At 68.1% G+C, this 325,669-nt stretch carries 295 protein-coding genes, 7 tRNA genes, 1 other RNA gene and 3 pseudogenes; 158 read left to right on the top strand and 148 right to left on the bottom strand.

Annotated elements, in window-relative coordinates; translation table 11 throughout:
* The 10 genes and pseudogenes from GC106_RS47900 to GC106_RS19150 all read right to left on the bottom strand — a co-directional run.
* The coding region (locus GC106_RS47900) for a flavodoxin-dependent (E)-4-hydroxy-3-methylbut-2-enyl-diphosphate synthase (RefSeq protein WP_173132288.1) at positions 1–178 on the bottom strand (178 nt) is incomplete at its 3' end.
* Positions 175–1,956 carry a 1-deoxy-D-xylulose-5-phosphate synthase gene (locus tag GC106_RS19190; RefSeq protein ID WP_173132388.1) on the bottom strand — a complete coding sequence of 594 codons (1,782 nt, stop codon included), beginning with the start codon at positions 1,954–1,956 and terminating at the stop codon, positions 175–177. The genes GC106_RS47900 and GC106_RS19190, both read right to left, overlap by 4 nt.
* A 123-nt stretch (positions 1,957–2,079) precedes the next feature.
* Positions 2,080–2,943 (bottom strand): annotated as a pseudogene (gene ispH / locus GC106_RS19185) (4-hydroxy-3-methylbut-2-enyl diphosphate reductase); the annotation flags it as partial.
* A gap of 4 nt (positions 2,944–2,947) precedes the next feature.
* Positions 2,948–3,994, bottom strand: a complete 1,047-nt coding sequence (locus tag GC106_RS19180; protein WP_173132285.1) for a polyprenyl synthetase family protein — start codon at positions 3,992–3,994, stop codon at positions 2,948–2,950.
* Positions 3,995–4,035: 41 nt separating this feature from the next.
* On the bottom strand, positions 4,036–5,964 hold the full coding sequence (locus GC106_RS19175; protein WP_173132282.1) for a KedN5 family methylcobalamin-dependent radical SAM C-methyltransferase: 1,929 nt from the start codon (positions 5,962–5,964) through the stop codon (positions 4,036–4,038).
* A 97-nt stretch (positions 5,965–6,061) separates the two neighbouring features.
* Positions 6,062–7,225, bottom strand: coding sequence for a cytochrome P450 (locus GC106_RS19170; protein WP_173132279.1), 1,164 nt, complete (start codon positions 7,223–7,225; stop codon positions 6,062–6,064).
* Between the two features lie 2 nt (positions 7,226–7,227).
* A complete protein-coding gene (locus GC106_RS19165; RefSeq protein WP_173132276.1) occupies positions 7,228–8,028 on the bottom strand; it encodes an alpha/beta fold hydrolase in 801 nt (266 codons plus the stop codon).
* Positions 8,025–9,059, bottom strand: coding sequence for an acyl-CoA dehydrogenase family protein (locus tag GC106_RS19160; protein ID WP_173132273.1), 1,035 nt, complete (start codon positions 9,057–9,059; stop codon positions 8,025–8,027). Before GC106_RS19160 ends, GC106_RS19165 begins: the two co-directional genes overlap by 4 nt.
* A 26-nt stretch (positions 9,060–9,085) precedes the next feature.
* A complete protein-coding gene (locus GC106_RS19155; RefSeq protein WP_173132270.1) occupies positions 9,086–9,838 on the bottom strand; it encodes a methyltransferase in 753 nt (250 codons plus the stop codon).
* 152 nt (positions 9,839–9,990) lie between these two features.
* Positions 9,991–11,160, bottom strand: a complete 1,170-nt coding sequence (locus GC106_RS19150; protein WP_173132266.1) for an FAD-dependent monooxygenase — start codon at positions 11,158–11,160, stop codon at positions 9,991–9,993.
* A gap of 59 nt (positions 11,161–11,219) precedes the next feature.
* Here GC106_RS19150 and GC106_RS19145 point away from each other — a divergent pair, with 59 nt between their 5' ends.
* Positions 11,220–12,188: a UbiA family prenyltransferase gene (locus GC106_RS19145; RefSeq protein ID WP_173132263.1), complete on the top strand. Its 969-nt coding sequence runs from the start codon at positions 11,220–11,222 to the stop codon at positions 12,186–12,188.
* Positions 12,189–12,229: 41 nt separating this feature from the next.
* Here the strand turns inward: GC106_RS19145 and GC106_RS19140 are convergent, their stop codons facing one another.
* The 10 genes from GC106_RS19140 to GC106_RS19095 form a co-directional block, all read right to left on the bottom strand.
* Positions 12,230–13,060: a phytanoyl-CoA dioxygenase family protein gene (locus tag GC106_RS19140; RefSeq protein WP_173132260.1), complete on the bottom strand. Its 831-nt coding sequence runs from the start codon at positions 13,058–13,060 to the stop codon at positions 12,230–12,232.
* 38 nt (positions 13,061–13,098) lie between these two features.
* Positions 13,099–14,283: a cytochrome P450 gene (locus GC106_RS49345; RefSeq protein WP_173132257.1), complete on the bottom strand. Its 1,185-nt coding sequence runs from the start codon at positions 14,281–14,283 to the stop codon at positions 13,099–13,101.
* Positions 14,284–14,307: 24 nt separating this feature from the next.
* Entirely contained in the window at positions 14,308–15,474 is a 1,167-nt protein-coding gene (locus GC106_RS19130) for a macrolide family glycosyltransferase (RefSeq protein ID WP_173132254.1), read from the bottom strand.
* Positions 15,471–16,712, bottom strand: a complete 1,242-nt coding sequence (locus GC106_RS19125) for a cytochrome P450 (protein ID WP_173132252.1) — start codon at positions 16,710–16,712, stop codon at positions 15,471–15,473. Before GC106_RS19125 ends, GC106_RS19130 begins: the two co-directional genes overlap by 4 nt.
* A complete protein-coding gene (locus GC106_RS19120) occupies positions 16,709–17,914 on the bottom strand; it encodes a cytochrome P450 (RefSeq protein WP_173132250.1) in 1,206 nt (401 codons plus the stop codon). The genes GC106_RS19125 and GC106_RS19120 overlap by 4 nt, the downstream gene beginning before the upstream one ends.
* A 2-nt stretch (positions 17,915–17,916) precedes the next feature.
* Positions 17,917–19,287 (bottom strand): cytochrome P450, encoded by a 1,371-nt coding sequence (locus GC106_RS19115; RefSeq protein ID WP_173132248.1) that lies wholly within the window; start codon positions 19,285–19,287, stop codon positions 17,917–17,919.
* Positions 19,284–21,023 (bottom strand): prenyltransferase/squalene oxidase repeat-containing protein, encoded by a 1,740-nt coding sequence (locus GC106_RS19110; protein ID WP_173132245.1) that lies wholly within the window; start codon positions 21,021–21,023, stop codon positions 19,284–19,286. Before GC106_RS19110 ends, GC106_RS19115 begins: the two co-directional genes overlap by 4 nt.
* Positions 21,017–22,114: a class I SAM-dependent methyltransferase gene (locus tag GC106_RS19105; RefSeq protein ID WP_173132243.1), complete on the bottom strand. Its 1,098-nt coding sequence runs from the start codon at positions 22,112–22,114 to the stop codon at positions 21,017–21,019. The genes GC106_RS19110 and GC106_RS19105 overlap by 7 nt, the downstream gene beginning before the upstream one ends.
* Positions 22,115–22,250: 136 nt before the next feature.
* Positions 22,251–23,285 carry an NAD-dependent epimerase/dehydratase family protein gene (locus tag GC106_RS19100; protein WP_173132240.1) on the bottom strand — a complete coding sequence of 345 codons (1,035 nt, stop codon included), beginning with the start codon at positions 23,283–23,285 and terminating at the stop codon, positions 22,251–22,253.
* A gap of 15 nt (positions 23,286–23,300) precedes the next feature.
* A complete protein-coding gene (locus tag GC106_RS19095; RefSeq protein ID WP_246366179.1) occupies positions 23,301–24,365 on the bottom strand; it encodes a ParB/RepB/Spo0J family partition protein in 1,065 nt (354 codons plus the stop codon).
* Positions 24,366–24,566: 201 nt separating this feature from the next.
* Between GC106_RS19095 and GC106_RS19090 the strand changes: the two genes are divergently transcribed.
* Positions 24,567–27,560, top strand: a complete 2,994-nt coding sequence (locus tag GC106_RS19090) for an AfsR/SARP family transcriptional regulator (RefSeq protein WP_173132238.1) — start codon at positions 24,567–24,569, stop codon at positions 27,558–27,560.
* A 24-nt stretch (positions 27,561–27,584) separates the two neighbouring features.
* Here GC106_RS19090 and GC106_RS19085 read toward each other — a convergent pair whose 3' ends face one another.
* Complete coding sequence (locus GC106_RS19085; RefSeq protein ID WP_173132235.1) at positions 27,585–28,376, bottom strand: FkbM family methyltransferase; 792 nt, start codon at positions 28,374–28,376, stop codon at positions 27,585–27,587.
* Positions 28,377–28,825: 449 nt separating this feature from the next.
* Here GC106_RS19085 and GC106_RS19080 point away from each other — a divergent pair, with 449 nt between their 5' ends.
* The 4 genes from GC106_RS19080 (at position 28,826) to GC106_RS19065 (ending at position 33,436) form a co-directional block, all read left to right on the top strand.
* On the top strand, positions 28,826–29,842 hold the full coding sequence (locus GC106_RS19080; protein ID WP_173132232.1) for a Gfo/Idh/MocA family protein: 1,017 nt from the start codon (positions 28,826–28,828) through the stop codon (positions 29,840–29,842).
* Positions 29,839–30,714: a class I SAM-dependent methyltransferase gene (locus tag GC106_RS19075; RefSeq protein ID WP_173132229.1), complete on the top strand. Its 876-nt coding sequence runs from the start codon at positions 29,839–29,841 to the stop codon at positions 30,712–30,714. Before GC106_RS19080 ends, GC106_RS19075 begins: the two co-directional genes overlap by 4 nt.
* A 78-nt stretch (positions 30,715–30,792) precedes the next feature.
* A complete protein-coding gene (locus tag GC106_RS19070) occupies positions 30,793–32,238 on the top strand; it encodes an NDP-hexose 2,3-dehydratase family protein (protein ID WP_246366177.1) in 1,446 nt (481 codons plus the stop codon).
* Positions 32,239–32,320: 82 nt separating this feature from the next.
* On the top strand, positions 32,321–33,436 hold the full coding sequence (locus GC106_RS19065; RefSeq protein ID WP_446684937.1) for a macrolide family glycosyltransferase: 1,116 nt from the start codon (positions 32,321–32,323) through the stop codon (positions 33,434–33,436).
* 141 nt (positions 33,437–33,577) lie between these two features.
* On the opposite strand, the gene GC106_RS48850 is transcribed toward GC106_RS19065, so the two are convergent.
* Both GC106_RS48850 and GC106_RS19055 read right to left on the bottom strand, forming a co-directional pair.
* Positions 33,578–33,934 carry a peptidase inhibitor family I36 protein gene (locus GC106_RS48850; RefSeq protein ID WP_173132223.1) on the bottom strand — a complete coding sequence of 119 codons (357 nt, stop codon included), beginning with the start codon at positions 33,932–33,934 and terminating at the stop codon, positions 33,578–33,580.
* A 282-nt stretch (positions 33,935–34,216) separates the two neighbouring features.
* A complete protein-coding gene (locus GC106_RS19055) occupies positions 34,217–34,969 on the bottom strand; it encodes a DUF8692 domain-containing protein (RefSeq protein ID WP_246366158.1) in 753 nt (250 codons plus the stop codon).
* Positions 34,970–35,069: 100 nt separating this feature from the next.
* Here GC106_RS19055 and GC106_RS19050 point away from each other — a divergent pair, with 100 nt between their 5' ends.
* Together GC106_RS19050 and GC106_RS19045 are read left to right on the top strand one after the other, a co-directional pair.
* Positions 35,070–36,212 carry an aminoglycoside phosphotransferase family protein gene (locus GC106_RS19050; RefSeq protein WP_173132220.1) on the top strand — a complete coding sequence of 381 codons (1,143 nt, stop codon included), beginning with the start codon at positions 35,070–35,072 and terminating at the stop codon, positions 36,210–36,212.
* A 79-nt stretch (positions 36,213–36,291) separates the two neighbouring features.
* Positions 36,292–36,702: a hypothetical protein gene (locus GC106_RS19045; RefSeq protein WP_173132217.1), complete on the top strand. Its 411-nt coding sequence runs from the start codon at positions 36,292–36,294 to the stop codon at positions 36,700–36,702.
* Positions 36,703–36,753: 51 nt separating this feature from the next.
* Here GC106_RS19045 and GC106_RS19040 read toward each other — a convergent pair whose 3' ends face one another.
* From GC106_RS19040 to GC106_RS19025, 4 genes are all read right to left on the bottom strand, one after another.
* A complete protein-coding gene (locus GC106_RS19040) occupies positions 36,754–37,983 on the bottom strand; it encodes a glucuronyl esterase domain-containing protein (protein ID WP_217280658.1) in 1,230 nt (409 codons plus the stop codon).
* A 119-nt stretch (positions 37,984–38,102) separates the two neighbouring features.
* Positions 38,103–40,148 carry a bifunctional polysaccharide deacetylase/glycosyltransferase family 2 protein gene (locus GC106_RS19035; RefSeq protein ID WP_173132214.1) on the bottom strand — a complete coding sequence of 682 codons (2,046 nt, stop codon included), beginning with the start codon at positions 40,146–40,148 and terminating at the stop codon, positions 38,103–38,105.
* Positions 40,124–40,282 (bottom strand): hypothetical protein, encoded by a 159-nt coding sequence (locus tag GC106_RS19030; protein WP_173132211.1) that lies wholly within the window; start codon positions 40,280–40,282, stop codon positions 40,124–40,126. Before GC106_RS19030 ends, GC106_RS19035 begins: the two co-directional genes overlap by 25 nt.
* Positions 40,283–40,331: 49 nt before the next feature.
* Positions 40,332–40,685 (bottom strand): DUF6542 domain-containing protein, encoded by a 354-nt coding sequence (locus GC106_RS19025; RefSeq protein WP_312872729.1) that lies wholly within the window; start codon positions 40,683–40,685, stop codon positions 40,332–40,334.
* 12 nt (positions 40,686–40,697) lie between these two features.
* Between GC106_RS19025 and GC106_RS49725 the strand changes: the two are divergent.
* Positions 40,698–41,932: pseudogene (locus tag GC106_RS49725) on the top strand (LCP family protein).
* Positions 41,933–41,935: 3 nt separating this feature from the next.
* On the opposite strand, the gene GC106_RS19010 reads toward GC106_RS49725, so the two are convergent.
* The 4 genes from GC106_RS19010 to GC106_RS18995 all read right to left on the bottom strand — a co-directional run bounded on the left by GC106_RS19010 (position 41,936) and on the right by GC106_RS18995 (position 48,351).
* Positions 41,936–43,051: a serine/threonine-protein kinase gene (locus GC106_RS19010; RefSeq protein ID WP_173132203.1), complete on the bottom strand. Its 1,116-nt coding sequence runs from the start codon at positions 43,049–43,051 to the stop codon at positions 41,936–41,938.
* Positions 43,052–43,165: 114 nt separating this feature from the next.
* Positions 43,166–45,034: a glycosyltransferase gene (locus tag GC106_RS19005; RefSeq protein ID WP_173132201.1), complete on the bottom strand. Its 1,869-nt coding sequence runs from the start codon at positions 45,032–45,034 to the stop codon at positions 43,166–43,168.
* Positions 45,035–45,049: 15 nt separating this feature from the next.
* Positions 45,050–47,332: a YfhO family protein gene (locus GC106_RS49340; protein ID WP_173132199.1), complete on the bottom strand. Its 2,283-nt coding sequence runs from the start codon at positions 47,330–47,332 to the stop codon at positions 45,050–45,052.
* Between the two features lie 206 nt (positions 47,333–47,538).
* Positions 47,539–48,351 carry a class I SAM-dependent methyltransferase gene (locus GC106_RS18995; protein ID WP_217280708.1) on the bottom strand — a complete coding sequence of 271 codons (813 nt, stop codon included), beginning with the start codon at positions 48,349–48,351 and terminating at the stop codon, positions 47,539–47,541.
* Between the two features lie 492 nt (positions 48,352–48,843).
* Here GC106_RS18995 and GC106_RS18990 point away from each other — a divergent pair.
* From GC106_RS18990 to GC106_RS18980, 3 genes are all read left to right on the top strand, one after another.
* Positions 48,844–48,915 (top strand) — tRNA-Asn (locus tag GC106_RS18990).
* A 176-nt stretch (positions 48,916–49,091) separates the two neighbouring features.
* Positions 49,092–50,021 (top strand): M28 family metallopeptidase, encoded by a 930-nt coding sequence (locus GC106_RS18985; protein WP_173132194.1) that lies wholly within the window; start codon positions 49,092–49,094, stop codon positions 50,019–50,021.
* A gap of 362 nt (positions 50,022–50,383) precedes the next feature.
* A tRNA-Arg gene (locus tag GC106_RS18980) sits at positions 50,384–50,457 on the top strand.
* A gap of 83 nt (positions 50,458–50,540) precedes the next feature.
* Here the strand turns inward: GC106_RS18980 and GC106_RS18975 are convergent.
* On the bottom strand, positions 50,541–51,323 hold the full coding sequence (locus GC106_RS18975; RefSeq protein WP_173132191.1) for a HEAT repeat domain-containing protein: 783 nt from the start codon (positions 51,321–51,323) through the stop codon (positions 50,541–50,543).
* Positions 51,324–51,348: 25 nt separating this feature from the next.
* Positions 51,349–55,398 carry a polymorphic toxin-type HINT domain-containing protein gene (locus GC106_RS18970; RefSeq protein ID WP_173132188.1) on the bottom strand — a complete coding sequence of 1,350 codons (4,050 nt, stop codon included), beginning with the start codon at positions 55,396–55,398 and terminating at the stop codon, positions 51,349–51,351.
* 482 nt (positions 55,399–55,880) lie between these two features.
* Here GC106_RS18970 and GC106_RS18965 point away from each other — a divergent pair, with 482 nt between their 5' ends.
* A complete protein-coding gene (locus tag GC106_RS18965; RefSeq protein ID WP_173132186.1) occupies positions 55,881–56,405 on the top strand; it encodes a hypothetical protein in 525 nt (174 codons plus the stop codon).
* A 17-nt stretch (positions 56,406–56,422) separates the two neighbouring features.
* On the top strand, positions 56,423–58,009 hold the full coding sequence (locus GC106_RS18960) for a tachylectin-related carbohydrate-binding protein (protein ID WP_173132183.1): 1,587 nt from the start codon (positions 56,423–56,425) through the stop codon (positions 58,007–58,009).
* Positions 58,010–58,060: 51 nt separating this feature from the next.
* Here GC106_RS18960 and GC106_RS18955 read toward each other — a convergent pair whose 3' ends face one another.
* Together GC106_RS18955 and GC106_RS18950 are read right to left on the bottom strand one after the other, a co-directional pair.
* Positions 58,061–59,647, bottom strand: coding sequence for an ABC transporter permease (locus tag GC106_RS18955; RefSeq protein WP_173132180.1), 1,587 nt, complete (start codon positions 59,645–59,647; stop codon positions 58,061–58,063).
* Complete coding sequence (locus tag GC106_RS18950) at positions 59,644–60,534, bottom strand: ABC transporter ATP-binding protein (RefSeq protein ID WP_173132178.1); 891 nt, start codon at positions 60,532–60,534, stop codon at positions 59,644–59,646. Before GC106_RS18950 ends, GC106_RS18955 begins: the two co-directional genes overlap by 4 nt.
* 92 nt (positions 60,535–60,626) lie before the next feature.
* Between GC106_RS18950 and GC106_RS18945 the strand changes: the two genes are divergently transcribed.
* From GC106_RS18945 to GC106_RS18920, 6 genes are all read left to right on the top strand, one after another.
* Positions 60,627–61,136, top strand: a complete 510-nt coding sequence (locus GC106_RS18945) for a GbsR/MarR family transcriptional regulator (protein ID WP_312872728.1) — start codon at positions 60,627–60,629, stop codon at positions 61,134–61,136.
* Positions 61,137–61,145: 9 nt separating this feature from the next.
* Positions 61,146–62,822 carry a DUF885 domain-containing protein gene (locus GC106_RS18940; protein WP_173132175.1) on the top strand — a complete coding sequence of 559 codons (1,677 nt, stop codon included), beginning with the start codon at positions 61,146–61,148 and terminating at the stop codon, positions 62,820–62,822.
* Between the two features lie 179 nt (positions 62,823–63,001).
* Positions 63,002–64,186: a thioester domain-containing protein gene (locus tag GC106_RS18935; RefSeq protein ID WP_173132172.1), complete on the top strand. Its 1,185-nt coding sequence runs from the start codon at positions 63,002–63,004 to the stop codon at positions 64,184–64,186.
* 62 nt (positions 64,187–64,248) lie between these two features.
* Positions 64,249–66,192 carry an FUSC family protein gene (locus tag GC106_RS18930; RefSeq protein ID WP_173132169.1) on the top strand — a complete coding sequence of 648 codons (1,944 nt, stop codon included), beginning with the start codon at positions 64,249–64,251 and terminating at the stop codon, positions 66,190–66,192.
* A gap of 31 nt (positions 66,193–66,223) precedes the next feature.
* Entirely contained in the window at positions 66,224–66,418 is a 195-nt protein-coding gene (locus GC106_RS18925; RefSeq protein WP_173132166.1) for an antitoxin, read from the top strand.
* Positions 66,415–67,008 carry a putative glycolipid-binding domain-containing protein gene (locus GC106_RS18920; RefSeq protein WP_173132163.1) on the top strand — a complete coding sequence of 198 codons (594 nt, stop codon included), beginning with the start codon at positions 66,415–66,417 and terminating at the stop codon, positions 67,006–67,008. The genes GC106_RS18925 and GC106_RS18920 overlap by 4 nt, the downstream gene beginning before the upstream one ends.
* Before the next feature lie 56 nt (positions 67,009–67,064).
* On the opposite strand, the gene GC106_RS18915 is transcribed toward GC106_RS18920, so the two are convergent.
* From GC106_RS18915 to GC106_RS18905, 3 genes are all read right to left on the bottom strand, one after another.
* Entirely contained in the window at positions 67,065–68,855 is a 1,791-nt protein-coding gene (locus GC106_RS18915) for a fibronectin type III domain-containing protein (protein ID WP_173132160.1), read from the bottom strand.
* 65 nt (positions 68,856–68,920) lie between these two features.
* Positions 68,921–69,892: a prephenate dehydrogenase gene (locus tag GC106_RS18910; RefSeq protein ID WP_173132157.1), complete on the bottom strand. Its 972-nt coding sequence runs from the start codon at positions 69,890–69,892 to the stop codon at positions 68,921–68,923.
* 70 nt (positions 69,893–69,962) lie between these two features.
* The gene (locus GC106_RS18905; protein ID WP_173132154.1) at positions 69,963–71,210 is read right to left on the bottom strand and encodes a M20 metallopeptidase family protein; all 1,248 of its coding nucleotides are present in this window, start codon (positions 71,208–71,210) and stop codon (positions 69,963–69,965) included.
* A 79-nt stretch (positions 71,211–71,289) separates the two neighbouring features.
* Between GC106_RS18905 and GC106_RS18900 the strand changes: the two genes are divergently transcribed.
* The 5 genes from GC106_RS18900 to GC106_RS18880 all read left to right on the top strand — a co-directional run bounded on the left by GC106_RS18900 (position 71,290) and on the right by GC106_RS18880 (position 73,200).
* Positions 71,290–71,778 (top strand): tRNA adenosine deaminase-associated protein, encoded by a 489-nt coding sequence (locus GC106_RS18900; protein WP_173132151.1) that lies wholly within the window; start codon positions 71,290–71,292, stop codon positions 71,776–71,778.
* Positions 71,775–72,230 carry a nucleoside deaminase gene (locus tag GC106_RS18895; RefSeq protein ID WP_312872727.1) on the top strand — a complete coding sequence of 152 codons (456 nt, stop codon included), beginning with the start codon at positions 71,775–71,777 and terminating at the stop codon, positions 72,228–72,230. The genes GC106_RS18900 and GC106_RS18895 overlap by 4 nt, the downstream gene beginning before the upstream one ends.
* 51 nt (positions 72,231–72,281) lie before the next feature.
* Positions 72,282–72,503 (top strand): CsbD family protein, encoded by a 222-nt coding sequence (locus tag GC106_RS18890; RefSeq protein WP_173132148.1) that lies wholly within the window; start codon positions 72,282–72,284, stop codon positions 72,501–72,503.
* 14 nt (positions 72,504–72,517) lie between these two features.
* Positions 72,518–73,078, top strand: coding sequence for an RNA polymerase sigma factor (locus GC106_RS18885; RefSeq protein ID WP_173132145.1), 561 nt, complete (start codon positions 72,518–72,520; stop codon positions 73,076–73,078).
* Between the two features lie 32 nt (positions 73,079–73,110).
* Positions 73,111–73,200 (top strand) — tRNA-Ser (locus GC106_RS18880).
* A gap of 191 nt (positions 73,201–73,391) precedes the next feature.
* On the opposite strand, the gene GC106_RS18875 is transcribed toward GC106_RS18880, so the two are convergent.
* Positions 73,392–73,613 (bottom strand): hypothetical protein, encoded by a 222-nt coding sequence (locus GC106_RS18875; protein WP_173132142.1) that lies wholly within the window; start codon positions 73,611–73,613, stop codon positions 73,392–73,394.
* 809 nt (positions 73,614–74,422) lie between these two features.
* Between GC106_RS18875 and GC106_RS18870 the strand changes: the two genes are divergently transcribed.
* The gene (locus GC106_RS18870) at positions 74,423–75,223 is read left to right on the top strand and encodes a sulfite exporter TauE/SafE family protein (protein WP_217280657.1); all 801 of its coding nucleotides are present in this window, start codon (positions 74,423–74,425) and stop codon (positions 75,221–75,223) included.
* Positions 75,224–75,275: 52 nt separating this feature from the next.
* Here the strand turns inward: GC106_RS18870 and GC106_RS18865 are convergent, their stop codons facing one another.
* On the bottom strand, positions 75,276–76,154 hold the full coding sequence (locus GC106_RS18865; protein ID WP_173132136.1) for an ArsR/SmtB family transcription factor: 879 nt from the start codon (positions 76,152–76,154) through the stop codon (positions 75,276–75,278).
* 438 nt (positions 76,155–76,592) lie between these two features.
* Between GC106_RS18865 and GC106_RS18860 the strand changes: the two genes are divergently transcribed.
* The 4 genes from GC106_RS18860 to GC106_RS18845 all read left to right on the top strand — a co-directional run bounded on the left by GC106_RS18860 (position 76,593) and on the right by GC106_RS18845 (position 80,230).
* Positions 76,593–77,318, top strand: coding sequence for a hypothetical protein (locus GC106_RS18860; RefSeq protein WP_173132133.1), 726 nt, complete (start codon positions 76,593–76,595; stop codon positions 77,316–77,318).
* A gap of 95 nt (positions 77,319–77,413) precedes the next feature.
* Positions 77,414–78,232, top strand: a complete 819-nt coding sequence (locus GC106_RS18855) for a hypothetical protein (protein WP_173132130.1) — start codon at positions 77,414–77,416, stop codon at positions 78,230–78,232.
* Positions 78,233–78,441: 209 nt separating this feature from the next.
* Complete coding sequence (locus GC106_RS18850; protein WP_173132127.1) at positions 78,442–79,260, top strand: hypothetical protein; 819 nt, start codon at positions 78,442–78,444, stop codon at positions 79,258–79,260.
* 175 nt (positions 79,261–79,435) lie between these two features.
* The gene (locus GC106_RS18845; RefSeq protein WP_173132124.1) at positions 79,436–80,230 is read left to right on the top strand and encodes a hypothetical protein; all 795 of its coding nucleotides are present in this window, start codon (positions 79,436–79,438) and stop codon (positions 80,228–80,230) included.
* A gap of 63 nt (positions 80,231–80,293) precedes the next feature.
* Here GC106_RS18845 and GC106_RS18840 read toward each other — a convergent pair whose 3' ends face one another.
* On the bottom strand, positions 80,294–81,616 hold the full coding sequence (locus GC106_RS18840) for a BNR-4 repeat-containing protein (protein ID WP_173132121.1): 1,323 nt from the start codon (positions 81,614–81,616) through the stop codon (positions 80,294–80,296).
* A 213-nt stretch (positions 81,617–81,829) separates the two neighbouring features.
* On the opposite strand from GC106_RS18840, the gene GC106_RS18835 reads away from it, so the two are divergent.
* Entirely contained in the window at positions 81,830–84,220 is a 2,391-nt protein-coding gene (locus tag GC106_RS18835) for a DUF8508 domain-containing protein (protein WP_173132370.1), read from the top strand.
* Positions 84,221–84,251: 31 nt separating this feature from the next.
* Complete coding sequence (locus GC106_RS18830; protein WP_173131541.1) at positions 84,252–84,401, top strand: hypothetical protein; 150 nt, start codon at positions 84,252–84,254, stop codon at positions 84,399–84,401.
* 343 nt (positions 84,402–84,744) lie between these two features.
* On the opposite strand, the gene GC106_RS18825 is transcribed toward GC106_RS18830, so the two are convergent.
* Positions 84,745–84,834, bottom strand: a tRNA-Ser gene (locus GC106_RS18825).
* 334 nt (positions 84,835–85,168) lie between these two features.
* Positions 85,169–85,306, bottom strand: coding sequence for a hypothetical protein (locus GC106_RS18820; protein ID WP_173132118.1), 138 nt, complete (start codon positions 85,304–85,306; stop codon positions 85,169–85,171).
* A gap of 183 nt (positions 85,307–85,489) precedes the next feature.
* Here GC106_RS18820 and GC106_RS18815 point away from each other — a divergent pair, with 183 nt between their 5' ends.
* The 6 genes from GC106_RS18815 to GC106_RS18795 all read left to right on the top strand — a co-directional run bounded on the left by GC106_RS18815 (position 85,490) and on the right by GC106_RS18795 (position 89,544).
* Complete coding sequence (locus tag GC106_RS18815; protein ID WP_312872726.1) at positions 85,490–86,164, top strand: AAA family ATPase; 675 nt, start codon at positions 85,490–85,492, stop codon at positions 86,162–86,164.
* A 370-nt stretch (positions 86,165–86,534) separates the two neighbouring features.
* Positions 86,535–87,047 (top strand): hypothetical protein, encoded by a 513-nt coding sequence (locus GC106_RS18810; protein WP_173132112.1) that lies wholly within the window; start codon positions 86,535–86,537, stop codon positions 87,045–87,047.
* A 4-nt stretch (positions 87,048–87,051) separates the two neighbouring features.
* The gene (locus GC106_RS48845; RefSeq protein WP_281368547.1) at positions 87,052–87,183 is read left to right on the top strand and encodes a hypothetical protein; all 132 of its coding nucleotides are present in this window, start codon (positions 87,052–87,054) and stop codon (positions 87,181–87,183) included.
* 192 nt (positions 87,184–87,375) lie between these two features.
* Entirely contained in the window at positions 87,376–88,104 is a 729-nt protein-coding gene (locus GC106_RS18805) for a phosphotransferase family protein (RefSeq protein WP_312872725.1), read from the top strand.
* A gap of 137 nt (positions 88,105–88,241) precedes the next feature.
* Positions 88,242–89,105, top strand: coding sequence for an SDR family NAD(P)-dependent oxidoreductase (locus GC106_RS18800; RefSeq protein ID WP_173132109.1), 864 nt, complete (start codon positions 88,242–88,244; stop codon positions 89,103–89,105).
* A gap of 34 nt (positions 89,106–89,139) precedes the next feature.
* Positions 89,140–89,544 (top strand): RpiB/LacA/LacB family sugar-phosphate isomerase, encoded by a 405-nt coding sequence (locus GC106_RS18795; RefSeq protein WP_173132106.1) that lies wholly within the window; start codon positions 89,140–89,142, stop codon positions 89,542–89,544.
* Here GC106_RS18795 and GC106_RS18790 read toward each other — a convergent pair.
* Positions 89,541–90,131, bottom strand: coding sequence for an NADPH-dependent FMN reductase (locus tag GC106_RS18790; RefSeq protein WP_173132103.1), 591 nt, complete (start codon positions 90,129–90,131; stop codon positions 89,541–89,543). The genes GC106_RS18795 and GC106_RS18790 overlap by 4 nt on opposite strands.
* 68 nt (positions 90,132–90,199) lie before the next feature.
* Here GC106_RS18790 and GC106_RS18785 point away from each other — a divergent pair, with 68 nt between their 5' ends.
* Positions 90,200–90,787 carry a TetR/AcrR family transcriptional regulator gene (locus GC106_RS18785; protein WP_173132100.1) on the top strand — a complete coding sequence of 196 codons (588 nt, stop codon included), beginning with the start codon at positions 90,200–90,202 and terminating at the stop codon, positions 90,785–90,787.
* Positions 90,788–90,880: 93 nt separating this feature from the next.
* On the opposite strand, the gene GC106_RS18780 is transcribed toward GC106_RS18785, so the two are convergent.
* Complete coding sequence (locus tag GC106_RS18780; RefSeq protein ID WP_173132098.1) at positions 90,881–91,216, bottom strand: hypothetical protein; 336 nt, start codon at positions 91,214–91,216, stop codon at positions 90,881–90,883.
* 54 nt (positions 91,217–91,270) lie between these two features.
* Positions 91,271–91,570 (bottom strand): hypothetical protein, encoded by a 300-nt coding sequence (locus tag GC106_RS18775; RefSeq protein ID WP_173132095.1) that lies wholly within the window; start codon positions 91,568–91,570, stop codon positions 91,271–91,273.
* 238 nt (positions 91,571–91,808) lie between these two features.
* Between GC106_RS18775 and leuA the strand changes: the two genes are divergently transcribed.
* The gene (gene leuA, locus GC106_RS18770) at positions 91,809–93,593 is read left to right on the top strand and encodes a 2-isopropylmalate synthase (RefSeq protein WP_173132092.1); all 1,785 of its coding nucleotides are present in this window, start codon (positions 91,809–91,811) and stop codon (positions 93,591–93,593) included.
* On the opposite strand, the gene GC106_RS18765 is transcribed toward leuA, so the two are convergent.
* The 3 genes from GC106_RS18765 to GC106_RS18755 form a co-directional block, all read right to left on the bottom strand.
* Positions 93,574–93,900: a hypothetical protein gene (locus GC106_RS18765; RefSeq protein WP_173132089.1), complete on the bottom strand. Its 327-nt coding sequence runs from the start codon at positions 93,898–93,900 to the stop codon at positions 93,574–93,576. The genes leuA and GC106_RS18765 overlap by 20 nt on opposite strands.
* A gap of 184 nt (positions 93,901–94,084) precedes the next feature.
* Positions 94,085–94,333 carry a hypothetical protein gene (locus tag GC106_RS18760; RefSeq protein ID WP_173132086.1) on the bottom strand — a complete coding sequence of 83 codons (249 nt, stop codon included), beginning with the start codon at positions 94,331–94,333 and terminating at the stop codon, positions 94,085–94,087.
* 26 nt (positions 94,334–94,359) lie between these two features.
* Positions 94,360–96,267, bottom strand: a complete 1,908-nt coding sequence (locus GC106_RS18755; protein WP_173132083.1) for a hypothetical protein — start codon at positions 96,265–96,267, stop codon at positions 94,360–94,362.
* Between the two features lie 308 nt (positions 96,268–96,575).
* On the opposite strand from GC106_RS18755, the gene GC106_RS18750 reads away from it, so the two are divergent.
* Positions 96,576–97,604 carry a LacI family DNA-binding transcriptional regulator gene (locus GC106_RS18750; RefSeq protein WP_312872724.1) on the top strand — a complete coding sequence of 343 codons (1,029 nt, stop codon included), beginning with the start codon at positions 96,576–96,578 and terminating at the stop codon, positions 97,602–97,604.
* Positions 97,605–97,655: 51 nt separating this feature from the next.
* On the opposite strand, the gene GC106_RS18745 is transcribed toward GC106_RS18750, so the two are convergent.
* The 13 genes from GC106_RS18745 to GC106_RS18685 form a co-directional block, all read right to left on the bottom strand.
* On the bottom strand, positions 97,656–98,696 hold the full coding sequence (locus GC106_RS18745; RefSeq protein WP_173132077.1) for an ABC transporter ATP-binding protein: 1,041 nt from the start codon (positions 98,694–98,696) through the stop codon (positions 97,656–97,658).
* A gap of 4 nt (positions 98,697–98,700) precedes the next feature.
* Positions 98,701–99,780 carry an ABC transporter ATP-binding protein gene (locus GC106_RS18740; protein ID WP_173132074.1) on the bottom strand — a complete coding sequence of 360 codons (1,080 nt, stop codon included), beginning with the start codon at positions 99,778–99,780 and terminating at the stop codon, positions 98,701–98,703.
* Positions 99,777–100,790 (bottom strand): ABC transporter permease, encoded by a 1,014-nt coding sequence (locus GC106_RS18735; protein ID WP_173132071.1) that lies wholly within the window; start codon positions 100,788–100,790, stop codon positions 99,777–99,779. Before GC106_RS18735 ends, GC106_RS18740 begins: the two co-directional genes overlap by 4 nt.
* A gap of 86 nt (positions 100,791–100,876) precedes the next feature.
* Entirely contained in the window at positions 100,877–102,634 is a 1,758-nt protein-coding gene (locus GC106_RS18730; RefSeq protein ID WP_173132069.1) for an ABC transporter substrate-binding protein, read from the bottom strand.
* Positions 102,635–102,694: 60 nt separating this feature from the next.
* Positions 102,695–103,696 (bottom strand): ABC transporter permease, encoded by a 1,002-nt coding sequence (locus GC106_RS18725; RefSeq protein WP_173132066.1) that lies wholly within the window; start codon positions 103,694–103,696, stop codon positions 102,695–102,697.
* Positions 103,697–104,158: 462 nt separating this feature from the next.
* A complete protein-coding gene (locus tag GC106_RS18720; RefSeq protein ID WP_173132063.1) occupies positions 104,159–105,271 on the bottom strand; it encodes an ABC transporter ATP-binding protein in 1,113 nt (370 codons plus the stop codon).
* Positions 105,268–106,275 carry an ABC transporter ATP-binding protein gene (locus tag GC106_RS18715; RefSeq protein ID WP_173132060.1) on the bottom strand — a complete coding sequence of 336 codons (1,008 nt, stop codon included), beginning with the start codon at positions 106,273–106,275 and terminating at the stop codon, positions 105,268–105,270. The genes GC106_RS18720 and GC106_RS18715 overlap by 4 nt, the downstream gene beginning before the upstream one ends.
* Positions 106,276–106,281: 6 nt before the next feature.
* Positions 106,282–107,211 (bottom strand): ABC transporter permease, encoded by a 930-nt coding sequence (locus GC106_RS18710; RefSeq protein WP_173132057.1) that lies wholly within the window; start codon positions 107,209–107,211, stop codon positions 106,282–106,284.
* Complete coding sequence (locus GC106_RS18705; protein ID WP_173132054.1) at positions 107,208–108,233, bottom strand: ABC transporter permease; 1,026 nt, start codon at positions 108,231–108,233, stop codon at positions 107,208–107,210. The genes GC106_RS18710 and GC106_RS18705 overlap by 4 nt, the downstream gene beginning before the upstream one ends.
* 25 nt (positions 108,234–108,258) lie before the next feature.
* Positions 108,259–109,947, bottom strand: coding sequence for an ABC transporter substrate-binding protein (locus GC106_RS18700; protein WP_173132051.1), 1,689 nt, complete (start codon positions 109,945–109,947; stop codon positions 108,259–108,261).
* A gap of 97 nt (positions 109,948–110,044) precedes the next feature.
* Positions 110,045–110,587 carry a uridine kinase family protein gene (locus GC106_RS18695; protein WP_173132047.1) on the bottom strand — a complete coding sequence of 181 codons (543 nt, stop codon included), beginning with the start codon at positions 110,585–110,587 and terminating at the stop codon, positions 110,045–110,047.
* A complete protein-coding gene (gene recR, locus GC106_RS18690) occupies positions 110,584–111,180 on the bottom strand; it encodes a recombination mediator RecR (protein WP_173132043.1) in 597 nt (198 codons plus the stop codon). Before recR ends, GC106_RS18695 begins: the two co-directional genes overlap by 4 nt.
* Positions 111,180–111,515, bottom strand: a complete 336-nt coding sequence (locus tag GC106_RS18685) for a YbaB/EbfC family nucleoid-associated protein (RefSeq protein WP_312872723.1) — start codon at positions 111,513–111,515, stop codon at positions 111,180–111,182. Before GC106_RS18685 ends, recR begins: the two co-directional genes overlap by 1 nt.
* Positions 111,516–111,570: 55 nt before the next feature.
* Between GC106_RS18685 and GC106_RS18680 the strand changes: the two genes are divergently transcribed.
* Positions 111,571–112,440 carry an N-acetylmuramoyl-L-alanine amidase gene (locus GC106_RS18680; RefSeq protein WP_312872722.1) on the top strand — a complete coding sequence of 290 codons (870 nt, stop codon included), beginning with the start codon at positions 111,571–111,573 and terminating at the stop codon, positions 112,438–112,440.
* Positions 112,441–112,524: 84 nt separating this feature from the next.
* On the opposite strand, the gene GC106_RS18675 is transcribed toward GC106_RS18680, so the two are convergent.
* Complete coding sequence (locus GC106_RS18675; protein ID WP_173132040.1) at positions 112,525–113,106, bottom strand: TetR/AcrR family transcriptional regulator; 582 nt, start codon at positions 113,104–113,106, stop codon at positions 112,525–112,527.
* 106 nt (positions 113,107–113,212) lie between these two features.
* On the opposite strand from GC106_RS18675, the gene GC106_RS18670 reads away from it, so the two are divergent.
* Positions 113,213–113,590, top strand: coding sequence for a DUF4267 domain-containing protein (locus GC106_RS18670; protein WP_173132037.1), 378 nt, complete (start codon positions 113,213–113,215; stop codon positions 113,588–113,590).
* 7 nt (positions 113,591–113,597) lie between these two features.
* Here the strand turns inward: GC106_RS18670 and GC106_RS18665 are convergent, their stop codons facing one another.
* Complete coding sequence (locus GC106_RS18665; protein ID WP_173132034.1) at positions 113,598–115,544, bottom strand: DNA polymerase III subunit gamma and tau; 1,947 nt, start codon at positions 115,542–115,544, stop codon at positions 113,598–113,600.
* A gap of 69 nt (positions 115,545–115,613) precedes the next feature.
* Here GC106_RS18665 and ffs point away from each other — a divergent pair.
* An RNA gene (gene ffs, locus GC106_RS18660) (signal recognition particle sRNA small type) lies at positions 115,614–115,710 on the top strand.
* A 409-nt stretch (positions 115,711–116,119) separates the two neighbouring features.
* On the top strand, positions 116,120–116,902 hold the full coding sequence (locus GC106_RS18655) for a S1 family peptidase (RefSeq protein WP_173132031.1): 783 nt from the start codon (positions 116,120–116,122) through the stop codon (positions 116,900–116,902).
* Here the strand turns inward: GC106_RS18655 and GC106_RS18650 are convergent.
* A complete protein-coding gene (locus GC106_RS18650; RefSeq protein WP_173132028.1) occupies positions 116,886–117,443 on the bottom strand; it encodes a nitroreductase family protein in 558 nt (185 codons plus the stop codon). The genes GC106_RS18655 and GC106_RS18650 overlap by 17 nt on opposite strands.
* 11 nt (positions 117,444–117,454) lie before the next feature.
* Positions 117,455–118,666: a putative hexosyltransferase gene (locus GC106_RS18645; RefSeq protein WP_312872721.1), complete on the bottom strand. Its 1,212-nt coding sequence runs from the start codon at positions 118,664–118,666 to the stop codon at positions 117,455–117,457.
* Between the two features lie 124 nt (positions 118,667–118,790).
* On the opposite strand from GC106_RS18645, the gene GC106_RS18640 reads away from it, so the two are divergent.
* Both GC106_RS18640 and GC106_RS18635 read left to right on the top strand, forming a co-directional pair.
* Complete coding sequence (locus GC106_RS18640) at positions 118,791–120,056, top strand: aspartate kinase (protein WP_173132025.1); 1,266 nt, start codon at positions 118,791–118,793, stop codon at positions 120,054–120,056.
* Entirely contained in the window at positions 120,056–121,117 is a 1,062-nt protein-coding gene (locus tag GC106_RS18635; RefSeq protein WP_173132022.1) for an aspartate-semialdehyde dehydrogenase, read from the top strand. The genes GC106_RS18640 and GC106_RS18635 overlap by 1 nt, the downstream gene beginning before the upstream one ends.
* A gap of 32 nt (positions 121,118–121,149) precedes the next feature.
* Here the strand turns inward: GC106_RS18635 and GC106_RS18630 are convergent, their stop codons facing one another.
* A complete protein-coding gene (locus tag GC106_RS18630) occupies positions 121,150–122,325 on the bottom strand; it encodes an MFS transporter (RefSeq protein WP_246366154.1) in 1,176 nt (391 codons plus the stop codon).
* A gap of 183 nt (positions 122,326–122,508) precedes the next feature.
* On the opposite strand from GC106_RS18630, the gene GC106_RS18625 reads away from it, so the two are divergent.
* Positions 122,509–122,967, top strand: coding sequence for a Fur family transcriptional regulator (locus GC106_RS18625; protein WP_173132019.1), 459 nt, complete (start codon positions 122,509–122,511; stop codon positions 122,965–122,967).
* Between the two features lie 27 nt (positions 122,968–122,994).
* On the opposite strand, the gene GC106_RS18620 is transcribed toward GC106_RS18625, so the two are convergent.
* The gene (locus GC106_RS18620; protein WP_173132016.1) at positions 122,995–124,041 is read right to left on the bottom strand and encodes an alpha/beta hydrolase; all 1,047 of its coding nucleotides are present in this window, start codon (positions 124,039–124,041) and stop codon (positions 122,995–122,997) included.
* A 74-nt stretch (positions 124,042–124,115) separates the two neighbouring features.
* Here GC106_RS18620 and GC106_RS18615 point away from each other — a divergent pair, with 74 nt between their 5' ends.
* From GC106_RS18615 to GC106_RS18605, 3 genes are read left to right on the top strand one after another with little or no spacing between them, the layout of a single operon-like run.
* Positions 124,116–124,670, top strand: coding sequence for an NADPH-dependent FMN reductase (locus GC106_RS18615; protein ID WP_173132013.1), 555 nt, complete (start codon positions 124,116–124,118; stop codon positions 124,668–124,670).
* 51 nt (positions 124,671–124,721) lie between these two features.
* Positions 124,722–125,147: an organic hydroperoxide resistance protein gene (locus GC106_RS18610; RefSeq protein ID WP_173132010.1), complete on the top strand. Its 426-nt coding sequence runs from the start codon at positions 124,722–124,724 to the stop codon at positions 125,145–125,147.
* Between the two features lie 45 nt (positions 125,148–125,192).
* Positions 125,193–125,669 (top strand): Dps family protein, encoded by a 477-nt coding sequence (locus GC106_RS18605; protein ID WP_173132007.1) that lies wholly within the window; start codon positions 125,193–125,195, stop codon positions 125,667–125,669.
* Between the two features lie 77 nt (positions 125,670–125,746).
* Here GC106_RS18605 and GC106_RS18600 read toward each other — a convergent pair whose 3' ends face one another.
* From GC106_RS18600 to GC106_RS18590, 3 genes are all read right to left on the bottom strand, one after another.
* Positions 125,747–127,585, bottom strand: coding sequence for a S9 family peptidase (locus GC106_RS18600; RefSeq protein WP_173132004.1), 1,839 nt, complete (start codon positions 127,583–127,585; stop codon positions 125,747–125,749).
* Between the two features lie 635 nt (positions 127,586–128,220).
* Positions 128,221–128,294: transfer RNA gene (locus tag GC106_RS18595), tRNA-Pro, on the bottom strand.
* Positions 128,295–128,315: 21 nt separating this feature from the next.
* Complete coding sequence (locus GC106_RS18590) at positions 128,316–129,260, bottom strand: metallophosphoesterase (RefSeq protein ID WP_173132354.1); 945 nt, start codon at positions 129,258–129,260, stop codon at positions 128,316–128,318.
* An 82-nt stretch (positions 129,261–129,342) separates the two neighbouring features.
* On the opposite strand from GC106_RS18590, the gene GC106_RS18585 reads away from it, so the two are divergent.
* Positions 129,343–129,813 (top strand): GatB/YqeY domain-containing protein, encoded by a 471-nt coding sequence (locus GC106_RS18585; protein ID WP_173132001.1) that lies wholly within the window; start codon positions 129,343–129,345, stop codon positions 129,811–129,813.
* A 260-nt stretch (positions 129,814–130,073) separates the two neighbouring features.
* Here the strand turns inward: GC106_RS18585 and GC106_RS18580 are convergent, their stop codons facing one another.
* A complete protein-coding gene (locus tag GC106_RS18580; protein ID WP_173131998.1) occupies positions 130,074–132,596 on the bottom strand; it encodes a penicillin-binding protein in 2,523 nt (840 codons plus the stop codon).
* A 195-nt stretch (positions 132,597–132,791) separates the two neighbouring features.
* Between GC106_RS18580 and GC106_RS18575 the strand changes: the two genes are divergently transcribed.
* Positions 132,792–133,097, top strand: a complete 306-nt coding sequence (locus GC106_RS18575; protein WP_173131995.1) for a WhiB family transcriptional regulator — start codon at positions 132,792–132,794, stop codon at positions 133,095–133,097.
* A 15-nt stretch (positions 133,098–133,112) separates the two neighbouring features.
* On the opposite strand, the gene bagB is transcribed toward GC106_RS18575, so the two are convergent.
* The 3 genes from bagB to GC106_RS18560 are packed head-to-tail and all read right to left on the bottom strand — an operon-like array spanning position 133,113 to position 135,538.
* Positions 133,113–134,240, bottom strand: a complete 1,128-nt coding sequence (bagB, locus tag GC106_RS18570) for an ATPase BagB (protein WP_173131992.1) — start codon at positions 134,238–134,240, stop codon at positions 133,113–133,115.
* On the bottom strand, positions 134,237–135,241 hold the full coding sequence (gene bagA, locus GC106_RS18565; RefSeq protein WP_173131989.1) for an ATPase BagA: 1,005 nt from the start codon (positions 135,239–135,241) through the stop codon (positions 134,237–134,239). Before bagA ends, bagB begins: the two co-directional genes overlap by 4 nt.
* 45 nt (positions 135,242–135,286) lie before the next feature.
* A complete protein-coding gene (locus GC106_RS18560; RefSeq protein WP_173131986.1) occupies positions 135,287–135,538 on the bottom strand; it encodes a hypothetical protein in 252 nt (83 codons plus the stop codon).
* A 61-nt stretch (positions 135,539–135,599) separates the two neighbouring features.
* Here GC106_RS18560 and sp36 point away from each other — a divergent pair, with 61 nt between their 5' ends.
* The 4 genes from sp36 to GC106_RS18540 are packed head-to-tail and all read left to right on the top strand — an operon-like array spanning position 135,600 to position 138,154.
* Complete coding sequence (gene sp36 / locus GC106_RS18555; RefSeq protein WP_125728025.1) at positions 135,600–135,755, top strand: Sp36 family protein; 156 nt, start codon at positions 135,600–135,602, stop codon at positions 135,753–135,755.
* The gene (locus tag GC106_RS18550; protein ID WP_173131983.1) at positions 135,752–136,207 is read left to right on the top strand and encodes a RidA family protein; all 456 of its coding nucleotides are present in this window, start codon (positions 135,752–135,754) and stop codon (positions 136,205–136,207) included. The genes sp36 and GC106_RS18550 overlap by 4 nt, the downstream gene beginning before the upstream one ends.
* 25 nt (positions 136,208–136,232) lie before the next feature.
* A complete protein-coding gene (locus GC106_RS18545) occupies positions 136,233–136,856 on the top strand; it encodes a hypothetical protein (RefSeq protein ID WP_173131980.1) in 624 nt (207 codons plus the stop codon).
* A gap of 35 nt (positions 136,857–136,891) precedes the next feature.
* A complete protein-coding gene (locus GC106_RS18540) occupies positions 136,892–138,154 on the top strand; it encodes a hypothetical protein (protein ID WP_173131977.1) in 1,263 nt (420 codons plus the stop codon).
* A gap of 233 nt (positions 138,155–138,387) precedes the next feature.
* On the opposite strand, the gene GC106_RS18535 is transcribed toward GC106_RS18540, so the two are convergent.
* Positions 138,388–139,293: a Gfo/Idh/MocA family protein gene (locus GC106_RS18535; protein WP_173131974.1), complete on the bottom strand. Its 906-nt coding sequence runs from the start codon at positions 139,291–139,293 to the stop codon at positions 138,388–138,390.
* Positions 139,294–139,381: 88 nt separating this feature from the next.
* Here GC106_RS18535 and GC106_RS18530 point away from each other — a divergent pair, with 88 nt between their 5' ends.
* The 3 genes from GC106_RS18530 to GC106_RS18520 all read left to right on the top strand — a co-directional run bounded on the left by GC106_RS18530 (position 139,382) and on the right by GC106_RS18520 (position 141,279).
* Positions 139,382–140,227 carry an NUDIX hydrolase gene (locus tag GC106_RS18530; protein ID WP_173132351.1) on the top strand — a complete coding sequence of 282 codons (846 nt, stop codon included), beginning with the start codon at positions 139,382–139,384 and terminating at the stop codon, positions 140,225–140,227.
* A gap of 79 nt (positions 140,228–140,306) precedes the next feature.
* A complete protein-coding gene (locus tag GC106_RS18525) occupies positions 140,307–141,029 on the top strand; it encodes an MBL fold metallo-hydrolase (RefSeq protein ID WP_217280687.1) in 723 nt (240 codons plus the stop codon).
* A gap of 46 nt (positions 141,030–141,075) precedes the next feature.
* Positions 141,076–141,279 carry a hypothetical protein gene (locus tag GC106_RS18520; protein WP_173131971.1) on the top strand — a complete coding sequence of 68 codons (204 nt, stop codon included), beginning with the start codon at positions 141,076–141,078 and terminating at the stop codon, positions 141,277–141,279.
* Between the two features lie 349 nt (positions 141,280–141,628).
* On the opposite strand, the gene dnaN is transcribed toward GC106_RS18520, so the two are convergent.
* Positions 141,629–142,726 carry a DNA polymerase III subunit beta gene (dnaN, locus tag GC106_RS18515; protein ID WP_173131968.1) on the bottom strand — a complete coding sequence of 366 codons (1,098 nt, stop codon included), beginning with the start codon at positions 142,724–142,726 and terminating at the stop codon, positions 141,629–141,631.
* Positions 142,727–142,785: 59 nt separating this feature from the next.
* Here dnaN and GC106_RS18510 point away from each other — a divergent pair, with 59 nt between their 5' ends.
* On the top strand, positions 142,786–144,147 hold the full coding sequence (locus GC106_RS18510; protein WP_173131966.1) for a CehA/McbA family metallohydrolase: 1,362 nt from the start codon (positions 142,786–142,788) through the stop codon (positions 144,145–144,147).
* Here GC106_RS18510 and GC106_RS18505 read toward each other — a convergent pair whose 3' ends face one another.
* The 4 genes from GC106_RS18505 to GC106_RS18490 all read right to left on the bottom strand — a co-directional run bounded on the left by GC106_RS18505 (position 144,148) and on the right by GC106_RS18490 (position 147,879).
* Entirely contained in the window at positions 144,148–145,086 is a 939-nt protein-coding gene (locus GC106_RS18505) for a nucleoside hydrolase (protein WP_173131963.1), read from the bottom strand.
* An 8-nt stretch (positions 145,087–145,094) separates the two neighbouring features.
* Positions 145,095–146,330: an MFS transporter gene (locus tag GC106_RS18500; protein WP_312872720.1), complete on the bottom strand. Its 1,236-nt coding sequence runs from the start codon at positions 146,328–146,330 to the stop codon at positions 145,095–145,097.
* A 507-nt stretch (positions 146,331–146,837) separates the two neighbouring features.
* Positions 146,838–147,512 carry a Crp/Fnr family transcriptional regulator gene (locus GC106_RS18495; protein WP_033389944.1) on the bottom strand — a complete coding sequence of 225 codons (675 nt, stop codon included), beginning with the start codon at positions 147,510–147,512 and terminating at the stop codon, positions 146,838–146,840.
* Between the two features lie 118 nt (positions 147,513–147,630).
* On the bottom strand, positions 147,631–147,879 hold the full coding sequence (locus GC106_RS18490; RefSeq protein WP_173132342.1) for a hypothetical protein: 249 nt from the start codon (positions 147,877–147,879) through the stop codon (positions 147,631–147,633).
* A gap of 173 nt (positions 147,880–148,052) precedes the next feature.
* Between GC106_RS18490 and nth the strand changes: the two genes are divergently transcribed.
* The 4 genes from nth to GC106_RS18470 are packed head-to-tail and all read left to right on the top strand — an operon-like array spanning position 148,053 to position 151,194.
* Positions 148,053–148,766 carry an endonuclease III gene (gene nth / locus GC106_RS18485; protein ID WP_173132339.1) on the top strand — a complete coding sequence of 238 codons (714 nt, stop codon included), beginning with the start codon at positions 148,053–148,055 and terminating at the stop codon, positions 148,764–148,766.
* The gene (locus GC106_RS18480; RefSeq protein WP_173131960.1) at positions 148,763–149,326 is read left to right on the top strand and encodes a TlpA family protein disulfide reductase; all 564 of its coding nucleotides are present in this window, start codon (positions 148,763–148,765) and stop codon (positions 149,324–149,326) included. The genes nth and GC106_RS18480 overlap by 4 nt, the downstream gene beginning before the upstream one ends.
* Before the next feature lie 44 nt (positions 149,327–149,370).
* Positions 149,371–150,006, top strand: coding sequence for an NUDIX hydrolase (locus GC106_RS18475; RefSeq protein ID WP_173132336.1), 636 nt, complete (start codon positions 149,371–149,373; stop codon positions 150,004–150,006).
* Between the two features lie 3 nt (positions 150,007–150,009).
* Positions 150,010–151,194, top strand: a complete 1,185-nt coding sequence (locus tag GC106_RS18470) for a MarP family serine protease (protein ID WP_173131958.1) — start codon at positions 150,010–150,012, stop codon at positions 151,192–151,194.
* A gap of 185 nt (positions 151,195–151,379) precedes the next feature.
* Here GC106_RS18470 and GC106_RS18465 read toward each other — a convergent pair whose 3' ends face one another.
* From GC106_RS18465 to GC106_RS18450, 4 genes are all read right to left on the bottom strand, one after another.
* A complete protein-coding gene (locus GC106_RS18465) occupies positions 151,380–152,321 on the bottom strand; it encodes an alpha/beta fold hydrolase (RefSeq protein WP_173131954.1) in 942 nt (313 codons plus the stop codon).
* Complete coding sequence (locus GC106_RS18460) at positions 152,305–152,787, bottom strand: phage holin family protein (RefSeq protein WP_173131953.1); 483 nt, start codon at positions 152,785–152,787, stop codon at positions 152,305–152,307. The genes GC106_RS18465 and GC106_RS18460 overlap by 17 nt, the downstream gene beginning before the upstream one ends.
* A gap of 24 nt (positions 152,788–152,811) precedes the next feature.
* Positions 152,812–153,972 (bottom strand): Na+/H+ antiporter NhaA, encoded by a 1,161-nt coding sequence (gene nhaA / locus GC106_RS18455; protein WP_173131950.1) that lies wholly within the window; start codon positions 153,970–153,972, stop codon positions 152,812–152,814.
* Between the two features lie 72 nt (positions 153,973–154,044).
* Positions 154,045–154,728: a DUF2848 domain-containing protein gene (locus tag GC106_RS18450; RefSeq protein ID WP_173131947.1), complete on the bottom strand. Its 684-nt coding sequence runs from the start codon at positions 154,726–154,728 to the stop codon at positions 154,045–154,047.
* 65 nt (positions 154,729–154,793) lie between these two features.
* On the opposite strand from GC106_RS18450, the gene GC106_RS18445 reads away from it, so the two are divergent.
* Positions 154,794–156,071, top strand: a complete 1,278-nt coding sequence (locus tag GC106_RS18445) for an MFS transporter (RefSeq protein WP_173131945.1) — start codon at positions 154,794–154,796, stop codon at positions 156,069–156,071.
* Here the strand turns inward: GC106_RS18445 and GC106_RS18440 are convergent.
* A complete protein-coding gene (locus GC106_RS18440; RefSeq protein WP_173131942.1) occupies positions 156,061–156,678 on the bottom strand; it encodes a GntR family transcriptional regulator in 618 nt (205 codons plus the stop codon). The two genes, GC106_RS18445 and GC106_RS18440, sit on opposite strands and share 11 nt — an antisense overlap.
* A gap of 61 nt (positions 156,679–156,739) precedes the next feature.
* On the opposite strand from GC106_RS18440, the gene GC106_RS18435 reads away from it, so the two are divergent.
* Positions 156,740–157,525, top strand: a complete 786-nt coding sequence (locus GC106_RS18435) for a carbon-nitrogen hydrolase family protein (RefSeq protein ID WP_173131939.1) — start codon at positions 156,740–156,742, stop codon at positions 157,523–157,525.
* Positions 157,525–157,986 carry an OsmC family protein gene (locus GC106_RS18430; protein WP_173131936.1) on the top strand — a complete coding sequence of 154 codons (462 nt, stop codon included), beginning with the start codon at positions 157,525–157,527 and terminating at the stop codon, positions 157,984–157,986. Before GC106_RS18435 ends, GC106_RS18430 begins: the two co-directional genes overlap by 1 nt.
* Here GC106_RS18430 and GC106_RS18425 read toward each other — a convergent pair.
* Positions 157,955–158,200, bottom strand: coding sequence for a hypothetical protein (locus tag GC106_RS18425; protein WP_173131933.1), 246 nt, complete (start codon positions 158,198–158,200; stop codon positions 157,955–157,957). The genes GC106_RS18430 and GC106_RS18425 overlap by 32 nt on opposite strands.
* Before the next feature lie 99 nt (positions 158,201–158,299).
* On the opposite strand from GC106_RS18425, the gene GC106_RS18420 reads away from it, so the two are divergent.
* Positions 158,300–159,142: a helix-turn-helix domain-containing protein gene (locus tag GC106_RS18420; RefSeq protein ID WP_173131928.1), complete on the top strand. Its 843-nt coding sequence runs from the start codon at positions 158,300–158,302 to the stop codon at positions 159,140–159,142.
* Complete coding sequence (locus GC106_RS48835; RefSeq protein ID WP_173131925.1) at positions 159,139–159,408, top strand: DUF397 domain-containing protein; 270 nt, start codon at positions 159,139–159,141, stop codon at positions 159,406–159,408. Before GC106_RS18420 ends, GC106_RS48835 begins: the two co-directional genes overlap by 4 nt.
* A gap of 71 nt (positions 159,409–159,479) precedes the next feature.
* Here the strand turns inward: GC106_RS48835 and acs are convergent, their stop codons facing one another.
* Positions 159,480–161,456 (bottom strand): acetate--CoA ligase, encoded by a 1,977-nt coding sequence (gene acs / locus GC106_RS18410; protein WP_173131922.1) that lies wholly within the window; start codon positions 161,454–161,456, stop codon positions 159,480–159,482.
* Positions 161,457–161,642: 186 nt separating this feature from the next.
* Between acs and GC106_RS18405 the strand changes: the two genes are divergently transcribed.
* Together GC106_RS18405 and GC106_RS18400 are read left to right on the top strand one after the other, a co-directional pair.
* Positions 161,643–162,383 carry a Fic family protein gene (locus GC106_RS18405; protein ID WP_173131919.1) on the top strand — a complete coding sequence of 247 codons (741 nt, stop codon included), beginning with the start codon at positions 161,643–161,645 and terminating at the stop codon, positions 162,381–162,383.
* 311 nt (positions 162,384–162,694) lie between these two features.
* Positions 162,695–163,102 (top strand): excalibur calcium-binding domain-containing protein, encoded by a 408-nt coding sequence (locus GC106_RS18400; RefSeq protein WP_173131917.1) that lies wholly within the window; start codon positions 162,695–162,697, stop codon positions 163,100–163,102.
* A gap of 105 nt (positions 163,103–163,207) precedes the next feature.
* On the opposite strand, the gene GC106_RS18395 is transcribed toward GC106_RS18400, so the two are convergent.
* The 7 genes from GC106_RS18395 to GC106_RS18365 all read right to left on the bottom strand — a co-directional run bounded on the left by GC106_RS18395 (position 163,208) and on the right by GC106_RS18365 (position 174,181).
* A complete protein-coding gene (locus GC106_RS18395; RefSeq protein ID WP_173131914.1) occupies positions 163,208–165,409 on the bottom strand; it encodes a penicillin acylase family protein in 2,202 nt (733 codons plus the stop codon).
* A gap of 71 nt (positions 165,410–165,480) precedes the next feature.
* The gene (locus tag GC106_RS18390) at positions 165,481–166,407 is read right to left on the bottom strand and encodes an N-acetylmuramic acid 6-phosphate etherase (protein WP_173131911.1); all 927 of its coding nucleotides are present in this window, start codon (positions 166,405–166,407) and stop codon (positions 165,481–165,483) included.
* 16 nt (positions 166,408–166,423) lie between these two features.
* A complete protein-coding gene (locus GC106_RS18385; protein ID WP_173132333.1) occupies positions 166,424–167,341 on the bottom strand; it encodes a MurR/RpiR family transcriptional regulator in 918 nt (305 codons plus the stop codon).
* A 168-nt stretch (positions 167,342–167,509) separates the two neighbouring features.
* Positions 167,510–169,225, bottom strand: coding sequence for a serine hydrolase domain-containing protein (locus GC106_RS18380; RefSeq protein ID WP_246366231.1), 1,716 nt, complete (start codon positions 169,223–169,225; stop codon positions 167,510–167,512).
* 38 nt (positions 169,226–169,263) lie between these two features.
* Positions 169,264–170,475: an exo-beta-N-acetylmuramidase NamZ family protein gene (locus GC106_RS18375; RefSeq protein WP_246366229.1), complete on the bottom strand. Its 1,212-nt coding sequence runs from the start codon at positions 170,473–170,475 to the stop codon at positions 169,264–169,266.
* Positions 170,476–170,510: 35 nt separating this feature from the next.
* On the bottom strand, positions 170,511–172,208 hold the full coding sequence (locus GC106_RS18370) for a glycoside hydrolase family 3 protein (protein WP_173132330.1): 1,698 nt from the start codon (positions 172,206–172,208) through the stop codon (positions 170,511–170,513).
* 1,169 nt (positions 172,209–173,377) lie between these two features.
* Entirely contained in the window at positions 173,378–174,181 is an 804-nt protein-coding gene (locus GC106_RS18365) for an HAD-IB family hydrolase (RefSeq protein ID WP_173131902.1), read from the bottom strand.
* Between the two features lie 693 nt (positions 174,182–174,874).
* Here GC106_RS18365 and ssd point away from each other — a divergent pair.
* The 8 genes from ssd to GC106_RS18325 all read left to right on the top strand — a co-directional run bounded on the left by ssd (position 174,875) and on the right by GC106_RS18325 (position 180,306).
* The gene (ssd, locus tag GC106_RS18360) at positions 174,875–175,936 is read left to right on the top strand and encodes a septum site-determining protein Ssd (RefSeq protein ID WP_173131899.1); all 1,062 of its coding nucleotides are present in this window, start codon (positions 174,875–174,877) and stop codon (positions 175,934–175,936) included.
* A 79-nt stretch (positions 175,937–176,015) separates the two neighbouring features.
* Positions 176,016–177,170 (top strand): TadA family conjugal transfer-associated ATPase, encoded by a 1,155-nt coding sequence (locus GC106_RS18355; RefSeq protein WP_173131897.1) that lies wholly within the window; start codon positions 176,016–176,018, stop codon positions 177,168–177,170.
* Positions 177,158–177,937, top strand: coding sequence for a type II secretion system F family protein (locus tag GC106_RS18350; RefSeq protein WP_246366150.1), 780 nt, complete (start codon positions 177,158–177,160; stop codon positions 177,935–177,937). The genes GC106_RS18355 and GC106_RS18350 overlap by 13 nt, the downstream gene beginning before the upstream one ends.
* A complete protein-coding gene (locus tag GC106_RS18345) occupies positions 177,934–178,536 on the top strand; it encodes a type II secretion system F family protein (protein ID WP_173131894.1) in 603 nt (200 codons plus the stop codon). Before GC106_RS18350 ends, GC106_RS18345 begins: the two co-directional genes overlap by 4 nt.
* Positions 178,537–178,572: 36 nt before the next feature.
* Positions 178,573–178,749 carry a DUF4244 domain-containing protein gene (locus GC106_RS18340; RefSeq protein WP_173131891.1) on the top strand — a complete coding sequence of 59 codons (177 nt, stop codon included), beginning with the start codon at positions 178,573–178,575 and terminating at the stop codon, positions 178,747–178,749.
* On the top strand, positions 178,746–179,066 hold the full coding sequence (locus tag GC106_RS18335; RefSeq protein WP_312872719.1) for a TadE family type IV pilus minor pilin: 321 nt from the start codon (positions 178,746–178,748) through the stop codon (positions 179,064–179,066). Before GC106_RS18340 ends, GC106_RS18335 begins: the two co-directional genes overlap by 4 nt.
* The gene (locus GC106_RS18330; protein WP_173131889.1) at positions 179,063–179,623 is read left to right on the top strand and encodes an Rv3654c family TadE-like protein; all 561 of its coding nucleotides are present in this window, start codon (positions 179,063–179,065) and stop codon (positions 179,621–179,623) included. The genes GC106_RS18335 and GC106_RS18330 overlap by 4 nt, the downstream gene beginning before the upstream one ends.
* Before the next feature lie 53 nt (positions 179,624–179,676).
* Positions 179,677–180,306 carry a bifunctional DNA primase/polymerase gene (locus GC106_RS18325; protein WP_173131886.1) on the top strand — a complete coding sequence of 210 codons (630 nt, stop codon included), beginning with the start codon at positions 179,677–179,679 and terminating at the stop codon, positions 180,304–180,306.
* A gap of 582 nt (positions 180,307–180,888) precedes the next feature.
* Here the strand turns inward: GC106_RS18325 and GC106_RS18320 are convergent.
* Complete coding sequence (locus GC106_RS18320) at positions 180,889–183,201, bottom strand: DNA 3'-5' helicase SftH (RefSeq protein ID WP_173131883.1); 2,313 nt, start codon at positions 183,199–183,201, stop codon at positions 180,889–180,891.
* Positions 183,202–183,642: 441 nt separating this feature from the next.
* On the opposite strand from GC106_RS18320, the gene GC106_RS18315 reads away from it, so the two are divergent.
* From GC106_RS18315 to GC106_RS18280, 8 genes are all read left to right on the top strand, one after another.
* Positions 183,643–185,910: a sodium-translocating pyrophosphatase gene (locus tag GC106_RS18315; RefSeq protein ID WP_173131880.1), complete on the top strand. Its 2,268-nt coding sequence runs from the start codon at positions 183,643–183,645 to the stop codon at positions 185,908–185,910.
* A 117-nt stretch (positions 185,911–186,027) separates the two neighbouring features.
* Positions 186,028–186,684 carry a hypothetical protein gene (locus GC106_RS18310; protein WP_173131877.1) on the top strand — a complete coding sequence of 219 codons (657 nt, stop codon included), beginning with the start codon at positions 186,028–186,030 and terminating at the stop codon, positions 186,682–186,684.
* The gene (locus tag GC106_RS18305) at positions 186,657–187,394 is read left to right on the top strand and encodes a hypothetical protein (protein WP_173131874.1); all 738 of its coding nucleotides are present in this window, start codon (positions 186,657–186,659) and stop codon (positions 187,392–187,394) included. Before GC106_RS18310 ends, GC106_RS18305 begins: the two co-directional genes overlap by 28 nt.
* A 49-nt stretch (positions 187,395–187,443) precedes the next feature.
* Complete coding sequence (locus GC106_RS18300; RefSeq protein ID WP_217280681.1) at positions 187,444–188,010, top strand: hypothetical protein; 567 nt, start codon at positions 187,444–187,446, stop codon at positions 188,008–188,010.
* 271 nt (positions 188,011–188,281) lie between these two features.
* Entirely contained in the window at positions 188,282–191,140 is a 2,859-nt protein-coding gene (gene topA, locus GC106_RS18295) for a type I DNA topoisomerase (RefSeq protein WP_173132321.1), read from the top strand.
* 533 nt (positions 191,141–191,673) lie between these two features.
* On the top strand, positions 191,674–192,147 hold the full coding sequence (locus GC106_RS18290) for a hypothetical protein (protein ID WP_173131868.1): 474 nt from the start codon (positions 191,674–191,676) through the stop codon (positions 192,145–192,147).
* Between the two features lie 81 nt (positions 192,148–192,228).
* Positions 192,229–194,283, top strand: a complete 2,055-nt coding sequence (locus GC106_RS18285; RefSeq protein ID WP_173131866.1) for a bifunctional MFS transporter/dTMP kinase — start codon at positions 192,229–192,231, stop codon at positions 194,281–194,283.
* Positions 194,280–195,470, top strand: coding sequence for a DNA polymerase III subunit delta' (locus GC106_RS18280; RefSeq protein WP_173131863.1), 1,191 nt, complete (start codon positions 194,280–194,282; stop codon positions 195,468–195,470). Before GC106_RS18285 ends, GC106_RS18280 begins: the two co-directional genes overlap by 4 nt.
* Here GC106_RS18280 and GC106_RS18275 read toward each other — a convergent pair.
* Entirely contained in the window at positions 195,461–197,095 is a 1,635-nt protein-coding gene (locus GC106_RS18275; protein WP_246366142.1) for a hypothetical protein, read from the bottom strand. The genes GC106_RS18280 and GC106_RS18275 overlap by 10 nt on opposite strands.
* Positions 197,096–197,216: 121 nt before the next feature.
* Between GC106_RS18275 and GC106_RS18270 the strand changes: the two genes are divergently transcribed.
* A tRNA-Thr gene (locus GC106_RS18270) sits at positions 197,217–197,293 on the top strand.
* Between the two features lie 405 nt (positions 197,294–197,698).
* Here GC106_RS18270 and GC106_RS18265 read toward each other — a convergent pair.
* The 4 genes from GC106_RS18265 to GC106_RS18250 all read right to left on the bottom strand — a co-directional run bounded on the left by GC106_RS18265 (position 197,699) and on the right by GC106_RS18250 (position 201,068).
* On the bottom strand, positions 197,699–198,319 hold the full coding sequence (locus GC106_RS18265; protein WP_173131860.1) for a TetR/AcrR family transcriptional regulator: 621 nt from the start codon (positions 198,317–198,319) through the stop codon (positions 197,699–197,701).
* 104 nt (positions 198,320–198,423) lie between these two features.
* Complete coding sequence (locus GC106_RS18260) at positions 198,424–198,897, bottom strand: nuclear transport factor 2 family protein (RefSeq protein ID WP_173131857.1); 474 nt, start codon at positions 198,895–198,897, stop codon at positions 198,424–198,426.
* Positions 198,898–199,410: 513 nt separating this feature from the next.
* Positions 199,411–200,172, bottom strand: coding sequence for an ABC transporter permease (locus GC106_RS18255; RefSeq protein WP_173131854.1), 762 nt, complete (start codon positions 200,170–200,172; stop codon positions 199,411–199,413).
* On the bottom strand, positions 200,172–201,068 hold the full coding sequence (locus GC106_RS18250) for an ABC transporter ATP-binding protein (RefSeq protein WP_173131851.1): 897 nt from the start codon (positions 201,066–201,068) through the stop codon (positions 200,172–200,174). Before GC106_RS18250 ends, GC106_RS18255 begins: the two co-directional genes overlap by 1 nt.
* 88 nt (positions 201,069–201,156) lie before the next feature.
* Here GC106_RS18250 and GC106_RS18245 point away from each other — a divergent pair, with 88 nt between their 5' ends.
* The 3 genes from GC106_RS18245 to GC106_RS18235 all read left to right on the top strand — a co-directional run bounded on the left by GC106_RS18245 (position 201,157) and on the right by GC106_RS18235 (position 203,270).
* The gene (locus tag GC106_RS18245; RefSeq protein WP_173131848.1) at positions 201,157–202,236 is read left to right on the top strand and encodes a histidine kinase; all 1,080 of its coding nucleotides are present in this window, start codon (positions 201,157–201,159) and stop codon (positions 202,234–202,236) included.
* Positions 202,236–202,874, top strand: coding sequence for a response regulator (locus GC106_RS18240; protein ID WP_173131845.1), 639 nt, complete (start codon positions 202,236–202,238; stop codon positions 202,872–202,874). The genes GC106_RS18245 and GC106_RS18240 overlap by 1 nt, the downstream gene beginning before the upstream one ends.
* A gap of 75 nt (positions 202,875–202,949) precedes the next feature.
* A complete protein-coding gene (locus tag GC106_RS18235; protein WP_173131842.1) occupies positions 202,950–203,270 on the top strand; it encodes a hypothetical protein in 321 nt (106 codons plus the stop codon).
* An 11-nt stretch (positions 203,271–203,281) separates the two neighbouring features.
* Here the strand turns inward: GC106_RS18235 and GC106_RS18230 are convergent, their stop codons facing one another.
* From GC106_RS18230 to GC106_RS18205, 6 genes are all read right to left on the bottom strand, one after another.
* Positions 203,282–203,701 (bottom strand): hypothetical protein, encoded by a 420-nt coding sequence (locus GC106_RS18230; RefSeq protein ID WP_173131839.1) that lies wholly within the window; start codon positions 203,699–203,701, stop codon positions 203,282–203,284.
* A 273-nt stretch (positions 203,702–203,974) separates the two neighbouring features.
* Positions 203,975–204,985 carry a pectate lyase family protein gene (locus tag GC106_RS18225; RefSeq protein ID WP_173131836.1) on the bottom strand — a complete coding sequence of 337 codons (1,011 nt, stop codon included), beginning with the start codon at positions 204,983–204,985 and terminating at the stop codon, positions 203,975–203,977.
* Between the two features lie 188 nt (positions 204,986–205,173).
* Positions 205,174–207,363, bottom strand: a complete 2,190-nt coding sequence (locus GC106_RS18220; RefSeq protein WP_173131833.1) for a xanthine dehydrogenase family protein molybdopterin-binding subunit — start codon at positions 207,361–207,363, stop codon at positions 205,174–205,176.
* Positions 207,364–207,365: 2 nt separating this feature from the next.
* Positions 207,366–207,827 (bottom strand): (2Fe-2S)-binding protein, encoded by a 462-nt coding sequence (locus GC106_RS18215; protein WP_173131830.1) that lies wholly within the window; start codon positions 207,825–207,827, stop codon positions 207,366–207,368.
* A gap of 51 nt (positions 207,828–207,878) precedes the next feature.
* Positions 207,879–209,141 carry a sensor histidine kinase gene (locus GC106_RS18210; protein ID WP_173131828.1) on the bottom strand — a complete coding sequence of 421 codons (1,263 nt, stop codon included), beginning with the start codon at positions 209,139–209,141 and terminating at the stop codon, positions 207,879–207,881.
* Positions 209,138–209,830 (bottom strand): response regulator transcription factor, encoded by a 693-nt coding sequence (locus GC106_RS18205; RefSeq protein ID WP_173131825.1) that lies wholly within the window; start codon positions 209,828–209,830, stop codon positions 209,138–209,140. The genes GC106_RS18210 and GC106_RS18205 overlap by 4 nt, the downstream gene beginning before the upstream one ends.
* Positions 209,831–210,023: 193 nt before the next feature.
* On the opposite strand from GC106_RS18205, the gene GC106_RS18200 reads away from it, so the two are divergent.
* From GC106_RS18200 to GC106_RS18190, 3 genes are all read left to right on the top strand, one after another.
* Positions 210,024–210,311, top strand: coding sequence for a hypothetical protein (locus GC106_RS18200; RefSeq protein WP_173131822.1), 288 nt, complete (start codon positions 210,024–210,026; stop codon positions 210,309–210,311).
* A gap of 176 nt (positions 210,312–210,487) precedes the next feature.
* The gene (locus GC106_RS18195) at positions 210,488–214,408 is read left to right on the top strand and encodes a discoidin domain-containing protein (RefSeq protein WP_173131819.1); all 3,921 of its coding nucleotides are present in this window, start codon (positions 210,488–210,490) and stop codon (positions 214,406–214,408) included.
* Positions 214,409–214,572: 164 nt separating this feature from the next.
* On the top strand, positions 214,573–214,941 hold the full coding sequence (locus GC106_RS18190) for a hypothetical protein (protein WP_173131816.1): 369 nt from the start codon (positions 214,573–214,575) through the stop codon (positions 214,939–214,941).
* On the opposite strand, the gene GC106_RS18185 is transcribed toward GC106_RS18190, so the two are convergent.
* The 3 genes from GC106_RS18185 to GC106_RS18175 form a co-directional block, all read right to left on the bottom strand.
* Positions 214,938–215,936 carry a serine hydrolase domain-containing protein gene (locus tag GC106_RS18185; protein WP_173131813.1) on the bottom strand — a complete coding sequence of 333 codons (999 nt, stop codon included), beginning with the start codon at positions 215,934–215,936 and terminating at the stop codon, positions 214,938–214,940. The genes GC106_RS18190 and GC106_RS18185 overlap by 4 nt on opposite strands.
* A gap of 30 nt (positions 215,937–215,966) precedes the next feature.
* Entirely contained in the window at positions 215,967–217,094 is a 1,128-nt protein-coding gene (locus GC106_RS18180; protein WP_312872718.1) for a GGDEF domain-containing protein, read from the bottom strand.
* A gap of 263 nt (positions 217,095–217,357) precedes the next feature.
* Entirely contained in the window at positions 217,358–218,590 is a 1,233-nt protein-coding gene (locus GC106_RS18175; protein ID WP_173131810.1) for an MFS transporter, read from the bottom strand.
* 276 nt (positions 218,591–218,866) lie between these two features.
* Here GC106_RS18175 and GC106_RS18170 point away from each other — a divergent pair, with 276 nt between their 5' ends.
* From GC106_RS18170 to GC106_RS18160, 3 genes are all read left to right on the top strand, one after another.
* Positions 218,867–219,868 carry a LysR family transcriptional regulator gene (locus tag GC106_RS18170; RefSeq protein ID WP_173131807.1) on the top strand — a complete coding sequence of 334 codons (1,002 nt, stop codon included), beginning with the start codon at positions 218,867–218,869 and terminating at the stop codon, positions 219,866–219,868.
* Positions 219,869–220,339: 471 nt separating this feature from the next.
* Positions 220,340–221,194, top strand: coding sequence for a hypothetical protein (locus tag GC106_RS18165; protein ID WP_173131805.1), 855 nt, complete (start codon positions 220,340–220,342; stop codon positions 221,192–221,194).
* A gap of 63 nt (positions 221,195–221,257) precedes the next feature.
* On the top strand, positions 221,258–221,647 hold the full coding sequence (locus GC106_RS18160; RefSeq protein WP_173131802.1) for an uL11 family ribosomal protein: 390 nt from the start codon (positions 221,258–221,260) through the stop codon (positions 221,645–221,647).
* On the opposite strand, the gene GC106_RS18155 is transcribed toward GC106_RS18160, so the two are convergent.
* Both GC106_RS18155 and GC106_RS18150 read right to left on the bottom strand, forming a co-directional pair.
* Entirely contained in the window at positions 221,648–221,788 is a 141-nt protein-coding gene (locus GC106_RS18155; protein ID WP_173131799.1) for a hypothetical protein, read from the bottom strand. It lies immediately after the preceding gene.
* A gap of 37 nt (positions 221,789–221,825) precedes the next feature.
* Entirely contained in the window at positions 221,826–222,272 is a 447-nt protein-coding gene (locus GC106_RS18150; protein ID WP_173131797.1) for a DUF4442 domain-containing protein, read from the bottom strand.
* A gap of 51 nt (positions 222,273–222,323) precedes the next feature.
* On the opposite strand from GC106_RS18150, the gene glyA reads away from it, so the two are divergent.
* The gene (glyA, locus tag GC106_RS18145) at positions 222,324–223,586 is read left to right on the top strand and encodes a serine hydroxymethyltransferase (RefSeq protein ID WP_173131794.1); all 1,263 of its coding nucleotides are present in this window, start codon (positions 222,324–222,326) and stop codon (positions 223,584–223,586) included.
* Positions 223,587–223,693: 107 nt separating this feature from the next.
* Here the strand turns inward: glyA and GC106_RS49335 are convergent, their stop codons facing one another.
* The gene (locus GC106_RS49335) at positions 223,694–225,109 is read right to left on the bottom strand and encodes a M81 family metallopeptidase (protein ID WP_173131792.1); all 1,416 of its coding nucleotides are present in this window, start codon (positions 225,107–225,109) and stop codon (positions 223,694–223,696) included.
* Between the two features lie 4 nt (positions 225,110–225,113).
* Positions 225,114–226,232 (bottom strand): ROK family transcriptional regulator, encoded by a 1,119-nt coding sequence (locus GC106_RS18135; protein WP_173131789.1) that lies wholly within the window; start codon positions 226,230–226,232, stop codon positions 225,114–225,116.
* Positions 226,233–226,379: 147 nt separating this feature from the next.
* Between GC106_RS18135 and GC106_RS18130 the strand changes: the two genes are divergently transcribed.
* The 4 genes from GC106_RS18130 to GC106_RS18115 all read left to right on the top strand — a co-directional run bounded on the left by GC106_RS18130 (position 226,380) and on the right by GC106_RS18115 (position 232,200).
* Positions 226,380–228,155, top strand: a complete 1,776-nt coding sequence (locus GC106_RS18130; RefSeq protein WP_173131786.1) for a peptide ABC transporter substrate-binding protein — start codon at positions 226,380–226,382, stop codon at positions 228,153–228,155.
* A 678-nt stretch (positions 228,156–228,833) separates the two neighbouring features.
* Positions 228,834–229,787 (top strand): ABC transporter permease, encoded by a 954-nt coding sequence (locus GC106_RS18125; RefSeq protein WP_173131784.1) that lies wholly within the window; start codon positions 228,834–228,836, stop codon positions 229,785–229,787.
* A complete protein-coding gene (locus tag GC106_RS18120; protein WP_173131781.1) occupies positions 229,784–230,635 on the top strand; it encodes an ABC transporter permease in 852 nt (283 codons plus the stop codon). The genes GC106_RS18125 and GC106_RS18120 overlap by 4 nt, the downstream gene beginning before the upstream one ends.
* Positions 230,635–232,200: an ABC transporter ATP-binding protein gene (locus GC106_RS18115; protein ID WP_173131778.1), complete on the top strand. Its 1,566-nt coding sequence runs from the start codon at positions 230,635–230,637 to the stop codon at positions 232,198–232,200. The genes GC106_RS18120 and GC106_RS18115 overlap by 1 nt, the downstream gene beginning before the upstream one ends.
* Here GC106_RS18115 and GC106_RS18110 read toward each other — a convergent pair.
* The gene (locus GC106_RS18110) at positions 232,187–232,927 is read right to left on the bottom strand and encodes a copper homeostasis protein CutC (RefSeq protein ID WP_173131775.1); all 741 of its coding nucleotides are present in this window, start codon (positions 232,925–232,927) and stop codon (positions 232,187–232,189) included. The two genes, GC106_RS18115 and GC106_RS18110, sit on opposite strands and share 14 nt — an antisense overlap.
* Positions 232,928–232,942: 15 nt before the next feature.
* On the opposite strand from GC106_RS18110, the gene GC106_RS18105 reads away from it, so the two are divergent.
* From GC106_RS18105 to GC106_RS18095, 3 genes are all read left to right on the top strand, one after another.
* Entirely contained in the window at positions 232,943–233,803 is an 861-nt protein-coding gene (locus GC106_RS18105) for an ROK family protein (RefSeq protein WP_173131772.1), read from the top strand.
* A gap of 143 nt (positions 233,804–233,946) precedes the next feature.
* Entirely contained in the window at positions 233,947–234,468 is a 522-nt protein-coding gene (locus GC106_RS18100; RefSeq protein WP_173131769.1) for a MarR family winged helix-turn-helix transcriptional regulator, read from the top strand.
* Positions 234,468–236,093 carry an MDR family MFS transporter gene (locus GC106_RS18095; protein ID WP_173131766.1) on the top strand — a complete coding sequence of 542 codons (1,626 nt, stop codon included), beginning with the start codon at positions 234,468–234,470 and terminating at the stop codon, positions 236,091–236,093. The genes GC106_RS18100 and GC106_RS18095 overlap by 1 nt, the downstream gene beginning before the upstream one ends.
* Before the next feature lie 70 nt (positions 236,094–236,163).
* On the opposite strand, the gene GC106_RS18090 is transcribed toward GC106_RS18095, so the two are convergent.
* The gene (locus GC106_RS18090) at positions 236,164–236,667 is read right to left on the bottom strand and encodes an inorganic diphosphatase (RefSeq protein ID WP_173131763.1); all 504 of its coding nucleotides are present in this window, start codon (positions 236,665–236,667) and stop codon (positions 236,164–236,166) included.
* Between the two features lie 186 nt (positions 236,668–236,853).
* On the opposite strand from GC106_RS18090, the gene dacB reads away from it, so the two are divergent.
* From dacB to GC106_RS17985, 21 genes are all read left to right on the top strand, one after another.
* A complete protein-coding gene (dacB, locus tag GC106_RS49330; RefSeq protein WP_173131760.1) occupies positions 236,854–240,540 on the top strand; it encodes a D-alanyl-D-alanine carboxypeptidase/D-alanyl-D-alanine endopeptidase in 3,687 nt (1,228 codons plus the stop codon).
* Between the two features lie 46 nt (positions 240,541–240,586).
* Positions 240,587–241,648 carry an Rv3626c family coenzyme F420 biosynthesis-associated protein gene (locus GC106_RS18080; protein ID WP_173131757.1) on the top strand — a complete coding sequence of 354 codons (1,062 nt, stop codon included), beginning with the start codon at positions 240,587–240,589 and terminating at the stop codon, positions 241,646–241,648.
* Positions 241,624–242,550 (top strand): tRNA lysidine(34) synthetase TilS, encoded by a 927-nt coding sequence (tilS, locus tag GC106_RS18075; RefSeq protein ID WP_173131754.1) that lies wholly within the window; start codon positions 241,624–241,626, stop codon positions 242,548–242,550. The genes GC106_RS18080 and tilS overlap by 25 nt, the downstream gene beginning before the upstream one ends.
* Before the next feature lie 18 nt (positions 242,551–242,568).
* On the top strand, positions 242,569–243,123 hold the full coding sequence (hpt, locus tag GC106_RS18070) for a hypoxanthine phosphoribosyltransferase (RefSeq protein WP_173131740.1): 555 nt from the start codon (positions 242,569–242,571) through the stop codon (positions 243,121–243,123).
* A gap of 225 nt (positions 243,124–243,348) precedes the next feature.
* The gene (gene ftsH, locus GC106_RS18065; protein ID WP_173131737.1) at positions 243,349–245,520 is read left to right on the top strand and encodes an ATP-dependent zinc metalloprotease FtsH; all 2,172 of its coding nucleotides are present in this window, start codon (positions 243,349–243,351) and stop codon (positions 245,518–245,520) included.
* An 11-nt stretch (positions 245,521–245,531) separates the two neighbouring features.
* Positions 245,532–246,152 (top strand): GTP cyclohydrolase I FolE, encoded by a 621-nt coding sequence (gene folE, locus GC106_RS18060; protein ID WP_173131734.1) that lies wholly within the window; start codon positions 245,532–245,534, stop codon positions 246,150–246,152.
* Positions 246,149–246,985 (top strand): dihydropteroate synthase, encoded by an 837-nt coding sequence (gene folP / locus GC106_RS18055; protein ID WP_173131731.1) that lies wholly within the window; start codon positions 246,149–246,151, stop codon positions 246,983–246,985. The genes folE and folP overlap by 4 nt, the downstream gene beginning before the upstream one ends.
* Complete coding sequence (gene folB, locus GC106_RS18050) at positions 246,982–247,341, top strand: dihydroneopterin aldolase (protein ID WP_173132312.1); 360 nt, start codon at positions 246,982–246,984, stop codon at positions 247,339–247,341. Before folP ends, folB begins: the two co-directional genes overlap by 4 nt.
* A complete protein-coding gene (folK, locus tag GC106_RS18045; RefSeq protein WP_173131728.1) occupies positions 247,341–247,826 on the top strand; it encodes a 2-amino-4-hydroxy-6-hydroxymethyldihydropteridine diphosphokinase in 486 nt (161 codons plus the stop codon). The genes folB and folK overlap by 1 nt, the downstream gene beginning before the upstream one ends.
* Entirely contained in the window at positions 247,823–248,281 is a 459-nt protein-coding gene (locus GC106_RS18040) for a DUF3180 domain-containing protein (protein ID WP_173131725.1), read from the top strand. The genes folK and GC106_RS18040 overlap by 4 nt, the downstream gene beginning before the upstream one ends.
* Positions 248,282–248,360: 79 nt before the next feature.
* Positions 248,361–249,752 carry a DUF6779 domain-containing protein gene (locus GC106_RS18035; RefSeq protein WP_217280652.1) on the top strand — a complete coding sequence of 464 codons (1,392 nt, stop codon included), beginning with the start codon at positions 248,361–248,363 and terminating at the stop codon, positions 249,750–249,752.
* 615 nt (positions 249,753–250,367) lie between these two features.
* Positions 250,368–251,441, top strand: a complete 1,074-nt coding sequence (locus tag GC106_RS18030; RefSeq protein WP_246366208.1) for a PrsW family intramembrane metalloprotease — start codon at positions 250,368–250,370, stop codon at positions 251,439–251,441.
* A gap of 38 nt (positions 251,442–251,479) precedes the next feature.
* Positions 251,480–252,373, top strand: a complete 894-nt coding sequence (locus tag GC106_RS18025; RefSeq protein ID WP_173131721.1) for a Rossmann-like and DUF2520 domain-containing protein — start codon at positions 251,480–251,482, stop codon at positions 252,371–252,373.
* Positions 252,370–253,266 carry a pantoate--beta-alanine ligase gene (gene panC, locus GC106_RS18020; protein ID WP_173131718.1) on the top strand — a complete coding sequence of 299 codons (897 nt, stop codon included), beginning with the start codon at positions 252,370–252,372 and terminating at the stop codon, positions 253,264–253,266. The genes GC106_RS18025 and panC overlap by 4 nt, the downstream gene beginning before the upstream one ends.
* A 17-nt stretch (positions 253,267–253,283) precedes the next feature.
* A complete protein-coding gene (gene panD, locus GC106_RS18015; RefSeq protein WP_173131715.1) occupies positions 253,284–253,766 on the top strand; it encodes an aspartate 1-decarboxylase in 483 nt (160 codons plus the stop codon).
* 1 nt (position 253,767) lies between these two features.
* Positions 253,768–254,553: a type III pantothenate kinase gene (locus tag GC106_RS18010; protein WP_173131712.1), complete on the top strand. Its 786-nt coding sequence runs from the start codon at positions 253,768–253,770 to the stop codon at positions 254,551–254,553.
* A gap of 625 nt (positions 254,554–255,178) precedes the next feature.
* Positions 255,179–256,633 carry a lysine--tRNA ligase gene (lysS, locus tag GC106_RS18005; protein ID WP_173132306.1) on the top strand — a complete coding sequence of 485 codons (1,455 nt, stop codon included), beginning with the start codon at positions 255,179–255,181 and terminating at the stop codon, positions 256,631–256,633.
* A 100-nt stretch (positions 256,634–256,733) separates the two neighbouring features.
* Positions 256,734–257,087, top strand: a complete 354-nt coding sequence (locus tag GC106_RS18000; RefSeq protein ID WP_173131709.1) for a histone-like nucleoid-structuring protein Lsr2 — start codon at positions 256,734–256,736, stop codon at positions 257,085–257,087.
* A gap of 146 nt (positions 257,088–257,233) precedes the next feature.
* Complete coding sequence (locus GC106_RS17995; RefSeq protein ID WP_173131707.1) at positions 257,234–258,064, top strand: ABC transporter ATP-binding protein; 831 nt, start codon at positions 257,234–257,236, stop codon at positions 258,062–258,064.
* 351 nt (positions 258,065–258,415) lie between these two features.
* Positions 258,416–260,971 (top strand): ATP-dependent Clp protease ATP-binding subunit, encoded by a 2,556-nt coding sequence (locus tag GC106_RS17990; RefSeq protein ID WP_173131704.1) that lies wholly within the window; start codon positions 258,416–258,418, stop codon positions 260,969–260,971.
* Between the two features lie 73 nt (positions 260,972–261,044).
* On the top strand, positions 261,045–264,221 hold the full coding sequence (locus GC106_RS17985) for an AfsR/SARP family transcriptional regulator (RefSeq protein WP_173131701.1): 3,177 nt from the start codon (positions 261,045–261,047) through the stop codon (positions 264,219–264,221).
* Between the two features lie 4 nt (positions 264,222–264,225).
* On the opposite strand, the gene GC106_RS17980 is transcribed toward GC106_RS17985, so the two are convergent.
* Together GC106_RS17980 and GC106_RS17975 are read right to left on the bottom strand one after the other, a co-directional pair.
* Complete coding sequence (locus GC106_RS17980) at positions 264,226–265,005, bottom strand: ABC transporter permease (RefSeq protein WP_173131698.1); 780 nt, start codon at positions 265,003–265,005, stop codon at positions 264,226–264,228.
* Positions 265,002–265,961 carry an ATP-binding cassette domain-containing protein gene (locus tag GC106_RS17975; RefSeq protein WP_173131695.1) on the bottom strand — a complete coding sequence of 320 codons (960 nt, stop codon included), beginning with the start codon at positions 265,959–265,961 and terminating at the stop codon, positions 265,002–265,004. The genes GC106_RS17980 and GC106_RS17975 overlap by 4 nt, the downstream gene beginning before the upstream one ends.
* Positions 265,962–266,059: 98 nt before the next feature.
* Here GC106_RS17975 and GC106_RS17970 point away from each other — a divergent pair, with 98 nt between their 5' ends.
* Complete coding sequence (locus GC106_RS17970) at positions 266,060–267,043, top strand: endonuclease/exonuclease/phosphatase family protein (RefSeq protein WP_173131692.1); 984 nt, start codon at positions 266,060–266,062, stop codon at positions 267,041–267,043.
* Here the strand turns inward: GC106_RS17970 and GC106_RS17965 are convergent.
* Together GC106_RS17965 and GC106_RS17960 are read right to left on the bottom strand one after the other, a co-directional pair.
* Positions 267,030–267,842 carry an SIR2 family NAD-dependent protein deacylase gene (locus GC106_RS17965; RefSeq protein ID WP_312872716.1) on the bottom strand — a complete coding sequence of 271 codons (813 nt, stop codon included), beginning with the start codon at positions 267,840–267,842 and terminating at the stop codon, positions 267,030–267,032. The genes GC106_RS17970 and GC106_RS17965 overlap by 14 nt on opposite strands.
* Positions 267,839–268,147, bottom strand: a complete 309-nt coding sequence (locus tag GC106_RS17960) for an antibiotic biosynthesis monooxygenase family protein (RefSeq protein ID WP_173131689.1) — start codon at positions 268,145–268,147, stop codon at positions 267,839–267,841. Before GC106_RS17960 ends, GC106_RS17965 begins: the two co-directional genes overlap by 4 nt.
* Before the next feature lie 36 nt (positions 268,148–268,183).
* Between GC106_RS17960 and GC106_RS17955 the strand changes: the two genes are divergently transcribed.
* Positions 268,184–268,705: a 2'-5' RNA ligase family protein gene (locus GC106_RS17955; protein ID WP_173131686.1), complete on the top strand. Its 522-nt coding sequence runs from the start codon at positions 268,184–268,186 to the stop codon at positions 268,703–268,705.
* Here GC106_RS17955 and GC106_RS17950 read toward each other — a convergent pair.
* Positions 268,698–269,441, bottom strand: coding sequence for an alpha/beta fold hydrolase (locus tag GC106_RS17950; RefSeq protein WP_173131683.1), 744 nt, complete (start codon positions 269,439–269,441; stop codon positions 268,698–268,700). The two genes, GC106_RS17955 and GC106_RS17950, sit on opposite strands and share 8 nt — an antisense overlap.
* A gap of 40 nt (positions 269,442–269,481) precedes the next feature.
* Here GC106_RS17950 and GC106_RS17945 point away from each other — a divergent pair, with 40 nt between their 5' ends.
* Positions 269,482–270,927 carry a M1 family metallopeptidase gene (locus GC106_RS17945; RefSeq protein WP_246366139.1) on the top strand — a complete coding sequence of 482 codons (1,446 nt, stop codon included), beginning with the start codon at positions 269,482–269,484 and terminating at the stop codon, positions 270,925–270,927.
* Positions 270,928–270,969: 42 nt separating this feature from the next.
* On the opposite strand, the gene GC106_RS17940 is transcribed toward GC106_RS17945, so the two are convergent.
* Positions 270,970–271,839: an HhH-GPD family protein gene (locus tag GC106_RS17940; RefSeq protein WP_173131680.1), complete on the bottom strand. Its 870-nt coding sequence runs from the start codon at positions 271,837–271,839 to the stop codon at positions 270,970–270,972.
* 14 nt (positions 271,840–271,853) lie between these two features.
* On the bottom strand, positions 271,854–272,345 hold the full coding sequence (locus GC106_RS17935; RefSeq protein ID WP_173131678.1) for a beta-class carbonic anhydrase: 492 nt from the start codon (positions 272,343–272,345) through the stop codon (positions 271,854–271,856).
* A gap of 131 nt (positions 272,346–272,476) precedes the next feature.
* On the opposite strand from GC106_RS17935, the gene GC106_RS17930 reads away from it, so the two are divergent.
* Entirely contained in the window at positions 272,477–273,130 is a 654-nt protein-coding gene (locus GC106_RS17930) for a hypothetical protein (RefSeq protein ID WP_173131675.1), read from the top strand.
* 436 nt (positions 273,131–273,566) lie between these two features.
* Here the strand turns inward: GC106_RS17930 and GC106_RS17925 are convergent, their stop codons facing one another.
* Complete coding sequence (locus tag GC106_RS17925; protein ID WP_173131672.1) at positions 273,567–274,667, bottom strand: LacI family DNA-binding transcriptional regulator; 1,101 nt, start codon at positions 274,665–274,667, stop codon at positions 273,567–273,569.
* Positions 274,668–274,935: 268 nt separating this feature from the next.
* Here GC106_RS17925 and GC106_RS17920 point away from each other — a divergent pair, with 268 nt between their 5' ends.
* The 4 genes from GC106_RS17920 to GC106_RS17905 all read left to right on the top strand — a co-directional run bounded on the left by GC106_RS17920 (position 274,936) and on the right by GC106_RS17905 (position 278,717).
* The gene (locus tag GC106_RS17920) at positions 274,936–276,036 is read left to right on the top strand and encodes an ABC transporter ATP-binding protein (protein WP_173131669.1); all 1,101 of its coding nucleotides are present in this window, start codon (positions 274,936–274,938) and stop codon (positions 276,034–276,036) included.
* Positions 276,037–276,183: 147 nt separating this feature from the next.
* Entirely contained in the window at positions 276,184–277,080 is an 897-nt protein-coding gene (locus tag GC106_RS17915) for a metal ABC transporter solute-binding protein, Zn/Mn family (protein ID WP_173131666.1), read from the top strand.
* Positions 277,059–277,880, top strand: a complete 822-nt coding sequence (locus GC106_RS17910; RefSeq protein WP_312872731.1) for a metal ABC transporter ATP-binding protein — start codon at positions 277,059–277,061, stop codon at positions 277,878–277,880. Before GC106_RS17915 ends, GC106_RS17910 begins: the two co-directional genes overlap by 22 nt.
* Before the next feature lie 3 nt (positions 277,881–277,883).
* Entirely contained in the window at positions 277,884–278,717 is an 834-nt protein-coding gene (locus tag GC106_RS17905; protein WP_173131663.1) for a metal ABC transporter permease, read from the top strand.
* Here the strand turns inward: GC106_RS17905 and GC106_RS17900 are convergent.
* Positions 278,714–279,901, bottom strand: a complete 1,188-nt coding sequence (locus GC106_RS17900) for a DUF445 domain-containing protein (protein ID WP_173131660.1) — start codon at positions 279,899–279,901, stop codon at positions 278,714–278,716. The two genes, GC106_RS17905 and GC106_RS17900, sit on opposite strands and share 4 nt — an antisense overlap.
* Positions 279,902–280,125: 224 nt before the next feature.
* On the opposite strand from GC106_RS17900, the gene GC106_RS17895 reads away from it, so the two are divergent.
* Entirely contained in the window at positions 280,126–281,124 is a 999-nt protein-coding gene (locus GC106_RS17895; RefSeq protein WP_173131657.1) for a helix-turn-helix domain-containing protein, read from the top strand.
* Positions 281,125–281,232: 108 nt separating this feature from the next.
* Positions 281,233–281,553, top strand: coding sequence for a hypothetical protein (locus GC106_RS17890; RefSeq protein WP_173131654.1), 321 nt, complete (start codon positions 281,233–281,235; stop codon positions 281,551–281,553).
* Positions 281,554–281,612: 59 nt separating this feature from the next.
* Here GC106_RS17890 and GC106_RS17885 read toward each other — a convergent pair whose 3' ends face one another.
* Together GC106_RS17885 and GC106_RS17880 are read right to left on the bottom strand one after the other, a co-directional pair.
* On the bottom strand, positions 281,613–282,788 hold the full coding sequence (locus GC106_RS17885) for a DUF445 domain-containing protein (RefSeq protein ID WP_173132294.1): 1,176 nt from the start codon (positions 282,786–282,788) through the stop codon (positions 281,613–281,615).
* Between the two features lie 55 nt (positions 282,789–282,843).
* Positions 282,844–283,782, bottom strand: coding sequence for an oxygenase MpaB family protein (locus tag GC106_RS17880; RefSeq protein WP_173131651.1), 939 nt, complete (start codon positions 283,780–283,782; stop codon positions 282,844–282,846).
* Between the two features lie 129 nt (positions 283,783–283,911).
* Here GC106_RS17880 and GC106_RS17875 point away from each other — a divergent pair.
* Positions 283,912–284,651, top strand: a pseudogene (locus GC106_RS17875) (SDR family NAD(P)-dependent oxidoreductase).
* Positions 284,652–284,711: 60 nt separating this feature from the next.
* On the opposite strand, the gene GC106_RS17870 reads toward GC106_RS17875, so the two are convergent.
* The 14 genes from GC106_RS17870 to GC106_RS17805 form a co-directional block, all read right to left on the bottom strand.
* Entirely contained in the window at positions 284,712–286,211 is a 1,500-nt protein-coding gene (locus GC106_RS17870; RefSeq protein ID WP_173131648.1) for a WXG100 family type VII secretion target, read from the bottom strand.
* Positions 286,208–286,522, bottom strand: coding sequence for a type VII secretion target (locus GC106_RS17865; RefSeq protein ID WP_173131646.1), 315 nt, complete (start codon positions 286,520–286,522; stop codon positions 286,208–286,210). The genes GC106_RS17870 and GC106_RS17865 overlap by 4 nt, the downstream gene beginning before the upstream one ends.
* A 15-nt stretch (positions 286,523–286,537) precedes the next feature.
* Complete coding sequence (locus GC106_RS17860; RefSeq protein WP_173131641.1) at positions 286,538–287,071, bottom strand: YbaB/EbfC family nucleoid-associated protein; 534 nt, start codon at positions 287,069–287,071, stop codon at positions 286,538–286,540.
* A gap of 13 nt (positions 287,072–287,084) precedes the next feature.
* Positions 287,085–287,843 (bottom strand): ESX secretion-associated protein EspG, encoded by a 759-nt coding sequence (locus GC106_RS17855; RefSeq protein WP_173131638.1) that lies wholly within the window; start codon positions 287,841–287,843, stop codon positions 287,085–287,087.
* The gene (locus tag GC106_RS17850; protein WP_173131635.1) at positions 287,840–289,807 is read right to left on the bottom strand and encodes a hypothetical protein; all 1,968 of its coding nucleotides are present in this window, start codon (positions 289,805–289,807) and stop codon (positions 287,840–287,842) included. Before GC106_RS17850 ends, GC106_RS17855 begins: the two co-directional genes overlap by 4 nt.
* Positions 289,807–290,253, bottom strand: coding sequence for a hypothetical protein (locus GC106_RS17845; protein WP_173131632.1), 447 nt, complete (start codon positions 290,251–290,253; stop codon positions 289,807–289,809). The genes GC106_RS17850 and GC106_RS17845 overlap by 1 nt, the downstream gene beginning before the upstream one ends.
* Positions 290,254–290,374: 121 nt before the next feature.
* Positions 290,375–291,808: an MBOAT family O-acyltransferase gene (locus GC106_RS17840; RefSeq protein ID WP_173131629.1), complete on the bottom strand. Its 1,434-nt coding sequence runs from the start codon at positions 291,806–291,808 to the stop codon at positions 290,375–290,377.
* A gap of 175 nt (positions 291,809–291,983) precedes the next feature.
* On the bottom strand, positions 291,984–292,943 hold the full coding sequence (gene rlmB, locus GC106_RS17835) for a 23S rRNA (guanosine(2251)-2'-O)-methyltransferase RlmB (protein WP_173131627.1): 960 nt from the start codon (positions 292,941–292,943) through the stop codon (positions 291,984–291,986).
* A gap of 1 nt (position 292,944) precedes the next feature.
* A complete protein-coding gene (gene cysS, locus GC106_RS17830; protein WP_173131624.1) occupies positions 292,945–294,336 on the bottom strand; it encodes a cysteine--tRNA ligase in 1,392 nt (463 codons plus the stop codon).
* A gap of 33 nt (positions 294,337–294,369) precedes the next feature.
* Positions 294,370–295,035: an HAD family hydrolase gene (locus GC106_RS17825; protein WP_173131621.1), complete on the bottom strand. Its 666-nt coding sequence runs from the start codon at positions 295,033–295,035 to the stop codon at positions 294,370–294,372.
* A gap of 41 nt (positions 295,036–295,076) precedes the next feature.
* The gene (locus GC106_RS17820) at positions 295,077–295,472 is read right to left on the bottom strand and encodes a PPOX class F420-dependent oxidoreductase (protein ID WP_173131618.1); all 396 of its coding nucleotides are present in this window, start codon (positions 295,470–295,472) and stop codon (positions 295,077–295,079) included.
* A 10-nt stretch (positions 295,473–295,482) separates the two neighbouring features.
* Positions 295,483–295,977 carry a 2-C-methyl-D-erythritol 2,4-cyclodiphosphate synthase gene (gene ispF, locus GC106_RS17815; RefSeq protein ID WP_173131615.1) on the bottom strand — a complete coding sequence of 165 codons (495 nt, stop codon included), beginning with the start codon at positions 295,975–295,977 and terminating at the stop codon, positions 295,483–295,485.
* Entirely contained in the window at positions 295,974–296,507 is a 534-nt protein-coding gene (locus GC106_RS17810; RefSeq protein WP_312872730.1) for an IspD/TarI family cytidylyltransferase, read from the bottom strand. The genes ispF and GC106_RS17810 overlap by 4 nt, the downstream gene beginning before the upstream one ends.
* 55 nt (positions 296,508–296,562) lie before the next feature.
* Complete coding sequence (locus GC106_RS17805; protein ID WP_033392499.1) at positions 296,563–297,057, bottom strand: CarD family transcriptional regulator; 495 nt, start codon at positions 297,055–297,057, stop codon at positions 296,563–296,565.
* Positions 297,058–297,332: 275 nt separating this feature from the next.
* Here GC106_RS17805 and GC106_RS17800 point away from each other — a divergent pair, with 275 nt between their 5' ends.
* Positions 297,333–298,082 carry a hypothetical protein gene (locus GC106_RS17800; protein WP_173131608.1) on the top strand — a complete coding sequence of 250 codons (750 nt, stop codon included), beginning with the start codon at positions 297,333–297,335 and terminating at the stop codon, positions 298,080–298,082.
* Positions 298,083–298,351: 269 nt separating this feature from the next.
* Positions 298,352–299,731 carry a DNA repair protein RadA gene (gene radA / locus GC106_RS17795; protein ID WP_173131605.1) on the top strand — a complete coding sequence of 460 codons (1,380 nt, stop codon included), beginning with the start codon at positions 298,352–298,354 and terminating at the stop codon, positions 299,729–299,731.
* A 57-nt stretch (positions 299,732–299,788) separates the two neighbouring features.
* On the opposite strand, the gene GC106_RS17790 is transcribed toward radA, so the two are convergent.
* The 4 genes from GC106_RS17790 to GC106_RS17775 all read right to left on the bottom strand — a co-directional run bounded on the left by GC106_RS17790 (position 299,789) and on the right by GC106_RS17775 (position 305,492).
* Complete coding sequence (locus GC106_RS17790; protein WP_173131602.1) at positions 299,789–299,944, bottom strand: hypothetical protein; 156 nt, start codon at positions 299,942–299,944, stop codon at positions 299,789–299,791.
* 53 nt (positions 299,945–299,997) lie between these two features.
* The gene (otsB, locus tag GC106_RS17785) at positions 299,998–302,529 is read right to left on the bottom strand and encodes a trehalose-phosphatase (RefSeq protein ID WP_173131599.1); all 2,532 of its coding nucleotides are present in this window, start codon (positions 302,527–302,529) and stop codon (positions 299,998–300,000) included.
* Positions 302,530–302,595: 66 nt separating this feature from the next.
* Complete coding sequence (locus GC106_RS17780) at positions 302,596–304,020, bottom strand: alpha,alpha-trehalose-phosphate synthase (UDP-forming) (RefSeq protein WP_312872715.1); 1,425 nt, start codon at positions 304,018–304,020, stop codon at positions 302,596–302,598.
* Between the two features lie 95 nt (positions 304,021–304,115).
* A complete protein-coding gene (locus GC106_RS17775; protein WP_173131593.1) occupies positions 304,116–305,492 on the bottom strand; it encodes a threonine/serine exporter family protein in 1,377 nt (458 codons plus the stop codon).
* Between the two features lie 99 nt (positions 305,493–305,591).
* Here GC106_RS17775 and GC106_RS17770 point away from each other — a divergent pair.
* Positions 305,592–305,664, top strand: a tRNA-Thr gene (locus GC106_RS17770).
* Between the two features lie 96 nt (positions 305,665–305,760).
* On the opposite strand, the gene GC106_RS17765 is transcribed toward GC106_RS17770, so the two are convergent.
* The gene (locus GC106_RS17765) at positions 305,761–306,132 is read right to left on the bottom strand and encodes a hypothetical protein (RefSeq protein ID WP_173131589.1); all 372 of its coding nucleotides are present in this window, start codon (positions 306,130–306,132) and stop codon (positions 305,761–305,763) included.
* Between the two features lie 323 nt (positions 306,133–306,455).
* Between GC106_RS17765 and GC106_RS17760 the strand changes: the two genes are divergently transcribed.
* The 11 genes from GC106_RS17760 (at position 306,456) to GC106_RS17710 (ending at position 318,653) form a co-directional block, all read left to right on the top strand.
* Entirely contained in the window at positions 306,456–307,880 is a 1,425-nt protein-coding gene (locus GC106_RS17760; protein ID WP_173131586.1) for a prenyltransferase/squalene oxidase repeat-containing protein, read from the top strand.
* A 108-nt stretch (positions 307,881–307,988) separates the two neighbouring features.
* On the top strand, positions 307,989–308,888 hold the full coding sequence (locus GC106_RS17755; RefSeq protein ID WP_281368549.1) for a viperin family antiviral radical SAM protein: 900 nt from the start codon (positions 307,989–307,991) through the stop codon (positions 308,886–308,888).
* Positions 308,889–308,919: 31 nt separating this feature from the next.
* Complete coding sequence (locus GC106_RS17750) at positions 308,920–309,633, top strand: Abi-alpha family protein (protein ID WP_312872714.1); 714 nt, start codon at positions 308,920–308,922, stop codon at positions 309,631–309,633.
* Positions 309,634–309,801: 168 nt separating this feature from the next.
* Positions 309,802–310,512 (top strand): Crp/Fnr family transcriptional regulator, encoded by a 711-nt coding sequence (locus GC106_RS17745; protein ID WP_173131581.1) that lies wholly within the window; start codon positions 309,802–309,804, stop codon positions 310,510–310,512.
* Between the two features lie 153 nt (positions 310,513–310,665).
* A complete protein-coding gene (locus GC106_RS17740; RefSeq protein ID WP_173131578.1) occupies positions 310,666–311,400 on the top strand; it encodes a hypothetical protein in 735 nt (244 codons plus the stop codon).
* 63 nt (positions 311,401–311,463) lie between these two features.
* Positions 311,464–312,492, top strand: coding sequence for an L-glyceraldehyde 3-phosphate reductase (gene mgrA / locus GC106_RS17735; protein ID WP_173131575.1), 1,029 nt, complete (start codon positions 311,464–311,466; stop codon positions 312,490–312,492).
* A gap of 163 nt (positions 312,493–312,655) precedes the next feature.
* Complete coding sequence (gene ectA / locus GC106_RS17730; RefSeq protein ID WP_173131572.1) at positions 312,656–313,162, top strand: diaminobutyrate acetyltransferase; 507 nt, start codon at positions 312,656–312,658, stop codon at positions 313,160–313,162.
* 30 nt (positions 313,163–313,192) lie between these two features.
* Positions 313,193–314,443 (top strand): diaminobutyrate--2-oxoglutarate transaminase, encoded by a 1,251-nt coding sequence (gene ectB / locus GC106_RS17725; RefSeq protein WP_173131569.1) that lies wholly within the window; start codon positions 313,193–313,195, stop codon positions 314,441–314,443.
* Entirely contained in the window at positions 314,440–314,835 is a 396-nt protein-coding gene (locus GC106_RS17720; protein WP_173131566.1) for an ectoine synthase, read from the top strand. Before ectB ends, GC106_RS17720 begins: the two co-directional genes overlap by 4 nt.
* Positions 314,832–315,743, top strand: coding sequence for an ectoine hydroxylase (thpD, locus tag GC106_RS17715; RefSeq protein ID WP_173131563.1), 912 nt, complete (start codon positions 314,832–314,834; stop codon positions 315,741–315,743). Before GC106_RS17720 ends, thpD begins: the two co-directional genes overlap by 4 nt.
* A gap of 273 nt (positions 315,744–316,016) precedes the next feature.
* The gene (locus GC106_RS17710) at positions 316,017–318,653 is read left to right on the top strand and encodes an AfsR/SARP family transcriptional regulator (RefSeq protein ID WP_173131560.1); all 2,637 of its coding nucleotides are present in this window, start codon (positions 316,017–316,019) and stop codon (positions 318,651–318,653) included.
* Positions 318,654–318,754: 101 nt separating this feature from the next.
* Here GC106_RS17710 and GC106_RS17705 read toward each other — a convergent pair whose 3' ends face one another.
* Positions 318,755–319,534 (bottom strand): SGNH/GDSL hydrolase family protein, encoded by a 780-nt coding sequence (locus GC106_RS17705; RefSeq protein ID WP_173131558.1) that lies wholly within the window; start codon positions 319,532–319,534, stop codon positions 318,755–318,757.
* 347 nt (positions 319,535–319,881) lie between these two features.
* Between GC106_RS17705 and GC106_RS17700 the strand changes: the two genes are divergently transcribed.
* The 5 genes from GC106_RS17700 to GC106_RS17680 are packed head-to-tail and all read left to right on the top strand — an operon-like array spanning position 319,882 to position 323,574.
* Positions 319,882–320,286: a hypothetical protein gene (locus GC106_RS17700; protein ID WP_173131556.1), complete on the top strand. Its 405-nt coding sequence runs from the start codon at positions 319,882–319,884 to the stop codon at positions 320,284–320,286.
* Positions 320,283–320,843, top strand: a complete 561-nt coding sequence (locus GC106_RS17695) for a DUF3558 family protein (protein ID WP_173131554.1) — start codon at positions 320,283–320,285, stop codon at positions 320,841–320,843. The genes GC106_RS17700 and GC106_RS17695 overlap by 4 nt, the downstream gene beginning before the upstream one ends.
* 11 nt (positions 320,844–320,854) lie before the next feature.
* Positions 320,855–322,111 (top strand): PPE domain-containing protein, encoded by a 1,257-nt coding sequence (locus GC106_RS17690; RefSeq protein WP_173131552.1) that lies wholly within the window; start codon positions 320,855–320,857, stop codon positions 322,109–322,111.
* The gene (locus GC106_RS17685) at positions 322,108–322,836 is read left to right on the top strand and encodes an ESX secretion-associated protein EspG (RefSeq protein WP_173131550.1); all 729 of its coding nucleotides are present in this window, start codon (positions 322,108–322,110) and stop codon (positions 322,834–322,836) included. Before GC106_RS17690 ends, GC106_RS17685 begins: the two co-directional genes overlap by 4 nt.
* 24 nt (positions 322,837–322,860) lie before the next feature.
* The gene (locus tag GC106_RS17680) at positions 322,861–323,574 is read left to right on the top strand and encodes a DUF3159 domain-containing protein (RefSeq protein WP_173131548.1); all 714 of its coding nucleotides are present in this window, start codon (positions 322,861–322,863) and stop codon (positions 323,572–323,574) included.
* Here GC106_RS17680 and GC106_RS17675 read toward each other — a convergent pair.
* Positions 323,475–324,428, bottom strand: a complete 954-nt coding sequence (locus GC106_RS17675) for an N-acetylglucosamine kinase (RefSeq protein ID WP_173131546.1) — start codon at positions 324,426–324,428, stop codon at positions 323,475–323,477. The two genes, GC106_RS17680 and GC106_RS17675, sit on opposite strands and share 100 nt — an antisense overlap.
* Before the next feature lie 163 nt (positions 324,429–324,591).
* Here GC106_RS17675 and nagA point away from each other — a divergent pair.
* Positions 324,592–325,669, top strand: a 1,078-nt coding sequence (gene nagA / locus GC106_RS17670) for an N-acetylglucosamine-6-phosphate deacetylase (protein WP_173131544.1), incomplete at its 3' end; no start/stop codon positions are given.

The following is a 325,669-nucleotide window of genomic DNA, read 5'->3' as shown; positions in this document are numbered from 1 at the left end:
ACTCCGCGATCTGCTGCAACGTCGCATTCACATCCGCGGTCACCGTCGTCGTCATCGACTGGACCGACACCGGGAACTCGCTACCCACACCCACCGACCCGACCATCAACTGACGGGTCTTACGGCGCTCCGACAGCACCGGCGGCGGCAGCGACGGCATGCCGAGCTGGACGCTCATCCGACCGGTCCGCTCGCCTCGACGGCCAGCCACCCGGCCGGGTCGGCGATCAGGCCCGCCAGCCGGGCGGCGATCACCTCGGCCGTCAGCCCGCATTCCGCCAGCACCTCGGCCCGCTTGCCGTGTGCGGGGAAACGCTGGGGGATACCGAAACTCGTCACCGGTGTGGTCACGCCCGCCTCCCGCAGGTCCTGGGCGAGCACCGAGCCGAACCCGCCGATCTTCAGGTTGTCCTCGACCGTCGCGACCACGCGGAACCGCGGCGCCATCGCCCGGAGCAACGGGTTCACCGGCCGGATCCAACACGGATCGACCACTGTCACGCCGATTCCCTGCGCGTGCAGCCGGTCGGCGACGTCCATGCACATCCCGGCCATCACACCGACCGGCAGCAGCAGCACGTCATCGCTGGGATCGGGCCGCAACACGTCCAGCCCGGCGTACGAGAAGGCCGCAGGCAGATCCTCGCCGACAGGGCCCTTCGGGAAGCGGATCGCGCAAGGCCCTTCGGCGGTGTGCACAGCGGTGCGCAACGCCGCCCGCAACGTCGCGGCGTCACGAGGTGCCGCGATCCGCATGCCGGGCACGATGTTCAGCAACGACATGTCCCACATCCCGTTGTGGGACGGCCCGTCGTCGCCGGTGACCCCGGCACGGTCGAGGACGAACACCACCGGGCACGAGTGCAGCGCCACGTCCAGCAGGACCTGGTCGAAGGCGCGGTTGAGGAACGTCGAGTAGATCGCGACCACCGGCCGCAAACCCGCCATGGCCATACCTGCCGCCGCGGTCACCGCGTTCTGCTCGGCGATGCCGACGTCGACCGCCCGGTCGGGGAACCGCCGGGCGAACGCGCTGAGCCCGGTGGGGTCCTGCATCGCGGCGGTGATGGCCACGACGTCACCGCGTTTCTCGGCGATCCGGACGAGTTCGTCGCCGAAGACCGACGTCCATGACCGGCCACTGGACGACAGTGGCGCCCCGGTCACGGGATCCATCGGCCGGACCGCGTGGAACCTGTCCACGTCGTCGTTCTCGGCGCGGTCGTAGCCGTATCCCTTACGGGTCAGCGTGTGCACGACCACCGGACCGTCCACAGCAGATGCTTGGACCAGTGCCGACTGCACGGCGACGACGTCATGCCCGTCGACGGGGCCGATATAGCTCAGTCCCAGGGATTCGAAGAACGTGTTCGGCTCCGCACCCGCCAGATGCCTGGCCAGGCCGCCGACGGTCGGTGAGTACGACCGGCCGTTGTCGTTGAGCACGATCACGACCCGTCTGCCCTCGCCGGCGATGCAGTTCAGGGCCTCCCAGGCCATTCCGCCGGTGAGCGACCCGTCGCCGACCACGACGACCACCCGGCGGCCGGTGACGCCCCGCACCTCGTCCGCCTTGGACATGCCATAGGCGTACGACAGCGCGGTGGACGCGTGTGAGTTCTCGATGATGTCGTGCGGCGACTCGGCTTGGGACGGGTATCCGGACAGCCCGCCACGTTGGCGCATCCGGCCGAACTCGGGCCACCGCCCGGTCAGTATCTTGTGGACATACGCCTGATGACCGGTGTCCCAGAGGATCCGGTCGGTGGGGGAGTCGAACACCCTGTGCAGTCCGAGGGTCAGCTCGACCACGCCGAGGCTCGGGCCGAGGTGACCGCCGGTGCGCGAGACCTCCTCGACGAGCAACCGGCGGATCTCGGCGGCCAGGCCGGTCAGCTCCGCCACGGTGAATCGCCGGATGTCGGCGGGCTGCCGGACCGATGGCAGCAGGCGCATCGCAGCGGCGTCCCCGGCCGGTGCCGGTTCCGGGGCGGACCTGTCGCCCGGCATCGAGAACACGACGTCCTCCACGGCCGTGAGGTCCACGTCGACCTGGCCGAACCCGTGTTCGGCCAACCGTGCCAGCACCTGGTCGACCAGGACCTCCGGAGCGCTGGCCCCTGAGCTGACGCCCACGGTGCGCACGTCGTGCAGCCATTCCTCGCGCAGGTGCCCGACGTCCGGCACGAGGTGGCCGCGTACGCCTGCCTGCCTGGCCACGTCGACCATCCGCTGCGAGTTGCTGGAGTTCTCCGAGCCGACCACCAGGATCAGCTCGCACTGCCGCGCCAGCGACTTGATCCCGTTCTGGCGGTTCTGGCTGGCGTAGCAGATGGTGTCGCTCGACGGCTCTTCGACGTCGGTGAACCTCGTGCGGATTCGGTCGACCACGTCGGCGGTGTCGTCGACGGACAACGTCGTCTGGGTCAGGTAGGCGACCGGGGTGTCCGGCGACAGGTCGAGACGGTCGACGTCCTCGACCGTCTCGACGACGATGGTCCGATTCGGAACCTCGCCGCGGGTGCCCTCGGTCTCCTCGTGGTCGTTGTGGCCGATCAGCAGCAGCAGACGGCCGTCACGGGTGGCCCGCTTGGCCTGCTGGTGCACTTTGGACACCAGCGGGCACGTCGCGTCGATCACGTGCAGGCTCGCTTCGTCCGCGGCGCCGCGGACCGCCGGGGACACCCCGTGTGCCGAGAACACGCACACACTTCCCTGCGGGACCTCGGCGATCGAGTCGACGAACCGGGCGCCCTTGCGCTCCAGCATGCCGACGACGAAGTGGTTGTGCACGATCTGCTTGCGGACGTAGACCGGCGGGCCGTGCAGTTCCAGCGCACGTTCGGTCATCGCGATGGCACGGTGCACGCCCGCGCAGAAACCTCGTGGCTGGGCCAGCACGACCCGCCGGTGTGGTGGGGTGGCGGTGGTGTCCGGGGACATCGGATCACCGGTCCCGGTCGATCGCGGCCTGGGCGAAGGACGCCAGCCGCTCCCGGCTGGGCGTCGGCGGCAGCACCTGTAGGGCGGCGATCGCCTGCTCGCAGTACTGCCTGGCCATTTCGGCGGCGACGTTGATCGCGCCGGTCCGGTCGAGGATCTCCATCAGGGTGCTCCGCCGGGCCGCCGGATCTCCCTGGCCGACCAGCACTTCGGTGATCGCCAGCCGGTCGTGCGGCTCGGCCGTCCGGTAGGCGAGGATGACCGGCAGGGTCAGCCTGCCGTTACGGATGTCGCTGGTGTCCGGCTTGCCCATCACGTCGGTGTCCCGGGTGTAGGACATCACGTCGTCGTGGATCTGGAAGGCACAGCCGAGGTTCTCCGCGTAGGTCCCCAGCGCACGGACCATGTGCTCCTCGCCGCCCGCCAGCAGCGCGCCGCATTCACACGCGCCCTTGAACAGCGCGGCGGTCTTCAGCTTGACCATGGTCAGGTAGGCGTCGAGGTCGAAGTCGACCCGTTCGCACAGCTCGGCTTCCAGGCTCTGGCCGCGGCACAGGTCGATGCCGCAGCGGGCGACGACGTCGAGCGCGGCGACGATCCGGTCGGGCCGCGCGCCGGTGTGGCGGCATTCGGCCAGCGCGGCGAACAGGTCGAAGATCAACGCGTCGCCCGCGACGATCGCGTTGTCCGCGCCGAACTTGAACTGCACCGAAGGCCGGCCCCGGCGCAGGTCGTCGTTGTCGATGATGTCGTCGTGCACCAGGCTGGCCACGTGCCCGCACTCGGCGCCGACCGCCGCCGGTAACACGACGTCGGCGTCGCCACCGACCGCGCAGGCCGACTCGAGCAGCAGAATCGGCCGGAACAGCTTGCCCGTGGGCACAAGCGCGTGCTCGCACATCGCGGCGAGCAGGCTCGACTCGGCCTGCCAGCGCCCGGCCAGCCGCTCGCCCACCTTGTCGACAAGGGACGCGTGGCCGGGGGCCGATGGCGACCGGTCACGTGGTCCGGCGTCGCCCCCGATCGCGTCGATCGTCACATGACCAGACATCGTTCCCTCCATCGTGCGCGAAGATCGTCAACCCGGACACGTCAGGACCGCACCAGCTGCCGCTCCAGCTTGCCCATGTAGTAGAGGATTTCCTCGTGGTTGGTCGACGGCAGGAAGTGGTCGGCGCCGACCTTGTAGTAGAGCGAGTGCACCGTCTCGCCGAGCAGGTGCTCGTAGGGTTCGTTGCGCCGCAACGCCAACGTGAGCGCCGGGACGTCGAACCCCTTCCACACGTCGCGCCATACGTAGTAACCGTCGCCGTCGACCTGCACCTCCGGCAGGGTCTCGTTGGCGTAGCGCGGTGACGGGTCACGTCCTGGGATGGTGTACGCGGGCAGTGTCAGCAGGTCGAACTCGAACACGGTGTCCAAAAGCGACCGGAAGTCCGACGGCACCAGCGGGATGACCGACTCGTTCCACCAGCGCCGCAACATGTCCTTGGCTTCGTCACTGCCGTACAGCAGGGTGAGCACCGGTGCCAGCACGTCGGAGTCGGTGAACGAGTTCACCATGCCGGTGCGGAACGGTTCCGCGATGGGATGGGTGTCGCTTTCGAACCAGTCCATCAGCGACCGGATCAGCTCGGACTGGGTGATTCCGCCGAGCGTGCGCAACGGGCCCCAGACGTACCGCAGCACCGGGTTCTCCGCGATCAACCGGGACACGAAGATGAACCGGTGCATGTACTGGTTGTCGCGCGGTGACATCGTGTCGTGCGACAGCAGGTACTCGAAGTCGTCGGTGTTGCCGCGCACGGTCACCAGGCCGAACCGGTCCCGGTCGGTGTGGTACGTGGTGTTCGGCAGGATCAGCATCGGGTAGACCGCGACCCGGGACACGTGGTTGGCGAGCCGGTCGTAGCCCTTCATGAAGGTCTCGATGGTCTCGCCGGGTGCGCCCCAGATCAGCTCGGCGTAGCAGTCCAAGCCTTCCTTGCCGAGCCACTCGGCCAGGCTCTCCCAGTCGTTGACCTTCATGTTGCGGCGGTTCATCAGGTCGAGCGTGTTGTCGTCCAACGTCTGCAACGCCAGGGTGAACGAGCTGTGCAGGCCCGCGTCCTTCATCGCCTTGACGATCTTGTAGAACACCGCGGACTTGTTCTTCGCCCACGACGTCTCGATGCTCTTCGGATAGCCGTACTTCTGTCTGGCCGCGATGACGTCCTCGACGAACTCCAGGTCGATCGGCATCATGCCGAAGTTCGCGTCGCACAGGACCAACGTGTGCACCTTGTGCTGGGCGAAGAGTTCGATCTCCTGGCGCAACCGCTCACGGGAGAACGCACGCACCCGCTGGCCGACCGCGCCGCCCCAGTAACAGAAAGAGCACTTGTACGGGCAGCCGCGGTTGGTCTCCAGCAAGGCCACGTCGTACGGGAACTTGCCGTCCTTGCCGGTCAGCGGGATGGCACCGCTGAGGAACGGGGATTCGATCTCGTCGAGGTTCTCGATGCGCGGCCGGTCCTTGGTGGTGACCACTTCTCCGTCCTCGTCCTGGAAGGAGATGCCGTCGATGTCGTGCAGCGCACGGGGCGACTGCTCGTCGATCCGGGCCCGCACCAGGTCGCAGAAGGTGAACTCGCCTTCACCGTTGACGATGACGTCGACGTACGGGTGCATGGCGAAGACCCGTGTCGCCTGCTGCGACACGTGGTTGCCGCCGAAGATCACCCAGCCGTCCGGGTTGAGCTGCTTGAACGTCTCCGCCAGCGCGGAGAACTCCTGGTAGTTCCAGCCGAGTACGGAGAACGCCAGCACGTCCGGCGTGCCGGCCGCGAACAGGTCGTTGGCCATGCCGAACAACGTGCTGCCGCCGTCGAAGTTGTGGATCCGGATGTCGGCGTTGGCCGCGATGTGCTCGTCGCGCAGTGCGGTGGCCTTCAGATAGCCGGAGGCCAGTGGCATCGACTCCAGCGACATGGCCCAGACACCCTGTTGCACCAGCCAGACCTTCAGCGGTCGATCTACCATGGGTCAGTCCCCTTGCCCCAGTTCTGTTCGTCCGAGCGGGAAGCACAGCCGGGACGGACGGTGCCCGTTGTCCGGCGACGTGGTCAGCCGTGACCGTTCACCAGGTGACGATCACTTCGGCGGGCCCGCTGTCGAGCGGGTGGTCGGTCCACCGGATGCGGTCCAGCGGGGTCGCCAGCTTCAGACCGGGAAGCTGGTCGGCCAAGGCCCTGACCGCGGCGACGAGTTCCATCCGGGCCACGGCCGCGCCGATGCACCGGTGCGGGCCATAGCCGAACTTGACGTGCTGGTTGGGCGTTCGGCGCGGGTCGAACCGGTCCGGGTCGGTGAACACCGCCGGGTCCCGGTTGGCCGCCTCCAGCCGGACGATCACCATGTCGCCCGCGGCGATGGCGTGCCCGCCGAGTTCCACGTCCTCCCGCGCCCACCGGGGGAACGCCTCACCGCTGATGCCGGCCTGGTGGCGGAGCATCTCCTCGACGGCGATCTCGATCGAGCGGTCGTCGTGCAGGACGCCCAGTCCGCCACCGAACTCGAGCATCTTGATCACGCCGATGGTCAGCGAGTTGACCGTGGTCAGCTGACCACCGGACAGCAGCGAAGCGGCCGCCAGCATCAGCTCGCGGTCGTTGAGCCTGCCGTCGTCACTGTCGCGTACCGCGATCATCGCGCTGAGCAGGTCCGGTCCCGGCGTCGCACGCTTGGCCTCGATCAGCGTGCCGAGGAACTCCACGAGCTCGCCCCAGGCCCCGGCCCAGCCCTGCATGTCGTCGGCGATCACCGCGGATACGGTCTCGGCCCACTTGTAGAACCGTTCCCGGTCGTCCACCGGCACACCGAGCATCTCGGTGATCACCGCCAGCGTCAACGGCCGGGACAGCTTCGCCACCAGGTCCGCGGGCGAGCCGGCGGCGCGCATGTCCGTGACGAAGTCACTGGCCATCCGGTCGACCACGGGCCGCAGGTCGCCCAGCGTGCGTGGGCTGAAGCCGCGGGAGATGACCCGGCGCAGCCGGGCGTGGTGCTCGCCGTCGCAGAGCAACGACTCGGTGTCCACTTCGTCGCCTTCCCGCGTGATGGCGAACCGCTTGTCCGACAGCACACGTTGGGCTTCTTTGGCGCCGAGCACGACCCATGCGTAGGTGCCCGCGCCGGTGACCGTGCGGACCACCGGCGAGACCTTGCGCAGATCGGCGTACGCGGCAGGCGGTTCGAACGGCGAGCGCCGGTCGAACGGCAAGGTGAACGACTGGGTGTCCATGCTCAGCTCACCTCGTCCAGGAAGCGCCGGACCGCCTCGTTGAACCGTTCTGGCTGCTCCATGTTGACCATGTGCCCGCTGCCCGCGAACGACTCGAGCTTCGCATTGGGCACAGTGGACACAATGCGGTCGAGCATGTCGTGGATGTCGGTGCAGTCCAGCTCGCCGGCGATGCCGAGCAGCGGGACGCGCACATCGGACAGGCGGTTCCACGTGTCCGCCGCCTTGCCCGGCATCACCGGGTTCGGCCGGGCGTGCTGGGTGGCGGTGTGCATGGCCATCTCGCGGCAACGCTCCCGGATGGACGGTTCGACCTGGTCCGGTCGCCGGTGGGGTCCGTCGACCCACAGCCGCAGGAACATCTCGACGTACCCGTCGGTGTCCCGGGCGAACGCGCACTCCATCTGGCGTTTCAGCAGATCCACCACGAACTCGCTCTGCCAGTACTGCTCGGACGTGCCGCAGCCGCTGAGTACCAGTCCGGCCACCCGGCCGGGGTGGTCCAGTGCGGTGTCGAGCGCGCTCGTCCCGCCCATCGCCTGTCCGACAAGGAAAGCGGACGCCAGGCCGAGGTGGTCGAGCAGGGCCGTCACATCGTCGCCGCGCAGGTACTCGGTGGTGGGCGTGGACGACTCGCCATGTCCCCGAGCGTCCACATTGAGCACTCGATAGCCGTCGAAGGCGTGCAGCTGCTGAACCCACACCCGGCGGTCAAGGGTGCCGTCGTGCAGGAACACGACCGGTGGACCGTCGCCGATGTCGTCATAGGCGAGGTAGCCGTCCACGAACGGAGCCTTGTTCATCCGGCGGCTCCCGACACGTCGAGCATCCCCAGCAGTGCCGTCTTCACCGCGGGACGGCTGGCGACGACGAGGGTGAACAGCGATTCCCTGGCCAGCCGTTGCGCGTCATGGCTTTGCAGCAACGACCTGCCGCCTGCCGCGACCACAAAAGCGGTGCAGGCCCGTACGGCCAAAGCCGAGCACTCGGCGCGCATCGCGGGCATGGCGGAGGGATCGGCCATGACGGCGTCGAACCTCGCCCGCAGGCTGGCGGATTCGGCTCGGAACGCGTCTGCCATCTCCTGCTGGCCAACGGAATCGAGTCCCGCCGCCGCGCGTTGGATCAGGCCGAGCGCCAACGAACTGTCCACTCGCAACCCGATGGCCAGACCGCCGAGGTATTCCTCGCGGTTGGCGCGGGTGGTGACCATGTCGTCGGCGAGGTGCAGGTCGTCGAACACCAGCCGGACCGTGTTGCTCGCCTGCGCGGCGACCAGATCCAGCGGCTGCACTTTGACGATCCCGTTGCCGGCACGGGCTTCGATGAGACCGCTGACGACGTCGCCGCTCGTCTCGTCGTACGCCGACACGTGCAGGACGTCGACAATGCCCCAGCCGCTGACGAACGTGACGTCACCGTGCAACGACCAGCCGTCGTCGACCCGGGTCGCCCGCACGCGGGGCGGGTCCGGGATGACGCCGGAAAAGGCGCCGCCGCCGCGCAGTTGCCCGCTCGCGGCCCGGCCGAGGTATTTCTCCCGCAGCGCCGCGTTGGGCGTCATCGCCAGGCCCATCACCACGCCGTGGTGCTGGAGCCAGGTGAACGCGGTGGTCAGGCACGCGCTCGCCAGCGTCTCGATGATCCGCAGGAAGTCCGGGAAGTCGACACCGGGCCCGCCGAACTCGGGCGGCGCGACCAGGCCGTAGAAACCGTCCTCGGCCAGCCTGCGGAAGTGGCTGTCCGGAATCCGCCCGGTGCGGTCGACTTCGCTCGCGGCGGGCAACAGCACCTCGTCGGCGATCTTGAGCGCCTTCTGCGGCATTTCGTTCATCACGCAACGGCCCCGTTCATGGTCGCTTACCGCGGTTTCAGTTCGAGCAGATGCAGGTGCCACGCCGCATACTCGTTCTCGTCCCCGCCCACCAGATCTCCGGGGAACGCGTCGACCAGCGCCTCCGGTATCTCGGACATTTCGATTTTGGTCAGCACATGCAGTTCGTAGCCGGTCTCGTCGGCCAGATCGCTGATCAGCGTCGGATTTCCGAGTGCTTCGCCGAACCAGAGGTACGCCCGGCCGCCCGGATTGAGCAGCTCCCGTCCGGCGCGAAGAAAATGCCGCATTTTCGCGTAAGCCGGGTCGAACATCGTCTCATGCCATATCGACGAGTCGACGACATCGGCGGGCGCGTTGAGGAAAGGCGGGTTCCAGTAGATCCCGTCGAACCGCTCGCCGGGCTCGACCGCCGAGTACAGGTCGCTCACCCGTGCGGTGACCCGGTCGGCGACCCCGTGCCGCTTGGCGTTGAGCTCGGTGTTGCGCACCGCGGCCGGGTTGATGTCCAGCCCGAGCACCCGCTCGGTGCCCGCCAGTGCGGCCAGCACCGACATGATCCCGGTGCCACAGCCCATCTCCAGGAACGCCGACATCTCGTGGAACGGAATCAGGTGCGCGTACAGTTCGCCACCCGGGGAATAAGCGGGCGGCCAGACATCGTCCAGCAGATCCCACTCACGGCCGAGCAATTCGAAGACATCCGGCCGTGTGCTGTCGGAATGATATCGCTGGATGATGTTCTGACCGATGAGCAGCTCGAAATCTTGCGCTTCCATGCGACCCCATCCGCATATCGGCCGGGTCCCGGCCGGACGCATCGATCGACAATGAACGTCAGGAAAGAGTGACGTTTGTTGAAAGTATTCAAACAGCGGTCAGGGAAAACCGCAACGAGCTGCGGACGAACGCCGTGCGCAGGTCACCGGTCTCACCGGACCGGCGGGACCGACCAGCGCACCATGGCGTCCATCGACCGCTGGGAAACCGCCTCGGGCAGCAGCCCGCCGAGCCAGACACCCCAGTTGCGCGCGGTCACCGCGACGGGCGTGGACATCTCGGCGACCCGGCCCATCCACCGGGACATCGTGCTGAGCTTGGCCGTGCGCGGTCTGCGGCTCGCGTCGTACGCCACCAGGCCGGTTCGCAGTGCGTCCCACGACTGCGCGCCCGCCACCGCGTGACCCAGTTCCACCGCGTCCTCCATGGCGAGGTTCGCGGACCCCACGTTGGGCGTCATCGGGTGTGCCGCGTCGCCGAGCAGCACTGTCCGGCCGAGGAAGAACGTGTCGGCCGGAGTTGCCAGCTCCTCGATGTGGTCGAAGAAAAGCTGTTCCGCCGAGGCACGGGCGAGCATCAGGGGGATCGGGTCGTGCCACCCGCCGAACAACCGGACCAGGTCCTCGTACGTGCCCGAGGCACGCCGCCGGCCCGTCAGCCGGGCCAGCGCGGAGAAGTGCACCTTGTTGCCGGGCAACGGAAGGACGGACAGGCGCAGCCCGGCGCCCCACGTCTCGGCCGCGACCGGCGCGAGCCCGCCCGCCGGGACCACGCACCGCCAGCTGCCTGACCGGGTGTCCCGCAGCCCTGGGTGGTCCGGGTGCATCGCGCCGCGCAGAGCCGACCGGATGCCGTCCGCGCCGACCACGAGATCCGCCTCGATCTCCTCGCCGTTCACCCGGATCGAAGCCGGTACGTGCTGATCGCCGAAGCGACCGGGCTCGACCTTCGCTCCATAGTGGACGGTCCCGGCCGGTAGCGCCTCGGCCAGCGCGCGCACCAGTTCGATCCGCAACAGGGCGCGGATGGACTCGCCATAGCGTTCCTCCACGAACCCCAGCCCGGTCCGGGCGATCCACCGGCCGCTCGGTACCCGTACTCCGCCCTCCCGCTGGATCACGGAGCGGGCGCGTACCGAGTCGCCGGCTCCGATCGCGTCGAGCGCCTGCATCCCGTTGGGGGTGATGCCGATCCCGCCGCCGGTGGCCCGCAGATCGGGACCTCGTTCGAAGACCTGGACCGTCCAGCCGTGGCGGACCAGTGCGGCGGCCGCGGCCAGGCCCGCGATTCCGGCCCCGGCGACGAGTGCGGTGCGTGCCATGGAAAATCCCCTCGCGCGGCACTGAAGAGCACATCGATTTCTTGCTACCGTCCCAGATTATGCACGGCACTCCGGCAATTCGGGTCACAGTCCTTGCCCATCTGGAAGCCTGTCGCCCCGACACGATCTTCTACGCGGGAACCGTCGGATTGAGCGGCGCCATACTCGCCGACCCGGACGCGCCGGGGCATCTGCTGTTCTTCGCGTGGCTCGTACCGACCCTCGCGTGGATCGCCTCGTTGTATGGCGGCGACTATTTCGACCGGGAACTGGACGCGCTGACAAAACCGCATCGGCCCATCCCGTCCGGACGGATTTCCGCGAAAACCGCGAAGAATCTGATGATCGGTCTCATCGGCACGAGCGGCCTGGTCGCGGTGCTGGTCAACCCGCTGACCGTGCTGCTGGCGGTGGCCGCCGCCGTGTTCGGTATCGCCTACGCCAGCAAGCTCAAGGGAAAAGGCCTGTGGGGCAACATCAGCCGGGGCCTGCCGACCGCGTTGACCGTGCTTTACGGTTCGATGACCGTGCAGCCGTTGCCGGCTTGGGAACTCGTTCCGCTGGCATTGATGTTCTGGATTCACGACTCGGGGTCGAATCTGCTCGGTGCCTTGTGCGACCGGGACGGCGATCGGCGCGGCGGCTATTTGACGTATCCCGTGCAGCGCGGTGACGAGGCGACTGTGCGAGGTTTGAAGATGTTCTTCCTCGGGTGGGTGGCCATCGCGGCCCTGTGGCCGGTTCTCGGGTACGGAATCGACGTCCCGATCTACTACGCCGCCCTGCTGGTCGTCGTCGCCCTCGGCGGGATGTCGCTGTCGAGCGTGGTGCGGGCGCCCCGGCCGATTCCCCGGGCGGTCGGGCTGCGGGCGCACGAGATCGTGGTCGCCGAGCGGATCGTGCTCGGCACGTTCCTGATCGCCGCGGCCGGCCGGACCGAGCTGGCGTTGCTGGTCGGTGTGCCGTCGCTCGCCCTCACCCTGATCGCGCGGCACCTGATGCGACGCAGGTACGAACCCGGCAGATGAACACGAGGTGGCTCGCGTCGGCCGCGAGCCACCCACCAGCGTCATGCTGTGGTCAGCGCGTTGCGCGGGTGACCGCCTTTGTAGAGGCCGAGCACCAGTTCGTGCGAGTAGCCGAGCAGTTCCTGCAACTCCGGCGGCAGCTGCGCGGCCTTGGCCGGGGGCACGCTGAGCGAGCTGTTCTCCACCTGACGCAGCCAGGCGACCTGGAAGCCCATGGAGAAGATGTGCCGGACGTCGGACTCTGTCGTGTTCGCGCCGCCCGCGTGGAACAGGTCCGCCCGGAACAACAGGGCGTCACCCTTGCTCATCTCGGCCTGGACGGCCTCGCTCCAGTCCGGGGCCGGAGCCATCGGCGAGCCGCTGTGGCTGTCCAGCACGACCCAGGTGGCGCCGTTGCCGGCGGTGAAGTCGCTCATCGCCGCCATCACGGTCAACGCGATCGGGTTCGGGCTTGGCGGCACATGGCGCCACGAGAACGTGTCCAGGTGCAGCTCCTGGCGGAACGCGCCGGGCTTGCGGGCCATGTACTCGGCGATGGTCAGCAGGATCGTGTCCGACAACGGGCTGAGCACGCGCCGGGCGCAGTCGACGATGTCGCGCTGCAGCACCATCTCCGGCGCGCAGGGGATGGTCCCGACAAGGCCGTGCAGGGTGGCGGTCGTGTCACCCTGGAAGCCACCGAGCACCGAGCTCGCCGCGTAGTCCGCCTCTTCCGGGTGCTCGGCCAGGTGCTTGCCGACTTCGGTGAGGAACGTGTCGCACTGCTCCGTGGTGTACGCCCCGGACAGGACGACAGCGCCGCGTTCGCGGACCGCGGCGTCCAGCTCATCCGGGTCGTACGGCCGGGTGAGACGGGGAACTGTCTTGTCCATTTCGCTACCCTTCGGCTGACTCTTGACTGTCTCGCTGTTCACCAGGCGACTGGCAGCCGCTCGATGCTGACGTCCATGCCGTCGGCCTGCCATTCGACCTCGTGCGGTGGATCGGCGAGCCGGATGCCGGGGATCCGGCGCAGCAGCGTCCCCAGGGCGACGGCCAGTTCCATCCGGGCGAGCGCCGAGCCGAGGCAGTGGTGGATCCCGTGGCCGAACGCCAGGTGCGGACTCCGGCCGGCGGTCAGGCTCATCGTGTCCGGGTCGCCGAACTCGGCCGGGTCGCGGTTGGCGCCCACCCGGGAGGCGATGACCGTCTCGCCCAGCGAGATCCGCACTCCGCAGATGTCCACATCGGACTGTGCGATGCGCTGGATGCCGACTTCCTCGTCCTGCAACCGCAGCAACTCCTCGACCACGAGCTCGATCTCGATCCGGCCGTCGCGCACGCCGTCGAGCACCGGCCGGTTGCCGAACAGCCGCAGCAGGCCGTGCGAGATGGCCGACGCCGTGGTCACGTACCCGGCCATCAACAGGCCCATCGCCATCGACGAGACCTCGAGCTTGGTCAGGCCGTCCGACGTGCCGGACTGCCTGACCAGGTCGCTGAGCAGATCGCCGCCGTCCGGTTTGGACTCCACGAGCCGCACGACGAACCGCTGCAGATCGGTGAAGGCCGCCCCGAAGTCCGCGCCGCCGACCGAACGGACCACGATGTCGGCCCAGCCGCGGAACCGGCCGCGGTCGGCGTCCGGGATGCCGAGCAGTTCGGAGATGATCGAGATCGGCAGGGGATAGGCGAACTGCTCCTGGATGTCCGCGACCGGGCCCGCGGCGAGCATGGCGGTGACCAGGTCGTCGGCGACCTCCTGCGCGCGGTCGCGCAGCTCGGCGATCCGCCGCGCGGTGAACGCGCGGGTCACGCTCCGGCGCAGCCTGGTGTGGTCCGGCGGGTCCTTGAGGAACATGAACCCCGCCGCGAGGTTGTCCTCGTCCGCGACGGGGATCGACCCGGGGTACTGCGTGCCGAAGGCCGGGTGGTTGAGCACCAGCCGGACGTCCTGGTACCGGGTGACCAGCCAGGCGTGCCCGCCGGACGCCAGCCGGACCTTGTGGATCGGCGCGGCGGTGCGCAGGTCCGCCAGTGCCGGTGCCGGCTCGATGATCGAGTCACGGGTGAACGGGTAGTCGGCGAGTGGTGCGGTCAGTTGTTCGTGCTGCACGGGAAAGCACCTCCCTTCGTGGCGCTAGGCGAACGCGACTTCGACGGCGTCCGCGAACTGCGCCCCGCTGCGGCCGTCCCGCAGCCGTTGCTTGAACTGTTCGAGCCGTTCGGCCATGGCGGAGTCGTTCGCGACCGTCTTGATCACGTCGGCCAGTTCGGCCGAGGTGAACGGCTCGTGCAGCCGGACCCCGAGGCCGAGCCGTTCGATGCTGTCCGCCACACCGCGCTGTTCGCCGATCTGCGGGGCGATCAGCACCGGCACACCTTGCGCGAGCGCCTCGATGGTGCTGGTGAGCCCGCCGTGGGAGATCGCGACGGACGCGTGCCGCAGCGTGTCGATCATCGGCAGCTTCGCCCGCAACAGCACCCGCTGGGAGATCGGGCCGACCTGGGCCGGGGAGACCTTGCCGCCCAACGCGGCCGCCGTGTACCAGCCGAGGCGCTCGACGCCCTCGATGCACGTGCGGAAGAAACCGATCTTGTCGTTGAACACCGTGCCGAGCGAGACCACGGCCAGCGGCTGCGACGCGGCCAGCCACTGCCGTTCCGGGGACTGTTCGGACGGCCGGATGCACGGCGTGATGAACGTGAACCGTTCGTCGAACGTCTCGCCCTTCGGCTGGATCTCGCGGGGGAACAGCACGATGTTGCGGTCGGCCTCGTTGTCGAAGAACTGCTCCGGCGACACCGACGACGACAGCCCCACGTCGTCGAGGAACTCCGCCACAGCACCGAAGAACGCGGCCATCGACTCGTCGGTGTCCGACCGTGACTCGTAGTCCTGGTGCAGCGAGAACTCGGAGTTCGACGCGAACACCGGCCACGTCCGGATCACCGGGATGCCGAAGGCCTGCCCGGCCAGCCAGCCCGCCGTCGACAGCACGTCGGACACGATCACGTCCGGCCGGTCGTCGCGGATGGCCTGGCTGAGCGTGGCGTAGGCCGTGCGCGTCTCCTTGAGCATGAGCGGCAGCACGGTGCTCATGTCCGCGAGGGCCGCGTTCGAGTTGTCCATCGGCGAGTCGTAACGCACCACGTCAAGGACTTCGCCGACCTCCGGCGCGAAACTCCCCGACGCCAGCGCGCTCACCCGGTGGCCGCGCCGGACCAGTTCGGTCAGTCCCTCGATCACCGGGTAGACGTGTCCCCATGCCGGGATCGACGCGTACAGAACGTGTTTGCCCGTCATGGCGTCCTCACCCGGACCACCATCCGCTCGGGGAACCGGTCACCGAGCATGTTGACCTTCCACGGCACCGCCTTCCACGCCTCGACCATCTCGAAGTCCAGCCCGCACTCGGTCAGCGCGTCGATGACCACCTGCAACTCCAGGCGGGCCAGGTTGGCGCCGAGACAGCGGTGGATGCCGAAACCGAACGCGATGTGCCGGATCAGGCCGGGCCTGCGCGGGTCGAACGTGTCGGGATCGGCGAACAGTTCCTCGTCGCGGTTGGCCGCGATCAGCGGGGCGACCACCATGTCGCCCTTGCGGATGGTGACCTCCCCCACCTGCACGTCCTCGGAGGCGAAGCGCGGCATCGACTCGCCGTTGTCCCCCGACTGGATTCGCAGCACTTCCTCGACGAACTGCTTGCGCAGCTCGGCGGGGTCCGCGGCGGCCCGCAACTCGGCCAGCCAGCCGAACTCCACCAGGTAACGCATGGCCACGGCGATCGCGTTGGCGGTGCTGACGTACCCCGCGACCGGCAGACCGAGGACCATGGTCGCCAACTCGACGTCGTCGACCGTGCCTTCGTTCTCCTGTGCCCGGATCATGTGCGCGAGCAGGTCCGCACCCTCGTGGCCGGTGGTGCGGCGACGTTCGGCGATCAGGTCGCGGACGTAGTCGTTGAGCTGCTTCCAGCCTTCCAGCGCGATGACGCCCTGCGCCTCGGACAGCGGCACCAGCAACTGGTCGGACAGCTCCTGGAACATCCCGCGGTCCGGCTCGGGCACGCCGACGACCTCGGCGATCACGTTCATCGTCAACGGTTTGGCGAAACCGGCCATCACGTCGACCGGTGCGCCCGCCGCGCCCATGGCCTCGATCAGCTGGTCGGCCTTGGCCCGGATCGTGTCGCGGTAGCGCTCGACGTAGCCGACCGCGAACGGCCCGGCCACCAGGCCGCGCAACCGGGTGTGCTCGGGCGGGTCCTGGAAGATCGACTCGTTCGCCTCGGCCGTTCCGCCGCCGCGCTCCAGGTCGATCGGGGACACGCTGAACACCTGGCCGCCCAGCACCTTGCGGATGTCCTTGTAGCGGCTGACCAGCCAGACGTCGGTGCCGTCCGGGGTGGTGACGTGCGAGACCGGGCAGGTGGCCCGTAGTTTCCGCCAGTCCTGCTCGTCCAGGTCGGCCGGCCGGAACCGTTCGACCGGCGGTGGTTCGCGGGACGTGACGGCGGCGCCAGGTTCGGGTGAGGTCATGACGTCTCTCCGCTCCTCTCGGTCAGCATCAGACGGGACGGGCCGCGCACGAGCATCCCGGCCTTCCACTCGATCGCCTGCTCGTCGGCGGCCAGCCGCACCCGGGGCGCGGCCGAGGTCAGCACCTCCAGCGCCACCTGGAGTTCCAGCCGCGCCAGCGGCGCGCCGAGGCAGAAGTGCGCGCCGACGCCGAACCCGATGTGCGGATTGGGATCGCGGGCGAAGTCCAGCCGGTCGGGGTCGGTGAACACCCGTGGATCGCGGTTGGCGATCACCGACGCGGCCACCACCGGCGAGCCCGCCTCGATCAGGGTGCCGCTGAGCACCACGTCCTGCGTGGCGTAGCGGGGCGTCGTGCCGTTGGCTTCCAGCGGTACGTACCGCATGAGCTCTTCGACCGCGGTCGGCACGAGCAGGGGATCGGCCGCCAGTCGCTGGAACCGAGTGCGGTCTTCGAGCAGGACGTAGACGAAGTTCGGCAGCTGGGTCGACGTGGTCTCGTAGCCGGCCACGAGGATGGTCATGGCGAGGATGACCAGTTCGTCGTCGGACACCGTCCCGCCGTCCGCCTGGACGGCGAGCATGGCCGAGATCAGGTCGTCCTGCGGCTTCGCACGCCGCTCGGCGACCAGCGCGGCGACGTAGTCCCACATGTGCCCGGTGGCCGCCCACCGCTCGTCCTCGGAGATCGAGGTGGTCGCCAGGCCGGCCTCGGCCCAGTGCCGGAAGTGGTCGCGGTCGGCGTACGGCACCCCGAGCAGCTCGCAGATCATCTTCAGGGTGAACGGCAGCGCGAAGTCCGCCACGCCGTCGAAAATCTCCGCCGCCAGCGCGTCCTTGACCAGTTCGGTGGCGATCGCCGTGGCGCGTTCGCGTAGCCGCGCCACCGTCCTGGGGGTGAACGCGTGCCGGCACACGGCGCGAACCCGGGTGTGCTCGGGAGGGTCCATCGCGACGATGCCGCCGCTGAAGTTCTCCTCCGTCACCCGCGGTACGTCACGTTCGAGCGAAAGGGCACGGCCGAACGCCGGGTCAGTCAGCACGGTGCGGACGTCGGAGTACCTGGTGACCAGCCAGGCCTCCTCGCCGTACGGGAACTTCACCCGCGTGACCGGCTCGTTGTCCTGCAACCACCGGTATTCCGGCTCCAGGTCCAACCGCGGCGCACGCGGGAACGGAAAACTACGGACCGGTACGTCCATTCTCACCCTCGTCCCGCGAACAGACGGTTCTCCGTGACGATCACCTGCGCGCCCCGGCGCGGGACCAGCATCGGCCCCTTCGGTTTGACCCCTTCCGGTGTGGACCGGGGCACCCGTAGCCGGACGGAGCGCAGGATCGTACTGATCACCGTGCGCATCTCGATCATCGCCAGCGAAGCGCCGAGGCACCGGTGGCTGCCGCCGCCGAACGGCAGGAAGTGCGCACTCGGCGGCTCGACCGGGTGGAACCGGTCGATGGAGTAGCTCTCCGGTGCCGGATGCAGTCGCCCGGACAGGTGCAGCAAGCCGAGCGAGACCGCGAACATCGTGCCCGCGGGGAAGACGTAGCCGTCTGCCGTCCATTCCTTCGTGGCCATCCTGCCGATGTCCAATGTGGTCGGACGGGACCTGATCGCCTCGTGGATCGCCGCGTCGAGGACCTTCCAGTCCTCGTCGCGCACCGCGGTCTCGACTCGTTCCAGCGCGCCCGGCGCGCGGACGACCCGTTCGAAGAACCAGGCAAGCTGCGTCGCGGTGGTCTCCTGGCCGACCGCGAGCAGGGTGACCATGTGGTCGCGCAGCTCCTGGTCGGTGACCGCCGGATTGTCCTGGCCCTTGGCCAGCAGCAGGGACAGCACGTCACTGCCCCGTCCGGACGGGTCGGCGGCCAGCTCCGCGCGGCGCTCGCGGATCTCCGCGAAGATGATCTGGTCGACCTCCCGCAGCAGCCGCTGGAACGCCGCCCACGGCCCGAATCCGCCGAACGACCGGCGTACCGCGGGCACCAGGATGATCAGCGGATTGACGTCGAGCAGCTTCGGCACCAGCACCCGCAGCCGGGTCAGCCGGGCGGAGTCGGTGATGCCGAAGACCGCCCGGATCATCACCTCCAGCGTGACCCGCTGGAAGCAGTCGAGCAGCCGCACGGCCGACCCCGGCCGCCACCCGACGACCTCCTGCTCCACAATGGACTTCATCACCTCGACGTACGCGGTGACGTTGTCGCCGTGCAACGGCCGCATCAGCACCTTGCGCCGTTCGGTGTGCTGGGCGCCGCCGGACATCAGCAGCGAGTGTTCGCCGACCACGAACCGGATCGACTCGTTCGCCGCGGCCGCGTCGAAATCACCGGCGTCGTCGCGCAGGATGCGGCGGATGCCGTCCGGTGTGCTGATGTAGACGACATCGCCGAACCCGAGAATCCGTGCGGTGAACAGCGGCCCGTAGCGGCGCAGGCACGTCTTGCCGAACCACACCGGCGCGACGGCCCACATCGCCGTCTGCACCACCGCGGGCAGCCGTGGGCCAGGCGGCAGGCGCCGGGTCCTGCCGGGCACCGCGTCGGCGACTCCGCGCGCCGGGGTGGCGGTCATCCCGACTCACCCCGGGAGATGGTCTTGATCCACCGGCCGAGGGCACGCAGGACGAACGTGTGCGCGATCAGGTCGTCGGTGTAACACAGGTCGTCGAAGTACAGCCCGACATTGCTCGGCCGCCAGGTGCCCTGGCTGTCCTGGTGGTTCACCAGCCACTCCACGGCTCGTAGGATGGCCGGGCCGGCGGGGTTCTCGCCAGCCTTGAGCAACGCGAACAGCGCCCACGCGGTTTCCTCGGCCGTGCTGCCCTTCGGCGGGAGCTCGTGCTTCAGTGGCCAGCCGCCGTCCGCGGCCTGGTTGGCCAGCAACCAGTCCCGTGCCGCCACCGCGGCGGGCTCACTGCCCTTTCGACTGTCCACAAAGGCCTCAAGCAGCCTGCTGGTGCCGTGGGTGTTGTCGCGGAACCACACCGACGAGATCGACCCGTCCTTCTCCTGGTGTGTGCGCAGGTATTCCAAAGCCCTTGCCAGCGCCGTGCCCGGCGCGTCCGACAGGCCGTACCGCTGCAACGCCATGACGACGTGGGCGGTCACGCCCGGGCACGGCCGGTCGTTCATGATGTTGGTGTTGCGAACCCATTCGGACCAGGAACCGTCCCGGTTCTGCATCTTCAACAACCACTGCACACCGAGCTGGACGGCCGGGTGCGTGCGGGGCACGCCGAGGTCGGCGAGCACCCCGAGGACGACCGCGGTGTCCTCGGACTCCGGCCAGCCCGACGGATTGGCCCAGCCCCAGCCGCCCGACGGAATCCCGAACTGCCGGAACGGTTTGTTCCACTGGTTGCGCAGCAGCCATTCCCGGGTGCCCTGCATCAACGGTTCGGTGGCCACGTCCTGGAACTCGCTGAGCGCCATGATGGAGTACGCGGTCACCGAGATCTCCAGATCACGGTCGATCGCCCACGACCCGTCCTCCCGCTGTGTCTCCAGCAGGTACCGCAGCGACGCCAGTTGCAGATCGACACCGGTACCGGCCTGCCGCAGCCCGAGGTAGAGAAACCCGGCGATCATCGGGCACTCCTCGATCCCGCCGTTGGTCCCGGAGATCTCCCGCAGCCAGTTCAACGCGAGCGGTTCGGCGATCCGGCCGAGGACGCGGCGCGGCGCGGACCGCTTCATCGTCCGGCTCTGCATCACACCCAGCCCCAGGATCGCCGGCAGTGCGATCGACACCTTGTTGCGCCACCGCCGCGGCACCAGAATCGCCTCGACCGGCAGATCCGGCTGCTGCTCGAAGTCACGCAGCCCGGTCAACGCCCAGATGGTCGGCAACGCCGCCGGCCACGTCTTCGGCGCCTGGCCGTTCAGGCCGGGGATCACGTTCACCGCGTCGTTCTCGTCCAGGAACGTCCGGCCACGCTGGATGTGCCGGTGGGACGCGTCGGAGTCGACCTCGTGCAGCGCGGCGATCGCGAAGGCGGTCATCCCCGGACTGCTCGGCCACTCCGCGTCGGCCATCGCCCAGCCGCCGTCGTCGCGCTGGTGCGCACGCAACCACGCGATGCCGGAAGCGATACGCGACGCGTAGCCTTCGGGATCGGCCCGGTTGAGCGACAACACACCGAGCGAGGTCGCGATCGTCGAGGAGGACAACCGGTCCACCCACGACCCGTCCTCTCGCTGCCGGTCGTACAGGTGGGTGATCGCGCTCTCGGCGGCCCGGTCGGCGCGTGCCTGAAGCTGTCCGACGTTCACGTCAACGCCTTCCCAGTCACGAAGCTCTGCTACCAAGGGGAATCACTCCTCAAGCGCGCCACGGCGACAATCCGGTAGGTGTTGCCGCCCCGGCCGCGCGACGTCGGCACGTGTAACAGCAGGTCGAGGACGAAGGCGAGGCCGAGCGCCGGGCTCGCCAGTGCCATCACCGCTCTGCGTAACCACCGCTCAGCCGGCCGCACGGCCCGGCTCAGCCACGGCCACGACTTCGCGGCGGGCAAGTGGTGGTTCAACGCGGTGAGCAGGGCCGCCAGGTTGTCGAACGGCTTGTTGGCCGGTCCCCGTTGCACCCGCACCACTTCGAAACCGCGTTCCGTCAGCAACCGGCACATGTTCCGGTGCGGGATGAGGTGCAGGTTCTGCGGAGCCATCCAGCAGTACCAGAACCTGCCGTGCAGCCGGGCGAACCGGCTCGCCGGGTTGACCGACTCGATCAGCACCGCGCCACCGTCGCGCAACAGCCGGCGTGCGGCGTCCAGTTCGGACTGTGGCGAGGCGGTGCGCTCCAGGTAGTGGATCATGCTCACCACGTCGAACTCACCCGCGTGCCGCTCGGCGAACTCGGTCAACGGGGTCTGCCCGGCGAAGTCGACCCATCCCCGCTGCTGCCCGTGCACGATCTCCGGACTCTGATCCAACGCCCAGAACTTCGTGCCGGGCAGGAACTTCCGGGCCTCCCGGCAGAAATGCCCATGCCGTGCGCCGACATCGAGCCACTGTCCGGGCCGGGGCATGCCGTCGAACAACCGGACTCGTCTGCGGTGCGCCGACGAGCTGTACTCGGCGACCGAGCCGTAGTGGTCCCGGCCCAGCCCGTCGTACGAATCCCGGTAGTAGTAGGCCAATCCGGTCCCGGTCAGCATCGGGTTCTGGAAGATGTGGCCACACGAAGCGCATTCGTCCATGTCGAACGTACCGGGCTTGCACTGCCGGGTGTCGGTGAGCCGGATTCGGAAACCGATGTCCTTGCCACCGCACCACGGGCACGACTCGGCCTTGGGGTGGAAGAACCGGTCGGTGCCCGTTGTCCATTCCCGGTGGTAGTCGGCGCGCCTGCGCCGCAACTCGGCGTCGTCCATCGCGGTGCCGGAAGCGTGTGGCTGCATGCTGCGCGAACCCTCCGATGTCGGTGTCACGGATGCGGACTGGGCGCGAAGGCTCGGGGCACGGCGGGAATGGGCTCCGCCCGGTTTCCGGTCCGGGAAAACGTTGTAACAGCCCCGTTTCAGAACCTACTGACCGTTAGGCGGTCTGGCAACGGTCGTCGTCCGATTCCGGGACGATGCCGAACTCCCGCATGGACGACGTGATCGTCCGGCGCAGTCCCTCCGACATGGACACGACGTTGCGGAAGCCCAGCGCGCTGATCTTCCCGCCGTCACAGTGTTGTCGTTCCAGGGCACGTGGCATGCCGTGGCCGTGCACGACTTCGTACCCGTTCTTCCTGATGGCGTCGGCGCGGTCCCGGTCGTGTGGTTCGCAGGCCCGTCTGGACTGATCTATCATCTCTTCGACCAGGTCAAGTGTGGTGCGGTGGGCCGCGGGTGCCATGTTGTAGGTCTCGCCGACCGCTCGCCGGTCGAAAGCGATCGTGGTCAGCGCCCGCACGACGTCGGTCACGTACGCGTAGTCCCTGCCGTGGGCGATCGATCCCTCGTAGATCACCGGCGGCTGGGGGCCGGCCGGGTCGAAGAGCCTGCTCAGCGTGCGGGGCACGATCCGCGACCCGGTGTTCGGGTCACCGGGGCCGAAGACGTTGCACAGCCGCAGGATCGCCGTCGGCAGCTCGAACTCCGAGCCGTAGAGCCGGACCAGGGTGTCAGCGGACATCTTGCCGACGTCGTAGACGCCGCGGGCTTCCAACGGCGACGACTCCACGTAGGCGTCGCCGGTCAGTTCCCCGTAGACCTTGTCGGTCGAGGAGAACACGAACCGCTCCAGCCTGCTCGCGCCGAGCCGGGCGGCCTCCAGGAGGTTGATCGTCCCGCCGACGTTGGTCACCAGTGACCCGTGCGGATCGTGGTACGCCGAGTCGATCGTGGACGAGGCCGCGAGGTGGAACACGACGTGCGGGTCCACCGCCCGCATCACCTCGGTGCAGGCCGGGAAGTCCGCGATGTCCAGCCGCACGGACTCGACCAGCCGGTCCGGCCAGGGCGCCAGGTCGGCGACCACCACCCGGAAGCCCTGGCCGGACAGACTGGTCGCCAGGTGGGTGCCGATGAAGCCACAGCCGCCGGTGATCAGCACCGTCCGGCCGGAGTCCATGCGCTGCATATCGCGGATTCCCGTCTAGTGGGCCTGCGCGGTGGGCCAGCCGTCCTGCTCCAGCTCGTCCAGGTGCTTGCTGAGCGTGAGCCAGAACCGCGCGTTGTGCCTGGCCAGCGCGGCGATCGTGCTTACGCAGTGCGCTGGGATGTCCTCGACCGCGGGGGCTGTCGATCCGCTGACGGTGTGCACGTCCAGCCAGCGCAACAGCGTGCGGCCCGCTTCGCTGAACCGCAGCGACGGGTCCTTGCGCAGGGTGCTCAGGATCGTCGGCGGATCTACTTCGGAGTCGGCCTGCGCCGGGACCGTGCGCCGGGTGAGCCGGTGCCCGTTGTCCAGGCGCGTCGCCTTCGCCCCGCTGTCCCGTCGTACCGGAACGGGGTCCTCGCCGCAGCTCAACCGGTTGCGCACGTCCAGCACGGTGGACGGCGCGATCCCGACAGCCCTGGCGATGTCCCGTAAGGACCTGTTCGGGTTGGCCCTGATGAGTTCGCCCGCCAGCCTCCGGCCTTCCGAGCTGTCCAGCGGACGCAGCCTGCCGTCCCGGCCGATCCGGGTGTTCGACCGTCTGTCTGAAACAGTCGAACACTTCCTGATCGCACCGACGGTCGTCGCCGCCAGGCCGCTCACCAGCGCGATCCACCGGTCCGAACGTGTCGGGTGGGTCATGATGATGCGTGCCGCCGCGGCCTTGCGGTCGGCCAGCGTCAACGGCAGCCCGTTGACGGTGTTCGCCTCGACGGCCAGCACGAACGCGTCGTCCTCGTCGCCGTCGAAGAACTGTGCTTCGATGCGCCGGTGCTCGCCGAGCTCCGCGGCACGCAGCCGGTGCACGCCGTCGATCACGCGCATCGTCGGCCGGTGCACGAGGATCGGCGGCAGCCGGGTCTCGGTCTTCGCCAGTGCCTGGACGTGTTCGTCGCTCACCCCACCGGTCCTCGGCGTGTCACCGAGACGCAACGTGCTGACCGGAACCAACTCGATGGGCGCGCCGCCGGACTGGTACGCCCGCCACAGCGACGAAATCTCGGCGTCACTCCCGGATACCTCCGCCGGCTCCCCACAGCCGTCCTGATCCATCCAAGTCATCCCTTCACCAACGTGGTTGGTCGCGGCGGATCCCCTGCCCGGAGCGGACCGCACACGGTTGCCCGTGGGGCCACACCCGCTGGTGATCCGCTCCTTCGGCTGATGACGACGGCCAGTCTTCATGACGAGTGCACATAAACCAGCACATAACGCGCGTACAGTCGACAGACAACTGTGTGCAGCTGGGAAGGAAACCTGTGGATGCCGTGGGCAAGTGCCATGGAGTTCAAGCTGCTCGGCCCGGTGACCGTATACCTGACCGGACAGGAGCGCCCGCTGGGGGGCCCAAGGCAGCGGGCGGTGCTGGCCGCGCTGCTGTTGCACGCCAACGAGGAGGTACGGACTAAGCAACTGCTTGAGCTGGTGTGGTCGGATCTGCCCACATCGGCTGAGTCCAACCTGCGGACGTATCTGACCAGGCTGCGCCGCATTTTGCGGGTGCCGGACGAGCCTGAGTCACGGCTGCGGACGCGCAGGGGCGGGCACCTGGTGACGGTGCGGCCCGGTGAGCTGGACGTCGACCGGTTCACCGACCTGGCGGCGCAGGGGGAGCGGGCCACCGACCCGGCGGTCGCCTGCGACTTCTACGAGCGGGCGCTGCGCGTGTGGCGGGGCAGGGCGTTGGAGAACGTGGCGCTCGAACCGTTGCTCGAGGCCGAGTCGGCCCGGCTGGAGGCTCATCGGGAACGGGTGCATGAGCAATACCTGCAAACCCGGTTGACTCTCGGGCATCATGCCGATGTCCTTCCCGAACTACGGGCGCTGTTGCTGAGAAACCCGTTGTGGGAACGGATGGCCGGCATGTTGATGGTCGCGCTGCACCGGTCGGGCCAGCGCACCGAGGCGCTGAACGTGTTCCGGCAGACCCGGCTGCGCCTGGTCGAGGAGCTCGGCGTCGAACCAGGCGCCGAACTGCGCGACCTGCACCAGCGGCTGCTCGCGGGCGACGAGCCGGGCAGGCCGCCGGTCGCCGCCGTCGTGACACCGGGCGCCGCGGACTCCACAGTGGACTCCCGGCGGCCGGACGCTCGGGCGTCGGAGCGGCTGGCGCGGATCACCGGCACCGCGAGCCTGCACGGTTTCCGGACCCGCCACTCGACCAGAACGGTGTTGCCTGTCCGTCCCGACCCGGTGGCGCCTCCTGGCGCGGACCGGCCGGCGCAACTGCCTGCCGACCTGCCCACGTTCACCGGCCGCGATGCGGAACTAGCCGAACTGATCACGATGCCGGCCACCGGCGAGGGCAGCGCCACCGCCGAACGGGTGATCTTCACGATCGACGGAATGGCAGGTACCGGCAAGACGACGTTGGCTGTGCACGCCGCACATCGGCTGGCAGCCCGGTATCCTGACGGGCAGCTGTTCGTGGACCTGCACGGGCACACCGACGGTGTCGATCCACTTGAGCCGCGGGAGGCTCTTGAGCTGATGCTGCGCGCTCTTGGCGCGTCCACCAGCGCGCTGCCGGACAGCACGGAAGCGCGTGCCAGCATGTACCGTTCCTTGCTGGCCCACCGCAGAATGCTCGTGGTGCTCGACAACGCGCACAGCGAGGCGCAGGTCAGCCCGCTGTTGCCGGGTGCGGGAACCAGCCGTACGCTGATCACCAGCCGCAAGCGGCTGACCGGCCTGCTGCACCACGCGCATTCGCTGTCGGTCGACGTGCTGCCGCTCGCCGACGCGGTCACCCTGTTCACCAGGATCTGCACACCGCAACGGCTTTCCGACGAACCGAGCGAACTGGTCGAGGAGATCGTCGAGCTGTGCGGCCGGCTGCCGTTGGCGATCCGGATCGCCGCGGTCCGGCTGCGCGACCGTCCCTTCTGGACGCTCGAGCACGTCCGGCAGCGGCTCGGCGATCTGCGGCAGCGGCTGACCGAGCTGTACGCGGGCGAGCACAGCGTGGCGGCCGCGTTCAACCTGTCCATCGCCGACCTGGAACCCGACCGGCGCCGAGTGCTCACCCTGCTCGGGCTGCACCCCGGCGCGACCATCGAGCTGAACGCCGCGGCGGCGCTGGCCAGGCTCACTGTCCCGGCCGCCGACCGGATGCTGGAGGAGTTCGTCGACGCGCACCTGATCAGGCAAGCCGCGCCGGGCCGGTACGAACTGCACGACCTGATGCGCGCGGTCGTGCTGGAACGGGCGCAGGCCGAGGACCCGCAGGACATCCGCCGCGCGATGCGGCGGCTGCTGGACTTCTACCTGCACACGGTGGACGCCTGCGACCAGCTGATCCATCCGGTGCGCCGTCGTGCCGAGCTGGCGCCGCGGGATCCGCTGGTGGTGCCGGTGGCCTTCGCCGACGTCGACGAGGCGCTGGCCTGGTGCGACTCGGTTCGTGCCGACATCCCGCACCTGATCCGGGCCGCTGAGCACCATGGCCTGCTCACCCACGCCTGCCAGATCCCGCTGCGACTGGAGGGTTACTACGACGTCGGACGGCACTGGTCCGACGGCACCGCGGCGTACGAGATCGCGCTCAACTCGGCCCGGATGCTGTCGGACCAGCAGGTCGAGTGCGAGTTGTTGCTCGGACTGGCGTTCGGCTGGGCCCAGCAACGGCTCTACGAGCGTGCCATCGCGTACTACGAGGCGACCATCAAGGTGTGCAGGCAGATCGACAACCACTACGCCGAGGGGTTCGCCGCGATGGGCCTCGCCGAGGTGAACCGGCGCCTGAGCCGGTTCGACGTGGCGATCCGGCACCACGAGCACGCGCTTGCGCTCTACCGCCGGATCAACGACATCCACGCGGTCTGCATCAACCTCGACCACCTCGGCAACACGTATCGCGATCTGAACATGCTCGACGAGGCGATCGAGTGCTACCAGCAGGCCTGTGTCCACAGCGAGGAAGCCGGCGACATGTTCGTCGCCGGGCGGTTCCTGATCAACCTCGGCCAGACGCACCTGATGCGGGACGAGTACGAGCAGGCGACTGAGACGACCAAGCGGGCGCTCACCGTGTGTGTCGAGGCCGGTGATCGGCACGGTGAGGCCTACGCGCTGACCGCGCTGGGCACGATGCAGGCGAGCGCCGGTCAGTACGAACAGGCCATGCGATTCCTCGCCGAAGCGCACCGCATGTTGACCGACCTCAACGACGAACGCGCCGCCGACGTGCGGGCGTATCTGGCCGACCTGCGCAACGGGCACGTTCCGTCCGGAGTGGACTTGCTGGGGCCCAGGTGATCCGGACGGTCGAACACGTTGTGGTCACGTCAGCCTGCGCGGCGCCAGCCGGACGGGCGGCCGCTGGTCCTCGTCGAGTTGCAGGAACCAGATGACGGGTGCGTACCGGTCGAACACGTTGGCCGGTACGCTCAACGCTTCGACGAACTCCCGTGGTTCCCCTGGTGCGACGTAGAACCCGTTGCACCCGTCGAACAGTGTGTGCGTGTATCCGTGGGCGCGCAGCAGATCATCACAGTTGGCGGCGCCTGGGCGCGGTGTGGTCGTGGTGGTCTCGACCACCACGACCCGGGGTTTCCAGGTCTCGAAGGACAACCCGGCGAGCACGTCCGGCTCCGTGCCCTCGACGTCGATCTTGAGCAGGTCGATCGGGGCCCGTGCGCCGACCGAGTGCAGCACGGAGTCCAGAGTGGTGACGTCGACCACGCGGGAGTTCACCGTCCGTCCCTCGTCCTCGTACGCGGCCGCCCGCACCGGGTCCATCGTCGAGAGCCACCCGTCGTCCACCTCGAAGAACTCCGCGCGTCCGGCCCGCGCACCGACCACCGCCTGCACGACGTGGTCGCCGGGGTAGGCGTTCTTCAGCCGGTCGGCGAAATTCGGATCGGGTTCGATGTGCACCCCGGTCCAGCCGAGATGCTCGGAAAGATTCTTGACCACATTAGCCAGTACCGGATCTGCGGCCCCGACATCGACGAAGTACCCATTCATGGTGTCCGCGAACGCACGCATCAGAACGACGTCCTCATGGCTTGTTCCAAAGGAAACAAGCTGCCAATAGAAGGATTCCGGCGGCCCCTGATCTCCAGTGGTCATCCATTGAGGCTAGGCAGCCCGCCGAACGTTGGTCAACCATCACAGTTGCAGGTATTGCCCCTGGTCTTGCGAGTTTGACCGGCCCGGCCGGTGATCTTGGCCCGGGCTGTCGATATCGTGTCGAACGACGCGTGGCCATTGATCGGCAGTACCCCGGCGTGCCGATCGCAACTAGGTGCAATCCGCTTGACTCGGGCCCGGTGGATCACTATTAACGCTGAATCTTCTTTCCCGTTGTGTTCGGGTGGCCGAGTGTCATGCTTGTGACCATTTTCGGTCGGCGCGGCGAAAGTTTCCGGTGCGCACTCGGCGTACCGCGGCCGGGGGTGTTCGCGTTCGACTGTCCATGCCGGATTCGCAGGCCCACGCCCGCAGCCGGTAGGAAAGAGGCACGCCACACCGAGCCGGCCTGGTGGTCTGGCGTCCACAATGGACGACCCGGGGGTGACATGTTCGCGGAGCCGCAGACCACGACCATGCCGCTGAAATGCGGTGTGCTCGGCTGCTCGGACATCGCTTCGCGCCGGACACTGCCCGCGATGGCGGCCTCACCGCTGGTCGACATCACCGCGATCGCCAGCCGCGACGAGGGCAAGGCCGCGGACCTCGCCGCCAGGTTCGGCTCGGAGCCGGTCACCGGATACGAACGGCTGCTCGCCCGGCCGGACGTCGAAGCGGTGTACATCTCGCTGCCGCCGGTGTGCCACGCGGAGTGGATCGAACGGGCGCTGCGCGCCGGAAAACACGTGCTGGCCGAGAAACCGATGACCGCGACGGCGGAGCTGACCGAATCCCGGGTCGCCCTCGCCGAGTCGCTGGGCCTGGCACTCCTGGAAAACTTCATGTTCCTGTGCCACTCGCAGCACCGGACCGTGCGCGGGCTCGTCGCCGACGGTGCCATCGGCGAACTGCGCACCGTCATCGCCGAGTACGCGTTCCCCGGCAAGTCACCGGACAACTGGCGCTATCAGCCCGGCCTCGGCGGCGGCTCGTTGCTGGACGTCGGCGGCTACCCGATCCGCACGGCGTTGACGTACCTCGGCGACGCACTGGACGTGGCCGGCGCGACCCTGCGGTACGACCCGAAACACGGCGTGGACGTGAGCGGCAGTGCGCTGTTGTGCACGGCCGACGGCAAGACCGCGCACGTGTTGTTCGGGATGGATCGCTCGTACAAGTGCGGCTACCAGCTCTGGGGCAGCGAGGGACGGATCGTCGTCGAATGGGCGTACACCCCGACCGCGGCCCATCGGCCGGTGGTCCGGGTCGAGCGACAGGACGCCGTCCAGGTTCTCACGTTGCCTGCCGACGACCACTTCGTCGGCGTGCTCACTGCCTTTGTCAACCGTGTCCGGCACGGCGTCAACACCGAACTGGAAGGAAAACCAGTGGTCCGACAGGCTGCACTGGTCGACCGTGTGCGCATGGCCGCGGTCCGCCGCCCGCTCACGGGACGTCCGGGATGAGCTTCTGGCGAACCGCCCGCATGCTGGTCAAGGCGATCCAGGTCGAAGGGGCGTCCCGGGAGAAGAAGATCAGGAGGCTGTACGAGCTGTTCGACTACAACCTGTTGAACAAGACCAACTCGTACGTCAACCTCGGCTACTGGGAGTCGGGCTGCACCGATCTGGACGAGGCCGCCCAGGCACTGGCAGACCTGCTGGCCGACGAAGCCGGTTTCAAGCCGGGGGACCGCGTGCTCGACGTCGGCTTCGGCTACGGCGACGCGGCGCTGCACTGGCTCACCAGCAGGAACCTCGGCGAGATCGCCGGGATCAACATCACCCCGCTGCACGTGCGCGCGGCCACGGAGCGAGCCCGGCGGCTCGGCTTGGCTGACCGCACGGACTTCCGTGAGGGGTCCGCGACCGAGCTGCCGTTCGAGTCGGGCAGTTTCGACCGCGTCGTCGCGCTCGAGTCCGCGCATCACTTTCTCACCAGGGTCGACTTCTTCCGTGAGGCGTACCGGGTGTTGCGGCCGGGCGGGGTGTTGGCCACAGCGGAGATCCTGCCGACGCATCCCGACGCGGTGCGGCGGAGCGCTGTGGCACGCGGCGTGCCACCGGAGAACTGTTATCCGGCCGAGGAGTACGCGCGCAAACTGACCGCGACCGGCTACACCGACGTGTCGGTGCGGTCGATCCGGGAGCACGTCTACGAACCATGGCGCCGGTATCTGGCCAGGCGGCTCGAAGAGCCGGACGCCCGTGCCCAGATGGGCATGTTCCACAAGCAGTTCCGCGACCGTGTCGGCACGCCTGGCCTCGACTCCCCGCTGGCGCGGGAGATAGCCCGTGCCGACTACGTGATCGCGGTGGCGGGCAAACCCCCCTCGTGAGTGTTTATCGGTGTTCTAACCCTGATAAACGCTCACGAGAGAAGACCCGTCCAGCGGAGCTGAACCCCTGGGGCAGGTATGGCCGAGACACCACTGATCCACCACGAACTGCCGGTCGCTGATCAGGCTGACACCGCGCGCCGTTTCATGCTGTCCGCGGCGACCGAGCACAGCTCGGTGACACCGGCCGCCGAGCTGGCGGACTGGCTGGCGCGGCGGACCGTGGCCGGGCGGGCCAGGATCAGCAGGATTCCGTTCGCCGAGGCCACCGGGTGGGCCTTCGACGTTCGGTCCGGCAACCTGGCGCACGCCTCCGGCCGGTTCTTCTCGGTCGAGGGGATCAGTGTGCGCACCGACCGGCAGTGGATCAGCAGCTGGATCCAGCCGATCATCGTGCAGGCGGAGATCGGCATCCTGGGCATCCTGGTCAAGGAGTTCGACGGGGTGCTGCACTGCCTGATGCAGACCAAGATGGAGCCGGGGAACGTCAACACGGTGCAGCTCTCGCCCACCGTGCAGGCGACCAGGAGCAACTACCTCGGTGTGCACCGGGGCAAGCACGTCGACTACCTCGACTACTTCACCGGCGCCCGTGGCGGTCGGGTGCTCGTCGACGTGCTGCAGTCCGAACAGGGCGCATGGTTCCTGCACAAGCGCAACCGCAACATGGTGGTCGAGACCGAGGAGGACGTTCCGGTCGGCGACGACTACCGTTGGCTGACCTTCGGTCAGATCAAACAGCTCCTGCAGCGCGACAACGTGGTCAACATGGACTCGCGGACCGTGATCTCCTGTGTTCCAGCCGTCGGATTCGAGGCACCCGACGGCGACGGCACGTTCGCTGGTTCACTGCTGCAGTCACTGGCGGGCAACACTTCCGCGTTGCACAGCGGCAGTGACATCCTCAGCTGGCTGACCGAGATCCGGGCGACGCGCGACCTGGTCCAGCGGCGGATTCCGTTGAACGACACGGTGCAGGGCGGCTGGTACCGCGACGACGTCCAGATCGCGCACGAGAGCGGTCGGTACTTCAAGGTGGTCGCGGTGTCCGTGGAGGCCAGCAGCCGGGAGGTCTCCGGGTGGCGGCAACCGCTTGTCGAGCCGAACAATCCCGGGCTGACGGCGTTTCTGACAAAACGCGTCAACGGTGTGTTGCACGTGCTGATGCAGGCGAGGGTCGACGCGGGTTCGCTCAACGGTGCGGAACTGGCGCCGACTGTGCACTGCCAGCCGGACAACTACGCGCACTATCCCGAGCGATATCGGCCGTCCTATTTGGACTACGTGCTGACCGTCGACCCGCGCCGCATCCGCTACGACGTGATGCAGTCCGAAGAGGGCGGTCGGTTCCTGCACGCCCAGAACCGCAACGTCGTCATCGACGTCGGCGACGACATCCCGGTCGAGGCGCCGTACGGCTACCGCTGGATGACACTCAACCAGCTCGGAGTCCTGCTGATGCACAGCAACTACCTCAACGTCGAGGCACGCAGCCTGCTCGCGTGCATGCGGACACTGTGGTGAAGTCCTGGAGGTTTCCCCCTTGGTGCACATAGCTTTCTGTTCAGTTCCGTTCCCTGGGCACGTGTCGCCGACGCTGGCGGTCGTGACCGAGCTCGTCGCCAGGGGGCACCGCGTGAGCTACGCGGTCACCACCGATTTCGGCGAGCAGGTCAAGGCGGTGGGCGCGGAGCTCGTGCCGGTCGAGTCGGTGATGCGGACCGCGGAGGCGACCGAGCAGATCGCCGACATGCTCGACTCGGACCAGTACAAGGATGACGACTACGTCAGCGCGCTGCGCATGCTGACCCACGAAGCGCGCCGAGTGCTCCCTGTGCTGGAGGAAACGTTCTCCGGTGACGTGCCGGACGTGGTCGTGCACGACTCGTTGAGCTGGGCGGGCAGGTTGTTCGCCGCGCGACGGCGAATCCCTGCCTTGCAGAGCATGGGGACGCTCGCCGCGAACGAGCACTGGAACCCTGCCGGGAACTACGAGCAGTACTCGTTCAGCGGCCCCGTTTTCCGTGACGTCCTCGGGGAAATGGCTCAGTTGCTCGACGGGACCGGCCTGGACGTCGAGCAGTTCCTGCTGGACGAAGGCGTGCGGACGATCGCGTACCATCCGCGTGCCTTCCAGCCGGCGGGACCGACGTTCGACAACGTCCATTTCGTGGGCCCGTGCGTGCCACCCCCGGACGGTACGTGGCTGCCGCCGTTGGATTCGCGGCCGTTGGCGTTGATCGGGCTCGGCAGCAGTTTCCAGGAAGGCTCAGCGTTCGCCCGCACCTGCGTCGACGCGTTCGCCGAGATGGACTGGCACGCGGTGATCGCGCTGGGCAACCGCGAGCTCACCGGCCACATACCGCCGAACGTCCAGGTCCATCGGTACGTGCCCTACGAGGACGTGCTGCCCCACGCCCAGGTGCTGATCGGCCACCCGGGCGTCATCACGATGATGGCAGGACTGCGGCACGGCGTGCCGCTGCTGCCGGTCCCGCAGACCGCCGAGCAGTACCCCAACGCGGCCCAGGTCACCGAGCTCGGTCTCGGACTGCACCTGCGGCCTGAGGACGTCACTGTGACGGCGCTGCGCGAAACCGTCGCGAAGATCAGCTCGGACGCGGGCATCCAGGCCAATCTCCGGTGGATGCGCAGGGAGATACAGGCGTCGGGCGGAGCACGGGCCGCTGCCGGAATCATCGAGGAGTCCGCGCTGGGCTGACGCCGGATCACAGCCGGCCAGTCCGCACAAAAGCGGCCGTCAGGGTCAACTGACGGCCGCTTTCGCGTGCGATACCGGCAGTGCTTGTGAGCTGAGAACTCAAAGCACGAACCGTCATCGCGATCGACGGTTCATGCGGCGTCAGTCCAGAATTTCGACCTTGTCGATCCGGTTGTTCCAGCCGAAGGCGCCGAAATCGTTCTCGCTCTGATTTGCCGCGTACCTGATCGAGTCGTCCGGCTGCAACGTCCTTTTATCGGTCAGCTTCACGGGGTAGCCGGTCCGATTCCGCATGCTGTTCGCCCGGTCTCGCCAGTTGCCGATGTCGCTGGAGTCAGACCCCAGGACCAGCCAGCCACCCCGGTAATTCATGTTGTCCCAGAGGCAGACGTGGCTCACTGGACAGTCCGCATAACCGCCCGACAGGGCGCTCGCGCCCTGATTCTGCGCTTGGGCAGGCGCGGCGATGGCCGTTGTCGCGACGAGCGCGAGGATCACGCCGACAGTCAATCGCCGGGCTCCCGAGGAAAAGGGCATGGACATCCCAGGATTCCTTGTGGTGAACACAAAACCCCCATCGTGTGTCGTGCTGCACGCCCAGGAATGGGCGGCGCTCTTCCAGTCAAGCACAGCCTCAACGATGATCGCCAGGCGATCGGCGATCGCGACGCGGACCTGTCGATTCCAAGTTCCGTCGTTTTTGTGTCATCGATTGTTGTGATCCAGCTGGACTCGCTGCGGGATTCCCAGGTAATTGTCAGCCGGGGCGTCTGGTATTTCTCAGGTGAGCGGATACCGCAGATCGAACGAGTACTGCGTGCGTGTGATGCGGGCCGAGTGGGCCGCGGCGGCGAGCATGGCCAGCACGCCGAGGTTCTCGCCGAGTTCCTCCGCGTGGTACGTCAGCACGTACAACGGTCCACTTTGGCCGGACGCGATGAGCAGGCCCTGTAGCGTCTCGCCGCCGAGAGCCGCGGCGAGCAGGAGCGCACAGCCGGTGATCATGTACCAGCGAGGGCGGCCGCGGAGGTGGCGGGCGAGCAGCAGCAGGCCGACGGCGACGAAGAGCCCGGCGGCCAGACCGGGAATCAGCCAGTAGAACGGGAAACCGTCGTTGTACGTCACCAGTTCGCGGCCGATGCGGTCGAGACGTTCGTGTAGTTGGGTGTGATCGTCGAGGGACAACATTCCGAGCATGGTGGCGCTGGCGAACCACGCCCAGCTGCCGTTGACCCGGGCGGCATGGCCGATCGCGCCGAGCACGGCGTGCGCGGCCGCGGTGATCACGAGCAGCCCCGTGCTCCACCAGGTCGGCAGGTTCCCCTCCACGAAAACGTCCAGGTATTCCTGGATCTCGCCGCGGTTCGTGGTCAGCGGGTGGTCGATCAGCGCGGGCACCGCCATGCTCGCCACATTGATCGCGAGCGTCACGCCGAGGAGGATCCAGCCCGTTCTTCGAAGGCTGACGCGACGGGCCGGGTAGATCCGCTCGGTGTCCACATCCATCACGATCCCCCTTCTCGAATCGGACAAAGTCGACACGCTAGCGCACCGAATCCCCGCTGGTCCGAAGATGAAAGTTTCTTCATCGCCACCTCATGGCCGGATCATCCGGCCCGGAGATGCTGGTGCCATGGCGGATCTCGTTGTGCTGACCGGAGTGACGGCGGGCGACATGCTCGCCGCGGTGGTGGCCGAAGCCGGCGGGAAACTGCTGGGCTGGACCGCCACGCAGGTCGACCATCAGCCGGGCAGGCGGACCACGGTCAGCTACGCGGCCACGGTCAGCTGGCCTGACGGGATAAGGGACGAAGTCCTGGCCGCCTCGTCCGGCCGGCTGCCCGAAGGCGCCGTGCGGGTGAGCGACGGAACGACCGAGGTCGGTGTCTGGCGGTTTCCGTTCGACCCGGACCTGCCTGGACTGGCGCGGGCACTCGATCCGGTGCGGGCTCGGGTTCTCATCGAAGCCACCGGGCTGGCGGTGGGCGGCGACGTGACCATCCGGACGAGGGCGTACCGGCCACGGCGGCGAGCCGTCGTCGAAGTCCGGCTTCCCGGCCACCGCAGGGTTTTCGTCAAGGTGGTACGGCCGGCGCTCGCCAAGGAACTCCATCACCGCCATCGCATCACGCCCACCGCACCGGAATCCTTGGGATGGACGGACGACGGCCTGGTCCTCCTGGCCGGCCTGCCGGGGCGGACGTTGCGTGAGAAGTTGTTGGACCACAAGGAAGTCGATCCGCGCAGCGTCGTCGAAGCGCTGGACAGTCTGCCTTGGGAACTGGCGGACGGCGAGCGCGGACCGACTTGGGGACAGAAGGCCCCGCACTACGCCGGTGTGGTGGGTGCCGTTGCCCCGCACCTGGCGCCCCGGGCTCGCGCGATCGCCGAGAAGGTCTTCCACGACCGGCCGGAAGGACCGGATGTGCCGGTGCACGGCGACTTCTACGAGAACCAGCTCATCATCCACAATGGACACGCCCGGTTGCTCGACATCGACACCGCCGGTCGCGGCGAACGGCTGGACGACGCGGCATGCCTGCTGGGGCACCTCGCAGTTCTCGCGCAGACCCGGCCGGACCACGCCACGCATATCACGGCCGTGCACGATCAGCTGGAAGCGCATTTCGCCGATTGCCTTGACCCTGCGGCCTTACGGCGGCGGACGGCGGCAGTGGTGCTGTCGTTGGCGACCGGTCCGTACCGCGTGCAGGAAGAGAACTGGCTGCGCAACACCGAACTCCGGATCGAGCTGGCCGAGAGCAGCCTTCCATGAGAATTCCTTCACCGTCAGGCAGCACTTCCCTTCATCTCCACCGGACAACCTGGAAGCACAAGCCCAGCAAGGAGGAACCATGAACAGCAAGCGGCCCTGGATCATCGCCGGCGTCACGACTTTCGCGCTGGCGGGCTTCGGCACCGCCGCGGCCGTGGCTTCTGACGACACGACCGTGCGCGACCCGCACCCCGCTCCCGTCGTGCAGAAGTACGACGCCGGAACGGCTCAGAACCAGGCGGGTGCCGTCGACAACTCTCCTGAGTCAGCCGACTCGCCGACAGCTTCGGCTGCCGACTCCGTGAACCCCGCACCGGCCCCTGTCCCCGCACCGGCCCCTGTCCCCGCACCGGCACTGGACTCCGCCGACTCGCCGGACGCGAAGATCGCCCCAGCCGCCGTGAAACAGCAACCCAAGGTGACGAAGGTCCAGGCTCCGAGGAAGGCCGCACCCGTCGACTCGGCCGACTCGGCCGGTAGCGCCGACTGAGAGAACGGCCCGGTGCGGCGGGTGGCTGCCGCACCGGGCCATGTGGCGGTGCTAGGACAGAGCAGGGGTCTGCCAGTCCCGCCATTCGGCGAGGTTGCCCGCCTTCTTGCCGGAGATCCGGAAAGTGCCCGCGGTGTTGCCCGTCTTCAGTAGGAACTTCTGGATGTGCTGCTGCAGCGGCGTCCGCCATTCGGACCGGGAGGCGCAGTGGTTGCCGTCCTGGACGTCGGACCAGTACGTGATGTCGGCGCCCGCGCCGAGTGCCTTGTAGATCTCGGCGCCTGCCAGCGCCGCCACGCTGCCCGACCTGGCGGCGAGCCAGTCGATGTGCGGGTTGTCCATCACGAACAGGCCTCGGGGCGCGATCATGCCGATCACCTGGTGCGTGTCCACGGGCAGGCCCGCCGGGTTGCCGGTGAACGAGGTGAACGCGTCGCCCAGCCAGGGCTGCTCGCCATAGGCGCTGCCCAACCCCTGGGCGCCGCTTTCCCTGGCAACCGAACGGAAAGCGGGAGCACCGCCGGTACCCGACTCGATCGGCATGGTGAGGGCGATGCGCTGGTCGAACGCGCCGGTCACGAAGGCACCCTTGCCGTACCGCGAGCATCCCGTGACGCCGGTCGCGTCGGGGCGGAGGATGCCGCCGCCTGACTGCTCGATGACGTCGATGATCCGGCTGACACCCCAGGCCCACGCCAGGAGCAACCCTGTACTGCTGGAGGAACCGTAGACGCTGTAGAACGCGCCTTGTTTGTTGTTCCGTGGCGTGCCTTCCCGGCCGACCGCGAGCGGGTCGTAGTTGATGACGGCGGCGCCCGCGGCCTTGATGGCCGCCGTGTCCGCGCCGAACCCGCCCAGGACGACGACGGCCGGGAAAGGCCCGGAGCCGCTCGGCAGTTCGACCCTGGCCGAGAAACTCGCACTCCGGCCGTTGTGCGAGACGTTCACGGTGATGTTCGAAGTGGACACCGTTCCCGTGACGCTGCTGGGCTTCGCGGGTTTCTCGCCGTAGACGGACCGCTCCGCCAGCTTCTTGATCTCCGCTCGGCGGCATCGCCAGTCGGCCTTGGCGGTGATCCGGGACCCGTTCAGTTTCTGGAACGGATCGGGGAGTTTGGCGTTGGCAGGGGTCGAGCCGGGCAGCGTGACCGGGCAGTCGACCCCGTCGTCCTCGACGGGCGCGGCGGCTGCGGGAGCGGCTTGTGCGGTCAGGGTGCCTGCGATGGTGAGCGCCGCGATCACCAGCGCGACGGTCTTCGAACGGTTCTTGGAGCGGATCACATACATCTCCCTCCGCTGGGTGATGGAGGCGACGACGGCAATCGACCACATCGAAACTTTCGAAAACATATTCGAAATAAATGTATGGGGATGTGCACACAGAGTCAAGAACCCGTCATTCAGTGCTGTCTGGCCGGGTCCTTCGGTTCGAAACTTTCGACACCACTGAGTTTCCGGGCGGCCTGGCCGGTTCGCACGTTGGTCTGCCACTTCAGCTGCGCGCCATGCAGTGCCGTGACGATCGACTGAATCACCACGAGGTAGGTGAGCTGCCGGTAGACCACCTGTTGCAGGGGCAGTCCCCACAGTGGACGCAACGACTCGCCGTCGAGATACAGGGCGTAACCGGCGCCTGCGGTCTGGATCGCCAGGAACAGCAACCAGACCACGATCGCGTACGGCGCTTCCGCGATGAACATGCCGTACAACACGAACACGTCCATCGCCGGACCGAGCAAGGGCAACAGCAGTTGGAACGCGAACAGGTAGAACAGGCCGTAGCGGCCCATCCGACCGGACGGCCCGCGATCGCGCCAACTGTGCCGGTGCTTCCACATCGACTGGAACGTGCCGAACGACCAGCGATAACGCTGCCGGTACAGCGCGCCGAGCGTGGCCGGGACTTCGGTCCACGCCCGCGCGTCAGGCGTGTACGTGACGCGCCAGCCCGCGCGCGTGATCGCGATCGTCAGGTCGGTGTCCTCGGCGATGGTCTGCGAGCTGATCCCGCCGACGTCCCGCAGTGCTTCCCGGCGGAACGCGCCGATCGCGCCGGGCACGGTCGGGATGCACTGCAAGGCGTTGAGGATCTGGCGGTCCAGATTGGACCCCGCGCAGTACTCCAGGTGCTGCCAACGGCCGAGCAGGCTACGCCGGTTGGCCACCTTGGTGTTGCCGGACACCGCGCCGACGCTCGCGTCGGCCATCGGCTGCACGAGGTGGCCGATGGTCTCCGGTTCGAACACGGTGTCGCCGTCCACCAGGATCAGGATGTCGTGAGTGGCATGCGCGATGCCGGTGTTCAGCGCGGCCGACTTGCCCGCGTTGCGTTGCCGGATCACGCGTACCCCTGGTAAGTCCAGCGCGAGCACCAGATCCGCGGTGCCGTCGGTGGAACCGTCGTCCACCACGATGACTTCGACGTCGGCCATGTGCGTGTTGGCCAGCAGCGACCGAACTGTGGCGACGATGTTCGCGGCTTCGTTGTACGCGGGCACGACCACCGAAACCGGCGGTGAGTACCACGGCGGTGGGTTCAGCTCACGCTCGCGCGCCAAGCGGCGTGCGGTGTTCGCCAAGCCGAGCTGCATCAACGTGCGCAGCACAGCCAACAACGCGGCCATGATGATCAGCGCGTTCAGCACGATCACGAGCGTGCCGCCGTGATTCTGGGCCGCGGCGGTGAGGTGCCCGGTGATCCGGCTGCCCAGGCCCGCTTCGTCGTGCGGACGAGGCATCATCAGTGCCTCGGACATGGTCGCGAAGCGGTGCCCACGAGTGGACATTGTGGACAGCAGGCCGTTCACCTCGTCCACGGTGACGCTGCCGTTGTCATGCATCCGGACGACTGTGCCGGGCCCGGCGACGGCGGAGAGTGCCGGAAGGTCGCCCCAAGGTAAGGACAACGCGTCGCTGGTTGGCTTGACAACGAGGTAGCCGTCATGCTCGAGCGTCCTCAGCGCTTCGTCGGACGCATTCGGCCGCACACCGAAAAGTCGCGTGTGGACACCGATGGCCGCGGCCAGCGACTGCTGGGCCAAGGACAGCTCGAGGTCCCGTTGCCAGCCGGGCAGCTGGGTGACGTCACCTGGGCGAAGTCCGGTGATGCCGATGTCGTGGCCTTCGTCGAGCATCCGCCGGACCAGTTCGGGATGGTCGTTCACCCGTGTCCCGGCCACCATGAACGTCGCGTGCGCGTGGTGCCTGCGCAGCGCGTCCAGGATGCGTGCTGTCCACTTCGGATTCGGGCTGTCGTGGATCACCAGGGCGATGGTGTTGTCGGTGACGTCGACGGTCCCGTCGGCGCGTGTGGGCTCGGCCTCGGGCGAGGTGGTCACGCTGTACGCGTGGATCGTCAGCGTGCCCAGCAGCAGGAGCACGCCGATGACCACGGTGATCCAATGCGCCCAGGGAATCCGGCCTACCTGGGAACGGTGCCGAGCCATGGCAATGCCGTGTCGACGTGGACGGAGCAGAGCGTGGTCGCGACGATCACGACGACCAGCACGACCATGCCTGCCGCCAGCAACCGGCTGGCCAGCCGGACGAATGCCCGGCCGCGGCCGGCCGATGCGAACACAGGTCTCTCGTTGTCCTGCGGCATGAATGACCCCCAGGTGAAACAGAACTCAGCGTCTGGTGATGCGGATGACCGCGATGGTGAGACCGACGCCGACGGCGGCCGCAAGCCACGGGAATCCGTGAAGGTACGGGGGTGCGAACGCGGCGACAAGCTCTTTTGTGTTGCCCCACACCGGTTGCCAGTGCCACGCGATGCGGACCACCACCACGATCAGCAGGACGATCGGCGGCGCGGGAACCACAATCCAGAGGCCCACCGGCCGGACGAGCGCCGCTGCCGCGACCATGCCGGTGATGACCCACGCTCCGAAGACCCAGCCGACGGTGCCGCCGTCCGTGATCAACCCCATACCTACGAAGACAGTAAGGATGGCGACGGCCGCGACCGCTGGTACTTCCACAGGTACCCGCGGATGTACCGGTACTTCCCCCACCGCTGCCGTCCCGCTGTCTTGATCGGACTCCAAACAGGATATAGCTCAACCACCCCGTCGCGTAACATCCGCGGCATGGGGTGGCCGCGGAAGTCCGCGATCGTCATGGTCCGGACCACTTGGATTCTGCTGTCCGTGACGCTGATGGTCGCCGCGGGCGTGGCCTGGGCCACGTACCGGGATCTGGACGAAGGCGTGCGCAGGTCCAAGGCGATCGCCCCGGACGCACCGCGATCCGTTGGCGCGGTGAACATCCTGGTGATGGGACTGACCACCCGCCTGGACCTGAACGGCGACCCGCTGCCGGACGCGATCCTGACCCAGTTGCACGCCGGGGAGAGCGATCGCGGCGGCTACAACGCGAACACGTTGATGTTGCTGCACATCCCCCATGACGGTTCACAGGCCACCGCGTTGTCTGTTCCCCGCGACAACTTCGTCGACTTGCACGGCATCCCCGGCGGCCCGGTCCGCGGGAAGATCAAGGAGGCGTACGGCCGCGCCAAGATCGCCGAAGAGACCAGGCTGCGCGCCGACGGCCTGCGGGACCCGCACGAGCTGGAGTTCCGCGGCCGGGAAGCCGGCCGCCGCGCCCAGATCGACACGGTCCGCACGTTCCTCGACGTGCCGATCGACCACATCGCCGAGGTCAGCCTGGCCGGGTTCTACTACCTGGCGAACGCCCTCGGCGGCATCGAGGTGTGCGTCACCAACGCGACCCACGACCCCTGTCCGGCGCCAACCTGACGGCCGGACGGCAAACCCTGAACGCGTCCCAGGCTCTGGCCTTCGTCCGGCAACGCCACGGACTGCACAACGGCGACCTCGATCGCACCCGTCGTCAGCAGGCATTCGTCGCCGCCGTGATGCACAAGGTCCGCAGCGAGGGAGCCGCGCTGCTGCCCGGCCTGGTCGACGTCGCCAAACAGAACGTCGTGGTGGACGAGGGCATCGAACTGTTCGACTTCGCGATACGCATGTCCAACCTGACCCGCGGCCGGATGACCTACCTGACCCTGCCGATCGAGCGCACCGAAACGGTCGACGGCGAAAGCATCAACATCGTCGACCCCCACAAGGTCCGCGCCGCCGTCGCCGAGATGCTCAACCCGGCACCGAAGAAGCAGGAGAAGCCGGAAACCGCACCACCGCCCGCGGACGTCCCGGCAGCACCGGCGAACCAGGCGCCGGCTCCGATTCCGTGTGTGGACTGACGGTCAGTGCTTCGGCTTCTTGCCGCTGTTCGAACCTTTGCCTTTGCCCTTGTTCGGGCCCTGCCTGTGGTCGTTCGGAGGGGCGCCGACGTCGTGCTTGACGACGGGTTGGTTGCGGATGGCGTCGACCGCGGTCTGAGTCGTCGGCGGGGCGACGGCGGGTTCCGCGACCGGCACGGCGGCAGGCGGAGCGACCGACGCGGGCGCCAGCCGGGGATCGCTGATCACCGGATCGTGACTGCCGCTGCTCGCGGTAGTCCAGACCAGGGCGGTGGTCGCGAACAACGCGCCGACACCTGCCGCCACCAGCTTCCTCGCGGAACGCCGAGGTGGCACAAGGGTCAGGGTCTCGGATCTGCGCAGGGCCGCGGCGCACTCCGCGGCGGTGGGACGGCGGCGTGGAGTCAGTGAGGTCATCGACGACAGCAGCCGGACCAGGTCGGCCGGCAGGTCCGGCGGGATCGCCGGTGGGCGGTGCAACCGGGCCACCGCGGTCTCTATCTCGTTGCCCTCGTACTCCCGGTGGCCGGTGAGGCATTCCAGCAGGACCAGGCCGAGGGCGTAGACGTCCACCCGGGAGTCCAGGTCGCCGCCGCGGACCTGTTCGGGGGCCAGGTACGCCGCCGTGCCCACCAACATGTCGGCCTGGGTCATCCGGGTCGCGTCCACGGCCTTGGCGAGGCCGAAGTCCGCCAGGTAGGCCGTGCCGTCGCTGTCGAGCAGGACGTTGGCAGGCTTGACGTCCCGGTGGATCACGCCCTCGTCGTGCACGTACGCCAAAGCGTCGGCGATCTGCGCGCCCAGGGTACGAACCTCGTCGGCCGACAGTGGTCCCTGGCGGATCCGGGCACGCAACGTCTGGCCTTCGACGAGCTGCAACACGGCGAACGGCGTCTGCCGGTCGGTGTCGGCGTCGAAGACCGAGACCAGGCCGGGATGGGACAACGTGGCCAGCATCTGGACCTCGTTGTCGAAGCGGCGGCGTGCCGTGACGTCCGCCTGCTCGCGGAACACCTTGATCGCGACCGACCGCTGCAGGAGCGTGTCCCACCCGCGGTACACGTCGGCCATGCCCCCGGTTCCGAGCAGCTCGTCGATTCTGTAGCGGTCGGCCAGCAAGACACCCTCCGCGGGTCGCGCGGACAAACTCCCTGTGGGGTGCCCAGCCGCGACGGTTGTGAAACGACAGAAAGGCCGGAGTGACGAACCACTCCAGCCTTCCGCTGCCAGAAATCAGGACTTGAAGAGGCGGTCCCAGTTCTCCCGGGTGGTCAGCTCGCCCATGGCGCCACGCCACGCCTCACGGGCGTCGACGCCTTCCTTGGCCAGCCGCGCCAGCATCTTCGTGCCCCGCTTGGCCAGGTCGACGACGACCTCACGGTCGAACTGCCGCACGCGGAACGCGTCCTGCGCGGAGTCCGTGACGATCACCGACTTGAACAGCGAGACGTGCCACCACTTGGCGTCGCGGGCCATGATCTGCGCCGCGCCGCCGTTGCGGCCGGTCAGGATGTTCAGCACACGCTTGACCATCACGGCCTTGGGCAGCGACGGGTTGCCCGGGTCGTCGATGATCGGCAGCGTCGAAGCCCCCTCGACCTGCAGGTCGGCGGGCTGCTTGCGGTGGGTGTCCGGGTAGTCGTTGCGCAGCTTGCGGATATCGGCCGCCGCCGCCACACCGCCGTCGGTGAGCACCGACGGGCCGGTCAGGAAGTCCTCAAGGGCCTTCAGCAGGGTCGCCGCCATGCCGTACTGCATCGACACGAGGTACTCGGCCAGCTGCTTGGCCAGCACCTTCGCCGCGGTCTTGCCGTCGAAGCCGTCCCAGTGCAGCGCGGACGTGATCAGCGAGTTGCGCAGGCTGAAGTACCGGGCCCAGTCGTCCCAGTCCTTCCACGCGAAGTCCGCGTGCCACACGGCCGCGCCGGGCAGCGTGACGGTCGCGAAGCCGTGGCGGCCCGCACGGGTGCCGTACTCGATGTCGTCCCACTGGAAGAACAGCGGCAGCGGCAGGCCGCAGCGCTCGATCACCTCGGCCGGGATCAGGCAGGACCACCAGGCGTTGTAGCCGGCCGTCACCCTGCGGTGCGGCAGCTCCTTGGTCAGGTCCACGTTGTGCACCGCGCCGGCCACCGGCACACCCGGCTTGAGCAGCGCGAGGTCCGTGGTCTCGGCACCGATGTGCAGGCGGTTCGGGTGGTACAGGTACAGCATCTGGCCGCCGACGATGACCGGGTCGGTCGCGTTGTTGGCGAACGACGCCATACGCAGGACCGTCTCCGGCTCCAGCAGCACGTCGTCGTCCATCAGCAGGACGTTGGCGTGCTTGCCGCCGACGCCGCTGATCTCGAACATGCCGCGGGTGAAGCCGCCCGCGCCGCCCAGGTTCGGCTGACGCAGGTAGCGCAGCTTGCCCTGGAACAGCTCGACGACCTTGTCGAAGCCCTCACGGCTCTGCACGGTGTCGTTGCCCTGGTCGACCACGTAGACGTGCTCGAGCGTGGCCAGCAGCTCGGTGTCCTCGCCGAGCGCGCGCATGGTGTTCAGGCAGTCGTCGGCACGGTTGAACGTGCAGATGACCACCGAGGTCAACCGGTCCCGCAGCGGCTCGCCGACCACCCAGCGGACGTCCTCGATGGTCAGCTCCTCGGCCGTGGTCACGGCCTCGACCCAGATCGAGCCGCCGTCCATGAAGCGGTCGAGCGTGACCTTCAGCCGGACCTCCTGCTCGGCCGGGGTGGCGACCTCGGCGGTGGACAGGATCCGGGGCTCACCCTCGGCGTCCGACGCGTGGATCTCCAGCCTGCCCGAGCCGCGGACCCGGAACACCGCCTCCAGCTCACGAATCCGCGTCCAGCGCTGCAGGTAGCTCGCGGGCAGCCGGCCGAAGTACGTGTTCGTGGTCAGCCGGGCGTCCGGCTCGACGACCACGCGGTGGCGTTCCGGCCGGACAGCACCGTAGGTTCCGAGCGAGTACAGCTCGTTGGGCGCCTGCGGGCTGGGTGAGGCGAACAGGATTCGCTGAACCACGCCGCGGATGCTCGATTGGGAGCCGCCTGTCTTCTGGGGCTTGGCCACCTTCTGCTCCTGCTGGGTCGGCATGCGGTTTCCTGCTCCTCAGATTCTCTCGTCGTGTGGTCCCGCGGGCGTCAGGACCGGGGAGATCTCGGTGGTGGCATCGGCGACGCCACCGTCACTTCGGGGGTTCGGCTCCGCGTCGTTGCGGCGCCGGGTGCGGCGGACGGTCCGCCACCACCAGAACGTCTGGATCAGCACCACCAGGGTCGCCCCGGCCAGGAGGGTCACGCCGAGTCGCAGCCCTGGAGTCTCGTAGTCCAGCACGAGCGTGTGCTCACCGGCGGGCACGTCGATGGTGATCAGGCCGGCGTCCCCGTTGCGGACCTCGACCGTCTTGCCGTCGACTGTGGCGCTGTATCCGGGCCAGTCAAGGCGAGCGAATAGCAGCGTCCCGCCCCCGGCGGGCGCATTGAATTTGACCTGCTCGGTGGCGGGTTCGGAGATCGAGGAGACCACCGTGGTGCCACGTGAGGCCCAGGATACGCGGCCCGGGTATGCCAGCGGCGCGTCCCGTGTCCACACGGTGCGTCCGCTTTCACGCTCCGCGACGCTCCAGCCCTTCGGCGGCGGGTTGTTCACGACATCGGGGAACAGCGCGTCCTGCAGCACGAGCGTCTGCACACGCAGCGCGTCGATCAACGGGATGTCGGTGCCCTGAACGGTTCGAAACGCGTTGCGGTACGCGTCCGGGCACACCGAGCCCTTGTAGTCCATGCACAGCGCCGAGGTGAACTCGGTGAAGCCGATGCCGCTGTACCGGGTGATCGACTCGTGCCCGGTCAGCACGGACAGGTTGCCGAACATGACTTCGCCGTCGTCCTGCTCGCTGGTGCCCTTGACCAGGCCCTGCGACGCCAGTTGCAGGTAGGTGCCCTTGTAGTCGTCGGTGCCCGCCTTGACCCGGTTGACGTCGCTCGCCGGCACGATCGATGGGCCGACCGCGACGCCCGGGTACGGGATCCGGTTGGTCTGGTACGTGGCGATGCCGACCGTGCCGACCAGCAGCATCGCGCCCAACGCGTACCAGCCGCGCTTCTTGTACGCCCACAGTGCGGCGAAGAAGAAGAGCAGGACCAGCACGGTCGCCAGCGCGTGCATCCGCCAGAACTCCGGCCGGACCGCGAACGACAGGTACGCGCCGACCCCGACCAGGCCGACCGTGGCCAGCGCCCGGTTGCGGAAGTGGTCCTTGGCCAGGCCCTTGGACAGCACGACGGCCAGCAGCACGGCCATCGCCAGGTAGAGGTACTCGATCAGCCGGATCGGCCAGCGGAACAGCCACAGGTTCGACGGGCCGAAGCTCAGCATCGCGTAGATCGCGCCGACCACACCCAGGCTGACCAGCGAACGAGCCGGCTTGAGCAGCGTGCGCCAGCGCAGCCACGGCAGCAGCGGGATGGCGAACCAGACGAAGTACGTGGACGGCAGGTTCTCGCGGACCTGCCCGCCCCAGTTGGTGATCGCAGGCAGGTAGCTCGGTGCGCTCGACGAGACCAGGTCACCGACGCCGGGCACCAGGAACGTGTCGTTGGCGATCATCGCCAGCTCCTGGCGCGACGTCACCGGCATCGCCCCGAGCAGCGGGAAGAACACCAGCACGGCCACCGAGCCGACACAGGCGCCCATGATGGCCAGGTTCACGAAGGTCCGGACGTTCTTGCGGACCAGCAGCTCGACGCCGATGCCGAACATCACGATGATCAGGCCCAGCGCCGCGTACGGGTTGCCGATGGTCATCGCCATCGCGCCGATCAGGAACGGCAGCAGCGGGGACGACGCCCCGCGCGCGAACCGGTGGGCCGCCCACCAGAACCAGGTGACCCACACGAACGCGGCCAGACCGGCCGGCCAGCCGGAGGCCTCGTAGTACAAGGTGAAGCCGCTCAGCGGCACGGCGAACGCGAACACCGTCGACGACACGCGCGCGGCGCCGTACTCACGGGCCAGCAGGTACGTGCCCATCGACAGCAGCGACAGGTGCGCGATCATCACGAACGCCGCCGCCGCTGTCAGGCTGTTGAACTGCGCGACGATGATGTAGCAGACTACGAAGACCGGGTTCCAGGTGGACGCCGCGGCCTCGCCGATGTAGTTGCCGCCGTACCAGCCCGCCGAGTCGACCGTCGGCCAGATGCCCTTGAGCAGCTGCTCGCCGTAGTGGTACCAGTTCGGCACGAACGACTCGGGGTTGTCACCGATGTAGTAGAAGTACGGGTTCTGCAGGTACGGGATCAGGAAGACCAGCGCGCCGATCAGACCGATGGCGATGACCCACAGCCACTCCGGGACGGACCGTCCGGTGGCGTTCTCGTCCGGTCGCACGTCGGCGGCCGTACTCCCGTCAATCAACGGTCTGCCCTCTCGATCATTTTGCGCGCTCGGCTTGATCAGCAGCGATCAGTTCCCCCGGCTGCGAACAGGAGGAAAGTGTAGTTATGGGCCGGACGAGCCAGAACCCGGCCCCGGGGCCACAACGGGAACAGGCCGCGTCCCTCTCGCGGACGCGGCCTGTTCACCATCGGTTCAGGTCAGTGTCGGCCCGGTTTGGTCACCTTCGCGATGACCTGCTCGTTGTTCCACGTGTAGCCCTCGTACGTGAACTGGACGCCGGTGCGCTCCACGTACTCCATCCACGCCTTGTACTCGTGGTTCTGCCAGCCGGGGAAATTGAAGAACTCGTCGAACAGGATCACGCTGCCCTCGCGCAACCGCGGGCCGACCAGGTCGAGAACGGTCTTCGCGGAGCTGTAGAGGTCGCCGTCGACGTGCAGGAAATCCACCACGCCGGGGTGCTCGTCGAGGAAGCCGGGCAGGGTGTCGTCGAACCAGCCGACGACCAGTTCGGCGCCGGGCACGTCCGGCAGTCCCTCGACGGTGAAGTGCCCGGCGGGGAACCCGCTGCGCCAGTCCTCCGGCAGTCCTTCGAAGGAGTCGAAGCCGTAGACGCCCTCGCCGTCGCGGTCGGTGGCGATGATCTTGAGCGTGGTGCCCTGCCACACACCGAACTCCAGCGCCAGGCCGCCGCGCGGGGCCAGCGAGAGCGCGTGCTCGAGGGTGGCGTGCGCGTGCGGGAACGCCTGCTTGGTCGGCATGTGTTCGTGCACGAACCGCGCGCTTTCCTGCGCGGCCTCATGGTCGGCCGCGAACGGGATGTCGCGGCGGTGCCGGATCTCGAACTCCAGCACCCGGTCCCTGGTCCGGTCCCCTTGGTGCACGATTTCCTTGTGCAGCTGTTCGCGCAGCTCAGTGACCTGCCGCTCCAGGCGGGCGATGTGCTCGGCCTGCTCATGGTGGTAGCGGCTGACAACCTGGTCGACGATGCGGACGGCCTTGTCCCGCATCGCACGCCTCACGGTCTCCAGGTTGAACAGGTCATTGACTCTTTTCGGCACCCTGGGCTGCTCCTTTCCCGGCCCCCCATGACGGATACGCATAGTAAGGCGTCCGGTGTGTGCCGTGAACCACGGATGAACCAGATTGTCGGATGGGCGTACCGGAAAGCGGTGAACCCGCAGGTGACGGCCAGGTGGGGGCCAATCGGGTGAACACCGCGCGCCGACGTCGGCGGACTGACTTGTCCACAGGGGACGCGCGTCGCGGCCATCCACACCGCCGAGGGCCTCGGCCTGCGGATGCGAGGGGGGTTATCCACAGGCCAGGCCACTCATCCACAGGGTTGTCCACAGGTGGAAACCCTGTTGACCGGCATGCGACGCTTTACCCATGACAAAGCGCAATCGCATGCACTGTGGTGGTTCCCCGCCATGACGGTTTGAAACGTCATGGAGACCGGGAGCCACCTGTCGCGTGCGACGGGTGGCTTTTTCATTTCCTCCCGCGTGGTGTCAGCGGCAGCACAACCGACTGTTAATCGGTAAGGCCAGGTTCGAATCCTGGCGCGGGAGCGGTGTTCCGACAGCGCGCACGGTCCGGCGACCGCCCGGGGCTCATATTCCTGGGTTGCCTGGTTCGACCCCAGGGTGCGCGACCAACTTCCGGCGGGTACCGCCGTGACCCATGCGTGCCCCTGAATAGGACGTGCCGTCCATCCCCCTGCAAACGGCACATTCAGGAGGAACCCATGAAGCTCCTCGCATCGATGCTCCTTGTCCTCGGAGCGACCGTCGGGACCGTCACCCCGGCGAACGCGGTCGCGGCGGCACCGGACATCCCGGTGGCCAACGTCCAGGCGCATTTGGCTGAGCTGCAACGAATCGCGACCGCCAACGGCGGCAACCGGGCACACGGCCGTCCCGGCTACCGGGCGTCGCTGGACTTCGTCAAGTCCAAATTGGACGCCGCCGGGTACCAGACCCGGATCCACCAGTTCACCGCGAGCGGCGCGACCGGCTACAACCTGATCGCGGAGTGGCCGTACGGCGACGCGAACAACGTCGTCATGGCGGGTGGCCACCTCGACAGCGTGAGCCGTGGCCCCGGCATCAACGACAACGGCTCCGGTTCGGCCGGGCTGCTGGAGACGGCGTTGACCGTGTCGCGGCAGAACCTCAGGCCCACCAACCGTTTGCGCTTCGGCTGGTGGGGTGCGGAGGAACTCGGCCTGCTCGGCTCGACCGCGTACGTCAACAGCCTGACCGCGGCGCAGCGCGGCGTCATCAAGGCCTACGTGAACTTCGACATGATCGGCTCGCCGAACCCCGCGTACTTCGTCTACTCGGCCTCCGGCCAGCCGTCCGGCTCCCAGGCGATCGAAGACCTGCTGGAGCGAGGTTTCGCGGCCAAGGGCGTGCCGACCGAGCTGACCAGTGTCGGCGGCCGCTCCGACCACGCCGCCTTCGCCCGCGCGGGCATCCCCGTCGGCGGCACGTTCAGCGGCGCCGAGGTCCGCAAGACCGCGGCACAGGCCCAGAAGTGGGGCGGCACCTCGGGTGTCGCGTTCGACCGCTGCTACCACCAGGCCTGCGACACCACCAGCAACATCAACGCCACGTCACTCGACCGGCACAGCGACGTCATCGCGTACGCGCTGTGGTCCTTGATCGGGGCGTGAACCACTCACCCGGGGCCCGCCGTTGACCTCTCAGCGGCGGGCCGCCAGCCACTACCGAGCCTTGTCGCAGCCCCGAGCTGCAACCGTGGCCCGGCGCCCACCGGGCGGCGCCTCCTTCACCCGCGTCACGTTGACGTATCCGCTGCAAGGTTTCCGCCGGTCGAATAATCGTTGGACCGGCAACCCGGAATGCGTCATAGTCATTCCTGTCAACACCGGAAGGGGGAAGTGAAATGAACTGGTCCGACGACCGAGACATGTGCTTCCGTGCAGGTCAGGATGGCTCTCGCTGCTGAAGAATTGAGTCAGCGCGCGAGAGCCGCCGATCGGGAATCCGATTCGGCGGCTCTTTTCTGTGAAATGTCCTCGTAGCTCAGCCGGAGAGAGCGCGGCGCTACGAACGCCGAGGCCCGGGGTTCGAATCCTCGCGAGGACGCCGCCCGGCACGGCGGGTGAGTGTGGAGCAACATGTGGGGTGCTGGTGGGACGGGTCCGTGCGCCCGTCCCACACAACTGTGCTCAGTCGAGTCGCTTCAGTGCCTTCTTCGCCTGAGTCCGTACGTTCCAGTCCTCGCTGTCCAACGCCCGCTCCAAGTGCGGCTTCGCGGGCGCGTACTTGATCCGCCCCAGCGCCTGGATGGCGAACGGCGCCACAGCCGAATCGTCCATCAGGCTGAGCAGCACTTCCGGAACACGCTCGTCTTTGGTCTTGGGCAGTTTCTGCACGATCCCGGACCGTGCTTCCCCGTGGCCGCGGTCCAGTGCCAAGGCGATGTACTCGTCCGCCACCGAAGGATCGGCGAAGTCGCCGAGCGAGATGCCGAGACTCGCCCTGAGGTTGTCCAAAGTGAACGGAGAGCCCGCCGGTGGCCGCGTGAACAGCCGCAACAGCACCGGTCTTGCCTGTTTCTTGGCGAAGCCGGGCGACACCGCGTGCAGGATGTCGTGCGCCAGTGGGGGATAGTCCACTTTGGTGATCCAGTCGAGCAACACCGGTACCGCGGCGCGGTAGTCGATGGGCTTCGAGCCGATCGGCGGCCCGAAGTTCAGCCGTAACTGGTAGAGGTCCTGGACCGCCAGCACCGGCAACCCGATCGCCGCCAGATCGCGCAGCACACCGGCCGCGGCCCGCATGTAGTCGCGCTGTGCGCCCGGAACGCCTGGCTCGTCGAACTCGTTCAGCACGCGTTCGACGACTTCCTCGTGGGACAGGCCGGTCCAGGACCCGCCCTTGCGGGGGCGGGTCCTGGACTTCTCCTCGTAGTACCGCCGAATCCGCTCGGCTTGCTGCTCGGAGGTCACGCTGGAGATGGCACGCACTCCTCGGTCACGGGATCAGCCTGGACAGGATGATCCTCCCGGCGTCCACTTCCCGCTGCAACGGCTTGGACAGCTTCGTGCCGTTGCCGACCCGCACGACCAGCCGGAACATGTACGGCGGGGTCTGTGCCTTGGCCAGATCGACGTAGTCGCGCAGCTGCCGGGTGTACCGCTGGTAGCGGACGTTCTTGACCTCGCTGATCCGGTGCATCGTCGAGTTGAACTCGTCCGGGATCCGGTTGCGGCCGTTGACCAGGAACTTCGTCGTGTTCTTGACGATGTTCGCGGCTTCCTCACCGGCCTGGCCGATCGCGCAGATCTTCGCGCCACCGGAGTTGTGCACGAGAAGCGCACTGTCTCCGGCAAGGACGTAGTACGTGTGGATGCCGTCGACGGTCAGGTTGTAGACATCGCGGACGTCGGTCCACGGATGCGTAGCCGTGACGGTGACGTACTGCCCGTCGGGCAACCGCAACCGGTCGTTCGGCTTGACCTCCTTGGCGTGCTTCCACTCGCCCGGATCGGCCACCCAGAACGGGTGCTCGTCGGTCGCCCGCACCTGGCCACCCGCCACCGAGATGGTCACCAGTTTCTTCGTCCCACCGCCGGTGATCAGATCGACGACCGGGCGGCCCTCGGTCACCCCGGTGTGCGGATCGGTCGCCAGCACCCGGTCGCCGAGCCGGATCTCGCTGATCGGCTTGCGGCTCCCGTCGGCCAGCAACACCGGCGTCTCGGCGGTGAAACTGTTGGGCGCGCACGGGAACTTGATCCGCTCGAAGACGTCCTGGATGACCGCCCGCAACCGGTCGACAGTGCCCCGCGCGGCCTGCACGGCACGCCGGAACGGGCCGATGCCCCGGACGATCTTGAAGATCGCCGAGCCGATCTCCGGCAGCTTGACCGCCGCCTTGATCAGCTTGAACGGGCCGAGCGCGTTGATCAGCGTCCAGATGCAGGCGCCGATGTCGCCCTCGGTGAAGCACTTCTTGGCGTCGGTCCAGCCGACCAGGTCGAGGAACACCTGGCCGCCCTGGTCGATGACGAAGTCCATGATGTCCTTGCCCTGCTCGCGCAGGGCAGTGCGGTAGTTGGCGAGCTCCTCCTCGCCTTCCGCGTCCCGCAGCACATCCTCGTCGCTGCGCAGCGGTTCTTCGTCGTAGTCGGGATCGTCACCGGGTGGCGGTGGCCCGCCGCCCGACGACAGGTCCTGGTTGCGTTGGTCGTCCTGCTGCCGTTTCTGCTCCTGCTCCTGGCGCTGGAGTTCGGCGGCGCGACGGGCCGCGGCCGCCGCCTCAGCCGCCGCCTGGGCGGCGCTTTTGCCTGCTTCGATCGCGGCCGCACGAGCCTGTTCGGCCGCGGCGTAGGCGGCATCGGCGTACGAGCGTGCCTTCTCGGCTGACGCCTGGGCCTGTGCCGAGGACTTGGCCGCGGCCTGGGCTGATTGCTGTGCCGCGGCCGCGGCTTCCCGCGCGAGTCTGGCCGACTGCGCGGCCTGGTCGGCGGATCGCTGTGCTTCGGTCGCCGACTCCCTCGCGTCCGTGGCGTACTGGGCGGCGGCTTGGGCGCTTTGCTCCGCGGCCAGCGCCCACGCGGCGGCCTCCTGTGCCGCGCCACGGGCGATCGCGGCGGCCTCGAGTGCCTTCGCCGCACTGATCTTGGCCTCCGCGGCGGACATCGCCGCGCCGGCCAGGTAGGTGTCGATGTTGGCCACGTGCGACGCGGTGTCGGCGTCCCGTTGCCTGGCGGTGTGCACCTTGGTCTGCAGGAAGTCCCGCAGGTAGGAGGGCGGGCCGGACAGCGCTGCCTGGGCGACCGCCTTGACCTCGGGACCACCCGCGCTGAGCATCTGCGCGACCGTGACGCGGTCGTCCTCTTCCTGTGCGACGTCGTAACCCGTCTTCAGGAAGTCGCGCAACGCCTGGACGCCACCGTCGTTCAGCGCGGCGTTCGCCGCCGCCTTCACCCGTGGCCCGGCGCCGTTCATCAGCTGGGCGATCTTGATCCGGTACTCGTCCGCCCTGACCTCGTGCTGGCCGATGTCGAGGAACTGCTTGACCTGCGACCACGTCCCGTTCAGCGCTGTGAGCGCGGCCTGCCGCATCGCGGGCGACGTGGTGGAGTCCACGATGTAGCTGACGCTGGCCCGGTCGTCGGACTCGGTGGCGTTGTCCAGTCCGATGTGGACGAACTCTTTGACGTCCGCCTCGGTGCCGGCGAGCGCGTCCTCCGCGGACGCCTTGAGCCATGCCCCACCGGTGAACACCAGTCGTGCGGCCACCTTGCGGCCGTTGGTGATCACGACATCGGGCGGGGTCGCCGGGTTGCGTGCCTCGGCGAGCAGCCTGGCGGTCTCGGCCTCCAGTTTGGCTTGTTCGCCTGCCTCCCAGTCCTGTCTTGCCTTGCGTGCCTCTTCGGCCTGCAGTGCGACTTCGGCGTCGGTGATCGCCTGTGCCTGCTGGGCGGCAAGCCGTTCGGTGTCGGTCTTGCGTGCGATCAGGCTGATCCGGCCGGCTTGGTCGGACGCACGACCCGCCTGGTCGGACGCCTCTTTCGCCCGTTGCGCGTGCTGTGCCGCGATATCGGCCTGCCCAGCCGCTTCACCGGCGTGGATGTACGCGTATTCGGCTTGGGTCGCGGCGTTGTCGGCGTGTGTGGCCGCTTGGTTGGCGTGGTCACGGGCCTCGTTCGCGGCGGCCGCCGCCTCGTTGGCGATGGCCTGGACCACGTTGGCCGCCCGAGTCGCCTCGTCCGCGGCGCGCTTGGCGTGGGCGGCGGCACGTTCCGCTTCTTCCGCCTTGGCACCGGCCTCCTTGGCGTACCCGCCTGCCTGCTTGGCGGCGTTCGACGCGGCGATGGCCTCCTGCCCGGCCCGTGCCGCGGCCACCGCGGCCTGACCGGCGGCGACGGCTGCTTGGCCGGCCGCTTGTGCTGCCTGAGCGGCCAGCCGCGCGCCGTCGGCAACCGCCCTGGCTTCGGCCGCGGCTTGCCTGGCCTGTTCGGCTTTGCTCTTCTCGGCATGGGCCGCCTGGGCCGCCTTGTTGGCCCGCGAAGCGGCTTCACCGGCCAACGAGGCCGCGGTCGCCGCCTGGCTTGCCGCGTTGGCGGCGATCCGGGCGGCTTCGTTGGCCACGACCGCGGCGGTGAGCGCGGTCTGTGCCGCCTGGGCGGCACGTTTCGCGGCGTCCGCGGCTCGGCTCGCGGCGGCGGCCGCCTTCGTGGCGGAGTCCTTCGCCGCCTTGGTCTCGTCGGCGGCCTGGGCCGCGGCCGCCTTGGCCAGCTGGGCGGCGTGCACCGCGCGGTCGGCGGCGTCCTTGGCGGACTGGGTTTCCGCCGCGGCCTTGGCGCCCGCGTTCTTGGCCAAGTCGGCCAGTTGCTTGACCGAGATCGTCTCCTGGTCCCGTGCGGCCGCGGCCTGGTAGCCCAGCCGGAGGAACTCACGGACGTCCTCGATGGTCCCGTCCAGTGCACGCTGTGCGGCCTTACGAACCTCAGGGCCGCCTGTGGACAGCAACTGGGCCGTGTGGATGGTGTCGTCGTCGTCCTGGGCGCGCTGCTGCCCGGACTGCAGGAAGACAAGCAGGTCGTCGGGTGTGCCGTCCAGTGCGCGCTGGGCAGCGGTTTTTACCGTCGGCCCACCTGCGGCCATGGCCTGGGTGACCTGGATCCGCAGGTCCTCCTCCCACGGCTGTTTCCAGCCTGTGTCAAGGAAAGCCCGCATGTCGGCGACAGTGCCGTCGAGTGCGCGCTGCGCGGCTTGACGCACCACGCGCCCGCCCGCGCTCAGCACAAGGGTGACTTGGACACGCAGGTCGCGTTCGCTCGCGACCTGTTGGCCGGTCAGCAGGAACTGCCGGACGTCGGCTTCGGTGCCCAGCAGGGCGGCCTCGGCCGCCTTGGCGATGTCGGGACCGCCGGATCTCAGCAGGTTGACGACCTGACGACGGTCGCTGACCGGATTGTCCGGCGCGGCGGCGACCACCGGCAGATCGGTCACCAGCCCGGCGGTCAACGCCGTGGCCAGCAGAGTGGATAAGACAGTGCGGAATCTCGCCATGGTGAATGAACCCCCAGATCCCGGAACGTTTCGAAAAGGCGAGTGCTGTTCAGGGTTGCCGGCGGGCCATGGCGAAGATCGGCCCGCTTCGTCTGCGGACGGTACACCGTTACCGGTTGGCGTGACAGCCCGAAAATACCTTTCGGTCCAACTGGCCTAATAAGCCTTCGTCGCGGCTTGAATGCTGCGAACGGCGGTACCTCGGCCTGATTGATCGTCGCTACGTTCGATTCGTCATGTCACTCTGGGGGGCCATAAAGGCCTGGTGACAAGGGGGTGTGCAAGAACGTGCACTGCTATGGGAGGCCGGCGGAGCGCTAGTCCGGCCGGTTCGTGACCCACCCGTGCCCGGTTGCCGGGCAGGTGAGTCGGCGCGCGTTTTTCCGGTGTGTCCATTATTGCCGGACCTGCCGGTGAACAGTGCTGCCCTTTTTGCGAATACGCGAACGCGAATTAATTGTGGAATCAGGAAGGGAGCGCGTATGCGCGTCCATCGTCGACCATTGGCCACCGTGGTGACCGCGGCCGCCGTGGTCGCGGTGACTTTCGCCGCGCCCGTCGGCAGTGCCGCGCCCGCGGCCAAGCCGGCCGCGGCGCCCGCGGACACGCCGACGAGCACAGTGGAGGACACGTCATATCCGGGTGCGGCGCAGATCCTGGCCGAACGCGGCATCAAGCTGATCGGCGGTGACGGCACGATCCAGCTGGCCACCTGCGGGCCGAGCGGGCTGATCGAACTGCGCAGCACCGAGAAGGGCCGGGTCTGCTTCAAGGCCGAGCCCGCCTACTGGGGCGGCCGGTACCGGATCACCGGCTACATCGCGCTGGAGATCCCGAGCGTCTACCTGATCAAGGGAGACGAGAAGGACGTCGAAGCCACGCTCACGGTGAACAACCAGACCAAGGTCTACCCGATCGACAAGAACGCGTGGACGCCGGTCGGTGAGGGCGCGGGGCCCGGCAACCCGCCGGAGACCCTGCTGGAGATCAGGGCCAGCGCGCCATGACAGGGAGAACTCTCGCGATGAACAGCGTCTCGCGCCGTGTGCTGACGGCGATCCTGGTCGGTGGCACGGCGATGACGCTGACGGCCGTGCCCGCGTCGGCCGTCAGCGGTGGCACACCGGTCACCGGCGAGGACAGCCCGGCCGCCGCGGTCGTCCGGATCACCATCGACAAACCCGACACCTACCACCGCAAGCAGGCCGACTGCACCGGTGTGGTGATCTCGGAGTACTGGCTGATCTCCGCCGCCAGCTGCTTCGCGGACAACCCGGCCCAGTGGCAGAACCTGCCCGCCGGTCCGTTCGACCGCGACAACATCATCAGCGACGCGGCGTACATGGGACCGACGCCGGAGCCGCGGGCACAGAGCACCTACGACCATGTCGTGGAACTCGTCCCGCGCCGGGATCGTGATCTCGTGCTGGCCCGGACCGCGTACTCGATGTACCACGTGGCGAAGCTCGCCACCACGCCACCCGTGGCGGGCCAGTCGCTCAAGCTCGTCGGAACCGGCCGGACCGGCGGCGAGTGGATTCCTGGCCAGGCACACATGACCGACGCCACGGTCAGTGCCGTCAACACGCCGAACCTGACGCTCACCGGCAGCGGGAGCACGTGCCGCGGTGACGCGGGCGGCCCGGCCTTCCGGGAGAACAACGGCACTCTCGAAGTGGTCGCCATCCACGGACCGTCGTTCCAGCGTGGCTGCCTCGGTGTCACCGAGACCCGCTCGGAGATGACGGAGGCACGGGTCGACGACATCTACGAATGGATCAGGCAGGAAGTCCCGGATCTGACCGTCGACTGCGAGGAAGAAAGCAGCCTGTACATCAACCGTGGCGGAATCCTGTGGCGTGACCACATCTACGGCAACAGCGCGCGCAACGGCAGCTATGGGCACGTGACGGCCAACTCGGACGCGTACGGCCCGAACTGGCTCGGCGCGGTCTACGGCGGCCGTAACGGTCTGGTGTGGGAGGTCCACAAGAAGGTCAACGCGTCAGATCCGTTCGCGGACGGTGACGTACGTCTGTGGCGGCGCAACGGCGAAGTCCTTACCGGCGGCGAGAGGGTCGGCACTGGCTGGACTCGTCAGCTGCAGTTCCCGACGAGGATGACGGTCGACTCGGAAGGCCGGATCTACACGGTCAACGCCACCGGTGAACTGCGTTCCTACCTGTGGAACGACACGACGAAGACGTGGGTGAACGCCGCTGGTGACGTGATCGACACCGGGTGGCAGAGCTACACGTCGATCACGGCGGCGGGCGACGGCGTGCTGTACGCCCGGACCTCCAGCGGCCAGATGTTCCGCTTCAAGTACAACCACACCACGAAGCAGTGGACCCAGCGCAACAAGGACGCGGGTTCCGGCTGGAACGCCTACACCAGCATCTTCTCGCCCGGCGCCGACATCCTGTACGGCCTGGGCAGCAAGGAGGGCACCAGCCCGGCGCTGCGCTGGCACCGGTACTACCCGGAGTCCGACCGCTGGGCGCCGAGGGACGACGACGGCCTCGGCAAGGTCATCGAGACCGGAACCGACTGGACCACCACGTATCGCGGCACCGCCGATCCCGGCGCCTGCCGGCTGAACCGGCCCTGACACACCGGGAAGTGGGTGAGCCGAGCGAGGCTCACCCACTTCCCTTGTGCGTCAACCGATGTCGCGGCGGCGGAAGCCCGCGAGACCGACGGCCATCAGCACGACGGCCACTACGGACAGCCAGATCAGCGGAGTCGCGCTGATGTCTCCGAGCAGCTTCGGCACGTGCGTGAACGGTGAGACGTTCATCAGCCACTGCGGCACCTGGAGCATCGGGCCGAGCTGCCCGAGCAGCCAGAAGACCGTCAGCGCCGCCCAGCTGCCGATCACGTACCGCGGCGCCAAACCGAAGAGCGCCATGGCGATTCCGGCGACGACCAGTGTCGCGGGCAGCTGAACCAGCGCGGCCTCAAGGACATTGCCGAGCTGACCGCTGACGTCGCCGACCGAGATGCCGTACGCGACACCCATCGCCAGACCCGCCGCCACGAGCATCACGGCCGCTCCGACGGCGGCGAAAACCAAGTGGCTCAAGGCCCAGCCGAGCCGGCTGACGCCCGTCGCCAGCACGGGCTCCGCACGCACACTCGTCTCCTCGGCACGCAGTCGCAGGGTCGCCTGGACGGCGTAGACCGAGGCGACCAGCGCGATGATGCCGAGGATCGCCGTCATGAACGCGTCGATCAGCGCGGACTTGCCGCCCATCTGCTCGACGATCCTGGCGACCTGCGGGTTGTCCTTCACCAGGTCCGTCGCGCTGTTGGCGATGCTGCCGAACATCACGCCCAGCACGAGGAAACCGATCATCCAGCCGATCATCGACCACCGGTGCAGCCGCCACGCCAGTGCGAACGGGCCGTTCAGCGAAGCGGCGGCGTCCGCCGGGCCTGGTCGTGGACGCACCAGCCCGGCACCGTGGTCACGCCTGCTGACAAGCGCGTAGGCCGCTCCAATCAGGACAATCGCGACCGCGAGCAGCAAAACCACGATCCACCAACGGTTTTCCGCGTACGGGTGGGCCTTCTGCAGCCACCCGATGGGGGAGAGCCAGCTGACCCACGTCGCCGAACCCGCGTCACCGATCAGCCGCAGCACGAACGCCACGGCCAGGACGAGCACCGAGATTCCCGTGACCGTGCGGGCGTTCTCGGCGAGCTGGGCGGCGGCCGCGGCCACTGCGGCGAACGTGATTCCCAATGCACCGAAGGACAATCCGGCCAGGAACGACCCGTCGACCGGCATGCCCTGGCCCGTCAGGCCCGCCGCGATCAGCAGTGCCGCCAGGATGTTCGCGCCCGTCGCGACGATCAGCGCGGCCGCCATCGGGGCGTGCCTGCCGACCACGGTCGCACCGATCAGCTCCAGCCGGCCGGCTTCCTCGTCCTGACGGGTGTGCCGGTTGACAGTCATGATGCTCATCAACGTGACCAGCAGCGCGCCCGTGATCGCGAGTCGCCACATCACGACCGCGCCCGGCGACGTGTCGTAGACCTGGCCGTAGATCGCGGTCATCGCCGGGTTGCTGCCTATCGTGGCCGCGATCTGCCTGCGGGACGCCTCCGTCGGGTAGAGCTCCGCGACCGAGCTCGCGGTCGCCAGCACCAGGCCGGCGGTCACCAGGATCCAGATCGGCAGCCGGACCCGGTCCAGCCGCAGCGCCAGCCGGATCAGCGATCCGGTGCCCACGAGGGTGGTCATTTCGGTTCGTCCTCGTAGTGCCGCAGGAACAGTTCCTCCAGCGTCGGCGGCTGGCTGGTCAGCGACCGGATGCCGAACGTGGTCAGGTGCCTGAGCGCGCCGTCCAGCTCCGCGGTGTCCACCTCGAACTTGACGTGGTGGTCCCGCGCCTGCAGGTCGTGCACGCCCGGCAGGCCGGCCAGGCCGGTCGGTTCGACGGCCAGTTCGGCCTGGATGGACGTCCTGGTCAGGTGCCGCAGCTGGGCGAGCGATCCGGTCTCGACCGTGCGGCCGTTGCGGATGATGCTCACCCGGTCGCAGAGTGCCTCCACTTCGGAGAGGATGTGGCTGGACAGCAGCACCGTCCGGTCGCGTTCCTTCTCCTCTTCGATGCACTCGCGGAACATCGCCTCCATCAACGGGTCGAAGCCCGACGTGGGCTCGTCCAGCACGAGCAGTTCGACATCCGACGACAACGCCGCCACCAGGGCGACCTTCTGCCGGTTGCCCTTGGAGTACGTGCGTCCCTTCTTGGTGGGATCGAGTTCGAAGCGCTCCAGCAGCACGGCTTTGCGCTTCGGGTCCAGGCCGCCCCGCAGCCTGCCGAGCAGGTCGATGACCTCGCCGCCGGACAGGTTCGGCCAGAGAGTGACGTCGCCGGGCACGTAGGCCAGCCGGCGGTGCAGTTCGGCGGCCTGCCCCCAGGGGTCGCCGCCGAGCAGCCGGGCGGTGCCCGCGTCAGCGCGCAGCAGGCCCAGCAGGACACGGATGGTCGTCGACTTGCCGGCCCCGTTGGGGCCGAGGAAGCCGTGGACCTCCCCCTCGCTGACGGTCAGGTCCAGACCGTCCAGCGCACGTGTCCGGCCGAAGTTCTTGACCAGGCCGGACACGGATATCGCGTGTGTCATGCGGCAAAGTTACACTCATTTCACAAAATCATGAAGTTAAGAAAGCGTATAAACTTACTTGTGGCAACCAACTCCCAGAGGAGGATGGATCGGTGAGCGTCGCACCAGAATCGCAGCGGGACCCGACCGCGGTCCTGAAGTTCATCGAGCGGTACGCCGGACACCTCGCCGACGCGGGAATGCAACGGATGGCCGCGCGAGTGTTCGTGGCGTTGCTCTGCGAGGACTCCGGCCGGATGACCGCGACCGACATGGCCGAGCTGCTCCAGGTCAGCCCGGCGGCGATCTCCGGCGCGGTGCGCTACCTCAGCCACGCCAACATGGTCGAGCGCGAGCGCGAGCCCGGCTCGCGGCGCGACTACTACGTCGTCAACGACGACCTCTGGTACGACGTGGTCACCCGGCGCGAGCAGCTGATGCACCGCTGGGAGATCACCATGCGGGAGGGCATGGAGATCCTCGGCGAACACACGCCCGCCGGGTTGCGGTGGAAGGAAACCCTGGAGTTCTACGCCTTCATGCACGAACGCCTGCCGCAGTTCATGGCGGAGTGGCGGGAGCGACGGGCCGAGCTGCACCGCAAATGGGGCCTGACCGACTAGTTTCGTGGCATGACGACCCCTTCGAGCCAGGCCGACGCGCTGGCGGACGAACTGATCCGGCTGGGCTTCGACCGATCCCCGATCGGCGCTTCGCTGCACGGCATCCCCGGGTATGACGCGCTGGTCGGCGACCCCTCGGCGGCCGCGGACGAGGCCAGCCGGCTGCATGCGCTGGAGCTGGACAGGCGCGCCGACGCGGTCGACAAGGGCACGGTGAGCGCGCAGGACGCGATCACCCTGGCCGTGGTGTCCCAGCAGGCACAGACCATGGTGGACCGGATCGACTCGAAGATGGCCGAGTACACGGTCACCGACCTGTTCGTCGGTCCCGCGGCCGGCCTGCTGACCATGCTGCCGATGACCGCGCTGCCGACCGAGCAGAAGGCCCGTGACTACCTGACCAGGCTGCGGGCTCTGCCCGAGTACCTGGAGGCGTTCGCCGTACGGCACCGGGAAGGCGTCGCCGCGGGCCGTGTTCCGGTGGCACACCTGGTTCAGGCCGCCGTCGCGCACCTCGACCGGTATCTCGGAGCGTCCCCTGAGGACGATGCGCTGCGCAGGCCGCAGCCGCCTGCCGGGATCGCCGAGTCCTTCGTGGCCGAGCGGGACCGGATCATCGACGAGGTCGTCCGGCCCGCGTTCGCGAAGTACCGCGAGGTCCTGGCCGGCGAGCTGGCCCAGCACGGCCGTCCCGCCGAGAAGGCGGGCCTGACCTGGCTGCCCGGCGGGGACGAGCTGTACGGCCGACTGTCCAGAGTGCACACCACGACCGACCGCACGGCCGAGGAGCTGCACCAGACCGGACTCGACCTGATCGACTCGTTGTTCGGCGAGTTCGCGGAGATCGGCTCCCGGGTGTTCGGCACCAAGGACGTGCAGGAGATCTTCACCCGGCTGCGCGAGGACCCGGCATTGCGCTGGAGCTCGGAGGAGGAAATGCTCTCCTCGGCGCGCACCGCGATCGAACGCGCCGAAGCGGAGGCACCGAAGTGGTTCGGGCGGCTGCCTTCGCACAGCTGCAAGGTCGAACCGGTGCCCGCGGCGGAAGCCCCGGGCGCGCCGATGGCGTACTACCTGCCGCCGTCTTTGGACGGTCAGCGCGCGGGCACTTATTTCGCCAATACATATCAGCCCGGTGAGCGGTACAGGCACACCTCGGAGGTGACGGCGTTCCACGAAGCCGTGCCAGGACACCACTTCCAGCTCACGATCGCGGGCGAACTGCAAGACCTGCCGTTGTTGCGCCGTTTGGCCGACGTGAACGCGTACGTTGAGGGCTGGGGCCTGTACTGCGAACGGCTGGCCGACGAGATGGGCCTGTATTCCGGCGACATCGCCCGCCTGGGCATGCTCGCGTTGGACGCGACCAGGGCCGGACGTCTTGTCGTGGACACGGGTCTGCACGCCAAGGGCTGGTCACGGCAGCAGGCCGTGGACTACATGACCGAGAACGTGCCGATGCCGCAGCTGGAGATCGCGACCGAAGTGGACCGTTACATCGCGTATCCGGGGCAGGCGCTGTCCTACATGGTCGGCAGGCTGGAGATCCAACGGATCAGGGCGGCCGCGGAGAAGGCGCTGGGGTCACGGTTCGACATCAGGACGTTCCACGATCTTGTCATCGGCAGCGGGCCGCTCCCGCTCACTGTCCTTGACCAGGTGGTGAACGAGTGGGCGGCGCGGTAAACGTACCCCGCATCACACCCGCTTCACGAAGTGGATAGAGTCACGCCGCTGATCGGTAGATGTACGCCAGGTAGTTGTTCCTGACACACGTTAGAGGGACGAGGGCGCGCGTGTGTCGCGAGCAGCTGCGAAAGCACACGGGGTAGCTGGGGCACTAACCGAAGAGGGAGCACCAAATCGTGAGTCGGGTGAAGAAGCTGCGCGTCGGCGCGGCACTGGTTGGCGTCACGGCCACGGCCTTGTTGGCTTCGGTGACGCCCGCGGCCGCGGAAGCCGCTAGAGGCAAGATCGTCAATCCGACCGAGGCCGAGAAGACAGCCGGCCAGGGTTACCAGATCGAGCTGACCAACGGTCCGGAGGACAAGCGCAAGTTTGACACCTCGCTCTTTGTCCTTGAGGTCGGCGACAAGCGGCTGCGCACCTACTGCGTCGACATCTACACCAGCATCAAGCCTGGCGCGGAGTACGAAGAGGCTGCCTGGAACGAGCACCCCAAACAGGGCACCTCGTTCAAAAAGAACAGCGCCAAGATCAACTGGATCCTGCACAACGGGTACCCGGAGCTGTCCGCCGAGGCCATGGCCAAGAAGATCGGTGGCGAGTTCGACGGCGGGCTGAACGTCGCCGAGGCGGTCACCGCGACGCAGGCCGCGATCTGGCACTTCAGCGACGACGCCCAGTTGAAGCTGGACGCCCCGACGCCGAAGAATCCCGAAGCCAAGAACGACGTCGTCAAGGTCTACAAGTACCTGATCGGCGAAGCCAACGTGGGCATCTCTGCCGCGCCCAAGCCGGTGCTCACCCTGGAACCGACCAAGCTGAGTGGCAAGCCCGACAGCCTGATCGGGCCGTTCGTGGTCACCACGACCGCCGCGGGCATCGCCATCACGGCCAAGTTGCCCGAGGGCGTCATCTTCAGCGACAAGGACGGCAAGGAACTGCCGAAGGCCGACGTCGCCGCCAAGATCCAGTCGCTGGACAAGTACGAGTTCTACGTGAAGGTCCCGGCCTCGGTGACCACCGGCAAGGTCGAGTTCACCGTCGCCGGGGAAAGCGAGTTCTCGCTCGGCCGACTGTTCGTCGCACTGGGCAAGAAGGGTGCTCGCGCCGACTCGCACCTGGCTTCGCAGTCGATGATCCTGGCCAGCTCGGAGAAGGTGCGCCTGGAGGCCAAGGGGTCTGCGGACTGGGCCGTCGCCACTGCGCCCAGCACGGAGCAGGCCCCGCAGCCGCAGCCGAAGAACACCGATAACGAGCTGGCCAACACCGGTGCCTCGGTGCTGACCCCGCTGATCATCGGTGTCGTGCTCGTCGGTGGCGGTGTCGGTGCGCTGATCTTCCAGCGTCGTCGTCGTCGCGCGTGACATAGGCAGCACTCCAGGCCCGGTGGCGCGTCCACCGGGCCTGGTTTTGTTTAGATGGTCCTGTGCCGGGGACGAGTGCAACGGGCAAGCAGGTCGCCGCTCCACATTGGCTTGTCCAGTTGCTCCGGTCGAAGAAGGCACCGGTGCCGTGGAAACGGATCGTGCGGGCGGCGATCACCATCACCGGGCCGATCGGGATCGGGCTGGCCGTGGGCCGGCTCGACATCGGCGTGATCGTCTCGATGGGCGCGTTGTGCGGCACCTTCGGTGACGCGGACGGGCCCTACCGGTACCGCGCGCGGCGGATCGGCTGGGCGGCGGTCGGCGGCGGGATCGGGTTCTTCCTCGGCAGCCTGGCCGGTGGCCACGGCTGGTGGTCGGCAGCGGTCATCGTCGGCCTCGCCGGGATCTCGGCGTTGATCAGCACGAGCGGCAACATCGCGTCGCTCGCGGCCTTGCAGATGCTCGTGTTCGCGGCGTTGGGCGCCGGTCAGCCCAGGGGCACGCTCTCGGCCACGTTCTGGTTCGTCGTCGGCGCGGGTCTCGTGTGGCTGCTGGCGCTGGCCGCGTGGCCCTTCAAGGCAACAGGCCCGGAGCGCGCCGCCGTGGCCGAGATCTACGACGAGCTCGCCGTGATGCTCGCGGCGTCAGGCACCGCAGGTGCCCGCGCGGCGAGGCGTGACCTCACCACGGCCCTCAACGACGCCTACGACGCCCTGCTGACGGCCCGTTCGAACCTCTCCGGGCGTGACCGGGCGTACCGCAGGCTGATGACGCTCCTGGCCGACACCACGCCCGTCGTCGAGGCCAGCGTCGCCCTGGTGAACGTCGGACGGCAGCCGCCCGCCCAGGTCGTGCTGCACATGACCGCGATCGCCGAGGCGATCCGGCTGGACAAACCGTTGCCGCCGGCGCCGGAGTTCGACGAGGCCTCCCGCGGCCTGGCGGCGTTGCGGGCCGGATTGGAGGGTCTCGCGGCGCCGGGCGGGAAACGTGATCACCGCGATCCCGAGGACCACGTGCGGTTGCGGGAACGCCTGGACGCCTTCACCGGCTGGGTGGCGTGGTCGCACGCGTTGCGCCTGATGCTGTGCATGGCGGTCGCCGAGTTCCTTGGCTGGGCGTTGCGGCTCGAATACTCGTACTGGGTCGCGTTGACGGTCGCGATCGTGCTCAAGCCGGACTTCGGGTCCGTCTTCGGCCGTGCGGTCCTGCGAGGTCTCGGCACGTTGCTCGGGGTCCTGCTCGGCGCGCTCGTGCTGGCGTTCGATCCGCGTGGATGGGTCCTGGTCGTGCTGGTGGCGGTGATCGCCGGAGCGTTGCCGTACGGCCGTGACCGCAACTACGGCATGTTCTCCACGTTCGTCACGCCGCTCGTGATCGTCCAGCTGGACTTGGCGCATGCCAACGACTGGGGCCTGGTCGCGGCCCGCCTGACCGACACCGCACTGGGCTGCGCGATCGTGCTGGTCTTCGGATACCTGTTGTGGCCAGGCAGTTTGCGGCCCCGGGTGGGGACACAGCTGCTGAGCACCCTCGAGTCGCTGGGAAAGTACATCGAGCACGGGCTGTCCGGTTCGGACAAAAGGGTGAAACTACGCAGGGAGACCTATCGGCAGCTGTCCGACCTGCGCAACGCCTTCCAGCAGGCCGTGGTCGAACCGTCCGCCGCGGGCCTGCAGGCGGCGGCGTGGTGGCCGGTGATCGTGACCCTGGAACGGGCGGCCGACGCCGTGACCGGCCTGGCTGTCGGCATCCAACGCGGCGCCGAGCCGATCTCGCCCGACGCGATCGAGGCACTGACCGACGCGGTCGCCGAGGCCGTGGCCTCGATCAGGGAGGAACGTCCGCCGGAGCGGATGCCCATGCCCGACGTCGACCGGCTGTCCCGGCTGGTCACGGAGCTGGTGTCGGTGCTGGCCACGCTGCGCGGACCGGACTGGTACACCCGGACGGGCGGGCAGATCGTCCGAAGGCTGCTGCAACCAGTCCGCCGGGTTGGGTAGCCTGCGAGACGGGCCTGGTGAGGGAGACGACATGGCAATGAACTTCGACGAGCTGAGGAACAAGGCGCAGGACCTTGTCAACCAGCACGGCGGCAAGATCGAAGAGGGTGTCGAGAAGGCTGGCGAGTTCGCCAAGCAGAAGTTCGGGCACGAGGCCCAGATCGACTCCGTCGTCGGCAAGATCCAGGACATGATCCCGGACAGGCCCAAGCAGGACACCGCGTGACCACGACGATCACCCGCAAACCCACCATCCTGACCTGGCAGGGCGTGGACACGCCCCGGCTGGAGTCGGTCCGTCTGCTGGTCTCCGACGACCGGTTGAAGGCGTCCGGCCGGATCATCGCCGCGGCGACCGGCGACGAGGAGGCCTTCAGCGCCTCCTTCGAGGCCGGGACCGACCAGTCCGGCGCGTTCAGCCGTCTGCTGATCCGCGCGACCACGGCCGAGAACGAGTGCCAGATCTCGGTCACCCGCACCAAGGACGGCCTCTGGCTGGTCGACCGTGGCCAGGGTAGCGAACGCGCGGCCTTCGGCGGAGCGCTCGAAGTGGACGTCGAGGGCTCGGTCCTGTTCAACTCCCTGCCGATCCGCAGGCTCGGCCTGCACCGCGAGCCCGGCACGCACGAACTGCCGGTCGTGTACGTGTCGCTGCCGGATCTGTCGCTCCGCGTCTCGCAGCAGACCTACACGACGGTGTCGGTCGGCGAGCAGAGCTCGGTCGTGAACTACGCCGACGAGACCTTCAGCGCGGACCTGACCGTGGACAGCTCAGGCTTCGTGATCGAATACCCCCACCTCGCCCACCGCGTCTGAACCCCCTCGTGAGTGTTTATCAGGGTTAGAACACGGATAAACACTCACGAGGCTGATCAGCGGGGGATCGACCAGGTCGTGGTGGTGTAGCCGGGGGGCACGTTCGGGTCCGTGCTGATCGCCTTCACCTCGACGTTGTGCGGTCCTGGCGGGAAAGCCGCGCTGTTGAGGGCGATGCGCCACTGCCCGGCGACGCCGGGGCCGTCCTTGTTGGTCGGGATGCCCACGATCCGTTGGGCGTCCACGAAAACCTCGATCCCGGCGAGTCCCGCGTGCATCGCCAGCCCTTCGGCGGTCACCTCCAGCACAACACGTCCCCGGGAGGAGAGCTCGTTGTTCTCGATCTTGCGGCCGGCGGCGTCCAGGAAGGTCGTGTTCAGCGAAGCGAGGACCAGGCGTGGCCGTTCCGCCGGCTCGGACGGCGGTTCGGCCTGATCGGGTGCGGGCTTGCCCGCCGGGTCGGGGATCAGTTCGAGGTCGGCGTGCTGCACGACCGGTGAGATGTTCGGATTGGCGCCGCGCACGGTGATCCGCAGTTCACGGCGGTCGCCGGACAGCACGAGCGCGTCGGCGGGCAGGTCGGCGACGATCGGGAACCGGTATGTGGGAGCGAAAACGTGCCCGTCGACGGCCGGCCGTGCGGGAAAGGAGCGGCCGGCGATCTCGACCGTGAACGGCTCCATCGGCTCACGAAGTGTCGTCCGCACTGTCATCCGCAGCTGGCCGCCCAGAACTCCGGACATCAGCTCGGTCCTCGTCGCCTTTCCCGCGTTGGTCGCGCTGATCCGCGGCGGCGGGACGAACGCGGGCGTCTCGGCACTGGACAGGCCGATCGCGTCGACGCCGATGTAGCTCAAACCGTTGGGCGGCCCGGCGAAACCGAACAGGGGCGTCGCCGACGTCCACGTGGGCACGAAACCGCTGCTCGCCACTTTGGTTCCGTCACGCCACAACGACAGGCCGTCGGTGCGCAGGACGAGTTCCCAGCGGGAGCTCAGGCCGGTCCGGCGGGGGATCGCGACCGGCTCGGCGCCGGGCAGGGTGACCGAATCCGGCGTGATCTTCACCCGGACCGTGCCGGGCGGCAGTCCGCTGTCGATCAGGTCCGCCGGGCCGGGGACCAGGTCGAACAGCAGCTCACCGTCCCTGGGCGGGCAGTCGGTCTCGATCATCAGCCTGCCGAGTTCGCCGCCGTTGTCCTTGAGCTGCAAGGGAGTCCGGGAGCGTAACGCGACGGATTCGTTGCCACAGGCGGCGCTGATCATCAGCCTGTGGCTGTCGTCGCCCACTCCACGGGACATTCGTGCGCAGGCTGCGTTGTTCGCGAGTCGCCACCGTGCCGGATCGGGCACGACATCGCCGTCGAAGTGGTCGACGAGGGCGTAGCGGCTTTCGTCAGGACGGTTGTCGGACGGTCGTTTCCGGATGACCGACGGGTCGGACCGCTGGCCGAAGGAGTCCACGGCCCGGACTTCGACCTGGTATTCGACGGTGTCCTCCAAACCGTCGAACTGCACCGCGTTGTCGGCGATCAGCTGGTTGCGGATCACGCCGCCCTCGCCGCGCAGCTGCACCTCGTAACCGGGTGTCTTCGCCGCCCACGTCACCTGTAACCGGTGCGGTCCCGGAAGCACCGAGAGGTCCGCAGGTCTTTCCGGGCGGTTGCCGGGTTTCGGGGCCAGGGCGCTGTCGTTGACGAACTCCTTGACGATGGTCTGGATCGGTGTGGGAGGCGGCGGTTCCTGCTCGGTCGGCGTGTCGGTATTACGCAGCGCGACCACGGCTCCGGCGACGACCACCAGACCCCCGGCCACGTATCCGGCTCGACGCAACAGACGGCGCTCCACCCAGACAAGCTAGGGGGCGATGTGCCCTCGTTCACACTTTCGTTGCGCGGTCGATACCGAACGAGTTATCCGGTCAGCGCGAAATCCCCGTCCAGCCCGACGATCCGGCCACCGTGGTCGCCGAGGGCCAGCAGCGTCTCGCGGGCGTCCGGGGCACTGAGGTCGATGCGGCCGGGCGGACGGGCCGTCCCGCGGTAGTCCCGCAACGCCTGCCAGCCCTGATGACCGGCTTCCACCGTCGCGCCAAGAGATCCGGTGGACGCCAGCGCGCCACGCGCGGCGCCGAGCCGGCCGAGCGCGTCGTCGACGGCGTCCAGCAACGGTCCCCGGTTGCCCTCACACATCGCACGGATCAGCTCCGGACGCGTTCCGGCAACACGCGTGCCGTCGGTGTACGAGCCCGCGGCCAACGCCAGCGACAGGTTCCCGCCGTCGGCACCAACCGCGGCGAGCACAGCGGCCAGCAGATGCGGCAGATGCGAGATCCGGGCGACCGCGTCGTCGTGCCCGGCCGCGGTCGCGGGCACGATCTGCGCGCCGCAGTCCAGGACCAGGCGTGCGACATCACGCCACGCCTCCAGGTCGGTCTCGTCCTCGACGGTCAGCACCCAGGACGCGTCCTTGAACAACCCGGCGGACCCGGCCGCCCAGCCGGACGAGGTCGTACCCGCCATCGGATGCCCGCCGACGTACCGCGTGCGCGGCACGGTCTGCCGTACCACCAGCTCGACGGGCGACTTCACGCTCACCACGTCGGTCAGCACGCATTCCGGCGCGTGCGCGGCGATCGCGCCCAAGGTCCGGTCCACCGCGGGCAACGGGACGGCGATCACCACGATCGCGTCCTGATCACCGGCCTGGCGCAGGGCGTCGCTCACCTCGGACGCGACCGTGTAGCCGTCCACTGTGGCGGCTTCGGCATCCACCGTGGACGTCGTGAAGCCCCACGCCTGCCTGCCCGATTCGCTCGCCGCGCGCAGCAGCGAACCGCCGATGAGCCCAAGTCCGATCACGCACACTGGCCGCACGACGCACATCCTGCCCTACGGTGTTGAATACACCCGGTAATTGTGACCGTCCCGGCACAGTCTGTCGTCTTCGTGGTGCCTACCGGAGCGTGTCCAGGGCGAACGCCGCGTACATCGCGACCCCGTTGGCCAGCGCCGACTCGTCGAAATGCACCCGGTTCGAGTGGTTCGGGTCGGCGTCGGCCGGGTCGACGCCGGGCGGGCAGGCGCCGAGGAACGCGAACGCGCCCGGCACCTTCTGCAGGACGTACGAGAAGTCCTCGGCGCCCATCAGCGGGTTGGGCATAGGCGCGGCGTGCCGCTGCCCGAGGACCGCACCGGCGAGGTCGACCACGTGCGGGCCGATGACGTCGTCGTTGACCGTCACCGGATAGCCCTGGTTCAGGTCGACCTCCGCCGTGCAGCCGTACGCGGCCGCGACGTGGTGGCACAGTTTCGGCAGCTCCTCGCGCATCCTGGCGCGGCTGGCCTCGGACAACGACCGGAAGGTGCCTTCGAGTTCGGCCGTTTCCGGGATGATGTTGGACGTGGTGCCCGCGGTGATCCGGCCGACGGTCACCACGACCGGCTCGAACACGCTGATCTGCCTGGTCACCATGGTCTGCAGGGCGCCGACGATGGCAGCGGCGGCAGGCACCGGGTCCAGGGCGTGGTGCGGGATCGCGCCGTGACCGCCGCGGCCGGTGATCCGCACGGTGAAGTTGTCCGCCGCAGCCAGCATCGCGCCCGCCTTGCTGCGGATCACGCCTGACGTGTCGGTAGCCGTGATGTGCAGGGCGAACGCGCCCTCGATCGGCCGTCCGCCCGCGTCGAGCACGCCTTCGTCGATCATGTACTTGGCGCCGTGATAGCCCTCTTCACCTGGCTGGAACATGAAGATGACCCGGCCTGTCAGAGCGTCCTTACGGCTGCACAGCAGCCGTGCGGCCGACACGAGCATCGCGGTGTGCGTGTCGTGGCCGCAGGCATGCATCACACCGTCTATTTCGGAGGTGTACGCGAGACCGCTGTCCTCCTGTAGGGGGAGCGCGTCCATGTCGCCCCGCAACAACACGGTCGGACCTGGGCGGGCACCGTTGAGGACCGCGATCACCGAGGTGCACTTCTCGCCGGTCATCACGTGCATGCCCAGGCCGTCCAGCGCCTGGAGCACGGCCGCCTGGGTGCGGGGCAGGTTCAGCCCTCGCTCCGGGAACTTGTGGATCCTTCTGCGCAACGCCACTGTGCGCGGCTGTAGCGCACGTGCCGCCTCGACCAACCCGGTGAACCGCGGATCGGTGGCCAACGGGGAAACGGACGGTGACGGGGTCGAACGGGTGGCGTTCATGTCTTTGATAGTGACATCGCTGGCGCGCCGATGGGGGCTGGTTCTTCCGGGTGAACGCGAACCGGAATACGGTGTGTCCATGTCTCTCCAGGAGCCAGTCGCCGGCTTCGCGGTAGCGGTCGTCCGGGAGGACGGCAAATGGCGGTGCGACGCCATGAGTGAAGGCGCCCTGCGTGAGCTCGACTCGGCGATCACCGAGCTGCGCAAGATCCGGTCGACCGGCGCGGTGTTCGGCATGCTGGCCGTCGACGACGAGTTCTTCCTGCTGCTCCGGCCCAGTCCTGGCGGGATGTCGCTGTTGCTGTCGGACGCGGCCGCCGCGCTCGACTACGACATCGCGGCCGACGCCCTCGACCTGCTGCGGGTCGACCCGCCGGACGACGAGGACGACGAGCTGTGGCCGGAGGGCTCGCTGGACATCCTGGCCGACCTCGGGCTGCCCGCGCCCGAACTGCAGGTGATCACCGGCGAGGTCGATCTCTACCCGGACCAGCAGTTGCAGATGATCGCCCAGCGCTGCGGGTTCGCTTCGGAGTTCAGCGCGTTGCTCGACCGCATCCACCAGTGACCGACGAGGACCTGATGCGGTCCGCACTGGCGGTGGCCGCTGAGGCCGTCAGGACCGGTGATGTGCCGATCGGCGCGCTCGTGCTCGATCCGTCCGGCAAGGAGCTGGCCAGGGCGTGCAACGCGCGGGAGGCGCTCGGCGACCCGACCGCGCACGCCGAGGTCCTGGCTTTGCGCGCGGCCGCCAGGCAGCTGGGGGACGGCTGGCGGCTGACCGGATGCACGCTGGTCGTGACGGTCGAACCGTGCACGATGTGCGCGGGCGCGTTGGTGCTCGCCCGGATCGAACGCGTGGTGTTCGGCGCGTGGGAGCCCAGGACAGGCGCGGCGGGCTCGCTGTGGGACGTGATCAGGGACCGAAGGCTCAACCACCGCCCGGAAGTCGTCGGTGGCGTGCTCGAAGACGAGGCCACAGCACTGATGGAGGAGTTCTTCAAGACGCACAGACTGTGATGTAGATCACGTCTGCGTTGTGCCGGATGGCGGAACGGGAACTCCACATCCATGAGTGGCTTCGACAAGGCTAAGGACAAGGCCGAACAGCTGATCGGCAAGGGCAAGGAGAAGCTCGGACAGCTCACCGACAACGAGGAGCTGGAAGCGGCCGGCAAACGTGACCAGCTCAAGGGCGAGGTCAAGGAGACCGGCCACGACGTGCGCGACAAGGCAGCGGGCGCGGTGCAGGACGCCAAGGACTCGCTGCGTGACGACCGGCGAACACCCTGAACGGCAAAGGGTCGGTGAACTCGGAGCCGTCCAGTGTGGAGGATGACGCCACGCTGGTAGGGCGCGCTTCGGGCGGAGACAAAACGGCGTTCGCCACCCTGCTCGGCCGCTACTCCGGCCGGATCTTCCAGATGGCTCTGCGCATCCTCGGCGACCGTGCGGACGCCGAGGACGTGGTGCAGGAAGTGTCCGTGACGACGTGGCGGCGGCTCTCCGAACTGACTGACCCCGCGGCGGTGCGCACCTGGATCTTCAGGGTGACGCACCGCCAGTGTCTGAACGTCCTGCGAGGCCGTCGCCCGCAGGAGCTCATCGACCTGATCCCCGACATGGCCGCGAACCACCCGGTGTGTGATCCACCCCGCATGGCCGAGGCGGTGGCGGCCTTCCGCGCCCTCAACGTGGCGCTCACGCACCTTTCCCCGCCCCAGCTGCACACGTGGCTGCTCGCCGAGATCCATGGCCTGCCCCACCTGGAGATCGCGCGCATCTCCGGCGGCACCGAAGAGGCTGCCCGCGCTCGCCTGGCCAGGGCCCGCCTCCGCCTCGCCGCCGAAATGCGGGCGTGGCGGTAAGCCCCGCGAAGCCGTCCGGTAAGCTTCTCCGCGGTAGCGTGTCCGAGCGGCCGAAGGAGCACGCCTCGAAAGCGTGTGAGGGTTCACGCCCTCCGTGGGTTCAAATCCCACCGCTACCGCCATCAAACAGCCAGAACGCCCGGCAGACCAGCGCGGTCCGCCGGGCGTTTCGGTGTGTGGCCGCAACTCTGGTGGCAATCGCCCAGCTAGCCCTGGCCTGTCACGCAGGGGTCTGACCGCCACTGGTTGTCGATCTTGCGTGGTGGCGGCGTGGCGTGGGCATGCTGTGGGGTCGGACGCCACCAGCCAACTGCTACCAGTGGCCGATCGTGCCGGTGAAACCGGAACTGCCGTCCGGCTGCGTGAACACCAGGTGCATGCCGTGCAACTGGCCGTGCATGCCGCCGTAGTCGTACATGGCGACGATCGTGCCGGTGAAGGTGTAGGTGCCGTTGGAGACGTCGAACGTCTGCGTGGCGTTGTCGGGCGTGAACGTGCGTTCTTCCAGCGTGTCACCACCGCCTGTGATCGTCACGGTGAGGTCGCTGGTCTCCTGGGACGGAACCCACGAGATGGTGAAAACTCCCGCGAAATGGCGCGATCCTCCCTCGCACGAACACAGATCGAGCTTCTGAAATTCCGCGAAACTGGTCACTGCCTCTGTCACTGCATCTCCTGGTATGCCGGATGGATCTCAACCGCGCTGTTGCCGTGTCGAAAGTGAGTAATGCGTCCGGTCATAGCGACGCCGACGGCGCCCCCCGAAATGCTCCATTCACGCTATTCGCGGGTCCGGGAAACTCGCGGAACCCGCATTGCCGGTCCAGGACTTTCGGTGCCTCCTCATGCTTGCGACGCCACTGGTCCGGGTGGGCGCTTCCCGGAACAGCCAATCAATCCAGGCCGTCACCGCATGGCCGGAACGAGGATCAACCACCACCCCAGCGGTGGCGGTGAATCTCTCGACAACAATGGCATGCGAGAAGAAGACCGGCCAGGGGGAAGTGACTTCTGTGACCCGTGTGTCGGACGCGCACCACCCCGTTGCTGCGCTTTGCGCTCCTCATGCACACAATAAGTATGTCCGCGGCCGCAAACGAGTGGAGTAGCTACTGCAGCCGCGTAATGTCCCATATCCGGCGCAAGACCAAGTGTGGACTTGTAACCCTGATGATCGATTGATGACGGCGATAGGTGATCAATGATCTGAGCGGATCGTCCCGTTCGCAGGGGTGCGGGTCTGACCAGTTCCGCAAGCTGGTGTGGGTGGTGCCTGACAGCTGAACACTCACTAGCCTTCGACCGCACGAGAGGCGCGGAACGGGGTAGCTCATGGTGCTTGAGGTGACCACCACCGCCGGGAGACGGGCAACGTCGTGGCCGGTCGTGTTCGCCGTGGGCGCGGCGGTCGGCGTGCTGGGCGGGATGGTCGGGCTGGGTGGCGCGGAGTTCCGGTTACCGCTGCTGATCGGGTTGTTCGGATTCGTCGCCTTGGCGGCCGTGATCCTGAACAAGGCCATGAGCCTGGTCGTGGTGCTCATCGCACTGCCCGCAAGGCTGTCGGCAGTCCCGTTGACCGAGTTGGGTCCGCATTGGACAGTGGCGGCGAACCTGCTTGCCGGCAGCCTGCTCGGTGCGTGGACGGGTGCGGCATGGGCTGTCCGGATGCGCACTGCGACCCTGTACCGCGTTCTGGCGGTGCTGATGGTGGGTATGGCCGCCGCCTTGGTAGCCACGCATCTCACCACTCTGGGCAGTGTCGGCCTGTCGAGCTGGGTACGTCTGCCAGTCGGAGTCGCGGCCGGGTTCGGTATCGGCGTGGTCGCCGCGATCATGGGCGTTGCCGGGGGAGAGTTGCTCATCCCGACGATCACGCTGCTGTTCGCCGTGGACGTGCGGGTCGCCGGAAGCCTGGCGCTGGTGGTTTCCCTGCCGACCATGCTGGTCGCCTTCGCGCGCTACAGCCGGGACCGGAGTTTCGCCGTCATACGGGAGAATCTGCCGTTCACCGCGGTCATGGCCGCCGGGTCGGCCGTTGGTGCCGTGATCGGCGGACTGCTGCTGGGAGCCGTCCCTGATGTCGTGTTGGTTCCGATCCTGGCCGCGATGCTGGCTGTCTCCGCGTTCCGGCTCGCCCGGCACTGAGCATCCAATGCGGACGGCGCCGGTGCCGGGTCAGTCACCGGCGCCGTGCCGTTCACGCGGTCAGCAGTGAAGGGGCGGCCACCCGCCTGTCGTTGGACAGGAGCGACTCGCCCAGTGGTGTCAACGTGTGCAGGACCGCGGCGCCACGGCGCTGGGTCTCGATGAGCCCGGCTTCACGCAACACGGCCGTGTGACGGCTGACGGACGCGAGCGAAGTCGCCACCCGACGCGCCAGTTCGGTAGTGGTCGCACCGCCGTCGACGGCGTGCAGCACCGTCGCGCGCGTGTTGCCGAGCAAGTCCGCCAAGGACTTGTTGCCCGCGATCTCCCAGTGCGAGTCGTGGTCGATCGGGTAGACGAGCGTCGGCGGCAGGCCGGGATCGGCCAGCGCGACCGGCGTGCCACGGCAGAAGAACGACGGCACCAACCGCAGTCCCCGGCCTTCGAGGTACAGGTCCCGCGTGACGGGATAGTCGACCTCCAGCACCGGCGCGCGCCATCGCATCATCGGCGCGAAACCGGTCAGCAACTGGTCGATGCCGCCGTCGAGGAGGTCCCGGCCACGGCGCTGCCTGTCGGCGTCCACTCTGGACTGGATCTGCGTGTCCAGCGGCTTGATCGCCGTCTCGTAGTACGACCGCAAGGACTGGTCCAAAGCGGCCAGAACCTCGGGTTCGCCGTCGGCCACCCGGCGTACCCACGCCGGCACGTCCGCCGAAGCGGCTAGGTGGGCGATCTCCGCGCTCAGCCGGGACTTCGGCGTGCTCAACACGGCCTGCATGCCCGAGTCGAAACCCCCGGCGGCTTCGCCTGGCGTCATGAAGTCGGGAAAGTACGGCCCTTTCGGGCTCAACGCGGCCAACGCGACCAAACCTGGCCGCAGCAGTGCCGATCCGGACTGCGGCCGCATCTGTTCCACCCACGGTCTCATGACCAGCGCAGTGTCCTGTTCGAACAATCTGCGACGGCTGAGGACCATCTCCCAGAACGGATCCGCGGCAGCGGCCACCCGGGTACGGATCAAGTCAGCAGTAGTGAAATGAATCCTCAGCACCTCAGACCCCCCAGTGCGAAGCCACCCCTTCCCTTCAAGACGTGCCGCCCCAGTCCCAGGTTGCCCTGCACGGCAGACTGCCCCCTCTTGGTATGTGCATCGCCGGACGTGACCGGAATGTTTCCGTCGTGCTGCAGGAGTGTGGTGCTTCCCGCCGGGATCGGCCATCGGTTTGCCGGCGCGACCAGGCCGCACCGGCCGGGGCCACGACAAGGTTCGGACACGATGCAGTTTCACCCGGGTAATCGAGTGATGAATTTCTCCCGTCGAGCGATGACCAGGTGTAGGGCCGAACGGAGCAGAGGGGACGGTGCGATGGAAGCCAAGAAGGTGCTCGCGGACGGGGCTGGAACGGGCATGGTGCAGGCTGCCGAGTCGATCGGCATCCAGTCGACCGGCGGTCATTCGTTCATCGAGGTCAACAACCAGGGTCAGTTGGTGTACTGGGCGAGGTCCGGCAACACCTTCGCCAACCACGTGCGGGGCAGCGACTGGGACGGGACGCACGCCATCACCAGCCTCGACACGAACACGTTCCTGGAGATCAAGCCGGACTACCGGCTGGCGAAGTGGACGTGGACCGGCCAGCACTACGCGGAGGACGTGGTCGGCCAGGGCTGGCAGCCCGCGCGGCTGATCGCGGGCATCGCGTCCAACCGGTTCATCGAGATCAACACGGCCGGCGAACTCGTGCTGTGGGAGTTCACCGCGTCCAACCAGCTGACCAGGTCGGTGATCGGCTCGAACTGGGGTGCCACCCGGCTGATCGCGGGCAAGGGCAACATCAACTTCATGGAGGTCAAGGGCACCGGCGGGCTGTCCGACTGGTACGACTTCGGCTGGGGACAGGGCGTCCAGGAGGTGCACCACGATGGTATGGACCTTTCCGACGCCCGGTTGATCGCCGGTCTGGACCTCGACCGGTTCCTCGTGGTCGACACGCCCGCGGGTGACCTGTTCGAGTACACCCTCGATCCCGAGCTCGGCTACGTGAAGGTGCAGCGCGGCACCGGATGGAACAACGCTCGGCTGATCGGCTGACATTTCCGCTGTGGCGCAACGGTGTGGTCTTCGTGTGGCGCCTCGGGTGACGCTGTTGCCGTACTTCCCGACAGAGGTACGGAGGGGCGGGAACAGTGCGAACCATCAAGTCTGTACTCATCAGGGGTGTGGCCGCCGCGGGGCTGATCGGCACAGGATTGGCCGGCGCGGCGGGAACGGGATCAGCGGCGGGCGACGACTTCGGCAAGCCGCTGGTCCCCGGCACGACCATCACCGAACAGCGGGACGTTTCGGCCGAGCGGACCAACGGCCACTCGTTCCTGGAAATCAACGGCGCCGGGCAGCTGGTGTACTGGACCAGGGCCGGTGCGAGCTTCGTCCCGCAGGTGCGGGGCACCGACTGGGCGAACACCAGGGCGATCACGAGCCTGGACGAAACCCACTTCATCGAGATCAAGGGCGATTTCCGGCTGTCGCTGTGGACGTGGAACGGCTCGTTCTACACCGAGAAGAACGTCGGCCAGGGCTGGGAGCCCGCCAGGCTGGTCAGCGGTGTCGCGCCGAACGCGTTCCTGGAGATCAACAACCTGGGTGACCTGCGCGTCTGGTACTTCGACGGTAACTACTCCATCACCGGGTACGACCCGATCGGCACGCAGTGGGACAACACCAGGGCGATCGCGGGCAAGGACTTCGTCGACTTCATCGAGATCGAAGGCGCGGGCGCGGTGTCGGAGTGGTACGACTTCGAGTCGGCCGGCCACGCCCTGCGGGAGACCCGGTTCGACGTCGCGGACTTCACCGCCGTCCGGCTCATCGTCGGTACCGACTTCCAGCATTTCCTGGTGATCCTGACCAACGGCGACCTGTACGAGTTCACGCTCCAGGACAACGGGGAGTACACGCCGGTGCGGGTCGGCCAGGACTGGGGCGGCACTCGGCTGATCGGCTGATTGAATTGTCTCATGTGGAGTAATGGGGTGTCTCTTGTAGAGCACTCGTTCGGCGGTCGCGATCCGTTGGGTCGCCACGACATTGCTGGTCACGACGCGAGCGGATGGATGTTTCCGCTGAGGCGCAACAGTGTTGTCCGCTGTGCCCGGAGCGGGCCAGGATGGTAACCGGCCAGACAAGGCCACTACACACAATGGGGAGACTGCAAGTGAGACTTACGAAGGTGGCGGCGACCGTCGGTGTCGCCGTGGCCATGTTCCTCGGTGCCGCCGCTACCGGCTCGGCCGCCCAGAACGACTACAGCAAGCCGATGGGTCCCGCGCCGGCCAAGCAGGACAGCGGGTTCTCCGCCCAGCGGACCAATGGCCACTCCTTCTGGGAGGTCAACAAGCAGGGCCAGCTGGTCTACTGGACCCGCTCCGGCGACAGCTACTCCGGCCAGATCCGTGGCTCGGGCTGGGACGAGGCACACACCCTTCAGATCACGGCTCTCAACGAGAACGTCTTCGTCGAGCTCAAGGCCGACTACCGACTGTCGCGCTGGACGTGGACCGGCAGCGGCTTCATCGAGGAGGTCGTCGGCACCAACTGGACGCCGACCCGGTTGCTGAGCGGCATCGACGACAACCGGTTCCTGGAGATCAAGCACGACGGTCAGCTCGTCCAGTGGACCTTCCACGGCACCACCCTGGCGCCGTACCACCTCGGCGTCGGCTGGGAGGCCGCTCGGCTGATCGCGGGTCTCGGTGGCCCCGAGGACCACATCATCGACTTCATCGAGGTCGGTACCGACGAGCTCGGTTCGGTCTCCAACTGGTTCGGCGTCGCGGGCAACCTGCAGGAGTTCCCGTTCGGCCCGAACGCCAACTTCTCCGACGTCCGGCTGATCGTCGGCACGGACTCCTACCACTTCCTGATCGTGCCGGATGACGGCACGCTGTGGGAGCTCGCCGTCGACGAGGCCCAGAACGCCTGGGTCGGCCGTCAGGTCGGCCAGGGCTGGGACAACAGCCGTCTGCTCGGCTGACCGTTTCAGCCAGGCCTGAAACCACGAGGTCCCGTCCGCGACACGCGGGCGGGACCTCGCCGTTTCCCGCCGTCGCATGTTTTCGCCGTGGCGCAACAGTGTTGTGGACGCGGGTGGTTACGGTGATCATTTGTTCCGGCCGCACAAGGCCGAAACAATCAAGGGGAGACCTCAAGTGCGACTCATCAAGGTGGCAGCCACCATCGGTGTGGCTGCGGCCATGTTCATCGGTACCGCGGGCACGAGCTCGGCCGCTCCGTCGGACTTCACCAAGCCGCTGCGGGCGGACGAGAAGATCGACCGGGGCAACGACGTCGGCGTGCAGCGCACCGACGGACACTCCTTCATGGAGATCAACGCCGCCGGCCAGCTGGTCCGCTGGACCCGTGCGGGTGAGACCTTCAGCGGTCAGGTCCGCGGTCAGGGCTGGGAGAACACCCGCCAGATCACCAGCCTGGACCCGAACACCTTCCTGGAGATCAACTCGAGCTCCAACCTGGTCAAGTGGACGTGGAACGGCAGCACCTACGTCCCGGCGACCGTCGGCACCGCCTGGTACAACACCAAGGTGATCACCGGCATCGCACCGGGCCGCTTCCTGGAGATCAACGGTTCCGGTGAGCTGCTCGTGTGGGAGTTCGGTGCGAACAACGGCCTGTCCCGGTGGGTCATCGGCATCGGCTGGCACAACACCCGCACCATCGCGGGCACCGACGACATCGACTTCCTGGAGATCAAGGGCGACGGCATCCTGTCGGAGTGGTACGACTTCTTCGACGGCGGCGCCAACCTGCGCGAGATCCGCTTCGAGGAAGACTTCAGCGCCGCGCGGCTGATGGTCGGCACCGAGTTCAACCATTTCCTGGTCATCGACCAGGCCGGCAACCTCATCGAGTTCCTCGGTGACAACAGCGGCTACACCCCGGTTCAGCGCGGCTGGGGCTGGAACGGCACCCGCCTGGTCGGCTGATCCACGCCAGTAGCACCAGGGAAGGGCCTCGCCGCGTTGGCGAGGCCCTTCCCGCATGGGCGTTTACCGGCCGGCCACGTAGATGTCGCCGTCCGCGATGGCCACGTCGCGAGCGCTCGACGCGCCGCTGGCCAGAATCCTCGCCGGGTCACGGAAGTCGCCGATCACCTCGACGCGCTGCACGGGCTTGCGTGTCGGGATCACCGTCTCGGCCTTCCACTCCTTGCCGAAGCGCAGCGTGTAGGTCTCGATGTTCGGCTTGCCGTCCCTGGTCGCGTACACGCGCCAGGTGACCGGGTTGATCGGCTCGATCTCCCGCGTCCGGACGCCGGAGGCGACCTGCCGCGTCTCCCACTTCCGGCCGTTCCACACGCTCGCCTGGTTCAGTGGCGTGCCGGTGGTGTTGTCGAACGTGAACCACAGCAGGAACGGACGGCCGATGCTGCCGCCGACCTGCTGGATGTAGTCCGGGGACTTCAGGGTGCCGGTCGGCCGCTCCAACGGCGTCTCGGCGACCTTCAGGTGGGTCTCCTGGTCGGCGTCGTCGATGTCGTAGCCGAGGTCATGCCCGCTCGCCGAGTAGAAGTGCTGGTTGTACGGGTTGAACACCGCGTAGTAGATGTTGCGGTGGTAGTAGTCGTGCACGTGCTGAGTCGGCCCGCCGCCGGCCAGCGTGTACACGATGTGCACCAGACCGGTCAGCGGGTCCTGCCGCAACTGTCCGATGTAGATCTCGTTCATGTTGTCCGGCCGCGCTGTCGAACCGATGGCGAACGGTTTCCCGGTCAGCTCCACCGAGTTCTTCCACGTGCGGCCGTTGTCCTTAGACACGATGTACTTCATCGGCCGGGTGTCGGTCGGCGTCACCTTGTCGATGTCCCGTGTGGTCTCGCGGTAGAACACGTAGAGCGTTCCGTCGGACGTCTTGAAGGGCATCGGGTAGCTGGCGGCCTTACCCGCTGGAGCTTCGAACGTCGTCCAGTCGCCTTCGAGCGAGTGCGGCCTCGGTGACCGGCTGATCACCGTCGCGGTGTTGTGCATCCCGCGCACCAGCAGGATGTGCCCGTCGTCGGCCTGGATCATCGTCGGGTAGTTGTGCGAGTCGGACTCGCCCGCGGCGATGAACTTGGGCACGGACCAGGTCTTGGCGCGGTGGTCGTAGGACTGGACGTAGGTGTCGGCGGCCTTGCCGGACCACGAGATGAAGGTCTGGTTCGCCTTCGCGTCGTAGATGCCGCCCGCGACCGGCCGGCGGTCCGACCGGGACGCGACCTCGGTGGCCGGTGTCATGACGGTGAACGGCTGCGCTGCCTGGACGGCCGGGGTCAGTGCCACCGTCACCGCCAGGACAGTCAGAGTCGTCAGAATGCGCTGCGTTCGGCGCATATAGCTGCCTCCTGGTCAATCTACCCAGGCGGCGGGAGCGACCACATGCTTGCACACCGGCTGCCGGGTGTGAAGAGGCCGAACAGTTGCCTCCCCGTACTTCCTTCGTTCACCCGGCCGGGGGACGATGCCCCGGTTGATTGTCATGAGGGAGGACAGAGCGTGACCTCATCCTTACGCGGGCTCGCCGTGGCGGCGTCCGTCGGGCTCACCATGGTCGTGGCCGTTCCGGCCGCGGCCGCGGCGCCCAGCCAGGACATCCTGATCGGCGAGGTCTACGGGGGCGGCGGCAACTCCGGCGCCACGTTGACCCAGGACTTCGTCGAGCTGACCAACGCCGGGACGGCGCCGGTCTCGCTGGCCGGCTGGAGTGTGCAGTACCTGCCCGCCGCGCCGAGCGCGTCCAGCCGCTGGCAGGCCACCCGCCTCGCCGGTGAGGTCCAGCCAGGCGGGACGTACCTGGTCAGCGAGGCCAGGGGCGCCGGCGGAACCGTCGACCTGCCCACTCCGGACGCCGTGGGCACGATCGCGATGGCCGGGGGTGCGGGCACGGTCGCGCTGGTCAGGAGCACCGACCTGCTGACGTGCCTGACCGCCGCGGACTGTGCCGCCGACCCCCGGATCCATGACCTGATCGGGTACGGCAACGCCACGGTCCGTGAGACCGCGCCGGCGCCTGGCACGGGCAACACCACCTCGTCGGCCCGCGTCAACCGCACGGACACGGACAACAACTCGGCCGACTTCGCGACCGGTGAACCGACCCCGGTCAACGCCGCGGGCGAAGGCCCCGGCGGCGGTACGCCCCCGGTTTCCGCGAAGATCCACGACATTCAGGGCGTCACGCGGGTTTCGCCCTTGTCGGGCAAGAAGGTCGCGAACGTGTCCGGTGTGGTCACCGCGATCCGCGCGTTCGGCCGGGACCGTGGTTTCTGGTTCCAGGACACCGCGCCGGACGCCGATCCCCGTACCAGCGAAGGCTTGTTCGTGCTGACCGGGACGGCCTCCCCGAACGTCAAGGTCGGTGACGCCGTCGTGGTCACCGGAACGGTGAAGGAAGCGCTGCCGGACAACGACGCGAACTCGACGTACCAGTCGGTGACCCAGCTGACCGGTGCGTCGTGGACGGTCTCGTCGGCGGGGAACGCCCTGCCGCAGGCCGAAACCATCGGTTCGCTCCCGGCGGGCTACGTGCCGTCCGGCGGCAACATCGACTCGCTCGAGCTCAGGCCCGCAGAGTACACATTGGACTACTACGAGTCCCGGGAGGGCATGCGGGTCGCGGTGTCCGATGTGCGTGTTGTCGGCCCGTCGACGGAGTTCTACGAGATGTACGTGACCGTGCGGCCCGGTGAGAACCCGACCGCCCGCGGCGGGACCCTGTACACGGGCTACGACCAGCCGAACCCCGGCCGGTTGAAGGTCATGTCGCTGATCCCGTTCGCCGAGCGGCCCTTCCCGCAGGCGAACGTCAACGACAAGCTGACCGGCGTGACCGAGGGCCCGTTGGACTACTCCAGCTTCGGCGGGTACACCTTGCAGGCCACCACGCTCGGCCAGGTGGCCGGCGGCGGGCTGCAGCCGGAGAAGACCCGCAAGCAGCGCACCGGCGAGCTGGCGATCGGCACGTACAACGTCGAGAACCTCGACCCGGGTGACGAGCAGACCAAGTTCGACCGGCTGGCCAAGGGCGTCGTGGAGAACCTGGCGAGCCCGGACATCATCGCGCTGGAAGAGATCCAGGACGACAACGGCGCCACGAACGACGGCACGGTGTCGGCCGGCCAGACGCTGAAGAAGTTCACCGACGCGATCGTCGCGCAGGGCGGACCGCGGTACGAATGGCGCCAGATCAACCCGGCGAACAACGCCGACGGCGGCGAGCCGGGCGGCAACATCCGGGTGGCGTTCATCTTCAACCCGGCCAGGGTGTCCTTTGTGGATCGTCCTGGTGCTGACGCGGCCACGCCGGTCCAGGTGGTCAAGCAGCACGGCAAGGCGGCGCTTTCGGTGTCACCCGGCCGGATCGACCCGGGCAACGCCGCGTGGGAGAGGTCCCGCAAGCCGTTGGCCGGCGAGTTCGTCTTCAAGGGCCGCAAGGTGTTCGTGGTGGCGAACCACTTCAGCTCCAAGGGCGGCGACCAGTCCGTGCACGGCCGTTTCCAGCCGCCGAACCGGTCCAGCGAGGCACAGCGGATCAAGCAGGCGATCGCGTTGCGCGGTTTCGTGGACAGCGTGCTGGCCGTGGACCGCAAGGCGAACATCGTGCTCACCGGTGACCTCAACGACTTCCAGTTCTCGCCCGTCCTGGCCGAGCTGACCCGTGGTGGCGCGGTGAAGGCCCTGATCGACACGTTGCCCGCGCGCGAGCGCTACACGTACATCTTCGAGGGCAACTCGCAGGTGTTGGATCACACACTGACCAGTCGCGCGTCGCGTGGCCTGGAGTATGACGTGGTTCACATCAACGCCGAATTCGCTGATCAGGTCAGTGATCACGACCCGCAGGTGGTCCGTTTCCGGCCGAGCGCGGGCGAGGACTGGCTGGACGCGCTGTTCGATCTGCTCGACCTCATCGAGCAGGTCCGTGCCTCCCATCGGTAGTGTCCACTTTGACACGAAGAGGAGGGCGTGGATGAGCTCGGACAACCAGGATCAGGTCGGGACGCGCAGGCCCAGCCACGCGTTGCCGGACGACGCGGACGGGCCGCACCCGCTCGTCGACCTGTCCCGTGACCCGCACCCGGGTGTGGCGGATCACGCCAAGCCCGACGAAGAGGGCTGAAAGCGCGCCGGGGCTCACCCGTGAGCCCCGGCGCCCAGCTCCCGGCAAAATCAGCCGACGTGGCCCGCACGTTCCGTGGGCACGCGTCGGCTGAGGTTCGGTGGAGTCCCGCTACATGGTCACCAGCCGACGTGGTCCGCGTTTTCTGTGGGCACGCGTCGGCTGAGGTGTGTCGGGGGGTTTGGGGGGTGGTCCCCCCTGCATGGTCATCAGCCGACGTGGTCCGCGTTTTCTGTGGGCACGCGTCGGCTGAGGTGTGTCGGGGGGTTTGGGGGGTGGTCCCCCCTGCATGGTCATCAGCCGACGTGGTCCGCGTTTTCCGCGGACACACGTCGGCTGAGGCTGGCGGAGGATAGGGGATTTGAACCCCTGAGGGCTATCACACCCAACACGATTTCCAATCGTGCGCACTAGGCCACTATGCGAATCCTCCGTCGAAGAGGGTACCGGACGGGGTCTTGACCTCACAAAACCGGGGGGTCAGCGGGGTGCGTGGCGGGCCTCATGGCAAGCACAGCGGTCGGTGACAACACGATTGCTGAGTTTGTGACATGGGCGAGACCAGTACCAACACCGCGGTCTGGGGCATGCTGGCCGAGCGGTGGCGGAAGACGATCAGGGCCAAGGCCCTGTCGGCGAACACGGAGCGCAGCTACCTACACCGCTCGACGGTGGGCCGAATGGCTCGCCGGGCAGGGGCACGACGTCGAGGCACACCACATCGACGACTTCATCGAGGCCACATCGGCGGCCAACGATGCGCACCGCTACCGAAACGTGTCGATGAGGCCCGTGCTGAACTTGCCGCCCTTGGGATCGAGGGTGAGGTACGCGTTGACCATCTCCGCCAAGTCGGGCGCGGTGTACGTGAGCGGCAGCCGAGCGTTGATCAGCTTTGCGGGCACTGTGCCCGCGACAAAGTGGCCATCTCGCCCATTGGTGAGGTTTGGCCGTGTGTGTTACTGGTCCCTGTGGGCCGAACGGTAGATGTCAGCCAAACTACGATCAGGAGGGCATGAGTGTTCGTCAACCGCGCCTACGTGCCGGAATCTCGACGCCCGATGGACTACCGGCGGTGGCCATACACGGTGCCGGCCGTCGCCGAAGTGGTCGAGCACGGCGTCGAGTTCACGCACCCGGTGACGTTTCTCGTCGGCGACAACGGCTCGGGTAAGTCGACCTTGGTCGAGGCCATCGCCGAGGGGTTCAAGCTCGACGCGCGCGGCGGACGAGCAGCCCGCAAAGCGGGCAACGCCGATACCACCAAGACAGCTCTTGGCGAGGTCCTGAGACTGGAGACCACCGCCAAAGGCGCTCGCATGTTGGCCGGACCGCGGCTGAAGAAGAAGGGCTTCTTCCTGCGTGCTGAAACCGCGTTCAGCATGACCGAGAACCTTGGCGGTGTCCCTGGCTACTGGGACGAGAACACGGCCGAGATGAGCCACGGCGAGGGATTCCTTGCCGTGTTCCGGTCGATGTTCCGTGATCCCGGTTTTTATGTCATGGACGAACCTGAGTCGGCGCTGTCGTTCACCGCGTGCCTGCAACTCGTTGCCCTGATGCACGAACTTGGCGAGGCAGGCGCACAAGTGGTGTGCGCGACGCACTCACCGATCCTCGCCTCCACACCTGGTGCCGACATCATCGAAGTGGGTGAACACGGTCTACGTCGGGTGAAGTGGTCAGATTTACAGCTCGTCGACCATTGGCGCCGCTACCTCGACAACCCTGGTGCCTACCTGCGTCACCTCACCGACTCATGAGTCTGAGTGGCCCGAACGCGACTGGCGGAACCAGCGTGCGGAGCTGATGACCTTGGTTCCTGGCTAGCCCTGTTCGCCGAGTGACGTCCTACAGGTGCCGCTGGACGTGTCGGCCGAGTGGTGGCCGGACCTCCGGCTGTCCCTCGACACGCTCGCCATCACCGTGTGCCGTTGTCCACTGCTCGACGGCTGTGTCGACGTCGAGCCTCCAGGACCTACGCGACACCGTGTCCGAGCCGCACTCGATCGATGTCCGCGACGTCGGCATGGTTGGGCCGTTCGGTTACGGCTCGACTGGTCGAGTGCGTGGGTGCGCCCACTCGTGGCACGGTCGTTGGTCGTGCCCGAATAGGTCGTCGGGAGGTGTGCGTTGCATAAGATCATTGCTAGTCCGTTCCTGACCGACTATCTCGTCTTGCGGCCTGACAGTCGGCAAGCGATTAAGATTGGGAAGAACCGCTACGCTGAACTGCTGGGTGTCGTGAGTGACTCTGCTGCTATATGTCCAACGTGGCTGGTGAATGCGGCAAGTCAACGTTGGGGAATCGATCTGTCGGGCGAGAAAATCTCGGACACGGCGCTTGTCCGTCAGCCGTCGCCCTATGGATTCGGTCGGGCGTCGTACGAGTTGAATCTCGGCTGTGATCCTCACGGTATGGCCAGCATTTGCAAGGTCGGCCGTGACCCGAAGGTGCCGTTGATGGATGAGGGCATCGGGGGCTTGACCCGGCTTGGTGACGCTGCCGACGCGCTGATGCTACGTACGGGTGGCTGTTCGGGCTGCGCGCTCTCCGGGTCCTGCTGGACTTGTCGGCCCTTGGCGAAGCTCTACCAGGAAGCCAAGGCGCCCCTGACCCGCTATTGCCAACACGGAGGGAGGTGAGATCGTGACCGCGGTGTCGATCGAGTTCACTCCTCGCCCGCTGGACGTCGACGAGATTGAGCTCGTCGACGACGTCGAGGAATTGGGCGCTTTCGCCCGATACAACTGTGCTGCGTCGGACGACAACCCCTACTAGGAGATTTCCGTGGTGGGCCGGGCGTGCCGGACGGTCGGCCCACCAGTCACGTCGGTAGCCTGCTCGCGACCAGCCGCCCACCTGTCGTCTTCGCCGAGGACTCATGCAACAACGCACCGACTGGCAGGACCTCCCTGGTGATGTACGCGACGCCATCAGCGCCCGCACTGGCCACATCGAACATGTCGCCGCGTGTCCGAGGGCATGAACTCCGCTCTTGCCGCAGTACTCGACACTGCGATGGGCAAGGTGTTCGTCAAGGGTATTCGGACTGATCATCCTGGCGTAATCACGCAGCAGCGCGAAGCCATGATCAATCCTCACGTGCGCCCGCTCGCGCCCGCGATGCTGTGGCATCTCGACAGTGTCGCCGGCTGGGACGTGTTGGGGTTCGAGTACGTCGAAGGCCGTCACCCCGACTACACCCCAGGGTCTGCGGATCTGCCGGTAGTCGTCGAGGCCATGCGTGCGGTCGCCGACTTGCCGTGTCCGGACTTGCCATTGAAAGATGCCCGGCAACGATGGGCGGCCTACTTCGACCAACCTGCCGCAGCCGAGATGCTGGCGGGCAACACTTTGTTGCACACGGACTACAACCCCGCGAACATGCTCATTCCGGCTGATGGCACGGCGCGAATGATCGACTGGGCTTGGCCGACCCGCGGTACCGCCTGGATTGATCCTTGTTGCCTACTCGTTCGCTTGGTCGCCGCAGGCCACACAGTGGCGCAAGCCGAGACATGGGCGCGGCGATCCGATGCCTGGCACACGGCGCCCGATGCGTCGCTGGACGCGTTTGCGTTGGCCAGTGCACGCATGTGGGACGACATCGCCAGCGCTGACCCTCAACCGTGGAAGACACGGATGGCGACCGCCGCGCGCGAGTGGGCAGGCTCTCGCCTTGCTGGTGTCCTCCGCTAATGCCTCGGCCATGCCGGTCGCTTCGAAACGCCGGAATCGCCCCCGCGCCTGGGTGAGCACGATCGATCGTACGTACGGTCCGGCGGCGCTCGCGGCAGCTATACCCGGATGTCCGCACGGTGTGCCAGGGTGGGTGGATGAGTTCACTGCTGGCGGGCAAGGTTGCTGTCGTGACCGGCGCGAGCCGGGGTGTCGGCAAGGGGATCGCACTCGAACTGGGCGCTGCGGGAGCGGTCGTCTACCTCACCGGGCGGACGGTGACCGAAGGGCCGCTGGCCGGCACGATCACAGCGACGGCGGAGGAAGTGACCGCTCTGGGCGGCGTCGGCATTCCCGTCGAGTGTGACCACCGGGACGACGGCAAGGTCGAGGCGCTCTTCGCCAGGGTCGGAGCCGACCATGGTCACCTGGACGTCCTGGTGAACAACGTCTTCTCCGCCCCGGACATCGCGCCGTGGCTCAACCGTCCATTCTGGACGTTGCCGGTCGCCGCCTGGGACCAGGTGATCGACATCGGGCTGCGGTCCCACTACGTGGCAAGTGTTTTCGCGGTGCCACTCATGCTGAAGGCCCCGCGGCCGGGGTCGATCATCAACATCTCCTCGTCCGGTGCGGCCGGGTACTCGCACAACGTGGTGTACGGCGTCGGCAAGGCGGGGGTGGACAAACTCACCGCGGACATGGCGGTCGAGCTGAAGCCGCACGGCATCGCGGCTGTGTCGGTCTGGCCCGGTTTAGTGCGTACCGAGCTGCTTGAGACCGCTGCACGCGTGACCGAGGAGGGAGTCAGCGTGCTCGACATACCGGGTGCTGGTGCCTTCGACATCAGCCGTGCCGAGTCGCCCCGGTTCGTCGGCCGCGCGGTCGCCGCATTGGCCGCTGACCCCGACGTGCTTTCCTACACAGGCAAGGCCGCAACGACGGCAAAGCTCGCCGAGACGTACGGCTTCACCGACGTGGACGGCTCAAGGCCGCACACGAACATCAGAGAGCGGGACTGAGGACAGCTCGCCCGGCCGGGGTACCGTTCTGGGCATGCGAATCGCGTTCGCGGCCGACGATCAGAACGAGACCACCCAGGCCGTTCTCGACTACCTGACGGCCGAGCATCAGGTCGTGCGGCCTGCCCAGGGCGAGTCGTGGCCACAGCTGGGCGCGGCGGTGGGCCGAGCTGTGGCCGACGGTGACGCGGACTTCGGCGTGGTGATGTGCTGGACCGGCACGGGCACCGCGATCGCGGCGAACAAGGTTCCCGGCGTGCGGGCCGCGCTGGCGTGGGACGCGTGGATCGCCGAAGGCGCACGGAAGTGGAACGACGCGAATGTCCTTGCGCTGAGCCTGAAACGGCTCGCGCCTGACGTCGCAGTCGAGGTGACGAAGGCGTTTCTCGGTGTCGGCGAGCCCGATCCGGACGAGGCCGCCAACATCGCGCAGCTCTAAACCGCGTATGGGGTAACGGTTCGCGCGTCGCGCAGCGCGGTGCCCCACCAGGTCAGCTGGTCGAGCATGAGCTTGGCGTCGCCGGTGTGCGTCTCGGCGTCGACCGGCCGGCCGTTGTCGTCGAACTCCAGCCAGTAGCGGTGGAAGCTGACCTGGTCCCGCACGGTCGTCGCGTGCAGTTCGGCGAACACCGACCTGAGTTGCTCGACCGCGCGCAGGCCGCCGCCGGCTGAGCCGTACGAGACGAACCCGATCGGCTTGGCGCGCCACTGGCTCCAGTGCCAGTCGACGAAAGCCTTGAGGGAAGCCGGAAAGCTGTGGTTGTACTCCGGCGTGACCACGACGAAGGCGTCCGCGGCCGCCAGCACCTCGGTCACGGCCGCGAGGCCGGCGGGCCGTTCGGGTTCGGCCATCGCCGGCGGTTGCGGCGGCATCACGAGAGGCAGTGGAACGTCGGCGAGGTCGACGACCTCGACCTCGAACCGGCCGTGCTGTGCGGCCTGCTCGACGAACCAGTCGCCGATCAACGGACCGCGGCGGCCCTCCCGGACGCTGCCCACGATCACGACGAGCTTCAGCTGTGTCATGGAGGTAAAGTACAACGTGCATGGCAACTATGTAAAACGTTCGTTGTAATTTTGCTGATGGGATGGCCGTGACCAGGCGAAACGAGAAGTATGACGCGATCGTGCGGGCCGCCAGGGCGGTGTTCGGCCGGGTCGGCTACCTCACTGCGAGCATCGACCTGATCGCCTCGGAGGCGGGTGTGTCGACCAGGACGATCTACAACCACTTCGACAACAAGGAACACCTCTTCGCCGAGGTGCTGCTGGCGAGTTCACGCCAGGTCGCCGAGGTGCACGAGGCGATGATCGAGCGGCGGCTCACGAACGTCACCGATCTGCCCGCCGCGCTGGTCGCGTTGGCCGAGGAGTGGAACCGGCCGCAGCCGGAGTTCGACGACCACTTCGCGATGAGCCGCCGGATGGGTGCCGAGCGGGCGCACTTCCCCGAGAAGATCTACCAGGCCTGGCGGGAGGCCGGTCCGTGGCGCGTCCAGCGTGCGCTGGCCGAGAGGTTCGAGGAGTTGCGTGACCAGGGCCTGCTGGACGTGCCGGACGCCGGGTTCGCCGCACACCTGTTCAGCGTCATGATCGCGGAGGTCCGCGACTACCCGAAGGTCGTGCACGCGTTCCTGTACGGCTACCTGCCTAGGTCGTGTTTCGAATGTCCCGGTCGATGAGAGTCTGCCCCGGCCGGAGGCCGGAATCGGCTCGGTGTGGCGTCAGGGGCCGCATCCGGCCCGGCTATCGCGATCGGGCATTTGAAACACGGCCTAGGCGAAGCGGCGGATGATCCTGGCCAGGACGCTTGAGACGATCAGCCAGAACAGCGCGGCGATGCCGTAGTTGACCAGCACGAGCAGCTTGGGATCGCTCGGCGTGAACAGGTCCTTGAACCCGAGCGCGAGCGGCTCCGCCCAGTCGGCGAAGAAGCTGGTGATCCCGTTGTCCGGGTTGGCGCTGCCGACCGTCAGCAGGACGTGCACCACGAGGATGAGCGTGATCAGCAGGCCGATCCACCGGACCACGCCTGCCACGATGCCCACGACCTGTGCACGAGTGGCACCCGCGCTCTTCCCGGAGCGGTCGGACTCGGCGTGCTGGGCCATGCTCAGGAGTCTGGCATGGCCCAGCAGCTTTGGCTACTGTCCAGTAACAAACCGTTACCGGCCAATGACCCGAGCCAGGATCGAGCCCACGACCAGCCAGAACACTGCCGCGAGGCCGTAGTTCAGGAAGATGTCGAGGTTGTAGTTACCGGTGCCGAACAGGCCAGGGAAGAAGAGGGCGAGCGGTTCGGCGAGCGACTGGATGAACGCGAAGAAGCCGTTCGCGGTGTTCGCACCCAGGACGATCAGCAGGATGTACACGGCTTCGATCAGCGCGAAGATCGCCGTGACCCCGAACACAACCCGAGCCGCCGTCCCCCGCCCGCTCGTCACATGCCATCTGCGAGTAGTCATGCTTTGGGGTAGACCTGGACGCCTGTTCGGAAACCCGGCCGATCGGAGTAACGGCGTACGCCCAGCATGTGGGACGCCTGGTTTGGCGCGCCAGGGGGTCGGCCCCTTAGGGTGGAGCCGTGGCTCGATCCCTCCTGCTTCGCTGCCGCGACGGGGCCTGACTTTCCAGACCGGCTCCCCGCCGCGGAGCTCAGCGTTGCCGCCGGTCGTCCGCTCGTGAAGCTGGAGACCTCCTTCGATGACCACGAATCCCGACTTCCGCTCGTCCCGCATCCGTAAGCCCGCGCGCCCGGCACCGGCCGGTCAGCCGGAGTGGAACGCCCAGCTCGGCTCGTCGATGCCGGTGCACCGGTACCGGCCCTTCGCCGAGCTGGTCGAGGACGTCACGCTGGCCGACCGCACGTGGCCGGACCGCAAGATCACGCAGGCGCCGCTGTGGTGCGCGGTCGACCTGCGGGACGGCAACCAGGCGCTGATCGACCCGATGTCGCCCGCACGCAAGCGCCGGATGTTCGAGCTGCTGGTCAAGATGGGCTACAAGGAGATCGAGGTCGGGTTCCCGGCGGCCAGCCAGACCGACTTCGACTTCGTCCGCGAGATCATCACCGAGGGCGCCGTACCCGACGACGTACGCATCCAGGTGCTGACGCAGTGCCGTCCCGAGCTGATCGAGCGCACGTTCGAGGCGCTGGAGGGTGCCAGCAAGGCGATCGTGCACATTTACAACTCGACGTCGATCCTGCAGCGCCGCGTGGTGTTCCGCGAGGAGCGCGAGGGCATCAAGAAGATCGCCACGTCTGCCGCGGAGATGGTGGTCGAGCTGGCGGACAAGTACACCGACACCGACTTCCGGTTCCAGTACTCACCCGAGTCCTACACCGGCACTGAGCTGTCGTACGCCGCCGAGGTGTGCAATGCCGTCACCGAGATCTGGAAGCCCACGCCGCAGCGGCCGGTGATCCTCAACCTGCCCGCGACCGTGGAGATGGCCACGCCCAACGTGTACGCCGACTCCATCGAGTGGATGCACCGCAACCTGGAACGCCGCGACTCGGTGATCCTGTCGCTGCACCCGCACAACGACCGCGGCACCGGTGTCGCCGCGGCCGAGCTGGGCTACCAGGCTGGCGCGGACCGCATCGAGGGCTGCCTGTTCGGCAACGGCGAGCGCACCGGCAACGTCTGCCTGGTCACCCTGGGCATGAACCTGTTCAGCCAGGGCATCGACCCGCAGATCGACTTCTCCGACATCGACGAGATCCGCCGCACGGTCGAGTACTGCAACCAGCTGCCCGTGGCCGAGCGTCACCCGTACGGCGGCGACCTGGTGTTCACCGCGTTCTCCGGCAGCCACCAGGACGCCATCAACAAGGGCTTCGACGCGCTGCTCGACGCCGCCGACAGGGCGGGCACCCCGGTCGACCAGTTCCCGTGGGAGGTTCCGTACCTGCCGATCGACCCGAAGGACGTCGGCCGCACGTACGAGGCCGTGATCCGGGTGAACTCGCAGTCCGGCAAGGGCGGCGTGGCCTACGTGATGAAGACCGAGCACCAGCTGGAGCTGCCGCGCAGGCTGCAGATCGAGTTCTCCGGCGTGGTGCAGCGGATGACCGACAGCGAGGGCGGCGAGGTCACCCCGGCGCAGATGTGGGACGTCTTCGCCGCGGAGTACCTGTCGCTGACGTCTCCGCTGACGCTGCAGCGCCACCGCCTGGCCGACGACGGCCACGGCCACGACGAGATCGCCGCGGTCGTCCATGTCGAAGGCGACCCGCACGAGGTCACGGGCAACGGCAACGGCCCGATCGCGGCGTTTGTCGACGCCCTGGCCAGCGTGGGCTACGACGTCCGAGTACTGGACTACACCGAGCACGCACTGACCGCGGGCGATGACGCACGCGCCGCCGCCTACGTGGAATGCGCGATCGGAGACCAGGTGCTGTGGGGCGTCGGCGTCGACTCGTCGATCGTGACGGCCTCGCTGCGGGCCGTCGTCTCGGCGATCAACCGAGCAAGCCGATAGAGCTCAGGGAGTCCGTGGGCTGGTCGGCGATGCTGACCATGCTCATGACTCCCAGTGCCACCGCGACCAGGCCGGCGACGACACCGATGGCGGCCATCCCGCCATCGGTGGCCCGGCCCCTGCGGGCACGCACGACACCGATCACCCCGAAAAGCACGGCAAGTGTCCCGGACACGGTCGCGAGCAGGCCGAACAACACGCTCAGCCCGAATCCGACGCCGACGATGCCCAAAGCGAGGGCAGTCGTGGCGAAACCATTGCGGAAGATCGGCGTTGCGGCCTCTGGCGGCCGGATCGCGGCGCTCATGGGCAACTCCCGTGCGGAAGGGTCCAGGGTGGACGCTTGTCCATAAATCGCCGTTATCCGGATTGGTGTTACCCCGTCCGGTTCACGTCAACCTATTGGCGTACAAGGGAAAACGCCCTGTGTACGAATCATCGCGCAGCGTTGTGACTTGACCGATTCCGTGGCGGACGGTTGTTGTCGCCGGTCAGGTTCCGTCGAGCCTGCGCTGGATCCTGAGGTACTCGGCCTCGATGTCCTCTTCGGTCATGTCCCGGCGACCGTCGTAGATCCGCGAGACCGATCGGCGGAGCGTGGCGTGGTCGTCGGAGGACCGCAGGAAGTTCAGCCGGGAGAAGCTCAACTCGGTCGCCTCGGGGCGGCGGAAAACCAGTCTGCCCGCCCGCCAGTCGGCCGTCGCTGATTCTTCTTCCTTTTTCTTTCTGAAAAAGGTCATCACGAAGTCCGCCGCTTCCATGTTTTCTACCTTCCTGTAAGAGTGGCTGGCTGGTCGGCCGGTGTCAAGGACACGTTCCGACGACTCTGTCGCTGGCCGGCACGTTGGAGATTGGCGAGGTAGTAACGCGTCTGGTCACGCCGCTCGCGGATCAAAAAGATCGCGACACCCCATGTGACCAGCGACAATCCGAGCCAGATCCAGTCGGTCGGCCAGAACACGGCGGACGGCCACAGTTCGATCATGACCTCGGTCGGTAGCCTCTTCGCCGCGTCGAGCGCATAGAGCAGCGTCGCCGAAATCGATGTGATGAATACGAGCAACAGGCCGAAGTAGGTGATCAGCGAAGATTGGGAGAGCCTGCTCCCGTCCACACCTCTGCCGAGCGCCGCCGCGATGAATGCCGGTACCGCGAAAAGAAGTCCGGGCAGACTGGAACCGGTCGTCTGGTCGCCTGCCAGACCGAGTCTTGTGACGGTCAGAAACAGCACTATGGTCGCGACAACGGTCGCCAGGGTGGCGGCCGAGCCGAGCATTCCTGGCGGTGTCTCGCGTAACGACAGCACGGATTTGACGCCCGAGCCGATTCCCTTGGCGCGACGGACGTCGCTGGTGGTTATCGCCGCACCGTGTCTGCGCACGTAGAGATGAGCGACGGTCCTGCTTTCCTCGTGATAGAGCCGGACGTACTGCTGGACGCCGCCGACCTGGAAATTCTCCTGTTTGAGCGGTGTTTTCCCGCCGAGGGCCTCAAGGTGGTGGCTGAACACGTGCAGGCCCGTCGGCGCGGTGATCTGACAGTGGTACGAGTCGGCCTGCAGCATTCGTGGCATCGCGATGTCGAGCATGTGCGGGTCCAGGCCGAGCCGGGCGCGCAGCTTCTCCTTGCCCCGTTGCAATGACCGCTCGTTCTGCGTGTGCGCGGTGTACTGCACGATCAGGTTGGTGCCGGACGGTTTCGGCACCTCCGCGATGATCAGGTAGTTGTCCGCGAGCGACCGGCAGACTTCGGACAGCCGCTGGTACAACCCGTCCGGCATCTTGGCCCGCAGATCCGCGAGCCGGTCGAGCGCCCGGTCCCGGCGATCGTTCAGGCCACGGGCGGATTCCTGGGTCGCCAGCATGGTCGGCGAGCCGACAAGGCAGATGGCGTCCCGGACGATCTCCACGAACGCCGTGAGGAGTTCGTCGTCCGGCTCGGGGGCGACGACCTTCTTGCGCCGGATCCGGTCGAGCCAGGTCGGTCGCGGTGGCGGAGCCTCGTCGATGAATCCGAACAGCGCTCGAACCGCCAGCGCGGTCAGGCCACGGGTCTCCCACTGGGACAACGTCGGCAGCACTCTGCCGGAGGCGTCCTTGACCAGCAGATTGTCGAAGAGCAGACCTTTGCGCGCCATGATGACGGGAACGAGGATGGTCTCCGCCTTCTCGCAGTCGATCGGCTCGTCATCGACGGACGGCTGCATTCTCAGGTGCAGTGTGGTGGTCGCCTCGAGATTGCCGTGCCCCAGCTTGATGTCCTCGTTGATCCGGAAGAGGTAACTGGGCAGATTCGCCAGCATCGCGGTGAAAAGTCGTGACACTTCGTCGGTGTACACGCGAAGGCAGTACCTTTCCGCCTTGAAGATCTCCATACCGGCATCCAGTTCGGCCTGCAGTTTCGGCGAGCCGACATGCAGGTTGTCCAGCTGTGGCCGGTCACTTTTGAAGATCAGGTACACGGCCAGCGCGAGCACGCAGACGAATGTCGACACACGCAACGCCGCGTGCACGAAATCCGCTGACATGGCCACATCGGCGAATCCGAAGACTTTCTGCAGGTCCAGCACGCTCCAGCCGATCAGCAGCAGCATCAGCAGGATGGCCGCCACCGCCCGCCGGCGGAGCCGATTTGTGCCGCCGTCGGTTCGTAGCAGTTGTTCTTGTCGCGCCATTGATCCGCTCCGCGAATTTGCTGGTCGGTTCACAAAGCGCATCGCGCGTTCGAGCACGCCTGCTACGCGAGCTATCCCTTTGTTACCTCGGGAACGGATTTGTCGCACTGTTGGAGTAATTGTGGAGATCTGGCGTGTTCCGCCGAAATCCGGGCACCGGCTTTCCCTGAGCATCGCCCTTGCCGATGCCTGCGCGCTCACCCGTCGCGACAGCGGCCCGCGGATGTCTCGTGTCCGAGCGTCAGATCATCCTGTGAACAGGACTTTTGTCGCAGGCCCGGCCGGGTCGGTTGTCCTATGCTTTACGGGTGGGGTCAACTCAAGACCGGCCGACGCTGGAGGATGTCGCGGCCTACGCGGGAGTGTCCCGCTCGACCGCGTCGCGCGCGCTGAACGAGGAGATGTACGTCAGCCCGAAGGCACGGGAAGCGGTGCTGGCCGCGGCCCGGGATCTCGGCTATTCGCCGAACCAGGCGGCGCGGTCGCTGGTCACAAAACGGACCGGCGCGGTGGCGCTCGTGCTGTCCGAACCCGAGTCGAAGGTCCTGGACGACCCGTACTTCCTGATCGTGATGCGCGCGGCGTTCCGCGAACTGGCTAACCGCGGCAGCCAGATGCTGGTGATGTTCGTCGACGCGCCGGACGACATCCCCCGCACGATGAAGTTCCTCGACGGCGGCCACGTCGACGGCGCGCTGGTCTTCGCGCCGCACAGCGGTGACCCGCTGCCGGTCGCCCTGAAGCTGTTGCGTGTCCCGGTGGTCTTCGGCGGCCGCCCGGGCCGCTCCGGCTCGGACCTGTACACAGTGGACTACGACAACGTCGCGGGCGCCCGGCTGGCGGTCGAGCACCTGATCGGCCTCGGCCGCGGGAACATCGTGACGATCAGCGGCCCCGAGGACCACCCGGCGGCGCTCGACAGGCTCACCGGCTGGCGGGAAACCCTTGCCGCGCAAGGGCTGCCCACGGCGGGACGAGCGGCGAGCGGCGACTTCACCCAGACCGGCGGGGAAGCCGCGATGGCCCGGCTGTTGGACGAGCACCCCGACCTGGACGCGGTGTTCGTCGCCAGCGACCCGATGGCGATCGGCGCACTGCGGGCCTTGCGGATGGCAGGCCGCCGAATCCCCGAGGACGTCGCGGTCGTGGGCTTCGACGACAACCCGTCGCTGGCGCCGGTCTCCGACCCGCCGTTGACGTCGGTGCACCAGGAACCGGCCGAGCAGGTCCACCAGATGGTCGAGATACTGCACGAACTGCTGTCCGGGCAGTCCCCCGCCAACCGGCACGAGGTCCTGCCGGTCTCGCTGACCGTCCGGGAATCCACCCAGCGCTGAACGGAGAAGGCCCCCGCCGGAACCGGCGGGGGCCTTCGCGAAGAACAGCTGCTACACGACCTTGACGGTCTGCTCCTCCCCGGTGTTCTCCGGGAAGTGGCACGCGGCCTGATGGCCCGGTGCCAGCTCGGCCAGCGGCGGCTCCTGGGTCTTGCAGATCTCCTGGGCCTTCCAGCACCGGGTGTGGAACCGGCAGCCGGACGGCGGGTTGATCGGCGACGGCACGTCGCCCTTCAGCCGGATGCGTTCCCGCTTGGCCTTGCGGTCCGGGTCCGGCACGGGCACCGCGGACAGCAGCGCCACGGTGTACGGGTGCATCGGCCGCTCGTACAGGCTCGTGCGGTCGGCCAGTTCGACGATCTTGCCGAGGTACATCACCGCGACCCGGTCCGACACGTGCCGCACCACCGAGAGGTCGTGCGCGATCATCACGTAGGTCAGGTCGAGCTCGTTCTGCAGGTCCTCCAGCAGGTTCACCACCTGCGCCTGGATCGACACGTCCAGCGCGGAGACCGGCTCGTCGGCCACGATCAGCTTGGGCTTCAGCGCGAGCGTGCGGGCGATGCCGATGCGCTGCCGCTGACCGCCGGAGAACTCGTGCGGGTAGCGGTTGTAGTGCTCCGGGTTCAGGCCGACCAGCTCTAGCAGGTCCTGCACGGCCTTTTTCACGCCGTTCTCGGTCTGCACCTTCTGCAGCCGGAACGGCGCACCGACGATCGCGCCGACGGTGTGCCGCGGGTTCAGCGACGAGTACGGGTCCTGGAAGATCATCTGCACGTCCCGGCGCAGCGGGCGCATGGCCGACTGCGACAGGTGCGTGATGTCCCGGCCCTCGAAGGTGATCTTGCCCGCGGTCGGCTCCAGCAGCCGGGTCAGCAGACGGCCGGTGGTCGTCTTGCCACAGCCGGACTCGCCGACCAGCGAGAGCGTCTCGCCCTTCTGCACCGTGAAGTCCAGCCCGTCCACCGCCTGCACGTTGCCTTTGACGCGCTGCAACAGGCCCTTGCGGATCGGGAAGTACTTCTGCAGACCGCTCGCCTCGAGCAGCGTCTCGGTCCTGGTGGGTGTGGGGGAGGAGGTCAGTTCACTCATCAGCTCACAACTTCGGCTTGATCTCGGTGTCCCACAAGTGCTGACGCTGCTCGCCGGACAGGTGGCACGCGATGTGGTGGCCGGGGCTCACTTCCCGGAACTCCGGGCGCTCGGTGGTCGACAGGTCGCCGTTGAGGCCCGCGAACGCGCAGCGCGGGTTGAACGGGCACCCCTCGGGCACGTTGATCAGGCTGGGCGGCGTGCCCTTGATCGGCAGCAGCCGCTCGCTGCGCTCCCGGTCGAGCCGGGGCATCGAGCCGAGCAGACCCCACGTGTACGGGTGCTGCGGCGCCGTGAAGATCTCGTGCGAGTTGCCGTACTCCACCGAACGGCCCGCGTACATCACCATGATGTCGTCGGCCAGCTCGGCGACCACACCGAGGTCGTGGGTGATGATGATGACCGCGGAGTTGAAGTCCTTCTGCAGATCCACGATCAGGTCCAGGATCTGCGCCTGCACGGTCACGTCCAACGCGGTGGTCGGCTCGTCCGCGATCAGCAGCTCCGGGTCGCACGACAGCGCCATCGCGATCATCGCGCGCTGCCGCATACCGCCGGAGAACTGGTGCGGGTAGTCGTCCACGCGCTTGTCCGGCTGCGGGATGCCCACCCGGTCGAGCATCTCGACCGCGTGCTTCTTGGCCACCGCCTTGGACACCTTGTGGTGCACCCGGTACGCCTCGACGATCTGGGCGCCGATCGTGTAGTACGGGTGCATCGCGGTCAGCGGGTCCTGGAAGATCATCGCCATCCGCTTGCCGCGCAGCTCCCGCACCTGCTCGGGCGTGGAGGTGACCAGGTCCTGGCCGTCGAGCAGAATCTGCCCGGAGATGTTCGCGGTGCCCTGCTTGTGCAAGCCCATGATCGACAGGCTGGTCACGCTCTTGCCGGAGCCGGACTCGCCCACGATGCCCAGGGTTTTGCCCCGGTCGAGGGAGAACGTCAGCCCGTCGACCGACTTGACGATGCCGTCGTCGGTCGGGAAGTGCACCTTCAGATCACGGACCTGCAGGAACGCCTCGTCCGGACGGTTGGACGGGCGTGCGGCGTCGCCGGCCAGCAAGTCCTCTTTGGAATCTGTCACGAGTAACGCACCCTCGGGTCGACGACGGCGTACAACAGGTCAACAACCAGGTTCGCGATGATGATGAAGGTCGCGCCGACCAGGGTCACGCCGAGCACCTTCGGCAGGTCGTTGCTCACGATCGCGTCCACGGCGTACTTGCCGAGACCGGGCAGTGAGTACGTGCTCTCGGTCAGCACCGCGCCGCCGAGCAGGATGCCGAGGTCCAAGCCGAAGATCGTGAGGATCGGCGTGAGCACGGAACGCAGGCCGTGCTTGACGACCACGGTGCGCTCATTGAGACCTTTCGCCCGCGCGGTACGGATGAAGTCCTCGTTCATCGTTTCGAGCATGGTCGCTCTGGTGAGCCGGGCGTACCCGGCCGCGTTGAGGAACGCCAAGGTGATCCACGGCAGGATCAACGCTCCCGCCCACTGCAGCGGATCCTCGGCGAAGTCCGTGTAGCTGCCGCCGGGCGCCGTCCAGCCGAGGCCGTAGCTGAAGATCGTCAGCGACAGCAGACCGGTGAAGAAGATCGGCAGCGAGACGCCCGCGAGGGCGATGCCCATGGAGGCCCGGTCGAAGAAGGTGCCCCGGCGCAACGCCGAGACGACACCGGTGCCGACACCGAACGCCAGCCAGATCACAGCGGCGCCCAGGGCCAACGAGATCGTCACACCCATCCGGTCGACCAGGTCGGGCCACACGGGGTTGCGCGTGATGAACGAGTAGCCGAAACACGGTGCCGGGCAATGCACGACCTCGGCGCCGGTGTCGTAGTCCGCACCGGCGAAGATTCCCGCGACGAACCGCCCGTACTGCTCGTACAGCGGGTCGGTGAACCCGAGCCTCTCCGCCATCGAGTGGATGGCGGCCTCGTCGGCGGTCTTGCCGACGTAGCGGGACGCCATGTCCTCGACGGTCGCGCCGGCGATCCGCGGGACGAGGAAGAAGATCGCGAAGGTGACCATGCTGACCACGAAGAGCAGGATCACCGCTCCGATCAGCCTTCGGATGATGTAAGCGAACACCGTACTCGGCCTTGGTGGCCGGGACACGCTCGCGCGTCCCGGCCACCAGCTGCCTTCACCTACCTTTTACTGGTCGCTGCGGTAACTCAGTTCTGCACGCCCAGGGCGGTGTAGTCGTACTCCGAGAAACCGTCGGTGATGAACACGTTGGTCAGGTTCTTCGGCCGGTAGTACAGACCCTTGGCGATCACACCGGGCAGGGCGTACGCGGTCTCCATGGCGGCGCGGTCGACGTCGCTCCATGCCTTCTGGCGAGCCGCCTCGTCCTTCTCGGTCATCGCCTTGTCGATGGCGGCGTCGACCTTCGGGTCCTTGATGGAGAAGTTGGTGTTACCGGCAGGCTTGATGGTGCGGCTGTCGGTGATCTCCTTGAGGAAGCCGAAGCCGTTCGGCCAGTCGGCGGCCCAGCCGAAGACCATCAGGCCCAGGTTGTTCGACTTGGCGAAGTCCGGCTTGCCCGCGTACAGCTTGGCGTAGTCGGCGGTCGGGTAGGACTTGATGTTCAGCTTGATGCCGACCCGGCCGAGGGACTGCTGCAGCGACTCGGCGACCGCCTTCTCCTTCGTACGCTCGGCGCGGTAGGCGATGTTGGTCTCGAAGCCGTTCGGCTGGCCACAGGCGGCCAGTGCCTGCTTGGCCTTCTCGACGTCACCCGCGTTGTCCTTGCTCGGGTACAGGTCGATCTTCTCCGAGCCCGGGATGACCGGCGGCAGCAGGCTGGTCGCGATCTCGCCACCGGTGGCGCCACCGTAGGCACGCTGGTAGCCGGTCTTGTCGGCGGCGTACTGGATCGCCTTGCGGCACTCGATGTTGTTCAGCGGCGCGACGTCACCGTTGATGTTGGTGTACCAGAGGCGGGCGGCCAGCGGGTTGTCCGAGTTGGCCTTCAGCGCCTGGTCCGCGAGGATCTTCGCCTGGGCGGCCGGCTGCACACCGCTGCCGACCACGTCGACGTCGAGGTCACCGGAGATCAGCCGGTTGTCGATGTCGTCCGCGTTGACGTTCAGCGCCATGGTGATCTTGTCCGGCAGCGCCTTGCGGTTCGGGTCGGTCGCCGGGTCCCAGTGCTCGTTGCGGACCAGCGTGAAGCTCTTGCCGAGCTCGTTGGTCTCGAACCTGTACGGACCGGTGGAGATGACCTTTTCCTTGTACTTCGTCCCGGTGTCCTTGGCCTTCGGCACGGGGATCGTGGACGGCATGCCGGCGAAGTAGTCGAAGTCCGCGAACGGCTTGGACAGCTTGAACACGATGGTGTTGTCGTCCGGCGTCTCGATGGCCTTCAGGCCGAGGCCGTTCGGGTCGCTGTCCTTGTACGGCGAGGTGTAGCCCTGCAGGTCGAGGAACTCGTTGAAGTACGTCGGGCCGTTGGGGAACGTGTCCTTGTCCAGCGACCGGGACACCGCGTACTTGACGTCCTTCGAGGTGACGACCGTGCCGTCCTCGAACTTGACGCCCTTGCGGATCTTGTACGTCCAGGTCTTCAGGTCGGCGCTCGGCTCGCCCTTGGCCTCGGCGAGGTCCGGCGTCAGCTTGGCGCCTTCCTGGCCCGGGGCCGGCTTGAACATCATCAGCGAGCGGCCGTACAGCCGGATGAAGTTCCACGAGTACGCGTAGTAGGTGTCACCCGGGTCCAGCGAGTCCCAGTCACCCGCGTTGGCCATCCGCAGGGTGCCGCCCTTCTTGTCGGAAGGGTTGAAGACCTTGCCGATGGCTGCGTTGGGGCCGGTGGCGGTGGTGCCGCCGTTGCTGTTGTTGTTGCTGCCACCTCCGCCGCCACACGCGGAGAGTGCCATGACGGCTGCCGCGCCGGCGGCGACCATCGTGACCGTGCGTTGTTTCCTCATCTACAGTTGCACCCCTTTTAGGTTGCTAGCAGCCACCGGGTCGGCGGCTTTTCCGATGGCCTAACGCGCTCGCGGATCCAGTGCGTCGCGAAGTCCGTCACCGAAAAGGTTGAAGGCCAACACGGTGATGAAGATGGCCAGACCTGGGAAAACCATGTACCAGGCGTCGACCTGGTACCACCTGGACGCCTCGGACAGCATCGTGCCCCACGTCGCCGACGGTGGCTGGATACCGACACCGAGGAACGACAGGGCCGCCTCGAACAGGATGTTCGTCGGGATCAGCAGGGTCGAGTAGACCAGGATGGGCGCGACCAGGTTGGGCAGCAGTTCCTTGAACAGGACGTGCGGTGCCCGGGCACCGAGGCTGCGGGACGCGTCGATGAACTCGCGTTCCCGCAACGAAAGCGTCTGCGCCCGGATGATCCGGCCGATGTACGGCCAGCTGAAGAACCCGATGATGAAGATCAGCATGAAGATCCGCGACCCGTCGCGGCCGAAGCCGAACGCGTTGTCCGGCACCACACCGACCAGCGCGATGGCGAACAGCAGCAACGGGAAGGCGAGGAACACGTCCATCAGACGGCTGATGAAGGTGTCCACCCAGCCGCGGAAGTACCCGGCGATGACACCCATGACGGTGCCGATCAGCACGGACAGCAAGGTGGCCGCGAAGCCGATCAGCAGCGAGATCCACGACCCGGCGAAGATCCGGGTGAGGATGTCGCGGCCGTTGATCGGCTCGACACCGAACGGGTGCTCCAGGCTGATCCCGCCCATGGCCCCTCTGGGGATCTGCAGGTCGGGATCGATCAGGTCCTGGTTGAAGGCGTTCGGGTCGATCACCCCGAAGACCCGGTCCAGCAGCAGGGCCACGACGGCGGCGATGATCATCACCACGATCAGGATGCCGCTGACCATCGCGACCTTGTCGCGCTTGAGCCGCATCCAGGCGATCTGACCGAGGGAACGGCCCTGGATCGCCTTCTTGCCCATGCCCTGGAGGGCGGCCTCCGGTTGTGCTTCAGAAGACCCGGAGGAGACCTCAAGCGGGGCGGTCATGCGATCGGAGTGCGGGTCGAGCGGTCAACGCAGGCACTTGTGACTTGCAGCGGTCGCCGCGACGCGTCTGAGGCAGCACGCTGCATCGGACGCGCGGATCGCGGGTAAGCCATCACGCACTCCCTAGAAAACCGTCCGGATGTTGTCCGGGTCTCACACTGTGGTCGCCGAATCTAGTCGGTCAAGTGTGCGGCCCGTACCACCGGAGGTCACAATCGGGCCACGTCGTTTCCCAAAAAACACGCAGCACCATGGGTGTGGTCACGCACTGTGAAATTTTGTGGCCACGTGCGCCGCCGGATTGTCGACTTTGAACCACCGCGTCGCGAACAGTCCCGACGAAAGACGGGTGTGTGGTATCTCACCCACGGACAGGTGATGGGCCGGGCAAGTCCGGTTGACGGACCGGCGAAATTCACTCGAACGAAGTGTGAAAGCCGGTCCGTACGGCGTGTCCGCGCTTCACGGACCGAGCGCCTCCGTGACGGAGGCCGGGCCGGCCAGCGGGTCGTCCGGTCCGATACCGCCGGTGACGTCCTGTTCGACCAACTCCGGCTCGACCGCGTGCGGCCGGATCTTCCCGGCCCTGATGTCCTCGGCGTAGTGGCACGCGACCCGGTGGCCGGGCGCGATCTCCCGCAGCGCCGGCCGCTCGGTGTCGCACCGCTGCCGCTGACGCCAGGGGCACCGGGTGTGGAAGCGGCAGCCGGCCGGCGGCCTGGCCGGCGACGGCAGGTCCCCGGCGAGCAGGATGCGTTCGCGCCTGTCCTCCACGATCGGATCAGGCACCGGCACCGCCGAGAACAGCGCCCGCGTGTACGGGTGCAGCGGCTCGGCGTACAGCAGGTCCGACGGCGCCTCTTCCACCAGGCCGCCGAGGTACATCACGCCGACCCGGTCGGAGATGTGCCGCACCACGGCCAGGTCGTGCGCGATCACCAGATAGGTCAGGCCGAACTCCTGCTGCAAATCCTCCAGCAGGTTGATCACCTGGGCCTGCACGGACACGTCGAGCGCGGAGACCGGCTCGTCGGCCACGATCAGTTCCGGCTCGACCGTGAGCGCCCGCGCGATGCCGATCCGCTGCCGCTGGCCACCGGAGAACTCGTGGGGATAGCGGCGCAGTGACGTGCTCGGCAGGCCGACCGACGACAGCAGCGAACGCAGGCGTTTGGCCGTCGCCTGCCGGTCGGTGTCCAGGCCGTGTGCCCGCATCCCCTCGACCAGGATCGATTCCACCGACTGCCGGGGGTCCAGCGAGGACATCGGGTCCTGGAAGACCATCTGCATCCGGCGGCGCATCGTGCGCAGCGGCTCGCCCTTCATGGCAGACAGGTCGATGCCGTCGAAGACGACGCGGCCCGCCGTCGGCTCGGTCAGCTTGAGCATGGCGCGGCCGAGCGTCGACTTGCCGCACCCGGACTCGCCGACCAGCCCGTAGGTCTCGCCACGCCGGATGGCCAGGTCAACGCCGTCGACGGCGTAGACGTAGCCGACGGTCCGGTCGAGCACGACCCCGCGTTTGATCGGGAAGTGCACCTTGATGTCCTGCACCTCGACCAGGGTGTCGGTCATACCAGGGCCTCCCCGTCACGCTTGGCCCGTTCGACCGGGTTGTGGCACCGCAGCGACCGGTTGTCCGGCACGCCGACGTCGTCCGTCATCTCCGGAGTCACCTCGACGCAGACGTCCAAGGCGTTGGGGCAGCGGGGCGCGAACGCGCACCCGGTGGTCCACGGGATGTTGTCGGCCACCGAGCCGGTGATCGGCGACAGCCGGTCCCCTCTCGGCGCGTCCAGCCTGGGGATCGAGGACAGCAGGCCGTGCGTGTACGGATGCCTTGGTATGGCGAACAAATCGTGGCGCTTGGCCCGTTCGACCACGCGGCCCGCGTAGAGCACGTTCACCTCGTCGCACAGGCCGGCCACCACACCGAGGTCGTGCGTAATCATGATCAGCGCGGTCTCGGTGTCCCGCACCAGATTCGCCAGCAGCGCGAGGATCTGCGCCTGGATGGTGACGTCAAGCGCGGTGGTCGGTTCGTCGGCGATCAGTAGCCGGGGACGGCAGGCCAGCGCGATCGCGATCAGCGCGCGCTGCCGCATGCCGCCGGACAGCTGGTGCGGGTACTCGTCGAGCCTGCGCCTCGGGTCCGGGATGCCGACCTTGTCGAGCAGGTCGGCGGCCTCCACTGTGGCCTGCCGGCGCGACATCCCCCGGTGGCGCTCCAGGACCTCGGTGACCTGCAACCCGATCGGCACCACCGGGTTCAAAGAGGACAGTGGGTCCTGGAACACCATGCCGAGATCACGGCCGCGCCGGTCACGCATTTGCCTGTCGGACAACGACAGCAGCTCGGTCGCGTCGAACCGGGCCGAACCGGAGACGTGCGGGCCCCGCTTCGGCAGCAGGCCCATGATCGTCAAAGCGGTGACGGACTTGCCGCAGCCGGACTCGCCGACCAGCCCGACCGTCTGGCCTGGCTGCACATCGAAGCTGACCCCGTCGACGGCACGTACGGGCTCCTCACCCCGGCGGCGGAACTCCACCTTCAGGTCACGAACTTCCAGCAACGCCACCGAGAATCACCGCCGGCTCTTCGGGTCGAGCGCCTCGCGCAGCGACTCGCCCACCAATGTGAAACCCAACGCCACCACCACGATGCACCCGGCCGGCCAGAACGCCAGCTCCGGATGACTGTCGATGACGTTCTGCGCCTGGCCGAGCATCTGCCCCCACTCCGGAAGCCGGTCGTCGGGATTGCCGAGACCGAGGAACGACAACCCGGCCGCCTCAATGATCGCGATCGCGAGCACCAGGGTGGCCTGCACGATCACCGGTCCCAGCGAGTTGGGCAGCATGTGCCGGAACACGATCGCCCGTTCCCGCACGCCCAGCGCACGCGCGGCGAGCACGTGATCGCTGTGCCGCTGCGCCAGCATCGAGCCGCGCAACAGCCGGGCGAACACCGGGATCTGCACGATCGCCACCGCGAGGATCACCGTGTACTGGTTGGGTTGGGCGAACAACGAGCCGATGGAGACCGCCAGCAGCAAGCCCGGGATCGACAGCATCACGTCGACCACACGCATGACCACGGTGTCGACCCATCCGCTCAACGCGCCCGCGAGCGTGCCGAGCACCAACCCGCCCGCCAGGCCGATCAACGTGGCCAGCACGCCGACCAGCAGCGTCTGCTGGGCGCCGACCAGCAGACGGGACAGCAGGTCACGGCCGACCTGGTCGCCGCCGAGCGGATGCCCCGGCTGGGACGGCGGGATCTCGTTGCGGGCGCGGACGACCTGGTCGCCCAGCATCGGCTCGGCCGGGTCGTGCGGGGCGAGCAGCGGCGCCAGCAGCGCCAGCACCACGAACGCCACCACGATCGCCGCGCCGAGCAGGAACACCGGGTTGCGGCGCAGCCTGCGCCAGGCCGCGGCGGCCAGGCTCACCCCGGCGTCGGACCTGGCGGTGTGCTGGGCCAGCTTGTCGATCTTGTCCGTACGTGCCGTCATCGGCCACCGCCCGATCCGCTCCGGATCCGGGGGTCGATCACCGCGTAGGACAGGTCGACCGCCAGATTGACGAGGACAAAAACCCCGGCGGCGCACAGGATCAACAGCAGCAGCACGGGGTAGTCACGCCGCTCGAAGCCGATCGCCAGCGCCTGGCCGATGCCGGGGAAGGCGAACACCTTCTCGGTCAGCACGGCACCCGCCAGCAACGCCCCGGTCTGCAGGCCGATCGTGGTCACCACCGGCAACATGGCGTTGCGCAGCACGTGCCGTCGCCGGATCACCGGAGTGGTCAGGCCCTTCGACTCGGCGGTGCGCACGAAGTCCTCGTCGAGCACGTCGAGCACCGAGGCCCGGGTGATCCGGAAGATCACCGAGAACGGGATGCTGGACAACGCGATCGCCGGCAGGATCAGGTGTTTGACCGCGTCCCACGCCGCGTCCCACTCACGCGTGATCAGGCCGTCCAGCACGAAGAACCCGGTGACCCTGGTCGCGTCCAGCCCGCCCTCCTGCCGTCCGGTGGTCGGGAACCAGCCCAGCTCCACCGCGAAGACCTGCTTGAGCACGAACGCGAGGAAGAACACCGGCACCGCGACGCCGATCAGCGAGCCGACCACGCTGAGGTTGTCCAGCACGCCGCCGCGGCGGCGGGCGGCCAGGTAGCCCAACGGGATTCCGACCGCGACGGCGATCAGGATCGCCAGCACGGACAACTCCAGCGTCGCCGGAAACCGTTGCAGGAAGATCTCCATCGCCGAGTCGCCCGGCTGCACACCGGTGGACACGCCGAAGTCACCGGACAAGGCGCGTCCGAGGAACTTGAAGTACTGCACGAAAATCGGCTGATCCAGACCCAGCTCGGCGGTCAGCTGGGCACGCAGGGCAGGGGTGGCCCGCTCGCCCAGGAGGGCCGAGACCGGCCCTCCTGGCAGCGAACGCAACCACGCGAACAGCAGCAGCGACAGCGCCACGACCACGAGCACAAGCTGCAGCAGCCGCCGGACGGTGTAACGGAGCACAGTTCTCTTCGGTCTTTCCCGCGTCTCAGCCGAGGCTGACGGTGTGGAACCGCTCGTCGGTCAACGGGCTGGGGACCAGGCCACTGACCTTGGCGGAGGTGACCAGCGCGGGCGGCGAGTGGGCGACCGGGATGGCCGGCAGGTACTCCGCCTTCAGCTTCTTGTTCAGCGCCTCGTACATCGCCTTGCGCTTGTTCGTGTCGGGCTCGGCGTCGGCCGCCTTGATCTCGGCGGACAGCTGCGCGCCCCAGGTCGCCGAGCCGGTGGCGAACCGGTTGTTCGGGTCGGAGAAGAAGTTGCCGATGAAGTTGTCCGGTGTGTTGTAGTCACCGTTCCAGCCCAACAGGAACACGTCGGCCTTGGCCTGGTCGACGTCTTCCAGGTAGCCGCCGTTCCACGGCTTGCTGACCACGTTGAGCTTCATCCCGATCGCCTCGAGGTTGCCCCGGATGAACCCGAAGATGTCGCGCGGGTTGGGCATGTAGGGCCGGGTGACCTCGGTCGGCCAGTAGAACGTGACCTCGAGGTTGCTCGCGCCCGCCTCGGCCAGCAGGGTCTTGGCCTTCTCCGGGTTGTACTCGTACTTCTGCACGTCGGCGGTCCAGCCGGAGACCGTGTCCGGGTAGAGGTTCTCGGCGACCTTCGCGCCCTCCGGGTACTGCTGCTTGATCAGGCCCTCGCGGTCGATGGCGTGCGCGATCGCCTGGCGCACCTTCAGGTCACGCAGCTTCGCGTTGTTCTTCTGGCCGATGCCGAGGTACATGACGTTGAACGCCGGACGGATCAGCAGCTTGTGCCCGTCCTTCTTCAGCTGGTCCCAGTCCGCGGGGGACGGCAGGTCGTAGCCCTGCACGTCACCGGACTGCAACGCCTGCTTGCGTGCGGTCTCGTCCGGGATCGCCCGCAGGATCAGCTTGTCCAGCAGTGCCTTGGTGCCCCAGTAGTCCTCGTTGCGGACCAGTTCGACGGTGCCGTTCGCCTTGTCGTACTTGGAGAACTTGAACGGGCCGGTGCCGCTGGGGTGCTCCTGGCCGTAGGCCGGGTAGACGAAGCTGTCGCCCTGCTGGACCACGTTGTCCGCGTTGTGCTGCTTCATCGCGGTCGGGCTCTGCATGGCGAACGACGGCAGGCCGAGGATGTCCGGGAACTTGCTGGTGTAGCTGGTCAGCTCGACCACGGCGGTCTGCGGGTCCTTGACCGTGCAGGACTTGAACAGCGACGGCTTGGCGCCGTCGGAGAACCCGCCGAAGTTGTCCTGCCAGTAGCCGGTGACGGCCGGGCTCTGGCCCGCGCCCTTCTGGTTGTACCAGCGGTTGAAGTTGTAGCAGGCGGCGTCGGCGTTGAACTCGGTGCCGTCGTGGAACTTCGCGCCCTTGCGGAGGGTGAACGTCCACTGCTTGCCGTCCGGGGTGGACTCCCACTTCTCGGCCAGGCCCGCCTCGACCTCCGCGGTGCCCGGCTTGAACTCCACCAGTCCCTCGAAGATCTGCTGGGAGGTCCGGAAGGTCGCGCCGTCGGTGGCGAAGAACGGGTCGAACAGCTTCGGTGCACCCTCGGTCGCGAAGGTCATGGTGCCGCCTGCCTTGGCGGTGGCGTCACCGGCACCCTGATCGTTCTGCCCTCTCTGCGACTCCGCGCAGGCGGATAAGACGAGAACCGCGGAAAGGCCGACCGCCGCGAGGCGACCGGTTCGGACCTTACGGGACTGCACCATCGAACACCCCAAAAAGTCAGAATGGCACGTTCTGGTCGCCGACCATATCCGCTTCCGGGCCGCTACCAGGTCACGAATCGGCCAACCATGCCTCGGGTCAGGCATTGCCCAACGCTGTCGTGACGACGTGGTCGGCGTGGTCACGCGTGCGGTCGACGGCGAACCAGCCCTGCTCGAAGCGCTGCCAGTCGGCGAGATGTCGCCGACTGGCCTCGCCGTCACGGGCCACCGCGCGTTCGAGGCGTTCGGCCGGATCGGGGTGTTCACACCAGATCAGGGCGGACAACTGGGAACGGATCGAATGCCTGCCCGCCGAGACGCCTTCGAGCACCAGCACGCCGGGGACCTCGACGGTGACCCATCCGCCCAGCCTGGGCGTACCGTCCTGCCACTCCATCCGCTGGTAGGCGCCGGGCCGGCCCTCGGCGAGCGGTCGCAGCACACCGGCTTCGAGCCGGGGCCACCAGGCGACCGGGTCGTCCCAGGTGGCGAAGTCGTCGGTGGAGACGAGCGCGGCGCCGGGCAGGGCGGCGACGAGTTCACGGGCGAAGGTGGACTTGCCTGAGCCCGAGGGGCCGTCGACCGCGACGAGACGGACGCCGCCGAGTCTCGGCGGCGCCGCCAGGATCTCGTCGATCACACCGCCCGGCGGCCGGAGAGCGCACGGGTGAGCGTGAGCTCGTCGGCGAACTCCAGGTCACCGCCCATCGGCAGCCCGGAGGCCAGCCTGGTCACGGTCAGCCCGGGGAAGTCACGCAGCAGCCGGATCAGGTAGGTGGCCGTGGCCTCGCCCTCGGTGTTCGGGTCGGTCGCCAGGATCACCTCGGTGATGTCGTGCTCGCCGATCCGCGACAGCAGCTGGCGGATCCGCAGCTGGTCCGGGCCGATGCCGGACAACGGGTCCAGCGCGCCGCCGAGCACGTGGTAGCGGCCCTTGAACTCCCGGGTCCGCTCGATCGCCAGCACGTCCTTGGGTTCCTCGACCACGCACACCTTCTGCGGGTCACGCCGGGCGTCCCGGCAGATGCGGCACGTCGCCTGCTCGGAGACGTTGCCGCAGACGTCGCAGAACACCACGCCTTCTTTGACCTTCTGCAGCGCGTCCTGCAGCCGCGCGATGTCCGCGGGCTCGGCGGCCAGCAGGTGGAAGGCGATCCGCTGGGCGCTCTTCGGACCCACCCCCGGCAGCCGGCCGAGCTCGTCGATCAGGTCTTGGACCGGGCCTTCGTACATCAGAGACCGGGCAGTCCCAGTGCGCCGCCGAACCCGCCTGCCAGGCCGCCCATCTTCTCCTCGGCGAGCTTCTGCGCGTTGCGGTTGGCGTCCCTGATCGCGGCCACGACCAGGTCGGACAGGGTCTCGACGTCCTCGGGGTCGACCACCTTCGGATCGATGACCAGCGCGGTCAGCTCACCGGCGCCGGAGACCGTCGCGGTGACCAAACCGCCGCCCGCGGTGCCGGTCACCTCGACTTCCTCGAGCTCCTGCTGCGCGGACGCGAGCTTCTCCTGCATGGCCTGCGCCTGCTGCAGGATGTCCTGGATGTTCGGCATTCCTCCGGGTTGCACCGCTGGCTCCTCGAGTTCGCGTCCGTGTTCCTGTTGTCAAGACTAGTCTCTCGGTGTGACGTCCTCGCCTCGCCGCGCCTGTTTCACGCTCGCCACCGCGCTGGTCTTCCTCGCCGCGTGCGGGACCACCGAAACGGGCACACCGACGGCGGCGTCACGGGTACTGAGCGCGACGGTGGTGGATGTTCCGCCCGGCTCGCCCACGGTGCCGGTGCCGTCGTCGACCGGGTCGGTCGTGACCGAACCCTCGGCTCCGTCGGCACGGCAGGCGCCGGTACCGGACAAAGTCGTGGTCCTCGACCCCGGGCACAACGGCGGCAACGCGTCGAACCCCGCGGAGATCAACAAGAAGGTGCCCGCGGGTCGTGGGCAGACCAAGGCGTGCAACACGACCGGAACGTCGACCAACGCGGGCTACGCCGAGCACCAGTTCACGTGGGACGTTTCGGTCCGCGTACGGGATCTGTTGACTGCCAACGGGATCAAGGTCGTGATGACCCGCGACAACGACACCGGCGTCGGGCCTTGTGTGGACCGGCGGGCCGCGATCGGCAACCAGGCGGGCGCGGCGGCGGTCGTGTCCATTCACGCCGATGGCTCGAATTCCCCTGGCGCACATGGCTTTCACATCGCCTACTCGGCGCCGCCGCTGAACCCGGCCCAGGGCGAACCGGCGATCCGTCTCGCCAGGACACTGCGGGATGGCCTGCGCTCAGCGGGTTTCGCGCCGTCCACCTACATCGGATCGGACGGCCTGTCCCCACGGGCCGACCTCGGCGGCCTGAACCTCTCCGAGCGCCCGGCGGCCTTGGTGGAATGCGGGAACATGCGCAACGCCCAAGAAGCCGCGGTGTTGTCCAGTCCGGACGGCCGCCAGCGCTACGCGGCCGCCATCTCCTCAGCGATCCTCGCCTACCTAGCCTGACCCCGTGTCCACCACTCCAGCACCCCGAGTTGACCGTTCCAGCACCCCGAGTTGACCGTTCCGGCACAGTGAGGATGCGGCCGGTCAGTCTGGGGTGTCGGTGAGCCGACTGACGAGGAAGTCAAGCCGCTCGTCCTGAACGTCCGCAGGGATACGGCCGCTGTCCGACAGCACGGCTATGCCGTGCAACGTACTCCAGACGACTTCGGCGAACAGTTCGCGCCGCGCGTTGTCCGGCCGGAAGCAGCTGACGAATTCGTCGAAGCCGGCGCGCAGCGGGGGCGGTGTCTCGGCGTGCGCGAACTTCACGTCGGTCGGCATGACGAACATCGCCTGGTAGAGGGCGGGCCGCTCGGAGGCGAACTCCAGGTAAGCGCGGCAGACGGCATGCAGAGCCTGCCGCAGTGGTTCCGGATCGGCCAGCCGGGCCTGGCGTAGGCGGGCGGCGAGTTCGCCGAAGCCGTCGATCGCGACGGCGCGAACGATGGCGTCCTTGCCGCTGAAGTGGCTGTACAGCACGGGCTGGCTGTACTCGACGCGCTCAGCGAGCCGTCGCGTCGTCACCGCTTCCCAGCCTTCGGCTTCGGCGAGTTCGCGGGCTGCCGTGATGATCAGCTGGTGGCGTTGGGCGCGTTCCCGTTCCCGGCGCTCCTTGATGGCGGACACCACTCGATTCTAGCAACGCTAGACATTCTGTCGACAGTATGGCTATCGTCGACACAACAACTAGCGCTGCTAGCAACCGAGGCGCTGTCCCTGGGAGGAAGCCACCATGCTCACCAACGTCGCCCTAGTACTCGCCGCCCTGATCGGCGTGGGCATCATCGTCATCGGCGCACGTGTGTTCTGGGCACCGCAGGCCGCGGCCGGGTTCGGCATCCCCGGCACGCCGACCGAGGACCGCACCTTCCAGGCATGGCTGACCGTCAAAGGCGTCCGCGACATCGCCTCGGGGATCTTCGTCTTCGTCCTGCTGATCGGCGGGTCACCCCACCTGCTGGGCTGGTTCATGCTGGCCGCGACCGGCATCCCCGTCGGCGACGCGCTGATCGTGTTGCGCAACAAAGGACCCAAGGCGGTCGCTTACGGCGTCCACGCCAGCACCGCAGCGGTGATGCTGGTGATCAGCGTGCTGCTCCTTGTCGCGTGACCAGCCGCTAGATCTTGCGGGCGCCCAGTTCCTGGGTCAGCAGCTCGATCGCCACTTCTTCCGGGTCACGGGCCACGACACGCTCGCCTTCGCTGGGCTTGTGCGAGGCCTCGGCGAGCATCTCCTCCTCTTCCTCCTCCGGGGTCTTCGGCGGGGGAGGGGGCGGGAGGGGGTCGTCGGGCTCGGGCGGTTCCGGCGGCGGCGGGATGTCGTCGTGGTCCGCCGCCGGACGCGTAGCCTGGCGCTGCGGCGGCTCAGGCGCCGACGCACGGCTCGGGCGCGTCGGCTGCGGCCGCGGCTGGGCGGGGGCCTGGGCTTGCGGTGCCGGAGCCGACCCGGCGTGCACGCACGTGACCCGCCACTTCCCACCGAGCACGTTGCTCAGCGCCTGGCTGATCAGGTCGACGTTCCGCGCGTCCGCCAAGCGGCGCGCCAACGGCGCCGCGGCGTGCGCGATCACGACGGTGTCGCCGTCGACGCTCTGCACGGTCGCGTTGGTGAGCATGGCCTCGGTGCTCCGGCCGCCAGGCTGACGCCGGACTTCCCCGAGCAGCTCCGGCCAGATCCGGCGAATGGCCGCCGCGTCCATCGCACCCGGCTCCGCGGGCGGTGCGGCCACAGGTTCCGGCTGAGGCGCGGGAGCCGGGGCCGGTGGAGGCGGCGGCGCCTGCTGTCGCACAGGCGTGGCAACGGGTTCCGCCGCGGGCCGGGGCGCGGGAGCGGGCTGAGGTGCGGGAGCGGGCTGAGCAAGGGCCGGAACGGCGGCAGCGGCGACGGGCGCGACCGCGGCACGCTTCTCCAGCTGCTCAAGCCGTTGCAGCACAGCGGAATCAAGCGACGGATCGCCCTGTACCGCGGCGGGCAGGAGCATTCGCGCGCACAGCAGCTCCATCACCAGACGCGGCGACGTCGCCCCGCGCATCTCGATCAGTCCTGTGTGGACGATCTCGGCGAACCGGGACAACGTGGCCGGGCCGATCCGGTCGGCCTGCGCGCTCATCCGGCCGAGTTCGTCACCGGGCACGTTCACCAGCCCGCGCGCGCCGGAATCCGGAACGGCACTGAGCAGAACCAGATCACGCAACCGGTCGAGCAGGTCCGAGGCGAACCGTCGCGGGTCGTGCCCCGCGTCGACGAGCCGCTCGATCGTGCCGTACACGGCCGCGGCGTCGCCGGTCGCCAGACCGTCGACCATGTCGTTGATCAACGCGATGTCGGTGACGCCCAGCAGCGCGATCGCGCGCTCGTACGTCACCCCGTCCGGACCGGCACCGGACAGCAGCTGGTCCATGACGGACTGCGTGTCCCGGGCCGAGCCGCCGCCCGCCCGGATGACCAGCGGGAACACCGACGGCTCGACCGTGACACCCTCGGCCGCGCAGTTGCGCTCCAGCAGCTCCCGCATCACGCCCGGCGGGATCAGCCGGAACGGGTAGTGGTGGGTACGGGAGCGGATGGTCGGCAGGACCTTGTCCGGCTCGGTGGTGGCGAAGATGAAGATGAGGTGCTCGGGTGGCTCCTCCACGATCTTCAGCAGGGCGTTGAAACCCTGCGTGGTGACCATGTGGGCCTCGTCGATGATGAAGACCCGGTAGCGCGAGATCGCCGGAGCGAAGAACGCCCGGTCCCGCAGCTCACGCGTGTCGTCGACACCACCGTGGCTGGCCGCGTCCAGTTCGACCACGTCGACACTGCCCGGCCCGTTCGGCGCCAGCGAGATGCACGACTCGCACACACCACACGGATCGGGCGTCGGCCCCTGCTCGCAGTTGAGCGACCGGGCCATGATCCGCGCACTGGACGTCTTGCCGCAGCCGCGCGGCCCGGAGAACAGGTACGCGTGATTGACCCGACCGGCCGCGAGCGCCGTGCGCAACGGCTCGGTGACGTGCTCCTGACCGACCACCTCAGCGAAGGTCGCCGGACGGTACTTGCGGTAGAGGGCGAGCGCCACGGAGGTGACCCTACCCAAGGGCACCGACAATCCCGGCGCCAGGACCTGTTCGCCGGTTCGCTACACTGAACGTGGACCTCGTGCGGTGTCCATCCTGTGAACCTCCCCAGGGCCGGAAGGCAGCAAGGATAAGCGGGCTCTGGCAGGTGCACGGGGTCCGCTTCTTTGCTGGGGTCTTGCTTGCCGCTGGGGGTCGCGGACCGGGTCCGCCCTGTGTTTTCTGGGGGCCGAGCCCGCTTATTTCGCTGCGTGCCTCCTTGCGCTGTGGGCGCGGGCATAGCCCCGGTGTTTTCTGGGGGCCGAGCCCCCAGACCCCCACGGTGCGAGCTCCTTCCGACCCAGCGCTGGGTGCGGTGGGGTTTGACCAGCATCGGGTGCGTTGGGGGTGACCGGCGTGGGGCGGGGTGGGGTTTGACCAGTGCTGGGTGCGGTGGCTCTGTGGCTTTCTGCCTTGGCCTGATCCTTTGACTGGCAATGTCATGCGCCGATCAGCGGGTTGCACGGTCTGTTGTCGTCCGATTACTCATGGATCATGCCGCTTGGCCATGAGCGGCACCGAGGAAAAGGAGACAACCATGGCGGCTACCCTGCCCCGCCTGGTGCGGGCCTGCATCGTCGCGGTTGTGACGACGCTGGCCACCCTGTCGTCCGTGTCAGTGGCATCGGCCGACGTCACGCCGATGATCGTTGGCGGCACCCGTGCCAACATCAACGACTACAAGTACACCGTCTACCTGGCCAGTTCCTCTGGCTCGCAGTTCTGCGGCGGCACGCTGGTCAGCGCGACCAAGGTGGTCACCGCGGCGCACTGCACCGTCGGCCGTAGCGCGTCGAGCACCCGTGTGGTGTGGGGACGTGAGGACAAGCAGAGCACCGCGGGCACGGTCGCGACCGTGACCCGGATCTGGATCCACCCGAGCTACACGACCGCGACCCGCGGCTACGACGTCTCCGTGCTGACCCTCGGAACCAGCCTCCCGGGCCCGTACCTGCCGTTGGCCACGCCGCAGGACACGGCGCTCTACGCGGCGGGCACCCAGACGACGATCCTCGGCTGGGGCACCACCAGTTCCGGCGGTTCGACTTCTCGTTACCTGCTCAAGGCCAACGTCCCGCTCACGAGTGACGCAAGCTGCCGCAGTGCTTACGGCACGTCGTTCATCCAGACGGCCATGGTCTGCGCCGGTTACCCGAACGGTGGCGTGGACACCTGCCAGGGCGACTCCGGTGGCCCGCTGGTCGCGGGCGGCAAGCTGATCGGTGACACCTCATGGGGCCGTGGCTGTGCGCTCGCCGGTTACCCCGGCGTGTACGGCCGGATCGCCACCTACCACGCGGCGATCACCGCTCAGCTCTGAGCGCCGGATTTCCCCACGATCCGGTGAAGGCGATCTCCGAGAGCGGCAGCCGCCTGCGCGGGGCGAGTTCCCGTTCCCGGAGATCGTCCGGGATCGCGTCGCGGTCACCCAGCTTGCCGACCGCGATCACCACGACCGGCCGGGCCTCCGGCGGCAGTTCGAACAGGATTCGCGCGCCCTCCGCGTTGAACCCGCCCATCTGGTGCGCGACCAGGCCTTCGGCCACGGCCTGCAGCACCAGGTTTTCCGTGGCCAGGCCGAGGCCGTATTCGTTGAGCGGCAACGTGCCCTTGTGGTTCACGGTCATCGCGATGCCCAGCATCAGCACCGCGGAGTTCCGTGCCCAGTTCTGGTTGCGCCGGCTCAGCACCTCGAAGATCCGCTCGAAGGTCGAGTCACCGCGTCGTCCGACCATGTAGCGGGCGGGCTGCGAGTTGCCGTACGACGGCGCCCAGCGCGCGGCCTCCAGCATCGCTTCCAGTTGCGCGTCGGTCACCACGGCGGAGGCATCGAGCCACCGCGGGCTCCACCGCTCCCTCATCAACGGATGCATCAGATCGCCCAGCTCCACACCGTCACCGAGTACGCACCGAACCAGGACGTGACCAGGGCCAGCCCGGTCAACGTGAGCACGACCGTAGCGGTCTTCCGCTTGGCCAGGCCGATCGCGATCGGGATCAGCAGCACGAACGCGGGCAGCAGCAGCCGCGCCTTGGACGCCATCAGCCCGTTCGACCCGATGTCCATGATCAGCACGCCCACGCCGAACACCATCAGCGGCCACGGCACCTTCATCCGGAACCCGATCACGACCAGCACGATGGCCCCGAGCAGCACCAGGATCGTCACACCTTCGAGCACGGACAGCTGCCGGGTCAGCGCCTCGACCGCGAACCGCCACGTGGCCGCGCCGCCGTCGAACCGCGAGTCCCACCCGCGTTCCTGCAGCTTGAAGTAGCCGAGCAGCTCGCCGGTCCGGGTCGCGACCCAGCCCAGGTAGCCGACCAGGCCGAGCGGCACCAGCAGGCCGCCGAGCCACGGCCGCCAGCCGTCCTCGCGTTTGATCACGGCCACCAGGGCCGCGAGCCCGACCGCGAGCACGAGCGCCGCCGCGGTCGGCCGGACCAGGCCGGCGCACGCGCACGCCAGACCGGCCAGGATCCAGTTCCGTTCGAGCACCCCGACCAGGGCCCACGCCGCGAACGCGCAGAACAGCGCCTCGGAGTACGGCATGACCAGCACGATGCTCATCGGCGCCGCGGCGAACAGGGCGACCAGGATCAGCCCGGCCCGCGTCGACCCGCCGGGGATCAGCCTGCCGATCCGGGCCAGGGCGTACGCGCAGAAGACCCCGGCGACGATGGTGATCGTGAACGCCGCGAACATGCGCGCGGACTCCGTGCCGCCGAAGGGCGCGGCCAGGTAGTTGATCAGCTTCGGGTAGCCGGGGAAGAACGCCAGTGGCGTCTCCGCGCTGCGCTGGCTGTAGGCGTCGACCAGACGCATCGGCACGTTGTCGTACCCGCCCGCGGCGATGCCCAGGTACCAGTCCGCGTCCCAGGATGTGAGCGCCTGGCCCATCGGGAAGCGTGTCTGATGACTCATCCACGACAGCACGAGCAGCCCGAGCTCGCGGATGCCCAGGTAGATCAGGGCAGGGGCGAGCAGGTAGGCGACTCTCCAGGCGGTCCAGGGTCTGCTCGTGGGCTCGTCGTGGCTTTCCAGGGTCGCAACCGGCTGCCGAGTCACCTCCGTCGTGGACACGCCCGACAGGCTAGAGGTAGTTAGGCCAAGTGGGCGGCGCCACACGACGAACGTAACCCGCTACCACGCGCAGGTAGGCTCACCCCGACGTGGTCTGAAGCGATTGAGGAGAGGGTTGAGCTGCGTGGCGCTCGTCGTCCAGAAATACGGCGGTTCCTCCGTTGAGAACGCCGACCGGATAAAGCGGGTCGCCGAACGCATCGTGGCCACCAAGAAGGCGGGCAACGACGTGGTCGTGGCCGTCTCCGCGATGGGAGACACCACCGACGAGCTGCTCGACCTCGCTGGTCAGGTCGCCCCGGTGCCACCGGCGCGCGAGCTGGACATGCTGCTCACGTCCGGTGAGCGGATCTCCATGTCGCTGCTGGCCATGGCCATTCACGCGCAAGGCCTCGAGGCCCGGTCGTACACCGGCTCGCAGGCGGGCGTGATCACCACGGCGGCACACGGCAACGCCCGCATCATCGACGTCACCCCGAGCCGGATCCAGGAGGCGCTCGACGACGGCGCCATCGCGATCGTGGCAGGGTTCCAGGGCGTCAGCCAGGGCACCAACGAGATCACCACGCTCGGCCGCGGCGGCACGGACACCACCGCGGTGGCCCTGGCGGCCGCGCTCGGCGCCGACGTCTGCGAGATCTACACCGACGTGGACGGCGTGTTCACCGCCGACCCGCGGATCGTGCCCAACGCCCGGCACCTGGACCGCATCACCTACGAGGAGATGCTGGAGATGGCCGCCACCGGCGCCAAGGTGCTGATGCTGCGCTGTGTCGAATACGCCCGGCGGTACGGGGTGCCGGTCCGGGTCCGGTCGTCGTTCAACCAAAAGCCCGGCACCGTCGTGACCGGGTCGATCGAGGAGCTCTCCGTGGAACAAGCGATGATCACGGGCGTCGCGCACGACCGTTCCGAAGCGAAGATCACTGTGGTCGGCGTGCCGGACAAGCTCGGCGTCGCGGCCGCGATCTTCCGGGTGATCGCCGACATCGGCGTGGACATCGACATGGTGCTGCAGAACGTGTCGTCCACCCACACCGGCCGCACCGACATCACGTTCACGCTGTCCAAGGCCAACGGCCCGACGGCGGTGGCGGCGCTGGAGAAGGTGCGCGCCGAGCTGGGCTTCGAGCAGGTGCTCTACGACGACCACATCGGCAAGGTCTCGCTGGTCGGCGCGGGCATGCGCTCGCACCCCGGCGTGACGGCGACGTTCTGCGAGGCGCTGGCCCGCGCGGGCGTGAACATCGAGATCATCAACACCTCGGAGATCCGCATCTCGGTGTTGATCAGGGACACCGAGCTGGACGCGGCGGTGCGCGCCATCCACGAGGCGTTCGAGCTGGGCGGGAACGAAGAGGCCGTGGTGTACGCGGGGAGTGGTCGCTGATGGCACCGGTACTGGCTCTCGTCGGCGCGACCGGCGCCGTCGGCAGCGTGATGATCGACGTCATGAACAACCGGCCCTCGTTCCCGTGGGGTGAGGTCCGGCTGATCGCCTCGGCGCGGTCGGCGGGCAAGAAGATGACCGTGCGCGGCCAGGAACTGACCGTCGTGGAGATCTCGCCCGAGGCCTTCGACGGCGTGGACGTGGCGATGTTCGACGTGCCCGACGAGATCTCCGCGCAGTGGGCGCCGATCGCGGCGCAGCGCGGCGCGATCGCGGTGGACAACTCCGGAGCCTTCCGGATGGACCCGGACGTGCCGCTGGTGGTGCCCGAGGTGAACGTGGACAAGATCCACGACCGCCCGCGCGGCATCATCTCCAACCCGAACTGCACGACCCTGTCGATGATGGCGGCGGTCGGCGCACTGCACCGGAAGTTCGTGCTCACCGAGCTTGTCGTGGCCTCGTACCAGGCGGCGTCGGGTGCCGGCCAGGCCGGCATCGACCGGCTCTACGCCGAGCTGGAAGCCGTGTCCGGCAAGCACGTCGGCTCGCGCGCCGGTGACGTCGGCGAGGCTCTCGAAGCGGCCGGACTGTCCATCGCGGACTCGCCGTTCCCCGCGCCGCTGGCGATGAACGTGGTCCCGTGGGCCGGTTCGCTGAAGGAGGACGGCTGGGCGAGCGAGGAGCTGAAGGTCCGCAACGAGTCCCGCAAGATCATGGGAATCCCGGACCTGAAGGTCTCGGCGACCTGCGTGCGCGTGCCGGTCGTGACGACACATTCCCTTGCCGTGCACGCGACTTTCGCCAACCCGGTGACGGTCGCCGAAGCGCACGAGGTGTTCGGGGCGCAGCCGTCGATCGTGCTCGTCGACGACCCGGCGAACGGCAGGTTCCCGACCCCGGCGGACGTCGTGGGCGCCGACCCGACGTACGTCGGCCGGGTCCGTCAGGCCCTGGACTTCCCGAACACGCTGGACTTCTTCGTCTGCGGCGACAACCTCCGCAAGGGCGCGGCCCTGAACACCTACGAAATCGCCGAAGCCCTGGTCACCCCCTCGTGAGTGTTTATCGGGGTTAGAACCCTGATAAACACTCACGAGGGCTGAGCTGCGGGTTCCTTGGGAACGGGGGCCGGTGACCGGCGGACGAGCAGCGCCGCACCCGCGGCGACGATCAGTCCGCCGGCACCGGCGCCGACGAAGCCCCAGCCCGGTGATCCGCTGTGGTCCACAACGAACCCGATGGCCGGTGAGCCCAGCGCGGCCCCGAAGGTGAACGCCGAACTCTGCAGCCCCGTCGCTTCCCCGCGCACAGCCGCTGGGACGAGCCGGCTGACCTGCTCGCCCGTGGCTGCGAGAGCCGGTGCGCACATGGCGCTGGCCGGCGCGAGCGCGAGTGCGACGACCCACCAGGTGCTGTCCACGAACAGCACGGGGATCGTCAGCGCGCCAAGCAAAGCCATCAACACGACTTGCGGCAACGACTTGCGCACGGCGCCGTGCACGAGCCCGCCCACGACCGAGGCCAGGCACAGGATCACGGTGGCGGCGCCGGTCCATTCCACCTCGCCGTGTGCACGCAGGACCGCCACGACCGTCACCTCGGTGCCCGCCAGGACGAACAACGCACCGGATCCGATCACCAGCACCGCGATCAGCCTGCTGGTCAGCCATTCCCGCCTCGGTGGCCGTTCGCCGGTCACGGCTTCTTCGTCGCCGCGGACCGGCGGGTTGAACGCGAACAACGCGACACCGACGGCCACGCAGCCCACGGCGAGTGTCTGCAACGCGACCGATGTGGACACCTGGGTGGCCAGGGCGACCGCGACGACCGGTCCGATCATGAAGCTCAGTTCGATCGAGATCGAGTCCATCGAGTACGCCGCCCGGCGGTGGCTTTCCGGCACGAGCGCGGCGATCGCCTGCCGTCCGATGGACATCGCCTGGATGGCGAACAGGCCGCCGACGAACGCCGTCGGCAGCAGCAGTTCGTACGGCATCAGCGGTGCGGTCGCCCAGAACGCCGTCTCACCGACTGTGGTGATCACCACGGCGGTCCGCAGCCCGAACCGGTCGATGATCCGTCCGGAGTACGGCGCCCCAATGCCTATGCCGATTGTCGCCGCCGCACCGACTAGGCCCGCCGCGCCGTAGCCACGTCCCAGACCGATGGCCACGTGCAACGTAAGCGCCATGGATGTGGCCGTCGCCGGGATCCTGGCGAAGAACATCAGGACCATCAGCGTGCGAACGCCCGGCAGGGTCAGCATCCGTCGATAACGCTCCACAACCAGTCAGGGGATCACCTGATCTCTGTAGTGGGCAAGCCGGTTTTTTGTTCACTCAGCGCCTCGTCGGGAACACCGTCACACGGATGGCGTAGGCGACATCGCGAATCATCCCGCACTCTGGAGGGAATGAATGACTGAAATGGTTGCTTGAGGTAGGTACCGATGACGACACCGACCGCCCCGGACCGCGCCACGCTGCGTGCGCAACTGAAGGCGTCGGGCCTGCGTGTCACCGCACCGAGGCTCGCGGTTCTGGCTTGGCTGGCCGATCATCCGCACACCACCGCCGACCAGGTCGCCACCGGCGTACGTGAGCTCCTCGGCGCCGTGTCCACCCAGGCCGTCTACGACGTGCTGCACGTTTGCGTGGCCGCCGACCTGGTACGCCAGATCGAGCCCGCCGGGCACCCGGCCCGCTTCGAGACCCGCACGGGCGACAACCACCATCACCTCGTCTGTCGCGTATGCGGCCGCACCGAGGACGTCGACTGCACGGTCGGCGCGGCGCCGTGCTTGTCCCCGGAACAGACGGCTGGTTACGTCATCGACGAGACCGAGGTGGTGTTCTGGGGTCTGTGTCCCGGCTGCATCCGCAATGAGGGCCGCGTTCCCAGCGCCTGACGCCCGGAGCGCGGCCCTCACAGCAGGTCACTCGGATGGCTTCAGTTCCAGGCCGGAGCGCAGCACTCCGGCGGCTTCGAACATCGCTTCCCGGAAACGGGTTCCGATACCCAGGAAGTTGGCATAGCCGTGGATCAGGTCGGCGTGCCGCGACAGCATGACGGGCACGCCGGCCTCTCGTAGCCGCTCCGCGTACGCCTCGCCCTCGTCACGCAGGGGGTCGAATCCCGCCGTGGCCAGGTACGCCGGCGGCAGCCCGGACAGATCCGGCGCGAGCAGCGGTGAGTACCGAGGGTCGTGCTTGTCCTGCTCGTTCACCGCGTAGTGCCCCATGAACCAGTCCATGTCGTCCTTGGTCAGGAAGAAGCCCTCGGCGAACAGCTTTTTGGACCGGGTGTCCCTGGTCGAGTCCGTGGCCGGATAGATCAACAGCTGGAACGCGGGCTTCGGGCCGCCTTCGCGCGTGGTCACGAGCGCCACGACGGCCGCGAGGTTGCCACCGGCACTGTCACCGCCCACCGCGATCGCGTCCGGATCGGCGCCCAGTTGTTTCGCGTTCGTGTGGGCGTACTTGAACGCCGTCAGCGCGTCCTCGACGCCGTGGGGGAACGGGTGCTCGGGCGCGAGCCGGTAGTCCACTGACAGCACCCGTACGCGGGCGTGCTTGGCCAGGAAACGGCACGTGTTGTCGTGGGAGTCGACATTGCCGAGCACGAACCCGCCGCCGTGGAAGAACACCAGCAACGGCGAGCCCTCGGCCAGGCCGGTCGGTGTGTAGAGCCGGGCGGGGATGGACCCGATGCTCAGGTCCCGTGCGTCGACCGGCTCGATCGGCGTGCCCGCGATCATCCGGGAGCCTGCGACCAGGTCATGCCTGGCCTTCGCCGGAGTGCCGCTGGCCAGCGACGGTACCCCGGACATCGCACGAGCGCGCAGCAGCAACTGCGCGTCCAGAGCCAGTTCCTGTCCGTCCAGCCGGATCGGCGGACCGGCGATCAGCCTGCGGATTCGGTGCGGCAGACGGTAGAGAGCGCGTAACGCGGTGCCCTGAACGGCGATCGATGAGAGCGGCATCACCCGATGCTACTGCCGGTAAGTTCCCTGAAAGGTCTGGAACTCAACCCGACTTGACGTCCTAGGCTGGGTAGGTGGCCATTCATGTGGTGGGTATCGGTGGTTCCCTGCGGACGAACTCCCAGTCCGAGTGGGCCCTGCGGGTCGCGTTGGCCGGTGCCGAGGAACTGGGCGCCAAGACCACGGTGATCAGCGGGGACGACCTGGTGCTGCCGTTCTACGATCCCGCGGTGCCGGAACGGTCGGCCGCCGCGCACAGGCTCGTCGAGAACCTCCGTGACGCCGACGGTGTGGTGCTCGTCTCACCCGGCTACCACGGCACGATCTCGGGCCTGGTGAAGAACGCCCTGGACTACGTCGAGGACCTCCGCGAAGACGAACGTCCATACCTCGACGGCCGAGCCGTTGGCTGTGTCGCGACCGCGCAGGGCTGGCAGGCCGCCGTCACCACGCTCACGTCGCTGCGGTCGATCGTGCACGCGCTGCGGGGCTGGCCCACACCGCTCGGCTCCGCGATCAACTCGGCCGAGGTGCGGTTCGACGGCGCGGGCGAGTGCTCCAGCGACTCCGTGGCCACCACATTGCGCACGATCGGGCGTCAAGTCGCGGAGTTCACACTCGGCAGGTGACGCGTAGCGTTGGCCTCGTTCACTGAACATCCTGATCAGAGACGAGGGAACATGGCTGAGGCGCTGTACACGGCCGAAGCGACGTCCAAAGGCGACGGTCGCAACGGCGAGGTGGTCTCGTCGGATGGTGTGATCGACGAGAAGCTGGCGACGCCGAAGGAGATGGGCGGCCCTGGCGGCACGTACACCAACCCTGAACAGCTGTTCGCGGCCGGCTACTCGGCCTGTTTCCACAGCGCGCTGCGGCTGGTCGCCCGGCAGGCGAAGGCCGACATCGGTGACACGACAGTCACCGCGTCCGTCACGCTGAACAAGGACGACAACGACAAGTTCGTGCTTTCCGTGAAACTGGCCGCTCACCTGCCAGGACTCGAACAGGGCCGGGCTGACCAGCTGGTCGCGCAGGCGCACCAGGTGTGCCCGTACTCCCACGCCACTCGGGGGAACATCGAAGTCACCGTTACGGCGACGGTTTGACGCCTGCGGCACCGGGTAGGCCTTCTGGTGAGGAGGCGATGTGCAGTGAGCAAGTCCCCGATCACCAGTCCGTTGCCGGAGGCGGACAAGAAGACCACCGGTGCAATCCTGCAGGCCACGCTGGTCGACATGATCGACTTGTCGTTGATCGCCAAGCAGGCGCACTGGAACGTGGTCGGTAAGAACTTCCGCAGTGTTCACACACAGCTCGACGAACTTGTTTCCACCGCACGCACTTACGTCGACGAGGTCGCGGAGCGCGCCAACGCGATCGGTGTCTCACCGAACGGCAAGGCCAGGACCGTGGTCGAGAGCTCGGGTGTGCCCGAGTACCCCGACGGCTGGCTTTCCGACAAGGACACCGTCACCGCGATCGTCGCCACGCTGGAGGCGCTGGTCAAGCGGTTGCGTGCGCGGATCGACGAGACCGACAAGTCCGATCTCGTCACCCAGGACCTTCTGATCGACATCGCCAAGGACCTTGAGCAGGCCCACTGGATGTGGCAGGCCCAGTCGGTCTGACTCCCCAAGAAAAACTGGTCCGCGTGCGCACCTGGCAGGGAGGTGCGCACGCGGGCCAGTCCATGTCACGCCCGATGTCACCGCATGCCGAGCATCCGGAGCACGAAGTGCACCTCGATGCCGACCTGCTTGATCGTCTCGGAGACCACCAGCGAGCCGTGCCCGGCGTCGTACCGGAACTCCTCGTACTTCGCGCCGCGCTCGGCGAGCCGGTCGAGGTAGTTGTCGATCTGGCGGATCGGGCAGCGCGGGTCGTTCTCGCCCGCCCAGACCAGGATCGGGGCGCGCACCTGGTCGACGTACGTCAACGGTGAGCATTCCCGGTACAGGTCAGGCAGTTCTTCCGGCGATCCGCCGAACAGCGCACGGTCGAACGCGCGCAGCGGCTCCATCTCGTCCTCGTAGGCCGCGAAGTAGTCGGCCACCGGCACGCCGCCGACGGCCGCGGCCCACTTGTCCGGCTGGACACCGGCGGCGAGCAGGCTGAGGTACCCACCCCAGGAAGCGCCTGCCACCACGCATTTCTCCGGATCGGCCAGGCCTGTGCCGACCGCCCACTCGTGCACGGCGGCGACATCCGCGAGCTCGGTGAGACCCGGGCGGCCTTCGATCGCGTCCCGCCAAGCCGAGCCGTAGCCGGTGGAACCGCGGTAGTTCACGTGCACCACGGCAAGGCCCGCGTCGATCCATGCCGCGCGGTACGCGGAGAACCGGTCCTCGTCGGCCGAGTGCGGGCCGCCGTGCAGGCTGAAGACAGTGGGCAGCGGGCCGTCCGGCGCGTCGGCGGGCCGCGCGACCAAGGCGTGCACGTCCCCACCTTCGCTGGGCACGAAGACATCGGTCAGGCTGACCGATCCCGGTGCCCGGTCGCCGGGCGGCGTCAACAGGACCCGATCGGTGCCGTCGGCGTGCAGCGCGCGGATCAACGGCGGCTCGGCCGCCGACGACCACGAGTACTCGATCGTCCCGTCCGGCCGGACGCTCGCGGACCCGATCGTCCCGGCTGGAGTGTCCAAAAAGGAGAGAGAGTCGGTCTCGATCTCGTAGCGGTGCACCGTGTTGCGAGCCTGATGGGTGTGCACGACCAGCAGCGACCGGCCGTCGGGGTACCATGCGGCGGTCACCTCGCCCGGCAGGTCGAGGCTGATCTCCGTCTCGGTGTCCGCCTCGACGTCCCAGATCAGCAGCTCTTCGCGGCCGTGCCGTTCGTGCAGGACGAGCAACCGCGGATCGCCGTCGACCGGGCTGAACCCGATGGCGTCGAGGCCTTTGCCCTTGCCATCCCACCGCTCGGCGACCTTCTCGCCGGTCGTGGTGACCACGCGCAGGGCGGTGTGCCTGTTGTCGCCGTGCTCGGAATGCGCGATGGCCAGATACCGCTCGTCGCGCGAGTGCGCCGCCACACCGGCGTCGTGTTCGTTCGAGTAGATCACCTGGCCAGGCTGACCGTTATGGGAGACAACGATTGTGGTGCCGTCGTCGTTGGAGATGCCGATCGCTGCGACCGACCGGCCGATCTCCACGCCGGCGGGATACCCCCGCGGCACCTCGGCGATCGCCGGCCGTGGCTCCTCGTCGACCGGCCGCCCGGCGAACGGCTCGACCACCCAGCTGCCGAACTCGTCGCCGTCGGTGTCGGCGAACCACCAGATGTGCTCGCCGTCCGGGCTGATCGTGGAGTTGTACGTGCCATTCGGGCGGTCGGTGACCTGCCGGTGATTGCCCGTCAGCCGGTCCCACGCGTATGTCTCCCACACCCCGCTGGCGTTGGAGGTGTACACATTGCGGTCGGGAGCGTCACGGGCCCATTCGGGCAGGCTGATTCGGGCCGCCCGGAATCTGGCCCGCCACCGTGCGTCCTTCTCAGGATCGGTGAACAGCCGCTCGGGCTCCTCTGCTGCGGGATGCTTCGTCACGGGGTCGATCCTGCCTCATCCCGACGACTGGTTTGGTGGCGTGCCAAGTCAATGACGGCAAGTAGTCAGCGGACAGGCCCATTCGGCCTGTGACGGACAGCGAGTTGAACCGCGATGTTCACCAGATTGGGTTAGTCGGTGGTGTCTTCGTCCTTCTTGGCGCTGGGGTTGGGTTCTCAAGAGGGTGTCCTCGCCGGACGGGCAGGCCACCAAGAGGAGAGGGGGCCGCACTCCCTTCCTCCCGCCCGGCCTGCCAAAGGCAACCATGGGCGTCAAGGGGATCGGTTCGACTTCCAGCCCGGTTCCTCGCGTGGGCCGACCCCTTGACCCCCATGGTTGGACTACGTCCAGGCCAAACGGGAGGAAGGGAGCACGAAGACCACCCACGCGCTACCGCGCACCTAACGACGGAGATCCGTATGACTACCGCCCGGGGCCGGTCCGCGTAGGCGGATCACCGCCGCCCTCGCCGCTATCGCGGCAAAGCCGCGCCGCTGGTCCAACGAAAACGCGCCCAGCGCTGGAAGGTAAGGAGCCCGCACCGTGGGGGTCTGGGGGCTCGGCCCCCAGAAGAAACAACGAGGCGACCCAGAGGGAAGGTGCGAAGCACCGACCATGGGTCGCCTGTCGCCGAGTCGGGGTGGCGGGATTCGAACCCACGACCTCTTCGTCCCGAACGAAGCGCGCTACCAAGCTGCGCCACACCCCGGCTTGTCTTGCAGGGGTAACTCTAGCGGACGTCCGCGCGGGCTCCGAAGCGGGTATTGGGTTTGGCTGTTTCCCCGCCGTTCGTCCTGGGTACGAGGGTCAGCAGGCTGGCTTCCGGCGGGCAGGCGAATCGCACTGGGGCGTAAGGGGATGTGCCGAGTCCGGCGGAGACGTGCAGCCACATGTGGCTGCCCCAGCGGGAGGCGCCGCGGGCGCGGGAGCGATCGAGATCACAGTTGGTGACCAGGGCGCCGTAGCCGGGGATGCGGAGTTGGCCGCCGTGGGTGTGGCCCGCGAGGACGAGGTCGTAGCCGTCGTTGGCGAACGCGTCGAGGACGCGTGGCTCCGGTGAGTGCGTGATGCCCAGGCGGAGGGCTGCGGTGCGGTCTGGGCGGCCTGCGATCTCGCTGTAGCGGTCGCGGCGCAGGTGTGGGTCGTCGACGCCTGCGACGGCGATGTTGCGGCCGTCGGCGCTGACGATGCGGCGGACGTGGGTCAGGTCGTGCCAGCCGCGCTCCACCATGGCCGCACGCAGGTCGCGCCAGGGCAGGGGGATGCCGTGGATGCGCTTCTTCTTCGCGCTGGGCAGCAGGTAGCGGGCCGGGTTCTTCGGCTTGGGCGCGTAGTAGTCGTTGCTGCCGAAGATGAAGACGCCGGGACGGTTGAGCAGCGGTCCGAGCGCACGCACGACAGCGGGCACGGCCTGCTTGTGCGCGAGGTTGTCGCCGGTGTTGACGACGAGGTCGGGTTCCAGGGCGTCCAGTGCGGCGATCCAGCGTTGTTTCGAGCGCTGGCCCGGCAGCATGTGGATGTCCGAGATGTGCAGGATCCGGAGTGGACGGGCGTTTTCGCCGAGGACCGGCAGGGTGGCTTGGCGTAGTGTCCAGCGCCTTCGTTCGATCCCGGCCGCGTAGGCGATGCCTGCCGCACCTGCTGCTGTCGTCGTCAAAGCGATTCGGCCCAACATGCTCACGTATCCGAGGGTACGGCGCCCCCTGGACTTCGTGTCAGCCGCCGCCAGGATGGAAGTGAGCGGTAACGTTCGCGTTATGCCGGAGCTCAAGGACAAGTTGAAGTCGGACATGGTCGTCGCGATGAAGGCCAAGGACGCCACCCGGCTGGGCACCCTGCGGATGGTGCTGGCGGCGGTGAGCAACGAGGAAGTGGCCGGCAAGCAGGCGCGGGAGCTGACCGACGAGGAGATCCAGCGCGTGCTGACCCGTGAGGCCAAGAAGCGCAAGGAGGCCGCCGAGGCCTTCGAGTCCGCGGGCCGTGCCGAGCAGGCAGCGGCCGAGCGCGCCGAGGCCGACGTGATCGCCGAGTATCTCCCGGCCCAGCTGTCCGACGACGACCTCGCCAGCCTGGTCGACCAGGCCGTCGCCGAGGTGGCCGAGCAGGTCGGCGGCGCCCCCACCCAGAAGCAGATGGGCCTGGTGATGAAGGCCGCCAACGCCAAGGTCGCCGGTCGCGCCGAGGGCAGCCGGGTCGCCGCCGCCGTCAAGGCCAAGCTGACCTCCTGACGCGTCGCGGCACGCCGAAATGCCGGAAAGCCCGCAGGCACGAGCCTGCGGGCTTTCTGACATAGGCCGGTAATAGGCCGTGTTTCAAATGCCCGATCGCGATAGCCGGGCCGGATGCGGCCCCTGACGCCACCGCGGGACCGCCCAAAGACAACCAGTATTCGCGGCGATCCGCGGCGACGCCAGGAACCGCCCCACCGAGCCGATTCCAGCCTCCGGCCGGGGCAGACTCTCATCGACCGGGACATTCGAAACACGACCTAGCCGCCGCCGGGGTCGCCCCCGCCGCCGCCTTCACCGCCACCGGGATCACCGCCGCCTTCGCCGCCGCCGGGATCACCGCCGGGTTCACCACCGCCGGGCTCCTCACCGCCGGTAGGAGGCGGCGTGCCTGTCGGAGCTCCGCTGCTGGCCGGCGGGTTGACGGGCGTGTCGTGCTGCTGCGGGGCGATGCCTGTGGACACGTAGATCGTGATCGTGCCGCCGGGCAGTTTCGTACCGCGTGGCGTCTGGCTCACGACTGTGCCCCTGCGTCTGCTGTCGTCACGCTGGAGCACGGCGACCTGGTAGCCGGCGCCCTGGAGGATGTTCGTCGCCTCTTCCTGGGACTTGCCGACGACGTCCGGCACCTTCGTCTCCGGGCCGCCGTCGACGTATCTCGGGTCGGTCGGCGGCAGCGGCAGGATCGGCGCGTCGCCCAGCAGCGGTTTCATCGCCGCGAACCAGGTCTGGGCCGGGGTCTTGCCGCCGAAGATGTTGCCGTTGTCCGACAGCCGGGGCGGATCGCTGTTCACGTTGATCGGGCGCGGCCGATTGCCGTCGGCGAAGGTCAGCGCCGCCGCCGCGTACTGCGGGACCGCGCCGACGAAGCCCGCGGACTTGAAGTCCTGGGTCGTGCCGGTCTTGCCCATCATCGGGCGGTTCCAGCCGACGGTCCGCGCCGCGTTGTGGGCCGTGCCGCCGGGCAGGTCGTCCTTGCTCAGGCCGATCACGAGCGTGTTGGCGAGCCCTTCGGCCACCGCCTGCTCGCAGGGCTGCTCCTTGCCCTTCAGGTCCACCGGCTTGCCGTTGCGGTCGATGATCTCCACGATCGGTGACGGCGGGCACCAGACGCCACCGCTCATCAGCGTCGCGGCCACGTTGGCCAGCTCAAGCGGGCTCATCGGGCTCGGGCCGAGCGTCAGCGACGCGTTGCCCGGGTAGCCCGGCTTGCTCCGGAAGTGCTGCGCCTGGGACTCCTCACCCGGCTTGGCGGGCTTGCCGCTCATGTTCGACGCCATCGTCTCGCGCATGCCCAGCCGGACCAGCATGTCCACGACCGGGTCCGTGCTGCCGAGCATCTCCTCCAGCTTGACGAAGCCGGTGTTCGGCGACTTCGCCAGCGCGTCCTGCAGCGTCATCCGGGGTGGGTACTGGTCGTTGTAGTTGCTCAGGCAGTACCACCGGGTGTTGCCGTCGTTCGGCCGCTCGGTGCGCGGGCAGCTCTTCTCGCTGCCGCCGGTGAACAGGTGCGAGACGTAGGTCGTCGGGGTGTCGATCTGGGTGTTGATGCCGAGGCCCTTCTCCAGGGCCGCGGCCGCGGTGAAGATCTTGTAGATCGATCCCGTGCCGAACTTGTTCTCGATGCCGTACGGCTGCGGGTACTGCGTCTGGCCCTTCGAGGCGTCCTGGCCGTAGTCGCGGTTGGACACCAGCGCGACGACCTCGTGCTTCTCCTTGCCCGGCTTGACGATGGCCATCACGTTCGCGATGCCGTCGGTGGTCTTGGGCACCTGCTCCATCGCGGCCTTCTTGGCCAGCGAGGTGGCGCTCAGGTCCAGGCTGGTCTTGATCGTGTAGCCGCCGGTCGCCAGCTGGTCCTGGGTGAAGCCGAGCTTCTCCAGGTACTCGGTGACGTACTGGCAGAAGAACCCGGCCTCCGGGCCCGCGCCGTTGCAGTTCTTCGCGGGCTTCACCGGCTCCTCGGCCACGCCCAGCGGGGTGGCCTTGGCGGCCTCGCCGTCGGCCTTGGACACCCGGCCGGTCTCGATCATCGTGTCGATCACGACGTTGCGGCGGCTGAGCGCCTGCGGGGCGCGCTGCCACGGGTTGAACATCGTCGGGTTCTGCACCATCCCGGCCAGCAGCGCGGACTGCGGCACGGTCAGCTTGTCCGGCGTGGTGTTGAAGTACGTCGCCGCCGCGGCCCCGATGCCGTAGATCGAGTTGGAGAACTCGACCACGTTCAGGTAGCCGGTGATGATCTCTTCCTTGGTCATCTTCTGCTCGAGCTGCAGCGCCAGCCGGGCCTCCCGCAGCTTGCGGGCGACCTTGGCCTCCTGTGCCTTCTGCTGCTCGGCCTTGTTGTTGCGGTAGACGACGTTGATCAGGTAGTTCTTCACGTACTGCTGGGTGAGCGTGGAGCCACCCTGCTGGTTGCCACCGCTCGTGCTCAGCGCGGCACGCGTTGTGCCCTTCCAGTCCACGCCGTGGTGTTCGTAGAAGCGCCTGTCCTCGATCGCGATCAGTGCTTCCTTCATCACCGGCGAGATCTGCTCCGCGGCCACCGGTATCCGGTACTGGTCGTAGAGCGTGGCGATCCGCTGGCCGTTCGCGGCGGTCATGGAGGTGATCAGGGGCGGCGGTATCTCGACCATCTCCGCCTGTGCGCTGTCGATCGTGTCGCTGGCCCGGTTCGAGGCCACGCCGAGCGCTCCGACCATGGGAAACAGCATCCCGGCGACCAGCACTCCGGCCAGCACACAGAGGCTGAGCATCTTGACCACACCGCTCGTGAAGCGCACGAAGGCCAGGGTACCGAGTAACCCCTTCCCGCCGCTGACTACGCTGCGGTATCGCATTGACTTCTGAGCGCCCGTGTGCGAGTAGTCAACGAAGGGGTGGAACCGGGGGCGTTCGAACGTCGTCAATTTTGTCACGACAGGCTGCTGGAGCCGGGGGGCTTCGGGCAATGGACACGACGGTAGGAGCTGGGGGAGATGTATTCGCATCCCAAACCACAGGACTGGCGCGTCAACGCGGCGTGCCGTGGTGACGATCCGGATGAGCTCTTCGTACGAGGCGCGGAACAGCGCAAGGCGAAACTGGTGTGCGTGGCGTGCCCGGTGCGCACCGAGTGCCTCGCCGAGGCGCTCGACAACAGAATCGAGTTCGGCGTCTGGGGCGGGATGACCGAGCGGGAGCGTCGCGCGTTGCTGCGCCGCAGGCCGGACGTCAGTTCGTGGCGTGACCTGCTGGACAACGCACGTCGCCAGCACGAACCCGAAGACGCACAGGTCGGCTGACGCCGACGTCGCCGCTCAGCCCGCGCTGAGCTGCTCACCGATCTGCCGCAGGCCCGCCAGGTCATGCACGTCCGATGGCATGGCGGGCACGCGGGCGACCGGCACGCCCTGGTGCGCCCGGGTGAACCTGGCGACCAACCGCTGTTCCCGTTGCGCGACTGATACCCGATCGGCATGCAATCGCAACACGGCCGCGGCCAGTGGCGAATCGCCACGACGCTCCAGCGCCTCGGCGGCCGTGAGGGCCTCCGGGCCGGGCAGTTCAGCCAGTACCGGGTGAGTGCGGTTGACCACGAGCCCGGCCAGCGGCATGGACTCACCGGCGAGCCGTTCGACGAAGTAGCTGGCTTCCCGCAGCGCGTCCGGTTCGGGCGCGGCGACCACCAGGAACGCCGTGCCGCCGGACCGCAGCAGCTCGTACGTGCGGGTCGAACGTTCCCGGAACCCGCCGAACATGCTGTCGAAGGCCTGCACGAACGCGGACGCGTCGGCCAGCAGCTGCCCGCCGACGATCGTCGACACGGCCTTGGCGAACAGCGAGAACCCGGCGCCGACGATCTTGCGAAGCCCCCAGCCGCCCGCCTTGGCCGGGCCGGCCAGCAGCTTGATCATCCGGCCGTCCAGCGCGGTGGACAGGCGCTGCGGCGCGTCCAGGAAGTCCAGCGCCGACCGGCTCGGCGGGGTGTCGACGATGATCAGGTCCCACTCGCCCCCGGCGGCCAGCTGCCCCAGCTTCTCCATCGCCATGTACTCCTGCGTGCCGGAGAACGAACTGGAGATGGTCCGGTAGAACGGGTTGGCCAGCACTTCCTTGGCCTTCTCGGGCCCGGCGTGCGCGTGCACCATGTCGTCGAACGTGCGGCGCATGTCGAGCATCATGGCCGAGAGGTCGCCCTCGGGCTCGAACCCGTCGACCTCCACGCGACGCGGCTGGTTGCCCAGCTCACGAAGGCCGAGCGCCTGGGCCAGCCGGCGCGCCGGGTCGATCGTCAGCACGACGGTCTTACGGCCGCGCTCGGCCGCGCGCACCGCGAGGGCCGCGGCTGTCGTGGTCTTGCCGACCCCGCCGGAGCCGCAGCAGACGATCACCTTGGTCGACGGATCGTCGATCAGCTCGTCGGTCTTCAGGGCTGGTGTGCTCACCGGACCCCCTGTTCGACCATGATCTCGGCCATTTCGTACAGCGCGGCCACGTCGACCCCGTCGGTCATCTCGGGCAGTTCCAGCGCGGGCAGGTCGCTTTCGGCCAGGTGCTCGCGCGCGGTGCTCTCGGCCTGCACGCGGATCGCGTGCTCGACCGTCTCGGCCACCAGGCCGTCGAGAACGTCCTCGTCCAGGTCGAGCCCGGCCGTCTCCAGGCCGGTACGGATGCGCGACGCGTCGACGCGGCCCCCGGCGGCGGACGTGACCGAGCGCGCGGGCAGCCGTGGCGGCCGGACCCGGTTGACGATCACGGCGCCCGGTCGCAGGTCGGCGCCGTCGAGTTCGGCGACGGCGTCGAGCGTCTCCCGGACCGGCATCTCCTCCAGCAGCGTGACCAGGTGTACGGCGGTGTCGTCGGAGTGCAGCAACCGGACCACGCCCTCGCTCTGCCCCTTGATCGGGCCGACTTTCGCCAGATCGGCCATGGCCCTGGTGACATCGAGGAACTTCACGATCCGGCCGGTCGGCGGCGCGTCCAGGACGACCGCGTCGTACAGGTGCCGGCCGTTGTCGCCGGTGCGCCCGACAGTCTCTTTGATCTTGCCGGTGAGCAGCACGTCCCGCAGGCCCGGCGCCAGCGTGGTGGCGAAGTCGATCGCGCCCATCCGGCGCAGCGTCCGCCCGGCGATGCCCAGGTTGTAGAACATCGACAGGTAGTCCAGCAGCGCCGCCTCGGCGTCCACGTGCAGCGCGCGGACCTCACCGCCGCCGGGCGCGGACGCGATGCGCTGCTCGGCGTACGGCAACGGCTCGGTGTCGAAGAGCTGCGCGATTCCCTGACGACCCTCGACCTCGGCGAGCAGGACCCGCCTGCCGCCGGTCGCCAGCGCGATCGCGAGCGCCGCGGCCATGGTCGTCTTGCCGGTACCGCCCTTGCCGGTCACCACGTGCAGCCGGGCTCTGGCCACGTGATCGGTCCAGCCGACGACAGGGGAGGTCACAACTTCAGCGTAAATGTCGGATTAACGGCGCGCTCCCAGCAGGCGTCAGCTCGTGAGCAAGAGCACTGTGTTGGTGACTCCGACCGCCGCGACGACCACCCACACCACCGGCCCCGGCAGGACCGTCAGCGACAACACGCAGAGCAACAGGACGATGGTGAACGAGATCGCACCGGCCAGCGCCACGCTCGAGTTGGTCGCGCCCTTGCGGTCCCGGGTCTGTGCCATCGCCAGCAGCACGAGGATCACGCCGCCGAAGCCGATCAGCAGGCCCGCGATGACTCGCCACGTCTCCACTTCGTGGACGCTACCCGGCCGTCCGGTCCGTCACGAAGCGGCACGGGATAGTCTCCGGCACATGACCAAGTGGGAGTACGCGACCGTTCCGCTGCTGACGCACGCCACCAAACAGATCCTCGACCAGTGGGGCGAGGACGGCTGGGAACTCGTCACCGTGCAGCCGGGTCCCACCGGCGAACAGCTCGTGGCCTTTCTGAAGCGGCCCAAGGCATGAGTTGGTCGCAGAAGCTCGCTGAGCTGGGCATTCAGTTGCCGTCGGTGGCCGCGCCGGTCGCCGCGTACGTGCCCGCGGTGCGGTCCGGATCGCACGTGTACGTCTCCGGTCAGCTGCCCTTCATCGAGGGCGCCCTCGCCGCGACCGGCAAGGTCGGCGGCGAGATCAGCCCGGAGGAGGGCAAGGCGCACGCTCGCACGTGCGCGCTGAACGCGCTCGCCGCCGTGCACAGTCTCGTCGGCATCGACGCGGTGGTGCGCGTGGTCAAGGTCGGCGGGTTCGTCGCCGCGGCCGAAGGGTTCACGGCGATCCCCACTGTGGTCAACGGCGCCTCGGAGCTGTTCGGCGAGGTGTTCGCGGACGCGGGCAGGCACGCCCGCGCCGCCGTCGGGGTGGCCGAGCTCCCGCTCGGCGCGCCCGTCGAGATCGAAGTGATCTTCGAGGTGGGCTGAGCCCGCCGCTGGGAGGAGAGCTCTTATGGACAGCTACGCCGAGTCGGACTGCCACGAGCTACTGCTGCGGCTCGCCGGCCGTCTGCCCGACCGTCAGCTCTGGCGGTTCCGCGACTGGCTCGCCGCGGGGGCCGTGACCGCACTCGCCCGCACGTTGCCGCTGACACTTTTGCGAGAACGTGTCGGACTCACCGCGGAAGAGTCTCGCCTGCTCACGAACGCCTTGCGGCCCGCGGGCGCGGATCCTGAGCGGTTGAATGCGCTGCCATGGGTGGACGAAATCGCCGAAGTCGACTACACCTTCACGTCAGAGTCGCCCGAATGGGTGAGCATGGGTGACTCCACGGGTGTAGTTCTTGGGGCGATTGTTCGGGACCGATCCGATATCGGTGAGGTCCGCGGGACGTGGCGTCTGCCACGAACGGGTGGTGGTGCTGCCACGCGTGTCGTCCTGGTGACTGCGACCACGCAGTGCGCGAAGCTCGCCGGCGAACTGCAACGGGTACTGCGTGCGCTCGGTGAACACGAGCCGAGCGTCGAGGTGATCCCGAGGGGCATCCTGCTTCCTCGGTACCACCAGGCGGCACTGGCGGCATCGGTGCCGTTGGCCATGGGTGCGGCAGAAGGGGGCCACCTGGTCCCGAGCTGACGCGCCCGCTCGACCAGCTGGAATGGAGAGAAGTCGTGACCCAGGTCGCTGACCGCGTTGCGCTCCCGATCCGTGTCCATGACCTCTTGCTGGGCCTCGCTGGCAGGTTGGACGACGACGCGCTGACCGACGCCCGCGAGCTGCTGGCCTCGGCGGAACTGGACCGCTCGCTGGAACTGATCGCCGGCTGCCTGGTGGCCGGCCGGATTCCGCTGTCGCCGGTGGAGCGCAGAGACCTGGAGGCGATGTTCGCCGAGGCGAACTGCGACACGACGCTGATCCAGCAGTTGAAGGTGGACGACGGCCGGGCCCGTCCGCCGGTCCACAAGTTCCACCCGGGACTGGTGGACTCGCAGATCGGTGGCGCCGAGGCGGGCGTGAGCGACGCCGTGCACCGCGTGCTGGAAGTCCTGCCGGACGTCCGCGCGCTGTGGTGCGTCTGGCGGACCACCCCGGCAGGGGCGGTCGCCGGGTCCGTGCCGCACCGGCTCGTGCTCGTCGAGATCGGCCCGCGCGGCTTCCCGCCCGCGACCGCCTACCGGATCGAGCACGCCCTGCGGCGAGCCGGGATTCGCGCGGCCGTCGAGGTCCTGCGGGACAACTCGCCGCTGAGCGAGTACCACCGCCAGGGCATGCAGCAGGCACGCCGGGTCTCGTTCGACGGGGCCGTAGAGGAGCCTGCTTCAGAGACCTCACGGACTTGGGCGCAGCAGCGCGAGACATCGTGGAAGGACGACGTCCCCGCGGTGGCGGTGGTGGACGACCAGCCGGCCACGAGCAGCTGGATCCCGGAGATGGACCCGCCGGCCACGACGTCGGGCAAGGCACCGAAGCCGTCACCGAAAGAGACGACCAACGTCATCGAACCGGTGATCGAGCCCGTGCCCGACGCGGTGACCGAGCCCCCGGCCCGCCCGGAGCGGCCAAATTTCGACCAACCCGGGCTGCGTCAAGCGACAAGCAGCGTTGACGAGCCCGAACCGGTCACCAAGCCGAAGAAGCCGGCGCCGGCTCCGGCTCCCTCGGCCGCGTCCTCGAAGGACACGTTCGAGGACAGTGACCTCAACGACCAGGAACGCGACCTGCTGCGCCAGTTACAGGAAGAGCTGGCCAAGCGGGAGCAGGCAGAGGCGTCCAGCAACAAGAAGCTGAGCTGGCAGACCGACAAGTCCGGCAGGCACTCCGACGCCGAAGCGAAGTGGTCGAGCCCGTCGGCGGCGACGCCCCGGATCATCAACGGCGTCCCGCCCACCGCGGGCGGCTCGGTCGAACCACCGCGCTTCCCACCCGGCGCCTGAGCGTTTTCGGAAAAGGGCCGTGCGGCCGTACGGCCCTTTTCATGCGTCCGATGCCGGGTGGCCGGTTCCGGTTTCCGCACAGCTGTGGACAACCTCCGGCGGACCTGCGCGCCTGTGGACAACCCTGAGCGTGCCTGTGGACAACCGCTGGCCGACCGGACCGGCTGTGGACGACGGCTCCGCTGCCTGCCCGAGTTGTCGGACCCGCTCGGTAGGTTGGATTCGGGGGCTGCTCACTCAGGTCCGGGTGGTTTCTCGGTCTCCCGGGCGATGTCCTCGATGATGCGTTGCAGGTGCAGGCCGCGCTGGGCGTCGCAGGGATGGCTTGTCGTGCCGCTGTGGACCATCGCGACGAAGTCGTCGAGCAGGACTGTGAAGGCCTGGTCCGAGGGGGTTTCGCGGCCTGGCAAGGTGCGGTAGCCGTTGTCGCCGTACACGCTGAAGTCGACCACCGTCGGCCGGAGCGGCATCCTCAGCGAGATCGTGATCGTGCTCGTCGCGCCGGTCTCGTGGCCGAGGATGAAGTGCCAGAGGTCCCGCTGGCCGCGGCTCGCGCCCAGAACATCGGTGATCGTGCCGAGGGCGGCGTCCATCAGGTCGATCACGTGCGGGCCGACGTCGAGCAGCGCGCCGCTTTCGTGCCGCCACGCCGAACCCGAGTAGTCCTCGGACAGCAGGGCGCCGGACATCCACTGGGCGTTGCCGCCGACCCAGCCGCCGGTCGCGTGCAGATCCGCCAGCCAGTCCTTGGTCTCCTGCGCGAACCGGCGGACCAGGGACACCAGCGACACCACTCCGGCGTCGGCGATCGCGCCCGCGAGTCGTTTCGCTTCGTCGACGGTCGCGGCGATGGGTTTCTCCAGGATCACGTGCTTGCCCGCGGCCACCGCCCGCAGCGCCAGCTCGGCCTGCACGGCCGGAGGGACGGCGAAGGCGACCGCGTCGACCTGGTCGAAGAGTTCCGCCGGGGAATCGGCCGGTTCGATGCAGTACGCCTTGGCCATCGTGTCGGCCGCGTCGCGGCGACGTGCCCAGACCGAGGTGAAGTGCACCCCCGGGTGCTCGGCCAGGCCCGGCGCGTGCGCGCGTTCCGCCCAGAGTCCGGCACCGATCAGTCCAACCCGCACTTGTTCGTCCACGCGCCCAGTATCGACCGGTGAGCCGGGTCACCCCGTGCGCGGCCCGCCCCGGGCTTAGGCTCGCGTTGTGCGTGAACTACCGAAGGAGATGGTTCTGCCGGAATCGATGGTTCCGGACGAGTTCCCTGATCCGCCGGTGACGCCGAAGGACGCGGCCACAGTCGTGTTGCTGCGAGACACCCCGGACGGCATCGAGGCCTTCCTGCTGCGCCGCGTCGTCGGGATGGCGTTCGCCGGTGGGATGAGCGTTTTCCCTGGCGGTGGCGTCGACAAACGGGACGCGGACGCGGCGATCGCATGGTCCGGCCCGCAACCGGAGTGGTGGGCGGAGAAGTTCGCGTGCCCGGTACCGCTCGCGCGCGCTTTGGTGTGCGCGGCCGTGCGGGAGACGTTCGAGGAATCCGGTGTGCTGCTCGCCGGCCCGGATTCGGACAGCGTCGTTTCCGACACCCGGCCGTACGCATCCGCCCGGAAGTCGTTGGTGGAGCGCGAGTTCTCGTTCGCGCAGTTCCTGGCCGACACCGGGCTCGTGCTGCGCGCGGACCTCCTGCGGCCGTGGGCGAACTGGGTGACGCCCGCCGAGGAACCCCGGCGCTACGACACCAGGTTCTTCATCGCCGCCCTTCCGGAAGGCCAACGCGCGGACGGGTCGACGTCCGAAGCGGACCACGCGGAGTGGCGCCGCCCGGCGGACGCGATCGGCCTGTGGAAGGCAGGTGAGCGCGGCCTGCTGCCGCCGACCTGGATGACCCTGTCCGAACTCGGCGAACAGCCGACGGTCGCGGCCGCGATGGCGACCGACCGGACGATCAGCAAGATCATCCCCAAGGTGATCAGGGAAGGCCGCGTCCTGCGGCCGGTCCTGCCCGGCGACCCGGCGTACGGCCGCGCCGTCGGTCACCTCGACGCACGACCAGACGACACGCTGGGCTGAGATCGCGAGGGAGGAACCCGTGAGCGTGGTGCATCCGGCATACGGCGTGTTGCGTGAGGTCACGCCGACCGCCTCGGTGATGCTTGAGGACAATCCCGGCGACATGACGCTCGACGGCACCAACACGTGGATCCTGCGCGGCCCGGACGCCTCGGACTGCGTCGTGGTGGACCCGGGCTACGAGGACATCCCGCACCTGACCCGCGTGGCGGACTGCGGCCCGATCTCGCTGATCCTGATCACCCACCACCATCCCGACCACGTCGGCGGCGCACCCAAGCTGGCCGAGCTCACGGGCGCTCCGATCCGCGCGTTCGACCGGAAGCTCTGCCGGGACGCGGAGCCTGTGGCCCATGGGGAAGTGGTTTCGGCCGCGGGACTCGACCTGACCGTGCTGCACACGCCGGGCCACACCGACGACTCGATCTGTTTCCAGCTCGACGACGCCGTACTGACCGGCGACACGATCCTCGGCCGCGGTACGACCGTGATCTCGTCGCTTGGCCACTACCTCGACACGCTCCGGCTCCTGCGGACGATCACCGGCGTCGCCGCGCTGCCCGGCCACGGTGAGGAGTTGCCTGACCTCGCCGCTGTGGCCAGCGAATACCTCGCGCACCGTGAGGAACGGCTCGACCAGGTCCGTGCCGCGTTGCAGCAGCTCGGTCCGCATGCGACCGCACGCCAGGTTGTCGAAGTCGTGTACGCCGACGTGGACAAGGCGCTGTGGGGACCGGCGGAGTGGTCGGTCCGCGCGCAGCTGGACTACATCCGTAACCACCCTGAGCCCGCCCAGCCCTGATCCACGGCCGCGACTTGCCGAAGACGGCGACCTGGAGACCAGGATCGTGAGTTGCGCAGACGGCAACTTGGAGACCCGGATCGTGGCCGAAGTGGTCCTGGCCGAGGCCCGGCCGGGCTTGGACGGCAACGAGATCGTGCGGCTGGTCGGGTTGTGTGCTCCTACCGTTGCCTCGATCTTGCCGCGACTTCGTGGCGCGTTCGCCCCGGCGAGCCGCGTGTCCAGTGCGGACAAGGCGCCTGGTCGATAGCGAGATCGTGCGGCTGTTCGGCTGCGTGCTCCTGCCGTCGCCGCGACCTCGTGGCAGCCTCCACCCTGGCGAGCCGCATGTCCAGGTCCTTGAACCGAGGTGGTCAGGCTGGTCCGGCTGGAGCCGGTGGCCGTTGAGCACGCTCGCCTTCCCCGGACGGGCCCAGCACTGTTCGGAGGCTGGGCAAGCCCGGCTCACCTGAAGTGTGCCCAGGCACGGCCAAGCTGGGTGCGCATACACCTGGCGTTGCGGTGGCCTTGTCCCGCCGCACTGCTATCCCCGGGCGGTGCGGCGCGGGTGCCGATGGCTATTCGGTTGTGGGGTCTGGGTGCATAGGGGCTCCTTCTCGTTATGTGGCTGGTGGGCGCATGGGGGCGACCATGTAGCGCAGGTCCATGGCCTCGTTGGGGTCGGGTGAGCTGAACACGGTTGCGCGCATGCCTGGCTGGATGGCCAGGCGGACTCGGCCGCCGGAGAACGGTTTGAGGGCGTCGACGAGGAAGCGCGACTGGAACGACGGCGACGTGCGGCCGTCGGACACGTCGGCCTTGACCGTCTCCTCGGCTTCGCCTGCCTGTTGGTCGGCGCTGCGCAGGCGGACCTCGTTGTCCCCGACTTCGAGTTTGAGCACGCCGCGGTTGTCCGCGTAGAGCGCGACCCGGCGGACGGCGGCGAGCAGCGCGTCAGTGTCGGCCTCGACGTGGGTGTCGACGGCGGACAAGACGAGCTTGCTCTCGCTAAGGAACGAGCCGTCGAGTAATGCCGTGGTGACCACGGAGTTGTCCCACGCCAAGCCGATGCGGTTGTCGTCCGCGTGCAGTGCGACCTGTCCGCGGGCCTGTTTGGCCACCTCGGCCAGGAGCGTCGCCGGGATCAGGGCATCCAGGTCCGCGGCGACCGGTGTCCACGGCAGGGAAGCGACCGCCATGCGGTACCGGTCGGTCGCGGCCAGCACCAACCGGTCACCGTCCGCACGGACACGGACGCCGGTGAACAGAGGTAACGCTTCATCGCGCGACGCGGTCGCGGCGACGGTCGCCAGCGCGGTGACGAACAGGTCGCCGTCGACCGAGCCTGCGAGCGGAGGCGTGGTCGGCGTACCGGGGTGCAAGTCCGCGTCGAGGAGCGGCAAGGCGAATCGAGCGTTGGGCGTCCGGACCGCTAACCGCGCACCCTCCACGGCGAGGCGCACCATCGGCACGTCCAGGGCGCGCAAAGTCTCGGCGAACGGCTTGGCCGGCACGAGCACACGCCCCGAGGTGTGCACGGTGGCCGAGCACGACAGCCGGATGGCGCGCTCCCGGTCGCTGCCCGCCAGAACGACACCGTCGTCCGACGCGGTCAGCAGCAGCCCGGCGAGCACAGGGTCGAGCGTCCGCCCCGGCAGCAGGCGCACTGCCTCGGCGGCCGCATTGGCCAGGTCTGTGGTGGTCGCGGTCAGATCCATGCTTCGCACCGTAGCGGCCCGGTCTGACATTTTTGAGTTTTCGCAGGTAGGTTGCTGTTATGGAGCAGGTCGCGACGATCACCGGCACGTTCGGGCCGGGTGCGCCGGACTGGCACTACCTGCCGGTGGAGATTCCCGAAGGCGTGCGGGAGATCGAGGTCGTCTACCGCTACGACAAGCCGGACGTGCCGCCCGGCGTCAGAGGCAACGCCCTCGACATCGGGGTTTTTGGTCCGCACGAACAATTCCGTGGCTGGTCGGGCGGTGCCCGGGACCGGTTCACGATCAACGCCACCGAGGCCACGCCCGGCTACCTCGCCGGTCCGCTCCAGCCCGGTGAGTGGCAGATCCTCCTGGCGCCGTACACGGTTTCCCCGCAGGGCATGGCTTTCGAGGTGGACGTCACTGTCCGATTCGGACCCGACGGCCCGGCGTTCCGGCCCAACCCGGCGCCGTCGACAGCGCCGGCAGCGGACCGGGGACGAAGCTGGTACCGCGGCGACGGGCACGTGCACACCATCTACTCGGACGGCCGCCGCAAGCCGGGAGAACTCGTCGCGGACGCACGGAAAGCGGGCCTGGACTTCATCGTCTCGACCGAGCACAACACTTCGAGCGCGCACCTGCAGTGGGGCGATCACGCGACTGAGGACCTGTTGATCCTCAACGGTGAAGAGGTCACGACACGGACCGGGCACTGGCCCGCGTGGAATCTTCCGGCGGGCACATGGATCGACTGGCGTTACCGCGCGGACGACCCGCAGCGGTTGCGGAAGTTCGTCGACGAGGTCCACGAGTCAGGCGGGATGGTCGTCGCCGCGCACCCGTTCGGGCCGTGCGTCGGCTGCACCTGGGAATTCGGCTACGAACGCGCGGATCTCGTCGAAGTGTGGAACGGGCCCTGGACGCTGGACGACGAAGCCACCGTCATCGCCTGGGACAGTCTGCTGCGCGCCGGACGCTGGATTCCAGCGGTCGGCAACAGCGACTCGCACACCCACAATGACCAGGTGGGCTTGCCGCACAACGTAGTCCTGGCCGACGGCCTGACAGGGCCGCAGCTGATGGAGGGCTTTGCCAAGGGGCGCAACTGGATCGCGGAATCGTCAGCGGTCCAGCTGGAGTTCACCGCCACGGCCGACGACACGACGGTGGGCATCGGGGAGACGCTGAGAACGGACCCGGGCACGCCGATCGCCTTGGAGATCAAGGCAAGCGGCGCGCCGGACACCCATGTGCGAATCCTCGACCAGCACGGTCCTCAGTGGGGCGGTTACGTCCCCGCGGCGGGCGCGACGGTCACGTGGACGACGCAAAGCCGTTACAGCAAATGGGTTCGCGTCGAAATCCGCCGGGAACAGCCGACCAGCACCACACGGGACACCATGGTGGCGTTGACGAACCCGATCTTCTTCAGGTGATCAGTAGCGGCTGGTCAGCTCGTCGTGGATGAAGGACAGCACCTCGTCGACGTCGGCGTCCAGCGCCACGTCGACCAGGCGGTCGCCGGCCGGGGCGCGCCGGTTGCGCAGGTCGGCGATGGTCGCCCCGCTGCCCGGCCCGTCGGTGCAGTCGACCTCCAGTGCCATCGGCGTCGTCTTCAGCAGGCCCGGCCTGATCGCTTCGGCGACCGCGATCGCGTCGTGCATGATGAGGTCGTCCGTGCCGACTTCCTGCTTGTAGAACTCGCGGTAGTGCGGCGTCATCGCGACCAGTTCCCGGCCGACCGCGTTGGCGGCGGAGACCTTGCCCAGCCAGTCGTCGGCCACCGCGCACTTCATCGTGATGTCCAGGGGCACGAGGGTGACCGGAACGTCCTCTTCGACAAGAACCCGGCGTGCGGCCTCGGGATCGACCCAGACGTTGAACTCGGCCGCGGGCGTGACGTTGCCGCCTTCGATCCCGCCGCCCATGATCACCAGGCGTTCGATCTTGGACTTGATCGAGGGGTGCGCCGCCAGCAGCACGGCGATGTTGGTCAACGGACCGATCGGCACGATCGTGACCGGCTCTTCGGCGGCGGTGAGCAGGTCGACCATCAACGTCACGGCGTCACGTGGATCGACGCTCGCCTTGGAGGTGCCGATGTTGCCCGCGTGCCCGCCGAGTCCGTCGTTGCCGTGTGCGTCGTCGCTGCGCGCCGGCCTGGAGAACGGCCGGTGTGCGCCCACCGCGACGGGAACGTCCTCACGGCCGCACATCGCCAGGACGTTCAACGCGTTGCGCGTGGTGTGCTCGATGCCGATGTTGCCCGCCACGGTCGTCAACGCGAGCAGGTCGACGTCCGGATGCCGGGCGGCCAGCGCGATCGCGAAGGCGTCGTCAACGCCGGGGTCGGTGTCGATGATCAGACGGCGCATGGTTCTCCCTAGCTCGCGAGTGCGTGGTCTGCTTTCCTGCTGGGCACTCCTGCGGCGATCGTGCCACGGAACACGAACACGAGGCCCGCGAAAATCAGCCCGGCGACGGCGGCCGCGATGAACGCGGACGACACGCTGACGTGCTCGACGAGGTAGCCACTCGCCGACTGGCCCAGTGCGAGGCCGAAGGTGACGGCGGTGATCACCCAGCCGAACGCCTCGGTCATCGTGCTCGGCGGCGCGACCTGTTCGAGCGCGGTCGAGTGCGAAGTGGACTGCGGAGTGATCATCATGCCCGCGATCAGCAACGTCACCGCCAGCCAGAGCAGCGAGCTCGGGATGGCCGAGAACGTGACCAGGATGGCGAATCCGGCCAGCAGCACGGGCAACCGCAGGTGCATCGGCCGTGGCCACGGGCGCATCCCGTAGATCACGCCGAAGATCACCGAGCTGATCGACCAGACGCTGAGCATCACGCCGCCCATGGCCTGCTGACCTGCGGCGGTGGCGGCGGCAGGCACCGCGACCTCGACAAAACCGATCACCACACCGAAGCCCATCACCGCGAGGATGACCGTACGCATACCCGGGCTGACCAACGGACCGAGCAGGCTCGTCCCCGTCTGCACCAACGGCCGCTGCGCGCGGACAGTCTTGGTGAGCGCGAACGTGATCGCACCGGCCGCCTGGGACAACGCGCTGACCAACACGCCTGTGCCCGCCCACGGCAGCGCCGAGAGCAACCCGGCGAGACCGGGTCCGAGGATGAAGAACACCTCGATGCTGATGGCGTCGTAGTTGTACGCGGCTTGTCGCGTACGGCCTGCGGGCAACAGACGCGACCACAACGTCCGTGACGCCGAGCCGACCGTCGGCTGTGTCAGTCCGACCGCGAACGCGAAGCCGACGAGCGCGGGCGCGCTCATGCCTGCCTCGACGCCCATGATCGCGATGGCGACGAAGACAGTGAACGCGGTCGACGCGACCAGCAGCGGACGGCTCGGTCCAAGACGGTCCATGACCCGGCCTTGCAGCACCGATCCGATCGACGAACCGATCAGCGCGCCCGCCGACACCAGCCCGGCGACGGCGTACGAACCTGTCGCGCGCTGGACGTAGAACAGCATCGCGAACCCGACCATCGCGATCGGCAGGCGGGCGAACACGGCGGCAATCATCGGGCCGCCCGCACCAGGAGTGGTCAGGGCGGCCCGGTAGTCGGCGAACGAGACGTTGTGGGACACGCGTACCAGTATGCGGTGAAGTGGTACTCCCGTACCACTAAATTACGGTGGGTTTCCTCACTTCGTCCGATTGGGCTACTCGAAACCCGAACGTGATCACAGTTGTATAACGGAATGTAAATCTGCGGCGAACCAGCGCAACGAATCCGACTCAACCGAGTCCTGGAGAGTGAAAAGACTTGAGCCGCAGGGGTCCCGCGGGTGATGGTGGATTCGCCGCCGAGCATCGGGTACTCGCGAAGCGGCGGAAAATCCCTCCGGCGGAAGGGTCGGGGCCAGATCGCACGGAGGGCGGGGAGCGTGAGCTGTCGGGGGATGGCTTGCGCGAAAGGAAGGGCGCCCGGTCGCCACGTCGGGGGTGGCGGCCGGGTGCCCTTTCTTCATGCCCGCCGGCAGCAAACCCCTCGTGAGTGTTTATCAGGGTTAGAACGCCGATAAACGCTCACGAGGGCTGACCAGGACAAAGCCCCCGGCGCGGGCGCCGGGGGCGGAGTCGGGAGCCAGGGGTTACCGTGCGCGCCGAGCCAGCCGCTCGGGGTCCAGGATCAGCACGCTCTTGCCTTCGAGCCGCAGCCAGCCGCGGTGGGCGAAGTCGGCCAGCGCCTTGTTCACGGTCTCCCGCGAAGCGCCGACGTACTGGGCGATCTCCTCCTGGGTCAGGTCGTGCGTCACCCGGAGCAGGCCCGCCTCCTGGCTGCCGAACCGCTGGGCCAGCTGGAGCAGGGCCTTGGCGACACGACCGGGCACGTCGGTGAAGATCAGGTCCGCGAGCATGCCGTTCGTCCGGCGCAACCGCCGGGCCACCACGCGCAGCAGCTGCTCCGCGATCTCGGGGCGGGTGGCGATCCACTGCCGCAGCTCCGGACGGCCCATCGTGACCGCGCGGACCTCGGTCACCGTGGTCGCGGTCGACGTACGGGGTCCCGGGTCGAAGATCGAGAGCTCGCCGAACATGTCCGACGGCCCGAAGATGCCGAGCAGGTTCTCCCGCCCGTCCGGGGACTTCCTGCCGAGCTTCACCTTGCCGGACAGGATGATGTACAGCCGGTCGCCCGGCTCTCCCTCGGCGAAGATGACGTGCCCGCGGGGGAACTCCACGTTCTCGAGCGTCTGGCTCAGCGCCTCGGCTGCCGCGGGCTCAACCCCCTGGAAGATGCCTGCCCTGGCCAGGGTCTCGTCCACGCTCGTCCCTCCTGTCGAGACACGGCGAACCTGACACCGTCGCCGTCTTCACTACCTGCAGTGTAGGACGTTCACCCGGATGTACCCACCGGGCACGCCGCACGCTACCGGGTGGTAGTCACATGCGCACGCGCTGCCTCGTCCGCGCGGCGCGTCCGCCACGGCGGCGGAGCCGGAACAGGTCGAGAGCACGGCCGATGCCGTGGCCGTAGAGCGCGCGGGCCTCGTCCGGGCGCATGTCCTCAAGCAGCTGGGTGACTTCGTCCTCGCGGACGGCTGCGTCGCGCAGGCGCGTCTCGACGCGTTCCATGAACAACGCGAAGAGCATGACCACCAGCGGTACCACGAACACGAACCAGACAGCCACCATCAGTTGGATCCTCGCTTAACGTGCGTCGGGGTCGGCACATTCACTAAGACGTCTGGGGTCGGTCGACGTTGTCCGGCGGCCCGTAGGCTAGTCCCGTGCCTCCCGCCACCAAGCAGCCCCCCGGGCAGACGGTCAAGCCTGCGACGGGGTTGGTCCGGCGTGCCCGGCGGATGATTCGCGCGTTGTCGGAGGCTTTTCCGGACGCGCGTGCCGAGCTGGACTTCACCAACCCGCTTGAGCTGATCGTCGCGGTCGTGCTGTCCGCGCAGACCACGGACGTCCGGGTCAACCTGACCACGCCCGCCCTGTTCGCGAAGTACAGGACCGCCGAGGACTACGCCAGTGCCGACCGGACCGAGCTGGAAGAACTGATCCGGCCGACGGGCTTCTACCGCAACAAGGCCGCCGCCCTGATCGGGCTGGGTGCCGCGCTGGTCGAGCGGTTCGGCGGCGAGGTCCCCGGCACGATGGAGGAGCTGGTCACGCTGCCCGGCGTCGGCCGCAAGACCGCGAACGTCGTGCTCGGCAACGCGTTCGGCGTGCCGGGGCTGACCGTGGACACGCACTTCGGCAGGCTGGTCCGCCGGTGGGAGTGGACGGCCGAAGAGGACCCGGTGAAGGTCGAGTACGCGGTCGGCGCGCTGTTGCCACCCAAGGACTGGACGATGGCGTCGCACTGGATCATCTTCCACGGCCGCCGCGTGTGCCACGCCAAGAAGCCCGCATGCGGCGCATGTCTGCTGGCCAGGGATTGTCCGTCGTACGGCACCGGCCCGACGGAGTTCGAGACGGCGGCGAAGCTGGTGAAGGGCGTCGAGGCCGAGCACCTGATCGCGCTGGCCGAGAAGGCGGGCAAGCCCAAGCGCGGCAAGGCCGCCAGTTGAGCGTCAAGATCCGTTGGGCGATAGTCGCGCTGGTCCTGGTCGTGGCCGGTGCGATCGCGTTCTGGCCGCGTGACGAGGAGAAGCCGCAGGCCGCGCCGCCGCCGGAGCCGATCAAGACCGATCTGCCGACGTGCTCACGTCAGGGCGTCGCGCTGGAGACCATGCAGGGCCTGAAGGCGACGTGCCTGGCCGACGGCGGTGTCGCGGACGTCGCGCAAGCGTTTGCCGGTCCGGTGCTGGTGAACGTCTGGGCCACGTGGTGCGCGCCCTGCCAGGAAGAACTCCCGGTGCTTGCGGCGTACGCGGCCGAACCCGGGGCCATCCCGGTCGTGACCCTGGCCGTCGAAAGCGACCAGACGACCGCCATCGCGATGCTGACGAACCTCAACGTGCGCGTGCCCGCCCTGCTCGACGGCGACAACTCGGTCCGCAGGGCGCTGAAGGTGCCGGCCATCCTGCCCGCGTCCTATGTGATCGACGCCCAGGGGACGGTGAACTTCGTCAACGATCCACGCGTGTTCAAGTCTGTGGCGGACGTGCGCAGGGCGGTGGGGCAGTGACCTCCCACGGTCCGCTGGTCGATCCGGCCGACGTCCCGCACTGGATGAGCAAGCTCGTCGAGGGCACCAGGGACCTGGACGTCGAGATGTTCCGCGGGCTCGCCCCGCCGGACCACGTGATCGCACGGGACGCGGCGGTGCTGGTCCTGCTCGGGGAAGGTCCCGACGGGCCGGATGTGTTGCTGTTACTGCGGTCGGACGCGCTGGGCTCGCACGCGGGCCAGGTGGCGTTCCCCGGCGGGAAGGCCGACGAGGGCGACGACTTCCCGATCGGCACCGCGCTGCGTGAGGCGGCGGAGGAGACCGGCGTGCTGCCCGGCGGTGTCCTGCCTGTCGCGCTGATGCCCGCGCTGTATGTGCCCGTTTCGAAGTTCCTGGTCACGCCGGTGCTCGCGTACTGGCACACCCCGGCGCCGGTCCGGGCGGTCGACCCGGCGGAGACCGCGGCGGTCGCCCGGATTCCCCTTGATCACCTCGCGAACCCGGCGAACCGGTTCATGGTCCGCCACCCGTCGGGGTTCACCGGTCCCGCGTTCTCGGCGCCGGGCATGCTGGTCTGGGGTTTCACGGCGGCGTTGCTGACGCTCGTGCTGGCCGTCGGCGGCTGGGAAGTGCCGTGGGACACGACCGATGTACGGGAACTTGACGTAGCGTGGCGGTCTACCCGTCCGGAGGAGTGAAGCTTGAACTGGGTCGACGTGCTGGTGCTGGCGCTGGTGGTGCTGGCCGCGATTTCCGGTGCGCGCCAGGGCGTCGTGATCGCGCTGCCGGCCCTGATCGGCGTCTTCGCCGGACTGGTGCTCGGCGCCATCGTCGCTCCGCTCGTCGTGGAGAACTTCACGAACTTCGCCACGCGAGCGGCGTTCTTCATCGCGATCGTGGTCTTCCTCGTCGCGCTCGGTGAGACAGCCGGGGTATGGGTAGGCAGAACGCTGCGGCGCAAGATGAAGACGCCGAACCTGACGCCGGTGGAAAGCATTCTCGGCGCGCTCGTGCAGGGCGTTGTCGTCTTCGTGGTCGCGTGGATCATCGCGGTGCCGCTGACCACGGTCACCGGGTTGCCCGGTCTGGCGCAGGCGATCCGCGGTTCGGTCGTGCTGGGCGGCGTGGACGACATCATGCCGCCGGGCGCCGAGAAGCTGCCCAACGGCGTGAAGAAGCTGCTGGACGATTCGGGTTTCCCCAGTGTGATGGGGCCGTTCTCGCAGACGCCGCTGGTCGACACCGGTCCGCCGGACCCGGCGTTGCAGTCCAGCCCGGTGGTTCAGCGGGTCCGGCCGAGCGTGCTGAAGATCCACGCGCGGGCGCAGTCGTGCTCCCGTGCCCTGGAAGGCACCGGGTTCGTGATCTCGCCGCAGCGCGTGATGACCAACGCGCACGTGGTCGCCGGTACCGACCAGGTGTCGGTCGAGACCGACGGTGGCCAGCTCGACGCCCGTGTGGTGCTCTACGACCCCTCGGTGGACGTGGCGATCCTGTCCGTGCCGGAGCTCAACGCCAGGCCGCTGCCGTTCGCGCCGCAGGACGCCGCCAAGGGCGACTCCACGATTGTGCTCGGCTATCCGCTGGACGGCCCGTACACCGCGTCGGCCTCACGAATCCGTGAGCGCATCAACCTGCGTGGCCCGGACATCTACGACGCCAACACCGTCACCAGGGACGTGTTCACGGTCCGCGCCAAGGTGCAGAGCGGTAACTCCGGCGGCCCGCTGGTCGACCCGAACGGCAACGTGGTGGGTGTCGTGTTCGGTGCCGCGGTGGACGACGACGAGACGGGTTTCGTGTTGACCGCCAAGGAGGTCTCGGACGAGGTGCAGCAGGCGCCACGGCTGACCCGCCGGGTCGACACCGGCGCCTGCGCGGCCTAGGCCGTGTATCAAAGCCCCGTTCGCGATAGCCGGGCCGGATGCGGCCCCTGGCGCCACTGCGGAAACGCCCAAAGACAACCAGTATTCGCGGCGTTCCCGCAGCGACGCCAGGAACCACCCCACCGAGCCGACTCCGGCCTCCGGCCGGGGCAGACTCTCATCGAACGGGGACATCGATACACGGCCTAACCGTTCGAGAGCCAGGACTTCAGGGTCTTGTTGACGCTGTCGGGCGCTTCCTCGTGCGGGTAGTGCCCGGCTTCGGCGAGCACGTGCAGCGGCGCCCGGGGGTCCAGCCATCGCTGCGACGCGCGGGCGGTGGCCACGAGCATCAACGGGTCCCTGGCGCCGTGAATCCGCAGTGACGGCACCGGGATCGGCTTGTCGAGCGCCTCGGCGAACCGGCGGCCTTCGCTGCGGATCTGCGCCCGGACGGCCCACCGGTAGTACTCCATCGCGGAGAACGCCACGCCCCGGATCTGGACGGCGTTCTTGTAGCGCTCGACGGCGGCGGTGAAATCCGTGCTGTCGGCCCATCCGCGGCCGGCCCACAGGCGCATCAGCTGTTCGAGCTCGATCGCGTCGTCCCGGACGAGTTTGCGTTCCGGGTACATCGGGATCTGCGCGCGAAACAGCGTCCCGATCGCGCGTGCCTGGTTGTTCTCCTTGCGGCGCAACGCGGTTCGGCGGATCTGGCGCCGCAACGCGAGCGGGTGCGGCGCGCTGACAGCGACGACCGAGTGCACGAGCCGGGGATGCAACGCCGCCGCGGACCACGCGAGCAGGCCGCCCCAACCGTGGCCGATGACGTGTGCCTTGCGTTCGCCCAAGGCTTTGATCAGACCGCCCACGTCGCCCGCGAGCGTCCACGCGTCGTAACCGCGCGGCGGCTTGTCGGAGTCGCCGTATCCTCGCAGATCAACGGCGACCGCGCGGTATCCCGCGTCGCTCAGCGCGGTGAGCTGGTGACGCCAGGTCCACCAGAACTCGCCGAACCCGTGCAGCATCAGCACGAGCGGGCCCTCGCCGGTCTCGGCGACGTGCAGGCTTATCCCGTTGGCGTGGACGTCGCGGTGTGCCCACGGACCGTCGACACGGACCGTAGACGGATCAGGATCGCTTCTCATCACTGTCGCGTTTGAGCGCGGCCACGGTGTCCTGGGCTGTCTTGATCGTGCGGCGCGGTCCCTTGATCCCGCGCACCTTGCGGTACCCGAGGTAGCCGAAGAGACCCACGATCAGCAGCATCACGCCCCAGGTGATCAGGAACCCGAGCCAGCGTTGCAGGCCGAGTTCGGCCAGCCCCTCGGCCAGCGCGATGAACGGGAAGTACAGGCTGAACAGCAGCACCACCAGGGCGATGATGAAGAAGACGCTGCCGCGCAGACCTCGTTTGACGTCCCGCGAGATCTCGATCTTGGCCAGCTCGATCTCCGCCCGCACCAGCGTGGACAGGTGCGTGGTCGCGTCCTTGACCAGCGCGCCGATCGACTGGTCGCCGGGGGGCAGACCGATCCGGTCCTCGGTCAACGGAATTGACGGGACCTGTGGCAGTCCCGCGCCTGCACGGTCGTTCTGCTGCGCACTCGTCACCTGGTCATCGTGCCATGGGGGCGGTCAGGCGGCCCGGCGTGCCCGGCTGCGCCGCACCAACATCGCCGCGGCCAGCAAGGACGCGACCGCCGAAGCCAGCAGGACGGCGGCCTTCACCCGCTCGGCCGCGCCGCCGTCCAGCGCGAGATCCGCGATCAGCAGGCTGACGGTGAACCCGACGCCGCCGAGCATCGAGACCGCGGCCATGTCACGCCAGCCCAGGTCGTTGGGCAGGACCGCGAGTTTGAGCCGGACCGCGGCGAACGTCGCGCCGAAGATCCCGACGAGCTTGCCGACCAGCAGACCGGCGATCACCGCGACGGCGACCCGGTCGTCCAGCATCTGGCCGAGCGCGTCCGGCGAGACCGGGACTCCGGCGGCGAACAGCGCGAACACCGGCACGGCGAGCCCGGCGGACCACGGCTGGAGCCGGTGTTCGAGGCGGATGCCGGGCGCGTCCCGCTCGTAGGAGTCTTTCTTGACCCTGGTCAACAGGCCAAGGGCGACGCCCGCGATGGTCGCGTGCACACCGGACTCGTGCACGGCGAACCACGTGCCGAGCGCGATCGGCACGTACAACCACGACGACCGGATTCGTTTGTGTTGCAGGTAGGCGTAAAGCGCGAGCAGGACGATCGCGGCCGCGGCGGCTGCCAGGTTGAACTTCGCCGTGAACAGGAGCGCGATGATGATGATCGCGCCGAGGTCGTCGACCACCGCGAGGCTCAACAGGAAGACGCGGGCGCTGCTGGGCAGGCCGGACGCGGTGAGGCTGAGCACGCCCAACGCGAAGGCGATGTCGGTCGCCGCCGGAACCGCCCAAGCCTGGTCGATTCCCGGCGCGCCCCAGCCGACCGCCAGCGCGACGCCGATCGGGACGATCATGCCGCCGGTCGCGGCGATCACCGGCAGGATCGCGGCCTTGAACCGGGACAGTTCGCCGACCACGAGTTCACGCTTGAGTTCGAGCCCGGCGACGAAGAAGAACAGGGCGAGCAGGCCGTCCTTGGCCCAGTCGCCGACCGAGAGTTCCCAGATGTGGAAGTCCCGCACCGCCTCGTAGGCGCCGCGAGTGGGGGAGTTGGCCAGGACCAGCGCCACCGCTGTCGCGCCGAGCAGGATCATCCCGCCGACGGTCTCGATACGCAGATATCTGGCGAACTCGCTGACCGGGCCGCGTCGCATCTCACTCCTGGAAGTTGGTAGCACTCAACCGTTGCCGACCAGACTTCCCGGCGCTCCGCGATCAACCCTAACTCAAGCGATCGGGTCGGGGAGCCTTCTGATGTGGTACTCCGTGGAGATGGTGCGCCCGGTCAACGGGTCGCCGAGTTCCACCCGCCACTCGTCGGCGAACTGGTTGACGCCCTTCTTCATCGGGATGGTCCCGGAGAGCAGCACCGTGCCGGGGATGTGCAGTTTCTGGTCGTGCAGCACGTCGATCCAGTACTGCGGGGGTAACAACTCCCCGCACGTGCCCGCCTGGATCTCGGTCCATTCGCTGTCGCTGCGCACCCACGCGGTCAGCGTCAGGTCGTCGATCCGGTCGGCCACGTCGGCCAGGCGCCAGGCCTGGCGGCCGAGCATGTCGGGTGCGGCCTGTTTGCTCCACGCGACGCCGTGGACTTCCAGGTCCCGGTCGGTGTGGTCGCAGGCGACGGTGAGCAGCACCTCGTCCCTGGTGATCACGATCGCCCACTCGGCCTCACCCGACGTGCGGGTGTGCTGGGCGTAGACCTCGCCGGACTGCAAGGCCAGATAGGGCGCGATCGGATACAGGCACGGCGTCTTGGTCGGTGCCGGAACGCCCAGCGCGGCCAGTTCGGCGACGTGTTCGGCCACGTCGTCCTGGCTGCGGCCGGCGAATCCCGCGTTGAGCAACGCGCGCACCTCGACGGCCACCCGATGGCCGTCAGGCAGGCTGAAGTGCAGCACCGGCACCTCCTTATACCTTGCGTATACGACTTGTATACATACGATATGCGACAGAATCCAGGAGGTGCGACATGACTTCCGTGACTGTTGACAAGCGCTCCCTGTGGCGCGCGTTCACCGCGAGCCTGTCGGGCACCTCGCTCGAGTGGTACGACTTCGCGGCGTACTCGGTGGCGTCGGCGACCATCTTCGGCCCGCTGTTCTTCCCCGGCGATGATCCACTGGCCAGCACGATGCTCGCGTTCTCGACTTACGCGGTCGGGTACGTGGCCCGGCCGCTCGGCGGATTCGTCTTCGGCCGACTCGGGGACGTGATCGGCCGCAAGCGGGTCCTGGTGATCACGCTTGTGCTGACCGGGCTGGCCACGTTCCTCATCGGACTGCTGCCAACCTACGCCACGATCGGCGCGACGGCTGCGGTTTTGCTGGTGCTGCTGCGGTTCGCCCAGGGGGTGGGAATCGGCGGCGAGTGGGGCGGCGCGGTGCTGCTGTCCAGCGAGTTCGGCGATCCGGCGAAACGCGGTTTCTGGGCGTCGGCCGCCCAGGTCGGCCCACCCGCGGGCAACCTGATGGCCAACGGTGTGCTGGCGCTGCTCGGCGCGGTGCTCACCGACGAGCAGTTCATCGGCTGGGGCTGGCGGCTGGCGTTCCTGCTGTCCGCCGTGCTGATCGCGTTCGGACTGTGGATTCGTGTCCGGCTGGAGGAAACGCCGGTTTTCAAGGCGATCGAGGCGCACGGCGAACGGCCGAGCGCGCCGATCAGCGAGGTGTTCCGATATGAGAAGCGCGCATTGCTGGCGGGCGTCTTCTCCCGGGTCTGCCCGGATGTCCACTATGCCCTGTTCACTGTGTTCGTCCTGACCTACGCCACGCAACGCCTGAACATCTCGCGCGGCTGGGGCATGGCGGCGGTCCTGCTCGGCTCGGCGCTGCAACTCGTGCTGATCCCCGCGTTCGGCGCGCTGTCCGACCGGATCAACCGGCGCAAGGTCTACCTGGTCGCGACGATCGGCGCGGCGGTGTGGCCGTGGGTGTTCTTCCCGATGATCTCCGGCGGTTCGGTCGGCCTGCTGATCCTGGGCGTGATCGTCGCGTTGGTGCTGCACTCGGCGATGTACGGCCCGCAGGCCGCGTTCGTCACCGAGCAGTTCTCGGAGCGACTGCGCTACACGGGAAGCTCGATGGCGTACACGCTGGCCGGGCTGATCGGCGGCGCGGTCGCGCCGCTGCTGTTCACGGCCTTGCTGTCGTGGACAGGCAGTTGGCCGGCGATCGGCGGGTACATCGCGGTGACGGCCGTGATCACGGTGATCGGGCTTGCGCTCGGCCGTGATCCGGTCAAATCATGAGCTGGATGCGCAGCGTCTCTCGCAGGTGGGCGTCGATGGCCTCCCGGGCTCGCTCGACGTCCTTGTCGGCCAGGGCGTCCACGATGGCGGCGTGTTCGCTGAGCACGCTGTCCTGGCGGCCGGGCACGTTGGCCAGCGCGATCATGCCCGCTCGCAGTTGCCGGTCGCGCAGGCCCTCGTACGTCCTGGTCAGGATCTCGTTGCCGGTCGAACGCACCAGCGCGGTGTGAAAGCGGGTGTCCGCCTCGATGAACTCCTTGGCGCTGTCCCTCAGCAGGTGCTGTGCGGCCAGGGCGTCCCGCATCTGCGCGACCGGCTCGTCCTGGCACGCGAAGGTGGCCGCGTGCCGCTCGATCACGCCACGAGCTTCGATCAGCTCGCTGAGCTCACGGCCGGACATCGGCGCCACGTACGCGCCGCGCTTGGGCACGAGCTCGACGAGCTGCTGTGCGGCGAGCATGAGCAGCGCCTCACGGATCGGCGTGCGCGACACCCCGAGCCGGTCGGCCAGGATCTGCTCGTTGATGAACTGGCCCTGCATGCCCGGATCGGCGAGCAGTTCGTTCTTCACGTACTCGTACGCCCGCTCCCGGCCAGAGACGCGCATGAATACTCCTTACATACACGTTGTATACAAGTAATATTAGACCCGTGCGAGGTGATGGGTGATGCGAATCGCGTTGAGCCAGTTCGCCGCGGACACAGATCCGCGGCGGAACCTGGACCACATCCGGAAGACGATCAGCCAAACGGGTGACGCCTCGGTCGTGGTCTTCCCCGAGGCGACCATGGCGCGGTTCGGAATCCCGCTCGGTCCGATCGCCGAGCCGCTCGACGGCCCGTGGGCGACCGCCGTGCGCGAGATCGCCGAGGAAGCGGGCGTCCTGATCGTGGCCGGGATGTTCACGCCGAGCCAGGACGGCCGGGTCACCAACACGTTGTTGATCACCGGCCGCGGCGTCGACACGTACTACGACAAGATCCACTTGTTCGACGCCTTCGGATTCGCCGAATCGAAGACGGTCGCGCCGGGCGAGCGGATTGTCGTGTCCGAAGTGGATGACGTGATGATCGGCTTCGCCACGTGCTACGACATCCGCTTCCCCGGGCTGTTCCAGCGACTGGCCGACGAAGGCGCGACGATCACCGTCGTGCCCGCGTCCTGGGGAGCCGGTCCCGGAAAGCGTGAGCAATGGGAACTGCTCGCCCGGGCTCGGGCATTGGACTCCACCACCTTTGTTGTCGCGTGTGGACAGGCCAACCCGGCGACCGTCGGCCAGGCGCCGTCCGGCAACGCACCGACCGGCATCGGCTACAGCCTGGTCGCGTCGCCGCTCGGCGAGATCCGTGACCAACTCGGCCCGGAGCCCGGCCTTCTGGTCGTCGACATCAACACCGACGAGGTGACCGAGGCGCGCAAGGTCGTGCCCGTACTGGTGAACAGGAAGTTCTGATGCACTCATACACGGTGACCACCACGTGGACCGGCAACCAGGGCGCGGGCACGTCGAACTACCGCGCCTACAGCCGTGATCACACGCTGTCGGCGGACGGGCGGCCGGACATCGCCGCGACGTCCGACCCCTCGTTCCGCGGCGACCCGACGCGCTGGAACCCGGAGCAGTTGCTGGTCGGTGCGTTGTCGGACTGCCACATGCTGTGGTACCTGCACCTGTGCGCGACTTCTGGCGTGGTTGTGGAGTCCTATGTCGACGAAGCCGTCGGCTTCATGGCGATGGAGCAGAACGGCGCGGGCCAGTTCACCGAGGTGATCCTGCGGCCGCGGGTCGTCGTCAGCACTCCCGATGCTGTCGAGAAGGCACAGGAATTGCACGCCAAGGCGCACGAAATGTGCTTCATCGCGCGGTCGATGAACTTTCCCGTCAAGCACGAACCCCTTGTGACTGTGGCGTGAGTTGTTCGGCGTGTAGCGCGTCCATCTTGCGGAGCGCTTCCGTGCCGACGATCAGGAACTGGCGTAGTGCCTCGCTGTGCATGGTGAGCCCGAAGCTTTGGGTGGAGCCGCTGCCGCACGCGAACTCCATCTCGTCGCTGCCGTTGATCTGATAACGGATCGGGCAGCCGTTGCCGACGGTGATCCACGTGCTGATCGCCGGGCTGCTGAACATGGGTGCCTCCAAGTGGCGCGGATTGTTGGTCTGCGTCACGCTAACGGCCTTGCGTAGCCGCTGCTTTCGTTTGCAGGAACGGAAAGGCCTGGAAATCCCATGTCCGGAAATCGCAAGCCGCCCACGGCCAGAGATCGAGCCTTGGGGGCTCAGCTGAAGTCGGTCAGGACCCGGCAGACCGAGCTGTCGCTGGAGACGGCGGCGGAAATGCTGGGCTGGTCCTCGGCGACGATGAGCCGCATCGAGAACGGCAAACGACATATCAGCGCCGAGGACGTGGCGAGCATCCTCGCGGTGTACCGCGTGCCGGTGGACCAGCGCGACGCGTTGGTACGCAGGGCAAAAGCCATCGACGAACCCGGCTGGTGGTCCCGCCCCCTGCCTGGCGTACCCGAAGAAACGAGCGTCCTGGCGAGTTACGAATCGGAAGCCTGTGCTCTCACAGACTGGTCGATCACGCTGATCCCTGGCCTACTCCAGACCTATGAGTACGCCAAGGCCTACTTGTTGGATGGGGTCATCCAGGCTGAGGACGTCGAGACGTTCTGGATGGCCCGGCTGCGGCGCCAGCAGATCCTGCCGAAGGTGGAGTACACCGCCTACATCTGCGAGGCGGCGATCCGGACTCCGTTCGGCGGCTGGGAGGTGTTGATCGCCCAACTTAAGCACCTCATCGAGGTGACCAAGCGAGGCATTGGCGTTCGGCTGGTGCCGGAGTACCTACCCCGTGCGGAGCTTTACCATCCTTGGCTGCTGCTGGAATTTCCCAACTCGCCGCCGATAGCGCACGTCGAACTGTTGCGAAGCGGGATGTTCCTGCACGATCCAGAAGTGGATGCCTATGTCGATCAGCGTGCCAAGCTGCACAAGGTCGCGCTTTCCACTGCGGAAAGCCGGGATATCCTGAGAAAACTCATCGAACAACGAGAGGGCAAACGATGACTTACAGATGGCGCAAGTCGTCCAAGTCCGCTTCACAGAGCAACTGTGTCGAGTTGGCCTGGCGCAAGTCGTCCCAGTCCGGTTCACACACCAACTGTGTCGAGCTGGCCTGGCGCAAGTCGTCCAGGTCCGGTACGCAGACCAACTGTGTCGAGCTGGCCGCGACCGGCGCGGTGCGCGACAGCAAGAACCCGAACGGCCCCATCCTCACGGTAGACCTGACCCCCTTCCTGGCCGCGATCAAGTCCGGCAACCTCACCACCTAGCTGGTCACCCCTCGTGAGTGTTTATCCGGGTTAGAACACGGATTTCCACTCACGAGGGGTGACCTGGGGTTTCAGTCCTCCGAGCTGCCCTTGTTCAGGCCCTGGGAGATCAGGTCCATCACCGTGGAGTCGGCCAACGTGGTGACGTCGCCGATCGACCGGTTCTCCGCGACGTCACGCAGCAACCGGCGCATGATCTTGCCGGAGCGTGTTTTCGGCAGCTCCGGCACGACCATCACCTGACGCGGCTTGGCGATCGGGCCGATCTCCTTGGCCACGTGGTCGCGCAGCGCCTTGACCGCGTCCTCGCCGCCGTCCACCGCGTCACCGCGCAGGATCACGAACGCGACGATGCCCTGGCCCGTGGTCGGGTCCGTCGCGCCGACGACCGCCGCCTCGGCCACGGTCGGGTGCGACACCAGCGCCGACTCCACCTCTGTCGTGGAGATCCGGTGCCCGGACACGTTCATCACGTCGTCGACCCGGCCCAGCAGCCAGATGTCGCCGTCGTTGTCGTACTTGGCCCCGTCACCGGCGAAGTAGAAGCCCTGCTCGGCGAAACGCGACCAGTACGTGTCGCGGTAGCGCTCGTTGTCGCCCCAAATGCCGCGCAGCATGCCGGGCCAAGGCTGGTCGAGCACCAGGTAGCCGCCACCGCCGTGCGGCACCTCCTTGCCCTGGTCGTCGACGACCTTCGCGGAGATGCCCGGCAGCGCCTTCTGCGCCGAACCCGGCTTGGTCGCCGTGACGCCCGGCAACGGCGAGATCATGATCGAGCCGGTCTCGGTCTGCCACCACGTGTCCACGATCGGCGTCCGGTTGGCGCCGACGTTCTCCCGGTACCAGATCCACGCCTCGGGGTTGATCGGCTCGCCGACACTGCCCAGCACACGCAGCGACGACAGGTCGTACTTGGCCGGGATGTCCTTGCCCCACTTCATGAACGTGCGGATCAAGGTCGGTGCGGTGTAGTAGATCGAGACCTTGTACTTCTGCACGATCTCCCAGTGCCGCCCCTCATGCGGGGTGTTCGGCGTGCCCTCGTAGACCACCTGCGTGACGCGGTTCGACAGCGGGCCGTACACGATGTAGCTGTGCCCGGTGACCCAGCCGATGTCCGCCGTGCACCAGTACACATCGCTGTCCGGCTTGAGGTCGAACACGTTGAAGTGCGTGTACGACGCTTGGGTCAGGTAACCGCCGGACGTGTGCAGGATGCCCTTCGGCTTCCCGGTCGTGCCGCTCGTGTACAGGATGTACAGCGGGTGCTCGGAGTCGAACGCCTCCGGCGTGTGCTGGTCGGACTGCTTGTCCACCAGGTCGTTCCACCAGATGTCGCGGCCCTCGGTCCACGCCACCTCGGTGTCGGTCCGCTTCACCACGAGCACGTGCTCGATGGTCGGCGTCTGGGCGACGGCCTCGTCCACGGCAGGCTTCAGCGGCGCCGGCTTGCCACGGCGGTACTGACCGTCGGTCGTGATGACGAGCTTGGCCGCGGCGTCCTCGATCCGGGACCGCAGTGCCTCGGCGGAGAACCCGCCGAACACGACGCTGTGGGTCAGGCCGAGCCGCGCGCACGCGAGCATCGAGAAGATCGCCTCGGGCACCATCGGCATGTAGATGGCGACCCGGTCGCCGGTCTGCAGGCCGAGTTCGGTCAGCGCGTTCGCGGTCTTGCTGACCTCCGCCAGCAGGTCGCTGTACGTGATCGTGCGGGTGTCGCCCGGCTCGCCCTCCCAGTGGATGGCGACCTGGTCACCGTGACCGGACTCGACGTGCCGGTCGACGCAGTTGTAGGCGACGTTCAGCTTGCCGCCGACGAACCACTTCGCGAAGGGCGCGTCACTCCAGTCGAGGACCCGGTCCCACTTGGTGTCCCAGTGCAGTCGCTCCGCCTGCGTGGCCCAGAAGGCCTCCCGGTCGGCGTCGGCGGCCGCGTACAGGTCCGGACCCGCGTTGGCGGCGGCGGCGAACTCGTCGGACGGCGGGAAAGTCCTGCTCTCGGTGAGCAGGTTGTCCAGCGCGGGACCCTGGGACTGCTCGGTCATCTCGCGTGACCTCCTCGAAACGCGTTAACTCATGTGGTGGTGACCGTAGTGCGGCACGGCGCGCATTAACAGGCCAGGATTCAAAAAAGGTCCAGACCAATTACACCGGAAGGGTGCCACTTGACCGGTGAAGATCGGGTCAGGAGCCGGTATCCAAGATCAGCCGGGCCCCGATAGTGTCAGCCTGTGACCGATCCGCTGGGCCCGCTGCTGGACCTTCCCGGGATCGCCGAGGCCGTGCAGTCCGCTCGCGAGAGTGTGGACGCCGTGCACAAGCACCCGGCGAACCGGCGTGGCTGGCCGACCACCGCAGCCGAGGCATCCGTCCGAGCCGCGCGATCGTCAGCCTACCTGGACGGCGGCAATCCGGAGATCCCCGAAGACGGCGAGGTCGCCGACCCGGTGCTGGCCGGAGCGCTGCGGGTGGCCGAGGCCATCGGCCCGCTGCTGCCCGTCTGGCAGCGTGCGCCCCTCCAGGCCCTGGCCCGGCTGCACCTGCTGGCCGCCGCGGATCTCGTGGACTCGTCCGACGACGAACGCCTTGGCCGCCCACGCGCCGCGCAGGGTGTGGCCGGGCGACTGGACCTGCTGGCGAATCTCCTCACCGGTGGAACAGCGGCGCCAGGTCCTGTCCTGATGGCTGTCGTACACGGTGAATTGCTGACGCTGGCGCCTTTCGGGCTCGCCGACGGCGTCGTGGCGCGGGCCGCCGCGCGGCTGACCATGATCGGCACGGGACTGGACCCGAAGGGCCTGACCGTGCCCGAGGTCGCGTACCTGCGTCGGCCCGAGCGCTACCGGCATGCCGCCGAGGGCTTCGCGAGCGGCCAGCCGGACGGCGTGCGCGAGTGGGTCCTGCTGTGCTGCGAGGCCTTCGAGATCGGGGCGCGCGAGGCGACGTCCATCGCGGACTCGGCCAACGCCTGACTCCGTTCTGTCACCGCCGCGTGGTCAAAGCGAGACCTGAATTCATGCGATCGTGTGATGTTAGTAACAGTGCGTATCTCGCCGGGGAATTCACCCACAGCCGGACGGTCACTCAGGACGAACCGGTAGGCGGATTCGGGTGCCCCTTCATGAGGATCTTCTGCGCAGCAGCGCTTCTGGTAGCCGCAAGTGCTTGTGCCCCAACGACCCCCACATCGGCTCCGGCGCCCGACATCCCGGCCGCGACGAAGCCGACGACCACCACGACCACGACGCTCACCACGACCTCGACGACGCCGACCGTCCAGCCAGTGACCCTTCCCCTTGACCTGGCAGGGAAAACCGCGGCGAAGGTGGAACAGGAACTGCGGGCCCTCGGCTTCACCGCCCTGCGTTACCTCGGACCGAACGGCGCACCGGTCACGGTGGACTCAACGTGGACGGTCGTGTCGGTCGACGGTGCCGGTTCGTCGGTGAGCCCGGACTCGGAGGTCACCATCCGGGTCGACAAGCCCGTGCCGCCGCCACCGCCGAAGACCACGCCCAAGGTCACCCCGAAACCGGCTCCGCCCAGGACCGAGGAGCCGGCGCCACCGGTCACCGCGTACTACAAGAACTGCACGGCGGCCCGGGCCGCCGGTGCCGCGCCAGTTCACCGTGGCGACCCGGGCTACGGCCGCCATCTGGACCGCGACGGCGACGGGGTCGGCTGCGAGTGACCTGCTCACACAATGGTGTGACACCACCCCTCGTGAGCGTTTATCCGTGTTCTAACCCTGATAAACACTCACGAGGGTTTATGGTGACGCCGATCGCCTGCTTCCCTAAGGGGCGTTGAGCCGCAGGACCTTCAGTGCCGGTGAGGCCATGATGTCCCGCTCGCAGAAGCGCTCGGTGATCCACTGCTTCTGGGAGAACAACTCCGGCTGGCGGTAAGCCAGGACTGCCCGGGCCTCTGGGCACCCCGTGTCGTTCAACGCCACGACCCGGACGTAACCGGAGCTGTTGGTGCCGCTACGGCCCTGACCGATCCCGCGGTAGGCGCCGTCCCAGTCGCTGGCGATCACGTTGAAAGTTCCCATTTCCGGCCGCGCGCCGCCGAAGGGAATCCGCTTGCCGTCCTTCTCGACGTACTGGTGGTCGCCCAACGGCGCGTCGAGCGGAACACCGGCGGCGCGCAACTCGCTGACGGCGTCGGTGAAGGCCTTGACGATGACCGGGTTCGCGGTGTTCAACGTGTTCGGCGTGCGCACCGGGTCCTTGACGTCGAACGGCACCTTCCAGTCCGGCGACCGGCCGATCCGCGTCCAGAACCGGCTGAACAGCAACGCCCCCTGGCTGTCCACATTGGCTTTGCGGTCCCATTTCGCCAGCGCGTCACACGCGTTGCCCATGTCCGGCAAGGTCTGGCACATCGCCACGGTGTCGTCTACGGCCAGCTCGGCGGCGAAGACCCGATTGGAGAACACCATGTCCTGTGTGGACTTCAGGTCGAACTTCCCCAACCCCTCGTGCACTTCGGTCAACGTGTCGCGGGTGCGGACGTTGCGGGCGGTTTCGAAACTTCCCACCATCCGGTTCAGTCGCTTCATCGGCTCACGGGCGTTGGTCAGCCAATAACTTTCGTTCGAGTTGGCCACGTAGTCGTCCCGGTGCAGCTCCGGCAGGTTGCCTGGGCCGAAAATGCCCTGCTGCACGGCATCCTTGTCGTCGCGCCACGCGCAGTCACCGCGTGAACCGTCGAGCGTGGCGAGTCCCCGTTTGGCGGTCTCGCGGCCCAGCTCGGTGCTGCACTTCTCCAACAGGGAGTCCGGTACGTTGGGGATGACCGTTTGTCCCGAGTAGACGGTCCGGCCCGCCGAGTCCGTCGCCATCATGTTGAAGATCGGGTTGCCCTGGGTCCGGTGCAGCGTTTCGGTGAAGTCGTTGACGTTCCGGGCCTTGGCGAACTCGGATATGGTGTTGAGGAACCGCATGTTCCGGGCGTTCGGGTCAGCGAACGCGTACGCCTTCCGCCCGGTCCACGGCAAAGCCACGCCGTAGGCGTTCGTCACGACCGGGCCGTACCGGGTCGAGTAGCGCGTCCTGGTAACCGGCTTGAGCGTTCCGTCCGGCTGTTTGACCTGAATGGTGACGTCCTGGCGGCGCATTTGTTCCGGCTTGCCGTCGACCAGGTACGTCGTCGGATCGGTGAGCGTCAGCTCGAAAAGCGTCGCCGGAACCACCGCGTCGGCGATGGTGCCCGACCACGCCATGGTCGGAGTCGAACCCACGATGACGAACGGCATTCCGGTGAATGTCGCGCCGCTGACGTTCACCCGGCCGGGAATGGTCAGCTGGACCATGTCCCAGGAGACGTCGCCGTGCCAGGGCAGGTGCGGATTGACCACCGCGATGCCGCGTTTCGACGTGGTGGCCGCCCGGCCGAGAACAACGGCGTTGCTGCCCGGACCGGACATGTCCGCCCTGGTTTTCTCCAGTTCGTCCAGTGATCCGGTGGTGCTCGCCCCGGGCGCGGCCGCCACGATTCCGTCGGCATTGCCGCCGGAGGCCATCAACGTGCTCCACGCGTGAGCCCGCCGGTAGACGTCCTCCTCGGTGATCGGCTGGACGATCCGCGGGCAGGTGGTCGGATGCCCTTCAGCGACGTACTTGTTGTATCCGGCGGCATATCCACGAACCATTTGCCGGACGTCCTGCGCGGGCTGGTCGAGCAACCCTTCCAGCGACACGCTCTTGAAGTACAGATCGCTGGTGACGTTGTCGGTGGCTCTTGTCAGCGTTGTCGTTGCCGGGCCGGGTCCGAAATACCGGGACCGGTCGCCGCGTAACGTGATCACGCCGTCGGCAATGGCGCAGAGATTGGCCCGGGCAGCCGCGTACCCCTGGCCGTAGCCGAGACTTCGGTAATCGTGGGCGAGTATATGAGGGATATCGTGTTCCGTGTAACGGATCGCGATGCCCGCCGGGAGCGGGGCCACGGCTCCGGCGGCGAGCGCCACCGCGACCGAGAGGGAAGTCAGCATGGGGACAACCCTGCCGACAAACCGGCACGCGGACAGTGGTGGCGTCCACCGAATCCGAGGTGGGGACAGCCCTATCGGGCAGCGGCCCCCAGCATGTCCAAAGCGTTGCGGACGTGTCCGTTCGTCTCGCTCAGCGCCTTCGCGGCCCGCTCGGAGTCCGCTCCGGACAGCAGATGCACGAGCGCGACCTTCAGGTCACCGTTGGCGGCCGTCAACGCCTCCGCACACTCCTGGAGGCCGAAGCCGGTCGCTTCCCGCAGAATCCGCAACGTCCGGCCCCGCAGCTTGGCATTCGTGGCACGCATACTCACCATCAGGTTGGAGTACGTGCGCCCGAGCTTGACCATCACCGCGGTCGAGAACGCCGTCAGCACCAACTTCTGCGACGTGCCCGCCTTCATCCGTGTCGACCCGGCGACCGCCTCCGGCCCGGTGTCGACACAGATGACAACGTCCACATCGGCCGTTCGCGCCGACATCGGGTTGTTGGACACGAGCCCGGTCGTCGCGCCGAGCCGCCTGGCAGCGGACAACGCGCCGAGCACGAACGGCGTGCGGCCCGACGCGGTGAGGCCGAGGACAAAATCCCCGGCCTCCGCCTCACGGGTCAGCAACGCGGCCCCTGCCGCCGCGTCGTCCTCCGCGTTCTCCACCGCCGTCCGCAAGGCCTGGTTGCCGCCCGCGTGGTGGGCGACGAACCAGTCGGCGGGCGCGTTGAACGTGGGAGCCAGTTCGGCGACGTCCAGGCTGGCCAACCGCCCGGACGTGCCCGCGCCCACGTAGTGCACCCGGTGTCCGCCTCGCAGCGCCTCGACTGCCAGGTCGACGGCTTCCGCCAGCTGCGGCAACGCCTCCGCCACGGCGCCCGGCACAAGCCGGTCCTCCGCGTTGATGACGCGCAGAACCTCGAGCGTGGGCAAGGTGTCCAGCCCGGTGGTCCTCGGGTTTCGGCCTTCGGTCGGAGAATCGACGTAGACCGCTTGCTGGGGAACCGTCATCGCCGTCCTGGTGCTCTCATTTTCCGGTGTCGCGTGTCTTGCGACGGCCGTCCGGCCGGGTCTCCAGCCGGTGCGGGCCAACCGCGTCACGCGTGGCTTCCAGTGCGCCCATCGCCGTCGGCAGGTGCCGTTGCGCCACTCCGATGAACAGGCAGTCGATCACCGTCAACTGGGCGATCCTGCTGGCCATCGCACCGGAGCGGAACGTGGTCTCCCGTGCCGCGGTGGTCAACACGAGGTCGGCCACTTCGGTGATCGGGGAGCGCGGGAAGTTGGTCAGCGCCACGGTTGTGGCGCCGTGTTGCCGCGCGGTGCGCAGCGCTTCAACGGTGTCGGTGGTCGCCCCGGTGTGCGAGATGCCGACAGCGACATCTCCCGAGCCGAGCACCGCCGCCGACGTGAGCATGATGTGCGTGTCGTTCCACGCGAAGCTCACCCGGCCGATGCGATGCAGCTTCTGCTGCAGGTCGAGCGCCACGAAGGCACTCGCGCCCACGCCGTAGACGTCGACGCGGCCTGCGGCGGCGATCACATCGACGACCTGCTGCAACGTGGCGACATCCAGCTGGTCGGCCGTTTCCTCCACGGCACGGGCGTCAGCGAAGGTGACCTTGTTGACGACCTGCGCGAGGTCGTCCTCCGGGCCGATCTCCCCACCGAGATCACGTTCGGCGCGTGCCTCCGTGCGCGCGGTGTCCGCGGCCAGCGCGATGCGCAGCTCCGGGTAACCACCGACGCCGATCGCCTTGCAGAACCGGGTGACCGTGGTCTCGCTGGTGCCGGCCGCGTCGGCGACCTCGGTGATGCTCCGGCGGGCGACAGCCGCCGGGTTGTCCAGCACCACTTTGGCGACTCGCTGCTCCGCGCGGGCCAGGCCGGGCAGGAGCGACCTGATGCGGACGAGCGGGCTGGACTCGCTCCGTTCGTCGACCATCTCTGCGGTGCTCACGTGGGAAACTTACTAACAGTTACGGGATCCGACAAGGTCACGGCTAGACCTCCTGACGCAACGACACCCAAACGTGTCCGAAACTTGAACCTGCAACCACAGCGGGCTTGGCTGGGAAATCGCAGGTAAGGGGGGTGTCGTTAACAAACTTTATCATCGGATTCGACGATCCCAGGCTTGTGGAACGAGTGTGGTTGGTTGTTTTTCACCGTCCAGAAGTGTCCGGCTACCCTGGGTGATTTTGATGTTGTCCAATAACACCCCGCGCCCGGTGAGGGTTCTGTCCGTACTGAATCGCCACCGCAAGAAAATCTTGTCGACTGTCGGCACTTCCGCGCGCACGTTCCACCAGGTCCGGTGGCCCGAGCCGGACAGGAAGAGGGGAGCGCCGGCCGGCGCGCCAGGCCCGCGCGCGCTGACCGGAACCGCTTGCCACGACACGCCGTCACTGCTCGACTCCAGAACGAGGTGATCCGAAATCTCGGTGTCCACGAACGTGTCGAAGCTAACCCGGACGGGTGTACCTCGCGTCTTGAGCTCTCGTGTGGACAGTGTGGCGGTCGACGAGTTGCCGATCCCCGTGTACCAGGCGTCACGGCCATGTCGCGGCCGGACAGCCAAAGCCTTGGCCAGCCCGGTCGCCAGCGTCTCGCGCGCCGGGTTGATCGATCCCCAGTTGCGCGACACGTGCACCCTGTTGGACAACAGGATCGCGATCGACCTCGACTGCAGGTCCAGCACCAGAGTGGTGCCGGTGTAACCGGTGTGACCCGCGGTCGCCGGGCCGCTCAGCCCTCCCATGTAGAACCTTCGGTCCAGTTCGAAGCCCAAACCGTGTGCGTAGCCAGGGAAGTTCGTCGTGTAGTCGGTCAGCATCGTGCGGACCGTCTCCGGCCGGAGGATCCGCTTGTGGGCATAAATGCCGCCATTGATGAGACTTTGGGCCAGTACCGCCATGTCCGAGGCGGTCGAGAAGATCCCGGCGTGCCCGGCGACGCCACCGAGTGACCACGCGTTCTCGTCGTGTACCTGCCCCCGGACGATTCCCCGCGCCGGAGTGGCCTGGTACTCGGTGGCCGCGATCCGGTCCAGTTTGGACGCGGGCGGATTGTACCCGGTGTCGGTCATCCCGAGCGGCTCGGTGATCCCTTTCGTGACGACGTTGTCCAACGTGGACCCCGTCAGACGCTCGACGAGCATGCCGAGCGTGATCAGATTGAGATCCGAGTACTCGTACGTCGAGCCCGGCACGTACTTGGGTGCTATGTCCATCACGGCCTGGAGCCGCGACGCCTTGTCCGGGTACAAGCTCCACAACGGGATGAACGACACCAGCCCCGAGGTATGGATCAGCAGCTGCTTGACCGTGATCCCGGCCTTGCCGTTGACGCCGAACTCTGGCAGGTAGCGGGAAACCGGCGCGTCCACGTCCACCTTGCCCTGCTCGGCCAGCTGCATCACGGCGATGGACGTGAACAGCTTGCTGATCGAGGCCATGTCGAAGATCGTGTCCCGGCGCATCGGAACACGCTGTTCGGCGGGCAGTTCGGTGCCCGAGGCGTCCGAATACCGCACCGCGTAACCGGATGCTGACCGGCTGACGTTCACCCCATCGTGGGCCAGCAGCGTGACCACGCCGGACATCAACGGCTTGGCCACCGGTGGCTGCGTCGGATTCGTCCTGGTCCACTCGTCGATCTGGCGAAGCGCCGCGTCGATCGGCGCCCGGTCCAGCCCGACCTGCTCGGGATTGCCGTCCCGCAACTGCGTCCAGGGCGCGGCGAACCCCTGCCTCGGCCGGTCGAACCGGCCCGAGTCACCGCCGTGTGCCTCGGCGGACACTGCACCAGCGCCTGTCACACCCACCATGGTCAGTGCGAGCACCGCTCGACGAAACATCGGGTACCTCACCAGTAGATCAGGTGTTGCCTGCGTTGCTGGCGGAAGCGCGCCAGTTCGTCCCGCCACGCGCCCGTCACCTCGGCGACGCCCGCGCCCGCGTCGATCATCGTGCGCAGCCTGGTGGAGCCGGAGAGCTTGTCGATGAAGTTGTCCGGCCGCCACGCGAACAGCGCGGGGTAGAGCCGCTTCGCGGTGACGAGCATGGCCACCGCAGTCTCGATCGGCTCGAACGCCTGCTCGTCGGTCAGGTGCAACTGGACACCGCCGCACGTCTTGCCGACGAACTTGTTGAACGTCGGCACGAAGTAGTTCTCCCGGAACCGCACGCCCCGCAGGCCCAGCTTGTTCAGCTCCTCGGCCCACCGCCAGTCCAGGTCCGGCATGCCGATCATCTCGAACGGCCTGGTGGTGCCCCGGCCCTCGGACAGCACGGTGCCCTCGAACAGGCACGTGCCCGGGTAGACCAGCGCGGTCTGCGGCGTCGGCACGTTCGGGCTCGGCGGCACCCAGTCCAGCCCGGTCCGGCTGAACAGGGTGTCCCGATGCCAGCCCCGGACCGCGACGACGTCCAGTTTGGACAACCGGCGGCCGCCCGTGTCGGCGGGCAGGAACTCCGCGTCGAAGAACTTGGCCAGCTCGCCCGCGGTCATCCCGTGCTGCTGGACGATCGGCTTCCGGCCGACCCCGGACGCGAACGCCGGGTCGAGCATGGGCCCGTACGCATTGCCACCGACCGGGTTCGGCCGGTCCAGCACGACGAACGACGCGCCGGTCTCGACCGCGGCCACCATGGCCGTGTACATGGACCATATGTAGGTATAGAAGCGTGCGCCGATGTCGGCGATGTCGAACACGACCGTGTCCAAGCCCGCCTTGCGGTACATCTCCGCGAGCTTCGTCGCGGTGACGCCGTACGCGTCATACACCGGGACCTTGGTTCGCGGGTCGGTATAACTCCCCTCGGAACCACCGGCTTGGGCCGTGCCCCGGAAGCCGTGCTCCGGACCGAACACCGCGACCGGTGCCATTCCGGCAGCCACCAGAGAGTCCACGATGTGCGTACGGTCCTTGAGCACGCCCGTCGGGTTGGTCAGCACGCCTACCTTACGGCCGGCGAAGTCACGCCAGCCCCGTTCGGCCAGGCGGTCCGCACCCGGCGTGACACCGCGGTCACCACGTTTCTCGTCCGCCACGGCCGGGCTCGCGGCAGCGACCATCGCCGCGGGCGCGGCGGCCAGCAGACTGCGCCGGGTCACCATGTCAGCCCCGTTCCGAAGGGGAAGAGGATCTGCGCGGGGTCGGCGGTCGGCACGTTCACCGGCAGCTTGCCCCGGGGCGAGACCTTCCCGAAGAGCACCTTCGCCAATGAGGCCATCGAGACGTCACGCCACGCGTACGTGGTGATCCACGTCGGCGAGTCGACGAAGCCAGGGTCGTACGGCACCTGCACGGCGACGGGGATGACGGGCTTACCTGTCTGCTGCAGCCTGGTCAGCAGCGTGCGCTGCGCTGCGCTCGTACGCAGACCGTTGGTCAGCACGATGACGAGGTCCGAACCGCTCGCCGCCGCGACAGCCTGATCGACCAGGGCGGTCGTCGGGCTGGCTCCCGTGGACAGCGCCGTCGCGTTCGGACCGATCTCCTTGGCCAGCGCCGCGACCGGCTCAGCGGGCCTGCCCGGGAACGCCGGGTTGTTCCAGCCGGTCACCAGGACCTTGCCGGGGGCCGTCTTGATCGGCAGCAGGTTCGCGTCGTTGCGCAGCACGGTGACCGTACGGTCGCTGATCCGCTGGATCTCCGCGAGATTCTGCTGCGTACCCACCTCACGCGGCAGCGAACGCTCGTCGGCGAACGGCTTGAGGAAGACGCCTCGCTTCCACTTCTGCTTGAGGATTCGCAGCACGCTCTCGTTGATCCGGTCCTCGCTGATCCGGCCGCTGCGCACGGCGTCGAGCACACCGTTGATCGTGGTATGCAGATCCGGCGGCATCAGCATCTGGTCGACGCCCGCTTCCAGCGCGAGCACGGGGATCTCGGCGTCCGGGTGCTTCTTGCGCACACCCTCCATCGCCAGCGAGTCGGTGACGATGACACCGTCGTACTTCAGCTCGTTGCGCAGGATGTCGGTCATGAACCGCTTGGAGAGGGTGGCCGGTTCACCCGACGGGTCGATGCTCGGAACCGTGATGTGCGCGGTCATGATCGAGTCGATGCCCGCCGCGATCGCTGCCTTGAACGGCGGCAGGTCGGTTTTGCGCCACTGCTCCTCGGAACGGTCGATCTTCGGCAGCCCGACGTGGCTGTCCTCGGCCGCGTCACCGTGCCCGGGGAAGTGCTTGGCCGCGGCGGACACGGTGTCACCAGGCCACCCCGCTCGCTGGTACCCGGCGATCTGCGCGGACACCAGCTGACCGGCCAGCCCGGGGTCCGAGGAGAACGACCGGGCCGCGATGACCGGGTTGAGCGGGTTGGAGTTGACATCCGCCACCGGCGCGAAGTTCTGGTTGATCCCCATCGCCCGCAGCTCGTGGCCGCTGATCGCGGCCAGCCGCTTGGCGTCCTCCGGGTTGCGGGCGGCGCCGACGGCCATGGCACTGGGGAACTCGCTGGCAGGCGCGACGACCCTGGTGACGTTGCCGCCCTCCTGGTCGATCGAGATCAATAGCGGGATGCGCGCACCGGACGTGAGGGCCGCGCGCTGCAGGCCGTTGGAGAAGCGCGTGAGCTGCACCGGGTCGTCGACGTTGTCCGTGCCCGCGTTGTTGAAGTAGATGACGCCGCCGACCTGGTAGCGCTGCACGACCTGCGCGGGCGTGTCGACTCCGTACCGCTTCTTGTTCTCCGGGTGCGCCTCGTCAGCGGACTTGCCCCAGACCGTCGCGACGAACAGCTGACCGACCCGTTGTTCCAGGCTCAAGTGCCGCAAGGCGGCGTTCGCCCAGCTCGTCATCGCGTCCACATCGGGCGCTGCCGCGGCGGGCGTGGTGACCGTGGCCAAGGCCGTGACGGCGGCCAAGGCCGGAGGGATCCAGCGACGTGACACCTCTGCCTCCCTGGAGGCGTAAGATTCTTACCGGTTTGACGCTTCAATCGGTAAGTTACCCACGTCACGTAAGGGAAGCCAAGAGCCAAACGGCGGGTTTGGGCCCACACCGGCACGATTCTGCTGGTCGAACACCACAGTAGCCAGCGCGAGGTCGGTAGGAGTTCGCATCGTGTTGGCGTTCGAGGCGAATACCGCGGCGCGAGCCGCAGCGGATGATTGTGCTGGTCGAAGACCAAAGTAGCGAGTGCTGGGTCGGGAGGAGCTCGCACCGTGGGGGTTTGGGGGCTCGGCCCCCAGAGGCAGTGACGTTCGAGCCGAGGGAAGCGAGCGAATACCCGCGGCGCGAGCCGCAGCGGATGATTGTGCTGGTCGAAGACCAAAGTAGCGAGCGCTGGGTCGGGAGGAGCTCGCACCGTGGGGGTTTGGGGGCTCGGCCCCCAAAGGCAATGACGTTCGAGCCGAGGGAAGCGAGCGCAGCGAGCGAACACCCTCGGCGCGAGCCGCAGCGGACGATTGTGCTGGTCGAAGACCAAAGTAGCGAGTGCTGGGTCGGGAGGAGCTTGCACCGTGGGGGTTTGGGGGCTCGGCCCCCAAAGGCAATGACGTTCGAGCCGAGGGAAGCGAGCGCAGCGAGCGAACACCCTCGGCGCGAGAATGTCGGCGGCGTCCGTTGACCAGGTCAACGAACGCCGCCGCCGAGCGCGGACTTCTCGGGTTACCAAGCGTGCAACTCACGTCGTACTCACTGGGCCTCGGCGCCCGGCGTCCCGGTACGCAGTCCCTTGACGACAAGCCTCCCGCGGCGCGCTGCGCGTGGGTGCCCGGAGTCCGCGCACGGAGTCCTATCAGGGTGGACCAAGCTTCTCTTCGTTTGGTCCCGGGCTGACTAGGAGTCCGCACTTACTTTTGTACCCAGTGAGCGCCGTCACTTCAAGGGCACGGACGGGTGCACCGGTACAGAGTCTTTAAGCGGTAGATCAACACGCCTCGTGGTCGGATCGGCGCACACGTAGCGGGCATGCGGCGCACCTCGCTACCCCCGACCGGGCTACCGACGCCCCCCATATGGGTGGCTACTTCCGCTTCCGGCGACGGATTCCGTACCACGTGGCCCCGGCGGCCGCGGCGACCCCAAGACTGGCCGCGGTGATGGCCACCGCGGTGCCGGACGGCATCTGGATTCTCGACCGCAGCGACACGGGTTTGGAGAACGTCAGCACCGGCCAGCCGCGCTCGCTCGCGACCTTCTTCAACGCCCGATCCGGGTTGACGGTCGCCGGGTGCCCCACCACATCGAGCATGGGCACGTCGGTGACCGAGTCGCTGTAGGCGTAGCAGGCAGCGAGGTCGTAGTTCCGTTCCGCGGCCAGCTGTTTCATCGCCACGGCCTTGTTCTCGCCGTAGCAGTAGAACTCGATCTCCCCGGTGTAGCGGCCGTCATCCGCGACCATCCGGGTGCCCACGCTGTCGTCGGCTCCGATCATGCGGGCGATCGGCCGCACGATCTCCTCACCTGAGGCGGAGACCACAACAACGTCATGTCCCTGCGCCTTATGGTCGTTGATCAGTTCGGCCGCCTCGGCGTAGATCAACGGATCGACGATGTCGTGCAGCGTCTCCTCGACGATGGCCCGGACCTGCTCGATGTCCCAGCCCTCGCACAGAGCCGTGAGGTGGGCTCGCATCCGAGCCACCTGGTCGGCGTCCGCCCCGGACTGCATGAAGACGAACTGGGCGTACGCGCTCTTGAGCACAGCGCGGCGGTTGATCAGCCCGCCCTGGAAGAACGGACGGCTGAAGGCCAGCGTGCTCGACTTGGCGATGACCGTCTTGTCCAGGTCGAAGAACGCTGCGACCCGCTTCGTCACATCGGTCATAAGCCCAGCATATGCCCCCTCTCGCAGGCCGCGGCATGGTCGGTGGGCGCAAGACGACCAATAAAAACCCGTATCCGTGACCACGAGCGCCTGGGAAGGGGATACAGTTAGGGCGTCCGGTCTTCGACACCGGGCCGGTTCAGTCCGACCCCCCGGGACTGAACCTATTGACGACCCCCGTCCCTCCCCCCTGGCGGGGGTCGTCCCATATCCGCAATCCTTGCGCACCGGGAAAAAATCTTCGGTGGGTCCCGCGTGGGGCACGTAAATTCTACGTCAGGGTAGTAACCGGTCCGCTGTTCGAACCCTTGCCGGGCAACAAGTCACCCGGAACTTCCGGGTGGCCGTCTCCTCGTCCGGACGACCGTGGTCCACTGTGGACCTCGTTGGTCGGTTCAGCGCCTGAACGAAACGTGCGAAGCACAACCATCTTGGCGCGGGTTTGCCGAACGCCGCGACCCGTTCCCATGTTCACCTTCGAATCGTGGTTGCTCACCGAAACGACATTTTCGATCGGGCGCCTATACCACAACGATCCGACAAGAATCGTCCGCGAAGCCCGATTCCCGGCCACTTGTCCACACCCACCCCACTTGTCCACAGCCTGGCCCCGGCGTCGTTGCCCGCCCGCCGCCGAAGCGAGACGGTGGAAGCGTCGGGCAGCAAGCCCGGCAGTCGATCCGGGGGTGTCCGATGACCGAGAACCGTCCACTTGTCCTGGTCAACAACGAGACCATGCTCGACGAGCTGCTGCGGCTGGCCGCGGCGGCAGGCTGCGATCTGCGGCGTGTGCCGGACGCGCCGGCCGCGAGACCATTGTGGTCGGACGCTCCGCTAGTGCTGCTCGATCCGCCTGGCGCACGCGAGATCCAGCATGAGCGGCTGCCAAGGCGCGACCGGGTCGTCATCGTGTCCCCTGATGCCCAAGGGGTCGACGCGTTGCAGGCCGCGGTCGACGTCGGCGCCGACCGGGTCGTCGAACTGCCCACGGCAGAGGCCTGGCTGGCCGACGCGATCGCCGACGCGGCGGAAGGCGCCGGCGGACCGCCGGGCCGGGTGCTGGCTGTCGTCGGCGGCAGAGGTGGCGCGGGCGCGTCCGTGTTCGCCGCGGCGGTGGCGAGAGCCGCGACCCGATCAGGTCATCGCGCGATGCTGGTCGACTGCGACCCGCTGGCGGGCGGCCTGGACCTGGTGCTCGGCGCGGAAAGCCAGGACGGGTTGCGCTGGCCCCAGATGAACGTCAAAGGCAGAGTCGCGTTCTCGTCGCTGCGTGACGCCTTGCCCGGCAGTGAAGGGCTCAAGGTCGTATCCGGCGCGAGAAAGGGGTTCGCACCCGAGCCGGACGCGGTGACAGCGGTCATCGAAGCGGGCAGACGCGGCGGCGACATAGTCGTCTGCGATCTGCCGCGCGACCTCTCGGCAACCGCCGGGGCCGCCCTGGATCTCGCCGACCTCACCATCATGGTCGTGCCCGCCGAGTTGCGTGCGTGTGCCTCGGCGTCGTTGGTCGCCGAGCGGTTGAAAGACCGTGGCGTAGTCGCGCGGGTGTTGGTACGTGGACCGGCGCCCGGTGGGTTGACGGCGGACGACGTGGCTGAAGCCGTCGGCCTCCCGCTCCTGTCCTGGATGCCCCACCAGCGCGGGCTGGCCGCCGCCTTGGAACGAGGCGAGTTCTCAGGCAGACGCGGTCCATTGATCAGCGCCGCCCGAAGAGCCCTGGAAACCCTTGGCGTGGACCACAGAGTGGCTTCCTGATGTCGCTGTCGCGCGGCGATGTCGCCGCACATCTCGATCGGCTGAACCAGACTTCACCTACGACAGAGGGCAGAGCGTCATGAAAGCGGAACTCGTCGAACGGGTTCGCCGCCGTGTGGCCAACGCGGGCACAACGGTCACCTTCGCGTCGGTCGCGGCCGCGATCCGCGAGGAGTCGGGCGGTGTCGCCGGTGACCAGGATGTGCTGGACGCGTTGCAAGTCCTTGGCCGCGAACTGGAAGGAGCCGGGCCGCTGGACCCGCTGTTGCGGGCGCCGGAGACCACCGATGTCCTTGTCACCGGACCGGACGAGGTCTGGGTCGAAGACGGCGCGGGCCTGCGGAGAACAGACGTCCGGTTCCCGGACGAGCCATCGGTCCGGCGGTTGGTACAGCGGCTGGCGGCGGCCGCCGGTCGCAGACTCGATGACGCGCAGCCGTTTGTGGACGCCTGGTTGCCCGGCGGAGTCCGGATGCACGCGGTACTCCCGCCGATCGCGCCATCGGGCACGTGTTTGTCCTTGCGTGTGCTCAGACCGACAGCGCACGACCTCGACAGTCTCAGTCGACTGGGAACGTTCGACGCACAGGGAGCCGTCTTGCTCAAGGCCATTGTGGACGCACGGCTCACGTTTGTCGTCATAGGCGGAACCGGCTCCGGCAAGACGACGTTGCTCGGCGCGATGCTCGGCGCTGTACCGGTAAGCGAACGAATCGTGTGCGTTGAAGACGCCGCCGAACTGTTGCCCGCGCACCCTCAGTTCGTCCGGCTGGTCGCCAGACCGCCCAACATCGAAGGCGTCGGCGGTGTGGGTGTTCGCGAACTTGTCCGGCAGGCGTTGCGAATGCGGCCCGACCGTCTCGTCGTGGGCGAGGTTCGCGGTGCGGAAGTGGTTGACTTGCTCACCGCCTTGAACACTGGTCACGAGGGCAGTGCCGGGACGCTGCACGCGAACTCACCTGCCGAAGTACCGGCGAGATTCGAAGCGCTGGCCGCACTCGGCGGATTGTCACGGTCCGCTTTGCACAGTCAACTGGCCGCCGCCGTACGCCTGGTCCTGTGCATGCGTCGCGAGGGCGAAGCGCGGCGGCTGGCTGAAATCGGTGTGCTGCAACGAATCGGTGAGTTCGTGAAGATCTGCCCCGCGTGGCGGCCGGGGGAACGGTTGTACGCGCGAACTCTGCTGGATGACCTGATCAAGGAAAGGGGAGGGGCGACGCCATGGACGCCTTGATCGTGCTGACCTTGGCCGCTGCATTGCTGACCTGGCCGACGGCCACGGCGTCGAGGCGGCTCGCCGCGCTGACAGGTCCACCAAGACGAGTGTTTCGGCCACCCCGGCCGAACACCGCTCTCCTCGCGTTGGCAAGCGCACTCCTCGGTGGAGTCCTGCTGGGCGTCGGTGGCGCCATCGCGGGCGCGATCGGTGGTGCGGTCGGCTGGCGCTACGCCAGATCCAGACAACGGCTTCGTCAGCGCACCGCTGCGGTGGAAGACCTCGCGGAGACCGTCCGATCGCTCGTGAGCGAGCTCAGAGCGGGCGCACATCCGGTTGCCGCCGCCGAGTCGGTGGCGGTCGACGCGCCCTCCAGCGGAGCGGAGGCGATGCGAGCCATTGCGGCCGCTGCGCGAATGGGCGGCGATGTCGAGCAGGCGGTCCGGGAGCCGTTGTTCGCCGATGTCGCCCACGCGTGGGCCTTGGCCCAACGGCATGGCTTGCCGCTCGCCGACGTGTTGGCGGCCGTGGTCCGGGATCTTGACCAGAGGGTCCGGTTCGCGCGCCAGGTGCACGCGAGAATGGTCGGCCCGAGAACCAGCGCCGCTGTGCTGGCCTGCCTGCCGGTGGTCGGCGTAGCACTGGGACAACTCATGGGTGCGAACCCGTTCCGGACGCTCTCCGGCACGACGGCTGGCCAGGCGCTGCTCGTCATGGGCGTCGGGCTGATGTGCGTGGGGCTCCTGTGGAGCGGACGACTGACACGTCAGGCGGCACTCCCATGACCGAACTCGTCCTCCTGGCAGCGGCAGTGCTGGTCGCGCCGGGCGCGCGGACCGCGAGACTCCGGCTCGCGGAGATGTCCGGGCGGCCAAGCCGGAGGCTGTCAGGCAAACAGCTGATCACGGCGAAGCGCTGGCGGAGGTCCCGTACACCGGCACCCGACCCGTTGCAGCTGGCCATGAGCTGGGACCTGCTCGGCGCATGCCTGCGGGCCGGGCTACCGGTGCCTGCGGCGGTGCGGGTGGTCGCCGACCGAGTGCCGGGCGACGGCGGCAAGGCGTTGCGGACCACAGCCGACCTGCTCGCCTTGGGTGCGGACGCGGAAGACGCGTGGGCACCGGCGGCTTCGGTCCCGGCCACCGCACCACTGGCACGCGGTGCGCGCCGAACGGCCAGGTCCGGGACCGAGCTGGCGACCGTGGCAGCGGCGTTGGCGGACGAAGTGCGTACGTCAGCCACCGACACAGCCGAGGCACGAGCTCAACGAGCCGGTGTGCTGATCGCTGGTCCGCTCGGGCTGTGTTTCCTCCCGGCGTTCGTCTGCCTGGGCGTCGTCCCGGTCGTCGCGGGCCTCGCGGGCCGGCTGGGGCTGAGCGGATGACCACACAAACCATGGACCGGAAAGGAACGAATGATGATGACCACGCGACGCTCGCACCTGTTCTTGGACGACGAAGGTGCGGTCACAGTCGAGTACGCGATGCTCTTCTTCCTGGTCGGAGCGCTCATCGGGACGGTCTACCTGGTCGTCACCAGCGACTGGTTCCAGGACCTGGTCAGCGACCTGATCAGGGACGCGATGCAGGAGCCGTGACCGTCGAGGCGGCGATCGCGCTCGGTTTGATCATGGGCGTGCTGGCCCTCGCCTTCGCGGGGTTCGCGGCGATGACCGCGCATCTGCGGTGTGTCGACGCGGCTCGGGAGGCGGCGCGGCTGGTCGCCCGTGGCGACGAGCGACTCGCGGTCGAGGCGGCGGCCACCATCGCGCCGAGCGGCGCGAACGTGCGGATCACGACCGAAGGCGACCGGATCAGCGTCGAGGTGTCCGTCGCACCGGCCGGTCAGTTCCTCTCCGGTCTGGCGATCACCGGGGCGGCCTTCGCGGTCGCCGAACCGGAGGTGGCCGAGTGAGACGTTCCCACAGGCCACCCGCCGACGAAGGTGCGGCGTCGGTGCTGGCGGCGTTCGTGGTGGCGGCGCTGGTGATGGTCTTCGGGCTGATGCTCGCGATCGGCGCCGCCACCTCGGCCCGGCACAAGGCCGACAGCGCGGCCGACCTGTCGGCGCTCGCCGCGGCGACCTACCTGCCGTGGGGCGAGCAGGCCGCCTGTGAGCAGGCACGATGGGTGGTCGACATGATGCGGATGCGGCTCGGCGAATGCCGGATGAACGGTTGGGTGGCGTCCGTCGTGGTGACCACAGCGGTGAGTGGTCTGGGCGAGATTACCGCTCGTGCCGCGGCCGGACCGGTGGCGCAGATGAGTCCGGCCGAAGAAAACGTGCCGCCGGTCGCGGGCAACGGTCGCCCGAGAGCGGTGAGCGGCATCACGGGCCGGTCCAGGCGTGTCGGCGAGCGGTACCGCCGACCGGTTGACGTTCAGTTGGGACGTCAGGCGGCTTTCACTCGCCGTTCATTACCGACCAGTTGCCGACAAGCAGTTACAACGGACGGCGGTCGTGCCGTTTAGTCAGACGCAGGGCACGGACGGGTGCCCGCCGGGCAAGGAGGCAAGTAGCCAACATGTTGGAGACGGACTGGTCGGATAGCTGGCGTGGGGCCTTCCGCATCGAACTGCGTGCGGAGGCGGTCGGCCTCGCGTGGCGTGGGTGGCCGGTGCTGCCCGGCACCTATCCGGCGGGCTCGCACTGGGCGGGCCGTGAGGGAACGGAGAACGCCGGACCGGTTCCCGTGCACCGGGACTGGCAGGAGCGCATCGGCACCAAGCCGGAGCAGGTCGCCGCGTGGTGGACCGGCCGCCCCTACAGCCTCCTGGTCGCCACTGGTGTGGTGCTCGACGCCATCGAGGTCGACGACTCGCTCGGCCGCAAGGCCGCTGGCGTGCTGCGCACCTACGGGATGCCGGTGCCGATCGTCGCGACCCCGGCCGGCCGGTGGATGTTCCTGACCAAGACCGGGCGTGCGCTGCGCCGCGAGCTGGCCGTTGACGAGCAGGTCACGCTGCACGGCGCCGGGAGCTACGTGCCGCTGCCGCCCAGCCCCTTCCAGCACGGTGTCGTGCACTGGCGCGTCAAGCCCGAGGTCTGCGGCTGGCGACTGCCTGAGTCGGCCGTCGTGCAGGAGGCCCTCGCCGACGCACTGGCCACCCCGAGCCGGCTCAGCCTGACGTCCGAGCTGGTAGCCGCGGACTGAGCGGCGACGCACCGAAAACTCCATAGCGCCACTCAAGGTTTGCCTCGTTCCAGGTCAGTCGCCGGCTTTCCCGCACCGACGCGACGACCGGGGACCTGGCGGCCTGCCGAGTACCAGCACCAGGCATGCGGCCTCCCGTTCCGCGACGGCCACCGGTGAGCGCGGCCCCACCAGCCGCGATCGGCGATCCTGCCCCCGGGAAAAAATCTCCGGCGGTCGACGCCTCGCCTCCCGGCGTCGACCCGCTGACGGCAGTCGCGTCGAACGGTCGTAGGCCTATGCCACTGGCTCGGCGGCAAGGGCGATACGCAGGGGATGTCGTACGGAACCGGCATCCCCTGCGTATTGCCACACCCACACGCCGTGTCCACCATTCCGGCACCACGAAATGCACTTTGCGGCACCATGAGTTCCCCGCCACAACCTGGATCTTGGTCACCGGTGAGTCCGTTGCCGCCGACGCCTTTGGGGCCAGGCGGCGAACTTCGATCTAGCCGGGCAACGGCTTCTTGTCGATGGTGGTACGCGCGGCTCCGCGAATCCTTGGCGTAGTCCCGAGGTTGACCGACAGCACGGTCGGCATCAGGTGATGGCCTTCAGCACGATGTCGAGCACGCGTATCGCGCCTGCCTTGTCCAACGGCTCGTTTCCGTTGCCACACTTGGGTGATTGCACGCACGACGGGCAGCCGGCCTGGCATTCGCACGAGTCGATGGCGAGCCGGGTGGCGGTGAGCCAGTCGGCGATCGACTGGAAACCGCGGTCAGCGAAGCCCGCGCCACCGGGGTGTCCGTCGTGGACGAACACCGTCGCTTCGCCCGTGTCCGGGTGCATGGCGGTGGAGACGCCGCCGATGTCCCACCGGTCACAGGTGGCCAGCAGCGGCAGCAGGCCGATGGCGGCGTGCTCGGCGGCGTGCAGGGCACCGCCGGTCTGGGCGCGCTCGATTCCGGCTTCGCGCAACAGGTCCTCGGCGATCGTGTACCAGACCGCCCTGGTCTCCAGGGTTCGCTCCGGCAGGTCCAGCGGCACCTGGTCGATGACCTCACCGGAGGGCAACCGTCGCAGGTAGGCGACCACCTGGGAGGTCACCGCGACATCGCCGAGGCACACCGTCACGCCGTCGAAGTCCTGCTTGGTCAACGTTTTGAGCACCGAGATGTCCACGACGTCACGCGGCTGCGTGGTCCATTCCGGGTCCTCGGCGTGCACGAGGGCCAAACCGGCGTCCAGGTCGAGCTCGTCGACCACATAGGACGTTCCCTGGTGCAGGTACACCGCACCGGGATGCACGGTGGCGCAAGCTGAACCGGGATCGACCGTGCCGAGCATCCGCCCGGTGTCCGCCTCGACCACCATGATCTGCTCGCCGCCGGAGCCGCGGATGTCCACCCCGGCGTGGGGCCGGTCCCGCGAAGTCCAGTACCAGCCGGCCGGCCGCTTGCGCAGCACCCCATCGTTGACCAGGTCCTGGAGCACTTCCCTGGCTGTGTCCCCACCGAACGGCGGGAGGTCCTTGTCCTTGAGCGGCAACTCCGCCGCGGCACACGCGAGGTGCGGAGCCAGTACGTACGGGTTGAGCGGGTCCAGGACCGTTGCCTCGATGGGCCGGTGCAGCATCGCCGATGGGTTGTGCACCAGGTAGGTGTCGAGGGGGTCGTCCCGCGCGACGAACACCACGAGCGAACCGTCACCGGCTCGGCCCGCGCGCCCGGCTTGTTGCCAGAACGACGCCAACGTGCCCGGGTAACCAGCGACGACAACCGCGTCGAGCCCGGCGATGTCGACTCCGAGTTCCAAGGCGTTAGTGCTGGCCACGCCGAGCAGTTCGCCCGAGGCCAGCGACTTCTCCAACGCACGCCGCTCCTCCGGCAGGAACCCCGCCCGGTAGGCGGCCACCCGGCCGGCCAACGTCGTGTCCACTTGAGACAGTGCGTGCCGGGCGGAGAGCGCGGTCAGTTCGGCACCACGCCGCGAACGCACGAACGCGAGCGTGCGCGCGCCTTCCACCACCAGGTCGGTGAGGATGCGCGCGGTCTCCGCACCGGCCGACCGCCGGACGGGGGCACCGTTTTCGCCCTTGAGTTCGTCCATCAATGGCGGTTCCCACAATGCGACCGTCCGGGCGCCGCGCGGCGAGCCGTCTTCGGTGACCGCGACGCATTCGACGCCGCACAGCCGAGTCGCGGAAACCGATGGATCGGACACCGTTGCGGAAGCCGCGATGAATGTCGGGTCCGAACCGTAATGCCGCGCGACCCGGCGCAGCCTGCGGAGCAGAAGCGCGACGTGCGAACCGAACACGCCGCGGTACGCGTGCGCCTCGTCCACCACTATGTATTTCAGCCGCCGGAAGAACTGGGCCCAGCGCGCGTGCGACGGCAGGATGCCGCGGTGGATCATGTCCGGGTTGGTGAACACCCATCGGGCATGCGCCCGCACCCAGTCTCGTTCCTCCATGGGTGTGTCGCCGTCGAAACTCGACGCCCGCACGTCCGGCAGGTCCAGGTCTCGCACTGCCCGCAACTGGTCGGCACCCAGCGCTTTCGTGGGCGCCAGATAGAGCGCCGTGCACCGCCGGTCGGTCGCGAACGACGACAAAACGGGAAGCTGGTACGACAAGGACTTTCCGGACGCCGTTCCGGTCGAGAGCACGACGTGCCGCGAGTTCCAGATGTGCTCGGCCGCCTCGACCTGGTGTGTCCACGGCTTTTCCAGGCCCCGCGCCCGGAACGCGCCGACGACCTGCGCGGGCGCCCAATCAGGCCATTCGGCGTACTGCGGCAGCCGTTCCGGCAGGTCCTCCACATGCGTCAACGGGTTCTCGTTGGCCGGAACACCGGCGAGCACTCGGGACAGCAACTGCCGCCCGCGCTCGGTTCGCACGTCACCCACGCCACCGAGCTAAGCACAGCTCTCCCTCGTGAGTACTTATCAGGGTTAGAACACTGATAAGTACTCACGAGGGGGACGCGGTCTTGGGGCGTGTGCGCGGCGTGAACGGCCAGTCCGCGCAAGCCGATTCGGTTGCCTGGCACCGCATAGTGCCTGCTCACGGCGTTGGTCGCGGTGCGTCGCGGGCGCGTGGGCGGACGGCGTGACCAAGGCTACTTTTCTGTTGCCAGAGCGCGATCAGGGCACCTGACCTCGGTTCTTGATCGATCCCGAGATCGATAAAACGAAGATAACAGAACGTACACGGCTGGGGACGCCTCACAAACACGGTTCCCCTTACACATAGACTCCGCCGACGTCCCACCACTTGTGGTGGCGCGCACGTCCCGTCGGGGTTGTCAGCGGACGGGAGAAATCGGCAGATGTCACAGGAGGACATGGATGTCCGGGCAGTACCACCTTGCGGAGGCTGCGCTCTCCGGTGGTGACCGCAGCATCGTCGCTGTCGTCGCCGTGGTCGCCCTCGCTGCTCTTGCCGTCGGTTATGTGCTGCTCAGGGAGGTGCTGGCCGCGGGCCAGGGCACCGCGAAGATGCAGGACATCGCCAAGGCGGTCCAAGAGGGCGCGGCGGCCTACCTCAAACGCCAGCGCAACACCCTGATGATCTTCGGCGTGATCGTGTTCCTGCTGCTGTTCGCGCTCCCCGCGGACACAGTGAACGAGCGGATCGGCCGCTCGATCTTCTTCCTCGCCGGTGCGATCTTCTCGTTCGGCATCGGCTACCTCGGCATGTGGCTGTCCACCCAGGCCAACCTCCGGGTCGCGGCGGCCGCCAACGACGAGGGCGGTCGCGAGAAGGCGATGCGGATCGCGTTCCGCACCGGTGGTGTGGTCGGGATGGCCACCGTCGGCCTCGGCCTGTTCGGCGCCGCGCTCGTGGTGCTGGTCTACGCCGGTGAGGCGCCGAAGGTGCTGGAGGGCTTCGGTTTCGGTGCCGCGCTGATCGCGATGTTCATGCGTGTCGGTGGCGGTATCTTCACCAAGGCCGCCGACGTCGGTGCCGACCTGGTCGGCAAGGTCGAGCAGGGCATCCCGGAGGACGACCCCCGCAACGCGGCGACCATCGCCGACAACGTGGGTGACAACGTCGGTGACTGCGCCGGTATGGCCGCCGACCTCTTCGAGTCCTACGCCGTGACCCTGGTTGCCGCGCTGATCCTCGGTAGTGCCGCGTTCGGCACCCAGGGCCTGCTGTTCCCGCTGATCGTCCCGGCCATCGGTGTGATCACCGCCGTGATCGGTGTGTTCATCACCAAGGCCCGTCCCGGCGAGAACGGCCTGAGCGCGATCAACCGCTCCTTCTACATCTCCGCGCTGATCTCCCTGGTGCTGTGCACCGTCGCCGCGTTCGCGTTCCTGCCGACCTCGTTCGCGGGGCTCGAGGGCGCGAAGAACGTGGCGCTGGGCGGAAACCCGGGCCTGATCGCCGCCGTCGCGGTGATCATCGGCATCGTGCTGGCCGGCATCATCCTCTGGCTGACCGGCTACTACACCGGCACCGAGCACAAGCCGGTCAAGCACGTCGGTGAGACGTCGGAAACCGGTGCGGCGACGGTGATCCTGTCCGGTATCTCGGTCGGTTTCGAGTCCGCGGTCTACACCGCGATCGTGATCGGCGGTGCTGTCTACGGCGCGTTCCTGCTGTCCGGTGACGTCACGGTGGCGCTGTTCGCGATTGCTCTGGCCGGTTGTGGTCTGCTGACCACCGTCGGTGTCATCGTCGCGATGGACACCTTCGGTCCGGTGAGCGACAACGCCCAGGGCATCGCCGAGATGTCCGGTGACGTGCACGGCGAAGGCGCGCAGATCCTGACCGAGCTGGACGCGGTCGGCAACACCACCAAGGCGATCACCAAGGGCATCGCGATCGCGACCGCCGTGCTCGCCGCGACGGCGCTGTTCGGCTCGTACAGCGAGGCGATTCGCGACGCGGCTGGTGCGACGACGGACTTCGTCGCGAACCTGGTCAGCCCGAACACTCTCGTCGGTGTGCTGATCGGCGCCGCTGTGGTGTTCATGTTCTCCGGTCTGGCCGTCAACGCCGTGTCCCGTGCCGCGGGGGCGGTCGTGTACGAGGTACGGCGCCAGTTCCACGACAACCCCGGCATCATGGACGGCTCGGTTCGTCCCGAGTACGGCCGTGTTGTGGACATCTGCACGAGGGACTCGTTGCGTGAGCTCATGACGCCGGGTCTGCTGGCCGTGTTCGCGCCGATCGCCGTCGGCTTCGGTCTCGGCGTCGAGTCGCTCGCCGGGTACCTCGGCGGCGCGATCGCGACCGGCACGCTGATGGCGGTGTTCCTGGCCAACTCCGGTGGCGCGTGGGACAACGCCAAGAAGCTCGTCGAGGACGGCAACCACGGCGGCAAGGGCTCGCCTGCGCACGAGGCCACGGTCATCGGTGACACCGTGGGCGACCCGTTCAAGGACACCGCCGGTCCGGCGATCAACCCGCTGATCAAGGTGATGAACCTGGTCTCGGTGCTGGTCGCGCCCGCGGTCGTGACGTTCTACATCGATGGCGACACGGCGCTGCGGATCGTGATCGCCCTGGTCGCGGTGGCCATCATCGCCGCGGCGGTGATCGTGTCCAAGCGTCGCGGCAGTGCGATCGCGGACAGCCCGGCCGAACAGGTCAACAACGCCTGATCGACCTCCGGCAGCAGTGCGGGGCCACCCTTCCTTTGGCGGGGTGGCCCTCACTCTGCCCAAACCCGGGCGCGGGTACCGTCGCGCTTGCCCGTGTCCCCGAGGCCAGGAGAGTTCATGAGTCGTCGCCTGACGTTCATCGCGGCCGCGACCCTGGGGGCCACGCTGGCCCTTGCCGGGTGCTCCAGCAGCGACGGCGAGAACCCGCCGAACGCCGCAGCTCAACAAGGCACCAGCGGCAACCAGCAGCCGGGTCAGCCGCCCGCGGACGGCGGCGGCACCGGTGGTGGCGGCGAATCGACGCCGCCGCCTGCCCCACCGGCGCCCAGCAACGGCGATCCGGTCAAATGGGTGGACAACCTGTGCGGCCCGATCAGTGACTTCACCAAGTCGCTCGCCGGCCGGATGGGCGACCTGGCCAACGCCACCGACCAGGCACAGATGCAGGCCAAGCTCGGGCAGTTCATCGACAACCTGGCCGGCGGTCTCGGCGGCACGGTCGACCGGCTCAAGCAGTTGGAGCCCGCTCCGGTCAAGGGCGGCGACGACGTCAAGAACAAGATCATCAGCTCGTACACCACCTCGCAGAACGCGCTGAAGGAAGCCGCGGCCAAGATCCGCGCTGGCGACCAGGACGCGGCCGCGCAGGTGATGCAGAGCCTCGGTGACGAGACGGCCAAGATGGTCGACCCGTTCAAGGACAACGACACCGCCGAAGTGCGGGACGCGATGACGAAGGCACCACGATGCAAGGACATCCCGAGCGGCAGCTGAGCGTGCGACGTGCCGTCATGGCGCTGACCGCTTCGGTGCTTGTCGCCGGATGCCAGGTCCCGGCGAGTTCGTCGGCCCGGCCGGGACCGGCCACCACCACTGCCGCCGTCACCGCCGCGGTCGGCTGGGCCGACCGGCTGTGCGGCGTAATCCTGGAGTACGACAGCGTTCCGGCGAAGTTCGAGGTGGACTCGACCAGCCCGGACGCCGCGGTGTCGTCGCTGACCAAGTCGCTGGACGCCTTGTCGGCCCGGATCAACGACGCCCTCGGCAAGCTCAGGGAGGTCGGTCAGTCGCCCGTGGCGGGCGGCGACGAGGCCGTGCAGAGCCTGATGTCGCTGCTGGAGACGCGGCGGAGCATCGTGGAAGGCGCGTTGGGCAGGCTGCGGAACGTCAACCTGAGCGACCGCGCGGCGGCCACAGCGGCGCTCCAGGGCGTCGCAGGCGACCTGCAGAGCCTCAGGACGCCGGTGAACCCGCTGGAGGGGATGGGCTCACGGTTCCCGGAGCTGCAGGCGGCCGCTCGCAGCGCGGACACGTGCACGGAGATCACCCGCCTGCGGGCGAGCAGGTCGGCTCTGCCGCCCACACCGTCTTATCCGTCGTATCCTGACGAGTTTCCGACAAGCCCGAGCACGCCTCCGCCGAGCTCGGGATCTACCTCGACCTGGCCGTCCCCGCCACCCGAGCCGACGTACCCGACGCTCTGACGTCTCGCGAGAGTGGAACATATGTTCTACTCTGTTACTCGTGGGGCAGATGTCGTTCTTCTCCGCCGAGGCGCTGCAGCCAGGGGTGGCCGACCTGGCTGGGCTGCTGTGCGCGTCAGGGCAGGTCGCGCACTTCGCGCGGCGCGCCGCGCGGCTCTCGGTGGTGGTCGACGAAGCATGGCGCCGTGACGCGTTGGCCGAGGCCTTCGCCGAGCGCGGCATCGATCCTGAGGTGGGGGTGTCCGACGAGGAGCACCCGCTGGTCAGGACCGCTTTCCGGACCGATCTGATCGGCCTGGCCGGCGCGTGGACCCGCGGCGCGGCCAAAGCCGTGCCGGTCGGGCTCGCGCTGGACGGCGCCGCCCTGCGGTTATGGGCGCTCGCCGCCGGTCGCTGGGTCGAGAACGGCTACCTGCTCGGGCTGGATCCGGAGGCACCGGAGACCCACGAGCCGCTGGTCCAGGCCGTCACCCGGATCGGGCTGCCGGCCGGGCTGCTCGGCGTGCGGGGAGGCGGACCCGGCCTTCGGCTGACCGGGCGACGCCGGATCGGCCGCCTGGTGGAACTGGTCGGCAGAGTGCCCTCGCCTGCCGCTGAACCGTACTGGCCGGGCTAGGATTCGTCCATCCGGGTGAATTTCCCTCGCGCGCGTAGGGTCGCTATCGGTGATGCACGCGAACGGGTCGTCGTGCTAGTAGTGGATTGCCCGTAGACCGTGCCGGATCGGGGCTCACGTGCGACGGGACACGCTTCGGTAACGAGCCCGATGCTCTCGGCGAGTTAGAGAGGGTCGTCGGCGGTAACCCGGACCTAACGCCGTTCACCGGTGTGCCCCGGGCCACCTCCGCTACGGGTTACGGCACTGGGCAGTGCACACTGACGGGCTGATGCTCGAAGTCGGGCATCTCGACAGGCGGGACAGAGGGCAGGAAAGCGTGGCAGCAACTCGGACGAAAAAGAGCGACAGTTCGGCCAACGGGGCCGAACCGCGCCGACTGGTGATCGTCGAGTCGCCGGCGAAGGCCCGCAAGATCGCCTCCTACCTCGGCCGCAACTTCGTGGTCGAGTCGTCCAAGGGGCATATCCGCGACCTGCCCCGCAAGGCCGCCGAGGTACCGGCGAAGTACAAGGGCGAGTCGTGGGCCAGCCTCGGCGTGAACGTCGACAGCGGCTTCGAGCCGATCTACATCGTCACGCCGGACAAGAAGTCCACGGTCACCGAGCTCAAAGAGGCCTTGAAGAACGTCGACGAGGTCTACCTCGCGACAGACGGTGACCGCGAGGGCGAGGCCATCGCGTGGCACCTGCTGGAGACGCTCAAGCCCAAGGTGCCGGTGCGCCGGATGGTCTTCTACGAGATCACCGAGCCGGCCATCCGCGAGGCCGCCGCCAACCCGCGTGACCTGGACCAGCACCTGGTCGACGCCCAGGAGACCCGCCGCATCCTCGACCGGCTGTACGGCTACGAGGTCAGCCCGGTGCTGTGGAAGAAGGTCATGCCGAGGCTGTCGGCGGGCCGCGTGCAGTCCGTGGCGACCCGGATCGTGGTCCAGCGCGAGCGCGAGCGGATGAGCTTCGTCTCCGCGTCGTACTGGGACATCGCGGCGACGATGGACGCGGGCGCCAAAGCCGACCCGCGCAACTTCGGCGCCCGGCTGATCGCCGTGGACGGCAGCAGGCTCGCCACCGGCCGTGACTTCGGCCCGGACGGCAAGCTCAAGAACGCGGGCGACGTGCGCCTGCTCGACGAGACCGAGGCACGTCGCCTCGCCGAGGCGCTCAACGGCGCCGACATGCGGGTCGCGAGCGTCGAGGAGAAGCCGTACACCCGCAAGCCGTACGCGCCGTTCATGACGTCGACGCTGCAGCAGGAGGCCAGCCGTAAGCTGCGCTTCTCCGCCGACACGACCATGCGTGTCGCGCAGCGCCTGTACGAAAACGGCTACATCACTTATATGCGTACCGACTCCACGACGCTGTCCGAGACAGCGATCGCGGCGGCCCGTGCGCAGGCCGAGAGTTTGTACGGCAAGGAGTTCGTTCACCCGACCCCGCGCCAGTACACGCGCAAGGTGAAGAACGCGCAGGAGGCGCACGAGGCGATCCGCCCGGCCGGTGAGGTGTTCCGCACGCCCGGCCAGGTGGCGAACGAACTGCAGTCCGACGAGTTCCGGCTCTACGAGCTGATCTGGCAGCGCACCATCGCGTCCCAGATGGCGGATGTCCGCGGCACCACGATGACCGTGCGGATCGTCGGCACGGCCTCGTCCGGCGAGGAGTGCACGTTCTCCGCCTCCGGCCGCACCATCACCTTCGCCGGCTTCCTCAAGGCGTACGTCGAGACCGTCGACTCCGAGCAGGGCGGCGAGGCCGACGACGCCGAGCGCAGGCTGCCGCGGCTGGTCAAGGACCAGCCGGTGACCGCGACCGAGCTGACCGCCGACGGGCACTCCACCAACCCGCCGCCCCGCTACACCGAGGCCAGCCTGATCAAGGCACTGGAAGAGCTGGGCATCGGCCGTCCGTCGACGTACTCGCCGACCATCAGCACCATCCAGGCACGTGGCTACGTGTGGAAGAAGGGTGCGGCGCTGGTCCCGTCGTGGATCGCGTTCGCCGTCGTCGGGCTGATGGAGCAGCACTTCGGCAGGCTCGTCGACTACGACTTCACCGCGACCCTGGAGGACGAGCTCGACGGCATCGCCGCGGGCCGCCAGGAGCGCAACGACTGGCTGTCGGGCTTCTACTTCGGCGGCGCCGTCGGTCCCGAGGGATCGGTCGGCCGGGCCGGCGGTTTGAAGAAGCTGGTCGGCACGGGCGTCGACGAGATCGACCCGCGGCTGGTCAACTCGATCCCGATGTTCGAGGACGCCGAAGGACGCAAGGTCGTCGTGCGCGTCGGCCGCTTCGGCCCGTACCTCGAACGTGAGGTCGACGGTGAATCGCAGCGGGCGAACCTGCCCGAGGACCTGCCGCCGGACGAGCTCACCCTGGAGATCGCCGAGCAGCTGTTCGCGACCCCGCAGGAAGGCCGTTCGCTCGGCACGGACCCGGTGACCGGGCACGAGATCGTGGCGAAGGACGGCCGCTTCGGCCCGTACGTGACCGAGGTGCTGCCGGAGGACAACGGCAACAAGAAGGTCAAGCCGCGCACCGGCTCGCTGCTCAAGTCCATGTCCCTGACGGACGTGACCTTGGAAGACGCGCTGAAGCTGCTGTCGCTGCCGCGCGTGGTCGGCAAGGACCCGCAGTCCGGCGAGGAGATCACCGCCCAGAACGGCCGCTACGGGCCGTACCTGAAGAAGGGCACGGACTCGCGGTCGCTGGCCAGCGAGGACCAGATCTTCACGGTCACGCTCGACGAGGCGCTGAAGATCTACTCGGAGCCCAAGAAGCGGGGACGCGCGGCCGCGGCCTCGGCGCCCCCGCTGAAGGAACTCGGCAACGACCCGGTCTCCGGCAAGCCGATGGTCGTCAAGGACGGCCGTTTCGGCCCGTACGTGACCGACGGCGAGTTCAACGCCTCGCTGCGCAAGTCCGACAGCGTGGAGGCGCTGACGGACGAGCGGGCCGCGGAACTGCTGGCGGAGAAGCGCGCGAAGGGCCCGGCTCCGAAGAAGACGCCCGCCCGCCGTAAGACGACGACGGCGAAGACCGCTACCACGAAGACGGCGACGGCCAAGACGGCCACCAAGACCGCCGCGAAGCCGCGTGCGACAAAAACCGCCGCCAAGTCCAAGTCCTGACCTGCCTGGTCACCCTCGTGAGTGTTTATCAGGGTTAGAACACCGATAAACACTCACGAGGGGGCCTGGGGGCCTGGGCCTGGGGGTGTCCACAAAGTTGTCCACAGGTGCCTGTGGATCATGAAGTGCCTGCGGTCTCAGCAGGTCAAAGCCGAAAAATCCTGTGGATAACCAGCCGTCGGCCAACCATCGCGGTCGGTGCCACCCACTACGCTGGACACCGGGGGCCGGAGGCCGCGCCCGTGCCGCCATCGCCGGTCGCACCCCTGAAATCCTTGCCACGCAAGGTGTTCCGGCTGAGCAGCCCCCGATGTCCACGCTACCTGTGACCACCGACATCCCGAACTACCGGCGCACATGTTATCCACAGGGCTTGGGATGATACTTGGACAACTCGACGTTTGCGCAGGTCAACAGCTTGGCTGCGCTGTGGATAACTCTGCGGGGTGGGAGCCATCCCACGTTTGCCGGACGAGAAGCGAGCCTCTGCCGGGTTACCCTGATGGGGGGCCTTGACAGCGGAGGGTGACCGAGTGGCAGACAACTCAGTGACCGGGGTCGACGGCACCTACGAGCCCGCACCACCACCGTTACTGTCCGACCCGCTTTCCGGCCTCGTCACCGGCGCGAATCTGCCGATTCAGCGGCGCGAGGAGTTCCGGCTGGTCGTGCCCAGGCCGCCGAATCCCGACGACCTGCGGGAGGCCGTGGACCTCGCCCTCCTGGAGGAACAGTTCCCCGCCCCGGAAGAACCCCCGCCGCCACCCGCGCCCGAGGCCGAGGAACCGGGCAAAGTGAGCCCGCTCAGGCAGTGGCCGGCGGCCGCCGCCGTGGCCCGTCGGCTGCGTGCGACCAAGGAACGAATCCACAGACCGCCCATCCGGCGCAAACCGGCCGGCATGGGCAGCGGAATGGCCGTCGTCATGGTGATCGTGCTGGTCACAGTCGTGATCCTGTACTTCGTGATCACCAGCCTGGTGCACACCTTCAGCCAGCTCTTCGGCTGACTTCGGCTGAAGCTACGCTGGTGCCGGAATGAGGTGGGTCGTATCAGCGTAGGCGGGGACCAGACTGCACGGGCCGGGGACATGCACCCGGTCCGTTCTGACGCGTCCCTGGCGCACCGCATCCGCAGCGTGCTGGCCATCCGGCCGTTCCGCAGGCTCTGGGGCGTCAGCTTCATCTGCAGCACCGGCGACTGGCTGTCACTGCTCGCGCTGACCGGTCTGATCACCAAACTCACCAACGACTACGCGTTCCAGAACTACGCGTTCGCGGGCGTCGTGCTGACCCAGCTGCTGCCAGGGTTGCTGTTCGCGCCGTTCGGCGGGCTGCTGGCGGACAGGTTCGACCGGCGCAAGGTGATGGTCGTCTGCGACGTCATGCGCGGCGGCCTGCTGATCTCCATCGCCCTCGTCGGCACGCCGGTCTGGCTGCTCATCGCCAACTTCCTGGTCGGCTGCTGCCAGCTGCTGTGGATCCCGTCCAAGGACGCGGCCGTGCCGAACCTGCTGCGGCGCAAGGACCAGGTGGAGACGGCCAACCAGCTCGCGCTGGTGATGACCTGGGGCATCTCGGTGATCGCAGGCGCCGGGCTGTACGCGCTGATCACCGGCGTCTCCTCGCAGGTGTTCCACGTCCGGCTGGACGACACCGGCATGCAGTTGGCCACGATCATCGTGATGATCAACGGCCTGTTCTACCTGACGTCCGCGGTGATCGTGGCGACCAGGGTCCCGGAACTGTCCATCCGCGCCGTGGCCCCGGTCAAGCCGGCCGAGACCAGCCCGGCTGGACCCAGCGAGGCGCCGCAGGACAAGACCGGCCTGTGGGCGATGCTGCGCGACGGACTGCGGTTCATCCGCAGCACCAGGCTGGTCCGTGGCCTGCTGGTGGGCATGACAGGTGCGTTCGCCGCGGCGGGCGCGCTGGTCGGCAGTTCCAAGCCGTACTCGTCCAGCCTGCTCGGCGGTGACTCGGCGTTCGGCTGGCTGTTCGCGGCCCTGTTCATCGGCCTGGGCAGCGGGATGGCGTCGGCCACCAAGATGGCCCAGCGCATTCCGCACAACCGGCTGTTCGGCATCTCGATCGTGCTCGCGGGCCTGGGTCTGCTGCCGATCGCGGCCTCGCCGCACCTGTGGGTGTCGCTGGTCGCGGTCACGTTCGTCGGCGCGTGTGCCGGCATCGCGTTCCTCACCGGTGTCACGATCATCGGCACGCAGGTCGAGGACGCCATCCGCGGCCGGATCAACGCGATCTACCAGTCGCTGATGAAGATCATCCTGGCGCTGTCGATGATCACCGTGCCGCTGCTGATCGGCCTGGTCCGGCCGCGCACCATGGAGATCTTCGGCAGTCCGGTCGTCGTGGACGGCACCAGACCGGTGCTGTTCGGCGCGGGCCTGATCGCCGCGCTGGTCGGCGTGATCGCGTACCGGCAGATGGACGACCGCCGCACCGAGACGATCCTGGCCGACCTGAAGGCCGCGATCCGCGGCAAGCCCAGGCGGTCGACCGGGCTGCTGATCGCCGTGGAAGGCGACACGGCCCAGGACACGGCGGCCCAGTCGCGCCTGCTGACCGACTGGCTCCGGCAGTCCGGAAACCGCGAGATCATGCTGGCCACCGACCCGACGCTCAACGACAGCCGGCTGCGTGCCGTGCTCGCCGGTGCCGAACTGACCGGTGCACGAGCCCACGCGCTGGTCGCAGCGGCCGTCCGGGCCGACATCGTGGAGCGCGAGATCCGTCCGGCGCTGGACCGTGGCGCGATCGTGGTGATGGAGCGGTTCGTCGACAGCCCGTTCGCGCACCTGTCCGCCCTGGCCGGGCTCGACCCGGAGGAGATGGAAGGGCTGACGGACTGGGCGACCGCCAAGCTGCGGCCGGACCTGACCGTGCTGCTCGACCGCGATCCGGCGACCTTGCCGGCGATGACGTACCAGTCCAACGACCACCATTGGCGGGTCCAGGACCTGTTGACGGAGATGGCGTCGTCCGACCCGGACCGCTATGTCGTTGTCGACTCGGACGACGATGACGAAGCCACCGCGCAACGCGTCCGGACGGCGGTGCGTGGCGCGATCCCGGCCCGCAAGCTCGGGCTCGACGAACCTGAACGGACGCCAGTGGAGGCACAGTGACCGTCGTCTGGTCGCAAGTTGTCGGGCAGGCCGAAGCTGTCGAAGTGCTGACAAAGGCCGCGAACGCGGCCGCCATGATCGTGCGGGGCGAGCAGGCCGCGGCGGGCGGGATGACCCACGCGTGGCTGTTCACCGGACCGCCGGGATCGGGTCGTTCCGTTGCGGCACGGGCGTTCGCCGCGGCTTTGCAGTGCGATTCCGGCACCGGGTGCGGTGAGTGCAGCGGTTGCCGCACCACGATGGCCGGTACGCACGCGGACGTGCGCCTGGTCGTCCCCGAAGGTCTGTCCATTTCGGTCGCTGAAATGCGTGCGCTGGTGCAGACCGCGGCACGGCGCCCGACCAACGGCCGCTGGCAGGTCGTGATCATCGAGGACGCCGACCGGCTCACCGAAGGCGCGGCCAACGCACTGCTCAAGGCGGTCGAGGAACCGCCGGAGCGCACGGTTTTCCTGTTGTGCGCGCCGTCGGACCACCCGGACGACGTGTCTGTGACCATCCGATCCCGTTGCCGTGGCGTGTCTTTGCGTATCCCACCGGCCAAGGCGATCGCGGAAGTGTTGGTGGAACGCGATTCCGTCGACCCGGACACCGCGCAGTGGGCTGCTTCGGTGTGCGGCGGCCACGTTGGCCGTGCTCGGCGGCTGGCGACAGACGAGGCCGCGCGGGAACGCCGGGCCGCGGTGCTGCGCATCCCCTTGGGACTGCGGCGGCCGGGAGACGTGTTCACGCTCGCCGACGAGCTCGTCAAGGCGGCTGAGACGGAAGCGTCGGAACAGAGCGAATCCCGTGACGAAGTCGAGCGGGAAGCCCTCAAGACGGCGTTGGGCGCGGGCGGCACGGGAAAGGGCACCGCGTCGGCGACTCGCGGCTCGGCCGGAGCGCTGAAGGAGCTGGAACGCAGGCAGAAATCACGGGCCACCCGAACCCAGCGCGACACCCTCGACCTCGCGTTGGTCGACCTGGCCGGGTTCTACCGCGACGTCCTCGTCACCAACAGCGGCTCGGACGCGGCACTGAACCACCCTGATCACGCCAACGACGCCCGTACCGCCGCGGCTTCGTGGTCGCCTGAGTCGACGCTCCGGCGCCTCGAGGCGGTCCTCGCGTGCCGCGAGGCGCTGGAGCTGAACGTCAAGCCACGCATCGCCGTCGAGGCGATGGTGACGACGCTGTACTACGGCTGATCGGCTTCACCCTCGGTCGGCCGCACCCGGCGAATCCGGCGGGCCGGCAGAGCCGCGACCAGGATGACGCCGACCAGCAGCAGCGTCGTGCCGGTCCAGAACATCGGAATCGCCTGGTAGGCGCTGGTGTACGCCAGCTTCGGCTCCTGGGGCGCGGGCGGCTTCGCGGCAGGCGGCCCGTCCGCCGTCCCGCACACCACACCGCCGGTCGGCGCCGCGGCTCGGGCGACCTGCTCACCCAGCGAGACCTGCGCCAGCGCGGACGGCAGGCCCGGCAGGCCAAGCGCTTGCGTGGGCAGGACCTGCAGGTCCAGCATTCGTGCGCTCGCGGCCAGTTGGTGGCCCTGGAACGGCTGTGTCATGTCCTCGGCCTTCTGCTGCAGACCGGCGATGGACAGCCGCAGCACGCCGATGTCGAGCCGCAACCGGTTGAGCTCGTCGGCCTTGGGCAGCAGCGGGGAGTCCTTCGGCAGCGCGTTCGCCAAGTCGCCGATCAGCGGCAGTTTCCTGAGCGCGTCGGGCAGCTGTGTGCTGAGGTTCGGCAGCGGAATGCCGATCGGCACGTCGAACGTCGGGTGCGCGGCGTCCAGTTTGTACAGGACCTTGTCGCCCTGCTTGACCTCGAGCACCGGGGCGACGTACTTGACCGACGAGGTTTTCGCGTCGCCGGTCGACGTGACCTGCAACGTCGGCTGGCTGACGACGTTGACCGACATGGCGAACGGCGTGCCGCCCAGGAGGTTCAGACTCGCGACCTGAAGCGTGGACGTCGACCGGACGGCCTTGTTCGCCGATCCCGGGATCTCGACCAGCTCCACGACCGACCTGGTGGACAGCGTGTTCGGCACGCTGATCAGCGAGCCGTCGCCCTTGTTCGGGCCCGGCAGCAGCCCACCGAGCTCCGCCAACGGCCCCGGCAGCGCCTTGAGCTGGTCAGTCAGCGCGGTCAGCTGTTCGGGGCCGAGTTTCGACTCGGTCAGTTTGCCCGTGAGGTCGTTCGTGCCCGGCAGGGTCGGGATGGCGTTCAGCAGACTCAGGCTGGCGACCGAGGTGCTGGCGTCGGACAACGGGCTGACGCACGGGCCGAGGGTCTCGCTCCACCGCGCGTGCGCGCTGCCGTTCATCAACCCGATCCGGACTAACGCGTCCAGCGGCGTCTGCGGCGGGTTGAGCCCGAACGTCATCGGCTTCTCGTTGTCCGGCGGCGAAGTCTGCGCGACCGCCCCCGGCGACTGCGGACTCTTGCCCTGAACGGCCACGCCGCCCGGCGAAGCCTGCGCGATGGAATGCTCGGTCGCCAGGTACGACTCCGAGTTGACCTGCGCGCTCGAGAGGCCGAAGCCGACCTCCAGCGCGGACTGCTTCGGCAACTTGTCGGAGTACCCAGGCAGAATCGTGTTGGTCGGCGCGGACGCGGGCAGCAACCGGATCATCGAGAGGGCGGTCCCGGCATCCCCGATCGCACGCCCCAGCGGCTGCGGTCCGTTCGGCGCGGAGGCAGGCGGCGCGTTCGGGTCCTTCGGCGCCGGAATCGGCGTCGTCGTCGGTGGCTGCGCGGCAGCGGGCGCGGCGACCAGCGCGAGCAAAGCCGCGGCTACCGGCATGGCCAGGGCGCTTCTGCGCATCAACGAACCCCTCCTTGCGACCGCCGTCACACTTCCCAACGACCGACCCGCCCATCGGTGACTCACCCGGCCGGGTGGTCGTAAACCCGTCGACGAGGCCCGCTACACTTGTCCCGGACACGCCGCCTTAGCTCAGTCGGCCAGAGCGACGCACTCGTAATGCGTAGGTCAAGGGTTCGATTCCCTTAGGCGGCTCCATGCTTGACCAGCGAAAACGCCCGGACACCGAACACGGTTGCCGGGCGTTCGTCTCATTTCCCGTCTCAGCCGGCTCTGTCGACATCCCCTGCGAGACAGCGGTCCGGCGGTTTCAGGGGACACACGTCCACAGAGGGGTAAATCACCTAACCCGCTGACTTTGCGCAGCTCACGGTCAGTACCGCCAGGTCGATCATGACTTTGGTCAGAGGCGGGGCAGGCTTGCGATCCACACCCACACTGGTCGCGATCTCACTCTGCGACCTTCCCGCATCCGTGGGTGTCACATACACCGTGTTCGCGGCCGGGCCGCACGTCGGAAGTCCACAGTGGCCACCCATCCGGGGTGGAACCTAACGGTGCTGTCCCACAACCGCTGTGGACGGTCGGCCCGCCCCGGAGCCATCAACTTTGCTGGTCCAGGCGGTGGGCCAGAGACGCGAGGACGATCTCCCGCGCCGCGTTGACCGTGGCCGCGAAGGTGGCCGGGGCCCGGCCGATGCGTTCAGCGCCCGCGCGCATGACACCGGACAGCAGCTCCACCGCGAGGTGCACGTCGCCGACGTCGCGGAACTCTCCGCGCGCGATGCCGTCCCGGACGACGTTCTCCACCTCGACCACGATCGCGTGGAGCGGGCTGTCCGGCCCCTTCGGCACCTCGGCGACCGGCAGGCCGGGGCTCGGCCGGAACATCAGCTGCAGGACCTGGTCCGTGAACGCCTCCAGGACCGCCTCGACGATCTCTCGCATCCGCTCCGCGGCCGGGTCCGCGGACCGCGCGGCGATCGCCGCCACACGCTCGACCACGGGCCGGCCTGCCTGCTCGGTCAGCGCCCGGACCAGCGCGCTTTTGTCGCGGGCGTAGTTGTACAGCGTGTTGCGCGCGAGTCCCGCCCTGGCCGCGATGTGACCCATGTTGATCGAGTCGTAGTCGCGTTCGAGCAACAACTGCCGCATCGCCTCGACGAGGTCGGCCCACACCATCTCGTGGTGCTCCTCGATGCTGGCTCCCCGGATCCGCGGCATCCGATCATCCTCTCCTCATCGCGGCTTCTCTCTCGCGCCCTGGGTCTGCCTACCGCCCCGCACGGCGCAGCACGGTGCCCACGCACGCGTTGTCGGGTTTGTCTCTAGCGTGCCTGCTCGGCGGCCAGGGCAACGCTTGATAGATGTGGGTTCTCCTGGTAGGTCGAGGTGAGCTTTACGCGGTTGAGGCGCCAGCCGTCCGCCGTCCGGACCGCCTCGTTGTCGTAAAAGCCGACCACCAGCCAGTAATTGGGGCCATCGTTGGCGAGCTCGCTCGGGAGCCAGTGTTCGGCACGGACATGCGCGTGGATCGTCGCGCTGTCGCCATCGATATCGATGACGTGGCCGGTGATGGCATGGTGGGTTGCTGTGTAGAACGCAAAGGCGTTGCGGATGGTCTCGACGTAATCGCCGAGTGGCACGGTCATTGGCGGAATGTCGGCGACAGACCCGAAGTCGAGCGTCAGCGGGTCGGTGAAGACGAGGCCGGGCAGCTCGGTGAACTCCTTCAGGTCCGCTATGTCGGCGTAGCGGCCAAGCAGTTCGATGAGATCGGCGCGATCGCTGAGCGCAGTCATGAGAAACCTCTCCATTCACTACGGCGACGTCAGGGCGTTCGCTCTGCCGTGCTCGGGGTAGCGCTGGTCGCGAGGCTCCCGGTGCCCGTCCATGAGCAGGCAGCCCGCCCCTTTATGCGACAACCTGTCGCAAAGATTACGACGGGTTGTCGCATAAAGCAAGGCGTGAGGGTGCGTGTGACGCCGTTCCCTGTGATGACATCACCGGCAACCGGGTACGTGGTTCGCCACCCGAGCATGGGGCGGCGTGCTTAACGGCTCCACCAATAACCAGAACCTTCCCGGCATGCCGGGAAGGCCCAGAGTTTGAGGGTTGGGTTGCAGTTCGCACCCGTACGGCGCTCAGCGGTCCGGCTCGCGGTCGGGGCAGTAAGCCAACGTGGCGGTTATCCGTTCGTTGATCTCCATGTCGTCGGCCAAGTCGATCATTTCGGCGCACACCGCTGGTGGAATCCGCATATCGTCCTCTGCCAGCAGCGTCCCGCTTCACCGGCCCGGTACGGGTACCGCGGGTCAGGCGTCGCGGTGGCGCAGTGACACGTAACCGCCGGCCAGTGCGGCGGCCACCCAGGCGAGCATGATCAGGAACGCCGTGCCCGGCCCGAAGTCCACCTCGCCGAGGAAGAACCGTCCGGTGTCGAGCTGCATCATCGCCGCGCCGGCCTGGTCGGGCAGGTACTGGGTCACCGACCGGATCGCCGGCAGGCTCGCCAGGCCCTGCGAGTTCAGGAACAGCAGCGGGATCAGGATGCCCAACGACAGCGCCGAGCTGCGCAGGATCATGGCGACCCCGGTCGCGAACACGCACATCATCGTCAGGTAGGCGCACTCGCCCAGCACCGCCCGCAGTATCCCCGGATCGGTGAGGGACACGGCGTGCTCGCCGAGCGACGCCTGCGTGGCGAAGAACGTGCCGAACGCGACCACTACCGACAGCACGCCCGCGACCCCGGTCGCCACCAACGCCTTCGCCGCGAGGAACGCGCCCCGGCGCGGTACGGCCGCCAGCGACGCGCGGATCGTGCCGGTCGTGTACTCCGCACTCGCCAGCAACACCCCGAACACCACCAGGGCGACCTGCCCGAGAAGCGGCGGGTAGAAGCTGATCTGCGCGATGGTGGCCTGCTGGTCGGCCGTCATCTCGTCGTAGTTGTTGGCCATCTGGACACCCAGCAGCAGGCCGAGCCCGACGCTGAGGACGGCGGTCGTGAACAGGCTCCACCAGGTGGAGCGGACGGTGCGGGCCTTGGTCCACTCGGCCAGAACGAGGTTCATCACCGGTACTCCACCGCCTCACCGGTCATGCGCACGAACGCCTCCTCCAGTGACGCGGACTGTCGGGCGACCTCGTGCACCACCACACCGTGGGCGGCGACCAGCTCACCGATGCGCGCCGGGTCGGCGCCGTGGGCGGCCAGTGCACCGTCGTCCGTGTCAGTCACACGTATTCCTTCCGCCGCCAGCACGGCACGGAGCCGGTCACGTTCCGGGGTGGCGATTCGTAGATATGACTGGGTGTTCTCGGCGATGAACCGCTCGACCGAGGTGTCGGCGAGGAGCCGGCCGCGGCCGATCACGACCAGGTGCTCGGCGGTCAACGCCATCTCGCTCATCAGGTGGCTCGACACGAACACCGTTCGCCCCTCGGCGGCCAGGCCCTTCATGAGGTTGCGCAGCCAGACGATGCCTTCCGGGTCCAGGCCGTTGACCGGCTCGTCGAACAGCAGCACCGGCGGATCACCCAGCAGCGCGGCGGCCAAGCCGAGCCGCTGGTGCATGCCGAGCGAAAACCCGCTGACCCGCTTGCCTGCCACGCCGGCCAACCCGACCTGATCGAGCACCTCGTCCACCCGCGAGGCCGGGATCCGGTTGGTTTGCGCGAGCCAGCTCAGGTGGTCACGGCAGCGGCGGCCGCCGTGTGCCGACCGCGCCTCCAGCAAGGCACCCACCCGCCGTAGTGGCTCGGTGAACGTCCGGTACGGCCGGCCGTCGATCAACACCCGGCCCGCGTCCGGCCGGTCCAGGCCGAGCATCATCCGCATGGTCGTCGACTTGCCGGCACCGTTGGGCCCGAGGAAACCGGTCACCCGACCCGGCTCGACCGTGAACGTCAGGTCGTCGACCGCGACCGTACGGCCGTATCGCTTGGTGAGTCCTGCCACTTCGATCACGCCGCAACGCTAGACAGCCGGGCCCGGCGGGCACTGTCGTCGAAAGTCGTCTGTACTGTCAACGAAAGTCGCCCCGTAATCTGCTGTCATGGGCCGATATGTCGCCACTGCCGCCGTCGTCGTAGCCAACGTCGCGGTGGTCGTCGCCACCGAACACGCGAGCCAGGGGTGGTTCGGGCTGCTGATCCTGGCGGGGTACGGGGTGCTGGCGTGGACCGCCTACCTCACCGGGCGCACCCTGCCGTCGCGGACTGACCTCGCGGTCGTTGTCGGTACTGCCTTCGCATTGGGCGCACTGCAGGTGACGTTCACGCCCGCCGGTGTGCTGCAGCAGATGTCGGGATTCGTGGTGTTCGTGGTGCTGCCGCTGGTGGTCGGCCGCTATCTCGCCCAGCACCGCAGGCTCATGCGCACGCTGGAGGCGCACAACCGGCAGCTGCGTACCGAACGGGCGCTGCTGGCCGAGCGGGAACAGCTGCGGGAGCGGCTGCGGATCGCCCGGGACATGCACGACTCGCTGGGCCGGCGGCTCAGCCTGGTGTCCGTGCAGGCGGCGGCGCTGGAGGTCACCGACCTGCCACCGGAGCGGAAGGCGGCCGTCACCGCGCTCGCCAGCAGCGCCCGCGATGCGGTCACTGAGCTGTACCAGCTGATCGGTTCCCTGCGGGGCGCCGCGGACGAGACGCCAGGCGCGGAACAGATCCCGGCGCTCGTCGAGGAGTTCCGGACCGCCGGGGTGGCGGTGGTGACCGGCGGAGCGGCCGGGGAGTTGCCGCTGGCAGTGTCGCGGGCCGCGTACCGGGTCGTTGAGGAAGGGCTGACCAACGCGGCCAAGCACGCCGCTGGCCAACCCGTTGCTATTCAGCTGACCCGCGAAACGGACGCACTGGTGGTGACCGTGACAAACCCAGTAGCCGCGACCACGGTGCGCGGCGGTGGCTTTGGCCTCGCCGGGTTGGCGGAACGGGCCGGCGCCGCGGGAGGTTTCGTCGACCACCGCGTGGTGGACGGTGAGTTCCGGCTCGTGGCGATGCTGCCGACCACGCCCCCGGACCTGCCGCCGGAACCGCGGTCGCGCAGAAGCCAGATCGCGATACTGGGCGCGGCGACCGCGGTGCTGCTGTTCTTGCTGCTGCCTGCCGGTCTCGTCATCGGAGTGAGCGGCTGATGGTCCGGGTCGTGGTCGCCGACGACGAACCGCTGATCACCGCGGGCATCCGGACCGTGCTCGAGTCCGCCGACGACATCGAGGTCGTGGCCACCGTGGCCGACGGCGGCGCGGCCGTCGCTGAGGCGGTGCGGCACCGACCGGACGTGGTCCTGCTCGACATCACCATGCCGGTGCTCGACGGCCTCGGCGCGCTCGGTGAACTGCGGCGGCAGGCACCGGATGTGCGGGCGGTGATGCTGACGTCGTTCGGCACCGAATCCAATGTGCTGCAGGCCCTACAGGACGGCGCGGCCGGGTTCGTGCTCAAGCACTGCGCACCGGACGAGCTGATCCGCGCGGTCCGCGCCGCGCACAACGGCGACGCGTACCTCTCCGCCGAAGTCACCCGGCTCGTGCTCGGCATGGTCACCCCGGTGGCGGGCCGCCGGCAGCAGGCCGCGGCCAGGCTGGCAGTGCTCAGCCCTCGGGAGAGCGAGATCGCCGCCCTGGTCGCCGAAGGCCTGTCCAACGCGGACATCGGCCGCCGCGTCCACATGAGCGAACCTACGATCAAGACGTACGTGAGCCGCCTGCTGACGAAGCTGAACTGTGCGAACCGCGTCGAGGTCGCGCTGCTGGTCCGCGACGCCCGCTAGGACGAAACTCATCCCGCGCACTCTCGCACCACGTTTGCGAAGAAAGTAAAGATTCTCACCACAATCCCTAAAGGTATGAGCAAGAATCTTTTCGACGATTTTACGACAGGCGAGGAGCTCGACCAGCTGTACGCGTATCTGGCCGAAGAGAAGGAACGTCATGGCTGGACGCCACGGATTACGATCGCCGACTGGATGAAAATCGGACCAGGTCATGCCATCCTGGTCGAGCCGGACGGTCGCGCCATCGCATCGCCGGTGTGGTCGGAACCCGACTGCTTGGAGCCGTTCGGCAATCTGTGCGAAAGTTCAGTGACCGAGTTGTGGAATCAGTTTCCCTACAAAGAGAACCACATGAACAAGTATCTCGAGCGGACGATGATGACGATCGACTGAACCAGCTGAAGTTAGAACTGCCGCTCGTCGAGGAAGTCAATCTTGCTCTTTATGGCATGGGCGACATCGACGTCGAATATTTGGGCGAGCAGCATGGTGCAGACCATGACGTCGGCAAGCTCACCGGCCAGCGTCTCGTCGGTGTAGCGGCTGACCTTGTCCGCGCGGCAATAGCGAATGGCGCCGAGAACCTCGGCGTGAAGTTCGCCAACCTCTTCGCCTAGTTTGGCTGTCTGTGCCAGCGCGAACATGTCGCGATCGGCTGTGCTGTCAAGACCGAAGTTTGCCGCCAGGCGCTTGGTCTGTTGACTCGCCCACGTTGAAAATTCTTGTAGGCTAAGGTCGCCACGACGTTCTTGAGCATTCACGGTGTCGCGCTCCAGCGGTCGGTCCAGACTGGGAGTGTTGAGCTGCGCACGGTAGCTTGGCACCGCTGTGGAGCGCTACGTGGACAACACGCCGTGCGGATGTGGACAGATCCAGAAAGCTTGACAGCCGCATGTGGACAACGACAGGCGGCTGGGACGATTTGTCCAGCTCAAGCCTGTGGATGCCGCGAAACGCCTGTGGGCAACACGACGTCGGTTTTTCGTAGGCGCCTCGCTGCAGTACGCAGCCCGGCGTGATCATGTTCGAGGAGCATGACGTCACTCCAGCGCGGCCCGATTAGCAAGTGTGCTGAGCCGCATTAAAGTCTGCCATCTTCAGATCTTGCCGGTGCCGGCGCCAGCCGGTACGACCGTGGGAACCTCGGCTGCGCGGTGCGGGGTGTACGGGTAGAAGGTCCGCGGTTCGACGACGGAACCTCGCGTCTCGATCTCGTGGTTGCACTCCACGAGAATGTTGTCCCTGGCCACCATCCGGCCCAGGTCGCCGCTGAAGTCGACCCGGCCGGGGTTGTTGACGCTGAAGAAGTAGTTGCCCTCCAGCACGATGCCCGCGTTCATCGTCGAGGCCACGCCGTAGCTGTTGTCCCGGTAGTAGTTGTTGTAGACGTGCACCGGTGAGCCGAAGCGGACTCGGGGGTTGCGCTGGTCGGAACCGTCGAAGTAGTTGTGGTGATAGGTCACTCGCAGGCGACCGATGTCCTGCGCGCCGTTGTCGTCGTCGTGGCCGAGCAGCATGGTTTTGTCATGGTCGTGGAATCGGTTCCACGACACGGTGACGAAGTCGGAGCCACGCTTGATGTCGACGGCGCCGTCATCGCCGTTGGCGAAGGTGTTGTGGTCGATCCAGATGTGGTGGGAGAACATCTGGACGTTGATCAGATCGTCGGTGGCGCCGGTCATCGTGAGGTTGCGGATGATGACGTTGTGCACGGTGTCCGGCGGAGGGGACGTGATCCGGTCATTGGCCGGCAGACCGATGTTCAGGCCGCCGCCGACGAGCGTCGCGTCGGTGCCGAGGCCGATGATCGTCTTGTGGGACTTGACGTTGTGCATCCCGTCGCTGGTGCCTGTCGGGAGCGTGATCGTGCCGCGCACTTGGACGACAAGAGGTTCGGGGCGTGCGATGTAGTCGAGGAACTGCGCAGTCGTTGTCGCTGTGACAGTCGAGCCACCGGCGCCGCCTGTTGTTCCGTTCTGGCCAAGGGCGTTCACGGAGGCGAAACCGTCCGCGACGGCTTGCAGGGCACCAGCTTGTGATGGTCCGAGTACGACCGCACTCGATGAAAGCGCTATCACCAGGGTTGTCCTGACCAAACGTGTCCACATAGGAGTTCCTTCCAGCGTGCCGGGCCTCGCCAGTCGGAAAACGCTTTCCGAGTTCACCGTAGGCTGTTGTATCCGGCGTGTCAACGTTCGTCGGACGGTCCGAATAGGACAGCCGTGAGCTCCACGGTTCGACGGACCGCGCTGGCGAACGAGTGGCCAGCGCGGTCGTTGGTCAGCGACGACGGGAATCAGCCGGCTGAGAACGGCAGCCGGCGAACCCTACGGCCGGTCGCCGCGAACAACGCGTTGGCCACGGCGGGTGCGACGGTGGCGACCGCCACCTGGCCAACTCCTTTCGGCGGCGCCGAGGAAGGCATGATGTGTACTTCCACCTTGGGCATCTGGTCCATCCGGAGCACCCGGTAGTCGTGGAAGCCGGACTGCTGCACGACACCGCGGTCGAGGGTGATCGCCCCGTCCAGCATGATGCTCAGCCCCCAGGCCACGCTGCCCTCGATCTGCGAGCGCACGATGTCCGGGTTCACCGCGATCCCGCAGTCGACCGCGCAGACCACCCGGTCCACCCGGAACGTCTCCCGGTGCGCGGTCACCTCGGCGACCATCGCCACCGAGGTCAGGAAGCCGTAGTGCACGGCGAGTCCGCGGCCCCGGCCACGCCCGAGCCGGCTGCCCCACCCGGCCCGCCGGGCCGCCAGTTCCAGTGTCCGGCGCTGCCGGGGGAACTCGGCGAACACCGTCGGCCGGTCCGCTTCCGCGATCGACAGGATCTCGATCTGCTTGGTGTTCGGGTCGCGGGACATCAACTGCCGGCGCAGCGCGAGCGGGTCGCGGCCGGTCCGTGCGGCCACGTCGTCGAGCATGGTCTCAACCGAGTACACGGTGTGCGCCCCGGCGGTCCCTCGCAGCGTGTTGATCGGCACACCGGTTTGCGTGGTGTGCAGGTCCACCAAGATGTTCGGGATGTCGTACGGAATGTTCCCCGCGCCGTCCACCGAGACCCAGTCGACGCCGTTGACCGGTTCCCACGGGAAGATCGACTGGCCGACGATGCGGTGGTGCCAGGCGGTGATGTCGCCACGGCGGTCCAGCCCGACCGTCATCCGGTGGACGTACATCGGCCGGTAGAAGCTGTGCCGCAGGTCGTCCTCGCGGGTCCAGACCAGTTTGACCGGCGCGCTGCCGCCGATGGCCCGCAGAATCTCGACCGCCTCCAGGGTTGTGCCGTCCTTACGGCCGAAGGAGCCGCCCGCGTACACCGAGTGCACGGTGACCTGCTCGCGGGTGAGCCCGAGGAGTTCCGCCGCGCCCTCCTGCGCGCCCTGGACTGATCCCTCGCCGGTCCAGACCTCGACGCCGTCCCGGGTGCGGCGTACGGCCACGGCCACGGGTTCCAGCGGGGCGTGGGCCAGGTACGGGTACTCGAAGTCGGCGGTGATGGTGTGCGCCGCGCCCGCCAATGCCCGTTCGGCGTCGCCGTCCTTGCGGGCGATGTCGCCGCGCCGGTCCAACAGCGCCCGGTACTCCGTAACCAGATCGGTGGTGCTTCTGGTCTCCGCGCCCGTGTCGTCCCACCGGACGTCGAGCGCGTCACGGCCCTTCTTGGCCGCCCAGAACGTGTCGGCCACGACCGCGATCCCGGTCGGGATCTGGACGACGTGCCGCACGCCGGGCACGCGCAGGGCCGCCGCGCGGTCGACCGATGCCACCCTGCCGCCGAACCGGGGTGAGCGGGCGACCAGCGCGGTCAGCATCCCGGGCTGCGTGACGTCGATGGCGAACCGGGCACTGCCGTCCAGTTTGGACGGAGTGTCGAGCCGGTGCACGCCCTGCGTGCCGATCAGCCGGAACCGGCCGATGTCCTTGAGCGGCACGTCCGTGGGCACCGGCTGCGTCGCCGCCGCCCCGGCCAGCTCGCCGAACGTGGCCTTCCGTCCGGTTCGCGAATGGCGCACCACACCCTGGTCGACGGTGATCTCGGCGGCCGGCACATTCCACCGCTGCGCCGCGGCGGCGACGAGCATGGCGCGGCCGGTGGCCCCGGCCCGCCGGTACTGCTCCCACGAGTTGCGGACGCTGTTGCTGCCCGCCGTAACCTGCGCCTCGAAGATGAGGTTCGCGTAGAGGTCCGGGTCCGCCGGTGCCGGCACGACCCGCACCTGGCCCCAGTCGGCGTCGAGCTCCTCGGCGATCATCATCGCCAGCGTGGTGTGGATGCCCTGGCCCCACTCGACGTGCTTGGCGACGACCGTCACCTCGTTCTCCGGGCTGATCCGGAGAAAAGCGTTGGGGGCGAGCGGTTCGGACCGGCCGGCGGCGCGACCGCGCTCGGGGACGTACAGGCCGATGACCAGGCCGGTGGTGGCGACGGCCGCGCCTCTGAGGATCGAGCGACGGCCGAGCAGCGGGGTCTCCGGCATGGCTATCGCTCCAGTTTCCTGGCAGCCAGGTGGACCGCGGCGCGAATCCGGTCATAGATGCCGCAGCGGCAGATGTTGCCGCGCAGGGCATCGTCGATGTCCTTGTCGGTGCAATGGGGTTTGCGCCGCAGCAGTGCGATCGCGGCGACGATCATGCCCGGCTGGCAGTACCCGCACTCGGCTGCGTCCAGCTCGAGCCACGCCCGCCGGACCGCCTCGGCGACCGGGCCGTCAACTCCCTCGATGGTGGTCACCGGCTGCCTGCCGACGTCGCCGACGGGGACCGAGCAGGACTGCACCGGTTTCCCGTCGAGCTGGACGGTGCACGCGCCGCACACGCCGGCGCCGCATCCGAACTTGGTTCCGGTGAGCCCCAACTGCTCCCGGATCACCCACAGCAGCGGCGTTTCCGGGTCCGTCTCGACCCGTCGCCGCTGATCGTTCACCGTCAGTCTCAGCGTCATGCGCCCATGGAAGCAACGACACCCGAAGATCGGCCGAAAGCGCGTCCAGGGTCAGTGCGTCCGGACGGGGGAGAGGGGCAGCGGGTTGTCCCCCGGCGGGCGGGCTGTGCGTTCCGCACCGCGCTCGGTGGCGCCGTGGTCGGGTAGCCAGAGCACGAACGTGCTGCCGACGTCCTCGGTGGAGTGCACGGCGACCAGCCCGTCGTGGCTCTCCACGATCTGCCGCACGATCGCCAGCCCCAGTCCGGCCTGCCCGAACCGTTTGCCTGCGTCGGCAGGGGATTCGGCGACCTGCCGGGCGGCGGTGAAGAACCGGTCGAAGATCTGTTCCAGGTCCCCGGCCGGGATGCCCGGGCCCTGGTCACGTACGGCGATCCACGCCCACCCGTCCCTGCTGCCGACGGCCACGGTGATCTCGCTGCCGCGTGGGGCGAGCCGGACCGCGTTGGACAGCAGGTTGTCCACCGCGCGCCGCAACGCGTGCGGGTCGCCCGCGACCACCGGGCCCGGGGACAGCCGCCGGTCGAGTCCCAGATCCCGCTCGGCGGCCAGCAGCGCGTACTCGTCGGCCGCCTCGATGCCGATCACGGCCAGGTCGACTTCGACGTCCACGAACGCGGGCGAGCCTCGCCGGGCCGAGGAGAGCAGGTCCTCGACCAACTGGGTCATCCGGCTCACCGCCCGGCCCACCAGCGCGGCCGCCGTCGCCCGCGCGGCCGGTGTGGTGTCGTCCATCGCCAGCACGGCGTCCACATTGGCTTGGATCACCGCGAGCGGGTTACGCAGCTCATGCGAGGCATCGTCGACCAGTTGCCGCTGGGCGGCGAACGCCGCCTCCAACCGGCCGAGCATGCCGTCGATCGTCTCGGCCAGTTCGCGCAACTCGTCGCGCGGGCCGTCGAGGTCGATCCGCCGGGACAGGTCGGTCGCCGAGATGTCCCGCGCGGTCGAGGTGATCCGCCGGACCGGCCGCAGTGCGCGGCCGGCCAGCCACCAGCCGACGACCAGGCTCGCGACGAACAGCACGACCATCGCCTGCAATGACAGGTCACGCAGGATGCCGAGCGTCTTGTGGTTCGCGGCGGCCTCGACCGCCGCCATGTCCGACGCGTCGAACCGGGCGCCCTCGGTGACCGTCCAGTTGCCCTGGTCGTCCTTGGCCATCTTCGGCGAGGACTCCAGCGGCCCGGCCTCCAGCACCGACGACAACACCAGGTACAGGCCGGTCACCACGAGCGCGGTCAGTCCGAACAGGACGGACGAATAGGTGGCCGCGAGCCGGAAGCGGATGGTCCGTGCCCACGCGGTCGTCACGTGTCCGCCCGCAGCCGGTACCCACGGCCGATCACGGTGTCGATCGGCGACTGTCCGGCCTCGGCGGTGAGCTTGCGGCGCAACGTGCCCACGGTGACCCGCACCGTCTCGGTGAACGGATCGGCGTTCTCGTCCCACACGTGCTCAAGCAACTCCTCGGTGGAGATCACGTGGCCCGGCCGGGACATCAGGTAGCGCAGCACGCCGAACTCCTTGAGCGTCAACGACAACGTCCGGCCACCGCGCGTGGCGAGATGCCGGGCGGAATCCAGGGTGATGTCACCGACCTGCAGCACCGTCGAGCCGTTGCTGACGTTGCGACGCATCAGCGCACGCACCCTGGCCAGCAGTTCGGCGAGCGCGAACGGTTTGGTCAGGTAGTCGTCGGCGCCGAAGTCCAGGCCGCGTACCCGGTCGGCCAGCCCGGAACGCGCGGTCAGCATGAGGATGCGCAGGTCAGTACCCGGCGCCAGGTCGAATTCGCCACCGCGGACCGCGCGGCACAGCGACAGCCCGTCGCTGTCCGGCAACATGATGTCCAGGATCATCAGGTCATAACCGGTCACCGCGAGTTTCTCGGTCGCCTCGGCCACTGTCCGGGCCGCGTCGACGGCGTAGCCGGCTCTGGTCAACCCGGCACGCAAGGCATTCACCAAGCCTTCTTCGTCCTCAACCACCAGCACCCGCACGACCACACTTTACGGCTGTCGCGGCCTTCACTGGCTGGCTTGCACCGGACGGTCAGGCGAACAACAGTGTGTACGAGGTATCCGTCCCGCGTTATCACACTTCGGAAATATCAAGGTCAAGAGCCTTGCGGCCGGTCGTTCGCTCGGGGAGCATGCAGCGGTTCACCAACGCGGGCGGACGTCCGGAGGACGCATGCGCAAGATCGAATTCGCCGAATTGGGCAGCGGTCCTGTCGCGGACGGCAACGGGGTGCGAATCACCGGACGCTGTTACAAGGGCCCGGTCCGGGTCGGGGACTTCTTCACCGAGGCCCGTGGGGGCGGCGGCAAACACGACATCGCGCTGAAGGTCAGCGCCATCGTGTACCACGGCGAGTTCCTCGCCGAGATGGTCAAGGGGCAGAGCGCGGACATCGTGCTGGCCGGTCACGGCTTCGAGCGGGTCACCTCGGGCGTGCGCCTGCGCGGCCTGATGCCCTGATCCGTCCGCGTTCCCTTCTCCCTCTGCTAACTGGCCATTGACGTGGCCGTAGCGCATCTGTAACGCTTGGACTCCGCTCCGCAAGAAAACGACAGACAACCGAAAATCCGTCATTTTCGATCGGAAGATCCAACCTTCTCGTTGCCCCCTGCCCCCGGACGAGAGGTCAGCCCGGTATGACCAGATCCCGGCTGTTAGCCGCACTCATCACCACAAGCCTCGGCCTGATCGGCGTGACAACCCCTGCCGCCGCGACCCCGAGCACCGACATCAGCAGCATCAGCGACGGTGACCAGAGCTCGTACTGGCAGAGCGACGGCGCCCCCGCGCAGATCGACCTCGGCCGGCCGAAGAGCATCTCCGGCGTCGTGCTCAAACTGCCCGCCAAGTGGGAGACGCGGACGCAGCACCTGTCCGTGCAGGGCAGCTACGACGGCGTCGGGTTCTCCACCATCGTCGCGGCCAGGGACTACAAGTTCGAACCCCGCGAGAACAACACCGTCCAGATTCCCTTCGGTGCCACGGTGACACGCTACGTCCGCGTGGACTTCGCCGGTGCCGGGGGCGCGCTCGCCGAGATCGAGACGACGCCCACGATCCTGGCAGGCCCGAACCTGGCGCTGGGCAAGACGATCACCGCCAGCGGCTCAGCCGGTGGTTACGGCCCTGGCAACAGCAACGACTCGAACCAGAACACCTACTGGGAAAGCACGAACAACGCGTTCCCGCAGTGGTTGCAGGTCGATCTGGGCGCGTCGGTCAGCACGACGCAGATCGTGCTGAAGTTGCCGGTGGCCAACTGGGGCGCCCGCACACAGACCCTGACCGTCCAGGGCAGCGCCAACGGGAGCACGTTCTCCGACATCGTGGCGTCGGCCGGTTACCAGTTCAACCCGGCCACCAACAACACCGTCACGATCAACTACAACGCGACGACCCAACGGTATCTGCGGCTGAACGTCAGCGGGAACACCGGCTGGCCCGCGGCACAGGTCGCCGAGTTCGAGGTCTACGGCCCGGACACCGGCGACAGCCAGCCGCCGACGGCGCCGGGCAACCTGCGGTTCACGCAGCCGGGGTCCGGCCAGATCAACCTCGCCTGGAACGCGGCGACCGACAACGTCGGCGTCACCGGATATGACGTCTACGCCAACAACGTCCTGCGCACCAGCGTGACCGGACTGTCCTACACGGACAACCAGCCCGACAGCGCCACGGTCACGTACTTCGTGCGTGCCAAGGACGCGGCGGGCAACCAGTCGCCGAACAGCAACAGTGTCACGCGTACGGGAACCGGCAACGGAGGCACGAACCTCGCGGCCGGCAAGCCGATCACCGCGTCCTCGACCGTGCACACGTTCGTTGCCGCCAACGCCAACGACAATGACGTGAACACGTACTGGGAAGGCGCGGGCGGCTCGTACCCGAACACCCTGACCGTGCAGCTCGGTTCCAATGTGGACACCAGCTCGGTGGTCGTCCGGCTCAACCCGGCCACGATCTGGGGCCCGCGCACGCAGACCATCCAGGTCCTCGGCCGTGAGCAGAGCGCGTCCGGGCTCACCAGCCTCGTCCCGGCGACGACGTACGACTTCGACCCCGCGACAGGCAATTCCGTGACCATTCCGGTCTCGGCCCGCGTGGCCGACGTCCAGTTGCGGTTCACCGCGAACTCCGGCGCGCCTGCCGGACAGGCGGCGGAGTTCCAGGTCATCGGTGCCGCCGCGCCGAACCCCGACCTGACGATCACGGCGTCCTCGTGGTCGCCCTCGGCGCCGGTGGAGTCCGACACGATCACCGCCAGCGCGACGGTCCATAACGCCGGTGCGGTCGCGGCCGGTGCCACGGATCTGAACTTCTACCTGGGCACGACGAAGGTCGGCACCGCGCAGGTCGGCACGCTGGCAGCCGGCGCGCAGACCACGGTCTCGGCGAACATCGGTGCCCAGACGGCCGGTTCGTACCAGTTGATCGCCAAGGTCGACGAGCCGAACAAGGTCGTCGAACAGAGCGAAGCGAACAACACGTTCACCAACGCGAGCTCGCTCGTGGTCAACCCGGTCGCCACCTCCGACCTGATCGCCTCGCCGGTCAGCTGGACGCCGGACAACCCGTCGGCCGGCAACGCCGTGAGTTTCTCGGTCGCCATCAAGAACCAGGGCAGCATCGCGTCGGCGAGCGGCGCGCACAACGTCACCCTGCAGGTGGCGAACGCGGACACGGGCGCCGTTGTCGCCAACCTCAGTGGCGCGCACAACGGCGTGATCGCTGCTGGGGCCACGACGGCGCCCGTGGCCCTCGGTACGTGGACCGCGGCCAACGGCCGGTACACGATCCGGACCGTGATCGCCAACGACGGCAACGAACTGCCCGTCAAGCAAGGGAACAACACCACCACGCAAACCCTGTTCGTGGGTCGCGGCGCCAACATGCCTTACGACCACTACGAAGCCGAGACCGGTGTGCTCGGCGGCGGCGCGGCGGTCGTCGGTCCGAACAGGACGATCGGGGACCTCGCCGGTGAGGCGTCCGGGCGGCGTGCGGTGACGTTGACCAGCACCGGAGCTTCGGTCGAGTTCACCAACCGGCAGCCGACCAACACGCTGGTCACCCGCTTCTCCATCCCGGACGCGCCGGGCGGCGGCGGGATCAACGCCACGTTGGACATCTTCGTCAACGGCACGTACCACAAGGCGATCGACCTGACCTCGCGCTACTCGTGGGTGTACGGCAACGAAGCCAGCCCGGGCAACAGCCCCGGCGCCGGCGGCCCGCGCCACATCTACGACGAGGCCAGCGTCCTGCTCAACACGACCGTGCCCGCGGGCAGCAAGATCCGGTTGCAGAAGAGCGCGTCCAACACGAGCACGTACGCGATCGACTTCGTGGACTTCGAGCAGGTGACGGAGACGCCGAACCCGGACCCGGCCAAGTTCACCGTGCCCGCCGGTTTCACCCACCAGGACGTGCAGAACGCGCTGGACCGGGTCCGGATGGACACCACCGGCACCCTGGCCGGTGTCTACCTGCCGAGGGGTGACTACCAGACCGGCAGCAAGTTCCAGGTGTACGGCAAGCCCGTGCAGGTCGTCGGCGCCGGGCCGTGGTTCTCGCGGTTCCTCGCCCCGGCCGGCCAGGAAGGCACCGACATCGGGTTCCGGATCGAGACGTCGGCCGGTGCGTCGAAGTTCTCCGGGTTCGCCTACTTCGGCAACTACGTCAACCGGATCGACGGGCCGGGCAAGGTCTTCGACGCCAACGGCGTCACCGGCCTGACGATCGACAACGTCTGGACCGAGCACATGGTGTGCCTGTTCTGGGGCGCGAACGTGCAGAACATCTCGATCACCAACTCGCGCATCCGCAACATGTGGGCCGACGGCGTCAACATGACCAACGGCAGCAAGAACAACCGCATCAGCAACGTCGACGCCCGGTCCACCGGTGACGACAGCTTCGCGCTGTTCGCCGCGACCGACGCGGGCGGAAGCGGGCAGAGCGGCAACGTGTACGAGAACCTGTCCTCCACAACGACTTGGCGTGCCGCGGGCCTCGCCGTGTACGGCGGCCAGAACAACACGTTCCGCAACCTGTACATCGCGGACACGTTGACGTACTCCGGTGTCACCATCAGCTCGCTGGACTTCGGCTACCCGATGGAGGGCTTCGGGCCGGGGGTGACGTCGTTCCAGAACATCTCGCTGGTCCGGGCAGGCGGGCACTTCTGGGGCGCGCAGACCTTCGGCGCGATCTGGATGTTCTCCGCCAGCAAGGTCTACCGCGGCATCAGGGTGTCCGATGTGGACATAGTGGACCCGACGTACAGCGGGATCATGTTCCAGACGAAGTACAACGGCAGCCAGCCGGAGAACCCGATCACCGACTCGGTGCTGACGAACGTCTCGATCAGCGGCGCCCGCCTCTCCGGTGACCAGTTCGAGGCCAAGTCCGGTTTCGGACTGTGGGCCAACGAGATGCCCGAACCCGGCCAGGGTCCGGCGGTCGGCTCGGTGACGTTCGACAACCTGAGGTTCGCCAACAACCATCAGGACATCAAGAACACCACAACCACATTCACCATCGTCATCAACAACTAGGGAAGTAGTGCTCCGGGGCCGTACCGCCATCGACGGTACGGCCCCGGTTCCATGTCGTCCGATGATCCACTCGCAAGCCCCGCATGACCAGTGCCAATGGGGGCTTGACGGGGGCGGGCTGGTGCGCAGACTGGGGAGGCAGGACGGGGTGAGGGGGTACGAGGATGCCGGTGTCCTCGGTGGTGCGCAAACGGTGCCGGGAGCTGTTACCCGACGGCGAGTCGATCAGGTACCTGTTCCCCGCGAGTTCGGTGGCGGCCATGGCGGAGTATCTGATCGTCGTCACCGACAACACAGTCATGGTGTTGGGGTGCCGGTGGTTCAGTCGTCACAGACCTTCGGCCGTACTGGCGACATATCCGCGGCGGACCAAGCTGGGACCCGTGGAGTTGTACGGTTCATTGTCGCCAACGGTGACGTTGGGGCCGTTGTTGCTGGAGATCGACGAGGAGTACGTGTCGGTCGTGCGGGCGGCGGACGCGGAGATCCTCACGCCCGACTACCTGCCACCTGACCCGCTTCCCGATCTCTAGTCCAGGATTTCCGAAAGACGCCGGGCGATCGGCCATGCGCCTTCCGCGTCGTTCGAGATGACTGTGTACGTCAGGCCCGATTCCGGGTTGTGGGTACTGCGGAATGACACGCCGACGTCGTAGCCTTCGAGCATCACCGTGTTCTTTCCGGCGGGCAGCCAGAATCCGAGTCCGTAGCGCAGATCCTGCTCCGGGTAGTCGCTGCGCGGACGGGTCATCAACTCGACCTGATCGGGCGGGACGATCGCCCCTTCGTGCAGCGCCGGCCAGAACCGGGTGAAATCCGGCGCGGTCGAGTAGATCCCGCCGTCGCCGGTTCCACGGATCGGCAGGTGGAACACGTTGGTCCGGCACACCCCGTCGATGTGGACGTACCCCAGTGCGGTGCGCGGGCCGGGTTCGTCCGCGCGCAGGAACTCCGTCGATGTCATGCCTGCCGGGACGCAGACACGTTCACGGACAAGCGTGTGGAACGGTGTCCCGCTGGTGCGTTCCGCGATCAGCGCGAGCACGACATAACCGCCGTTGTTGTACTTGAAGTCGGTGCCTGGAATGAACTCCTGCGGATGACCGTCGAGCACCGCCACGTACTGTTCGGTGTCAAGCAGTTCGTGGTGCGGCGCCGGCAGCAGATAGTCCGAGATGTCGCCGTGGGTGTTCTCGTCGTAGTAATCCCCGATGCCGGATCGGTGCCCCAGCAGATGTTCGACGGTCACCGCGTCGTCGATCAGCGGCAGATCCGCACCGAGGACCGACCGTGCGGTTGTCGACAATTCCAGGACGCCGTCGGCTATCAGGCTCATCACCGTGAGTGCGGTCAACCCCTTGGTGCCGCTGGCGATGCCGAACCTGGTGTCGAGCGTGTTCGGGATCTCGAGGCCGCGGTGTGCGTATCCGTAGGCCTTGGCGAATTCGACCGCACCACGGCGATCCACCGACACGACTCCGGTGAATCCGGTCTCCCCGGCGATCCGCTCGACTTCTTCGGCGACCACCTTTCAAGCGTATTCGGCCGGGCCAGCGGTTTACGTCGAGAGCGTGACGACCTGGTTGCGGCCGTTGGACTTGGCGGTGTACACGGCCGAGTCTGCGGTGAGCATCAACTGCTCGAGGGTGGTGCCGCTGGTCGGGTAGATGGCCACGCCGATCGAGGCACTGAGTTTGGTGATGAGCGTTTCGCCGTTCTCGGTCGGCGCGAGCACTTCGAGTTCGGTCACGCGCCTGCGGAGCCGTTCCGCGGTGGCCACGACATCGGCCGGCGACGAATCGGGGATCAGCACCGCGAACTCCTCGCCGCCGAACCGGCCGGCCGAGTCGTAGTCACGCAGTTCGTCCTTCAGCATTCGGGCTATCGCCTTCAGCACTTCGTCGCCTGCCAAATGGCCGTACGTGTCGTTGACCCGTTTGAAGTAATCGAGGTCGACCATCATCACACCGAAACACGAATTCTGCCGGGCGGCGCGGGACAGCTCGTTCTTGGCGGCCTCGTGCCATGCCGTCGCGTTGAGCAGACCGGTCTTCTGGTCGGTGATCGCCAGTTCTTCCAGTTGCTTGACCAGCACCGCGCGGTGCAGCACCAGTAACGGCGGCAGGATCAGCACGATCAGGTACGGCACGTTGTCCAGGGCGAGCGCGGCGAGCGCGCCCAGGCACAGCGTCGCGATCTCCAGCCCGAAGTCGGCCCACGAGATCATCACGTGGCTGGGCCTGCCGTGCAGCGAGGCGGCGATGGCCACCAGGACGTTGTTGACGACCAGGAACACCAGCGTCGCCACGGCGATGATGATCGGTGTCGTCGTCGCGCCGGACCAGTTGCTGCTCTGCTGCAGCATCCTGCCCGCCGCGTACACACCCGCGGCCGCGTAGGCGCTCAGCATGATCATCGATGTGGAGAACACCACGCGGTGCACCGGCCGCGTGCCCATCTTGCGTTGGATCCGCAGCCACAAATGGCCGTACACGATGATGACCAGCAGCCCGGACAGGCTGTACGGCAGCAGCAGGACACCGGCGAACACCCAGACCGACGTCATGTTCACGTGCGGTGCGTTGGTGATGAGCCGCCGGACCTGCTCGATCTTGCGGCTCGCCTCGGCCTGGATCAGCGCCAGCACGCACAGGACGGCGAACTCCCACCAGTGTTTTGTGACCACGTCGTCACGGAAAGCGAAAAACACTGTCAGCGCGGCTACGGCGAGTTCGATCGTGAGGAAAAATCTGACGAGCGCACGCGGCTGCCGCCACAGCGACCACTTGCGTGGATGGGTGCCGCGGCTATTCGGCTTTGTCGGCCCGCTCAAAGTTCCTCCCCGCTCAACCACTGGAACGCGGATGTCTTCAAGCTACACTCTGACTTGCCGAATCGATGCACGTGAAAGAGGTACCGGCCATGCGCGGTGTCGAGTACTGAATTCCCTCACCCACCGTGAGCGGGTTGTGGAGCGGTGGTGGCCCGATTCCAGGCCACCGCCGCCGGAATCGCGATCAGGGCGCCCAGCGCGCCCGCGATGGCGACGGTCTGGGCCACGCCGACGTAGTCCGCCAGAATCCCGGCGAGCAACACGCCGACGCCTTGCGCTGTCAGCACTCCTGAGTTGAGCAGGCCCATCACCTGCGCGCGGCTGTCCGGCGGCGTCGACGTGCCGAACGAGGCGCCGACGAGAACCTGGTAGCCGGTGAAAACCCCGCTGACGAACAGGATCGCCAGCGCGGCCCACAGCCCGGGACGCAGCGCGCACAGCACCAGCGTCGCGCCGGCGAGCGCCGCCATCGGTCCCACGAGCCGTAGCCGCGTCTCGGCGGGCACGTACTTGGTGATCAGCCATGCGCCGACGACCAGACCGGCAGCGGGAGCGCCCATGACGAGGCCGACCGTCTTGGTCGTCTCACCCATCTCCGCCACCCACGCGGCCGCCAGCCCCTCCGGACCGATGTACAGGCCGGCGAGCATGCCGAGCACGAACAACGCGGGCAGGCCCGGGATGCTCCCGATCACCCGGGCGCCGTGCATCGACGAAGACCAGAACGGCCGCCGGGTCTTCGACTGCTGCGGCGCCGGCCGATAGGGCACGCCGAAGCGCAGGAGCAGCGCGGACGCGAGGAACGTGAGCGCGTCGACGGCGAGGGCGACGTACGGGTTGATCAGCGCGACCACCACACCGCCCACGGCGAAGCCGAGCAGCTGCGCGGTCTGGATGGTGATGCTCCGGATCGCCAGCCCGGCGACGTACGCCTCGCCACTGAGCACTTCGGGCAGCAACGCCAGCCGTGCGGACCTGAACGGACCGCCGACGAGCGCCACACCGGCCATGGCTATGCAGACCACGGTCAGATACGTCCCCGGGAACGCCATGATGATGACGAGCGACGCGGAGACGATGTCACAGACGATCATGACCTCGCGCCGGGGGAAGCGGTCGGCCAATCCGGACAGCAACGCCGAGCCCAGCAACGACGGTGTGTAACTGAGGGCGATGGTGAGCGCGGCCAGCGCGGCGGAGTTCGTCCGCGAGTAGACCAGGACGGCGAGGGCGACGCGGGCCAGTTGGTCGCCGAGCTGGGAGAGCGCTTCAGCCGCCCACAGCGCGCGGAACTCGCGTACGCCGAAGGCCGCCCTGAAGCCAGAACGCTGCTGCGCCAACTGCCCCATGCTCCCCCGTCACCGGCTGCTTGTCATGTCGACACCCAATGTAGGTGCCGACGGTCACTAAGCCAATACCGCTCGGAATCAGTGGTTCACGCGCGTGGTGTATGTGAACACATACGGTGATCGACAGCGGCACCGGGTCGGTCTGGCGTCGACCCGGTGCCCACCTCCCTGTGGAGTGGTTCTCTCGCTGTCGCCGACGGGGCAACGGACCGGATATCGAAATGTTGGCGCCAGGTACTAGCTCCGGCTCATCCGAAAGGGGTATCAAGAACACTTATGGCTGAGTTGGAGCTACGCCACCTCCGAGCGGTCTGCGCCATCGCCGAAGAAGGCAGTGTGACGAAGGCCGCGGCGCGGCTCGGACTCACCCAGCCCGCCCTGAGCGCGCAGCTGAGGTCGGTCGAGCGCTTGGTCGGCGGTCAGCTGTTCGAGCGGACCCCGGCGGGCAGCGTGCCCACGGACCTCGGGCGGTACGTGGTCCGCTCGGCACACATCGTCCTGGACGACCTGTCCCAGCTGTTGTCGTCCGCCCGCGAACGCGCCAGCGTCCCGTCGCAGGGACCGCTCGTCGCCGCGGCCATGCCGATGCTCTGGGTCAGTCAGCTCGTCGACGAACTGCGTGCCCGCTTCCGCTGTACCGAGGTGCGTACCGAGATCGACTGGTCATGGCAGACGCTGCTGGACATGCTCGTGTCCAAACGCGCCAACCTCGCGGTGTTCGACTACTTCGAAGGCGTCGACCGCAGGCATCTGAGTGGCATCGAGGTCCGGACGCTGCTGCACGAGCCGCAGTTCGTGGCGGTGTCGGCCGAGAGCTCGCTCGCCGCGTACGACGTCGTGCCGCTCGCCGAGTTGGAGGCGTACGACTGGGTCGCGTTGCCGCCGGAGTACGACAGCGCCCGGATGCAGCTGCACACCGCATGCGCCGCCTTGGGATTCACGCCTCGGATCACCCACCACGTCATCGAGACCGGGAACGCCAGGGCGCTGGTGGCCAACGGGGCGGTGTCCCTGGCTTCGCCGGCGTCGCGGAACTGGGACGGGATCGCGATCCGGCCCCTGCTGGGGGACCCGATCTCGATCCGGATCATGGTCGCCACGCGGACCGACGGGTTGGTCGCCGGCCGGGCGCATGAGGCGTTCGCTTGTGCGGCGCATGCCTATCGGGCTGTGGTGGACCGGAATCCGCACTTCACGAAGTGGTGGGCCGAGCATCCCGAGGCCCACGTGGAGCTCGACGCCGCGTTGCGGCTGGCCCGGCCGAGCTCACCGCAGTAGCCCGCGGCTGGGTTCGCGCGCGGCTGTAGCCCGCGGCTGGGTTCGCGCGCGGCTGTAGCCCGCGGCTGGGTTCGCGCGCGGCTGTAGCCCGCGGCTGGGTTCGCGCGCGGCTGTAGCCCGCGGCTGGGTTCGCGCGCCGCGCTTACCGTCGTCCGCGCAGGTCAGACACGGCGCGCGCCGGTTTTGTCGGACCCCTCCGGTAGCGTTGAAATCAGGGGTTCCCCCAGAGGAATTGTCGGTGCGGTGGGGGCTGCCCGGGTGTGTGGCGGGGGCCGGGCGATGGTTGGCTCGGGATCCGGTTCAGCGGCTGGGGTTCGAGGTGATCCGTCCTTGGCGGACGGTGCTTCCGGGGCGAAGACGCCGGGGAGCCTGGAAGTTGTTCATCTCGCGTTCGGACGCTGGCCGATAAAACGTGAATATGGTTCATGTGGCGGCTTCCGGAAGGTCGTTCACGCCAGGTATGCACAGCGCATGCGCAGAGTTGCCAGTGTTGCCGCTGTCACCGCGATCGCGGCCGTGACCATGTCCCTGCTCCCAGCCGTCGCGCAGGCCGCGTCGCCGGTGGGACCGTGGAACCCGATCGGTTCCGATCGGGCTCGCCCGCTCGACGAAAGCCAGGGCCTCGCCACCATCGTCCGTCCGAACCAGACGATCATCCGCTACACCGGGGTCGGCACCATCCCGGTGGGAGTGTCCTCAAGAGGGTGGAACCACGTCGGGGACCCGGGCGCGGGCCATGGCTACTACGTCGAGCCCTACCAGCGCGACGACCGCGGCGCCAAGCTGTTCCGCGTCCAGGCGCCGGACAACTCGTGGTCGGAGTACCAGCACGCGCTGGAGTCGTGGGAAGCCAACAACAACTCGTTCTCGGCGGTGTCGCCGGACGGGCGGTGGATGGTCGCGGGTGAGTGGGGCACGATGAGCCGCCTGCTCGTGCACCCGATGCCGGGAATCGCGTTCACGACGCCGAGCCAGAACCTGCCGCTGGCCGGGCAGATCCGGCTGGACAGGCCGGTGCGGGACATCCAGGGCTGCGACTTCACGTCCGCGACGCAGTTGCTGTGTGCGTCGGACGATCCCGACGGGACGCTGTTCGGCATCAGGAAACCGTTGCTGCAGGTGGATCTCGCCGGTCCGTTGAACGGCAGTGACGTCGCGGGCCGGGTGACCGCGCTCGGGCAGTTGCCGCTGGAGAGCGGGTGCAGCGGTGATTTCGAGGTCGAAGGCATCGACTACGACGAACGGGACGGCACACTGCGGGTGGTCGTGCTGTCGCCCAGCGTCTGCCTGTTGTTCGACAGCAAGACGTGGCGGTTCCGTAAATAGTTTTGACTCTCCAGCCACCGGAAACTTTAGCGTCGCTCGCCGTCGGAGAAAGGACGGCGAGCGATGCCACCCAAGAAAACGGCCCACCAGGTCACCATGGAGCTTCCCGCAGGTGAGGCGCCGGTTGCCGAGCTGGGCAAGATGCTCGGCATGACCGGGGTCAACCTGGTCGCGCTGAAAAAGGAATACGACTCGGCCACCGCGGCCCAGCGCGGCGAAATCGTGCCCGCGGTGATCACGATCTTCGAGGATCGCAGCTTCGCGCTGAAACTCAAGACGCCGCCGACGTCGTTCCTGATCAAGCAGGCGGTCAACGGCGACCGGACGATCAGCCGTGATCAGTTGCGCTCGATCGCGCAACGCAAACTGCCGGACCTGAACACGACCGACATCGAGGCGGCGATGCGCACGATCGAAGGCACCGCGCGGTCGATGGGCGTGCGGGTCGGGTGATCAGCGGGGTTGCCGGGGCGAGTTCGCCTCGGCGGCCTCCCTGAGGATCGTGGCGAGATCACGGACCTCGACGCACTTCTCGTCGTTCTTCGCCCGCTCACGCCAGTCACGGATGTCCAGGCAGTCGCCGAAGTCGTTCATCTTCCCAGAATAGAACGCGGACACCGGAAAAAACCGGTCAGCGATTCGGGCGCAGCGTCCAGGTCACGGTCACCTCGGCGGTCGGCACGTCCTCCGCGTTGCGGATGGTGACGTGCACCGGGAACTCCGGACGAGTGCCGTTGTCCAGTTCGGCGACGATCTCCTCAGCCGGGCGGCCCAGCACGGCCTCGGCGGTCAGGTCGCCCATCGCGACCTTCTTGTAGTCGATCTCCGAACGCTTGACCAGCGGCGTCGCCCTGGCCAGCTGCTCGCTGAACGACGCCAGCACGACCGCGCCGGAGGCCGTCTCGGCCAGGCCGAACGCGACGGCCGCGTGCGCGCCGCCGACGTGGTTGTGGTTCGCCGGATCGTCCGGGAGGACCGTGACCACGCGGGTCGCGGTGACCTCCTTGAACTCGATCCCCGCGGTCCGCACCCAGGGCACGGTGCTCTTCATGGCTTCGCCGAGCGTGCTCAAGTCCATGGCGTCGATACTACTCACCGGTAACATCGGCGGGCGATAGGATTCGGAACCGTGCATCAGCCCGCGATTACCGACCTCGCCGCCGCGGACCCCGAGATCGCGGGTCTCGTCGAAGCGGAAGCCAAGCGTCAGTACGAGAAGATCCGGCTCATCGCGTCGGAGAACTACGTGTCCACCGCGGTCCTCGAAGCGACCGGCACGGTGTTGACCAACAAGTACTCCGAGGGATACGCCGGCAAGCGGTACTACGAGGGTCAGCAGCTCGTCGACCCGATCGAGACCCTCGCCATCGAGCGCGCCAAGTCGGTGTTCGGCGTCGACCACGCCAACGTGCAGCCGTACTCCGGTTCGCCCGCCAACCTCGCCGTCTACCTCGCGTTCCTCCAGCCCGGCGAGACCGTCATGGGTATGGCGTTGCCCGCGGGCGGTCACCTCACGCACGGTTGGAACGTCTCCGCGACCGGCAAGTGGTTCCGCAGTGTCGCCTACGGCGTGCGTAAGGACACCGGCCAGGTCGACCTCGACGAGGTCCGTGAGCTGGCGCTGGCCGAACGACCCAAGTTGATCTTCTGCGGTGGTACCGCGATCCCGCGCACCATCGACTACCCGGGCTTCGCGGAGATCGCCCGGGAAGTCGGGGCCGTCCTGGTCGCCGACATCGCGCACATCGCCGGCCTGATCGCCGGTGGGGCGCACCCGTCGCCGGTCGGGCACGCGCCGGTCATCTCGACCACCACGCACAAGACCCTCCGCGGCCCGCGTGGCGCCATGCTGATGTCGGACGCCGAGCACGCGAAGGCGTTGGACAAGGCCGTCTTCCCGGGACTGCAGGGCGGTCCGCACAACCACACCACCGCGGCCATCGCCGTCGCGTTGGGCGAGGCCGCCAAGCCGGAGTTCTCGTCGTACGCGCACGCCATCGTCGCCAACGCCAAGGCGCTGGCCGGGGCGCTGGCCGAGCGTGGCTTCGACCTGGTGTCAGGTGGTACGGACAACCACCTGATCCTGATCGACCTGACCAACAAGGGCATCGCGGGCAAGCCGGCCGCCAAGGCGCTGGACCGGGCGGGCATCGAGCTGAACTACAACACGGTCCCGTTCGACCCGCGCAAGCCGTTCGACCCCTCCGGCCTGCGGCTCGGCACCGCCGCGATCACCACCCGGGGCCTGGGCACCGAGCAGATGCCGAAGATCGCCGAGTGGATCGACCAGGTCGTCCAGGCCGAGAACGCCGGTGACGAGGCCACGATCGAGCGCATCGCGGGCGAGATCCGTGAGCTGCTCGCCGCTTACCCGATGCCGGGCTGGCGTTGACGTACGTCGGCTGACGTACGTCAGAGGCCGCGCCACGACGGATTCCCGCTGCACCGGGCCCTCGTGAGTGTTTATCGGTGTTAGAACACGGATAAACACTCACGAGGTCAGAGCAGGCGGGATGTCAGGCCGGGGGTGGGCATGTCGGGGTCGAAGGGGTAGAGCGGCCGCACGATCCGCTTGTGTCCCAGCCGGATCAGGTCCTGGTCGACGCCGCCTGGAGTCAGGGCCAGCAACCAGCCCTTGGCCAGGTCGTAGATCTCCGGCTCCAGGTAGCCGATCTTCACCACCGTCAGATCGGCGGCCGCCGGGTCCAGGTCGAGGTCGGTGAAGTCCTTGACCAGGTGGTACGGCTTGCGTCGCTCGGTGATGACGACGTGCAGCCCGCCGGACCGGACCACCACGATCGTGCCGCCCACCGGGTCCTCGTGCACCTTCACGACCGTGCCGGACAGGGGAACCGGTCCGGCCGGTCCGGAGTCGATCTTCCCGCCGACCATCAGGTCGACCTCACCGCCCGCCTTGGCGATCGCGACGGACTCGGGATCCACAATGGACGCGTAGATGATCGTGCGTGACTGGTAGGCCCTGAGGACTCGCAACGTCCACGAGACATCCCCGGCGCCGCCGGCGGTCGGGTTGTCGCCCGAGTCGCTGATGAAGAACGGCCGCGCATCGCTGGCCAAGCCCTCCCGGATGCAGTGGTCGAGACTTCCTGTCGGCGCGACGAAGGCGAACTCCTCACGTACCCGCCAATAGTCGTTCGCCAGCTTGGTCGCCTGCTGTTGCACGAGCTCGGCGTCGTCGCCCGTCACGACCACGGCTGCCTGGCAACGAGGCTCGTCGGCCCACGCGTAGCCGACCCAGATCGAGGCGTCCAGAATCCCTTCCATCGCCTCGATGTCCTCGAGCTGGCCGTACAGGCTCTTCGCCGGTTCGATCCGGGTACTGGTCTTCTCGCCGGGCAGCAGCACAGGGATCTGTACCCACGCCAGATGCGGCTTACCGCCTTCGCGTAGCCGTGCGACGAGGTTGCGGGCCGCTCTTTCCTTTGTCTGCCAGGCATCCTCATGCGGGGCCATGCGGTAACACGTGACCAGGTCGAGGTTCCGCACGAAGTCGTACGACACGTTGCCGTGCAGGTCCATCGCCGCGGAGATCAGCACATCCGGGCCGACCGCGTCCCGGACCGCCTTGGCCAGGTCGGCTTCCGCGTCCAGCATGCCGACCACGCTCATCGCGCCGTGGATGTCCAGCAGCAGTCCGTCCAACGGACCCGCTTCGCGGATACGGTCCAGGATCTCGGTCTTCAGTCCGGTGTAGACGTCCGCGAGAACCGCGCCGCCGGGCAGGGACACCGCGTGCAGCAGCGGCACCCACTCGACGTCCAGCGACGCGTCCTCGGTCCACGTGTAGCGGCCGAGCAGATCCGCACCCCTGGTCACCCTGAAGTCGGCCAAGCCGGTGCGGTGCGGCGAGAACGTGCTGCTCTCGATGCCGATCCCGGTGATCCCGATGCGCACTGGCCTAGTTCCTTTCCTTGCGGTGAACCTGCTGCAGCGCCAGCATTCCGGCGCCGAGCGGCCCGGCGTCCTGCCCGGCCATGGCGACCGCGACCTCCAGGTTCTGGGTCGCCATCGGCAGGCATCGTTCGTAGAGCGCGCCGCGCACCGCGGCGACGTACGGTTCCACTGAGGACAGACGGCCGGTCAGCAGCACCGCGTGCGGGTTGAAGAAGTTGACCACTGTGGACAGCACCTCGCCGAGGTGTCCTCCGGCACGCCGTACCGCGGCGGTCGCGTGCGGTTCGGCGTCGTTGGCCAGTTCCACGAGATGTCCGGTGTCACGCGCGCCGACGCCGCGTGCCACGGCAGCTCCGCTAGCGATGGTTTCGAGGCACCCGGTATTGCCGCAGGCACAGGGAGTGTCACCAGCAGCCTGGACGCGCACGTGGCTCACGTCGCCGGAAACTCCATTCGCACCACGGTGAATGACGCCGGACGCGATCACCCCGCAGCCGACACCGGTTCCGGCTTTGACCACCACCAGGTGCTCGGGGCCGCGGTTGCGCGTGTGCAGTTCGCCCAGCGCCACGACGTTCGCGTCGTTGTCCACCGCGACCGGGATGTCCAGGCGTCCGGCCAGCCAGTCCCGGACCTCGAAGCCGTGCCAGCCCGGCATCCTCGCCGGGCGCTCGACCCGTCCGTCCGCGAAGTTGACCGGCCCGGGCAGGCCGACACCGAGCCCGAGAAGTCGTTGTCCGGCAAGGGTTGTGTTGAGCTCGCCGATGATGTCGAGCAGCGCGGTGAGGCACGCTTCCGGGCTCGCGGTGATGTCCAGTCCGACCTCGGTGAGGTGCAGACGTTCGCCGGACAGGTCGTAAGCGGCGAGCCGGACGTGCCGCGCGCCGATGTCCGCGCCGATCACGTAACCGCCGTCACCCGCGGGCCGCAGGACTCGCGGCTTACGTCCGCCACGGGACGGCCCTTCGCCGGTCTCGGTCAGCAGACCGGCGTCGATGAGCTCCTGGACGCGCAGCGACACGGTGGATCTCGCGAGGCCGAGGACGCGGGCGAGATCCGTGCGGGACGAGGCCTCGCCGGAGGACACCAGCCGCAGGATCTCGGCCGTCGGCGGTTGCGGCACGTGACCCTCCTTCGTTCTTTGTTCGAAAACGAACCAAGTTACGTCGGAAACGTTACCTCAATCCAGAACTTACGACGAGGGGTCTTGTTTTTTGTTCGTCTCGGGGATTAGCGTCCCGAAAATCACTGATCAACCCGGGGAGGCGCGATGTCCCGCCGTTTCCTGACCGCCGCGCTGGCGGTGGCACTGCTCGTGGCGGGCTGTAGCAGCTCGTCGGATTCGGGTCAGGCCATGGCCCAGAACGGCACGGTCACGTTCGCCCTGCCGCCGAACGCGACGCCGAACTGGATCCTGCCGCTGGGCATTCCCGGGCACCTGGCGTCGTACAACTCGACCATCTACACCCTGCTTTTCGTGCCGCTGTACGTGTACAACGGCACCTCCGGGACGGTCGCGCTGGACGAGAAGGCGGGCGCCGCGCAGAAGCCGGAATACAGCGCCGACGGCAAGACCGTCACGGTGAAGCTGAAGGACAACCTGACCTGGGCGGACGGCTCGAAACTGACCACAAGGGACGTCGAGTTCTGGTTCAACCTGGTCAAGCACAACAAGACCAAGTGGGGCGGCTACGCCAAGGGGCGGCTGCCGGACAACATCGTCGAGTTCAGGACGGTCGACACGCAGACCTTCCAGTTGGTGCTGGACAAGCCCTACAGCCCGGACTGGTTCACCGCGAACCAGTTGGCGAACGTGCGGCCGATGCCGCAGAAGGCGTGGGACAAGACCTCCGCCGACGGTCCGATCGGCGACCACGACCGGACCGAAGCGGGCGCCCAGCAGGTGTTCGACTTCCTGGTGGCGCAGGCGAAGGACCTGCCGACGTACCAGACCAATCCACTGTGGAAAACCGGCAACGGCCCGTTCTCGGTGCAGGAGTACACCACCGGCGGCCAGGTGACCCTGGTGAAGAACCCCAAGTACACGGGCGAGGACGCCGCCAAGGTCGAGAAGGTCACGTTCAAGCCGTTCACCAGCGCGGACGCCGAGTTCAACGTGCTGCAGACGGGCGGTGTGGACTACGGCTACCTGGCGTCGGCGAACCTCAACCAGCGATCCTCGCTGGAGTCGAAGGGGTACCAGGTGCAGCCCTGGAAGGGCTGGGCGATCACGTACATCCCGTACAACTTCAACAACCCGCAGGTCGGCGCGATCTTCAAGCAGCTGTACGTGCGCCAGGCGATCCAGCACGCGGTCGACCAGGACTCGATCGTCAAGAACATCTGGCGTGACATGGCAGTCGCCGGATACGGCCCAGTCCCGCAGGACCCGTCCTCGCCGTACTTGTCCGACACGCAGAAGAACAACCCGTACCCGTTCGACATCGCCAAGGGCAAAGCACTGCTGGAATCCCACGGCTGGACCCCAGGGCCCGACGGCATCGCCGTGTGCGGCGACCCCGCGAAGTGCGGCCCGGGCATCGCGGCAGGCGCCCAGTTGAAGTTCACGCTGCTGGCGGAGAGCGGCTCGAAAGAGACCGACAACACGATGGCGGAACTGAAGTCCTCGCTGTCCAAGATCGGCGTGTTCCTCGACCTGAAGCAGGCACCGCTGAACACGGTGCTCGGCAACAGCAAGGCCTGCCAGCCGGCTCAGCCCGAGTGCTCATGGCAGATGTCGTTCTTCGGAACGCAGGGAAGCTGGTACTTCAACGCGTACCCGAGCGGCGAGCGCATCTTCGGCACCGGCGCGACCTCGAACCTCGGCAGCTACAGCGACCCCAAGGCGGATGAGCTGATCGCCGCCACGACGTCGACCGCCGCCCACGACTCGATGAAGGCATACGGCGACCACCTGGCCAAGGACCTGCCGGTGATCTGGCTGCCGAACCCCGTGTACCAGATCTCCGCGGTGAAGAAGAACCTGAACATCGGCCACCAGGACCCGTTGGCGAACATGCAACCCCAGCGCTGGACCATTTCATGACCAACCCCGCCCCTAACGCGGTCTTCAGGCAGCTTTGGCCAACCCCCGGCCCCCAAGCAGTTGTGGCCGACCGCGGTCATCGAGCCGCCATGACCAACCCCGGTTCTCAGGCGGCTATGGCCGACCCCAGCCGTCAGATGGCCATAGCTGGCTCCGGTCTTCCGGCGGCGGCCAACCCCGGCCCTCAGGCAGCTATGGCAGACCGCGGTGCTCAGGTGGCCACAGTCGGCTCCGGTCTTCCGGCGGCTACGGGCGACTTCGGTCCCCAAGCAGGAATGACCAACCGCGGTGTTCGAGCAGCCAAGAGCAACTCCGGCCCCCAAACAGCCCCCACCACTCCCGGGGGGCGACCCCGGACCCATTCTACCGGGTTTGGCCTGGTGGAAGGGGTTTTCGCGGGGCGAACCGGTGCGAACGGTCCGTTCGTACGAGGTTCACTCCGACGGGTGACTTGCCAGCGGCGACCGGCGACGTGCCAGCGAGGGCCGGTGACGTGCCAGCGAGGGGGAGTGGCTTGCCAGCGGCGACCGGCGGCGTGCCAGCGAGGGCGGGTGACGTGCCAGCGACCTGCCCGGTGCCGGAGCGACGTTTCGCGATCGGCTGAGGGGCCAACGACGGCTGCCGAACGCCGAGCCGTTGAGAACACGCGAACAGGAAAGCCGAGGCCAGAGGTGCGGCGTGGCTAGGTATCTGCTCTGGCGCGTGCTCCAGGCGGCCGTGGTGATCTTCGTGGTCACCGTGGTCGTGTTCTTCCTGCTGCACCAGATCCCGGGCGGACCGGCCCGCGGAATCCTCGGCGTCCAGGCGACCGAAGACCAGATCAAGGCCTTCGAGCACGCGCAGGGCTACGACCAGCCGGTTCCGATCCAGTACCTGCACTACCTCGGCCGGCTCCTGCAAGGGGATCTGGGCGAGTCCTTCCAGCTCAACCAGCGGGTGGCCGACCTGATCGGCGCACGCCTGCCGAAAACGCTGGTCCTCACGGTCCTGAGTACTCTCGTGGCACTGCTCGTGGCCATCCCGCTGGGTGTCTGGCAGGCCGTGCGGCGCAACCGGCCGACGGACTACCTGCTGAGCGCGCTCACCTTGCTGATCTACTCGACGCCGGTCTTCCTGGTCGGCTTCATCTTCATCATCGTCTTCGCGATCAACGCGGCGTGGTTCCCGGTCGAAGCGCCCCAGGCCGACACCGTGGCCGGGGTCTTCGCGGACTCCCAAGCGCTTGTTCTGCCGGTCCTCACGGGTGCCGGAGTCGTGCTCGCCGTGTTCAGCCGGTACCTGCGGTCGTCCGTTGTGGACAATCTGGACGAGGACTACGTCCGCACTGCCAGGGCGAAAGGCGCGTCCGAAGCCAGGATCGTCACCAGGCACGTGCTGAAGAACTCGCTCACGTCACTCGTCGCGATGCTCGGCTACTACCTGCCGGTGCTGTTCAGCGGCGCCCTGGTCACCGAGAAGCTCTTCAACTACCCCGGAATGGGTCTGCTGTTCTGGAACGCCGCCCAGACCAGTGACTTCCCGATCCTGCTCGGGGTCGTGCTCATCATCTCGATCGCGACGGTCACCGGCAGTCTGCTCGCGGACGTGGCGCAAGCGTTGATCGACCCGAGGACGAGGCGGGTGAAGGCATGAGCGGCCCTACCGCGCGGCGACTCAAAGTCTTCCGGCGCAACAAACTCGCGGTCGCCGGGATCACGATGCTCGGTCTGCTGGTCCTCTTCTGTTTTGCCGGCCCGCTGGTCTACCACACCGAGCAGGTGCTGACGTCCCTCGCGGACAGCAAGCTCGAACCGGGCGTGAACGGGCATCCGCTTGGCACCGACGACCTCGGGTACGACCTGCTGGGCAGGCTCATGCTCGGCGGGCAGACGTCGCTCGTCATCGGGCTGGCCGCCGGGGTTCTGGCCACGATGATCGGCACGTTGTGGGGCACGATCGCGGGTTACGCGGGCGGCTGGGTCGATGCGGTGATGATGCGGATCGTCGACGCGGGCATCGCCATCCCGGCGCTGTTCCTGCTCGTCGTCGCGGCCGCGATCGCCACACCCAGCGTGCCGATGTTGATCCTGGTGATCGGGCTCGTGTCGTGGCTCGTCCCGGCCAGGTTGATGCGGGCGGAGTCGATTGCCCTGCGCAGCAGGGCGTACGTCGAATCCATGAAGGTGATGGGCGGCGGAAGTGTCCGCGCCATCGGCAAACACATCATCCCGAACGCCATCGGCACGGTCATCGTCAACGTGACTTTCCAGATCGCCGACGCTGTCCTGCTGGTCGCGTACGTCAGCTTTCTCGGGCTGGGGATTCCGCCGCCCGCCGCGAACTGGGGCGGGATGCTCAGTGAGGGCCTGACCTACGCGCACGACGGCGCCTGGTGGCTGATCCTGCCGCCCGGCCTGCTGATCGTGATGACCGTGTGCGCCTTCAACTTCATCGGCGACGGGCTGCGGGACGCGTTCGACGTGAGATTCGAGGGCCGCTGATGCTGGACTACCACCACCTTTCCATCACGTTCGGCGACGTGGAGGCCGCGAAAGCAGTCAGCTTCAGCGTCCGGCCAGGCGAGGTCGTCGCGGTCGTCGGCGAGTCCGGTTCCGGCAAGACCGTCACCGCGATGTCCGCGATGGGTCTGCTGCCGCGCAAGGCCGAAGTCACCGGCGAGATCGTGCTCGGCGGCCGGAACATCCGGCAACTGACCAACAAGGAGCTCCGGGAGCTGCGCGGCAACGAGATCGCGATGGTGTTCCAGGAGCCGATGACCGCGCTCAACCCGGTGCACACGATCGGCTGGCAGCTCGTCGAGGCGATCACGCTGCACCAGGACATCGCCGACCCGAAACAGAAAGCCGTCGAGCTGCTGACCATGGTGGGCCTCGACCGGCCGGAACAGCGGCTCAAGCAGTACCCGCACGAGCTGTCCGGCGGGATGCGGCAACGCGTGATGATCGCGATGGCGATTGCCTGTGATCCTAAGGTGATCATCGCGGATGAGCCGACCACCGCGCTCGACGTCACGGTCCAGGCCGAGATCCTGGACCTGTTGCGGGAACTGAAGGACCGTCTCGGCACGGCGATCGTGCTGATCACGCACAGCATGGGCGTGGTGGCCGACCTCGCCGACCGGGTGGTGGTGATGTACCGAGGTGAGGTCGTCGAACAAGGCGACGTTGAGGACGTGCTGATCCGGCCAGGCCACGACTACACCAGACGCCTGCTCGCAGCCGTTCCCCGGCTCGGCAGCGGTTCACGGCAGGCCGAAGCGGCCACCGAGCCGGTGCTCAAGGTACGCAACCTGGTCGTGTCGTTCGCCGGTCAGCGCGCGGTCGACGACATCTCCTTCGAGATCGGCAAGGGCGAAGTCCTCGGGCTGGTCGGGGAATCCGGGTCCGGCAAGACCACGGCCGGGCGCTGCACGGTCGGCCTGCAGAAGCCCACGCACGGCAGTGTCGAACTGTTCGGTCAGGACATCGCCAGGCTGTCGACCCGCGGGATGCGCCCGCTCACCGCCAGGATCGGCATGATCTTCCAGGATCCCGCGTCCTCTTTGGACCCGAGGATGACGGTTGCCGAATGTGTCGCCGAACCGCTGGTCCTGCACAAGGCCAAGAACCACAAGGAAAGGATCACCGAGCTGCTGGACGCGGTCGAGCTGGGGTCCGTCACCAGGGACCGTTATCCGCACGAGCTGTCCGGCGGGCAACGGCAACGGGTGAGCATCGCCAGGGCACTCGCCCTGGACCCCGACCTGCTGATCGCGGACGAGCCGACCAGCGCGCTGGACGTCTCGGTGCAGGCCAGCATCCTCGAACTCTTCCTTGACCTGCAACGGCGGCTGAAGTTCTCGTGCCTGTTCATCAGCCACGACCTCGCGGTGGTCGACATGCTGGCCAACCGGGTCGCGGTGATGCACAAGGGCAGGATCGTCGAACAGGGCAGCCGCGCCGATGTCTTCGGCGACCCGCGGGAGCAGTACACGAAGCGACTGCTGGCCGCGGCGCCCGTACCGGACCCGGTGGAGCAGCGTGAACGACGGGTCAGCCGCGGATGACCGACATCAGCGCCGCGACCCCGTCGGCGTCGGTCTCGAAGTGGTCGAACCCTTCGGGCACGCCGATTCCCGCGTATGACACCGCACCGCCCGCGACACCACGAACCGGTGCGCGGACGCCGGCGTGCACGTCGGAAACCCCGGTCGCCGCAACGACTTCCAGCACGTTCGACGCTCTGACCCCGCCGCAGGCCATCACCTCGATGTCGTCGCCTGCCTGGGCGACCAGTGACTTGATCAACGGCGCCCCGTCCAGCGCGGACCGCTGCTGCCCGGAGGTCAGCACCCGCTTGAAACCCAGCTCCATGGCCTGGTCCAGCACTCGGCGAGGGTCCGCGCTGACGTCGATCGCGCGGTGCAGCGTGACCGGCTTGTGCTCGGCGGCGTCGACGAACCTCTCGCAGATCGGGTCCAGCAGGCCGTCTTCGCCCAGCGCGCCGATCACCATCCCGGTGACTCCGGCTCTGTCGGCGGCCCGGATGTCCCGGATCATCACCGAGACCTCGTCGGGGGTGTACCGGAAGTCGCCGGGGCGCGGCCGGATCAGGGCGTGCACCTCGGTCTTGTCCGCCCGTGCCGACGCGAGTTCCATCAACGCCGCGCTCGGCGTCAGCCCGCCGTCGGACAACGCGCCGCACAGCTCCACCCGGTCGGCGCCGTGGCGGGCCGCGATCCGGACGCCCTCGATCGACTCGACACTGATCTCCACCCGCACTCGCACTGCCATGATCGCGAGTATCCAGTGAGCTGGCTCGGAGTGGACATCGGTGGCACGAAAATCCAGCTCGTGCGGTGTGACGACGACCTGCGCGTGCTGGACAGCCGCCGTGCCGAATCGCCCCGGGGCAAGATCCTCGCCACCGCCGTCGAACTGGCCGCCGAACTGGCCGGGGACGCCAAGGGCATCGGGATCGGCGCGGCCGGGGTGATCGATCCGAGTGGCGCGGTGGCCGCGACGACCGAGGTCTTCCCGGGGTGGGAAGGCACGCGGCTCACCGACGTCGTCAGCAGGGAACTCGGCCTGCCGGTGGTCGTGGACAACGACGCGAACGCTTTCCTGCACGGCGAGGCGACGGCCGGTGCGGCACGTGGTTACCGGCACGCGTTCGGCATCACGGTCGGCACGGGCATCGGCGGCGCGGTGATCAGCGACGGCGTCCTGCTGCGTGGAGCCAGCGGTGGGGCGGGGGAGATCGGCCATACGCCGGGCTTCGGTGACGAGCCCTGCACGTGTGGCGCTCGGGGACACCTCGAGTCCATCGCGTCCGGACTGTCCATCAGCCGCCGCTACGGGCAGGCGGTCAGTGCGGCTGTGATAGCCGACCGGGCGCGAAACGGCGACGAGGAGGCACGCCGGGTCTTCGCTGAGGCGGGCGCTGCCCTCGGTCAGGCGGTCGCGGTCGTGGCAACTGTCCTGGACAGCCAGATCGCCGTGCTCGGCGGTGGTGTGGCCGGTGCCTGGGACCTGCTCGAACCCACGTGCCGTGCGACCGTCCAGGCAACCGTGCTGCCGACCAACGCCGACCTGGTGATCGAGACAGCGCGGCTCGGAGCCCACGCGGTGGCCATCGGAGCAGCCGCCCTCGCAGCTCAAGCCTCGTGAGTGTTTAGCGGCGTTAGAACACTGATAAACGCTCACGAGGGGTGAGCTGGGTCTCAGGTAATTCGGTTGCCGGAACAAGCCGGCGAAGCGCATGCTTGTATCGAGCAAGTAATTGGGTGATGCAAGCAAGTCAAGGGGCCGGCATGGTCGACACAACCGCATCCGGAGAGCTCACCAAGGCCGAAATCGAGTTGGGGTCGCGTCTCGGGGACGCGATGATGGGGCTCGGCCGGCAGTGGGCGGCGGTGTCGTCCCAGCTGAGCAAGGTCGGCATCGACAAGACGTCGATGCTGCTGCTCGGTGCGCTCAGGCAGATCGGCCCGGTCAGGTCCAACGCACTGGCCGAGGCGGTCTACTCGGACCCGTCGACGATCTCCCGGCAGGTGGCCGGGCTGGTCAGGGACGGGCTGATCGAGCGGCGCGCCGACCCGGCGGACGGGCGGGCCAGCCTGCTCGCCGTCACCGAGAAAGGACGGGACCTGCTTGAGGCCCGTCACCACCAGCGCAGCTGTTCGCTGGCGCGGATGCTCGCGCACTGGCCCGCCGAGGACCGCGAGCGGTTCGTCGAACTGCTCGAGCGGTTCCTGGCCGACCACGAGCGCAACATTCCGAACTTCATCAACGAGCACGCTGAGTTGATGGCGCGCTCCAAAGGAGAGAACTGATGTCCGAACAGGCAACAGCCGCCGCTGGGGCAGCCCCCGCAGGGGCCGGCGCGCTGAGCCACCGCCAGATCCTGACGATCCTGTCCGGGCTGATGCTCGGCATGCTGCTGGCGGCTCTTGACCAGACGATCATGGCGTCGGCCATGAAGACGATCGCCGACGAGTTACACGGTCAGACCATCCAGGCCTGGGCGACCACGGCCTACCTGATCACCGCGACCATCTCGACCCCGTTGTACGGCAAGCTGTCCGACATCTTCGGCCGCAAGCCGATGTACCTGACGGCGATCTCGTTCTTCCTGCTCGGTTCGCTGCTCTCGGGCATCGCGACCTCGATGTACGAACTCGCGGCCTACCGCGCGGTGCAGGGCCTTGGCGCCGGTGGCCTGATGTCGCTGGCGTTCGCGATCATCGCGGACATCACGTCACCGCGTGAGCGCAGCCGCTACACCGGCTACTTCATGGGCGTGTGGGGACTGTCCAGTGTGGCCGGTCCGCTGGTCGGCGGCATGTTCGCCGGCATGGACACGTTCCTCTGGATCACCGGCTGGCGCTGGGTGTTCCTGATCAACGTGCCGGTCGCCCTGATCGCGCTGGTCGTGGTCAGCCGCGTGCTGAACGTCCCGCACACCAAGGTGCCGCAGCGGATCGACTTCTGGGGCGCGGCCACCCTGACGATCGGGCTGGTGCCGCTGCTGATCGTGGCCGAGCAGGGACGCGAGTGGGGCTGGGCCTCCGGTGCCTCGATCGCCATGTACGTGACCGGTGTGCTCGGTCTGGTGGCGTTCGTGTTCGTCGAGCGACTGATGGGTGACGCGGCACTGCTGCCGATGCGCCTGTTCCGGCGCCCGGTGTTCGCGTTGACCAACGTCGTCAACTTCATCCTGGGCGTCGGGATGTTCGGCATGATGATGTCCCTGCCGCTGTACCTGCAGATCGTCAAGGGGGCGTCGCCGACCGAGTCGGGCCTGATGACGCTGCCGATGACGTTCGGCATCCTGGTGTCGGCCACGGTCAGCGGCCGGGTCACCTCCAGGACCGGGCGCTACCGGATCTTCCCGATCGTCGGCCTGGCCGCGACCACGGTCGCGCTGTTCCTGTTCGCCCAGATCGGCACGGACACCGCGCTGTGGCAGACGATGCTGATCATGACGCTGGCCGGCGCCGGACTGGGTCTGTGCATGCAGAGCCTGCTGCTGGCGATCCAGGCGGACGCGCCCGTGAAGGACATGGGCGTGGCCACCTCGTCGGCGACGTTCTTCCGGTCCATCGGCGGCACCGTCGGTACCGCGGTGTTCCTGTCGATCCTGTTCGGCATCGTCGGGGACCGGATCGCGGCGGCACGGGCCGCGGCGAGCCTGCCGCCGGTCCCGGTCGGCGCGGGTGGTCTCGACCTGAACGACACGGCGTTCATCAACGCGCTGCCGCCTCGTGAGGCCCGGCCGGTGCTGGACGGGTTCGCCAGCTCCCTCGACACGGTGTTCATGGTCGGCGGGATCGTGGTCCTGATCGCGTTCGCGCTGATCTGGTTCCTCAAGGAGGTCCCGCTGTCGAACAAGTCGGGCCTGCAACGGGCGGCCACCGAAGGCGACGACGCCCCGGCGCCGGTCGCCGCGGTGCACTGAGTTTCCCACCACGAAGAAAGAAGGCCCCGCTCCGGATCTCCCGGGGCGGGGCCTTCGCCGTGCCGGCGGTTCAGTGCTGCTCGTTGTCGGCGTGCTCCGCCTTGAGCCGCTCGTACGAACGCTGGATCTCGGCCTCGGCCTCGGCCCGGCCCACCCAGGTCGCGCCCTCGACGCTCTTGCCCGGCTCGAGGTCCTTGTAGACCTCGAAGAAGTGCTGGATCTCCAGCCGGTAGAACTCACTCAAGTGGTGGATGTCACGCAGGTGCTCGGTCCGCGGGTCCTCTGCGGGCACGCACAGCACCTTGTCGTCGCCGCCCTTCTCGTCCGTCATGCGGAACATGCCGATCGCGCGGCTGCGGATCAGGCAGCCGGGGAACGTCGGTTCCTGCACGAGCACGAGCGCGTCCAACGGGTCGCCGTCCTCACCGAGGGTGTTGTCGACGAACCCGTAGTCGGCCGGGTACTGGGTGGCGGTGAACAGAGTCCGGTCCAACCGGATCCGCCCCGTTTCGTGGTCCATCTCGTACTTGTTGCGTACGCCCTTGGGGATCTCGATCGTGACGTCGAACTCCACGCCTGTTCCTCGCTCATCATCAGCTGTGTCAGTGCTCGACCCTGCAAGCAGGTCTTCGGTACCAATGCTGGACCCTGGCAAGCAGGTCTTCGGTCCAGTGCCCGGCACTAGTCTGGACTACGACTCGCGCTCGGCCGGCATCACGGCGGTCGGTGGCCGATGTGATGTTGGACAGGGAGAGGCTCCGTGGCAGACCAGGACCACCCGGCGTGGCCGACGGCCGACGACGATCGGCCGTCGACTGGATTCCCGCAGGTAGACCCGGACAAGCAGCGGCCGCCCGAGCAGTACACGACCCCGATGGCGATGCCGCTGCCGCCGCGCGCGATGCCGATGCGCTTCGAACCGGGCAAGCCGCCGAGGCCGGCGCAGCTGAAAAGCGAGCCGCCCGCGGGCGCCTCGACGTGGTTCGAATCACCCCCGGAACCACCCGCGGAACCCGCGGCGGAGAAGACCGAACAGGTACGCAGCGTCACCGAAGTGGGTGAAATTCCGGAACCCCCGAGTGGCGAATCACAGGTGTCGGACAGCGCGGCCGACCAGTCGGAAACCGAGAAGCCCGAGCCCGACGTGCGGGAGCGCGCCGAATCAGAGCCCGAGCAGTCGGCGGACGAGCGGGTCGCAGAGGGGCGCGCCGAGCCCGAGCCCGCCGAGGATGACGCCGAATCCGCGCAGGTCGGCGAGGAGGCCGCTGAGTCGGAGTCTGTCGCCGGGAAAGCTGCCGAGTTGGAGCCTGTCGCTGAGGCTGCTGAGCCGGAGCTTGTCGCTGGGAAGGCTGCCGAGCCGGAGGCCGAGCAGTCGGAGGACGGGCAAGTCGCGGGGGATGACGCCGAGTCCGCGCAGGTCGGCGACGAGCGTGCCGAGCCGGAGTCTGTCGCCGAGGAGGCTGCCGAGTCGGAACCTGTCGCTGAGGAGGCTGCCGAGTCGGAGCTCGTCGCTGGGAAGGCTGCCGAGCCGGAGGCCGAGCAGTCGGAGGACGGGCAAGTCGCGGAGTACGACGCCGGGTCCGCGCAGGTGGGCGAGGAGGCTGCCGAGTCGGAGCTTGTCGCCGTGGAGTCGGAGCCCGGGCAGTCGGAGGACGGGCAAGTCGCGGAGGATGACGCCGAATCCGCGCAGATCAACGACGAGCGTGCCGAGTCAGAGCCTGTAGCCGAGGAGGCTGCTGAGCCGGAGCCTGTAGCCGAGGAGGCTGCTGAGCCGGAGCCTGTCGTTGGGCAGGCTGCTGAGCCCGAGCAGCCGGAGGACGGGCAGGTCGCGGAGGAGCGTGCCGAGCCGGAGCCCGAGGCTGTCGTTGCGGAGCCGCCCTCGGATGAGTCGCAAGCTTCCGAGCCGACTGACGAGCCGTCACACGGCGAGCCGGACAACGAGTCCGGGGAAACGCCGGTCGTGCCGGAGTCGGTTGCGGGGGCTGCCCCTCCGGACGTGCCGCAGGAGGATTCGGCACCCACAAGTGACGCGTCCGGCGAGAAGAGCGAGGAACCCGCGCCCACCGCCCAGCAGGCGGAAAGCCACGAGGAAAAGAAGCCCGCCGAGAAGACGGACTTCGTGACGCCGGTCGCGCCTGAATCCGAGAGCACTGCCGAGGCGCGGCCAGAACCGGACGAGCCTGACCAGTCCGACGTTCCGCCGCGCGAGCCGGAAGTCCGCGGTGATGAGGAGGTCACATCCTCCAGTGAGCGGACCGCGTTCGTCACGCCGGTTGCGCCGAAGCCCGACAGTCCGGCGGCTGTCGCGCCGGAGCCGGGCCGGTCGTTGTTCGACGTGCCGCGCACCGAGCCGAAGGATGGCGAGGCCAAGAGGCAGGCCGCGCCCGAGCCGGGTCCGTCGTTGTTCGACGTGCCGCGCACCCAGTCGAAAGACGGCGAGGCCAAGAGGCAGGCGTCGCAACCGGGGCGGTCGCTGTTCGACGTGCCGCCGCGCGATTCGGAAGGCCGCGCTGAGGCTTCGTCCTCCAGTGAGCGGACCGCGTTCGTCACGCCGGTTGTGCCGGAATCAGGCCGGTCCCGGCCGCCGCGGGACACCAGGGCCGAGCCGGAACGCCGTGGTGACGACCGAACGGCGGCCGCCGAGAAGACCGTGTTCGTCACGCCGCCCCGGTCGTTGTTCGACGCTCCGACGCGCAGCCAACCGCTACCGCCTCCGGCCAGGCCGGACAGGACCGAACCGGTCGCGCGCCCCAGCAGGCCGGTGCCACCGCCGATGCGGCCGCCGGTCAGGCCCGCGGCTCCGCGAGGGCTGGAGCCGACTGGCCGCCCGCCGGTCCGGCCCACGCCGCCCAGTGGCCCGGCTTTCCCCGGACCGCGCAACCAGCCGGTGCGGCCGCCGAACCGGCCTGTCGCGCCGATGGGGCTGGAGTCGTCCGGCCAGTCCCGGCTGCCCGCGCCCGATATCAAGCCGCGCGGCGAATCCGACGGCAACGAGCAGCCACCACCCTCCAATGAGGACACTCACCGCGCCCTCACGCCCTTGCCCGGCAAGAAGAAGAACACGCGCCTGCTCGTTCTCGCGGCCATCGTCGTGATCGTCGCGCTGGCGGCCGGTGTCGTCTTCTTCGTTCCCGGGGTCAGGGAGAACCTGGGGCTCGGCGAGTCCGGGACCGATGCCGCGATCGCCCCGCCGCCCGCTCCGGTGGCGTTCACGCCGAACCTGAAGCCGCCCAGCGCCGAAGCGAACGCGCCCACGCCGCAGGGTGTCCAGAGCACGTTGTCCGGCCCAGCGGGCAACCCCGCGTTGGGCACGCTGACGGGATCGGTCATCGATGCCGCGACCGGGAACGTCCTGTGGGAGAAGAACCCGACGACTCCGCTCACCCCGGCCTCGACCACAAAACTGCTGACCGCCGCGGCGGCCTTGCTCAAGATCCCGCACGGCCAGCAGTTCGGCACCAAGGTCGTCGCGGGCCCGGAGGCCGGCAGCGTCATCATCGTCGGTGGCGGTGACGCCACGCTGAACTCGTTGCCGGCAGGCAGGAACTCCGTCTTCCCCGGCTCCGCACGGCTCGATGACCTTGTCGCGCAAGTGAAAGCCAAGGGCCCGGTCAGTCAGGTCTACTTCGACCGCAGCCGCTACACCGCCGACGGCCTCGCGCCCGGGGTGCTGCCGGGTGACGTGCAGGAGGGGTACGTCTCCCCGGCCGCGCCCCTGATGCTGGACGGGGCCCGGCAGGACCCGACCAAGGACCGCAGCCCACGCAGCTCCGACCCGGCGAAGTCGGCCGCGACCGAGTTCGCCAAGCGCGTCGGGGCGCCCGTGGCCGCCAAGCCCGAGGTGACCGCTCCGGCCGACGCCCAGGTGCTCGGTGAGGTGAAGTCCGCACCGCTCACCGAGCTCGTCGACCAGTTCCTGCAGGCTTCCGACAACGTGCTCGCGGACGTCATCGCCCGCGAGGTCGCGAAGGCCGCGGGCGAGGAGCCGTCGTTGGCCGGCGTGCGCAGGGCGACGCTGAAAGTCCTGTCCGAGCACGGTTTCGACGTCACCGGCGCCGAACTGTTCGACGGCAGCGGTATGTCGACGAACAACAAGGTGCCGGCACGGCTGTTCGCCCAGGTTCTCTCGGTGGCGGCGGGGGACGGCAAAGACCCGCGGACGGCCAAACTGCGGCCGATGCTCGGCGGCCTGCCGGTCGCCGGCGGCAGCGGGACGCTGGCCGGACGGTTCGCCGAGGGCCAGCCCGCCGCCGGTGGCCGCGGTTACGTGCGGGCCAAGACCGGCACGTTGCCGCTGGCCAGGATCAACTCCCTGGCCGGTGTCGTGCTCGACGCGGACGGCAGGCTGCTGGTGTTCGCCCTGATGACGAGCGAGAGCGACACTCTCGCGGCCCGGCCCGCGCTCGACACGGTGGCCGCGGCGCTCCGAACTTGTGGCTGCAATTGAAGTACGCAATCACACAGGGCACAAATGCTCAGGTAGCGTCGGTGTCGTGGAAGCGGCTACGGAGCTCAGGCGCGGGGCGGGGTCGCCGGTCGACTGGTCCCTGGCCATCTCGACCGGGCAACGCCTGGTGCGGCGTGGACCCGATGTGCCGATGGCGGAGGCCGAGGCCACGGTCCGGGATCTGCGGGACGCCACCGACGTCGCCGAGGGGCACGTCCGTGAGCTCACCGGTCTCGGGCACGGCCTTCCCCTCCCGCCCGGCGAGGTGGTGGACCGGCCCGGCTGGATCAGGGCGTCCGCCGAAGGCCTCGAAGTCCTGACCGAGGGCGCGTTGCCGAGGGCCTACACCGGCCCGGTCGGCGCCGTCATGGCGGGCAGCGCGGGTGTGCAGGCGGGCATGGTGCTGGCGTTCCTCGGCAGCCGTGTGCTCGGCCAGTACGACCCGTTCAACGACGGCCGTCTGCTGCTCGTCGCGCCCAACATCATTGGCGCGCAACGGGCTTTGGACGTCGCGGCGAGCGACTTCCGGATGTGGGTCTGCCTGCACGAGTGCACGCACCGGCTGCAGTTCACCGCCGTGCCGTGGCTCAGGGACTACTTCTCCGGCCAGGTCCGCGCGTTCCTGTCCGGGATGGACGACACCGCCGCGAGCGCGCTCAACCGGTTCCCGGACGTCATCAAGGAGGCGCGCCGCCGGTCGCTCGACCCGGACGCGTCGTCCGGCCCGGTCACGTTGATGGAACTGTTGCAGTCGCCCGAACAGCGCGAGGTGTTCGACCGGCTCATCGCACTGTCCACGTTGCTCGAAGGCCACGCCGACTTCGTGATGGACGCGGTCGGCCCGTCGGTCGTGCCGAGCGTCGAGGTCATCCGCGACCGGTTCACCGAGCGCCGCCGCGGCGGCGGCCTGCTCGACCGGGTGCTGCGCACGCTGCTCGGGGTGGACGCCAAGGTCAAGCAGTACGCGGCGGGTGCCAAGTTCACCCGGCACGTCGTCGACCAGGCCGGGATGGCCGGGTTCAACGCGGTGTGGACGTCGGCCGAGACGCTGCCGCGCCGCTCGGAGATCACGGACCCGGACGCATGGTTGCGGCGAGTGCGGCCCTGATCGTCCGCAAGGCCGTCAAGGATCTGCTGCCCAGCATCGAAGGCCCGGTCGCCGTCGCGGTGTCCGGCGGCGCCGACTCGCTCGCCCTCGCCGCGGCGGCGAGAATGGTGACCGAGGTCAGGGCACTGATCGTCGATCACGGCCTGCAACAGGGCTCGGCCGAGGTCGCCAGGGAGGCCGCGGCTCAGCTCGAACCGCTGGACATCCGGGCCGAGATCCTCGAAGTACGGGTGAACGGCCCCGGCGGGACAGAGGCGGCGGCCAGGCGTGCACGCTACGAAGCCCTCCGAGCCGCCCACGACGGCGTGATCCTGCTCGGCCACACCCTTGACGACCAGGCCGAAACCGTGCTGCTCGGGCTCGGCCGCGGCTCCGGGCCGCGGTCCATCGCGGGCATGCGGCCGCTCGACCCGCCGTGGGGACGGCCACTGCTGAAGATCAGACGGACCGTGACCGCCGGCGCGTGCGCGGAACTCGGCCTCAAGCCGTGGTGCGATCCACACAACAGCGACCCGGTGTTCACCCGTGTGCGCCTCAGACATGAAGTGATCCCCCTCATGGAGGAGGTGCTGCAAGGCGGTGTGGCCGGCGCGCTCGCGCGGACGGCCGGTCAGTTGCGCGAGGACCTCGACGCGTTGGACGCGCTGGCCGAAACGATCTACCGGGACAACGAGAACATGCTGGTAGCGGGCCTGCTACCGCATCCGGCCGCGCTGCGCCGCCGGGTGCTGCGAAGGTGGCTGAAAGATGCCGGAGTGCCCGAACTCACCGACGGTCATCTGCGTTCGGTCGACGCTCTGGTGGGCGAGTGGCGTGGTCAGGGTGGCGTCTGGTTGCCCGGCGGCTTTGTGGCGTGCCGCTCGCATGGCAGGCTCTGCGTGCAACCGCCAGGCCGGACTTGAAACCGAGAGGGAGCAGGCGTGTACGACGGCGACATCGCCTCCGTGCTGATCACCGAACAAGAGATCAACGAGAAGATCGCCGAACTCGCCAAGCAGATAGCCGAGGACTATCCGGCCGGCGGCGCCCGGCAGGACCTTGTCCTCGTCGGTGTGCTCAAAGGCGCGGTGATGTTCATGACGGACCTGGCGCGTGCGCTGCCAGTGCCCGTCCAGCTCGAGTTCATGGCGGTCAGCTCGTACGGATCGGCCACGTCCAGCTCGGGCGTCGTGCGGATCCTCAAGGACCTCGACCGGGACATCGCCGGCCGGGACGTGCTGATCGTCGAGGACATCATCGACTCGGGCCTGACGCTGTCGTGGCTGCTGAAGAACCTGGCCTCGCGCGGCCCCGCCACGCTGCGGGTCTGCACGCTGCTGCGCAAGCCCGAGGCGATCAAGGTGGACGTGCCGGTCGAGTACGTCGGGTTCGAGATCCCGAATGACTTCGTCGTCGGATACGGCCTGGACTACGCCGAGCGCTACCGCGACCTGCCGTACATCGGCACGTTGGCACCGGCCGTCTACTCATCCTGAGGAAGCCCTCAGGTTCGCTGGGAACCGGTCGTGCGATTCGCCCGTTGTCTCCACTGTCCAGCGCGGATCCACCGGAAACGAGCTACCCTCGTTCACTTGGCGCGTGACGCGCTGGAAGTGGGCGGTACGCTGGATGGACCGGATTGCCCCGCCGGCCGGGTAGTGGGGCTCACTACCCGAAATGCAAGTCAGGGAGGGTCGAGGCCGCCCGGCGGCCGTAAGTGAATGGACCGCAAGCGACTGCTCCGTAACCCGCTGCTCTGGATCCTGGCAGTGGTCCTGCTGTACCTCGCGTTCAGCACGATCTTCGACTCGAACCGCGGGTTCGCCCAGGTCTCGACGACCAAGGCGATCGCCCAGATCAACAGCGGCAACGTGGAGAAGGCGACGCTCGAGGACAAAGAGCAGCAGCTGAAGCTGATCCTCAGGGACCCGGCGAAGGCGGACAACCAGAAGCAGATCATCACGTCCTTCCCGGCGCAGGCCGGCGACGACGTGTTCAACGTTCTGCGCACGAACAACGTGGACTTCGAGACGAAGGTCACACAGGAGTCCTTCTTCACGCAGATCCTGTTGTTCGCGATCCCCTTGGTGCTGCTCGGCCTGCTCCTGCTCTGGATGATGAACAACGTCCAGGGTGGCGGGAACCGGGTGATGAACTTCGGCAAGTCCAAGGCCAAGCAGTTGTCCAAGGACATGCCCAAGACCACGTTCGCCGACGTGGCCGGGGCCGACGAGGCCGTCGAAGAGCTCTACGAGATCAAGGACTTCCTGCAGAACCCGGGCCGCTACCAGGCGCTCGGCGCGAAGATCCCGAAGGGCGTGCTGCTCTACGGGCCGCCGGGAACCGGTAAGACCCTGCTCGCCAGGGCGGTGGCCGGTGAGGCGGGAGTGCCGTTCTACACGATCTCCGGCTCCGACTTCGTCGAGATGTTCGTCGGTGTGGGTGCCTCCCGCGTTCGCGACCTGTTCGAGCAGGCCAAGCAGAACGCGCCGTGCATCATCTTCGTCGACGAGATCGACGCCGTCGGCCGCCAGCGTGGCGCGGGCCTCGGCGGTGGCCACGACGAACGTGAGCAGACCCTCAACCAGCTGCTGGTCGAGATGGACGGCTTCGACGCACGCGGCGGGATCATCCTGATCGCGGCGACCAACCGCCCGGACATCCTCGACCCGGCGCTGCTGCGCCCCGGCCGGTTCGACCGGCAGATCCCGGTCTCCGCACCGGACCTGACCGGGCGCAAGAAGATCCTGGAGGTGCACGCCAAGGGCAAGCCGATGGCACCCGACGTGGACCTGAGCGGTCTCGCCAAGCGGACGGTCGGCATGTCCGGCGCGGACCTGGCGAACGTGCTCAACGAGGCCGCCCTGCTGACCGCCCGCCAGAACGGCACGCTGATCGACGGCGCCGCGCTGGAGGAGTCGGTGGACCGCGTGATCGGCGGCCCGGCCCGCAAGAGCCGGATCATCTCCGAGAAGGAGAAGAAGATCACCGCCTACCACGAGGGCGGGCACGCGCTGGCCGCGTGGGCGATGCCGGACCTCGAACCGGTCTACAAGCTGACGATCCTGCCGCGTGGCCGCACCGGTGGGCACGCCCTGGTCGTCCCCGAGGACGACAAGGGCTTGATGACCCGTTCGGAGATGATCGCGCGCCTGGTGTTCGCACTGGGCGGCCGGTCGGCCGAGGAGCTCGTCTTCCACGAGCCGACCACCGGCGCGTCCTCGGACATCGAGCAGGCCACCAAGATCGCCAAGGCGATGGTGACCGAGTACGGCATGAGCGCCCGGCTGGGTGCCGTGAAGTACGGCCAGGAGCACGGCGACCCGTTCCTCGGCCGGTCGATGGGCCACGCCGTGGACTACTCGCTCGAAGTCGCGCACGAGATCGACGAGGAGGTGCGCAAGCTCATCGAGGCGGCGCACACCGAGGCGTGGGAGGTGCTCAACACCTACCGCGACGTGCTCGACGAGCTCGTGGTCGAACTGCTCGACAAGGAGACCTTGCAGCGCAAGGACCTCGAGCGGATCTTCTCCCGGGTGGAGAAGCGGCCCCGGATCACCGCGTTCAACGACTTCGGCGAGCGTGTGCCGTCCGACAAGCCGCCGATCAAGACCCGCGGCGAGCTGGCGATGGAGCGTGGCGAGCCGTGGCCGCCGATCCAGGAGGAGCCGGAGCCGACCCCGGTCGGTGCCGTCGGCGGTGCCAAGGACCTGCCGAAGGAGGCCGCCAGCAACGGCGCGCTGCCGAACGGCCTGCCTGCCGGCCCCGGCCCGTACGTGCCGTCCTCCGAGGGCAGGCCCGGTGGCCCGCCGAACTACGGCGCGCCTCCCGGCTGGCGTCCGGCGACCTCGCCGCCGCAGCCGGACAAGGATGATCGGGACGGTAGGAACTGAGCATCGAGTCAGTGAACGGAGCGGGTGCGTCCCCAGCGGACGGTGCCCGCTCCGTTCGTCCCGTTTTCGACCAGGCACGTGCCGAGAAGGCCGTGCGTGAGCTGCTGCTGGCCTGCGGCGAGGACCCTGACCGCGAGGGTCTCGCCGACACCCCGGCCCGGGTGGCCCGCGCGTACCGCGAGATGTTCGCCGGCCTGTACATGGACCCGGATGCCGTGCTGGCCAAGACCTTCGACGAGTCCCATGAGGAACTCGTCCTGGTCACCGACATCCCGATGTACTCGACCTGCGAACACCACCTCGTGCCGTTTCACGGCGTCGCCCACGTCGGGTACATCCCGAACGAGCACGGCAAGGTCACCGGACTGTCCAAACTGGCCAGGCTGGTCGACGCGTTCGCCAAACGGCCGCAGGTCCAGGAGAGGCTGACGTCCCAGGTGGCCGACTCGCTGATGCGCACGTTGCGGCCGCGCGGGGTGATCGTGGTCGTCGAGGCCGAGCACCTGTGCATGTCGATGCGCGGCATCCGCAAGCCCGGCGCGCGTACGACGACTTCGGCTGTGCGCGGCCAGTTCAAGACGTCGGCGTCGTCCCGTGCGGAGGCGTTGGACCTGATCAAGGCACGGCGATGACGCACCGGCTGCTGCCCGACCCGGGCCGCTGCGTGGTGATGGGTGTCCTCAACGTGACACCGGATTCGTTCTCCGACGGCGGCCGCTACTTCACTGTGGACGATGCGCTGCGGCACGCGCACGAGATGTGGGAAGCGGGCGCCGACCTGATCGACGTCGGCGGCGAGTCGACCCGGCCGGGCGCCGAGCGGGTGGCCGCCGAGGTGGAGATCGGCCGGGTCGAGCCGGTGATCAGGGAACTGGCCGCGGCGGGCGTCCGGATCAGCGTGGACACCATGCGGGCCCGTGTCGCCGAGGCCGCGCTGGCGGCGGGCGCGACCGTCGTGAACGACGTGTCCGGCGGCCTGGCGGACAAGGACATGGCGCGGGTCGTCGCGGACGCGCAGGTGCCGTGGATCCTGATGCACTGGCGTGGCCACAGCAAGGACATGAACTCGCTGGCCGACTACACCGACGTCGTCGCCGAAGTCCGCGACGAGCTGTGCCGGCGGGTGGACGCGGCGCTGGCCGCCGGGGTGGCACCGGACGCGGTCGTGATCGACCCCGGGCTCGGGTTCGCGAAACAGGCCCCGCACGACTGGGCGTTGCTGCGCGGCCTGGACGTCTTCATCGACCTGGGGTATCCCGTGCTGGTCGGGGCGTCGCGCAAACGTTTCATCGGCCGGTTGCTGGCCGGCAAGGACGGCACTCCCCGCCCGCCCGACGGCCGTGAGGACGCGACCGCCGCGATCTCCACGATGGCCGCCGCGAAAGGCGTCTGGGGTGTGCGGGTGCACGACGTCATGCGGTCGCTCGACGCGGTACGAGTGGTGGCGGAATGGGGGCGGGCTTGAGCGACCGGATCACGCTCACCGGGCTGCGGGTACGCGGCAACCACGGTGTCTTCGAGCACGAGAAGCGCGACGGGCAGGACTTCGTCGTCGACATCACGGTTTGGCTGGACCTGACCGACGCCGCGAAGACCGACGACCTGGCCAAGACCATGCACTACGGCGAACTGGCCGAGCGCGCGGCCGCGATCGTCGCCGGACCGGCACGTGACCTGATCGAATCGGTCGCCGGCGAGATCGCCGACGACGTGATGACCGACGAGCGCGTCACCGCGGTCGAGGTGACCGTGCACAAGCCGTCCGCGCCGATCCCGCTGACCTTCGCGGACGTCTCGGTCACCGTGCGGCGGGACCGCTGATGACCACCGCCGTCCTGTCGATCGGCTCCAACATGGGCGATCGGCTCGCGCACCTGCAGTCCGCAGTGGACGGTCTGCCCGCGTTGGCCGTGTCCGCTGTGTACGAGACGGCGCCGTGGGGCGTGACGGACCAGGACGACTTCCTCAACGCGATCGTGATCGCGTCCCACGAGGGCTTCGGCGAGTGGGACTGGCTGCGCCGCGCCCACGAACTGGAGAACGCCGCCGGGCGTGTCCGGGATGTCCGGTGGGGCCCGCGTTCGCTCGACGTGGACGTGATTACGGTTACCGGGGTCACGAGCATCGACCCGCGGCTGGAGTTGCCGCATCCGCGGGCGCACGAGCGGGCGTTTGTCCTGGTGCCGTGGCTGGACGTGCAGCCGGACGCCGAACTGCCGGGCCACGGCCGGATCGCCGACCTGGTCGCGCGGCTGGCGGACGAGGGCGTGCGGCGCCGGGACGATCTCAAGCTGGAGGCGGTGTGAGGTTCACCAGGCCGCGTGACCTGGTCATAGCGGGACTGCTCGCCGCGGTCGTGCTGTATCTGATCATGCAGTCGGCCTACGGCTCGCTGCCGCCGTTGCCCACGTTGGCGGGCATCAGCCTGGTCATCATCGCGATCGTCGACGTCGCGTTGGGATTCTCCCTGAGATCCCGGATCAAGGGGACCAACCCGGGCAAGCCGGTGCAGGCGCTGACGGCGGCTCGCGCGGTCGCGTTGGCCAAGGCTTCGTCCGTGCTCGGCGCGATCATGCTCGGCGCCTGGCTCGGCGTGCTGGTTTACGTGCTTCCTAAACGGGCAGATGTCCTGGCGGCGGCGAACGACACGTCCAGTGCGGTCGTCGGCGCGTTGTGTTCGGCAGCACTGATCGCGGCCGGTCTGTGGCTGGAGCACTGCTGCCGGACCCCGGATGACCCCAAGGAGCCGGACGACCGTTGATCGTTCCAAAGCGTGAATTGAGCGCTGGTTCGGCCACGAGCAGGTCTCGGACCGGTAACTGACGGGTACGGTGTTAGGCATGTCCGGCCGTGCCGCCCCGACGCGCGACTCCAGCAGAGTGCCGAGCACGGCGCGGCTGCTGCTGGGCGGCGCGTTGGTCCTGGTCCTCGGCGCGACACTGATCCTGGTCCTCACCGACGACGCCCGGTTCCTCAAGATGGGCATCCTCGCGGCGCTGTGGGCCGCGTTGGTCGGCGCCTTCCTGGCCGCGCGGTTCCGCCGTCAGGTGGCCGACAAGACCGATGACGCCGCCAGTATGCAGGCGGTCTACGAGCTCGAACTGGAGCGGGAGATCGCCGCGCGGCGCGAGTTCGAACTGGAGCTGGAAGCCGAGGTCAAGCGCAAGGCGGAAGAACAGTCCCGCGCGGACATCGAGGCCCTGCGCTCCGAGCTCGGCCAGCTGCGGGAGACGCTGCAGTCGCTGCTCGGCGGCGAAGTCCTCGTCGAACGGTTCGCCCTCCAGGCGCAGGCGACCCGGATGCGGTCGTTGCCCGACGAGTCCCACCAACTGCCCCAGCAGGGCCAGATGATGAAGCGCCTGAACCCGGCAGGCAACCAGCAGCAGGTGATCATCCCGAGCGACCCGCAGACCGAGCTGATCGACCGCGTCCCGGCGGACCGTCCGCGCGGCGGCAACGCCCGTCCGCAGCCGCAGCGGCCCCAGCAGCAACGCCCGGCGCGCGAACCGGCCGAACGCCAGGTCCAGATCCGCCCGCCCCGCCGTGACGACCCCGCCGACCCGGGTTCGGGCTGGTGGGAGCCGGTGACGCCGGTGAACCAGCAGTACCACCGTCCGGTGGCCGGTGACTCGGCCAACAGCCTGGGCGAGGGCATCGACCCGGACTGGACCCCGTCGTGGGAGCGCAACGGGTCCCAGCCGCCATCCCAGTCGCCATCCCAGCCGCCATCCCGGCCGCAGGCAGGCCGCCCGCCCCGGCCGCCGAAGAAGCCCGAGCCGCAGCCGAGCCGTCCGATGCCGCGCCCGGAGCCCGAGGCCCCGACGCAGATCCAGCCCCTGCCGGAGACTCCGGAGCCCACGGTCCGCAAGCCGGTCGTCCGATCACCGGAACCGCCCCCGCCACCCCCGCCGGTCCGCAAACCCGAACCTGCGACCCGCGTCGTGCAGGTCCCACCGACCATCGACGAGAGCGCGGGCCGCCGCCGCGCCCCCGAGTCGCCTGGTCCCGAGGCCGCCGGTGGCGGGCGTCGACGCAAGCCGGACGACGCCCCGTCCTGGCAGGAGACGTTCCAGGCCCGGCAGCAAGAGCAACCGTCCGGCAGCCACGCCAAACCCGCCCCACCGCCGGAGCCCACCGGCTCGCACGCCGAGGGCAAGTCGGTCAACGAGCTGCTGGCGGCCTACGGCGCAGGCGGCGACAAACCCCGACGCAGGCGCCGCAAGAAGGACTGACCCCTTCCCGCCCGCTCCACCACGGTGAAACGCCCACTCCGGCACGCCGTGTCCCCCGTTCCGGCACGCCGTGTCCACCGCTCGGGCAGGTCGTGTCCACCGCTCAGGCACCGCGTGTTGCGCGTTCCAGCACCCCGAGATGCGCGTTCCAGCACCCCGAGTCGCGCGTTCCGGCACCCCGAGTCGCGCGTTCCGGCATTGCGTGTCCGCCGTTTCGGCAGGTCGTGTCCACCAGTCCAGCACCTTGAGATGCGCGTTCCGGCACCGTGAAGCATCCGGTCCGGCACCGCCCGGCGGCCCTGACTAGCGAACGGAACCGTTCGCGAAACCAGTTGTCCACAACCGGCCGGTAACCCCTGTGACCAGGCACTATCCCCGGTAGACTGGCCACGGGGTCGCCCCCCGGGAGTGGTGGGGGCATGGCAAGGGGCGGGCGAAGTCGTGGTCGTGGGGTGTCGGCGCAGTGTGCGGGTGGGGTGAGGGGCGGAATCGCCCACTTTGGCGTAACTCCGCATTCGGCCGGAAACCGGGCGGCTAAGGTCTCCCGCTGTGATGATCCAGGAGCCGGCTGTGCCTGTTCGGCCGACGCCACGGCGCAGGACCGTTCTGCTGCCCATGGTCGGGCTGATTCTGCTGAGCCTGTGCGGCATCGGCGTGTTCGCGTATCTCACGGCCAGCGTGGGCGTTGTCGCCGAGCTTGTCGGGTTGGCGGTGGCGCTGCTGCCGGTCGGGCCCGTCGTCGCCGCGTTCCTCTGGATCGACAGGTGGGAGCCGGAACCCGCGAGGCTGCTGTGGCTGGCGTTCGCCTGGGGCGCGTGTGGCGCCACCATCACCGCGCTTCTCATCAACAACACCGCTGAGGCCGTTGGCGACTTGCTCCTGGGCAAGGGCAACGGGGACGCGGTCGCGGCCGTGGTCTCCGCGCCGCTCATCGAGGAGGCCGCGAAGGCCGCGTTCGTGCTCGGCGTCTACCTGTGGAAGCGGCAGGAGTTCAACGGTGTCATCGACGGCATCGTGTACGCCGGGATGTGCGCGGCCGGGTTCGCGTTCACCGAGAACATCTACTACTTCGGGCGCATCTTCGGGGAGCACGGGTTCGGGACGGCGCAGACCGCCGGGGTCGTGGCCGCTTTCATCCTGCGTGGGGTGCTGTCGCCGTTCACGCATCCGTTGTTCACGATCATGACCGGGGTCGGGATCGGTATCGCCGCGGGCACCCGGAGACAGTGGGTACGGGTCGCCGGGCCGCTCGGCGGGTATCTGGCCGCGGTCGTGCTGCACTCGCTGTGGAACTCGGCGGCGACTCTGGGCAATGCCACGACGTTCCTCAACGTGTACTTCCTGATCATGTTGCCGGTGTTCCTCGGCGCCGCGCTGCTCGCCAACTGGGCGCGCAAACGGGAGGCGAAGATCATCGCGGTCGCCTTGCCGCGACTGGTCGACGAGGGGCTCATCGCGGCCAACGAGGTCGAGTTGCTGTCCAACCTCAAACGTCGCCGGGAGTGGCGGCGCAAGGTCGCCCGCAAGGCCGGGCCGCAGGCCGGGCGGGCCGTCGCCGACTACCAGACCGCCGTCACTGAGCTGGCGTTTCACCGTCACAGCCATGCCGACGGCGAAGACGAGCAGCTGTTGACACAGGCAGTTCGCGTGAGCCGGGCCACGGCGGTCAGCGCCGCAAAGCGCCAATAGTTACGCTCTGACCTTGGTTTGACGAAAGGACAAGGGTAATGAGCCGTCCCGCGCGCCTCGGAGTGGGCGTGGTGTCCGCTGGCCGAGTCGGTGCGGTGATGGGCGCCGCGCTGGCCAGGGCCGGACACGCGGTGGTCGCCGCGTCGGGGGTGTCGCGTGACTCCGTGCGGCGCGCCGAGGAGTTGCTGCCTGGCGTTCCGTTGCTCCCGCCGGACGAGGTGGTGAGCAAGGCCGACCTGGTGCTGCTGGCGTTACCGGATGACGCACTGGAAGGCATGGTGCGCGGGCTCGCGGCCGCGGGTGCGTTGCGGCCGGGGCAGATCGTCGTGCACACGTCCGGGGCGTACGGCGTCGACGTCCTGCAGCCCGCGGCGGACCAGGGTGCTTTGCCGTTGGCCCTGCACCCGGTGATGACGTTCACCGGTCGTGCCGAGGATCTTGACCGGCTTGTCGCATGTTCGGTCGGGGTGACCGCTCAGGACGACGACGAGGCGGCGTGGAACGTCGGCGAGGCGCTGGTCGTGGAGATGGGCTCCGACCCGATCCGGGTGCCCTCGGCGGCTCGTCCGGCGTATCACACGGCGTTGGCGCACGCGGCGAATCACCTGATCACGTTGGTCGCCGACTCGGCCGACCTGTTGAGGCAGTCCGGCATCGGCTCCCCGGAGCGCATGCTCGGACCGCTCCTGTCGGCCGCACTGGACAATGCACTGCGGCACGGCGACCGCGCGCTGACCGGGCCGGTGGCCCGGGGCGACGCCGGTACCGTGCGCAAGCACCTGAAAGTGTTGCGGGACAACGCGCCTGAGCTGCTGCCGAGTTACCGGGAGCTGGCGCGGCGGGCCGCGCGCCGGGCGACCGGCAGCGGCCTGCTGCGCGGGGATCTCGCGCCGGACGTTTTCCAGGCCATCGATGAGGAGAGCGCTGAGTGACGGCACCGAAGGCACCCGAGTTCACCCGTGGCGCGCTGCACGTCCACAGCAGCCCGAAAGACGTCGCCCGGATCACCCGCGCGCTGCGCGCGGTGGGCAACAAGATCGTGCTCGTGCCCACGATGGGCGCGTTGCACGCCGGTCACCGTGAGCTGTTGCGCCGTGCGCGCAACATCCCGAACACCGTGGTGGTCGCGTCGATCTTCGTGAACCCCTTGCAGTTCGGGCCGAGTGAGGATCTGGACCGCTACCCGCGGCCGCTGGAGGCCGACCTGGAGGCGTGCCGCGAGGAACGGGTGGAGATCGTGTTCACGCCGGAGCGCGAGGACATGTACCCGCCGGGCTCGCAGGTGACTGTCCATCCTGGACCGCTGGGCGACGACCTGGAAGGAAGTGTCCGGAAAGGACACTTCGCGGGCGTGCTCACCGTGGTGAACAAGCTGTTCAACATCGTGCGGCCGGACTACGCGCTGTTCGGCGAGAAGGACTACCAGCAACTGGTGCTGATCAAGCGGATGGTCGCCGACCTGGACATGGACACACACGTGATCGGCGTGCCGACGGTCCGCGAACCCGACGGTCTCGCGCTGTCGTCCAGGAACGTCTATCTCGATCCCGCCGAACGCGAGAGCGCTGTCGCGCTGTCCGCCGCGTTGGCGGCGGGTGCCTTCGCGGGCCGCCGTGGGCACGAAGAGGTGCTCAAAGCCGCCCGCGGAGTGCTGGCGGAGCATCCCGAGGTCGCCGTCGACTACCTCGAACTGCGTGCTCCTGACCTCGGTCCGGCCCCCGAGCAGGGGGAGGCGAGGCTGCTCGTGGCCGCCCGGGTCGGCACCACGAGACTCATCGACAACACCGGCCTCCGGCTGGGCGAACCGCCCGAGCCGGGGCTGTGACAAGGGGGTACACCACCATGTTGCGCACGATGCTGAAGTCCAAGATCCACCGGGCCACCGTCACCCAGGCCGACCTGCACTACGTCGGCTCGGTCACGGTGGACGCCGACCTGATGGAAGCCGCCGACCTGCTGGCGGGCGAACAGGTCACCATCGTGGACGTGACCAACGGCGCGCGCCTGGAGACGTACGTCATCGAGGGCGAGCGGGGCAGCGGCGTGATCGGCATCAACGGTGCCGCCGCGCACCTGGTGCACCCCGGTGACATCGTGATCATGATCGCCTACGGGATCATGGCCGACGCGGAGGCCTCGGCCTTCCGCCCCAAGGTCGTGTTCGTCGACGGGCAGAACAAGGTCGTCGACCTCGGTACCGACCCGGCGCACGCGCCTGAGGACTCCGGCCTGCTCAGCGGGGCCGACGTCGAACAGGCCGCGCCGTCGGCGGAGACGGCGGACGCCGCCGCGCTGGACGCCTTGCTCCAGCCGGAGAATTCCTGACGTGCTCTTCGCGATCGACGTCGGCAACACCAACATCGCCCTCGGTCTGTACTCCGGCGAGAAGCTCGTCCGCGACTGGCGGATGCGCACCGTCGCCGGGATGACCGCGGACGAACTCGCCCTCACCATGCGGGGCCTGCTGGGGGAGCACGCCGACCGCGTCACGGCGGTGTCCGCGTTGTCCACGGTTCCCGCCGTGCTGCGGGAACTCCGGGTCATGCTCGGCCGCTACTACGCCGACGTGCCGCAACTCATTGTGGAGCCGGGAATCCGTACCGGCGTTCCGTTGCTTGTGGACAATCCTAAGGAGGTCGGCGGCGACCGGGTGATCAACACCCTGGCCGCGCACCACCTGTACAGCACCGCCTGTGTGGTCGTCGACTTCGGCACGTCGACGAACATCGACGTGATCTCCGCCAAGGGCGAATTCCTCGGCGGCGTTTTCGCGCCGGGCATCGAGATCTCCGTGGACGCGCTGGCCGCCCGCGCGGCCGCGTTGCGCAAGGTGGAACTCGTCCGGCCGCGTTCGGTGATCGGCAAGAACACCGTGGAATGCCTGCAGGCGGGCATTCTCTACGGATTCGCGGGCCAGGTCGACGGGCTGGTGGCCAGGATCATCGCGGAACTGCGGTCCCAGGGGCACGACAAAGCCGGGCCGGTGACCGTGATCGCCACCGGCGGCCTCGCGCCACTGGTGATCGCCGAGTCGGCGACCATCCGGCACCACCACCCGGATTTGACTCTGCTCGGCCTGCGGCTGGTGTTCGAACGCAACGTCAGGTCGTGACCACGCGTTTTGCCCGGTAGGTCATCGCCTCGACGGGAAAGCCGAACTCGCCGGCGTTCCTCGTCGCTCGCCATCAGCGTGCGGGAATGCGTGCCCACCATGCTTTTCACGGTGCGCCGGACCGAATGTGGAAAATCTTTGCGTTTGACGGACCCGAACAGCGGGATGTTCCGGGATGCCGCCACGGTCGGCTCGGATCGGTCCGGGTGCCTCGTCGAATGCGGAAACCCACGGAACGCGGTCGTCCTCGTAGTTCCACACCGCGCCCAACACGCCGCAACGGGATCCGTTCCGCCGCGCCGGTCAGCGCGGTGGCCGAGGGAAATCGTTTTCTCCAGTTCGGTTTTCCGGCGCAGGCGGCGAGATCGAGAACGTCGGCGGCGGCTTGCGGCGGCATCCAGTCGATCGCCTCGGACGAATAACCGGGGCGGTACTCCGCGTACCGCCCGGCCTGTCGGCCGAACGAACCGGCCCGCCTGGCGTGCGGTTCGAGATCCGGTCCGGTCCCGGCCGCGACGGTAGCCATATCCGGTTCGCTTCGCCGCCAGGCTTTTCCGTACCCTTTGCAGGCGTGAGTGACGAGCACGTTTCCCCAGCGCCCGAGCAAGACGACCTCCCTGAGCAGATGCGCATCCGCCGGGAGAAGCGGGAGCGGCTGCTCGCCGCCGGTGTCGAGGCCTATCCGGTCGAACTGCCGCGGACCCACACGCTGGCGCAGGTCCGGGCGCAACACCCCGACCTGGAGCCCGGCGCGGCCACCGGCGAGGTGGTGGGGGTCACCGGCCGGGTGATGTTCCTGCGCAACACCGGCAAGCTGTGCTTCGCCACGCTGCGCGAAGGTGACGGCACCGAACTGCAGGCCATGCTCAGCCTTGCCAACGTCGGCGAGGAGGCGCTGGCCGCCTGGAAGGCAGACGTCGACCTCGGCGACCACGTGTTCGTCCGCGGCGAGGTGATCACCTCCAGGCGCGGTGAGCTGTCGGTGATGGCCGAGGAATGGCGAATGGCCGCCAAGGCGCTGCGCCCGCTGCCGGTCGCGCACAAGGAGCTGTCCGAGGAGACCCGGATCAGGCAGCGCTACGTCGACCTGATCATGCGCCCGCAGGCCCGCGACGTGGTGCGGACCAGGGCCGCGGTGATGCGCTCGTTGCGTGACAGTTTTCACAGGCGCGGGTTCACCGAGGTCGAGACGCCGATGCTGCAGACGTTGCACGGCGGTGCCGCCGCGCGGCCGTTCACGACCCACTCCAACGCCTTCGACATCGACCTCTACCTGCGGATCGCCCCGGAGCTGTACCTCAAGCGGTGCGTGGTCGGCGGGATCGAGAAGGTCTTCGAGATCAACCGGAACTTCCGCAATGAGGGAAGCGATTCCTCGCATTCGCCGGAGTTCGCGATGCTGGAGTTCTACCAGGCCTACGCGACTTACGACTCGGTCGGCGTGCTGACCCGCGAGCTGATCCAGGAGGCCGCCGAGGCCGTTTTCGGTACTCAGGTGGTCACGCTCGCGGACGGTTCGGAGTACGACCTTTCCGGGGAATGGAACGCGCTGACAATGTACGGGTCGTTGTCCGAGGCCCTCGGCGAAGAGGTCACCCCGGAGACCTCGGTCGAGCAGTTGCGCAAGTTCGCCGAGCGGCACGACCTGGAAGTGGACCCCAAGCTGGGCCACGGCAAGCTGGTCGAGGAGCTGTGGGAGCACCTGGTCGGCAACGACCTGCACGCACCGACTTTCGTGCGGGATTTCCCGGTGGAGACTTCCCCGTTGACACGCCAGCATCGCGACACGCCGGGAGTCGCGGAAAAATGGGATCTTTACGTGCGTGGTTTCGAACTCGGCACCGGATACTCCGAGCTTGTCGACCCGGTCGTCGAACGGCAAAGGCTGGTCGATCAGGCCAGGCTCGGTGCCGCGGGCGACGATGAGGCGATGCAGTTGGACGAGGACTTTCTGCGCGCACTGGAGTACGGAATGCCGCCCAGCGGTGGAGTCGGAATGGGTATCGACCGGCTGCTGATGGCACTGACCGGACTCGGGATCAGGGAGACGATCCTGTTCCCACTCGTTCGCCCGCAATGAAACATGGTGGAACCGGCTATCCAAATCCATCTCGATTTGCGCTAACCTACCTCCGAGTGAGAATCATTCCGTACCGGTATTCACCCCGAGGAGGCGGCGTATGGCGCAGAAGGTCACGGTGACCCTCGTCGACGACATTGACGGTTCGGAAGCCGAAGAGACCCTTGAGTTCGGACTGGATGGCGTTTCATACCAGATCGACCTGTCCGGTGACAATGCCGGGAAGCTCAGGGAGATCCTGAGCGACTATGTGGAACACGCCCGCCGTTCCGGCGGCCGTAAGCGGTCGGCGGGCAAGCTGAGTGTCGGCGGCAAGGTGCCCAGGACGGCTTCCGTTGACCGCGACCAGAACCAGGCAATTCGGGAGTGGGCGCGCAAGAAGGGATACAAAGTTTCCGATCGCGGCCGTATCCCGAAGGAAGTCACCGAGGCTTACCACACCAACAGGGACTGACAATCCTTCAGCCCCAAAGGCCCGCGGCGTGAGCTGCGGGCCTTTTTACGTGCCCGATTCCGGGGTTGGGGCAGGCCAGGAGGGTCAGTTAGCCTTACCTAACCAGCCCGGGGCTATGCTCCGGGCGGATCTTGCGGGAGGTGCTGGTGACGACGACCCAGGTACGGCTACGGGCGAGCGAACTCGGGCTCGGTTACGGCGAGCGGCTCGTGGTCGACAACCTCGACCTCGACGTCCCCACCGGCACGGTGACCTCGGTGATCGGCCCGAACGGCTGCGGCAAGTCGACCCTGCTGCGCGCACTCGGCCGGCTGCTCTCGCCGCGCGCGGGCCAGGTCCTGCTGGACGGCAAGCGCATCGACAAGCTGCCGACGAAAGAGGTGGCGCGGACCGTCGGCCTGCTCCCGCAAACCCCGGTCGCGCCCGACGGCCTGACCGTCGCGGACCTCGTCGCCCGGGGCAGGCACCCGCACCAGACCTGGTACCGCCAATGGTCCGTGGAGGACGAAGCGGCCGTCACCGACGCCCTGCGCCTGACGAAGATGCAGGAACACGCCAACCGAGTGGTCGACGAGTTGTCCGGCGGGCAGCGTCAGCGCGCCTGGATCTCGATGACCCTCGCCCAGGGCACGGAGCTGCTGCTGCTCGACGAGCCGATCACGTACCTGGACCTGGCCCACCAGGTCGACGTGCTCGACCTCGTGCACGACTTGCACACGACTCGAGGCACGACCGTGGTGATGGTCCTGCACGACCTGAACCTGGCGGCCCGGTACTCGGACCGGCTCGTGGCGATGCGGGCGGGCAAGATCGTGGCCCAGGGTGACCCGGGCGACGTGCTGACCGAGGACCTGCTCCGTGACGTCTTCGACCTGGACGCCAAGATCCTGACCGATCCGGTCGCGGGCACGCCGATGGTCGTCCCGATCGGTTCCCGGCACCGGGCGGCGACGGCGGCCGCCGCGGCAGCCAGCTGAACCCCAGCTCACTCCTCGTGAGTGTTTATCAGTGTTCTAACGCCGATAAACACTCACGAGGGGGGACTGGCAGTTGCGCCGATCGAGTGAGAAAGTGATCGCGGTCACGTTCGGGCGCATGCTGTTCGCGGATAGCGGACAGGTTCCGATAAGTGGAATCCGCCCCGGTGACCGCACGTTGTAAGGGGTGTCCGCCGGTGACGGCAGGCGAAGTTCCTGGTCCGTCATCAATCTGTGGTCGTGCGTGGCACTGAGCGCGACAGGCCGGACGACTACAGTGGTCCTACGGTGCTGAATCCACCGACATGACGAGTGGTGAAGGGCCGCCGGCGCAGCAGTCAGGGAGTGCGAATGTTCGAGAGGTTCACCGACCGCGCGAGGCGGGTGGTTGTCCTGGCCCAGGAAGAGGCCCGGATGCTCAACCACAACTACATCGGCACCGAGCACATCCTCCTGGGCTTGATCCACGAGGGTGAAGGTGTCGCGGCGAAGGCGCTCGAGTCGCTCGGGATCGCCCTGGAAGGCGTGCGTCAGCAGGTCGAGGAGATCATCGGCCAGGGGCAGCACGCGCCAAGCGGGCACATCCCCTTCACGCCTCGGGCGAAGAAGGTGCTTGAGCTGTCGCTGCGTGAGGCGCTGCAGCTCGGGCACAACTACATCGGCACGGAGCACATCCTGCTCGGGCTGATCCGTGAGGGCGAGGGCGTGGCCGCCCAGGTGCTGGTCAAGCTCGGCGCCGACCTCAACCGGGTCCGCCAGCAGGTTCTCCAGCTCCTGTCGGGCTACTCCGGCGGCAAGCCGGAGACCGAGCAGGGCGGCCGTGGTGAGGGAACCCCCTCCTCGTCGCTGGTGCTCGACCAGTTCGGCCGCAACCTCACCGCCAGCGCCCGGGAGGGCAAGCTGGACCCGGTGATCGGCCGGTCCAAGGAGATCGAGCGGGTCATGCAGGTGCTGTCCCGCCGTACCAAGAACAACCCAGTCCTGATCGGCGAGCCGGGTGTCGGCAAGACGGCCGTCGTCGAGGGACTGGCGCAGATGGTGGTCAAGGGCGAGGTGCCCGAGACGCTGAAGGACAAGCAGCTCTACACGCTGGACCTCGGATCGCTCGTCGCGGGCTCGCGTTACCGCGGTGACTTCGAGGAGCGCTTGAAGAAGGTGCTCAAGGAGATCCGCACCCGCGGCGACATCATCCTGTTCATCGACGAGATCCACACGCTCGTCGGGGCGGGTGCCGCCGAGGGCGCGATCGACGCGGCGTCCATCCTCAAGCCGATGCTGGCCCGTGGTGAGCTGCAGACCATCGGTGCGACCACCCTCGAGGAATACCGCAAGTACGTGGAGAAGGACCCCGCGCTCGAGCGGCGGTTCCAGCCGATCCAGGTCGGTGAGCCGAACCTGGAGCACACGATCGAGATCCTGAAGGGTCTGCGCGACCGGTACGAGGCGCACCACCGCGTCTCGATCACCGACGGCGCGCTGGTGCAGGCGGCCACGCTGGCCGACCGGTACATCAACGACCGCTTCCTGCCGGACAAGGCGATCGACCTGATCGACGAGGCCGGTGCCCGGATGCGGATCCGCCGGATGACGGCTCCGCCGGACCTGCGCGAGTTCGACGAGAAGATCGCCGACGTGCGCCGGGAGAAGGAATCGGCCATAGACGCTCAGGACTTCGAGCGGGCCGCGAAGCTGCGTGACCAGGAGAAGCAGCTGCTTGGCCAGAAGGCCGAGCGGGAGAAGCAGTGGAAGGACGGCGACCTCGACGTCGTCGCCGAGGTCGACGAGGAGCAGATCGCCGAGGTCCTCGCGCACTGGACGGGCATCCCGGTCTTCAAGCTGACCGAGGAGGAGACCACCCGCCTGCTGCGCATGGAGGACGAGCTGCACAAGCGGATCATCGGCCAGGAGGAGGCCGTCAAGGCCGTCTCCAAGGCGATCCGCCGTACCCGTGCCGGCCTGAAGGACCCGAAGCGCCCGAGCGGCTCGTTCATCTTCGCCGGCCCGTCCGGTGTCGGTAAGACCGAGCTGTCCAAGGCGCTGGCGAACTTCCTGTTCGGCGAGGACGACGCCCTGATCCAGATCGACATGGGCGAGTTCCACGACCGCTACACCGCTTCGCGTCTGTTCGGTGCCCCTCCGGGGTACGTCGGCTACGAAGAGGGCGGCCAGCTGACCGAGAAGGTCCGCCGCAAGCCGTTCTCCGTCGTGCTGTTCGACGAGATCGAGAAGGCCCACCAGGAGGTCTACAACACTCTCCTGCAGGTGCTGGAGGACGGCCGCCTGACCGACGGTCAGGGTCGTACGGTCGACTTCAAGAACACGGTCATCATCTTCACCTCGAACCTGGGCACCCAGGACATCTCGAAGGCCGTGTCGCTCGGTTTCGCCGGCGGCCAGGAGCAGTCGAACAACTACGAGCGGATGAAGCAGAAGGTCAACGACGAGCTGAAGAAGCACTTCCGCCCGGAGTTCCTCAACCGGATCGACGACATCATCGTCTTCCACCAGCTCACGGAGGACGAGATCATCCGGATGGTCGACCTGATGATCGGCCGCGTCGAGGTCCAGCTGCGCAACAAGGACATGGCTCTGGAGCTGACTCCGTTGGCGAAGAAGCTGCTGGCCAAGCGCGGTTTCGACCCCGTGCTGGGCGCCCGGCCGCTGCGCCGGACCATCCAGCGCGAGATCGAGGACCAGCTGAGCGAGAAGATCCTGTTCGGCGAGCTCGAGCCGGGTCAGATCGTGATCGGCGACGTCGAGGGCTGGACCGGCGAGGGCTCGGACGACAAGGCGCACTTCACCTTCCGTGGTGAGGCCAAGCCGCGCAACGTCCCGGACTCGCCGCCGGTGGACCTGGCCGCTTCGCCGGGCTCCGGCGAGGCCGAGGGCCGCGAGGACCACGGCTGATATCCGAATGACGAGGTGAAGGGCCCCGGTTTCCTGGTGAAACCGGGGCCCTTGCTCGTGGGATGCTGACACTGTGCGTGTGGCTGTGCTGGGGCCGTTGTGCCTGAAGGACACCGCCGGCCAGGAAATCGAGGTCGGCGGTCCGCGGCTGCGCATGCTGCTGGTCCGCCTGGCCCTCGAAGCCAACCGGGTCGTGCCGGCCGAGTCCCTGATCGACGGGCTGTGGGGCACGCAACCGCCGGTCGACGCCACGAACGCCTTGCAGTCGCTGGTGTCCCGGCTCCGCAAGACCGGGCTGGCCACGCTCATCGAGTCCTCTCCGGCCGGGTACCGCTTGGCGGCGTCGGAAGTGGACGCCGAGCAGTTCGAGCGCCTTGCCGTGGCAGGCAGCCGTCTGCTCAAGCAGGACAAGCCGGACGAAGCGGCCCGGGTGCTGGGGGAGGCTCTCGATCTGTGGCGCGGTCCGGCCCTCGTGGACGTCGCCGACGCCCCTTTCGCCGCCGCGACGGTGGCACGCCTGGCCGAACTGCGCCTGACCGCGATGGAAGACCGGATCGAGGCGGACATCCGGCGCGGCCACGAAACCGCCGCCATCGTCGAGCTGTATGCCCTGACCAGGGAACACCCGCTTCGGGAACGCCTGACCGCGCTGCTGATCAAGGCACTGCGGAAGGCAGGCCGCCAGGCGGACGCCCTGGCGGCCTACGAGATCGCGCGCCAGAACCTCGGGACCGAACTGGGCGTCGATCCGAGCCCGGAACTGCAGGAAGCCCACCTGGAGCTGCTGAGGTCGACGCCCGCGGAGGTGCCCAACGGCGGCTCACGGCTGCCCGCGCCGCTGACCAGCTTCGTCGGCCGTGGCCACGAACTGACCGAACTGGAACGACTGCTCCGGCAAGACCGGCTGATCACGCTCGTGGGTCCGGGCGGTGCCGGAAAGACAAGGCTGGCAACGGAAGCGGCGGGCCGGACGGCCGAACCGGTCTGGTTCGTCCACCTCGCCGGGCTGAGCGAAGCGGCCGACGTTCCCGCGGCGCTGGCCACCGCTCTGGGCCTTGGCGACGCGCGGGTTTCCGGGAAACCCCAGTCCTGGCGCCGGCCGGTGGACGTCATGACGCGGTTGCTCGACGCGCTCGCCGACCGGTCGGAGCTGATCGTGTTGGACAACTGCGAGCACCTGGTCTCCGCGGTCGCGCATCTGGCCGAGGCGCTGCTGGCCGGGTGTCCACGGCTGCGGATCCTGACCACCAGCCGGGAACCGCTGGCGATCACCGGTGAGACCCTGTTCCCGGTCGGGCCTCTGGAGCTGCCCGAGGAGAACTCGCCGGCGGCACAAGCGGTCGAACGGGCCGCGGTCCGGCTTTTCCTCGACCGCGCCGGATCCGTCCGTCCCGGGTTCACTGTGGACGAGGACAACGCGGCTGCTGTGGTGGCGATCTGCCGTCAGCTCGACGGCCTGCCACTCGCTCTCGAACTGGCCGCCGCGAGGCTGCGCTCGATGACGGTCGGGCAGGTCGCCGAGCGACTGGACGACCGGTTCCGGCTGCTGACCGGCGGCAGCCGGACTTCCTTGCCGAGGCACCAAACCCTTGGCGCGGTGGTGGAGTGGAGCTGGAGCCTGCTCACCGACGCCGAACGCACGCTGGCGACCAGGCTCTCGGTGTTCGCCAATCCGTCTACAATGGACGCGATCACCGCGGTCTGCGCCGGTGCCGACCTGCCCGCGGACGACGTGCTGTACGTCCTCGCTTCGCTGGTGGAGAAATCCCTTGTGGAGGCCGAAGAAGGCCGGGACGGTCAGCCGCGGTACCGGATGCTGCAGACGGTCAAGGCGTTCGCCGCCGCGCGGCTGGACGACGCGCGGCGGACCAAGGACCGGTTCGCGGCGTGGGTGATGGGGATGGTCGAGAAAGCCGAGCCGATGCTGCGCCGTCCCGAACAGGTCCGCTGGCTCAGGATGCTGGACGCGGAGCGGTCCAACGTGATCGAGGCGATCCGGTACACGGTCGGCCGCGACGACGCCGAGACCTCCTTCCGGATTCTGGCCGCGTGGACGTGGTACTGGCTGTTGCGCCAAGGCGTGTTCGGTGAGGCGCTGACCGAAGAGTTGTTGCCGCTCAACCGGATGCGTCAGATGGAGGACCGCGCGCCGCGCGGCACCCGGTTGCTCTTCCGGATGCTGACGGTCATCGGCGGGGTCAACGAACCGGATGTCACCGAGATCCGGGCGATCATCGAGCTGTGCCGGACCGACGGGGCCAAGGCGGCGCCGTTGGGCCCGTTGATCGAATCGGTGTCGTACGCGATGCTGCACGACTTCGACGGTGCCGAGGCGGCTTTCCGGCGTGCGCTGAGGAACTCCGACCCCTGGGCGCGTGCGGTGGTCACCCTGGGCGGTGCGATGGCGGCGGAGAACCTCGGCGAGTTCGGCAAGGCGGAGCGCTGGCATTCCGCCGCGATCCGCCGGTTCCGCGGGATCGGCGACCGCTGGGGAATGGCCATCGCGTTGAGCGGTCTGGCCGGCGCCCGGTCGACCAACGGTGACATCGCTGGAGCGATCGAGCTGTACAACGAGGCGAGGGCACTGGAGGTCGAACTCGGGCCGTCGCCGGATCCGGCGATGACGACCACGCGGCTGGCCGATCAGTACTACCGGCTGGGTGATCTGGACCGCGCACGCCGTGACCTGGAGCGGGTGGCGGCGATCAGCCTTGAACAGGGCCAGCGTGCGGTGACTGTGGCGATTCTCTGCAGGCTCAGCACAGTTGTGCGCGCCGGCGGTGACCCGGCCACGGCTCGGGCCCATCTCGTGCGGGCACAGCGGGAACTGACGCAGTGGCCGGACTCGGTGAGTGACCCGTTGCGGAGCTGGGTTGGCGTCACCGAGGTCTGCCAGTTGGTGGCGGAGGGCGATCTGGTCAGTGCGCGAGTGGTCGCGGACAAGGCGTTCGCCGTGACCCAGCGTGGCTTCGGATACCTGCGAGACGCCCAGAGCACGGCCGACGTCGGGGAAGCCATGGCGGCGATCGCGGCCGCCGCGGGCGATCTGACACACGCGGCGCGACTCCTGGGTGCCAGTGCCGTCATCGGCGGCGCACTGGACGTCGGCTCGCCGGAGAACCGTGCCCTGATGGACCAGTTCAGCCCGGCTGAACACAAAATCCTCGCCCAGGCAAGGAAACTGACATGGGACGAGGCGATAGCCGTGGTGGGACAGGGTGTCTCCGCCTCCCCGCCGGAGACACCCTGAGGCCTCAGCGCATCCGCCGCTTGTAGGCGGCCATCGCCAACGGGTAGAACACCACGACGAACCCGGCCATCCACGCGAGCGCGCCGAGCAGCGGGCCGCCGACCGGGCCGCCGGTCAGCAGGCCGCGGTTGACCTCGGACAGCAGGCTCACCGGGTTGATGTCGGTCCACGCGGCCAGCCAGCCGGGCAGCGTCGAGCTCTGCACGAAGATGGTGCTGCCGAAGCTGATCGGCATGATCAGGATGAACAGGTAGCCCTGCACCGTCTCGGGCTTGCCGGCGAGCATGCCGACCCACACCGAGATCCAGCACAGGCTGAAGCTGAACCCGATCATCAGCACGAGGTCCAGCAGCATGGGCACCACACCGGTGGTCACGCGGAAGCCGAACAGGTAGCCGAAGCCCAACGTGAGCACGATGCAGGCGGTGTACCGAAAGAGATCACCGACCACGGTGCCGACGAGCGGCGCGGACCGCGCGATCGGCATGCTGCGGAACCGGTCGAACACACCTTTGGTGATGTCCGTGGACAGTGCGACACCGGTGCCGACGCTGACCAGCAGCGCGGAGTACACCATCAGCCCGGGCACCAGCTGCCGGGTGTAGGCGTCGGAGTCGCCGCCGGAGATCGCGCCGCCGAGCACCAACGAGAACAGCACCAGCATGACCAACGGCTGGATCACGAGCTCCACGAGCACAGCCGGGTTCTTCACTGACTTCGCGGCGGTCCGACCTGCCATCAGCATGCTGTGCCGCAACGCCCTCGACGGACTGATGGTCGTCATGCCGTGACTCCTTGCTTGCTGCCGGTGATGGCCAGGAACACCTCGTCGAGGCTGGGCAGCCGCAGCCCGAGTTCGTCGACCGCGATGCCGGCGGCGGCCAGTCGTGTGACCACTGTGGACAGCAGGACCGGATCCTCGACCGGCGTGTTGAGCACTCGGCTGTCCATGTCACGCAACGGCCGCGCACCGGTCACGTCGAGCAGGATCCGCGCGACGGCGTCCATGTCCTGCCACTGGCTCGGCTTGACCTGCAGGGTCTGGCCGCCCACCTTGCGCTTCAGCTCGTTCGGGGTGCCGTCCGCGACCACCCGGCCGTGGTCGAACACCGTGATCCGGTCGGCCAGCTGGTCGGCTTCTTCGAGGTACTGCGTGGTCAGCAGCACGGTCACGCCATCGTCGACCAGCCTGCGCACGATGTCCCAGATCTCGTTGCGGCTGTGCGGATCCAGCCCGGTCGTCGGCTCGTCCAGGAACAGCACACGTGGCCGGCTGATGAGACTGGCCGACAGGTCCAGCCGTCGGCGCATACCACCCGAGTACGTCCGCACCGGCCGGTTCGCTGCGTCGCTGAGTTCGAAGCGGTCGAGCAGGTCCCGGGCACGGGCCCGCGCGTCCGCTTTGGACATCTCCAGCAGCCTGCCGAACAGCACCAGGTTGTCCCGTCCGGACATGTCCTCGTCCACAGAGGCGTACTGGCCGGTCAGCCCGATCAGGCCGCGGACCGCGACCGGATCACGCAGCACGTCGTAACCCCCGATCCGGGCCGTGCCCGCGTCCGGCAGCTGCAACGTCGCCAGTATCCGCACCGCGGTGGTCTTGCCCGCGCCGTTGGGTCCGAGCACCCCGAGGATCCGGCCGGCCGGCACCTCCAGGTCCACGCCGTCGAGCGCGGTCGTCTCGCCGAACCTCTTGACCAGGCCCTCGGCTTCGATCGCGTTGGCCGTCGAATCGGACACCGTGTCCCCCTCCCTGTTTGTCGCAAGGTCAGGGTCCGCCGTGCCGCTGTTGACGCGCGCACAGGACGCTGTCAGCCGGATTCGGGCAAGCTGGTGGCGTGACAGCGCAGCTGAAGGCGGCCCAGACGACGGCACGGCCGCCGGTCAGGACGTGGATCGTCGTGCTGTGGGTCGTGCCGTCCGTGGTGTTCCTGGCGTTCGCCGCGCTGCGGCTGCTCGGCGTGACCGGCAACCGGTACGTCATCGCCGCGGTCGCGTTGACGCCGTACATCGGCGTTGTGGGGCTCGTGCTGGGCGTTGTCGGGTTGTTCATGCGGCGCTGGATCTTGGGCGGGGTCGTGCTCGCGTTCGCGATGATCACCAGCGCGGCCGTGGTGCCGCGGATGGTCAGCGACGACCAGCCCACCGTTTTCGGGCCGCGGTTGACCGTGATGTCGGCGAACCTCCACGTCGGCCGCGCGGACGCCGTGGCCTTGCTGGACATGGTGCGGCGGCACAACGTGGACGTGCTGAGCCTGCAGGAACTGAGCCCGGCGATGGTGCAGGACCTCGACCGGGCCGGGATCGACCGGGTGCTGCCGTACCGGCTGTTCGAGCCGCAACGCGGGGCGTCCGGGTCCGGGCTGGCGTCGAAGCACCCGCTGCGGCCGACCCAGATCGCCGACCCGGCCACGTTCGCGCAGCCCAGCGCGATCGTCGACCTGCCGGGCGTGGTCGACCCCGAGGTGCTGGTCGTGCACACCGCGCCCGGTGTCGAGCCGGAGTGGACGGCCACGTGGAAGGCCGAACTGGCCGAGCTGCCCGCTGCCGGGCCGAGCGACAAGCCGAGGATGCTGGTCGGCGACTTCAACGCCACGCTCGACCATCCCGACCTCAGGGACGTGCTCGACCGCGGCTACGACGACGCGGGCGAACGGCGCGGTGGCGGCATGACGCCGACGTGGCCCGCCGGGATCTGGCCGCCACCGGTGACCATCGACCACGTACTCGTCGACTCGCGGTGCGCCGTCCTCGACTACCAGGTGTTCGATCTGGCAGGCAGCGACCACCGCGCCGTGCTGGTGTCGCTCAACCTGCCGTGAGGCGCTTGTCCAGTTCGGTCAACGCGGCCAGCGCGCCCAGAGGCAGCTGAACGCCGCGACCGTGCCGGATCTCCGGTTCCCGCGGGTTGATCCGGATCAGCGCGCCGGTCCGGGCCGAGGCCAGCTCGGACATCCGCCGCACGGTCGGGATCGCGTTGCCCGCGCCCAGTTCGATCACCACGAGGTCGTGCCGGCGCGTCCGCCAGCGGGACACCTCGGCCAGGATCGCCTCGCTGCGCTCGCCCTGCCAGTCGAAGTCACCGAACATCAGGATGTTGGGCCTGGCCAGGCCGCCGCAGCGCGGGCAGCTCGGCAGCCGGCCGACCGCCCGCATGGTGTCCTCGTCGATGTCCACGTCCGGCCCGGCAGGCCAGATCGGCTGTCCACAGTCCCGGAAGCACTGCAGGTGGTGGATCGAGCCGTGCACCTCGGCCACGTGCTCGTCCGGGAAGCCCGCCCGCTGGAACTGGCCGTCCACATTGGAGGTGAACACCCTGGTGGGTTTGCCCCAGCTCCGGATGATGTGGAAGCCCTCGTGCGGCTTGGTCTCCCGGTACAACCGGAGCCGGTGGCCGTAGAAACCCCACGCCAACTCTGGGTCCTCCTGGAAGTGCACGGGGTCGGCGAGCTCGGCGAAACGCAGGCCGAGGCGCTCGTAAGGCGGGTACGCACGCCAGAACCCCTCGTCGCCGCGGAAGTCCGGCAGACCGGAGTCCACGCCCATCCCGGCACCCGCGCACACCAGCAACGCACCCGCGCCGCGGATCAGCTCCGCGGCGCGGCCGAACTCGTCGCTCACTCGTTGAAGATCGATTCGACGATCTCGAACTCCAGCAGGCTCGCGCCGGTGGCCACCGGCTTGTCGCTCGGCGGGCCCGCGTGCGCGGCCTTGGCCGGGCCGTCCCGCCACGTCTGGAACGCCTCCTCGCTCTCCCACCGGGTGAGCACGAAGTACCGGTTGTCGCCGCTGACCGGGCGCAACAACTCGAAGCTGAGGAAACCGGGCGAGTCCTTGATGGTGCTCGCCCGCGCGGCGAAGCGCTTCTCCAGTTCGGCGCCCGCGCCTTCGGGCACCTCGATCGCGTTGATCTTCACGACTGCCATGAGACCCAGCGTACTGACCCGGCATGATGCTGACTCGTGGCTCACACGGTTGCGGTGTTCTTCGACGACGAGGCCGAACGCGCTGTCCGGGCGCTGTGGCGCAGGCTCGACCAGGCCGGCGTGCCGAGCCTGGCGAAGCACCCGAACGGCCGCTGGGCGCCGCGGGTGACGTTCGCCGCCGCCAAGCAGATCCCGCGCAGGACCCGTGACCTGCTCAAGGACGAGCTGCGCACGCTGGCCATCCCGAACCTGTGGCTGTCCAACCTCGGCACGTTCCCCAGCACCGAGAACGTCCTGATGCTGGGTGCGGTCGTGGACGCCGAACTGCTGGCCGTCCACTCGGCCGTCCACGACGTGCTCGCCGGGCGGGTGCAGTCGCCGCAGGCCTACTGGCTGCCGGGGTCCTGGACGCCGCACTGCACGCTCACCCAGGGCGTCGAGCACCACCAGCTGGTCGAGGGCTTCGCCGCGTTGCACCCGGTCGACCGGATCGAGGCACGCGTCGAGCACGTCGCGATCGTCGACACGCAGACCGCCGAGGTCGAGATCATCAAGTGAGCGACGACAGGAACGCCTCGACCGCGCCCCGGTAGATCTCCGGCTGGTCACGGTGCACCACGTGACCGGCGCCGGGGACGACGACGTGCTTGCCGCCGCCGGGGGAGCGGACCGGCATCAGCGCCATCTGACCAGGCGGCATCGAACTCGTCTCCGCCTCGATCGCCAGCATCGGGCACTGGACCTTCTCGATCAGGTCCCAGTAGTCCCGTTCGCCCCATTCGTTGGCGATCGGGTACAGCCGCTCCAGGTCGGCGATCAGGTGGTAGCCGTCCTCGCGTTCCTCGAAGCACTCGACGAAGTGGTCGCCGTACTGGCCGAAGAACTGCTTGACGTGCGCCAGCGACTGGAACGGCACCGGCCACGAGTCGAAGTACGCCTTCCACCTGTCCACGGACCTGCCGCGCTGGTCCGGCGCCATGTCCTCGACCACGATGCCTTTGACCAGCTCAGGATGGGCCGCGGCGAGCGCCCACGCGTGCAGGCCGCCCATCGAGTGCCCGATCACCACCGACGGCCCCAGGCCGCGGACCACCTCGGCGGCGTCGGCCACGAAGTCCTCGGTCCGGCCGGTCTGGACGGGGTTACGGCCGTGCGCGCGGGCGTCGATCCCGACGACCCGGCCGTAGCGGGTCAGCCACTGCGCCACCGGCCACCAGATGGTCGCCCGGCCCATCAGCCCGTGCAGCAGCAGGATGCCCTGGCCACGGCCACCGAACTCGACCACATGACGCATTCGACTTCATCCTTACACCCGGTTCGTTACGTTAGGCCGCATGGACTACTCACACGGCCGTCTAGCCACGATCTTGGTCGCGGCATCCATCATGGTCGTGGGATGTACCAGCTCACCACCTGATTCACCGCCCGCGCCGTCACCCGCCGTCAACCAGGCCGGCGCGGGTGCCGACGGCGCCGGCGACCCGTACTACCCGACGGACGGCAACGGCGGGTACGACGTCACCGACTACAACGTCTCGGTCAGCTACGACCCGGCCGCGGGCACGCTCGACGGCGACACGACGGTCACCGCCAACGCCACCGCGGACCTGAACAGGTTCAACCTGGACCTGGTCGGCTTCGACATCGGCAACGTCGACGTGAACGACAAGCCCGCGCAGTTCACCCGTGAAGGCGACCATGAGCTCGTGATCACGCCGTCCGAGCCGGTCGCGAAAGGCGCGTCGTTCAAGGCCCGCGTGCGTTACAAGGGCACGCCCGCGGCGAAGGAAGACGGCCAGCTCGGCAAGAACGGCTGGCAGAAGTCCCGCTCCGGCGGCGCTTTCGTGGCCGGAGAGCCGCACTCGGCGACGTTCTGGTTCCCGGCCAACGACCACCCCCGCGACAAGGCCACGTTCCGCCTGACCGCGCGGGTACCGGACGGCTGGTCGGTGATCTCCAACGGCCGCGAGGAACCCAGCACGTCGGCCGAGGGCTGGACGACGTTCCGCTGGGTCGAGGAGACCCGGCTGGCGACGTACCTGACCACCATCGGCATCGACAAGTGGACCTACGAGCGTTCCACGTTGCCCGACGGCATCCCCGTGGTCACCGCGTACGCGCCCGGCGTGGAGAACAAGAAGCAACTCGAGGCGCGGCTGCCGGAGATCCTGACGTTCCTCAGCTCGAAGTTCGGGCCGTACCCGCAGAAGGTGGCCGGCGGGATCTACCTGAACGAGGACATCGGGTTCTCGCTGGAGACCCAGGGCAGGCCGATCTACGCGAAGTGGACGAACCTGGAGACCGTGGTGCACGAGAACGCGCACCAGTGGTTCGGTGACTCCGTCACGGTCGACACGTGGGCCGACATCTGCCTGAACGAGTGTTTCGCCAGTTATGCCCAATGGCTGTGGGCCGAGGCGAAGGACCGGCAGAACCTGGACCAGCGTTACCGGTCCGCCGTGGACCGTGTGAAGGGCCGGGACACGTTCTGGGGCAACAAACTCTACGGAATGGGCAAGGGCAACGAGTTCCACGGCGTGTACGACAAGGGCGTGCTGGCGATGCACGCGCTGCGCAGGCAGATCGGCGAGGACGCGTTCAACCGTGTGCTGAAGGAATGGCCAGCCGCGTACAAGGACGCCAACGCCTCATGGCGGCAGTTCGAGGACTTCGTCCAGCGGATCGCGGGCCAGGACCTGCGCGGCTTCTACGACGCCTGGTTCCACAGCGACAAGATCCCGGCCGACCAGTACCTCTACCCCGGCACCCTGCGCGGCTGACCCCTCGTGAGTGTTTATCAGGGTTAGAACACGGCTAAACACTCACGAGTGTTCACCAGGGAGGGCGAAGAGGCCGCCGGTGGTCTGCTCCATCAGCCCGTCGACCAGGAGTGAGTCGAGGCAGCGATCGCGTTGCGCCGAGTCCGCCCAGACCGCGTCCAGCCGCGCGCGTTCGACCGGGCCGTCCGTGTCCCGCAGGACGTCCAGCAGCAGACCGCGAACCTGCCGGTCGGTCCCGGCGAACCGCTGCACCGGCTTGAGCGGCCCGGTGTATTCCGGCCTGCCTGCCTGCTGCCAGGCGCAGTCCGTCACCAGTGGACAGTCGACGCAGCGTGGCGTCCTTGCCGTGCAGATCAAGGCGCCGAGCTCCATCAACGCGATGGACATGGTCGCGGCCGGTGCGTCTTCGGCGGGCAACAGCTTCTCGACGTCCGCCATGTCGCGCGTGTTCGACGCGGGACCGGCGTCTCCGGCTCCGTGCACCGCGCGAGCGACGACCCGGCGGACGTTCGTGTCGACGACCGGAACCCGCTTGCCGTAGGCGAAAGCCGCCACTGCCCGAGCCGTGTACGCGCCGATCCCCGGTAACCCGAGCAGCGTGTCCACATCGGACGGAACGACGTCGCCGTGGTCCCTGGCTATCACACCGGCGGCTTCGTGCAGCCTGAGCGCACGGCGTGGATAGCCGAGCTTTCCCCACGCCCGCACCACCTCGCCCTGCGAGACCGCGGCCAGCCTGGACGGCACCGGCCAGCGGTCCATCCACTCCAGCCAGATCGGCTCGACCCGGGCGACCGGGGTCTGCTGCAGCATGATCTCGCTGACCAGCACGCCCCACGCGGTCGTGTCCGGCCGGCGCCACGGCAGATCACGCTTGTTCTTCGAATACCAGTCGATCAGCAGCGCGTCCATCGACGGGAATTCTGTCAGACGACCTCGGTCAGCTGGCCGGTGTGCACGTCGTAGACGAACCCGCGGACCTGGTCGGTGTGCGGCAGGTAGATCGCGTGCCGCACCCGGTTCATCGACGTCCGGACGCTGTCCTTGACCTCACGGAACGCCTCGACCGACCACGTCGGCCGCAACCCGCTGGCCTCTTCCAGTTCGTCCTTGAAGCCGTCCTCGGTCACCTGCTGCAGTCCGCAGTTGGTGTGCTGGACGATCATCACCTCGCGGGTGCCGAGCTTGCGCTGGCTCAATGCGAGCGACCGGATCACGTCGTCGGTGACGACACCGCCCGCGTTGCGCAGCACGTGCGCCTCGCCCTCGGCCAGCCCGAAGACGGCGAACACCCGGATCCGGGCGTCCATGCACGTGAGCAGGGCGATCCGCATCGACGGCTGCGGCGTCGACCGGTCACCGAGGGTGCGTTCGGTGAGGTTCGCATTCCGGCGCAGCAATTCGTCGATGGCACTCATACCCCTGATGGAACCGCGCCCAAGGGGGTGCGCGCAATCGCTCATAGATGGACATCACGTGCCCGGACACAACCCGATCCAGTGACGGTAAGATCCATCGTCTGCGCTGGTCACGGAGTTACTTTTCCCCCATGAACGAGCCAGCGTCCGTTTACTGGCGCCGTCGCATGGTCGCGATCGGCGGCGTGGTGGTCGCACTCGTGGTGCTCGGCTGGGCCGTCGGTGGATTCTTCGGCGGCGGGACACAGGTCGAGGACAACGCGGGAACGTGGGAGTCCCAGCCGGCGTCCAGCCCACCGCCGCCGCCCCCGCCAGGGGCGACGTCATCCTCCTCGGCCACCTCGGCACCCGCTGTAGCGGCGACCACCACCTCACCACCGCCCGACCCGAACCTGCCGTGCCCGGACCGGTCGATGCAGGTGACGATGGAAACCGGAGCGCCGCGATACAAGGTCGGCCAGCGCCCGTTGCTCCGACTCGTGATCATCAACGCCGGCCCGGTGCCCTGCACCAGGGACATCAGCCGGGCACTGCGCGAGATCGTGGTGACCAGCCCGGACGGCGTGAACCGCATCTGGTCCAGCAAGGACTGCTACCGCTCGAACGAGCCGGACCTGCGCATCATGCAGCCCGGCGAGCGCAGGCAGTTCGAAGTGAAGTGGGCAGGCAGAACCTCGGCCCCCGGCTGCCCGGCGAAGAGAACGGCAGTCCAGGCGGGCACGTACAGCGTGATCGGCAAACTCGGCTCGCTCACCAGCGCGGCAGTTCCCCTCACCTTGGTCTGACCCGGCCTTCCCGGTCCCCACCCCGGTACTCGGCAACCACAACCCAGGGCAGCCCCAACACCACGACAATCGCCTGAATCGGCCCCGAGCAGCTCTAGCGCCTCCACGATCGCCTGAATCGGCCCCGAGCAGCCCCAGTGCCTCCACAATCGCCCAAATCGGCCCCCAACCAGCCCCCGCCACTCCCAGGGGGGCGACCCCGAACCCAGTCTATCGGCGGGTAATGCCTGGTAGAAGGGTTACCGGCGGGTTGTGGACAACCAGATTCGCGAACGGACCGTTGGCTCGGAATCAGTGGTCGCGAACGTGCTGCGATCAAGCGGCCTCATCGACGCGCTGCCGCCCGGCGACCTGCTCAGCACCAACGGCCTGCTGGTGGTCTCCAAGGTCATGGCGCTCAGCTGCTTCAACCTGGCGGACCTGGGAGAGGAGCCTGTCAGGGCCCGAACCACCGTTCCTCGGTCGTCCGGGGTGGGGCGGCGGTCGTACCGGGCAGGAACTCGGTCTCCAGCGTGATGCTGCGGGGCCGGGTCCGCTCGGACGGGCTGAGCAGCAGCCGCCCGGCGGCCTTGCCTTTCTCCAGCACAGGCTGGCGAACAGTGGTCAGGCCCATCCGCTCGGCCTCGATGATCCCGTCGAACCCTGTCACGGTCAGGTCCTGGGGCACGCGCAGGCCGCGGCGCTTGGCCTCGGCCAGAGCGCCGAGCGCCAGGATGTCCGAAGTGCAGATCAGCGCCGTGATCTGCGAGTCCGCGTCGAGCAGTTGCGCGGCCGCGGAAGCACCCATCGCGCTGCTGTGGTCGAACCGTTCGACCACGGGCACGGAGGCCCAGTCGACGCCGACCGTCGAGAAGGCCGCGGCGAGGCCGCCGAGCCGGGTGCGCTGGACGTGGAAATGGGCGTTCTGCTGGCGTTCCACCGAGGCGAAGCCGTCGTTGCGGTCACGGGCCAGCCGCATGCAGACCACGCCGATGCGGCGGTGGCCGAGGTTGATCAGTTTCTGTGCCAGTTCGGTGATCGCGGTGCGGTCGTCGATGCCGACGCGGTCGACGCCCTCGATGTGCGGCTGGTCGGCGATCACGGTCGGCACCGGCCGGGACAACACCGCGGCCAGGTGGGGGTCGTCGTCCGGCACGGAGTACACGACGAAGCCGTCGACTCCGGCGCGGTGCACGGCGGCGACGTCCTCACGCTCGGGGTTCACCGGCACGAGGTGCAGGCCCTGACCCGCGCCTTCGCACGCCAGCGCGAGGCCTTCGAGGAATCCGAGCGCGGCCGGGTCGCGGAACGCGTAGGACAGGTTCTCGGTCAGCAGCAGGCCGACCGCGCCCGCCTTGCGGGTCCGCAGTGAACGGGCCACCGGGTCGGGACCCGGGTAGCCCAGCCGTCTGGCGGTCTCCAGCACCCTTCTGCGAAGCTCTGGGGACAGCTGGTCGGGCCGGTTGTAGGCATTGGAGACCGTCGTCCGGGAAACCCCGAGTTCGGCCGCCAGCGAGGCCAGCGTCGCCGGTCGCCGCACATGTATTGACCGCGCCATGCGGTGACGGTAACGGTTCAGAACCAATTGCAGAAGTCCGGCGCGGACTGAGTAGATCACTTCGTTGTTTCCCGAGGTCCAGCCTACGAAAATATTTTCGATGGTCTAGACCACCCAAAAACGGTGTCAAGCCTGGTAGAAACGTCGGATAGCAGTGGGTAACCGGTTACTTTGGTCTACACCACTTCGATACGTGCTGACGGCTGACGTATCACAGATGACCAGCTACGGTGAGCGAGAACACAGCAGTAACCGAAGGGAACAACAGATGGCCGAGGTCTCGTACGTGGGCGCGTCCAGGGTGTTCGCCGGCAGCCCGCCGGTGCGCGCGGTGGACCAGCTTGACCTGGATGTCGCTGACGGCGAGTTCCTGGTTCTGGTCGGCCCATCCGGGTCGGGCAAGTCGACGGCGCTGCGGATGCTCGCGGGTCTCGAGGACGTCGACGAGGGGACGATCCAGATCGGCAGCAAGGACGTCACCAACGTGCCCCCGAAGGGCAGGGACATCGCCATGGTGTTCCAGTCCTACGCGCTGTACCCGCACATGACGGTCGCCGAGAACATGGGCTTCGCCCTCAAGTTGCGTGGCACCCCCAAGACGCAGATCAAGGAGAAGGTGGCCGAGGCGGCCGCCATGCTCGACCTGACCAAGTACCTCGACCGCAAGCCGAAGGCCCTGTCCGGTGGCCAGCGGCAGCGTGTCGCCATGGGCCGCGCCATCGTGCGTGAGCCCAGTGTCTTCCTGATGGACGAGCCGCTGTCCAACCTGGACGCGAAGCTGCGCGTGGAGACCCGTGCGAACATCGCGGCCCTCCAGCAGCGCCTTGGCACGACCACGATCTACGTCACGCACGACCAGGTCGAGGCCATGACGATGGGCCACCGGGTGGCCGTGCTGAAGGACGGCATCCTGCAGCAGTGCGACACCCCGCGCGCGCTGTACGACAAGCCCGCCAACGCGTTCGTGGCCGGTTTCATCGGCTCGCCCGCGATGAACCTCAAGACCGTGCCGCTGGCGCCTGAGGGTGCCAGGCTCGACGGCATCGTCGTGCCGCTGGAGCGCACGGCCCTGTCGGCCGCGCAGAGCGCTGGTCTGTCCTCGGTGACGTTCGGTGTCCGGCCGGAGTCGCTGCGGCTGGCCAGCGTGGAGGAGGAGGGCATCGACATGACCGTCGAGCTCGTCGAGGAGCTCGGCGCGGACGCGCTCGTGCACGGCGCCGTGAAGATCGGTGACGGCTCCGAGCGGTTCGTCGTGCGTGTCGACGGCCGGACCCCGCCGCAGCTGGGCCAGAACGTCAAGATCGCGGTCCGGGACGCCAGCGAGGTGCACCTGTTCCACCCGGAGACGGGTGAGCGGCTCACCGACTGAGCACGAACGACGCGAAGCGGCCCCCGCCGGATCGGCGGGGGTCGCTTTCTGTAGTGGGCGTCACTCGATCGGCGGAATGAAAACCCGGGCGGTGTCGTAGACTCTGTCGAAGACGACAACGGTTTCCATTTGCATGCAGGAGTACGCATGAGCCCCCGACTCGCAGGTTCGATCGCGCTGACAGCCCTTGTGCTGGCCGGCTGCGGCTCGGAACCGAGCCCCGCAGCACCCCAGCAGTCAGGTGGCAAGATCGCCGTGGTCGCGTCCACGAACGTATGGGGCAGCGTCGCGCAGGCGGTGGGCGGCGACCAGGTCGAGGTGAAGTCGATCCTGAACGACCCCTCGGCCGATCCGCACTCGTACTCCAGCAGCGCGACCGACGCGACCGCGCTGAAGGACGCCAAGCTGGCGATCTACAACGGCGGCGGCTACGACGACTTCTTCACCCAGCTGGTCAACGAGTCCGGCAAGGACGCCCGCAAGATCGTCACCTTCGAGGTGTCCGGCAAGGCGGAGGGCACCAACGAGCACGTCTGGTACGACCTGCCGACCGTCAAGAAGGTGGCGGACAAGATCGCCGAGGAGCTCGGCGCGATCGCGCCGGACCGCAAGGACACCTTCACCGCGAACGCCAGGACGTTCGACGGCCAGCTCGACGGGCTGATCACCAAGGCCGGGCAGATCGGCAAGACCAAGCCCGGCCTGCAGGTCGTGGTGACCGAGCCGGTGCCCGCGTACCTGCTGGAGATCGCGGGCGTGAAAGACGCGACGCCGGAGGAGTTCTCCGAGGCGATCGAGGAGGAGACCGACCCGCCTGCCGCCGCTGTCGCGCAGACCACGGACTTGGTCAGGAACAAGCAGGTCGCCGCGCTGGTCAATAATGAGCAGACCGAGACGCCGGTGACCACCCAGCTCGGCGACGCCGCCAAGTCGGCCGGGATCCCGATCGTGCAGGTCACCGAGACCTTGCCGGAGGGTGTCAGCGGTTACGTTGACTGGATGACGAAGCAGGTGGATGCGCTATCCAGCGCGCTGACGAAGTAACGACGACGCAGGCACCGACACGGGTCGCCCTGCGCGATGCGACGCTGTCCTACGGCAAACGCACCCTGTGGTCCGGCCTGGACCTGGAGCTCAGGCAGGGCGAGTTCGTGGCGGTGCTCGGCCCGAACGGCTCGGGCAAGACCAGCCTGCTGCGCGTCCTGCTCGGCCTGCAGAAGCTCACCGGCGGCACGATGGAGACGCCGGAGGACCTCGGGATCGGCTACATCCCGCAGCAGCGGGCACTCGACCCGACGATCACGTTGCGTGGCCGTGACCTGGTCTCCTTGGGCTACGACGGGCACAGCTGGGGCTTCGGCCTCAAGGGCATGCGCGAGCGCAAGCAGCGCGTCGACACGGCCATCCGTTCGGTCGGTGCGGAGGCGTTCGCGAACCGGCCCGTTGGGCTGCTGAGCGGCGGCGAGCAGCAGCGTCTGCGCGTCGCCCAGGCGCTGGTGTGTGATCCGGACGTCCTGCTGTGCGACGAGCCCCTGCTGTCGCTGGATCTCGCGCACCAACAGGCCGTCAGCCAGTTGATCGACAAGCGCCGCACCGAGGCCGGGACGTCGGTGTTGTTCGTGACGCACGAGATCAACCCGATCCTGCCGCTGGTCGACCGGGTGCTGTACCTGGTGGACGGCCGGTTCCGGATCGGCACGCCGGACGAGGTGATGACCTCCGAGGTGCTGTCTGAGCTCTACCGGACGCGGATCGACGTGGTCCGGGTCCGTGGCCAGATCATCGTGGTCGGCGCGCAGGGCGCGGTCGAGTCCGACCAGCCGCATCACCTGCAGGTGGACTGATTGATGGACAAGCTCTTCGACTTCGACGAGACCATCGAAGTGCTGCAGTACGGCTTCGTGCGCGACGCGCTGATCGCCGCGGCCATCCTCGGCCTGCTGGCGGGCGTGCTCGGGCCGTTCATCGTCAGCCGCAACATGGCGTTCTCGGTGCACGGCACCAGCGAGCTGGCGGTGACCGGTGGTGCCGCGGCGCTGCTGGTGGGCGTCGGCGTCGGGTACGGCGCCCTGGCCGGTTCGATCATCGCCGCCTTGGTGCTGGGCCTGCTGGCCCGCCGAGGTTCCGAGCACGACTCGGTGATCGGTGTCGTGCTGGCGTTCGGCCTTGGCCTCGGTGTGCTGTTCCTGTGGATGTATCCCGGGCGAGCGTCGAACAAGTTCGGACTGCTGGTGGGCCAGATCGTCGGCGTGGACTCCGCGTCGATCGTGTTGCTGTCGGTGTGCGCCGTCGTTGTTCTGGGCGTGCTGGCGTTCATCTACCGGCCGCTGATGTTCGCTTCGGTGGATCCCGATGTGGCCAAGGCGCGTGGCGTGCCGACGGGCCCGCTGTCGCTGATCTTCGCTGTCCTGGTCGGTGTCGCGACCGCACTGGGCGTGCAGACTGTGGGAGCGCTGTTGGTGCTGGCGTTGATGGTGACGCCTGCCGCGGCGGCTTGCCGGATCACCGCGAACCCGTTGCGGGCGACGATTCTCTCGGTGGTGTTCGCGGAAGTGGCGGTGCTGGGCGGGATCATCCTGTCGCTCGCGCCGGGTGTTCCGGTCAGCGCGTTCGTCACGGCGATCTCGTTCCTGATCTACATCGCCGCACGGGTCGTCTCACGAGTCCGCGCGGCTGCCTAGACCAGCAGGAGCACCTGCAGCTCTCCGACGACAAAACCGACGACGGCGCCGACCGCGATCAGCTTCCATTCGTCGCGACGGAACGCGGGCCGCAGCAGCTCCTCGTATTCCACGCGGGTCAGGTCGCGCATCTTGGTGGCGATCGTGTTGCCGACGTCGAGCGTCCTGGTCAGGTAGTCCTCGGCGTGCCGGATCGTGGCCGGCAGGCGCTCGATCGCCTGCCGCGCCGCCTCCCGTTTCATCTCCCGCAGACGGCGTTCCCCGATCGCGCTGGCCACCAGCGGCCGCGCCAGCTCCGCCTGTCTGTCGACGGTCTCCCAGACCACCCGTTCCACCAAGGCTTCCAACCGGTCGGCCCGCGGTCCGTTCAGGACGGACTCGAGGATGTTCGGGACGGTCATCACCCTGGTGGCGACCAGGTGGCCGTACTGCTCGGCGACCTCGTCCCGGCGTTTCTGGAAGACGGCCTGGAAGCCGAACCGGCGCTCGCGGGGGAAGAACACGAGTTTGATCGCCAGCCAGTCGGTGAACCAGCCGATGGCCATCCCGAACAGCGGCAGCACAAGCGGTTCCTTGGTCAGCGCCCACACCAGTGTCTGCACCAGGCCGAGCGCGAATCCGAAGTAGATCCCGCTGCGGGCGATGAACGCCATCTCCGGCCGGGAGATGTCCTTGATCAGCCGGACCATCAGCGCCGGATCGCGGCGCAACGTGCCGACCGCCAGCTCCTTGATGTCCAGCACCTGGTCGATGTCGTCCTGCAACGCCTCGACGATCCGGCGGACCGCGTTCGGCGACCCGGCCTGGACCTGTTTGACGATCACGTCCTGCGCCAGGACCGGCAGCGCCTCCCACAGCCCGGGATGGTGCCTGGCCAGCACCGACCGCGTGATCGCGTCCACTTCGGCCAGAAGCGCCGGTTCGAGTGCCTCCGCCAGCCGATCCGGGTCGACCCGCGCGAACACCTCACGCGCGTCGACCAGCCGGGTGGTCAGCACCTCGGCGGCGATCCGGATCATCCGCTCCGCGTTGCGCGGGACAACCCCTTGCCAGCCAAGGAAAGTACCCGGGATACCGGCGAACCGCAGCGGCCGGAACATCATCTCGATGGCGATCCGCTTGGTGACGTACCCGAGGGCGGCCGCGACAAAAGGCATTGCCACGTACACCACCCAGTCCGCCATGGTGATCACCGTAGCGACTCGTGCGCGCCGCGGCCCGTCCGGCGTCAGGGACGGTCAGTGCAGCACGAGCAGCACTTGGAGCTCGCCGACCAGGAAACTTGTCGCGCGCTAATCCGCAGGTCAGCGCTGGTAAACTGACTCGTGTCCGACTCGCGGCGACCGGCCATGGCTGATCGCCGGGGCCAGCGCGAGAGGACGTCGACCCCGCGAACTGAGGGACGAGAATGGCCGATGACGCGACGTTCGGCCAGGCACTGCGCCGCATGCGGCTCGCAGCCGGCCTGTCACAGCCGGAACTCGCCCGGCGAGTTCCCCTCTCGCAATCCAGCCTGTCCCGATATGAGAGCGACAGCCAGCACGCCGACCCGGCCACCGCGCTACGCCTGGACGAGCTCCTGGGCGCCAACGGAACCCTCATGGCCCGGCTGGAACCCACCAGCATCGAAATCCTGTCCACAGACGACCGCGCGCGCCTTGCGCACACCTTCGCGCACCCGTCCCGTATCGACGGCCGAAGCGTCACCGCCCTCGCCGGCGTCCTGGCCGCGCAACGGCGCCTGGACGACGTGATCGGGCCCCAGCCGCTCATCCCGCCCACTGCCGCACAGGCAGCCATGGTCACGGGCCTGTTGAAGAACGCGCGCGGACCGCACCGGGACGAACTCGCCAAGGTGGCCGCCGAATACGTCCAGTTCGAGGGATGGTTGCACGCCGAAGCCCGCAACGACGTCGAAGCCGTCCGCGCGCTCACCATCGCCGAAGACCTCGCCGACGATGCCCGTGACGGCACTCTCGCAGCTCAAGCGGCCAACTTCCGCGGCTATCTGGCCCGTCAGCAGGGCCGCCCCGGCGCGGTGGTCCGCTGGTTCCTCACCGCGCACCACACTCCCGGCGCACACCCGGCCCAGCGTCTCGGCGACGCCGCCCAGGCAGCCCATGGCTACGCCGCACTCGGCGAGGCGGACGAGGCCCGTCGCCTTCTCGACGTCGCGGGCGGCCTGCTCGATGACGCCGCACGCGACCAGCCACCCGGGACCGCTTACTGGCTCAAGGGCGACTTCCACCGGCTCAACATCGGACTGGCGCACCTCGCGCTCGGCGACCACGCCGACGCGGCTGACCACATCGCTGCCGGACTCGCCGGGCTACCCGCCGACCAGCAGGGTGCCGAATGGACGATCGAATACCGGGACGCACTGGACCAGGCCCAACAAGCCAGCTGACCACAGCGGAGCTATGCGCATGCCGATGCGCATGGCGCAACCCCTCCAGGCATGTGGTCAGCCGGTCGACTTCTGGCGCATGAGGTCGACCGAGAAATGAGGCTCCACATGTCCGATACCGCGAAATCGTCAGAAGACCAGCAACATGTCCCGTACGGAACGGAAATCAGCGAGCGAACTTCTCGCGCGGTCGCGGCCCAGGCTCCGCGCCTGTTCGCCGTTGTCATCGAGCCCGACGATGGCAGTGATCCAGAAGTCATCAGCTGGGGCATGTCGTTCAGCGAAGAGGCTCACATGGTTTCGGCGAACGGCCGGAACTACTACGCCCTCGCGGATGCTGATAACGCACTGAACTATGTCCGCGGCACACCCGACCACACGCCGAAACTCGTGTGGGTTGCCCCGGCAGGGGTGTCGTCCTCCGTGTAGTCGCAATCTGACGCTGACGCTGACGGCGCGGGTGCGTGCGCCGTCGGCATCGGGGACGGTCAGTGCAGCAAAAGCAGGACTTGGAGCTCGCCGACCAGGAAACCGATCACCGCGCCGACCGCGATCAGCTTCCATTCGTCCTGCCGGAACGCGGGCCGTAGCAGGCCTTCGTACTGGATCGGGGTGAGTTGCTGCATCTGGGTGATGATCGTGTTGCGGACGTCCAGTGCGTTGCTGGCGTAGCCCTCGACGTGCTTGACCGTGGTCGGCAGCAGCTCGATCGCGCGCTTGGCGGCCGTCTGCTTCATCTCCTGGTAGCGGCGGGAGCCGACGGTCAGCACGACGAGTGGTTTGACCAGGCTGACCTGGGTGTCGATGGCACGCTGCACCTCGCGCTGCACCAGCGTGAACAGCCGGTCCGACTTGGGTCCGGTGAGGACCGCTTCGAGGACGTTCTGGACGGTCAGCACCTCGCGGGCGATCATGTCGCCGTAGTCGTGCGCGACCTCCATCCGGCGGCGCTGGAACATCCCCTGCCAGGTGAAGAACAGGAACTTCTTCGGCTGCCGCGGGAAGAAGATCATCTTCAGCGCGAGCCAGTCGGTCAGCCAGCCGGTCAGGCCACCGAAGAGCGGCATGATCCACGGGCTGTGCGTCAGCGCCCACACACCGAGCTGCACCAGGCCGATGACAAAGCCGAAGTAGATCCCGGAGCGGGCGATGAACCGCATCTCCGGCTGGGCGACGTCCCGGATCAGCCGGTTGAGCAACGCCTTGTCGCGCACCAGGTTGCGCACGGCCATGTCCCGCACGTCGAGGACGTCCTCGATGTTGCCGGCGATCTCGCGCATCAGCTTCTCGACCACGCGCGGCGCGTCCGCCTGGACCTGCCTGATCAGCCGCCGCTGGGCCTGGGTGGGCAGCATTTCCCACAGCTGTGGCTGGTACTCGGCCATCAGCTCACGGGTGACGTCCTCGACCGCGCGCAGCAGCGGCTCCCGCAGTTCCTCGGCGACCCGCCGCGGATCCAGCCGGGCGAAGATCTCCTTGGGCCGGATCAGGTTGGTGGTCAGCAGTTCCATCGCGACACTGGCCATCCGGTGGGCGTTGCGCGGGATCACGCCCTGCCAGCCGATGAACGTGCCCTTGATGCCAACGAACTCCACCGGCCGGTACATCATCTCGATCGCGACGCGTTTGGTGACGTAGCCGATCACCGCCGCGACGAACGGCATCGACACGTAGACCACCCAGTGGGGAATCAGGATGGCCTCCTCGAAACCGCGCGCGTCAACCGGTCTGTGACAGTACCGGCGGGCGGGCGGTCGCGCGTTCGATTGCCTGGGTTTTGATCGGGGAATCGCCGACGCTGTCGCGCAGCATCTGGAACAGCACGCGCAGCGACCGTCGCGTGATCATCTGGTCGATCGGGTTGTCCGGCAGGCGGTACAGGCGCTTGGCCCACGGCGGCAGCAGGTCGAACGCGGCCTTGCAGAGCAGCCTGCTGCCCGCCTTGGCCGCCGGGTTGCGGCCGAACGGCCTGGTGAAGAAGCCGACGACGTCGGCCGTCTCCTCGGAGAACGTCAACTGCGGGCGCATGGCGGTGAAGTACGCCTCGACGTCCGCCACGGTCTTGGGGACGTCGTGCGCGCCGAGCATCTCCGTGATCACGGCGTACTCGGCGAAGTACCGGTCGACCTCCTTTTCGGACACCGGGTGCGGGTGGTATCGCAGGTGTGCCTGGATGATCCCGTACGCCTGGGTCACGCCGGTCCAGATCAGGTGCTCGGAGGAGGAAGCGTCGTACGGGCGGCCGTCGGGCATCGTGCCGTGGACGTGCTTGTGCATGCGGCGCACGGTCTGCGCCATCTTCTCGGCCACCGGAGTGCTGGCCCAGCACATCGTGTTGACGAACGACACCGTGCGCCCGAGCCTGCCGAGCGGGTCGTCCTTGTAGACCGAGTGCTTGTTCGTGCCGTGCATCGTCGGCTCGTGCAGGGAACCGAGGATCAGGCCCATGACGCCGCCGACCACCCCGGACGGGTCGTCGTGCACGTACCACATCACCGACTTCGGGCCGAAGAGCCCGGGATCACCTGGCGGGCCGGTGTACTGCTCGCCGGGGAGCGCGTCGGCGTTGAGCGCCTTCGCCCAGGTGTGCGCGATGCCGCGCTTGAGGTTGCCCGCCGTCGCCAGGTCGCCGAGGTCCAACAGCCGTGAAACCAGCACCCGCGCCTCCCTGAGACAAAGTAGATGCCTTTGTTTCAATGTCTCACTCGGTCGGCTGGCTGTCAACGTTCGGACGCCTGGTCGGAAAGACGCCAGATTTCGCAGGTGAGAGACACTTTGATGGTCGGTATGAACACATCAGCAGGCAAGGTCGCACTGGTCACCGGCGGTAGCAGGGGGATCGGTGCGGCGATCGCGATCCGGCTCGCCCAGGACGGCGCCGACGTCGCGTTCACCTACAACCAGAGCCCGGACCGCGCGGCCGAGGTGGTCGAGCAGATCAAGGCGGCGGGTCGTCGTGCATTGGCCATCCAGGCCGACAGCGCGTCCGTGGAAGCCGTCCAGGGCGCGGGTCCCAGACCGTCGAGGAGTTCGGACGGCTCGACATCCTGGTCAACAACGCGGGCGTGGCGGCGTTCGCGCCCATCACGGACCTGTCCCTGGCGGACTTCGACCACGTCGTCCAGGTGAACGTCAAGGCGGTGTTCGTCGCGTCCCAGGCCGCGGCGGCGCACCTGGGTACGGGTGGCCGCATCATCACCATCGGCAGCTGCGCGGCGACTCGCGTGACCGGTCCCGCGTACTCGCTCTACTCACTCAGCAAGACCGCACTGATCGGCCTGACCAAGGGCCTGGCACGGGACCTGGGGCCGCGGGGGATCACGGCGAACCTGATCCACCCCGGCCCGATCGACACGGAGATGAACCCCGCCGACAGCCCGATGGCCGACGAGAACCGCGGCCACGTCGCCCTCGGCCGGTACGGCGAGGCCTGGGACGTCGCCGCGATGGTGTCCCACCTGGCCGGGGAGTCGGGCCGCTACGTCACCGGCGCGGAGATCGCCGTCGACGGCGGCTACGTGGCCTGAAAACCCCTCGTGAGTGTTTATCGGTGTTCTAACCCTGATAAACACTCACGAGGGGGAGGGTCAGGCGCCGGCGGCTTCGCGGGCGCTTTCCCGGCCGTCATCCGCCTTCGTCGCCTCGTTGGCCATCTGGCTGAACGAGGCGCCGAAAGCGCCGAGCGGGATCTGCACGCCGCCGACCGTGATCATGTAGCTGGGCTCGCGAACGTTCTTCGCGGTCTCCAGCGCGTCGAGCACCTCGTTGGCGTGCTTGTTGCCGAACAGGCGCCGGGCGATGTCGGCGATCGCCTGCTGGGGCAACCGGTTGAGCTCGTTGATCGGCCGCATCAACTGCTCGTGGTTGCGGTAGCCGCCCTTCGTCCACGCGGCCCACGAGCTTTCCGGTACGCCCTTGGGCGGCGGCATGTTCGGCATGGTGTCGGAGCGCTGGGGCTTCGGATCGTCGGGCTTCGGCGTGGGCCCTGGCGGAGTCGTGCTCGCCGGGGCCGTGTCCTGCCGATGGGGTGGTGGCGGTGGCGGCGGGGTTCCGTTGCCCGGCATGGTGTTCGACCGGGGCGGCGGCGTGGGCGCCGGGGTGGGCGTCGGCTCCGGGGTCTTGGGCGGCGGGCTGGCCAGGTCCGGCGGCGCGGTGTCCGAGCGCTTCGGGGGCGGCACGGCCCTGCTGGAGTTGGGCGACGTGTTGAACGGCGGCAGGTTCGCCAGATCGTCGGACGGGTTGGTCCAGCTTCCGCCCGGCCGCCACGGGTTGCGGCGAGCGGCGGCGGCGAAGCGGTCCAGCCGCGTGGACACGTCGTCCATGTACTTGGTCAGGTCCGCCAGTCGCTTGGAGTTGCGGGAGATCATCCCGGTGACGTTCGAGATCATCTTGGCGATCTTCGCCGCCGTCGACGCGGCCAGGCCGATCGCGGTGGCGATGAACCCGGCGATGGACGCGCCGAAGGTGAAGAACGCCGCCGCGAGCGCGACCAGCGCTCCGGCGACCAGGCCGCCGATCAGGGTGGCGATGATGTCACGGACCACGGCGCGGGTCGCGGCGACCCCGACACCCATGTTCACCGTCGTGTCCGAGGCGCCGGACACGATCTCGCCGTAGGACTGGATCTCCTCGGACAGGTCCCGCATGCTCTTGCGGAACTTTTCGGCCGCCTCGCCGGTCCAGCTCGCGACCTTCGCGAGCGCCTCGTCGTGCTCGGCGGCGTACTGCTTGAACTTCACGGCTTCCATCTGCAGCAGCGCCGCGTTCGCCTTGATCGCGTCCGGGTCGCCCATCAGCAGGTCGAGCGGTTCACGCAGGAAGCCGATGTGCTCGATCAGCCAGCCGACACCGGCCGCGAACACCGTGCCGAGCGGGTCGAGCACCATGCCCAGCACGTCGAGGCCGACGGTGACGCTGGCGACCGCGATCTGCGCCGCGTCGTTCTCGCCGTCCTTCTTGATCGCGCCGACCAGCTCGGCGAAGGACTCGACGATGCCGCCGCCGGCGAACTTGTTCTCGTCGTCGAGCCGGAAGTTCGAGTACTCGTAGGCTTCCCTGACCTCTTCCTCGGTCTTGACCTCGCTCACTGGTCACCACCTCCGAAACCGTTGGTGGCGATGTGACTGTCGTTGTCCGCGTACGCCTGCGCCGAGTTGTCCACGCCGGTCGCGGCGTCCCGGATGCTGGCGGCGCCCTTGTCCAGGCTGGCGGCCGCGTCCCCGGTGGCCTTGCGGGCGCTGATGGAGAACAACTGACCCACGATTCCCCACGTGGTCACCGAATAGCTGACGTTGCGCACGGCGTTGGCCGAACCGCTCACTTTGTCGGCGGTGCTCCGCAACGCCGACGCGAACGCGCGTAATTCACCCTCTACGACTGTGTAGCCCTTATCGGGCACAGTGTCCTCCCAAGGTCACCAAGGCTGTTGGAAGTCCTCGTCGTCGTCCTGTGCGGACGGACGCCGCGGAGGACGCGGTGCGGACGGCGGCGGCGAAACAGGCGGTGGTGCGACCGGCGGAGGTGCCGTGGCCCGCGGCGGAGTCTCGTCGTCGTTGTCGTCGATCCCGGCGAGACCGTCCTCCGGGGCGTCGGACACGTGCTCGGGAGGCGGCGGCAGGAACTGCTGCAACATCTGCATGGCCTCGGTGCCCTCGGCGACCGGCGCGAACGCCTCAGCGACGCTGTGTGCGGCCTGCCGCTGGGCCTCCGCGGTGACGCGCATGATGAGCGACGCCAGTTCCGCGGGCGGATACCGGGTGGTCGACGGTGCGAGGTGCAGGTCTTGCAGCGCACCAGTCGGGCCCACGGTCACCCGCACGCCGCCGTCCGGTGACGTCACCGTGGCCCCGGACGAGGCGATGTTCTGCTGTAGTTGCTCCGACTTGCGCTGTATTTCAGCGATCCTGGCCTCGAACCCGGCCATCCAGTCGTTGATCGCTTCGGTCACCCGGGTCTCGCTTTCAGCCCGCTCGGAGCAGTTCGTCGATTCGGTTGGCGATCCGGTCGGCACCCGCGGGCGCGATGCTGACCCAGGTCCCGTCATGCACCACCAGGTACCGCCCGGTGGCGGTGTCGAACCACGTCACCATGGTCTTGGACCGGGTACTCGCGCCGGCCCGAGCCCGGGTCGCCCTTGTCGTCGTGTTCACGCCGAACTGTCCACCTCGGATACGCCGTTCGGTCAGTTCCAGCAACGCTGTGGCGTCGTATTCGTTGACGCCGTTGCTGACCAGGATGCCGCGCTCGTCGTCGTCGCCGAACGGGTCGTCCGATTCGCCGTCGACGGCGCGCTGCAATGCCTGGTGCGGAACGGAGATCGCATTCCCGGTACCGGGATCACCGGCGGGCAGCAGCTCCACAATGGACCTTGCCAGCGCGGTAGGCCGGATCGCCGCGATCGAGACCTCGTCGTCGTAGACCGTCGCCAGGACGGCCTGGCTGCCGTCGGACGCGGCCAGGCCGCGGATCGGGCCGTCCGCGAACCCGACCGTGTCCACCGACATCGTGGGCGATGCAAGCACCCGCAACAGATCGGGCAGCTGGCCACGCAGCAGACCCCGGTCGATCAACGGGTCGAGCGTCTCGGCACGCATCCGGTCCCGCTCCTGCATCGTCGCGCCGTTGCTGGGCACGTCGATCGGATACGGCATGCGGCCGAGTTCGAGGTGCTCCCACAGGAAGTCCAGCTCCCGCGCGGAGATCACGAAGTCCGGTGTCATTCCGCGGAGCGCTCTTCCTTGCGCTGTTTGGCTGACTTCTCACCGATGACCAACGGCACCATGCGGCCGGGCTCCTCGACGATCTTCTCGCCGGTCGCGTACTTGGAGCGGTGCTCCTTGTCCTCTTCGCCGCGCTGGCCACCGGCACCCATGCCGCCGCCCATACCCGGTGCGCCGGCCGCGCCCGGCATACCGGGCCGAGCCGCGCCGTTCGGGTTGCCGCGCATGGCCGCTTCGTCGGCCGCGTAGGCGCCGATGCCCGCCGCACCACCAGGACCGCCGAAACCGGCGCCGCCGGCACCCATGCCGCGGGGCGTGAAGCCGCCGCCACCCGCGCCACCGCTCGCGCCGCCGGTCCCGCCACCGCCGGGCAGGCCGCCGGTCCCACCGCCGGGCAGGCCGCCGGTCGGGATGCCACCGCCGCTGTAGTTCAGGCGCGGTGCGGCCGCGTCGCCCGCCCCCGGCGTGAACACTGTCGGCGGCATCTTCGGTGGCACGTAACCAGGAGGCATGTTGCCGGGTGTGTAGCCGTTGCCGGACGAGTTGGGATTGGCGGACGGGTAAGGGTTGTTGCCGGGCGTGTACCTGCCGTTCGGCGGGGTGTAGCCGACGTTCGGCGGCGTGTAGTTGACGTTCGGCGGCGTCGTGTAGCCGGGGCCGCGATAAGTCGTGTCGCCGGGGTAGTTGCCACCGGTCACCGGGATGTTCGGCGGCGTGTACCCGGAGGTGGTGGTACCCGTGGAGGGGATGTCCGGGATCGGGATGTTCGGCGGCGTGTAGGACTGCGGACCGGTGTACGGGGACGATCCGGCCGACGCGGCAGGCACCTGGTACCCGCCACCGCCGTAGCTGCCCGGGAAGCCGCTGCCACCGGGGCCGCCTTCGCCACCGGGAAGACCCCCACCGGGGACGCCGCCTCCGCCGGGGTAAGCACCGCCGGGGTAAGCACCGCCGGGATAAGCACCGCCGCCGGTGTAGGCGCCGCCCGGGTAGCCGCTGCCCGTGCTGCCGGGACCACCGGCGCCGCCGAACCCGCCCGCGCCCGCGCCCGCGTCTACGCCCGCGACCGACAGATCCGGCACGCCCGCCTGCCCCCGCGGCATGTTCATGATGGACCTGTCCGCCACCGTGGACATCGTCTCGTGGGGTGTCACCGGATTCTCGGCGATCAGCTCCCCTCGCGGACGCATCATCAGGCCGTGCATGGGGCTGGCGTCGGTCGCCGTCGCGTCCGGCGGCTGGACGAACCGCGGGGTCGTCTCGTCGACCGACCGCGACTCGTTCTCCATCTCGGTCATCACCCGCACGGCCTGCTCATGCGCGGCCCGCGATTGCTCGCTGGCAACCTGCACGTCCTGTACGGCACGCATGAACCCGACGAGACCACCCGAGGTGAATCCCTGCTCGAGCATCGCCCGGTAGTCGAACTCGACCGGCTCGGGCATCGCGGCCTTCGCGCGTTCCGCGGCCAGGCCCTGGTCGGCGATCCGGGTCCCCATGTACTGCGAGGTCTGCGCCGCGTCACCGCCCCACGTGGCGAGCTTCAGCGTCGACTCACGGGCCATCTGCGCGGCGGCGCCCTGCCAGCCGGACTCGGTGCCGCGGATCACCTCGTCCATCGCGCGGGAGTTCTCGGCCATCGTGTTGCCGAGGTCGGTCCACTCCCTGGCCAGCGCGTAGGCCTCGGCGGGATTGTTGTTGGCGTGCACCGACTCGTACAGCTGCCGGTGCGGCACGGCCGCCCAGTTGCCGGAGTCGGTGATCACGCGGTCCTCGCCGAGCGCGACGTTGTCGTCCAGCTTCTTCGCCGCGTTGTCGATCTTGATCTGGTCGAACAACCTGTACAGGTCGCCGAACAGGCCGTTACGGACGGGAGCGGGCTGGTCGGACACCGGCGCGTCGAACGTGTCGTAGCGCTCGAACTCGTCCTGGTCGAACCCGCTGTGGTGCCGGTCGTCAGCCATCAGGCAATCTCCCCTGTGACACGCTTGAACACCTGCACGGAACCCTGTTCGGTGGCCTGGTAGCTCCGGATCGCGTGGTCCACGGCGTCATGCGCCTTCAGCAACATCTGGTGGTACTGCGCCAGCACGTTCACGAAGGAGACGTCCTCGCCGTCGGCCCGGCGTTCGAACTTGCCGGACATGGCCTCGCCTACCCAGTTCGTGCCCAGCGGCACCGGGCGCGACATACCGCGCAGCCGGTTGAGCCACTCCGCGGCGGCGTCCGCCTGTCCTCTCAAGGTGGTGAGCAGTCGTTGGCCGGTCTCGGGTTCGAGCACGACCTGGCCGGACTTGACCGCGGCATCCAGGGCCGCCACATCCGCCATCCGCTCGCTCAGCGACGTCGCAGCGTGGGCGGCTGGGGTGCTCGGCGCGTCGGCGGCTGCATCAGGGTCGTCGACGTACATTCTGTTCCTTCACCGGTTTCGGAACACACACAAGGTGGAAGCGCTCCCCCTCGGCGCGCAGGTTACCTGTAGTAGATCACGGCGGCCTAGCCCGGGGAGATGGCAGATATTCGCCAGCGGGTCAGAACTGGTTGTAGAGGAAGGGACTGAATGTACCGGACGCAACCAGGATCGCGGCGTACAAGAGACCGACGGTCATCACGCCCACCCGCACGATGGTGGCCGGCCTGCTGCGGGACGACTCGATCAGCGGACCGGTCACCGGCTGCGCGGGCATGAAGAGGATGGCCAGCGCGGCCAGCATCACGATGAGGCGCTGGTTGGTCAGTGCGCTCTCGGCGATGTCGGTCAGGCCGTCGAAGTCCGGCAGGAACATGTGGCCGACCATGGTCAGCGCGCTGGTCAGGTCGTCGGCGCGGAAGTAGACCCAGCCGATCACCACGAGCAGCATCGTCAACGCGCGCCGGGCGATCCGCGCGGTCCGGTTCGCGGGCGCCTCCTCGAGGTGGAAGCCGCGCTCGATGATCAGCAGCGCGCCGTGGAACATGCCCCACACCAGGAAAGTCCAGTTCGCGCCGTGCCAGAACCCGGTCAGCACGAACACGATGCAGAGGTTGCGGTACGTCTTCGCGGCGCCGCGCCGGTTGCCGCCCAACGGGATGTAGACGTAGTCGCGGAACCACCGTGACAGCGACATGTGCCAGCGCCGCCAGAACTCCGTGATGGTCACCGATGAGTACGGCCGCGCGAAGTTCTCCGGCAGCCGGAACCCCAGCATCCGGCCGAGGCCGATGGCCATGTCCGAATAGCCGGAGAAGTCGAAGTACAGCTGGAGGGTGTACGCGATCGCGCCCAGCCAGGCGATGGCGAACGTCATCTGGTCGTCCGGCGTGGAGAAGCACGCGCTGACGAACGGCGACAACGAGTCCGCGATGATCACTTTCTTGCACATGCCCAGCGCGAAGCGCGGGAACCCGGACGCGATGTCGTCCAGCCGGTGGCTGCGCTGCTGCGGCAGCTGGTCGGCGATCTCCCGGTAGCGCACGATCGGCCCGGCGATCAGCTGCGGGAACATCGCGATGTACGTCACGAACGAGACCGGGTTGCGCGCCGCGTGCCGTTCGCCTCGGTAGATGTCCACCGCGTAGGAGATGTGGTGGAACGTGTAGAACGAGATGCCGATCGGCAGCAGCAGATGCGTGACCGGGAAGTCGCCGCCGAAGATCCGCGCCAGCGCGGCGAGCTGCTCGGTGGCGAACCCGGCGTACTTCCACACCAGCAGCACCGCGAGGTCGAACGCGATCACCGCGAACAGGATCGTGCGGCGCCGCTTGCGGTTGCGGTCCCACTGGTCCGGCTCGAGGAACGGGCCCGCGATGAAGTTGATCACCATCGTGGTCAGCAGCAGCCAGGTGTCCGCACCCGCCGCGGTGGCGTAGAAGAACACGCTGGCGACCGCGATGATGCCGTTGCGCCAGCTTCGCGGCGCGATCAGGACAGCGGCGAGAACCAGTGGCATGAAGTACCACAGGAACAACGGGCTGGCGAACGACATCGAGTACCTCGTTGGAAGGACAGGGCCTCGCAGACCCTATCCGACCAAACGGAGGAGTGAACCCGGATCCGGAAGTGTTCGGTTGTCCTCGCTTCGCCCAGACGGGCCTGGCCGCCCTCGTGAGTGTTTATCGGGGTTAGAACACGGATAAACACTCACGAGGGGTTTGGTTCGCCTAGATCCGTCCCGCTGTCCGGCGCCTGCGAGCGATCTCTGCCAGGACCACGCTGGTAGCCACCGAAGCGTTGAGCGACTCCACGCCCGCCGCCATCGGGATCGACACGGTCTCGTCGCAACGCTCACGAACGAGCCTGCTCAGGCCACGTCCTTCGGACCCGACGACGACCACGATCGGGCCGTTCGCCAACTCCAGTTCGTCGACGGTGATCGTGCCGTCGGCGTCGAGGCCGACGACCATCAGGCCGGTGTCGGCCCAGTCCTTCAGCGTCCGAGTGAGGTTCGTCGCAACAGCCACCGGCAGCTTGGCCGCCGTGCCCGCGCTCGTGCGCCACGCCACAGCCGTGATGCTGGCGCTACGGCGTTGCGGCACAACCACACCGTGCGCGCCGAACGCGGCCGCGGAACGGATCACAGCGCCCAGGTTGCGCGGGTCCGTGACGCCGTCCAACGCGACGAGCAGCGCGTCCTCGCCGGAGTTCTTGGCCGCTTCCAGCAAGTCGTCCGGGTGCGCGTACTCGTACGGCGGGATTTGCAGCGCCAGGCCCTGGTGAACCGCGTTGTGCGTGAGCTTGTCGAGCTCGGGCCGGGAGACTTCGAGCACCGAGATGCCCCGGTCCGCGGCCATCCGCACGGCATCGGTGACGCGATCGTCGGCGTCGACGCCGAGCGCCACGTACAGCGCTGTCGCGGGCACCTCCGCCCGCAGGCACTCGACGACCGGGTTGCGCCCGGCCACGAGTTCCGAGGTCGGGCCGGCGTCGCGACGCTTCTCCGGCCGCTTCTGTGCCGTCGTACCCGGTTTGCGGTACGCCTTGTGGTTCGGGCGCTCGTGCGCCTTCGGAGTCGGGCCCTTGCCTTCCAGGCCCCTGCGCCGCTGGCCACCAGAGCCGACGACCGCGCCCTTCTTGGTACCGGGCTTGCGCATCGCGCCCTTACGCCTTGAGTTGCCGGCCACGCTAACTGTCCTTCAATGTCCAGAGTGGACCGTCGGGGGTGTCCTCGACGGTGATGCCGGCGGTGAGCAGGCGATCCCGCACCGCGTCGGCCGCGGCGAAGTCGCGCTCCCGGCGCGCCCGCTGCCGCTCGTCCAGCATCGCCTCGACCAGGGTGGCGAGGGCGTTGCGGTGTGCGGCGTCCGTTGTGGACTCCTCGGACCAGTGGTCCGACAACGGGTCGAGCCCGAGAACGCCCATCATCGCGCGAACGGTCGCGGCCGCCTCGCGGGCTGCGGAGTCCTTGTTGGACGCCAGTGCGATGTTGCCTTCCCGCACCGCGCTGTGCACGGCCGCGATCGCCGCGGGCGTGCCGAGATCGTCGTTCATCGCCGCGGTGAACTCCGCGCTCACGGCACCGGGCTCGACCGCGCCGAGCCTGCCGGTCACGTTGCGCACGAACGTCTCGATCCGGCCGTAGGCCGCGACCGCTTCGTCCAGCGCCTGCGGCGAGTACTCGATGGTCGACCGGTAGTGCGGCGTCACCAGGTAGTACCGCAGTTCCGGGGCCCGCACACCGGTCAGCATCTGCGGAATCGAGACCGTGTTGCCGAGCGACTTCGACATCTTCTCGCCCGACATGGTCACCCACGCGTTGTGCAGCCAGTACCGGGCGAACCCGTCGCCCGCCGCGTGCGACTGGGCCTGCTCGTTCTCGTGGTGCGGGAAGATCAGGTCGATCCCGCCGCCGTGGATGTCGAACTCGCTGCCCAGGTACGCCGTGGCCATCGCCGAGCACTCCAGGTGCCAGCCGGGACGGCCGGGCCCCCACGGCGTCGGCCACGACGGCTCGCCGGGCTTGGCGGCCTTCCACAACGTGAAGTCCCGGCTGTCGCGCTTGCCCTCGGCCGCGGTCTCGCCCTGCTGGACCTCGTCCAGCCGCTGCCCGGAAAGCGCGCCGTACCGCGGGAACGTGCGCACCGAGAAGTAGACGTCACCGGCGGCGGCGTAGGCGTGCCCGTTGTCGATCAGCCGCTGCATCAGCTCGATCATCTGGGTGATGTGCCCGGTCGCGCGCGGCGTGTACGACGGCGGCAGGCAGCCGAGAGCGTCGTACGCGTCCTCGAACGCACGCTCGTGCGTCTGCGCCCACTCCCACCACGGCCTGCCCGCCTCGGCGGCCTTGGTCAGGATCTTGTCGTCGATGTCCGTGACGTTGCGGACGAGCACGACGTCCAGCCCGCCGTGCGCCAGCCAACGACGCAGCACGTCGTAATTCAGCGCGCCACGGACATGGCCGATATGCGGAACGCCCTGCACAGTGGCCCCACACACGTAGATGGACGCCGTTCCGTTCCGCGCGGGATGAAACTCCCGTGTGCTCCGGGCCGCCGTGTCATACAGGTGAAGGCTCACGCAAAGAGATGGTACGGGAGCCGCGAATCGGGTTTACCATCCGTTCTCCGCGAGAACCCGCAGCAACGCGTCGGGCCGTTGGTCGACGGGTAACGGATCGACGATCGCCACCGAGCAGCCGATCTCGGCCGCGCCGCCGTCGGCCTCCTCGCTGTCGCCGACCATCAGCACCTGCTCAGGCGGCACGCCGATGCGCTCGCAGGCGACGGTGAACAACCGGGCGTCCGGTTTGATCGCACCCTCCTGATAGGACAGCACGAATTCGCTGACCAGGTCGGCCACACCGGCCCGTTCGAATGTGCCGCGGATGTCCCATGCGATGTTGCTGACCACCCCGACCGGAATTCCGGCACGCGCCAGTGTTTTCAACGCCTCCGTGGTATCCGGATACGGGTACCAGTTCTCCGGGTCGAGCATTCGCTCGTAGAGCAGTTCGGGATTGCCCACGCCCGAACCGTCCAGAACGGCGAGGTAGAGCTCGCGGTGCAACGGCGGGTCGAGATCACGCCGGTGCCAGTTGTCGTACAGCCGCTCGGGCAGGCCTTCCGGGCGTCCGGTCGGTGCCGTCATCCGGCGCAGGATCTCGGCCTGGTGCTCGCCAGCCAACGGCCTGCCGTCGTGGTCGACCAGCCCGCTCAGGTCCGGCTCGAACCGGAACAACGTGCCGGAGTAGTCGAACAGGACCCCTCGGATGCTCATGCGGCCAGGCTAGTGACGCCCGGCCGCGCCGTGGGTGTGTCCTATACCGCGTAGCCGGTGAGCTTCTCCGGTGTCAGCCGCACGACCACGCGGACGTTGTCCGTGCCGATGTCGCCCTTGTACTCCTCGCCGGTGTACTTCCGCGACAGGTCGTTGATCAGCTGGTCGCCGCCCTCCTCGGTGAGCGTCACCGAGCCGCGGGCCTCGAAGTAGCTGTACGGGTCCCCGCTGTCGAAGACCGAGACGCTCGCCCGCGGGTCACGACGCAGGTTGCGGTCCTTCAACCGGCCCTTCACGGTCGAGAAGAGCAGGTCGTCGCCGTCCCGCGTGATCCACACCACGGAGGTCTGCGGGCTGCCGTCGGCGTTGATCGTCGCGATCGTGGCGAAGTTCCTGCCATCGGCGATGGCGCGGACTTTTTCCGGGAGAGAAGCCATACGCCGGAGCCTATTGCGGTTGTCCGCCGTTCGCCGGACTTGCCACGATCAGGGCACTGGCGACGGCCGCGATGCCCTCACCACGCCCGGTCAGGCCCAGCCCGTCGGTTGTCGTCCCGGACACGGAGACAGGCCCGCCGACGGCTTCGGACAGCACCTTCTCGGCCTCGGCGCGGCGCTTGCCGATCCGCGGCGCGTTGCCGATCACCTGCACGGAAGCGTTGCCGACCTGGAAACCGGCCGCTTCGACGCGGCGACGGACCTCGGTGAGCAATTCCACGCCGTGCGCACCGGCCCAGCGCGGGTCGCCTGTGCCGAACACCGCACCGAGGTCGCCCAGCCCAGCCGCGGTGAGCAACGCGTCGCACAGTGCGTGCGCGGCGACGTCACCATCGGAGTGACCGTCGCAGCCGTCCACGCCCTCCCACAGCAGGCCGGCGATCCAGCAGTCACGGCCGGCGGCGATGGGATGGACGTCAGTGGCGGTTCCTACCCGTGGGATCACGGCGTCACGCTAGCGACGTCGATCTCCGTGCGGATACGCAGGCCATGGGGATGCCCCGGGACCGTGCGTAACGGGATGCCCAGGTTGCGCGGGTCGTCGGCCTTGCGGAGCACGTCGATGGGCGCGCCGAGCGGGGACTGCGTCACACGCAGCTCGGACCGGTCCCTGGTGGCGAGGATCCGGCCGTCAGGATCGACCTGTTTGACAGTGTCGGTCAGCGGCAGGACCGGGATGACGGCCTGCGCGCCGCGTTCGAGCTCGTCGACGACCGCTTTGATCACTTCGGGTGGCGTCTCGGCGCGTTCGACGTCGTGGATCAGCCCGAACCGGACGCCCGGGAACCGCTCGGCCGCGGCTTCGAGCGCGTTGTGCAGATCACCGACCACGACCGTGCAGTGCTCGTGGGTGTAGTCGAGCGGCTTCTGGGTACAAACAAAAACGTGCCGTACGCAGCCTGCGTCAAGCAGGCCACGCACGGCACGCTCTGTCAATGGCATGCCATGTACGGAAACGACTCCGGTCGCCGGCACGACCACGAGCGCGACGGAACTCTGCACTCTGCTGTTTCCCGTACTGCGGGGTGGACTAGACCGCCGCGGCTGTGGCGAGAACTTCGTCGAGGAGGACCTCGGCCTTGTCCTCGTCGGTGCCCTCGGCCAGTGCCAATTCGCTCACCAGTATCTGTCGAGCCTTGGCCAGCATCCGCTTCTCGCCAGCGGATAGGCCACGGTCCTTCTCACGCCGCCAGAGGTCTCGCACCACTTCGGCAACCTTGTTCACATCGCCGGAGGCGAGCTTCTCCAGGTTGGCCTTATACCGCCGTGACCAGTTGGTCGGCTCCTCCGTGTGAGGAGCGCGCAAAACATCGAAGACGCGGTTCAGACCTTCTTGACCCACGACGTCACGAACGCCCACAATCTCGGCGTTGTCAGCGGGTACGCGAACCGTGAGATCACCTTGCGCGACCTTGAGGACGAGGTACTTCTTCTCCTCGCCCTTGATCACGCGGGTCTCGATTGCTTCGATGAGAGCGGCACCGTGGTGCGGGTAGACGACGGTCTCTCCGACCTTGAAAACCATGTGTCCTCTGCCCCTTTCGCTGACTCCATTCTAACACGTCCCGCAATCCCCCTCAGCTCGGTGTGGAACAGGTAAGCGCAGGTCAGCGGCCCGAGGATGGACCGGCTGGGGGTTGACAAAATACGTGTGGGCATGCATCGAGATGACAATTAACGATCTTGATGCGATACTGCGCGCTCCTTTGTGGACTTCGACTCGGCGAGGTGCTCGCGATGGGCCGCGCAGCGCCGGATACCCTTCGGGCCGACGCGTTTTCCCCAGGAAGGACCGGCAACGTGAGTCGTCAACGGCACAGCCTGCGCTTCGCCACTGCGGCGGTCGGTATCGCGCTCGCGCTCGCGGGCTGCGGCGCCGGCCAGATCTCGCAGACCGCCGGCATGGAGGCCGCGGTCAACGGCGGCCAGGGCAACGTCGGATCGATCGCCGTCCGCGACGTCCAGCTCGCCTACCCGCCCCGCGGCGTCTACCAGGCAGGCTCGGACGCGGTGCTGATCGGCACGATCGTGAACAGCGGGCAGACGGACGACGAGCTGATCTCGATCACCAGCCCGGCCGGTCAGGTGCGGATCAGCGGTGACAGGAACCTGCCGGCGGGCCGTTCGCTGATCTTCGAAGCGCCCGCGGGTGGCGTGGCCGCGACCCCGTCCTCCACTTCCAGCGCACCGACGACCACCGGCTCGTCAACGCCCGGCTCGGCCACGTCCGGCGTGCCGACCTCCGGCTCCGTCACCTCGGGCTCCCCGACTTCGGGCTCGGCGCCTGGCTCCGTTTCCGGCTCGGCGACGTCGGGTCCGGCGACCACCACCACCACGCCGCGCACGACCGGCGGGGCGGACGCGGCGCGTCCGGCGACCATCGGCAAGATCACCGGAATCCTCACCGACATCGCCGAGGAGATCCGCTCGGGCAAGACGATCGAGCTGACCTTCACGTTCCGCAGCGGCTCGACGACCATCCAGGTGCCGATCGCCGTGCCGACCACGCCGCGCCAGGCCCCCGCCGGCGGCGGTGGCGGCGGCCACTGAGGTAGAGCAGCCCTGCAAACCCCTCGTGAGTGTTTATCAGGGTTAGAACACTGATAAACACTCACGAGGGGTGAGCTGGGGCGATGCAGCTTTGGGCTGGTCGCGCCAGTCGTTTACGGCACGCGACGCGCCCGACGCCGCCCCAGCCACAGCACGAGTAGGCACCCTGCGGTGTCGGCTGCGCGGGCGGGGCGGAAACGGCTGGCTTCCAGCGACCGAACCTGTCCGAGCGAAGCGAGGACAATCCGACACTGTCGGACGTTGCCGCTATGTTGCGCGGCGTGGCGAAGAAGTCGGGTCCGGCGTACCGATGCGGTGAGTGCGGTGCTGTCGTGGCCAAGTGGTTCGGCAGGTGCCCGGAGTGCCAGGCGTGGGGCACGATCGAGGAGGTCGCGGCGGCCAGGCCCGCCCTGGCCAAGGTGGTCGCGGGCGCTCCCAGCTCGCCTGCCCGGCCGATCGCCGAGGTCGACGTCGAGTCCGCGCGGGCGCAGCGCACCGGTGTGCCTGAGCTGGACCGGGTGCTGGGTGGGGGCCTGGTTCCGGGGGCGGTGGTCCTGTTGGCGGGCGAGCCCGGTGTGGGCAAGTCGACGCTGCTGCTCGAGGTCGCCTATCAATGGGTGGCCAGGGACGACTCGCCTGGCCGCGCCCTCTACATCACCGGCGAGGAGTCAGCGGGCCAGGTGCGGCTGCGGGCCGAGCGGACCGGGAACGTGCACAACGAGATGTTCCTGGCCTCGGAGAGCGACCTGTCGACCGTGATCGGACACGTCGACGCGGTGAAACCGACCATGCTGGTGATCGACTCGGTGCAGACCATGTCCTCACCCGCGGTGGACAGCTCGGCGGGCGGGGTGACCCAGGTCAGGGCGGTGACGGCGGCGTTGGTCGCCTTGGCGAAGGAGCGCGGCCTGCCGGTGGTGCTGGTCGGGCACGTCACCAAGGAAGGTTCGGTCGCCGGGCCGCGGGTCCTCGAGCACCTCGTCGACGTGGTGCTGCACTTCGAGGGCGACAAGTACTCGTCGTTGCGGCTGGTCCGTGGCGTGAAGAACCGGTTCGGTGCGGCGGACGAGGTCGGCTGTTTCGAGATGGTCGAGGATGGCATCGTCGGCGTGCCGGATCCGTCCGGGATCTTCATGAGCAACCGTGTCGAGGGCGTTCCGGGCACGGCGGTCACGGTCATCCTCGAAGGCAAACGCGCACTGCTGGGCGAGGTCCAGGCCCTTGTCGCGAGCACCGAGGCGCCGATGCCGCGGCGCGCCGTGAACGGCCTTGAGGCGTCGAGGGTCGCGAAGGTGCTCGCAGTACTGGAAAGGCGCGCGAGCCTGCCGCTGGGCAAATCAGACGTGTTCACGGCGACCGTGGGCGGCATGCGGATCATCGAACCGGCAGGCGACCTGGCGCTCGCGATGGCCGTCGCGAGCGCCAAGCTGGACATCCCGCTGCCGAACGACATGGTGATCATCGGCGAAGTCGGCCTGGCCGGTGAGGTACGCCGGGTGGGCAGCGTCGGCAGGCGTCTCGCCGAAGCGGCCAGGCTGGGCTTCAAGCGTGCGCTGATCCCGCCGGACTCCGGCCGGCTGCCCGCGGAGATCAGGGCGACCGTCGTACCCGACCTGCGAACACTGGTGGACACGTTGTCCAAGCGCTGACCACCACTGGGGTCCGCGCGCCCCCCGACCGGCGCGCGGACCCCGAGTCATATCGATTCACTTGGCCGGTTTGTCACCCATCTTGACCGCGACTCCGGCGCTGCGGACCAGGTAGTGCCGCAAGACCGCGGCGTGACTGCCGAACAGCCACCCGAAGACAAGGCCGGGATCGGCCCGCTCAAGTCGGGCCGGCCCCGGCCTGGGATCAGTCACAGGCCTCACACTGACTTATTGCCGGTGACGGGCCTGCACGTTCACGCTCCGGCTCAGTCGGCGGCGCTCAGCAGCTGCGCGCACCGGATCAACCCGAGGTGGCTGTAGGCCTGCGGGTGGTTGCCCAGCGAGCGCTCCGCGATCGGGTCGTACTCCTCGGGCAGCAGACCCGTCGGCCCGGCACAGTCCACCATCTGCGCGAACAGGTCCTCGGCCTCGGTGCGGCGACCACACAGCAGGTACGCCTCGATCATCCACGCGGCGCACAGGTGGAAGCCGCCTTCGTTGCCCGGCAGACCGTCGTCCCGGCGGTAGCGGTACACAGTGGACCCGCTGCGCAGCTCCGCCTCGATCGCGGTGACGGTCGACCCGAACCGCTCGTCGGACGGGTCGATCAGCCCGGACAAGCCGACGAACAGCGACGCGGCGTCCAGGTCCGTGCCGTCGTAGGCCGTGGTGAACGACTTGACCTCGTCGTTCCAGCCCTTGGCCAGCACGTCCTGGGCGATCTTGTCGCGCAGCCCGTGCCACTCCGGGTTCGGCTGACGGCCATACGTTTCCGCCAGCGTGATGGCACGGTCGATGGTCAGCCAGCACATCACCTTCGAGTACACGTGGTGGCGCGGGCGGTGCCGTTCCTCCCAGATGCCGTGGTCCGGCTCTTCCCACCGGCGCGACACGGCCTCGGCCATCGCGTTGGTCATCTTCCAGTCGTCGTCGGTGAGCTTGCCGCGCGCCAACGACAGGGCCGCGACCAGGTCCACGATCGGACCGAACACGTCGAGCTGGACCTGCTGGTTGGCAAGGTTTCCGACGCGCACGGGCCGTGAACCGGCGTACCCGGGCAGGGTGTCGATCACGGCCTCCGGGCCGAGACCGGTGCCCGCCAGCGTGTAGAGCGGGTGCAACCGCTCCGGGCCGGGGACCGTGGCCAGCACGCCGTGCACCCAGTTCAGGAACGCTTCCGCCTCGGTGTAGGAACCCAGCGACACCAACGCTTTCGCGGTCAGCGCGCCGTCACGCAGCCAGCAGTACCGGTAGTCCCAGTTGCGGATGCCGCCGATCTCCTCGGGCAGGGACGTCGTGGCGGCGGCCATGATGCCGCCCGTCTCGCTGTGGCACAGGCCACGCAGCGTCAGCGCCGACCGGACCACCAGGTCCTTCTCGACCGGCGGGAACGTCAGCGACTCCAGCCACTCCGTCCAGTACAGGTTCGCGCGGTTCTTGCGCTCCGGCTCGGGAATGGGGTCCGGCGCCAGGTCGTCCGTGCCGCACCGCAGTTCCAGCAGCACCGGCTCACCGTTCGGCGTGACGATCGCCCGCGCGGTGTCGTGCATGCCGTCGGAGGTGATCTCCCAGTCCACGCCGGGGGAGTGCAGCGCCATCGGGTCGGACGTACCGACCACGCGCAGGCCGTTCTCGTTGCGCACCAGCTTGACCGGCACCTGGCCGAACTCCGGCCGCGGCGCGAACTCGACGATCGCGCGGCTGCTTCCGGTGATCGTGCGGATCAGGTCGGTACGGTGCGGCTGGGCGTAGTGCTCGAGATAGTCCGTGACGAGCAGGCCCGACCAGCGGGTCTCCACGGTCATCGTGCCCGGCAGGTAGCGCTGGCCCAGCGGCAGGCCGCCGCGTTCCGGCGTGACCGACAGGTGTCCGGCGCTCGGGCCGCCCAGCAGATCGGCGAACACCGCCGCCGAGTCGGGCTCCGGGTGGCACAACCAGGTGACCCGGGCATCGGGCGTCAGCAAGGCGACCGAGCGCTCGTTGGCCAGCATGGTCAGCCGCTCGATCGGGGTGGCCTGCTCGCCGTACAGCCAGTTCCGCCGCTCCTCCAACAGGAACGCCAGCATCGTGGCGACCGCCGGAGTGTCGTCGATGCGGAACTGGGCGAGCGTCTCGCCACCGCCGACCTTGACGCCGAGGTCCGGTCCGGAGAGCCGGGCGAAGGCCTTCTCGTCGGTCACGTCGTCGCCGACGAAGATGGCCGCCGTCGCGCCCACCTGGTGCCGCAGCACGTCGAGCGCGTGGCCCTTGTCGGTCTGCACGACGGCCAGTTCGATGACGGCCTTGCCCTCGGTGACCTGGACGCCTTCCCAGGTGCACGGCCCGTTGCGGACCGCCTCGGCGACCCGGTCGGCGACCGGCTGCTCGGCGCGCCGGTAGTGCACGGCCACGCTGGCCGGCTTGACCTCCAGGTGCACGCCGGTGACGCCGTCGACCAGCCGCTCCAGTTCCGCCTCGACCCTGGCGTGCAGTTCACGGGCAGGGCCGTTGAGCGAGTGCACGAAGCCGATGTCGAACTCCGACCCGTGGCTGCCGACCAGGTGTACCTCGGCGGGCAGCCTCGACATCGTCGCGAGGTCCCGCAGCGCCCGCCCGGAGATCACCGCGGTGGTGGTCTCGTGCAGGCCGGCGAGCGAACGCAACGCGTGCACGGACTCCGGTTGCGGCCGTGCTTTGTCCGGGTCTTCGACTATCGGCGACAGCGTGCCGTCGTAGTCGCACGCAACCAGCAGGCGCGGTGTGCGTGCGAGCTGAACGATCGCCCGCCTCAGTTCGGCGGGGAGAGCCTCGGCAGTCACGCCTTCTCCTCGTGCTCCAGCGTGGCAGCCACTGCCACTGTCGGTGAAGTTACGATCTGAACTGATTCAGTTCAACCCCTGGGACCCCAGTGCCTCGAGGAACGACCGTGCCCAACGGTCGACGTCGTGGGTGAGGACCTGGCGTCGCAGAGCGCGCATCCTACGGCGACCCTCCGCTGGGTCGATCGTAAGGGCCGCATGCAGCGCGTTCTTCACCCCGTCAAGATCATGTGGGTTGACCAGGAACGCGCTGGTGAGTTCGGCGGCCGCGCCGGCGAACTCACTGAGCACCAGTGTGCCGCCCAGGTCGTGCCTGCACGCCACGTACTCCTTGCACACAAGATTCATCCCGTCTCGCACCGGCGTGACCAGCATGACGTCGGCTGCCGAGTAGAAGGCGACCAGCTCTCGCCGGTCCACCGACTGGTGCAGGTAGTGCACGACCGGGTGACCCACTTTGCCGAACTCCCCGTTGATGCGGCTGACCACCTGCTCGATGCCCTGGCGCATCCGCTGGTAGTGCTCGACCCGTTCCCGGCTCGGCGTCGCGAGCTGGACCATGGTCACCTCATCAGGATCGACCCTGCCCTCGATGAGCAGCTCCTGCAACGCGTTCAGCCGAACGTCGATGCCCTTCGTGTAGTCCAGCCGGTCCACGCCGAGCAGGATCTTCTTCGGGTTGCCCAGGTCGGCCCTGATCTGCTGGGCACGCTGGATGGTGTCCCGCTTGCGGGCCAGCCCGTCCAGCCCGGCCGAGTCGATCGAGATGGGGAACGCGCCGACCCGCACCGGCCGGTCGCCGACGTGGATCAGGCCGGGCCTGGTCCGCACACCGACCGCGGCACGGCTGGGCTCCAGGCCGACGAGCCTGCGTGCCAGCCAGAGGAAGTTCTGCGCACCACCTGGCCGGTGGAACCCGACCAGGTCGGCGCCGAGCAGTCCGCGCACGATCTCGGTCCGCCACGGCAGCTGCATGAACAGCTCGACCGGCGGGAACGGGATGTGCAGGAAGAAGCCGATCCGCAGGTCAGGGCGCTGTTCGCGGAGCAACTGCGGCACCAGTTGCAGCTGGTAGTCCTGCACCCACACCGTCGCGCCCGGTGACGCGACGGCCGCCGCGGCCTCCGCGAACCGGTGGTTGACCTTGACGTAGCTGTCCCACCAGGCGCGGTCGAACACGGGAGCTTCCACCACGTCGTGGTACAGCGGCCACAGTGTGGCGTTGGAGAAGCCCTCGTAGTAGTCACGGACATCGGTGGCCGACAACGTGACGGGGATCAAACGCAGGCCGTCGTCCTCGAACTCGTCGACGTCCACGTCCGCGACGCCGGGCCAGCCGACCCAGGCGCCGCTCTTGGATCTCAAGAACGGTTCGAGCGCGCTGACCAGGCCGCCTGGGCTGTGTTTCCACCGCTGCGTACCGTCAGGCGCACGTTCGAGGTCGACCGGCAGCCGGTTGGCCACGACGATGAAGTCCGCACCACTGTTCACCGGACGAGAGCCTCCTTGTGATGACACTGACCAAAAGACAGTAGCCAGTTAGGCCGCTGAGCGCGTCCGGCAAACGGTCAGGTGGTAAGTCTCACTCAGACGCCGTTGTCTCGTGCTTCAAGCCGTTGCCATGTCGGCCCGACCAGTCTGATGGGTCCGAGCCGGCGTTCCAACCTCCCCAGGGTTGTCCGGACCGGTTGTGCCAGGTATTCGCCGAGAACCACACCCGCGCCCAGCGCCAGCGCGATCCCGAGAGCTGTCATCAGCGTCACCACGCCAGCCGACGTACGGTCGACCGCGAGCTCGTACAGCGACCGGTACGTGGTCAGCCCCGGAAACAGCGGTGTCATCCCGGACACAGCCACCACCAGGGGGGTGACGCGCAGCCGTCCCGCCATCACGCCGCCACAGAAACCGATGCCCGCAGCGGCGACGGCCGACGCCACGATCGGCCCGGCACCGCCCAGCACAAGCGTGCCGTAGCCAAGAGCGCCCAACGCGCCAGCGGCACTCGCGACCATCAGCGAACGCATCGTGGCGTAGCTCGCCAGGGCGAAGCACCCGGCCGCCGCGGCTCCCGCCAACGCCTGCACCGGCAGCCGCAGCGCGGTCGGCGGCAACGCGTTGGCCAAGGGCACCGTCGGCAACCCCAGTTCCTTCGCCATGTTCAGAGCGAGCACAACCCCGCCAATGAGGCCCGCCGTCATCAGCGCGACCTCCATCACCCGGCCCGACGCCGTGACGGTGTAGCCCGTGATGGCGTCCTGCACGGCACCAACGACGCTCAGACCGGACAACAGCACGGTGATGGCAGCAGCGACTACGAGCGTCGGCGACTCACCGAGCCACCCCGTCGAGACGACGGCGAGGGACCCGCCCGTGGCCAAGGCGCCGCCGATCACCTGCTGGAAGAAGAACGGCAGGTTGTACCGGTTGAGCACGCGTCCGATGCGGTCGATGACCGCGGTGATGACGGCGGCCACCAACGCGACCAACGGCCCTGCACCCAGCAGCACGGTGACGCTCGCCGCCATCCCCGCCCACGCGGCCGTCGCGACCCACCGCGGGTAGGGGTGCTTCGCCTGGGTGATCTGGTCGAGCCGCCTGGCGGCGTCCAGAGTGGTCGTCCTGTGGCGCGTGATGTCCCGTACCAGCTGCTCGACGGCAGCGAGCCGCGTGTAGTCCAGCCCCCTGGACCGCACGACCCGCAACGACGTCACAGGCGCATGGTCAGGGCCGCGATGGCAGCACACGGTGATAGAGGTGAACGTCACATCCACCTCACACTGATCAAGGCCGCAAGCGTTTGCGACCGCACTGATCGTGGCAGTCACATCGGAAGCGCCCGCACCCGAGCTCAACTGCACCTCGCCGATCCGCAACGCCAGGTCAAGCACCTGATTGACGACCGACGGGTCCGGCACCCACCGCGCCACGACGACTCCTCCCAGCTCACACGTCCCGCGTGGCATCGCAAGCAGGGGAAGCGGTGTTGCAGTGGCGTGCGCCACTTGGCGGAGCCTCGGTGATTAAGGGTTCGACGGCCCGCATACGATGGTCCGGAACGTCCCGCCGGTGTAGCTCAATTGGCAGAGCACTCGCCTTGTAAGCGAAAGGTTACGGGTTCGAGTCCCGTCACCGGCTGGGTCTGTTCTTGACCTCCCGCCGTTGTGGCCCCTTCCCGGCCCAGCGCTGAGTGCTTTCTGCGTGGGCCAGGTGGCTCTTCTTTTTCGTCCGTCGTCAGCGGAACCAGCTCAGTAGGGCCGCGCATGCCATCAGGGCGGGCAGGCACCACCGAGTCACCTTGATCTGGTTCTGGTTCCTGTCCCGGTCCACCACGTGGTCCGGGTAGACCGACACCGACCAGCTGACGGAGATCAGGAGAAGGCCGCCTGTGATCACCGGCCAGACCGGCAGTTCGACGAGGGCCGTCCGCCATGCGAAGTAGGGCACGACCAGTGCGAGGGCACCGAGCAGCAGGGCGCCTGTGGAGATGGCCAGGTGCCGTTTCACCGCCAGGAAGGCGATGAAAACGACTGTCGCCGCGGCGGAGGAGACAAGGGCACCGGTGCTGATGGTGGCGGTGGGAAGCTCGTTCACCACCGCGGGCACGCCGGACGCCAGGATGGCGAGCCCGGCGATGCCCCCCAGAACCTAGTCAGCCAGTCAACCTCTCGATCTTGCATTCCGGACCTTCCGCCGGCTCCCGCCCGCCATGCCGCCGCCCCGGCACGGTGAAATGACCTGTCTTCTCTTCAATACAGTGGGATTAACCGAAATACGTCACGGCAGATGAAGGCGATCTCCTCTTGGTCGTCCAGAGATTCGTAAGTAGAATTGCCGTGAGTCAGCGTGGCCACACCGTGAGTGGGGACGGAGTCTCGACGAACGGTCAACCTCCCTGCTGTCTTCATCTTCGAGGTGGGGAGGTGGAGATGAACGAACGCAAGGTTCTCCTCGTCAACCTGATCATTTCCGTCGGCTCCGGCGAGCGCTTTCTCGTCTGGCTGCCGTTGGGCGGGCCGTGTTGCCCTCAGGTCAAGGTGCTGGCAGGGGCCGAACCCTTCGGGCGACGGATCGAGGCCGCCGCGATGGCGGCGCTGGGAGTGGCTGTCGCGTATCGAGAAGTCCTTTCGTATCAGGTGTTCCTTGACGGCACGGAAGTGTATGCGCTGGTGAAGGCGCACGAGCCGGTCGAGGTGCCGCCTGGCCTGGTGCAGCTCCCGCTGGCTCAGCTGACCGGAATGCGCACAGATCCGTTGCTGCTGACGCTTTTCCAGGTCGCCGGGCACCGGGCCGCGGCGGAACAGTTCGCCGTTCACGTCGGCGGCGAGGTTCAGCGCGCACTGGCGAAGTCGGCGGAGTATCTGGAAGAGAAGTTCACCGCAGAAGGCGGTCGGTGTGGCTGGTCCCAGTACCTTTCCAACGACGCGGTCGGCGTTCTCTCGTCAGCCCAGGGCCTGCTGGCGCTGGCGCACACCAAGATCGGCAGCCGGTACATAGCCCCGACCGCCGCCTGCCTGAAACAGTCGCAGAACGAGGACGGCGGCTGGCAGGTCCGGCACTCGCTGATCGGGCAACCCAACGACATTTCGATCACTGAGAGCACGTGCTACTGCATGTGGGCATTGCTGGAGGCCGGTCGCACGCCGGACGAACTGGCGGTCGCCCGCGGTGCCGGATGGCTCCTGGCCACTCAACGCGGGTCAGGCGGGTGGGGCGCGTCGGAACTGACCAAGGAAACCCAGGTGATCGCGACAGCCTTCGCGGTCCGGGTGCTTGCCCGGCTGGGCTGCTACCCCAAGGCGGTGGAGCGAGGGGTGGACTGGCTGTTGTCCGCTCAGTGCCCGGACGGTGGCTGGGACTACGTCCGAGTTCTGCGCAAAGGCAAACCGTCCGCCGCGCCCACGGCACACGCGGTCATCAGTCTGCTTGCGGCGGGCATCCGGCCGGACGAACCGGCTGTCGCCCGTGCCTGCGTTTCACTGCGCGAGAAATTCAGCGAAACGGAGGCGGAACCCTGGCGGTCGACGATCTTCGACACGTTGGTCGACCCGAACACCGGCTCTCGTCTCACCTTCCGGAATTACGCCACGCCGTGGGCGCTGATCGCCCTGTATCGGGCGGGATCCGGTTTTGTCGACCGCTATATCCAGAAAGGAGTGACCCGACTGCTCGATCAGCAAGACGACGACGGGTCCTGGCGATGCAACGGAACGATCCCCAGCCGTACCACTATGTGGGCGGCTCATGACGCGGTCTATGCGCTTACCCGGGTGGTGGGCCCGACGGTGGTCGACCGGCCGGTATCCATGGAGTGCCACAACGAGGCGTGCCTCGAGATGGAGGCCCAGCTCTGATTCGGCGCGGTCGAGCCTCTGTGTCGTGTCGTGACACAGTGGACTATCGTTCGCCCGGTGACGACGTCGGCGGTTCTCCGCTCGAAGACAGGTGTGCCCGCTCGGCGGATGATCCGTGCGCGTTCCTATGCTTTTCGGCGCATCGCCTCGGTGAATTATCACCTGTGGCAGGCGTGCAACATGGCGTGCAAATTCTGTTTCGCGACGTTCGACGACATGAAGCACACCGTGTTGCCGGCCGGCCACTTGAACAAAGAGGATTCCGCACTCGTGGTGCGACGGCTGGCCGAAGCGGGATTCCGGAAGATAAACTTCGCCGGCGGTGAACCGCTTCTTTGTGCCTGGCTGCCCGACATGGTCGCGCAGGCCCGGGAGTACAAAATGGCCACTTCGATGGTGACCAACGGGAGCCTCGCCGACCGGCCGCGGTTCGCGAAGGTTCTGGAACACCTCGACTGGGTGGCGCTCAGCGTGGACAGCGTCGACTCCGGAACGCTCATCAGGACGGGCCGGGTGACCAGGAACGGCCCGATGACGGCAGACGACTACCTACGCATCTGCGAGCGGGTCAAAGCCGCGGGTGTCCGCCTGAAGATCAACACTGTCGTCACGTCCGCGAACAAGGATGAGGACCTCACCGGGTTCATCCGTACGGCCAGGCCTGAGCGGTGGAAGATCATGCAGATGCTTCCGATGGCGGGACCGGACTCGCGTCACGACCCGGAACTCCAGGTCGGCGCTGAGGACTTCGCCCGATTCGTCAGGCACAGCAACAAGGTGGAACTCGACGGCATCCGTGTCATCGCCGAGCGCAGCCAGGACATGAAGGGCAGCTACGTCATGGTCGACCCCGCTGGCCGGTTCTACGACAACGTGGACGATCAGTACTCGTACAGCCAGCCGATCTTGGCAGTGGGCGCGGACACGGCGTTGTCGCAGGTGCGGGTCTCCAAGTGGGCGTTCCATGCTCGTGGTGGACTGTACGAGTACCAGTCGCAGGGAAGCTGACCTGCGAGGACGCTGAACGGTGGGAGGCGTCGTGGCTGAGGAGCGGGATCCGGTCGACCGGGTGGTGGCGCGGGCGGGCAGGCTCGCGGGCTGGTTGGCGAGGACGGGCTGGCAAGCGGCGGGACGGTTGCCTGGCGGCGAAGCCGCCCAGCGTCAGGTCCGGAAGGCCGAGAAGGCCGTGCTCGACCAGGTCCGCAAGCGCCTCGACGGCGAAGATCCGGTCCTGGCCGAAACTGTTGTGAACGGCGAGGCCGACGAGGTTCGGTCGGCGATGGCGGGGCTGCTTCGGCTGTCCACCGAACTCGACCGGGAGCAGGGCCGCAGGCACGTCTTCCTGTCCATCGTGCGCCAGCTCGTGCCGGACGAGGCGAGGATCTTGGCGGCGCTCAGCGACGGCAGTGTGTACGTGCTGGTGCACGTGGCGGGCCGGTCGGCGTTGGGTGGGCCGCAGCGGATCGTGCTGAGGAACGCGTCGTCGGTAGGGCGGGCGGCCGGCGTGATGCTGCCCGATCTGGTTCCGGAGTACGTCACGAGGCTGGCGAGCCTTGGCGTCGTGCAAGTCGGCCCTGAGGATCCGACGCTGGGCGCGCAGTACGAAATCCTGCTCACCGAGGATCGGGTACGGGCCGCCGAGAACGAGGTGCGCACCGTCCACAAGCTCAGTCCGCGGTACGCCAGGCGCACGCTTCGGCTGTCGGCTTTGGGCATTCAGTTCTGGGACGCCGCCCGGCCGCGCGCTCTTTGATCCCATGCCGGTCACCGGCCGGGATTGTGATCATCGTCAGCTGCCCGGCCCGCCGGGGAACCTGGCCAAGTGCGCCGCCTTATCCGTGTGCCGCTATTGTTAACAGTCCGCGGAAACGCGTCGATGGTCCGGTGGTCGTATTCTCCGTCCGGCTCGACAATCGGCGAGGTGGGAAAGATCATTCCAAGAAGAGTGGCCGGTGGGTCTCTGGCGTACCCGCATGCCAGCCTGCTCGGGCGGCTGTCCGAACGGACCAGGGAGGATTTCCTCGCGGTCGGTGTTTCGGAAAGCAGGCCCGCGGGCATGACAATCATCAGCCAGGGCGAAACCGATTCTTCCGCGCTGCTGTTGCTGCACGGCTCGGTGAAAGTGCAGGCCACGGACCCCGCCGGGGAACGGACTCTGCTCGCGATCAGGGTCGGTGGTGATCTCATCGGCGAGATGGCGGCACTGGACGTCGGTCCGAGATCCGCGACAGTGATCGCGTGCACCGACATTTTCTTCAAGCGGATGACCAAGGCCGAGTTGCGCAACTTCCTGGCCAGGCACCCGGACGCGGCCATCGAGGTCGCCACCATGTTGAGCGAACGATTGCGCTGGGCCGACCGCCGGAGAATCGAACACGGCCGCCCGGCGAGCGTCCGGGTCGCGCGCGTTCTGGTCGATCTGTACGAGGCTTATGGCACGAGATCGGGCGGGCGCTGGGATCTGAGCGTCCCGCTGACCAGAGAGGAACTCGCGTCCATCGCCGGTGTCAAGCTGTCCACCGCGGAAAAGATCATTCGCACTTTCCAGCAGGAGGGCCTGGTCAGTGGCCGCTACCGGGGGATCGCGGTGCTCGATATGGCCGGCTTACGACTTCGCGCCGAAATAGCGTGACCGTTGTACTGTTGAAACCTCGAACCAAGCGTGCGCGCTTGTTCGGCGAAAAGCGAGCGAACCCGTACCAATGCCGCTTTCATACGGACGATCTACTGCATGATTACGCAGAGCACCATCATCCCTCGGCTCCACCACGAAGGGCCTAATTGCATGGCAGATAGGGGCTTCCGGCGGTCGCTCTATGTCGGAGTTGATATTCGCGGGTATGGCGCAGCGCCGGAGCAGCGCCAGCGGAAATGGCAGGAGATCCTGCTGCGTTCCCTTGATCGCGCCGCATCGGCGACGGGGCTGGACCGGGCGCGATGGTCCCGCCAGCAGCACGGCGACGCGGAACTGGCCGTACTGCCCCACGACGAACCCGATCCGCTGGTGGTCGACGGGTTCACCCGAAGGCTGGAAGCGGAACTCCGGCAGCACAACGAGGACATGGTGCCGTGGGCCCGCCTGCGGCTGCGCATGGCGGTGCACCACGGCGTGGTCGTCAACGGCCCCAACGGATATCCCTGCCGGGACGCGGTGGTGGTGCGCAGGCTGCTCGACTCGAAACCACTGCGCGGGGTGCTGCAACAGTGGCCGGAGGCCACCCTCGCGGTGATGCTGTCCGATCTGGTCTACCGCTCGGTCGTCGAGGCCGGGCACACGTCGTTGCGGACCGACCAGTTCCGCAGGCTCGCGGTGCGCGAGAAGGAGTTCAAGGGTTACGGGTGGCTGTGGCTGCCCGGGTGCTCGGACACGATCGACATGTACGCACGGCCGATCGTGCCGAGGTTCAACTCCGCCGATGTCCAGGCGCGACCGTACGTGGTCCGTGCCGAAGAGGTGTCCGATGTTGTCGTTCGAGGGCGGCACCGGGCCGCGGCGACGCGCGGGTTCATCGGCGGGTGAGGTCGGGGTGGCCTCGCCCCCAACGCCAGGCCACCTCGCCTCGCAGGACCTACTATCGCGCTCGTGGTGTACACAGCCGACGAACGGCGATACGACAAAGCGGAATTCCGGCGCAGCGGGCGCAGCGGGCTCAAACTGCCGCTGATCTCACTGGGCCTGTGGCAGAACTTCGGCGGTTCCCGGCCGTACGAGCACGGCAGGCGGATCGCCCGGCGCGCTTTCGACCTCGGTGTCACGCACTTCGACCTGGCCAACAACTACGGTCCGCCGTACGGCTCGGCTGAAGAGAACTTCGGCCGCATCCTGCGCGACGACCTGCGGCCGTACCGCGACGAGCTGGTGATCTCCACCAAGGCCGGCTACGACATGTGGCCCGGCCCGTACGGCGATCACGGATCGCGGAAGTACCTGCTCGCCTCGCTCGACCAGTCGCTCGGCCGGATGGGCCTGGACTACGTCGACATCTTCTACTCGCACCGGTTCGACCCGGACACGCCGCTGGAAGAGACGATGGGCGCCCTGGTCAGCGCCGTGCAGCAGGGCAAAGCGCTCTACGTCGGCATTTCGTCGTACTCACCTGCCAAGACGCGTGAAGCCGCCGCGCTGCTGAGGCAGGCGGGTGTGCCGTTGCTGATCCACCAGCCGTCGTACTCGATGCTCAACCGCTGGATCGAGCCGGAGCTGCTGGACGCCCTGGAGGAGGTCGGCGCGGGCTGCATCGCGTTCTCCCCGCTGGCCCAAGGGTTGCTGACGGACAAGTACCTCAACGGTGTGCCGGAGGGGTCGCGTGCCACGCAACAGGGCTCGCTGCGGCAGGACCACCTGTCCGAGGAGAACCTCGACCGGGTCCGTGGGCTGAACTCGATCGCCCAGCGGCGCGGGCAGAAGCTCTCGCAGCTGGCCCTGAGCTGGGTCCTGCGCGATCCGCGGGTCACGTCCGCGCTCATCGGCGTCAGCTCGGTCGAGCAGCTCGAGGAGAACCTCGCCGCTCTGGACGGACCGCCGCTGACCTCGGACGAGCTGGCCGAGATCGACAAGCACGCCGTAGAGTCCGGACTGGACCTGTGGCGGCCGTCACGTGTAGCCGGCTGACATCCGGGCAACGCGCGTGCGCGCGACGCTAGGCAAGTGCGCACGCGCCGATCAACAATCTGTACTGATCGACACAGCGTCTTTCGCGTTCTCCCAGCTACAGCCGTCCGGCCGCAACCCGATGGGCTGATCGGGCGAACCTGCTCTGTTACGTTCCACCAGCATGTCCGGAAAAACCTTCGGCCAGGCGGTAGTCGATGTTCCGTCCACATCGGACGGTGCGGGAATGTGGCGGCTGGCCCGGGATTCGCGCACGCTCGACCTGAACTCCTCTTACTCGTACCTGTTGTGGTGCAGAGATTTCGCCGGGACCTCCGCGGTGGTGCGCGTCGACGGTGAGGTCATCGGTTTTGTCAACGGCTACCTGCGCCCCAACCAGCCGGACACGCTGGTGATCTGGCAGATCGCGGTGTCCGGTGAGCACCGTGGCAGAGGCTTCGCGACCACGTTGCTGGACAACGTGATCCGCCGGACCGGTGCGAGACACCTCGAAGCCACCGTCACTTCGGACAACGACGCGTCCATCGCGATGTTCCGCGCGCTCGCCGCCCGCTGGGGCGCCGGGCTGACCGGAAAACAGCTGTTCAGCGCGGACCAGTTCCCCGACGAGCACGCGCCCGAGTTCCTCTTCAGGATCGGCCCGTTCGTGTCCGTCAGCGCGCCTTCCTAGCTCTTCCGCGAACCCCAAGCACGGAGAACCGTGAACATCTTCGAGACACTCGAATCCGAGGTCCGCAGCTACTGCCGTGGCTGGCCGACCACCTTCGACAAGGCCACCGGAAGTTTCCTCTACGACGAGTCCGGCAAGGAGTACCTGGACTTCTTCGCCGGCGCGGGATCACTCAACTACGGCCACAACAACCCGTTGCTGAAACGGGCCGTCATCGACTACATGCTCGCCGACGGCGTCACGCATTCGCTCGACATGAACACCGTGGCCAAGCGTGAGCTGCTCGAGTCCTTCGAGGACATCGTGCTCAAACCGCGCGCACTGGACTACAAGGTGATGTTCCCAGGGCCCGCCGGGGCGAACGCCGTCGAGGCCGCGCTCAAGCTGGCCCGCAAGGTGACCGGCCGCGAGTCGATCATCAACTTCACGAACGCCTTCCACGGCATGACGCTCGGCGCGTTGTCGGTGACCGGCAACTCGATGAAGCGCAGTGGCGCGGGCATCCCGCTCGTGCACGCCACGCCCATGCCGTACGACAACTACTTCGACGGCCAGACACCGGATTTCCTCTTCTTCGAACGGCTGCTGGCCGACAGCGGCAGTGGCCTGAATGAGCCCGCGGCGGTGATCGTCGAGACCGTGCAGGGCGAGGGCGGGATCAATGCGGCACGCGTCGAATGGCTGCGTGGCCTGGCGGAGCTGTGCCAGCGGCACGGCATCCTGCTGATCGTCGACGACGTCCAGATGGGCTGCGGCCGGACCGGCCCGTTCTTCAGCTTCGAGGTCGCCGGGATCCGGCCGGACATCGTCTGCCTGTCGAAATCGATTGGCGGATACGGGCTTCCGCTCGCCCTCACACTGCTCAAGCCGGAGCTGGACGTCTGGGAACCGGGTGAGCACAACGGGACGTTCCGCGGCGTCAACCCGGCCTTCGTCGCCGCCACCGAGGCGCTGAAGGTCTACTGGCGGGACGACAAGCTCGAGAAGAGCACCCTGGCCAAGGGCGAACAGGTCGGCCGCGAGCTGACCGGGCTCGTCGAGTCCTATCCGGACGTCCCGATGCGTGCCAAGGGCCGTGGCCTGGCGAGGGGCCTGCAGTTCGGCGACGCGCGACTGGCCGGCAAGGTCTGCGCCACCGCGTTCGAGCTCGGCCTGCTGATGGAGACGTCCGGTCCGGACGGCGAGGTCGTGAAGCTGATGCCGCCGCTGACCATCAGCGACGACGAGCTGGAGCGGGGACTTTCCGTGCTGGCACGGTCGGTGAAGGGAGCGCTGGCTTGATCGTTCGCAGTACACACGACGTCACCGGCACCGAGCGGGACGTGCAAACCCCGAACTGGCGCAGCAAAAGGCTGATCCTGGCCGGTGAACAGGTCGGCTTCTCGGTGCACGAGACAACGCTGTACGCGGGAACTGTCAACGACTTCTGGTACGCCAACCACGTCGAGGCCGTGTTCGTCGTCGAAGGCGAGGGCGAGCTGGAGGACAAGGAGACCGGCGAGGTCCACCTCCTCGGCCCGGGGTCGCTCTACCTGCTCGACGGGCACGAGCACCACCAGTTGCGGCCACGGACCCTGATGCGCACGGTCTGCGTGTTCAACCCGCCGGTCACCGGCCGTGAGGTCCATGACGAGAACGGCGTCTACCCCCTGATCGTGGAAGGAGCGACATGACACTGACCAGCACTCGATCCGTGGACCGCTACCCGACCCGCGTGATCGGTGAACCCGGCCTGATCGAACGCTCCGACCCCACTGTGTGGTCGAGCAGCCCAGGGCCGGTCGACGCCGCGACGCTGGCGTCGCACGACGCCAAGGGCTACTCGATCGACCAGGCCGTGCTCAGCAAGCACGAGGTCGAGGCGTACTGGCAGGAGCTGGTCCGGCTGACCGGTGACCCGGGGCTGCGCGCGGACGAGCGCGTGATCATCGAGAAGGAGTCACAGGAGATCCGGTCGATCTTCGAGGTGCACCGGATCAGCCCGCTGATCGCCGAACTGATCCGTGATCCGCGCATCCTCGACCGGGCCAGGCACCTGCTCGGCTCGGAGGTCTACGTGCACCAGAGCCGGGTGAACTTCATGCCCGGCTTCCAGGGCAAGGGCTTCTACTGGCACTCGGACTTCGAGACCTGGCACGCCGAGGACGGCATGCCCGCGCCACGCGCGGTCAGCATGTCGCTGGCGCTGACCGACAACTACCCCTTCAACGGCGGCCTGATGGTCATGCCCGGCTCGCACCGGACGTTCGTGCCGTGTGTCGGTGAGACGCCCGCCGACCACTACAAGGAATCGTTGAAGGAGCAGGAGATCGGCGTGCCGAGCCGGGAGAACATCACCCGGCTGGCCGCCCAGCACGGCATCGACCAGTTCACCGGCGAGGCCGGCTCGGCGTTGTGGTTCGACTCCAACATCATGCACGGCTCCGGCAACAACATCACACCGTTCCCGCGCTCGAACATTTTCGTGGTGTTCAACAGTGTGGAGAACTGTTTGCAGGATCCGTTCGCCGCTCCACGGCCGCGTCCGCCCTTCATCGCCAGCCGGGATTTCACCCCATTGGCCCGGGCACCCCGGGTGTGATCGGTCACATGCGCTCTGTTACCTTAGGAGCGTAGTGATCTCGCTCAGCCGGATAGCGGTCACCGGCACGTCGGTCTTCCACTCGGGGTGGGGCCGGCGAATCCCGTGACCAGGCCGTGTGAGTGTGGCCCCTTGCCAACCGGATCGGGACCGGCTGGCAAGGGGCCGACTTGTTCCTTGGGCCTGATGGCGGAACTGTCGGTAAACCTTTACTTCAACCCCCTGGTTCGCCTTACCGTGGTCACCGGCAGTAAGGGAACGGGGGAGGACGAAGTGAGTACGGGGGAGACTGGCGAGGACGACCATGCCGTCATCCGGTTCGGGGTGCTCGGCCCGGTGCAGGCGGTGGTCAACGGCGAACCGGTGGCGTTGGGCGGACCCGGCGTGCGTGGCCTGCTGGCCATGCTTCTGTTACGTCCCAACGAAGTCGTTCCGGTCGAGGACATCCTCGACGGGCTGTGGGGCGACGATCCGCCGCTGACCGCGCGGACGATCGTGCAGAACTACGTCTCGCGGCTGCGCAGGCAGCTGCGGCTGGTGGATCCCAGTGGTTCGGTCTGGATCGACACACAGTTACCGGGTTACCGGTTGATCGTCGACGAGGACCTGATCGACGTCACCCGCGCCACCTGGCTGCTGGACCGGGCCAGGCACGAACACCCGGTCCGGCGCGCGGAAATGCTGCATGAGGCGTTGGGGCTGTGGCGCGGGCCGGTGCTGGCCGACGTGTCGCCCCGGATCACCGCGCCGGAACTGGAGGATCTCCGGTTCGCCGTGCTGGAGGCTCGGATCGAGGCCGACCTGGAACTCGGCAGGCACGCCGAGCTGATCGGCGAGCTCACGACGTTCGCCGAGGCCTACCCGTTCCGGGAACAGGTGATCGCCCATCTACTACTGGCGTTGTACCGGACCGGCAGGCGCGCGGACGCGCTGGAGGCGTACCAACGGTTCGCGCGACGGGCGGCCGAGGACCTCGGGATCGATCCAGGGCCGGCCTTGCGGGAACTGCACGAGCGGGTGCTCAACGACGACTCCACCTTGTTGCTGCCCGCGCCCGCACCTCTCGTACCGCCGAAGGTCGGCGTGCTCACGCCTTCCCAGCTGCCGCCCGCGCCGGTCGGATTCCACGGCCGGGACGTGGAGCTGGTGTGGCTGGACGAGTTGCTCGCCGACGAGCACGGTGCCGCCACGCCGATCGGCGTGATCTCCGGGCCTGCCGGGATCGGCAAGACCGCGCTGGCGGTGTTATGGGGCCGGATGGTCGGCCACGAGTTCCCGGACGGCCAGCTTTTCGCCGGGCTGCGGGGGTTTCACCCCGAGCAGGCGCCGGTCGACCCCGGCGAGGTGCTCACCCAGTTCCTGCTGACGCTGGGCGTGCCGTCGAACGAGGTCCCCGCCGAACGGGATGACCGTGCGGCGCTTTACCGTTCGCTGCTGGCACACCGGCGCGTGCTCGTAATGCTTGACGACGCGCGGGATTCCGCACAGATCAGGCTGTTGTTGCCGGGTGGTTCCCGTGCGCTGGTGCTGATCACCAGCCGGGTCCGGCTGGAGGGCATGGTCGCTCGCAGCGGCGCGCGGTTACTTGATCTCAAACCGCTTTCGGTGCCCGACTCCGTCCGCGTCGTCGATTCGATCGTCGGTCACGGGCGCATCGATCGCACGCGCTTGGAACGGCTCGCTGTGTCATCCGGCGGTCTGCCCTTGGCGCTGCGGGTCATCGGCGCACGGTTGGCCGCACGCCGGGAATGGATCGCCGACGAGCTGATCGCCGAACTCGCCGACGACCGCACCAGGCTCGCGGCGTTGACGGCGGAGCATGCCGACATCAGCGTGCGGGCCGCGTTCGACCTGACGTTCCGCCGGCTCGCCGAGCCGGACGCCTTCCGTCTCCTGGGTGTGGTTCCCGGGCCGTCGGTCACTCCCGCCGCAATGGCCGCGCTACAGGGTGTCGGCTTCGTGACCGCCAGGAACGGCCTGCGGGCGCTCGCGGACGCGTTCCTGGTCGCCGAGACCAGTCAGGACGTGTTCGTCATGCACGACCTGGTTCGGTTGCACGCCAAGGAACTCGCGCCGGTGGGCGAGGAGCGGTCGGCCGCGTTGGACCGGCTCGTCTCGTACTACCTCGACGCGGCCGACGCGGCCCGGCGGATGCTCGGCCCGATGGCGTATCCGGTGGGCAAAACGGACAATCAGGATTCTCTGACCCCGGCTGGGGCGGTGGAGTGGTTCTCGCGTGAATGGCCGAACCTCGAGGCGCTGCTGGACGTCGCCGCACCGCGGGACGCGTGGCGGGTCGCTCGGATGGCGCACGACTATCGGGTCGTCCGGTCCGGGCGGTCGCCGTGGGACTCCATCGTCCACAAAGGATTGGCTGCTGCGGTCGCCGCTGGTGATCTCGAGGGCGAGGCGTGGATGCGGCACAGCTTGTGCGTTCTGCGCACACGTTTCGACCAGGCCGGGGAAGCCGTCTCCGATGCGTCCCGAGTGATCGGCATCGCGACCGAACTCGGCGACGCCCGGCTGCTCGCGGCAGGCCACGAAGCCCTCGCCGATGTCTACTTCGGACTGGGCAGGCACCGCGAAGCGCTTGCCGGATACGAGAAGGCCATCGAGAACTACCGGCAGGCGGCGGAAGGCGAGCTCACCGCGTTCACCCTCGCGCGGCTGGCCTTGCTGCACGCGGAAACAGGCGAGCACGAGACCGCGGAACGGCACGCCCGGATGGCTGTCTCGTTGTCCGAGGCCGCGTTCACCGAGGGGTTCTGCCGGGAAGCCCTCGGCCGCGTGCTGTCCGTGCAGGGCTCTCATTCCGCCGCGCGGCAACAATGGCGAAGATCCGCTGAACTGTACGCGCAGGTCAGCGCCGATCGCGCGGAACAAATGCGGGATTTGACGGACGGCGTTTAGCGCACGGTTAGTGACGGTGATCTGCGAACTGGCAGGCTACGCGGCGCCACCGGGGGCGGCCGGCACGCCGAGGGGGAGTGCCGGCCGGGCCACCATTCGGCTCAGTCGCCGACCGACACGTCGTCCAACGGACGCAGTTCCGGGCGCTTGGGCCGCACACCGTCACCCATGGACTCGCCGCGCAGTTGCCGCTTGACCCACGGCACGAGGTGCACGCGCGTCCAGTCCAGATCGGCCTTGCGCAGCTCGAACCAGGAGGTGATCCGCTCCCGCGGCGGCCACGGTTCGCGCCAGTCCTCGTCGGTGGGGATGCCGAGCACCTCCGCGGTGCGCAAGGCGATCCGCCGATGGCCCTCGGGCGAGAAGTGCAGCCGGTCGTCGCTCCACGCCCGCTCGTCGGCGAGCACGTGCATCGCCCACAGGTCCACGATCATCGCGTCATGCCGGTCCGCGATCGCGTGCAGGTGCTCGTTGTAGATGGCGACCTTCGCCCGGACCCGGCGCACCATCGGCATGGCCTTCGGGTCCGGGCCCGCGAAGATCAGCACCTCGCTGCCGGCCCGTTGAACGTCCACAATGGCCTGCTCAAGCCGGCCGGCCAGCTCGTCGACATCACTGCCCGGCACGATCAGGTCGTTTCCGCCCGCGCAGAGCGTGACCAGGTCCGGCTGCGCGGCGATGGCCAGCGGCACCTGTTCGTCGATGATCTCGTCCAGCATCTTGCCGCGAATCGCGAGGTTGGCGTACCGGAAACCCGGATTCCGGTACGCCATCAGTTCGGCCAGGCGGTCCGCCCAGCCCCGGAACCCGCCGAACCCGTCGGCGTCGCTCAACCCCTCGGTAAAACTGTCCCCGACCGCGACCCAGCTACCCCAGCCCACGCCATCCCTCCCGAAGGTCGTTGTCACCCCCAACTACCGGCCAGGATGCCTAATGGACCGCAACCTACGCCAGCGTCGGTTGCGAACGGTCCGGGTTCCGTCACGTCGCGTGATAGCTTCTGAAGTTACCGTGGCGGGTGTTCACCGAGCGCGAAGGCGTGATCACATATCGTCAGGGTCACTGTCCCATTACGACTGCGTGTGCATGCGGGAACCGATCACGCGGTTCCGTCATCACAGTTACGATGCGGGGTTGGAGAGGGATCGCCTAAACGGGGGACACGATGCCAGACGGTTCGCGGCCGACTGATCCGAACGACCCGCGCTACCAGCGCGGGTACCAGGAGATGTACGACTACAGCAGCAAGGACAACACGGGGGGCGGCTTCTTCGGCGGCGTCGTCGACACCGTGAAGGACATGATGGCCGCTGCTGAGGCCGGCGCGTTCGCAGTCTCCCCCGACGTCGGCCAAGCCGTCATCAAACAGCTCACGACCATCCAGGATCAGGTCGCGGTAATGCGGTCGAGTGCTGGCAACGTCGCCTTCGGGCAGCGCCTGGGCGGTGGCTACGCGAAGGACATCGCCACGTTCAACACACAGGTGACGGACGAGGGCCCGAGCAAGCTGCTGGGGACGTTCTCCGAGGAGTTGGAGCAGCTGAAGGCCGCGGTGAGCCGGAGCATCGCGAACTACAGCCAGACAGACAGTGGCAATCGCCATCGAGTCGAAGGTGCAGGAGGGGGACTGTGACCGTGCTGACGAGGCGCGTTCAATGCGTTGGCGCGTCCGCGGCTTTGGTGGTGTTCGCTGCGCTCGCCGGATGTACCCAGTCCGAGGGTGGTACACCGACTCCAGCCGCTGGCGGTACGTCGGCCAATGACACGCCACGCCCTGGACCCGGCACGACGACGTCACGGTCCACGTCGAGCGACACGCCGATCGACGCTTGCGACCTGCTGTCCGACGCGAACGCGAAAGACTTCGGACTCGCCACTCCGGGGACCGCGAAAACGGCGGGCGGCATGCCCGGTTGCCAGTGGATCGCCTCAGGGCAGTTCGTGTTGCTGATATCAATCGACAAAAAAGGCCTGACAGGTGTGAACGGTGAGAACGTTCCGCTGTCGAAGCACAAGGCGACCAAGGTGGCCGACGTTGGTGGCGTTGGCGGTTGCGGCATTGGCGTGGAGACCACGGATGGACGCTCAACGGCCATCATCGGGGTCACGCCCACCACTGGAAACGCACCTGAACAGGCGTGTGCTCGCGCTGTTGAGGTCGCGAAAGTCGTCGACTCGACGTTGCCGTAGGGGAGGGTGACATGGGTGGAGGACATGGGCACCGGGTTCCGTCGCCAGACGTCAATGTGCCCGGGCACAGTCATGAAGAACTGGCGAACTGGGTCAAGACGGGCGAGCCCGCGGACGCCGAAGGCCTGGCAGAGACCTGGAAGGGTTGGGGTGCCGGGCTGCAAGAGGCGGCCCAGGATCTGATGGTTGCCGTCATCGGCTCCGAGGACGGCTGGCGGGGGCAAGCCGCCAACGCCATGCGGGAGCAGCTCCGCAGGGTGGCGGAGTGGAGCAGGACAACGGGGGAGCGCTTCGACAAGGCCAGTACGGCATTCACCCGTCAAGGTGAAGCGGTCGGCAGTGCCAAGACGACGATGCCGGATCCCGTGCAGTTCAGTCCGGAACAGATGATCAAGGACGCGGCCAAGGGCGGCATCATTGATCTGATGATGTTGCCGCACGCGATGTACGAGCAGCATCAGAAGAAGCAAGAGGCGTACCAGATGGCCATTCAGGTCGTCACGCAGCGGGACGCCGAACTGGCGGCGGCCGCGGCCTCTGTTCCGCCGTTCGAGCCGCCGCCCAAGATCGGGGAAGGTGGCGGCAAGGAACAGCCTCCTGGGCCGGGCATGCCGGGCAGTCCTGGATTCCGGCCGGGTGGGCCGGGGCCGGGTGGGCGCAACTCCGTCGGCGGCAACGTCACCGGTGGTGGGGGCAGCCCCGGTGGCGGCGGGGCGTTTCCGGGTTTCCAGAGTGGCAGCGGGTTCGGCCCCAACGACCCGAACGGCGACGGCAGCGGCACCAACGACCAGAACACGCCGCCCAACGTGAACATCCCCGGCATGCCGATCGGCACCGGGACCTCGGGCTACAACCCGGGCAACAACATGCCCACCAACTTCGGTGGCGGCAACCCCAACCCGTTCACCGCGGGCCCGACGGCCGCGGGTGGCGGTGGCGGGTTCGGCAATGCCTTCGGTGGTGGTTTCGGGCCTGGTGGCGCGCCGCGGCCTGGTGGTGGTTTCGGGCCGTTGGGTTCCGGGACCGCGGCGGGGGCCGGTGCGGGTGCTGGGGCGGCGTCGCCGGGAGCCGGTGGCATGGGCGGTGCACGCCCGGGTGCCGCGGCTGGCCGGGGAGGTATGCCCGGCGGCGGTATGGGTGGCGCCGGGGGCCGTGGTCAAGGTGGCGAGGACGAAGAGCACCAGCGGCCGTCGTACCTCGTCGAGCCCGACCCTGACGCGACGTTCGGTACCGACCAGATGACCGCGCCTCCGGTGATCGGCGGATGATCCATGAACTTTCGCTCCCCGCGATCGACACCTTGTGGGAGGACCTGAGGCTCGGGTCGGTTCCGTTCCCGCTCGAGGTCCGGTCGCACGGGGAGACCCTGGACGAGCGCAGGCGGATCAAGGCCGCGGTCTACTCCGACCTGGAGAACCGCGGCCTGGCCCGGCGGCAACGCCCCGAGCCCGAGCTCGAGGACGCGCTGACCCTGCTGGCCCGGCCGACGATCTGCATCGACAACGTGGCCATGCTCGACATGCGGGACCAGAAGTCGCTCAAGGCCATGGTGGTCGCCACCGGCCGCCAGGCCATGCTGGTCGTGCAGCGCGACCTCAAGATCAGTTTCACGCCGGTCAGGGAGACCGCGCTCGCCGCGTCCATTGTGGACGTTCTGCCGCACGTCAAGGCCGGGCCGGGCCAGCCGATGACGCTTCCGGTCGACGCGCTGAGTGGCGGCAGTCACCGGCGCCCGGATCCGGAGCACCGGATGCACATGCAACGCCTCCAGGCGGTCATGCAGCGGCCGGTGATCCGGGCCGGCCAGTTCGGCATCACGGTCCGGGACCGGCAGGGACGGCCGAACCGGCTGCCCGGTCTCGCCTGGTTCGACACGGACGCGGGCCGCTACATGAACGTCGTTCGTGAGTCCTGGCTCACACTCACCCCGGCCGACAGTGGCCGGATCGTGCACCGACTCTCCGAAGACCTGCTCAGGGCGCTACAAAATTAGGCTTGCCTAAGGCAGGCTGGAGGGGTGACTAAGCGGGAGTCGCTCGGTGAGGTGCTCGGCGGACGCCGCGGCGCGCTCGACGCCAGCATTCCGCCGCTCGCCTTCGTGATCGCGTGGCTGGCGGCGGACCAGTCGATCTGGATCGGCGCTGTGGCGGCCTTGGGTGTCAGCGTGTTCGTCGGGGCGTACCGGTTGATCAAGGGCGGCAGGATCACCAACCTGGTGGTGAGCGTCGCGCTGGTCGCGGCGGCCGCGCTGATCGCCTTGTATACAGGCAGAGCACAGGACTTCTTCCTGCTCAGGCTGACGTTCAACGGCGCCAGCGCACTGCTCTGGGCGGTCAGCATCCTGATCCGCTGGCCGCTGCTCGGCGTGGTCGTCGGCGTCATGATCGGCCAGAAGACCCGCTGGCGCAAGGACCCTGACCTGCTGAAAGCCTATTCACGGGCGAGCTGGGCCTGGGTGCTGATGCAGTACGTGCTGCGCGTAGTCGTCTGGGGTCTGCTGTGGTGGGCAGGTGAAGTCGTCGCGCTGAGCGTGGTCACGTTCATCATGTCGTGGCCGCTCGTCACCGCGACGATCGCGGTGAGCGGAGTGGTGCTGTTCCGCTCACTTCCGAAAGATCACCCGGGTCTGCGTCACCCGCGGACGAGTTCGGACGGCCGAGGAGCCGACGGGCCCAACACGTCGGCGGCGGCCAGCCAGACGGCCCCGGTGGCGCCCTCGGTCGAGAAGTAGGTCGGCAGGTCCCCGAGCCGCTCGCGCAGCAGCACGCCGACGGGGCTGTCGGGCCCGACGACGCTGCCGATCAGCACGACCGGGCTGCGGTCGGCGGCGGAAGGACGGGTGTCGGCGACCATCGAAGCGAGCACGTCAACAGTCCGCGAAACGATGTCCGTGGCGACCGGGTCACCGGAGGCGTGCGCGGCGGACACGAAGGGCGCGAACCGTGCGAGCCTGATCGGCTGTTCGGCGTTGGCCGCGGTGATCAGTCGCTGCCACAAGGAGTGCTGATCGCCCTCGACACCACCGACGGCCTCGGTGAGCACCGCCTGGGCCAGAGGGCCGGCCGGTACGTGTGTCTCCAGCAGTTTCAGCACGGCACGGACGGCCTCGCGACCCATCCAGTACGCGGAACCTTCGTCACCGAGCAGCCAGCCGACGCCACCGACGACGCGGACCATGCGGTGGTTCTCGATGCGGGACGCGATCGAGCCGGTGCCGGCGACCAGGATCGTGCCTGACGGCTCCGACGTCATCGACGCGAACGCGGCTTCCTGGTCGGTGATCACGCGGATCTCGCAGCCGAGCCCGAGGCCGTTCCATGTGTCGTGGAACACCCGGGCCACTTCCGGGTCGGTGAGCTTGGACGATCCGGCCATGCCGACCACGCAGGCCTTGCAGTCGGCCGGGTCGAGGTCGCGGATGGCCAGCGAGATCGCCTCGGCGATGCGCGCGGCGGCCACGTCGTACGGATGGGAGTTGGGGTTCGCCCCGCCCGAGGCGCCCCGGCCGAGCCGGTATCCCGCCAGATCGACGGCCAGTGCCCTGCTGCCGGTGCCGCCTGCGTCCACGCCCACCACGTAGCTCACTGCTGCTCCATTCGGAGTAGTATCCACTCTGCCCGCTTCGTCTTACCCCCTCGGCGAAGCGGGTTTCTCACGTCGTGACTCGGAATCTTGTCAATTGTTAACTAGACTCGATGGACTGTTCGCCGATACGCTAGCACTGGTCTGGACCAATTGGAGGGGAAGTTTGAGTACTGTCCTCGCCGCGCAGAAGGCCCTGATCGGCCGCGGCTTCACTGGCCCGGTGTCCGTCCATGTCGAGGACGGCCGGATCGCCCACGTCACCGAAGGGGCGGACGGCGAGGCGGCGAACGGCCTGCTCACCCCCGGTCTGGTCGACATCCAGGTGAACGGCGCCTTCGGCGCCGACTTCGCCGAGATCGACGAGGAAGGGCTGCGCCGGATCGTGCGCAACCTGCCGCGGACGGGTGTCACCAGATTCCTGCCCACGCTGATCACCGCCGACCTCACCCGGTTGCTCGGACAGGCCAGGGTACTGCTCGACGCTGTGTCCACAGTGAACGGTGCCGGTGCGCGATCGCTTGGCGTGCACCTGGAAGGCCCATTCCTGTCGACCAAACGGCCGGGCGTGCACGACCCCTCGTTGATGGTCCCGCCGACACCCGAACGGATCGACGCGGTCCTCGAACTGCGCGACGCGCTGCGGATGGTCACGCTCGCGCCGGAACTGCCCGGTGGGTTCGAAGCGGTCAGAAGGCTTACCGAGGCGGGTGTTCTCGTCGCCGTCGGTCACACCGACGCGACCGGTGCCGAGACGACCAAGGCCGCTGACCACGGCGCGCACATGATCACGCACCTGTTCAACGCCCAGCGGGGGCTCGGCCACCGTGAACCCGGCGTGCCGGGGGTGGCCCTGGTCGACGAGCGCTACACGCTCGGTCTGATCGCGGATCTCGCCCACGTGGGCGCGGACGCGTGCCGTCTGGTCTTCAAGGCCGCGGGCGACCGGGTCGCGTTGGTGACGGATGCCGTCGCGGCGGCCGGAATGCCGCCTGGCGTGTACCGCCTCGGCGGCGCCGACGTGCTGCTGTCCGACGACGGCGTGCCGCGTTCGGCGGAAGGAACCATCGCCGGCAGCGCGTTGACGCTGGACCGTGCGATCCGCAACATCGTGTCGATCGGCGTCGACCCGGTCACGGCGTTCCGCGCCGCGACGGTCATTCCGGCCGACGCCATCGGCGAGCCGACGCTGGGCCGGATCGAACCCGGCGCGCTGGCGGATCTCGTGCTGTGGGACGACGAGT

The organism is Kibdelosporangium persicum (assembly GCF_013280595.1).
Classification (GTDB): domain Bacteria; phylum Actinomycetota; class Actinomycetes; order Mycobacteriales; family Pseudonocardiaceae; genus Kibdelosporangium; species Kibdelosporangium persicum.
Note: the sequence above shows the minus strand (reverse complement) of the source record. Positions and strands in the feature narration are given on the sequence as shown.

Coding starts and splice junctions, on each gene's coding strand:
- GC106_RS18760 (WP_173132086.1), bottom strand. CDS start 94,333: ATGACCTTTTTCAGAAAGAAAAAGGAAGAAGAATCAGCGACGGCCGAC.
- GC106_RS17920 (WP_173131669.1), top strand. CDS start 274,936: ATGGCCGAGGTCTCGTACGTGGGCGCGTCCAGGGTGTTCGCCGGCAGC.
- GC106_RS17895 (WP_173131657.1), top strand. CDS start 280,126: ATGGCCGATGACGCGACGTTCGGCCAGGCACTGCGCCGCATGCGGCTC.
- folP (WP_173131731.1), top strand. CDS start 246,149: ATGACGCACCGGCTGCTGCCCGACCCGGGCCGCTGCGTGGTGATGGGT.
- GC106_RS18310 (WP_173131877.1), top strand. CDS start 186,028: ATGAGTCGTCGCCTGACGTTCATCGCGGCCGCGACCCTGGGGGCCACG.
- GC106_RS18365 (WP_173131902.1), bottom strand. CDS start 174,181: ATGACCGATGTGACGAAGCGGGTCGCAGCGTTCTTCGACCTGGACAAG.
- GC106_RS18545 (WP_173131980.1), top strand. CDS start 136,233: ATGGACAGCTACGCCGAGTCGGACTGCCACGAGCTACTGCTGCGGCTC.
- GC106_RS19070 (WP_246366177.1), top strand. CDS start 30,793: ATGGCCGAGACACCACTGATCCACCACGAACTGCCGGTCGCTGATCAG.
- GC106_RS18355 (WP_173131897.1), top strand. CDS start 176,016: ATGAAAGCGGAACTCGTCGAACGGGTTCGCCGCCGTGTGGCCAACGCG.
- GC106_RS18720 (WP_173132063.1), bottom strand. CDS start 105,271: ATGACCGACACCCTGGTCGAGGTGCAGGACATCAAGGTGCACTTCCCG.
- GC106_RS18585 (WP_173132001.1), top strand. CDS start 129,343: ATGCCGGAGCTCAAGGACAAGTTGAAGTCGGACATGGTCGTCGCGATG.
- GC106_RS18025 (WP_173131721.1), top strand. CDS start 251,480: ATGAGCCGTCCCGCGCGCCTCGGAGTGGGCGTGGTGTCCGCTGGCCGA.
- GC106_RS17905 (WP_173131663.1), top strand. CDS start 277,884: ATGGACAAGCTCTTCGACTTCGACGAGACCATCGAAGTGCTGCAGTAC.
- GC106_RS18995 (WP_217280708.1), bottom strand. CDS start 48,351: ATGCGGGACAAGGCCGTCCGCATCGTCGACCAGGTTGTCAGCCGCTAC.
- GC106_RS17900 (WP_173131660.1), bottom strand. CDS start 279,901: ATGGCGGACTGGGTGGTGTACGTGGCAATGCCTTTTGTCGCGGCCGCC.
- GC106_RS18840 (WP_173132121.1), bottom strand. CDS start 81,616: ATGCGCCGAACGCAGCGCATTCTGACGACTCTGACTGTCCTGGCGGTG.
- recR (WP_173132043.1), bottom strand. CDS start 111,180: ATGTACGAAGGCCCGGTCCAAGACCTGATCGACGAGCTCGGCCGGCTG.
- GC106_RS19075 (WP_173132229.1), top strand. CDS start 29,839: ATGAGCTTCTGGCGAACCGCCCGCATGCTGGTCAAGGCGATCCAGGTC.
- GC106_RS18445 (WP_173131945.1), top strand. CDS start 154,794: ATGACTTCCGTGACTGTTGACAAGCGCTCCCTGTGGCGCGCGTTCACC.
- GC106_RS17935 (WP_173131678.1), bottom strand. CDS start 272,345: ATGAGTGCCATCGACGAATTGCTGCGCCGGAATGCGAACCTCACCGAA.
- GC106_RS18345 (WP_173131894.1), top strand. CDS start 177,934: ATGACCGAACTCGTCCTCCTGGCAGCGGCAGTGCTGGTCGCGCCGGGC.
- GC106_RS18985 (WP_173132194.1), top strand. CDS start 49,092: ATGAAGCTCCTCGCATCGATGCTCCTTGTCCTCGGAGCGACCGTCGGG.
- GC106_RS17825 (WP_173131621.1), bottom strand. CDS start 295,035: ATGAGCATCCGAGGGGTCCTGTTCGACTACTCCGGCACGTTGTTCCGG.
- nth (WP_173132339.1), top strand. CDS start 148,053: ATGATTCGCGCGTTGTCGGAGGCTTTTCCGGACGCGCGTGCCGAGCTG.
- GC106_RS18670 (WP_173132037.1), top strand. CDS start 113,213: ATGCTCACCAACGTCGCCCTAGTACTCGCCGCCCTGATCGGCGTGGGC.
- GC106_RS18095 (WP_173131766.1), top strand. CDS start 234,468: ATGTCCGAACAGGCAACAGCCGCCGCTGGGGCAGCCCCCGCAGGGGCC.
- GC106_RS18255 (WP_173131854.1), bottom strand. CDS start 200,172: ATGAACCTCGTTCTGGCCGAGTGGACCAAGGCCCGCACCGTCCGCTCC.
- GC106_RS18650 (WP_173132028.1), bottom strand. CDS start 117,443: ATGAGGGAGCGGTGGAGCCCGCGGTGGCTCGATGCCTCCGCCGTGGTG.
- GC106_RS18960 (WP_173132183.1), top strand. CDS start 56,423: ATGAACAGCGTCTCGCGCCGTGTGCTGACGGCGATCCTGGTCGGTGGC.
- GC106_RS18305 (WP_173131874.1), top strand. CDS start 186,657: ATGCAAGGACATCCCGAGCGGCAGCTGAGCGTGCGACGTGCCGTCATG.
- GC106_RS18780 (WP_173132098.1), bottom strand. CDS start 91,216: ATGGCCCAGCACGCCGAGTCCGACCGCTCCGGGAAGAGCGCGGGTGCC.
- GC106_RS18965 (WP_173132186.1), top strand. CDS start 55,881: ATGCGCGTCCATCGTCGACCATTGGCCACCGTGGTGACCGCGGCCGCC.
- GC106_RS17945 (WP_246366139.1), top strand. CDS start 269,482: ATGGACTACTCACACGGCCGTCTAGCCACGATCTTGGTCGCGGCATCC.
- GC106_RS19145 (WP_173132263.1), top strand. CDS start 11,220: ATGCACGGCACTCCGGCAATTCGGGTCACAGTCCTTGCCCATCTGGAA.
- GC106_RS19180 (WP_173132285.1), bottom strand. CDS start 3,994: ATGTCTGGTCATGTGACGATCGACGCGATCGGGGGCGACGCCGGACCA.
- GC106_RS18265 (WP_173131860.1), bottom strand. CDS start 198,319: ATGCCGCGGATCCGGGGAGCCAGCATCGAGGAGCACCACGAGATGGTG.
- GC106_RS18370 (WP_173132330.1), bottom strand. CDS start 172,208: ATGACGAGCTGGGCGAACGCCGCCTTGCGGCACTTGAGCCTGGAACAA.
- GC106_RS18625 (WP_173132019.1), top strand. CDS start 122,509: ATGACGACACCGACCGCCCCGGACCGCGCCACGCTGCGTGCGCAACTG.
- GC106_RS18190 (WP_173131816.1), top strand. CDS start 214,573: ATGCCGGTGTCCTCGGTGGTGCGCAAACGGTGCCGGGAGCTGTTACCC.
- GC106_RS18120 (WP_173131781.1), top strand. CDS start 229,784: ATGAGCGGCCCTACCGCGCGGCGACTCAAAGTCTTCCGGCGCAACAAA.
- GC106_RS18240 (WP_173131845.1), top strand. CDS start 202,236: ATGGTCCGGGTCGTGGTCGCCGACGACGAACCGCTGATCACCGCGGGC.
- GC106_RS18465 (WP_173131954.1), bottom strand. CDS start 152,321: ATGAGAAGCGATCCTGATCCGTCTACGGTCCGTGTCGACGGTCCGTGG.
- GC106_RS17950 (WP_173131683.1), bottom strand. CDS start 269,441: ATGCGTCATGTGGTCGAGTTCGGTGGCCGTGGCCAGGGCATCCTGCTG.
- GC106_RS18505 (WP_173131963.1), bottom strand. CDS start 145,086: ATGCGCCGTCTGATCATCGACACCGACCCCGGCGTTGACGACGCCTTC.
- GC106_RS18425 (WP_173131933.1), bottom strand. CDS start 158,200: ATGTTCAGCAGCCCGGCGATCAGCACGTGGATCACCGTCGGCAACGGC.
- GC106_RS18835 (WP_173132370.1), top strand. CDS start 81,830: ATGGTCGTGGCCGTTCCGGCCGCGGCCGCGGCGCCCAGCCAGGACATC.
- ectA (WP_173131572.1), top strand. CDS start 312,656: ATGTCCGGAAAAACCTTCGGCCAGGCGGTAGTCGATGTTCCGTCCACA.
- dnaN (WP_173131968.1), bottom strand. CDS start 142,726: ATGGATCTGACCGCGACCACCACAGACCTGGCCAATGCGGCCGCCGAG.
- GC106_RS17990 (WP_173131704.1), top strand. CDS start 258,416: ATGTTCGAGAGGTTCACCGACCGCGCGAGGCGGGTGGTTGTCCTGGCC.
- GC106_RS18830 (WP_173131541.1), top strand. CDS start 84,252: ATGAGCTCGGACAACCAGGATCAGGTCGGGACGCGCAGGCCCAGCCAC.
- GC106_RS17930 (WP_173131675.1), top strand. CDS start 272,477: ATGAACGAGCCAGCGTCCGTTTACTGGCGCCGTCGCATGGTCGCGATC.
- GC106_RS18340 (WP_173131891.1), top strand. CDS start 178,573: ATGACCACGCGACGCTCGCACCTGTTCTTGGACGACGAAGGTGCGGTC.
- acs (WP_173131922.1), bottom strand. CDS start 161,456: ATGACCGAGCAGTCCCAGGGTCCCGCGCTGGACAACCTGCTCACCGAG.
- GC106_RS18325 (WP_173131886.1), top strand. CDS start 179,677: ATGTTGGAGACGGACTGGTCGGATAGCTGGCGTGGGGCCTTCCGCATC.
- GC106_RS18730 (WP_173132069.1), bottom strand. CDS start 102,634: ATGAGGAAACAACGCACGGTCACGATGGTCGCCGCCGGCGCGGCAGCC.
- GC106_RS18620 (WP_173132016.1), bottom strand. CDS start 124,041: ATGCCGCTCTCATCGATCGCCGTTCAGGGCACCGCGTTACGCGCTCTC.
- GC106_RS18700 (WP_173132051.1), bottom strand. CDS start 109,947: ATGGTGCAGTCCCGTAAGGTCCGAACCGGTCGCCTCGCGGCGGTCGGC.
- GC106_RS17890 (WP_173131654.1), top strand. CDS start 281,233: ATGTCCGATACCGCGAAATCGTCAGAAGACCAGCAACATGTCCCGTAC.
- GC106_RS17700 (WP_173131556.1), top strand. CDS start 319,882: ATGTACGACTACAGCAGCAAGGACAACACGGGGGGCGGCTTCTTCGGC.
- lysS (WP_173132306.1), top strand. CDS start 255,179: ATGCGCATCCGCCGGGAGAAGCGGGAGCGGCTGCTCGCCGCCGGTGTC.
- GC106_RS19090 (WP_173132238.1), top strand. CDS start 24,567: ATGCCGTGGGCAAGTGCCATGGAGTTCAAGCTGCTCGGCCCGGTGACC.
- GC106_RS19100 (WP_173132240.1), bottom strand. CDS start 23,285: ATGCAGCGCATGGACTCCGGCCGGACGGTGCTGATCACCGGCGGCTGT.
- GC106_RS19045 (WP_173132217.1), top strand. CDS start 36,292: ATGAACAGCAAGCGGCCCTGGATCATCGCCGGCGTCACGACTTTCGCG.
- GC106_RS17915 (WP_173131666.1), top strand. CDS start 276,184: ATGAGCCCCCGACTCGCAGGTTCGATCGCGCTGACAGCCCTTGTGCTG.
- GC106_RS18900 (WP_173132151.1), top strand. CDS start 71,290: ATGTCTCTCCAGGAGCCAGTCGCCGGCTTCGCGGTAGCGGTCGTCCGG.
- GC106_RS18000 (WP_173131709.1), top strand. CDS start 256,734: ATGGCGCAGAAGGTCACGGTGACCCTCGTCGACGACATTGACGGTTCG.
- GC106_RS18350 (WP_246366150.1), top strand. CDS start 177,158: ATGGACGCCTTGATCGTGCTGACCTTGGCCGCTGCATTGCTGACCTGG.
- thpD (WP_173131563.1), top strand. CDS start 314,832: ATGACACTGACCAGCACTCGATCCGTGGACCGCTACCCGACCCGCGTG.
- GC106_RS18925 (WP_173132166.1), top strand. CDS start 66,224: ATGGCAATGAACTTCGACGAGCTGAGGAACAAGGCGCAGGACCTTGTC.
- GC106_RS19035 (WP_173132214.1), bottom strand. CDS start 40,148: ATGGCTCGGCACCGTTCCCAGGTAGGCCGGATTCCCTGGGCGCATTGG.
- GC106_RS18655 (WP_173132031.1), top strand. CDS start 116,120: ATGGCGGCTACCCTGCCCCGCCTGGTGCGGGCCTGCATCGTCGCGGTT.
- GC106_RS19160 (WP_173132273.1), bottom strand. CDS start 9,059: ATGAACGAAATGCCGCAGAAGGCGCTCAAGATCGCCGACGAGGTGCTG.
- GC106_RS18710 (WP_173132057.1), bottom strand. CDS start 107,211: ATGACGGCACGTACGGACAAGATCGACAAGCTGGCCCAGCACACCGCC.
- GC106_RS18100 (WP_173131769.1), top strand. CDS start 233,947: ATGGTCGACACAACCGCATCCGGAGAGCTCACCAAGGCCGAAATCGAG.
- GC106_RS18200 (WP_173131822.1), top strand. CDS start 210,024: ATGCGCAAGATCGAATTCGCCGAATTGGGCAGCGGTCCTGTCGCGGAC.
- GC106_RS17960 (WP_173131689.1), bottom strand. CDS start 268,147: ATGGCAGTCGTGAAGATCAACGCGATCGAGGTGCCCGAAGGCGCGGGC.
- GC106_RS18150 (WP_173131797.1), bottom strand. CDS start 222,272: ATGGACTTGAGCACGCTCGGCGAAGCCATGAAGAGCACCGTGCCCTGG.
- GC106_RS18475 (WP_173132336.1), top strand. CDS start 149,371: ATGAGCAAGCTCGTCGAGGGCACCAGGGACCTGGACGTCGAGATGTTC.
- GC106_RS17840 (WP_173131629.1), bottom strand. CDS start 291,808: ATGTCGTTCGCCAGCCCGTTGTTCCTGTGGTACTTCATGCCACTGGTT.
- GC106_RS18130 (WP_173131786.1), top strand. CDS start 226,380: ATGTCCCGCCGTTTCCTGACCGCCGCGCTGGCGGTGGCACTGCTCGTG.
- GC106_RS18550 (WP_173131983.1), top strand. CDS start 135,752: ATGAGTTGGTCGCAGAAGCTCGCTGAGCTGGGCATTCAGTTGCCGTCG.
- GC106_RS19170 (WP_173132279.1), bottom strand. CDS start 7,225: ATGGACACCCAGTCGTTCACCTTGCCGTTCGACCGGCGCTCGCCGTTC.
- GC106_RS19005 (WP_173132201.1), bottom strand. CDS start 45,034: ATGCCGACCCAGCAGGAGCAGAAGGTGGCCAAGCCCCAGAAGACAGGC.
- GC106_RS19085 (WP_173132235.1), bottom strand. CDS start 28,376: ATGACCACTGGAGATCAGGGGCCGCCGGAATCCTTCTATTGGCAGCTT.
- GC106_RS18390 (WP_173131911.1), bottom strand. CDS start 166,407: ATGACGGTTCCCCAGCAAGCGGTCTACGTCGATTCTCCGACCGAAGGC.
- GC106_RS19130 (WP_173132254.1), bottom strand. CDS start 15,474: ATGACGGGCAAACACGTTCTGTACGCGTCGATCCCGGCATGGGGACAC.
- GC106_RS18175 (WP_173131810.1), bottom strand. CDS start 218,590: ATGGGGCAGTTGGCGCAGCAGCGTTCTGGCTTCAGGGCGGCCTTCGGC.
- GC106_RS18215 (WP_173131830.1), bottom strand. CDS start 207,827: ATGACGCTGAGACTGACGGTGAACGATCAGCGGCGACGGGTCGAGACG.
- GC106_RS18300 (WP_217280681.1), top strand. CDS start 187,444: ATGTCGTTCTTCTCCGCCGAGGCGCTGCAGCCAGGGGTGGCCGACCTG.
- GC106_RS19155 (WP_173132270.1), bottom strand. CDS start 9,838: ATGGAAGCGCAAGATTTCGAGCTGCTCATCGGTCAGAACATCATCCAG.
- GC106_RS18285 (WP_173131866.1), top strand. CDS start 192,229: ATGCACCCGGTCCGTTCTGACGCGTCCCTGGCGCACCGCATCCGCAGC.
- GC106_RS18030 (WP_246366208.1), top strand. CDS start 250,368: ATGGTCGGGCTGATTCTGCTGAGCCTGTGCGGCATCGGCGTGTTCGCG.
- GC106_RS18765 (WP_173132089.1), bottom strand. CDS start 93,900: ATGAGCGCCGCGATCCGGCCGCCAGAGGCCGCAACGCCGATCTTCCGC.
- GC106_RS18315 (WP_173131880.1), top strand. CDS start 183,643: ATGTCCGGGCAGTACCACCTTGCGGAGGCTGCGCTCTCCGGTGGTGAC.
- GC106_RS17755 (WP_281368549.1), top strand. CDS start 307,989: ATGATCCGTGCGCGTTCCTATGCTTTTCGGCGCATCGCCTCGGTGAAT.
- GC106_RS19140 (WP_173132260.1), bottom strand. CDS start 13,060: ATGGACAAGACAGTTCCCCGTCTCACCCGGCCGTACGACCCGGATGAG.
- GC106_RS17685 (WP_173131550.1), top strand. CDS start 322,108: ATGATCCATGAACTTTCGCTCCCCGCGATCGACACCTTGTGGGAGGAC.
- GC106_RS17855 (WP_173131638.1), bottom strand. CDS start 287,843: ATGACACCGGACTTCGTGATCTCCGCGCGGGAGCTGGACTTCCTGTGG.
- GC106_RS19175 (WP_173132282.1), bottom strand. CDS start 5,964: ATGGTAGATCGACCGCTGAAGGTCTGGCTGGTGCAACAGGGTGTCTGG.
- GC106_RS18970 (WP_173132188.1), bottom strand. CDS start 55,398: ATGGCGAGATTCCGCACTGTCTTATCCACTCTGCTGGCCACGGCGTTG.
- GC106_RS18905 (WP_173132154.1), bottom strand. CDS start 71,210: ATGAACGCCACCCGTTCGACCCCGTCACCGTCCGTTTCCCCGTTGGCC.
- ssd (WP_173131899.1), top strand. CDS start 174,875: ATGACCGAGAACCGTCCACTTGTCCTGGTCAACAACGAGACCATGCTC.
- GC106_RS18035 (WP_217280652.1), top strand. CDS start 248,361: ATGTCCGGCCGTGCCGCCCCGACGCGCGACTCCAGCAGAGTGCCGAGC.
- GC106_RS17775 (WP_173131593.1), bottom strand. CDS start 305,492: ATGCCACGCGGGACGTGTGAGCTGGGAGGAGTCGTCGTGGCGCGGTGG.
- GC106_RS18380 (WP_246366231.1), bottom strand. CDS start 169,225: ATGGTGGGTGTGACAGGCGCTGGTGCAGTGTCCGCCGAGGCACACGGC.
- GC106_RS18225 (WP_173131836.1), bottom strand. CDS start 204,985: ATGTGGACACGTTTGGTCAGGACAACCCTGGTGATAGCGCTTTCATCG.
- panD (WP_173131715.1), top strand. CDS start 253,284: ATGTTGCGCACGATGCTGAAGTCCAAGATCCACCGGGCCACCGTCACC.
- GC106_RS19050 (WP_173132220.1), top strand. CDS start 35,070: ATGGCGGATCTCGTTGTGCTGACCGGAGTGACGGCGGGCGACATGCTC.
- GC106_RS18890 (WP_173132148.1), top strand. CDS start 72,282: ATGAGTGGCTTCGACAAGGCTAAGGACAAGGCCGAACAGCTGATCGGC.
- nhaA (WP_173131950.1), bottom strand. CDS start 153,972: ATGCGACGCGGCCCGGTCAGCGAGTTCGCCAGATATCTGCGTATCGAG.
- GC106_RS18435 (WP_173131939.1), top strand. CDS start 156,740: ATGCGAATCGCGTTGAGCCAGTTCGCCGCGGACACAGATCCGCGGCGG.
- GC106_RS18170 (WP_173131807.1), top strand. CDS start 218,867: ATGGCTGAGTTGGAGCTACGCCACCTCCGAGCGGTCTGCGCCATCGCC.
- GC106_RS17845 (WP_173131632.1), bottom strand. CDS start 290,253: ATGTACGTCGACGACCCTGATGCAGCCGCCGACGCGCCGAGCACCCCA.
- GC106_RS18940 (WP_173132175.1), top strand. CDS start 61,146: ATGACGACCCCTTCGAGCCAGGCCGACGCGCTGGCGGACGAACTGATC.
- GC106_RS18745 (WP_173132077.1), bottom strand. CDS start 98,696: ATGAGTGAACTGACCTCCTCCCCCACACCCACCAGGACCGAGACGCTG.
- GC106_RS18245 (WP_173131848.1), top strand. CDS start 201,157: ATGGGCCGATATGTCGCCACTGCCGCCGTCGTCGTAGCCAACGTCGCG.
- GC106_RS19095 (WP_246366179.1), bottom strand. CDS start 24,365: ATGACTTGGATGGATCAGGACGGCTGTGGGGAGCCGGCGGAGGTATCC.
- GC106_RS17820 (WP_173131618.1), bottom strand. CDS start 295,472: ATGGCTTCTCTCCCGGAAAAAGTCCGCGCCATCGCCGATGGCAGGAAC.
- GC106_RS18440 (WP_173131942.1), bottom strand. CDS start 156,678: ATGCGCGTCTCTGGCCGGGAGCGGGCGTACGAGTACGTGAAGAACGAA.
- GC106_RS18420 (WP_173131928.1), top strand. CDS start 158,300: ATGTCCGGAAATCGCAAGCCGCCCACGGCCAGAGATCGAGCCTTGGGG.
- GC106_RS18860 (WP_173132133.1), top strand. CDS start 76,593: ATGGAAGCCAAGAAGGTGCTCGCGGACGGGGCTGGAACGGGCATGGTG.
- GC106_RS18525 (WP_217280687.1), top strand. CDS start 140,307: ATGCTTGAGGACAATCCCGGCGACATGACGCTCGACGGCACCAACACG.
- GC106_RS18530 (WP_173132351.1), top strand. CDS start 139,382: ATGGTTCTGCCGGAATCGATGGTTCCGGACGAGTTCCCTGATCCGCCG.
- GC106_RS18165 (WP_173131805.1), top strand. CDS start 220,340: ATGCGCAGAGTTGCCAGTGTTGCCGCTGTCACCGCGATCGCGGCCGTG.
- GC106_RS17760 (WP_173131586.1), top strand. CDS start 306,456: ATGAACGAACGCAAGGTTCTCCTCGTCAACCTGATCATTTCCGTCGGC.
- GC106_RS19080 (WP_173132232.1), top strand. CDS start 28,826: ATGTTCGCGGAGCCGCAGACCACGACCATGCCGCTGAAATGCGGTGTG.
- GC106_RS48835 (WP_173131925.1), top strand. CDS start 159,139: ATGACTTACAGATGGCGCAAGTCGTCCAAGTCCGCTTCACAGAGCAAC.
- topA (WP_173132321.1), top strand. CDS start 188,282: ATGCTCGAAGTCGGGCATCTCGACAGGCGGGACAGAGGGCAGGAAAGC.
- tilS (WP_173131754.1), top strand. CDS start 241,624: ATGGTTGCGGCGAGTGCGGCCCTGATCGTCCGCAAGGCCGTCAAGGAT.
- GC106_RS17980 (WP_173131698.1), bottom strand. CDS start 265,005: ATGACGACCATCAGTCCGTCGAGGGCGTTGCGGCACAGCATGCTGATG.
- GC106_RS18575 (WP_173131995.1), top strand. CDS start 132,792: ATGTATTCGCATCCCAAACCACAGGACTGGCGCGTCAACGCGGCGTGC.
- GC106_RS18610 (WP_173132010.1), top strand. CDS start 124,722: ATGGCTGAGGCGCTGTACACGGCCGAAGCGACGTCCAAAGGCGACGGT.
- GC106_RS19125 (WP_173132252.1), bottom strand. CDS start 16,712: ATGACCTCACCCGAACCTGGCGCCGCCGTCACGTCCCGCGAACCACCG.
- radA (WP_173131605.1), top strand. CDS start 298,352: ATGTTGCGCGGCGTGGCGAAGAAGTCGGGTCCGGCGTACCGATGCGGT.
- GC106_RS18755 (WP_173132083.1), bottom strand. CDS start 96,267: ATGGCGCGACAAGAACAACTGCTACGAACCGACGGCGGCACAAATCGG.
- GC106_RS18375 (WP_246366229.1), bottom strand. CDS start 170,475: ATGGTCGCTGCCGCGAGCCCGGCCGTGGCGGACGAGAAACGTGGTGAC.
- GC106_RS18220 (WP_173131833.1), bottom strand. CDS start 207,363: ATGCCGGAGACCCCGCTGCTCGGCCGTCGCTCGATCCTCAGAGGCGCG.
- ftsH (WP_173131737.1), top strand. CDS start 243,349: ATGGACCGCAAGCGACTGCTCCGTAACCCGCTGCTCTGGATCCTGGCA.
- GC106_RS18800 (WP_173132109.1), top strand. CDS start 88,242: ATGAGTTCACTGCTGGCGGGCAAGGTTGCTGTCGTGACCGGCGCGAGC.
- GC106_RS19150 (WP_173132266.1), bottom strand. CDS start 11,160: ATGGCACGCACCGCACTCGTCGCCGGGGCCGGAATCGCGGGCCTGGCC.
- GC106_RS19120 (WP_173132250.1), bottom strand. CDS start 17,914: ATGGACGTACCGGTCCGTAGTTTTCCGTTCCCGCGTGCGCCGCGGTTG.
- leuA (WP_173132092.1), top strand. CDS start 91,809: ATGACCACGAATCCCGACTTCCGCTCGTCCCGCATCCGTAAGCCCGCG.
- GC106_RS18590 (WP_173132354.1), bottom strand. CDS start 129,260: ATGTTGGGCCGAATCGCTTTGACGACGACAGCAGCAGGTGCGGCAGGC.
- GC106_RS17805 (WP_033392499.1), bottom strand. CDS start 297,057: ATGGTTTTCAAGGTCGGAGAGACCGTCGTCTACCCGCACCACGGTGCC.
- GC106_RS18725 (WP_173132066.1), bottom strand. CDS start 103,696: ATGACCGCCCCGCTTGAGGTCTCCTCCGGGTCTTCTGAAGCACAACCG.
- GC106_RS18910 (WP_173132157.1), bottom strand. CDS start 69,892: ATGTGCGTCGTGCGGCCAGTGTGCGTGATCGGACTTGGGCTCATCGGC.
- GC106_RS17925 (WP_173131672.1), bottom strand. CDS start 274,667: ATGGCGCGGTCAATACATGTGCGGCGACCGGCGACGCTGGCCTCGCTG.
- GC106_RS19165 (WP_173132276.1), bottom strand. CDS start 8,028: ATGAACAAGGCTCCGTTCGTGGACGGCTACCTCGCCTATGACGACATC.
- GC106_RS18790 (WP_173132103.1), bottom strand. CDS start 90,131: ATGACACAGCTGAAGCTCGTCGTGATCGTGGGCAGCGTCCGGGAGGGC.
- GC106_RS18430 (WP_173131936.1), top strand. CDS start 157,525: ATGCACTCATACACGGTGACCACCACGTGGACCGGCAACCAGGGCGCG.
- GC106_RS18955 (WP_173132180.1), bottom strand. CDS start 59,647: ATGACCACCCTCGTGGGCACCGGATCGCTGATCCGGCTGGCGCTGCGG.
- GC106_RS17940 (WP_173131680.1), bottom strand. CDS start 271,839: ATGGACGCGCTGCTGATCGACTGGTATTCGAAGAACAAGCGTGATCTG.
- folK (WP_173131728.1), top strand. CDS start 247,341: ATGACCACCGCCGTCCTGTCGATCGGCTCCAACATGGGCGATCGGCTC.
- GC106_RS17740 (WP_173131578.1), top strand. CDS start 310,666: ATGGCAGATAGGGGCTTCCGGCGGTCGCTCTATGTCGGAGTTGATATT.
- GC106_RS18160 (WP_173131802.1), top strand. CDS start 221,258: ATGCCACCCAAGAAAACGGCCCACCAGGTCACCATGGAGCTTCCCGCA.
- GC106_RS17885 (WP_173132294.1), bottom strand. CDS start 282,788: ATGCCGTTCGTCGCGGCGGTGATCGGCTACGTCACCAAACGCGTCGCG.
- GC106_RS18275 (WP_246366142.1), bottom strand. CDS start 197,095: ATGCGCAGAAGCGCCCTGGCCATGCCGGTAGCCGCGGCTTTGCTCGCG.
- GC106_RS18155 (WP_173131799.1), bottom strand. CDS start 221,788: ATGAACGACTTCGGCGACTGCCTGGACATCCGTGACTGGCGTGAGCGG.
- GC106_RS18195 (WP_173131819.1), top strand. CDS start 210,488: ATGACCAGATCCCGGCTGTTAGCCGCACTCATCACCACAAGCCTCGGC.
- GC106_RS18110 (WP_173131775.1), bottom strand. CDS start 232,927: ATGGCAGTGCGAGTGCGGGTGGAGATCAGTGTCGAGTCGATCGAGGGC.
- GC106_RS18630 (WP_246366154.1), bottom strand. CDS start 122,325: ATGCTGACCCTGCCGGGCGTTCGCACGCTGATGGTCCTGATGTTCTTC.
- GC106_RS18235 (WP_173131842.1), top strand. CDS start 202,950: ATGAGCAAGAATCTTTTCGACGATTTTACGACAGGCGAGGAGCTCGAC.
- GC106_RS17690 (WP_173131552.1), top strand. CDS start 320,855: ATGGGTGGAGGACATGGGCACCGGGTTCCGTCGCCAGACGTCAATGTG.
- GC106_RS18635 (WP_173132022.1), top strand. CDS start 120,056: ATGGCACCGGTACTGGCTCTCGTCGGCGCGACCGGCGCCGTCGGCAGC.
- GC106_RS18395 (WP_173131914.1), bottom strand. CDS start 165,409: ATGCTGACTTCCCTCTCGGTCGCGGTGGCGCTCGCCGCCGGAGCCGTG.
- GC106_RS18950 (WP_173132178.1), bottom strand. CDS start 60,534: ATGACACACGCGATATCCGTGTCCGGCCTGGTCAAGAACTTCGGCCGG.
- GC106_RS18775 (WP_173132095.1), bottom strand. CDS start 91,570: ATGACTACTCGCAGATGGCATGTGACGAGCGGGCGGGGGACGGCGGCT.
- GC106_RS18795 (WP_173132106.1), top strand. CDS start 89,140: ATGCGAATCGCGTTCGCGGCCGACGATCAGAACGAGACCACCCAGGCC.
- GC106_RS18510 (WP_173131966.1), top strand. CDS start 142,786: ATGGAGCAGGTCGCGACGATCACCGGCACGTTCGGGCCGGGTGCGCCG.
- GC106_RS18385 (WP_173132333.1), bottom strand. CDS start 167,341: ATGGTCGACGAACGGAGCGAGTCCAGCCCGCTCGTCCGCATCAGGTCG.
- GC106_RS17850 (WP_173131635.1), bottom strand. CDS start 289,807: ATGGCTGACGACCGGCACCACAGCGGGTTCGACCAGGACGAGTTCGAG.
- sp36 (WP_125728025.1), top strand. CDS start 135,600: ATGACCAAGTGGGAGTACGCGACCGTTCCGCTGCTGACGCACGCCACC.
- GC106_RS19115 (WP_173132248.1), bottom strand. CDS start 19,287: ATGACCGCCACCCCGGCGCGCGGAGTCGCCGACGCGGTGCCCGGCAGG.
- GC106_RS18865 (WP_173132136.1), bottom strand. CDS start 76,154: ATGAGACCGTGGGTGGAACAGATGCGGCCGCAGTCCGGATCGGCACTG.
- GC106_RS18260 (WP_173131857.1), bottom strand. CDS start 198,897: ATGACTGCGCTCAGCGATCGCGCCGATCTCATCGAACTGCTTGGCCGC.
- GC106_RS19190 (WP_173132388.1), bottom strand. CDS start 1,956: ATGCGCCTGCTGCCATCGGTCCGGCAGCCCGCCGACATCCGGCGATTC.
- GC106_RS18115 (WP_173131778.1), top strand. CDS start 230,635: ATGCTGGACTACCACCACCTTTCCATCACGTTCGGCGACGTGGAGGCC.
- GC106_RS19105 (WP_173132243.1), bottom strand. CDS start 22,114: ATGCAGCCACACGCTTCCGGCACCGCGATGGACGACGCCGAGTTGCGG.